This is a genomic window from Halomonas sp. H10-59 (genome assembly GCF_040070555.1).
Classification (GTDB): domain Bacteria; phylum Pseudomonadota; class Gammaproteobacteria; order Pseudomonadales; family Halomonadaceae; genus Halomonas; species Halomonas litopenaei.
The window spans coordinates 1,078,587-1,538,598 of the sequence record NZ_CP098828.1; the positions used below are offsets into that span (position 1 = coordinate 1,078,587).

A 460,012-nucleotide genomic window follows, 5' to 3' on the forward strand; every position below is an offset into this window, starting at 1 on the left:
GACTCCGAAGGCTACGAGGCCATCGAGCCGGTCTACCAGGACCTGCCGGGCTGGAGCGAGTCGACTCTGGGCGTCAAGCGCGTCGAGGACCTGCCCAACGCCGCCCGCGCCTACATCAGCTTCCTCGAGGAGCAGGTCGGCACCTCCATCGACATCATCTCCACCGGCCCGGACCGCAACGAGACCATCGTCCTGCGCAATCCCTTCGGTGACTGATCGTCGCCTTGTCCCGAGCGGGGCCCTGACGCAGAAGCGAAGGGGGCTTTAAGCGGGCGTTGGCAAAAGGCAAGTAGCGAAAGGCCGGCAGTGATGCCGGCCTTTCGCGTATCTACACGCTACAGTTCGCCCTACAACTCATTGAAGTAACAGTGATGCCGGGTCTCGCAACGGGACACTCGGTACTCCAGCGCCTGCTCCTGAATATCTCTTGCCACCCGCCGGATCTCGAGGATCGGACTGCCTTCGGCGATTTCCAGGTGGTGGGCTTCGTCCTTGCCCGCCGCCACCGCGAACAGGCGTTCCTCGGCGTGGCTGACGTTGCAGCCGAAACGCTGCTGATACAGTTGATAGAGGGTGTTCGGCAGGGTCTCCGGCAGGCTTTCCAGCGTCGGAAAGCGTGTCGCCGCGACCACCACGTCCTCGAGCAGGGCGGGGCGTTCGTCGAGCTCCCTGACGCGGCGAATGTGGATGACGTCGTCTGCGTCCTCCAATCCCAGCACCTCCATTTCCTCTTCGTTGGCCGGGCGCCTTTCGCGCACCAGGATGCGCGATGTCGGCAGCGAGCGGCTGCCATCGAGTCGGGTCAGGTGGAAGAAGCGAAACAGCGAGCTGTCCTGATCGTGGGTGGCGACCACGGTGCCCTTGCCCTGGTAGCGGATCACCACGTTGTCGCTGGCCAGGGAGTCCAGCGCCTTTCTCAGGGTGCCGACACTGACCTGATACTCCTTGGCCAACGCCGACTCGCTGGGGATAAAGGTGCCGGGTGCCCACTCTCCCGAGACGATGCGCTGAAGCAGCACCTCCTTGATCTGCTGGTAGAGCGGTCGGTAGCTGAGGCTTGGCTGATCCATGCGGGTTCCTTCTTTGCGTTGGGCGAGGCCCGTTTCTTCGTCGGCAGTATAGCTCGAGGGAAATCTAGTTGATACTTGACTAACCTATATCCTATGTCCTATACATGAGTTGTGAGGGCAGCAAGCGACACCTGCCCAGGGCCAACCGGCGATATCACAACGTCAACAACATTCGTTCAGGAGAGGGGCAGCATGAGCATCGATTTCGTAGTGCACGATGCCGACGACAGTGTCGGGGTCGTGGTGGTCGAAGGCGTCGAGGCGGGGCAGACCCTGACAGGCTGGGTCATGCATCAGGACCAGACGGTCACCTTCGAGGTGAGCGACGCCATTCCCATCGGTCACAAGCTGGCCATTCGTGACCTCGATGAGGGCGACACCGTGATGAAGTACGGCGTCGATATCGGTCGCGTCGTCCAGCCGATCAAGCAGGGCGAGCACCTGCACGTACACAACGTCAAGACAAAGAGGTGGTAAGCATGGAAATCAAGGGTCGCAAGTTCCAGGGGTATCGGCGTGAAAACGGCCGTGTAGGGGTCCGTAATCACGTGATCGTGCTGCCGGTGGACGACATTTCCAATGCTGCCGCCGAAGCGGTTGCCAACAACATCAAGGGCGCACTGGCGCTGCCGCATCCCTACGGCCGCCTGCAGTTCGGCGCCGATCTGGACCTGCACTTCCGCACGCTGATCGGCACCGGCTGCAATCCCAACGTGGCGGCGGTGGTGGTGATCGGTATCGAGCCAGGCTGGACCAACAAGGTGGTGGACGGCATCAAGGCCACCGGCAAGCCGGTCGAAGGCTTCTGGATCGAGCAGAACGGTGATCACAACACCATCTGTGCCGCCTCCAAGAAGGCCAAGGAATTCGTCCAGTACGCCAGCGAGATCCAGCGCGAGGAGTGCGACGTCAGCGAACTGTGGGTGTCCACCAAGTGCGGCGAGTCGGACACCACCTCCGGCTGCGGCGCCAACCCCACCGTGGGCGACGCCTTCGACAAGCTATACGACGCCGGCTGTACCCTGGTATTCGGCGAGACCTCAGAGCTGACCGGCGGGGAACACCTGGTGGCCGAGCGCTGCGCCACCCCCGAGGTGCGCGAACAGTTCCAGGCGATGTTCGATCGCTACAGCGACATGATCGACCGCCACAAGACCAGCGACCTGTCCGAGTCTCAGCCGACCAAGGGCAACATCGAAGGTGGCCTGACCACCATCGAGGAGAAGGCGCTGGGCAACATCCAGAAGATCGGCCGTCGCTGCAAGGTGGATGGCGTACTGGACAAGGCCGAAACGCCGGACAAGCCGGGCCTGTGGTTCATGGACTCGTCTTCCGCCGCCGCCGAGATGGTGACCCTGTGCGCCGCCGCCGGCTACGTGGTGCACTTCTTCCCGACGGGGCAGGGCAACGTCATCGGCAACCCGATCCTGCCGGTGGTGAAGATCTGCGCCAACCCGCGCACCGTGCGCACCATGAGCGAGCACATCGATGTCGATGTGTCCTCGATCCTCAAGCGCGAGATCAACATGGAAGAGGCCGGTGATCAGCTGCTTGAAATGATGCTGCGCACCGCCAATGGCCGCAATACCGCCGCCGAGGCGCTGGGGCATCGGGAGTTTGTGCTGACCCGTCTGTACGAAAGCGCCTAAGCCAACGCCCGAGGCGGCGATCTGGCAAAAAAACCGGCTCCTCCCGCCGTTCGTCGGGAGGGGCAGGCCGTTGTAGCAAAGAAGGTTGTGCAAGAACGGCGAGCAATGAAAGCGAGTTGCTCGTAGCGAAGATCCTGACCACCCCATAACGACAACATCAGGAGTAACGTCATGCGCCTTTCCCACACCCTGACCCTGACCGCGATGCTGGCGGCGTCAACCCTCGTGGCCCCGCTGGCCCTCGCCGACGCCGAGGACTTTCCCGCCAAGGACGTGCAGTACGTGATCCCCTTCGGCCCGGGCGGCGAGTCCGACATCAGTGCCCGACTGCAGCAGAAGTACTTCGAGGAGATCACCGGCCAGCAGCTGATCATCCAGTACATGCCCGGTGGCGGCGGCGCGGTGGGCTGGTCCCAGCTCAACGACATGACCGCCGATGGCCATACCATCATGGGCTCCAATCTGCCCCATATCGTGCTCAAGCCGATGGGCAAGGACGCCGGTTTTGCTACCGAGGACGTCAACAACTTCTACTTCTTCCACTACTCGCCGGACGCCATCCTGGTCCGCGAGGACAGCCCCTACCAGACCCTGGAAGATCTGGTCGAGGCGGCGCGCCAGGCGCCCGGTGTGGTGACCTTCTCCGGTAGCGGTACCTACAGTGCCAATGACGTGGCCAATACGCGCTTCCAGCAGTTGGCCGACGTCACCACCACCTACATCCCTTTCAAGGGCACCGGCGCGGCGGTCACCGCTCTGCTGGGTGGCCAGGTCCAGGCCGAGTGGGGCTATACCACCGTGGCTGCCAACCATCAGGACAAGGTGCGCATGCTGGCGGTGGCCGCCGAGGAGCGCCATCCGCTGTTCCCCGACGTGCCGACCTTCCAGGAACTCGGCTATGACATGGTGGGCGGCGCCTATCGTGGCATGGCGGTGCCCAGCGAGACGCCGGCAGACGTTCAGGCGCGGTTGTCCGAGATCTTCGATCAGATCAATCAGAATCCCCAGTTCCGCCAGGAGATGGAGGATCTGGGTTTCGTGTTGATGGACGTCGGCAATGACGATGTTGCCGATTTCCTGGCCGAACAGAGCCAGCAGTATGAGACCAGCGCGCGAGAACTCGGCCTGATCGACTGAGGTTAACGCCATGGATCTTATCGTTCACGCGCTCGGCGCTCTGTCGCCGCTCAATCTTGCGCTGGCCCTGCTCGGGGTAACGGCGGGCATCGTCATCGGTGCCCTGCCGGGGCTGTCCGCCACCATGGCGGTGGCGGTGCTGGTCCCGGTGACCTTCGGCATGGCGCCGGAGTCGGCCCTGATCATGCTCGGCGCCATCTATACCGGGGCCATCTACGGCGGCTCCTACTCGGCGATACTGGTCAATACGCCAGGTACGCCCTCGGCCATCGCCACCACCTTCGACGGCTATCCCATGGCCCGCCGCGGTGACGGTGATCTGGCCGTCACCCTGTCGACCATCGCCTCGGTGGTCGGGGGTCTGGTCGGGGTGCTGGCGCTGCTGCTGCTGGCGCCGCTGCTGGCCCAGGTCGCGCTCAGCTTCGGGCCGGTGGAGTACTTCTGGCTGGCGATCTTCGGGCTGACGCTGATCTCGGCGCTGTCCGAGGATTCGACCCTCAAAGGGTTCATGGGGGCGGGCTTCGGCCTGTTGCTGTCCACCGTGGGCGTCGCGGTGATCGGCGGCGATATCCGCTACACCTACGGCTCGCCGGTGCTGCTTGGTGGCATCGAGACGGTCTCGGCGCTTATCGGCCTGTACTGCATTCCGGTGCTGATCGATCTGGTGGCAACACCCGCCGCCCACCTCAAGGTGGATGGCGTGTCGCGCGGGGTGCGCTTTCGCGAGGGCATGGCGATCGCCATCAAGGGCAAGCTGAACCTGCTGCGCTCGGCGACCATCGGCACCGGTGTCGCCATCCTGCCGGGGGCGGGCGGCTCGATTGCAAGCCTGGTGTCCTATTCGGAGGCACGCCGGGTGGCCGACGAGCCGGCGAGCTTCGGCAAGGGCAATCCTCAGGGGGTGCTGGCGACCGAGGCCGCCAACAATGCCACCGTGGGCGGCGGCTTCATTCCGACCCTGGTGCTGGGCATCCCCGGCACGCCGCCGGATGCGGTGATCCTCGGGGCCTTGCTGGTGCAGGGCTTTCGTACCGGGCCGGAGCTCTTCACCACCAACGCCGGCATCACCTACACCTTCGTCGCCGGGCTGTTTCTGGCCACCTGCCTGCTGTTGCCGCTGGGTCTGTTGATCGGGCGCTACGCCTTCAAGTCGATCATCTCCATTCCCAAGGCGCTGCTGGTACCGACCATCGCCTTCATGACGGTGATCGGCACCTACGCCATCCGCAACAGCGCCAGCGACGTGGTGATCATGCTTTGCCTGGGGGTGCTGGGCTGGGTGCTCAATCGTTACGGCTTTCGGCCCTCGCCCATCGTGCTGGGGCTGATCCTCGGACCCATTGCCGAGCAGGGCTTCGTCCAGGGCTTCCTGATGGGGCGGGCCAGCGGGTCGCTGTTCGCTACCTTCTTCGGTGGGCCGATCAGCCTGACGATCATCGCGTTGTCGCTGTTGAGCGTCTTCTACCCGATGGTCAAGGCACGGCGTGAGGCAAGACGTCAGGACAAGACGATCAATGGGGAGGCGTCGCCATGAGCGCTGTTCACAACAGGAGCACTGGTCACGACACGAGCACTGTCCACAACACCAGCGCTGCCGGCAAGAAGAAGCACGCTATCCAGGCCTCCTGCTCCCGAGCGAGCGAGTATCTGCTGCCGACGCTATTCGTCGCCGGCGCCGCTCTATGCCTGTGGGAGACCCGTGAGATGAGTCAGCTCGGGGCGGTATTTCCTGCGGTGATCTCGCTGGTGGTGATCGTCGCGGGACTGCTGCGCCTGGGGCAGCTTGGGCTGCGCGGGGTGGTGGCCAACCATGAGCGGGGTTCTGATCCGAGTTCTGATCCAAGTTCTGATTCAAGCTCTGATGCGAGCTCGGACTCGGGCTCAGGCTCGACCCCGCGGCGCCTGGCGCTGGTCGGGATCATGCTGGCCTGGGCCCTGGCGCTGCCCTGGCTCGGCTTCCTGTTGACCGGCCTTGCAAGCTTCGTCGGGCTGATGGTGGTCGCGCAGTACCGGCGCTGGCATCCACGTCGCCTGGCCGGACACCTGCTGACCGGCGCCGTGCTGGTGGCCTTCTTCTATGCCCTGTTCGCGCTGGTGCTCAATGTTCCGCTGCCGGCGGGGCGCTGGTTCACGCTGTGAGGCCGATTCGACGCCATTATCGAGGGAGTACAACGATGGCCAGGATAGTTATCTCGGAATTTATGGACGAGCAGGCGGTGGCCTGGCTCGGTGAGCACCACGAAGTGCTGTGTGACACCCGTCTGGTCGAGGATCGAGGACGCCTTCTGGACGCGGTAGCGGACGCCGATGCGCTGATCGTGCGCAATCGGACCCAGGTCGATAGCGAACTTCTGACAAGGGCGCCGCGCCTCAAGGTGGTGGGGCGTCTTGGTGTCGGACTCGACAATATCGACCTCGGGGCCTGCGCCGAGCGCGACGTCGAGGTCAAGCCGGCCCAGGGGGGCAACGCCGGCTCGGTGGCCGAGTATGTGATCGCCGGGGCGCTGATGCTGCGCCGAGGTGCCTACGCCTCGACCCCGGCCATGCTGGCAGGGGAGTGGCCCCGCCAGGCGCTGATGGGGCGTGAGGTCAGCGGCGCGAGGTTGGGTCTGGTGGGCTTTGGTGCCATCGCCCAGGTCACCGCCGGGCTCGCCCGGGCCCTCGGTATGGAGGTGCTGGCGTTTGATCCCCACCTGCCGGCCAAGTCTGCGGCCTGGGGCCAGACCCAGCGCTGCGAGACGCTGGAAGCGCTGCTGGCCGAGGCCGATGTGGTCAGTCTGCATGTGCCGCTCAATGACCAGACCCGACACCTGCTGGATGCCGATCGCCTGGCCGTCATGAAGCCCGGCGCAGTGGTCATCAACGCCGCCCGCGGTGGGGTGGTGGACGAGCCGGCACTGGCCGAGGCGCTCACCAGTGGACGCCTGGCGGGGGCCATGCTCGATGTGTTCGAGCAGGAGCCACTTGGCGCAGGCTCGGTGCTCGAAGGGGTGCCCCATCTGGTACTGACCCCGCATATCGCCGGGGTGACCGAGGAGTCCAACGCGCGTATCAGCCAGATGACCGCCGAGAACGTGGTTGCGGTACTGACGCCGGAGGGGGTGGCATGAGCCAGACGACAACACTTGCCCGCGAACAGGCGCGGGAACTCGCCATGGAGGCGATGCGTGCCAGGGGCTTCCCCGAGCGCGAGGCCGCCATCACGGTGGAGGCGCTGCTCGACGCCGAGCGCGACGGTCTGCCGTCCCATGGGCTCTCGCGCCTACCGTTCTATCTGGACCAGGCCGCCAGCGGCAAGGTCAACGCCGGCGCCATACCCAGGGCCGAAGCCGATGGCGCGGTGGTGCGGGTCGACGCCGACCATGGACTGGCCTTTCCGGCCATCGCCAGCGGGCTGGACGCCGGCTTCGAGGTGGCGCGGCAGCAGGGGCTATGCGCGATTTCCATCGGACGCTCTCACCACTTTGGGGTGGCCGGTGCACCGGTGGAGCGAGCGGCTAGGGAGGGCTTCATGGCGCTGGCATTCAGCAATGCGCCGTCGGCCATGGCGCCCTGGGGTGGTCACAAGCCGCTCTACGGCACCAACCCCATCGCCTTCGCCTGTCCGCGACCCGAGGGCGAACCCATGCTGCTGGACCTGTCATTGTCCAAGGTGGCCAGGGGCAAGGTGATGCTGGCGCGCAAGGCCGGCAAGCCGATCCCCGAGGGCTGGGCGGTGGGGCCGGATGGGGCGCCTACCACCGATCCAGAGACCGCCATCCAGGGCAGCATGGTGCCGGCAGGAGACGCCAAGGGGGCGGCGCTGGCGATGATGGTGGAGCTGTTGTGCGCGGGGCTTTCCGGTAGTCGCTTCGGTTTCGAGGCGGGGTCTTTCTTCGAGGCGCAGGGAGAGCCACCCGGGGTCGGTCATTTGATGCTGCTGTTCGACGTCGATCGCTTCGCGCCCGATGTGCTCGCGCGCTGTGAAGTGCTGTTCGCCGCGATGCTCGAGCAGCCGGGCGTGCGCCTGCCCGGCGACCGGCGCCACCAGCTGCGACGCCAGAGCCATGATCGGTTGGCGCTGCCGACGGCGGTGGTGGATGACCTGACGGCCATTGCGACTTCCTAGCAGTGCGGCTTCCTGGATAGCGTTCGCGGATACAGTTCGCGGATAGCGCCTAGAACGACTTTCCCGAATAGCTTTGCTGAATGGCTTTATCAGCCAGCTCAGCCGGCCTACTGGCCGATTCCGGTAAGTGGCGGCGCCGTCGATCCCCGTAGCTGGACGCTGGCATCCAGGTGCAGGTCGCTGGGCCGTTCGCGATGGCGAATCCACGTCATCAGGGCGTCGGCGGCATGCACTCCGATGTCACTGGCGGGCACCGAGACGGTGGTCAGCGATGGCGACATGTAGGCCGCCTGGGGCAGGTCGTCGAAGCCTGTGATCGACAGTTCCCGAGGCAGGTCGAGCCCGCGTCGCTGGGCCTCGAGCAGGGCGCCGAAGGCCAGGGTGTCATTGCCGCAGAGCAGCGCCGTGGGCGGGGAGGGCATTTCCAGCAGTCTGGCGCAGGCGTCGGCGCCCTCGGCGACACCATACTCCACCACCTCGACGTCTGTCGCCGGGCAACCGGCAGCGGCAATCGCATCGCTGAACCCCTCGAAGCGGGCCCGGGAACGGTCATTGTGTTCATAGGGTGCGGTGACGATGGCGAGGTGGCGGTGGCCCAGGTCGATCAGGTGGCTCGCCAGCTGTCTGGCGGCGCCGCGATTGTCGAAGCCGATACAGGGGGCTTCGGCCTTGTCATGGGTCTGCCAGCTGGTGAGGAAGGGCAGTTGACGCTGGTGAAGCAGACGGTAGGCGTCGGCAAGGTGTTCATGGCCGATCAACACGACGCCGTCCACGCCATGCTGGACCAGCGTCCGCAACGCCTGCAGTTCGTCCTCGAGGTCGTAGCGGTAGGTGGCCAGCAGCAGACGACAGTCATGCTCCTTGAGGCGCCGCTCCAGGCTGTTGGCCATGGTGCCGAAGATCGGGTTGTCGAGGGTCGGTACCAGCAGACCGATGGCGCCGATGCGGCGTGAGGCCAGTGCACGGGCCGAACCATCCGGCACGTAGCCGAGGCGGCCGACGGCAGCCTCCACTTTCTTTCGCAGGCGGTCGCTGACGTGGGGTGCGCCGTTGAGCACCCGCGAGACAGACGCCGTCGAGACCCCGGCCTCCCGGGCCACATCTTCCAGCAACGCTCTGGTGGGACGATCGTTCATCTGGCCTCTCCTGGGTGGCGCCACCGGTGTGATCCGATCGGCGCCACGGTTGCGGCTAAAGTCGAAGGTCCTTTACAGGATTCTGGCTGGACAAGTCCTATAGAGGAATCTACCTTGAATGGTGCGCCATGTAAGCGCTTACAATTATAGCAGCAGACAGCGTTGATCGTAGTTCACTGCTGCATTTTTGCCTCGTTAGCCTGACCACGGCTTCGAGCGGAGCCGGTCCAGGCTCAGCAAGATCGACAACGACGCGTACCACCAAATACAACGAGAGTCGGGAGTCGCCACCCATGTCCAGGTCGTCTTCGTCCTCAGCCAAGTTGATGTTATGGCTGTCGATATGTCTGTTCGCCGCCTTTTTCGTCAACGTCGCCATCCAGCGCTATGTACCGGGAATGTGGGCGCTGGAAGCCGCCTACGAGGCGGTGCTGTTGACGCTCGCTACCGCCTTCTTCGTCTCTGCCTGCCTCAAGTTCGAGGGCAAGGCGCCGTCTGGCGCCGAGCCGGGCACGCCAACCACACAACAAGGACAATGACCATGCGAGATTTCATCACCAATGACAGCGGTGCTCCCAGCCAGCCGGAAAGACGGCTGTTCATGGGCACCGTGGCGAAGTTCGGTTTTACCGCCGCGGTGGTCGGTGCGGTCGGCGGTGCGTTGTTCTCGGAAAGCGCCATGGCGGCCACCGCCAAGGAAGAGTCCGAGCGAGAGAACGCGGCCGAGAGCACCATCGTGCTCGCCACCGGCTATACCCTGGGCGCCTCGCGGGCCTATCCGATCATGCAGCTCAACTTCAAGGAGAACCTGCAGAACTTCTCCGGCGGTCGGCTCTACGTGAAGCTGGCGCCCGGTGGTCAGCTCGCCACCGGCGGGGCGCTGATCTCGATGGTCCAGAACGGTTCCATCGCCATCGCCCAGCATTCGCTGTCCAACCTGTCGTCCTTCGCCCCGGAAGCCGACCTGGTAAACATTCCCTACTGGTGTGGCGAGAACCAGCGTCTGATCAATCTGGTGACCTCGGACGCCTGGCGCGACACCGTTCACCACAAGGTCGAGGAGCGCGGCTTCAAGGTGCTGTCCTATATCTGCATCGACCCGAGGACCGTCGCCGTGCGCGAGGGGCTGCTCGATGGCCCGGTGCGGGTCCCCGATGACATCTCCGGCATCAAGTTCCGGGTGCCGTCCTCGCAGATCCTGCAGCAGGTCTATCGACTGGCCGGTGCCAACCCGACGCCGGTGGCCTGGGGCGAGACCTCGTCGGCGATCAAGCAGGGCGTGGCCGATGCCCTCGACCCCAGTGTCCAGGCCCTGCTGGTGTTCGGCTTCACCGACGTGCTGTCGAGCATCTCCACCATCCAGTCGGTGCCGGATGCCCAGGTCTACACCTGCAACAAGGCCTGGTTCGACAGCCTGGATGGCGCGCTTCAGGACGCTGTCATGCAGGCGTCTGATGTCACCTTCCGCGAAAACCTCGCCAAGGTCCCGGCGGCGCGAGCCTACGCCCATGACCAGATGCGCCTGGCCGGCGTCGAGGTCTACTCCCTGAGCGACGAGGAAAAGGCCCAGTGGGTCGAGCGTTGCGGCCATCAGCTGCCCGCCTGGGACGAGACCAAGCGTGAACTGGCGGGGTCGCTGGAGGCATTCGACAAACTGCTGGCCGCCACGGAGGTGCAAAATGGCTATTTCGTCGACAGCAACGCCTAAGGACACGCGCTGGCGCGCCCTGCGCCTGCGCTGTGACGACGTCGATCGCCGCACCGAGCGCTGGCTGCTGCTGACCTTCTACGCGCTGATCATCCTGACGGTGGCGGTGGAGGTGATTCGTCGCTTCGCCCTCAACTACTCCTCGGTGTGGGGCGAGGAGCTGGCGCGCTATGCCTTTATCTACCTGGCCTGGCTCGCCGCCGCCGCGGCGGTCAGGGACCGCGCCCATATCCGCATCGATGTGCTGATCAACCTGGGCGGGCCTCGCATGAAGCGCCTGGGCTGGTGGATCTCGGATATCGCCACCCTGGTACTGGCGGTGTGGGCGCTGTACCTGTCGATCGCACCGGTGCTGACGTCGATCAACTTCGGTTCGGTCACCCCGGGGCTGCGGATCTCCCAGGCGTTCTTTCTTGCCGCCATCCCGGTGGGCTTTCTGCTGATCGCCTGGCGAGTGGTGCAGAGCATGCTGGCGGATATCCGGCGCATGCAGCGTGGTGATCCGGTCTTCGATGGCCAGAAGCTCTTCGACTGAGGGGGACCGTCATGGAATTCATGGAACTTCAACAGGCCGCGGCCTCCCTGGACTGGACCTTCTATGCGCCGCTGGCGGCGCTGATCGTGATGATCCTGGTCGGGGTGCCGGTGTGGGTCGCCATCGGTCTCGGCACCCTGGGCATGCTGACCTTTACCGAGACCTTGCCGCTGTCGGTGTTCGGCGAGTCGCTGTTCGAAGGCATCAACGCCTTTGCGCTGATCGCGGTGCCGCTGTTTATCCTGACCGGTGATGCCCTGGTGCGCTCGGGGCTTTCCGGCAAGTTGCTGGATGTGGCCGAGGCCAGCGTCGGCGGGCTCAAGACCGGCCTTGGCAGCTCGACGACGCTGGGCTGCGGCTTCTTTGCCTGCATCTCCGGCTCGGACGCGGCGGGTGCCGCGGCGGTGGGGCGCATGACCATTCCCCGGCTGGTGGAGCGCGGCTATCCGTTGCCGGCGGCCTGTGCGCTGGTGGCCTCCGGTGCCTGCACCGGCATCCTGATCCCGCCGTCGATCGCCTATATCGTGATGGGCCTGGTGCTGGGCATGTCCGCCTCGACGCTGTTTCTGGCGGCGGCGATCCCCGGGGTGATGGTGATGATCTCGGTCATGGCCACCAATATGGTGCTCAATCGCATCTACGGCTTCGAAGGCGATCGCGAGCGTTTCTCCTGGCGACGCTGGATCGACACCGTATGGGACGCCCGCTGGGCGCTGTTCGTACCGGTGGTGATCCTGGGCGGCATCTACACCGGCATCTTCACTCCTACCGAGGCGGCATCGGTGGCCGTGGTGGTGGTGGTCATCATCGGCCTGCGCCAGGGGCGCCTGACGCTGGGTGACATTCCGCGCATGCTGGAGAGTTCGGCGCGGGTGTGCGGCGTCATCGTGCCGATCATCGCGGTGTCCCTGCCGCTGGCGCAGAGCCTGGCCAGCCTCGATATCCCCCAGACCCTGGTCAGCGGAATCAGCGGTGTCACCGACGCCCCCTGGCTGATGATCCTGATGATGATCGGCATTCTGGTGCTGGCTGGCTGCGTGATGGAAACCACCCCCAACATCGTCATCCTGGCACCGCTGCTGCTGCCGCTGGCGCTGGAGGCGGGGATGAACGAGTTCCACTTCGCGATCCTGATGGTCACCACCCTGGGGCTTGGCTTCATCACGCCACCGCTGGGACTCAACCTGTTCGTGGTGTCCGGCTTGACCCGCTGTTCGGTCCTGTCGATCGCTCGCTACGCGCTGCCGTTCGTGCTGGGGATGCTGATCGTGGTGTTGATGATCGCTTATTTGCCTTGGTTGTCGACCTGGGCGATAGGGTAGGGCTCGTCTGAAAAGTGCCTGCGCTCGGTAATACGGCGTTAAAAATCGGCTGGTGCGCCAGCCCGGTCAAAATGCTCATTTACACCCCGTAAACTGCGCTTTCTCACCGATTTTTGCCTTGTCTAACCTTCGCTCGTCGACTTTTCGGACTGAGCCCAGGGAGAGGTTGGGGGAGAGCTGTCTTCCCCCTTTTTTCAACGGATTTGTAAGCGCTTACAAAAGTGTGGGCGTAAAGATACGAAGCGAGGGCAAGGGCGACGCTAGGCGACTGGCTGGCCCACGCCTCGCCAGAGCAACGCTCACCAGAACAACGACGCCGTCGGCGCATCACGGCCGAGTCGACGGCACACCCTAGGGCTTGTCTGAAAAGTGCCTGCGCTCGGTAATACGGCGTTAAAAATCGGATCAACATGCTCATTTACACCCCGTAAACTGCGCTGTCTCACCGATTTTTTGCCTTGTCTAACCTTCGCTCGTCGACTTTTCGGACAGCGCCTAGGCACTGCGCATGCTCAAGACTCAAGCATGTGTGGCGACCGATACCGGCCGATGACCTCAAGGAGACTCAACATGGCGATTCACTACTACAAGCAAGCCGACAAGAATGCCTCCAGCAACGACACCCAGACCCATGAAGTCGTCTCGCGCATGCTCGCCGAGATCGAGGCCGGGGGAGAGGCCAAGGCGCGGGAGTACTGTCGCGAACTCGACGGCTGGGAAGGTGACGTCATCGTCAGCCGTGACCAGATCGAGGCGGCCAGGGAGAAGGTCCCCGAGCAGCTCAAGCAGGATATCCACTTCGCCTATGAGCGCGTCAGCCGGTTTGCCGCTGCCCAGCGCGACAGCATCCAGGGCTTCGAGACCGAGCTGTCTCCGGGCCTGTTCGCCGGGCAGAAGCTGATCCCGATGGAGACCGCCGGTTGCTACGTGCCCGGTGGCCGCTACGCGCATATTGCCTCGGCGATCATGAGTGTGGCCACCGCCAAGGTGGCCGGGGTCAAGAACGTGGTGGCCTGTTCGGTGCCGCGGGACGAGAACGGCATCCACCCGGCCATCCTCTATGCGATGGATCTCGCCGGTGCCGACGTCATCCTGCAGATGGGCGGGGTTCAGGGCATCGCCTCCATGGCCTTTGGACTGTTCACCGGCAAGCCCGCCGATATTCTGGTCGGCCCCGGCAACCGCTTCGTCGCCGAGTCCAAGCGTCAGTTGTTCGGACGCTGCGGCATCGACATGTTCGCCGGGCCCACCGAGATCGGCATCATCGCCGATCACAGCGCCGATCCCGATATCGTGGTCGAGGACCTGGTTGGCCAGGCCGAGCACGGCCCGGATTCGCCGGCCTGGCTGTTCACCACCTCGCGCGAACTGGCCGAATCGGTGGATCAGCGCATCCAGGCGCGTATCGATGACCTGCCGGAAACCCAGCGCAAGGCTGCCGACGCCGCCTGGCGCGACTACGGCGAGATCATCGTCTGCGATACCCGGGAGGAAGCCGTCGAGGTCAGCGATCGTTACGCCTCCGAACATCTGGAACTGCAGGTTGAGGATCTGGACTGGTGGATGGAGCGCCTCAACAGCTACGGCTCGCTGTTCGTCGGCGAGGAGGCTTCGGTGGCGTTCGGCGACAAGTGTTCGGGCACCAATCATATCCTCCCGACCAAGGGGGCGGCGCGTTACACCGGCGGGCTGTGCGCCCAGAAGTTCCTCAAGATCGTGACCTACCAGCGCCAGAGCCGCGAGGCCACCCGCACCGTAGCCGCCACCGCCGCCAGGCTGTCGCGCTGCGAGGGCATGGAAGGCCATGCCCGTACCGGCGATATCCGTCTGGCCAAGTACTATCCGGATGAGCGCTTTGTGCTGGCGGTGGAAGAGGACGTATGACCATGCGTCCCGATTTCGACCTCGACGGACGGGTGGCGCTGGTCACCGGGGGCAGTAGCGGGCTGGGTCTTGCCATCGGCGAGGCACTGGCGGCGAGCGGCGCCCGGGTGGTGCTGGCCGCCAGGCGTCAGGACGCGCTGGATGCGGGAGTGGAGCGGATTCGGAGCATGGGCGGCCAGGCGGCCGCCCTCAGCGCCGACCTGGCCGACGCCAGGGGCCTCGAAGAGGTGGCACGTCGCGCCACCGAGGCGTTTGGCGATCCCCAGATTGTGGTCAACGCCGCCGGGGTGAACCTGCGCCAGCCGGCAGAAGAGGTCGATCTGGCCTCGTGGGAGCTGACCCTGCAGCTCCACCTGGGCACGCCGTTCTTTCTGTCACGGGCGCTGGTGCCGGGGATGCGCGCGGCGGGCTACGGTCGCATCATCAACCTGGCCTCGCTGCAGTCCAGTCGTGCCTTTCCCGACAGCGCCCCTTATGGCGCCGGCAAGGGTGGCATCGCCCAGCTGACCCGCGCCATGGCCGAGGCCTGGTCGCGCCACGGTATCAACGCCAATGCGCTGGCGCCGGGATTCTTTCCTACCGAGCTGACCTCACCGGTGTTCGACGATGCGGCCAGGTCCGAGGCGCTGGCGCGCCAGACCGCCATCGGCCGTAACGGAAGGCTTGAGGATATCGCGGGACCAGCGGTATTCCTGGCGTCCCCGGCCTCGGCCTACGTCACCGGCCAGATCCTTCACGTCGATGGCGGCTTTACCGCCAAGTGATTCAGGAGACTCACCATGCAAGCCTTGTTCTACGTCGGTCGCGAGCAGATGGAGATGCGTGGCACCGAGCCCGAGCCGCTCAAGCCGGGGGAGTCGCGGGTGCAGGTGGAGGCCACCGGCATCTGCGGTTCCGACCTGCATGCCTACCATGGCCATGATCCCCGGCGGGTGCCGCCGATGATCCTGGGCCACGAGGTCGCGGGACGGGTGGTCGAGGGTGCCTGGAAGGGCAAGCGGGTCACCATGAACCCGCTGATCGTCTGCGGCCACTGCGAGTACTGCCAGGCCGGGCGCCAGAATCTATGCGAGAACCGCAGCATGATCGGCATGAATCGCCCCGGCAGCTTCGCCGAGACGGTCAACATCGCCGATCACAGCCTGATCGAGCTGCCACAGACGCTCAGCGCCGAGGTCGCCGCCATGACCGAGCCGGTGGCGACCGCAGTGCATGGTATTCACCGCCTGGAGCGGGTGCTCGATCGCCCGCTGGCGGAGTCCCGGGTGCTGGTGATCGGTGCCGGCGCCATTGGCCTGATGACCGCCTTGATCCTGCGCCAGCGCGGGGTGCGCTCGCTGCGTATCGCCGATCTCAACCCGCTGCGCCGGGAGGCGGCGCTCAGGGTCGGGCTCGAGGCCTTCGACCCGCGCGAAGCGCCGCCCCGGGCCGACTCGGTGGAAGCGGTGTTCGACTGTGTGGGAGCTGGCCCCACGCGCAAGATGGCGGTGGCCTCGGCTAGTCCTGGTGGCGCCATCATGCACCTTGGTCTGCAGGACAACGATGGGGTCACCGATACCCGCGCCATCACCTTGAAGGAGCTGAGTTTTCTTGGTGCCTACACCTACAGCTTCGGTGATCTTCGCGCTGCCGTCGCACTGCTCGACGCCGGTGCGCTGGGGGAGCTGTCCTGGGTCGAGAAGCGGCCTCTGGCCGAGGGGCCGGCCGCCTTCGAGGAGCTGGCAAGCGGGCGCAGCGCCGCCGCCAAGGTCATTCTGTATCCGTAAGGGCCGCGTTGGCACGGAGCAGCGCTCTGAACAGGCGATGTCGAGTGGACGCGCTGTGCGTCGCCTGTTGCTTTGCCAGCGCTTTTGCCAGCGCTATTGCCAGCGCTATCCGTCATCCTTTCAGCTATCTTTTCGTCCATCCTGTCGGCAAGGCAGCGCAGATGGTCGGCGTTTTTTCTGAGCGAATATGTCGCTGGGTGAGCGCTTGTTCAAGCTCGAAAGGGAGGTTGTTGGCAGTCACAAATCCGCGTTGTTTCTCTTCAGAGGTTGCCACCAGGGTGTGATCACGCCGCCAGACCGGGCACGCCGGGCCTGGGAGGCTCGGAAGGGCATAAGGTTACACCCCGCTTCGTGCCGGTTCTCTTAATGGATTCAGGTGGTTGCTCTCACATTGCAGTGCACAAATTACTGGCGATCCCCTCTTGTGCAGACTAGCCACAAGAGGTAACACTGGTAGGAATGACAACAAGAAACCATAACAAGCAATCGTAATAACGTTGGCCACATGGGAGATCCATCGTGAAGATAGGAGCACCAAGGGAACGGCATAAGGGCGAGGCGCGTGTCGCGCTGACGCCCGAGAGCGCCGGACACATTCAGAAGCTGGGTCACGAGTGCCTGATCGAGACGGGCGCAGGTGAGCTTGCCGGCTTTACCGACGCCGCCTATGAAGAGGCCGGTGTCACTATCGTCGACAGCATGGAGGCGGTATTCGAGCAGGCCGACGTGGTCGTCAAGGTGCGCGAGCCACAGAAGGAAGAGTCCGACCTGCTGCGCCAGGACCAGACCCTGATCAGCTTCTTCTGGCCGGCCCAGAACGAGGAGATGCTCGAGACCTGCAAGGACAAGGGTGCCAGCGTCGTCGCCATGGACATGGTGCCGCGGATTTCCCGCGCCCAGAAGATGGATGCGCTGTCCTCCACCGCCAACATCGCCGGCTATCGCGCGGTGATCGAGGCAGGCAACCAGTTCGGGCGCTTCTTCACCGGTCAGGTCACCGCCGCGGGCAAGGTGCCGCCGGCCAAGGTGCTGATCATCGGTGCCGGCGTTGCCGGTCTTGCCGCCATCGGTACCGCCACCAGCCTTGGTGCGGTGGTGCGAGCCTTCGACGTGCGCCCCGAGGTCTCCGAGCAGATCGAGTCCATGGGCGCCGAGTTCCTGTTCCTCGATTTCGAGGACTCCCAGGACGGCTCCGAAAGCGGTGGCTACGCGGCGCCCTCCAGCCCCGAGTTCCGCGAAAAGCAGCTCGAGCTGTTCCGTCAGCAGGCCCCCGAGGTGGATATCGTCATCACCACCGCCCTGATCCCCGGACGCCCGGCTCCCAAGCTGTGGCTCGAGGACATGGTCAAGGCGATGAAGCCGGGCTCTGTGGTGGTCGACCTGGCCGCCGAGAAGGGCGGCAACTGCGACCTGACCAAGCCTGATGAGCGCGTGGTTACCGACAACGGCGTCATCGTGGTCGGCTATACCGACTTCCCGTCGCGCATGGCCACCCAGTCGTCGCTGCTGTACTCGACCAATATCCGTCACATGCTGACCGATCTGACGCCGGAGAAGGACGGCAAGATCGTTCACGACATGGAAGACGACGTGATCCGTGGCGCGACCGTCACCCACCAGGGTGAGGTCACCTTTCCGCCGCCTCCGCCCAAGGTCAAGGCCATCGCCGCGGCCAAGCCGAAGCCCAAGGAGAAGGAGCCGACACCGGAGGAGCGCAAGGCTGCCGAACACGCCGCCTTCATGAAGCAGACCAAGAGCCAGGTCACCATGCTGGCGGTCGGCGGCATCGTCATGGGGCTGCTCGGTCTGGTGGCGCCGGCGTCCTTCATGCAGCACCTTATCGTCTTCGCGCTGGCCTGCTTCGTCGGTTTTCAGGTCATCTGGAACGTCAGTCACTCTCTGCACACGCCGCTGATGGCGGTGACCAATGCGATTTCCGGGATCATCATCCTCGGTGCCGTGCTCCAGGTGGGCTCGGGTAGCTGGTTGGTCGCCTTGCTGGCGGGCATCTCGGTGCTGATCGCTTCCATCAACGTCGTGGGTGGCTTCCTGGTGACACGCCGGATGCTGGCCATGTTCCAGAAGTCCTGAACCGCGGAGAGACGAAATGCTAGGACAACAATTCGTAACCGCCGCGGCGATCGCGGCGAGTGTGCTGTTCATCCTCTCGCTGGGAGGACTGAGCAATCAGGAAAAGGCCAAGCGCGCGGTGTGGTACGGCATCGTCGGTATGGGCCTGGCGGTGTTCTCCGTCATGCTCGGCCCGAACATCGGCAACTACTGGCTGATGATTCCGTTGATGATCGTCGGTGCCGTGGTCGGCACCATGGTGGCGAAGCGGGTCGAGATGACCCAGATGCCGCAGCTGGTGGCGGCGCTGCACTCCTTCGTCGGTCTGGCGGCGGTGTTTGTCGGCTGGAACGCCGAGATGGAACGCGCCCGGGTGCTGGCGCTGAAGGCGGCCGGTGAGTCCCTCGACGGCCTGTCGGCGTTCGCCGCTACGCTGGCCTACAAGACACCTGCCGAGCTGACCTTCCTGCAGGTCGAGGTGGTGCTGGGCGTGTTCATCGGTGCGGTGACCTTCACCGGCTCGGTGATCGCCTTCGGCAAGCTGGCCGGCAAGATCGACGGCAAGCCGAAGAAGTACCCCGGCGGTCATGCCCTGAACGCCGGTGCGGCGATTCTCTCGCTGGTGCTGGCCATCGCCTACCTCAACGGTGCCGGCTTCTGGACACTGTTGCTGATCGCTCTGCTTGCCTTCTTCATCGGCTGGCACCTGATCCTCGGCATCGGCGGCGCCGACATGCCGGTGGTGGTGTCGATGCTCAACAGCTACTCGGGCTGGGCCGCGGCCGCTATCGGCTTCACCCTGTCCAATGACCTGCTGATCGTCACCGGTGCGCTGGTGGGCTCCTCCGGTGCCATCCTGTCGTACATCATGTGCAAGGCGATGAACCGCAACTTCGTCAGCGTCATCCTCGGTGGCTTCGGCGGTACCCAGGGGCCGGCCCAGGAGATTGAGGGCGAGCAGGTGTCGATCGACGCCGGTGGCGTCAGCAGCGCCCTCAACGACGCCGACAGCGTGATTATCGTGCCGGGTTATGGCATGGCGGTGGCCCAGGCCCAGAACGCGGTCAGCGAACTGGTGCGCAAGCTGCGCTCCGCCGGCAAGGAGGTGCGCTTCGGCATCCACCCGGTGGCAGGTCGTCTGCCGGGTCACATGAACGTGCTGCTGGCTGAGGCCAAGGTACCCTACGATATCGTGCTGGAGATGGACGAGATCAATGATGACTTCGCTTCCACCGACGTGGTCATCATCATCGGCTCCAACGACATCGTGAACCCGGCCGCCCAGGAAGACCCCAACAGCCCCATCGCCGGCATGCCGGTGCTCAAGGTGTGGGAGTCCAAGCAGGTGTTCGTGTGCAAGCGTGGTCAGGGAACCGGCTACTCGGGCATCGAGAACCCGCTGTTCTTCAAGGAGAACACCCGGATGTTCTACGGCGATGCCCGGGCCAGTATCGATTCGCTGATTCCGCTGATCGACTGAACTGAGCCGCGTGTAGTACAGGGCTCCTCTTTCGAGGGGCCCGAAGACGCCCCTCCTTGCAGGGGCCCGAAGACGCCCCTCTTCAAGGGGGCAAATAGACGCCCCTCTTCACGGGGGCCCGACGACGCCCCTGTTTAAAGGGGCCCAAAGACGCCCCTCTTCACAGGGGCCCGACGACGCCCCTGTTTAAAGGGGCCCAAAGACGCCCCTCTTCACAGGGGCCCGACGACGCCCCTTTCGAGGGGCGTTGCTCGTTGTGGCACCAGGTCAGTCAAAGTGGCGACGAGATCCCTCGTCGAGACGTCAGATTCGGTACAATCCACCAAGACTCATCGACTGCGGAGCAAGCATGACCGACATGGACACCAGGGTGGCGGTGCTGGGGGGCGGGAGCTTCGGCACCGCTCTGGCCAGCATCGCCGCCGATAACGGCTTCCACGTGCGCCAATGGCTCAGGGACGGCGCGCTGGTGGAAAGCATCAATCGTGATCATCGCAATCCGCGCTACCTGCCCGACTACGCCATTAACCCCAGGGTCGAGGCGTCCACCGAACTTGAGTGGGTGCTCGAGGAGGCCATCCTGGTGCTGGTGGCGATTCCCTCCAAGGCCTTCGCCGAGGTGGTGCGCCAGGCACGTCCCTGGCTCAAGCCCGAGCAGATTCTGGTCAGCACCACCAAGGGTATCCAGGAGGATGGCTTCAAGCTGATGAGCCAGATCCTCGAGGACGAGACGGGGTTTGCCCACGTGGGCGTGCTGTCCGGGCCCAACCTGGCCTCCGAGGTGGCCCAGAAGCAGCTCACCGCCACGGTGATCGCCAGCCACGACGCCGAGACGCGATCCCGCGTGCAGGCGGCGCTGGGCTGTGACTATTTCCGCGTCTACGCCAGCAATGACCGCTACGGGGTCGAGCTTGGCGGTGCGCTCAAGAACATCTACGCCATCGCCGCCGGCATGGCAGCGGCGCTGGGCATGGGCGAGAACACCCGCAGCATGCTGATGACCCGTGCGCTGGCCGAGATGAGCCGATTCGCCGTATCCCAGGGCGCCAATCCGATGACCTTCCTGGGGCTGGCCGGCGTCGGCGACCTGATCGTGACCTGCTCGTCGGAACTGTCGCGCAACTATCGCGTCGGCTTCGCGATGGGCAAGGGTCAGAGCCTGGACGAAGCGGTGGCGTCTCTCGGCCAGGTGGCCGAAGGGGTCAATACCGTCAAGCTGGTGCGCGACAAGGCCGATGCCGAAGGCGTCTACATGCCGTTGGCGGAAGGGCTCTACCAGGTGTTGTTTCGCGGCGTGCCGGCCCGTGACATGGCCAAGCTGCTGATGCGCGGCGAGCAGAGCAGCGACGTCGAGTTCGTGCTCCCCCGCGAGGACGTCAAGCAGGACCGGCGACAGACGGAGGCCAAGAATGGCGGATAGACTCTGGATCATGCGTCACGGCGAGGCCACTCCGGGCTTTCCCGACGAGGCGCGCAGGCTGACCACCCGCGGCGAGGACGAAGCTCGCGCCATGGGGCGCTGGCTGGCGAGTCGTGACGACATCGACTGGGGCCGGCTCAAGGTGCTGGCCAGTCCCTACGTGCGTGCCCAGCAGACCGCCGCCCTGGTGCTGGAAGCACTGCCGGACGAGGTGAGTCTCGATACCCTGGACATCATCACCCCCGACGATTCCCCCGAGGCCGTGGTGGACTGGCTGACGCTGGAAAGTGACGAGGGCCCGCTGCTGCTGGTTAGCCATATGCCGCTGGTCGCGGCCCTGACCGGGCTGCTGGCGGAGGGCAGGGCAGGGGCCGGGGTGGGCTTTGTCACCGCGGCTATCGCCGAACTGGAAGCCGATGTCAGAGCCGCTGGTTGCGCGCGGCTGGTGGGCATGACCACGCCATCGTCACTTCGCTGACCCTGACCGCAGTAGTTGGAGTGGTGTAAGCGACGTGTCTGCCATATTTCGCACTCGATAGAACAGGCCCGTCACTGGCGGGCTTTCACCTGAAGGGACGCCCATGAGCTTTTTCGTCAACAACCGCATCTTCGTCAATCCGGGCTTCGAGGACGAGTTCGAAGAGCGCTTTCGCCGTCGCGCTGGAGAGATCGACAAGCAGCCGGGCTTTGTCGCCATGCGTGTGCTGAGGCCGCTGGGCAACCAGGCGCCCTACGTGGTGGAGACCCAGTGGGAGAGCCAGGCGGCGTTTCGTGCCTGGGTCGGCAGCGATGACTTCAAGCGTGCCCACGCCAACCCGCTGCCGGCAGAGGCCACCCGCGAGGGCGGCGGTATCGAGCAGTTCGAGGTGGTCGAGGGGACTGAAGCCAAGGGCTGAACTAGATCAGCCCGTTGAGCCGCAGGGCGAAGACACCCACCGTCACGCTGATACTGGCCACCAGAGTGGTGAGGGCGATGATATTGGCCGTCAGGATCTCATCGCCGCCCATGGCCTTGGCCATCACAAAGGCCGCCGCCGCGGTGGGGCTTGCGAAGAATAGAAACAGCACGCCCAGCTCGGCACCACGAAAGCCAAGCCCCAGCGCCGCCAGGGTGGCCACCAGCGGGATCACCACCATCTTGGCGAAGCTTGCGCTGACGGCGGTGCGATAGCTGGTCTTGAGCGCCCGGGTGGAGATGGTGGCGCCGATGCAGATCAGCGCCAGCGGCAGGGTCAAGGAGGCAAAGTAGTCACCGGTGGTCTCGATCCACTCGGGCAGGCTGACCTGCAGCGCCGCCAGGGGCGTGGCGACCACAACCGCCAGGATCAGCGGATTGGTCAGGATATGGCGGAAGATGCTGTTCCAGTCGATGGCCTTGCGCCGGCCGTCCTCGTCCAGTTGGTATGCCGCCAGCACCACCACCGACAGCACGTTGTAGCAGAGGATTACCACCCCCAGCAGCAGACTCCCCAGCGATAGCCCCACCTCGCCGTACATGCCGTGGGCGAGTGCCAGGCCAACCACTCCGCAGTTGCCGCGAAAGGCGCCCTGTACATAGACCCCGCGCTGGTGACGCTTGACCCTAAGCGCAGCGTAGCCCCAGGCGAGCACGAAGCTTGCAATGGTGGCCAGTGCGAAGAAGGCCAGCATCCAGGGGTTCAGGGTGTGTTCCAGATCGGCGCGGATCAGGCTGAGAAAGAGCATGGCCGGCAGGGTGGCGCGAAACACCAGTCGCGACGCCGTATTGACGAAGGCCTGATCGATCCAGCCGAGTCGCTTGAGCGCAATGCCGATAAACACCATGGCAAACACCGGCAGGCTGATGTTGAGCGTCGACAGGAAGACATCGATCAATGACATGGGCGCGCTGTGAAGCCTCTTGATGGTGGCGCCGGGTCGTCCACAAGGGATCAGAGAGGTGCGCCTTGAACTTTGGTCTCAATTTACCATAGCGTCCCTTGTCAGTCCTGAAACAAGTCGCTAACTTGTACTTTGTATGATGTATGACATGACGGGGAGTCGAAACCCTCATGTCCGTTCACGACGAAGACAGGAGGACGTTTCGGTGAAATTTTCCCATGCACAGGTCAAGCAGGCGATCAGCGATGGTCTGCTGTCGTTTCCGGTCACGGACTTCGACGCCGAAGGACGTTTCGACGCCGAGAGCTATCGCGCGCGTCTCGAGTGGTTCATCAGCCACAAGATTTCGGCGGTGTTCGTCGCCGGTGGCACCGGCGAGTTCTTCAGCCTGTCGCTGGAGGAATTCCGTGCGATCGTCCGTCTGGCCGTGGAAGTCGTCGATGGTAAGCTGCCGGTGATCGCCAGCGCCGGTCTGAGCGTGGCCACCGGTTCCGAGTTCGCCCGCATCGCCGAGGAAGAGGGCGCCGACGGTATCCTGCTGATGCCGCCTTACCTGACAGAGTGTCCCCAGGACGGCCTGGTGGAATACGCCAGCCGGATCTGCCAGTCCACCAGCGTCAGCGTGATCTATTACAACCGTGGCAACGGCGTGCTCAACGCTCAGTCCGCCAAGCGGCTGGCCGACGCCAACCCCAACCTGGTGGGGCTCAAGGACGGCAAGGGCGACATGCAGGCGCTCAACCGCGTGATCAAGACCGTCGGCGACCGACTGGCCTACGTCGGGGGCGTGCCCACCGCCGAGATCATCGCCGAGGCTTACCTGGCGGTGGGCGTAAACACCTACTCCAGCGCGGTGTTCAACTTCGTGCCGGACATGGCGGTGACCTTCTACAAGGCCCTGCGTGCCGGTGACAGCGACACCGTGCGCAAGATCTCCCGCGAGTTCTTCCTGCCCTTTGTCGCCCTGCGCGACCACAAGGCAGGCTACGCCGTCAGCCTGATCAAGGCCGGCACCGACCTGATCGGCCGTCCGTCCGGCGCGGTGCGTGCCCCACTGGAAATGCCAAGCGATGATGAGCGCAAGCAGCTCGAGCAGTTGATCGAGCGCGCCCGTTCCTTCTGATTCATGACGTTCGATGCTGGCGCTGCCGCGTCGACAGTCCCTGAAGCTAACCCTTCGCCAGGGAGGGACGCCAGGACGTCGGGGGAGGGCACGAGAGGTGGCGCGGCAGGGCTTGGCTCATAACGCACGCCATCATCACTTTTCAGCGAGACAGGGTCGGCAAGTCAGCGGCAGTGAGACGGGGTCAGGGAGAGATATCAGCGCGCCAGCCAGAGTCCGATGACCACCGCCACGGCCACGGTGGTGAAGAACAGACGGTTGCGCAGGCGGGTATCGCGGGCGGGTTTACGGGACACGCGTTGCTCCTTGGTAGCGGGGAGTCAGGGGGAATTCCGGGGAATCTAGGCTTTGGTTCACTTGGCGGCCTAGGGTAATGCCGTTAGCCTGCCAAGGCTACAGCGGCGGGTCGCCGCCTCTCATCGGATGAGACAGAATCATGCCAGATACCCCAACCTTGCTGTTCGCCCACGCCAATGGCTTTCCCGGCGGCAGTTACAGAAGCCTGCTGGCACCACTCGCAGAGCGCTTCGACGTCCAGCCGCTCGATCGCCTCGGCCACCATCCCGATTTTCCCGTGGGCCACAACTGGTTGGCATTGCGTGATGAATACCTCGAGAGCACCCGCCACCTGGCCGGACCCTTTATCGGTGTCGGCCACTCCATGGGCGGGGTGATCACCGCCATGGCGGCGCGCCAGGAGCCGGAGCGGTTCCAGGCGGTGGTGATGCTCGACCCGCCGCTGATGCTGGGCATCGACGCCTTGGCCATGCGCGTCAGCAAGTGGCTCGGCATGGTGGATCGAGTGACGCCGGCAGGCAAGAGCAAGGGGCGCCGTACCCGTTGGAAAAGCCGTGATGCGATGCGCGCTCAACTTCGGCGCAAGGGTCTGTTTCGCAGCTTCACCGAGGAGGCGCTGGACGACTACATCGATGCCGGCACCACGACCCTGGAGGACGGCGCGGTGGTGTTGAGCTATGACCCGGATATCGAGGTCGAGATCTTCCGTCATCTGCCCCACCATCTGGATCGTCTGCCCACGGAGGTACGAGTACCTCTGGGTGTGCTGGCAGGGGAGACGTCTGACTTGCTGACCGAGGCACGTTGCCGACGTCTCAGCCGGCGCGGTATCGCCCTGGACAGGGTGCCCGGCAGTCATATGTTTCCGATGGAGCAGCCCGAGGCAACGCGACGCGCCTTGCTTGCCATGATCGACCGTCTGCTGGGCGAAGGGGCAACGCAATGAAGCCAGCGGGAGAAGCGCTTCGCCTGGCACAGGGGCGCCTGGCCGCACTGGCCTGGGGAAGCACGGAGGCGCCGGTGTGGCTGGCGCTGCACGGCTGGCTCGACAACGCCGCAAGCTTTGCGCGTTTAGCGCCGGTGCTGGCCGAACGGCTCGATATACGCCTGGTGGCCATCGACATGGCCGGCCATGGTCACTCCGAGCGGCTGCCCGGTGACTACGACTACGCCATCTGGGACTACTGCCACGACCTGCTCGATGCGCTGGATGATCTCGGACTGGATTGTGCCCCGGTGCTGGCTCACTCCCTCGGCGCCGGGGTGGCCTGCCTGGTCGCCGCGGCCTGGCCCGAACGCATCGAGCGCCTGGTGCTGATCGACGGTCTGGGGGCCTTGACCACCCCACCTGAAGATACCGCTGGCCAGTTGGGGCGTTCGTTGCGGGCCCAGCGTCGCCGTCGCTCGCGGATTCCTCATTATGCCGATCTGGATACCGCGGTGGCGGCGCGGGTCGCCGGTGGCGCCACCCCGGTGGATGCCGAGACGGTGCGCGACATCGTGGCCAGGAACCTGACCTCCAGCGACGAGGGCGGCCTGCGGCTGCGCACCGACCCGCGCCTGCTGCGCCCCTCCCCCGTGCGGCTGACCGATGACCAGGTCGCGAATCTGCTCGAGGCTATTGCCTGCGAGGTACTGCTGGTCGAAGGGCGTGACGGTATTCTCGGGGAACGTCCACGAGGGGTGGCTTCGCGAGCACGCGTTCGCCGCCTGACCCGTCGCGTGCTGGAGGGCGGACACCATCTTCATGCCTCGCCGCAGCACGCCCCCGCGGTGGCCGATGCCATCGTCGAGGCGTTGTCCGCAACACCTTGATCGAAAAGACGATCTTGGCAGCCAGTCGGTGGATGAGTCTTGGCCGCTGCGCCGTGACAGGCCGCGTAAGCTTTTCCACGGTGGGTTAGTCTAAGCTTATAGACAGGCCTGCGAGTGCGAGGCATGCGCTGTTCAAGCGCTGCCCGCGCGGCCAATCCGCAGCAGGAGGGCATTGCCATGACCGTCTATCGCCACGATTGTCCCCCGGGATCGAGCGGCAAGCGCATTGCGCTGACATTGGGTAGTGGTGGTGCCCGAGGCTATGCCCACATCGGTGTGCTGCAGGAATTGGTCGCCCGCGACTATGAAGTGGTGGCTATCTCGGGGTGCTCCATGGGCGCCCTGGTCGGGGGCATCTTTGCTGCGGGGAAGCTCGAGCCCTACCGTCAGTGGGTCGAGGAGCTGGGCTCCTTCGGCGTACTTCGCCTGCTCGACATGTCGTTCACCTCCATGGGTGCCATGCAGGGCAGGAAGGTGATGAGCAAGATCGAGTCGTTTATCGGTGACGTCGCCATCGAGGACCTGCCCATTCCCTTCACCGCGGTGGCGACCGACCTGATGCGCCAGCGAGAAGTGTGGTTTCAGCGGGGGTCCCTGCTCAAGGCTATCCGTGCCTCCATCGCCATACCCGGGGTCTTCACGCCGGTCGAGGATGGGCCTCGGCTGCTGGTCGATGGCGGTCTGCTCAATCCGCTGCCGATCATCTCCAACGTGTCGGTCCACGCGGACCTGGTGATGGCGGTCAACGTCACCGCCAACAGCCCCAACCTTGTCTCTCTCGAGGAGTTGCTGCCGGTGGAGTGCCCGAGCTGCGATGAGGCCCGAGGCGGTAAAGGTACCAACGGAGAACGCCGCAGGGGCGATCGACGCGGTGCGCTGATGGCGCGGCGTTTTCAGGAAAGCGCCGAATCGGAGGCCGAAGCCGACCGTGCCGAGCGCGGTAATGCCGCGCTGGGGCGCAAGGACTGGGGGCGGCTGGCCACCATCCTGACCTCCTTCGACATCACCCAGGCCGCGTTGGCGCGCTACAAGGAGGCGGGCTATCCGCCGGACATCCTGGTGGAGATACCCAAGACCGTCTGCGGTTCCTTCGAATTCCACCGTGCCAGGGACCTGATCCGTCTGGGGCGTCACCTGACCTGCCAGGCGCTGGATCGCATCGAGACCTGCGGTATCGTCGAGCAGACCGAAAAGCCCGCAGGCTGACTCAGGGCGTCTGGCCGCGCCGTCTCAACAGCACGTAAACCGCACCGGTGCCGCCTTCGGCGTCGGTGGCAGGGGGTGAGAAAGCGAAGGCCAGTAGGCTTGGCCATTCTCCTGAATTTCTAGAGAGCCAGGCGTTGCCGCGAGTTCGTGGCAGGGACTCAAGGCGTCTGTCTGAACGGCCTCAGGGCGTTTGTCCGCGCCGTCTCAACAGCACGTAAACCGCACCGGTGCCGCCTTCGGCGTCGGTGGCCGAACAAAACGCCAGCACGCTCGGCCATTCTCTCAACCACGCATTGACGTGACTCTTGATCACCGGATAGTCGGCGGTGGCGCCCCAGGCCTTGCCGTGGACCACGATCACGCAGCGATGACCACTGGCCACCGAGTCACGCAGAAAGCTCTCGAGTTCCGAGCGAGCCTCCTCGAGGCTGTAGCCGTGCAAGTCCAGGCCGCCTTCCCAGCCGATCATCCCGCGCTTCAACTGGCTACGGGTGCGATAGGGCAGGTCGGGAAGGGCAAAGTCCAGATACTCCGATGGGCGTACCGGTTCGACTCGGCCATCCGAGGTGCGCCCGGTGGCCACGTCATCACCCGCGCTGACGGCGGCAGCGCGGCGCGCGGCGGCGGCCTGATCTCGCTGGGCACGGGTGGTCGGACGCGGCTTGCCGGTGTCGGCGCGGTTGTGGCGGATACGACGGACACCTGCCTGCTCCAGGGCCTGGCGAAACGCGCTGATCTCGTCGTCGGGCGGTGGCTGGCGCTGGCTCATGGGGTCCTCGGGTCCGGTAAAAGGGAGGCCCAGTATACCGTGGTGGCCGTGGCAGTGAACCGCCGGCACGGATACAATGCCTTGCGAGTCAGATAGCCATCTATATCGCTATCTCGATCTCTATCTATATCGCTATCCAGGATCTTGCATCTGCCTTCGCCCCTGGAACGGAAGGGGCCTTCCCGTGAAGGTCGTCGAAGGCGGTGATGGTCCATGCGATCCTGGCGCACGCCTCTTCTTGAACCCGATCGACAGGATGCCCTCTTGGCCGACTCTTCCTCCTCTCCGTCCACTTCCAGGTCTTCGACGCTGGCGCTCCCCGACGCTGAATTGGCCGACGGCCTGTTCACCCTGCGCGACTGTCTGCGTTGGGCAACCAGCGAGTTTCACCTGGCGGGGCTGACCTATAGCCACGGCACAGACAGCGCCTGGGACGAGGCGGTGGCACTGGTGCTTGGGGCCTTGCATCTGCCCTGGAACGTGGACCCCGGCGTGCTGGATGCGCGGCTGCTGCCGATGGAACGCGAGCGCATCGTCGGCCTGGTGCGCGCCAGGATCAGCGACAGGCGGCCCTTGCCCTACCTGCTCGGCGAGGCCTTCTTCGCCGGGCTTGTGTTCAGTGTGGACGAGCGGGTGTTGATTCCGCGCTCGCCGATTGCCGAGTTGATCGAGTCGGGCTTTCAGGCCTGGTTCCCCGAGGAGCCGCCTCGGCGCATCCTCGACCTGTGCACCGGCTCGGGCTGTATCGGCATCGCCTGCGCCGAGTATCTGCCTACCGTCGAGGTGGACCTGTCCGATATCAGCCAGGACGCCCTGGCGGTGGCCCGTGAGAACATCAATCGCCACGACGTAGGCCGGCGCGTGCGCGCGGTGCACAGCGACGTCTTCGATGGCCTGGAAGGGCAGCGTTACGACTTGATCGTGTCCAACCCGCCCTACGTCGATATCCGCGACCTGACCACCATGCCGGAGGAGTTCCGTCATGAGCCGGCGCTGGCGCTGGGGGCGGGCAGCGATGGCCTTGATATCGTCAGACGTATCCTGCGCGAGGCAAGAGCGCACCTCAGCGACCACGGCGTGCTGATCGTCGAGGTCGGCAACTCCGATCATCATCTGGAAGCGGCCTTCCCCGAGGTTCCCTTCCTGTGGCTCGAATTCGAGCGCGGCGGCCAGGGCGTGTTCGCCCTCACCGCCGAAGAACTCGACGCCCATGCGGCGTCCTTTGCACAACAATAGAGGAGCGCCCATGTCCGGCAATACCTTCGGCAAGCTGTTTACCGTCACCACCTTCGGCGAGAGTCACGGGCTTGCGCTCGGCGCCATCGTCGATGGCTGCCCGCCTGGCATCGAGCTCAGCGAGGCCGATCTGCAGGCCGACCTGGATCGTCGCCGTCCAGGCACGTCGCGCCATACCACCCAGCGTCGCGAGCCTGATCAGGTAAAGATCCTGTCGGGCGTGTTCGAGGGACGCACCACCGGTACCTCGATTGGCCTGTTGATCGAGAACACCGACCAGCGCTCCAAGGACTATTCGAAGATCAAGGACCAGTTCCGGCCGGCCCACGCCGACTACACCTATCACCACAAGTACGGCGAGCGCGACTATCGCGGTGGCGGACGTTCCAGTGCCCGCGAGACCGCCATGCGGGTGGCCGCCGGGGCCATCGCCAAGAAGTACCTGGCGAGCCAGGGCATCGTGGTGCGTGGCTACATGAGTCAGCTTGGCGAGCTGGCCATCGAGTTTCGTGACTGGGAGGCGGTCAACGACAACCCCTTCTTCTGTCCCGACCCCGAACGGGTGCCGGAACTCGAGGCCTACATGGACCAGCTTCGCCGTGACCAGGACTCGGTGGGGGCGAAGATCACCGTCACCGCCGAAGGGCTGCCGCCCGGGCTTGGCGAGCCGGTGTTCGACCGCCTCGATGCCGAGCTGGCCCACGGCCTGATGAGCATCAACGCGGTCAAGGGCGTCGAGATCGGTGACGGCTTTGCCAGCGTGGCCCAGCGTGGCAGCCAGCACCGTGACGAGATGACCCCGGAGGGTTTTCTGTCGAATCATGCCGGTGGCGTACTGGGAGGCATCTCCAGCGGCCAGACGCTGATCGCTCACCTGGCGCTCAAGCCGACCTCCAGCATCACCATTCCTGGGCGCTCCATCGACGTGGACGGCAATCCGGTGGAGGTGGTAACCAAGGGACGCCACGATCCCTGCGTGGGGATTCGTGCCACGCCCATCGCCGAAGCGATGATGGCGCTGACCCTGATGGACCACCTGCTGCGTCATCGCGCACAGAACAGTCATGTGCGAGTCAGCACACCACGGCTACGCTGAATCGCAGAGCATGACAGGACTGCTACACTCAAGTAACTGTGGCAGGGAAGGTGCAGGATGCAGGCATCTTTGCGCCCGATAGCGCGGGCTACCGGCGCCACACACCGCCATACAAGGATCACGAGGCCAGCATGAAGATCAACGTCGAATTCGATCTGACCCCGGAAGAGTTACGCCAGGCATTGGGGCTTCCCAATATCGAGGCCTTCCAGCAGGACCTGCTCGATCGCATTCATCGGCAGATGGAGTCCGGTGTCGAAGGCTACGATCCGATGAGCCTGATGCAGCCGTTCCTGCAACAGCCGGCGCTGCAGCAGGGACTGTCCCAGGGGCTTGCCAGTTTCGGCAACTATCAGAAGATGATGATGGATATGCTGACCCAGGCCGCCCAGAGCGCCAAGGGTTCTTCTGCCAAGGATGACAAGGCCGAGGAGGCGTCAAGCTCCGCGGCGTCGCGGTCCAGTGGGGCGGCCAAGGCCAGCTCGCGCAGCGCCAAGGGCGGCAAGAGCTAGCCAGGTGCTCGTCAAGTGCCCGCCAGGGGCCCGCAGGAAAGCGGCCACGGGTATGGCGGGGAGGGCAGATTCGCCGATGGCGAGGGTGCGGGGCGTCTTGATGCACAATCGCGCAGGAGGCGACGCCTGTCATGGCGTTGTCACCGAGGGTGTGCCAGACTGAGTTTGTTGCGCTGCAACAACGCTGTCCTCAGCATGCTTCCTGGACGGAGGCTCCCTGGCGGACAGTGGCAGCGGATTGCCGAGTGGACAGACACCATCGACACGATTCCAGGAGGTTCGGTCATGCAAGACAAGATGTTCGACAACTTCAACGAGCAGACTCGTCAGTTCTTCGAGCCGATGCGCAAACTCAACTCCCTGATGCTGGACAACATGCAGAAGATGTCCCAGTACCAGATGGAGTCGATGAAGCGCTATAGCCAGATGGGTACCGAGCGCATGCGTGAAGCCACCGCGATCAACGACGCCGAGGGGCTGCGCGACTTCTCTACCCGTCAGGCCGAGATGCTCAACGAACTGTCGGCGCAGATGCTCGAAGATGCCCGCGCCATGAGCGAAATGAGCCTCGAGTTCAAGAGCGAACTGGAGTCGCTGTTTGCCGAGTCCGGCCAGCAGCTTGCCGATCAGGCGACCCAGGCCCGCGACCAGGCGACCGAGGCGGTCGAGAAGGCCACCCAGCAGGTCACCGAGGCAGCCGAAAAGGCCACCCAGCAGGCCAGCCAGGCGACTTCACAGGCGGCCTCCCAGGCCTCGTCTCAGACCAGCAGCGCCAGCAAGTCGACCGGCGGAACCGCCAAGGCGACCTCCAGCCGCAAGCGCACTTGAGGCAAGCGGGTCTGAGGCAAGCGCACCTGAGACAAGAGTACTGTTGGACGTGCCAATGAGTGAGCGGCCGCAGGCGAGTGCAGGCATTGGCGTGAAGCGCCTGCCGCACGACGGCATAGACAGCGGTGGCCGACTCGCCCCCCAACAACGATGACGAAACGAGGGTGGATAGCTGCGACGCCGCGAGGCCGACGGTGGTCCACCCTTTTTTGCAGGGCAGGCCAGAGGAGAACGCAATGGCGGCAGGTGATCAGGCGGCGGACAACCCGGAGGAATGGGGCAACCAGCTATCGGTGCTGGGCGCCGAGTACCAGGCGTTGATGGAAGATTTCCTTTCGCGCATGGTGCCCAATGACGCAGCGGATTCGGTGATGGAGGACATTCGCAACAGCTTCCAGGCCGGTGCCGAATCGCTGATGCGCAATCCCACCCTGCTATGGGAGACCCAGGCCAAGCTGATGCAGGATCAGATGGCGCTGTGGCAACAGGCCATGGCGGCGGCCAGCGGTGGCGCTTTCGAGCCCTTGGTGACGCCGTCCCGCGGCGATCGCCGCTTCAAGGACGAGGCCTGGACCAGCGATCCTGGCTACAACGCCATCATGCAGCAGTATCTGCTGTTCTCGAACACCGTCGAGACTCTGGTGGACAAGCTCGACGATCTGAGCCCCGGCGAGAAGCGCAATCTGTCCTTCTACGCGCGTCAGATGGTCAACGCCATGTCGCCGACCAACTTCGTCTCCACCAATCCCGAAGTCATGCGCAAGACCCTCGAGACCCGGGGCCAGAACCTGGTCGACGGTCTGTCGCGTCTGCGCCAAGACCTGGCCAACTCGGCCGAGGGTCTTAACGTCACCATGACCGATCGCAGCGCCTTCGAGGTCGGTGAAAACATCGCGGTGTCACAAGGCGCGGTGGTGATGGAAAACGAGCTGATCCAGCTGATCCAGTACGCGCCCACCACCGAGAAGGTGTTCAAGACGCCGCTGTTGATCGTGCCACCCTGGATCAACAAGTTTTACGTGCTCGACCTGCGCCCGGAAAACTCGCTGGTGAAGTGGCTGGTGGACCAGGGCCACACCGTGTTCCTGATCTCCTGGCGCAACCCCGGACCGGAGCAGCGCGATCTGACCTGGGCGGACTACATGCAGCTTGGCCCGATCGCGGCGCTGGACGGTATCGAGCAGGCCACTGGCGAGAAGTCGGCCAACTTCCTGTCCTACTGCATCGGCGGCACCCTGACGGCCTCGACCATGGCCTACCTGACCAGTACCCGGCGCGGGCGCAAGGCCAAGTCGGTGACCTACATGGCGACCCTGCAGGACTTCCGTGACCCCGGCGAGATCGGCGTCTTCCTGAGCGAACCGGTACTTCAGGGCATCGAAGCCAAGCTCGAGCAGGACGGTTACCTGGATGGCCGCGTCATGGCCTACTCGTTCAACCTGCTGCGGGAGAACGATCTGTTCTGGTCGTTCTACGTCAACAACTACCTGAAGGGCGAGGATCCTGCGGCCTTCGACCTGCTGTACTGGAATACCGACGGCACCAACCTGCCGGCGGGCACCCACGGCTGGTACCTGCGTCACCTGTATCAGGAGAACCAGCTGGTCGAGCCAGGCGGTGTCGAGCTCGACGGCGTCAAGATCGACCTGCGCAAGGTGTCGACGCCGAGCTACTTCATCGCCACCAAGGAAGACCATATCGCCAAGTGGAACAGCAGCTACTACGGCGCGCTGTTGCCCAAGGGCCCGGTGACCTTCGTGCTGGGGGGCTCCGGCCATATCGCTGGCGTGGTCAACCCGCCGCACAAGAACAAGTACGGCTACTGGACCAACGACGAGCTACCCGACAACCACGAAGAGTGGCTGGCCGGGGCCAAGGCCAATGAAGGCTCCTGGTGGCCCCACTGGCAGGAGTGGATGGTCAAGGGTGGCTACGTGGACGCCGACAAGATGGTCGATGCCCGCGAGCCCGGTGGCGGTGAGCTGCCGCTGCTGGAGCCCGCGCCGGGGCGTTTCGTCAAGACCAGCATCCCTGAAGTGCTGGGCGAGGCGGAGGACGACGAGGCCGCCGAGTAACGTTCGTCAGCGTGACAGGCAGGAGGGTATCCGAGGAACGCATCTGGCCCTTGGTACCCGCCTGACGCTCGTACACTGATCCGCACTGTTGCAACATGGTGGCAACACGGTTGCAACACAACAACGCCGCGAGGGCCTGAGCCCTCGCGGCGTTGTCGTTTGTGGTGAATGTCGTGCGCGGCCAGAGCGGCGTCGACGGTCGTTGGCTTGCGTCGGCTTGCGTTGGCTTAGTCCCGTCGGCGCCACAGTGCGCCCGCCAGCAGCATCAGCCCGGCGACGAGCCAGGTGGGCCAGCTACCGGTGCGGGTGAAGGGCGTCAGCCCCTGCATCGGCTGCACCTGACCGTCCAGGCGCGCCGTCTCGAACTGGGGCAGCTGGTCGAGCAGGCGGCCCTGATCGTCGATGATGGCGGTGATGCCATTGCTGGTGGCACGCATCACGTAGCGGCCGTTTTCCAGGGCGCGCAGCCGGGCCATTTCCAGGTGCTGGTGGGGGCCGATCGAATCGCCAAACCAGCTGTCGTTGGAGACGGTGAGCAGCAGTTCCGAATCACGGGCACGCTCGGCCACCAGGTCGGCGTAGATGATCTCGTAGCAGATGGCGTTGCCGAGGGTGTGACCGGCGGCGGTCATCGGCGGCTGCGTATCCGGTCCCGGCGTCATGGCAGGCATCGGCAGGTCGAAGAAGGCGATGGCGCCCCTGAGCAGGCTTTCCAGTGGCAGGTACTCGCCGAAGGGCACCAGGTGGGCCTTGCGATAGGCGCCACTGGCGTTGCCGTAGGCGCTAACGGCGTTGAAGAAGCGCCCGTCAGCGTCGCGCTGAAGGATGCCGGTCAACAGTGCCGTCTCGGGGGCCAGTGCCGCCTGGGCGCGGGCCATGATCGGCTGGGCCTGGTCCTCGAACATCGGCAGGGCGGCCTCGGGCCAGATGACGATGTCCGGCTCCACCGGGGCGGTCGCCTCCAGGTCACCGGTCATGCCCAGATAGGTATTGACCGCCTGGCGCTGGCCTTCTGGCAGCCACTTGATCTCCTGGGGCAGGTTGCCCTGCAACAGGGCCACGTTCAGCGGATCACCGGTGGGCGAGGTCCACTGGTTCGGCAGCAGCCAGGGCAGGCCCCACAGGGCCACCAGCGGCAGGGCGGCCAGCGGTCGTGGCCGCGCGAGCTCCGTCAGCAGCACACCGCTGGCCGCCACCACCAGCGACAGCATGTAGACGCCGCCCAGCGGCGCCAGCGCCGACAGCGGTGAGTCGACCTGGGTGCTGCCGAGCAGCAGCCAGGGAAAGCCGGTAAACAGCCAGGTCCTGATCCACTCCATCAGTACCCAGAAGCCGACGAAGCCGAGCCCGCCTGCCAGCGCGGTGGGGCGGGCCGGCATCAGGCGCCGGAACAGCCCCATCGGCAAGGCGACGAACAGCGCCATGCTGGCCACGAACAGGGCGGTCAGGAAGAACGCCAGCGGTGCGCTGGTGTAGCCATAGTCGTGGATCGATACGTAGACCCAGGAGGCGCCGCTTCCGAACAGTCCAAGGCCGTAACACCAGCCGCGCAACAGCGCCTGGCGTGCGCTCTGACGGTAAAGGCCGGCATAGACCAGGGCGGCGGCCAGCGGGGCCAGCCACCACCAGGAAAAGGGGGCGGCGGCGAGGGTCGTCAGCCCTCCGGCAATCAGGGCGGCAAGGTAGCCGGCCCTGCCGCCGAGCACTCGCTCGAGCATGGGGTCCATCCTTGGTGTGGGCGAGAAAGGCAAGGCGTCCCCGGACGGGGACGCACGGGTTCAGTCGTCGGTACGGCTTTCGGGTTCGACCTCGAGCAGCCGGATACGCCGATTGTCGGCGTTGAGCACGGTGAAGCGCCAGCCCCCGATCAGAGTATGTTCGCCGCGTGCCGGCAGGTGGCCGAAACGCTGCATCACCAGTCCTCCCAGGGTATCGAACTCGTCGTCGGAGAAGCGCGTGCCGAAGCGCTCGTTGAAGTCCTCGATGGGGGTCAGGGCTCGCACCGCGTAGCGGTCATCGCCCAGCTGGCGGATGTCCTCTTCCTCGTCGGTGTCGTGCTCGTCTTCGATGTCGCCGACGATCTCCTCGAGGATGTCCTCGATGGTGACGATCCCGGCGGTGCCGCCGTACTCGTCCACCACCACCGCCATATGGCTGTGGGTGTCGCGGAACTCCTTCAACAGGCTGTTGAGGCGCTTGGACTCGGGTACGAACATGGCAGGGCGCAGGACTTCTTCAAGCTGGAAGGGGCGGTCGTCGCTGGACCCCTGCAGCAGCGGCAGCAGGTCCTTCACCAGCAGGATGCCCTTGACCTCGTCGAGGTTCTCGCCGATCACCGGGTAGCGCGAGTGACCGGTCTCGAGAATGATCGGCAGGTAGTCTTCCAGCGGCTGATCGAGCTCCAGGGCGGTGACCTGGGAGCGCGGAATCAGCACCTCCCTGACCTGCTGGTCGCTGATGTTCAGGGCGCCTTCGATGATGGTCATGGCATCCTGCTCAAGCTTCAGGCGGCTGCCCGCCTGGCGCAGGAATTCGCGCAACTCTTCTCGCGAGCTGGGTTCGTCACTGTCGCTGGACAGGGCACTGAAGAGTTTGTCGAACCAGGATTTGTTGGGGGCCTGGCTACTCGATCGGTCTTCGCTCATGCGTCGGCTCTCTCGTCCTCGCTACCGGGATCCGGAGATGGGGCCGGCGGGGCGTAAGGGTCGTCAATGCCCAGGCCGGCAAGGATACTGCGCTCGAGGCCTTCCATGAGGTCGGCCTCCTCATCCTCGATATGGTCATGGCCCAGCAAATGCAAGGTGCCGTGCACAACCATATGAGCGTAGTGATCGATCAGCGACTTGTCCTGCTCGCGTGCTTCGCGCACGACCACCGGATGGCAGATCACCAGATCGCCAAGCAGCGGAAGCTCGAGGCCTGGCGGGGCCTCGAAGGGGAATGACAGGACATTGGTCGGGGCATCCTTGCCACGGTAGTCACGGTTGAGGGTCTGGCTCTCGTCGGCGTCGACCAGGCGAATCGTGAGTTCCGACTCCGCCCGTTCGGGGAAGTGGGCCAGCACGGCGTCGACCCAGCGCTCGAGGTCATCGACCTCTGGCAGGTCGCTGGCCTCGCTGGCCACCTGACGGTCCACGCAGGCGCTCATCGGTGGGCGTCTCCGTCACCGTTCATGGACTGTAGACGCTCGGCACGCTCCAGCCGACGCTCTTCGGCACGCGCCTCGCGGCGAGCGCGCTCCTCGGCTTCCTGGTTGGCCTCGAACAGGTCGTAGGCCTCGATGATACGCTGCACCAGCGGGTGGCGAACCACGTCCTTGGCGGCGAAGTGGGTCACCCCGATACCGGCGGTGTCCTTGAGCACATCGAGCACCTGGATCAGGCCGGAGCTCTGGCCCTTGGGCAGGTCGACCTGGGTCACGTCGCCGGTGATCACCGCGGTGGAGCCGAAGCCGATGCGGGTCAGGAACATCTTCATCTGCTCGCGAGTGGTGTTCTGGCTCTCGTCGAGAATGATGAAGGCATTGTTCAGGGTGCGCCCGCGCATATAGGCCAGCGGCGCGATCTCGATCACCTGGCGCTCGATCAGCTTGGCGACTTGCTCGAAGCCGATCATCTCGTACAGGGCGTCATACAATGGGCGCAGGTAGGGATCGATCTTCTGGGCAAGGTCACCGGGCAGAAAACCGAGCTTCTCGCCGGCTTCCACCGCCGGGCGCACCAGCAGGATGCGTCGCACCTGCTGCTGGTTGAGCGCTTCCACCGCAGCCGCCACCGCCAGGTAGGTCTTGCCGGTGCCGGCGGGGCCGATGCCGAAGTTGATGTCGTGGTTGCGGATGCTGGTGACGTAGCCCTGCTGATTGAGGCCGCGCGGCTTGATCAGGGTGCGCGGAGTACGAATCAGCACCTCGCCCTCGCCGGCGTCTTCTTCGGCGTCCTCGTCGAGGGCCTCGATGCCGGCTTCCTGCAGGAACAGGTGCACGGTGTCCGGGGTCAGCTCGGTGGCCTCGGCCTCACGATAGAGGTGTTCCACCAGGTTTGCGGCCGCCTTGACGCGAGCGCCGGGGCCGGCCAGCTGGAACATGTTGCCGCGGTTGCGCAGGGTGACGCCGAGCCGGCTTTCGATCAGCTTCAGATGCTCGTCGCGCTGGCCACACAGGTTGGCAAGACGGCGGGGCTCGTTGGGTTCGAGGTTGAGCGTGATGATGCGGTTGGCCTGGGTCGATGGCTGGCTCAAGGCGTGAAGAATCCGTGTTTGGGTGGCTTTGAAGGTTCAGCTTACTGCCCCGGCGTGGGCCAGGGCAATGCTCCGGGTCCTGTGCGTTGGCGATCGTCATGGTGAAACGGCCAAGCCGCCCGTCCCGGAGCAGGGCGAGCCTCAGTAGCGCTCGCCGGAAGCCAGTTCGCCACGCAGCGAGTTGGGCAGGGCCTCGGTGATCTCGACGTCGACGAAGTAGCCGATCAGCTCGGTGGGGTTGGCCGCGCGGAAGTTGACCACCCGGTTGTTCTCGGTGCGTCCGGACAGCTGGCCCGGGTCGCGGGGCGAGAAGCCGCTGACCAGCACACGCTGGGTAGTGCCCACCATGCGCCGACTGATCTGCATCGCCTGCTGGTTGATGCGCTCCTGCAGGATCGCCAGACGCTGCTTCTTGATCTCTTCCGGGGTCTCGTCGTCAAGCGCCGCCGCCGGGGTGCCCGGGCGAGCGGAGTAGACAAAACTGAAGGACACGTCGAAGCCGATGCGATGGATCAGGTCCATGGTCGCCTCGAAGTCCTCCTCTGTCTCGCCCGGGAAGCCGATGATGAAGTCCGAGGAGAAGCTGATGTCCGGGCGCAGGGCACGGATGCGCTCCATCTTGTCGACGTACTCTTCGACCGTGTGACCGCGCTTCATCGCCGCCAGGATGCGGTCGGAACCGGCCTGCACCGGCAGGTGAAGGTGGCTGACCAGCTCCGGAATCTCGGCGTAGGCCTCGATCAGGCTGTCGCTGAATTCCACCGGGTGCGAGGTGGTGAAGCGGATACGTTCGATGCCGTCGACCGCCGCCACGCAGGCGATCAGTTCGGCCAGATCGATTTCGTCGCCGTCGTCGTTGAGCCCGCGGTAGGCGTTGACGTTCTGGCCCAGCAGGTTGATCTCGCGAACGCCCTGGTCGGCCAGGTGGAAGACCTCGTCCATGACCGCCTCGAACGGCCGCGAGACCTCCTCGCCACGGGTGTAGGGCACCACGCAGAAGGTGCAGTACTTGGAGCAGCCTTCCATCACCGAAACGAAGGCGCTGGCGCCGTCGGAGCTGGGCTTGGGCAGGTGATCGAACTTCTCGATCTCGGGGAAGGTGACGTCCACCACGGAGATCTGGTTGTCACGGCTGGCATCGAGCATGCTCGGCACCCGGTGCAGGGTCTGGGGACCGAACACCATGTCGACGTGGGGGGCGCGCTTGCGAATGGCCTCGCCTTCCTGACTGGCCACGCAGCCACCGACGCCGATCACCAGATCGGGGTTGGACTGCTTGAGCTTCTTCCAGCGACCGAGCTGGTGGAAAACCTTCTCCTGGGCCTTTTCCCGAATCGAACAGGTATTGAGCAGGATCACGTCCGCGTCCTGTTCGTTGTCGGTCAGTTCCATCTGATGGGAGTCGCCGAGCAGATCCGCCATGCGGGCAGAGTCGTACTCGTTCATCTGGCAGCCGTGGGTCTTGATGAAGAGTTTCTTCGTCATAGCAATATGTCGGGCTCCCGGCCCGATGGGCACCAGGGGTGCCTGGTCACGTGAGTGGTGGTGAATGGGCGCGAGACTGGCGGTCGAACGACCGTGGCGCATGGTGGCGCATTATACGCACCCGGCCCGGGTGGGGCCAGTTTGCCGATGTACCGGCCAGGGACCAGGGCAGGGCGCGCGGAGATCCCGGTGGATCTTGGTCCACCGGCCGGGGTATCCCGGTGAGCCAATGTGATAGTCTTGCGGGCGGATGGGAACGCGGGCTGGCTATTTTATGACCATTTTGTGCCAACCCCAGGTGTCTCGCCCGCAGGACAGCGATGTCCAGCGGTTTTCCCGACACTTGTCCACAGGAGCTGTGGAACGTTTGTCACCCTCCTTGGTCTCATCGCACGTTGCGGCTTGGCAGGAAGCCGGCGCAGCGTCACTCGAGTCGCAACCGAGCCCAGATTAGCCAGGAAAGACGGCATGAAAACGCAATTTCTCAAGACAGTGACCCTGGGCCTCGCCCTGACCGGCGCCGCCCTGCCAGCGATGGCTCAGGACGACGGCACCTCACGGTGGGTGTCGGACGAACTCACCACCTATGTGCGCAGTGGCCCCACCGACGGCTACCGCATCGTCGGCACCTTGACCGCCGGCCAGCCGGTGACCCTGCTGGACACCTCCGGCGACTATTCCCAGGTCCGAAGCGACAGCGGAGACGTGGTCTGGGTCCCCAGCAGCGAATTGCAACAGACCCCCAGCGCCAGCGACCAGCTGCCCAAGCTCGAGGCAAGGGTGGAAGAACTCACCGAGGAGCTCGACGGCATCAACGAAAGCTGGGAAGAGCGCACTCGGACCATGACCGAGACCCTCGAGGTGCGCGAGAGCCGCATCGCCGAACTGGAAGCACGCAATCATGAGCTGGAGAGCGCCTTCAGCGATATCAGCGAGACCAACAAGGACCTCGAGGCTCGCCTGGAGACCCGCAAGGAAGACCTGCTGATGCGCTACTTCATGTACGGCGGGGGCGTCGCCGGGGCGGGCCTGATCGTCGGCCTTATCGTGCCGCACCTGCCGCGGCGTCGGCGCAAGCGCGACCGCTGGTTCTAGCACCCGGGACAGAGAATTCGATGCACGAACACTGGTTGAAACGCTGGGAAGAGGGGCGCATCGGCTTTCATCGCGATAGCGTTCATCCCGCACTGATCCGCCACTGGCCGATGCTGGGGGCGGTTCCCGGGACCAAGGTGCTGGTGCCGCTGTGCGGCAAGAGCCTGGACATGCGCTGGCTGGCCGAGCATCAACATCCGGTGCTCGGCATCGAGCTGTCGGAGCGCGCGCTCGAACAGTTTGTGGAAGATGGCCGAGGGGAGGTGTCGCGCTACCAGCAGGACGGTTTCGCGATTCTGCGTCAGGGCAGTATCGAGCTATGGTGCGGTGACTTCTTTCACTTCCATATCGCCCAGGCCTCGGAGATCGGCGCCTTCTATGATCGCGCCGCCCTGATCGCCTTGCCCGAGGCCACCCGCCAGCGCTACGCCTTTCACCTGGCCCAGCTGATACCGCCTGGCGCGCGGGGGCTGCTGGTCAGTCTGAGTCGGAGCGGCGACGACGGTCCGCCGTTCCATGTGGACGGCGCCGAAGTGAGGCGGTTGTTCGACCCCAACTTCATCGTCACCCACCTGGAAGACGGCGAGCCCGAAGCCAATGGCTTTCGTGAGTCGGTCTGGGCGCTGGTACGGCGTGGTCCCACCACCGACGAGTGATTGAGTGCATCAAACCAAAGCGCGCCACCCACAAGGGGCGGCGCGCTGTCGTGTGCCTGCCTGGCCCGCCCCGCGGGGCGGGCGAGCGTCAGCGGGCCAGCAATTGGCCCAGCTCCGGGTCGGCGAAGGCCCGGTTCAGACCGTCGGTGAGCAGGTCGGTGACCATGCGCTGATTGGTTGCCTTGTCCGGCTTCACCGCATAACTCTGCACGCGGCGCGAAGTGTAGGTGCCGGTGTAGGTCTGGCCGTCATTGCTGGCTTCGGCCTCGATGACGCTTTCCAGTCTGGCCTCGTCCACCAGCGGCTGACTCTGGCCGCGTTCATAGCTCAGCTTCTTCAGCGTCAGCGTCAGGCTGGGGCGGCCCGGAGCCGGTTCGGCGGTGGGGCTGAAGCCCATCTCGCGCACCGCCCGCTCCACCTCGGCCTGAAGCCTCGGCACGATCTCGTGGGGGCTGACGCTGATGGTGGCGGTGGAGCTTGCGCTGCCGCTGCGGGTACCGAGCACGTCCGAGGGGCGGTCATCGGCGGCGATGACGGTGACCGCCTGGCCAGAGCCGGAGGCCGGCACGGCCACGCTGCGCTTGGGGTCGGGCTGCAGATGGTGGGGGCTCGAGCAGGCGCTGAGCGCGAGCAGCGCGGTCACACCAGCGGCGCCCAACAGAAGGCGACGAAGCATAGGGGGAACTCCTTGTCGTATTATCGGTAGAAATCGCACCGTAGTGCGCACTCGTCGGACGAGGCTTTGCCTGGACGGGCGATAGTACGTCTATCAGAGGGGGGCGTGCAGCAAAAGTTCCTGGGCTGATCGAAGCGGACAAGGCCCGCTAGGCGGGCGTCTGCGCCGGATTCGCGGCGCTTGGACAGTGGCGCCACCCTTGGCGGCGCTTAGACGGTGGCGCCGGATTCTCGGCGCTTAGACAGTTGCGCCGGATTCTCGGCGCTTGGCACCACTCTTGGCGGATCTATCACCCGACACGTCCGGTTGCTGGCTATCGGGCCGACTGTCTGGATAGTGGTGCCAGTGGCGGGGCAGGGCGTAGACCCGGGAGCCACGGCCAAGTGCCAGGCGTTCGGCGTCGCCATGGCTCAGGGTCGCCATCCAGGGCTCGTCCATCCAGTCGGCGTTCAGCTCGATGCGCACTTCGGCGCCCACCGGGACCACCGCGGTGACCACCGCGGGCAGGTGAGCGTCGGCACTGGGGGCGGCGGCCACCTGTACCTCGTGGGGGCGCAGCAGGATCTCCTGAGGGCCGTCGTCCAGGTCCAGTGTCAGGCGCGCCTCACCGCAGGTCAGCACGCCGCCGCGAACCTCGCCTTCCAGATGATTGACGTCGCCGAGGAATTCGAACACGAAGCGATTGCGCGGTTGACGGTACAGCGTCTCCGGGGTGTCGATCTGCTCGATACGGCCGTTACTCATCACCACCACACGGTCAGACAGCTCCAGCGCTTCCTCCTGGTCGTGGGTCACGAACACGCTGGTGAAGCCCAGCTCGTCGTGCAGGTGCCTGAGCCAGCGTCGCAGCTCCTGGCGGACCTTGGCATCGAGCGCCCCGAAGGGTTCATCGAGCAGCAGCACCTCTGGCTTGAGCGCCAGGGCGCGTGCCAGCGAGACACGCTGCTGCTGCCCGCCGGAGAGCTGCGCCGGGAAGCGTTCGGCCAGGTGAGACAGCTGCACCATCTCCAGCAGTTGCATGACCCGGGAGCGGATCTCACCGCTGGAGGGACGCTCGCGGCGGGGCAGTACGGTCAGGCCGAAGGCGACATTGTCGAACACGCTCATATGGCGGAACAGCGCGTAGTGCTGGAACACGAAGCCGATACGCCGGTCACGTACGTGGACATGAGTCACGTCGCGTTCGCCGAAAAGAATGCGGCAGTCGGGGTGGTCGTCCGGTGTCTCGAGCCCGGCGATGATCCGCAACAGGGTGGTCTTGCCGGAACCGGACGGGCCCAGCAGGCCGATCAGCTCGCCGCTGTTGATGTCCAGGTCGATGGGAGACAGCGCTTGGGAGCGTCCGAAGTGCTTCTGGATATGGTCGAGACGAATGCTCATGTCAGGGCCTCCCGGCGCGTGGCGCGCCATTCGAGCGTGGCCTTGGCGGCCAGGGTAAGCAGGGCGATCAGTGCCAGCAGGGCGGCGCTGGCGAAGGCGCCGACGGTGTTGTAGTCCTGATACAGAAGCTCCACGTGCAGCGGCAGGGTGTTGGTCTCGCCGCGGATGGCCCCGGAGACCACCGAGACCGCGCCGAATTCACCCACCGCCCGGGCGTTGGTCAGGATCACGCCGTAGAGCAGGGCCCAGCGGATATTGGGCAGGGTCACCCGGCGAAACAGCGTAAAGCCGCGTGCGCCGAGGGTTACCGCCGCTTCTTCCTCGCGGGAGCCCTGGGCCTGCATCAGCGGGATCAGCTCCCTGGCGACGAAGGGGCAGGTGACGAAGATGGTCACCATCAGGATGCCGGGCCAGGCGAACATCAGCTGGATGTCGTGGGCATCCAGCCAGCCGCCGATCCAGCCGTTGCGGCCGTAGAGCAGCAGGTAGACCAGGCCCGCCACCACCGGCGAGATGGCGAAGGGGATGTCGATCAGTGTCTGCAGAAGGCGCCGTCCGGGGAAGGCGAAGCGGGTCACCAGCCAGGCCAGCATGACTCCGAAAACCAGGTTGACCGGGATCGTCAGCAGGGTGATGAACAGGGTCAGGCCGATCGCCGCCAGGGTGAAGTGATCCGTGACATTGGCGATGAAGGGCCCGACACCCTCGGCCAGGGCCTGGGCGAAGATGGCCAGCAGCGGTAGCAGCAGAAACAGTGCCGAGAGCGTTACCGCCAGCGCGATCAGGCTGCGCCTGAGCCAGGGGGCGTCACCGATTCGTTGCATCAGCCGCGTCCTCCGTGCAGTCGGCGGATAAAGCGTCCCTGCCACAGGTTGATCGCCAGCAGCAGCGCCAGCGAGGTCGCCAGCACCACCGACGCGATGGCCGAGGCCCCCACGTAGTCGTACTCCTGCAGCTTGACGAAGATCATCAGCGAGGTGATCTCGGTCTCGTAGGGCATGTTGCCGGCGATGAAGATCACCGCACCGAATTCGCCCAGGGAGCGCACGAAGGCGAGCCCGGTGCCGGTGACCAGGGCCGGCCACAGGTGGGGCAGGATGACCCGACGAAAGGCCACGCCGTCGCGGGCGCCCAGGCTCATGGCGGCTTCGTCGATTTCCGCGGGCAGGTCCTCGAGCACCGGCTGCACCGTGCGCACGACGAAGGGGATGCTGGTGAAGGCCATGGCCAGGGCGATGCCGACCCAGGTGTAGGACACCTGCCAGCCCAGCGGCTCCAGCAACTGTCCCATCCAGCCCTTGGACGAGTAGAGCGTTGCCAGGGTGATGCCGGCGACCGCCGTGGGCAGCGCGAAGGGCAGGTCCATCAGGGCGTCGAGCAGGCGCTTGCCGGGGAAGTCGTAGCGCACCAGCACCCAGGCCATCAAGAGCCCGAACACGGCGTTGACCAGCGCCGCCACCAGGGCGCCACCGATGGTGGTGACGTAGCTTGCCACCACGCGGGGTTCACTGATGATGAACCAGTACTCGGACAGCGACAGCCCCTTGAGCTGGCCGACCAGGCCGGTCAGCGGCAGCAGCAGTACCAGCGAGACGAAGGTGAGGCTGATGCCCAGAGACAGGCCGAAGCCCGGCAGCACGCGGCGCCGGGCGGATCGGGCAAAGGGCAGGGAGATGGCCTTGTGCATGGGATAGGTCGCTTGCCTTGACGATCAGCGACGCTGCAGCTGGTCCAGCTCGCCGCCGCTCTTGAAGTGGGTGTCCATGGCGCTGTCCCAGCCACCGAACACGTCCTGAACCTCGAACAGCTTGGTCTCGGGGAAGCTATCGGCGAACTCTTCCTTCACCGCTTCGTTGTGGACGCGGTAGTTGAAGCCTGCCAGCTGGCGCTGGGCCTCCTCGGTGTAGAGGTAGTCGAGGTAGGCACGGGCGAGCTCGAGGTTGCCGTTGCGCTCGGCGTTCTCTTCGACCACCGCCACCGGGAACTCGGCGAGGATGCTGACCGGCGGCACGATGACGTCGTATTCGTCGCTGCCGTACTCGTCACGGATATTGTTGACCTCGGACTCGAAGCTGATCAGCACGTCGCCGATGCCACGTTCGATGAAGCTGGTGGTGGCGCCGCGACCGCCGGTGTCAAACACCTTCACATTGCCGAGGAAGTCGCTCATGAACTCGCGCACCTGGTCCTCGTCGCCGTCGAAGTTGCGCTCGGCGGCACCCCAGGCGGCCAGGTAGGTATAGCGGCCGTTACCGGACGTCTTGGGGTTGGGGAACACCAGTTCGACGCCCTCGGCGGCCAGGTCTTCCCAGCTCTCGATACCCTGGGGGTTGCCCTTGCGCACCAGGAAGGCGGTGGTGGAGTAGTAAGGCGAGGCATTGTTGGGCAACTGGCTCTGCCAGTCTTCCGCGACCAGGCCGGCATCGGCCAATACCTGGACGTCGGTGACCTGGTTGTAGGTCACCACGTCGGCCTTCAGGCCCTGCAGGATGGCGCGGGCCTGGGCGGAAGAGCCGCCGTGGGACTGCTTGATGGTCAGCTCACCGTCATTCTCTGCCTGCCAGTGCTGCTGAAACGCCGGGTTGATGGCGGCGAACAGCTCGCGGGCGATGTCATAGGACGAGTTGAGCAGCTCCTTGTCCTCGGCCATTACCGGCGAGGCCATGGCACCGCCGAGGCCGGCGGCCAGGGACAGGGACAGGGCGGTACGGCGCAGGATCGGGGGCAGCTTCATGTCGGGGTTCCTTGACGTCGGGGGTGGGCCGGGGAAATCGGCGGATCGCAACGAAGGCTAAGGCTAATTTTAAGGAATTACAATCCTGTTTGTTAAAACTGTTTGGAATATAAGATGTCGCAACGCGCATACTATAGACGACTGCAACCGGACGAATCGGCAGAAGACGTGGAGGAAGATCGCTGATGCGGGCGGGACCAACTGCTAGAATGCCGCTTTTCGTCGAGCCCTTGTGGCCTCCACCATGACTCTCTCCTCGGATGACTCCATGAACGACTTCCTGATCGCGCCTTCGATCCTGTCCGCTGACTTCGCCCGCCTGGGAGAAGAGGTCGACAACGTGCTGGCATCGGGTGCCGATATCGTCCACTTCGACGTGATGGACAATCACTACGTGCCCAACCTGACCATCGGGCCGATGGTCTGTGAGGCGCTGCGCAAGCATGGCGTCACCGCGCCCATCGACGCCCACCTGATGGTCAAGCCGGTGGATCGACTGATCGGTGACTTCATCGATGCCGGTGCCAGCTACATCACCTTCCACCCCGAGGCCTCCGAGCACATCGATCGCTCGCTGCAGCTGGTTCGTGACGGCGGCTGCAAGGCCGGGCTGGTGTTCAACCCGGCGACGCCACTGTCCTACCTGGACTACGTGATGGACAAGGTCGACATGGTGCTGCTGATGAGCGTCAATCCGGGCTTCGGCGGTCAGTCGTTCATCCCGGCGACGCTCGACAAGCTGCGCCAGGCGCGTGCGCGCATCGACGCCAGCGGACGGGACATTCGTCTGCAGGTGGATGGTGGCGTGAAGGTAGACAATATCGCCGAGATCGCGCGCGCCGGGGCGGACACCTTCGTCGCGGGCTCCGCGGTGTTCGGCGCGCGTCGCGACGAGGACCCCCACGGCTACGACAGCATCATCGCCGACTTTCGCTCGCGCCTGGCCTCTACGCGGTGATTGGCGATTCGGACTATGCTGGCTCAGGCAAGCCGGGCTTAGGCGAGCCGGGCTTGGATGAGCCGGGCTTAGTCGAGCCTGTCTCAGATGAGCCTGTCTCAGGCGAGCCAGTACCCGAGCTGCCGGCGGCGGCAACGACGACGTGGTACCTGTATATCGTCGAGACGGCGGCCGGGGCGCTTTATACCGGCATTACCACCGATGTCGCCAGGCGTGTCGAGCAACACCGCAGCGGCAAGGGCGCCAAGGCGCTGCGTGGCAAGGGCCCGCTGACGCTTCGCCATCAGGAGCCGGTCGGCACGCGAGGTGACGCCAGCCGGCTGGAAATCGCCGTCAAGCGCATGTCGGTGCGTCGCAAGCGCCAGTGGCTGGCGGCGCGCATCAGCACTGACGAAGCGAGGGCGGTGGTTGAGCAGGATCGTACTTCGATAACGAAAACGACATACAAGGAGAGGTAGATGGAGTTCCTGCAAAAGCTGGACGTGGAGGCCCTGATCGAGTTTGCCTCGACCACCGGGCTGCAGTTTCTGATCAATCTGGTCGCCGCGGCGGCGATCTTCATCATCGGGCGCTGGGTGGCCAAGGCGGTACACCGGGTGGTGGTCAAGGGCATGCAGCGTGCCGACGTCGAACCCCTGCTGGTCAAGTTCCTCGGCAACATCCTGTATGCCTTGCTGCTGACCTTCGTGATCCTGGCCGCCATCAGCCGGATCGGTATCCAGACCGCCTCGTTGATCGCGGTGATCGGTGCCGCCGGTCTGGCGGTGGGTCTGGCCCTGCAGGGGTCGCTTGCCAACTTCGCCGCCGGGGTCATGGTCATCATCTTCCGCCCCTACCGGATCGGCGACTACGTGGAGGCCGGTGGGGTCAGCGGCACCGTCGAGGATGTGCAGATCATCAGCACCGAGCTGAGCACACCGGACAATCGCAAGATCATCGTGCCCAACGGCCAGATGATGAGCGGTGCCGTGGTCAACTATTCTGCCCACGCCACTCGTCGGGTCGATCTGACGGTGGGGGTCGGCTATGACGACGACATCGATACCGTGCGTCGGGTGCTGGAGAGCGTGGTCGCCGACGACCCTCGCGTGCTCAGCGAACCGGCGCCGAATATCCGCATGAATGTCATGGGCGACTCCGCCATCACCTGGATCGTGCGGCCCTGGGTGCAGGCATCCGACTACTGGGACGTCTACTGGGAGATGACCGAGGAGATCAAGCGTCGCTTCGATCGCGAAGGCATCAGCATTCCCTTTCCCCAGCGTGACGTGCACCTCTATCACCACGCCAAGGACGAGCCCCAGGCCAACGCCTGAGCAGGATGTGGTGCTGTCGATGACGACAAGCAAGAGAGGCTGCCCTGGGGCAGCCTCTCTTGCTGTGAACGTGCGTGCGATGTCTGCCAGGGGAGTGCGGGCAGGGACTAGGCTCTGTCCGAAAAGTCGACGAGTGCAGGCACTTTTCAGACGAGCCCTAGTGCAGCTTTAGCCTGGGCTTGAGGAAGCGGTTAAGCCCATCGACCACCACCATCATCGCGGTCTTGACCGTGCCGTGGATGGCGCGCTGGTGCATGCGGTAGAGCGAGGCGTAGAAGAAGCGCGCCAGGTTACCCTCGATGAACAGACTACGGGCCGAGGCGGCGCGCATCAGGCTGCCGATGGCGTCGAAGTGGGCCAGCGAAATCAGCGAGCCTCGGTCGCGGAAGACAAATTCCTTGAGCGGCTTGCCGTCGACCACGGCACACAGGTTGCGGTAGAGCACGCCGGCCTGCTGGTGGGCGGCCTGGGCCCTGGGTGGCACCACCGTGCCGTCTTCCTGGGGGCAGCTTGCGCAGTCGCCGAAGGCGAAGATGCGCGGGTCATCGATGCTCTGCATGGTGGCGGCCACCTTGACCCTGTTGTTGCGCTCCACCTCCAGCCCCAGTTCTGCCAGGAAGGCCGGAGCCTTGATGCCGGCGGCCCACACCCCCAGGTCGATCTCGATGGCGTCATCGTCGGTGGTGTGGATGGCGCGCTCGTCGACCATGGTCACCCGGGTGTCCACATGGACCTTGACCCCCAGGTTCTCGAGTTCCTTGTGCACCGCGCCGCTGATGCGGTCCGGCAGCGCCGGCAGCACCTTGGGTGCGGCCTCGATCAGGTGGACCCGCAGGTGCTCGCGGCCCAGCGCGGTAAAGCCGTAGCTCTTGAGCATGCGCGAGGCGTCGTGCAACTCGGCGGCCAGTTCGACGCCGGTGGCCCCGGCCCCGATGATGCCCACGGTAATGCAGGGATCCTGATCCTCGAGCCGGGTGCTGTAGCGCATGAAGGTATTGAGCAGTGCCTGTCGAAAGCCTTCGGCCTGGGCAGGACTGTCGAGGAAGTGGCAGTGGTCCGCCACGCCTTTCGTGCCGAAGTCGTTGCTGACGCTGCCGACCGCCAGTACCAGGTGATCGTAGTCGAGACGCCGCGCCGGCAGGATCTCGTTGCCCTCGTCATCGACGATGGGGGCCAGGGTCAGTTGGCGGGACTCGCGATCCAGATCGCACAGGGTGCCGCGCTGGAAGCGGTAGCCGTTGGCCGCCGAGTGGGCCTGATAGGAAATCTCGTCGAGGCCCGAGTCGAGGACGCCAGTGGCGACCTCATGCAACAGCGGTTTCCAGATGTGGGTCGAATTGCGATCGACCAGCACGATGTCGGCCTTGTCCTTCTTGCCGAGCCGTCGTCCCAGGCGCGTGACCAGCTCAAGGCCGCCGGCGCCGCCGCCGACAACCACGATGGTGGGTTTGCTCATGATGAGCTCCAGAAAAAAGGTGGAGCGCCATCATAGACAGATAAGTGCTTGGCTGACCACGGCGCTTGCGCCAGAATGTGCGCCGCGCATAGATATTCCAATTTCGGCATAGTCGAGGAGACGGCCTATGGGTGACGCCCTGGAGGGGGTGCTGTTGGTGGCCTTCGATCTGGATGGCACCCTGATCGATTCGGTCCCGGACCTGGCAGCGGCGGTGGATGCCGCCTTGATCGACGTCGAACTGGCGCCGGCAGGCGAAGCCAGGGTGCGCGACTGGGTCGGCAATGGTGCCTGGGTGCTGCTGGAACGTGCCCTGACCGATGCACTGGGCGAGGCCCCCAGCGAGGTGCTGTTGAAGACCGCCCACGAGCGCTTCCTCGAGCACTACCATCGCCGTCCCTGCGACAGGACGAGGCTCTATCCGGGGGTGACGGAGACCTTGAAGCGGCTGTTCGGGCGGGGGCTGATCCTGTGTCTGGTCACCAACAAGCCCGAGGCCTTCATCCACCCGATCCTCGAGCACCTGGGTATCGATGGCTTCTTTTCCGCCTGCCTCGGTGGCGACACCCTGCCTCGTCGCAAGCCTGACCCCATGCCGCTGCGACACCTGTCCCAGCAGTTCGACGTCTGTCCCTCGTACTGTCTTATGGTGGGCGACTCCCGTCACGATGTCGCGGCGGGCAAGGCCGCCGGTTTCCGTACCGTGGCGGTGCCTTACGGCTACAATCACGGCGAGCCGATCAGTCTGAGCGAGCCGGATCTGGTGGTTGAATCGCTGGAACAACTCGTTTAGGGTTTTTTGGCATGACACTATCGTTAGCGTCATGCCGATAAATCCTCGCTATTGCAGGCCTTGCCAGGCGCCCGTCACAGGGAATCCCGTCGTGTGGAATCCGCGAGCGCGGCGCACGGGTCTCGCGGTAGCGGTCTGTCACTCGTTGGCTTCATTCATTCGTTTCGCTGGTGGACTGCCCATGGCCCAGCCTTGCTTCTCCTCGATGTCCTGTCCGCATCTGTCTGCGTCGCTGCCTACGACGTCCTGCGGTTGGCGATGGTGACCGTTACTCCGTTCTTGTCGTTGTCACTTTCGTCTCTTGAATTGAGGATCTGGGCATGATGACCCCCGAGCGTTTCGACGAGCTGGCACAGGCCGGCTACAACCGTATTCCCATCACCCGCGAGATGATGGCCGACCTGGACACGCCGCTGTCCACCTATCTGAAACTGGCCGATCAGCCCTGGACCTTTCTGCTCGAGTCGGTGACCGGCGGCGAGAAGTGGGGGCGTTACTCGATCATCGGTCTGCCCTGTCGCGAACGCATCGAGGTGCGGGGCTATCAGGTTCAGCATATTGTCGATGGTGACGTGACCGGCGCCACCGAAGTGGAAGATCCGCTGGCCTGGATCGAGGAGTTTCAGCGTCGCTTCAAGGTGCCGGTGCTCGACAACCAGCCGATCTTCGACGGCGGACTGGTGGGCTACTTCGGCTACGACACCATCCGCTATATCGAGCCGCGCCTGGCCGGTGTGGAGAAGGACGACCCCATCGGGGTGCCGGATATCCTGTTGATGGTGTGCGATGAGCTGGTGGTGTTCGACAACCTTTATGGGCGTCTGACCCTGTGGACCCACGCCGATCCTTCCACGCCCTCGGCCTACAGCGCCGCCCAGGCCCGGCTGAGCGCCCTGGAAGACGCCCTGCGCAGCCCGCTGTCGGTGGCCTCGCGAGTGCCCGGTGACGCGCGCCCGGCGGTGGAGGAGGGGCACTTCACCTCCGGCTTCACCGAAGAGGGCTTCAAGTCGGCGGTGGAAAGGATCAAGGAGTACGTGCTGGCGGGCGACGTGATGCAGTGCGTGCCGTCCCAGCGCATGTCGATCGAGTTCCAGGCCGAGCCGCTGGACCTGTATCGGGCTCTTCGCAGCCTCAATCCGTCGCCCTACATGTTCTTCTTCAACCTTGACGACCACCATGTGGTGGGTGCCTCGCCGGAGATCCTGACCCGCCTGGAGGATGGCATGGTGACGGTGCGTCCGATCGCCGGCACCCGGGTGCGCGGCAAGACCGAGGCCGAGGACAAGGCGCTGGAGGAGGACCTGCTGGCCGACCCCAAGGAGGTCGCCGAGCACCTGATGCTGATCGACCTGGGCCGCAACGACGTCGGCCGCATCTCCGAGACCGGCAGCGTCGAGGTGACCGATCAGATGGCCATCGAGCGCTACTCCCACGTCATGCACATCGTCTCCAACGTCACCGGCAAGCTGAAGCCGGGCTACAGCGCCATGGACGTGCTGCGCGCCACCTTCCCGGCGGGCACCCTGTCCGGAGCGCCCAAGATCCGCGCGATGGAGATCATCGACGAGGTCGAACCGGTCAAGCGCGGCGTCTACTCCGGGGCCGTCGGCTACCTGTCCTGGCATGGCAACATGGACACCGCCATCGCCATCCGCACCGCGGTGATCAAGGACGGTCAGCTGCACGTCCAATGTGGCGCCGGCGTGGTGGCGGACTCGGTGCCCCAGTCCGAGTGGGACGAGACCCTGAACAAGGGGCGTGCGCTGTTTCGTGCCGTGGCCATGGCCGAGCAGGGACTGCGCTGAGTTCGGCCTGACATCCGCTTGACAGCCATGACCACGACACACACTATAAGCCCATGATGAATATGACCTCCGCACCGTCCCGTGATCGCCAGCAGTGGTGGCGCCCCTTCGACTGAAGCGGGCGGAGGAACCCTGAGCGCCGGGGTGTCGCGGACCACGGTCTGGACAACGACGGTCAGGACAGCGAAAGTGCCGCCCGCGAGGCGGCATTTTTGTGTGTGGGTCGTCTCGCTGGGTGAAGCCCAATATTGAATCCTGGAGCCACCATGATCTTGATGCTCGATAACTACGACAGCTTCACCTACAACATCGTCCAGTACCTAGGCGAACTGGGCGCCGAGGTGGTGACCCGACGCAACGACACCATCAGCCTCGACGAGATCGAGGCCATGGCGCCCAGCCACATCGTGGTGTCGCCGGGGCCCTGCACGCCCAACGAGGCCGGCATCTCGCTGGAGCTGATTCGCCACTTCGCCGGCAAGCTGCCGCTGCTCGGTGTGTGCCTCGGCCACCAGGCCATCGGCCAGGTGTTCGGCGGCAAGGTGGTCCGTGCGCCCCAGGTCATGCACGGCAAGACCTCCGACATTCGCCATGCCGGACAGGGCGTGTTCAAGGGCCTCGATGATCCGCTCTCGGTGACCCGCTACCATTCGCTGGTGGTGGAGCGCGAGAGTCTGCCGGAGTGTCTCGAGATCACCGCCTGGACCGATGACGACGACGTCACCCCCGGCCTGATCATGGGCCTGCGCCACAAGGAGCTGCCCATCGAAGGGGTGCAGTTCCACCCGGAATCGATCCTGTCGCGACAGGGACACGAGATGCTGGCCAACTTCCTCGAGCGCCACTGACTACCATCAGGAGACTTGCATGCAGATGACCAATGCCATCGCGGCGGTGATGCGCCGGGAGAACCTGGGCCGAGAGCAGGCCTACGCGGTGATGCGCACCATCATGACCGGCGAGGCCAGTGACGCCCAGGTCGCCGCCTTTCTGATGGGGATGGCGATGAAGGGCGAGACAGCCGAGGAAATCAGTGGCTGCGCCCAGGTGATGCGCGACCTGATGACGCCGGTAACGCTGTCCTGCGACAACGTGGTGGACATCGTCGGCACCGGTGGGGACGGCGCCAACCTGTTTAACGTATCCACCGCCTCGAGCTTTGTCGCCGCCGCCGCCGGCGCCCATGTGGCCAAGCACGGCAACCGAGGGGTGTCGTCGTCCTCGGGCAGCGCCGATCTGTTCCAGGTGGCCGGCATCGGCCTGGATCTGGACGCCGAACAGGTGGGCCGCTGCATCGAGGAGGTCGGCGTCGGCTTCATGTTCGCGCCCAACCACCACCCGGCCATGCGTCACGCCATCGGTCCGCGCCGCGAGATGGGCGTGCGCACCCTGTTCAATATTCTGGGGCCGTTGACCAACCCTGCCAGTGCGCCCAATCAGCTGCTCGGCGTCTACCACGCCGACCTGCTGGAGTTGATGGTGGAAGTGCTGCGTCAGCTCGGCAGTCGGCATGTGCTGGTGGCCCACGCCGAAGACGGCCTGGACGAAATCTCGCTGGCGGCGCCGACCCGCATCGCCGAACTCAAGGATGGCGAGATCCACCGCTATACCCTGACCCCCGAGGATGTCGGTATCGAGCGTCAGTCGCTCGCTCCGCTCAAGGTCAAGACCGCCGAAGACAGCCTGCGCCTGGTCGAGAAGGCGCTTTCCGGCGAGGGGCCTGCGGCGGATATCGTCGCCCTCAACGCCGGGGCCGCCCTCTACGCCGCCGACGTGGCCGATTCCCTCAAGGAAGGCGTGCTGATGGCCCAGGACGCCCAGGGAACCAGGCTGGCGCTGGAAAAGATGAAGGAACTGGCCCACTTTACCCGGGTGTTCGCTCAGTAGGACCTTTCTGAAAAGAGCCCGACGGGCCGCAAGGAGAATCACAACATGGCCAATGTCACCCCGACGATCCTCGAGCGAATCCTCGAGCGCAAGGACGAGGAGGTCGCCAGCCGACGCCGCCAGGTCAGCGAGCAGGCGCTGCTCGCGCGTGCCCGAGAGCAGGATGCACCGCGCGGTTTCGTCATCTCGCTGGCCGAGCGGATCCGTGACGGCGACGCCGCGGTGATCGCCGAGGTCAAGAAGGCGTCACCCTCGAAGGGGCTGATCCGTGAGGACTTTCGCCCGGCCGAGATCGCCGCTCAGTACGCCCGGGGTGGGGCGGCCTGCCTCTCGGTGCTGACCGACGCCGACTTCTTCCAGGGCCATGAGGACTACCTGATTGCCGCCCGCGAGGCGTGCAGCCTGCCGGTGATCCGCAAGGACTTCATCGTCCACGGCTACCAGGTCAGCGAGGCGCGGGCCATCGGCGCCGACTGCATCCTGCTGATCGTCGCCGCCCTGGAGGACGCCCAGATGCGCGACCTGCACCAGCAGGCTGGCGAGCTTGGCATGGACGTGCTGGTCGAGGTCCACGACGCCCAGGAGCTGGAGCGGGCGCTGGCGCTCGATCTGGATCTGGTCGGGATCAACAACCGCGACCTGCATACCTTCAATACCCGACTCGAGACCACCCTGGAACTGCTGCCGCGGATTCCGCCCGAGGTCACGGTGATCACCGAGTCCGGCATCCACAGCCGCGATGATGTGCTGCGCATGCGCGAGAACGACGTCCACGGCTTCCTGGTGGGCGAGGCCTTCATGCGCGAAGAAGATCCGGGCGAGGCCCTGCGGCGACTGTTCTTCTAAGTCCTGTGCTCGCCTGAAGACACCTCGGGCCGGTCATTGACCGGCCCGAGGTGTTTTTATTTCCGACTACTTTGCCGGTCTGGCATGACCAGGCGGATCACATGATCGCCCTTGCGTGGTGTCAGCGGCGCGTCGGCTGTGGCGATGCGCGGCCGCCCTGAAGTGCCGACACAGATCAGCGGCGCCGAGTCGGTGTCGCCGGGGAAAGCCCCCTGACGTCTCGCGCTGGCGACGTCCTTGGCCTGGAGAGGCGCTTGCCGGGTGTCTCTGCTATGGACGTGACCTGGGCGTCTTTCTCCCCTTTCTCCCCTTTCTCCACTTGCACGCTTGTCGCCGCTCGCGCGCAGCAGCGCCCGTGAGCGGGGTGCTTCGTCGAGCCTTTCGACCTCGAAGCGAGCCCCACGCTCCACCAGGCTCGAGAGCTGGGCAAAGGTCATCTCGCGGCCGAACAGGTAGGGAACATGCTCGATGGCGGTGGCGTGCTGGCGCCGGGCCTGGCGCCCCAGGTTGACCGCCAGGCGGAATACCTGGCCCTGGCCCAGCAGATGCTCGAAGTGCAGCGCGGCCAGATCATTGAGCTCTCGGTAGGGCGACAGCGGCATCAGGTAGCCGATACCGCTCAGTTCCATGTGCTGGGCGGCGTGTTCGGACAGCGGGTCACCGTAGTAGGCCGAGAGCCCCTCGGCGCGGGCGGCCTGCACCGCGTCCCAGCTCGAGTCGGTCAGCAGCACGCCGAGTCGGGCCTGGCGCAGACAGTGGGCCATCTGCCGGGCCACTGGGTTGGCGCCGATGATCAGCACGCCGTGGGCCGAGGGACGGCGCACCTTCAGCCAGTCGCCCAGCGGACGGGCCAGCAGACTCTGGGATACGACTGTGGCGATGATCACCAGAAAGGTCACCGGCACCAGGCGGTCGGCGCCGGGCACACCGATCTCTTCCAGCCGCAGCGCGAACAGCGAGGCCACCGCGGCGGCGACGATGCCGCGGGGCGAGATGAACGCCAGCAGACTCTTCTCGCGCCAGTCCAGGCCGCTGCCCAGGGTGCACAGCCACACCGCCAGCGGACGCACCAGCAGCAACAGCACCGCCAGAAAGGCCCAGGCCGGCCAGCCCAGCAGTGCCAGTTGCTCGACCGTCAGACGTGCCGCCAGCAGGATGAACAGACCCGAGATCAGAAGGATCGACAGGGTCTCCTTGAACTCGATGATCGGTCGGGTGGGCACGCCACGCATATTGGCGAGCCAGGCGCCCATTACCGTCACCGTCAACAGGCCGGACTCGTGAAACAGGGTGTTGGACAGGGTGAACAGACCGAGCATGGTCATCAGGGTGCCGAAGCTGTGCAGCCGTTGCGGCAGCAGGTGCTGGCGCAGTACCTGGCCCCATAGATAGCCGCCGGCGACGCCAAAGCCGAAGCCGATCAACGCGGTCTGGGCGAACAGCATCAGGGTATGCGGCAGTGCCTGGGTGCCGGAGCCCAGGGCGACGAATTCATAGACCAGTACCGCGCCGATGGCGCCCACCGGGTCGATCAGGATGCCCTCCCAGCGCAGGATCTGGGTCAGGTGCTCGCGGGCCCGCAGGGTCTGCAACAGCGGCAGGATCACCGTCGGGCCGGTGACCACCAGCAGCGCCCCCAGCAGGCTCGCCATCTCCCAGCTAAGGCCCAGCAGCCAGCGGGCGGCCAGCGCTCCGCACAGGGCGGTGATCAGGGCTCCCCAGGTGACCAGGCGACGCACCGTGCGGCCATGCCCTCCCAGCTCGCGAAAGTTCAGGGTGAGGCTACCCTCGAACAGGATCACCGCCACCGCCAGCGACACCAGCGGGAACAGCAGCTCGCCGAACAGGGCGTCGGGGTCGAGCAGGCCAGTCACCGGGCCTGCGGCAATGCCGGCGATCAACAGCGTAAGGATGGCGGGGACCTTGAGGCGCCAGGCTAGCCACTGTGAGCCCAGCGCCAGCAGGCCAACGGCCGCCAGGGTGAGTCCGGCATGCTCCATGGTCGGTCGACTCCGAAACGGGAAAAGCCGCGCAGCGTACTGACGCGGCGTCGATCATGCAAACCATCGCCATCATAGGCGTCAACGATGGTCTGACTCAGCTCGCCCGACGAAGTGCGCCGAGCAGCGCCTGCAGCGGATGCGGCAGCTGGCTGTCGGAGAAGCGTCGGGCCTGGCTGCGACAGGAGTAGCCGGTGGCCAGCAGGCGACCGCTGTCGCCGTGCTCCTGCACCACCGGTTCCCAGGACTGGGCGTAGATGGTGCGCGAGGTCGTAAGGTTGCGTGCCTCGTGGCCGTAGGTGCCGGACATGCCGCAGCAGCCCGAGGGCAGGGGCGCCAGGCGCAGCCCGAAACGTTCGAACAATTGCTGCCAGGCCTTGGGGCTGCCCGGCGCCTGGGTCTTCTCGGTGCAGTGGGACAGCAGCTGGAAGGGGGCTTCCTCGCTCAGGTCGAGTCCCGAGGGCACCAGCGAGGCGCCCAGACTCAAAAGCCACTCCTGCAGCATCAGCACCTCAGGCACCGCCTGCTCACCCAGTGCCTTCACGTACTCCTGGCGATAGGTCAGGGTCATCGCCGGGTCGATGCCCACCAGCGGCACGCCGCTGGCGGCCAGGGTGGAGAGCTCTCGGGCACGCTTGCGGGCGGTGCGCTCGAAGGCGCCGAGAAAGCCCTGGACGTTGAGCGGCTTGCCGTTGGGCTTGTAGGGCGCGACGAAGACGCGGATATCGAGGCGCGACAGCAGCTCCACCACGTCGGCGACCAGTCTGGCTTCGAAGTGGCTGGTGAAGGCGTCCTGCACCAGGATCACGCTGCGCGCCTTCTGGCGCTCGCTGAGGCGTCCCAGCGTCAGCGGAGTGGCCTCGGCCACGCCCCAGGCCTTGAGCTGCTTCTTGAGCCGGGCGCGTGACAGCCTGGGGCTGTCGACCATGCCGAGGCCGCGGGCCATCAGCCGGTCCACCAGGCGGTTATCGAGTGCCGCGTTGTAGGCCGGGGCCAGTGGCGCCAGCGCCGGCAGCAGGAATTCGAGCCCGCCGATCAGGTAGTCGCGCAGCGGTCGCAGGTAGCGTCCGTGGTAGACCTCGAGGAACTGGGAGCGGAAGGCCGGGACATTGACCTTGATCGGGCACTGGCCGGCGCAGGACTTGCACGCCAGGCAGCCGGCCATGGCGTCGTAGACCTCGTGGGAAAAGTCGTCCTTGCCGCGCAGGCTGTTGAGAGCGCGGCGGGGCAGGTGGGCGAGCCAGCCGAGCGCGGTCTCATCCTTCTTGCGCTGTGACTCCTCGACCACGTCGATGCCGGCCTTCCCCTGCAGGCGCAGCCATTCGCGCATCAGGCTGGCGCGGCCCTTGGGCGAGTGCACACGATCCCGGGTGGCCTTCCACGACGGGCACATGGCGTCGTCGGGATCATAGTTGTAGCAGGCGCCGTTGCCGTTGCAGTAGACGGCGTCGGCGTGGGCCTGCCACACCCGCTCGTCGATCTGACGATCGAAATCGCCGCGCATGGGTACCGCGTCGATGGCCAGCAGGCCGGGGTCGCTGAGGCTGGCGCCGGGCTCGGGCTGGCTGTTGGCCGCTTCGTCGGTCTCCACCAGCGGCGTCGCGATCTTGCCGGGATTGAGCTGGTTGTGCGGGTCGAAGGCACCCTTGAGGCGTCGCAGGCTGGGGTAGAGCTCACCGAAGAAAGCTGGCGCGTACTCCGAGCGCACGCCCTTGCCGTGCTCCCCCCACAACAGGCCGTGGTAGCGCTGGGTCAGCGCCGCCACCTCATCGGAGATTTCGCGGATCATCGCCTGCTGGCGCGGATCCTTCATGTCCAGCGCCGGGCGCACATGCAACACTCCGGCGTCGACGTGGCCGAACATGCCGTACTCGAGCCCGCGGGCATCGAGCAGGGCGCGGAACTCGGCGATGTAGTCGGCCAGGTGCTCTGGGGGGACCGCGGTATCCTCGACGAAGGGCAGCGGGCGCTTCTCGCCCTTGACGTTGCCGAGCAGGCCCACCGAGCGCTTGCGCATAGCGTAGACCCGACCGATGGCGTCACGGCCGATGGCCTGGGTGAAGCCCAGGCGGGTGACGCTGGTGTCGCTTTCGAGTCCCCGGCAGAAGGCGTCGACCCGGGCCTCGAGGCGCTCGGGGTCGTCGTCGTTGAACTCCACCAAGTTGATGCCTTCGATGGCCGGGCCGTCATCCACCGGGAAGAACTCGGCCACCGAGTCCCACACGAAGTCCTCCATGGCGAGCTTCAGCACCTTGTCGTCCACGGTCTCGATGGAGGTGGGGCGAAGCGCCTGCGGCTTTTCTGGTGACGAGCCGCCGGCCATCAGCGCCTTGGCGTCGGCGAGGGCCGCCATGAAGCTCGGGTAGCGCACATTGACCAGGATCGAGTGGCGCGGGATCGGCAGCACGTTGAGCACCGCCTCGTTGGTCAGCGCCAGCGAGCCCTCGGCGCCACACAGCACGCTGTTGAGGTTGAAGCGGCCGTCGTCGTCGCGAAGATGGGCCAGGTCGTAGCCGGTCAGGCAGCGGTTGAGCGGCGGGAAGATCGCCTCGATGCGCTCGCGCTCCTGCTCGATGATCTTGCGGGCGGCGCGATAGGCGCGGCCCCGGGCCGAGTCCTCGGCGCACAGGGTCTCGAGTTCGTCCTCGTCGACCGCGGCGCTGATCAGGCGCTCGCCGCCGATCAGTACGCTGTCGAGCTCGAGCACATGGTGGCGGGTCTTGCCGTATTCGCAGCTGCCCTGGCCGCTGGCGTCGGTGGCGATCATGCCGCCGATGGTCGCCCGGTTGGAGGTGGACAATTCCGGTGCGAAGAACAGCCCATGGGGCCTCAAGGCGGCGTTGAGCTGGTCCTTGACCACCCCGGCCTGGACCCGTACCCGGCGGTTGTCGACGTCGATCTCGAGGATCTGGTTCATGTGCCGGGAGACGTCCACCACCAGGCCGTCGCTCAGCGACTGGCCGTTGGTGCCGGTGCCGCCACCACGTGGTGTCAGGGCCACCTTGCGGAAGGTTTCCCGCCCGGCGAGCCGGCCGAGCAGCTCGAGGTCGCCTGCATGGCGCGGAAACACCGCCGCCTGGGGCAGACGCTGGTAGAGCGAGTTGTCGGTGGCGAGTACCGTGCGGCTGGCGTAGTCCGGGGCGATTTCACCCTCGAAACCTTCCGCCTTCAGGGCCTTGAGAAAGTCGACATAGTGCTGGTCCAGTGGGGTCGCGGCATCAGCTAGGGGCAGTGGTGCGATCATGGTCTCGGTCGATACAGGCCCCGCGGCGGCGCGGCTGGCGCTATCGACAGGGCAGGAGAATGGGAGGGCGTCCACTTTACCGCGTCTCGGGGGGTAGGTGCATCCCGATCGCGAGAGAAGCGGGCGCTCGCCCCCGGCCGATGGCGCCGCCTCTCGCTTTTGCCTACAATGTGTCGCCTGCGCGGAGGGTGGTCCCAGGGCACACCAGCGGGGCGCTTTTCGGCTGTCCTCACGGTGGGGCCCGAGAGCAGCGTCCGACGCTGGCGATGGTGACGCACGGTCCCAGGTGACGCCTTCCGCATCCGACATGTTCTTTTCACTCAGGCGACGGACCAGACTCCATGCTCGATCCGAAACTGCTGCGCGGCGACCTCGATACGCTCGCCCAACGACTGGCCACCCGCGGTTACTCTCTCGACAGCGAGGCGCTTGGCTCGCTGGAATCCCGCCGTCGCGAGCTGCAGACCGAGACCGAGCGTTTGCAGAACGAGCGCAACACTCGCTCCAAGGCGATCGGCAAGGCCAAGGCTGCCGGCGAGGACATCCAGCCGCTGCTCGACGAGGTCAGTGACCTGGGCGAGCGCCTGGACGCCGCCAAGGTGGCGCTGGCTGAGGTGCAGGGCCAGTGGGAAGACATCGCTGCGGGGATCCCCAACCTGCCCCACGCCAGCGTGCCCGAAGGCGCAAGCGAAGACGACAACGTCGAGGTGTCGCGCTGGGGCAACCCCGGCGAGTACGCCTTCGAGGTCAAGGATCACGTCGATCTGGGAGCCAAGAAGGGCGATCTGGACTTCGAGGTTGCCGCCAAGCTGACCGGCGCTCGCTTCGCCGTGATGCGTGGGCCGATCGCTCGCCTGCACCGCGCCCTGACTCAGTTCATGCTCGACAAGCAGACCCTGGAGCACGGCTACGAAGAGTGCTACGTGCCCTACATGGTCAACCGGGACTCGCTCTACGGCACCGGCCAGTTGCCCAAGTTCGGCGAGGACCTGTTCAAGCTCGACGACGAGCGCGAGTTCCACCTGATCCCGACTGCCGAGGTGCCGCTGACCAACCTGCTGCGTGGCGAGATCGTCGACGCTGGCGCCTTGCCGTTGAAGCTGACCGCCCATACTCCCTGCTTTCGCAGCGAGGCAGGTTCCCACGGTCGCGATACCCGCGGGATGATCCGCCAGCACCAGTTCGACAAGGTCGAGATGGTGCAGCTGGTCGATCCGGCCAAGAGCTACGAGGCGCTGGAGGAAATGCGCGGTCACGCCGAGGCGATCCTTCAGGCGCTCGAGCTGCCTTACCGGGTGGTGACCCTGTGCACCGGCGACATGGGCTTCTCCGCCGCCAAGACCTACGATCTCGAGGTCTGGCTGCCGAGCCAGGACACCTACCGCGAGATCTCCTCGGTGTCCAACTGCGAGGACTTCCAGGCACGCCGCCTGCAGGCGCGCTTCCGCGCCAAGGGTGAAAAGAAGCCGCAGCTTCTGCACACCCTCAACGGCTCCGGCCTGGCGGTGGGCCGCTGCCTGATCGCGGTGATGGAAAACCACCAGAACGAGGACGGCTCCATCACCGTTCCCGAGGTGCTGCGTCCCTATATGGGCGGGGTCGAGTGCATCAACGTCTGATCCGTCCTTGAGAGGGGCGGGCGCGCTTGCCCTTGCTTAAGCAAAAGCTCAAGCACAAGCAAAAGCCCCGGTGGTCGAGACCACCGGGGCTTTTGCGTCACGGGCTTTTTACGTCACAGGCTTAGGCGTAACAGGCTTAGGCGATATGGCACCGGACCCCGGCCGCTTTCCGTTGGGCGGGTGCGACTCGCTGGCCACCGATGCCATGGCCGTCGGGCTGACGTCGCCGTTATCGTCATTGCGGCGCAGCCGGGACCTGCTGGCGATCCTGATCGATATCCGCGGTTGCCTCGGCCAGCCCCCAGCGGACCTGGACACCGGCGTCGATGGTGAGGCTGCCGGGGCTGTAGTCGGCGTTGCCGCCGCTTTCGGCCATGTCGGCGCGCATCGCCATCATGCGTGGCTGAAACACCGGGGCGTTGGTCTCGCTGACATGGATCACCTCACCGAGCTCCACTCCCAGGGCGTCCGCCATCAGTTCGGCCTTGGCCCTGGCGCGCTCGAGCGCCTGGGTCAGAGCGCGGTCGCTGGCCGCGTCGCGGTCGGCAAGATCGTAGCTGACGCCGTCCAGTGCATTGACGCCGGCTTCGGTCAGGGCGTCGAGCAGGGTCGGAAGGCTATCGAGATCGCTGATCGCCAGGGTCACCGGACGTTCAAGGCGAGTACGTACCATGGGGATGGGGTTGTCGTTGCCCTGGCGTGTTTGATGCAGCATCTCCTGCTGTACCCGCAGCGATCCGGCGTTGATCGCCTCGCGGGAAAGACCCGCGTCTTCCAGCGCCGAGATCAGCTCGGCGGCACGATCCTCCAGGCGTTGGCGGGCCTCAGCCAGGGCCTGGCCGTGGTCACCACTGTCCTTTTCCTGGGCGATGGCCGGTGTCAGCTCCCACAGTCGGGCGTTCAAGGTCGCCTCGTCCGGAGCGACCTTGAGCTCTGACTGGGCCTGGATATCCAAATAGCGTGGCGTGGGTGACTCGTCGGCCAGGGAGGGCGTGGCGGCCAGAGAAGCCAGCGCCAGGCCGAGCCCCACTGTCGCCAGCCGGTTGAGGTGGCGCAGGCGAAGGCTCGGCATCGCCCGTGACCGGGCGGAGGGAGTGGCGAGTGACATCGGATTCTCCTTGTAACGTGGGGGATGAACGACAGGGCGAACAACAGGGGGCGCGTCGCGGACAAGTCTGACAGGTACCCGCACCGGCCAGGGCCTACTGACTGGGACGGTGTCCTCGGCGAGACGTTCCCGGATCTCAAGCGTCTCCACGATCCTTGCATGGTTGAGGCTGGGCCGGCCAATGTCGCCGGAGTGATACACGGAACATTGGCAATGTTGCGCCATGTGTCATGATTCTTTGTGCTGAAACGATTGGCGGGGCATGATGGCGCCGATAACGCCGTCGAGCCGACGGCTGGTTAACGAGAGGAGCTACCGTCCATGGAAGATGAAGTCGAGGCGCAGGAGCGCAGGCTCCCCTTGAACCTGACGCTGGCCCTGGCTGCACTGGTGGTCATCGTCGCCGGCATGCGCGCGGGGGCAGACCTGCTGGTGCCGGTGCTGCTGTCGCTGTTCATCGCGGTGGTGTGTACCGCCCCGGTGCAGTGGCTGCACGAGCGGGGGCTGGGCTTGAGACTATCGGTATGGGTCACGCTGGTGGTGATCGGCGGCATGCTGATCCTGCTGGCGCTGTTGCTGGCCAATAGTGTCGGTACCTTTGCCGAGGCCTTGCCCGGGATCGAGGAAAAGCTCTACGAATACTACCTGCGCCTGCTCGATGGACTGGCCAGCATGGGGCTTGCCATCGACACTCAGCGGCTGGCCGGGTTTCTCGACACCCAAAAGCTTGGCGAATGGCTTCCGGCACTGCTCAGCCAGCTCGGCAATCTGATGATGCAGAGTGTCGTGGTGGCGCTGCTGGTGATGTTCATGTTGTTCGAGACGCTGAACTTCCGCGACAAGATATCCCGGGCGCTGGCCAACCCCGCCCCGAGCCTCGAGCGCTTCAACGAGTTCAGCCACACCCTCAAGCGTTACCTGGCGGTCAAGACCGTGATCAGCCTGGTCACCGGGGCCCTGGTGTGGGTGGCCTGTCTGCTGGTGGGGGTCGACTTCCCGCTGCTGTGGGCGGTGCTGGCCTTTGCGCTCAACTATATCCCCAACATCGGTTCGGCCATCGCCGCGGTGCCGGCGGTGCTGCTGGTGCTGGTGTCTCCGGACGGGGGCATGGGCGATGCTCTGCTGCTGAGCCTTGCCTATCTGTCGATCAACTTCGTCATGGGCAATCTGGTCGAACCACGGGTCATGGGGCGGGCGCTGGGATTGTCCACCTTCGTCGCCTTCCTGTCGCTGGTGGTGTGGGGCTGGATCTTCGGGGTCACCGGCATGTTGCTGTCGGTGGTGCTGACGATGACGTTGAAGATCGCCCTCGACAGCCACCCCCAGACCCGCTGGATGGCCCACCTGCTGGGACCGGCCAAGGGTGGCCCGGTGGAGGACGCCAGCCGGCCACTGGCCGAGCGTGCTCGTATGAGCAAGCTGAAACGCAAGGTCGAATCGGTCCAGCGCAAGTAAACCGACCGGGCGCATAAGCCAGCGCTAGTAAGCTGGGCAAACCCAACAAAAGGTTGAGCCGACCCGGCCAGGGTCGGCTGCTGTAGCGTAAGCGAGCCAAGGACGGGGTTATGGCGCCTTCTCGGGCGGTGGGAACACCACCTCCATGCCGCGGGCGTCGAGCTGACGGATGTCCTCGGGGCTGCCGTCCTCGGCCAGGGTGACCAGACCGATGCCGGGCCCGTTCCACAGGCGTTCTCCGGCCTTGGCGCGGTCCGGGTCCCTGGGCTCCACCGCCATGGGCCGGCGCTGGGTGAACCAGTTGAGCGGCGAGCGTGGCGAGTAAAGCCAGCGATTGAGCCGGTCGAAGGTATCCAGCAGGGTGTCGGGAAAGCAGTTCTTGAGACCGCTGGAGGTGATCTGCCAGATCATCGGGCCCTGGTGCCGGTGACGGATACGCACGTCGTAGACGAACGAGTAGTGCACGTCGCCAGACAGGATGACGTAGTGCCCCGGGGTCCGCGAGTGGCGGAAGATGTTGAGCATCACGCTGGCGGCGCCACGATGGGCCATCCAGTTCTCGGCATCCACCAGCAGCGGCTTGCCCGCCAGGGTGAACAATTTCTGGATGGTCTCGATCAGCTTGACCCCGAACATCGGCGCCGGAGAGACGATGACCGCCGACGGCGCGTCGATCAACTCCTGCTGAAATTCTGATAACGCCTCCCAGTCCATCAGGCCGGATGGCCGTTCGGGCTTGCGCCCGTTGCGCCAGCGTCGGGTGCGGGTATCCAGCACCACCAGACGTGGACTGCCCTCCACCTGAAATTCCCAGCCCTCGAAGCGAAAGAGGCGCTCGAGACAGGCATCCTGCTGATCCTTGTCGAGCCAGCCTTGGTTATCGTTGGCGTCGCTCAACAGCGCGTGGGCTTCGTCCAGCGGTGTCTTCAACCGCTCGGGGGCGTTGCCCCAGCCCTGACACAGCAGATAGGCCAGCAAGGCATTGCCGATGATGCGCTTGGAGAAGGGGTGGCCGTAAGCCGTGCTTTCCCACTGCGCGGTAAGGTTCCAGTCGTCGGTGACGTCGTGGTCATCGAAGATCATCAGGCTCGGCAACTGGGCCATGACGCGGGCGGCGGCAGGCAGGGTAGCGACGAAGTCGTCGATGATCCGGGCCTGGTCGTCGTAGGTCTCTCGTCGCTCTTCTTCAAGTGCAGGAGGCTGGCACTCGATGAGGCGCCACGGCGTCGGCGACCAGACCAGCAGGTACATGGCCACCATCTCGGCGAAGGTCATCAGGTGATTGGCGGCGCTGGCCGACGTGAACACCGGCTTGCGTACGCCCCCGAAGAAGCGATCCTTGAGGGCAGCCGAGCTCTTGACGTCAGGCAGCAACTCCTCGCGTCGATAGTAGCTGAAGGGGCTTGCGTAGAGCGATTGGCTGTCGTCGATGGTTGAGCCCTCGAGGGTCTCGTCGAACAGCCCCAGGCGCTCGATCAGCGCGTGTATCGCCACCAGCAAGGGGCCGGCGACGTCATCGGCGTAGATCTGGTCGCCGGTCATCAACAGCCAGGCCGGCCACTGTTCAGGACAGTCGAGACGCTGGGCGAGCCAGCTGTCCAGATGGGCCAGGCCGTCCGGGCCATCGTAGTGAGGACGACGGCAGGAGCCATGCAGCAGGCGTCGGTGGCTCGATGCCAGCACGAATGCCGGCGTCTCGTGCCCTTCATGGCACAGATGGGGCGCCAGCTCGCCGAGTGAGGTTTCGCGCTCGTCCGTCACCTTGAGGTCGTAGTCGATCCGGGTGTCCTGGGGCAGAGGCTCATCCAGCGGTGCATCGATCAGGTAGAGCAGGGCATGGCGGCCCAGTGGCACCAGCCGGTAGTCGTCCTCACCAAGCGGCTGTCGGCGCGGTGACTCGCCGCTGGGTGACAGCTCGAGGGTCAAGCTGAGCGGACGGCTCGCCACCAGCCAGATGCGCAGACGTTCGGGACTCAAGCGTCGCAGGATGGGGCCGGCGAGGATAGCGGGAAGGTCGTCGGGAGACGTTCCGGTGTCGGTCATGGCGGTCCTGTGTCGGTTCGCTGTCGGTAAGCCCCGTTCCGGGGGGAGACCTCGCGCATGGCGAATACATCAAGAGTATCAACGGTAAGCGGCAAGGAGGCCAGAGCGCCGGTGTATGCCTTGCAGACTGTTCCCGAGGTGGCCGTTGAGCTGACTGGTCTGGTAGCGCTTGTCTTGACCTGGCTGCGCGAGTGGTCCGGGTCAGCACCTGGCAAATGCTAGCATCAAGGATGAGGACCTCGTCTTCCCGGGAGACTCCCATGGTTCATGAACATCGAACGACCGAAAGCGCCACAGCGGACGGCCCTGCTCACCAGCACGCTGAGCGAGACAAGTATCGGCACGATCCCCACGCCCATGACGCGCACAGCCATGGCCATGGCATCGGCCATGTGCACACCGACAGCCAGCGTCGGCTGGCCTGGGGCATCCTGCTGACCGCGTCCTTCATGGTGGCCGAGGTGATCGGAGGTGTTGTCTCCGGATCGCTGGCGCTGCTGGCCGACGCCGGCCATATGCTCACCGACAGCGCTGCCCTGGTGCTGGCCTGGTTTGCCGCACGCCTCAGCAAGCGACCTGCCGACGACGCCCGCAGTTTTGGCTATGACCGGGTGCAGATCCTCGCCGCCTTCGTCAACGGCTTGACCCTGATCGCCATCGTCGTCTGGATCTCGATCGAAGCGGTCCGCCGCCTGCTGAGTCCGGTCGAGGTGCTGGGGCCTGTCATGCTGACGGTGGCGGTGGCGGGACTGCTGGTCAATATCGTGGTCTTCGTCATTCTTCACGGCGGCGATCGCGACAATCTGAATATTCGCGGTGCTGCGCTGCACGTGCTGGGCGATCTGCTCGGTTCCGTTGCGGCGATCGTTGCCTCGCTGGTGATCATGGCGACCGGATGGACGCCGATCGACCCGCTGCTGTCGGTGCTGGTAGCGCTGCTGATCCTCAGGAATGCCTGGACACTGACGCGCCAGAGTGGGCACATCCTGCTGGAAGGCGTTCCGGAATCTCTGGACATCGATGCCATGAAGCGGGCCGTCGTCGAGACGGTACCGGCGGTATGCGACGTTCATCATGTTCACGCCTGGTCGCTGACACCCGGACGGCATCTGGTGTCGATGCACGTCGGCGTGCGCTCGGGAGAAGACCACCAGACAACTCTGGTGGCAGTGCGGGAGGTGCTGACCCAAGGGTTCGATATCGAGCATGTCACGATGCAACTGGAAGATGTGGGGGACTGCGTCGACCATCGCTGAGCAGCACCACTGCGTGGGGTCAGGCAGGCGCAAGGCAAGCCGATAGGGAAGAGCGGGTGGCCGCCCCCCCTGGAGGCAGGGAGGGCGAGGATGGCCGGCGACTAGAGAAGCTTGGTCTGTCGCAGACTGTGCAGGGCGCAGGGGGCATCGAAGCTGTTCGCATCCGCCAGATCCCAGAACTCACGATACAGCGGATGGTTCTTGGCGCCGCCCTCCAGCAACTCCTTGGGTGCCAGGCTGTCGATCAGGCTGATGTAGGGCAGCGCCTTGCCATTGGAGAGGCGCCTGATGATGTGTTCGGGGCCAAGTTCGCTGGGGTGATGCAGCCCCGCCGCCTCCAGCATCTCGCACAGGGCGAACTTGGTATTGGCGTGGAAGTTCTTCACCCGCACCGACTTGTCCTCGACGTCCAGGCGGTTGCCGCGGGCCTTGTCCTGGGTGGCGACCCCGCTGGGGCACTGGTCGTTGTGGCAGCTCTGGGCCTGGATGCAGCCCAGCGAGAACATGAAGCCACGGGCCATGTTGACCCAGTCGGCGCCCAGCGCCAGCGTACGGGCGATGTCGAAGGCGCTGATGATCTTGCCGCTGGCGCCGATGCGAATCTCGTCGCGCAGTCCGGCGCCGACCAGGGTGTTGTGGACCAGGATCAGGGCGTCGTTGAGCGGCATGCCGAGGCGGTTGATGAATTCCAGCGGTGCGGCGCCGGTGCCGCCCTGGCCACCGTCGACCACGATATAGTCGGGGCGGTCGCCGCATTCCAGCATGGCCTTGACCATGGCGAACCATTCCCAGGGATGGCCCAGGGCCAGCTTGATGCCCACCGGCTTGTCGCCGGAGAGGGTGCGCAGCTCCTGGATGAAGTGGATCATCTCGCAGGGGGTCGAGAAGGCGGAGTGCTTGGACGGCGAAAGTACGTCCTGGCCTTCGGGCACGCCGCGGGTCGAGGCTATCTCGGCGGTCACCTTGGCCCCCGGCAGGATGCCGCCATGGCCAGGCTTGGCGCCCTGGGACAGCTTGATCTCGATCATCTTCACTTCGTCACGACGGGCATTCTCCTTGAACTTGTCGCGATCGAATCCACCGTCGTCGCGACGACAGCCGAAGTAGCCGGAACCGATCTGCCACACCAGGTCGCCGCCGCGCAGGTGGTAGGGCGATATCGCCCCTTCCCCGGTGGTGTGGTAGAAGCCCCCGAGCTTGGCACCTTCGTTGAGGGCGCTGATGGCATTGGGCGACAGGGCACCGAAGCTCATGGCGGAAATATTGAGCACGCTGGCCTTGTAGGGCTTGGCGCGATGCTCGCCGACGACCACGCGGAAGTCATGATCGGTGATCTCCACCGGTGACAGCGATGGCCCCATCCACTCGTAGCCGGGGGCGTTCATGTCCCGGAGCGAACCGAAGGGCTTCTTGTCGATGGTGCTCTTGGCCCGTCGATAGACCAGCGAGCGCTGCTCGCGGGAGAAGGGCGACTCGAAGGTGTCCGCCTCGATGAAGTATTGGCGGAACTCGGGCCCGATGGATTCCAGGAAGTAGCGAATATGCGCCAGGATCGGGTAGTTGCGACTGACCGTGCGGCGACGCTGGACGATGTCATAGGTGCCCAGCGCGGTCAGCGCGCCAAACGCCAGCACCCCCGTCAGCCACCATAGTGACGCCAGTAGCCCGAGCAGGCTGACGATCAGGCCGGCGACGGCGATGTAGTAGGCGCCGAAGCGGGTCGAGGCGTGGCGTGAAAGGTACGAGGCCATGTCGTTCTCCCTGAGTCACGGTTTTCTTGTGTTCTTTACTCATGCAAGCACATTACCTGTCACCGGCATAGAGCACGCGGCACCGGGTGACGACCAGGCACAGTGGAGCAAAAGGCGGAGGCATGGCTCGGGAGAGAGGCCGCGCTAAAGGCGGCAGGCGGCCAGTCGTGAGGTGCTGCTGCAGGTGACTGCAAAGCGTCATCGTCTCGTAACCAAGTGCAAATAGTGTTTGACCTGAGCGCCAAGACGGCGCATGCTGCTCGCAGTTGGTTAGCAAGTTGAACGTCTCAGAGGTCATCGAAGCATCCTGGCGACGATGTTCCGGGGGAAGGTTTCTTGTTTTACCCACTGCAACTCGGGTATCTCCCGGTAATGTATATACGCTAGTCGAGGATTCGATCATGGCAACTGGTACCGTCAAGTGGTTCAACGACACTAAGGGCTACGGCTTCATCTCTCCGGACGACAACGGTGACGACCTGTTCGCTCACTTCTCCGAGATTCAAGCCGACGGCTTCAAGTCCCTGCAGGATGGCCAGAAGGTCTCCTTCGAGGTGACTCAGGGCAAGAAAGGCCTCCAGGCTTCCAACATCAAGGTCATCGACTAAGTCGATCGCTTGATGGCCGCTCAGGCGGCGTGATGCATCGCACTTGATGCATGGAAAAGGCTCGCTTCGGCGGGCCTTTTTGCGTTTCTGATGTGTCGTTCTGCGCCCCGGGTGGGTGCCGGTGAAGGACATCCGTAAACGAGGTGAATCTCTCGCAAAGGCGCTGTGGCATAGGGTGAAGGGTCTATATGCCTGAAAGGGATAAAAAAATAATACATTGTAACTATTTAGAATAAGGTGAGGGAGGCACAATAGGCTGATTCTCTTCAGCAAGGCCACCTCATGTCGCTGGATGCCTGGATCGCCCTTTCCGTTGCCTGTGCCGTCTTCCCGTTGATGGCGCTGACCCGCCTCGGCCCCGACATGGTGCTGATGGGGGCTCTTGTGGTGCTTCTGAGCCTTGGGGTCATCGACGCCGAGCAGGCGTTGGGCGGCTTTTCCAACAGTGGCTTGTTCACGGTCGCCTTCCTCTACATCCTGGTCGCCAGCCTGCGTGATACCGGTGGTATCGATCTGATCATTCGTCACGTGCTGGGACGCCCCTCCGGCGAACGTCACGCCTTGTCACGCCTGGTGTGGCCCGTCACCGCCGTCAGCGGGCTGCTCAACAACACGCCGGTGGTGGCCACCTTCATCCCTGCGGTGATCAGCTGGGGGCGTCGCTTCTCGATTGCCCCGCAGTTGTTGCTGATGCCGCTGAGCTTCGCTTCGATCCTCGGCGGCACCGTCACCCTGATGGGTACCAGTACCAATCTGGTGGTGCATTCGCTGATGCAGGAGCGCTTCCCGGACCTCCACCTGGGGCTGTTCGAAATCGCCTGGGTGGGCGTGCCCATGGCGCTGGTTGGGGTCGTCTACCTGCTGGTAGTAACGCCTCGTCTGCTGTCCAGGCGCCCCGGCAGTGAAGAGGCCTTCGCCAACCTGCGCGAGTTCACCATCGAGATGGAAGTGGATCCGCAGGGGCCGCTGGTCGACCGCACCGTCGAAGAGGCCGGGCTGCGGCATCTTTCCGGGCTCTTCCTGGTGGAAATCGAACGCGGTGGCAATGTGGTCAGCGTGGTGGGGCCGGGTGAACGTCTCAAGGGTGGGGATCACCTGGTCTTTGCCGGCACCACTGAGGGGGCAGTGGAATTGCAGCAGATGCGCGGTCTGAGGCCATCCCGCCTGGGGGAGTCGCATCTTGAGAAGGAGTTTCGCGAGCGCCGCCTGGTGGAAGCGGTAGTCTCCGACCAGTGCCAGTTCATCGGGCAGAAGATTCGCGACGGCCATTTTCGCACGCTCTATGGCGCCGCTGTGCTGGCGGTCTGTCGTGGCGGGCGCAGGGTGGCGGGTAGCCTCGGACAGATTCGTCTGCAACCCTCCGATGTGCTGTTGCTCGAGGCGCGCCCGGCCTTTATCGAACGTCATCGACAGTCTCAGGACTTCCTGTTGATCAGCCAGGTCAATGGTCAGGCCAGGCCCGCCTTCGATCGAGCGCTACGCGCCTGGGCGATCCTGGCGACGGTAGTGGTGCTGGCCTCCACCGGGCTGATGAGCATGATGAACGCCGCCATGCTGGGCGCCACGGCAGCCCTGTTGAGCGGCTGTGTCAGCGTCCGCAGTGCCCGTCGCGGCATGGACACCCAGGTGTTACTGACCATCGCCGCATCCTTTGGCCTGGGCGCCGCACTGCAGACGTCCGGGGCAGCAGATGTGGTGGCCCGTGGGCTGCTGAGTGTCGTCGGCGACAGTCCCTGGGCGCTGCTGGTGGGCACCTACTGTGTGGTGGCGCTGCTGACCTCGCTGGTGACCAACAACGCCGCAGCGGTCATTACCTTCCCCATCGCCATGGCAGGGGCCGAGAGTCTCGGCGTCAATCCCTTGCCCTACGTGGTGGTGGTGATGTTTGCCGCATCGGCCAGTTTTCTCACCCCGATTGGCTATCAGACCAATCTGATGGTCATGGGCCCCGGTGGCTACCGGGTTCAGGATTACCTCAAGCTCGGCGGCCCCCTTAATCTGCTGACTGCCGTCGTGGTGCTGACGCTGACCCCCTTTTTCTGGCCGTTCTAAAAAGCCCTGTGTGCTTCTCGGTAGCCGGGTGACTTCACCTGTTTGGCTCGTCCCCTCTGGCGCATTGCGGTAGGCTAGGAGGTTGTGCTTTGCAACATAGACTGAGATCTGCCCATGAGCGACAACGACCAGCTGGTCATCGAGCCCCGAGGCGAAGCGGACGCCTGCATGATCATTCTTCACGGCCTGGGAGCGGATGGACGTGACTTCGAGCCGGTGGTGCCCATGCTGCCAAGGCCCGGTTACGCTCAGATCCGATTTATCCTGCCCCATGCACCGCGCTTGCCGGTCACCATCAATGGTGGCATGGTCATGCCCGCCTGGTACGACATTCTCGAGATGAGCCTGGACCGTCGGGTGGACGAGATGCAGCTGCGGCTGTCGGCCGAGCGGGTCAAGGGCGTCATACAGTCCCAGATCGATGCCGGTATCGACAGCCGACGTATCCTGCTCGCCGGGTTTTCCCAGGGTGGGGCCGTTGCCTATGAGGCCGCCTTCAGCTTTGACAAGCCGCTAGGCGGTCTGCTGGCGATGTCCACCTACTTCGCCACCGCGAACTCGATCGAGCTGAACGAGGCCAATCGCGACCTGAGGGTGGAAATCCATCACGGCAGCATGGATCCGGTGGTACCCGAATCCCTGGGCCGAGCCGCCTTCGCTCGTCTGGAGGAGCTTGGTTATCACACCGTCTATCGGCAGTATCCCATGGCTCACGCGGTCTGCCCGCAGCAGATCGGGGATATCGGCGAGTGGATGAGTGAGCTGCTGGGACAGTGAGTCCTGAGGCTGCTTTGCTCAGCCTGTGAACATGAGACTTTTCATCCTGCGAAGGAAGTCTGGTTCTTCTAAGCTTTTCTCGTACAAAAAATTAAGAAAAAGCTTACGGGAACTAAGGTGATGTCTGTATGGAGGTTTTTCCGTCGCGACAAGTCAAAGGCTGAGAGTGGCACACCCCCACAGACCATGACGGTCAGTGACGGGGAGTCGGGGGCCGAGGCCCTGCTGGGCGCCGCGCCGGGGTCCGCCTTGTTGCTTGACCATGAAGGAACCATCGTCTGGGCGAACGCTCGTCAGTGCAATGAACTGGGCAAGTCTCTGGCAGACATCAGGGGGCTGCGCCTGACCGATGTTCATTGCAGTACGGCAGCCGAGACACTGGAGCTGGCCCTTGCGCGTTGTCGCGAGGGAGGCGGGAGCTGGGAAGGCGTGGTGGCCTGTGACGGGGTTGGTCGTCTACGTCACCTTGGTACCAGCATCCACCCGGTGTCGTGGTGCGCTGCCCGCTGGATGCTGATGAAGCACGACGTCAGCCGGTTGCAACTGCAGGCGGCGTCAGCTCAGCGACTGAGCCGCACCATTGAAAGCCGCATGGCGAGGCTCCCGGGAGTGGTGTTCCGGCTGCGCCAGTCGCCCGGGGGAGGCTTGTCGTTTGACTACCTGGGACCTGGCTTCGAATCCCAGACGGGGCTGTCTCGTCAAAGTGCCCTGGAAGACGTCGAGGTCGTGCTTTCCAGGCTGGACGAAGATGCGCGTGAGCAGTTTATGCTGGCGCTCGCCCAGTCGCTGGTCAGCCTCACACCCTGGCACCTGGATATCACCCTGGGTGATGCTCAGGAGACCGTCGCGGAAGGACAGCGCTGGTTCGAGGCCAGGGGCACGCCCCAGCGATTCGATGACGGCACCGTGGTCTGGGATGGCCTGCTGCTGGACGTGACCCAGCGCAAGCAGGCAGAGTCGCGTGTCGCCAAGCTGGTCAGCACCGATGTCCTCACCGGCGTGATGAATCGCCGTGCCTTCCTCGAGGCAGGAGCGCGGGTACTCGCCCGATTGCGGCGCCGTGGCGAGCCAGCGGTGCTGGCGATGCTGGATCTTGACCATTTCAAGTCACTGAACGATGCCTACGGCCACGCCGCCGGGGACATGGTGCTGAAGGCTTTCGCCGATACCTGTCGTCTGAGCCTGCGCCCCTATGACCTGCTGGCGCGTATCGGGGGCGAAGAATTTCTGGTACTGCTCGGTGACGTTCATGCCGAAGACGCCTGGGACATACTGGAGCGTCTTCGAAGCAACGTGGAAGCATCGACCTTGAAGGTCGACCGTCGTGCCCTCAAGGTAACAGTGAGCATGGGAGCCATCTGTGTCGGGCAGGACGAAAGTCTCGACATGGCCATGCGGCGTGTGGACGGAGCGCTCTACGATGCCAAGCGTGCCGGTCGCAACCAATTGAAGGGCCTCCTTCCTGAGTATGAACGCGATAACCTCGCGTTGAGCAAGGCCCTGGCATCATCCACCATCTACAAGGAGATCGAGATGGCGTTGAGCGAAGATCTGCGGATCCCCAAGCCCTGCCCGAACTGCGGCAGCTACAACATGCGAGTCCCCAGCACCAAGAATCCCGATGAAAAGGTGCACTGCGCTTCCTGCCAGACCTACGTCTGCCTTTACGCCGAAGCGGAGGAGATGATCGAGAAGACACCCAAGAGCGAGTCCGAGGAACTGATCGAGAAGGCCATGAACCGTGATAAGTGACCGGGACAAGTGAAAGTGTCAGCTCCGGGCCGAACGCCAGCGCCCCCGCCTTGCAGGCGGGGGCGCTTTCGTTTCGTTGGGGGGAGGTGCTACAACAGCTCTTCGCCGGCCAGGGCCAGGCGCGAGCGCTCGACGCTCTTCAAGGTGTCTTATGAAGAGCTGGCCGGCATGGGGCCAGCTCTTGACGGTACTGTAGTGACGGTGTTGTAGGGAGCGTACCACCGCCGCCATGCCATGTCGGCTCTCTAGATGCCAGCGCCCCCGCCTTTTCGGGCGGGGGCGCTTTGGTTTCGTTGGGGCGCGCGTTCGTTCCGCTGGGGGCGCTTACAACAGCTCTTCGCCGGCCAGGGCCAGGCGAGAACGCTCGACGCTCTTCAAGGTCACATGGCCGGCATGGGGCCAGTTCTTGAAGTTCTGAACCACTGTGGCCATGCCGCAGGTATTGGCGGTGAGGTAAGGGGTGTCGATCTGGCCGACGTTGCCCAGACAGACGATCTTGGTGTTGCGTCCCGCTCGGGTGATCAGGCTCTTCAACTGCTTTGGCGTAAAGTTCTGGGCCTCGTCGATGATCAGGAAGGTGTCGTTGAGGGTGCGTCCACGCATGAAGCCCGGCGCCCGGATTTGCACGCGTGAGCCCAGCAGTTGGCGCGTGGCGTCCTGGTTCCAGGTCGAGCTTCCGTCATGCTCGTCGCGCAGCAGGTTGTCCATGTTGTCGTGGAAGGCGCCCATCCAGGGCGACATCTTTTCCTCTTCGGTGCCGGGCAGAAAGCCGATGTCCTCGCTCATGGAGATCGGCGCCCGTGTGAACACTACCCGTTCGAAGCGCTTGGTATCGAGGGTCTGCTGGAAGGCCGCGGCCAGGGTCATGAAGGTCTTGCCGGTACCGGCACTACCAGCCACCGTGACCAGGTCCACGGCGTCGTCCATCAGCAGGTTCAGGGTGAAATTCTGCCGGCTGTCGTGGGCGTGTACTCCCCAGACGCTGGCGCCGTGACGATAGTTGGTCAGAAGCTCCAGGGTGGCCTGGTGGGGGGCGAGTTCGCGCACGATGGCCTCGAAGCTGGCCTCGCCGTCGGCGTCGGACACCAGCATGCCCAGGTGCCAGTGCTGGGGAATCTCGCCACTCAGGCAATAGATGACACGGTCATGGTCGCGCTCGACCTTGACGTCCAGCGCCATGGCGTCCCACAAGCCACGGCCGGCGTCCTCATACACAGCGACACCGTCGGTCATGGCGTCGGAGTCATCGAAGGCGCGATCGGTCAGGTAGTCCTCGACCGGCACGCCGAGGGCGGCGGCCTTGACCCGCAGGTTGATGTCCTTGGTGACCAGGATCACCGAGGCGTCGGGGCGTTCCTGACGCAGTCGGCAGGTCTCGCCGAGCAGACGATTGTCGGGGCTGTCTTCCAGGTTGTCGGGCAGGGTGAGGTCGGAGTAGCAGAGCAGTCTCAGTCGGCCATCTGGTCCGCTGACGCGGGTGATGGGAATACCTTGGCGTATCTGGTCGATGTCGACGTTGGCGGTCAGGTCAGAGAGGGTCCGGCTGACTTGCCGGGCGGTGCGGGCGATTTCGCGGATGCCATTCTTGTGCTTGTCGAGCTCCTCGAGCACGGTCATGGGGATAACCACTTCGTGCTCTTCGAACTGGTAGAGGGCGCTGGGATCATGGATCAGTACGTTGGTGTCCAGCACGTACAGTCGGGTGGCCTTCTTGTCGATGCGTACCATCGGCACAGCTCTCCTGATTGTCACCTTGGGCGTCAACATGACGCCTTGATGTCGACACTCTCAGCGCGCGATGTCAGGAATGTGACAGCCGCCAAGGTGTCGGATTGCACACGATAGGCTCCTCCTGTGGCCATGAAACGGTTCTCAACCGATTCTCAACTGATTCTCAAACCCTTGGGCGGGTTGGCCGTTACTTGCAGCTTGTCCCGCTGTGGCGCAAGACGTGCTGCCAACGGCGCTTCTTTACATTGGACCCTGTTTCGGTCCAGCGGTGCCCTTGAGTCAAGCATGGACGATGACAAAAATGCTGCAAGGGCGAAGTGTCAACGCTGCGCTATCAGGTCAATTCTTCGGTCAACCTTCCCACTCACGCCAGGCCGGTCCTCTGTGATTCGGCCGCGACGGCCATATCCTCCGAGATGACGGTCAGGACCGAGCCCGCCAGCTTTCGTGCCGCACAGGCCCGGGCCGAAATGCTGCGGCGCTCAGGGTGCGATCATTACCCTGTCCTGGTCGAAGGCCACCGCCCAGATGCGCAGCGAGACGCTGTCGTCTTCCACGCAACGGCCGTCCTTGAGGCGAAAGTGCTGCTTGTACAGGGGAGAGGCCACCACTGGCTCTCCCTGGATGTCGCCGACGATGCCTCGGGCCAGCACATTGGCCTTGGCGATGGGGTCGTGGTGGTCGATGGCGAACAGTTCCTGGCTATGCCCTGGCAGGTAGAACAGCGCCACCTGGGCGGGGCCCTCGGCGCTGTCGATCCAGGCGGCGACACCGGAGAAGGGCACCAGGTCGCTGCGCTGGCACAGCGGTATCCAGTCCAGCGAACGGCTGATGGAAGAAGCGGTCATGGAAGACTCCTTGTGGTGTTGTCGGCGGCCCGTCTCGTGACGAGGTGTGGTCACGAGGGCGGAAACGGTGGTTGGCTGAGGCTTGCTCAGGCTGGGCGGAGCTGACCGCGTTCCTCGGTGACGATGATGTCCGGGTCGGGACGGCTGTCGTTGACGTAGCTGCGAAAGCGCTTGAGCTTGTCCGGATCGGCCAGGGCGCCCGCCCACTCGCACTCGTAGGTATCGATGACGTGCTGCATCTGGCGTTCGAGCTCCTCGCCGATGCCCAGACTGTCGTCGAGCACCACCGCCTTGAGGTAGTCGAGGCCTCCCTCGAGGTTTTCGCGCCACACAGAAGTCCGCTGCAGTCGATCGGCGGTGCGTACGTAGAACATCAACAGACGGTCGATGGCCTGGATCAGGGCCTGGTCATCCAGGTCGGTGGCGAACAGCTCCGCATGACGCGGACGCATGCCGCCGTTGCCGCAGACGTACAGGTTCCAGCCATGCTCGGTGGCGATGACGCCGATGTCCTTGCTCTGGGCCTCGGCGCACTCGCGGGTGCAGCCGGACACCGCAAACTTGAGCTTGTGCGGCGAGCGCAGCCCCTTGTAGCGATGCTCCAGTCGCAGCGCCATGCCGACGCTGTCCTGGACGCCGTAGCGGCACCAGCTGCTGCCGACGCAGGATTTCACCGTGCGCAGCGACTTGCCGTAGGCGTGCCCGGTCTCGAAGCCAGCCTCGATTAGCTCCTCCCAGATGGCCGGCAGGTCTTCCAGGCGCGCGCCGAACAGGTCGATGCGCTGGCCACCGGTGATCTTGGTGTAGAGGCCGTACTTCTTGCCCACCTGGCCCAGCACGATCAGCTTGTCCGGGGTGATCTCACCGCCGGCGATACGCGGCACCACGGAAAAGGTGCCGTTCTTCTGCATGTTGGCCATGAAGGTGTCATTGGTATCCTGCAGCGGGATATGCGCCGCGTCGGTGATCGGCTCGTTGAAGCAGGAGGCCAGGATCGAGGCCACCGCCGGCTTGCAGATGTCACAGCCGAGACTCGGCGCCCCGTCGTCCAGAATGGTGCCGTGTCGGGTCATCAACTCGCTGAAGGTCTTGATGCCCTCGACCCGGACGATATCGAAGAGCTGCTGGCGGGTGTGGGCAAAGTGCTCGCACAGGGAGGTGTCGACCTCCATGCCGCGGGCCGCCAGTTCATGGTCGAAGACGTTCTTGAGCAGCGCCGCACAGCCGCCGCAGCCGGTACTGGCCTTGGTCGTCCCCTTGACCGCGCCGAGGTCCTCGCAGCCGGCGTCGATGGCGGCGCTGATGGCGCCCTTGGTGACGTTGTGGCACGAGCAGATGGTGGCACTGTCCGGCAGGGCGTCCGGGCCCAGCGCCGGCGCCGGTTCGCTGGAGGGTACGATCAACGAGGCGGGGTCCGCCGGCAGATCCAGGCCATTGGCGTAGTACTGCATCAGGCTGTCGTAGGCGGAGTTGTCGCCCACCAGCATGGCGCCGAGCAGGCGCTTGCCGTCACCGGAAACCACCAGCTTGCGATAGACCTGCTGGATCTGGTCGAAGTATCGGTACTGCTTGGCGCCGGGATGTCGGTTGGCGTGGGCGTCGCCGATGGCCCCCACGTCGACCCCCATCAGCTTGAGCTTGGTGCTCATGTCGGCCCCGGTGAAGGTCGAATCGCCACCGCACAGGGTGTCGGCCGCGGCCTTGGCCATCTGGTAACCGGGGGCGACCAGGCCGAAGATGCTGTTGTTATACAGCGCGACCTCGCCCACCGCGAGGATGGCGGGATCGCTGGTCAGGCAGTGGTCATCGATGACCACGCCGCCACGTTCGCCGATCTCGAGCCCGCACTCGCGGGCCAGCTCGTCCCGGGGGCGTATGCCGGCGGAGAACACGATCAGATCGGTCTCCAGCACCTTGTCGTCCTGAAATACCATGCGCAGACGGCTGGCTTCACCGGGGACGATCTCGCGGGTCGCTCTTTCGGTCAGCACCTGGACGCCCAGGCCCTCGATCTTTTCCTTGAGCAGTTCACCGCCTTGCTCGTCCACCTGCATCGGCATCAGACGCGGGGCAAATTCGACCACCGCGGTGTCCAGGTCGAGGCCGCGCAGGGCGTTGGCGGCCTCCAGTCCGAGCAGTCCGCCCCCCACCACCACGCCGGTATTGGCGGTGGTGGCGGCGGCGCGAATGGCGTCGAGATCGTCCAGGGTGCGGTAGACCAGGCAGCCCTCGCGATCATTGCCGGGAATCGGCGGGACGAAGGGGAAGGATCCGGTGGCCAGCACCAGACGGTCGAAGTCGAGGTAGCCAGCGTCGGTGTGAACGCGCCGTGCATCGCGATCGATGGCGGTGACAGCCTGGTGCAACTTGAGCTCGATGCCGTGCTCGGCGTAGTAGTCGGCGGTGGACAGCGCCAGGGACTGGGCGTCGCGGCCACTGAAGTACTCCGACAGGTGCACTCGGTCGTAGGCCAGATGACGTTCCTCGCCGAACACCACGATGCGGTAGCGGCGGTGCTGATCACGTTCGACCAGCTGCTCGACCAGGTGGTGACCGACCATGCCGTTGCCTACCACGACCAGGGTGGGGCGGGTATCCGCGGCGTTGCTGTCGGGAGCATTGTGTGCGGCGAGATTGTGCTTTGTGCTGGACATCAGGCGGCATCCTGTTCGGTGGTCGATGGGTCGGTGTCGGTGGTGGCGTCGTCCGCCAGCAGAGCCTCGGTATCGGCCTGGCCCAGCAGCAGCGAGTGACGCACTCGGTCCAGTCGCAGGCCTTGCTCGGCGAGCCGGAATAACCAGGGGCCCATGCGGGTATCGCCGTAGAGCACGGCGCCCTCGAGTCGGCCGTCGCGCAGCAGAAGTCGGCGGTATTCGCCCTGGTCGCGGTAGCTGAGGACCTCATGTCCGTCCTCGGCCTCGGTGGGGCCGAAGGCGTACAGCGAGACGCCGGAAACCTTGAGCTTGGTGGCGCAGGCGCGTTCGTGGTAAGGCGCCGAGGGCTCGCCGCACAGGCGACGGGCCAGTACCTCGACCTGATGCCAGATCGGCTCCACCAGACCGTAGGTGGTGTCCTCGAACTGGCAGCATTCGCCGAGGGCAGAAATGTCGGGGTCCGAGGTGGCCAGGGTGTCGTCGACGACGATGGCGCGATCGCAATCGAGCCCCGCATCCCTGCCCAGCTCGGCGTTGGGGGTGATGCCGGCGGCGATCACCACGCAGTTCGCCGGCAGCAGGCGCTCGTCGTCTTCCAGGCGTACGCCGATCACCTTGCCGTGCTCATCGCCGACGATCTCGGCCAGCCGCGCCCCGGTCTTCAGATGGATGCCGCGTCCTTCGATTTCGCTTGCCAGCATGGTGCTGGCGGTGGCGTCCAGCTGCCGGTTCATCAGGCGCGGTGAGCGTTGCAGCACGCATACCTGCATGCCTCTGGCGGCGAGGCCGGCGGCGGCCTCCAGGCCCAGCAGGCCACCACCGACCACCACCGCCGCGCCGCCAGCCTTTGCTGCGTCGGCCAGGCGCGCCGCATCGTCCAGATCGCGAAAGCCCGACACGCCCGTCAGCGTGATGCCGGGGATCTGTGGCATGGCGCTGCGCGAACCCAGCGCCAGCACCAGGTGGTCGTAGGGGATCACCTCGCCGTCGTCGCACTCGACCAGGCGCCGGGTACGATCGATCCGTTCCACCCGCGCGCCCAGGCGCTGATCGACCGTGACGGCGGAGTCATGCGGCGGTGTCAGCGTCAATCCATCCTGCTCGACATCGCCGGCCAGCCAGCTCGACAGCAGAATGCGGTTGTAGGCCGCGTGCGGTTCGGCGCCGATCACGGTGATGTGTCGTGGGGCACCACTCTGGGCCGCCAGGGTCTCGATCAATCGATGCGCGGCCATGCCGTTGCCGACGATCACCAGGTGGGGAAGACGTGCGTCATCAGACCTCGTCGGGGAAGACGAGCCGGCCTGGGTCATTTCGGAACGGGACCTTGAGTCAGGCAGGCCAGAGGAACGGGGCCTGGAGTCAGAAGGACCAGTGGAATAAGGCATCGCATGGGCTCCAAAAACGCCAAAGACGTCTCTCACACCTCCGGCGTCGGAGGGTGAAGAGACGTCTTTGTCTAGTGTCGGTGCGATCGCCGTTGACCGCCGCCGGCATTCGCCGGCACTTGCTACAGGCTATCCAAGTTTCATGCCTGTTTTACGTTTTGTGCAGGTAAAACAGCCTGTTGGTGCAGGCCCTGGTGGCGGGCGTCAGCACCGGTCAGGCAGGGTTCAGGGCGTGTCGGCACCGTACTGGTGCGTGGCGGCGTCGTAATGCACAGCGCTGTAGCACTCCTCCAGGGTGGCGGTGTCGAGCTGTCGCCCGCGAGCCTCGAGCAGCGGCGACAACCGCTGGATCAGCCCCTCGAAGTCGGCCGTCAGGGGGCGCAGTCGCTCACCGATGCAGGGGTAGCCCGGGGCGGCTTCCAGCGGCAGCTCGTCGAGATGGCCTACGGCTTCATCGAGGTAGGGGGGCAGTGCCAGCCAGGCCAGGGTCTGGCGTCTGGCCTCAGGCGCCTTGTCCAGCCACAGGGCGGCGGCCTGGAGGGCGCGCAGCAGCGCGGACAGGGTATTCGGGTAGCGCCGCGCCCAGGAGGCCGTCACCCCCAGCACCTTCTCGGGATGCGCCGGCATCAGTTCCGCACCGCTGGCTACCACTCGACCCACCTGACGATGCTGGGCCAGGCTGCCCCAGGGCTCGCCGACGCAGAAGCCATCGATCTCGCCTTCGCGCAGGGCGTCCACCATGCGCGGTGGCGGCAGCGCGACCAGTTCGACCTCGCTGTCGACATTGATGTCGCCGCGGGCCAGCCAGTCACGCAGCAACAGGTGCTGGCAGGAGTAGGGGTAGACCATGGCCAGGCGTGGCCGGGTGCCTTCTTTCAGCGAGGCCTTGAAGCGTCGGGCGAGTTCGCTGGCCGCGCCGAAGGCGCCGGGCTCCCCGCTGTGGACCGAAGCGCCGACCGCCTCGGCCAGGCGGCGAGACAGCACCAGCGTATTGCCCTGGCGGCTCAGCACCGCGGCGGCCAGGGTGTCACAAGGCGCGCGGGACAGCCCCAGGCTCATGGCCAGCGGCATCGGCGCCAGCATCTGGGCGCCGTCAAGCAGGCCGGCGGCGACCTTGTCGCGCAGGGTGGACCAGGCGTTCTCGCGTGACAGGCTGACCTCGACCCCCTGGGCGGCGAAGAAGCCTCCTTCCCGGGCGATGATCAACAGCGCAGCATCCAGCAGCGGCACGAATCCCAGGGTCAGGCTGGCGAGCTCGGGTGGATGCGGCGCGCCAGTTCTGGACGTGCTGGCCGCGTCAGAAGACAGCGATGGACTCATGATCCCTTCTCCAGTGGCTTGAGGATGTCGATGACGTTCTGGGCGACCTGTGCGATGCGCTGGCCGCGGTCCATGGCCAGCTTGCGCAGCATGCGGTAGGCCTGTTCCTCATCGCAGCTCTGATGCTTCATCAACAGGCCCTTGGCCTGTTCGATGCGCTTGCGGTCGGCGAGCTGGTTGCGTGCCTTGTCGAGGTCGCGGCGCATTCCCTGAAAGGCTTCGAAGCGGGCGATGGCGACATCGATGACCGCCTTGACGCGGTTGGCCGCCAGACCGTCCACCACATAGGCGCTGACGCCGGCCTTCACCGCCGCCTTGAGCGATTCGGGGTCGTGCTGGTCGGCGAAGAACACCACCGGTCGAGGGTTTTCCCGCTGCAGCAGCGCCATGCTCTCCAGGGTGTCCCGGTCAGGCGATTCCATGTCGATGATGACCACGTCGGGTTGATGCTGCTGCACCATGTCGTTGAGGCTGGCCGGGCTTGACAGTCGGCAGACCACCTGGTGTCCGTCCAGCGCAAGCGCCTCTTCGACCATGGCGGCGCGCACTATCTCGTCGTCGACCAGCAGGACCTTCAAGGTGTCGTGTTCGGGCATGGGCGTGGCTCGATGATGCTGTCGCTCGATAGAGCTCGAGTCGACATGATGAGGGGTGCACCTTGGGTGCCTCTGCACCTGTCAGCGCAAAAGGCGTTCCATTTTCGATCTTGTCGTTTTCTGTCAGGGAGATAACCCCCTGCAAAGCCGCCGCCGTGCCCCCGCAGATATGCCGGGCAGGCGCTCGCGCACCGAAAGGGTGCGTAAACGGTGGCCTCCATCGTTCGTTGTGGTGCGAGCCTGGGGTCTGTCAGACGTCTTCTCGCCACCATCGCCTGGGCAAACGTCAGAAAAAAACGTCGTGGCTTCAATTGGCTGGCACCAGCATTCCACACTGCAGGGGGCGATTATGGTGTTCTGGCACAGGGTTTGCTTTGGTTACTGGCAAAGCTAGTGCCGTTGTTGGTGCCATGGGCATCACTAAGCCGAGCCAGATGACTACGTCGAGCCCGATCACTAGGCCGAGCCAGATCACTAGGCCGAGCCAGGAAGGGTCCCGACGCTGGTGGCGGGTGGGCCGGTTCGACAACTCGTCTGCAACGGGCGCTAGCACACACGAAATCCAGCGCGGGATTTCATCCGGCAACGACGCCCATCTCCTCGAGCCTCGCTCGACGGGATGGGCGTCGTGCGTTTTTGGGCCTGAGCAAGGCCCGACCGATCAAGGCCCGGCCGCTAGCGGAGCGATGATCTGCCGATGAGATGCCGACGATATGCCAAGGCAGCAAGATGGCCGACAGGAGAGCGCGATGACCCGGACGGATAGCGACAGCACGGAGATCGACAGCGGTGCAGGCGGCGAGGCCACAGGTACCACCTGTCCCTACTGCGGGGTCGGCTGCGGCGTCGAGCTTCGTCGCGATGGCGAGTCGGTCACCCTCCAGGGCGATCGGGATCACCCGGCCAACTTCGGGCGCCTGTGCGTCAAGGGCTCGGCCCTGGCGGAGACCCTGGGCGTTCAGGGGCGCTTGACGCGACCCAGGGTGGACGGTCGCGAGACCGACTGGGACAGCGCGCTGGACGCCGTCGCCGAGCGTATGGGAGCGATTGCCGAGGGCAGCGGTCCAGATGCCATTGCCGGCTACCTGTCCGGGCAGCTATTGACCGAGGACTACTACGTCGCCAACAAGCTGTTCAAGGGGTTTCTCGGAACACCGCACCTGGATACCAACTCGCGGCTGTGCATGGCGTCAGCGGTGGCGGCCTACAAGCGCACCCTGGGCGCCGACGCCGTCCCCTGCAACTACGAGGACCTGGAAGAGGCCGAACTGGTGGTGCTGGTGGGGTCCAATCTGGCCTGGAACCATCCGGTGCTGTATCAGCGGCTGCGTCTGGCCAAGACCCGCAATCCGCTGATGCGGGTCGTGGTCATCGATCCTCGGGTCACCGACAGCTGCGAGATCGCCGATCTGTACCTGGGGCTGCGCCCCGGCAGCGACGCTTTGCTGTTCAATGGCCTGCTGGCCTGGATGGCCCGTCGCCAACGGCTCGATGAGGTCTATCTGAAGCGCCATGTGGACGGCGCCGAAGAGACGATTGCCGCCGCCCTGGACGAGGCCTCGGACATCGAGGCGGTGGCGGCGGCCTGCGATCTCGACGCCGAGCGCCTCGAGACCTTCTACTACTGGTTTGCCACCCAGCTGCACGTGGTCACGCTTTACTCCCAGGGGGTCAACCAGTCGACCAGCGGCACCGACAAGTGCCAGGCCATCCTCAACTGCCACCTGGCCGGCGGCAAGATTGGCCTGCCCGGCGCAGGACCCTTTTCCATCACCGGCCAGCCCAACGCCATGGGCGGGCGCGAGGTCGGTGGGCTGGCCAACCAGCTGGCCGCCCATATGGACTATCACACCCCGGGTGCCATCGAACGGCTGACGCGCTTCTGGTCGACCGAGGCGCTGGTGCCAAGGCTTCCCCGGGAGCCTGGCCACAAGGCGGTCGAGCTGTTTCAGGCCGTCGAGCGCGGCGACATCCAGGCGCTGTGGATCATGGCCACCAATCCCCTGGTGAGCCTGCCGGATGCCGACCGGGTGCGCCGCGCCATCGAGCGCTGTCCGCTGGTGATCGTGTCGGAGTGCATGGCCGACACCGACCTGGTGGAGCTCGCCGATATCGTGCTGCCGGCCAGCGGCTGGTCAGAAAAGGACGGTACCGTCACCAACTCCGAACGGCGTATCTCGCGCCAGCGCGGGCTCCTGCCGCCGCCTGGCGAGGCCCGCCACGACTGGTGGATCCTGTGCCGCGTGGCCGAGCGCCTGGGCTTCGGCGAGGCCTTCGCCTATGACCACCCCTGCGAGATCTTCGACGAGCATGCGTGCCTGTCGGGCCTCGACAACCAGGGACGGCGGGCCTTCGATATTTCCGGGCTGGCGGGGCTGTCCCGGGTCGAGTACGACGATCTGGCTCCGATCCAGTGGCCGGTGACGGCAAGCGCACCACGAGGCACCGCGCGGCTGTTCGAAAGCGGCCGCTTCTACACCGAGAGTGGCCGGGCCCGGCTGTGGCCGGTGAGCGCGCGGGCGCCGCGCCAGGCGACTGATGCCGACTTTCCGCTGCGGCTGAATTCGGGGCGGGTGCGCGATCAGTGGCACACCATGACCCGTACCGCCAGGGCCAGCCGACTGATGAATCACCGCTCCGAGCCCTTCGTCGAGGTCCATCGGGATGACGCCGAGGCCCTGGGGCTGTGTGACCAGGGGCTCGCCAGGATCCGCTCGCGCAGCGGCGAGATGCGCGCCCGCGTCAGGGTCTCTGCCGCCCAGCGCCGTGGGGAAGTGTTCGTGCCGATCCACTGGACACCGCGCTTCAGTCACTCACCGCTGGCGGGGAGCCTGTTCGCCCCGGACGTCGATCCGCTTTCTGGCCAGCCGGAGACCAAGCATGGCGCGGTGGCGGTCACGCCGCTGCAGCACGCCTGGGAGGCGACACTGGTGGTTTCCCGGGCACTGGCCCAGCAGGGACCGCCCGAGGGTTCGGGCCTGGCCGCGCGGGTGGTCGAGGGGACGAACTACTGGACGCGGGTCCCGCTGGCCTCGGCGGAGCGTTGGCAACTGGCCGGTGAGCCGATCGAGCCAGGGGATGTTGAGAAAGGGTGTGTCGAGAAAGCGGGTGTCGACCGCGACTGGCTCGACTGGGCCGCACGCCAGTTGCCGGGGGAGCTGGGCCCGGTGGCCCAGGACCCGGCCAGCGGTCGCTGGCGCCTGGCGGGGTTCGAGCAAGGACGCCTGTGCTGGTGGCTGATGGTTGGCCCCGTCAGCGAACTGCCGGGGCTTGGCTGGCTGTGCGAGCGCTTCGACGAGGCCGCGCGTGGCGAGGCCATGGGGCAGCAGCATCGGCGGCGAGTGCTGGCGGCCTGTCATGACGGCGCCGCCGACCAGGGGCCGATCGTGTGTAGCTGCCATCAGGTGGGGCGTACCCCGATCCAGCGGGCGATTCGTGCCGGCGACGACAGCGTCGAGGCGCTCGGTGCGCGGCTGGCCTGTGGCACCCAGTGCGGCAGTTGTATTCCCGAATTGAAGAGTCTGGTGGAAGAGGAGAAGAGCCGTGGTCGCATCGAGCGCGCACAACCCCAGTCGGCCTAGAGACCGGCAGGGTCACCTTGCTGAAGCGGGGACGAAGCCTTGGCTGGCACGTCGTCTGGACGGGCTGTCGATGCTGCTGGGGCGACTGGCAGGGCAAAGCCAGCATTGGGCCGACCGGCTGGCTTCCCTGTCCGCTGCCAGCGGCGCTGGCCATCGGTCAGGCGGCGCTGTTGGCCGGGTCGCGCTGGTGGGGGCTGGCAGCGGTGCGGGTGAACTGCTGACGCTCAAGGCGCTGGATCGGATCGAACACGCCGACGCGGTGGTCTACGACCGCCTGGTGGGGCCCGAGGTACTGGCGATGATTCCGGCCGGTGTCGAGCGCCACTATGTCGGCAAGGCCAGGGGCCACCACAGCGTCGATCAGGCGCAGATCGGCACCCTGCTGGTGGCGCTGGCGCGCCAGGGCAAGGCGGTGGTGCGTCTCAAGGGCGGCGATCCAGGCATCTTCGGGCGCCTCGGGGAAGAACTCGACGCCCTCGACGAGGCCGGCATTGCGCGTGAGATCGTGCCCGGCATCTCGGCGGCGGCCAGCGCCTGCGCCGCCATGGGGATTCCGCTGACCGATCGCGGCCACGCCCAGAGTCTTCGTCTGATCACCGCCCAGCAGTGTCGCGAGGGGGGCGAGCCGGACTGGGCATCGCTGGCTCGACGCGACGAGACCCTGGTGTTCTACATGGGGCTCAACAAGCTCGGCGCGATTACCCGCGGCCTGCGTGGCGCAGGCCTGCCACAGGACTGGCCGGTCATGCTGGTGGCCAACGCCAGTCTTCCCGAGATGGCCTCGTTGGTGGGCACCCTTGGCGATATCGATCAGCGCCTGGCCGCGAGCCCCCTGCCATCCCCCTGCCTGATCATCGTCGGCGGCGTGGTGTCGCGAGTCGCCGGCAGCCGGGCGAGCGTTGCTGAACCGGCTGCCAGCCTGTCGTAGAGTGAAGACGGTGGAAGCTCATTTAGGCGACAGCACCAGAGTGGCATGGCCGTTGGCGGTACCTGGCGTGACGGTGCCGGTCTTCACGTAGCGGGCCAGAAAGTCGAGCATCAAGATGTTGCCGCCCTGCGCATGAAGGTTGGTGTCGATCCAGCGGTAGGCATCGAAGGCGCTGCCTTCGGGGGTGATCGGCAGTGGCGCCAGGCTACCTGTGTGGATCAGCTGGATACCCACGCCGCTGGCGCTTTGCTCTTCGTTGTCCAAGGCCAGAATGCCCTGATTCCCGCCGGGATCGTAGGCCGCCGCCTTGCCCAGCACGGCCCACTTGATGTCGCCGTCGGTGTGACACCAGGCGGTGACGTGCACCGGGGTGTCGGCGACGCCCGTGGCGGGCTGGCCCAGGGTGGTGAAGCGATGGCTGCCTACCTCTCCCAGTGACACCGAGACATTGTTGATGCCATGGCAGGGATTGATTCGAACCCGAGTGCCCTGGGCCAACTGCAGCCTGACCAGATTGAACAGTTCGTGGTTGGCCCCGGAGGGCGTGCCTTGGCTGTTCAGCAACGAGAACAGGCTGAAGCCGGCGTTGTTGTTGTTCTGAAGCTGTACACCGCTGGTGCCGGGGGAACCGGCCATGCGGTAGAGCGTGACCTTGATCTGGAAGGGGGGAAGCTGGCGCCAGTTGACGGCGTAGTCGCCGATGGGGCAGTTGATTTCTATCAAGGGGGGGTAACCCTCGGCGGCACCCGTCCCCAGCAGGGCGTCGCGGCAGGGGATGCCGTGGATCTCCTCGCCGATCGGCGGAAGGTTCTTGTTGGGGGAAGCGGAGACCCAGGAGAACGCATGGGCGTTGCCGTTGACCAGCAATTCGGTGGTATAGCCGACGCTGCCGCTGCCCCCGCCGCCGTAGGGATTGCGGCTACCGCTGTCCTGCATGATGTAGACGCGCCCGTCGGCGCTGTCCACGCTGATGCCGGGGACCGGGTAGTAGCCGCTGGACTGGGAGTAGTGCTGCTCGAGCCACCAGTACTTGATCGCGTCGTCCTGATTGTTGCAGGTAGCGACCCAGCCTCCTTTGATCGCATAGAGCTGGCTGCCGGGGATGACCGCCGTAGCGATGGGCGTGCCGACGGCCACGTTTTCGTCGAGCACGATCTCGGCGCCAAAATTTACCGTCAGAGGCTTGTCACTCCATGGTGGGTTGATACGTCCGCAGTTGGCCTCCACCGAGGTCACCGACAGCAGTGCGGCGATCGACAGCAGCAAGCCGAGAAGTCTGACGGCGAAACGCAGCGGAGCGCTCGCGCTGCGGGTCTTCAAGCCGATGGTGCGCATTCACGTTGTCTCCAGCAGGTCTTTCGGTGGTGTCGGCTGGCAGGGGCTGGTGACGATCGGTATCTCGTCGCTGTCCGTCGGAGGCGTCCAGACAGGACGTGCCCAGCAACGTCGTTCGCCCCCCAGCGTCACCTGGAGCGAGGTACCGGGCGTCAGATCGCGCAGTAGCAGCATGCCGCCGGCGCCGACCACCCCCAGCTTGCGTCCGTCGGTGGCGCTGACTTCGGCGCCCAGCGGTACGCCCCGGCCGTTCTGCTCCAGCACGATCACCACCGGCAGCCCGGTTCGAGTGGCGAAGCGCAGTGGCACCACCGCGCCGGCATAGGGCGCGACATCGATCGAAGTCCGCTGAAATTCCACCGAGGTGGCGGCGCCGCGCGGGTCCAGCTGGACCTCGTTGTCGTGGTAGGCCGTCAAATAGGGGACCAATGCCTCGCCGTCATCGTCGAGGGTCAGGTTGGCGGCGTTGGTGACGCGAGCGCCGGCGCCCCCCGGGGCGCTGACCAGGCCTACGGTATCGCTGGTGCTCTGGCCGAAGGTCACGCCGTGGCGGTGTACCAGCACGGCGCCGCTGGCGCCGATGGAAAGTTGCCGGTAGTCGTCGCTTTTCGAGCCTGCCGCGGTGAAGCGGCCGACGGAGGTTCCGCTCGACAGGTTGAGCCCATAGGAGCGGTAGCGCTCCTTCGGGCCGCGGGTCTGATTGGCGAATAGCCCGTAGGACAGCTCGCGTTCGTCGTCCAGGGTGCCGGTGAGGTCGAGGTGGGCATCGTCATGATGGCGGCTGTCACGACTGGCGGAGACACCCAGACGTGGGGCGAAGGACGCGTTGGACAGTGGCAGCGTCAGCGATACCAGCGCCCGGTGCTCGGCCTCTCCTTCGCGGTTGTCGGTGCGCGACAGGTTGAGGGCCAGGCTGACGCGCCCGATGCGGTGACTCAGACTCAGCTGGTAGGACGACTCGGTGCCGCCGCGATGCCAGTAGTCCGCCAGGCTGCCGGTTGCGGAGATGCGTGTACGTGGCCCGAGGGGCTGGCTCAGATTGAGCTGCAGACGACTGCGTTGATCGATGGTCGTGCTGTTGTCTACGTATCCTTCGTCTGCCTGAGCGTCGTCGTCAGCGTCGGCAATCCAGGCGGCGTCGGCCAGCGACACGAACCCCGTGGTCGAGTAGCGATATGCCGCCAGATTGATGTCGGTATCGGTGGATTGCAGGTGGCGGCTGTAGGAGGCCTCGAGACTCCAGCCGTTGCGCCCTCCCTGGGGAAGGTCGGCATGGGCGTACTGGGCATCGACAGCAATGGCCCCCGCGGGGGTATTGAAGGCGGCGCCGATCAGTGGAGACCAATAGTGTTCACTGAGCTGGGCGCCGCCGTAGGCGGTGATGGCGTTGCCGAGCCCCCGTCGATAGCCGGCCTCCAGCAGTGAGGGAGGGTCATCGAGGCCTTTGGCATGGTACTGACCGGCGGCCAGCGAGAGGCGCGATTGCCCCGGTCTCAGCAGGCCCGGGACGGCAGCGTAGGGCACGCTGTAACGCTCGACGCGTCCATCGGCCTCGGTGACTTTCACCTCAAGATCGCCCCCGTAGCCGGTGGGATAGAGGTCGTCGATCTCGAAGGGGCCGGGAGGCACGCTGGTCTCGAGCAGACGCCGTCCCTGCTGGGAGATGGTGACATGCGCCTGGGTTCTGGCGCTGCCGCGGACCACGGGAGCGTAGCCACGTCGACTGTCGGGCAGCATGCGGGTCTCTGTGCGTAGCGTAACCCCGCGCAGCGCCAGCGAATCGAAGAAGTCCCCTCGGGTGTTGATCTCGCCGGCCCGCAGCAGCAAGCCCTGGTCCGGCAGGGGCCGCTGAACGTAGTGATGAAGGCTGTCCCAGTCGACGTCGCCGTCATCGCTGCGGGAAACGTTGAGGCTGCTGCGAAACTGCCACAGGCCAAGGTTGGCGCCGAGCGTCGTGCCGAGAAAGGCACTTTGATAGTGCCCTTCGTCGGTGCTCGAGCGATAACCGTTCACTTGATAGTTGGCCAGCAGGGCGGTGGTGCCGGGCTCCCAGCGCGCGCTGTCGACCTGGCCACGAGGCAGCCGATGAAGCAACGCCTGGGGCACGCTGAGGTGGGCACGCAGGTCACCGATGGCGAGATCCAGGCTGGCGCCGGGCAGGGCGGCGTCCACCCCCAGAAAGCAGTTGGCGTCCAGCCGGCAGCTATGTCGCACTTCCTGTTCGAGGGCCGGCTCAAGGCGTGCGGCCAACCAGGCGTCCAAGGGCAGGGTAAGTCGCTGTGTTCCGTCCGGGATGTCCTCGACACGTAGCGGATAGCGTCCCAGCGGCGTCTGGTTGAGGGTCAGATCGACCAGATAGTCGCCTGGTAGCACGTAGTCCGGTCGGGAGAAGCGACGCATGTCGAGACTGGCGTCTTCGAGGAAGGCTGGGTCGAAGGTTACCTCGTCGGCCTGGACCGGCCGTGGCCCAGTTACCGTCGCCACCACAGCAGCCGCGACCACCAATGCCGCTCGCCACCGGTAGCGCCCGGCGGTGAAGCACCACCGGCAGGGGGGAGGATGTCTGGCAGCGGCCAGCGGCGTCGACTCGGTAGACGGTAGTGCCATGTCGTCGGTTCATTCGGTGTCCGGGATGGCCTCGCGCACCACGACGGCGCCGTAGTCGTTGATCGCCCGGTACCACAGTGATGACCCTGGCGCAGGCCTCGTCTGCAGTGACCAGCTTGCCTCGCTGTGCGGAGCCAGCATGTCGAGGGAAAGATCATCGTGGTCGCTGAACTGCCGCCAGGCACCGCCGATCAACGACACGTGGTAGTTCGAGGGGTTGTCGCACACCAGGCGCAGGTCGGGGCCAGGCGCCAGATGCCACTGAAGATTGGCGATGGCGTCGCCGGGTTCACCGGCGAGGCCCGTCGGACGATAGAACAGTTTCAGGCGTGTCAGGATGCCTAGCTGCAGTCGGTTGGTGGTCCCCTGGGGTAGCGGTGGCACCTCCTTGATGTTGAGCCAGTAGAGCGACTCCTGGTCGGACCTTTCCACGTCGCGAATGCGCAGGATACGCAGGGTCTGACTCTCACCGGGGTCGAGACGGAATACCGATGGCGTCACCAGAAATGGCGACTCGGCGTCCCGCGCCGGGCGCCCTCCGGCGTGGCGGTCGGCCCAGGCCTGGACCAGCACCGGGACACTATCCTGGTTTTCCAGCCGGAGCGTCTGCTCCCTCTGGACCTCCTGATAGATGACGCGGGTGCCATTGATGGTGATGCTGGCCTCGGCCTTGTGGCCTGGCAACGCCGCGATCATGAGCGCAAGACACAGACTCAGACCCAGGCCGAGGGCGTGTATCACCAGTCGCTGCCACGCCCGCATGGCAAAGGGCGAGGCGCCGGGGCCTTCTATCGCGGTCATTGGTAGACAATCTCGATATTGCCGCTGGCCTTGACGGTGCCGGCGGTTACCGTGGCGGCGGTGGACTGGTACCAGGCGCTCAGGGAAATGACCGTCGTGTCATCGCCTGCCACGATGTCCACCGGCGGGGTGCTGTCGTTGTCGGCCGCCTTGACCCAATCGTCGTTGGCATCGTAGACGGCGATCCCCACGTCCTTGGCGGTGCTGTCGCTGGTGAGCAGGAATAGCCCGGTGACCGGATCCACCTGGGTGTCATCTCCGGTAAAGCGCACCGAGACCTTGTTGCGGCCAGTGGTGCCGGCGGCGCATTTCAGCACGAGCTGGAAGGCCTTCTGGCCTGCTCGGGTGCCGGAGGCACCGAAGGCGCTGGTGGACACCTTGGGTAGCGTCACGGTAGTGGCGGCCGTCGGTATGGTGCAGTTGGCCGCGACGATTTCGCCGGTGAAACTGATGGTACCGTCGGCGGCCTGGGTCGAGGTGCCGGCAAGCAACAGAGCGACAAGGCTCAGCCGGGCGATGGAGAAGTGACGGACGGGCATCGTGGTTTCCTCTTGTTCGGGGCAGTCGGCTTTTCACGGCGGTGGAGAAGGCCTGCGTGAGGGGATCGGGGAAAGGCTATTAGAAAAAGTAAAATTAGATTTGACGTAAATCAGTGCAGCGACGAACGAAGGCTGCAAGCGCTCGTTGTGGTCAATATGGCGTTCGGGTGGCAACGGTGGCCGCGTGGGGGTGGCATCGAGAGGGCATTCGAGAGGTTGATCGAGGGGGCGGCCGAGGAGGCCGGCGATGAGAAAAAGCCTTGCGGTGGTTCTTCTGCAACTTCGCTATGCTGTAACGGCCAACCCAGCGACGAATGGAACTCTCGAATGCCCGTTATCGGAAAACCGCTGATGCTTGCCCTGTGGCTATCGGTGGCCGTGTTGTTAACTGGATGCAGCGGCCTGCCCTCCCTGGAAGGGCGTAGCCAGACACAGCATCTGACGCTGGAGCAGGCCCGCGACACGGCGCTCGGCGAGATGCTGGCACCCTATGTGGATGCCCATCCCGGCAAGAGTGGTATCCATACTCTGCGCAATCCCCACGACGCCTTTGCCGCACGACTGTTGCTGGCGGAAGCGGCAGAGCGGACCCTCGATGTCCAGTATTACATCTGGCACGACGACATCACCGGCTCGATGCTGTATCAGGCCATGCTGGACGCCGCCAATCGTGGCGTGCGCGTCCGCATGCTGCTCGATGACACCAACACTGCAGGGCTCGATGACAAGCTGGCAGCGCTGGATGCTCACCCCAATATCGAGATACGCCTGTTCAATCCCTTCGTGGTGCGCTCACCGCGGTTTATCGGCTACCTGACCGACTTTTCCCGGGCCAATCGGCGCATGCACAACAAGTCACTGACGGTGGACAACCAGGCCACCATCATCGGCGGGCGCAATATCGGCGACGAGTATTTCGGCGCCGGCGACAACGTGATGTTCGCCGATCTCGATGTCGTCGCCGTGGGGCCGGTGGTCGAGCAGGTCTCTGAAGACTTCGATCTGTACTGGGCCAGCCAGTCCTCCTACCCGGCCAGTCGGGTGCTCGACTCGGCGGGGCGCCAGGGGCTGGCACGCTTCGAGCAGGCCTCGGTGGAAATCGTCCGTACCCCTGATTCGCTGGAGTACCGGCAGGCGCTGGACGAAAGCCAGTTCATCGAGTCGATCGAGGACGGTAGCCTTGAGCTGGTCTGGGCCAACACCAGAATGGTCAGCGACGATCCGGCCAAGGGCCTGGGGCTGGCCGCCGATGAAGACCTGCTGACCGGACGCATACGTGGCCTGCTGGGGCCGCCCCGGGACAGCGTGCATCTGGTGTCGCCGTATTTTGTGCCGGTAGAGAAGGGCACTCGCATGTTCGCCGATCTAGAGGCGCGCGGCGTGGAGGTGACCATTCTGACCAACGCACTGGAGGCGACCGATGTGGCCGCGGTGCACGCCGGCTACGCCAAGCGGCGACGCGAGCTGTTGGAGGCTGGCGTCCGGTTGTTCGAGCTCAAGCGGGCGCCAGATGCGCCGGGGCGCAGCGAATCTGCCGGCCCCTTCGGCAGCTCGGGTGCCAGCCTGCACGCCAAGACCTTCGCCGTGGACGGCGATCGGCTGTTCGTCGGCTCGTTCAATTTCGACCCACGCTCGGCGCGACTGAATACCGAACTCGGCTTTATCATCGAGAGTCCGGAGCTCGCTCAGGAAATGCAGCGGGTGTTCAATACCGACGTGCTCGACAACGCCTACGAGGTCAAGCTGGACGAAGACGGCAGCATGATCTGGCTGGAGCGCACGCCGCAAGGGGTAGTGCAGTACGACGGCGAGCCCAACGTGGGCATCTTCCGCCGGGCGGCGGTAACCTTGATCTCGGTGCTGCCGGTGGAGTGGATGCTTTAGCGTCCCGAGCGGCAAGTGCCGAGATGCCAGGACAAGACTCGGCTCGACACGGCTCGATACAAAGACAGGACGGCCAGCATTGCGCTGGCCGTCCTGGTGTTATCTGGGGGAACAGGACGGGCTCTGACGCAAGTGGCGAAAGTCACCAACGCTGGCCAAGGGCCTGGCAGGAGCCAGTCTCAGGTGTCCTTGGAAAACGCCTCGAACAGTTCCTGGCCTGTCAGATTGCGGGTGTCGTTGCCGAAGTGGTACCAGTGGGGCTTCTCGTCGATGAAGATCTGGAGGTCGAACCGCCAGGCTTCTCCGCTGTCGATCAGGCCAACGGGCACCGAAGTGTGCTCGCCGTTCTTCAATCGGTAGAACAGGTGGGTGCCGCAGTGGCGACAGAAGGCACGCTCGGCCCAGTCGGACGATGAATAGAAGGTGACAGCCTCTTCGCCTTCGAGCGTCAGCTGACTGACCGACTCCAGTGCCAACAGCGGGCCGCCGCCCCAGGTTCGACACATCTGGCAGTGGCAGGCGCCGACGCTCTGCTGTTCAAGTGCTACCTTGAGTGTCACCGCACCGCACAGGCAGGTACCGCTCAGGCGCATGGCCTGGTCTGCTGTCGCGTTCATGGACCGTGCTCTCGTCAGTGGGGGCTACTCCCCAAGACTAGCAGAACTGTGCTGGATGACCGCCTTGAAGAAGGGGGTGAAGGCGGGGGCTTGAAGGCGGGGGCGTCAGCCCCCGCTTGCAGTGCCAGGCTTTATACGAAGAGCCAGCGAGCGATGGTTAGACAAGGCAAAAATCGGTGAGAAAGCGCAGTTTACCGGGTGTAAATGAGCATGTTGACCGGGCTGGCGCACCAGCCGGTTTTTAACGCCGTATTACCGAGCGCAGGCACTTTTCGTACAAGCCTTAGAGCCTGGCCAGTACCGTCTCGGCACTGGACGCCTCGATCACGCCGCGTTCGGTGTCGACGCCCAGATACTCGACCACGCCGTCGTTGACGATCATCGCGTAGCGCAGGCTGCGCACGCCCATGCCTGCGGTACTGGCATCCTTGTCCATGCCGATGGCTCGGGTGAAATCGGCGTTACCGTCGGCCAGCATGGTGATCGCTTCGGCGTTCTGGTCCTTCTGCCAGGCGCCCATGACGAAGGCGTCGTTGACCGCCAGGCAGGCGACCGCATCGGCCTTTTCCAGCAGCTTGTCGGCGTTGACCACGAAGCCGGGCATATGGGTGTTGGAACAGCCCGGAGTGAAGGCGCCGGGGACAGCGAACAGCACCACCTTGCGTCCCGAAAAGAAGGCGTCGGTGGTCAGTGACTCTGGACCCTTGTCGCCGTTGGTAAAGAGGGTCACGTCGGGCAGGCGTTCGCCGGTAGCAATGGTCATGAGGTCTCCATCAGGGTGTGGTGAAATCGCGTCGGTGATGGTGGTGTCCGAAGAGTGAAGACGCTCACTCTTCCAGCGGTGGCGTGGGACGCACCAGGATCTCGTTGACGTCGACATGGTGAGGCTGGGAGATGGCGTACATCACGGCGTTGGCGACGTCGCGATCTTCCAGAGCATGTTCCGGTGGTTCATCGAAGAAGGGGGTGTTGACCATGCCGGGCTCGATGAGCGTGACTCGGATCCCGCTGCCGCGCAGTTCCTCGCGCAGGTTGTAGCCGATGCCGGAGACCGCCCACTTGGTGGCACCGTACATGGAGCCGGGGATGGTGGTACGCCCCGCTGCCGAGCCGGTCAGCAGGATGTGTCCGTGGCTACGCCTGAGCTCGGGCAGGCAGGCCTGGATGGTCAGCCCCAACCCGTACACGTTGGTCATCAGCATCGACTTCCAGCTTTCCGGGTCGGCCTCGCTGAAGCCGCCGGGAGAGCCACCACGTCCGGCGTTGGCGAACACCGCGTCGAGACGACCAAAACGCTCGAGCGTCTCGTCCACCATGGTCTTCTGGGCCTCGAGGTCGGTCACGTCGACACCGACCGTCAGCACGTTCTCCGGCCCCAGCTCCTGAGCCAGGGCCTCGAGTCCATCCTTCGAACGGGCCGCCAGGACGAGATGATAGCCCTCTCGAGCGGCCGCCCTGGCCGTGGCGGCCCCGATGCCGCTTGACGCTCCGGTGATCAGCAACACTCGTTCTCGCATCGCTTCCTCCTGGTCTCTCGGTGACGGGGCTTGACGGGCTATCTCTGTATGATTGATTCAGCATGCTCGTCCATTGCCTTTGTTGCAATCCTTCGGGCGGCGTCTGCGACTTTCAAGGGGCATCTTTTCCCGGATATCCGGCAGCAGAAAGGATGAGTCCTGTCGGAAATCGGCGGACGGACCTGCACTGGAGGGGCTCGTCAGGCTGGGCCCGATACGAGAAGGCCCGGCAGGATGCCGGGCCCAGCTCGTCTTGCCAGGGGTCGCAACAGCGGACTCAGCGCAGCGACAGCGCGCCCCTTGTCTCGCCTGAGGCCGCCTGTTCGTAGGCGGCGGCTTCTTCGGCTTCGACCTCGGGGCTGAAGCGCACCAGCAGCGCGCACAGCGAGGCCAGGATCACCGCCGCGCCCAGGTAGAACAGCCCCTGCTGGTAGCTGATCGATTCGGAACGGAACAGGAATCCCGCCGCCACCGCACCGGCGTTGCCGCCGGCGCCAACGATACCGGCCACCGCGCCGAGGGCGCGACGGTTGATGAAGGGCACCACGCCGAAGGTGGCGCCTTCGGCCATCTGCACGAACAGACTGAACACCAGCATCAGGCCGATGGCCAGCGCCAGCACGTGCATCTGGGAGAAGAACATCAGCGCCACGCCCTCACACAGCATGGCGATGAACAGCCAGCGTACGCGACCCTTGAGCCCGGCGTTGCGGGCGAACAGGTCAGAGAAGACCCCGCCCATGGTGCGAGCGAACAGGTTCATCAGGCCGAACAGTCCGGCGATCATGCCGGCGGTGGCCAGGGTCAGGTCGAAGTTGTCGAAGAAGTAGATGGCGGCGATGTTGTTGATGGTGAGTTCGACGCCGAAACAGGCGGCATAGACCACGAACAGCGCCCACACGCGGATATCCCGGGCGGCGGCGCCGAAGGTGCTGGACATGGAGCCTTCGCCGGAGGCTTCCGGCAGCTCGCCGCGTGCACGCAGGTCCTTGAAGTTGCCGTCGGGCGCGTCCTGGGTGAAGCGGTAGTAGCACAGACCGGCAATGAACATCACCACACCTGGGACCACCATGGCCAGGCGCCAGCCCAGGGTCTCGCTGACGCCCAGCATCAAAAGGCCAGAAAAGATCAACGGCATCAGGATCTGGGTAGTGCCACCGCCCAGGTTGCCCCAGCCGGCGGAGGTGGCGTTGGCTGTACCCACCACATTGGGCGCGAACATCACCGAGGTGTGGTACTGGGTGATGACGAAGGAGGCGCCGATCGCGCCGATGGCCAGGCGGGCCATCAGAAAGGACTCGAAGCTGTCGGCGAAACCGATGCTCATCACCGGGATGGCGCCCAGGCACAGCAGCCAGGTGTAGGCCAGGCGCGGCCCGATACGGTCACACAGGACGCCGATGGCCAGGCGCACGATTACCGTGATGGCCACCGAGGCGATGATGGTGTTGCCGATCTGGGTCTTGGTTAGTCCGAGGTCATCTCTGACCACGGCCATCAATGGCGCGATGCCGAACCAGCCGAAGAAGCACAGGTGGAAGGCGAACCAGGAGAAGTGAAAGGCTCGCATCTGGGGAGTCGAGAAGGAAAACAGGCGAATCCTGTTGGCCTTGTTGCGCAGATTCATGAACACAGCCCTCGCTGGGTGGACGAACACTCGAACTTGTGTGGCCTTCGCCATTGAAGGTCGGGTCCGACGCACTCGTACCGCTGGGGCCTGGTCTACGTCTGGCTCTCGCTAACCACTACCAAGCAAGCGGGATGCCTGTTTTTATTGAAACCTTGTTATATCAACATCTTGTGGTTTTTGTGCGGAATAGCACTTCAGCAGGATCGCATCATTGCGCTGCATCATTGTGCACTCGACACCGCCCCAGTGCGCCGACTTGGTGCCAAAGGGAGAAGGTAGAGGAGCGCAGCGAAGAGAGAAGGAGCAGGAAGAGAGAAGGAACAGGAAGAGAGAAGGGAGAGAAAGAGAAAGGAGAACGACTCAAGAAGATGTGCGAACAGAACTGCGAACAGAGATGCGAACAAAAAGAGAACAAGGAGGAGGCGTCACCCGCCGCTGGCTGGCGGGTGACGCCGACGCTGGAACCTCAAGCGACGGACTCAGTCGTTGAGGGCTAGGCGCTCACTGCTGTTCGGACAGCGCAGAAAGGCCGAGTTGTTGAGCCAACGCTGGTCCGGGTAGTAGGTGAACAGGTACTGATTGTCGCGAATGCTGTTGATCAAGGGTACCGCCACCTCGGTACGTACCGCCGGACAGCCGTGGCTGCGGCCGATGCGTCCGGTACGGTCGATGAACTCCTGGCTGACGTAGTCCGCACCGTGCATCACGATGGCGCGATCGAAGGCGTTGTCGTTGACCCCCGGCTCAAGACCCTCGAGTCGCAGGGAATAGCCGTTGCTGCCTACATAGCTGTTCTTGGTGCGAAACAGTCCGATGCTCGACTGGTAGCTCTCGGGCACGTTGGAGAACAGCGTGGCCATGGCGTCGCCGGAGTTCTTGCCGTGGCTCACCCATTCGCGAAACATCAGCCTGGGCTGGCGCAGGTCGAAGACCCACAGGCGGCGTTCGGTTGAAGGCAGGGAAAAGTCGATGACCGCCAGGCGCTCGGCGCCGGGGTCGGCGCAGTTGAGCGCCCGTGCGGCCAGGCGCAGTACCCCCGGGTTGGCCTTGGGGGCGAGGCGGGCCAGGGTCTGTTCGAGCGATGTGCCTGACGGCGCATTCGCCCTGACGGATGTCCTGAGAAAGTCCTGAGCGAGAACAGGCGCCGCAAAAAAGGCACTTAGGGTCAATAATAAGAGGTAACGAAAAATCGAGAGACGAGGTGATGCATTGTCATGAGAGGAGCTTCGTGACATCTCTAGGCTTCCTGTCGGTGATGTCGCGGATACGCGAACAGGCGTTACGCAAGATCAAATAACGCGATACGCTAATACACAGAGCGGAGAAACATGATCTTCGCGCACGCTAGAAAAATCAGGTCGGCTCGGCGGAACCCGATACCGACGACTCTATTATGACAATACCGCCCAGGATGGCCAGTATTGACGTCATGTTGCAGGGAGTAGATGCCATGTTTAGCCCAAATGTTCTATTGCGACTCATGCCAAGGAGGGGCGTCGCTGTAGCGCTTTGTTATGGTCTGCTGGTAGCCCCGGTCTGGGGGGCAACGGCAAGTGACGGAGGCGACGTCAGTGGCGAGGTCGCCAACGGCCAGGGGCTTGCCAGCGATGCCAGCGTCGAGCAGAACCTTCAGGATCTCGACGGGGTCGTGCCGGGTCCCCTGGCCAACGAGTTGGTCGGCGCCTCCGAGATGGCGCAGCGATTCTACAGTCTGCGTGGCCAGCGTCCGGTGTGGACCGACATGGGCCGCGTGGAGGCCCTGGCCGACGGACTCAGGACGCTCGAGGATGATGGGCTCTCACCCTCGGACTATGCGCCCGACGCGCTGCTTGGCCAGGCCAGGGGGGCCGATCTCGAGACCCCCGGAGGCTTCGAGCTCGAGGCCACCGAAACGCTGCTGACCGCCATGGCCCACCTGCAACGTGGCAAGGTGGATCCACACCGCATCGATAGTGACTGGGAGGTCGATATTGCGCCACCGACGTTCGATCTGGTGGCGTTGTCGCGTGCCTTGGACGACGGCGATGTCGAGGCTGCGCTGGCGCTGGCACGGCCTCCTTTCGAGCCGTATCGTCAGCTAAGGGCCGCCCTGGCACGCTATCGCAACATCGAACGTCTGGGGGGCTGGCCACTGCTGCCGAGTCGCGAGACGCCGCTGCGTCCCGGCGATCAGGACACCGACGTCGCGCTGTTGCGCCAGCGCCTGGCGATGATCGGTGAACTGGAAGTGATGTCCGCCGACACCGGCCACTACCCGCACGTGGAACTCGAGGCCCCCGAAGCTGAGGTGTACGACAGCACTCTGGCCGAGGCGGTACGCCGTTTTCAGCGCCGCCACCTGCTCGCCGACGATGGGGTGGTCGGACCCAATACCCAGACCGCCCTCAATCTTCCGGTGGGCTTTCGCATCGATCAGATCCGCGCCAACCTGGAGCGTGCCCGCTGGCTGCTGCATGGCCTGCCGGAGTCTTTCGTGCTGGTCGATATCGCCGGTTATCGGCTCAGCTACTTCCGCCCCGACGGCGACGTCTGGCGCTCACGTATCGTCGTCGGCCAACCCTACCGGCGCACGCCGACATTGCGTTCGGAGATTACCCACCTGACCCTCAACCCCACCTGGACGGTGCCGCCCACGATCTATCGTGAGGACATTCTGCCTCGAGTGAAGCGCGATCCGGGGTATCTGGCCAGCCGTGACATGGTGGCGCTATCACCCTCCGGCAAGCGCGTTGATCCCTATTCGGTCAACTGGTCGAGCCCCGGCGGGGTGATGCTGCGCCAGGGGGCCGGGCCTCGCAACCCCTTGGGGAGGGTCGTGATCCGTTTTCCCAATGACCACCTGGTCTACCTGCACGACACCCCGTCGCGAGGGCTGTTCAACCGTACTCAGCGTGCGCTGAGCTCAGGCTGTATCCGCGTGGAAGGGGTGGCGGAGCTGGCCCAGCTGTTGTTCGACGACTCGGACACCTCCGCCAACGTCGGCCGCCTGATCAACGACGGCAAGACCCGCAACGTGCGTCTGGATCGGCGCATTCCGGTGGTGCTCAACTACTGGACGGTGCAACCCGAGACCGACGGCCACCTGGCCTTTCGTCCCGATATCTACGACCGCGACCAGGCGGTGGTAACGGCGCTGGATGCCCCGGTCATCCTGTAACAGGCCTGGAGTATCCACGACGCCGCTCTCGCAAGCGGCGTCGTGCCTTGTGAGGGGGAGGGGCGGGCCTGTCAGTTTCGCGTTGTACAACGCTGTCTGGCTGGCGCATTATTTGCCTGCGAACCAAGCGCTTTTCAGACAAGATCAAACAACAACGACATGGAATGAGGCGAAGTCATGCAACGATGGATGGCGGTGGCAGCACTAGGCATGGTCAGTACCGGTGTCTGGGCGCAGGATGACGACAAGCTGTTTCTGTTCAACTGGACCGAGTACATGGACCCGGCGCTGGTCGAGGCCTTCGAGCAGGAGTTCGGGGTGGAGGTGGTGCAGAACTACTTCACCTCAAACGCCGAGATGTTCTCCAAGCTGGCCGCCGGTGGTGACGCTCAATACGACGTGGTGGTGCCCACCGACTACTACGTCACCCGACTGATCGACGCCGGCCTGGTGAGGGAGCTCGACGACCCGCGCATCCAGCAGGGGCGAGAGGATCTGATGGAAGCCTTCCGTCAGCCGCCCTATGACCCCGAAGAGCGCTACAGCGTGCCCTACCTGTGGGGCGTTACCGGTATCGTCTACGACACCAGCACCTTCGACGAGCTGCCGCACTCCTGGAGCGTGCTGTTCGACCCCGAGATCAATCCCGACCAGCCCTTCGCGCTGCTGGGTGGCGATCCCCAGGTATCACTCGGCATGGCCTGCGCCTACCAGGGAGCGGGGTTCGACTGCGTCGGTCAGGAGGCCTGGATCAACGCCGCCAAGCTGGTCAGCCAGACCCTGGAGCGGGGCAACTTCACCGGCTTCGTCGACAGTACCGCGGCGGTGGAGCAGGTGGCCCGAGGCGTCAGTGCAGTGGCGGTGACCTACAGCGGCGACGTGGACTATCGCAAGGCCGATTCCCCCGAGATCTATGGTGATCTGGCCTTCTTCGCCCCCGAGGAAGGCGCCCAGCTCGGCATGGACACCTTCGTGGTGCCGGCGAGAGCCCCCCATCCCCAACTGGCCCAGGACTTCATCAGCTTCATGATGCGTCCGGAAAATGCCGCCAAGGCGGCGAACTATGCCTACTACAGAACCCCCAATGAGGCCGCCCTGCCGATGGTCGACGAGGCGCTGCGAGAGGCCTCCAGGCTCGATCCCGAGACCAGCGGTCACCTGGTGACCACGCCGCTGATCGAGGGGGAATCGCTGACCATGCTGCAGCAGCTATGGACCGAGGTGCGTTCACGTTGAGGTAGCCGTCCGGTCAAGGAATGGCGGTAAAAAAGCGGCCAGGCGACCCTTTCAGGGTAGCCTGGCCGCTCGTTTTTGCGCGGACGTCACCGCGCAAGGGGGCTCACCTCGGTGGATGTCAGCCCTTCAGCTGGTTGCCCACCGGCAGCTCCCGGATGCGCTTGCCGGTGGCGGCGAAGATGGCGTTGGTCAGGGCCGGCGCCACCGGGGGAAGCCCTGGCTCACCCACGCCGCCCATCGGCGCATCGGGATTGTCGACCAGATGGACACGCACCTCACGCGGGGCGTTGGCCTGGCGTGGCAGCAGGTACTGGTGGAAGTTGTCCTGTTCGATGCGACCGCCGCTTGCGCTGATCTCGTTCAGCAGGCCGATGCCGATGCCCATCACCACCGAGCCCTCCATCTGGGCACGGATGCGCTCGGGGTTGACCCTGGGGCCGCAGTCGAAGGCCACGTCCGCCTGGTGGACGATCACACTGCCCTGATCGTTGACCTCCACGTCCAGCACGATGGCGGTGTAGGAGCAGAAGCTGTGATGCACCGCCAGGCCCTGGCCGCGGCCTTCGGGCAACGACTTGCCCCAGTCGGCTTCCTCGGTCGCCCGCTCGATGACGCCACGCAGGCGACCGACATCGATGGTATAGCGCTCCGGGTCCTCGCCGTAGTTCCAGGTGGCGCCGACGGCCAGCGGGTCGATCTCGCGCGCCGGCCCCAGAAGTTCCAGCAGGTAGTCGCGATGATCGCGTCCGGCGGCTGCGGCGAGTTCGGCAACGAAGCTCTGGATGGCAAAGGCGTGGGGCAGGTTGACCACCGAGCGGAACCAGCCGATGCGCTTGTGCGCCGGGGCCTCGCCGTTTTCCAGCGATAGCGCGGGAATGTCGAAGGGCAGGGGCGTCAGGCCCATGCCGAGTTCATAGGTCGCCTTGTACCTGGGGTCGTCCTGGAAGATCGACATGATGGTCGGCGCCAGGGTGCGATGACGCCAGCCCTGGACCTTGCCGTCGCTGCCAAGACCGGCTTCCAGGCGGTCCACCGACAGTGCGTGGAAGTAGGTGTGGTGAAGGTCGTCCTCGCGGGTCCACTGAAGCTGCACCGGGCGGCCGTCGAGGGCGCGACTCAGGTGCGCCGCCTCCACCACGAAGTCAGGCTTGGCCTTGCGCCCGAAGCCGCCGCCCAGCAGCGTCTGGTTGACCTTGACGCTGGCGCCGTCGATGCCGAGCTGCTCGGCGATCTGGTCGCGGGCGCTCTGCGGGTCCTGCACCGGCGCCCAGGTCTCGGCACCGTCTGCGCTTACCCGGGCGATGGCCACCGGTGGTTCCATGGTGGCATGGGCCAGGTGAGGCATGTAGTAGGTGGCGCTGTGGCGGGACTCGGCGTCGGCCAGCGCCGCCTCGATATCGCCGCTGGCCCTGAGCACCTTGCCGGGGGAATCGGCGCGCTGCTCGAGCATCTCGCGGTAGCTTTTGGTGTCGTAGCCGGCGTTGGCGTCGAGCCCTTCGGTATTCCACTGGATCTTGAGCGCCTTGCGTCCTTCGATGGCCGCCCAGGTGTTGTCGGCGATCACCCCCACGCCGCCGAGCGGGTGGAACGACGACGGCTGGGAGGTGCCCTCGAGCCTGACGGTCTTGATCACCCCGGGAATCTTGAGTGTCTCGCTGTCATCGACGCTGGCGACGCTTGCACCCAGCACATCGGGGCGCGCGATCACCGCGTAGGCCATGTCCGGCAGGCGCATGTCGCCGCCGTAGACGGCCTTGCCGCTGACGATGTCCTCTCCGTCCACCGCAGGGGCGCGCTCGAGGTTGCCGTTATCACTGTCGTGGCTGGGGCCGAGGGACTTGCCGATCAGTCGCCATTCGCTTTCTGGCTTGAGCGAGAGGGTGTCTCGAGAGGGGATATCGAGCTCCCTGGCCGCCGCCGCCAGCTCGCCGAAGCCGAGTTCGCGCCCGCTAGGCGTGTGGACGATGACGTGGACGCCGGCCTGGCATTCGTCTACCGGTACGTCCCAGCGCTGGGCGGCGGCCTGTTCCAGCATCCGACGGGCCGACGCGGCGGCCCGCCGCATGGGATCGAACCAGTGGCGCATGCTGCGCGAGCCGTCGGTGTCCTGGTTGCCGTAGGTGTCGGAATCCCCCGGTGCCTGGGTAGCCTTGACCTTGCTCCAGTCGGCACCCAGCTCATCGGCGGCCACCATCACCAGGCTGGTACGGATGCCCTGGCCCATCTCGGCGCGATGGTTGGTCACGGTGACGCTGCCGTCCTCGTCGATCTGGATGAACACGTTGGGATTGTCGACCCAGCCGTAGGCCATGCCGGCGGCGCCGTACTGCTTGTCCTCGGCGGCGGCGGCCAGGTCCCAGCGGGCGGCTACCACCAGCGCGCTTCCGGCGGCCAGTCCCTGGAGAAAGCGTCTGCGGCTGACGTTGGCCAGCAGCAGCGTATCGACGGTACGGTTCATGCCTGCTCCTCCTGTCCGGCTGCACGATGGATCGCGGTACGGATCCGGTTGTAGGTGCCGCAGCGGCAGATGTTGCCCCCCATGGCGCTGGCGATGTCATCGTCGCTGGGGTTGGCGTTGTCCTTGAGGAAGGCGGTTGCGCTCATGATCTGGCCGGCCTGGCAGTAGCCGCACTGGGCCACGCCGACATCCAGCCATGCCTCCTGCACCTTGCTGCCGACAGCGTCAGTGGCCATGGCCTCGATGGTGGTCACGCGCTTGCCCGCGGCCGCCGCTACCGGCGTGACGCAGGAGCGCACGGCGGCGCCGTCCAGGTGAACGGTGCAGGCGCCACACAGCCCCATGCCGCAGCCAAACTTGGTGCCGGTCAGATTCACCACATCGCGCAGCGCCCACAGCAGCGGCATCTGCTCGGGCACGTCCAGTTCATGCTGCTGGTCGTTGATCGTCAGGGTTATCACCGTTCACCTCCTGGTGCTTGTTGTTGTCGATGCGCTCTTTGTTGGCGCTGTACTCTTTGTTGGCGCTGCGCTCTTTAGTGTCGATGCGCTTGCGATATCGCTGCGCTCTTCACTGGCGCCGCACTGGTCGTTGTCGCCATGTTTGCCGTTGCCTTGGCGTGTCACGGTCGAGGCTTTGCCCCTGCAGCTGATCATAGGCAATTTACCTGCAACTTATTGTTCCACTTTGGGCCGAAGTCGGCGCCCTTGGCTAAGCGTACTTAGGTGCACGAGTGCCGTAGCACGGCCTCGGCTCTGCCGACCGAAAACGCCAGCGGGGAGAGGGGGCAAAAGGAATGCGCGAGCGCAAGATCGGAAACAATGCGACTGGCAGAAAATCGACAGGTGGGGAGAAGAGACAGGAGAGGAGAAAAGACAAGGGACACGCCACCCGAAGGCGGGTGGCGTGAAGGATCGATCAGTTCTGGTCGACGCGATCCTTGGCGGCGCTGAAGCCCATCAGCGACACGTTGAGGTCCTGACGCTGGCCGCGCGGGTTGACGATGCTGACGGTGGCGGTGCTGCCGGCCTTCAACTGGTTGAGCAGTTGCGGCTGCAGCGGGATGTCGGCACGGCAGCCCTGGGGCACACACACCTGGTAGGGCATGCCCACCGGCTCGTTGGTATCGACCTTGAGCTGCAGGCCTGGGGCCAGACGTACGCCCAGCGGAACCAGGAAGGTCATGGCAGAACCGTCCAGCTGAGCAGGGTTGCCGACCACGACCCGAAGGACCGGCTCGCCATCGGCACCATTGACCAGCTGGGTCATGGAGCAGGAGCCGTCGGACGAGTTGACCGGGCAGTTGACCTCCCAGGACTGGAAGGTTTCGGTGTTGACGGCGGGTCCGGCATTACCGGTGCTCTGGGCGAAGGTCAGCGGCGACAGCGCCAGCAGGCTCAGCACACCGGCGGCACGCAGGCCGGACGCAAGGCGATTGAACATAAACGGCAGGCTCCTTTCCAAATCCATTGGCAGACAAAGGCTCGGGGCATAGTTCAACACGGAATGGGGCCTGTTGGCGACTGTCGCGAGGGGTTAAGGGCACTGACCACGGCGCCATGTCGGATTTTCTCTTTTTCCCAGCCCAGCCCAGCCCAACCCTACACAAGACGCGGTCGACCTCGGATAGCGTGGAAGCAGGAGCGACTGCGGGATCGATCGAGAGATCGACAGCGGGATCGACTAGAGTGGGGCGAGATCCTCGTAGCTCGCCTCCAGCACGATCCCGAAGTGCTCTTCAAGCGCCGCCAGATAGGCCGCGCCCGGGGGCAGGAGCTGTTCGCTTGTCGTGTCCCCGCGTCGGATCTTCAGCGTGAAGTCGGAAAGGCTGATCTGGCCTTCGGGGGTGGCCAGCGCGGCCATGCGCGAGGTGGTGAAGTGCAGGCCTGGCCAGGTGGAGGTGAAGTGATTGGCCATCTGAATATCACCTTCGCAGACCGTGGTGAAATCGACGCTATAGAGGTCGACCCACTGGGCTCCCATCAATGATTGCAGCATGATCCCGTAGCGAGCGTTCTCCACCAGTCGTAGCGTCTGGTCTCCGATGTGGAGCGGGGTGTCCGGGGTCAGCGGGATCGGTGCACGGGGCGTATTGGTGCCGAAGCCGGCGTCGACCAGCCATTGGTGTTTGTCCAGCGTCACCAGCGATACCTGATGACTGCGCCCGGAGGGGGTTCCCGACAGATGTACACGTCCCAACAGGGCCCTGGCCTCGAATCCGAAGGCCTCAAGTGCCATCAGCAACAGGCCGTTGAGCTCGAAGCAGTAGCCGCCCCGGCGTTGACCGATGAGCTTGGCCAGAATGCCCTGGGCACTGACATCCACGCCGCGGCCCAGGCAGATATCGAAGTTCTCGAAGGGCAGCGAGGTGAGCTGGGCGCGATGCAGCGCGCGCAAGCACTCGGCAGACACCTCGACGGGTTGCACAAGGCCGATACGCTCAAGGTATTGGTCGCAGGGAAAGTCCGAGAGGGGCATGGGCGGTTACGCGTAGCAAAGTTCGGTTTAGCCTAGTGCGAGGGCAGCGGCCTTGCCAGCCTTCGCGCGTCGTCACCACGCATGCGGACAGGCGCGGTCGCTTGCCTGCCCGGCACAGCGCAACAGCCGTGCTAGGATGACCGATCCTTTTTCGATCGCTTGGGGACTTGGCATGGAGGAGATGGGGCTGCGATGGCTCGCCGGGCAGGCCGTCAGCCTGGTGGCGCTCACGCTCTGTGTGATCGGCTTCGCCAGCCGGCATGACGACAAGCTGTTGGTATTGCTGCTGGGAGCCAACCTGGCCTTCGCGACCCAGTTTGCCCTGCTGGGGAGCTGGGTAGCCGCGTCGATCTCGGCCCTGATCATCCTGCGCATCGCTCTGGCGCGACGCTTTCCCGGCAATCTGGCGATCATGCTCGGCATGTTGCTCGCCACCTTGCTGGTAGCGGCGCTGACCTGGAGCGATGCGCGTGATCTTCCTGCCCTGGCGGCAGGGCTGCTTGGCACCTTTGCCATGTTCATGCTCAGAGGGGTGGCGATGCGTCTGGTACTGGCCGGCGCCGCCTTCTGCTGGATCATCAGCAATCTGCTGGCAGGTTCGCTGGGTGGCACCCTGGCCGAGACGCTAATCTTCGCCACCAATATCATCACCATCGTGCGCCTGAGGCGCCAGGCCTCGGCCGCCGCCCACTGATCCTGGCGGCTGTCGTCGATTCCTTGTGGTGGACGCGAAACGGTCACGGAATTGACATCCTTGTCTCGTATATATGAAATTCCATATATCCTGAGGCGCCCCCGATGACGATGTCACAAGAGTCCCGCAAGCAACGCGTGCTGTTTCTGTGTCACGCCAATTCCGCTCGCTCGCTGATGGGCGAGGCGCTGCTGCGCCACCTGGCCGGTGATCGCTTCGATGCCTTCAGCGCCGGTACCGAGCCGGACGAGCCGCATCAGAAGACGCTGGCCGCGCTCAAGGAGCAGTCCATCAGCACCGAGGGGCTCGCCAGTCAGTCCCTCGACAGCTTTGAGGGACAGCACTTCGATGCCGTCATCGTGCTTTGCGACAAGGCCCAGGAAACCTGTCGCGACTGGGAGGGCAGTCGCGACGAGCATCTCTATTGGGATATCCGTGATCCCCGTGGCATCGAGCGTGACAACGCCTACGCCCAGGCGCTTCAGGAAATCCGCGTGCGCCTGATGCTGTGGCTGCAGATCAAGGATCGTGATCGCGCCCGCCACCTGGCCGACGATTGATGGCGTAACCCTCTGTCGGCAGAGCCTGGCGGGTGCCGGGGCGCGATACTCACTTTCTAAAGCGAGACTTTCATGACACTACGTATCGGTATCAATGGTTTCGGACGGATCGGCCGCCTGGTGGTTCGCAGTCTGTGGCCGCGTATCGCCGCCGGGGAGGTCGACCTGGTTCGCGTCAACGATCCCGGTGGTGACGCCGCCACCTTCGCCCACCTGCTGGAGTTCGATTCGGTGCACGGCCACTTTTCGCCTGAGGGCGGGATCAATGGCGAGGGCGAGCAGCTGAACCTCGACGGTCGCGCGGTGGCCTTCAGCGGAGCAAGCGTTCCGGCCGACGCGGACTGGTCCGGCTGCGACGTGGTGATCGAATGCTCTGGCAAGCACAAGACCCTGGACAGGCTTCAGGCCTATCTCGACCAGGGCGTGCAGCGCGTCGTGGTCAGCGCGCCGGTCAAGGAGGAGGGCGTGCTCAACGTGGTCATGGGGGTCAACGACGATCTCTACGAGCCCGAGCGTCACCGCATCGTCACCGCCGCCAGTTGCACCACCAACTGTCTGGCCCCGGTGGTCAAGGTGATTCAACAGCGTTTCGGTATCCGTCATGGCTCCATGACCACGGTGCATGACATCACCAACACCCAGACCATCCTCGACGCGCCTCACAAGGACCTGCGTCGGGCGCGGGCCTGTGGCATGAGCCTGATCCCGACCACGACCGGGTCGGCCAAGGCGATCACCGCGATCTTTCCCGAGCTCGAGGGCAAGCTCAATGGCCACGCCATACGCGTGCCGCTGGCCAATGCCTCGCTCACCGACATGGTCTTCGAACTTGAACGCGAGGTCACGGTGGATGAGGTCAACGCCGCCCTGCGCGAGGCCGCCGAAGGGGAGCTTGCCGGTATTCTCGGCTACGAGGAGCGTCCGCTGGTGTCCATCGATTACCGCACCGACCCGCGCAGCTCGATCATCGATGCGCTGTCGACCATGGTGGTCAACGCCACCCAGCTCAAGCTCTACGCCTGGTACGACAACGAGTGGGGCTACGCCAACCGCACCGCAGAGCTGGCGCTGAAGGTGGGTCGTGGCTGAATCGTTGATGGCGCGGGTGAAGGCGCTGCCCTTCGAAATCCGCCAGTACCTGCTGATCACCGGCAACTACTGGGCCTTTACCGTTACCGACGGCGCCCTGCGCATGCTGGTGGTGCTGCACTTCCACCAGTTGGGCTATTCGCCCCTCGAGGTGGCGATGCTGTTCTTGTTCTACGAAGCCTTCGGGGTGATCACCAACCTGGTGGGGGGCTGGCTCGGGGCACGGCTGGGCCTCAATCGCACCATGAATCTGGGACTCGCTCTGCAGATCGTGGCGCTGGCCATGCTGATGGTGCCGTCCTCGGCGCTGAGCGTGGCCTGGGTCATGGCGGCCCAGGCATTGTCGGGCATCGCCAAGGACCTCAACAAGATGAGCGCCAAGAGCGCGGTCAAGGTACTGGTGCCCGCCGAGAGTGCCTCGGCAAGCTCCACCCTGTATCGCTGGGTGGCGATCCTGACCGGCTCCAAGAACGCGCTGAAGGGAGCCGGTTTCTTCCTCGGTGGCCTGCTGCTGACGCTGATCGGCTTTCGTGGCGCGGTCATCGTCATGGCGGTGATGCTGCTGGCGGTGCTGGTCCTCTCGCTGGTTCGCCTCAAGGCCGATCTGGGGCGCGCGAAGCGCAAGCCCAAGTTCTCCGAGATATTTTCCAAGTCCCGCGCGATCAATGTCCTGTCGGCCGCGCGCCTGTGTCTGTTTGCCTCCCGGGATGTCTGGTTCGTGGTGGCCTTGCCGGTGTTTCTCTATGACCAGCATGGCTGGAGCCACTGGACGGTGGGCGGGCTGCTGGCGATCTGGGTGATCGGCTACGGGGGTGTCCAGACCCAGGCGCCCCGGCTGACCTCGCTGATGGCAGGAAGCCAGCGACGCACGACGGTATTCTGGGCGCTGGCCCTGGCGGGGCTGCCAGCCCTGCTGGCGGTGCTGCCGCTGGCTCAGGTGGGCTGGCTGGTGGTAGGCCTGTTGCTGTTCGGGGTGCTGTTCGCCATCAATTCGAGCTGGCACAGCTACCTGATCGTGCACTACGCCCGCGCCGAGGGTGCCTCCATGGACGTGGGCTTCTATTACATGGCCAACGCCATGGGGCGCCTGCTCGGCACCTTGCTGTCGGGCTGGCTGTATCAAAGCCAGGGGCTGTCGGCCTGCCTGTGGGTGTCGGCGGCGCTGGTGCTGGCCAGCGCCCTGATGGCACTGGCCTTGCCCGGCGATGGTCAGCCTGAGCCCGCAGCCTCTGACGACGAGGCAAGGCCCGCTTAGGGCTTGTCTGAAAAGTGCCTACGCTCGGTAATACGGCGTTAAAAATCGGATCAACATGCTCATTTACACCCCGTAAACTGCGCTGTCTCACCGATTTTTGCCTTGTCTAACCTTCGCTCGCCGACTTTTCGGACAGAGCCTAGGATAGTCGGCCCGCGGAGGAACCCCGTGGCGCTGAACGAAGAAAGCCGCTGCCCAGGGAAAAAAGATGAACAGGCAAAGATGAACAGGAAACGCCGATGATGTCGCTGGACCCGTTACGCCTCTACAAGTGCCTGTCGGAAGAGACGCGCCTGTCGATCATGCTGTTGCTGCTGCAGGAAGGAGAGCTCTGCGTCTGCGAAATGACCGCGGTGCTCGAGGTGTCGCAACCCAAGGTGTCACGCCACCTGGCAGAGCTGCGTCGCTGTGGTTTGCTCCAGGATCGTCGCGATGGCCAGTGGGTCCACTACCGGCTGAGCGCCGAGCTGCCCGACTGGGCGCTCGACTGTCTCGAAGCCGGCGCCCGGGGGCGACGGGCCGAGCTCGAGGCATTGCACGATGGACTGGCCAGGATGGGGGATCGTCCGCAGCGCTGCGAGAGCCTTTGCTGAGACGCTGTCGCCTTCCATGGTCACCCTGATCGCCTTGCCCGGCCTTTGAAAAGACGCAGGCAACTTGCCTGTATTACAAGAAGAGGGCCTACACTGAAGCTGTGCACCGGCATGTTAATTCTCATGCTAATCAATTAACATGCCGGCCACTTAAACGATTCAGCGCAAGGACCTTGGATCATGATCATCTACTCCCTCATCTTGTTGTTGGTGGGGCTTTCGCTATTGGGGGGCGGCGCCTGGCTGGTCACCCTGGGTGGAAGCTGGTACTACGCCCTGGCCGGTCTGGTGCTGATCGCGGTGGGCGCCATGGCGCGCTCCCGTCGCGTGCCGGCGCAGCTGCTTTACGCCGGGCTGCTTATCGCCACGGCCGCCTGGGCCCTCTGGGAATCCGGCTACGACTGGTGGCCGCTGGCCACCCGCATGGGCCTGTTGATGCTGCTAGCCATTCCGCTGCTGTGGCCGTCGCGTGCCGGCAAGCGCCTGGGTACGGCGGTGCTGCTGCCGGTCTGGGCGGTGCTGGGTGTAGGCCTGCTGGGTAGTCTGGCGGTGGATGCCCATCGCATCGAGGGGCGACTCAACGAGGACGAGATCGTCCAGTCACCCGAGCTTGGCGATTCGCCGGAGGCGAGCTGGCACGCCTACGGTCGCAGCAACCTGGGTCAGCGCTACTCGCCGCTGGACCAGATCACCCAGGATAACGTCGGCGAACTGGAACTGGCCTGGCAGTATCAGACCGGTGACAGGAAGGGCCCTGACGACGTCGGGGAGACCACCTACGAGGCCACGCCACTCAAGGTGGGCAATGCGCTGTTTCTGTGTACGCCGCACAACTGGCTGGTGACGCTTGACGCCGATAACGGCGAGAAGCTTTGGCAGTATGACGCCAAGGTGCCGGCGGAAAGCTCACGCCAGCACCAGACCTGTCGCGGCGTCTCCTACCTGCCGCCGGCATCCGGCGATGGCGATAGCCTCGACGTCGCGGCGGCGAGCCAGCCGGCCGAGGCGCTGGAGCCGATCCAGTGCGACGCCCAGCTGTTCATGCCGACCTCCGATGCGCGCCTGCTGGCCGTCGATCCGGCCACCGGTGCCCGCTGCGCCAACTTCGCCGACAACGGCGAACTGGACCTGATGCACAACATGCCGTTCACCCAGTCCGGCTTCTACTACTCGACCTCGCCCCCCGTGGTGGCCAATGGCCTGGTGGTGGTAGCCGGGGCGGTCAATGACAACTACGCCGTCGATTCACCCTCCGGCGTGATCCGCGCCTACGACGCCAGGACCGGCGAGCTGCGCTGGAACTGGGATTCCGGCAACCCGGACGAGACCGCGCCGATCGGTGAGGACGAGACCTACGCCACCAGTTCCCCCAACAGCTGGGCGGTGGCCAGCGCCGATGAGGAGCTGGGGCTGATCTACTTCCCGATGGGCAACCGGACCCCGGACCAGCTCGGCCACTTCCGCAGTGAGGCCGAAGAGAAGTTCGCCACCTCGGTGGTGGCGCTGCGTCTGGACAGCGGCCAGGTGGAGTGGGTCCAGCAGTTCGTCCACCACGACCTGTGGGACATGGACACCCCGGCGCAGCCGAGCCTGGTCGACCTGGAGACCGACGAGGGCATGCAGCCCGCGCTGGTGGTGCCGACCAAGCAGGGGGACGTCTACGTCCTCAACCGCGCCACCGGCGAGCCGATCTTCCCGATCACCGAGGAGCCGGCACCGCAGGGCACCATCGAAGGCGACTACGCGGCACCGACCCAGCCCAGGTCTGCCCTGAGCTTCCGTCCGCCGAAGCTGCGCGAGGCCGACATGTGGGGAGGCAGCCTGATCGACCAGATGGTCTGCCGTATCCAGTTCCGCTCGCTGCGCTACGAGGGTCAGTACACCCCGCCGTCCGAGCAGGGCACCATCGTCTTCCCCGGCAACTTCGGCGTCTTCAACTGGGGTAGCCTGGCGGTGGACCCCAAGCGCCAGGTGATGTTCGGCATGCCGCTGTATCTGGCCTTCACCAGTACCCTGGTGCCCAAGGACGGCGCCGAACTCGGCGAGACCAACCAGGGTGAGCAGGGGCTCAACGAGAACGCCGGTGCCGACTACGCGGTGGAGATGAAGCCGTTCCTGTCGCCGCTGGGCATTCCCTGTCAGCAGCCGCCCTGGGGCTACGTGGCCGGCACCGACCTGCGTACCGGTGAGGTCGCCTGGCAGCACAAGAACGGCACCATCGAAGACATGACAGCGCTGCCGCTGCCCTTCGAGATGGGGGTGCCGGGTATCGGCGGTCCGATCATCACCGACGGAGGAGTGGCCTTCCTGGCGGCGTCCGTGGACGACTACTTCCGTGCCTACGACCTGACCACCGGCGAGCAGCTGTGGGAGTCGCGGCTGCCAGCCGGCGGCCAGGCCACGCCGATGACCTACCTCAACAGCCAGGGCGAGCAGATGGTCGTGCTGGTGGCCGGGGGCCATGGTTCGATCGGTACCACCATCGGTGACTACGTGATGGCCTACAAGCTGCCGGATCAGGCGTCACAATAGTCGAGCAGGGAGGGGAGCCGAACATTCGGCTCCGGCCCTGAAACAACGCCGTTGCAGCAAGAGCCCCCGTCGGATGCCCGTCGGGGGCTCTTGCTTGTGTCACAAGGTGGCCGACAAGGGTGCGGCAAAACACCCGCTACCGGCCATAATAAAAGATTCAGATAATGGGGATCTTTGTGCCGCTTCGGGATCGAGTGTCTCGACGGCCTACCGCCAGGGACAGGGAGAAACGCATGTCAGATATCGCCCTCTACGTGATGATCTACGCGGCCGTGCTGCTGTCGATCTATCAGGTCTACTACATCTACTACGAGCAGCACTTTGCCGACTTCGAAAAGCGTCCCGGAATGGACGCCGAGGCGCTTGAGGAGCTGTCTCGGCTGGCCGAGCAGGCCAGGAATACCGGTGATCGCGAGGCCTTTGCCCGGGCGGTGAACGAGCGCTTCGATGGCCGTGTCGACCCCAGGGTAGCGCTGGCGGCCTTTTCCCGGGACGACGAGCCGGTCAATGCCGCCATGCTGCTACGCCGCCGTCGCCAGATCGTCACCAATGGGCGCATCATGGTCCGCCATCTGGCGAGCTGGACGACCCGCCCGCCGAGCCGGGACCTGCGTGGCACCCTGATCATCGTGATCATCGCGCTGTGCCTGTCGGTGCTGGGGCTGGGTGGGCTCAGCGTCTATACCATCGGCTATCAACTGGGCTCACCGGCGTTCGCCTGGGCCAACGATCCCGCCATCCTGCTTTCGTTGATCGCGCTGTTGATCGTCGCCACCCACCTGGTCTACAAGCTGGACGTCTACCTTCACGATCTCTACGAAATTGGCAGGCTGAATCCGCACTTTCGCTAGGGCTTGTCTGAAAAGTGCCCGTGCTCGTCGACTATTCGGGCAGGGCTCCAGGCGTCGCCGTATCTGCCGTCTTCCAGTGCCACAAGGCTAGCCGTCTTCCAGCACCACCAGGCCGTAGCTGCCGAGCTCCGGCAGTCCGCCTGCACTGGTGCGCAGGGATAGACCACCATCCTCGGCGACATCGAAGGCCATCACCTGGCCGGTGTTGCCGACCAGCTGATAGAGGGTGTCGCCGTCGGGGCTCAGCGCCATGTCCGAGAAGAACAGCAATTCGCCGTCGTCCTTGTAGGCGGTGGCATCCTCGAGGGCGATGCTGCCGTCCGGTTTGACGCTGTAGCGGCTGATCGAGCTCGACAGGGCGTTGGCGGTGTAGAGGGTATCGCCGTCGGCGTTCAGCGCGACCCAGCAGTTGGCGATCTCGCCTCCTTCCATGGCGGCGCCGGTCAGGGCGTCGGCGGTCTTCAGGGTAAGTCCGCCCTGATCATCCAGCACATAGCTCGAGACCGAGCTGGTCTGCCAGCTGTAGAGCGGGCTCTGGGGTACCTTGTCGGCCTCCTCACGCAGGCCGAACTCCGGCGTCAGGAAGCGTGCCTCCGACATCAACAGGGTCTCGCCCTGGTCCCCCTGGCCGATGGCGAAGCCCACCGGTATGGCGTGGAAGCGTTCGGCCGGCGCACGCGGGCTGTCCACGCTGGCGATCGGATCGGCGGACAGACCATCGTCACTGACCGCAAAGCTGTGAATCTTGCCGGTCACCAGCTCGTTGACGATGACGAAGGCTCCGGAACGCGAGAAGGCGATGGTGGAGGGGCGGGCGCCCAGGTCGCGACGGCTGCCTTCGATCGCGGTCAGTCCGTCGGGGGTGTGGCGATAGAGCGCGATGGAGCCGGCCTGGTTGCTGTCACCTACGCTGGCGGCGGCGACCAGATGGCCGTGGATGGCGACGGAGATCGGAAAGCGGTCCGAGGCCGCCACGCTGTTGACGGCCTGGAGACTGCCATCGGTGTTGCGATTCATCGCGCTGAGAGTCCCGTCGCCGGGATTGACCGCCACCAGCCAGCTGCCGTCCGCAGAGGCCGCGATGGCGTTGGCGGAGATCAGGGGGTCGTCGCCGTTGGCCAGCGGGTGGTCAGTATTTTTCTCCAGAGCCGGAATCTCCAGATCACCGGTACCAAGGCCCCCGGTGGGATACTCGGAGGCTAGGGAAAGCGTGCCGTCATCGTCGGCATGGAAGGCGGCGACCGAGTTGCCTTCGGTCTTGTTGGTGACCACGTAGATCGTTTCTGCCGCCAGGCAGGTGGACAGCGGGGCAAGTGTCAGCAGCATCAGGGTGGGCAGGCGTAGCGTCATGGGCGGGGCTCTCCATGGGAAGGGACTCTCGATAGCTGTCTCTTACCTTAGGGCAGTCCTGCAGCGGTGCTCTTCATGGCTGTGCCTTGCCACAACACGGCCGGAAAAAAGGTCGATGCGATGCCTCGATGCGCGATCTTGCAAGGTTTGTGGTGCGCCAAAGAAGAGCGCCGACATCCCGGGATGTCGGCGCTGTGGGCAGGGGCTGTAAACCGCGACGCTCTGATCGGAGGCGCCGCGGTCAGCGCTCAGTTTTCCTTGAGCTCCAGGTCCGGTACTTCGACCTTGAACAGGCGGGTCAGATAGAGCAGGTAGGCAAAGCCGACGGCGACCCAGGTGAGGCCCACCTGGAAGGTGTTGAGCGACAGACTCGACCACAGCCAGATGGTCAACAGGAAGCCGACGCTTGGCATGACGCCGTAGCGCAGCAGGTTCTTGGGTTGCATCAGGTGCTCATCCACCAGGTAGTGCTTGATCACCGAAAGGTTGACGAAGGAGAAGGCGACCAGGGCGCCGAAGCTGATCATGGTGGCGGCCAGCTCCAGGCTGATGACCAGCGCCATCAGCGAGATGGCGCCGACGATCAACGTCGACCCCAGCGGGGTGCCGTAGCGCTGGCTGAGCTTGCCGAAGACCTTGGGCAGGACCTGGTCGCGGCCCATGGCGAACAGGATCCGGGAGACGCTGGCCTGGGCGGCCATGGCCGAGGCGAAGCAGCCTGCCACGTAGGCAGCGGTGAAGAAGGCGACCAGGAACCCCCCGCCGGCGCGGCGCATCACGTCCACCGCGGCCGAGTCGGCGCTGCCGAAGTTGTGATAGTCGGGAAACACCAGATGCCCGACCCAGGAGGCCAGAATGAACAGGCCGCCGCCGATCAGGGTGCACAGCATGATGGCGCGGGGAATGTCGCGCTTGGGCTCGCGGGTTTCCTCGCACAGGGTCGAGACGGCGTCAAAGCCAAGAAACGACAGGCACAGGATGGCGGCACCACCGACGATGGTGGTCCACTGGAGCCCTTCGCTGTGGAAGGGCGCCAGCAGCGAGGGGGCTTCGCCACCGGCGATGACCTTCAGCGAGATGGCGATGAAGGTGGCCAGAAAGACGAACTGAAAGCCGATGATGATCAGATTCATCTTGGCCACCAGCTTGATGCCCAGGATGTTCAGTGCGGTCACGGCGACGATGGCTCCTACCACCCAGACGCCCTGATCGATGGCGGGGAAGACCTCCTTCATGTAGATCCCGATCACCAGGTAGTTGATCATCGGCAGGAAGATGTAGTCGAGCAGCAGCGCCCAGCCCACCATGAAGCCCACACGGCCACCGAAGGCGCGGCGTGTGTAGGTGTAGGCGGAGCCGGCGGTAGGGTAGTGCTCGACCATCTTGCCGTAGCTGTAGGCGGTGAAGAACATCGCCGCCAGGGTGATCACGTAGGCCATGGGCACATGGCCGCCGGTGGTTTCGGTGACCACGCCGTAGGTGGTGAATACGGTCAGGGGCACCATGTAGGCGAGGCCGAAGAACACGAGGGCAGGCAGGCCAAGGATGCGCTTGAGGCCGCTGTCCTGGCCGTCGGGGGCCTCGGGGAGGCTGGAACGTCGTTGTTGTGTCATGGGTCGGTTCCTGTTGTTGCTGTTGTTGTTCTGAGCGCTGCTCAGGGCGTGGTCTACCGCCCGTTCCAGGTTGCCGTCGTCGATGCGGTCTGGCGGCTGCGTCGGGGGAGACGTTTCGCCGAACCGTGCACGGTCCCCGTGGCAAACCAGTATGGAAAACCGGCGGTGCTCGCGTGGCGCCGACGCCCGTCCGGGACAAGCGACCTACTGATGTCGTACGGGGCGTCGAGCGTTTTCGTCGAATCGGTCGTGCCTTGTGCCTTGTTCCTTGTGTCTTGTGCCGTGTGCCGGGGCTCAGGCGTTGTCGAAGCCCTTGAGCACGTTGATCGCATTGACCCCGATCTCTTCCACCGCGTAGCCGCCTTCCATCACGAATAGTGTGGGCAGTCCGATGCGCTTGAGGCGGGCGCCGATGTCCAGATAGTCGTCGCTTTGCAGGGTGAAGGAGCTGATCGGATCGTTCTCGAAGGTGTCGACCCCGAGGGCGATGATCAGCATGTCCGGGGCGAAGTCCCTGACGCGCGCGATGGCGTCATCCAGCGCCTGCGCCCAACGGGCGTAGTCGGTGCCGCTGGGCAGGGGGTAGTTGACGTTGTAGCCCTCGCCGTCACCTCGTCCGGTCTCGTTGGCGAAGCCGAGAAAGTAGGGAAACTCGTCCAAGGGGTCGCCGTGCAGCGAGAGAGTGAGCACGTCGCTGCGCTCGTAGAAGATGTCCTGGGTGCCGTTGCCGTGGTGGAAGTCGATGTCGAGGATGGCGACCCGCTGGTGGCCCCGGTCCAGTGCCCGCTGGGCGGATACCGCCACATTGTTGATGAAGCAGTAACCGCCGTACTGGTCCCGCGCGGCGTGATGGCCGGGCGGTCGGCACAGGGCGAAGGCCGGCGCGCCGCTGTCGAGCACCTGGTCCAGGGCGGTCAGGGCGATGTCCTTGCTGAGCAGGGCCGCCTCGAAGGTGTCGGCGTTCAGCGAGGTTTCTCCGGCCAGGGCGTAGTAGCCAAGGCGGCCCTCGATATGGCGGGGTATGGGGCCGCCGGGCATCCGCCGTGTCGGCCAGATATTGGGAATCGCTTCGCCTTGGTAACCGGCCGCCTGCCAGTCGCGCCAGGCAACCCGCAGAAAGTCGATGTAGTCCGCGTCATGGATGGCCAGCACCGGCTCCAGTCCATGCTCGTCGGGGCCGCGGATCTCGCCGATGGACTCGGTCCTGGCGCGTTCGATGATGTAGTCCACCCGCTCGGGACACTCGAAGGGCGCGACCAGTTGGCCGGCAAACAGCTCGGTGAGAGTGCGACGGTCGCGGGTGGCGTCGCTATGAACGATCAACATGGCGGTGTCTCCTTTGGCAGTTCCGGGGCAAGGTGACGAGTGTGCGGCCTGCATCGCGGCTGTCGCTGTCTACTCGATCACGGCGGCAAAACGGTCGTTGAGTCGGCTCAGCGCCGGGCCGATCAGCGGCAGGTGGCGCTCACGCGACGCCAGGGCCTCCTCGGTGGCGTAGCTCAGGGTGATGGTCTGGGCGCCCAGCCAGCGCAGGGGTTCGGGCTCCCAGCGACGAACCACCTGGTCCAGTGCACAGCCATCGAAGGCCCAAGGGGCCCGTGTCAGCGGTGTGTCCTGTCCACAGAGCATCTCGGCCAGGGTGCGCGCCATCAGGTGGCTGGCGGCGACGCCTTCGCCGGCATAGCCGCCGGCGGTGGCGATGCCGGCTCGCCGATCGACGAGGGCGTGGGGGCGAAAGCTGCGCGAGAGGCCAAGGGTGCCGCCCCAGCCGTGGCTGATATCGACCTCGCCGAGGTCGGGAAACAGATCCTGGAGCAGCGCCTTGCGCATCTGGATGTCGCCCTGGGTGATGGAGGCCTGGTGACGCGGACGGGCGTTGAAGCGGTAGCGACCCCTGGCGCCGAAGATCAGGCGACCATCGCGGCTGCGATGGCCGTAGTTGATCAACCGGCTGGCGTCGGCGAAGGTCGGCCGCTGTGCCAGGCCGATGGCATCCCACTGGCTCTGACTCAAGGGCTCGGTGGCGATCACCAGGCTGGAGACCGGGACCAGGTGGGGACGTAGCTGGGGCAGGGTGTTGTAGCCTTCGGTGGCCATCACGATCATCGGCGCGCGGATGCTGCCCTGGGGCGTGGTCACTTTGCCGTCATCGATGCTCGTCGCCGGGCTTTGTTCGTAAAGCCTGACCCGCATGGCCGCGAGTCGCTCGACCAGCCCATCGATCAGCTTGCCGGGGTGCAGCGTGGCGACCTGACGATGAAAGATGCCACCGAAGGGGCGGCGGAAGCGGGCCCGGTCGCTGAGTTCGTCGGCGGACAGCCAGCGGCAGTCATGCTGGCGATGGCCGAGTTCCAGCAGGTGTGCGAGGTAGTCCCGCTGGAGCGCCTCCTGGGCCGGGTAGCGCGCCGCCGCGTAGAGCGCCCCACCCTTGTGGAAGTCGGCGTCGATGGCTTCCTGCGAGAGGGTCGTGCCGATCTCGTCGACATTGGCGGACAAAAGCTCGCACAGCGCCTGGCGCCGGGCCAGGGTCAGGCCCTTCAGGTGCCGCTCGAGGCCCGCCAGGTTGCCCACCACCCAGCCCCCGTTTCGCCCGGAGGCGCCGTGGCCGAAACGCCTGGCCTCGAGGACCCGGATGTCCTTCTCCGGGGCCAGGCGCTTGAGGTGATAGGCGGTCCACAGGCCGGTGAAGCCACCGCCGACAATGACCACGTCTGCCTGTTCATCCCCGGTCTGTTCATCGATAGCCTGTTTATCCCCGGTCTGTTCACCGATGGCCTGTTCATCGGTGGTCCGTTCATCGATGGCCTGTTCAGCAATGGAGAGGGGGGCGAGTGGGACTCGCCCGTTGTCTCGGTGTGACCAGAAGATGGCGTCGTTGGACGGTGCTTTCGTCATCACATGAATCCCAGTACCAGATAGAGGGCGGCGGCCAGCAAGCCGGCCAGGGCCGCGTAGGGCAGTTGGGTAAAGGCGTGCTGGAAGGGCGTGCAGCCGCTGGCCTGGGCCGTCAGCACCGTGGCGTCCGAATAGAAGCAGGCGTGGCTGCCGAAGGTGCTGGCCGAGAGGGTGGCACCGATCACCAGCGTCATGTCGGCGCCCAGATTGTGGCCCAGGGTGGTGACGATGGGCAGGATGATCACGAACACGCCCCAGTTGGAACCGGTGGCGAAGGAGACGAAGCCCATCAGCGCAAAGATGATGAAGGGCAGGATCTGGGCGTTGATCAGCGGTTCGACCGTGGTGATGATGTACTCGTTGAGTCCCAGGGTGGTGTTGACGTCATTGAACATGAAGGCCGCCACCAGCACCGCCAGGGCATCCAGCATCGACTTGAAGCCCTCCAGAATGTTGTCGAAGGTCTCGCCGGGGGTCAGCTTCTTCAGGCCGATGAAGGCCACGATCATGCCGGCCAGGGTCACGAAGATGCCCATCAGGAAATCGAGATCGAAGTACCAGGTGAAGAAGGCCAGCGACATCATCGGCAGCAGGAACATCCAGACGCTGCTGCGTGTCTGGTCCTTGGCCGCCAGGTGGGCGATCTCTTCATCGATGTGCTCGGCGCCGGGCGGCACGCAGCGACCCTCGAGCTGGGCGCGCTGCTCGGCGCGCTTCATGGGGCCGAACAGCGGAATCTTGCCGTAGGCGACCAGCGGCACCATGGCCACCGCGATCCACGGATAGAACATGAAGGGGATGGCCTGGATATAGGTCCAGACTCCCTGGCCGTCGGCGGCCAGGCCGTTCTTTTCGATCAGCGCGCCGAAGAACACCGCCCAGGTCGAGATCGGGATCAGTACGCTGATCGGTGCGGCGGTGGAGTCGATGACGTAGGCCAGCATCTCTCGTGACGTCTTGAAGCGGTCCGTCACCTGACGCATCGAGGTGCCGACCGCCAGGGAGTTGAGGTAGTCGTCGACGAACAGCACGATGCCCATGAACCAGCAGCCGAGCAGCGCCCGAGGCTTGCTGGTGATGTAGCGCAACAGGCTTTCGGCGAAGGAACGCGAGGCGCCGGATTTCAGCAGCAGCGCAATAATCGAACCCATCAGCCCACATACCGCGATCACCCAGGCCACGTCCTCGTCGGTCAGGACGTTGAGCAGGCTCTCCGAGAGGGTGGACAGGGCGCTGGTCGGCTCGATCAACAGGGTGCCGACGAAGGCGCCGGCCACCAGCGGCTCGAGCGCGCGACGGCTCCACAGTGCCAGCAGCAGTACAACGGCGGTGGGCAGCAGCACCAGCCAGCCGCCTGCGGGGAAAAACGCTTCCATGGATGTCCTCCTGGACGATCATTGTTGTTGGTGAAGCGACCTGGCGATGGCCGTGGGTCGCGTCGATCAGGAGCGTGGCGTGACAGCTATTGGTTGTCGTTGATGTTGGCGTCGTTGATGGTGAAAGGTCCGGTCGATATCGAGCTGCCGACGGCGAGTCGGCGGCGGACGCTCAGCGCAGTTTTTCGCGCAACTGGTAGTACCACATGCCCGCGGCCAACAGGCCGTTGCCGAGGCGCTCGCTGACCGGGATGCGCCAGTGGCGCATGTCGGCGAACAGGTCGAACTCCTCCAGCTGACCGCTGACCGCCCTGGCCATGATGTTGCCAACGATATGCGAGGTGGCGATGCCGTGGCCCGAGTAGCCCTGGGCGTAGAAGACGTTGGGTGACAGCTTGCCGAGCTGAGGGATGCGGTTGATCACGATGCCCGCCTTGCCCTGCCACTGGTAGTCGAGCGCGATGCCCTTGAGCTGCGGGAAGGTGTGTTCGAGCCGGGGGCGCAGTTCGGCGCCGATATCCGCTGAGTCCTGGCCGGAATAGTTGGCGCCGCCACCGAACAGCAGGCGACCGTCGGCGGTCAGGCGGTAGTAGTCGAGCACGAAGCGGGTGTCGTAGACCGCCAGGTCCTGGGGATTGATCGCGGCCTGCTGCTCCCGGCTCAGCGGGGCGGTGGTGACGATGCCGAGAGAGGCGGGGAACAGCTTGCCCTTGAGCGCCTTGCGCTCCAGCCGGTGATAGGCGTTGCCGGCCAGCACCACGCTGTCGGCGTGGATCTGGCCACGCTCGGTGACGACACAGGGGGTAGCGCCGTGGCGAATCTCGGTGACCCGGGTGTCCTCGAACAGCAAGCCGCCCAGGTCCTCAAGGGCGCGGGCCTCGCCAAGACACAGGTTCAGCGGGTGCAGGTGCATGTTGTAGTCGTTGCGCACCGCGCCATGGTAGAGCTCGGTGCCCACCAGTTCGCGTGTCTGATCGGCGTCCAGCAAACTCAGGTGCCGGGCGATCTCGTGGCCCTGGGCCGCCTCGACGTCGCGCTTAAGCTCGGCCATGTGGCTCGGTCGGTAGGCGGCGTGCAGGTGGCCGAACTTCAGGTCACAGGCGATGGCGTACTTGTCGACACGCTGACGCAGAATGCGGTGGCCTCGCCAGCGAAGATCCCAGACGAAGTTCTCGGCTGCCTCTCGCCCTAGCGGGCCGGAGAGCTGCTTGAGCATGGCATCCTGCCCCGACAGGCTGCCGGTGACCTGACCGCCATTGCGACCGCTGGCCCCCCAGCCGATCCGGTTGGCCTCGACCAGCGCTACCCGGTAGCCACGCTCGGCGAGTTCCAGCGCGGTGTTGACGCCGGTGAAGCCGCCTCCGATCACCGCAACGTCGACCCGATGCTCGCCCTCGAGCCTGGGGTATTCGGCTTCTTCGTGGATGGTCGCGGCGTAGTAGGACGCGCAGCGCGGTTCGCTCATGACGACTCCCGAAACGATGGCAGCTTGTTATTGGTGTGATCACATGTTGTGATCACACTAGCAGGGCTTGCAGATGCGCACAAGATGCGAATTCGACCCTGGGTGGCCCAGGCTGCGGCGTCCCGGCCTGGGCTATCGTCATCGCGATGGGCTAGTCTTGACGCCAGACGCAGGTAGATATCGCCGTGATGGTGGCAGGCCAGCGGCCTGTCGAATTTTTCGCCGATGGCGACGGACACGCGGTCGACGGGCGGCCGGCAAAAGAAGCAAAAGGGGAGTGATAGAAAAGTTATAGTGGGTTGGCGTGAGGAGTGAAGTGGAGAAAGGAATGGCGAGGGGAATGGCGAGGGGAATAGAGAGCGGAATGGCAGAAAGGAATGGAGAGCGGAATGGAGAAGGGAATAAAGAGCGGAATGGCTGAGAGGAATGGACAGAGGAGTGACAAGGAAGCGCAATGACCGACGTTCATACTGACAATAGCGATGACGCCATGGTCGCGCCGATCGGCACGGAACCATCGCCTCCGCCCTACCTGCCGGATACCGCCTCGACCCGAATTCACCAGGACCTGAGGCGTCGTCTGTGCGAAGGGGCCTTCAGTCCGGGCGAGGTGCTTTCGATCCGCGGCATCGCCGCCTGCTATGACACCAGCGCCATGCCTGCTCGGGAGGCGCTGCGCTGGCTGGTGAGCGAGGGGGCTCTGCAGTTTGTCGACAGCCGCAAGATCATCGTGCCGCACTTGAGCCGGGAGCGCTTCACCGAGGTGCTGTTCGCCCGCAGGCGGCTGGAAACCGAGCTGGCCCGGCAAGCCTTTACCGCGATCGAGCACCAGCACATCGACGCCCTGGAGGCGCTGGACGATGGCATCAATCGAGCCATCGAAGCTGCTGATCTCAAGAGCTATATGCGTGGCAATCACGCCTTTCACTTTCTGATCTACCGGCTGAGCGGCTCGACGGTATTGCTGCCGCTGGTCGAGCAGCTATGGCAGCAATACGGTCCCAGCATGGGCTTTATCTGCACGCGTTGGGGCGGCTCCGCCATCGCCGACGATCACCATCGTGAGATTACCCAGGCGCTGCGCCGGGGGGACAGGGACGCCTTCTGTCGCGCGGTGACCGCCGACATCGAGCAGGGAATGCGGCTGCTGGACGACTACTACGCCTCGTCGAAGTGATTTCTGGGCTATCTTGATGACGTCCGGCGCCAGTCCTTCGGACCGCCGACCCGAGCATCGAAAGAACGTCGTTGAGTCATCAGGAAAAGCTCATGCAAATCTACCCTTACCTGTTTTTCGACGGCCAGTGTGAAGAGGCCCTGGCGTTCTATGCCGAGCTGATGAACGGCCGAGTGAGCGAGCTTCATCGCTACAGGGACATGCCCGCCGATACACCTGATGCTGGATGCGGGGAAGCGGGCACACCGTCACCAGAGCACATCATGCATATGCAGATCGAGGTGGCGGGTCATGTGCTGATGGGGTCGGACGCCTCTGGGGAGGCGCCTCAGGGCTTTTCTCTGGCGCTGTCAGTGGACACGCGCGAAGAAGCCGAACGGCTTTGTTCCGGGCTTGCTGAAGGTGGAGAGATCATGTTGCCCCTGTCGGAAACCTTCTGGGCCGAGCGTTTTGCCCTGGTGAAGGATCGCTTCGGCGTCGCCTGGATGGTCATGTATGAAGGCGCACGTGGCGGCTGAATAACGGTGCGTCTTGATGCAGGGCGTCCAGCGGAGCCGGAGGCTTCCCAGGCGGCGTTCGCAAGCGGGGGCAAGGAGCACGACAAGCGCTCAAGCATGGGCGGCGAATAGCGACAAGAGAAGGAGGATGGGGGCAAGGATGGAATTTTCAAATGTCAGGGGGCCCTATATCAGCGAGCCCCAGATGCTGCCGGGCTTCGGTGAGAAGAGTGGTATCTACAAGGTCGCTGCCGCTGAGCCTCAATGGCTATCCCGACTGGGGCTTTCCAACGACAGCCAGGCCAATCAGGTCGACCACGGCGGGGTGGACCGCGCCCTGTGTCACTACTGCGCCGATCACTATCCCCGCTGGAGCGAGCGCTATCCCGACGCCGGTGTGGCGCTGGAGGCCGGCGTGCTGGGTGAGAATATTGCGAGCCAAGGGGCCGATGAGCGTGAGGTGCGTATCGGTGACGTCTATCGCATCGGCGAAGCGCTGGTGCAGGTGACCCAGCCCAGGCAACCCTGTGCCAAGGTCGATGCCCGTACCGGCCAGCCGGGACTGGCGCGGGCCTTTATGCAGGAGGCCCGGATGGGCTGGCTCTACCGCGTGCTGGAGGAAGGATGGATTGCGCCGGGGCCTGTCATCGAGGTGGTCGAGCGCGGTGATGAAAGGTGGAGCGTGGAGGCCTGCTGGCGGGTGCTGGAAGACCGCAGGGCGCCCCTGGATACCATGGCCGAATTGCACGGCGTCGAAGCCCTGGCGCAACACTGGAAGGACCAGCTGGTCCGGCGCATGGACTATTGGCGCGGGCGCGCCTGACGCCGAACCGACCGAGCCTGTCTTCTCTGCACCTGTCTCTGGTGTGCCGCTGTCCCCTCTGCCCCAGTCTCCTGGGCTGAAACGACAAGGCCCTGCTGTGTCGCAGCAGGGCCTTGTTTGCAGGGGCTTGTCGCAGGGCCTTGTCGTGATCAACCGCAGCGGAGCATCAGATGTCGCTGTCGGCGGCCAGGTCGTTGGCCAGCGCCACTTCGGAGCCGGGCTTGGCGGTCTGAAGCGCGGCCAGGGTGGGGCCGGTTTCCTGCTGGAAGGAGGCCAGCGCCTGACCGGACAGGCTCTGGTTTTCCGGAAGGGCCACGCGCATCGCATTGACCTGATTGTTGTTGACCATGACCTCGTAGTGCAGGTGAGGTCCGGTGCTGCGACCGGTATTGCCCGACAGGGCGATCCGTTCGCCCATGGTCACGCGCTGTCCGGTGCTGACCAGCGGGCGCGACAGGTGCAGGTAGCGTGTCTTGTAGCCATTGTCGTGACGAATCACGATATAGCGACCCGCCGCCGGGTGGTTGCCGACCTTTTCCACGCGACCATTGGCCGGGGTCTCGATGCCGGTACCGATCGGCATGGCGAAGTCCGTGCCCTTGTGCGGGCTGACGCGGCCGGTGATCGGATGGCGGCGGTTGAGGTTGAAGTTGGAGCTGATGCGGTAGCTGCCGGAGAACGGGTAGCGGTTGAAGGCCGGGTCGAGGCTCTGGCCTTCGGGGGTGTAGAAGTTGTTGTCCTCGGGATTGCGCACCAGCGTCAGGTCCATGCGCTCGCCGTCGTAGGACACCGCCAGCACGCGGGGGTCCAGGCGCTGGCCGTCGATGATGTCGGACTCGACCAGTACCCGGAAGCTGTCTCCGCGACGGGTGTCGCGGCGAAAGTCGAGCTTCTTCTCGAGCACCCGGGCCATCTCCGAGACTTCGGCACGGCTCAGGCCTGCGGCCTCGGCGGAGCGAGCGAAGCTGCCGCTCACGGTGCCGGCGTAAAGGCGTTGTGAGGCTTCGCCGGCACGCTCGATGGTCGCCACGTCAAAGCCTGAATCCTGGCGTTCGATCAGGTAGCCGTCGCGCACGTTCTTCATGATGCGCAGCGCCAGCAGTCGACCGTCCTCGCCAAGCTGATACTCGAAGGTGTTACCGACGCGCCAGCGGGTCAGAACGTTCTGGTCGGGCAGGTCCTCGAGCAGCGCCATGACCTCGCTGTAGCCCAGCCCCAGGGTCTTTTCGGCCATTTCGGCAAAGGTGTCGCCCTGCTGGACGCGATAGGTCTGCCAGGTCGGGACGAACGGCTCGTTGGCCGCAATCTCTTCCTCGAGCACGATCGGGCCTTCATCGAACAGTTCGAGCTCGTCTTCGCTGACATCCTCATAGGAAGTGGCGTCGCTGGCGACGTCCAGTGACTGCTGCTCCAGCAGCCCACTGGCCACGGTACCGAGCACCACGGCGATATGCAGGGAGCCTTCGTCGAGCTTGAAGGCGGGCGGCTGCGGATTGCCGTCCAACGCAACTGGCGCCGCGGTAGATGAATCAGCGGCGCCAGGAAGCGTGCGAGAGGATTGTAAGGTAAGAGGAGGTAGTCCCGACGATGAACGCATGGCGTTCTCGAACTTGACGTCGGCGTGGGCCTCGTCGACGAAGTCGATGTCGACGATTTCGCTGGCCTTGAGCTGAGAAATCGGGATGTGCTGGCTGGTGGCATCCAGCGCCAGGTCGATGGCTTCGGCGACCTGGGTTCGCTCGAAATTCAGCGATGGCAGTTCCGGCGAGGCAGACTCTCCTAGCGGAACCAGAACTGACTCCAGCGATTCATTGCCTCGCTGAACGTCTTCGTAGGTGGTGACAATCTTGTGGGCGCCCAGCACGGTGACCATGGTGGCAACGGGTAACAGCAGCAGCTTGTGCGTGCGGGGCAGCGAATGGAGGATTCGCATCATGGTAAAAGGGCCATAGAAAAATTGATGAAGGTAAATATATAGGCTATTGCACCATACCCCATGAAGTATGGTATGCCTAGACTGTATGGCCATACAGCGGATGGCGCATCGCCCGGTGATTTATGTGACCGGGGGCGCCAGGAATGGATGAAGCTGTGACAAAACCTTGTTCGAACGCTGTTTATTAACTGTTGTTCATTGGACCCTTAGCGTTGAACAAATGCAACCCCCCGGTAAGTCGTAGTGCTTTCTACTCCCCCTGAAGGACGATAAGTCTCATTTTGTTGATATAAGTCCAATGACTGGCCAGGCGCCGTACAAGGCCTCGCGCGGGAGGGGCGTATCGTGATTTTCATCGATGCGACTTTCATCGATGGCAAGTCGTGCCATTGGCGCCGTCGGCTGGCATGCTCAATGGATATCGTCAAAAGGATTCAAGCATGTCGCGTGTCACGCTCGCACAGTGGCAGATGCTGGCCGCCGTGGTCGATCACGGTGGCTTTGCCAGGGCCGCCGAAGCCGTTCACAAGAGCCCTTCGACCCTCAACCATGCAGTGCACAAGCTGGAGGAGCAGTTGGGGGTCAAGGTGCTGGAACCGGTGGGGCGGCAGGTTCGGCTTACCGAGGAAGGGGCCTTGCTGCTGCGCCGTGCCCGCCAGTTGCTGGAGAGCTCCGACGCGCTCGTGGATATCGCCGCTCGACTGCGGGAAGGCCTGGAGGCCGAGGTGGTGCTGAGCATCGACCAGATCTTTCCCTCGAACGTACTGGCCAAGGCGATGGAAGCTTTCTCCAGCGCTCTTCCGCAAGTCAGGCTGCAATTGCACGAGTCGGTACTCAATGGTGGTGTGGAAATGCTCGAGGATGGCCGAGCCGACCTGGTGGTGTCAGGGGTGACCACGTCAGGCTACCTGGGCGAACCCCTGGTCAGCGTGCCTTTTATCGCGGTCGCTCACCCGGACCACCCTCTACATGCCATGAGCAGGCCGCTGGACCTCAGGGATCTGGAGCACCATCGCCAGGTCGTGGTGAGGGACTCGTCGCAAAGGGCGTCGCGCGATTCGGGCTGGCTCAAGGCCGAGCAGCGCTGGACCGTCAGCCATATCGCCACCTCGGTAGAGATGCTCGAGCACGGGCTGGGGTTTGCCTGGTTGCCCAAGACCCGCATTCGCGACCAACTGGCCAGTGGCCGGCTCAAGCCATTGCCGCTGCAGGCCGGCGGTACGCGTGAGGTGCCCATCCAGCTGTATCATCGCGACGCCGACCGGGCGGGACCCGCCACCAGGGCCATGGCGGAGCATCTGCGCCAGGCTGTCCGGGACTGCAGTTGCTGAGGTCTGGGCACATCGGAGGCAATGGGTTCGAAAGAATCGAAAGGTTGGCGGCAAAATGTGCGCTTGTAGTCGATTCTTTCCACCGTATGCTGGGCTCTCCAAGGCGCTTCACGGGAGAGACCGTATGGGACTGTTAATCGATGGGGTCTGGCACGACCAGTGGTACGACACCGAGAGTACCGGCGGCGAGTTCGTGCGAGAGTCCGCCCAGTTGCGAGACTGGGTCAGCGCCGATGGCGCGCCGGGCCCCGATGGCCAGCCAGGCATCAAGGCCGAGGCGGGACGTTTTCACCTGTACGTGTGTCTGGCCTGTCCCTGGGCCCATCGCACCTTGATCATGCGCCGACTCAAGGGGCTTGACGCGCTGATCGACGTCTCCCACACCAGTCCGCTGATGGGCGACAAGGGCTGGAGCTACAACGAGGCCGAAGGCTCCAGTGGTGACTCGATCAACGGCGTGAGCTTTCATCATGAGCTCTACACCCTGACCGACCCTCACTACACCGGTCGGGTGACCGTCCCGGCGCTGTGGGACAAGCAGCGCAAGCGCATCGTCAACAACGAGTCGGCCGAACTGGTCAGAATGTTCAACTCGGCCTTCGACGAGCTGACCGGCAATCGTCTCGACTTCTATCCCGAGTTCCTGCGCCAGACCATCGACGAGATCAACGCCGACGTCTACGACAACATCAACAATGGTGTCTACAAGGCGGGATTTGCCTCCGATCAGGCGGTTTACGAACGTCACGTCTCGGCGCTGTTCGCCTGTCTCGACAGGCTCGAGGCGAGGCTTGCCAATCATCGCTATCTGGCCGGAGCCTGGCTGACCGAGGCCGACATTCGTCTGTTCACCACCCTGGTGCGTTTCGATGCCGTCTACCATGGCCACTTCAAGTGCAATCTCTATCGCATCGAGGACTATCCCAATCTGTCGCACTACCTGCGCGAGCTCTACCAGTGGCCGGGTGTCGCCGAGACCGTGGACCTGGATCATATCCAGCGCCACTACTATATGAGCCACGACACCATCAATCCCAACGCCATCGTGCCGTTGGGGCCTGTGCTGAGACTGGATCGGGACCACGACAGAGAGCGTCTGGCCTCAGAAGGCGTCTACCAGGGCTGAGTCAGACGCTGGCGGAGAGGATCCGCTGGTGAGCCGTGGGTGGGGGAGGGGACCGGCTCGTGAGCCGGTCCGGGCGGCTCGCTCAGCGTGCGTGTCTGGCCAGCCAGCGATCGAGGGCGTTGGCAAACTCCCGTCGATCACTGTCCGAGTAGCCCTTGGGGCCGCCGGTGTGCTCGCCGCTGGCACGCAGGGTCTCCATGAAGTCGCGCATCTGTACGCGTGCCTTGATGTTGTTGCGATCCAGGGTCTCGCCTCTGTTGGTCATTACCATGGCCCCCTTGTCCAGCGCCTCCAGTGCCAGCGGTAGATCGGCGGTGACCAGCAGGTCACCGGGTGCGATGCGGCTGACGATCTCGTTGTCGGCGGCGTCGAAGCCATGGCTCACCGCCATGGCCTTGACCCACTTCGAACTGGGCAACGGGATCTGGTGGTTGGCGACGAACCAGGTCTGGGTGGTGGTGCGTTCGGCGGCGCGGACGATGATGTCGCGAGCGACTCTGGGGCAGGCGTCGGCGTCGACCCATAGTTGGGGCATTGGTGTCTCCGGGGCAGAAAAAGGGGGCTCGATCATAAAAGGGCTGGTCAGAGCCATGAGTCGATGGTAGCATGCGCCCTCCTCGCATGTGTTGACCCCACCATCATGACGCAGCGACCTCCGACGCCCAAGCGGCCTCGAGAGTTCAAACAGATGCTGCAACGCGCAAGACGCGTTCGAATTGTGAAGATGGAGCACCCGACGTCGATCCCGACGCCCGCGGTGCAAACGGTCGCCACGATGGCTCCACGCAGTTGCGTGAGCCGATGCCAGGTGCGACCGGCGTCCCCGACTCCGAATGTTGACAACAGACTTGTTGACCTTGCTCTACCACGAGTAGAGCGACGTATTTCTGTTCGCCCCGAATACGGGCGCGTCAGGGACGCCAACCACGTTATTTTGCCGGTAACCCCGGCCTACCAAGGTGTGATTCATGACCTCGACGACTGTCGCTTCACCGTCTTTTGGTGATCTGGCCCTGCTGCCTGCCGTTCTCTCCGCCATCGAGACCCTGGGCTACGAGACTCCCTCGCCCATTCAGGCGCAGACCATTCCAGCCCTGCTGGAAGGCCGCGACATGCTGGGCCAGGCCCAGACCGGCACCGGCAAGACCGCTGCCTTCGCGCTCCCCATCTTGTCTCGTATTGAACTCGATCGGCGTGAGCCCCAGGTGCTGGTGCTGGCGCCGACCCGCGAGCTGGCTCAGCAGGTAGCCGTCTCCTTCAGCAAGTACGGCCAGAACCTCAAGGGTCTGGAAGTCGCCACCCTGTGCGGCGGCCAGGAATACCGTGAGCAGCTCAGCGCGCTGCGTCGTGGCGCCCAGGTAGTGGTCGGTACCCCCGGCCGCGTCATCGATCACCTGGATCGTGGCAGTCTCAAGCTTTCCGGCCTCAACGCTCTGGTGCTGGACGAAGCCGACGAGATGCTGCGCATGGGCTTCATCGACGACGTCAAGCGTGTTGTCGCCGATACCCCCGAGAACGCCCAGCGTGTGTTCTTCTCGGCGACCCTGCCCACCGAGATCGAGCGCATCGTCAATCGCTACCTGGTGGATCCGGTCAAGGTCGCCATCGAGGCGCGTACCACCACCGCCGAGAGCATCGAACAGCGCCTGGTGCGCGTCGATGGTGGCGCCAAGCTGGAAGCGCTGTCGCGCATCCTTGAAGTCGAGCCGGTGGACGCCGCCATCGTGTTCGTGCGCACCCGTGCCGCCTGTACCACTCTGATGGAGCAGCTGTCTGCGCGTGGCGTCAACGTCGCCAGCCTGTCCGGTGATCTGGACCAGAGCCTGCGCGAGCGCACCATCACTCGCCTCAAGCGCGCCAAGGTCGATGTGCTGATCGCCACCGACGTGGCCGCTCGTGGTCTCGACGTGCCGCGCATCACCCACGTCATCAACTATGACCTGCCCCAGGATGCCGAGGCTTACACCCACCGCATCGGCCGTACCGGCCGTGCCGGCCGCAACGGTGTGGCGATCACCTTCGCCGGCTTCCGTGAAGGCCGCAAGGTAGGTTGGCTCGAGCAGGCCACCGGCCAGAAGATGGCGGTCATGGAGCTGCCCGACGAGGCCGCCATTCGTGCCCACCGCGACAACGTCTTCCATCAGCGCGTGATCGCCTCCGTCACCAAGGGTGCCGAAGAGCAGCGTGCTCTGGTCGAGCGTCTGGTCGAGGAAGGCTACGATCCCATCGAGCTGGCCTGTGCCTTCTCCGCCATGGCGCGCGCCGACGAGGCACCCATCGGTCGCCTGCAGGCGCCGCGCAAGGAGCGCAATGACCGCGCCCCGCGTGACGGCAAGCCGCAGCGTCGCCGCGAGAGCCGTGGACCCAGCGAAGGCATGACCCGCTACCGCGTCTCCGTCGGCCACAAGGATGGCGTCAAGCCTGGCCAACTGGTCGGAGCCCTGGCCAACGAAGGTGGTATCGAAGGCGCCCGTATCGGCCGCATCGACATCCGTAACGGCTTCTCCACCGTGGAGCTGCCCAATGGTCTGCCGGCCAGCATCCTGGCCAAGATGGCACGTGCCCGTGTGGCCGGTCGTCCGCTGGAAATCAGCGAAGACCGTGGCGGTGATCGCGCTGAGCGTGGTGGCGAGCGCAGCGGCGAGCGTGCTCCCCGTCGTCGTCGCGATGACGAGGCGCCTGTGCGTCGCCAGTCGCGCGCCTGATCGAGGTGCCAGGGGCCTGAGCCGACAGCTGGTACAAGGCCCCTGTTGATCCGATGACGCTTCGGATCACGACAAGGCAAGTTTCGTGAACGGGCCGGTGGATATCCACCGGCCCGTTTGCGTGTGCATGTTTCGCTGGCTTCCTGGGCGTTGGCTCCCTGGGCGTTGGCTCCCTGGCATCGGGCCCGATGCGATCCTCATTCCCCTCAATGTCGACTTTCTCCCCGCCTGACCTACGTCAACCTCTGACCCGATGCTGCCGCTCCTGATGGCCGAAGCACGACATAATGTTGCAAAGTGTAACATCCGGGTGCGGTGACAGGGGCTCTCTTGTCCCGGCCGGGCTGAAGGCATGATTGCAATGGAGAGCGACGGGACATGGAACGGAAAACAGGCAAGGGATGGCTGCTTGGCGTCATGCTTTTTACCCTGGCAGGCAATGGATACGCCGCCACCGGCACCATCACGATATCCGGGAAGGTGCTTGCCACGACCTGTACGGTAAAGGTCAACAATGCGGGAACCGGGGATGGCACTGTGGTGCTTCCCACGGTCAGTGTCAGCGATTTGAAGAGCGGTGAGACGGCGGGTGACACCTCCTTCACCATCGACATGAACTGCTCCGCTGCCGTGGACAATGTGAAGCCGTACTTCGAGCCTACCAATGTCGATGCCGCCACCGGCTATCTGGTGAATACCGCAGGTACCGGCGGCGCCAAGAACGTCGAGATACAACTGCTCGACCATACCAACAAGGTGATCAATCTGATCGCCAATGATGCCACCGCGATGGATCTGGCCGACGACACCACGGCGACTCAACTTCGCTACACCGCGCGCTATTACGCCAGTGGCGCGGACGCCGTCGCGGGGACCGTCAGCACCTCAGCGGTGTATACCCTGAACTACCAATAGATCTCGCAGTCCGCCCGCACTGGCAGAAGTGCGCGGAGGTAGGGCGTCTGGCAAGGCTTCATAAAGGCTACAGAAAGGCATAGGGATCATGCGTGTACGGGAGTCGTGGGGAAGGGGAGTGGCGCTGTTGGCGCTGGTGGCGCTTTGCAGCCTTGTCAGTCGTGTCGATGCCAGTGTGGTGGTTTCGGGCACCCGGGTGATCTACCCCGCCGATGCCAGGGATGTGAGCGTCGCGCTGACCAATGCGGGCGATACGCCCTCGCTGGTGCAGGTGTGGATCGATCGTGGCGACCCGGACTCCACGCCGGAGAGTGTCGAGGTGCCGTTTCTGACGACACCGCCGGTGACACGCATCGATGCCCATGGAGGACAGGCGATTCGGATCGCCTATCTGGGCGAGGTGGCGCCTGTCGATCGCGAGTCTGTCTACTGGTTGAACGTGCTGGAGGTGCCCGCCACCCAGGCGGCGCCGGACCGAAACGTGCTGCAGCTGGCATACCGCACCCGCATCAAGCTGTTCTATCGACCCGTCGGGCTTGCCGCTTCCCCCGAGCAGGCCGCCGAGCAGCTTCACTGGGAGCTTGAGCGGGGGCCAGGCCGTTGGACGCTGGTGGCCCGTAATGAGAGCCCCTACAGTGTGTCGCTTCGTCGGGTCGGGCTAGGCAACGAAGAGCACCAGGTCACGGCTCGTGGCAGCCTGATCCCGGCCCAGAGCTCCCGCCGTTTCGGCATCGAACCGCTGGCAACCTCCCAGGGTTTCTTCGATTGGATCAATGACTACGGGGTGACGCAGCGGCGCCGATTCGAGCTGTGAAACGTCTGTCTGGCACAGCAGCCGGCAAGGTTCGAGGCTTGCGGCGGCACGGAGGCCTGTCTGTGCTCATTGCGCTGGGGCTGTCCCTCGTCACCGACGCCGGTCTGTCCGCCCGGGCCGACGACGGTAGCAGGGTGACCGGCGGTGCGTCCGAGCTCCGGGTCGAGTACGCCTTCAACGCCAAGCTGCTGAAAGGATCACTCCAGGGCATGGACCTGACCCGCTTCGAGCAGGGTATGACGGTCCCCCCTGGTCGCTATGAACTCGACGTTCTGGTCAATGGCCAGGCGTTCGGTCGCGAGACGGTGACGATCGGTGAGGACCCGGAAGGGACGCGTCTGTGTCTGTCGCTTGATGCGATAAAGCGCCTGCCGCTGAAGCCCGCGGCAGGGGGAGGCGACTCAGGCCGCGAGTGCGTCGATCTGGCCGCTCGCTATCCCTACGTCGATAGCTCGATCGACTCGGCGAACATGCGACTTGAACTGAGCGTGCCCCAGGCCTATCTGCGGCATCGCGTCAGGGGAAAGGTGCCGGCCGAGGCGTGGCAGGACGGCATCAATGGCGCCTTTGTTCGCTACAACAGCAATGCCTTCCGTGGCGAGCGCGACGGGCAGGAGTCCCGTGAGGACTATCGACTCGGGATCAACGCCGGGGTGAACCTCGGCGGTTGGCAGCTTCGTCACAATGCCAGTCTCGATGACGCCAGTGGCGAGACCGCCCACTATCATGTCACCAACACCTACCTGCGCCACGACGTGACGCCCTGGCAGGCCGACCTGGTCATCGGCGAGTATCAGACCTCCGGGATGGGATTCGAGTCGATACCCTTCACCGGCGTCCAGCTCGCCAGCGACGATGCCATGCTGCCTCCTTCCCGGCGGGGCTACGCCCCGGTAGTGCGAGGCACCGCTCGCACCAACGCCAGGGTGACGGTCCGTCAGGGGGAGGACGTCATCTACGAGACCAGCGTGACGCCCGGCCCCTTTGCCATCGACGACCTTTACGCCACCAATGTGGCTGACGACCTTGAGGTCACCATTACCGAGGCCGACGGCAGCGAGCGCGCCTTCGTGCTGCCCTATACCTCGGTGGCACAGTTGCTGCGACCCGGCGCCCACCGCTTCCACCTGACCCTGGGGGAGTATCGGGATGACGGCCTCGTCGACCTGCCCCGGTTCGTTCAGGCCGAATACCGACGCGGGGTCAGCAATCGGCTGACGCTATACTCCGGCGCCATCCTGGCCGAGGACTATATGGCGGGGCTTGCCGGTGGCGCCGTGTCGACCCTGTTGGGCGCCTTCGCGCTGGATGCCACCATGACCCGGGCGAATCACCTGGAGGCGCTGAGCGGTGAGCCGGAGAGCCCGCGTGGCGAGAGCTTTCGTGTGAGCTACAACACCCGTTTTGATCCCACCGACACCGAGCTGTCGGTGGTCAACTACCGTTTTTCCAGTCAGCACTATCTGAGCCTTTCGGACGTTGCGCTGCTGCGCGATGACGGCATGACATCCTCACCACGGGACCGCGAGCGCCAACGTCTCGAGGTCAATCTGACCCAGACCCTGGCCGGCGGCACCAGGCTGTTTGCCTCTGGCATCAGCGCCGACTACTGGGATCGCGAGGACGCGACCACCTATCAGGTCGGTGTCAGTCGTGGCTTCTCCTGGGGCACCCTGAGCGCCACCGCAGGCCGTAGCGAGACCGAAGGCGACTACACCAACGAGTTCTACCTCAATCTCAGCGTTCCGCTGGGAGGCCACCTGCAACTGACCTCCAATCTGGCCCATCGGGGCGATCATCGCTCGGGCCAGTTGAACCTCAGCGGCGACAGCTGCGCGCTGAACTATGGTGTCTACGTCAACCACAGCCGTGATGACCGGTCGCACGATTCAAGCTATGGCGGCAACCTGGGGATGGACACCTCCAGGGTACGTCTTGGCCTCAACCTCAGCGCCGGAGATGACTACCGCAGCTACAGCGCCAGCGCCGATGGCACCGCCATTGCCTATGCGGGTGGCCTGGTGCTGACGCGGGATCAAGGCGAGACCATGGCGGTCATCGAGGCGCCGGGCGCCAAGGGCGCGGCGATTTCTCAACATGACCAGGTATTGCTGGACGGGCGAGGCAAGGGGGCGATCAGCGGACTGACACCTTACCGCTACAACCGGGTGGCGCTGGATCCCTCCGGCATGACCGATGGCGTCGAGCTCAAGGGCAATGCCAGGCGGGTAGCGCCTCGCCGAGGCGCTATCGTCAGGCTGACCTACGACACCCTGGTGGGGGCGCCGACCCTGGTGCGGGTGACCACGCCGGCGCCTTTCGGCGCGCAGTTGATCGACGCCGATGGCGACGTGCTGGCGGTGCTGGGTCAGGGGCGCATGGCAGTGGTCAGGGGAATCGATGCACACCGCGGCTATCAGCTTCGCTGGGGGCCGAGCCCGCGGGAGCGCTGCCGCCTGACACTGGAGCCGCAACGCGAGGCGACGCCGCACCAGGGTGCAGCGCCGCGTATCGCCCAGCGCCAGGCGACCTGCTTGCCTGGAGATATCTCGTCTGGCTAGCTTCGCCGATCGAACAGGGTTAGGGCGAAGGCGTCCAGCAGGCTGCTGGCCTCGGGGGTCTCGACCACAGACCGCTCGAGTGCCTCGACGTCCTCGTCCTGAGCGACAAGAATATCGCGCTGGTGCGCCAGGTAGGCCGCGGTCACCTGGACGGTGAATTCCGGGTGGAACTGCACGCTGTACTGGGCTGGGCCATAGCGCAGGGCCTGGTTGGGGTCATGGTCGTTGGCCGCCAGGACCGTGGCGGTCTCGGGGCGTGACAGGGCGCTCTGGGCGTGGGTCAGCTGGGCGGCGAAAGCATCGGGCAGCGCACCGAACAGCGGGTCCCCGCGACCGGCCTCGGTCAGCGTGAGGGTACGCGTGCCGCATTCCCGCCCTCGGGGATGGTAGCCGGCGCTGCCGCCGAAGGCTTCGGCCATCAGCTGGTGGCCATAGCACACGCCAAACAGTGGCAGGCCACAGTCGAGCGCCTCCCTCAGCCAGGGTTTGAGCGCTTCGCTCCAGGCTTCCCGGTCGGACACCATGGCGTGGGACCCGGTCACCATCACCCCGTCCTGATCACTGATTGCCGGCAGCGGTTGGCGGCGAACGTCGATCACCTCGATGACGCCGCCACGACGACGAAAGCCGTCGAGACGTGTGCTGAACAGGTCCTCGAAGTCGCCGTGCTCGGCGACGACATCGGCGAAGCTGTCGCCGGTCTTGAAGATGGCAAGGCGAGGTGGCTCAACAGGCCTCGCCGGGCTTGAAGCAGTGTGGGTCACGGTCTTGGCTCGAAAAGGGGAATCCAGGGGCGCTTGCAGGTGTAGATTCAGCCGCGCTTGAGGCGATCACCGAGGGCGACCATGAAGCGGCTGCCGGCGTCGAGCTGTTCGCGCTCGATGTATTCGTCGGGCTGGTGGGCCTGGCTGATGCTGCCGGGGCCGCAGATCACCGTGGGCAGGCCGGCGAGCTGGAACTGACCGGCCTCGGTGGCGTAGGCCACAGCGGCACCGTCGGGGCTGTCTCCGAGCAGTTCGCGGCACAGGCCCAGCGCCTCGCTGTTGTCACGATCGGCCAGGGCCGGCACGGTGGTGTTGAGCGCCTCGGTGGTGATCGAGGCCTCGGGGGCGCGCTGGCGCATGCGGGCTTCGAGTTCGCGGGCGGTGGCCTCGACCCGGGCCAGCAGCTCCTTGGCGTCATCGGTGGGCAGGTGGCGAATTTCCCATTCGAAGCTGCAGCGCCTGGCCATGATGTTGATGGCGGTGCCACCCTCGATCTTGCCCACGTGCAGGCTCGAGTGGATCACGCTGAAGGCCTCGTCGACCCGACCCTCTTCCTTGAGCTCCGCCATCACGTCCTCGATGCGGGTGACCAGGCGAGCGGCGACGTGGATCGCCGAGACCCCTTGATACACCTGGCTCGAGTGGGCTTCGCGTCCGATCACCGTGGTGCGGAAGTTGCTGGCCCCCTTGTGGGCCACCACCGGCTCCATCAGGGTTGGCTCGCCGACCACCACGGCGGCAGGGCGGGGGTGTTCGGCCATCAGCGTCTCGATCATGCGCGGGGCGCCGACGCAGCCGATTTCCTCGTCGTAGGACAGCGCCAGCCAGATCGGCACCTCAAGCTCCAGTTCGCTCCAGCGCGGTACCTCGGCCAGGGCGCAGGCGATGAAGCCTTTCATGTCACAGGTGCCGCGACCGTACAGGCGCCCGGCATTGTCGCCCTCGCCGGCGGTCAGGGTGAAGGGATCGCTGGTCCAGGGCTGGCCCACCACCGGCACCACGTCGGTATGGCCCGAGAGCACCACACCACCCTCTACCGCCGGGCCGATGCGCGCCAGCAGGTTGGCCCTGGAACCGTCGTCGCTCTCGACCCGCCAGTGATCGACGCCGTAGCGGTCGAGCCACTCTTCGACGAAGGCGATCAATTCCAGGTTGGAATCCCGAGACACGGTGGCAAAGCCCACCAGGGTCTTGAGCAGGTCGTGTGCGGTCATGAAGGCTCCGTCGACTGAGGTCACAAGGAGCGTCAATGTACCATGGCCAGGCGACGCGCCCCAGCGTATCGCCCCGGGGTACCGCCCGAGCGCGTCGCTCTCCCGGGTCGACCAAGACTGGGTCGCCCAACCGCGACGTGCGGGGCGGACGGGGTTCAGTCGGACAGCGCGACCCGACTCTCGCCATTGCCGGCGGGATGCACCTGGATCTGCACCGGAATGCGCTCATGCATCTCCTGGACGTGGGAGATGACCCCGACCCGTCGGCCCTGGGCCTGGAGGCCGTCGAGGGCGTCCATGGCCAGCGCCAGCGACTGGGGGTCGAGGCTGCCGAAGCCTTCGTCGATGAACAGCGACTCGATGGCCAGCTCCCCCGAGGCCAGCGAAGCGAGCCCGAGCGCCATGGCCAGTGACACCAGAAAGGTCTCGCCGCCGGATAGCGAGTGCACCGAGCGACGCTCGTCGGCGACGTCCTGATCGATCACCAGGAGCCCCAGCGGGCTGCCCCCTCTCACCAGACGGTAGCGCCGGCTGAGGCCCGCCAGGTGGACATTGGCCTCGTCGATCAGGCGCTCCAGGTTCCAGGCCTGGGCGATGCGCCGGAAGGTCTTGCCGTCGGCGGCGCCGATCAGCTCGGCGATGCGGCCCCAGCGATGATGCTCGGCCCTGGCCCTTTCCAGGGCCTCTAGGCCGTCACGTTGGCGCTGCCGGCGTCGATCATCGTCGCGCACGGCGTGCAGGGCGCCATCGCGGCGTTGCTGGGCGGCCTCCAGCCGCGGCCGGTTGGCCTCACGTCTGGCGTCGAGGTCGGCCTGGCGTGCATCCAGCTGGCGTTGGGTGGCCTCGTCGAGCAGTGTCTGCGGGTCCTGCTCCGGCAGATGGCGGGTCCGCCAGGCGCGCCAGCCCTGGCGACGCTCGTCGCGACTGGTGCGGGCGGTCTGGCAGGCCTCGCGGGCGCCGTCCAGTCGGGCGCGCAGGGCCTTGAGCGCATCATCGGCCTGGTCGAGCAGCCGCTCCAGGTCGCCATCGGTGATGTCCGGGTGCTCGCTGCGCCAGCGTTCCAGCTCGGCGTCCAGGCGGGTCTTTTCGTCCTCCAGCACCGCCAGCGCCTTGCCCTCGTGCTCGATCCGCTGGGTCAGGCTCAGCACCTGACGCTGGGACTGGTCATGGGCCTGGCGGGCCTGCTCGTGGTCCTGACGTGCCTGGCGGACCTGAGCTTCGAGGCGCTCGAGCCAGGCATCCGCCGAGCGGTCATCGCCGAGCGCCTCGGCCAGACGTCGTCTGTGCTCGTCGATGCTGCGGGTCAGCTCGGGACGCTGATCGTCGAGACGCTTGAGTTCCTCGTCGAAGGTGGTGGCGCGCAAGGCAAGCGCCTGACGCTCTCGCTCGGCTTCCTCGATGGCCTCTGCCAGCGGGGCAAGCTGGCGTTCGGCGTCGTCCAGTGCCTGGAGGCGCTCGCGAGCCTGTTGCTGGCGCTGGCGGGCCTTTTCGCTGTGCTCGGTAAGCCAGGCTTGGCGGGCGTCGGCGTCGAGGGCGCGCCACTGCTCGGCGAGCGCCGGGTCGTCGAGCCTGGCCTGGGCTTCTTCGAGACCGGCCTGGGCCTCGTTCCTTCGAGGTTCAAGCGCGAGCAGGCTGGTCTCGGCCTGTTCGACGCTGGCCTTCAGCGCCTGAAAGCGCCCGAACAGGGCGTCACGCTGCTCGCGCAGCTCGCCGAGTCGGCTTTCGGACACGGCAAGCTGATCATCCTCCAGTGCGATCTGGGCGGCGAGCTGGGTGGCCTCCGGGGTGGCGGGGGGCGAGTCGCGCCAGGGGTGCTCGTGACTGCCGCACACCGGACAGGCGGTGTCCGGTTCCAGGGTGGCGCGCATGTCGGCGACGCTGTCGCTTCGGGTGGCGCGGGCGCGCTGTATAAAGCGCGTGAGCTGCTCGTGCTCCGCCGTGGCGTGGTCCAGGCGCGCCCGCGCCTGCTTGCCTTGGTCCAGCAGTTCGTCGCGCTGTGCGCTGTCGCGGCGGCGCTCGGCGTCGAGCCGGCGCTGTTGCTCATCGAGCTGGCGCAGCAGACGCCAGCGCTGCTCCAGTTCGGACAGCGCCAGCAGACGATGGCCGGCGTCCTCGAGGTGTTGCTGGGCCTCGGCCCTGGCCGTTGCAACCTGCTGATGCTGGCCAAGATGGCGTGACAGGGTGCGGGTGGCGGCGTCGCGCTGCTCCAGATGGCGGCGATGGCGCTCTGCCAGCGCTCGCTGCTGCCCGTCGAGATCCTCGCGCTGGCGCTTGCGCTTCTGGTGTTCGTCCTCCAGCTGTCGATGCTGTTGCTCGCGGCCCTTGAGTTCGCTGGCAATTTCACGGGCCTGGGCGATGGCGGGCCGGGCCTGCTCGAGCGCCTGCTCGCTGTCCTCCAGGGTCTGGCGGCGACGGCTGGTTTGCTGGTGCTGTTGTTCCAGGGCGGTGCGTGCCTGGGCCAGGGCTGACTTGGCTTCATCGAGCTGCTGGCGCTGGTCCGGCAACTGTCGAGACAGGCTACGCTGGCGCAGCAACTGGGGGCGCCAGGGTGCGACGCGCTCGAGCATCTCGCACTCACGGCGCTGCTCGCTCAGTGCCTCCCATCGGGCCTCTGCCTCGACCAGGCTGGCGTCGGCTTGTTCGCAGCGCTGGCGCCACTGGGCGTCCTGGGCGAGCCACTGGGCCTCTTCGTCCAGCGCCTTCATCTGCCGCTGGCAGGTGTCCAGCTCGCCTTCGGCCTCGGCGAGTTCCTGCTCCATGGCCTGGCGTGCGCTGTCGTCGCTGGGCGCGTCCTCGGCGAGCAGCGCCTGCTGGCGGGCCACCGCGTCGCGGGCCTCCTTGGCCCGGGCGTAGCTTTCGACCGAGATGCGCGAGTATTCCTGGGTATTGGTGAGCTTCTCGAGCAGGTCCGAGCGGGCGTTGTCGTCGGCCTTGAGAAAGGCCGCGAACTCGCTCTGGGCCAGCAGCACGGCGCGGGTGAACTGCTCGAACGATAGCCCCAGGCGCTCGGGGATCAGCTCGGCGAATTCGCGCTTCTGGGCGGTCAACAGGCGTTCGTCGTCCAGGTCGGTCAACGATTGCTCCACCGCCTGCAGCTTGCCGTCGGCCTTGTCCCGGGCGCGCCGCACGGCCCATCGCGCGCGGTAACGGCGAGCGTCGCGGCCGATGAAGTCGACCTCGGCGTAGCCGCTGGCGGCGCCGCGCCTCAGCAGGCTGCGGGGGTCGGCGGTGGCGATCCGCGAGCCGTCCAGGTCCTCCAGATGGGAGTCGCGCCCCGGGGCGTGGCGAAGCCTGGGCGTATTGCCGAACAGCGCCAGACACAGGGCGTCGAGCAGGGTGCTCTTGCCGGCGCCGGTGGGGCCGGTGATGGCGAACAGGCCGGCATCGGCCAGTGGCGCCGCGGTAAAGTCCAGCTCGACTGGACCGGGCAGGGAGGCCAGTTGGGACAGGCGCAGGGCGAGAATCTTCATGGCTGCGTGCTCCCTTCGGCGGCGCCCTGGTCTTGTCCATCCGCGCTCTGGTCTTCGGCATCCGCGTCCTGGACGCGCTGGCACAACCAGTCGAAGTCGGCGATCACGCTGTCGTCCGGCGCCTCGCCCCAGCGCTCTTTCCAGGTGCGCGAAAACAGCTCACGGGGTCCGATGTCCTCGAGGCGCTCGCCACGTCCGGGTGCCTGTGACTCAGTGACCGGCAGCTCGCGCTTCAGTCGCAGCAGGCGTACCGCCCGGTCGCCCAGCGCCTGCTCGATGCGCGAGCGCAACTCCGGCATCGGGGCGTCCAGGCGCACGTTGATCTCGAGCCAGTCCCAGCGCTCGACCGGGCCGGCCCCGTCGCGGGCCGGCAGCGCCTCGATCGCGCCCAGGATCTCTTCCAGCGGGGCAGGGCCGAGGCGACGCATGGCCACCGCCCGCGGCACGCTGATGGGCTCGACATGGGCAAGGGCGCCATCGGCGAATTCCGCCATCAGCACCTGATGGGGGTAGTCGACCTCGCTGAAGTCCAGCGGCAGCGGGCTGCCGCTGTAGCGTATGCGTTCGTCGCCGACCCGCTGGGCGCGGTGCAGGTGCCCCAGGGCGACGTAGTCGATGTCCTCGGGAAACAGCGAGGCCGACAGCGATTCCTCGCCGCCGATGACGATGGGGCGTTCGCTGGCCTCGGAGACGGTGGCGCCACGCAGGTGGGCGTGGCTCATGGCGATCAGCGCCTGGCCAGGCTCGCGCTTTTCCCGGGCCGCCGCGATCAGTTCGCGATGGACCCGCTCGACGCTCGCCACATAGTCGTCGCCGGCGTTCGTCTCTTCTTCTGCTGCGTCCGCCGCTTGTCTGCTCTGCCGGCCACGACCGGTGATCTCCGCCGGACGCAGGAAGGGCAGCGCCAGGCACCAGGCGCGGACCTCACCCTGGGCATCGCGCAAGGGCACCAGCAGGCGATCGCTGTCCAGCGCGCCGTCATCGACGAAGCGCACCCGGCCAAGGGCATGGGTGCGCAGGTGCTGCATCAGCGGGGCGGGCAGCTCGATGCGGCTGCCGCTGTCGTGATTGCCGGCGATCAGCGCAATGGTCAGGTCAGGGCAGCGCTGGTGGACCCTGACGATAAAGTCATAGAGCAGCTCCTGGGCGCGCAGCGACGGATTGACCACATCGAAGACGTCGCCGGCGACCAGCAGCGCGTCCACCTGGCGTTCGGCGAGGATGTCGACCAGCCAGTCGAGGAAGGCGCGATGTTCCTCGTGACGTTCCTGGCCGTGAAAGCTCTGGCCCAGATGCCAGTCTGCGGTGTGGATGATCCTCATCCGTCCTCCCTGATGGAGCGCCAGGCCCTGCGGCCGGCAGCTTGTTGATCCCCGTGACTGGCGCGTAGTCTACCGCGAGCGGGTGGCGGCTTCAGCCACCGCAGGTCATCAACAGGGAGGTGACATGACCCAGCACCCCAGGACACGAGAGACTGCGCTGCACGACTGGGACCTGGCACCGAAGGAGGCCATCGCCTTGCAGCGTACCCTGGCAGGACGCCTGATACGCGAGGACGCCCTCGGTGAAGTGGAACACATTGCCGGAGTGGATATCGGCTTCGAAGATGGAGGCGACACCACCCGCGCCGCGGTGGTGGTGCTGTCCTGGCCGGGGCTTGCGCCGATCGAGCAGGTGGTGGCGCGTCAGCCGACGCGCATGCCCTACGTGCCGGGGCTCCTGTCCTTTCGTGAGATACCGGCGGCCCTGGCGGCCTTCGAACGACTCGACAGCCGCGTGGATCTGGTCATGGTGGATGGCCACGGCATCGCCCATCCCCGGCGCCTCGGGGTGGCGGCGCACCTTGGACTGTGGCTGGATCTGCCCACCCTGGGCGTGGCCAAGAAACGCCTGACCGGGCGCCATGGCGAGGTCCCCGAGGGGCGTGCGGAAAGTACCGACCTGATGGACGGCGACGAGCGCATCGGGGTCGTGCTACGCTCGCGCGCCGGCGTCAAGCCGGTGTTCGTGTCGCCGGGCCACCGGCTGTCGGTGGATTCGGCCAGGGCCTGGGCGGTGGCCTGCCTCGGCCGCTACAAGTTGCCCGAACCCACAAGGCTGGCCGACAGGCTGGCGTCACGGCGCTGAGCCGGCCTTCACTCAAGCATCCGAGAACTCGCCATGTCCGACACAGAGGTATCACCCGGCGTTGCGGCCACCGCAGCCTGGGTCGAGGAATTCGTGGTTGGCCTCAACGTCTGCCCCTTCGCCGGGCGTGAGGTCACACGCGGATCGATTCGCTATATCGAGGTCGACGGGCGCAGGCTCGAGGACGCCCTGGTGGCGCTGATGGAGGCCTGCCACCACCTCGAGACGACACCCGAGGTGGAGACCAGTCTGCTGGTGTTCACCCGAGGGCTTGCCGACTTCGACGACTATCTCGACGCCCTGGCCATGGCCGAGGCATTGCTCGCCGACCGTGGCTACGAGGGCGTCTTCCAGCTGGCGAGCTTCCACCCTGACTATGTCTTCGACGGCGTGGAGGATGATGATCCGGCCAACTTCACCAATCGTTCTCCCTGGCCGGTCTGGCATCTGCTGCGTGAAGAGGGTCTGGAAAGGGCGCTGGCCCACTATCCCGACCCCGAGGCTATCCCCGAGCGTAATATCGAAAGGTTGAGGGAGATCGGCAGCGACAGTCTGGCCGAGCAACTGGCCGAGTTGAAAGCACGCTTTCGCTGAGTCGAAGGCGAACTCCCGTGTCTCGTCGAGCCCGGCCCGGCTAGACGATATCCAGCGGCACCTTGCGCTGGGGCGCCGGATACAGGGCGTCGAGTCGCGCAAGTGTTGCCGCGTCCAGGGTTACCTCCAGCGCCCTGGCGTTGTCGTCGACGTGCTCGGGGGAGGCGGCCTTGGGAATCGCGATGACCTCGTGCTGGCCCTCGACCGGTCGGATGGCCCAGGCCAGCAGCAGTTGCGCCGGGGTCAGGCCGAGGTCCGCGGCGAGCTCACCAAGTTGCGGGTCGGCCAGGGGATCTGCGCCGACGGCGCCGGCCTGGGCCAGCGGACAGTAAGCCATCAGCGGCATCCGTTGCCGGCGTTGCCATGGCCTCAGGGCGACCTCGATTCCCCGCGACGCCAGATGGTAGAGGACCTGGTTGACCGCGCAGTCGCCGCCACCGGGCAGGCGAGCCAGCGTCTGCATATCGTCCACGTCGAAGTTCGACACACCGAAGCGACGAATCTTGCCGGCAGCGACCAGGCGATCGAAGGCCTCCAGCGTTTCGTCCAGTGGGATGCTCCCCGGCCAGTGCAGCAGGTACAGATCCAGGTAATCGGTGCCCAGGCGCTCAAGACTCGCTTCGCAGGCGGCGATGGCGCTGTCGCGACCGGCGTTCCAGGGGTAGACCTTGGAGACCACAAACGCCTGGTCGCGGCGACCCTGGATGGCCTCGCCGACCAGGCGTTCGGCGGCACCGTCGCCGTACATTTCGGCGCTGTCGATCAGCCGCAGACCTCGCTCCAGCCCACGTTGCAGGGCGGCGATTTCCTGTCGCCGGGGCGCACGCCCTTCACCCATGTACCAGGTGCCCTGGCCCAGGGCAGGCAGGGCCTCGGCGGTGCTTCCGGTTTCCAGCAGAACCTTGGCAGTCGTCATGTCGCACACCTTTGCGGAATAGTTTTCCAGAGATGCGATCGACTATCGCAGCCATGACCGTCGGCGCGCAAGACGAGGCTGGACAGACCTCGGTACAAGATGCATGGTGAAGTCATCAGTTGTCCCGCCAGGGATGATTGGCCCCGCAGGTACCGCCCATCGATGGGAGGTGGCGGGGCGAGCGCCTCAGGAAGAGGCGCCACCGTAGTGTGTTTACCAGCCCGTGTATCTCAACTGGAAGGAGTCGTCATGAGTATCACCAACACCGCATCCGCGCAGTGGAAGGGCAGTCTCAAGCAGGGCAAGGGCGTTGTGTCCACCAACAGCGACGCGCTCAGCGATGTTCCCTATGACTTCAAGCAGCGCTTCGAAGGCCAGGCCGGGACCAATCCGGAAGAGCTGATCGGTGCGGCCCACGCCAGCTGCTATTCCATGGCACTGTCGATGATTCTGGGCGAGTCCGACCTTGAAGCCGACAGCATCGACACCAGCGCCGAGGTGACCCTCGATGAGGTCGACGGTGGCTTCGCCGTGACCAAGGTGCATCTGACCACTCGCGCCAGCATCCCCGGCGCCGACGAGTCGGTGTTCCAGGAGGCCGCCGAGAAGGCCAAGGCCGGCTGCCCGATCTCCAAGCTGTTGAACGCCGAGATCAGCCTGGACGCCAAGCTGGCCTGATCCGGCCGGGTCGCGTCAGCGACGTCGTTGCCACGATGTTGTTGCCACATGGAAAAGCCCGCCGATTGGCGGGCTTTTTCGCGCAGCTGCATTGACCCTCGAAGGCTCGTGCTCAGGAGGCGCTTTGCGTGGGACGTTCGGCGCGGGGTTCCGGTGGCACCTGGCGCTCGGCGTGGGGCTTTCTCGCCGCGTCGACCAGAGCGCGGATGAGTCGTTGCTGGGGGCGATTGAAGATCAGGAATTCCGGGTGCCACTGAACCCCCAGCAGGAAGTCGTGCTCACGGGACTCGATCCCCTGAACCAGGCCGTCCCGGTCACGTGCCACGATATCGACGCCGCGACCGGTGTGTTCCACCGCCTGGTGATGAAGGCTGTTGATGCGACACCAGCTGACCCGCAGCAGCTGATGTAGTCGGCTACCCTCGACGATGTCCACGGTCTTGCGTGGCAGCACGGTGCGCCGGCGCTTGAGCCCTTCGTGGGTGGTGTAGATGTCGCTGTCCAGGGTGCCACCCAGGTGGACGTTGATCAGTTGCGAGCCGCGGCAGATACCGAGTACCGGTGTATTGCGCGGGATCTCGCGGGCCAGCAGCTCGAGTTCCAGTTCGTCACGTTCTGGATCGACGCGCACGTCGAGCTGCATCTCGCCGCCGTACAGATGCGCCTGGATGTCATCACCTCCGCCGACGATCAGGCCATCGAGCCGGTCCGGTCGTGGCCGCGACGGCGATAGCCTGAGCGGTTTGCCTCCATGGCGCCACACCGCGAACCAGTCGAAGCACCAGGCCAGCAGGCTCTTGTGGTCGGAGGTGGAAATACCGATCACCGGGCGTTCAGCCATCCTTGGAGTCTCCCTTGAGCTTGTGCTTGATCTTTTGCCACAGCGAGCTGTCGAGGTGACGGGCTCGATACTCCGCCATACGCTCATGCAAGGTCTCGGGCGCGCAGGCCAGGCGTTCTACCTCGAGCCAGCGGTTCCATTCGGTCACCGCGCCCCAGTCGGCTTCGGAAAGCTGAGCGTTGGGCAGACGGTAGTGAAAGGTGGGTCGCGGCTGGACAAGTTCCTTGCGAAACAGCTCGTGGGGATGGTCGGGCCTCAGGTGGGCGAACAACGGCAGCATGTCCAGATCGCGGTTGCGAGTGTCGTTGTCGGCCAGATAGTCATCGATCAACTGGTCGATATCGGGAGCATAGTCCTCGTCGAACAGCTTGAGGCAGTAGCGTTTGTGGAAGGGATTGGCGTGGGGCAGCACCTCCCGGGTGATATCGACCCGGATCTGTTCGCGCAGCCAGTCGGCGGACAGCAGGTAGGCGCGCAGATAGCGCAGGATGTCCTCGGCCTCGAGACTCGGGAGCTCCGGATTCAGATGCAGACCGAAACCGTACATCAGGCTGGCCTCGGTGCCCTTGGCGCCGTGCTCGCGCAGTCCGTCGAACAGCGCGTCGAGCTTGTCGAGCTCATCCCAGGGGACCGGGGGGCAGACGATCTCCGTCGGGACCAGTCCGGTGACCATGTCACCAAGCAGCTCGCGAGAGCGACGGTCGAGGTCGCGGCGCATGCGATCCCAGTCGTCGCCGGGTGTCTTGGCCGCGTCCTCGGGTGATTCGGGGTGGACGTACTGAGAGTCCAGTTCGATCTTGAAGTCGCCCCACTGGGTGTCGCTGACCTTCATCCGGTGGGCGCTCTGGACCTCGATACGACCGTCGAACAGGGACTGGACCATCTCTGCAGTGGCCATGGGGTCCAGGCCGGCGAACTCGATTTCCACTCCCACCTTGCGGATGTCTCCGTCGGCGGTGGTGGGCTCGGGTGGCGCTTGAGCTTTCATGGCGGCATCCTGATAAGGCATTAGTGGGACGTTACTTCGCAGACTACCATAGGCGGTCACTTTTCATCGGCGGCGGCGCCGAGTCCTCACCGGCAGGGAGCACGAATGTTGCTGCATAGAAGTAAAATAGTTCACATATTTCAATGGTTTGTGCTTCTCTTTCTCATTGGGGCATGTATTTTGCCCGTTCAGGCGTCGGCCCAGGGCCTGGCGCTGGAGGCCCTGGCCGGGGGCGGTGAACAGGCCCCCCAGGAAGCTTCCTCCGAAGAGCTGCAGCGATCCCTGGATACCCTGATCCAGACGCTGGAAAGCGACCAGAGCCGTCAGGAGTTGCTCGATAGCCTCAGGTCACTGCGCGACGCGGGCCAGGCCGCAGCGGAAACCGGCACCGGTTCCCAGGGACTGCTGGGGGCGCTTGCCGACACCTTCACCGAGCTTGGCGAGCAGGCCGAAGGGGCCGGGTCGCCCATGGCCCAGTGGCGCGCCAAGCTGGCGGAGGGCTGGCGCGATATCAATGGCCTGATCGCCGACACCAGCCATAGCGAGCTGGCCCAGTTCGCCGTGGAGTTCAGCATCCTGCTGACGATCTGGGGTGGCATGGTGATCATCCTGGTGGCGCTGGGGCGTCTGATCGGGTCCCGCCGGGGCTGGCCGATGGACCTGCCGAGAGAGCCCAAGGCGTGGCTGCTGGCGGCTCACTTTCTGCGCCGCATGCTGCCCTGGGCGCTGGCCTTTCTGGCGGTGCTGGGGGTGTCACAGCTGGTGCCCGGCAGCGCCGGGCGCACTGTCGTATCGGTGATCGCCTACGCCGCACTGTGCGGGCGCATCCTGTCGGTGGTGGTCGAGATCGTCATCTCGGTGTTCACCCGCGGGCATCGCTATACCGCGGTCAAGCTGCTGCAGCAGCGGGCTCTGCGTCCGCTGTTCGTCATCGGCGCACTGATCGCCCTCGGCGACGCCTTCAAGACCGAACGTCTGGTGGACCTACTGGGGGTCGACCTGTCCTCGCTAGCCTCGGTGCTGGCCAATATCCTGGCCGCGGTGCTGACCTTCCGCTTCATCGTTCGCTTCAAGCGGCCGATCAAGCATCTGATTCGCAACCGCACCTACACCATCCGCAGCGATTGCTCGAGTCCCACCGAGGTCACTCGGGTGATCGGTCGGCTGTGGCATATTCCCGCGTTGCTGCTGGTGGGGGCCTCGCTGGTGGCGATCTTCGTCACCGGAGGCGATGTCGGTACCGCACTGGCCCGTTCGATCATCAACGCCGCCCTGCTGGTGCTGACGCTGGTGGTTACCGCGCTGCTGCGCCGCCAGAACGAACGTCATGACCACAGCCGGGGTCGCCACCGCCACCACAGCGAGTATCGCCGCAGGCTCGAACGTTTCGCCTATACCCTGGGGCATGTGCTTGCCTGGCTGGTGTTCGCCGAGTTGTCGCTGCAGGTGTGGGGTGGCTCGCTGGTGGGCATCGGCCGCGAAGGGGTGGCCAGCGTGCGCATCGGCCAGGCGATCCTGGCGATCGCCTTTACCGTATTGCTGGCCTGGCTGGTGTGGATCTTCGCCGATACCGCCATCCAGCGGGCGCTGACCTCCTCGGCGCGCTCGCGGGGGCGCCGGGTCAACCAGGCACGGGCCCAGACCATCACCCCGATGATTCGCAACGTGATCTTCGCAGCCATCGTGATCATCGCCTCCATCGTCGGCCTGGCCAATCTGGGGGTCAACGTGACGCCGCTGCTGGCCGGTGCCGGGGTGATCGGTCTGGCCATCGGCTTCGGCGCCCAGACCCTGGTGCAGGACCTGATCACCGGCATCTTCATCCTGATCGAGGACTCCCTGGCGGTGGACGACTTCGTCGAGATCAACGGCCACATGGGCACGGTGGAAGGGTTGACGCTCAGGACCGTACGCCTGCGTGACCTGGACGGCATCGTGCATATCCTGACCTTCTCGCGTATCGACTCCATCCATAACATGTCGCGGCAGTTCGGCGTGGCGCTGATGAAGATCCGCATTCCCTTCGACATGAAGATCGACGACGCCACCACCCTGATGCAGGAGACCGCCCGGGATCTGCGCCAGGATCCGATCATGCGCCACCACATCTGGTCACCGCTGGAAATGCAGGGTATCGATCGTTTCGAGGATGGCTGCGCGATCCTGCGGATGCGCTTTCGCACCTCGCCGGAAATGCAGTGGGACGTGGCCCGTGCCTTCAACATGCTGCTCAAGCAGCGCATGGAGGAGATGGGCGTCGAACTGGGCGCGCCGCGCCTCAGCGTCAGCATGGAAGGCCGTGGCGGCGGGCGTCTCGATGGCACCACCAGCGAAGGCGAGGCCGACCACCAGGGGCGCGATGCCAGCGGGCGCGCCCGAGGCCAGGCCGGGGTGGCAGACCCCCACCATCAAACCAGTGCTACCGGCGCCTCGCCCGATCCGGGAACCTGATGGCGTTGTGCTGTACCCCGCATGCAATGCACTGAGGTGAGAAAAGTCGGGAAAGGCTGTCAGGAACTCGCGAGTGGCGACACCAAGCTAGCAAGTCGGGCGGCGGCAAGGTCTGGTACCAAGGCTCAGCGCCAAGGTTGAACCTCCGGAACGCGCCGTCGCCTGCACCAACTGTTTCGGGTGTCGTCGACTCTTGAAGGGAGTGACGTCACCGACCATATCGTCAACGAGCGGTATCACCCACGAGGGAGTCGTCACCATGACCGTTGCCAAGGATCTCGCGCTTTACCATTTCGCCCACTGCCCGTTCTGCGCCTTTGTGCGCCGTGAACTCGACAAGCTCGGCGTCGAGGTGGATATCCGCGACGCGGGCGCCAACCCGGCGCACCGCAAGGCACTGAAGGAAGGCGGCGGCAAGATTCAGGTGCCGTGTCTGCTGATCACCAATGAAGACGGCAGCGAGACCTGGATGTACGAATCCATGGACATCGTCGCCTACCTGAAGAAGCGCTTCAGCAAGGGAAAGGTAGCCTGAAGCAAAGCGTCTGACGTCGTGGGACTCATGAACCCAAAGCGGCCTGAAGCAAGGGTGGCCTGAAGCCAGCGATCCCTGAAATCAGCGCGGCCACCACTTGGGACAAACGAGCCTTCGCATCGCGTGGTGTCACCGCCAGTCTCGCCACGCGAAAGACGCTACAGCACGTCCGATGGAACCGATCTCAGGCAAGTCCAGCAAGCCTTGTGGGCCACCAGTGGTGGCCTTTTTTGCGTCCGGCTGGCTGCGGCAGCTGCAGTCAACTGGCTCAGTTTTCCTTTGTCATATCGTCGGGGGGCGAGTCATCGGCGGGTGACACCAGGTGGATGATATTGCAGGGGCTGGTGATCCAGAACGAGTTGAATGCTTCCGGCAGGCGCTCGATCTCGTCGCAGCGCTGACAGCCACGCTGTTCGAGGTGGCTCGAGGCGGCCTGGATGTCGCTGGCAACGATCTGAAGCCAGATCTCCGCCTGGCTCAAGTGCGGCTCGCGATCCAGCCACAGCACCTTGTCGCCGAAGGCAAAGCGCGGCGTCTCCCGGTCACCGGGTGGCGTCAATTCCTCGAACTTCAGGATCTCGCGGTAGAAGGCAACGGTCGCCTCGTACTCGTGGGCGGGAATCTTCATGGCGATATTGTCGCCGGGAGAGAAGTCTGTGGTCATGGACCGTTACCTTGTTGTTTGAATTGAGGCGGGTACTTGGACGCAGGAGCTTGCGCCGTGATGGCCGCCACCCCGATGACCTGCACAAGGTGATGCAGCGCGGGTGCCCCTCGTCCTGCCTCGCGGCCAAAGCGAATGTCACGTCTCGAGCGAGTGTGGTGAGCCGGGCGGGGTCGCGCTGAACAGTATTGAGCATAGGCCGAATTGGCTCGGGCCGGTGCTGTCCGCTGGCGGTGACGCGTTCAGCTGTGCGGTGGCGAGTCGGCGAGGGGGCACCCTTACTGGGCTTAGGTCATATTGATGTTGGTAAAACTTCGATCTGAGGTATGCTGAAGCGTACAGGTGGGAATGTTGCTGGCGCCGTGCCAGCGAGTGAGCGCCGGGAGAACGCGATGGAGCTTCTCGAAAAGGACCGTGCAGCGGGTGGCGGGGTGATGGCGCAGATCGACCTGCCCCGCGAGGTGTACACCGATTCAGCCGCTTTTATCAGAACCGTCAGGCAAGGGCTGCCGGGAAGCGTGCTCAAACAGGCGATCGATGCACTGTCGGCCGACCGCGATCTCTTTGTACGACTGCTGGAGACGGACTCCGGCAATCTGCATCGCTTCTACAAGCGCAAGGCGCTGGGGCGTGCGCAAAGCGAAGAAGTGCTCGACACGCTGAAGTTGTTTGTCGAGGTAGGTGAGGTGTTCGCTGACGAAGCGGTCGGTCATCAATGGCTGCACGTTGAGGTACCCGCACTCGCCGGCTCGCGCCCGATCGAACTCCTGGATACCTTTGCTGGCCGTGAACTGGTACGACAGGTGCTGCGGAAGATCAGTCACGGCGACTTCAGTTGATGAGGCTGTACCGTATCGCTCCTGAGCGTTTTCTGGCGAACCTGTCCGGGCGCGGTGCCAGCTATCACGATGGGGCGCGCTGGAATGACCCCGGCCATCCGGTGCTGTATTTCGGTACCAGCGCCTCCGTCGCCATGCTGGAAATGGGTAACTATATTCCAGACCCGCGATTGGTCCCGAAGGATTTTCGCCTGGGCATCTATGATGTCCAGAGCAGCGCCGTCGAGAAGGTCGGAGTCGATGAATTGCCTGATGGCTGGGACCTGTTTCCCCCTCCTGAACACACGCGGCGACTCGGTACAGCGTTCCTGTCGGCGGCCCGCAACTTGATACTGCTGGTGCCAAGTACCGCTGCTGCGGGCATTGATCAGGTGGCGATGGTGAATCCGCTGCACCCGGACATGGATAAAGTCTCGCTCATCGACATCCGGGCACGGATCTACAATCCGAGATTGTTTCAGGGCATCCAGTAGCGCTCCGGTTGCCGAGTCAGTTCGTTTGGCGCTCCGGCAGGTCTGCCAGGCAAATCGAGCCGATTCGGCAACGTCAGAGCGGACAACTCCGAGGTGGTGAATTCGCTCGCCTAGCTGGCGAAGGCGGAGTCCTTGCCCAGGTTCTCCGGCCCGAAGGAGTCCGGCAGCAACTCATCCATGGTGTAGCGCTTGAGCAGTTGGCCGTCCGCGTCCACCACCCGGATCAGGGTGTCGGGGGAGGAGAACTCGCGCAGGCGCTGACGGCAGTCACCGCAGGGGGTGCACAGATGCTCGCCGGGACCGATGACGTAGACCTCCTTCAGCCGGGTCTCGCCGCTGGTGACCATGGCGGCGATGGCTGAGGCCTCGGCGCACAGCCCCTTGTAGTGGGCGACCTCGACGTTGGCGCCGACATAGCGGGCTCCCGAGTCACTGATCAGCAGGGCGCCCACCGGGTGGCTGGAGTAGGGCACGTAGGCGCGGCCGCGTACCTCGATCAGCGCCTTGACGATATCGGCGTCGACGGTCTCTGTCGTCCTTGGATCGCTCATCGGGTGGTCTCCTGGCGGCTGGTTTGCTGGCGGTCGTCCTCGAGCACGGCCTCGAGGGCGATGGTCATCATCTCGTCGAAGCTGGTGGCGCGCTCGTCGCTGGAGAGGCTGTCGCCGTTGACGATATGGTCCGATATGGTGCAGATGGTCAGGGCGCGGGCGCCGAATTCGGCGGCGACGCCGTAGAGCCCGGCGGCCTCCATCTCGACGCCGACGATGTCGAACTTGCGCAGGCAGTCGATCAGCGCCGGGTCCGGGTGATAGAACAGGTCGGCGGAGAAGATGTTGCCGACCTTGACCGGGGTGCCCTGGGCGCCGGCGGCGTCCACGGCGGCACGGGTCAGGTCGAAATCGGCGATGGCGGCGAAGTCGAGGCCGCGAAAGCGCGAGCGGTTGACGCCGGAGTCGGTGCTGCCGCCGAGGCCGATGATCAGGTCACGTACCTTGACGTCGTCGCGCACGGCGCCGCAGGAACCCACGCGGATCAGCCGTCTGGCGCCGAATTCGGTGATCAGTTCCTTGGCGTAGATCGATACCGAGGGGATGCCCATGCCGTGGCCCATGACAGAGATCTCGCGTCCCTTGTAGCGGCCGGTGTAGCCGTACATGTTGCGCACCTCGTTGACCAGGCGCGCATCCTCGAGAAAGGTCTCGGCGATGTATCTGGCGCGCAGGGGATCGCCGGGCATCAGCACGGTGTCGGCGAAATCACCACGTTCGGCCTTGATGTGGGGGGTAGCCATCTAAGCTCCTCGTCTATCCAATGCTCGTTTGCGCTCGATAAAGCTCTCACCGTCGGCCATGGGGGCAAGACCGAAATAGCTCGCCAGGCTCTGGCCGATGTCGGCGAAGCTCTGCCGACGCCCCAGCGATCCGGCCGCAAGCCCGGCGCCGCTGGCCAGTACCGGGATGAACTCGCGGGTGTGGTCGCTGCCTTGCCAGGTGGGGTCGCAGCCGTGGTCGGCGGTGATCACCAGCAGATCGTCGTCGGTCAGCCGTTCGAGCAGCGCCGGCAACTGTTGGTCGAAGGCTTCCAGCGCCGCCGCATAGCCGGACACGTCGCGGCGATGGCCGTAGACCATGTCGAAGTCGACGAAGTTGGTCATGATCAGGCGCTGGGTGTCGCTCGCTACCGGTTCATCCATGGCCGCCAGGGTCGCCGCCATCAAAGCATCATGGCCCGACGCCTTGATCAGACGACTGATGCCGCAGTGGGCATAGATGTCGGCGATCTTGCCGATCGCCACGACCTCGCCGCCGGCGTCGTGAAGCTTCGACAGCACCGTGGGCGAGGGCGGCTCGACGCTATAGTCGCGACGATTGCCGGTGCGCTGGAAGCTCGCGGCGTCGTCACCGACGAAGGGGCGCGCGATCACCCGACCGATATTGTAGGGCTCGAGCAGCCGCCGGGCGGTCTCGCACAATGACAGCAGGCGCTCAAGGCCGAAGCTGTCCTCATGGGCGGCGATCTGGAAGACGCTGTCGGCGGAGGTGTAGACGATGGGCTTGCCGCTGGCGCAGTGTTCTTCACCCAGACGGGCGATGATCTCGGTGCCTGAGGCGTGGCAGTTGCCCAGCACACCGGGTAGCGCCGCCTCCTCGATCAATGCCCTGAGCAGTAGCGGCGGAAAGCTCTGCTCCCTGTCCTCGAAGTACCCCCAGTCGAAGCGCACCGGGACCCCGGCGATTTCCCAGTGCCCGGACGGGGTGTCCTTGCCCGAGGACACCTCCATGGCGTGGGCGTAGGCGCCGTCGACCTCGCCCAGCTGGATGCCTGCGGCGCTGGCGCCGGTGGCCTCGCGGTGGGCGTGATAGAGCCCCAGGCGGGCCAGGTTGGGAAGTTGCAGCGGGCCGCGGCGGCCACGGTCGTCGGCCTGCCCGCGGGCACAGGCCTCGGCGATATGGCCCAGGGTATCGGCGCCGGCGTCGCCGAAGCGCTCGGCGTCGGGGGCAGCACCGATGCCGAAGGAATCCATCACCAGCACGATCGCGCGGCTCATGGTGTCTCTCCCGTTATCGAAGGATCGCACAAGGTCTCGTGCACCAGTGGCGGGGGCGTGCCCTCGTCGCCGAGGGTGAAGGCCTCACGTACTCGTGCCGCGAGTCTGTCGGCGTCCGCCTGGCTGGCGGCGTGAATGCGCGCCAGCGGGGTGTGACGGTCGACCGTCTGGCCGATGGCGGCGATGGCGTCCAGGCCGACACGATGGTCGATGGCGTCGCCGGCACGGCGGCGCCCGCCGCCCAGCTCGACCACCGCCATGCCCAGCGCCTTGACGTCCTGACGTGCCACCCGTCCCGGATGCTCGGCCAGGACGTCCTGGATCACCGGGGCCGGGGCGGGCAGGGCGCCTGCGTTTTCCAGCAGGTCGGTCGGTCCGCCAAGACCTGCCACCATGCGCTCGAAGCGCTCGGCCACGTCGCCGCTGGCCAGGCGTGCCTCGAGCTGGCGTTCGGCGTCCTCTTTGGACGTCGCCAGTCGGCCGGCCAGCAGCGCTTCCACCGCCAGGCGGCGGGTCAGCGTCAACAGCCGCGAATCGCGCCGCTCACCGCGCATGATCGCCAGGCACTCGCGTACCTCGATGGCGTTGCCGGCGCTTTCGGCCAGGGTCTGGTTCATGTCGCTGAGCACCGCCGTGGTCGGGGTGCCGGCACGTCGGGCGACGTCGGCGATGGTGGCTGCCAGGGTTCGGGTTTCGTCGTCGTTCGCCATGAAGGCGCCGTTGCCGATCTTGACGTCCATGAGCAGGGCATCGAGGTTTTCGGCGAGCTTCTTGCCGAGGATCGAGGCAACGATCAGCGGCAACGAGGCAACGGTGGCGGTGACGTCGCGCACCGCGTAGAGGCGCTTGTCCGCCGGCGCCAGATCGCCGCTCTGGCCGACGATGGCCACACCGACGTCCTTGAGCAGGCGCTCGAAGGTGGTGCGCCGAGGAGTGACGTCATAGCCGGCGATGGCCTCGAGCTTGTCCAGGGTGCCGCCGGTGTGGCCCAGACCACGACCGGAGATCATCGGCACGTGGGCTCCGCAGGCGGCGAGCCAGGGGCCGAGGATCAGCGATACCGGGTCGCCCACGCCGCCGGTGGAATGCTTGTCGAGGATAGGCCCCGGCAGGTCCAGCTGTCGGTAGTCCAGCACGCTGCCGGAGTCCCGGGTCGCCTCGGTCAGCGCCACCGTCTCATCCAGCGTCATGCCGTTGAGATAGGTGGCCATGGCGAAGGCGCCGATCTGCTCCTGACCGGCGCTGTCATCGGCGATGGCCATCACGAATTGGCGGATGGCCTCGCTGGACAGCGCCTGACCGTCACGCTTGGCGGCAAGAATATCCTGCAACAGCATCAGTAGCCTCCGGACTGGCCCCCGCCGTCGACACCGACACCGGCGGTCATCAGCAGGTTGTCGAGCAGGCCCGAGGCGCCGAAACGGAAGGTCTCGGGACGGGCCCAGTTGGCACCCATGATCTCGGCGGCAAGCTCCAGATAGACGGCGGCGTCCTCGACGCTGCGAACGCCCCCGGCGGCCTTGAAGCCGACCGGGCGGTCCGCGTCGCGGATGACTTCCAGCATCACTCGGGCGGCCTCGGGCGTCGCGTTGACGGCGACCTTGCCGGTGGACGTCTTGAGGAAGTCGGCACCACCGGCGATGGCCTGCTCGCTGGCCCGACGGATCAGCTCGGCGTCCTTCAACTCGCCGGTTTCCAGGATCACCTTGAGGGTGCGGCCGCTGGCGGCGGCCTTGCACATCTCGACCAGTTCCTGGCCGATCTGATCATCGCCATTCATGAAGGCGCGGTAGGGGAAGACCACGTCCACTTCGTCGGCACCGGAAGCCACCGCTTCGCGGGTAGCGCGGGCGGCTGCCATGACATCGTCTTCGCCGTGGGGGAAGTTGGTCACGGTGGCGATCTTGACCTGGCCGCTGAGGTTGTGGGCGGTGAGGGCGCGCCGCGCCGGCACCACGAACTGCGGATAGATGCACACCGCAGCAGTGTGGCCCAGCGGCGTCTTGGCCCGCTGGCACAGGGCCTCGACGACATGGTCGGTATCGTCATCGTTGAGGCTGGTCAGATCCATCAAGGACAGTGCCTGGCGAGCGATCACGGAGGGGTTGGTCGACTGGGGGGACATGGGAGGCTCCTGAAGTGGGACAGGCCGCCGCCTCGGGCGGCCGAAGATGTGAGGGCGGGCGCTGGATCCGCGACGTGGGATCAGGCGCCCAGGGTCATGAAGAAGCCGGCGATGCAGGCCGACATCAGGTTGGACAGGGTGCCGGCCAGTACCGCCTTGAGGCCATAGCGGGCGATGTCGTGACGACGGCTCGGGGCAATGCTGCCGAGCCCGCCGAGCAGGATGGCGATGGAGGACAGGTTGGCGAAGCCGCATAGCGCGAAGGACAGCACCGCGGCGGTGTGGTCGCTCATCACCTCGCCGGTGGCGGCCACGAGCTGCTCGCCGTCGATATAGGGGGCCAGGTTGATGAAGGCGACGAACTCGTTGACTACCAGCTTCTGGCCGATGAAGGACCCGGCCAGGGTCGCCTCTTCCCAGGGAATGCCGAGCAGGAAGGCCAGCGGCGAGAACACCCAGCCCAGGATCAGCTCGAGGCTGAGATCCTCGAATCCGACCCAACCACCGACGCCACCGAGGATACCGTTGAGCAGGGCGATCAAGCCGATGAAGGCCAGCAGCATGGCGCCCACGTTGGCCGCCAGTTTGAGGCCGGACGAGGCGCCACCGGCGGCAGCGTCAAGCACGTTGGCCGGCTTGTCCTCGTCTTCGATGACCTCGGAGACACGGTCGGCCTTGTCCGCCTCGGGATCGGTCTCCGGCATGATCAGCTTGGCGAACAGCAGGCCGCCGGGGGCCGCCATGAAGGAGGCGGCCACCAGGTATTCCATGGGGATGCCGAGTGCGGCGTAGCCGGCAAGCACCGAGCCCGCCACCGAGGCAAGGCCACCGCACATCACCGCAAATAGCTGGGAGGCGGTCATGCGGGCGATAAAGGGCCGCACGACCAGCGGCGCCTCGGTCTGGCCGACGAAGATATTGGCGGTGGCGGACAGCGACTCGGTACGCGAGGTGCCGAGCAGCTTCTGCAGCGCGCCGCCGAGCAGGCGCACGACCCATTGCATGATGCCCAGGTAGTAGAGCACCGCCGTCAGCGACGAGAAGAAGATGATGACCGGCAGCACCTTGACCGCGAACACGAAGCCGACGCTGTCGGCGTTGGCCAGGCCGCCGAACAGGAAATCGATGCCGTCGTTGGCGTAGAGCACCACCTGGCTGACGGCGTCCGATACGGTCTTCAGGACCTTCTGGCCAAAGGGCACGTAAAGGACGAAGGCCCCGAGACCAGCCTGGATCAGGAAGGCGCCCCCCACGGTTCTCAGGCGAATGGCACGGCGGTTGTAGGAGAACGCGACGGCGATGGCGATCAGGGTGGCCATGCCGACCAGGCTCATCAGGAGTGTCATAGGTTCCTTCGCCTCATCAAAATATGAACGTTGAAGAATAGATCATCGCACTTCGGGCCTGGTCTGGCGTCCCGCATCGCGTTGATAGCGGGCAATTGCCTCGAACGGGGCGGAAATCTCTTATGCCGAATGGGGTATCAGAACAGGAATTATAGAGGTGATGGGGCATGGCGGCGGCTCGTGTCGAGTGATTGTTGTCGAGCGGAATTGGCCGGCACGGGCTGGGCCCATCCGTCAATGAGTGTATAGTAACACTTGATGTGAGAAAAATAACATTTGTGCAGTGGCGTTTTCTTACCTGCCCGGGCACTGGCTGAACCCGGTAGTTCAGGGCATGCTTATTGAAAAACGACGGCAGCAAGCCATGACCGTCGAGGCGCGGGGGAGAATCCATGAATCAGCGCAGTATTCAGCGACAGGAGCGCCTTTTGCAGGCGCTCGCCGGAGGCGGCAGCCTGAGGCTGGCGGACGCCGCCATCCTCTGCGGTGTGTCAGAGATGACCCTGAGGCGCGACGTGTCCACCAAGGACAGCCCTCTGATGCTGATGGGCGGGCATCTGGTTCGCCGCGACGACCCCCACTTCACTCCGGTCTACGACCTGGAAACTCAACAGGATCGTGGCGCCGATATCAAGGCGCGTCTGTGTCGCCGCGCCAGTGGCTACGTGGAAGACGGCGATACCCTGTTTATCGATTGCGGTACCACCCTGGTGCCGATGATCGCAGAACTGGCCAGCCGACGTGACCTGACGGTGGTGACCTACGCGCTGAACGTGGCCAATGCGGTCAGCCATTTCGATGGCATCCGGTTGATCCTGCTGGGCGGCGTCTATCAAGGTGTCTCCCAATCCTTCGACGGCGAGGATATCGCCCGCCAGGTCCGGGGACTCGGCATCAATCGTGCCTTTCTTTCCGCCGCCGGTGTGCATGCCGCACGGGGCCTGAGCTGCTTTCACTTTCATGAAGTAGCGCCCAAGCAGGCCGCCATCGAAACCGCCGCCCAGCGGATCCTGGTATTCGACGACAGCAAGTGGGGCGTGCTGCGTCCCGCCTTCTTTGGCGCCCTGATCGACGCCGATGTCATCATCACCCATGGCGAGGGCGCCGCAGGCCTGTCGCGTACGCCGGAAGTGGCGTCTCGGCTGGTTCATCCCTGATTCCCCGGTTTCGGTTTCTTGCCCAGCGTGGATCCTTGGCTTGTGGATCCTTGGCTTTTCAGTCTCTGACGGCCTTTCTCGATAGTGGTCCCCTGGGCGCACGGTTGCGCCTCTCGTTGTGGTCTGTCCCTTCTGCTCGAGCCTTCCCTTGGCCTCCTTGCTGATCTGGCCCTCGTCGCCGATTCGCTCTTTCATGACCAGGCCCTTGGTGAGCCGGTCCTTCTTTATCTGATCCTTCCTTATCTGATCCTTTCCTATCTGAACCTTCCTTATAGCCCTCTTCACGGTCTGGCCTTCTCGACATCGTCATCGTTTTCGTCCTGGCGTTGGGGTGATGGCGTTGGGGGAGATAACGTCAGGCGATAACTTCGGGCAGTAGCGTCAGACGATAACGTCAGACGATAGCGCGGCGCGGCTTATCGTTCTTTTCCATCAGATCGCCTTTCCCATGGGGTGGGGTCCGGCCTCGCTGATACGGTTCCTGGTGGTGCTTCCTGGGTGTGGTGTCGGGTCGCAGGGCAGGTTCTGCTGGCCCAGGCAATTGGCCATTCGTGCACGATTGCGACGCCTTGGTGCGGCAGATCAAGGAAAGGTGCGACACCCCTGCGGCAAATCGTCGCTTCTCAAGGCTGGTCGGTCTGTCGACAATACGCCCCGGTCGCATTCCATCTACTTCTTTTGTTCAGGTGTCGACGTCTTGTCGTGGTACCGAGGCAGGGTAGGGAATGCGAAATTTTGCGGGTCTAGTCGTGGTTCGGCACATTTCATGCAACTTTTGCCAAAGGTGCATGCAATGTTCCACCTCAGCGGCCCCTGCACATCGCGCGAGCCTGAGCTCGTTATCTCTGGTATTCCGCCTCCAAGCCCTGACGAGGTTGCTACATGAGAAGAAAGTCGTACCTGCGCGTGCTCAGCGTTGTGCTGATGCTGGCGCTGCCCCTGTTGCTGGCGGGCTGCGAATCGGCGCTGCTCGACCCCAAGGGGGAGATCGGCCGTGAGCAGCGTACCTTGATCCTCACCGCCTTCGGTCTGATGCAGATCGTGGTGGTACCGGTCATCGTGCTCACCCTGTGGTTTGCCTGGCGCTATCGCCGCGGCAACACCGACGCCACCTATTCACCCGACTGGGCCCATTCGACCAAGATCGAAGCCATCGTCTGGTTCATTCCCTGCGTCATCATCGTCTTCCTGGCGCTGTTGACCTGGTACACCTCCCATAGTCTCGACCCGCACCGCAGTCTCGAGGCCAAGGAGGGACAGAATGAACCCATGGAGATCCAGGCCGTATCGCTGGACTGGAAATGGCTGTTCATCTACCCGGAGCAGGGCATCGCCACGGTCAACGAGCTGGCCTTCCCCGAGGACACCCCGGTGCGCTTCCGGGTGAGCTCCGGTTCGGTAATGAACGCCTTCTTCATTCCGCGCCTGGGTAGCCAGATCTACGCCATGGCGGGTATGGACAACGACGTTCACCTGATCGCCGAAGAGCAGGGCGTCTATCCGGGCCGCTCCACCAACTACAGCGGTGCCGGCTTCTCCGAGATGACCTTCGACGCCCACGTGGGTTCCGTCGAGGACTTCGAGGAGTGGGTGGAGAAGGTGCGTTCCTCTGCCGATACGCTGACCTTCCCCGAGGAGTACTACGATCTCGCCACGCCGAGCGAGGACAACGAGGTCCAGTACTTCTCCGAGATCACCCCGGCGCTCTACGAGCGCATCATCAAGAGCTTCCTGGCCGGCGGCAAGCATGCCGAGTTCGTCGAGACCTACGGCGGCGTGGTCCATGGGCACGGCGCAGGCGGCCATGGCGACGAGAGCGAGTCTCACGGCGAGTCCATGAGCGCAGAGGCAGCGGAGTAAATCATGTTTGGAAAACTGACGTTAGACTCGATTCCGATCCAGGAGCCCATCATCATGGTGGTGGCGATCGGTATCGCCCTGGGCGGGATCGCCGTGGTCGGCGGCCTGACCTACTTCAAGAAGTGGGGCTATCTGTGGCGCGAGTGGATCACCTCCGTCGACCACAAGAAGCTCGGTATCATGTACTTCCTGGTCGCGCTGGTGATGCTGATCCGTGGCTTCGCCGACGCCATCATGATGCGTACCCAGCTGGCCATGGCTTCGGCCGGGGCCGAGGGCTATCTACCGCCTCACCACTATGATCAGATCTTCACCGCCCACGGCGTGATCATGATCTTCTTTGTCGCCATGCCCATGGTCATCGGTCTGATGAACCTGGTGGTGCCGCTGCAGATCGGCGCGCGCGACGTGGCCTTCCCCTTCCTCAATAACCTGAGCTTCTGGCTGTTCGTTGCCGGTGTCATCCTGGTCAACGTCTCGCTGGTGGTCGGTGAGTTCGCCGCGACCGGCTGGCTGGCCTACGCGCCACTATCGGGGATAGAGTACAGTCCCAGCGTCGGGGTGGATTACTGGATATGGGCGTTGCAGATATCGGGGATCGGTACGACCCTGACCGGTATCAACTTCTTCGTCACCATCCTGAAGATGCGCACCAAGGGCATGACCCTGTTCCGTATGCCCATCTTCACCTGGACGTCGCTGTGCGCCAACGTGCTGATCATCGCGTCCTTCCCGATTCTGACCGCGACCATCGCGATGCTGACGCTGGATCGTTACCTGGGGACTCACTTCTTCACTAACGATTTTGGCGGCAACATGATGATGTACGTCAACCTCATCTGGGCCTGGGGCCATCCTGAGGTGTACATCCTTATCCTGCCGGCATTCGGGGTGTTCTCCGAGGTTATCGCGACCTTCGCTCGCAAGCGTCTGTTCGGCTACGGCACCATGGTGTGGGCGACCATCGCCATCACCTTCCTGTCGTTCATCGTCTGGCTGCACCACTTCTTCACCATGGGGGCCGGGGCCAACGTCAATGCCTTCTTCGGCATCATGACGATGATCATCGCCATCCCCACCGGGGTGAAGGTATTCAACTGGCTGTTCACCATGTACCGCGGTCGTCTGGAGTTCACCTCTCCGGTGCTGTGGACCATCGGCTTCATCATCACCTTTACCCTGGGTGGCATGACCGGTGTAATGCTGGCGGTACCGGCGGCCAACTTCGTGCTGCACAACAGCCTGTTCGTCATCGCCCACTTCCACAACGTCATCATCGGCGGCGTGGTGTTCGGCATGTTGGCGGGTCTGACCTACTGGTTCCCGAAGGCCTTCGGCTTCACCCTCGACGAGAAGTGGGGCAAGCGTTCCTTCTGGTTCTGGCTGACCGGCTTCTACGTGGCCTTCATGCCGCTGTACGTGCTCAGCTTCTTCGGTGCCGTGCGTCGCATGCAGTCCTATGACAACGGCGCCTGGCAGCCGTGGATGATCATCGCCTGGATCGGCGCCGTGCTGATTCTGTGTGGCATCGCCTGCACCGTGATCCAGTTCTACGTCAGTATCCGCGATCGCAAGAAGAACCAGGACGTCACCGGCGATCCCTGGGATGCGCGTACCCTGGAGTGGGCGACCTCGTCTCCCGCACCGTTCTACAACTTCGCGCATCTGCCCGAGATCAAGGACATCGACGACTTCTGGAACCAGAAGCAGGCCAATGGCGGCAAGGCCGGCGTGTCCAAGGGACCGTACAAGGACATTCACATGCCCAAGTACACCTGGGAAGGTCCGGTGATCGGCCTGATCTCCGCGGTCTTCGGCTTCGCCCTGGTGTGGCATATCTGGTGGCTTGCCATCGTGACCGCACTGGGCATGTTTGCCACCTTCATCGCGCGTATCTTCAACGATGACGTCGACTACTACGTGCCGGCCGCGGAAGTCGAGCGTATCGAGCGCGAACACCAGAACCGTGTGGAGATGCAGGCATAACCATGGCAACCGACACCCTCAACCAGCAAGGTCATGCCCACGGGCATGACCATGATCACGACCACGACCATCATGATGCCGCGGGCACCAAGGTCTTCGGTTTCTGGGTCTATCTGATGAGCGACCTGGTGATCTTCGGGTCACTGTTCGCCACCTACGCCGTGCTCCTTCGGGGCACGGCCGATGGTCCGACCCCGGGCGAGATCTTCCAGCTCCCGTTCATCCTGGTCGAGACCTTCCTGCTGCTGTTCTCGAGTTTCACCTACGGCATGGCGGTGCTCGCCATGAACGCCAACCAGGCCTCCAAGGTGATGAAGTGGCTCGGGATCACCTTCCTGCTGGGCGCGGCCTTCGTGGCGCTGGAACTCTATGAGTTCCATCACCTGATCCATGAGGGCTTTGGTCCGGATCGTTCAGGCTTCCTGTCGGCCTTCTTCCTGCTGGTCGGTACCCACGGTCTGCACGTGACCGCCGGTCTGATCTGGATCCTGGTGATGATGATCCAGGTGAAGCAGCGTGGTCTCGACGATATGGTGCGTCCGCGCATCATGTGTCTGAGCCTGTTCTGGCACTTCCTGGACATCGTCTGGATCTGCGTCTTCTCCTTCGTCTACCTGATGGGAGCCCTGTGATATGAGCGGACACGCCAACGACCATCACAGCCATGGCAGCGTCAAGTCCTATGTGATCGGCCTGATCCTGTCCATCGTGCTGACCGTCATTCCCTTCGGGGCGGTGATGACCGGCGCCTTCGACACCTTCGCGACGGTGATCGTGATCGTCGGTACCGCGGTGGCTCAGGTGCTGGTGCAGCTCGTGCTGTTCATGCACATGAACACCAAGGCCGATGAAGGCTGGAACTTCATGTCCTTCGTCTTCACCGTGGCGATCCTGGTTCTGGTCATCGGAGGTTCCCTATGGATCATGTACCACCTGCATCACAACATGATGATCGGCTGACGCCGACTCGCATGATGTTCAGGGACACTCTCAGGGACTACCTCACCATCACCAAGCCGGGCATCATCGGCGGCAACGTGATCTCTGTTCTGGGCGGCTACTTCCTGGCCGCCCAGGGCCAGTTCGATGCCGTGGTGTTCCTGTCGGCGCTGTTGGGTCTGGCCCTGGTGATCGCCTCGGGCTGCGCTTACAACAACGTCATCGACAAGGACATCGATGCGCTGATGGAGCGCACCCGCAACCGCCCGCTGGTACAGGGGCGGGTCAGCGAGGCCGCGACGCTCCGGTTCGCTACCCTGCTGGGTATCGCCGGCTTCGGTCTGCTGGCGCTGGGGACCAATGCGTTGACGGTGGGTCTGGCTGCCTTCGGCTTCGTCATCTATGTGGGGGCCTACAGCCTCTACATGAAGCGCAATTCCGAGTTCGGCACTTTGGTCGGCAGCCTCTCCGGGGCAGTGCCGCCGGTGGTGGGCTATTGCGCGGTGACCGGCAGCTTCGATACCGGCGCCTTGACCCTGCTGGTGATCTTCAGCCTGTGGCAGATGCCGCACTCCTACGCGATCGCGATCTTTCGCATGGAAGATTACCGCGCCGCCAACATTCCGGTGCTGCCGGTGGTTCGCGGTATCGGTACGGCCAAGCACCATATCCTGGGCTATATCCTGGCCTTTATCGGTGCGACGCTGTCGCTGAGTCTGGCCGGCTACGCTGGACCCGGTTACTTCATCGTTGCCCTGGTGCTGGGCGTCTACTGGCTGTATATCGCGGCCAAGGGCTACCGTACCGACGACAACGTGCGTTGGGCGCGACAGGTATTCGGCATCTCGATCCTCACCATCACGGCGCTGAGCCTGATGATGTCACTGGACGCGACGCTGATGCCAAGCACGCCGATGTGGACCTCCATGTCCTGATCGGGTGGCGCTGAAACCGAAACCCCGCATCTTCACCGATGCGGGGTTTTTTTGTGTTTATCAGTCGTATGGGTGAAGCGTGACTGGCGGTCAAGTGTTGTACAGGACTTGTATAGTATGTACGGTAACGTTGGTAGCGAAGCGAAAAATCGCTTCTATACTGCAAGTTAAGGACAACGGAGTCGCGGGCGCCGAGTGCCGGTCTCGGGACTTACTTCAGCGGTAGCAGGAGGGAGTCAGTATGCTGACACACGTCTGGGGATTGATGGCCCACCCGAATCGCGAATGGAAGCAGATCAAGCAGGAAAGGGAGACGATAACGCACCTGTACGCGCATCACGTGTTGTTGCTGGCCGCCATACCGGTGATCTGCTCGTACATCGGTACCACCCAGGTCGGCTGGAGTCTCGGCGGCGGCACGACCATCAAGCTCAGTTATCTAGACGCCCTGGGGGCGGGGATCGCCTTCTATCTGGTGATCCTGGCGGCGGTCTACATCGTCGGCAAGACCATCCGTTACTCGGCCAAACGCTTTCCCAAGACACCCAGCCAGAGCCAGTGCATCATCTTTGCCGGCTATGTGGCGACCCCGATGTTCCTGAGCGGCATCGTGGCGATCTACCCGATCATCTGGCTGTGCCTGCTGGCCGGCGTTATCGGCCTCTGTTACACCGCCTACCTGCTGTATCTGGGCATTCCCTCCTTTCTCGATATCAGCGAAAAGGAAGGCTTCGTCGTCTCCAGCACCACCCTTGCGGTGGGGGTACTGGTGCTCGAAGGACTGCTCGGCATGACCGTCCTGCTGTGGGGCTACGGAGAGCGCATCATTCTGTCGCTGCTGGGGTGATTAGAGGGTGACTGGAGGGTGGCAAGAGGTCGACTAAAGATCGATCAAAGGTCGGCTAAAGAGTGACAAGTTGACGGGGATGACCCGAGAGCAATGAAACTCGAGGCGTGCAAGACCTGGCCGTTCAGTCCGACAACACGGGTAAGACAAGAGGGGCGACGCTGATGCGTCGCCCCTTTTTCTATCTGGGCTTTTCTGTGCGGCCCGATCTGGTGGGTGCCAGTCCGTCTATCCCTTGATACTGTCCAGCGCCTTGCGCAGGTGGTCGATGCTGCGCTCGGGCTGATGCAGCTTGTCCAGGCCGAACAGGCCAATGCGGAAGGTCTGGAAATCGTCGCCTTCATCGCACATCAGCGGGACCCCGGCGGCGACCTGGACGCCGGCTGCGGCGAACTTGCCGACCAGCCCCGGGTCGTTGTGGTAGCAGACCACCACACCGGGCGCCTCGTAACCCTCGGCGGCGACGCTCTTGAAGCCGTACTCGGCCAGCAGGCTGCGCACTCCCTGACCCAGGGCCCACTGTTCCTGTTTCACCTTGTCGAAGCCGTAGGCGTCGGTCTCGCGCATGATCTCGCGTAGTTCGCGCAGGCTGTCGGTGGGCATGGTCGCGTGGTAAGCGTGGCCGCCATTCTCGTAGGCCTCCATGATCTCGAGCCACTTCTTGAGATCGGCGGCGAAGCTGGTGCTGGTGGTTTCCTTGATGATCTCTCGCGCCTGGGCCGAGAGCATCACCATGGCGCAGCAGGGTGAGCCGCTCCAGCCCTTCTGGGGGGCGCTGATCAGCAGGTCGACGCCAGTATCCTGCATGTCCACCCAGACGGTGCCCGAGGCGATGCAGTCCAGCACCATCAGGCCGCCGTGGGCGTGCACCGCATCGGACACGCGACGGATGTAGTCGTCCGGCAGGATCATGCCGGACGAGGTTTCCACGTGGGGGGCGAAGACGATGTCCGGCTGCAGCCGCTCGATGGCCTGCTCGACCTCCTCGATGGGGGGCGGGGCGAACGCCGAGGTCGGATCGCTGTCCTGCTGACGTCGGGCCTTCTCCACGCACAGTTCGGCCGGGATCTTGCCCATCTCGAGGATCTGGTGCCAGCGGTAGCTGAACCATCCATTGCGGATGACCAGGGCGCTGCGGTTCTGGGCGAACTGGCGGGCTACCGCCTCCATGCCGAAGGTGCCGCTCCCGGGTACGATGACCGCGCTGTGGGCGTTGTACACCTGCTTCAAGGTGGTGGAGATGTCGCGCATTACGCCTTGAAAGCTCTGCGACATATGGTTCAGGGCGCGGTCGGTATAGACCACGGAGTATTCCAGCAGGCCATCGGGATCGACGTCCGGGAGCAAGCCAGGCATGAGGCGCATCCTTACAGTGGGCGTTGAACAAGCCGAAGACGCGGACTGCGTCAGCGACGACGGCGCCGAGCGGCTAGGGCTCGGCGCTCATTATTCTCTACAGCATAAGGTCAAAGGGCGGTGGCGGCCAGAGGACGGCGGCTCGCGCGTGGCGCGGTCATTTTCCTTGTGTGACTGTCGTTACATCCGAGTCCGTCGTGATATGTGTTTTTGTACTGATTCGAGTAAAAAACGGACTAACCCGCCAATAAGGATTTTCATGAGACTTATCAGCCATTTCGCGTAGAGGTCTTCTCAGTAGCTGAAGCAGTGCGGCATGACCGATGGCTGGCAAAGCAAACTTTGACCATGCTGAGAAGACCGCTGCCAATAAGGCGTCGCAGCGTGTTTCGTCTAACGCCGTCGGTGACGCCGGGCGGTCCGGCCGGCGGAGCACGATCTTCCCAGGTGGAGGACGTCGATCATGAACGAACCATCATCATGTACGTGTCAGGCCGCTGGACTGACGCCTGAGCAGCTCGACGTGCTGCTGGCGCGAAACCCGCAATTGGCACAGGAACTGTCGGCACGATATCAGCAAACACTGGCCGAACCGGCAGAGCTGGACAGGCCAGATGACCTGGCCGCGGTGGGACTGGGGCCGGACGGGGCGCCGTTGGTCAGCGGTCCTGCGGAGCCCATGCCGCTGGCCCGTTTCGATCTCAGCAACGGCAACCGCGTCGAATTCGTCGGGCTTAGAGGCGACGACAAGGAGGCCCAGGTAGGTATGCGGGAGTTGGGCGTGAGCGATCGTGCGACCCCGCGAACCTTTGCAAGCGAAGTTGGCAAGTCCGCGCTGGATCACTACCTCATGCTCGCCCCGCAAGAGGTGCCCATCCCGAAGATGCTGCTCGAGCTGAATCCCGACATCGACCGCAAGGCGTTCAAGAATCGCACCGTGGAGCGGTTGGAAGAACCCATCGAGGTGGATCTGGACGCGTTGGGCATAACGCCGGACACTGCCAGGGCAGGGTCCTCGGCAGGAGGCGGAGCAGGCCAGCAATACTGTGTCCCGGGCGATGGTTATCATCTGTTTCGCAACCACAACTGCGAGACCGTCTCCTTCCCGAGCAACACCTGGTGGTGGTGCGACCCGGAGGCCCACTATTCCTTCCGGGATCGCTGGACCTCTGACCGCAAGCGTCGCAACTCTCTTGGTGTCACCACTGCCTGCCATGGGCCGGCGGCCACCCTGCACTACTACAAGAATGTCTTTGGCAACTGGAAGCATCTACATACCTTTCACCTGCCTTCAGGCTACTGGCAGTGGACCCGGTATGAGGGGCTATCCAAGCGAGACCGCTGGATACGACATCGCTGTGTGACCGCGGGAGGCAGCAGCTTCGTGCGCTGCGTCAGCTTCTTCTACAACTGAGGCCTGTGTCATCTGCGCAGCGCTCGTTGCTTTCGTTGCAGGAGGGGGGGCAGGGCAACAGGGTCGGCGATCAAGCGAGCGACTCGTCGAACCATCTCGGCGCCATCACCGTTGTCGCGGTGGTGGCGCCTTGCTGTTTGGCGTCTGGTTTGGTGAGGGTTCCGGCCATGCGGGGTTGCTGCGGCTAGGGCGTCAGGCAGAGGTTTCGGACTCTGCGATGGGCTCGGGCAGGGCGCCCTGGTTGATCCGCGCGATGGCGGCGGCGGCGCGCTCCAGCGCCGGCAGGCAGTCCAGTGCGCGCTGTTTATCCATGCGCATCACCGGTGCCTGGATCGCCAGGCCGACGTTGGAGACTCCGGTGGGGTTGGGGGCCAGCACCGCGATGCACAGAAGCCCCGGTAGGAATTCCTCGTCGTCGAAGGCGTAGCCGTCGCGCTTGACCTGCTCGATCTCCGCTTCCAGAGCGTCGATGTCGGTAAGCGTGTTTCGGGTGAAGGCCTCCAGGGTGGCATCGGCGAGCAGCCGACGGCGCTGGGAGGCGCTCATCTGCGCCAGAAACAGCTTGCCGCTGGCGGAGCAATGGGCAGGCACCCGGGAGCCGGGGTGTAGATAGAAGCGCAGCGGAGCCGACGTCTCGACGCGGTCCAGATAGAGCACCTCGCTGCCGGACAGGGCAGTGATGTTGCAGCTTTCCCCGACCTCGCGGACCAGCTCAGCCAACACGCCGTGACGTGCGCCCTGAACGGTGTCGTTGAGCAGCAGGGTCTCGGCCAGCCGGCGCAGGCGGCTGCCCTTGCTGTAGTGGCGGTTGTCCGCTTCGCGCTGCAGCATGCCGGAGTTCTCGAGCTGCTGCAGCATCCGGTGCAGCGTCGGCTTGGGCAGGCCGGTCTCGTCCACCAGGCTCTGCAGGGTGAAGTACTGGTCCTTCTCCGCGATCACCTCGAGCAGCGCCAGCAGGCGCTGGGCCGGGGTGTCGCCCTCGATGATCCGGGTGTCAAAGCTTGCTGTGCTCATGGCGGGGTCTCCTCGATACTACAAGCCTATACGTATCTAAAAATTAATCAATGTGTATCGGAAAACGGAATTCGACGAGATCACTGTCGTCTCTGACTGAAGCACGTCGGCGTCGGGAACCGGGCGGCGGACGTGAGTGGACAGGCACCCATGAGCCAGGACTCGGCCATGGCCAACCGGTTGTCGGGGTATCCGGCATAGGCTGCCCTGTCTGAGCTTGCACCGAGTCAAAAGTCCGAGCGGATTTCGGCACGGTAGCTGAAGCGGTCGGCCCTACCCTTGGTGGTACGGACTTCCACGATACGGTCGTGGCTGGTGTAGGTCATCCGCTTGAGCACCACCACCGGGGTGCCGGGAGCGATGTCCAGCAGGGCGGCGGTGTGGGTATCGGCGGCTTCTGCGGTCAGGGTTTCGTCGGCCCGGACGACGGGGATGCCGAATCGGTCGAGGATCAAGGCATAGAAGTAGTCGGGAATATAAAGCTCGGAATCTTCCAGCCCCGGCACCAGTACGCTTGGCCACCAGCTGTACTCCACCAGGGTCGGGGCGTCATCGACCACTCCCAGGCGTTCGATATAGGTGACTGGACTGGTCTGGCTCAGGCCGAGGCGGGTATAGACCTCATCGGGAGCCTGGCGGATAGCGCGATCGGTGGTGGTCTTGTGGATACGCACGTCCTTGCCGTCGGCGTCCCCGTAGCTGACAAAGCGAAACAGGGTTTCCTCGAAGTCGGTCCGCGAGACATAGGTGCCCTTGCCCTGATGGCGGAACAGCAGTTTTTCCCAGACCAGATTGGAGATGGCCTTCTTGACCGTTCCCTGACTGATCTGCAGCCGGTCGGCGAGCTGCCATTCGGGTGGAATGAGGTCGCCCGGGGCCAGGTCCCCCCGTTCGATCAGGCCGCGAATATGGTCCTGCAGCAGTCGGTACAGCGGTTTCCCCGGCTGTGCCACCATCACCTCGGGGGAGAAGAGGCCAAGGCGATCAGATTCGTTTTCACTGGTCATTCGCAAGATCCCGCTGCTGGCAAGGTCGGAAGGGGAGGCTGCTCGGGTCAGGCGCTTGTCTGACTCGCCGCTGCCCTGCAGCAGCGTGACGGCGCTCGCCCCTTTCACACCTTGATTCATCCGTTTCATTCTTAAGTGGTATTTCATCAATCTATCACGGGGCTCCTGTGCAGACACCTTTCCGGCCGTGTGACCCCTGGCCTCAGACCGGAAAGAGAAACAGCGGGCGGCGGGTGCGACGACTGATCTTGCGCGCCACCGAGCCAAGCACCATATGACCCAGCCCGGACTGGCGCTGTGTTCCCATGACGATGCAATCGGCATCGATTCTGTCGGCCTCCTGCAGGATGATTCGGGATGGCTTGCCAATGCGGACGTGAATCTCCTTCAGGGAGGCGTGGTAGCTGTCTTCCGAGGCCAGCGTCGAGTGGCCGAAGTCTTCAAGGCGGCGCTTGATTTCGTCGATGGCCTGCCGGGTCGCTCGTTCGCGATAGTTGTCCAGCGGGGAAACGGCGGTATAGCGGCTGGCCAGGCTGTCTTTCAACAGTGCCGGATCTTCGATGACGTGCAGCAGGTGGACCGCGGCGCCGAAGCGTTCGGCGATACCGATGGCCTTGCGGAAGACGTCGGGGCTGTGGGCGCTGAGGTCAGTGGCATACAGCAGCCGGGATATCTGGAAGCTCATGGCTTCATCCTCACAAAGGTTGGATGGCGCAGGCGGTGAACCGACGTGGCCGAGGCACCTTCGACGCCAAGGCCGGGCTCGCCGGCGCCAGGCCCGCCCGAAACATCGATCAGGCAGGACCCTGGGTACCGCGAGCGCAGGCCAGGGCATCGGGCGCCAGGCTAGGCCGGTGCTTGATGCAGATGGTCGATCATCTCCGCAATCTTGAGGCGCTGGACCTTGCCGGAGGGCCCTCTGGGCAGCCATTTCACGATGTGAACATGTTCAGGCGCCTTGTAGTCACCGACCTCCTCGCGACAGTAGTCGAGAAGTTCTTGCTGGGTCGCCCGATGGCCTTCCTTGAGCACCACGACGGCCTCTACGACCTGCCCGTAGTGCCGGTTTTCCATGGGATAGGCGGCTGCCTCCAGCACCGCCTCATGGGCCAGCAGGGCGTCATCGATCTCGCGCGGGGCGATGTTCTCGCCACCCTTGATGATCAGCTCCTTGATGCGGCCCGTGATGAAGAAGAAGCCTTCCTCATCGCGATAGCCAAGGTCGCCGGTGTGCAGCCAACCCTCTTTATCGATGGTGTCTGCTGTGGCCTCGGGATTCTTGTAGTACTCCTTCATGACGTTGTCGCCGCGGACCACGATTTCACCGATCTGGTGGCAGGGCAGTACCTGTCCTGTCGAGTCGAAGACACTGACCTCGTTGCGGTAGGCGATACCGGGGGATCCGTAGCGAGATTCGAAAGGGGGCAAGGGGTTGGACAGGATCTGGGCCGCGGTTTCGGTCAGTCCCATGGTTTCCACCAGGCTGACACCGAAGGTGGTCTCGAAACGGCGGTGGCTCTCCGCCGGCAGTGCCGAAGAGGCAGATCGCCCGAAACGCACCTGACGCATGCGCGGATCCTCGCGCAGGTCCTTCGACTCCGGCTTCTCGGCATGCTCCAGCAGGTAGGCGACAATCGTCGGCACGATACTGAACCAGGTGCACTGGTTGTCGAGCAGCCAGTCCCAGAATGCCGAGACACTCAGCTTCTCCGGCAGCACCACACTGCCGCCACTGATCAGTGGCGCCATGATGGTGACCACCTGGGCGTTGATATGGTAAAGCGGCAGAACGCAGAGGGCGCGATCCTTCTGGCACAGCGAGTGGGCCTCCATGGTGCACCTTCCCCCCGCGATCAGATTGGCGTGGGTCAGCACGACGCCCTTGGGCTTGCCCGTTGTGCCCGAGGTATACATCAACAATGCCGTGTCGTCGGGCGCTACCACGGGCAAGGGCGAAGACGCGATTCGCTCTTGCTGCCGCGGCCCGTTGCGAGGACAGGCGACCAGAATTTCCTTCTCGCTCCCGTCGAGCAGGCCATCAAGGCGCTGCTCGTAGTGGGGCGATACGATGACAGTCGTGGCATCACAGTGCTCCAGCACGTAGCGCAACTGGGCATCCCCTGCGATGGCGTTCAAGGAGACCGCGACACGACCGCTGGCCATGATCGCCAGCAGCAGTGAGGCGGTCCACAGTCCGTTGTCCATCAGCATGGCCACATGGTCGCCGGGCTGGCAGCCGCGCGCCTGAAGAAGGCCATGCACCCACTCGACGCGCTCCTGGAGTCGGGACATCGAGACCGTCTCGCCAGTGTCGGGACAGATCAGGAAATCAGTGGCGGGTTGGCGTTCACACTGATGCTTGATGGTGTCTTGAATGGTCATCATCTGGCCGGCCTCTAGAAGGGATTGGCGATGCCATGCTTGTCGAAAAAACCGGAAAACAGATCCTGGGGCAGAGGGGGAGAGGCCTCGATGGTGCGCACGATGCGGGTCGTGTTGAGGTAGTGGCGGTAGTTCATGTTGTCGGAAATGCTGTTCTTGCCCCAGCTACCGCAGCCCATCGACAAGGAAAACGGAAGGGCGTTGTCGAAGTTGCCACCATTGCCGAAGGCGTGGGCCTGATTGACGATCACCCGGCAGACCGGCATCTCCAGTCCCAGCTTCTCGATGTGCTCATCGGTGGTGCTGTGGATACCGCAGGAGTGCCCCTTGCCCTGGTATTCGAGCAGTTCCCTGGTGATCGCAAAGGCATCCTCGAAGTCTCTGGCCCGGTAGAGGGTCAGCACCGGTGACAGCTTTTCGCCCGAAAAGGGGTAGTCCGCCCCGATGCCGCTTTCCTCCACCAGCAGGATCGAGGCGTCGAGACACGCCGGACGATCGAGCCCCACGGTGCTGGCGATACTGCCGGCATCCCGGGCGATCACGTCACGACTGAGGTTGCCATCCGTCCACATGCGACCTTCGAGAATCCGCTTTTCCTGTTCGGTCAGCAGTACCGCTGCGTGTTCCTGCAGTGCCGAGACCATGCTGTCGTAAACGCTGTCGAGGATGACCAGGCTGTTCTCCGAGCTGCAGCTGGTCGCATTGTCGAAGGTCTTGGAGGCAAGAATCTTGCGCGCGGCATCTGCGATATTGGCGCTTTCATCGATGATGACCGGGACGTTGCCTGCCCCGACGCCGATGGCCGGGGTGCCACTGGAATAGGCGGAGCGCACATTGTTCTGGGAGCCGGTGACGACGATCAGATCGACCAGTTGCATCAAGGCATGGGTGCTCGCCTTGGTCACCGGGTCCGGTAGCAGTTGCACCAGATCCCGGGGGGCTCCGATACGGGCGAGCTCGTCCTGCATGTAGTTCACCAGCCGTTCGCACACGGCGTAGCCCTTGGGCGAGGGAGCCAGCACGATGGCGTTGCGACCCTTGAGTGCGTTGATCGTCTTGTTGGTGGGCGTGGCCGCGGGGTTGGTGGAAGGCACCACGGCGCCGACCACGCCGATCGGGCGGGATATCTCGACGATGCCTGTGCTTGGGTCTTCGGAGACGATACCCACGGTACGCTTGCCCTCGAGGTTGGCCAGCAATCCAAGGGTCTTGCGGTGGTTCTTGGCGATCTTGTCGGAAACCTTGCCAAGCCCGGTGGTGGCCACCGCGAGTTGTGACAGCTCCTCATTTCGCGTGGGCTCCATCAACGCCCAGGCGGCGGCCAGCACGACTTCATCGACTTGCTGCTGGTCGTATTGCTCGAACCGTCGCTGGGCTTCTCGGGCTCGTTCGACAATGGGGGCTACCAGCCGGTAGGCGCTATTGTCGTCAGAAGAATGCTTGTGGTTGGTGTTCATGCTGCTACCTCGACGTGTCGATGGGGGGAAGCAAGGGCGGCTCAGGGTGTGGATGGCGGCTCCCGGCGGTGCAGGGGAATGAGGCCTGAGTTCCACGCGTCGCTACCCTTGCTTTCGTTGCCGTTGGCCTGAAATCCGCAGCGGTCACGGTGTCTCGAGCTGAGCGAAGAGTTCAGTCAGGTACGCTTGCTGTTGTTTCCACAGCGCCTCGAGGTCGGACGCTTCCATGACGCGAAGGGTCGATCCGCCTTCTTTCATCTGCTCGGCGATTCCCTCGTCCTGGAACATGTCGATGAAGTTGGAAGAGAGGTAGTCGACCGTTTCCGCGTCGACCCCTCTGGGAACCATGATCCCCCTGAGGTTGAGGCTGGTGTCGTCGACGTCGTAGCCCGCCTCGATAAAGGTGGGCACATCCGGCAGGAAATCTTCGCTTCTTTCGAGATCGGCAATGCCGAGAATCTTGATGCGGTCCTGGTTGCGGAAGGCGTCGGACAAGTTGTTGAATCCCGCCATCACCTGACCACCGACAACAAACCTGAGGGCGTCCACTCCTCCTGAGGTAGGAAGGTACTTCAGGGTCACCTCGGCGCTTTGCTGAAGCTGAAGGGCAGCAATATGGTGTCCGACGTAGAGCCCGGCGCCCGAGACCGTCAACTTTCCAGGGTTGGCTCTGGCGTACTCCACCACGTCATCGATGGAATCGAACTCACTGTCCTTGCCGACGATGAGTACGGCAGGGTCTGCGCCCCAGTTTGCAATCGGCTGCAGGTTCTCGATGCTGTAGTCGGTGTCGTACATGATCGACTGAGCGATGAAGTGCGGCACGTTATAGGCCGCAATATCGTAGCCATCGGTAGCGCCGGTACTGACAAACTGATTCCAGCCGATCTGTCCGCCTGCCCCCGGGCGGTTGATCACCGTGACCGGCTGCCCGAGGTACTCATCGCCTTTCGAAGTGACGATCCTGGCCTGGAAGTCTGTCGCACCACCAGCCGAATAGGCGACCGTCAGATTCAAGGGCTTTTCCGGGAAGTCCGCCAGGCTGGGGAGGGGAGCAAGCAACAGACAGGCCGCGAGGGTTGACGCTGTTTGACGCTTTACTGAGGTGGCGTGAATAGTCATTGTTTTATGCCTTCTACAGAAGTAGGCCTTTGGGAAACTGCACCTTTAACAGGGCAGTGAATACGCCGAAGAGCACCGCCAGAAAGCCGGTACCGATGACGATGTTGAGAAGGATCTTTCTGCCCGAGGAAAGCCCGGGCATATAGACGCTACTGATGACGACGAACCCCAGCAGGGTGGTGACGTAAAAGCCGAGAATTCTTAGCGCGAGCAGCAGCAGGAAAAAGATGGCAAACGCCGGGATGATGCTGCCCCAGGGGATGGAGATGGCGCCTTCCTCGGCCTGGCCTGGGGCCAGGATTTCCACCGCGAGCAGCACGACTGCCAGAGTCAGTACGATCAGTGACACCACTCGGGGAAAGCTGTAGCCGTATGCCCCGCCTGCCCAGGAGGCGGCTACCAGGCCAAGTGCAATGATCAGTGCGCCGAGGGCCACCTGACGCGGTTTAGTGAGCATCATGGTTGGCCTCCGGATGTACCTGGACTCGATGATCGGGCGTCGCACGCTGGCGGGTCTTGCGGGCCTGCCAACTGGCGTAGAGGCTGTAGGCCACCGACAGCAGGCACAGCGAGACCAGCAGGATATTGAGCCAGCCACCGAACATGTAACGCAGCATGCCGTCGCCGGCCTGGGCCAGCATCTGACTCTGAAGGAAGTTGGTTTCGGCAATAGGGCCGAGAATGATGCCGAGTACGATGGGCCCGGGGGTGAAGCCGTACTGCATGCCGAAGTACATCAGGGAGCCCATGGACATCATGATGATGACGTCGGAGAAGCTGTTCTGGACGCTGTAGGTGCCGAAGATGGCCAGCGTGGTCACCGCCGCCGCCATGATGTGGCGAGGAATCCGAATGACGTACTTGCCGATCCCGCTGATCCACAGCCCACACACCACCAGCAGAATCTGGCTGATCAGCAGTGCTCCCATGAAGGTCCAGGCGACCGAGGCATGCTGGGTGAACAGGTCTGGTCCGGGAAAGAGGCCTTGAATCAACAGGCCGCCTAGCAGCACCGCGGCGGTGGGGCTGCCCGGTATGCCAAGCGACAGCATGGGCACCAGTGACGCCCCGACCATGGCGTTGTTGGCACTTTCTGCAGCGATGATGCCCTCCGGCTCGCCCTTGCCGAAATTGTCCTTGTTGTGACTGAATTTCTTGCACTGGTCGTAGGCAATCAGCCCGGCAATCTGGCCACCGGCGCCGGGAATGATGCCGACGATGATGCCGGACAGGCTGCCGATCACCAGCGCCTTGACCTTCTTCAGGTTGAAGATGATCGCCTTGATCACGGAGGTGGGTGCCATGTCGAAGCGTTCGCCGCCGTTGGCACCCTTGGCGCCCTCTACCATCTGCAGCACCTGGGGGATCGCAAACAGGCCGATCAGGGCCGGGATGATGGTGATGCCGCCCTGCAGGTGCTCGCTGAAGACGAAGCGTTCGGTGCCGGTCACCGGGTTGAAGCCGATCAGCGAGATCCAGACGCCGATCGCCCCGCCGAGCAAGCCCTTGAGTACCGAGGCGCTGCCCAGAGAGCCGATGACGGTGATGCCGAGGATGGCCGTCCAGAACAGCTCCGGGGGGCCAAACTTCAGTGCCACATTGACCAGGTAAGGGGTCAGGAAGATCAGCACCAGGACCCCCAGCACGCCCCCGACGGCGGAGCTGATAAAGCAGTAGTACAGCGCCTGGGTCGCCTTGCCGGCCTTGGCCATGGGGTGGCCATCCAGCATCGTTGCAATGTTGGCGGGCGCCCCGGGGATGTTGATCAGGATGGCGCTGACCGCGCCGCCGGCGACCGTCGAGGTATACAGAACGCCGAGCAGGATCAGCCCCGAGGTAGCGTCCATCTTGAAGGTGAAGGGGATCAGTAGCGCCACCGCCATCGTCGGACTGAGCCCCGGCGTCGCCCCCAGAATCAATCCGGCGATCGTGCCGCCGATCAGGATAAGCAGGTTCCAGCCGCTGAGAACCTGCGGAAGGTAATGCAGTAGTTCCACCTTGAGCCTCCCGTGACGCCACAGGGGCGGGCGTCTGTTGTCGTTGTCATTCAGTTGGGATAAGCGCGTTTGCCTTTGGCGTGCTTTCTTTCACGGGCTTGATGGCGGTCGCATCAAGGTTGGTGAGCGTGTAGAGGGTCTGGATCAAGTCATTTAACAGATGTACATGAGTTGTATGTCTAGAAGGCTCCCGCGGGACTGTCAACGTATTTTTCCCTCCGAAATGCCGCTGCAATGCAGCAATGGCGGGCCTTTCAGCGGGATGCGGGTGTTCAGCAAAAGGCGCGTGATCGATCCTGCAGGCAAGGGTGCAAGGGGCACGGATGGAGGGGCGGGCGAGCGGTGGGAGGCGCTGCAGGGGCTTGGTGGAGTCAACAGGGTGGCACGACGACGGTCTTTTTTTGTAAAAAATGAACCGTAACGTATCAAATAATGAAATTCGTCTTGACCGGGCACGAATCGGCCGCTACCTTTGGATCAAGTTTCGCAAATCGGAACTTATGGTATCGAAAAGCTTGAGGCGACCGATCCGGAGCGGCTCAAGCCAAGACAAGGCCCGAGGCCCTGATGGCCGACGCCGCCAGTATCCGCTTTTGTTCCCTGGAGGAGCCCCATGAGTCACAACGACAACACCAACAAGCGCCAGGTCGTGAAGGGTAAGCAGAAGATGACGCCCTCCGAGGCCTTCGTCGAAACCCTCGTCGCCAATGACGTCACCGACATGTTCGGCATCATGGGCTCGGCCTTCATGGACGCCATGGACATCTTTGCCCCCGCCGGCATTCGTCTGATTCCGGTGGTGCACGAGCAGGGCGCGGCCCACATGGCCGACGGCTATGCCCGTGTTTCCGGCCGCCATGGTGTGGTCATCGGCCAGAACGGCCCCGGCATCTCCAACTGCGTGACCGGCATTGCGGCGGCCTACTGGGCCCACAGCCCGGTGGTCATGATCACCCCGGAAACCGGCACCACCGGTATCGGCCTGGGCGGCTTCCAGGAGTGCAACCAGCTGCCGATGTTCCAGGAGTTCACCAAGTATCAGGGCCACGTCACCCACCCGGCGCGCATGGCCGAGTACACCGGTCGCTGCTTCGAGCGGGCCATGTCGGAGATCGGTCCGACCCAGTTGAACATTCCGCGTGACTACTTCTACGGCGAGATCGAGGCCGAGATTCCCGAGCCGCGTCGCATCGACCGCGGCCCCGGTGGCGCTCAGTCACTGGACGAGGCGGCGGCCCTGCTGGCCGAGGCCAAGTTCCCGGTGATCGTTTCCGGTGGTGGCGTGGTCATGGCCGACGCGGTGGAAGAGTGCAAGGCCCTGGCCGAGCGCCTCGGCGCACCGGTGGTCAACAGCTACCAGCACAATGACTCCTTCCCCGCCAGCCATCCGCAGTGGTGTGGTCCGCTGGGCTACCAGGGCTCCAAGGCCGGCATGAAGCTGATCTCCCAGGCCGACGTGGTGCTGGCGCTCGGCACCCGTCTCGGGCCCTTCGGTACCCTGCCGCAGCACGGCATGGACTACTGGCCGAAGGACGCCAAGATCATCCAGGTGGACGCCGACCACAAGATGCTCGGCCTGGTGAAGAAGATCTCTGTCGGCATCTGCGGCGACGCCAAGGCCGCCGCGGTCGAGCTGAGCCAACGCCTCGAGGGCCGTGACCTGGCCTGCGACGCCTCCAAGGACGAGCGTCTTGCCAAGATCAAGGCCGAGAAGGATGCCTGGGAGAAGGAACTCGACGAGTGGACCCACGAGCGTGATCCGTTCAGCCTCGACGCCATCGAGGAAGCCAAGGACGAAAAGCCGTTCTCCGGCGGCGAGTACCTGCACCCGCGTCAGGTGCTGCGCGAGCTCGAGAAGGCCATGCCGGAAGACGTGATGGTCTCCACCGATATCGGCAACATCAACTCGGTGGCCCACAGCTACCTGCGCTTCGAGAAGCCGCGCAGCTTCTTCGCCCCGATGAGCTTCGGCAACTGTGGTTACGCCCTGCCGACCATCATCGGTGCCAAGACCGCCGCGCCGCATCGTCCGGCCATCGCCTACGCCGGTGACGGTGCCTGGGGCATGAGCCTGATGGAGACCATGACCGCCGTGCGTCACGGTATCCCGGTCACCGCGGTGGTGTTCCACAACCGCCAGTGGGGCGCCGAGAAGAAGAACCAGGTCGACTTCTACAATCGCCGCTTCGTGGCCGGCGAGCTCGACAACGAGAGCTTCGCCGAGATCGGCCGCGCCATGGGTGCCGAGGGCATCACCGTGGACCGTCTGGAAGACGTGGGCCCGGCGCTGAAGAAGGCGGTGGACATGCAGATGAACGAAGGCAAGACCTGCATCATCGAGATCATGTGTACCCGTGAACTGGGCGACCCCTTCCGCCGTGACGCCCTGAAGAAGCCGGTGCGTCTCTTGGAGAAGTACCAGGACTACGTCTGATACCGGCGGCGAAGGACTCCCCTGTCTGACTCGCCACGCAAGACTCTCTCGTCCGGTATGACGACATTGCCCTGGCCTGGTGCCAGGGCTTTTTTCATTCGCCAGAGGGTTGCAGAGAGCCCAGGCCGAGTGAAGGGATGGGCGGAGTCTCCGATAACAATGACCCCGGGAGAGCTGTTCCGATGAAAGCGCTCAATCATATACGCGACATGGCCCGCCAGGACCCCAGACGTATCGTGCTGTGCGAGGGCGACGATGCGCGGGTGCTCAAGGCAGGACTGGCGGCAAGCCAGGCCGGCTACGCTCGCATCTTGCTGGTGGGGGATCGTCAGGCGATCGACGCCCGCGCCGAGGCTGAAGGGCTCGAGCTTGGCGCGATCGAGCTGATCGATCCCGCCGACTCCGAGCACACCGATCGCCTGGCAACGCTCCTGCTTGAACTGCGCGGGCCCAAGGGCATGACGGCCGAGGACGCCGCCCAGCGGGTACGTGAGCCGCTGATCTTTGCCAACCTGATGGTCCGCGACGGCCTGGCCGACGGCTGTGTGGCCGGGGCGGTGCACACCACTGCCGACGTCGTCCGCGCCGCGATCCAGTTGATCGGCAAGGCGCCAGGGGCGAGCCTGGTGTCGAGCTTCTTTCTGATGATGTTGTGCAAGGAGTTCCATAGCCTGAAGGGAGGCATGATCTTCTCTGACTGCGGGCTGGTGGTGGACCCCGATGCCGAGGCGCTGTCGCAGATCGCCATGGCCGCCGCCGACAGCGCCGAGGCGCTGCTCGACGAACCGGCACGGGTGGCGATGCTGTCGTTCTCCACCAGCGGCAGCGCTCATCACGCCTCGGTGGACAAGGTCGTGGAGGCGGCGCGCAAGGTCAAGAACGCGCGCCCGGGCCTGGCCATCGACGAGGACGTGCAGCTCGACGCCGCCATCGTCGCCGAGATCGCCGAGCGCAAGCTGCCGGACTCCAGGGTCAAGGGCAACGCCAATGTGCTGATCTTCCCAGACCTTGAGGCTGGCAATATCGGCTACAAGCTGGCCGAGCGGATCGGCGGCGCCGAGGCTATCGGTCCGCTGCTGCAGGGCCTGGCGCGGCCTGCCAATGACCTCTCGCGGGGCTGCAGCGAAGAGGATATCGTCAACGTGATCGCCGTCACCACGGTCCAGGCCCAGCGCCTGTCGGTGGCGTAACATTCATCTGGCCGGCCGGGAGGGAAGATGACACTGGTACCCGAGGGAATGGAGCTGTCTGGCCTTTTGGCGGTGATACTGATCACCGTTCTGGCAGGCTACCTGCACACGGTGTCCGGGTTCGGTATCGGCATGATCATCATCGGCGTGGCCAGTGGCTTCGAGCTGGTCAGCGTCGCCACCCTGGTGGCGGTGGTCAGTCTGGTGACCCTGGTCAACAGCGCCGTGGCCCTGCCCGGCAAGCTGCATCATCTCGACCGGCGCCACCTGCTGGCACTGGGGCTCGGCATCGTGCCGTCCATCGGCCTCGGGGTGTGGGCGCTGAACTGGCTGAGCGTCAGCGCCGAGGCGCTGTTGATGCTGATGCTGGGGGCGCTGGTGTTCTACGGCGGGCTCAGCGTGGGCTTGCGGCCGCGCCCACGCGCGGCCGTATCGTCCTCGGCAGGCTTCGCCGCGAATGGCGTCATGACCGGCCTTCTGGCCGGGATGTTCGGCATGCCCGGGCCGCCGGTCATCTACCACTGCTATCGCCAGCCGCTGCCCACCGAGACCATCCGGCTATTGCTGATCGCCTGCTTCGCCATGACCTCGGGGGTGCGCACCCTGTATGTCGGCGCCGCCGGCGGGCTCGATGCCCAGGTCTGGCTGCTGGCGTTGTGGACCCTGCCGGCGGTGGCGCTGGCCACCTGGGCCGGACGCCGCTATCCGCCGCCCTGCAGCGCCGTGCTGTTGAGACGAGTGGCCATGCTGACGCTGATGGTGATCGGCGTGGGGCTGATGCTCGACGGCAGCCTGGCGCTGTGGACCAGGGCGTGAGGTTCGCACAGATACTACAACGGAACAGGAGTTTGCCCGTGAGAGTCGCCATGGAAGAGGCACCGCTTGGGGTGCTGTGTCTGGATTCTTCCTTTACCAAGCCGCTTGGTCATCTGCGCAACCCCGACACCTTTCGCCACCCGATACGCTACGAGGTGCTGCAGGGCATCGATATTCCCCGCCTGCTGCATGCACCCGGGGATGAGCTGGGCGCGCTGCTGGTGGACCGCGCCAGGCGTCTGGAGCGTGAGGGGGTGTGTGCCATCGCCGGGAGCTGTGGCTTCATGGCGCGCTATCAGGAACGGGTCGCGGCCGCGGTGACGGTGCCGGTGGTATTGTCCAGCCTGACCCTGCTGCCGTGGCTCGCCAGCGTGCACGGTGGCACAGGACGGATCGGCGTGCTGACCGCAGACTCGGGGGCGCTCAAGCGCGCCCACTTCGTCGGCGCTGGCTGGCAAGGGCCTCTGCCGGTGGTGCAGGGGCTCGAAGACGGTGATGAGTTTCGTCAGGTGATCCTGGAAGGTCGACGCGATGACCTGGATCTCGCCGCCATGGCGCAGGAGCTGGCACAGGCAACCCGAAGACTGAAAGCGAAAGCGCCGCTGGACGCGGTAGTGCTGGAGTGTACCGACCTGAGCGCTTTCGTGGAGGTGGTGCGACGGGAGGCGGGCTGCCCGGTCTACGATATTGTGCCGGCACTCGAGCTGATCCTTCGCTCCGCTGTCGGCAGGCAGCAATCGGCGCCGGACCCGCTCGTCACGGGCTGAGCGGCGACAGCGCGCGCCGGTGCCAGGTGTCGAGTCCCTTTTCCAGATAGGGCAGAAACCGCTGGCACTGGCGCGAACTGGTGTGAAAGCGCGAGGTGATCACGGCGATATCGAGGTCGATGGCGGGAACGAAGGGTAGGATCGCTACGGCGCAGTCGCGACGCATCAGAAAGCTCCAGGCCGAGACCGGGTCCACCAGGGCATGGCCGATGCCGGCATTGACCAGGCTGATGGCGGAAGGGAACAGGTGGGTTTCGGCGGCGATCTGCCAGTCGGCACCGGCCTGTCTGAGCGCCTGCTTCAACTTGAGTGTGCTCTGGTGGTGCTCGTCCAGGGTCACCAGGGCCTTGCCGTCAAGATCCGCCGCCTCTACCTGAGCAAGGCCCGCCAGCGGGCTGTGGCGCGGTACCGCCAGGTGCATGCGCAGGGACAGGTGGCGGGCATCGAGGTCGTTAAGGTCATCCTGGCGTTCGATCACGCCGACATCGAACTGGCCCTCGGCCACCCAGTCCCGGATCTTGCGCGAGCTGAAGGTCTGCAACGACAGCCGGGTATCGGGATAGTCGGCCAGGTACTCGGCCATGATCCCGGGCATGGCGGTGGGCGAGAGCCCCGGCATGCAGCCCAGGATCAGCTTGCCCGCGCGGCCCTGGCGCAGGCCATCGGCGAGTTCGTCCAGATGTGACACCGACGCCAGTACCTTGTCGACCCCCTCCATCAGATAGCGGGCCTCGGGGGTCAGCTCGGTGCCGTAGTTGTTGCGGCGAAACAGCAAGAACCCCACCTCCTGCTCGAGATTGGCGATGGCCGAACTGACCGCCGGCTGGCTGAGTTCCAGACGACGGGCGGCCTTCGACAGGCTGCCGGTGTGCACAACCTCACGAAATATCTGGAGCTGGCGAAGCTGGTGACGAACCTTCATGGGCGTCCCTCCGGGCGCCCTCGGGAAGTGAGTGAGCGCCTCTAAATTGTATTTATGGTTTCATAGTTATCTCAAAGTTGTCTTTATGGCAATGGCGGTCGATGCTGACACCACCCCCAACAACCATAACGAGGGTAGTTCCATGAATCCCATCGACCTCGGCGGTCTGCTTCTGTATTTCGCGATACTGATCTACATCGGCTATCGCAGCGCCAAGAAGGTCTCCGGCAGCGCGGACTTTGCGGTGGCCGGCAACAAGATCATCTGGCCGGTGCTGTTCGCCACCCTGGCGGCTTCCTTCCTCGGCGGCGGCGCCTCCATGGGGCGTGCCGGCAAGTCCTTCGGCGAAGGCTACGCCTTCATGGTCGCCGCCTCGGCCTTTCCCCTGGCCACGGTACTGGCGGGTCTGTTCATCGCCCCCCGGCTCAAGCGCTACGTCAACGCCCAGACCGTAGGCGACATCATGGCGCAGCACTTCGGTGCCAGCGCGCGACTGTTCACCGGCATCTTCTCGCTGGTGTTCTGCATCGGCATCCTCGGCGCCCAGGCCCTGGCGGTGGGCACCGTGTTCCACGCCATCCTCGGTATCGAGGTCTCCACCGGCATCCTGATCGGCATGGCGGTGGTGCTGTTGTATTCCACCGTGGGTGGCATGTGGGCGGTGATCCAGACCGACGTGGTGCAGTTTCTGATGCTGGCGGTGTTCCTGCCGGTGACCATGCTGATCGGCATCCATGACCTGGGCGGCCCCCAGGCGCTGGTGGAGCGGTTGCCCGAGGGCCACTTCAGCCTGATGGGCGACTATTCGGTGGGCATGTTCCTGTCGATCTTCATCGCCTTTCTGCTCGGCGAGACCCTGGTGCCGCCCTACACCCAGCGCGCCCTGTCGGCCCCTGACTCGCGCCACGCCCGCATCGGCTATTCGGTGGCCGGCGGCTTCGGCTTCCTGTTCTATCTGGTCAGCGCCACCATCGGGCTGGTCGCGCTGGTGCTCTATCCGACCATCTCGCCCGACCAGGCGATGCCGACCCTGATCCGCGACGCCCTGCCGGTGGGCATCACCGGACTGGTGCTGGCCTCGCTCCTGGCCGTGGTGATGTCCACCGCCGACTCCTACCTCAACTCGGCGGCGGTGATCTTCGTCGGTGACATCTACAAACCCTTTATCGAGCCTGACGTCAGCGAGAAGAAGCGGCTGTGGATCGAGCGGCTGGTCAACCTGCTGATTGGCCTCGGCGCGGTGGTCTTCGCCCTTTACGCCACCTCGATCATCGATGCGCTGCTGCTCAGCTACGCGCTGTGGGCGCCGACCATTCTGCTGCCCTTCGTGTTCGCGGTGCTGTTCGATCTGCGCTGCACCCGCTCGGCGGTCGCCGCCATGCTCGCCGGCGCCCTGGTGACCATCCTGTGGAAGTGGGGGCCCTTCGACCTGCAGGCAGCGACCGGTCTGACCGCGCTGATCGCCGGCGTCATTGCCAATGTGCTGGTGTTTGTACTGGTCTACCGACTGTTCCGCTCGGTCCCCGACGCCCCTGTCACCGCCAAGGCTCAGTGAAGGAGATTCCCATGACTCTGTACGCTCTTGCTCTGTATACCGTCAGTGCCGTCAGCATCCTCACCGCGGTGGGGGTGGGTATCGCCTCTTGGCGCTTCTACCGCGACAACTGAACCCCACAATATTGCCCACAAGACGCGGCTGGCCCCAAGCACGGGCCGGCCGCCCTCGTCCAACAGGAGACAGTGCATGAATACCATCGCCGTCGTGGGTGCCGGCATCGTCGGGCTGGCCGTGGCGCGTTCGCTGGCGGGACGTGGCCACCGGGTACAGCTTTTTGACCCGGGCCCGCCGGGGGAGGGCACCTCCTTCGGCAACGCCGGCCTGATCGCCAACTACGCCACCTCGCCCATGGCCAGTATCGATACCTTGAGGCAACTGCCTGGAGAGCTGTGTCGGCGTGACGCCTCGCTGTCTGTTGACCCTCGCTATCTGGCCCGCCTGGCGGGCTTTGGTCCGCGCTTTCTCAAGGCGGCTACACCGTCGCGTTTTGCCCACCACAAGTCGGATCTGGTGGCGCTGATTCAGGATGCGGTCAAGGCTCAGCACGCGTTGCTTGAGTCGCTCGAGGCGCCGGATCTGTACGCCGACACCGGCTGTCTGCAACTCGCCCGCCAAGGCGACCCGCTGGCCGCGACCCTGGAGGCGTCGGCCCGTGCCAAGCGGGCCGATGGGGTGGCCTGTGAGGTGCTTACGGCGCAGGAGGTGCGCGATCTGGAACCCGTGATCCATCCCGCGGATCTCGTCGGCGGCCTGTACTTCCCCGAGACGCGCCACCTCAAGGATTCCCTGGCGGTGAGCCAAGCACTGTGGAAGCGGCTAAAAGGCGAGGGCGTGGTGCAGCATGGTACCCGCATCAAGGGGCTGGTGCCGCTGGCCGCGGGGGGCTGGCGCCTGATCTGTGAGGACGGCGAGAAAGGTGAGCACGGCGAGAACGGCGAGAACGGCGAGAACGGCGAGTCCCGTGAGTACCAGGCCGACCAGGCCGACCAGGTCGTGCTGTGCGCGGGCATCGCCAATGATGCCCTGCTCAAGTCGCTCGGGGTGTCGCTGCCGGTGGTGAGTGAGCGCGGCTACCATGTGCGGCTTGAAACGCCGCTTTCGCTGTCGCGCCCGGTGGGCTGGCTGGCCCGCCACTTCTACGCCACTCCCATGCATGGCGGCGTTCGCCTGGCCGGCACCACCGAGTTTACCGCTCCTGACCGCGCCGCTGACGAGCGCCGCTGGGAAAGGCTCAAGGGCTGGGGGGAAGCGCTGTTCGGACGGCCCCTGAGCCTGGCAGAGCGCTGGATGGGCGTGCGCCATTCGACACCGGACGGCCTGCCGGTAGTGGGGCAGGTGACGGGCAGAGAAGGGCTCTTCGTGGCCTACGGCCACGGCCACCTGGGGCTGACCCAGTCCGCCCACACCGGCGAATTGATCGCGGCCATGATCCACGGTGAAGTCCTGCCTGACTACGTCGCCAGCCTGTCCCCTGCCCGGTTCTAGTAGCGACGCCTCGACAACATCAGCTCCACCACTTCGTCGAGCAGGGCGTTGTCGAGGGTCTGGTCCAGGGCGATGACCCGGTGGCGGGCGTAGTAGGGACTCAGGTCCAGGCCGACGCCGAGGCCGATGATATCGATGGGGCCGGGGCGACGGCCGTTGCCACCGCCGAAGGTCGCGACCACCGAGCGCAGGTGGTTGTCGAGGTAGTGGCGGTCGTTGGCCAGGTTGGTGGCGCTGTCCGAGGGGCTGCCGTCGGAGATCACCACCAGCAGGCGGCGATTGACGTCTGCCGCCATCAGGCGCTGGCAGGCCCACTCGACCGCTTCACCGTCTATCCCTTCCTTGTACAGGTCGGCCTTGAGCAGGGCGGCGAAGCGCTTTCGCGCGCGTCGCCACGGCTGCTGGGCGTCCTTGAAGATCAGATGGCGCGCCTCGTTAAGCCGTCCCGGCGTGGCGGGGCGCCCGGCCTTGAGCCAGTCGCGCTGGGCTCGGCCGCCGTTCCAGGCGGCGGTGGTGAAGCCCAGCACCTCGCTGTCGACGCCGGCCATGTCCAGCGCCCGGGTCAACAGCTCGACCAGCATGGCGATGGACTCGCCGTGGGCCTTCATCGAGCCGGAGCAGTCGATCAGCAGGGTCACCTGGGCGTCGCTGACCGGACGGTAGCGCTCGCGCCGAAAGACGCGCCGCTCCTGAGGGGAGGAGACGATCTGGGACAGCCGGCGGCCGTCGATGACGCCGCTTTCCTCGCCGTCCTGCCAGCCATCGCGATCGGCCACCGACAGGTGGCGGCGAAACTGACGGGCCAGACGACGCACATTGACCTTCTGGGCGTGCAGGCGCTCGTCCAGGCGCGCCCGATACTCTTCCAACTGGGCCTGACGCACCAGGCTGTCGGCCTCGCGCTCGCTGTCGTAGGCGGTGGTGAAGGCGCGATAACGATGGGCGCCGTCGGCCAGGGTGCGGCTCTGGCCGGTGGCGGCCAGGGGCACCTCGTCGTCGAGCTCGTCCTCGCTGTCGAGCAGCAGTGCCAGCGCCCGGCGTGGGTCCTTGGCTTCGTCCTTGCGCTCGCTCTGGGGCTCGTAACCTTCGAGCTGGGCACTGATCCAGTCGGCGATGTCGCGGGCGTGACGCTGGAATCCTTGCTGGTCGTGGCGCTCGCGCCGCAGTCCCGCCAGGGCGTGGCCCAGCGCCGGTACGATATTGGCGCGGGTCGCTTCCAGCAAGTCCTCGAATTCCTCGAGCATGGGCGCCGCCATCAGCCGTGACCGGCTGATCTGGATCACGCAGAACAGCAACAGGCCCAGCGCGCTCTCGGTGAGCTGGGCGTGGTGATAGTCCAGCGACCAGCGCTCGAAGCGTGCTTTCAGGTTGCGCGCCATGCCTGGGGCTGGCCCGTCCATCAGGGCCTCGACCCGACACTGCTCGAGCCAGTCGTAGATCAGTCGCGGCTCGGGTTCCTCGGGGCGCAGGCGCTGGTGCAGCCGGTCGTCGCTGAAGCGCTGGCGCAATGCCAGGGCGTCGCTGACGGCGCGATAGTCGGCGAGTGACAGGCAGTCTTCGGCGAGCTTGAGGTGAGGCGCGCGCAGGGCCACCCGGGACGCCCCTCGGTAGAGCCTGCGACCGGCGTAGAACCAGTCGTGCTCACCGGTGTGGGCGCGCAGCACGGCTGCCTCCAGCTCCTCCAGGTACTGCTGGCGGCGCTGGCGGGCGAGCGCCAGCGCCGCCTCGCCCGCTGCGCTCATGGCGCCTCCCCGGCGTCTTCTTTCTTGTCCAGTGAATCCCGAACCTGTGAATCGCCGTCTGAAGTCGCGCTGGCCACTGACTCGCTGAGTTCGGCATCGAAGCAGCGCTGGTAGAACTCGGCGACCAGGGGCCGTTCGTGCTCGTCGCACTTGTTGAGAAACGATAACCGGAAGGCCAGCGCCGGGTCGCGGAAGATCTCGCAGTTCTCGGCCCAGGTGATGACGGTACGCGGCGACATCAGCGTCGACAGGTCGCCGTTGGCGAAGCCCTTACGGGTCAGCTCGGCCACCGCCACCATGGCGTCGATGTGGCGTCGGCCACGTTCGTTGTCCTTGCTCGGCACCCGGGCGAGCACGATCTTCACTTCCTCGTCGCGGGGCAGGTAGTCGAGCTTGGCGACGATGTTCCAGCGGTCCACCTGGGCGTGGTTGAGCAGTTGGGTGCCCTGGTAGAGGCCGTCCTGGTTGCCCAGCCCCACGGTATTGGCGGTGGCGAACAGACGAAACATCGGATGCGGGCTGATGACCCGGTTCTGGTCGACCAGGGTGAACTGGCCGTCGCGCTCCAGAATGCGCTGGATCACGAACATCACGTCGGGACGCCCGGCGTCGTACTCGTCGAAGATCAGCGCCACCGGGCGCTGCAGCGACCAGGGCACGATGCCTTCCTGAAACTCGGTGACCTGGACCCCGTCGCGAATGACGATGGCGTCCTTGCCGACCAGGTCGAGTCGGCTGATATGGCCGTCCAGGTTGACCCTGACGCAGGGCCAGTTGAGGCGGGCGGCCACCTGCTCGATATGGGTCGACTTGCCGGTGCCATGCAGGCCCTGAACCATCACCCGGCGGTTGCGGGTGAAGCCGGCCAGGATCGCCAGGGTCACGTCGGGATTGAAGCGATAGGCGTCATCGATGGCCGGCACATGGTCGTCGCGCGTCTCGAACACCGGGACCTGGAGGTCGGAGTCGATGCCGAAGATTTCCCGGGCGCTGTACCAACGCTGGGCGGGGAGGGCGTCGTCGAGCAGGGGTGAGGCGTCGGCCATGGTCGTCAATCCTGAAACGCGGTGGAAAGGTGTGTCGTCACTATAGACCTGTTTTAAAAAATAACGCAAATTGTATCGAAAAATGAGATTTGATTGATCTTGTGTCGCTGCGACGATTGGCCTTCGGCGGTGATAACAGCGGTGATAACGGCGGTGGCAGCGGTCGCGACAGCGGCGCTGAATGGACATGGGCAGACGAGCGAGGAGGCGAGCATGAGCGATGTAGTGGTGGTGGGCGGCGGGGTCATCGGCCTGATGAGCGCCTGGCAGTTAGCCGAGGCGGGGCTTTCGGTGACCCTGGTGGAGCGCGGGCGCTGTGCCCGGGAGGCCTCCTGGGCCGGTGGCGGTATCGTCTCGCCCCTCTACCCCTGGCGCTACAGCGCCCCGGTGTCGGCGTTGTCGGCACTATCGGAAGAGGTCTATCCGGGGCTCTGCGATGAGCTCAGGGAGACCACCGGCGTCGACCCTCAGTTCAGCCGACACGGGCTTCTGTACCTGGCGGTGGAAGATGCCGACGCGGCGCGTCGCTGGGCCAGGTGTCAGGCCAAGCCGCTCGAGGACATCGACGCCGATGCCATCCGCCGAATGGAGCCGGCGTTGGCCGACACCCATTGGGTCCGCCAGGGCCTGGGCGGACTGTGGATGCCGACCCTGGGTAGTCTGCGCAATCCGCGCCTGGGCCGTGCCCTGCGTGCGCGGCTCGAGCGGCATCCAGGGGTCGAGCTGCGCGAGGGCTGTGAGGTGACCGGCTTCAAGGTCGTGGCCGGGCAGATCCAGGGCGTCGACACCGCCACTGGTGGGCTCACCGCGTCCAGGGTGCTGGTATGCGGCGGCGCCTGGAGCGGTGCCCTGCTCAAGCACCTCGGGGTCGGCATGGCGGTGGCACCGGTCAAGGGCCAGATGATGGTGCTGCGACCGGCTCCCGGCACGCCGCGGCCGCTGTCGCGGGTGGTGCTGGCCGATGGGCGCTACCTGATTCCACGGCGTGATGGCCGCATCCTGGTGGGGTCCACCCTTGAGCATCAAGGCTTCGACAAGCGCACCACCAGTGAGGCCCGGGTGTCGCTGTATCGCAGTGCTGTGCGCCTGCTGCCGGCGCTCGCCCGGGCGTCGATCGAGCACCACTGGGCGGGCCTGCGTCCCGGCTCCCCCGGGGGGATACCCTTTATCGGTGAGGTGCCGGGATGTCGTGGCCTCCACGTCAATGCCGGTCACTTTCGCAACGGCCTGGTGCTGGCGCCGGCGGCGGCGCGGCTGGGCGTCGAGCTGATGCTGGGGCGCACCCCTTGCGTGGAACCAGCCCCCTATCGCATCCAGCGCGAAGAGCCGGCGGGCCCTTTCTCTACCGCTGGCTCGACGTCCGTGTCGGGGCTGGCCCAATCGACGGCGGGCAACTGGTGCTAAGTGGCAGACGACCGGCCCCTATAGGCTCAAGGTGAGTCGAGGCGCGCTGCGCCTCGCCACCACTTTGCTGACACAGCGTGGGCGACACCCCCGCGCTGCCAATAACAAGGAGTCTCACCATGAGCCAGCCCGACGCCCAGTTTCTCGCCGACTTCGCCGACGCCCTCAACCGTCACGATATCGATGCGGTGATGTCGATGATGACCGACGACTGCGAATTTCATGCAGTCGCAGGTCCCGACCTGCTCGGCAAGACCTTTCGTGGTCAGCAGGAGGTTCGCGCCGGGCTGCGTGCCGCCTGGGAAAACGCGCCGGACGCCCAATGGCTCGACGGCGTGCATCAGGTCGTGGGAGATCGCGGCTACAGCGAAAGCACCTATAGCGGCACCACCGCCGATGGCATGCGCTCCGAGGCGCGGATGATCGACGCCTTCACCTTCCGTGACGGCAAGATCGCGGTGAAGAACGCCTACCGCAAGCAGCGCCCCGCCACGCCGGTCAACAACGGCTGAGCGACCTCGGATACCTGACTCGGGAGCTTCGACATGCTGGATCTACAGACCCCGCTGGCCGCTTCGTCGGACGATGCCGCCCGGGCCACTCCGGCCCAGGCCCCCTATGATCCCGCCTATGACCCGTTGACCGCCAGGCAGGTCGGTACCGGCTGTGACTATGCGCCGACCTACTGGATCGCCACCGCCGGCGAGCCCCCGGCCGACGATGGCCCGATCGTGGTGGACACCGACGCCGACGTGGTGATCATCGGCTCCGGGTTCACCGGCCTTACGGCGGCGATCTTTCTGGCCGAGCGCTACGGCATCAAGGCCACGGTGCTCGAGGCCAACCGCGTCAGCTGGGGATGCAGCACCCGCAATGGCGGCCAGGCCCAGTGCGCCTCGGGGCGGCTCAAGCGGTCTCAGTGGATCCAGCGCTATGGCCTCGATACCGCGCTCAAGTTGCACCGCGAGTGTGTCGAGGGCATGCAGACCTTCAAGTCGCTGATCGCCGATATCGACTGCGACCCGCAGCCCGGCGGGCACCTGTATATCGCCCACAAGGATAGGGTGATGCCGAGCCTGGAGAAGGAGGCGCGGCTTCTGCGCGAGACCTTCGACTACGACGCTCGCATCATCGACGGCGACACCGTCAAGCGTGAGTGGGTGGGCGACAGCGAGGCGGCCGGCGCCATGCACGAGCCCGAGGGCATCGGTATCCACGCCGCCAAGCTGGCCTTCGGCTACCATCGCAAGGCGCGCGCCCTGGGGGTGAAGATCCACCCTGCGAGCCCGGTGCTTGGCTGGGAGACCCATGGCGACGTGCACCATCTGCGCACGCCAGGCGGCGTGGTCAAGGCGCGGGCGGTGGGCATGGCCACCGGCGGCTACGTCACCGGCCAGCTGAGCCCCCACCTCAAGAACCGGCTGCTGCCGATTCTGTCGAACTCCATGGTCACTCGGCCGCTGACCGAGGCCGAGATCGAGGCCACCGGTTTCCGCACCCGACAAGTGCTGACCGACACCCGAATCCTGCGCCACTACTATCGGCTGCTGCCGGACAACCGCGTGCAGATCGGCAGTCGCAGCGCCATCAGCGGCCGCGATGCCCCCAGGGAGCGCTACGCGGCGGTACTCAGGGCCGACCTGGAGCGCAAGTTCCCGGCGCTTGCCGGCATCGAGATCGACTACTCCTGGTGGGGCTGGGTCGACGTCAGCCACGACATGATGCCGCGCATCCATCAGCCGGACCCGAAGGAGAGCGTCTACTACGCCCTGGGCTATGGCGGCAACGGGGTGATGTACTCGGCCCAGGCCGGCAAGCGCCTGGCCCAGTGGATCGCCGGGGAGGGCAGGTCGCTGGATCTGCCGATCTTCACCTCGAAGCTGCCCTTTCCCAACCTGCGCGAACGTATCGAGTCGGAGGCCTTCGCCCCCTTCCGCCGATTCGGCCAGCGCTTCCTCTATCGCTACTACTACTTCAAGGATGAGGTGCTCTGAACCCGATCGGTCCCGTTCTGGCTATGGGTAACCCTCACGACGATGCCGCGACCTTGGGGTCGCGGCTTTTCAATGTCTGTGGTGCTGCGGTGGGTGCTGCGGCTACTTCACTTCCTCCGGTGGCAGCATCTTGTCGAGGCGGTCGAGAAAGGCCTGCTGAACCGCTGTCACGCCGTCTTCCCGCCAGGCCACCTCGGTGACCAGGCACTCCTTTACCCCCTCCAGCGGCAGTAGGGTGACGCCCTTGCGCACATAGTTGGTGGCGCACTCCAGGTGCACGGTGACGCCGAAGTCGCAGGCGACAAAGGCAAACATGGTCTCGCTGTTGAAGGTCTCCTGGGCGACATGGGGTTCGAAGCCCGCCTGCCGACAGATCTGCTCGAGCATCTGGCGAAAGTGCAGCCACATGCTGCGGGCGCCAAGAATGAACGGCTCCCGGGCCAACTCCTCCAGCCGGATGCTCTTGCGCCCGGCCAACGGGTGGTTGTCACCGACCGCGGCGATAAAGTGATCTCGCTGGATGGGACGGGAACGCAGCCCCGGGGTCAGCACCGGGCCGGTAACGAAGCCGAAGTCCAGGCGGCCCTCGGTCAATTCGTCGAGCTGCTGGGCGGTGGAGCCGAAGCTCAGGTCGAAGTGGATGTCCGGATTCTGGCGGCGAAAGTCGTCCAATAGTGCCGGCAACTCACCGGTGATGGCGAAGTCGGTGTAGCCGATGGCCAGCCGGCCCAGTTCTCCACGGCCCGCTCGCTGCGTCTTGAGCACCGCATCATCGACCTGGCGCAGTATCTGGCGGCTCTCCTCGAGCATGATGCGTCCCGGATCGGTGAGGCGGACCTGGCGATTGTTGCGCACGAACAGCGCTTCACCGATGGCGTCCTCGAGCTGAGCGATGGTGCGACTCAGCGCCGGCTGGGCGACGTTGAGACGCTCGGCGGCGCGGCGAAAGTGCAGGCTGTCGGCCACGGCGACAAAGGCGTAAAGGTGGCGAAGCTCAATGCGCATTGATGCCTCACAGGTATCAAGTGAACGTTAAATGATATTATACGCGCAACGATGGCGTGCCTAGGCTGGAAGTGTTCGCTTCACTTCCAACAACGACAACGTCGAGGTGACTCCATCATGCAAGACTCCTTTCACGGGGTGATCGCCTTCGCGCTGCTTGCCCTCATGCTGTGGGTCGGCAGCCAGCTGCGAAGCCGGCTGAGCTGGCTTCGGGCCTCGCTGGTTCCGGCCAGCATCGTCGGCGGCCTGATCGGTTTTCTGGCGCTTTCGCTGGATCTGCTGCCGGGCTACTCACCCGCCGACTTCACCGCTCTGACCTTTCATTTCTTCACCCTGAGCTTCATGTCGCTGTGCCTTACCGGGGGTGGTCGCCAGGACGCGCCCGGTGGTGGCGGCAGTATCGTGCGCGGCGGGCTCTGGCTGACGCTTGCCTGGAGCATCAGCCTGGGCATGCAAGGTGCCATCGGCTTTCTGGTGGTGACCGGCTACGACGCCGTGACCGGCAGTGACGTCAGCGGATTTCTGGGGGCCATCGTGACCCACGGCTTTACCCAGGGGCCGGGACAGGCGCTGACCTACGGCACCATCTGGGAGACCGAGTACGGCATCGCCAATGCCGCCCAGGTGGGGCTGATCTATGCCTCTCTGGGATTCTTGATGGCGTTTGCCCTGGGCGTGCCGCTTGCCCGGCGCTACCTGACCAAGGGGTTGAACGCCAATCGCGCCTCGCGCCTGGATGACAACTTTCGCCTGGGCTTCTTTACCCGGGCGGGCGACGACGAGGGCAACCAGCAGGCTCCCGGGATGGGGCGCATGGTGTCGCACCCGGGCAATCTGGATTCGCTGGCCTACCATCTGGGCCTGCTTGCCATCGCCTACGTGATCACCCACCTGTGGCTGACCTTCGTGCAGGGCATCATCGGCAATGCCTCGCCGTTCGGCATCAACGTCGGGGTGCTGTTCAGCCACAACCTGTTCTTTCTGCACGGGCTGGGTGTCTGCGTGCTGATGCGCATGGTGATCGATCGACTCGGGCTTTCCCACCGTGTCGATGACGAGACGCTCAAGCGGATCACCGGCAGCGCGGTGGACTTCATGGTGGTGGGGACCCTCATGAGCATCCAGTTCGCGGTGCTCTACGCGCTGCTGGCGCCGATCCTGCTGGTGACCGTGACGGTGACGATCGCCACCCTGGTGGGCTGTCTGTTGATCGGGCGGTTGAGCGGCAATCTGGGACCAGAGCGTACCGTGACCTCGTTTGGCTGCTGCTGTGGCTCCACCGGTACCGGGCTCTTGCTGTTGCGCATGATGGACGCCGACTTTTCCACCTCGGTGCCCAAGGAGCTTGCCTTCTTCAATCTGGCCATCGTGGTGGTCAACCTGCACATCCTGATGATCTTCGCCCCCATCGTGCCGTCGCTGACGCCGGCGATCTATCTGCTGGTGTTCGGCGGCACCGCCATCGCCCTGATCGCCTGCATCCCGCTGATGCTGATGTGGGGGCGGCACGGCAGAGCCTCATCGCCCTCGTCGGGCTGGGCCGAGGGTGTTCCCACACAAGGCCATGCCGCCGCCCAGTCAGACTCAGCCTCCGCGTCCACGCCCACCATCAGCAAGGGAGCTGCCTCCTGATGAGCATCACCGTCTATCCCGCTCGACGCATCCTGACCATGAATCCGTCCCAGCCCGAGGCGACCCATGTCGCGGTGCAGGGAGATCGCATCCTGGCGGTGGGGGATGCGCAAGCGATGCCAATCGACGCCCGCATCGATGATCGCTTCGCCGACAAGGTGATCCTGCCGGGCTTTGTCGAAGGCCACAGCCACGCTCTGGAAGGCGCCATGTGGGACTACCTCTATCTCGGGTATTTCAGTCGGGTCGATGCCGAGGGCAAGGAGTGGCCGGGGCTGAAGAGCGTCGCCGAGATGCAGGCACGGCTGCGCCAGCATGCAGATAGCCTGCCGCCGGGCGAGCCGCTGGTCGCCTGGGGCTTTGATCCGGTCTACTTTCCCGGCCAGCGCTTAAGTCGCCACCAGCTCGACGAGGCGGTCGGAGATCGACCGCTGGTGGTGCTGCACGCAAGCCTGCACGTGATGACCGTCAATTCGGCCATGCTGGCACTGTCCGGCATCAGTGAGGGGCCGCGGGTCGAGGGCATCATGCTCGACGAGGACGGCCAGCCCAATGGCGAGCTCCAGGAAATGGCCGCCATGTTCGTGGTGTTCGATGCCCTTGGCAGGAATCTGTTCGAGGCGGTGGCGTCACCCGAGGTGCTCAGGCGCTACGGTGCCATCGCGGCGGCCAAGGGCGTCACCACCATCACCGATCTGTACAACCCCTTGAGCGATGACGCCATCGCCTCGATGGTCGAGGTGACCCGGGAGGCCGATTTTCCGGTGCGCCTGGTGCCGGCCATGGGGGTGCTGGCGTGGTCGGCCGAGGAGGGCATCGCGCGACTCCAGGCGGCGATGGGCCACAGCCATGAGCGGCTGGTGTTTGGCCCGGCCAAGCTGATGACCGACGGCTCGATCCAGGGCTATACCGCGCGGTTGAAGTGGCCCTACTACCATGATGGTCATCCCAACGGGCTGTGGAACGCCGAGCCAGAGGGACTGGTGGCGCTGGTACACGCCTACCACCAGGCGGGGCTTCAACTGCACATTCACACCAACGGTGACGAGGCCGTGGAGTTGATGCTGGACGCCCTGGAGGAGGCGCTGACCCTGTGGCCTCGCTTCGATCACCGCCATACCCTGCAGCACTGCCAGATCATCGACCATGCCCAGCTACGTCGCGCCGCCCGTCTTGGACTGTGCCTGAACATGTTCGCCAATCATCTCTACTACTGGGGTGATGTGCACCTGGAACGCACCCTGGGACCGACGCGCTGCCAGCGCCTGGAGCCGCTGGCCTCGGCCCGCCGACTGGGCATCGTCACCGCTATCCATAGCGATGCGCCGGTGACCCCGCTGGGGCCGCTGTTCACCGCCTGGTGTGCGGTCAACCGCCAGAGCGCCAGTGGCCAGACGCTGGGTCACCATGAGGCGGTGAGCGTGGAAGATGCACTGGAAATGATCACCCTGGGCGCTGCCATCACGCTGGGCATGGACGACCGTGTGGGTAGCCTGGACGTCGGCAAGTTTGCCGATATGGCGGTACTGGATGACGACCCATTGCAAGTTTCAGCACAGGATCTGCGACACATCCGGGTACACGCCACGGTGTCGGGAGGACGGGTGCATGAGGTGTGATGATCGGGTGCCGGTGACGGTGATCGCAGGTTTCCTGGGGGCGGGCAAGACCAGTTATCTCAACCGTCGGCTGGCGTCGGGGGATATCGAGGATGCTCTGATTCTGGTCAACGACGTCGGCGAGGTGAACGTCGATGTGGCGGCGATCGACTACCGCGACGATCGCGTGCTGTCGCTGTCCAACGGCTGCGTCTGCTGCACCCTGGGGGGCACCCTGGCCGAGCAGCTGTCTCAGGCGCTGCGACTCAAGGCCAGGCCAACGGAAATTCTGATCGAGGCCAGCGGCGTGGCCAATCCTCAACGGATCGCCGATATCGCCAGGCTGGCGCCGGGGCTTGAGCTTGCCGATATCGTGGTACTGGTGGATGCGAGCCAGGCTGGCCGTCTGGCGTTGGACGCCCAGGTGGGGGAGCTATGGCGCGCCCAGGTGCACGCCGCCCATCGTCTGCTGGTCAATCGTCTGCCTCAAGAGGACAGCGCGCGCGACCAGCTGCTCGGATGGCTGGGACAGCTCGCCCCAGGTGCGGCGGTGGCGACAGAGCCGGTACAAGTCGCTCCCGCGTCGTCCAGGACGACGTCCTCTGGCCCGGCCTTTTGGCAAGCGAATGGCGCCAAGCCATCGGCGGAGCCGTTCGCCGAGCGTGCCCGACACTCGGGGCTGACCGATGCCACCCTGCACCTTCGCCACCCCCTGGTGGCCGAGGAGTTGCAAGCGCTGCTCGAGCGCTACCGCGACTGCCTGTTTCGCGCCAAGGGCTTCGTCCGCTGTCGGCTGGCGGACGGGGAAGAATGGCGAAGTCTGCAGTTGAGCGGACAGCGCCTCGCCTGGCAGAGCCACGGGCCGCCCGCCACCGGCGCCGTGCTGGTGTGCATCGGTCGCCGGGGCGAACGCTTTACTCGGTTGATGGAGGAGCTTGCGCAGCTCGACAGCGAGACTGATACGGCGCCGATGGCACCGATCGGGCGCTAGCCCAGTGCCTCCCGGATTCAGCTGGTGCGACGTGCCTGGGGCAGCAGGGCCGCCAGGCGTTCGATGCCGCGCTCGATGCGGGTCTCGTCGATGGCCGAGAAGCCGAGCCTCAGGGTGGGGCGATGCGCCGGGGTCAGGAAGTGCACCTCGCCGTTCTCGATCAGGATGCTGTGCTCCTCGGCCAGCCGTTTCAGCAGTGCCACGTCGGTGTCGGCGGGGGCCTCCAGCCAGAAGCAGGAGCCGCCGAAGGTGGAGCGGATACGCAGCTCGGGCAGGTGGGATGCGAGGGCGTCACGCATCAACAGCCAGCGGCGCTGGTAGGTCTGGCGAATCTGGCGCAGCAGCGCGTCGTGGTAGCCACGGTCGAGAAACAGCGCCACGCTGCGCTGGTTGTTGGTGGCGGGGTGGCGCAGCATCAGCCGGCGCAGGGCGCGCGCCTCGGCGATAAAGGCGGGGGGCGCCACCATGTAGCCGAGCCGAAGGCCCGGCGCCAGGGTCTTGGACAGGCTGCCCACGTAGATCACCCGGCCATCGCTATCGAGGCTCTTGAGTGCCGGCGTCGGGTTGTCGACGAAGTTGGTCTCGCTCTCGTAGTCGTCCTCGATGACCAGATAGTTGTTGGCGCTGGCGCTGTCGAGCAAGTCGCGGCGGCGCTGCATCGGCAGGGTCACGCCGGTGGGCGACTGGTGGCTCGGGGTGACGTAGGCCAGGTGGCAATCGGCCAGGCGCTGGTCGATCACCAGGCCCTGGTCGTCCACGTCCACCGCGACGATTTCGTCGGTGAAGGTGCGGGCGATATTGACCATGTCGACGTAGCCAGGGTTCTCCATGGCGAAGCGTCGACCCGCCCCCAGGATCAGCATGGCGGTGATCCATAGCGCCTGCTGGGCGCCCACGGTGATCAGGATCTCCTCCGGTCGGGCCCAGACGCCACGGCGGGGCAGCAGTCGCTGGTGGATCTGTTCGATCAGCAGCGGGTCGTCTTCGCTCAGGTGGTCTGCCGACCAGCGGCGGATGGCCGGCACGCTGACCGAGTCGCGGCTGCACTCCCGCCAGTGCTGGGTGGGAAACAGGTTGGGATCGATCTGGCCGTAGAGGAAGGGGTAGTCATAGTCGAGCCAGTTGGCCGGCTTGACGATGGTCGGCTGGCGCGAGGGTCGCATCGTCAACAGCTCGTCCCAGGGCGTCGCTGTGCCGCAGTGGGAGGTGGCGCTGGCGGCTGGGGGGGCGATGTCGGCCGGGGGCGTGACGCGTCCGGCGAGGATATCCGGATTGACGAAGTAGCCGCTGCGCTCCCGGGCGACCAGGTAGCCGTCGTCCAGCAGTTGCTCGTAGGCGATCATCACCGTGTTGCGGGCCACACCCAGCTCCTTGGCGAGCTTGCGGCTCGAAGGCAGCGCCTCCCCGGTGGGCAGATGCCCCTCGAGGATGGCGTGGGCGATCTGCTCGCGAAGCTGGCACTGAAGGCTTTCCTGACGCTTTGCGTCGAGTCGAAACAGGGGGGCGCTCATACCGACGACGGGTTCCCGGATGGTGGTTGTTGGACGAGTTCCGGCGTGGCCCAGGCCTGGCGGCCACGCCCGCCTACGATCTTACAGCGTCGACGTCTTGTCGAGGGCTCGCGGGTGCCTGGCCCAATCGATGTGGGGCCACTGGTCCTATGGCGTCGATGCTCGACGGGGGAGAGTGAGTCACATGGCGGGTCGGACCTGACCGCGCTCGCCAGCCAATGACGATCAAGATGTGACACCCGCAACAAGATTCCGCTTTAAGCGGCACAACAATGATGGGAGTTCCGCATGCACACCAAGTCCCCTTTCCTCCGTACCATGCCCCCGCGCAACATGACTCCTGCCGCCTCGACCCGGCGCTTCGGCCCACGCCCGCTGGTGGCGGCGGTCGCCCTGGCGCTGCTTGGCGCCGCTGGCTCGGCCCAGGCGGCAACCTGGAAGATGGCGCTGGGCGACGCCGCCGGTGGCACCCAGCACGAGATGGGACAGACCTTCGCCAAGTTGATCGAGGAAAAGTCCGGCGGCGACGTCAGCGTGGACCTGTTTCCCAACGGCCAGCTGGGCAGTGAGCAGGACACCGTCAACAACGCCAGCATGGGCCTGCTCGACCTGTCGGTACTGGCGATCAACAACATCACGCCGTTCTCGCCCACGGTCGGGGTGATGACGCTGCCCTACGTGATCCAGAGTCCCGAGGACGCCCGCACCCTGACCCAGGGCGAGATCGGCCAGGAGATGGTCGACAACACCATCCGTGACGCCGGCGTGCGGATACTGGGCTGGGCCTACTCCGGCTGTCGCCGTCTGACCAACTCGGCGAGGCCGGTGGCGAGCCCCGAGGATCTGGATGGCCTGGTCATCCGGGTGCCCAAGAACGAGATCATGATCTCCGCCTACCAGTCCTGGGGCGTCAATCCCAACCCGCTGGCCTGGTCGGAGACCTTTACCGCCCTGCAGCAGGGCGTCGTCGACGGCCAGGACAACCCCTACATCACCATCGACGCGATGAAGTTCTACGAGGTCCAGGATCACGTCACCGACAGCTGTTATGTGTTCTCCATGGAGCCGTTGATCATGGGTGAAGGCATGTTCCAGAGCCTGTCCGAGGAGCAGCAGCAGTGGGTACTGGAGGCCGCTCAGGAGGCCACCGACCACAGCTACGAGTATCTGCTGGCCCAGGAAGACGCGATCAAGACCCGGCTGGTGGAAGAGCACGGCATGGAGATCACCGAGCCCGCCGACGGCGAGCAGGCGTGGATCGAACAGGCCACCTCCATCTGGCCCGACTTCTACGACAGCATCGGCGGCAAGGCCAAGCTCGACGAGGCGCTCGCCGCGCTGGGACGTGAGCCAGCCCCCTGATCTGTCACGACGTCGCTATCGTCTTGAATCCTCCCGGCGCCTGGCTCCAGGCGCCATGAATCATGGCACCGCCGGACGTCTGCCATTGGACGCCAGGTGGTGCCTGCTCAGAGGTCGTCGTGATGAATCGTCTATGGAAGCTCGTGGACAACCTCGAGAACTGGCTGTGCCAGCTGTTGCTGGTGACCTTTGTGGCGCTGCTGTTTGCCCAGATCATGCTGCGCAACCTGTTCAGCTATTCGCTGCCCTGGGCCGATGAGCTGGCTACCTACGCCTTCGTCTGGTTCGCCTACCTGGGGGCGGTCTACGCCGCCAAGAAGTCGGCCCACAACCGTGTCACCTTCCAGTTCCGTTTCTTCCCGCGCTGGGTGGAGCTGGCCTGCGGTGCGCTGACCGACCTGATCTGGATCGCCTTCAACCTGGTCTTCATCTGGCTCAGTTACGACTTCGTGTTCAACAAGATGAATACCTTCTGGAAGTCCCAGACCCTGGGCATCCCGATGAAGGTGTTCTACCTGATCCTGCCGCTGGCCTTTGTGCTGATGACCCTGCGCATCCTGCAGAACAACTACCTGCGCTTCGTCAAGCATCGCGAGCCCGTCGATCCCGAGGCCGAGGCCATCGCCGAGGCCAAGTCCTCGACGCTGTCGTCATCCAACGAGAAGGGAGACTGATCCATGGAGACGACCATCATCTACGTGCTGTTCGGGGTGTTCTTTCTGCTGCTGGTGCTGGGCGCGCCGATCACGGTGTCGCTGGGGGTGGCCGCGCTTGCCACCTATCTGTCGCTGGGGGAGAACCCCATGGCCTTCGTGCAGATCGCCTTCACCTCGGTGGGGTCCTTTCCGCTGATGGCGCTGCCGGCCTTTATCCTCGCCGGGGCCTTGATGGAAGCCGCCGGCATTTCGCGACGCCTGGTGGATATCGCCGAGGCCTTCGCCGGGCCGGTGACCGGCGGTCTCGCCGCCGCCACGGTGTTCGCCTGCATGTTCTTCGGCGCGATTTCAGGCTCAGGGCCCGCCACCACCGCGGCGGTGGGCATGCTGATGATCCCGGCCATGGCCAACCGCGGCTACGATCGCGGCTATGGCTCTGCCATCACGGCGTCCTCCGGTGGCCTCGGCGTGGTGATTCCACCGTCCATTCCCATGGTCATCTTCGGTATCTCGGGGATGGGGCTGCAGCCACCGGCGGAGGCCGTGGCCGCATACGGCGCCTTCCAGACGCTGTCGATTCCGAAGCTGTTCATCGCCGGCATCCTGCCCGGCATGGTGATCGCTGGCTGCCTGTTGACCGTCAACTACATCATCTCGCGCCGGCGCGGTTACAGCGGGCTGAGCGACAGCTGGTCCTGGGACACCATCGCCAGGAGCCTGAAGCGTGGCGTGTGGTCGATCCTGGCGCCGCTGATCATCCTCGGCGGTATCTACAGCGGCCTGTTCACGCCTACCGAGTCGGCCATCGTGGCCATCGCCTACACCCTGATCGTCGGTATCTTCCTGCACCGCGAGCTCAAGTGGAAGCCGGCGCTCAAGACTCTGGAGACCACCACCTGGATCACCGGACGGGTGCTGTTGATCCTGTTCACCGCCACGGTATTCGGCCGCTTGCTGGTCGAACAGCGGGTGCCGGCGGTGATCGCCGAGGGCATGCTGGGACTGACCGATAACCTGTACTTGATCTGGGCCATGGTTATCGCATTTCTGCTTTTTGTCGGCATGTTCATGGAAACCCTGGCGGCTATCATGATCCTGACGCCGGTATTGCTGCCGATCATGTACATGCTGGGCATGGACCCGGTGCACGTCGGTATCGTCGTCGTCTGTGCCCTGGCCATCGGCTTCCAGACGCCGCCCCTGGGGGAGAACCTGTTCGTGGCCTCCGGCATTGGCGGCGCCTCCATCGAGGAGATATCGATCAAGGCGCTGCCGTTTGCCGCAAGCTCGGTGTTCGCGCTGTTCGTGATCGCCTACTTCCCGGAAATATCGCTGTGGCTACCCCGTATGCTGGGGTATTGATTGCGCACCGTCAGCGCACCGCAAAAAAGGCCGGGTGTCTTCGCATGTCGCGGCGACCCGGCCTCTCGCCAAGGAGTCACGCCATGCCTGTTTCGATCTCGCGTCTTCTCTGTTGCCTGGGGCTGAAGGACGATTGCCGCCAGGTGCTTGCCCACACCCTGACGCTGGCCAAGGCCACCGGGGCCGAGGTTCACGTGCTGCATGCGGTCAAGTCGCTGTCCGATGACGTCATGCATACCCTCAAGGCCAACATCGGTGAACGCGCCACCCTGGATGGCTTGATGGAGCAGCGCCTGCGTCTGGCGCGAGAGCGTCTGGACGAATTTGTCGAAGCCTTCTGGCAAGAGCACGAAGCGAACCTGCCTGGGCGCGAGGTGGTGGCCGCCAAGTCGGTGCTGGAGGGGTACCCGGCATCGGAAATTACCCGCTACGCCGTGCGCCATGACTGCGACATGATCATCATGGCCACCAACAAGCGCGGCTTCGCCTCGTCCTATGCAGGCCGGGTGACCAAGGGCGTGATCAAGCGTGCCAGTGTGCCGGTGGTGGTGGTGCCACCGATGTAGCCACGAAGAACGTCAGTCTGGCTGGCCGAGCGTGTCCTGACCCGATCGGTCAGTCAGCGTACCTTGGCAATGCGTTCATGCGTTCATGCGTTCATGCGTTCATGCGTTCATGCGTTCGTATGCTCAGTGGTCGAAGGTATCCTGCAGCTGCCCGGCGATACGCCGCATCAAGGGCGCCCACTCCATCAGCGAGTCGATGCTGTGGCGCAGCCGGGGCGCGTGGATCGCCAGCGTCGCCTGGATGCGCCCGGTCTGGTCGTACACCGGCACGGCGATGGCCACCATGCCCTGGATGAACTCCTCGTTGTCGGTGCTCAGCTCCTTTTCGGCGATGTCCGCCAGGCGTCGCTCCAGCTCGTCTGCTTCGGTGGCGGTGTAGGGGGTATAGGCCTCCAGCGGCAGGTGCTTGAGCAGCTGGCGGCGCTGGGCCGGCCCCATCAGCGCCAGAAACATCTTGCCGCTGGCGGTGCAGTGCAGCGGAAGACGCGAGCCCGGCGGCAGCTGTATGCGTACCGGCCAGTTGGTCTCCACCCGTTCGTAGTAGAGCACCTCGTGACCTTCCAGCAGGGTCAGGTTGCAGGTTTCGTTGACCTCTTCGGCCAGGCGCTTGAGCAGCATACGGCGCGGCGCCTTGAGGCTTTCGTTGGCGAGCACGCCCATGGCCATACGGTGCAGTCGTTCGCCGGGAAGCAGATGCCGTCCTTCCACGTCGCGCACGATCAGATCCTGCTCCTCGAGCTGCTTGAGCAGGCGATGCAGGGTGGGCTTGGGAATGTCGAGCTGACGCTCCAGGTCCGAGGCGCTGACGCCGTGGATCGAGGTGGCGATGGTTTCCAGCAGTACCAGGCCTCGTTGCAGCGTCGAATTGGTCGTGGTCCGAGTGCTTGCTGTAGACATACGCGATCCTTGACGACGGAAAATGGTGGCAGGTACTCATGATAACGCGGCAAGCCCGGTGAGGCTTGCCGCGTGCTCCTGCTTGCCTGTCGGTGTTACAGGTTCACCAGCATCAGTGACAGCGCCGGCCACATCGAGATGGCGATCCAGCAACTGATCAGCGCAATGAAGTAGGGGATGACGAACTTCACCAGGCGCAGGTAGGGGATCCCGGTGATGCTCGAGGCCACGTAGAGGTTGAGGCCGAAGGGCGGGGTGACGAAGCCGATGGCGGCGCCGACCAGGAAGATCACCGCGAAGTGGATCGGGTCGACCCCGGCGTTCTGGGCGATGGGCGCCAGGATCGGTGCCAGGATGATGGTCACCGGCAGGCTCTCGAGGATCATCCCGGCCAGCAGGATCATCAGCATGCAGGCCCCCAGGATCACGTAGTAGTTGCCCAGACCACTGAGCAGGTCCTGCAGCGCCTGGCCCGCGCCCAGCACCGACAGCAGTTGCTGCATCACCACCGAGATCGCGATCAACGGCGCCAGCATGCCGGCGATCTGGCCCGAGCGCAGCATGATCGAGGGCAGCGCGGTGAAGCGAATCTCGCGGGTGATCAGTAGCCCCGCGATCAGGGTGAAGCCCACGGTGATGGCGGCGGCCTCGGTGGGCGAGAACTTGCCCGAATAGATGCCGTAGATCACCACCCCGATGGTAGCGAAGCCGAGATAGGCGCGCCTGGCGAAGCGCGCGCTTTCACCCGCCTTGAACGGAATCAGGGTGCCCCAGCCGTGACGTCGCGCCACCAGGTGACAGGCCGCCATCATGCCGAACACCATCATCGCCCCGGGGATCATGCCGGCGATGAACAGGTCGCTGATCGACAGGTTCATCATGAAGCCGTAGACGATAAAGATGATCGACGGCGGGATGATGATGCCGACGGTACCGCCGGAGGCGGCGGTGGCGGCGGAAAAGCGCTCGTCGTAGCCGTTCTTGACCATCTCCGGCTGCATGATCGAGCCGATGGTGGCGGTGGTGCCGGCGTTGGACCCGGAGATCGCCGCGAACAGGCCGCAGGCGCCGAGGGTGGCCATGCCCATGCCGCCACGCAGCCAGCCCAGTACCGAATAGGCGAAGTCGGACAGTCGCTTGGCGATGCCGGCGGCGTTGATCAAGTCGCCGGTCAGGATGAACAGCGGCAGGGCCAGCAGGCCGAAGAAGCTCAGGCCCTGGAACAGGGTGACCCCGATATTGGCCAGGGTGAAGTCGATGATCAGGCTGGTGCCGACCACCCACAGGCCGATCACCAGGAAGATCGGTACCCCCAGCAGAAAGATGGTGGTGCAGCCCGCGGTGACCAGGCCGATAAGCATGCCGTCGGTCATGACGTCTCTCCTAGTCCATGATGGACGGTTGCAGGTTGAACGGCTCGCGGCGCCGGAAGCGTGCGATGTCGCTGGCCAGGTTCTGCAGCACCCGGAAGATGATCAGGGCCCAGGCCAGCGGCGTGGCCAGGTAGAACCACCACTGCATCACGTTGTCGGTGCCCGGCACGATGGCGAAGTTCATGTGCGCCAGTTCCACCTGGGCGATGGTGAAGTGGATGACCAGGGCGCCGAAGCCGATCCACAGCACGGCGTCGAGCACCTGGCAGGCGAACTGGCCGGCGTAGGGCAGGCGCATGCGAATCTCGTTGAGCGACAGGTGGGTACGCTGCTTGACGTTGAGCGAGGCGCCGAACCAGGTCAGCCACAGAAACAGCAGCACCGGAATGCTGGTGCTCCAGGGCGCCTGCAGGCTGAAGAAGAATCGGCGGATGACCTCGACGAAGATGATGCCCGCCATGCCGCTGTAGGAGATCAGGATGATCACCTTTTCCAGATTGGCGTCGAGCCACTTGAGTGGCGCCAGCCAGGCGGGGGTCGGCCGATCGGCGACGTCGTTCGACGTCGCCTGGGCCGCGGTGGCCTTGTGATCGGTCATTACGCCCTCCACCAGCGCTTCGGCGCCACGTTGACCGCCGCCATCTCACGCGGGATCTCCCGGGCGATGGTGTGGATTTCCTTGTAGATGTCGACGTCGCCGGCCCAGGCATTGAGCCGCTCGCGCCACTGCTCCCAGGGCTCTGGGTTGAACTCGGGGGCGCACAGCTGCTCGGCCTGGGCACGGATCTCGTCGGACAGCGGAGCGACCCGCACGTTGTTCTCGGCGAACACGGTGCCGGCGGCGGGGTGTTCGGTGGCGCCGACGATCTGGTAGCGGCCGGCCTCGTTCATGCCCTGGGTGAAGATCTGGGCGGCGTAGGCCGACTCCATCACTTGATCCTGCAGCTCGGCATCCAGCGCCTCGAACTTCGACAGGTTCATGGCGGTGTGCTCGGTGCCGGCGAAGAAGCGCAGGTCGACCGCCTGGGACACCACCGGCGCCATGCCGGCGTAGGCCACCGCGCTCATCCAGGTCTCGGCACCGTCCAGCAGGCCCTGGCGCAGGCCGTCCAGGGTCTCTTCCCAGGCCACCGGGACCGGGTTGAGGCCAAGCTGTTCCATGGCGATGCGGCCAAGCTGGGTGCCGGTGACGCGGTTCTTGGTGCCCTGCAGCACCTCGAGGCTGTCCACCAGCGGCTTGTCGGCCCAGCTCTGGCCCATCATCAGCCCGCGCAGGTCGCAGTGGGTGAACAGGAACTGCAGGTTGTGGCGCTGGCGCATCGGCTCGCGCAGCAGGGCCTCGCTGCGAGGGTCGTAGAAGAAGTGAAACATCGAGGCGACGCTCGGGAACATGTAGGCGAAGTCCAGCACGTTCAGGTAGGGCGCGCCGCCGGCGGAATTCTGGGTCGAGGCCGAGAAGATGTCGACGATGCCCTGCTGGGCCTTGCTGACGCAGTCGAGCTGGTTGCAGACCTCGTTGGAGCCCATGAACTCGACGCGGATGGCGCCGTTGGTGCGCTCCTCTACGTCACGGGCGAAGAATAGCTGCCCGGACTTCTGGATATCGAGATTGCGCTCGTTGAAGCCCGAGGCGCCAAAGCGCAGCTGGAACTTGGGTTCGGTCTGATAGCGGCGTTGCTGCTCGGCGTCGGCGGCTCGGGCCAGGCTCGAGGCGGTGAGGCCAGCGCCCAGACCACTGGCGGCCAGCAGCGTGGAGGTCATGCCGAAGCGACCCGAGATATTCAGGAAGTCGCGGCGCGACACGTCTGATGAGAAGAGGCGTGAACTCATGGAAGGCTCCCAGTCTTGTGTTTGGTGTAGGGATGCAGGGGAGTGCCGGGGCGTTCGCGCTTGGCGATCGTCGCCTGGCACCGGGCCCGACAAAGGGCCTTGACCACACCTTAGAAGTCTCTCGGGAATAGATCAATAAAAATGAGTTTTTTTGTCTCGATATTGATCTTTTGAGAAAACTGTCTAGCATGAATTGAGACAAAACGTCTCGATTGAGTGAGCGACATGACAACCACAACACCACCGCCAGCGGCTTTCGACTACATCATCGTGGGGGCGGGCTCCGCCGGCTGCGTGCTGGCCAACCGCTTAAGCGAGGACCCCGAGGTGTCGGTACTGCTGCTCGAGGCCGGCGGGTCCGACTGGAATCCGTGGATCCACGTGCCCGTGGGCTACTTCAAGACCATGCACAATCCGGCCACCGACTGGTGCTACCTCACCGATCCCGACGAGGGCATCGACGGTCGCCGGTTACAGTGGCCCAGAGGCAAGGTGCTGGGGGGATCAAGCTCGCTCAATGGGCTTCTGTACATCCGCGGTCAGCGCGAGGACTACGACGATTGGGCGCAGCTTGGCAACGACGGCTGGGACTATGACTCGGTGCTGCCCTACTTCAAGAAGTCGGAGTGCCAGGAGCGGGGCGCCGATGACTACCACGGTACCGACGGCCCCTTGAAGGTCTCGGATCTGCGCCTGCGCCGCGAGATCGCCGAACGCTTCATCGAGGCGGCCAAGGCCTCGGGGATTCCCGAGAACCGCGACGTCAACGGGGCCAGGCAAGAAGGCGTGGGCTACTTCCAGCAGACCTCCTACAAGGGCTTTCGCTGCTCCACTGCCAAGGCGTTTCTGCGTCCGGCGCTCAAGCGCCCCAATCTCACCCTGGTCAAGCGTGCCCACTGTCAGCGGCTGCTGCTGGAGGGCAAGCGCGTGGTCGGGGTCGAGTACCGCCAGGGGCAGAGCACCCATCGGGCAAGCGCCAGGCTCGAGGTGCTGCTGTCCAGCGGCGCCATCGGCTCGCCGCAGATCCTGCAGTGCTCCGGCATCGGGGACCCCGACCACCTGGCCGAGGTCGGCGTCGACTGCCACCACGCACTACCGGGCGTCGGCGAGAATCTGCAGGACCATCTGCAGATCCGGCTGGTGTTCAAGACCTCCTGTCGCACCCTCAACGACGAGGTGCGTCATCCGCTGAGAAAGCTGGCGGTAGGCACCCAGTACGCCCTGACCCGCACCGGTCCGCTGACCCTGGCGGCCAGTCAAGTGTGCATCTTCACCCAGTCGCGGGAGGGCCTGGATCGTCCGGATATCCAGTTCCATATGCAGCCGCTGTCGGCGGACAAGCCGGCCGAAGGGGTGCATCCGTTCTCGGCCTTCACCTCCTCGGTGTGCCAGTTGCGTCCGACCAGCCGGGGGCGTATTCGCATCACCAGCGCCGACCCCGCCGTCTATCCCTCGATCCAGCCCAACTATCTGAGCACCGAAGAAGACTGTCGCGTGGCGGTGGACGCCATCAAGGTGGCGCGACGCATCGCCGAGCAGGCACCGCTTGCCGAGGTGATCACCGATGAATACGTGCCGGGGCGGGAGTATCAGAGCGACGAGCAATTGCTCGAGGCTGCCCGGCGCTACAGTCAGACCATCTACCACCCGGCGGGCACCTGCAAGATGGGCCACGACGACCTGGCGGTGGTCGATGACCGACTGCGGGTGCACGGCCTCGAGGGACTGAGGGTGGTGGACGCTTCGATCATGCCGATTATCGTCTCGGGCAACACCAACGCCCCGACCATCATGATCGCCGAACGCGCGGCGGACATGATCAAGGCCGATCGCCGTGCCCAGGCGCGCGTCGCCTGACGTGCAGCGCTGGAACCTCGACAGCGGATCGATGCCATCGGGGCCTGGCCTTACTCGAGGCCGCGCTCTGGCCCTAACGTCGCGGTAGCGGGCTGGGCCAGGATCAAATCAATAGCGCGTCATCGGCTGACCCGCTGAGCGCGACCCCTGATACGCGAACAACGAATAAACGAGAGGACGCCCATGTCCCAGCCAACGACACACGCCAAGCCCGAGACGCCCGTGACCGGATGGCGTCGCCATCTGGAGCCCGCCCGGGAGCGCATGCCGGGGGTGCTGATCTGCATCACCATTGCCCTGGCCACCACCTTTATCGCCGAACACTACGGTGGCCCGACCCTGCTCTACGCACTGCTGTTCGGCATGACCCTGCACTTTCTCAGCGAGCAGGGCCCTTGCCTGGTGGGGGTGGAGTTTGCCGCCCGCACCATCCTCAGGCTGGGTGTTGCCCTGCTGGGTGTACGCATCACCCTGGAGCAGGTGGCGGAACTCGGGATCGGCCCGGTGGTGACGGTGGTCGCCGGGGTGGTGCTGACCATTCTGGCGGGAAGCGTGCTGGCGCGACTGCTGGGGCTGAAAAATGACCTGGGACTGCTGACCGGCGGGTCGGTGGCGATCTGTGGCGCCTCGGCGGCGCTGGCACTGTCTGCGGCGATGCCGCGCAACGAGATCGCCGAGCGCAATACCATCCTGACCGTGGTTGGCGTGACGACGCTGTCCACCGCCGCCATGGTGCTTTACCCGCTGCTGGTCGGTGCGCTGGAACTGACCGATACCCAGGCCGGCATCTTTCTTGGTGGCACCATCCATGACGTCGCCCAGGTGGTCGGTGCCGGCTACATGATTTCCGATGAGACCGGCGACATCTCAACCTTCGTCAAGCTGTTGCGGGTCGCCATGCTGGTGCCGGCGGTGATGGTGTTCATGCTGCTGTTTCGCCGCGCCCGTGGCGGTGAAGGCGGCAAGGTGCCGATGTTCCCGAGCTTTCTGGTGGCCTTCGTGGTGCTGGTGCTGATCAACAGCCTTGGCGTGATTCCCCAGGTGATGGTCGAGGGCATGACCGACCTGTCGCGCTGGTGCCTGGTCACCGCCATCGCCGCACTCGGTATCAAGACCTCCTTCCAGAAGCTCGCCGTGGTCGGCTGGAAGCCGGTCATCCTGATGGTCGCCGAGACCGTCTTCCTGCTTGGGCTGGTGCTGGTGTGCCTGTATACCGGCATCGCCGAGTGGTAGCGAGCGGTCCCGGGCGAGTTAGAAAGCAACGCAAAGCCCACACAAATGCCAAGGCCCCGGTTCTCCGGGGCCTCGGCGTTTCTGACGGTCTGTGGCGCTGTTCTGGTCGTTACTGACCGGCCTGGATCGCGGTCAGCGCAATCGTATAGACGATATCCTCGACCAGGGCGCCCCGGGACAGGTCGTTGACCGGCTTGTTGAGGCCTTGAAGCATGGGGCCGATGCTGACCACCCGAGCGCTGCGCTGGACCGCCTTGTAGGTGGTGTTGCCGGTGTTCAGGTCGGGGAACACGAACACCGTGGCGCGGCCGGCCACCGGTGACTCCGGTGCCTTCTGCCGGGCCACGCTGGCGATGGCCGCAGCGTCGTACTGCAGCGGGCCGTCGATGGCCAGGTGCGGCGCCCGTTGCCTGGCGATGCGGGTCGCCTCGCGGACCTTGTCGACGTCGGCGCCGCTGCCGGACTCGCCGGTGGAGTAGCTGATCATGGCGACCCGCGGCTCGATGCCGAAGGCCTCGGCGCTGGTGGCGCTCTGCAGGGCGATCTCGGCCAGCGCCTCGGCGTCGGGGTCGGGGTTGACCGCGCAGTCACCGTAGACCACCACCTGGTCGGGCAGCAGCATGAAGAACACCGACGACACCTGGCCGTAGCCGGGGGCGGTCTTGATCAGCTGAAAGGCCGGGCGCACGGTGTTGGCGGTGGTATGCACGGCGCCGGAGACCAGGCCATCGACCTCGCCTTCGGCGAGCATCATGGTACCCAGCACCACGCTGTCATGAAGCTGGGCCTCGGCGGTCAGCGGGGTCAGCTTGCCCCGTCGGCGCTCGACCATGGGGGCGACAAAGCGACCACGCTCGGCGTCCGGGTCGAGGATCTGCAGGTCGTCGGGCAGTTCAAGGCCACGTGCCTTGGCCACCTCGAGGATGGCGCGGCGCTTGCCCAGCAGCACGCAGTTGGCGATGCCGCGGCGCTGGCACAGGATGGCCGCTTCCAGGGTGCGTGGCTCGTCGCCTTCGGGCAGCACGATTCGCCGACGCTTGTGCTGGGCCATGCTGACCAGTTGATGGCGGAAGGCCGCCGGTGACAGGCGGCGCTGGGCGTCGTCGTGAATCAGCGCCAGCAGCCAGTCACGATCCAGGTGATCGGCGACGAAGGCGCAGATGGCCTCGGCGCGCTCGTGATCATCCACCGGGATGCCGCCGGACATCTCGGTAAGCCGGGCCACGGTGGCGTAGCTGTCGGTGTCCACCGAGAGGACCGGCAGCCCCGAGGCCAGCGCCGGGCGACAGACGTCGATCAGCTGCTGGCTGGGTGACTCGCCGTGGGTCAGCAGAAGACCCGCCAGGGGCACGCCGTTCATGGTGGCCAGGGCCGCCGCCAGCAGGGTGTCGTCGCGATCCCCGGGGGACACGATCAGCTCGCCGGGACGCAGGGCGTAGAGCAGGTGCTCGGCGCTACGGGCCCCCAGCGTCGAGTGGGCGACGCGGCGGCGATCGGCCTCGCCGTGGTGCAGGATCCTGGCATCGAGGGCGCGGGCCACGTCTACCACTCGCGGTGCGGTCAGGGAGGCCCGGTAGGGCACCGCCGCGACCACCGGCAGGGTCAGGTCGGCGCCGATAGCGAGCTGCTGCTGCCAGTGCTGGCGGTGGGCGCGGGCCTCGACCTCGCTGACCGAGGCCAGGGTCTGGTCGATGGCCGAGCCGTCGCCGTCCCCCGGCAGTCGCATCAGCATGGCACCCAGGGTGCGCACCGAACCCACCGCGTCGATGCTCTGGCGATGGAACTGCAACTGCTTGGCCAGCTCCTGGGGATCGGCGATCTGGCCATCGGCGACCAGTACCACCTGGGCGTCGAGGGCACTGGCCAGGCGCACGTTGAGGTCGAAGGCGTAGGCGTTTCGCGGGAGTGGGCGAACGCCCTCCACCACGATCAGCGCCGGTGCCTTGCCGGTGGCAGGGCGGGCGACGCGGGCGTGACGCTCCACGGCGAGTTCCAGCAGACCATCGCGATCGTCGCGGCCGAGATACTGCTCCAGTGTCTGGCGCGAGATCGGACGCGGCGAACCTATGCCCAGGGTGCTGGCCACCAGCGAGCGGGCGCGTTCGTCGTTGTCACTTGCCTGCTCGCCACCTTCGGACTGGCTGAAGGGCTGCAGAAAACCCGCGTCCAGCCCTAGCGTATCCAGCGCACGAAGCAGGCCGAGGCCGGCGGAGGTGAGGGCGACGCCGTCGTCGATGGGGATCAGCAGCAGCGTGCGGGACTGGGTGCTCACAGAACCTCCTCGAGCGTTGGCGTGGACGTCAGGCTCGCGATCAATTCCCGGGTCTGGCTGGCGATATAGCCTTCTTCGTCGGTGGGGATGACGCGGATCTCCGGCGCCGAGCTGGCGCCTCGGTCGTGGATCTGGCCTTCCTCGCCACGCCCGAGGCTCTCGTTGGCGTCAGCGTCCAGGCGTACACCGAGGGCCTCCAGGTGGCCCAGCGTCCGGGCGCGCACCAGGGCAGAGTTTTCGCCGATGCCGCCGGTGAAGGCGATGCCGTCGATCCGGGGCAGGGCACAGGCCAGGCCCGCCAGGGACTTGGCCAGGCGGTAGCAGAACACCTCGATGGCCAGGCTCGCGCCGGCGTGACCTTCACTGGCGGCCTGTTCGAGCTCACGCATGTCGTTGGTCAGCTCGGACAGCCCCAGCAGTCCGCTCTTCTGGTTGAGCAACTGATCGACGCCCTCCAGCGACATGCCCAGCTGGCGCGCCAGGTGCAGGTGCAGGCCGGGGTCGACGTCACCGCTGCGGGTGCCCATCACCAGGCCTTCCAGCGGGGTCATGCCCATGCTGGTGTCCAGGCTTCTGCCGGCCCATACCGCGGTGGCGGAGCAGCCATTGCCCAGGTGGGCGATCAGCCAGCCGCCTTCACCACGGGCGCTGACTTCTGCCAGGCGGCCGGTCACGTAGGCATGGCTCGAGCCGTGGAAGCCGTAGCGACGGATGCCGTGTCGGCTGTAGAGCTCTTCGGGGATGGCGTAGCGGTAGGCGTGGGGCGGCAGGGTCTGGTGGAAGGCGGTATCGAACACCGCCACCTGAGGCAGATCCTCGAACAGCCGGCGCGTGGCGACGATACCGTCGAGGTTGGCCGGATTGTGCAAGGGGGCCAGGCTGATGGTCTGGCGAATGGTGCGCACCACGGCGTCGTCGAGCAGGGTAGCGGCGGTGAAGCGCTCGCCGCCGTGTACCACCCGGTGGCCGATACCGATGGGCCGGTGGACGTCAAGGTGCTCGAGGATGGTCTTGAGCGCCAGGGCGTGGGTCGCACGGGGAAGCGAGACCTCGCGGGCGCTGCCGTGTTCGTCCGTCAGCTTGAGGCGAGCCTCGTGGCTGCCCAGGCGCTCGGCGATACCGGACAGTCGAGGAGTGTCGGGAGCTTGATCGATCAGCGCGAACTTGATCGAAGAGGAGCCGCAGTTGATCACCAGAATCGGGGCTTTCATGCCATCTCCAGAAAAGACGCCTTGGTGAGGCGAGAATGCGTGGGATGGCGGCGAATCTAGCACCGCCCCGGGGCGCGAATAATTGGCCTGGGGAGGTAGTCGAACGGCTTTGCTGGTGGATCCGACGAAGCCGTGATGAGCGTCAAGTGCATGAATCTTCGGGTTGGACTTTTGTCTAACTTTGTGCGGCAGAACTGGAACCGGGCGTACAAGACGTGCATCCCCGAGCAGTCGAACGCTGCCCGGGGATGCGCCGGGGAGTGGCTTGTCTCAGACCTCCTTGTTCAAACCTCCTTGTACAGCTCCGCACCCTGTTCACGGAAGACCCGGGCGCGCTCCTCCATGCCGGCCATGACGGCGTCGCCGTCACCCTCCAGGCCGTTGTCGCGGGCGTAGTCGCGGACCTCCTGGCTGATCTTCATGGAACAGAACTTGGGGCCGCACATGGAGCAGAAGTGGGCCACCTTGGCGGAGTCCTTGGGCAGCGTCTCGTCGTGATAGGCGCGGGCGGTGTCAGGGTCGAGGCCCAGGTTGAACTGGTCCTCCCAGCGGAACTCGAAACGCGCCTTGGACAGGGCGTTGTCGCGGCGCTGGGCGCCGGGATGCCCCTTGGCCAGGTCGGCGGCGTGGGCGGCAATCTTGTAGGTGATGATGCCGGTCTTGACGTCGTCCTTGTCGGGCAGGCCCAGGTGTTCCTTGGGGGTGACGTAGCACAGCATGGCGCAGCCGTACCAGCCGATCATCGCCGCTCCGATGCCCGAGGTGATGTGGTCGTAGCCCGGGGCGATATCGGTCACCAGTGGCCCAAGGGTATAGAAGGGCGCCTCGTCGCAGTACTCGAGCTGCTTGTCCATGTTTTCCTTGACCAGGTGCATGGGCACGTGGCCGGGGCCTTCGATCATCACCTGGACGTCGTGCTTCCAGGCGATATGGGTCAGCTCACCCAGGGTCTTGAGCTCCGCCATCTGGGCCTCGTCGTTGGCGTCGGCCACCGAGCCCGGACGCAGGCCATCGCCCAGCGAGAAGGCCACGTCGTACTGCTTGCAGATCTCGCAGATTTCCTCGAAGTGGGTGTAGAGGAAGCTTTCCTGGTGATGGTAAAGGCACCACTTGGCCATGATCGAGCCACCGCGGGAGACGATGCCGGTGACCCGGTTGGCGGTCAGCGGCACGTAGCGCAGCAGCACGCCTGCGTGGATGGTGAAGTAGTCCACGCCCTGTTCGGCCTGCTCGATCAGGGTGTCGCGGAACACCTCCCAGGTGAGGTCCTCGGCCACGCCCTTGACCTTCTCCAGCGCCTGATAGAGCGGCACGGTGCCGATCGGTACCGGCGAGTTGCGGATGATCCACTCGCGGGTTTCGTGGATGTTCTGGCCAGTGGACAGATCCATGATGGTGTCGGCGCCCCAGCGGATGCCCCAGGTCATCTTCTCGACCTCTTGCTCGATGGAGGAGGTCACCGCCGAGTTGCCCAGATTGCCATTGATCTTCACCAGGAAGTTGCGCCCGATGATCATCGGCTCGGCTTCCGGGTGGTTGATGTTGGCGGGGATGATGGCGCGCCCGGCGGCGACTTCCTGGCGCACGAACTCGGGGGTGATCTCCTCTGGCAGACGGGCGCCGAAGCCCTGCCCGTGATGCTGGTGGCCAAGGATGCGCTCGACCTCATCGCTGCCTCGATAGTCATCGGCCAGGGCCTGTCGACGCTGGTTCTCGCGGATGGCGATGAACTCCATCTCCGGGGTGATGATGCCGCGGCGGGCGTAGTGCAGCTGGGTGACATTGCCGGCGCTGCCGTCGGCGCCACGACGTGCGCGGCGCGGCGTGCGGGTCAGTTCGAAACGCAGCGGGGCGAGTGTCGGGTCGTTGGCACGCCGGCGACCGTAGTCCGAGGTCGGTCCATCGAGCCATTCGGTGTCGTCGCGCTCCTCGATCCAGGGCCGGCGCAATTCGGCAAGCCCGTGACGCAGGTCGACCTCGACCTGGGGATCGGTGTAGGGGCCGGAGGTGTCGTAGACCAAGAGCGGCGGATTGGCCTCGTCGGCCCCGGAGGTGCGGGTCGCTGACAGCGAAATCTCGCGAAACGGCACCCGCAGGTCGTCGCGGGAGCCCTTTACATAGACCTTGCGCGAACCCGGCAGGGGCGTAACTGCGGCCTGGTCGACCTGGGCGGTCTCGGCCAGGAAGTGCGCGCTATGGCGGGGTTTGTTTGCGGAAACGGGTTGATCGAGCGGCATTGGCTTGTCCTTCTCACGGCACTGGGTGCTGGCGTTGTTGTGTGCATCGCGTGAGGAAGGAGGGGGCGTCGTGGCCTGGGCCGTGAGCGCTTGATCCCTACGCTGGTCCTCACCGCGATGCCATGGCATCGGGGTTACCCCCAGATCAGGTTCAACGGGTCCCATGCGCTGCATGATCTCAGCCGCCTCTGGCGGCCCCCCGTCAAGCGTGGTGCTGATTGTGTTAGTCGCTTAGATCGAGCCCCATCTGCCAGAAGTCGATCTCGAGTCGTGTCGCGTCGGCGAATATCCGTGACAGTCGTGCAAAGCGCTCGCCGGATACCTGGCCAAGCTGATCGTCGAGCCAGGCATGCTCCTGGCGCGCGGCGGCCTGGAAGTCGTCGCTTTCGTACATGGCGATCCAGGCGTCGAAGGGATTGTCTGCACCGCGCAGGGTGTCCGGGCGGGCGTTGAGCGTTCTCGCGATATCGGCGTAGCCGACCATGCAGGGGGCCAGCGCCACGTGCAGGTCCAGGAGGTCGCCGCGGCTGCCGGCGTCCAGCACGTAGCGGGTATAGGCCAGGGTGGCGCGGGCTTCGGGCAGCTCAGCGAGTTCGGCCTCGCCGATGCCCCAGTCGCGGCAGAAGGCGAGATGCAGGCCGAGTTCCACGTCGAGAATGGTCTTCATGCCGTCGAAGGCGCCGCGCAGCTCGTCGAGGCTGTGGCTCTTGTAGGCCGCCAGGGCGTAGGCCCGGGAGAACTGCAGTAGAAACAGATAGTCCTGCTTGAGGTAGTGACGGAAGCTGGCGTCGGCCAGTTCACCACGGCCAAGGGCGAGCACGAAGTCGTGTTCGATGTAGGCGTGCCAGTCATCGCGGCAGGCGTCGACAAGATCGGTAAAGCGGTAGCCCATGTTGCCTCCGGTTGGTGCGGATCCGGAGGGCGGCGGCCAAGGACACGGCGACGAGAAAGGAGGGAGGTGCGCGCGCAGGGGCAGACACCACCGCCTGATTCCCTACGCCGGTTCAAGGTGTGAAGCCACACCGCACCCGGATCAGGTTCCACGGGATCGGCGCTGGCGGCCGGTGATTCGTCACCCTGGCCCTGCGCCATCTCAGCCGGATTCACCGGCACCCCGTCAAGCGAGTCTGAATCGAGTCTAGCATGACCTCGAAGGGAGTCCACCTCGGCTTGGCAAGAACCGATCCCGATCAGTAGATACGCCGCTGGGGGGAGGAGGTTCCCACGATATCGCGAGAGTGCAACTGCCGAGATATCTGGAGAAGTTTCCGCATGGTTGAGAATGCATTTTATCCGATTGAGGAAATGTGGCGAAGTAGAGTCCTGATTGATCAATTCGACAAAGTTTCGACGATTTTGTTGTTGTTTAAAGGGATATTTGCGTGGTTTTTCTTGGATGTTCTCTGGATTGTGTTTGCGTGTTTTGCGGCTGCCTGATAGAGAAGATGTGAGAGAATCTAGAGTGAAAAAAGTACGTTTTTCACTCTAGATTCTGACATTCGTTGTGCGCTTGACGACTCCTTTGTGAAGAAGGGAAGAAAGTGACAGGTGTGTTGGTCCCGTTTTATTGGAAGCATTGGTTCGCCGAGTTTTCATGGAAGCTAAAAATGCTTGTTTTGCTCTCTTTTGAACCACCCGTGGGTCAGGGAAATGGTGCATGGGAAAGGTTTTATGAAGGGCTCCGGGGCCGTTGTCAGTGCTCGTTTCTCAACACAATAGACAAATATTTCGCCTATCTTTTTTTATGCAAATATTTTAGAAAGGAAGACGAGATGCCAGTGTTGGCGTAAACATTCCTATTCGTCGTGGCAATGGGTGATTTAAGATAGACGTTATCAATTTTGTTTGTTCACGACCGATATTATATCTTATATTTGAGGTGATTAATATGAATCCATATTCGACACTTCCAGACCGTGCCTTCTGGAAAAAAGCTGTATCCGAAAAGTCGATTTTTGACATATCCAATTTGTGGTCTCCAAAGTTCAAGATCACAAAGGATAGTAGGGTGGTTACCTTCGGTTCCTGCTTTGCGCAACATATTGGAAATGCTCTTGATAGCAGAGGGTTTAACTGGGTCTCGACAGAAACTCCACCCAAGGGGCTCTCGCAGGAAAATGCAAAAAAATACAATTACAATATTTTTTCGGCCAGAACCGGGAATATATACACCACCTCATTGTTGAAGCAGTGGGTAGAGTGGGCAACAGGGATAAAAGAGCCGCCTGAGGAGATTTGGGAAAAGAACGGACGGTTCTATGATCCCTTTCGCCCCGTGGTGGAACCAGAGGGTTTCTGTAGTAAAGAAGAGTTAATACTCTCTCAAGAGGAGACAATAAAAGCGTTTAGGGAATGCATCTTCTCATCAGACTTCTTTGTCTTCACCTTAGGGTTGACTGAAAGCTGGTTCAATTCGGAATACGGCTACGAGTATCCGATGTGTCCCGGGACTTCAGCAGGGACCTACCTGAAAGGTATCCATGCGTTCAAGAATCAGATGTATCCCTCTGTGATGAATGATCTGCGAGATGCCATAGAAATAATGCGTCATGAGAATCCTGAGTTACGCTTTATATTGACAGTTTCCCCTGTTCCTTTGGTAGCGACAAACTCCAGGAACAACGTGATCGTCGCTACAATGGAATCCAAGTCAGTGTTGCGTGCCGTGGCTGGGCAGATTTCTAGAGGTTGTAATTATGTGGATTATTTTCCTTCGTATGAAATAATCAACAGCCCGGTTTTCAAGGGGGTGTTTTTCGAACCCAATCAACGAAGTGTTAACCCCCACGGTGTCGATTTTGTGATGAATCATTTTTTTTCTTCTCTGAGGACAAAGTTTGGCGCTGAGATTTTCGGAAAACAAAACAAGAGGGTAGGTAACGTAAAGAAAATTAATGATCTGGTTTGCGAAGAAGAGATCTTCGACGCCTTTGGAGGTAAGGAATGAAGAAAAATATTTGTGTGCTGGGCAATAGCCACGTTGGTGCTTTGAAAAGAGCCTGGGACCTGATGCCAGAGTGGCATCAAGAATATAATCTTGTCTTCTTTACCGCTAGAAGTAATGGCTTGGGTGGACTGATTCTCATCGATAATAAACTGGTTCCAAAAACAGATAGATTAAAGAGAACCATCACCTATACATCGGGTGGCAAGAGTGAGGTTGATATCGTTGAATATGATCTATTCTTGATTTACGGACTTCAGATGGAAGTTTTTTTTGTCGAACCTGGCAAATTTTTTTCATCAGCAGTAATAAAGCAAACCGTGCTGGATAGTGTCAAGGGTACGACGTCCTGGAAGATCATGGAAATGATCAGGAGCGTGACCAACAAAAAGATATATGTTGGACATAATCCCCTGCCTATTCAGAAGAAAGGTGATGATAGAAGTTATCCTCCGGAAAGCTACCTGTCCGGAATAAAGTTGATGAACGATGAAGTATATGATAAATGCAATGCCGAGTTGATCGCTCAGCCTGCTGATACCATCGTCAACGGATGTTTTACGGAGCGGGAGCTCTCGAAGGGAAGTAAAAGATTGCCTGTAGGGGATGCCATGGATGAGGAAGCGCATCCAGACCATGATATCAGGCATATGAACGAAGAGTTCGGGAAAAAGTGGCTATCCTGCTTTTTAAGTAGAGATTGACAAAGGGTTTTCCTGGCGGATGTGTGTTATTCGGAGCTGGAGAACGCTCTTTGTAGAGCAAAGTGTTACCACCAGACAGCGGCAAACAGATGAATCATGGATCACGCCACTATGCTTGACGTGTAGTAGTCCGCTGGGATTCCCCCTCCGGATGATGCAAAAGGAGGGGGAGGACACAACGCTGTGCCACGGCACCGGCTCAGTCGACGGGCTTCTCGCCGGAGACCTCCGGCGCCGATTCCGTGCCGTGCTCGCGAAAGGACTGCACCGGCATCTCGCGGGGGACTTCCCGTGGCGGCTCGGCCGGGGTCGCCGGCGGCGGTGGTGCCTCGGCGACGCGAAGCTCGCCTACCACCGCCGGGGGGCGGGTCTCGCTCGGGACCAGCAACAGGCCGGCGCGCCTCAGGGCCCGGCCGATGCTCAGGCTGGAGCTCCAGCGGACCAGCGGAGCGGCCATCACCAGGCCGAGCCACACCGGCGTCAGCCAGATGAAGAAGCTCGGGGTGAAGGCCCAGGTCACCAGCGCCCACAAGGCGCCGATCAGTGACCATAGCCAGGTGTGGCGAAAGGCTTCCTTCCAGGGCAGGGCGCGGCCCTCGCGGGACTGTGGATCCCAGGCGACGGTGCGGCCGCTCAGTACCTGAATCACGAAACGACTGTGGAACACCATCATCAGCGGCGCGATGAGCATGGCAAACAGCGTCTCGAGCAGCATGCTGGCGACGAGCCGGGCCCGTCCGCCGTAGGCCTGCGGGTTCTGGATCAGCCCCAGCACCAGCCCCAGTACCTTGGGCATCAGCAGCATGCCCAGGGTGCCGATCAGCAGCGGCATGATCAGGTTGGGTGGGGCGATCGGCCAGTCGGGAAACAGCTGCGAACTCGAGGTGAAGAAGTTGGTCGGCACCAGCGCCCGGATCAGGGCGTCGATGGTGCTGATCACCAGGATCGCCAGCCACACCAGCGACGACAGGTAGGCGAGGGCGCCGAAGAAGAAGTGCAGACGGCTGAGCACGTGCAGTCCGCGTCCGCCAAGCAGGCGCATATGCTGCAGGTTGCCCTGGACCCAGCGCCGGTCGCGCTTGGCGTAGTCGAGGATATGACTCGGCATCTCTTCGAAGCTGCCGCCCAGGTCGGTGCGCATGCGCACCTGCCAGCCGGCACGGCGCAGCAACGCCGCCTCGACGAAGTCGTGGCTCAGGATATCGCCACCCAGCGGCGGCTTGCCGGGCAGCTCCGGCAGGCCACAGGCATCGGTGAAGGCGTCCACGCGAATGATGGCGTTGTGGCCGAAGTAGTTGGCCGCGGTGGCGTGCCAGAAGCTCAGACCGCTGGCCAGCATCGGCGAGTAGAGTGCAGCAGCGAACTGGTTGGCGCGGCCAAACAGGCTGTCCTGGCGCACTGGAATCGGCACCGTCTGCAACAGGCCAAGGCGCGGGTTGGCCATCATCTCGTCGATCAGCTCGATGACGGTCGTGCCGCTCATCAAGCTGTCGGCGTCGATCACCAGCATATAGTCGTAGTGGCTGCCCCAACGGGTGCAGAAGTCGCCCAGGTTGCCTGCCTTGCGCCCGACGTTACTGTCACGGTGGCGGTAGTGCAGTTGGCAGTGGCCTTCCAGACGCTTCTGCAGCTCGGCCATGGCGGCCTTTTCCTCGGCCACCACCTCGTCGTCGGTGCTGTCGCTGAGCACGAAGGCTTCCACCTCGATGCCTTGCGGCAGGTCATTCAGATCCTTGCAGGTGGCCTCGAGTCCGGCGGCGACTCGCAGCACGTCCTCGTTGTGGATCGGCATCACCAGGGCGGTGCGGGAGTGGGAGCCTTCGGGCCGCATGGGATAGGAATGGCGCGGCTTCAGGCTCAGCGGGTCACGCCCGGTCAGGTTGAGCACGAAGCCGATCAGCGCGCTCCAGAAGGCCATGGTGATCCAGCCGAAGGTGATCGCGAACAGGCCGATGATCGCCATCTCGAGCGGACTGATGCCCTCCACGTAGAGGATCCTGAACATGGTCCAGACCCCCAGCGCCGTGGTGGCGGCAATGGCCAGGCCGACGCCAAGACGTCGCAGGCGTGGCCAGGGTACCTCGGGAGTATGAGCGTTCATCAGGGGCTCCAGATGCTGTTCCAGGTTTCGCTCAGGCGCTCGCCACGAAGCATGAGGGTCAGGCGGATATCAGCGGGCTGGTCGCCGTCGGGCAGCAGCGTGAAGCTGGCGCGCCAGGTGTCATCGTCCGGCAGCGGTGTGACCTTGGCCTCGGCGGTCTCGCCGCTGGAGGTGGTCAGCGTCATCTCGACCGGTTGGCTGGCATCGAGTCCCTCGAGCTCACCGCCGCGGAAGTCGATGATGAACTGGCGCAGGCGCTCGTCGGGGGGATCGCTCTGTCCCGGCACACCGCCCCAGCCCTGGCGCGAACGCACCACACGAGCCAGCGGTTCGGCCGTGGGGGTGTCGCCGAAGGTCCAGGTACGATAGCGGTAGGTGCGGGAGTCGCCGGCCATCAGCGGGGTGGCGGGCACCCAGTAGGCGGTGATGTTGTCGTGGGCCTCGCTGTCGGTGGGGATCTCCACCAGCTCGACGTGGCCTTCACCCCACTCGCCCTGGGGTTCGACCCACTGACTGGGGCGACGCTCGTAGCGGGCCTCCATGTCCAGGTAGGCGTTGAAGTGCTGGGGCCGCTGGACCAGGCCATAGCCCTTGGGCGATGTGTCCTGCAGCCCGGAGATCTGGAGGCTTTCGGGGTTTTCCAGCACGCGCCATGTCCACTCGCCGGTGCTGGTGGCCATCAGCAGGCCGCTGGAGTCATGTACCCGGATGCGGTAGTCGTCCTCCTGGCGGCGATCCATCTCGCCATGCAGGAACATGCTGGTCAGCGGTGCGACGCCGAGCTTCTCGACGTCTTCCCTGGCAAACAGGCGTGCCTCGGTGTCGACCTGGGTGCGCTTGCCCGGGGCGATGTCGAAGCGGTAGGCGCCGGCCAGAGAAGGGCTGTCCAGCAGCGCCAGCACGGTCATGTGGGTATCGCCGGGCTGCGGCTTGACCAGCCAGTATTCGCGAAAGGCGGGAAACTCCTCGCCCTGGGGCAGGGCGGTGTCGATGGCCAGGCCACGGGCCGACAGGCCGTAGCCCTGGTCGCGGCCGACCAGGCGGAAGTAGGACGCGCCCAGAAATACCGCGAACTCATCCTTGTAGTCGGCGCGGTTGAGCGGGTAGTGCAGGCGAAAGCCGGCATAGCCGAGCCCACTCAGGTCGAGCTCGGCGAGGTCGGCGGCATCGTCGTCGTAGCGAAAGCGCTCAGGCTCGAAGGGCAGCGAGCGTACCTCGCCATCCTCCAGCAGGTGGATATCCACCGGCTGGTCATACAGAAAGCCTGGGTGGAAGAGCTCTACCTCGAAATCGCCATCATCCTTCCACAGTGCCCGCTCATCGCGGTAGCGAATCTGTCGGTAGCGGTCGTAGTCCATCTCGGTGAGGGCCTCGGGCAGCTCGGCCGAGGCCTCTTCATAGGGGGACGCGGCCAGTTCCTTGGCCCGGTTCGTGACCTGTTCGAACAGCGCGCCGGTCTCGACGGCCATGGCCGGCGTCGTCAATGCGGCGCTGGTGATGACGCCGACGAAGGCGAGCGCCAGGTTGCGCGAGCCAGGTCGCCGCCGTGGAAGGGTGTGTCGTGCTCGAGATATTGCCGTGTCCAAGTGCGCTCTCCTTGCGAGCGGACGAACGCCCGGTGGCTCGGGGTCGCCCGCTGGGGGTGTAGGGGATCCTTCTGCCGTTCACATCGATGGCATGTTCTATGCGACTTTCTATGTCGCTTTCTATGCCAAATCGAGCCAGCCTTTAATCTAGCCTATTGGCCGAGACAAAAGTTGCAATAGATGTCATTCGAGTGCATTTGAGGGTTTGTGCTAATTCGGGTTCCGTGTCGCCGATTAGCGACGGCGTTGGGGTGGGCAGGTTACTGAGCGGTAACAGGCGAAGTTGATGCACGAGCTTGCGGTCGAGGCAGCGCGTATCTACTGTGTAGATACGTACAGGAGGGGAGTGATATGGAACTCAAGATTCAGAAGTGGGGCAATAGTGCCGCCATCAGGTTGCCAGTTGAATTGCTTCGACAGCTGGGCCTCAGCGATGGGGATTTGCTGGAAGTCGAGGAAACTTCCCACAGGTTGGTGTTGAAGCCTGTGGCGTCAAAGCCAAAGTATTCCCTGGAGGAATTGCTGGCACGCTGTGATCCCGAGGCTCCCGAGCCTGAAGACCTGGCAGCCTGGCAGGAAATGGCCCCGGTAGGGCGTGAAGAATGAAGCGTGACAAATATAGCCGTGGCGATATTGTGCGAGTTCCCCTCAATCCGACCGAAGGACGCGAGCAGCGAGGTGACTTTCGCCCTGCGCTAGTGTTGACGCCAATAGCTTTCAATCATTTTGGTACGGTGGTCGTGGCACCCATCACCCAAGGTGGCAACTTCGCGCGCCACGCAGGCTTTGCGGTACCTCTGAGCGGGACCCGTACGCAGGGGGTAGTGCTGGTCAATCAGATCAGGACTGTCGACCTTGAAGCGCGCGGAGCGCGCAGAGTCGAGTCTGCCCCGGATCACGTCGTCGATGATGCTTTAGCGCGTGTTCGTACGTTATTTGAATAGGCCGTGCTCGCAAATTCTTAGGCGCTGTCCGAAAAGTCGACGAGCGAAGGTTAGACAAGGCAAAAATCGGTGAGAAAGCGCAGTTTACGGGGTGTAAATGAGCATTTTGACCGGGCTGGCGCACCAGCCGATTTTTAACGCCGTATTACCGAGCGCAGGCACTTTTCAGACAAGCCCTAGTGCTGGCATTGCCGCGCCTACCACAGCCAGCTGGATGGTCTGGGCGGCGGCAGGCGCTGGTGCAGGGCACGCCAGCCGACGATGCAGCGGATCACGAACCAGGCGGTGACCAGCAGTGGGGGCAGTGCCAGGCCGATGATCAGCACCGACAGTACCACCGCGGCGACCATGTAGAGCAGGCCGATCCAGAAGGTGCTGATCAGAAACTGGTAGTGGGCACGCAGCCAGGGGGCGGCGTCGGTGCGATAGACGTAGGCGACGACCAGCGCGATCAACAGTGTCACGAATCCGCTCACCAGCCCTGCCAGGTAGAGCAGATAGAGGACGTGGCCGACGCGAGTCTCCGGCGGCGGTGACACTGACGCTGTCGTCACTTCATGTTCCTCGAGCTGTAGAGGCGGTAACGGCGGAAGTCGGGATCGCCACGTTGTTCTTCCAGGGTCTTGGTGTAGCGCTTGTATTCCCACTGGTACTGGGCCGGGTCGAGTGCGATCACCGCCTCGATGCTGGCATTGACCCCGCTGCAGGAGATGGTCTCGTCTTCATCGTAGACGCGCTCGTCGGCGGCCAGGAAGTACAGCGCGAAGCCCCGCCCGGGACGGCGCAGAGCGACGCCGGTCACGACCCTTGCATTGGTGCGCGACACCAGCTTGGGCAACAGGGTGGCAGTGTAGGCGGGGCGCTCGAAGAAGGGCGCGAAAACGCCGCTGCCCCAGCTGGGTTCCTGATCGGGCAGGATGCCGACGGCCTCGGATCGCTTGAGCGCCTTGAGCAGCGCCGCCACGCCTCGGGGGTTGGTCGGCACCAGGCTGGCGCCGCAGCGCTCGCGCCCGGCGCGGATGATCGGGTCCAGCGGTGCCAGCTTGGGCGGCTCGTACATGGCGGTGAAGGGGAAGTGGCTCGACAGCCAGAAGTTCAGCACCTCCCAGTTGCCGAAGTGAGGCGCCAGGATGATCACGCCCTTGCCCTCGGCGCGGGCATCATCCAGCAGTTCGCGGCCATGTACCTCGACGATGCTGTCGGCCACTCGGTCGGGGTCGCCCTGCCAGGCAAAGCCGAGTTCCAGCATGGTGGCGGTGGAATGCTTGAGGCTTTCGCGCCCCAGGGTGGCGCGACGGGCCTCGGTAAGGTCGGGATAGACCACTTCCAGGTTGAGCCTGGTCACCGCGCGTTCGCGCTTGAGCAGGGGGTAGGCCACATTGACCAGGGCGACGCTGAGTCGCCACAGGGTCGTCGGTGACAGACGTGACAGTATCCGCCACAGGCGTGATATCGCGGTAGCCTGGAGTCGCTGTTGCCAGGGGACGTTCATATCAGATCAACCAACTTTCCACATTGTCCGGAGCGCGCTTTTCCTGCAGTGCCTTGAAGCCTTTGACGCAGCGCACGATCAACCACACCGCCAGGGCCAGCAGCAGCGGCAGGCCGATCACGATCAAGGTCAGGATCGAGGCCACGATGCCGTAGAGCAGGCCTATCCAGAAGGTACGGATCTGGTAGCGATAGTGCTCGTCTAGCCACTCGGGGCCCTTGCCACGGTAGACGTAGGCGATGATCACCCCGATCACCGCGGTGAAGCCGGTGACCAGGTTTGCCAGCAGCAACGCGTAGCCCACCAGCGACATGGTGGTGTCGGCGGGGGGCGTGTCGCCAGGTGAGGGAGGCTCGACAGTGGGTCGTTGAGGCGTAAGGTCGTGTTGGCTCATCCATGGTCCCTTGGGTGCATGTCATACGGCCCCGTTATCATACCCAGCCTGTGCCGCATTGCCATGACAGGCGAAGCGACCCGCAGGGACGACCGACGTTACTCCTGTTTGAGCGGACGGCTGATCTCCAGCAGGTTGCCGTCCGGGTCGCGAAGATACAGCGACTCGATATTGCCGGTGGCACCCTGACGTTCCACGGGGCCCAGTTCCACCTCGACCGACAGGGCATCGAGGTGAGCCTTCACCTCACCCAGCGGCAGATGGCTCTTGAAACAGACGTCGAGGCTGCCTGGGGTAGGGGTGGCGGCCCTGGGGGTCACGTCGGTGGCGGTCCAGTGCAGGCGCAGGGCCAGCTCGCCGAGCATCAGGTCGACCCGCTCGGTATCGCGATAGCGGACGTCCAGGCCCAGAACGCGGGTGTAGAAGTCCACGGCGCGGGAAATATCGGTCACGGTGATGACCAGGTGATCTAGACCTGACAGCATGCCTCTCTCCACAAATGATCCAAGTCCCAGAGAATACGACGATGCCAAGCTGTCCGCTATGCGCAAACCCGACGACGCACCACTTTCATGCGGACGGGCGCCGCGACTATTTTCGCTGTTCGGTATGTGACCTGGTGGCGGTGCCTCCCGAGCAGCGACTGGGACCGCAGGCCGAGAAGGCGGTCTACGATCAGCACGACAACCGCCCGGATGATCCCGGCTACCGTCGTTTTCTGGGTCGCCTGTTTGATCCCCTGAGCGATCGTCTGTCGCCGGGTGCCGAGGGGCTCGATTTCGGTGCGGGGCCCGGTCCGACGCTGTCGCTGATGTTCGAGGAGGCGGGGTTTCCCACTCGGATCCATGATCCCTACTACCATCCCGCGCCGGAGAACCTGAAGCGGTATTACGATTTCATCACCGCCACCGAGGTGGTCGAGCACCTGTTCGCGCCCGGCCCGGTGCTGTTTGCGCTGGCGCGACAACTGCGACCCGGTGGCTGGCTGGGGCTGATGACCAAGCGCACGCCGGAGGACTTTGCCCGCTGGCACTATATTCGTGATCCCACCCATGTGGTGTTCTTCAGCGAGACGAGTTTTCGCTGGTTGGCCGAGGCACTCGGCATGAGTGTCGACTTCCCCGCGGCCGATGTGGTTCTGATGCGCCGTGACACGAGTCACTGAGGCCGGATTTATGCTTGACCAACAATGCGTTACAGATGCATGGGTGACGCCCTTCGAAAGACATTGACAGGCGCGAAAAGGGGGGTATATTCGCCGCCCAAGAGTCGTCGATACGCACCGCGACGGACGGACTCGAAACATCAACACCCACCCGCCGCCGCCGTCCGCGTCGTCCGCATCGCTGGAGCCCGACTCCTCATGTCTCCCCAACTTCTGGCCATGGCCCTGCCCCCCGTTCTGGGGCTATTCATTCTGGGCATCGGCAACGGTTTTCTGTCTTCGCTTATCACCCTGCGCCTGGACGCCGCCGGTGAATCGCCGGTGGTCATCGGCTGGGTCTCCGGCGCCTACTTCATCGGTCTTGGCCTGGGTGCCCTGTTCAACGATCGGCTGCTGCTCGCTATCGGCCATATTCGTGCCTACGGCAGCTTCGCCTCGCTGGTGGCGGTGACGGTGCTGCTGCAGGGGCTGATCCTGGATCCGGTGGCCTGGTTCGGGCTGCGTCTGATCGGTGGCTGGGCCACGGTCGGGGTCTTCCTGGTGATCGAGAGCTGGCTGCTGGCCTCCGGAGACTCCAAGGTGCGCGGGCGTCTGCTGGCGCTGTACATGATCGCCCTGTACGGCTCAGGTGTGCTCGGTCAGCTGCTTTTGGGCATCACCCAGAATATGGGCGAAACCGCCCCCTTCATGGTCATCGGTGCCCTGGCCTCGCTGTCGGTGCTGCCGATGGCGATGATTCCGCGGGTCACGCCACTGCTCGACAAGGTCGAGCCGCTGTCGCCACTGCGCCTGATGATCCTCACCCCCACCGGGGTGGTGGGGGCCTTCGGTTCCGGCATGCTGGCGGCCGCAGTGTACGCCCTGATGCCGCTGTATCTGCAGCGTACCGGCTTTGATCTGGCCGAGGTCGGCCAACTGATGGCGATAACGGTACTCGGCGCCATGCTGCTGCAGTATCCGGTGGGCCGCTGGTCGGATCGTCACGACCGCCAGCTGGTGCTGATCCTGATCGGTCTGTTCTGCCTGGCCATCTCGCTGGCGGTGCTGCTGCTGCCGTTGCCGAGCTGGGGGCTGGCCGCGCTGCTGTTCCTGCTGGGCGGTGGCGTCTTCTCGTTGTATCCGGTATCGGTCAGCCACTCGGCGGACCGTGCCCCCGCCGGCGCCCTGGTGCCCATGAGTCAGGGGCTTTTGCTGATCAGCGCGCTTGGCTCCTCGGTCAGTCCGCCTCTGGTCAGCCCGGTGATGGCGGCGCTTGGCGATACCGCCCTGTTCATGGCCTTCGGCGCCCTCGGTGGCGCCCTGGTGCTGTTCTTCGCCTGGCGTCGCCTGGTGCGTCCGGCGCCGGTGCCGGTGGTGCCGTTCTCCCCGGCGACGCCCTTGTCGTCGGTGGGTGCGGAATTCGTGGTCACCGACGAGTGGGTGGCGGGCGCCAAGGAGCACGAGCATATGGAAGACCTGTCCGACGTGGTGCCGGACGTGGACGTGGCCGAGCCCATGGTGGGGCCGCCAGCCGAGGAAGGTCAGTACGTGCCTTATTTCGATGAAGACGGCTACCACGATGGCGTGCTCGAGGTGAACCATCACGAGTTTGATGAAGACGCCGCCGCTATCGAGCCAACGCCCGTCGAACCCGGCTGGGAGCAGGAGTCGCCGTCGGCGGCTGAGCCGGGCGACGCACCCAAGGGCTGATCAACGTGGCCGGCGAACTTGTCCCTTTGGGTCGCCGTGGGCGGCTCAGAGCTGGCAAGAGGCGCCGGCCTGAGCGGTCAACATGTGGCAGACAGTGGGCCTCAGTTCGGTCCGAACAGCAGCTTGAACAGCGCACGACGTACCGCGGGTGTCGCCTGCTGGCGGGCGTAGGCCAGCAGCACGTCGTGATGGTTGGGATGACGGGCGTTCTGTACCAGGATCTGACGAGCTTGCTGTAGCTGGGTGGCCGACATGACAGTCCCTCCGGAGCATCGGGTGCCCACCATGGGCACTTGAGTCCCACAGTAGTCGCGGTCCTGGCTCGCTCCTTACGATGCCTGGTTGTGCTGCAGCGGCCTATTTCCTTCCCACGTCGAAGACAGATGGTTTTTCTCAAGTGGTATCTGAGCTGCCACCTCCGCTTCTATCTCATCCGCTATCTGCGGCCTCATCGAGCTGCGCCCGCCAGGCCATGATGCGAGCGAAACGCTCTTCCTGGCCATGATCCGTGGGGCGGTAGAAGCGCTCGGTCGGCACTGCCTCGGGCCAGCAGTCGTGGGCCGACCCCGCCGGGTAGCCGTTGGGCTCGGCGTGGGCGTAGCGGTAGCCGTCGCCGTGGCCCAGGGAAGCCATCAGCTTGGTCGGTGCGTTGCGCAGGTAGGTCGGCACCTCCAGGCTCGGCTGGGCCGCGACAAAGGCCTGGGCCTTCTTCCAGGCCTGGTCGATGGCGTTGCTCTTGGGCGCTACCGCCAGGTGGATGGCGGCGTGGGCGATGGCGCGCTGGCCTTCGTAGTCGCCCAGACGCAGGTAGGCATCCCAGGCCGACATGACCAGTGGCAGGCAACGGGGGTCGGCGTTGCCGACGTCCTCCGAGGCGATGGCCGCCAGGCGACGGATGACGTCCAGCGGATCGCCACCGCCCTGGATAAAGCGGGCCATGTACAGAAGGGCGGCGTCGGGGCGCGATGAGCGTACCGACTTGTGCAGTGCCGACAGCAGGTCGTAGTAGTGATCGCCTTGCTTGTCGAAGGCGCTGGCAGTGTGGCCGATGACGTCCTCGAGCGCCTCGCGGGGCAGACGCTCTGCACCGCCTTCCGCCTGGGTGAAGTCGCAGGCGGTCTCCAGAAGGCCCAGGGCGCGCCGGGCGTCGCCGGCCGAGGCGCGCGCCAGTATCGCCAGCACCTCGTCTTCGACGCGGATGTCGCGGTGACCAAGGCCGCGCTCGGGGTCGGCCAGGGCGCGGCGCATGACCTCGATCAGCGCGGCCTCGTCCAGCGCCTTGAGCACATGGACACGGGCTCGGGACAACAGCGCCGAATTGACCTCGAACGAGGGGTTCTCGGTGGTGGCGCCGATCAGCGTCAAGAGCCCCGACTCGACGTGGGGCAGCAGGGCGTCCTGCTGACTCTTGTTGAGGCGGTGGATCTCGTCGAGAAACAGCACCGTGGTCTGCCCCTGGCCCTGGGCCACCCGGGCGCGCTCCACCACCTCGCGAATGTCCTTGACCCCGGCCATGACCGCCGACAAGCGCTCCAGCCGTGCGCTGGAGGCGCTGGCGAGGATGTCGGCCAGGGTGGTCTTGCCGACGCCGGGTGGCCCCCACAGGATCATCGAGCGCACCTGCCCGGCTTCTACCATGCGCCGCAATGGTTTGCCTGGCCCCACCAGCGACGGCTGGCCCACGTAGTCGTCCAGGGACCTCGGGCGCATGCGCCAGGCCAGGGGCGCGGCGTCTTCCTGGTGGGCCTGTTCGAACATGTCCATCGCCGACTCCTGAGAAGAATGAATTGAGCGCCAGACGTCAACGCTCAGGCGGTGTGTAGGAAATCAACCCTTCTGAATGTGGCAATTTTCGTCGGGCAAAAACTCGATTATGCGTCTAGGGTGATACATTCCGGTTCCCGCACGATCCGGAACCTGACCCGAGAAGGCCAGTCTAAGCTAGGGTGCCTTCAGCTCATGCTGACCACAGGAGGTTTCCGTCATGCCCATGCTAAAGCAACTGCGACGGGATCATGCCAACATGGCGCGCATACTGCACGTCCTGCAACTCAAGCAAAAGACCCTCGCGCAGGGAGAGCGGCCCAACTTCCAGCTCGTCAGGGAGGTGGTTGACTATATTCTCGACTACATGGCGGGTTTCACCCTGCCCCTGGAGCAGATCTGTACCGACCGTCTCAAGGAGCTGGCCCCCGAAAGCGAGGCAGTGGCCGAGCAGCTGTCCGGCGACTACCGCAAGCTCAAGGCCCGGCTGACGCGCCTGTCCCGTGACATCGACATGATCCTGATGGATGTCGCCATCCCCATGGACCAGTTTGCCGATGACCTCAAGCAGTACCTGGACAGCCACCGTGCTTACCTTCGCCAAGAGCGTGAGGAACTCTTCCCGCTGATCAGCGAGCACTTCTCGGACGAAGATCTCGATCGCCTGGCCCACGCCCTGCCGGAGAACGCCACCGCCGAACTTGAGCGACTCCAGGCGGCCTACCCTGAACTCTATGCCGAGCTACGCGAGGAGCCGGTACCCGCCTGATCGGTTTTTCCCTCGTTCGTTCCTTGCTTCTCGAGCATCACGTCGTCGGCCCGAACTCCGGTTCGGGCCGCATGACGTCTGCGCTCACCTCGGCGCGCTGGCGTATCCGTGGGCGCCCTTGCTGCGCTTATGCAGGTCCGCCAATGTCGGGTAGAATGGCGCCCATGTTGATTCAGGTGCCGTTTCCCTTGCTCAGCCTCTTGCCCCTCCTCCTTCCCCGTCTCCGGTCGGCCTCGATGGCGGCCCGATCCGATCGTGGGGGATATTTCCCCGCCGTCCGGCAGTGGCGGTGGGCATGGGCTTTGCCCGTCAGGGAGGAGGCTTGATGGCCGGACCTGTGCTGGTGTTCGACTCCGGCGTGGGCGGGCTTTCCGTGGTGGCGGCGCTCAGACGCCATCTGCCCGATACGGCGCTTGCCTACTGCTGCGACAACGCCATGCTGCCCTACGGTACGCGGCCGGACCCTTGGTTGGTCGAGCGGATCGTCGCGGTGTGCGAGGCGGCGGTGAATCGTACCGGTGCCGATACCCTGGTGGTGGCCTGCAATACCGCCAGCACCCTGGCACTGGAGGCCTTGCGCGAACGCCTGGACGTGCCGGTGGTGGGCACGGTGCCGGCGATCAAGCCGGCCGCCCAGGCCAGTCGCAGCGGGCATCTGGCACTGCTGGCCACCAGCGCAACGGTCGCCCGGCCCTACACCCAGCGGCTGATCGACAGCTATGCGCCGCACTGCCAGGTCGAGAAGGTGGCCGCCGACGCTCTGGTGGCCGAGGCGGAGCGCGCCATCCAGGGGCACGCTATCGATCCTGCGGTGGTTCGCCAGGCGCTGGCAGCGCTTGTGGAGGATGCCCGTATCGATACGGTGGTGCTGGGCTGTACCCACTTTCCCTTGCTGCGTCGCTGGCTCGACGAGGCCATGCCGCGGGCCGTCACCTGGGTAGACTCCGGCGACGCCATTGCCCGACGGACGACCCAGGTGGCGGTGGGCCCGGATGCCCGACAGGGCCTCGATGCGGCCTGGGTCACGAGTCTATTGCGGGATTCGTCAGGTGCGACGGACGCCTCGGAAAGGCTGACGCGAGGGCTTGCGTCCTTCGGCTTTGCGGCCCCTTGCCTGCTGGACGTGCCCAGCGCTTGACCCACCTCTTGTACACCGTCCGGCAGCGGCGCTGACCACGCCGCCATCGCCCACGTCATTTGTTTATTGTTCATCGTTTTTCCAGGAGTTTCCGTGGCCATACCCGTCGTTGAACCCGAACGCTATGCCGAACAGCTCGCCGCCAAGCGTGATCGCCTGGTCGAGCAGTTTGCGCGGTTTTCTCCGCCCGAGCTCGAGGTGTATCCGTCACCGCCGAGTCACTACCGGCAACGCTGCGAGTTTCGCGTCTGGCATGAGGGCGACGATCTCTACTATGTGATGTTCGAGGTCAATCCCGAGGACTCCGACGACAAGCGACTGGTACGCATGGACCAGTTCGCGGTGGCCAGCGAGCGCATCAATGCCCTGATGCCGGCGCTGCTCGACGCCATCCGTGACAACCCGGTGATGCGGCGCAAGCTGTTTCAGGTGGAGTTTCTGACCACCCTGGCGGGTGAGACGTTGATCAGCCTGATCTACCACCGCCCGCTGGAAGAAGACTGGGAGCGGGATGCCCGGGAACTCGAGCGCGAGCTTGGGGTGATGATCATCGGCCGCTCACGCAAGCAGCGGCTGGTGCTGACCCGCGACCACGTGTGGGAACGTCTCGAGGTGGACGGACAGGTACTGCACTACCAGCAGGTGGAAAACAGCTTTACCCAGCCCAATGCGCGCATCTGCGCCTCCATGCTGTCCTGGGCACGGGAGGTGACCGCGGGCAGCCAGCAGCAGGACCTGGTCGAGCTCTACTGCGGCAACGGCAACTTCACCATCGCCCTGGCAGAGAATTTTCGCCGGGTTCTGGCCACCGAGATCTCGCGCACCTCGGTGGCAAGCGCCAGGGTCAATCTCGAGGCCAACGCGGTGACCAATGCCTTTGTCGCGCGGATGTCTGCCGAAGACTTCTCTTCTGCGCTCAAAGGGGAGAAAACAGGCCGGCGAGTGGACGAGATGTGCCTGGGTGACTATGACTTCTCCACAGTGCTGGTGGACCCACCGCGGGCCGGTCTGGACGCCGACAGCTGTGATCAACTGAGTGAATACCCGCGTATCGTCTATATTTCATGCAATCCGGACACCCTGGCCGTCAATCTCGAACAGCTCACCAGGACGCACCGCATCGTTCGTTTCGCTCTGTTTGACCAGTTCCCCTTCACCCATCACTGTGAGTGCGGGGTCTTGCTGGAACGGCGCTCCTGAGGCGCCAACGAGCCTAACGCAAGCGTGCTGTCAAGGGGGGATGCGTAACCGTCATGCTCCATGAGAAGGCGGGCATCTGGATGGGGGTGGGGTGGGGATTGGCGTAAGCTTGCCGAATGCGCCGGGAGCGCCGGATGCGTAGCGCCGCGCAGCACGCTCGTCACTACCTTTACACAGGCCACAGTGAAGTGGCCGCCGCCAACCGAGGTGAGGATGTTACACGTCGCACAGGATGACAGTCGCGAGGATCTGCTCAAGCAACTCGAGGAAAAGCTGGAAGGACGCCTCGATCAGGAAAAGGCCGGTCTGGTGGGTGACTTCGCTCGCCATTTCTACTCCACGGTGCCGCTGGAGGATCTCAGCGAGCGGCGCCTGGATGATCTGTACGGCGCCACCCTGTCGGTGTGGCACTTCCTGCAGCAGTTCGATCCGGCCTCACCCAAGGTCAAGGTCATGAACCCTGACTTCGAGGAGCACGGCTGGCAGTCGACCCACACCTTTGTCGCGGTGCTGCACGAAGACATGCCGTTTCTGGTCGACTCGGTGCGCATCGAGCTCAACCGTCGTGGCATGACCGTCCACGCCATCCACAATTCGGTCCTGTCGGTCGCTCGTGACAAGCAGCACCGGGTCGAGCGTGTGTCGTCTCCGGGTGAAAAGGACGCCCCCGAGCATCGTGAGTCGCTGATCGCCATCGAAGTGGATCGTCACTCCGACCCCGAGGAGCTGTCGGCCATCGAGCAGAGCATCCACGAGGTGCTGAAGGAAGTGCGCACGGCGGTGGCGGACTTCGATCCGATGCGCGCGCGCATCCGCGAGACCATCGACGAGCTCAAGAATTGCTGCCCGGGCCCGATCGACAAGGCCGATCACGACGAGGCGGTGGCCTTCCTCGAATGGATGCTGGAAGACAACTTCACCTTCCTCGGTTATGACGAGTTCACCGTCGACAAGGACAACGGTGGCCAGAGCCTCAATCAGGTCGACGGCAGCGAGCTCGGTCTGTTCCGTCTGTCCGATGCCCAGTATCGTCAGCGTATCCGCACCGACCAGGGGGTCGAGGGCGATCGCTACGTGCTGGTGCCGCAGCTTCTGTCATTCGCCAAGAGTGCCTTCCACGCCCGCGTCCACCGTCCCACCTATCCGGATTACGTGACTATCGATCGCTATGACGACAAGGGCAACGTCATCGGCGAGCGTCGCTTCCTGGGGCTGTTCACCGCTGGGGTCTACAACGACTCGCCGCGTCATATTCCGATCCTGAGGCGCAAGCTCAAGACGGTGATGGATATCGCCGGCTTCAACCCCAAGGGCCACAACGGCAAGCAGCTGACCCAGATCCTCGAGGTCTATCCCCGCGACGACCTGTTCCAGATCGACACAGACGAGCTGGCCCAGACGGCGCTGGGTATCCTCGATATCCGTGAACGTCGCCGGGTGCGGCTGTTCATCCGCGAGGATCGCTTCGGTCGCTTCTATTCGTGCCTGGTATTCGTGCCGCGCGACGTGTTCTCGACCGAGCTTCGTCTGCGTCTGCAGAACCTGCTGTGCGAGGAACTCGACGCCACCTTCGGCGACTTCAACACCTACCTGTCCGAATCGGTGCTGGCGCGGATCCAGTTCATCCTGCGCTTCAACGGCGACACGCCGACCGACTACGACATCAAGGCGCTGGAAGAGAAGCTGGCGCGGCTCGCCCGCAACTGGCGCGATGATCTGCTCAATGCCGCCATCGAAGGCTTCGGCGAGGAACACGCCAACCAGCTGCTGGATCGCTTCCGCGACGCCTTCCAGGCCAGCTACCAGGAAGACTTCAGTGCCCGCACCGCGGTCTACGACCTGCAGCACATCGGCGAGCTGGACAACGGCAAGCCGCTGGCGCTGTCGCTGTACCGACTGATCGAGGAAGAGGGCAGCGGCGTCAACCTCAAGCTGTTCCACAAGCGCAAGCCGATTCCGCTGTCCGACGTGCTGCCGATGATGGAAAACCTGGGGCTCAGGGTCATCGGTGAACGGCCCTACGAGGTCGAGGCGGTGGACGAGAGCTACTGGATCCACGACTTCGATCTGGAGCATCACACCGACACCGAGGTCAACCTGCAGGAGATGCGCAAGCCGTTCATCGAGGCCTTTCAGCGCATCTGGGCCGGCGAGGCGGACAACGACCGCTTCAACCGTCTGATCATCGGCGCCAACCTCGACTGGCGTGAAGTGGCGATGCTGCGCTCCTACGCGCGTTATCTGAAGCAGATCCGCTTCGGCATCTCCCAGAACTTCATCGCCAATGCACTGGTGGCCCACCCGCAGATCACCCGCGAGCTGGTGACCCTGTTCGAGCTGCGCTTCGATCCCGAGGATCGTCCCGCCGAGGGTGAGATCGAGGCCTGCGTCGAGCGCATCAATGGCCTGCTCGACGACGTCGCCAGCCTCAACGACGACCGGCTGCTGCGTCGTTACGTGGAGCTGATCCAGGCGACCCTGCGCACCAACTACTATCAGAAGACCGAAGACGGCGGCTTCAAGGACTACCTGTCGTTCAAGCTGGAACCGTCCAAGGTCACCGGCATGCCCAAGCCGCGCCCGATGTTCGAGATCTTCGTCTGCTCGCCGCGGGTCGAGGGTGTTCACCTGCGCGGTGGCAAGGTCGCCCGTGGCGGCCTGCGCTGGTCGGATCGCCACGAGGACTTCCGTACCGAGGTGCTCGGGCTGGTCAAGGCGCAGCAGGTCAAGAACTCGGTGATCGTGCCGGTGGGGGCCAAGGGCGGCTTCGTGTGCAAGCGCATGCCGGAAGGTGCCGATCGCGAGACCACCCAGAAGGAAGGCATCGCCTGCTACCAGACCTTCATCCGCGCGCTGCTGGACGTGACCGACAATCTGGTCGGTGGCGAGGTCGTCGAGCCGAAGAACGTGGTACGCCACGACGAGGCGGACCCCTACCTGGTGGTGGCGGCCGACAAGGGCACCGCCACCTTCTCCGACATCGCCAACGAGATTTCCATCGAGTATGGCCACTGGCTGGGTGACGCCTTTGCTTCCGGCGGCGCCAACGGCTACGACCACAAGAAGATGGGCATCACCGCCAAGGGCGCCTGGGAGTCGGTCAAGCGCCACTTCCGTGGCCTCGGCATCAATACCCAGTCCGACGAGTTCAGCGTGGTCGGTATCGGTGACATGGCCGGTGACGTCTTCGGCAACGGCATGCTGCTGTCCGAGACCATTCGCCTGGTCGGTGCCTTCAACCATATGCACATCTTCGTCGATCCGACGCCGGATGCGGCCAGCACCTTCAAGGAGCGCAAGCGCCTGTTCGAGATGCCGCGCTCCAGCTGGGAAGACTATGACACCTCGTTGATCTCCGAAGGCGGCGGTGTCTTCTCCCGTGCGGCCAAGTCGATCAAGATCACGCCGCAGATGAAGGAGGTCTTCGGCATCAGCGAAGACAAGCTGCCGCCCAATGAGCTGATCCAGGCGATGCTGCGCTCGAAGGTCGACCTGATCTGGAACGGCGGCATCGGCACCTACGTCAAGGCCAGCACCGAGACCGACGCCGAGGTCGGCGACAAGGCCAACGACGTGCTGCGCATCGACGGCAAGGAACTGAACTGCCGAGTGGTAGGCGAGGGCGGCAACCTTGGCCTGACCCAGCGCGGGCGCATGGAGGCGGCGGCGCGTGGTGTGCGCGTCAACACCGACTTCATCGACAACGCTGGCGGGGTCAACTGCTCCGACCATGAGGTCAACATCAAGATCCTGATCGATGAGGTGGTGGCCAACGGTGACATGACCGACAAGCAGCGCAATCAGCTGCTGGCGGACATGACCGAGGAAGTCAGCGAGCTGGTGCTGACCGACAACTATCGTCAGACCCTGGCGCTGGATCTGTCCGAGCGGCTGTCCCACCAGGGGATCGGGCCCTATCGCCGCTTTATCAGCGAACTGGAAGCGGCCGGTCAGATCGATCGCGAACTCGAGTTCCTGCCCTCCGACGAGGAGCTCCAGGAGCGTTCCGCCAATGACCAGGGCATGGTGTTGCCGGAGCTGTCGGTGCTGATCTCCTACGCCAAGAGCACGCTCAAGGGCGACCTGATCGCTTCCGACGTGCCCGACGACGAGATCATCGCCCAGCACGCCACCCGGGCCTTCCCCCAGAGCCTGGTGGAGCGCTACCGCGACCAGGTCCTGAGCCACCGCCTGAAGCGCGAAATCGTGGCGACCCAGCTGGCCAACGATCTGGTCGACCACATGGGCATCGTGTTCACCCGCCGGCTGATCGACTCCACCGGCATGGGGCGTGCGGACATCGCGCGGGCCTACGTCATCGCCCGTGACAGCTTCCAGCTGCCCAAGCTGTGGGAGCAGATCGAAGCGCTCGACAACCAGATCTCGACCGATATCCAGTACGGCATGATGCTCGACCTGATGCGCATGATTCGCCGCGCTTCACGCTGGTTCCTGCGCCATCGTTCGGGCCAGGCTGCCGGTGACTGCATCGAGTACTACCAGCCGCGTATTGCCCAGCTGCAGGAGAATATCGGCAAGCGTCTGCGTGGCGAGGAACTCGAGGCCTGGCAGGCCCGCCGTGACGAACTCGTCGACGCCGGGGTGCCCGAGGCGCTGGCCTCCACCGTGGCCGCGGCCGATAGCCTGTACGCGGCGCTGGGCATCATCCAGACCGCCCGCCAGGTCAACGAGAAGCCGCAGAAGGTGGCCGAGGTCTGCTACGAGATCGGCGCCCGTCTGGAGCTGCCGTGGATGATCCAGCAGGTTACCGCCTTGCCGGTGAAGGATAGCTGGCAGGCCCAGGCGCGGGAGACCTTCCGCGACGACATCGAGCGTCAGCAGATGGCGTTGACCGCCAGCGTGATGAAGATGGAGAGCGGCGCCCGCGATACCGCCGGACGTGTCGATCAGTGGCTCAAGCACCACGAGTCCATGCACAAGCGCTGGTGCCGCCTGATCAACGAGGTCGACAGTGGCGCCCAGGGCGGCTTCCCGCTGTTTGCCGTGGCGGTGCGTGAGCTGGTGGATCTGGCCGAGAGCAACAGCGAGGTCTAGACCCCGGGTCAGTGAGTCGACCACTAGAGGACGCCCACGGGCGTCCTCGTCGTAGCCGACACCGATCGAGTGAATCCGTGACGTTGGTTCACACAAGGTGGCGGTTCACACCAGGTGGCGGTTCACACAATGCAAGAAGGGCGCCCCTGGGGGCGCCCTTCTTGCGTCTGGCCTTCGTAGGCCTTGTCGGCAACCAACGGACCGAGGCTTAGCGGCAGCTGATGCTCCAGATCGCCTTGAAGCCTTCGCTATCGTCGTTCAGCGCCGCCAGGTTGGTGTCTTCGTTGACGGTGCCGCCTTCGACCATGGCCTCGGCGCGCTCACGCTTTTCCGGGCTGGTGTTGGGGCCAAGCACCTGTTGCTCCTCGATGATGAATTCGTCGCGATCCTGGGCCTCGCACTGCTCCAGTGCGCGTTCCTTTGCCTCTTCCAGGGCTTCCTGGCGATCATCGCCGAGCCCGGTGACGATGTAGTCGGTGCTCTCTTTCTCCATCGAGGCGCTGTCGCTGGCGCAGCCGGCAAGGCCGAGGGCGGCAACGGCGCCGAGGGCAAGCATCATGGGGCGAGTCTTGATCATCATGCGGTCTCTCCTTTTCCGTCTCGGGGATCCCTGTTTCCAGCAGGGATGGGCGCTTGTCACCCGCGCCTTGCTGACCATGCTAACGAATCAGCACAGCAGCACAAGAGTAGCGTACCGGCGACGGGGGGTGTCGCAGACGGGAGACGGCAGGCAAGGGACGGCAAACAAGAGTCGGCAACCAAGAGCCGGTAGATAAGTGACAGCAGACGAGGGGGCGCACGAAGCGGGAGGCAAGAGTCGGTAGACAAGAGCCGGTAGATAAGTGACAGCAGATGAGGGGGCGCACGAAGCAGGAGGCAAGAGTCGGTAGACAAGAGCCGGTAGATAAGCGACAGCAGACGAGGGGCGTACCAAGCGGGAGGCAGGAATCGGTAGATAGGCGACGAGGTGGCGGGACCACCGATCGGCCATCAGTGCCCGTGGGGCAGTGATGGCCGGTCGATGAATCCGCTCAGTGAAGCGCTACAGCAGGAAGATCGTCGCCAGGCCGAGGAAGGACATGAAGCCGATCACGTCGGTGACGGTGGTCAGAATGACCGAGCCGGACAGCGCTGGATCGATGTTCATGCGCTTGAGCACGAGGGGAATCACGATGCCGCAGACCCCGGCGGCCAGCATGTTGATGACCAGGGCGGCGGCGATGATCACGCCGATCGCCACGCTCTTGAACCAGAGCACCGCCAGCACCGCCACCACCAGTGCCCAGACGATACCGTTGAGCAGGGCAATGCCGACCTCCTTGCGCAGCAGCCAGTTGCTGTTGGTCTTGCTGATCTGGCCAAGGGCGAGGCCGCGAATGGCCAGGGTCAGGGTCTGGCTGCCGGCGATGCCGCCCATGCTGGCGACGATCGGCATCAGTACCGCCAGCGCCACCACCTTCTCCAGGGCATCCTCGAACTGACCGATGACCCAGGCGGCGAGAAAGGCGGTCAGCAGGTTGATGCCGAGCCATACCGCACGACGCTTGGCGCTGGGCAACACCGGCGCGAACAGGTCTTCCTCCTCGTCGAGGCCGGCCATGTTCATCAGCGCCTGTTCGGAGTTCTCCTGGATGACGTCGACGATATCGTCGATGACGATACGGCCGATCAACATGCCGTCGTTGTCCACCACCGGGGCCGACGTCAGGTCGTGGGTCTGGAACAGGGTGGCCACGTCGCGGGACTTCATGTCGCCCTGGATGACGTCGACGTCAGCGTCCATCAGCTCCGCCACCGAGGTCTCCTGATCATGGGAAACCAGTCGGGCCAGGGGCAGCACGCCGACGAAGTGGCCGATGCGATCCACTACCATCAGGTTGTCGGTGTTGTCCGGGATCGACTCCTTCCAGCGCAGAAAGCGCTGCACTGTCTCGAGGGTGACGTCGGAGCGCACCCCGATGGCGTCGGTACGCATCAGGCGCCCGGCGCTGTCTTCCTCGAACGACAGGGTCTCCTGCAGACGAGTGCGCTGCATCTCGTCCATGGTGCGCAGCATGTCTTCGGCCACCTGCTTGGGCAGGTCCTCGAACAGCTCGGCCAGGTCGGCGGTGTCCAGGCTTGCCGTGGCGGCGACGATCTCCTCGGGGTCCATGTCCTCGAGCAGGGTGCTGCGCACCTCGTCATGGACGTGCAGCAGAACCTCGCCGTCGTCCTCCGCTGGTACCTGTTCCCATAGCCTGATGCGCTCGCTCAGCGGCAGCGATTCGAGCAGCAGGGCGACCTCGGCGGGTTCGAGATCCTCCAGGGCCTCGGAGACCTCCTGGGGGTTCTCGTCTTCCAGGGCCAGGTGGATGCGCGACAGCTGGCTTTCAAACGTCTCGGTCACTTCTGTCATGGGCCCTCCCGGCATATGTCGCTGACTGACAAGACAACGATCGTGTCCTACGTTGATGGAGTTAGTAGAACACAACTATTTACAAAGAAAAGGAGTGGCGAATGGCTGGATCGAGCGAGGGCTACCACGAACCGGTGGAAGAGTTGACGGCGCAGACCCGGGATTACCATCGCGCCATCGTGTCGTTGATGGAGGAACTGGAGGCAGTCGACTGGTACAACCAGCGAGTTGACGCCTGTCAGGACGAAGATCTACGCAAGATCCTCGAACATAACCGTGATGAGGAAAAGGAGCACGCGGCCATGACCCTGGAGTGGCTGCGCCGCAAGGATCCCGCCATGGACAAGTATCTACGCGAGTTTCTGTTTACCGAAGGGGACATTGGACACTGACGACCTGGGATGAAAGCCCGTTTGGGCAAAACGGCTGAGGTCTGATTCAGGAAGTCGTCGTGGCGTCGCGGCTGCGCTATACTCGCGCCCGGCCGCGCGCCCTCGTCCTTTTTCGCCTCGGAGACGCCATGTACGATCTCGCCCGCTCCCTGTTGTTTCGCCTGGATCCCGAACGGGCCCACGGCCTGTCCTTGACGTCGCTGGACTGGGCGGCGCGCGTGAAGGCGACGCGGTTGCTGGCAGGTGCCCGCGTGGACGATCCGGTCAACGTGATGGGCTTGAGCTTCCCCAACCGTATCGGCCTGGCGGCGGGGCTCGACAAGAACGCCGACCACCTCGACGCCCTGGGGGCGCTGGGCTTCGGCTTCGTCGAGGTCGGCACCGTGACCCCCAGGGCCCAGTCCGGCAACCCCAAGCCCCGGCTGTTCCGCCTGCCCGAGCGTGGCGCCATCATCAATCGCATGGGGTTCAACAACCTCGGCGTGGATCACCTGGTGGAGCAAGTAAAGGCCAGCCGCTACCGCGGGGTGATCGGCATCAATATCGGCAAGAACCTGACCACTTCGGTGGAGGACGCCGGTGACGACTACCTTTACTGCCTGGAGCGGGTTCACGCTCACGCCGACTACGTGGCGGTCAATATCTCGTCACCGAATACTCCGGGGCTACGCAACCTGCAGTTCGGCGACCACCTCGATGAGTTGCTCGGACGCCTGCGCTCGACAGGCACTCGCCTCGATGAACAGAGTGGGCGTCGTGTGCCGCTGGCGGTAAAGATCGCCCCGGACATGGACGAGGAAGAGGTCGTCCTGGTGGCGCGGGCGCTGGCGGACAATGGCATCGACGCGGTGATCGCCACCAACACCACGGTATCCCGTGAAGCGGTGCAAGGGCTTGCGCACGCCGATGAGCAGGGCGGACTGTCGGGTTGCCCGGTGTTCGATGCCTCCAACCTTGTGATCGAGCGGCTGCGCCAGGCGTTGCCCGACATGCCGATCATCGGCGTCGGCGGCGTCGACAGTGGCCAGGCGGCGGTGGCCAAGCGTCAGGCAGGGGCGGATCTGGTGCAGGTGTATTCGGGCTTTATCTACCGCGGACCGGGGCTGGTCCGGGAGTGCGCCAGGGCGCTGGCGTCGGCGCGCTGAAAGGGCGGGCAGCAAAAAGCCCATGGCGTCTTTTGCCATGGGCTTGGCGGGTCTTTCCTTTACCTCGACAGTACTGCGTTATCAGAGCACCATGGGGTTCTTGTGAATGCCGGACACTCCCGTCATGCCCGACCACTGGTCCCCACGACCTTCACGCCAACCGCTCATCCAGTATTCCCGTAGATTGATGTCCTGGCTGGGGCAGTCATCGCGGGATCTACCCGAGAGACCGGCCTTGTAGCCATGTACATAGGCACGCTGGAAGCGATCACGTTTCTGTCGTTTCATGGGTCTACCTCGTGACAAAGGTACCAATCTGACCTGCCCCTGCGGGAAATTCGGGGGATGCAAGCGGCAGGCCCGTGATGCCCAAGCCCTGCGATGTGCAGGCTCTCCCGAGTCGCACGAAATGAAGGCTTGTTGACAGGGACACATGTGTCGTATCTCGTAGCTACCATTCCATTGATAGCGTAAGCCGCTCGGCATTGTCGACTGTTGTTTTGTAACAACCTGTTCACCTTGTCGTCATGAAATGGTTAACCGAATAATGGCTTTCGCAGTCATCATTAATGTAGGAGAAGCAAGTGCCTGAGAAGCTTGACCTTCTGGCAACCTGTCCGCGGGGCATCGAACAACTGTTAGCCGACGAGCTAGTCACATTCGGCTTGACACCGGGCAAGACCACCGTGGCAGGCGTGAACGCCGAGGGCGATCTCGAGGGTGCCTACCGGGCCTGCCTGTGGTCGCGCCTGGCCAACAGGGTCATCCTGTGTCTGTCGCGGACGGAAGGCGTCGAAACGCCGGATGCCCTGCACGATGCCGCCGCCGCCGTCGACTGGCAGCGCCATCTGCCTGCCGGTGCCACCATCGCGGTGGACTTTCATGGTCGTAGTGACGAGATTCGACATACCCGCTTCGGCGCCCAGACGGTCAAGGATGGCGTGGTCGACCGTCTTGGTGCGGCCGGCCAGGCGCGTCCCGATGTCGACGTCCGTAATCCCGACGTGCGCCTGTATGCCCACCTGCACCGTGGCCGCTTGACGCTGGGCATCGACCTGTCCGGCGACAGCCTGCACCGGCGCGGCTATCGTCGCGATACCGGCCACGCCCCGCTCAAGGAAAACCTGGCGGCGGCGCTGCTGGTGCGCGCCGGCTGGCCGGAGTTGGCCAAGCAGGGCGCGCCGCTGGTTGACCCCATGTGTGGCTCGGGCACGCTGTTGATCGAGGCCGCGCTGATGGCCGCCGACATGGCGCCCAACCTGAACCGGGAGCGCTTCGGCTTTGCCCGCTGGGCCGGCCACGACCCGGCGCTGTGGCGCGAGGTCCTGCGCGAGGCCGAGGCCCGGGCGAGCATCGGACGAAAACGCGCGCGCTCGGTGATCTTTGGCTTCGACCAGAGCCCGCCGGCGCTGTCGGCGGCCAAGACCAACGCCATGCGCGCCGGCATCCCGGCGCTGATCCACCTCGATGGCGCCAGCGTGCATCGCCTGGCGCGGCCGCGGGTGCTCGACCCCGAGCTTGCGGGGCTGGTGATCAGCAACCCGCCTTACGGCGAGCGTATCGGCGAGCTGCCGGAGCTGGTGCGGCTCTATTCGGACCTGGGCGAGCGGCTCAAGGCCGACTTCGGTGGCTGGCGCCTGGCGCTGTTCACCGGCAATCCGGACCTTGGCCACCGTCTCGGCATGCGCGCCCACAAGCAGTACGCGCTGAGAAACGGCCCGCTCGAGGCCAAGCTGTTGCTGATCGATATCGCACGCCGCGATGGCCAGAGCCAGAACCAGAACCTGGGCCAGGATCAGAACCGGGATCGGAGCCAGGGTCGCCGCCATGACGCTGAGGCGACGTCGGCGGTCGATGGCCAGGCCAGCCCGGCCACCGGGGTAGGTGAAGGGTCGGCATCCTCCGATACCCAGGCAACATCCACGGCACCTCGTAGCGAGGGCGCCCAGATGTTTGCCAACCGTCTGGAAAAGAACCAGAAGAAGCTGCGCAAGTGGCTCAAGCGCAGCGGCGAGAGCTGCTATCGGCTGTACGACGCCGACATGCCCGAGTATGCCCTGGCCATCGATGTCTACGGCGATCACGTCCACGTTCAGGAGTACGCCGCGCCCAAGTCCATCGACCCGTCCCAGGCCCAGCGGCGTCTGTTCGATGCCCTCGGGGTGATTCCCGAGGTGCTGGAAGTGGACCCCGGCAAGGTGGTGATCAAGCGGCGCAAGCGTCAGCAGGGCAAGTCCCAGTACGAGAAGCAGGGGCGAAGCGGCCAGCGCTTCCAGGTCACCGAAGGTCGCGCGACGCTGTGGGTCAACCTGCGTGACTATCTGGACACAGGGCTGTTTCTCGATCATCGCCCGGTGCGCCGTATGCTCGGCGAGATGGCTGCCGGCAAGCGCTTTCTCAACCTGTTCTGCTACACCGCCACGGCCACGGTGCAGGCAGCGCTCGGCAGCGAGGCCGAGGGCGGCGCCAGTGACAGTGTCAGCGTCGACATGTCCAACACCTACCTGGAGTGGGCGCGGGACAATTTCGCGCTCAACCGGCTCGACCCGTCGCGCCACCGGGTGGTGCGCGACGACTGCCTGCGCTGGCTGGAGACCGCAGGCGGCGAGTTCGACCTGATCTTCATGGACCCGCCGACCTTCTCCAACTCCAAGAAGATGGAAGACACCCTGGATGTCCAGCGGGACCACCCGCGTCTGGTGCGCCTGGCCATGGCTCGGCTGGCACCGGGCGGTACCCTGGTGTTCTCCAACAACCAGCGGCGCTTTCAGATGGATGACGAGCTTGCCGTCGACTTCGAGGTCAAGGACATCTCGCGTCAGACCTTCGATCCTGACTTCAGCCGCCGGCCGGACCTGCACCACTGCTTCCTCATCCGCCATCGGCGGACGTCGTGATGGTGCTGACGCTCTACACCACCCTGGGCTGCCATCTGTGCGAGCAGATGGAAGCCCTGGTGCGTGCCCTTGCCCGGGTGGAGTTCACCATCGAGCGTATCGAGATCAGCGAAGACGACACCCTGCTTCGCCGTTACGGCGAGAGGATCCCGGTGCTGATCGACGCTGAACGTCCCGATGACGTACTGGAGGGGCGGGTGGAGCCCGACGCCGTCGTGCGCTGGCTGGCGACACGCGGGTGGTTGAGCGAGCAAGCGGTCGCTGTGCAAGCCGAAGCGGACTCGGCGAGCCAGGGGAGGGAGGCTCCCGCAGTAACAGCGACCCGGGTGAAAGGACGCCGCGTCTTCGGCAAGCTCTGAACGGGTGCCGGGATGGCTGTAGGATGACTGTAACAAGGGCTATGGCGAGAGCGCCCGTAGTGGTGGCCTCGTCGCCATGGCGGCCACCGCGTTAGCGGCGGGTCGCCAGGGCAGCCGCCAGCTCTCGCTGGTAGGCCTCGAGATGTGAGGTCGGCTCCTCGTCAAGACGCCCCAGTGCCACCGCCAGTTCGAAGAAGCCGGGGCCCGGCAGTTGGGGTGCCTGGCGGCTGACCACCAGGGCGGCGATCAGCGGTCGTTCGGCCGCGACATCCTCGCGCATGGTGATTTCCAGGGCTTCGGCCACCCGGCGAATGGTGCGTGGCGGGGTGAGTCCGAGGGCCTCGGCGGCCTGCTGGTAGGTGATCGGCAGGGCGCTGTCGGGCAGGCTCTCCAGCAGGGCACGCAGTCGGGGGGCCAGGCTGGCAGGGGAGGTGTCCGCCATGCTCAGTGTTCGTCCAGCAGTGACAGTTGCCCCATGGCCTCACGGCCTTCCGGGCTATGGTCGTCGGCTTCCAGGACCTTGGTGAAACCTCGCGATCCGAGGATGGTCTTCTCGTCTTCCAGCCACATCATTGCCTGACCGTAGTCATCGGCCAGCTGATGCTTGAGCCCGCCGAACTGGGTACCGATCTGGCCCCAGGCACGGCTGAAGATCCAGTCGCCGAACATGTCCTGGTGCACGTGCACGAGGACATAGTCATGGTCGGTTTCCCAGCGGACGATCACGGCGACTCCCGTCATATCACTTGGTGGCTACGGAGGGCGGGCGCCGGCTCCGTGTCTGGAAACGCTGATAAAGCCTTTGCAGTGTTTCCATTATGGTTATCATGGGCATTGTAAGCCCTTGAGGCTAATCCACAAATAGCCCGGTTGCATGACCGGGAGCCCGATACCTGCGACCCGGGGAGCCCCATGAAGATTCTTGTCGATGCCAACGTGCCCGCCGCCGATGCCTGCTTTGCGCCGCTTGGCCAGGTCAGCCGTCGGCCGGGGCGCGAGATCGACGCCGACAGCCTGGCCGATGTGGATGCCCTGGTGATTCGCTCGATTACGCGTCTCGACGCCGATTTGATCGAGGCCGCCAAGGCCAAGGGCTCGCCGCTGTCTTTCGTCGGCAGTTGCACCATTGGCACCGACCACGTCGACCAGGCCGCCCTGGCGCGCCATGCCATCACCTTCGCCAGCGCCCCTGGCTGCAATGCCGAGCCGGTGGTGGACTACGTGCTGTCGGCGTTGATGCTGGCCTGCGAGCGTCGTGGTCAGTCGCTGCTCGAGCGTCGCGTGGGTATCGTCGGCGTCGGCAATGTAGGCGGCCGGCTGGCGGCCCGTCTGGCTGCCATGGGCATCGAGCACCGGCTGTGCGACCCGCCAAGGGCAGAGAGAGAAGCCGGCAGCAGAGCCGGTCGCGAGAACGGCCAGGACTTTGTCGAGCTGGACGCCCTGATCGACAGCTGCGACGTGCTGTGCCTGCATACCCCGCTGGTGCGCGAGGGACGCCACGCTACTCGCCACCTGCTCGACGCCCGGCGCATCGAGGCGCTGGCGCCCGGTACGCTGCTGCTCAATGCCGGACGTGGCGACTGCGTCGACGGTCAGGCGCTGAGCCGACGCCTGGCTCGTGGTTATGACCTCACCGCACTGCTCGACGTGTGGGAGGAAGAGCCCTCCATCGACCAGGTACTGGCGCACCAGGTCGCCCTGGCCACGCCCCATATCGCGGGGCATAGCCTGGACGGCAAGCTGCGCGGTACCCATCAGATCCATCAGGCGCTGGTGGCCCATCTGGGGCTGGGGGAAAGGGTTTCCCTCGCTGAGCTGCTGCCCGCTCCCGCGCTGTCACGCCTGGTGCTTGATGGCGGCCTGTCGCCGGAGGAGGCGCTGGCGCTGTGCATGCGGGCGGTGTATGACCCGCGGCGCGATCATGATCGACTGCTGCGAGCCATGGCCGTCGATGACCCGAGCAAGGGTTTTGATCAGTGTCGGGCGAGCTATCCGCTGCGTCGTGAGTTTTCGACCCTGACGCTGGAGCTTGTCGGCCAGGCGCAGGAGCTGGCGCCCCTGCTGTCCGGGGCCGGCTTTCAAGTGGACTGCCGCTGACTCAGACGGCACCGCTGACACAGACGGCACCTGCTGACACAGACGGCACCGCCGCCCAAGTGGTCTTTCCCGACCAGCTGCATGGACACCCCAAGGGCCCGACGCCATGCGCCGGGCCCTTGTCTGTTGTGGCGGACATCCTCTACCGCGACTGCCATCGTGTGTCGCGTCCAAGTCTTGGCGTTGCCTGGGTGTCAGCAGGCTACAGCCCCATGGCCGAAGAGGTGGAACGGCGCGGATCGGCACCGCCGTAGAAGACGCCGTCCTCGATCAGGATCGACTGGGCGGCACCCATGGCCTCCTGCTGGCTGACGGTGTGGCCCATGCTCTCCAGCAGGTCCAGGGTGTCGGGGCTGACGCCCTGTTCGATGCGGATTTCGTCGGGCAGCCACTGATGGTGGATGCGCGGCATGCTGACCGCCGCCTGGATGTTCATGTCGTGGTCGATCACGTTCATCAGCACCTGCAGGGTAGTGGTGATGATGCGCGAGCCACCGGGGCTGCCGGTGATCAGGTAGTTCTTGCCGTCGCGCTTGACGATGGTCGGCGTCATCGACGACAGCATGCGCTTCTCCGGCTCGATCTTGTTGGCTTCGCCGCCGATCAGGCCGTAGGCGTTGGGTACCCCCGGCTTGGCCGAGAAGTCGTCCATCTCGTTGTTGAGCAGGAAGCCGGCGCCGTCGACCACGATGCCCGAACCATAGCTGAAGTTGATGGTGTAGGTGTTGGACACCGCCAGGCCGTTGCCGTCGGCGATCGAGAAGTGGGTGGTTTCATTGGACTCGTAGGGCAGCGGGTTGCCTGGCGCGATATCGGCACTCGGGGTGGCCTGGTCGGCGGCGATATCGCTGCGTAGCTCGGCGGCGTACTCCTCGGAGGTCAGTCCGGCCAGGGGCACCTCGACGAAGTCGGTGTCACCCAGATACTGGGAGCGATCGGCGTAGGCCCGCTTCATCGCCTCTGCCATCAGGTGGATGGTGCGGGCCGAGTTGAAGCCCAGCTCGCCGATATCGTCGTCCTCGAGGATGTTGAGGATCTGCACGATATGGGCGCCACCGGAGGACGGCGGGCTCATCGCGTAGACGTCGTGGCCACGGTAGCTGCCATGCACCGGGTCGCGCACGGTGGCCTCGTAGCTGGCCAGATCCTCCCGTGTCATCAGGCCGTCGTGACGCTCCATCTCGGCGGCGATCAGCTCGGCGGTCTCACCCTCGTAGAACTCACGGGGGCCCTGTTCGGCGATGCGCTTCAAGGTGGCGGCCAGGTCCGGCTGGCGGTAGATGTCGCCGACCTGGTAGCGCGAGCCATCCTCCTTGAAGAACTTGGCGCGGCTGGCCTCCCAGGGCTCGAAGCGTTCGCTGGCGCTGTCGATGCCGTCGACGAAGCGCTGGGGCACGGCGAACCCCTCTTCGGCAAGCTTGATGGCCGGGGCCAGGGTCGCGGCCAGGCTCATGGTGCCGTAGCGCTCCAGCGCCAGTGCCAGCCCTGCCACGGTGCCGGGTACGCCGGCGGCGTTGTGGGTGTAGCGGGACAACTCGGCCACAGCGTCGCCGTTGTCGTCCTGGAACATGGTCTCGTAGGCCGCCTTTGGGGCCTTCTCGCGGTAGTCGATGGCGATGACTTCATCGCTGTTCTCGTCGGAGATCAGCATGAAGCCGCCGCCGCCGATATTGCCCGAACGCGGCTGGGTGACCGCCAGCGCAAAGCCTGCGGTGACGGCGGCGTCCACGGCATTGCCGCCGTTGGCCAGCACCTCTCGGGCCACCTCGGAGGCCAGGAAGTGGCTGGTGGCGACCATGCCGCGGGTGCTGACCTCAGGATGGAAGCGTTCACCTTCCAGGATCGCCTGACTGTCGGCCAGCGCCGAGGTCGAGACGAGACCCAGAGCGAGCCCTAGCGCCGAGCCTGCGATTGCCCCGCGCAGGGAGTAGGAGACTGACATGGCATACCCTCGTGTTTTCGGTAGATCGTTGCAGGCCGCTGGCCGTGCGGCCAGAACGCCTCGTTGTACGCTGCTTAACTATTGTCGTGACGAGGCGTACGCGCAAATGGCGAAGCGATCCTGGGTGTGCCGAGAGGAGTAAGTGCATGCTGGCTCCAACGACAACGCCCCCGCCAGGCAGGGCCTGGCGGGGGCGTTGCGAGCGCATCAAGTGTGCGCTTACTGGCGGTAGGCGGCTTCCTTGAGCGCGCGGATGCGATCATCCAGCGGCGGGTGACTCGCAAACAGCTTTTCCATCAGCTTGCGGGTCTGGCCGGTGGTGATGGCGAAGGCGGTCAGGGTGTCCGGCATCTGGTCGGGCATCTGGGTCTCGGCCTTGAGTCGAGCCAGGGCATTGATCATGGCGCCGGAACCGGCGAGCTTGGCCCCGGCGGCGTCGGCGCGGTACTCGCGGAAGCGCGAGAACCAGGCGGCGATCATCGAGGCCAGAATGCCGAACACGATCTCGGCGACCATGACCACGGCGATGTAGCCAAAGAAGCCAAGGCCCTCGTTGTCGTCACGCCGCAGGAAGCTGTCGACCACCTGGGCGACCACCCGGGCGAAGAACATCACGAAGGTGTTGAGCACGCCCTGAATCAGCGCCAGGGTGACCATGTCGCCGTTGGCGACGTGGCCGATCTCGTGGGCCAGCACCGCCTTGATTTCTTCGGGCTGCATGCGATTGAGCAGACCGGCGGACACCGCGACCAGGGCATCGTTCTTGTTCCAGCCGGTGGCAAAGGCATTGGACTGCTGGGCCGGGAAGATGCCGACCTCCGGGGTCTTGATGTTGGCCTCGCGGGCCAGCTCGGCGACGGTGTCGACCAGCCACTGCTCGGTGGCGTTGGAGGGATTTTCGATGATCACCGTGCCGGTGGAGCGCTTGGCCATCCACTTGGAGATGAACAGCGACACCATGGAACCCGCCATGCCGAACACGAAGCAGAAGATCAGCAGGCTGTTGAAGTTGATGCCCTGGGCGTTGAGGTAGGGCTCCACGCCGAGCAGGCGCAGGGTGATACTCGCCACCAGGATCACCGCCAGGTTGGTGCCCAGGAAGAGCAGGATTCTCATCATTGCCGACATTCTCCGTAAGGAAGGAAACCTGCCGAGCCAATCGGCTCGACGGGAGGAATCAGATGCTTAGATAAGCCCTGGAGCGACAAGTTTCAAGCGCCCGGGCGCGGATGACGCTATCACCGTGCCAGCGTCGAGATAGCGGATTCGATGCTGGCACCCGGCGATGACGTCGGCGTGACCGCTTACTGGCGATAGCGCGAGAGGAAGCGGGCGAAGCGATCCAGGGCGTCGCCGAGCTGATCGGCCCAGGGCAACGTGACGATGCGCACGTGGTCCGGGTCGGGCCAGTTGAAGGCGGTACCCTGGACCAGCAGGATCTTCTCCTGCAGCAGCAGGTCCAGCACCAGTTGCTGGTCGTCCTGGATATTGAAGACCTTGGGGTCCAGGCGCGGAAAGGCGTAGAGCGCGCCCTTGGGCGTGGTGCAGCTGACCCCTGGGATGGCGTTGAGCTTTTCCACCGTGATGTCGCGCTGGGCCAGCAGGCGCCCGCCGGGCAGGATCAGGTCGTTGATCGACTGGTAGCCCCCCAGTGCGGTCTGGATGGCGTGCTGGGCGGGCACATTGGCGCACAGGCGCATCGAGGCCAGCATGGTCAGGCCCTGGATAAAGTCGTTGGCGCGCTGGCGTGCCACCGCCCCGGACAGGGTCATCCAGCCGCTGCGAAAGCCGGCGCAGCGGTAGCTCTTGGACAGACCGTTCATGGTCACCACCAGCTGGTCTTCGCTGGCCAGTGCCCCGGTGGCCACGTGCACGGTGTCGTCGTAGAGGATCTTGTCGTAGATCTCGTCGGAGAACACCACCAGGTTGTGCTCACGGGCGATGTCGAGCAGCTCGCGCAGCACCTCGGGGGGATAGACCGCACCGGTGGGGTTGTTGGGGTTGATGATGACGATGGCGCGGGTGTGGCTGGTCACCTTGGCGCGGATATCGTCCATCGCTGGCGCCCAGTCGGCCTGTTCGTCGCACAGATAGTGCACGCCACGCCCGCCGGACAGGTTCACCGCAGCGGTCCATAGCGGGTAGTCGGGGGCCGGGATCAGCACCTCGTCACCGTCGTTGAGCAGCGCCTGCATGGCCATCACGATCAGCTCGGAGACGCCGTTGCCGATGTAGATGTCCTCGATACCTACGCCAGGGATCTCCTTGCGCTGGCACTCCTGCATGATCGCCTTGCGCGCCGAGTAGAGACCCTTGGAGTCACAGTAGCCCTGGGCGGTGGGTAGATTGCGCATCACGTCCTGCAGGATCTCTTCCGGCGCCTCGAAGCCGAACGGCGCCGGGTTGCCGATATTGAGCTTGAGGATGCGCTGTCCTTCGTCCTCCAGCCGCTTGGCGTGCTCGAGCACGGGCCCGCGGATGTCGTAGCAGACGTTGTCGAGCTTGTGAGACTTGGAAAGGGTGGGCGTGTCCATGGCGCGGGTCTCGCTGGGTCCGTGTGTCCGTGCCCGCCGGGGCGGGAGTGTCGTTGTTGGTGAGTCCTGTCGATGCGTTGCCGGGGCGGCGGTGGCCGGGCGTGCGGCCTAGTCGTCGCTCGCCGCTCCGCCCTGGGCACCCTGGTGAGGTGCTGCCTTCGAGGCGCCTTCTGTGACATCCTGCGAGCCGTTTTCCGAGGCATCGTCTGCGGCGTCGACAGCGGCTTCCTCAGGCGCCGGGATGTCCTCCGGGGTCTCCAGGGTCAGGCGCCCGAGCTTGCCGTCACGCAGTTCGTGCAACAGCACCTCGCTGCCGCGGTGCAGGTCGATCTCGCCACCGGCGCGCAGGCCACCGCGCTTGGCGGCGATCTCGGCGAGGATGGCGTGGCCGTCGAAGCCGGCCAGCGCCATCAGGTCCGGGCGAGCGTCTCCGTCGGCCTCGACCTTGTCGGCGTCGGGATTGGCCTCGTAGGCCGGCAGCGCCTTGAGTTTATAGCGTGCCTTGAGCGCCTCTGGATAGCGTTTGGCCAGCTCGGCGGCGGTGATCAGGGCCACATCGACATAGTCGATGGCGGTATCGCGGATGGCGCCGCTGGCCGCCAGACGATAGGCACTGGCCTGATCCTCTATCTTTGGCCACAGCACGCCCGGGGTGTCGGTCAGCGCCACGCGACCCTGGATGCGTACCTTCTGCTGGCGCTTGGTCACCGCCGGTTCGTTACCGGTCTTGGCGATGGTGCGTCCCGCCAGACCATTGATCAGCGTCGATTTGCCGACATTGGGGATGCCCATCACCATCACCCGCACGTCGCGGTCGGCACGCACCTGGCCAGCCAGTTCATGGCACAGCTTGGGAATGCGCTTGAGCTCGCGGGTATTGGTGGTGGTCACCGCCAGGGCGCGGGTGTCTGGCTGGGCGTCGAAGTGGGCGGTCCAGGCACGGGTACCCTCAGGATCGGCCAGATCGGCTCGGGACAGGATCTTGAGTACCGGCTTGTGGCGGGTCAGGCTCGCCAGCATCGGATTGGCACTGGAATAGGGCAGGCGCGCGTCCAGCACCTCGATGACCACGTCGATTTCCGGCAGCGCCTCGAGAATCTGGCGTCGCGCCTTGTTCATGTGTCCCGGAAACCAGCCCAGCATCTCGTTCTCCTGCCTTCTCTAAAGGGTGTTGCGCAAATGGCTCCCCATCTTATGGAAATGCGAGGCAAATGTCGCGAGCGGTGGATGACAAGGTCGCAGATGATGGAGGGCAGGGTCGCACACGGTGGGAGGCGAGGTCGCAAGGTCCGGGCGACAAGCGCGCCAGGCCCGCCGAAAAACACCTGGCGGCGGGCACAGGGGCTTGCAGCGAGAAGGAAAGGGGCAAGGGGAGAGAGACGTCTGGGGCGTAGGCCAGGGGATGGCGCAACGCCTACTCCCCCTCATGAAAGTCGATGGCCAGCGAGTTGATGCAGAAGCGCTCTCCGGTGCTGGTCGGACCGTCGGGGAACACATGGCCTAGGTGGGCATCGCAGCGATGGCAGGTGACCTCGATGCGGTGCATGCCGTGGCTGGTGTCCTCGTGGCGCTGCACGCTTTCGCAGGACAGCGGGCGGTCGAAGCTGGGCCAGCCGCAGCCAGCGTCGAACTTGTGCTCGTTTTCAAACAAGGGGGCGTTGCAGCACACGCAGTGATAGATGCCGTGCACCTCGGTGATCTGGTAGTCACCGGTAAAGGGACGTTCCGTGCCTTTTTCGCGGGTGACGTGGTACTGCTCCGGGGTAAGCTGCTCTCGCCATTCGGCGTCGGACTTCTCGATCTTCTTGCGCATGGACGGTCTCCCGTGACGTTCGGTCGAGGCTTGCGCATCGTGGTTCGCGTCGATGCGGCACCCACGACTGCATCAAAGTCGCAGCCTCGGTATTCAAGCTAAGACGTTTGCTGCAGTTTGACCAACTCCTGCGTTCCACGATGCAGGGGAGGGTGGCTGAAGCGTCGATGGAGAGCGAATGCGTATAGAAAGAGCCTATATAGAGAAGGGCGCTGAATCGAGCAGGAAATCCTTCAGCCGGGGTTGACACTTTTGAGGGTGCTCAGTAACATACGCGCCACCTCGAGATGAGACGAGGCGGATGCGTCCCATTCGTCTAGTGGTCCAGGACACCGCCCTTTCACGGCGGGAACAGGGGTTCGAACCCCCTATGGGACGCCAGCTCGAATCTCGAGGCCGGAATGCGGCAGTAGTGCGCAGCGCGGGAATAGCTCAGTGGTAGAGCACAACCTTGCCAAGGTTGGGGTCGCGAGTTCGAATCTCGTTTCCCGCTCCAATGCGTCCCATTCGTCTAGTGGTCCAGGACACCGCCCTTTCACGGCGGGAACAGGGGTTCGAACCCCCTATGGGACGCCACTTTCCGGTACAATTTGCGATGCGTTTGCGGGAATAGCTCAGTGGTAGAGCACAACCTTGCCAAGGTTGGGGTCGCGAGTTCGAATCTCGTTTCCCGCTCCATGCGTCCCATTCGTCTAGTGGTCTAGGACACCGCCCTTTCACGGCGGGAACAGGGGTTCGAACCCCCTATGGGACGCCACTTCGCAGCGCAGGCAGGACACGATGAAGACATCGTTGGACTGCATCGATCAAGCGGGAATAGCTCAGTGGTAGAGCACAACCTTGCCAAGGTTGGGGTCGCGAGTTCGAATCTCGTTTCCCGCTCCAGTATCGAGAAGCGTCTCAAATACCTGTGAAAAGCACATCGCCAGAAGCAGCAACAGTCGCCTGAGCGACGCGAATCATCGCGTTGATCGGCGATTTTTTTGTGCTTGCGCGAAGCGAGTCCGGCGTAAGACCATCGAGTGCCCCCTGCGTCGACGCCGCATTTGCCGCTTTGTCCGGTTGAAGATGCTCCCGACCGACCCCATATGCTAAGCCTTCTATCGAATAGCGAATCCCGTCGCTCGGCACGGCGCGATCGCGACGGGTTGGGCAAGCTGATGCCAACCGTCAACGTCGAGTCACCCGCGACAGGCAAGCTAGCGAAGGCGTGCAGCGCTTGGCGTCCGATCTCATGCTTCAAAGCCCAAGCTTTCAACCCTGACACCAAGGATCCCTCATGGCCGAACCGGCTCTGTCCATTCGAGGCCTGACCAAGGTCTACGGCAATGGCTTCAAGGCCCTAAAGGGCATCGACCTCGACGTCCAGCAGGGCGACTTCTACGCCTTGCTTGGCCCTAATGGGGCGGGCAAGTCCACCACCCTGGGCGTGGTCTGTTCGCTGGTGCAGAAGACCGCCGGCCAGGTAAAGATCTTCGGCATCGATATCGACGAGGACTTCGCCCGGGCCAAGTACCATCTCGGGGTGGTGCCGCAGGAGTTCAACTTCAACCAGTTCGAGCGGGTCATCGATATCGTGCTGGCCCAGGCCGGCTACTACGGCATGCCTCGCCGTGAAGCGTTGCCTCGGGCGGAAAGTCTGCTCAGGGACCTCAGCCTGTGGGACAAGCGCAACGGCAGCGCACGCATGCTGTCCGGCGGCATGAAGCGCCGCCTGATGATCGCCCGCGCGCTGATGCACCGTCCCAAGCTGTTGATCCTCGATGAGCCCACCGCCGGGGTGGATATCGAGTTGCGCCGCAGCATGTGGGAGTACATGCGGCGTATCAACCGCGAGGAAGGCACCACCATCATCCTGACCACCCACTATCTGGAAGAGGCGGAGAGCCTGTGCCGCAACGTGGGCATCATCAACCACGGCGAGATCGTCAGGAACACCAGCGTACGCGAGCTACTGAGTGAGCTCGACACCGAGACCTTCCTGCTGGATCTGGCCGAACCCATCGATCATGCCCCCGCCATCGACGGCTTCGAGGTCAAGCAGGTGGACAGCGCCCAGCTATCGGTGATGGTGCATCGCGGGCAGTGCCTCAACGACGTCTTCGATGCCCTCAAGGCAGACGGCGTGCGGGTGCTGTCGATGCGCAACCGGGCCAACCGGCTGGAGGAAATGTTCGTGTCCATGGTGGAAAGCGGCAACGCCGACAAGGAGCTGAGAGGATGAACCCGAGTCAGATCGCGATCGCCCTGTGGACCCTGGTAGCCAAGGAAGTCCGGCGCTTTACCCGGATCTGGCCGCAGACCCTGTTGCCACCGTCGATCACCATGACGATGTACTTCATCATCTTCGGCAACCTGATCGGCTCGCGCATCGGTGAGATGGACGGCTACAGCTACATGGACTTCATCGTCCCGGGGCTGATCATGATGTCGGTGATCACCAACAGCTACTCCAACGTGGCCTCGTCGTTCTTCTCCAACAAGTTCCAGCGCAGCGTCGAGGAGATGATGGTCTCGCCGATGCCCAACTGGGTGATACTGGCGGGCTTTATCCTCGGCGGCATGGCGCGCGGGCTCGGTGTCGGCATCATCGTCACCGGGGTGTCGCTGTTCTTCACCCGTATCGAGGTGGCCCACCCGCTGTTGACCATCGGGGTGGTGATCCTGACCGCGGCACTGTTCGCCACCGGCGGCTTCATCAATGCTCTGCTCGGCAAGAAGTTCGACGATATCTCCATCGTGCCGACCTTCGTGCTGACGCCGCTGACCTACCTGGGTGGGGTCTTCTACTCGATCTCGCTGCTGCCGGCCTTCTGGCAGGGCGCCTCGATGCTCAACCCCATCCTCTACATGGTCAATGTCTTCCGCTACGGTTTCCTTGGTGTCTCCGACATCCCGGTCGGCTGGGCGCTCGCCGCCATCTTCGGCTTTATCGTGGCACTGTTCGCCATCGCCCTGTGGATGCTGGAAAACGGCAAGGGCATTCGCAGTTGATCGCACCGGCCGCCTCGGGCGGCCGGTAGCCGTTTGTCTCTCGGACTCTCTCTTGTTCAGGTATTGCCATGTCCACTATCCCCCGGGATCCCCACCACCGCCCCGACACCCTGACCGATGCGCCGCTGGGGCGGGAGTCGGACTATCCCGAGCGCTACGATGCGCAGCTTCTGTTTCCCATCGAACGCGCCGCCAACCGCAAACCGCTGGGAATCGAGGAGGGGGCGCTGCCCTTCGTCGGCGAGGATGAATGGCACGCCTTCGAGCTGTCTTGGCTGACGCCCAGGGGCAAGCCCTGTGTCGCCGTGGCACGCTTTCGTCTGCCGGCAAGCTCGCCTCGGCTGATCGAGTCCAAGTCCTGGAAGCTTTACCTCAATAGCCTGAATCAGACCCGCTTTGCTGGCCACGACGAACTGATCGAAACGCTGAAGCGTGACCTGAGCGAGGCCGCCGGGGCAGAGGTCAGCGTGGAGATCCTGGCGGTGGACGATAGTGAGCTTAACCCGCGCCCATTGCCGGGGGAGTGCATCGACGATCAGGACATCGAGATCAGCGACTATACGCCGAGTCCGGAGCACCTTGCGGTCAGTGACGAGATCGTCGAGGAAATACTGACGTCCCACCTGCTCAAGTCCAACTGCCCGGTGACCGGCCAGCCCGACTGGGGCAGCGTGATGATCCGCTACCGCGGTCCCCGGCTCGATCGCGAAGGCCTTCTGCGCTACATCGTCGGCTATCGCCAGCATCAGGACTTCCACGAGCACTGCGTCGAGCATATCTTCATGGACCTGATGGACAGGGCTCGCCCAGAACGGCTCTTGGTGCTGGCACGTTACGTGCGCCGCGGTGGTCTCGACATCAGCCCCTGGCGCGGTACTCCCGGCGAGACACCGCCCACGCCGCTGCGCCTGGCGCGCCAGTAGTCGGCAATGGCTCAGGGCGATAGCGATAGCGCCACAGACAATACCCGAGTGATCTGGTAGGGTAATGCGAAGAATTCTCGATCGCTGAACAGTGACAGGGCTCGGACCCTCTGGAGTGACACGATGGATGCAATGACACTGCTGCACGAGCGCAGCTCCATGGGCAAGCTGATGGGACCGGCCCCCAGCCGTGAGCAGCTCGAGGCGATCTACTGCGCCGCCCTGCGCGCACCGGATCACAAGGAGCTCAGACCCTGGCGGTTTATCGAGTTCTCCGGCGAGGGACTCGACCGCCTGGGTGAATTGTTCGCCGAGGCCGAATTTCGCGAAGACCCCAAGGCGACAGATGAGTGCCTCAACAGCGCCCGAATGAAGCCCAAGCGCGCACCCATGATCATCGGTGTCGTCGCCAAGGTGGACCCGGACGTGCCCAAGGTGCCGAAGATCGAGCAGGTCATCTCCGCCGGCTGCGCTGCCCACGGCATCCTGCTGGCCGCCCACGCCCTGGGGCTCGGCGCCATGTGGCGCAGCGGCAAGTACGCCTTCGACGACACCGTGCGCAAGGGCCTCAGGCTCGGCGACGACGACGAACTGGTCGCCTTTATCTACATCGGCCAGCTCGGAGGCCGCCACAAGCCCATCGCCTGTCACGATAGTGAGGATTTTGTCGAGCGTTGGGACTAGTAGAGAGCCGAGCGTTGGGACTGAACCATGGATGATTTGATCAGACGCGTTGGCACGGCCCACCCGCGGCCCGTCTTGCCGCCCGAGGGAGGCGAGGACGACCCCGGGGCCTTTCTCGACTGGCTGGGTGAGGCCATCCCCCTGGTCGGGTCGCTTGGCATCACCCGCATGGCGCGCGACCAGGACTCGCTGCGCTGGGAGCTTGCCCTGACCCCTAACCTCAACGACAAGGGCACCGGTTTTGGCGGCTCGCTGGCCGCCCAGACCACCTTGCTCGGCTGGTGCTGGACCACCCTGTGGCTGCGCCGTCGAGGCTACAACCGCGACGTAGTGGTGGCCGAGGCCAGCCAGCGCTTTCTCGCCCCGGTGACCGGCGACTACCGCCTGATCTGCCGACCCGAGGCAAGCAGCTCCGCAGACGTTGATGCCAGTGGTCCGGCAGGGCCGGGTAGTGCCGGGCAGGTCAGCAGGGAAACAGGCGCCGAAGCGGCGCTCGAGCAGCGCCTGGCGGAACGCGGCAAGGGCCGCATTGCCCTGGTCCAGCAGCTGTGGTGCGGCGACACCCTGTGCCTGGAAGCGAGGGGGGACTACGCCGTGCTGGCCAGTGAGCCACCCATTGCAGCATGCTGACGCCATCGCGCCGCTTCGCCATCAGACCCCGAACTGCCACGCGACGAATCTGATGTAAGCCGAAAAACGGCTTGCAATCGAGAACTTAAAGCGATAAAGTATGCGCCGTCTTGAGGGATAAGCACCGCGCAACGCGGGCATCATGTTTCTCGAGATGACAATGCGGAGGGGTGTCCGAGTGGTCGAAGGAGCACGCCTGGAAAGTGTGTAAGTCGAAAGGCTTCGAGGGTTCGAATCCCTCCCCCTCCGCCACAGAATTTGAGAAAGCCGCTGAGAAATCAGCGGCTTTTTTCTATGTGAATTCTATCCGCGTTGACCCCACCCCAATCCATGCAGGGTGTCTGTCCTTCCTCAGGTTCGCCAGCCTGATCCATCTGGCAGCGGTAAAGCCTCGCTTCACAGCACCGGAATTGACGATACCTCCCACTCTCAAACGGCAGATCTCCACCGCGTGGCACAGCACGCTGGCAGCAGGCCGGGCTTGCCCAGCCCAGGGGCTAGCGGAGAAAATTAGTCGTTTACCTATTGAGAGGGAGGTGCGTTTTGGCACACCTGTTTATCTACGGGACCTTGGGGCCGGGCGGACCCAACGAACACGTCATGCAGGCCATCGGCGGCCATTGGCAACCGGGCAGCATCAAGGGACGGCTGCACCAGGCGGGTTGGGGCGCCGAGATGGGCTTCCCTGGCCTGGTGCTGGATGACGCCGGCGACGATATCCAAGGCCACGTCTTCGTGTCCGACGCACTACCGGAACACTGGGCGGCCCTGGACGAGTTTGAGGGGCCCGAGTACCAACGTACCCCAGTCACCGTCAGCCTCGATGATGGCGGTAGGGTCGAGGCCTACGTCTACGCCCTGCGCAGAGAGGCCTGACGAGGGGGCTGATCTCACCCCGCGGTGGTGTGGAAAGGCGCGTCAAACCGGCCTGGTGGTGATCATTTCCCGTACCGCAAGATCACCGGCTATCGAAATACGTGTGGCGAGCTTTTCGCATTGGCGGTGGATCACTTACCAGTGAAAGGTCTGTGAAATACCATCCTCGCTCGCCGCCGATGCCATAGTCCAAGCTGTACATCAGATGCCATCAAGCTAGCCGATCCCGGGCCGCGAGTGCGGCTTTCTGCGCGAGTGCAGCTTTCTACGCGAGCGCTGCTTCCTACTAAGTGCAGCTTGAGACTGAGATGCTGCTGCGGCCCGGCAGGGTCGTCGCGGTGAGTCAGGCCTACCCTGGCGATGGTAGGGCTGCTTCAGGTCCGCGCGGGTATCTCTTGGCTACTGCCTTCATGGATGGGCCAGGGTCAGCTTGGGCGACAGGGCGTGTGGGTCTACCTTCAAGTCCAGGATCGCGGGAACCCCTGCCTCTCTGGCTGCCTGCAGTGCGGCTGGAAATTCGCTATCGCTGGTCGCGGTTGCGCCAAAGCCCCCGTAACTTCTGGCGAGTGCAGCGAAGTCGGGATTGTGCATCCGTGTTCCCGAGGGGCGGTCCGGATACTTTCGTTCCTGATGCATGCGAATGGTGCCGTACATGCCGTTGTTGGACACCAGAACGATGACATTTGCGCCGTACTGACAGGCAACACCAAACTCTTGCATCACCATCTGAAAGCAGCCATCCCCGGCCAGGCAGACCACGTCTCGCTCGGGGTGGCGCAATTTGGCGGCGATCGCTGCCGGCAAGCCGTAGCCCATTGAGCCACTGGTGGGGGCAAGCTGGGTGGGCCAGTTGCGATAGCGATAGTAGCGATGAAGCCACGCGGAGTAGTTCCCGGCACCATTTGTCAGGATGGCATCCTCACCGAGCGCCTCGTTGAGGTGAGAGATGACTTGTTCCATCTTCAGGTCACCGGGGCTCTGCTGTGGTTGCTGCCACTCCTCGTAGTCCGAGCGCGCGCCGGTGATCCATTGCTCACGCGGTGACTCCGGCGACCTTGCTGCATCGGCCAGCTGACAGACGAGCTCAGCAGCGTTCGCGACGACGCCGAGGGCCGGTCGATAGACGCGACCAATTTCCGCAGCGTCTGCGTGGACGTGTACGAGGGTCTGTCGCGGCAGGGGAGGCGTCAGCAAGGTGTAACCGCTGGTCGTCATTTCGCCCAGTCGAGCACCGAGTGAGAGAATGACATCGGCGTTCTTGACGCGTTCCGCGAGCTTGGGATTGATGCCGATACCAACGTCGCCAACATAGTGTGAATGTCGGTTGTCGAGATAGTCCTGGCAGCGAAAAGAGGCTCCCACCGGTAGCGCGGCCTTGTCGGCAAATCGTCCGAGCGCATTGGCGGCTTTCTGTGACCAGGGCCCACCGCCGACGATAACCAATGGGCGTTCGGCCTTTGCCAGCATGTCGACAATGGCGCCGACATCGCTCTCAGCCGCCTTGCCCGAAGGTAGCGTGGCAGCCGGTACAGCCGGGGCGCCAGTGTAGTCTGATGAAAGGATGTCCTCGGGAAGTGCGAGCACAACAGGACCCGGACGGCCGCTTTGAGCGACATGGAAGGCGTGGCTTACGTACTCAGGAATCCGGTCGACGCGATCAATTTCCGCGACCCATTTTGCCAATGGATGGAACATGGCCCGGTAGTCGACTTCCTGGAAGGCTTCTCTGTCGCGCTGATCGCTCGCCACCTGCCCAATGAAGAGGATCATGGGCGTCGAGTCCTGGTAGGCGACATGTACGCCACAGGAAGCGTTGGTGGCGCCGGGGCCCCGAGTGACGAAAGCGATGCCGGGACGCCCGGTAAGTTTCCCATCGGCTTCGGCCATCAGCGAGGCCCCGCCTTCGTGTCGCGTCACGATGGTGTCCACGCCGGAATCGAAAAGACCATCAAGAGCGGCCAGGTAGCTTTCTCCAGGCACACAAAATACCCGCTCCACCCCCTGTGCCTCGAGGGCTTCGACGAGAACTTTTCCACCATGACGTGACGGTTGTTCACTCATAAATCTAGACCCTTGTTCTTATAGAAAGTCTTCGCGAGCTGCCAGGCGCTCAGCCGCGCGTTCGAAGCGTAGGCGTGTCGCGCTGCGAGCTAGCGATGCGTCTTGTATTGCCAGTGCATCTCTCACCGCGCGATGTTCATCCAGAATGGAAGGGCCGAATTCAGAAGCCGCTGCATTCTTCAGAAAGGCCGAGCGCAGGTTGCTCTGTATATTCCCCTCAATCATGCCGATAACCTCGACATAATATTCATTGTCAGAAGCTTCGGTAATGCGGCGATAGAATTCGAGCTCGGTATCGACTCTTTGCTCAAGCGCTCCATCTGGACCGAGTGCGTCGAGTCGCTCGATTTCTGCAAAGAGTTCTTCTAAAGCCTGCATTTGCTCAGCCGTGCGTGTTCCAGCGGCAAGCGCCGAGGCTCCTGCCTGCACCTCTGCTCTAAGCTGAAGCAACTTTATGATCTGCTTGCGTTTTTCGAAACATCCCGGGCTGATGCGAAACGCTGACCGATTGGTGGTTTCCGTAATAAAAGTGCCGACGCCACGTCGTGAGTCGACGACGCCATCGTACTTGAGAAGCGAAATCGCCTCGCGGATCACCGTGCGCGCAACGCCAAATTTCTTGGAAAGTACCGCCTCGGTGGGAAGGCGGTCGCCAGGCTGAAGCTGGCCTCCTTCGATCGCCTTGGTCAGGGCTGCCGCGACCTCATCAGGTAGCCGGCGAGGGCGATCAATACGCCCATAGATTTCAAAATCCTGCATTGGGATGTCTTCCTGATCGTCTGAACAGCTCAAGCCGCGACGCGTCGTTGAAGCGTAGGCCATGCGACCTGCAAGGAGCTAGTGCGACAAAGGTAGCACTAAAAACAGTTGTCAGACAAACTGACATTAAGTAGTTTGAGACTAAAAGCCGGCGTGATCATGAGCATGTGTTCGATGGTCGGTTTGCTGACGCCTCCCGTGGGTATGGTTCTCTTTGCAACATCGTCGATTGCCAAAATCAGCGTCGGCCGCTTGTCGCGTGCCTTGACGCCTTACTTGATTGGTCTTTTCGTGGTGTTGATGGCCGTCGTCATGATTCCAGCGATATCGACATGGCTCCCTGATCTGGTGATGAACTCATGAATAAACTTGATCGAGTGGTGGGCCAACTCCTGCGCGCGATTGCCTCGTTCTGTTTGGCAGCGTTATTCATCCTGCTGTTTTCAAGCGTCATTGCGCGCAGCTTTCAACTTGCGAGCTTTGCATGGCTGGATGAGGTGGTAAGGGGCTTGTTTTCCTGGATGGTATTCATGGGCTCCGCTGCTTTATGGCGAGAGCGGGCACATTTCAGAGTGGATTGGCTCGAGCAGGTGATAGGGCAAAAGCGTGCTGCACCGTTGCTCAAGGCCTTTCTGGCATTGCTATCCCTTGGGTTCATGCTCGCCATGACGTGGTACGGATGGGAGCTGACGGCACGGAGCAGTGAAGTAACGCCTGTACTGAACCTTCCGACGGGGCTTTTCTATGCCGCTATCCCCATCTCGGGAACATTGATGATGATTTACTCATTGCGTGATCTGTTTGAATCGATCGCGGACGTTAAAGCGCCATTTTCTACCATGATGAAGGAGAAGTAAGATGATCTACGATCTAAGAACATACATCTGCCGCCCGGGTACCATCAAGAAACACATGAAGCTCTATGAAGACCACGGGTGGAAGGTGCAGAGTAAACACTTGGGGTATCCCGTTGTTTATGGGGCGGTTGAAACGGGTGATGTCAACTCCTATGTTCATGTGTGGATGTACGAGGATGCGGCCGACCGCGCAGCCAAGCGCCAGAAGCTACAGGCAGACCCGGAGTGGAAAGAGTATCTCGCGAAAAGCGCCGAGGCGGGGTATCTGGTCAGCCAGGAGAACAAGATACTCGTCGCCGCGCCTTTTTTTGATCCCATTCACGAGAAGAAGGGGGAAGGGTAGTGCAACAAACGTGCGGTTTTGATGCAAGTTTATGCTGGCCGATTGGCTCAGACTGTTTTGTCTAGTTGGGGAGGGCATGACGATGATGTGCGTGACCCATGAAATGGAATTTGCCAAGGCCGTGGCCGTTCGTATCGTCTTCATGGACGCGGGCAAGATCGTCGAGATCAACGAACCGACCGGGTTCTTCACCAACCCGCAGAACGAACGGCTGCAGAACTTCCTGGGTCAGATTACCTGAGCTGACAAAGGGCCAGGCCTCCCTGCCGGTGCGTGCCGGCAGGGGGGCTTTGTCGATGTGATAGTCGTATCGAGTTTTTCAAACTTCTGGCGGCTTCTCAGTAGAGTCTCCACTTACTATCGACACAGGGCAGCACGCGCTGCCCTGCGTGTGTGAGCGGTAATTTATCCGAGCACGCCCTGGCTACGCAGGTAGTCGTCGTAGCTGCCACTGAAGTCGACGATGCCATCGTCCTTCATCTCGATGACGCGGGTGGCCAGTGAGCCGACGAACTCGCGGTCGTGGCTGACGAAGATCAGGGTGCCGGGATAGTGCTCGAGCGCCAGGTTGAGCGCCTCGATGGACTCCATGTCGAGGTGGTTGGTGGGCTCGTCCATCACCAGCACGTTGGGGTTCTGCAGCGAGAGCTTGCCGAACAGCATGCGTCCCTGTTCACCGCCTGAAATCACCTTCACCGACTTGCCGATATCATCATTGGAGAACAGCATCCGCCCGAGGGCGCCGCGCACGATCTGCTCACCGGCGGTGGTCCACTGCTGCATCCATTCGAACAGGGTTTCGCCCCCCTCGAAGTCCGCCGCGTGGTCCTGGGCGAAATAGCCCACTTCGGCGGCATCGGTCCATTTGACCTCACCGGCATCGGGCTCCATCGCGCCGACCAGGCAGTTGAGCAGGGTGGTCTTGCCGATGCCGTTGGGGCCGATGATGGCGACCCGCTCTCCGGCTTCGATGCGCAACCCGAAGCGCTCGAACAGGACATTGTCGTCCCAGGCCTTGGACAGCGCTTCCACTTCCAGCGCCTGGCGGTGGATCTTCTTGTTCTGCTCGAAGCGAATGAACGGACTGATCCGTGATGACGGCTTGATCTCGTCGAGCTGGATCTTGTCGATCCTGCGCTGGCGTGAGGTCGCCTGCTTGGCCTTGGAGGCATTGGCCGAGAAGCGACTGACGAACTGCTTCAACTCGGCAATTTCTGCCTTTTTCTTGGCGTTTTCGGACTGCAGACGTTCACGCGCCTGGGTGGCCGCGGTCATGTACTCGTCATAGTTGCCGGGGAACAGCTGCAGCTCGCCGTAGTCCAGATCCGCCATGTGCGTGCACACACTGTTCAGGAAGTGGCGATCGTGGGAGATGATGATCATGGTCGACGAGCGCGCACGAAGAATGTCCTCGAGCCAGCGAATCGTGTTGATGTCCAGGTGGTTGGTCGGCTCATCGAGCAGCAGCACGTCGGGGTCGCTGAACAGCGCCTGAGCGAGCAGTACGCGCAGTTTCCAGCCCGGTGCCACCACACTCATCGGCTGGTCGTGCTGCTCAAGCGGAATCCCCAGACCCAGCAGCAGCTCACCGGCACGAGCCTCGGCGGTGTAGCCGTCGAGCTCGGCGTAGCGGACTTCGAGGTCTGCCACCGCCATGCCGTCTTCTTCGCTCATCTCGGCCTGGGAGTAGATGCGCTCGCGCTCAGCGGTCACGCTCCACAGTTCTTCGTTGCCCATGATGACGGTGTCGATGACACGTTCGTCCTCGAAGGCGAACTGGTCCTGGCGCAACTTGCCCAGGCGAGTGGTGGCGTCCTTCATCACCTGGCCGCTGGTCGGCTCGAGGTCGCCCCCGAGGATCTTCATCAGGGTCGACTTGCCACAGCCGTTGGCCCCGATCAGACCGTAGCGGTGGCCCTGGCCGAATTTGACAGAAACGTTTTCAAACAGCGGCTTGGGGCCAAACTGCATGGTGATGTTGGCGGTAGAGAGCACGGCAGAGTATCTCGCGGGATGAACATGAATGAGAGACTTGGGCCGGCACGGCAAGGGGCTTCGACCAAAGTGGAGGGCGCATTGTACGCGTCTGACCCGGTGGCTAGCTACTCGAGAACCGGGCGGCACCGGCAGCTGCCGGCCGGCGGGGCAGGGAAGGCCTTTGAAACGTGGAGTGAATCTTGGCGGTACGTCGTGAGAGGGGAGGGGTGGCAGGCTCGGTTTAGCCTCGTGTGTTGGTGGGCGTGTGTAAACGGGTGAAGCGGTCTCGTGATACCGTCAAGTGCTTGTCCAGCTCCCGCTCGGCCAGGAAGGTGTTGCGCTTCAGGGCGTTGGCAATATCGTAGTGGCCGGCGTTGGATAGATCGAAGGTGCGGGTCATGTTGTTGCGAGCGAGGCGGATCTTGTCTGCTACCAGGCGATAGGAGTCAATGAGGTATTGATTGCCGGAAGATTCGATCAAGGTCATGTGGTATTGGTAGTCGAACGCTTCATAGCTCAGCCAGTCTTCTTTCGAGATGGCTTCATCCATCTGATGGCACAGGGTCAACAGACTGTCTGAGAGGGATAACACATCTCGAGACATGTGCAGGGCGCCAATCTCCATCATCTTTCGGTACGCCATGAGCTGTTCAAGCTCGGTCAGCGTGGGGTTCCAGATCCTGTTGCCGCTCTTGGGTGAAATGGTGATCAGCCCTTCATGCTGCAGGCGTTTCAACGCCTCGCCTACCGGGCTGCGTCCAATCCCGAGGCCCTCGGTCAATTCCTTGATCGAGATCTTCTGGTCCAGGGCATAGGTGCCTTTCAGGACGCGATCCTTGATGATGGTATATGCCTGCTGCGACATCGACTCGGCACCGTCGGCCATCCTTCTTCTCCTGTTCTTGCTCTTTAGACCGTATCCGTTCCGCCGTGACAACGGGCGAGGTGCCAATGACACCAAGCCCGTGTGTTTTACTGTCGATCGTGGACTTAGTCCAGTTCTGGCGATACTGCGCCGGTATTGACTGGTGCATCGATGCCAGTGGTGGTCGGCGTTAGATACTTCTTGCCATCGATATCTCGCACCGCCGTTTCGTTGAACAGATCCCGATTCAGCATCAGCATGAAGCTACGTCCAACGATGGCGATGACGAAGCACAGCGGGAACCCAGTCAGGATCGATATCGTCTGTAGTGGCGTCAAGCTTTCTGGATTGAGGAAGTAGAGCGCTGTGGAGACCAGCCCGACCAGCACCAGCCAGAAAGACGCGTTATAGCGTGACGCCTCCTGCTCGGGAAGCAGGGTCTTTTGCGTCGCCGAGGCTAGTGAATAGCCGACCGCACATTGACCGCTGACATAGGACAGCAGGGCTACCAGACCGAACACCACGATGAACAGTCCTGCGGCAGGCAGTTGCTCGAGCATGGCCTTCACCACCTCGCCGCGACCCGCCTCGTTCATCACCGCGATGAGGTCCAGTTGGCCGCTGGTCTGGAGGTGGATGCCGAATGCCGGAAAGACCATGTAGAACACCATGCAGCCCAGCGACCCGGCCACCAGGCCGGCGAAGACGATTCCCCGAATGGTCCTGCCACGCGATATCTTGGCGATGAAAAGTCCATAAGGCAGGGCGTAGACGACCCACCAGGAGAAGTAGAAGATCGTCCAGGCTTGGGGAAAGCCGGTATTGCGAATAACGTCTGTGGCGAAGCTCATGTAGATGAAGTTCTGGAGCATCAGGCCCAGCCCGTCTACCGATTGGTTGAGCGTGAAAGACAGCGGGCCACACGCCAGGACGCCCACCAGCAAGGCAATATCCAGGCGGACGTTGAAATTGGACAGACGAGCGACGCCTTTCTGCAGGCCGAGGATCAGCGCCATCATGGGAATGGCGGTCCACAGAAATATCACGAAGACGTCGAGTACCGGGTTGCCTGCCTGCATGCCAAATGCGTAGGCGAAGGTGCTCGAAATAAGCGGCGTGCCAAGGGCGATCGACGTCATGACGCCGCCGATGATGCCGAACATATACAGAAAGTTGATGGCGTGACCGACCAGGCCATCGGCCCAGCGCCCTAGCACCGGGCGAGTCAGTTCACTGAGTTTCAGGTTGCGTTGCTTGCGGACGTACATGGCATAGCCGATCGGTATCGCGCAGGCGATATACCAGGCCCATGCCGAGGGGCCCCAGTGAAACATGCCGAACGCGCTGGCCCAGCGTGCCGCCTCTGCACTACCGGGCTCGGCGCCGAAGGGAGGCGACTGCATGATCCAGATCCATTCGGCGGCGCTGAGGTACAGCAGGCTACCGCCGGTGCCCGAGGTGAAGATCATGCCCAGCCAGGTGAGGGTCGAGAATTCTGGACGAGTGTCGCGGTCTCCCAGAACCACCTTGCCGTAACGCGACATCGCCAGATACAGGCAGAAGCTGATCGCGCCGATGGTGGCCAGCAGGAAGAACCAGCCAAGTTCGTTGGTGGTGAAGGCGTGAATCTGATGGAGGAGGCTCCCACTCTGCTCGGGCCAGAGGGAAAAGACCAGAGCCAGTAGCAGGGTGAGGAGGAGTGCAGGCATGAACACCGCTGGATCGATGCCGGCGATTTCCTTTCTTATTTTCTGATAGCGCATGGGCGAAGCCTTTGCAGGTGAAAACAAAAACCCTGTCGAAGCAGGGGGCAGGCGTGTTGTGGCTATCTAAAATGCTAGTTTAGGGATTGTCTTTCAACTGCTGTGCGAGGGTGATGTCGTGTTAGAGCGAGAGATGTCACTGAGTGAGCCCTTGAATTTCCATAAAAAACAAACATATGAAGGTTTGTTGTGTTTTGGTTAAAGGTTTTTCGCTACGACAAAAGTCTATGCTGCTGTGATGCGTATGACTATTTCGCGTCTTCACAACACCAAATCTAGAATGTTAGATTGTGGTCAGTCATCACCTTTCCTGGCTGGAGCAGCCCGCATGGTTTCAGAGGTCGACATCATCATCATTGGAGCAGGCTCCGCCGGCTGTGTACTGGCGGAAAGGCTGTCACAGGATTGCGATCGACAGGTGCTGGTGATCGAGGCAGGAGCACGCGGCAAGACGCCGACAATCTCGGTGCCGGCAGGGTTCGTCCATCACTTCAACAGTTCTCGCTACAACTACTGCTATCGCTCCGAACCTGAGCCCGAGCTGGGGCAGCAGCGGGTTTACCAGCCCCGGGGGAAGGGGGTTGGTGGCTCCGGTGCGATCAACGCCATGATCTACGTGCGTGGTGATCGGCGAGACTTCGATGACTGGGCTGCGGTCAGCTCTCCACGTTGGTCCTATGACGCTGTCCTGCCCTATTTTCGGCGCCTGGAGCGACACCATAGCGAGGACACACGGTATCACGGTCGTGATGGAAGCATTGGGGTCCTTTCCACCCGGGATAGTGCCCCCGAGCTTTGCCATGCCTTCTTCGCTGCCTGTGACGCGTCTGGACTGCCGAATAATCATGACTTCAACGGCGAGCGCCTGGATGGCTATGGCTTCTACGACATGAATGTTCGGGCCGGCCTGCGTTCATCGAGCGCTCGGGAATACCTGACCCCGGCGCTGAAGCGCTCGAATCTGTCGCTGATGACGCAGACCCAGGCGAGGCGACTGGTGTTCGAGGGGCGACGTGCCGTCGGTGTCGAGGTCGCGTGCGGTGGCGAACGACGCATGATCAAGGCCCGCCAGGAGGTAATCCTGTGTGCCGGAGCGGTGGATTCCCCGAAGTTGTTGCAGCTTTCTGGCGTTGGTGACGCCAAGGCGTTGGCGCGACTGGGCATCGACAGTGTCATCGACAACCCCAGAGTTGGGCAGAATCTGCAGGATCACTTGTGCGGCAGTCTGTTCTTCGAGAGTCGCGAGCCGACACTCAACGTGACGCTTGGCCGGCTGACGGGCAAGTTGCGGGCTGGCTGGGACTACGTGAGTCGCCGCCAAGGTCCGTTGGCCTTTGGCGTCAAGCACGCTGGCGCCTTTGTCCCCCTCGAGCGGACGAGGGTGTCGGGTCACGGGGAGCACTCGGTGCAAGAGAGTGGCGACGGTCACGCCAAGGCGCAGGTGTTCTTCAATCCCATCTCCTACGCCCTGCCGGAGGAGGCCGGGGGGCGCCTGGTGTTGCATCGGCACGCCGAGGTGTCGCTTTTCTACAATGTCTGCCGACCCTACAGTCGCGGCTCCGTGACGCTGAAGAGCGCTGACCCCGACGATGCGCCGGCGATTCACAATCGTTACCTGTCCGATGCTCGTGACAAGGCAGAACTGCTCGCGGCCTTTCGTCAGGTACGCAGTCTAGCCAGCGCGGGGCCGCTCAAGGACATCCTGGTCGATCACTGCGGATACGCCGATATGCACAGTGACGAGGCCATTCTCGACGACTTCCGGGCGTCGTGCGGGTCGATCTACCACCTCTGTGGAAGCTGCGCCATGGGTACCCGGCTCGAGAATTCGGTCGTCGACCCGTCACTCAAGGTTCACGGAGCCGAGGGCCTGAGGGTCGTCGACGCGTCCATCTTTCCCAACATTACCTCCGGCAATACCCAAGCCCCCACCTTGATGGTGGCCGAGGTGGCCGCCGACATCATTCGCCAGTCCTGGAACACTTAGATGAAAATCAAGAAGGTCGAATCTTTCTACAGCGAGGACGTTGGTATCGTCCGCGTCACCATGGCCGACGGCAGCCAGGGCGTGGGCCAGGTGTCCACCTACAACGCCGACATCAGTGTCGAGATCATGCATCGTCAGGTGGTTCCCTGGTTCGAGGGGCGCGATATCAACGGGATTGATGATATCGCTGACAGCGTGGCCCTGGTGCTGGAACGCCAGCACAAGTTTCTGGGCTCCTATCTCTATCGCGCGCTGTGCGGTGTCGAGACGGCGCTGTGGGACTGGCTCGGCAAGGCTCATGACAAGACGGTCTGCGAGCTACTCGGTGGTTCGGTTCGACCGCTCAGGGTCTATGCCTCCAGCATGAAGCGCGACATTACCCCCGAGCAGGAAGCTGAACGCTTTCTACGCTTGCGTGATCGCCACGGCTATGACGCTTTCAAGTTTCGTGTGGGCGCCGAGTGCGGTCGTAACCAGGATGAATGGCCGGGGCGCACGGAGGCGATCATCCCGACCATTCGTCGAGCCATGGGGCCTGACGTCGACCTGCTGGCCGACGCCAACAGCTGCTTTCGACCGGAGCGCGCCATCGAGGTAGGGCGTCTTCTGCAGGACAATGGCATCCAGCATTTCGAAGAACCCTGCCCCTATTGGGAAATGGAGTGGACTCGCCAGGTCACGGCCGCGCTGTCGCTGGACGTGACAGGGGGCGAGCAGGATCACTATCTGCCGGCCTGGCAGAAGATGATCGATGACCGCGTGGTCGACGTACTGCAGCCAGACATCTGCTACATGGGCGGCATCACACGCACCCTTCAGGTGGTGGAAATGGCCCGCAAGGCTGGGCGTGTCGTGACCCCTCACACCGCGAATCTCAGCCTGGTGACCATCTTCACCCTGCACCTTCAAGGGGCCATCGACAATGCTGGCCCTTATCTCGAGTTTTCCATCGAGGAAGACGACTACTATCCCTGGCAGTACGGCATCTATGACAACTTCCCGGTGGCCAAGGATGGCAAGGTTGCCATCCCCGACGAGCCAGGCTGGGGCATCCGCGTGCGCCAGGACTGGCTGGAATCCGCCCACTACCGAGCGAGCGAATTGACATGACAGCACTCAAGACTCTTTGCGAGAAAGCCGGCGTGATCGATCCGACGCCGCACCTTACGCCGCAGCACTTCATTGACGGGCGGTGGCATACGTCTACCTCGGGCGAGACTATCGAGGTTACCGATCCCGGCAGCGAGAGCACGATTGCGCACATCGCCAGGGGCACCCCGGAAGACGTCGAGGCTGCAGTAACCGGCAGCCAGCGTGCCTTCGAACACTGGCGCCGCCTTGCGCCTGCCGACCGGGCCGAGCACCTCTTTCGTCTCGCCGACACGGTGCGCCGCAATAGCGAACTGCTCTCGGTCATCGAGTGTCTGGATTCGGGCAAACCCTACGCCGAGGCCGAAGCCGATATTCAAGGGGCGGCATCACAGCTCGCCTACTATGCAGGGCTAGCCGACAAGATCGAGGGAAGCACCACCCCCCTGGGCGACGGGTTTGTCTCGATCAATCGTCGCGAGCCGGTGGGGGTGACCGCCCACGTCGCTCCGTGGAACTTTCCGCTGTTGACCGCCGTACGCGGGATCGCCCCGGCACTGGCGGCCGGCTGTACCGCGGTCGTCAAACCGTCCGAGCTGACGTCGCTGTCCACGCTGGTCATGGCGGCCTTGTTCAGCGAAGCCGGCCTGCCCGACGGTGTGGTCAATGTCGTGACCGGCTATGGTCACGATATTGGCGATGCCCTGACGTCCCATCGTCTGGTTCAGCACGTGACCTTTACCGGTTCGGTTGCGACCGGGAAGCAGGTAATGAAGTCAGCTGCCGACAATGTTTCCAGCGTGCTGCTGGAGCTTGGCGGCAAGTCCCCTGCCGTGGTGCTGGCAGACGCCGATATCGACAAGGTCGCTGAGGACATGGTCTGGGCGATCTACTACAACGCCGGCCAGGTATGCACCGCCGGTTCACGCCTGGTGATCCACGAGTCCCAGCACGAAGCCTTCATGCAGGCCTTTCTGCCGCGCGTGGCGGAGCTGACATTGGGACATGGCCTCAAGGGACGAGACATCGGCGCCATCAACTCCGCTGGCCACCTGGCCAAGATTGCCTCCTTCGTCGACGACGCCAAGGCGCGCGGCTTGACCATCCGCTGTGGAGGAAATGTTACCCATGACCCTGAGAGTGGCAAGGGGCTCTTCTTTGAGCCCACCGTGATTGATCGACTGGAGCGTGATGATCGACTGGTGCAGGAAGAGATCTTTGGTCCGGTCCTGGCGGTGCAGGTGGTCGCCAGCGATGAGGAAGCCCTCTCGATTGCCAATGGCACCGACTACGGCCTTGCCGCCTGTGTCTACAGCCGCGATGTCGCCAGGGCGCTTAAACTTGCCGCCGAGATCGATGCTGGTCAGGTCACCATCAACCAGTACTTTGCCGGCGGAATATACGCACCGGTCGGTGGCACCAAGCACTCAGGGTTTGGCCGAGAAAAGGGCCTTTTGGCAGTCGACAATTACCTGAGGAACAAGAACGTGACGGTCAAGCTCTAGGGCTTGTCTGAAAAGTGCCTGCGCTCGGTAATACGGCGTTAAAAATCGGCTGGTGCGCCAGCCCGGTCAAAATGCTCATTTACACCCCGTAAACTGCGCTTTCTCACCGATTTTTGCCTTGTCTAACCTTCGCTCGTCGACTTTTCGGACAGCGTCTAGCGTCCCTGGACGGCTGAATGATACCGCGCCACCCGTGTGGTGGTGCGGTATCGAGCGCTGTTCACCCGTCTTCCCCATGCCAAACGCTCGGCCAGGTGGTACTTGGCCGAGCGCCCCTCTTGCCTGGCATCTGCCTGCCGATTCCCTCACCATATCCCCTTCAGATCACTGCACCCTTCGCGGCGCGCTCGCCAACAGCCTGCCTTGCACTGGATGGCTGGTGCTATCTGCCGTTGTCTGCCGCTGTCTGTCACCCCAGGGGCGTCCCTGCAAACTACCCGGCCCATCACATCTTCTGCCTATGAACCCCAACCCCGCTTCCATGAAGTCGCTGATCGCCTTCGAGGCCACGGCCCGGCTCGGCTCCATGACCGCCGCTGCGGAGGCCGAGCGAACCACCCAGCCGACCATCTCCCAGCGAATCCGGGGGCTGGAGGAATACCTGGGGTTGGTACTGTTCGACCGGCACGGCGGCCGGCTGAGCTTGACCGTCGAGGGCGAGCGCTTCTACCGCGAGATGGCGCCGAGTCTCACCACCCTCAGAGACACCTGTGATCGCTTCGTGCGCCACGGCCAGGGGCCAGCGCCAACGGTCGTCATCGCAGCCGACGCGGGTTTTACCCACCTGTGGCTGTTGCCTCGGCTACCGGCGCTCAAGCGGGCCTTTCCCGACTTCAGCTTTCACCTGATGCCGATCGACCGCTCGGACGATCTGCAGCTGCTGGCCGCCGACATCGCGATTCGTTTCGGGCCTTATCTGCCCCAGGAAGAGGGGCAGTTGGTGGCCCGGGAGGCGGTCTTCCCGGTGTGCAGCCCAGACTACGCGCAGGCACATGGGCTATCAGGCCCCCTGTCAGCACAGGACCTGTCACGGCTCTCGCTGTTGCACCAGGACATCAGGAATCCGCGTTGGCTGGACTGGGCCCAGTGGTGCCGCCATGCGGGGCTCACTCCACCCCCGGCGGAGGATATCTTCGCCTACCACAACTACGCGCTGTTGCTGAACGCGGCGCTGGCGCATCAGGGCGTGGCGCTGGGCTGGTTGAACCTAGTCGAGGAGTATCTGGTCACCGGCCAGCTCACTGCCCTGGGACCGCAGGTTACGCGGGAAGACTATGGCTACTGGCTGAGCGTCAAGCACCAGCGCAGCGCGGTCACGGAGCCGGTCAGGGACTGGCTGCTGGACGCGGTGCATCGTGGTGAGGGAGCCACCTCGGGAGACCCGGGGCGGTTGCGCTGAGGGGGCGCCAGGTCGGGGCGGATAAGACGCACTGAGGTAACGCAGGGCGTGCGTTGGGCGTGGATGCGTTCGCCATGGTGATGGCAAAGGTGCAGAGAGGTAGAGAGGAAGAGAGATGACGAGGATAGAGAGAGGCGGGGCCCAGGACCCCGTGCCCGATGTGGGCACGGGGCGGCCTGTCAGCGCCGGCGCGGGCGCAGTCGAAAGCCTTGGCGATAGGGATCGCCCGGTTCGCGGAACAGCGAGAGCAGCACGCCGAGGGTCATGACCAGGATGACCACGCTGACCGGCAGGGCGGCAGCGATCAGGGCGGTCTGCAGGGCGGAAAGCCCACCGACCACCAGCAGCACGGCGGCCACCAGGCCGATCACCACACCCCAGAAGACGCGGAACAGCTTGGGCGGATCATCATCGCCCAGCGACAGGATGGTGGTCAGCACCAGGGTGCCGGAGTCGGATGAGGTGATGAACCAGCTCATCAGCAGGAACACCATCATGGCCGACAGCACCCAGCCGAAGACGCCAGAGCCGACGATCCCGTCCGCGGTGGCGAACAGCGCAGACGGCAGATCCCAGGCGCGCACCATCTCCATGATGCCGGCAGTGCCAGCGCCACCGGCGGCGTTCAGCTCCTGGTGGATGGCGTTGCCGCCGAAGATGACCAGCCAGACAAAGGCCAGCAGCGTCGGTACCAGCAGCACACCGAGGACGAATTCGCGCAGGGTGCGGCCCTTGGAGATGCGCGCGATGAACAGCCCGACGAAGGGAGCCCAGGCGAGCCACCAGCCCCAGTAGAAGATGGTCCAGGCCTGTTGCCATTCGCTGGTACCGGATTGCTCGGCGTACCACAGGCCCATGGGAATGACCTCGGTGGCGTAGTCCGCCAGTGTTTCGCCGAAGGTCTGGATCAGCCACAGGGTCGGCCCGCCGAACAGGAAGATGCCGATCACCACCGCGGATACCCAGATGTTGAGCACCGAGATGATGCGGATGCCCTTCTGCACGCCGCTGACCACCGAGATGATCGACAGCGTCGAGATCACCGCGATCAGCACCAGTTGGGTCGGCAGGCCATCGTCGATGCCGAACAGCTTTTCCAGTCCCACGCCCATCTGGCTGACGCCGAGTCCCAGCGAGGTGGCCACACCAAAGACGCAGCCCAGCACGCCGAAGATGTCGAACAGATGCCCGGCGGGCCCGAAGATGCGATCGCCGATAAAGGGGTAAAGCGCCGATCTTAACGCCAGCGGCAGGCCCTTGCGGTAGGCGAAGTAGGCCAGCGACATGCCGACGATGACGTAGATCGCCCAGCCGTGCAGCCCCCAATGGAAAACCGTCACCCGCAGCGCGTCGATGGCGCGCTCATGCCCGATGGCGGTGGCCCCGGCCATGTCGGCGTGGGGGTTGTTGGGGTAGCCGAAGGAGTCGGTGTTATCGAGATAGAAGATCGGCTCGGCGACACCGAAGAACAGGATGCCGATACCGATGCCGGCGGAAAACAGCATCGAGAACCAGGCGAAGTTGCTGAACTCCGGTCGGCTGTCGTCGGTGCCCAGGCGGATGCTGCCGTAGCGACTGCAGACGATAAAGGCGCAGACCACCAGCAGGGCGACCACGGTCACCAGGTAGTAGCCGCTGAAGGTGCCCTCGATCCAGGCACGTGCGGTGCCGAAGACCACGGCGGCGGTATCGGAACTGAGACCGGTGAACAGTACGAAGAGCAGGATCAGCGCCCCTGACGTGATCGTCATGCCGCGGTGCATGCCCTGGAAGGGGCCGCGTTGTTCGAGTTCGGTCACCTTGTAGTCGGTGCCCATTACCGCGTGGGGATTGTCGTCGGGGGGAGACCCCGGGGAAGATGATTCTGGAGTAGCGATAGTCTGTGTCCTCTTGAGCCGGACCTCGGGCCGGCGATCCCGCTGCCGCTACCGTGAGCGGCCTTGTCGGCGCGGCGGCTCGGGGCGAGCCGCCGCGTCAGACCTGTGGCTCATGGCTCCAGCGGATCCTCCTCGCCGATCACCTCCGGATCGAAGGGCTGGCGAGCGAAGATGCGCCGCAGCATGGGCTCGAAGTGTTCCAGTGGTGGCGTCGGATAGTCCGGATCGAACGCCGCCTGATCGTAGCGTTCACAGAAGTCCACGCAACTCTGGTACCAGGGATGGTCCCGGTAGCGATCGCGTTCGTGCGGATCCTCTCCGAAGTGGTGCGCATAGTACACTTTTTGGAACAGTCCGTGGTGATGGATCACCCAGGTCACTTCGGCGCGCACATAGGGCCGGATGATGGCGGCGGCTAGCTGGGAGTGGTTGTAGGGCGCCAGGTCGTCACCGAGATCGTGCAGCAGCGCGGCCACGATCATGTCCTCGTCGGCACCGTCGGCTTCGGCCCGTGCCGCCGACTGCAGCGAGTGTTCCAGACGCGTCACCTGGTAGCCGCTCAGGCTGTTCTCGAGTCGGCGCAGCGCGTCCAGCAGGCGGTCGACCAACCCCTGGTTGAAGTTATCTTCGAGTTGCTCGAGAAAGACGTATTCCTCCCGAGTCCCGTCCTTCATCTGGCGAAACGTGACCTTTTCCATTCAGGCGACCTCCTCGATGGACGCATGTTGCTTCAAGAGACTGGCGAAACGCTCCCGCGGGCCGTCGGTATCCAGGTAGCAACCCTGCAGGTGGCGCTGTCCTTCGTTGCTGTCATAGCTGGTGCGGCCGTGTAGTACGCGACTGTTGTCGAACAGCATCAGTTCGCCGGCGCCGAGCGCGAAGCGTACCTCGTAGGTCGGGTCGGCAAACAGTTCGCCAAGGCGCTGGCGGGCGCGGTGGAACAGCCGTGTCTCGGCGTCGGAGAGCAGCGGCAGGCCATCCAGGCGCGGGCTGTAGTGAACGCCGGTGGGGCGACCGTCGTCATCGGTCTGGATCATGGTGCGCTGGGTCACCAGCTGGGTGCCGGCGTCGACGAAGCGAAAGCGTACCGGGGTATGTTTCAGTAGCTCGTAGCCCTCGGGAGTCTCCTGGCGTAGCCGCTCGAGAACCTTGAGGCTGTCGACCAGGGTGGACAGGCCGCCGCTGGTCTCGTTGACCAGACAGTGCAGCAGCTGGATACCCGGCACCGGGTTGCGGTAGGGGTTGTCGGTGTGGGGACCAAGCGCCACGCTGCGATAGGCCAGGTCATTGCCGCTGGGGCGTGAATAGACCTCGAAATAGCGACCGAAGTTGGTTTCCTTGACGTAGCCATAGTGGCTGCCGACCTGAAGGATGCGTTCCGGGTCGGTGGGTACCTTGTAAAGCACCAGATAGCCGTAGCGTAGATAGGCATCCAGTGACTCGCGAAAGACGTCGGGGTCGTCAAGCACCTGGGTCCAGTCAAAGCGTACCTTGTTCTGATCGAGCGAGGCGTCCCAGGGTTCGGCGGCCGGAAACAGCTCGCTCTCTCCGAGTTCCTCGGCCAGGACGCGCAGATCGTAGGTCTCGCGATGGCCGTCGCTGAAGGCCAGCGCCACATGCTGCTCATCGACCTGGGTGGCCTGGGTCAGCGTCAGATTCGCGTCGATGGCATGGGAGTCGAACAGCCGTTGCTGGGTCATCGGCTCCAGTTGATCCGGCGCCTGGGTACGTTCGCGCAGCCACAGCGGGCTGATCTCGCGTGACTGCTGGCCGTCGACGACAACGACGGCCGGGGGCTGTTCGTGGATGACGAACTCAGGGCGGGAGGTTGGCTTTCGCATCGCGGGTCTCCGGTGTCTGGCAAGCGTTCGGCGCGCATGCTGAGCCATCTCCCGGCGAAGGAGTAGAGGCGCTGGCTTATCCTCCACCATGCATTTTCTTTATACCCGTGATGGCAAAGCGCCCGGCAGTACCGGACGCCTGAGGTAGACGCTGTAATACGCACAGATGGGTTCATGGCCGTCAAGCTAACCCGGTTTTGCTCAGGCTCGAGCCCTCTACGGCCGCCAGTTGTCGCGAGTGTTATCCGGTGTCGAGCCTTGGCGTGAATGGTGGCGCGAGGGGGGGCGTAAGCGGCTGTCGAGACCCGCAAGAATCACGTCGTTGCGAAATTCCGCGCGCACCAGATCGTCCTGTGTCAGACACAGTGTCTTGAGTTGGGCGGACGGCTTGGAAGAGGTGGTGAGGCTTCGAGCAGGGCGGGTGGAAGTGGTCATGTCTGTCTCCTGATCCCCTTGTGAGTCGGCAAGCGCCGACCCAGGGGTTAGGAGTCGCACGCCGCTTTAGCTGCACTTGTATTCCGCCCGCAAGTTGGTGCTTAAATCGGCGGCGTTACGTGTTCGGCAATAAAAAGTGTTCGGGCAACAAAAAACCCGCTCAGCAATAGCTAAAGCGGGCCTCTGGCGTCGCTTTAGCTGCATTTTTTAAAGCGCCCGCAAGCTGAGATTCAAATCGGCGCAGACCCCAACCTATCCCGCAGGTGACCGGCTGTCAATGAGGTCGTAGCAGCTTGCTTGAGCGTTCTCTCGTTCCCTTCTATATGGCGATGCCGCTCGCCGAAGGCGCGGAGCTATCGAATCATCAGTGCGTAGCTCGGCCCGGGGGGCGCAGGACCGGCAACAGGCGCCCGGTGTGAAGAAAAGGGGAGAAGGAGGGGCAAGAGAGCGGCTTGACCCACGCAGGGCCGTCATTTACGTTGCGGGTACCAACTAAACTGCCTGAGACACGATGCCTCTCCAAAGCGATAGCGACAACCAAAGCGATAGCGACAACCAAAGCGATAGCAACAACCCTCTCGACCTCCCGAGCGGCGAGAACCTCGATCGGGATGCTCGAGCGCTCTATGACGCACTCAATCAGCTGATTCGGGTCCACCAGTTTCGAGATCGCGATCGCATCTGCGGCTATGACCTCTCGGTGGCCCAGTGCTATGCCCTGGAGACCCTGGTCCATCAAGGGCCATTGCGCCTGCAGGGGCTGGCAAGCGAAATGTACCTGGACAAGAGCACGGCGAGTCGCGTGGTGGACGCCCTGGTACGCAAGGGACATGTCGACCGGGTTGCTGATCCAGTAGATCGACGTGCCGCACTGATTCGCCCCACGGTGCAGGGAGAAGCGCTGTACCAGACGATACGCGCCGACCTGATCGCTGAAGAGCGGGCGATGCTCGAAGGACTCACCCCGGATATGCGTCAGGCGGCGCTGACCCTGATACGGCAGTTGACCCAGTCCGCGCAACGGCGCTGTGGTCCGGGGCCTGGGACCCTGAGTGCTGTCGAGGACGAGACCTGAGTTTTTTTGCCTATATCGTTGGTACTAACAACTTATGTCGGGTTCGAGGCACTCCCGCCTAGATGCCACTCATTGAAGGAGCGATAGATGAATCAGACAAGCGGCAGGATCGCGATTATCGGAGGTGGCCCCATCGGGCTCGCCGCCTGCGCCCATGCGCTAGCGCATGGACTCGATCCGGTAGTCATCGAAGCGGGTACGGGCGTCGGTGAGCATCTGCGGCAGTGGGGGCATGTGCGAATGTTTACGCCCTGGGAATGCAATCTTGATCATGACGCTGCCGCACTGTTGAAGGCTTGGGGTTGGCAGCCACCAGGCGGCAATGCATGCCCGACCGGCCAGGAGCTTGTGGAGCACTATCTGGAGCCGCTGGCGAACTTGCCTGAGCTCCGAGACCGCGTACACCTGCAAAGTAGAGTTGTGGGCGTGAGTCGGTCCGGGATCGATGTGCTGAAGGACAAGGGGCGCTTCGAGGCGCCGTTCGTCCTGAGGATCGAAGCCCCCGATGGCGAGCGCGACCTTTTGGCCGATGCGGTCATCGACGCCTCCGGTACCTTCGGCCAGCCCAACTGGATGGGGGCCCACGGCATGCCAGCGCTAGGGGAAGCGCGATGGGCACAGCGAGTGACCTACGGTCTGCCGGCGGTGCTGAAGGAGGGGCGCGATCGCTACGCCAACCGTCGTGTGCTGGTGGTCGGCGCCGGGCATTCGGCCTTCAATCTACTCCGCGATCTGGCCGAGCTTGGCGAGGCAGCCCCGGATACCAGGGTGCTGTGGGCGATCCGTGGTGATTCACTGGCCAGGATGTTCTGCGGGTGTGCCGACGATCCTCTCGAGGAACGTGGTCGGCTCGGGCTGGAGGTTCTGCGCCTGGTGAGCGATGGCAGGATCGAGGTCTATCCCGGGGTCAGGATCGAGCGACTTGAGGAGGGGGCCGATGGTCTGCTCATCCACGGGGAAGGTCAGAGCCTGCCGCCGGTAGACGAGGTCATCGTCGCTACCGGCTTCCGGCCGGATCTGTCGCTGTTGTCCGAGCTTCGCCTCGAGCTGGATCCGGCCACCCAGAGTCCGGTTCGTCTGGCGCCGTTGATCGATCCCAACGTCCACAGCTGTGGCTCGGTACCCTCCCACGGCGCCGAGGAGCTCCGCCATCCGGAGCAGGGGCTGTATATCCTGGGCATCAAGAGCTACGGCCGTGCCCCCACCTTCCTGTTGAGGACCGGTTACGAACAGGTGCGCTCGGTGGTGGCAACGCTGGCGGAAAGAGCGGCACAGCGAGAGTAGGGCGGGGCATGCCGGATGGTGAACTGCTCCGGGGTATGGCTGTCACCGTGGGTGAGTGCCCAAGAAGATGGCAAGGAGCGCCAGCCTGCCATTTTTTTTGTCGGAGCAGCAATGAGTATGGATTTTTTCTGTATTTAGCGGGAGAGCAAAGGTTTTTTTGTTTGATTCGCGATAATGCATAAACTCATTTTTAACGAAAGGTCGCTGGCTTGACATGCGGCCTTTATAGCCACCATATTGAATTGGTTAATCGATAAATTCGTTAGACAATATGAGGCAATTATGAATAACAAGAAGCCATCCTGGGTCACCTATTTTGCTCTAGCAGCAGTGGGTCTTGCAGGAACGGGAATTTCCTCGACGGCATTGGCTCAAGACCCATATACGGTGGGTATTGAAGCCTCCTTTCCGCCTTGGGCATATGTAGAAAGTGGTGAGTTCAAAGGCATTGCCATCGATGCGATGAGTGCTATCGCTGAAGATCAAGGCTTTGAGATTGAATTTCAGGACATGCCGTTCCCTTCTCTGATTCCAGCGCTGGCGGCTCAAAAGATTGATATATTGGCGACTGGGCTGACTGTGACAGAGGAGCGGGCAGAGGCCATCGATTTCAGTATACCCTGGTGGGAAACCAACGATGTTGTGTTGGTTCCTGAAGACTCTGACGCCAATGTCTTTACGGCAGTCTGCTGTGGCGCTAGTGTCGGCGTCCAAGGTGGTTCGTCCCAGCAGGCATGGATGGAAGAGAACGTTATCAATAATAGCGATGTTGACGTTTCTCTCTCCAAGTACGATAGCTACGTGACCGCTGTCGATGACATGGCGATCGGCAGGATTTCATCGGTCATTGTGGACGATACGTCCGCTCAGGAATATATCAACTCTGGCCGACCGGTAAAAATGGCTGGCAAGATCTATATTCGTGCTCCTTTGGCGCTGGCTGTCACCAAGGATGATCCGCAGGAGGTCCTTGGAAAGTTGAACCAGGGTATCATGAATATTTATGACTCTGGTGAGTGGCAGGAAATCGTAAGCAGCTATATCCCCGGGGTTGTGGCGCCTGCCATTCCTGGCCATATGCCGGATTTCGTAGATACCTATGACAAGCCGGTGAGTGGACTTCCCGAGCTCGGAAACGAATAAATCTAGCGTTATATTGCTGTAGGCGCTTCCTCGACCGGAAGCGCCTTTTTTCATCGGGGCCGATGTCATGGATATCTATGATGTACTTATTAGAGACTTTCCCTTTCTTTTGAAAGGGCTGGGGGTCGCGATTGCCCTCTTGTTATGTCTTTTGGTTATAGGTTTATTTCTTGGCCTAGCTATATGCTTGATACAGCTGTACGGGCCACGTTCTCGTTTTGTTCAGTGGCCGCTGATCGTCTACGAGCGAATTTTTCGTGGTATTCCAATCATTATAATGCTGTTCATTTTTTTCTATGGATTATCTGGTGTATACGATATCTCCGCTTTCGCTGCGGCAGTTTTGGCAATGGGGCTAAGATCTGCTGCTTATCAATCTCAGATTTTTCGTAGTGCCTTCCAGTCTGTTCCTGAGGGCCAGATGCTGGCTGCGAGGGCGATGGGAATGTCTAGTTCCAAGGCGATTGCATATATCGTTTTACCTCAAGCCATACGACACGCAATAGGGCCTTGGACAAACGAGTTTTCATCTCAGATAAAGGAAACGTCGCTGGCGTACGTGATCGGTGTTGTCGAACTGACGCGTCAAGCTCACTATATAATTACCAGTACCCAAGGAAACGTCCTCATCGTATTTGCGGTAGTCGCTCTTCTCTATTTTGTTCTAAATAGAGCCGGGAATAGTGCCCTTTATGCTTTTGAAAGGAAATTGTCGGTTCCGGGGTTCGAAAAATAAGATGAGAGATAATGTTATGGACAGCGATCTGGTTCTCGATGTAAAAGGTGTGAAGAAAAGCTATGGCGGTGTAGAGGTCCTGAAAGGTATCAGCTTTTCTCTTCATCGGGGTGAAACAAAAGTTCTTATTGGTCCATCCGGATCAGGAAAAAGTACGCTTTTGCGAAGTATCAACCATCTCACTAACCCCGACGATGGCAAGGTCTACCTCAAGGGAGAAGAAGTCACCGACAGTAATATCGACAAGATGCGGGCGCGGATCGGCTTTGTTTTCCAGGATTTTAACCTGTTCTCCCATCTCACCGTCTTGGACAACGTACGAATTTGCCAAATCAGGGTAAATGGAGTCGAGCGAAATAAGGCGACTCGTCGTGCCTATGAGGAGTTGGAGCGAGTGGGGTTGTCGGACAGGGCAGATGCGTATCCGGCAGAACTCTCTGGTGGTCAGCAGCAGCGTGTGTCTATTGCAAGGGCGCTGGCGATGGACCCTGACGTGCTGCTGTTTGATGAGCCTACATCAGCGTTGGACCCTGAGTTGACGGGGGAAGTGGTCAAAGTCATGCAGCAACTCGCCAGTGACGGGATGACGATGGTCGTGGTAACTCACGAGATGAGCTTTGCACGTCAGGCTGCCGACGAGATCATCTTTATGGAGAAAGGCTATATCGTTGAGCAGGGTGACCCGCAGACCCTGTTCACAGGCGCAGAGAATGAGCGCACCAGGGCTTTCCTCAACGTCATCGCAGAGCATGGGTGAGCGCTATGATGGATTTTTTGAGCTTTGGCCTTGAGTGGCTGCCGCAACTCCTCACAGGGGTCCCGATCACCCTCGCCCTCTGGGTGATTGCGATCACGCTCGGTTTCTTTCTCGGGCTTGCGCTGTGTTGGGCGCGTGTCTACGGCGGGCGAGTCTGGTACTGGATCAGTACCGCATATATAGAGCTTTTTCGCGGGACGCCGATGCTGGTCCAGATGTTCTTTATTTATCTGGGTCTCCCCCACGTAGGCATTGTCTTTGATGCTTTCACCTCCGCGGTGATCGCCATCACCTTGAACAGTGCCGCCTACCAGGCAGAGTACTTTCGTGGTTCGATCCTGTCGGTGCCTTCAGGGCAATTGACCGCCGCAAGGGCGTGCGGGATGAGCAAATGGCAGGCTATCCGACACGTCATGTTGCCGCAGGCGTTGCGGAGGGTGATACCTCAGTGGTCCAACGAAGCGATCATCGAGCTCAAGTTCACTTCCATTGCCTATACCATCGGCGTGGTTGAGATTACGGCAATTGCTCAGGATATCGGCTCGAGAACATTGGACTTTTTCCACGTCTTTCTCTGGGCAGGGATCATCTATCTCGTGCTGACGTCCAGTGTGGCAAGCCTGCTTGGCTGGGTCGAGCGGAAGACCTGGGTGCCTGGGGTGACCACTCAGTGAGCCCGAGAGGCGTCTGGAGCCTCGCAGTGGACCAGTAGTGAGCTACCGAAGTCGCTACATCAAGCGCCCCCGGTGAGCAAGTGGTTGCTCATCGGGGGCGCGTCTGTTCTGGCGACGTCGCCTCAGGCGGTGGCGAGGGGCGCCGGGCGTTCCAGGGTCAGCAGGGTGTCGTGGTCGCGCAGTCGATAGAGGGTGTAGCAGGCGGCCAGCATCGGCAGGGCGGCGAAGAACAGCATATGGCCGAAGGGATCGGTCACCATCGCCGGGATGGTCACCAGCGTCGAGACGCCGTGTACCAGCAGCACGCCACCATAGCTTATGCGCTTGAAGCTGCCGCTGACGAAGGCCAGGATCAGCACCAGTTCGAGCACACCTAGCGCCACCACGACGGCGGTGCCGACGCCGGCGATGCCGAAGTACTTGTCCATGATCCCGCTGCCCTGGCTTGGATTGATGAACTTGCTCAGGGTCCAGACCAGCAGTACCAGAAAGATGCCGATACGCATCGCCAGCAGCCCGCCCTTGAGGCCCGCCATCTCGTTTCCTTCAGTGTGCATCTGAGCTTCCTTGGTCGTCTTCTAGGGGATGGCGCTCGATGGGCGAGCGCCGTGGGGGGCTGTGTCGCATCTGAAAGCGGGACCTTACAACCAGAAGAAAACTTTTCGTGCAGGAGCAGCGAAGGGGCCAGGCCATTTGCCGAGCCACCGAAAACGGAGGGGCTCAGCCGGCGACGCCCCTGGTAGCTGTTCGGACGGGGGCTACTTAGATCGGGCCTACTCGGATGGGGCTTACTCGGGCGGAGCTAGCTCGGACGGGGACTACTCGCGGGGGGCTTACTCGGGCGGGGACTGCTATGACCGGGCCTACTCGGGTGGGGCCTGTGGTGCGGCGCAGCCTTTGAGGTGGTCGACGAACTGGCGCACCTTGGCGAGCTCTCCCAGGTGCTCGGGATAGACCAGGTAGTAGGCGTTGGGACCGCGCAACAGGGTGGGCCAGGCGGGGACCAGGGCGCCGGCTTCTAGTTCATGGTCGATCATGAAGCGTGGAATCAGGGCAAGGCCGCCGCCGGCCATGACCGTGCGAATCAGCGTCTGAAAGGTTTCGAAGCGGATACCGTGGTAGCTGCGATCGGTGCGAATGCCCTGTTCATCGAACCAGCGGTGCCACGCGTCGGGGCGGGTCGACAGGTGCAGCAGCCGGCAGTTGGCCAGATCGGCGGGGCTGTCGATGCGCTGGCGCGCCAGATAGCCGGGTGCGCCGACCGCCATGACTTCTTCCTCGAACAGCTTGTGACACTCGAGGTTGGGCCAGCTGCCGTGGCCGTGGAAGATCGCTACGTCGATGCCTTCGTTTTCCAGATCGAAGGTCTCCACGCGGTCGGACAGGTGCAGGGTGATACCGGGGTAAGCCTCGAAGAAGGCCGGTAGCTGCAACGACAGCCAGCGCGTGCCGAAGGTGGGAAGCGTGGCCACCTTGAGCACGTCACCGTGGCCGCTGTAGGTCATGATGGCGTTGGCCGACATCTCGAGGTGGGCCAGGATCTTGCGCACCTCGGTCAGGTACAGCGAGCCTTCCGGCGTCAGCACCAGGGTGCGCCTGAGTCGACGGAAGAGCTTGTGCTGCAGGTAGTCCTCGAGCTGGGCCACCTGCTTGCTGATGGCGCTCTGGGTGATGCTCAGCTCATCCGCCGCCCGGGTGAAACTCAGGTGCCGGGCGGCGGCTTCGAAACACTGAAGCGTGGTGGTCGAGGGGAGATGACGGGCCTTCATCGAACGCTGACTCCAGCGTAAAAAACCGCCATTCTACCCCAACCGAGGGACTACCGCTGTTGCCGGTACGTTTTTCGAAACGACCTCCTGCTGAGGTGCTCATTTAAGTTCCCGGCGGCCACTGGGCTACCGGGAACAGGGCCGCCGAAAACAGGGCTACCGGGACCAAGGTCGCCGGGAACTGGCGCTTATCGACATCGTCGCCGTCAGCGCTGGGCCGACGTTGCCGTATCCAGCGGCGCCTCGGGGCGGCGTGACTGCCACAATGCCACCAGCGCCAGGGCCACCAGCCCCAGGCTGCTGGTGATGGGGGCCGGGGCCACCATGGCCAGGCCCGCTGCCAGCAGCACCGCCCGCTCCCACATCAGGGCATCGCGCACGAAGTGGCCGATCAAAGCGGCGCTTACGCCGACCAGGCCCACCAGCAGGAAGCCGACATCGCGTACCAGGCCAAGCGGTGTGGCGTCGATCATCACCAGCGCCGGGTTGTAGATCAGCGCGTAGGGGATGATGAAGGCGCCGATGGCCAGTTTCAGCGCCGTCACTCCGGTCTTCATCGGATTGGCCCCGGCAATCCCTGCGCCGGCGTAGGCCGCCAGGCAGACCGGTGGCGTGATGTCGGCCACGATCCCGAAGTAGAACACGAACAGGTGCACCGCCATGGGCGCCAGGCCGAACTCGTTGATCAGCGCCGGCGCGGCGATGGTCGCGGTGACGACGTAATTGGCGGTGGTCGGCAGGCCCATGCCCAGCACGATGCAGGCCAGCATGGTGAAGATCAGGGCGAGGATCAGGGTGCCGTCGGCCAGGCTGATGATGCCAGCGGCGAACTTGGCGCCCAGCCCGGTCATGCCCACCACCCCGGCGATGATGCCGGCGGTGGCCACCGCGGCGATCACCGGCAGCGCGACCCTGGCGCCCTTGTCCAGCAGGCGTACCAGGTCGGCAAGCGACGGTCGGGTCTCCTTGCGCAGCAGGCTGACCGCCAGTGCTGCGGCGATGCCCAGCAGGGCGGCACGCTGGGCGGTGAAGCCGACGCTGACGGTGGTCACGATCACCGCCAGCGGAAGCAGCATGTACCCCTGACGCATCAACAGCTTGCGCTTGCTGGGAAGCTGGTCCTTGGGGATGCCCAGGATACGGCTGCGCTTGGCCTCGAAGTGCACGCCGATAAAGATACCGGTGAAGTACATCAGCGCCGGTATCAGTGCGGCGTACATGATCTCGCGATAGGACACGCCGACGTACTCGACCATGATGAAGGCGGCCGCGCCCATCAATGGCGGCATGATCTGCCCACCGGTGGAGGCCGACGCCTCGGTGGCGGCGGCGACCTCGGGACGGAAGCGGGCATTCTTCATCATCGGAATGGTGAAAGAGCCCGAGGCCACGGTATTGCCGACCGAGCTGCCCGAGATCATGCCCTGCAGCGAGCTTGCGATCACCGCCGCCTTGGCGGTCCCGCCGGTGAAGCGACCGGTGGCGGCGAAGGCGAGGTCATTGAAGAAGCGGCCGACCCCGGTCTGGATCAGTACCACGCCGAAGAACAGAAACAGGAAGATGAACTTCGCCGAGATTTGCAGGGGCGTGCCGAACACGCCGCTTTCGCGGAACCACAGATAGGGAGCGACCTGCTCGAGCGAGAACCCGGGGTGGGACAGCAGCGCCGTCGGAATATGGTTGCCCAGCAGGGCATAGGCCAGCGCCAGCAGGGCCACGATCACGATGGGCAAGCCGACGGTGCGACGCGTCGCTTCCAGCACGAACAGCACACCGGCGCCGGCCACGATCAGGTCCAGGGTGGAATAGCCGGTGATGCGGGCGCGCAGCACCTCGTCGTAGAACAGGATCTTGTAGTAGGCGCCAAAGGTGGCGGTGAAGGCCAGTACCACGTCGTACCAGGGCACCGCTCGGCGGGCGCGCTCGCCGCGACAGGCGGGGAATAGCAGGAAGATCATCCCGAGCGCGAGGCCCAGGTGTACCGCCCCTTGCTGTTGCGATGGCAGGGTACCGAAGTAGCCGGTATAGAGGTGAAAGGATGTCAGCGCGATGCCGAGCAGCGACACCGCCCAGCCCCAGCGGCCCAGGTGAGCGCGAACGCTGGACTCCCGGTCGTACTTCTCGAGCAATTGCCGAGGGGCATCGGCCGTTGTTTTTTCGACCATGGCGTGAATCTCCCGATGATCGCCAGGCGCCGACACGCCGGCGCCTGACGATGACATGGTTTACTTGGCGAGGTCGTCGAGGCTGGTGATACCGCTGTCTTCGCGGGTCACGATCTGGATGACTTCCGGATAGATGTGGCCGATAAAGGCGACGTTGCCGATGGCGTTGTCGTCGAACTCACCGTTGCCGGATACCGCGTCCTTGGCCGGTGCATGCACGGTCATGCCCAGGTCCATGCGGTCGTCACGTATGCTGACGAGGTTCTCGATGGAGGCGCCGGTCTCGATGTTGGTGAAGTTGGCCCCGTCGAGATAGTTGTTCCAGATGGTGGCCATCTCGCCACCCAGCGGGTAGTAGGTGCCGCCCTGGCTGCCGGTACCGAGGATGTACTCGCTCTTGTCGCCCTGGATCTCGAGCTGAGCCACCGGGTTGCTCACCTCCAGTCCCTGCTCTTCGTAGTAGCGTTTGGCACCCGGATGGATCGGGATGCCAGCGGAGCCGTTCAGTGCGTTCTCCAGGGTCATGAAGGCGGACTGGGCGTGGGTGTTTTCTTCGGCCTTCTCGTGCATCAGGCGAGCCAGTTCATAGCCAAGCTCCTCGTCGATGCTGTGGGTGTTGCCCACCAGCACGGCGTAGGCGGTCACCGTGGTCACGTCCTGGTCAAGAAACTCGTAGCTGTCCTGGGGGATGACGAAGCGACGGTACTCGCTATTGGCTTCGATATAGTCCACCGCGTCGTCGCTCAGGCCGATCATGCGAACGTCACCGGCGGCTGCCTGAAGGTTCTCGATGCTTCCGGACGGCAAGCCGAGGATGCCGATCGACAGGTCAATATTGCCGTCCTGGACACCGTCGAGCGCCGCGCCGAAACCTTCCTGATAGGCGCTGTAGTCATCTTCCTTCACCCCGTGGGCGTCGAGCAGCAGCTTTGACACCAGTTGGGTGGTGCTGGCGGGCGGGCCGATCGCCACGTTCGGGGTAGAGGAGGCGCCGTCGCTGCAGGCGCTGAGAAGAGTGGATGCGGCGATGGCGATCGCGGCCGGCTTCAGGGGATGAGTCATGTGACGTTCCTGTCGTTGAGGTGATGTCGTGGCTCTCTGGCCATGTTTTTTTGGCTATTGTTGCTGGCTCAAGCAGAGCGGCGGGCATTGTTACCACGAGCCTTTATCACCCACAAAAGAAATCTAATACTCGATCTATTCCTTTTGCTCATTTACGTGCCGATGCCGCAGTTTTTCGAGAGGATATCGGCGCGCCTGGTATTCATTTATGGAATGCATAAGACGCTTTTTTTCGTTTGAAGAGCTCCAGTGCCGCTGGTTACATCGTCGTCCTGAATTTTTCGACGATTCGACAGGTACCGGACATGGACTTTCCTCACGTCAGCGCCTCGCTGGGCATCGTTCACCCCTTGTGTGTGGAGCATGGGCGCAACGCCGAGCTATGGGACGAGGACGGTCGACACTACGTCGACTTTATCGGCGGCATCGGCGTGCTCAATCTGGGGCATGGACATCCGGCGGTGGTGGAAGCGGTGAAAGCCCAGGTGGATCGGCTGATGCATTCCGCCTTTAACGCCTTGCCCCACCGTGGCTATCTGGAGGTGGCCCAGGCGCTCGATGCCTTCGTGCCAGTGTCCTACCCGCTGTCGTGCATGCTGACCAACTGCGGGGCCGAGGCGACCGAGAATGCCCTCAAGGTGGCGCGAGCGGCGACCGGTCGTCAGGCGGTCATCGCCTTCGATGACGGTTTTCACGGCCGCACCCTCGCGGCGCTCAACCTCAACGGCAAGGTCAAGCCCTACAAGACCGGGCTCGGCAGTCTGCCGGGGCCGGTGTATCACTTGCCGTTCCCGAGCCGGGACAACGATGTCAGCACCGAGCAGGCCATACACGCCCTCGACCGTCTGCTCGAGGTCGAGCTGCCCGCTGACGAGATCGCCGCGATCATCGTCGAGCCGGTGCAGGGCGAGGGTGGCTTCCGCCTGCTCGATGCGACCTTCGCCGCGCACCTTCGCGAATTCTGCGACCGCCACGGCATGGCGCTGATCTTCGATGAGATTCAGTCCGGATTCGGGCGTACCGGTCGGCGTTTTGCGTTCACCCATTTGGGCGTCGAGCCTGACCTGCTGTTGATGGGCAAGAGCATGGCGGCGGGGCTGCCGCTGGCGGCGGTGGCCGGCAAGTCCCGATTCATGGATGCCCTGCCCAAGGGTGGGCTCGGCGGGACCTACTCCGGTAACCCGGTGGCTTGTGCCGCGGCTCGTACGGTGATGGAGGTGATGAGCGAGGCGCGCTTGGCGGGCTGGAGCGAGGCCCAGGAGTCACTGATCGTGGCGACCCACGCCCGCCTGAAGGAGCGCTTTCCGATGGTGGGGGCCTTGACCGGGGTAGGTGCCATGCGCGGCATCGTGTTCAACGATACCGCGGGGGCCAGCGGCGCCGAGCACCTGGCCGCGTTGCTGGCCGCCGGACGCGAGGCGGGGGTGCTGTTGATGCCGAGTGGGCGTCGCCGCAACGTGCTGCGCCTGCTGGCCCCGCTGACCGCAGAGCCTGAGGTGTTGAGAGAAGGTATGGCGCGGCTGGAGCGCGCGTTGGCGACGCTCACGCCATGATTGCCCGGATCGCCCTCCGTGATGACGCCCGCCACGACTCCCGCCACCACGCCTGGAATGATGCGGGGATGGACGTGGCCACGAGCTATCGGCGTTTTCTCGAAGCCCTGGTGGGCCAGGGCTTCGAAGGGGAGGTCGCCCCTGACTACGCCAATCGCACGGTGCTGGCCACCGACAATTCGATCTACCAGCGCCTGCCCCAGGCGGTGCTCTATCCTCGCGGGACCGAGGATCTGGTGCGTATCGCCGAGCTGGCGGGGCGCGAAGCGTTCCGCCAGGTGGTGCTGGCGCCCCGGGGAGGAGGCACCGGCACCAACGGGCAATCCCTGACCGATGGGCTGGTCGTGGATGTGTCGCGGCACATGAACGCCATACTCGAGATCGACGTGGCACGCCGCCGGGTGCGCGTGCAGGCCGGGGTGGTCAAGGATCAGCTCAACGCCGCGCTCAAGCCCTACGGACTGTTCTTTGCCCCTGAGCTGTCCACCTCCAACCGCGCCACCCTCGGGGGCATGATCGCCACCGATGCCAGCGGCCAGGGCAGCTGCGAGTACGGCAAGACCCGCGATCATGTGCTGGAACTTGAGAGCGTTCTGCTGGGCGGCGAGCGCCTGGTCAGCCGGCCAGTGGACGAGTTCGAGCTGGCGGCGCTGTGCGCTCGCAAGGACGGTGTGGGCCGCGTGCACCGCGTCGTCCGCGACATTCTCGAGTGCGAAGGTGAGCGTATCGACGAGACCTTCCCGCCGCTTAATCGCTGCCTCACCGGTTACGATCTTGCCCATCTGACCACGGCGGATGGCCGCTTCGACCTCAACAGCGTGCTGTGCGGCGCCGAGGGTTCGCTGGCCATCACCAGCGAGGCGGTGCTCCGGGTGCTGCCGATCCCGGCCCACTCGACCCTGGTCAATGTTCGCTACGCCGGTTTCATGGAGGCGCTGGGTGACGCTCGGGCGTTGATGACCAGCGACGCTGCTCCCACCTCCATCGAAACGGTGGACGAGCGGGTGCTGGAGCTGGCCCGTGGTGACTATGTCTGGGACTCGGTCAGCGAGTTCTTCCCCGATACCGGCGATATCCGGACCCAGGGCATCAACCTGGTCGAGTTCAACGATGATGATCTGGCGCGGCTGGGACGCCGGGTCGAGGCCTTTTGCCGGTACCTGGACGAAGACTCGAGTGTCAGGCGTCTGGGCCACACCCTGGCCCAGGGACGCGAGGCGATTACCCGGGTTTATGCCATGCGCAAGCGCGCGGTGGGGTTGCTGGGCAATGTGGCCGGCGAGAAGCGTCCGCTGCCCTTTGTCGAGGACACCGCCGTGCCACCCGAGCACCTGGCGGACTACATCGCGGAATTTCGCGCCTTGCTCGACGCCAGGGGGCTTGAGTACGGGATGTTTGGGCACGTCGATGCCGGGGTCCTGCACGTGCGTCCGGCTCTGGACATGAAGGACCTCGCCCAGGTGGCGTTGATTCGCGAGATCACCGATGAGGTCGCCGAGCTGACGCACAAGTACGGCGGGCTGTTGTGGGGCGAGCATGGCAAGGGCATTCGCTCGGAATATGCCCCGGCCTTCTTCGGGCCGCTCTACCCCAGCCTGCAACGGCTCAAGGGCGCCTTCGACCCCTGCAATCAGCTCAACCCAGGCAAGATCGCGACACCGCTCACTGATCCCCCCACCGATCCACTCGACGACGCCAACCAGACGACGGGCCGTGAGAGCGACCCGGGGCTGCTCGCGGTGGATGGGGTGGCGTTGCGTGGTCAGTTCGATCGCCAGATCGACGAGCGGGTGTGGCAGGCCTACGGCGAGGCGGTGTACTGCAACGGCAACGGCGCCTGCTACAACTATCATCCCGACGACGCCATGTGCCCTTCGTGGAAGGCGACGCGGCAGCGCATCCACTCACCCAAGGGGCGTGCCAGCCTGATGCGTGAATGGCTACGCCAGCAGCAACTGGCGGGTGTCGATGTGCTGGACGTGTCCCGACGGCTGCGCAAGCGCAGCGCCTGGGCGGCGCTCAAGGCCTTCCCCGCAAGGCTGGGGCGAAGCCTGTGGCGCCGTCGCGGCGAGCGAGACTTCTCGCATCAGGTGCATGAGGCCATGGCCGGCTGTCTGTCGTGCAAGTCCTGCGCCGGCCAGTGTCCGATCAAGGTCGATGTACCGAGCTTCCGGGCGCGTTTTCTCGAGCTCTATCACAGCCGTTACCTGCGCGCGCCGCGGGACTACCTGGTCGGCGGGCTGGAAGTCATGCTGCCGACACTTTCGCGGTTTGCGCCGCTGTACAACGCCACGCTGCGAATACCAGGAGTTTCGCGCCTGATGGCCAGTGTGTTCGGTGTGGTCGACAGTCCGCGGCTGTCGTCAGAGCGCCTTGATGGTTGGCTCTATCGCCATGGGGTCGAGCGGGCCACGCCAGAGGCGCTCAAGCGCCTGGACGAGGCGGAAAAGGCGCGCAGCGTGGTGCTGGTACAGGACGCCTTCACCAGCTACTTCGAATCCCGTCTGGTGATGGATACCGTCGAGTTGTTGGAAGGGCTCGGAGTGAGGGTGTTCGTGGCCCCCCATGGCCCCAACGGCAAGCCGCTGCATGTCCAGGGTTTTCTCGGAGCCTTCGAACGCACCGCCGCACGGCAGGCCGAGCGCCTGCGGGCGCTGGCCGAGGCCGGGGTGGCGCTGGTCGGCATCGACCCGGCCATGACGCTGACCTATCGCCAGGAGTACGTGAAGGCACTGGGCGCCGCTGCGGTGCCCCAGGTGCAACTGCTGGGCTCCTGGCTGGCGCAGTGGCTGACGAGCAGGCCGCGAGCGGCGCAACAAGCCGCACGGTCGTCGGTCGTCAAGGACCCGGACTATCGGTTGCTGCTTCACTGCACCGAGGCGACCCATGTGTCCGGGGCGGCCAAGGACTGGCAGCGTCTGTACGAAGCCTTTGGTCTGTCGCTCGAGGTGCTGCAAAGCGGCTGTTGCGGCATGGCAGGCACCTACGGCCATGAGGTGGAGCATCGCCAGACGTCTGCGCTTATCTATGCGCAATCTTGGCAGCCCCGAGTCGAGGATCCGGATCTTCAGGGACGCCTGTTGGCCAGCGGCTATTCCTGTCGCTGCCAGGCTCGGCGGTTTTCTGGCGCCCACTTGCCACATCCGCTTCAGGGGCTACTCGCGTGCTTGAGGCATCGACCCAAGACTGAGTGAGAGTTGCGCCCGTCGTGCGCCCGTAGAGCGATGTCTCTCCATTCTTCTGAACCTTGGCTGAACCTTGGCTTAACCATAGCTGGTCCGGCAGCGCGATAGCCCGTGAGCGCTAGCCGGCCAGGTGCTTGGCGGGCCATTGCCAGTGCACCGTTCGGGCACATCTACGCAGCGATCGACACTGGTTCGGGCATGGTGGTCCGGTAAAACTCACCGTCGTGATAGCTCGTAAAATACAAGAAGGGTGGGAGGAATCTTCTTTCCATATCGCTTCTTTTTTCGACGCTTTATCGCAGCAGCTTTGCCTGAAAAGTCGGTGAAGCAATGATGGGGTCGGAAAGCGTAGAAACTGGGCTAGGCTGTTGTCTTTTCTTGTGCGGAAGTTCACAGGTGAGGATGTTCTATGCCACTTTTTACGATCTCCGGGCTTGATTCGTCGGCCTCTGCCGAGCTCGCCGTCACCTCGCATGCGCTGGCGACCTACTCGCAGACAGACCGTGCGCTCGGGCTTCCCCTTGGACAGATGCTGGTGACCCTGGACAGCATCGCAGGATCGGGGACCTTTTCAGCCAATCAGGTCACCAGTGGCCTGCCGGGTGGTTGGCGAGAAGTCTCGGCCAGCGAACTGGGGTTGCCATCCTCTCTGGTGGACGTCGATGGCTACATCACGCTTCGGAGCCCCTTGCTCGGCAATGTCTCCCGTGGCCCCCAGCTCAAGGTCCTGGCCGAGCAAGACGCCCTGGGCAACATCAGCCGCGTCAGCGTGGCCTATGCCGGTACCAATGCCCCGGTAGATATCGCCGACTACTCCTTTCTGAATTCCGGTAAGGAGATCGCGAAGACCATGGCGCCCGTGCTGTCCGGGGTGGCGTCGTTCATGGACCAGCATGGACTTGAGGGTGATGACGCCATCATTACCGGCTACAGCCTGGGTGGGGCGCTGGCCAATATCCAGGCGCGCTTCTCGGATCAGTTGGCGGGTGGGTTCTTCGCTGACAGTCACTATCTTGGCCATGCGTCACCGCTGATCTTCGAAGCCGACAATGTGCTCAATATCGGTTTCGAGAACGACGTCATCCATCGTTTCGTCGGTGACCACGAGGATCTGAAGTCGGCGCTTGAGGGCTTCGATGGCTTTCTGGAGAACAGCGATGAGAACTACTCAAGCTCCGTGGACAATCTGGTGCTGTTCGATGCTGTCTACAGCAAGTCGCCCTGGCTGTTGGCCAGCGACAGCGGCCTGAATCCCTTCGCCTGGGGCGCGCATCTTGGTGGCATCACGTCGGACGCGGTCGCGCGCATTGTCTCCTCATCGTTTTATGAGCTGATGGGTCAGGACAGCGTAGTGGTGGTGTCCTCGCTTGGTGCCGCTGGGCGCGCGATATACTGGGTGGGCGATATCGACTCGCCGACATCCAATCACGCGGGCGAGCCGGCCTTTATTGTCGGCAGTGTCTTTGACGACCTGCTGCGTGACGGCGCGTCCGATGATTACATCGAAGGCTTTGCCGGAGACGACCAGATCCGGGTCTCGACCGGCACCAATCAGGTCGAAGGGGGGCAGGGCACCGACACCCTGTTATTCGAGGGAGAGGCGGACGACTACGAGGTCTACCGGCTGGATGATGGGCGGATTGGCGTGTCCGGCCATGATTCCCTGACCCTGGCGAGCGGCATCGAGCGCATCGAGTTCGAGTACGGCGGCGGCTTTCGCGGTGCCGGTCCCGGCCTACGCTACGTTATCGAAGACGATCGTCTGGAAGACGAGTTTCGATTCGATTGGTTCGATCGCGATATTGCCTTCGTCGATGCAGCTCAGGACGGCCAAGGCGCCGAGTGGTCGAGGGAAGAGGTCGCGCTTGCCGATGCCGGCGATAGCGTCTTCTCGGCCGCGGCCCGTGATGACGCCCTTCACCTTGGTGACCTGTTCGATGACGAGGCTTCCTTCAGCGCTGAATCATCTCGGGACTCGGGCGATGGTATCTTCGGCTGGCATGGTGGCGCCATGGCGCTGGCCGGACTCGAGGCTGCCGCCTCCTTTGTCGGATCGGCAGTGAGTGGGTATGTGGAACTGCCGGAGGCATGGCAGGCGATTTAAGATCTGCAACAGGGCGCGGCTGGGGCCTGAAAGCGATTCCTCTGACCGTCCGCGTCCGTTTTCAGGCCATGAAGACACATCGGCCTGCTCAACAGCCCCCACGGCAAGCCCCTTGCGGTAGTTGTCCGCCCCCTGCACGCCGATGGCCAGGCAACGGCGCTCGAACACCATCCCCAACCCGTGCACGCCCAATACCGCCCGGTCCCCCGGGCGTCGTTGTTTGTGGCTTCAACTTTAGATGCAACGCCAGGACATGTTCACCAGCGGGAGATGTCGTCGTGATGTCGATCGGCTGGGCACACCATCGTGATGCTGGCGCGCCTCGGGCGGTGAGTACCGTATCGGCTTCTCACTTAGTGGGTTTTGATATTTTCAAAACTTATATCTGGGTTGCGAATAACTGAATTGTACTGGTCTGTGGTCCCCATATTCTGAGGCATAACCAAGAAGGAGCCCCGCCAAGGGTCGATTCCCCTCGGTGCAGATTAAACAAATTTTATAAAGGGCCGATCCCCATGACCGCTATCGCTTCCCATCTCGTCGCTGGCCAGATCGGTGAACGTGCCTCTCCGGGCCATCAGCACGCCTGCCACCGTGCCTCCGGTGTGGCCAGTCGCCAGCTGACGCTGGCGCTCGATACAACAACACAGGAGACAAGTTGATGGCCAACACACCACTGGACGAACCAAAGAAAGGGCCTCTGGACGGCGTGACGGTACTGGACTTCTCGCGGGTGCTTGCAGGGCCCTACTGCACCATGGTCCTGGCGGACCTTGGCGCCCGCGTCATCAAGGTCGAGAAGATCGGCACCGGTGACGATACACGAGAGTTCGGCCCCTTTGTCGAAAACGAAAGTGCCTACTTCAGTTGCTTCAATAGAAACAAGGAAAGCATCGTACTGGACATCAAGTCGCCGCGTGATCGCGAGTTGCTGGAGCGCCTGCTGGACGAGGCCGATGTGCTGGTGGAGAACTTCAGACCCGGGGTCATGGAGCGTCTTGGCTATGGTCCGGAGCGCCTCGCCCAGACCCATCCTCACCTGATCTATTCCTCGATTTCAGGCTTCGGTCACACCGGCCCATTCAGCGAGTTGCCAGGCTACGACATGGTGGTGCAGGCCATGGGCGGCGTGATGAGTCTGACCGGTTGGCCGGACGGTGAACCGGCCCGAGTCGGTACCAGCTTTGGCGACCTGAGCGCGGCCCTGTTTGCGGCGGTGGGCATCATTGCTTCGCTGTACAGCCGAACCAAGGACGCCCAGGGGACCCGTGTCGATATCGGCATGCTGGACTGCCAGGCGGCGATGATGGAAACGGCGCTGGCACGCTACGACATCGAAGGCGTCGTGCCGAATAGAACCGGTGATTGCCACCCGTCGCTGGCGCCCTTCGAAAGCTTCAAGGCCGAGGATGGCAAGCTGGTCATCGCCGCCGGCAACGACACCCTGTTTCTGCTGATGGCCGATGCCATCGGCGCCTCGCGACTGGCCTTCGATCCCCGGTTCATCACCAATGATCTTCGCTGCCAGAATCGCCCGGCGCTGGTGGAGGAGATGGAACGCATCCTGACGACCAGGCCCGTGCAGCACTGGGTCGACCTGCTCAACGAGGAAGGCGTTCCCTGCTCGCCGATCAACACCATCGACAAACTGCTCGATCATCCCCAGTTGAAGGCGAGAAACATGATCGTCCAGGTCCAGGGAAGCGCCGGGAAGCCCTTCAGGACGGCGGGCAACCCGATAAAGATGACCGGCAGGGTGGACCTTGGCAGCGGCACACCTCTGGTGGCGCCAGGCCTGGGTCAACATCGACAGGCCATTCTCGATGAGTTGATGGCGCGTCACGGTTCCTATTGCCTGCCTTCCACGCCAGGGCAAGCCGGCAAGGCGCGGTCGGCCAAGGCCGGCGCGACATCTTCGGGGCAACGTCAAGGAGCCCAGAGCGATCAAGCAGCGATGGCCAGGCAAGAGTCGTGCAAGGCGAGTGGCAGCGCCGCCACCCGGATAAAGGGTGGCCAGTCGGCCTCCGACAAACAGGGTCAAGCACCCGCTCGAGATCTGGGCAAGCGGGTCGGAAAACCCTAGTCGTCAGACGCGTTTTTTCATCAGATGTACGCCGCTTGGCGATATCGGGTCGTGAATATCCGGTGTGGCGCGGCGCTGTCAGGTCGCATCACGACCAGGCGAGGTGGCGGCCGCAGTTGGGAGCGTATCAAACTGATACGCAGCTGGTTTACGGGTAACGTCAGGAGACAAGAGATGAACAAGAAGGTCGAAGAAAAAACACAGAATGTCGCCTCGGAGGCGTCGCTTGAGGCAGGTAACGGTGAGCCAGAGATGATCGTGGTGGAACGCCGCGAACGGGTCGGGCTGATCATCCTGAATCGCCCGAAAAGCTTGAACGCACTCAATCGCCAACTGGCGGAAGAAACGCTCGCGGTAATGCGCGAGCTGGACGCCGACCCCGGCATCGGTGCCATCGTGATTACCGGCAACCCGAGAGCCTTTGCGGCCGGCGCCGATATCGAGGAGATGGCCGAGAAGTCGTTCACCGATTTCTACATGGATGACTTCCTGGCCCCCTGGGACGAGGTGCGCCAGATTTCCAAGCCCATCATCGCTGCGGTGGCCGGCTTTGCGCTGGGCGGCGGCTGCGAGCTGGCCCTGCTGTGCGACATGATCATCGCCTCCGACGACGCCCAGTTCGGGCAACCCGAGATCAAGCTGGGGATCCTGCCCGGCATCGGCGGCTCCCAGCGTCTGGCACGTTCGGTCGGCAAGGCGATGGCGATGGACCTGGTGCTGACCGGTCGCAACATCGGCGCCCAGGAGGCCAAGGAGATCGGGCTGGTGGCGCGAGTCGTGCCGAAGGATGAGCTGATGCAGAATGCCCTCGAGGCGGCGCACACCATCGCAGGCTACAACGCGCCAGCCGTCAAGATGGCCAAGCGAGCGGTCAACGCGGCCTTCGAGACCCCGTTGGCGGAAGGCCTGCGCCAGGAGCGTCTGCTGTTCCAGGCGGCCTTTGCCACCGAGGGGCAGAAGGAAGGCATGAATGCCTTCGTCAAGAAGCGTGCGCCGGTCTTCCGCCATCGCTAGACGTCGGCCGAGCTCGCGACGAAAGACAACCAACAGCGTCGAATACAGAGCGTCAATCATTGACCGGGACAGGAGGGGTGGATGCCGTTTGTGACGATCAATCTAGTGAAAGGGAAGTCGAGAGACTACGTCAGGGCCGTGGCGGATCAGGTCAACGCCGCCGTCATCGATACCATGGGCTTCCCCGACGACGATCGCTACCAGGTGATCAATGAGTGCGAGCCGGAGAACCTGCAGTTGCAACGGCGTGATTCTGATCGCGTCATGATGCACCTGGTGATGCGAAGTGGCCGTCCGGACGCCGACAAGAAGGCGTTCTACGCCAGGGTCGTCGAGTCACTTGCCGAAAACCCCGGCATCCCCCCGCATAACGTCATGATCACCATCACCGAGAACCAGGACATCGACTGGTCATTCAGGGATGGTGTGGCGCAGTTCTGTGAAACCTGAAGACGGACGCGCCGAGACGACCATGGCCCGCGAATAGCGGGCCATTTTTTTAGGCGTAGAAAGCCAAGACGTGATGGCGGCGAAGGGGCGAGCCGCCCGGCATCGAGGTTGCCTGGCGAACAGGATGCGGGAGCCGAGGCTCTCAGTTTATGGGGCAGGCCTTGCCTTGGCCTGCCTGAGAATCGGGACAGAGGATTCACTGGTTATCGGGCGGTACGGCCTCGTTGAGCTGCTGGTGTCTTTGCCAGCGTTCGTGGGCCTCCTGTGAGTAGGTGCGCGAGGGGGTGCGTTCCATGCCTGCGCCAGCGGTACCCATACTGACCAGGCGCAGCAATGACGCCGTGGCCAGGATGACGATCAGCAGTGCCGGGAAGCCGCCCAGGTTGGACAGCATCTTGATGCCATCAACGCCGACGAAGCTGGTCATGATCCAGGCGACCGCACCGATGGTGCAGCCCCACAGGATCTTCAGCGGAAGACGGTAGCTGGCATTGTCATCGTTGCCATCGCCGGCGAGGGCGGCCTGGCTGTCGTTGCTGCATAGCTGGCTGATGGCCTCGGTGTTGGAATCTGCGGCGGTGACGTAGGAGAGAAAGGCAATTGTCAGAAAGGCGATGGCGCTGAGCCCACCCAGCGGCAGCTCGTCGAGGAGCGCGTAGACCATGGCCCCGGGACCGCTTTCCTGAAGCAGGGCATGCATGCTGCCGCCCGAGCTCAGATCCATGTGCAGGATGCTGCCGCTGGTGACAGAAACATAGGCAATGGCGAACAGTGCGGGGGCGACCAGGTTGATCAGCATGAATTGGCGCACCGTGTAGCCTCGCGAAATGCGACCGAGGAACAGCGCCGTGATGGGCGCCCACGCCATCCAGTTGGCCCAGTAGAAGATGCTCCAGTCCTTTGGCCAGGGGTCATCGGCCAGGGCGCCGGTAAACAGACTCTTTTCGATGAACTGGCCGAGATAGGCACCGCTGGACTCCACCCCGTAACCGAGGATGTCACGCGTCGGCCCGAACAGAAAGATGAAGGCCATGAAGGCGAAGAAGGCTCGAGCGTTGAGGGCTGACAGCATTGCGATACCGCGTTGCAGACCGCTGGCGGCGGAGGCTGTGAACACCGCCACGATCGCCAGGGTCACGATGCCCAGTGCCAGCGGCGCGGTTCCCGTGCCGAGGAAACGGTCGACACCACCGGCCAGGGTCATGGCGCCGGTGCCGAGTGACGACGCCATGCCACAGACCAGTGCAAACAGCGCCAGCGCATCCAGCAGGCGCCCGGGGCGACCAATAAGGCGATCGCCCAGGATAGGGGTGAACAGGGAACCCAGCGAGAAGGGCTTGCCCATGTTGTAGTGGGCGATGGCGAACATCACTGCCGGAACGGTATAGATGGCATAGGGCGTGAACGACCAGTGCAGGAACATGGTCGACAGCGAGAAGCGGGTCGCATCCAGGCTATTGGCGGTGATATCCAGCGACGCCGGAGGGTTATGCAGATGATAGAGCGGCTCGGCCGTCGACCAGAACATGATGCCTACCGCCACCGTGGTGCACAGGGTGATCGAGAACCAGCGCCACGGCGAGAGGATGGGAAGGGCGTTTTCGCCGCCGATCCGGGTTCGTCCCAGAGGGGACAGGAAGACGATCAGGCAAGTCATCACCATCACCAGTGAGGTAAGGGAGAACAGCCAGCCGACGTTGTCGAGAATGGCGCTGTTGAGGCCGCCGGTGACGTCCAGAAAACGCTCTAGATCGAGCATGCTGGCGGCGAGCGACAGAATCAGCAGGATGAAGGGGGGCCAGAAGACCAGAGGTCGCATCCGATGGAACATAGCGACTCCTTTTATTGTGGAGGCGAGGGCGAAGCCCTGGCAGGACGCCACGGGGCGTCCTGCCAGAGTCAGTGGAGCGGGGAAGCCAGGCGTCGACGCAGGACGGCGTGGTGCAAACTCGGCCGAGTTGGATCTGTGCCAGCCTTGTTGAACGACTGTGGGTCGAACTACTGGTAGGTGGCCTGGTCGGCACGGTTGGCGGCCAGGCGTTCTTCGTCCAGGTCAAGGCCGAGGCCGGGAGCCTCCGACAGCGTCAGCCATCCTTCCTTGTCTGCCAGTAGTGGGCTTGTCAGCGGGAAGTCGCGCTTTTCCGGTGTCCATTCCGGTGGGTCGAAGGGATACTCCAGATAGGGCGCGCCGGCCGGGCCGACAGCACCGGCGGTCAGGTGCAGGTTGGCAATGACGCCGATGCCGTTGCCCCAGGTATGTGGCGTGAACAGCTTGCCGGCGTCGACGATCTGACGGGCCAGGCGCGCCAACCCCAGCATGCCCACCGAGCAGACGGCGTCGGGCTGATAGACATCGAGGCATCCCTGACGCAGCATTTCAGTGAACTCGTAGGGTTCTCGTGTCATTTCGCCACCGGCGATGTGCAGCGAGGTCGCCTCGTTCAGTCTGGCCATACCCTCGTAGTCGCCGCGGTACAGAGGTTCCTCCATCCAGTAGACGCCCTGGTTCTCGAGCTCCCGGGCCACTTCCAGCGCCTGGGAAAACTGCCAGGGTGCCTTGACGTCCCAGGGCATGCGCCATCCCTGGTTGCAGTCGACCATCAGCTCCAGTGCATCGCCGACGGCACTGCGAACGGCGCCGAGCACGGCCAGATCCTCTTCCAGACGGGGACGCCCGAAGCGTAGCTTCAAGGCAGCAATGCCTGACGCCTTCACTTGTTCTGCCAGAGCGACCACCTCGTCGAGGGGACGATGGGTGCCGCTCGAGGCGTAGGCACGCAAACGGTTCGAGACACCGCCCATAAGGCGCCAGACCGGGGTCTCGAGGATCTTGCCGGCGAGGTCCCACAGGGCGACCTCCAGGGGCCAGCAGCGGCCAGCGTGGAAGCCGATGTTATCGATCACGCCAGCGTGGCGCTCCAGATCGAGTGGATCCTCGCCGATGAACAGATGACGAAAGTCATCGAAGCCGTACATCACATCCCCGGAGCCGATCCCTTCGCGTCCTTCGCTGTCGATCACCCGCACCAGGGTCGCCGGGAAACGACGGCGCGGTTGGCTGTCCCAGGCTGCGGGAAAGGGGGGATCAAGCTCGAACTGGTGATGGCTGATCTCGATGCGTGCAATTCGACACGCCTGGCCGGGGACGGTGAAGAGCGGGGTCTGCGTATCGTTGAGTCGCGGCGTCGTCATGCGAGTGCCTCCTGCGCTTCGGCGGACGAACCCTGCTGCAGACGCTGCCGGCGACGCTGGAAGCTGGTAACGGTGAGTTCCGCCAGGGTCTGCCAGTCATCACCTTCGGGTCGGCGTGCCGCGTTGTTGGCCATCGGTGCGTTGGCCTCGTCGCGCATCTCCTCGGCCAATCGCGAGGCGTCCATCTCGACGCCGGTAAACGGCGCGAGTGCCAGGTCGAAGGCACTGGCGTCGGCGAGTTCGCGGATCAGCGCCGGCAACTCCTCGGCACCGCTGCCAGGCAGCAGCGCATGGGCGCTGGGGGCGAAGATGGCTTCATGCCCGGTGACCGACCAGCCAAGCGTCGCCTCGACGGCGATCGCCACCGCCACTCCGTGGGGCAGATGGTAGAGGCTGCCCAGGGCATGACCGATGTTGTGGGCGATGCCGGTGCCGCCGTTGTCGATGGCCATGCCGGCGAGGCAGGCGGCTTCCTGAAGCTGTTGGCGAGCCTGGAGGTTGTGCGGGTCATGCACCGCCTCGGGCAACGAGGCACCAATCAGGCGAATGGCGGCCAGTGCCTGGCTTTCGATCAGCCGGTTGCGATTGCGGCCGGTGGTCGCCTCCAGGGCGTGGACGAAGGCGTCCAGGCCCGTCGCCGCGGTCAGCGGGGCAGGCAGCGAGCAAGTGAGTCGCGGGTCGAGCAGCACGGCATCGGGCAGCAGCTCGTCACCCCAGGCCCACATCTTGCGTCCGGTGTCGTCGGCCAGTATCGAGGTGCGGGTGACTTCACTCCCGGTTCCGGAGGTGGTGGGGACCATCACCGCCGGTGCCCTGCCACACCACGGGCTGCGGCCCAGCAGATACTGATCCATTTGTCCGGGGCTTCCCGCCAGAGCCGCCACCAGCTTGGCGATGTCCAGTGCGGTGCCGCCGCCGATGCCGATCACCAGCGGAGCGTCGAGCTCGCGGACCACCCGAGCCGCCTGGTCGACGGTCGCCACGGTAGGCTCGCCAGGAGGAGCTACGAAGCGGCTAAGCGCTGCATCCTGCTCCAGTTCGGCCACAAAGGGGGCGAGCACACCGCTGGCCTCGAGTCCGGCGTCGGTAATCAGCAGGTAGCGCTTGGCTGCGTGCTGTCGACGCAGCTCCGGGAGGCGAGATAGGCAGCCGGGGCCTGCGAAGACGGGAGCCTGGCGGCCGTTTGCGTAGTCCTGTCGCATGCTGGGCTCCTCAGATCTCGATCCAGGTGGTCTTGAGTTCGGTGTACTTGTCGAAGGCGTGAAGCGACTTGTCGCGGCCCTGTCCCGACTGCTTGAAGCCGCCGAAGGGCGCGTTGATGGAGGTGTGGTCATAGCAGTTGACCCACACGGTACCGGCGCGCAAGGCCTTGGCGGCGCGATGGCCGTCGCTCAATTTGTCGGTCCAGATAGCGGCGCCCAGACCGTAGTCGGTGTCATTGGCAATGGTGATGGCTTCATCGAGTGAATCCACGGTGAGCACCACCAGTACGGGACCAAAGATCTCCTCGCGGGCCACACGCATATCGTTGCTGACGTCATCCAGCACCGCCGGTGTCAGGTAGTAGCCGCCGCTGTCACGGTGAACCCGTTCACCACCGAAGCGTAGCCGCGCGCCTTCCCGCTGGCCCTCGGCCAGGTAGTGCTGGACCTTTTCCAGCTGGGGCTGCTCGATCATGGCGCCGATCTGATTGGCGGGGTCGAGGGGATCGCCGGGTGCCAGCTTGTCGGCCCAGCTTTCCAGTCGTTCCAGCAGGGCTTCCTTGACCTCGCGGTCGACGATCAGTCGCGTGCCGGCGTGGCAGGTCTGGCCCTGGTTGTACCAGACGCCGTAGGCGACATACATCGCGATCTTGTCCAGATCCTCGACGTCACGAGTGACGATATGTGGGCTCTTGCCGCCGCACTCCAGGCCGACTCGCTTCATGTTGGATTCCGCCGAGTAGGCCAGAAACCGCTTGCCGATCTCGGTGGATCCGGTGAAGCCAACCGCATCGACGTCCATGTGGCGCCCCAGGGCTTCACCGGCCTCGTGGCCGAGTCCGGTGACGACCTGGAAGGCACCGTCGGGAATACCCGCCTCGGCGGCCAGCGCTGCAACCTTCAACGTCGCCAGGCTGGACTGCTCGGCGGGCTTCAGGATCAGGGAATTGCCTGCACCCAGCGCCGGGCCGATCTTCCAGCCGGCGATGATCAAGGGGTAGTTCCAGGGCACTACCGCCGCGACCACGCCCACCGGCTCCCGGTCGATCATGCACACGCTGGAAGGTCCATTCGGGGCGGTCTCGCCGTAGAGCTTGTCGAGGGCCTCGGCGTAGTAGCGCAGACCACCGATCAGCCCAGGGATATCGACGCTGGTGGTCTGAGAGATGGGTTTGCCGGTCTCGAGGGTCTCGAGCAGTGCAATTTCGTCGGTGTGTTGCTCGATCAATTGCGCCCAGCGCAGCAGATAAGCCTTGCGCTCGGTGGGTGGCAGGTCGCGCCAGGTCCCCGCATTGAAGGTGTCACGGGCAATCGTGACGGCACGATCGACGTCTTCTGCCTGGCAGGCGGCGACGGCGACGAGGGATTCGCCGGTGGCGGGATTCTCGGCGGTGAAGGTCGCCCCACCGGCCGCGTCACAGAACTGACCGCCCAGGTAGGCCTGGTGCGGCAGGCTCAGGCTACTGGCCAGTTGCTGCCAGTCGGTCAATGAGCGCTCTGTCATCGTGTGAATCTCCCGAGGTCATGAACTGTAGTCGGCATCCTAGGCAGCAGCAGACGCTGCAACAAACGACCATTTTGCAGTCGCACCATTCGTAAAAGTCATGAAGATCGGGGTATTCTTCGATGTTTTGTGCAGAATTGATGATTCGTCACGAGTTTTTCTAAGGGGAGCCCATGCAGCGTTCACTACCACCACTCAACGCCCTCAAGGCCTTCGAGGCCGCCGCCCAGTGTCTGAGCTTTACCCAGGCAGCGACCCGCCTGTGTGTGACCCAGAGCGCCGTGAGCCGCCAGGTCAAGCTGCTCGAGGAGCAGCTCGGAGTGGCGCTGTTCGACCGAAGTGGCGGGCAATTGCGGTTGACCGCTGCAGGCAATCGGCTGCTGCCGGTACTCAGGCAGTCCTTTGATCGGATCGCCTGGACCGTCGGTGCGCTGGAGGACCAGCAGCAGTTATCCCACTTGAGGATCAATGTGCCGCCGACCTTTGCCAGTCGCTGGCTGGTGCCGCGGCTCGGTCGGCTGCACGCGCTGCACCCCTCGCTGGACCTGTCGATCACCACCCGATTCGAAGATGATCTGTTGAATCATGCCGAGATGGACGGCGTGATTCGCTTCGGCGCCGGCGAATGGCCGGAGCTCGACGCCGAGCTGCTGATGCAGGAATCCCATGTGGCGGTGTGTGCCCCGCAGTTGCTGGAGGGGCGGCGAGGGCGTGAGGTGGATCTGACTCGTCATACCCTGCTGCATGTACTTCGAGACGATGACCGTTTCCAGACCTGGCAGCACTGGCTGCGAGCGGCAGGCATCGAAGGCGTCGAGACAGATGGGGGGCTGGCCTTCGACGTCCTCGAGCTCGCCATCCAGGCGGCCATCAATGGCATCGGGGTGGCGGTGGCCGATCGCCACATGATCGGCCGTGAATTGATGCGCGGGGATCTGGTGCAACTGCTGGACGTCGAGGTCACCGGCCATCAGTCCTACTGGCTGGTGACGCGTCAAGAGCAGCAGGATTCCACCAACATGGCGCTGTTTCGTCGCTGGCTGCGCCAGGAGATCAGCGATCCACCTGCCTGAGTGTGGCGTCGATGCTCACTGGAAACGCGCCAATTCGCTTCAGCCGATCGTTGTGTCAGAGGTCAGCAGTTCACGGATCAGCATGATCAGATCGTCCCCTGCGGGGTGCTGGAAGCTTGGCGAACGATGGAGCTCGAGCTCGGCCGGTGGCAGCGGCGGGAGGCCATCGGTGTCGCCGAGTATGCGCCAATCATCGGGTAGGGTGCGGCGATCAGCGACGGTCACTGCGTCGCGCTGGTTCACCGCCATGCGCAGGCCGGTGGGGCTCTGGCTGGTGTAGTGCAGCGACCACTGGCGACCTTGGCGCGTCAGGCTGTCGAGGGCGCGTTGCCGGTAGGGGCAGTGGTCGGGGAACAGCGCCAGCGGTAGCGCCGCCTGAGGGTCGTGATCGAAGTCGCGATGGGCGGCCCACACCAGGGATTCGGCGGCCAGGATGTCCCCATTGCCATGATTGGCGTGACGCACCGTGAGCGCCAGGTCGAGTTCGCCGGCCTCGAGTGCCTCGATCAGCTCGCTCGACATGCGGCAGTGGATATGCGGGCGAATACGAGGATGGCGCTGAGCGAAGCGATCCAGCAGTCGCGGCAGCCAGATCTCGGCGTAGTTTTCAGGCAGTCCGAAACGAATCACCCCGTCGCGATCCCCATGACCGAGAGCGCTGATGGCTTCGCGCTGCAACTGCAGCAGGCGGCGCGCGTAGACCAGCAAGATCTCGCCATCCTCGGTCAGGCTGAGTTGACGGCTGGTGCGATATACCAGCGGACTGCCTACGCGCTCTTCCAGGGTGCGAATGCGCTGGCTGATGGTCGATTGCGTCTTGTGCAACTGCCGGGCGGCCGCCGTGAATCCCCCATTCTCGATCACCGCCACGAAGGCGCTGAGCAGTTCGGTGTCCAGGATCGGCAGGCTATGCCCATCGGTTTTGTCGATGGAATGCATCGGAACGAATCGTTTCCTCGATGATTGAAGTTTCCCCACTATGCCGCTGAACCCAAGACGAGACCAGCGTCGACTGGTCGTCCCTTCCCCGGCTCACCGAGGAGAACCCTGATGCTTACTGCACAGCAACTGGCCGATGCCGAACGCCATGACCTGACAGACCTGGTCGATAGCGAACGCTATCCTCTCGATCGTCCTGATGATCCTGTCCTGCTGTCGGCCATCGCCACGGCCCGCAAGGACCTTGATCGCGAGGGCTGTGCGGTGCTTCGCGGTTTCCTGCGCCAGGACCGACTGGCGCAGATGCGCGAGGAGTGCCACGAACTGGCGCAGAAGAGCTTCTACAACAGCCGTGAGGTGAACGCCTACTTTACCGCTGACGATCCCGAGTTGCCTGAGCAGGATCCTCGCCGGCTGTTCATGACCCGCACCAGCGGTTTCGTGACCCGCGACATGATCACGGCGGATCGCATCATGCAGCGCATGTACGTTTCGCCAGGCATGAAGTCGCTGGTCGCCCGCTGCCTTGGCGAGGACAAGGTGTATGAGTATGCCGATCCCTATGCCGGGCTGGTGCTCAACGTGCTGCCCGACGGCACCCAGCAGCCATGGCACTACGACACCAATGAATTCATCGTCACCATGATGACCCAGGCGCCAGAAGAAGGCGGCAGCTTCGAGTACTGCCCGGACATCCGTACGCCCCAGGAGGAGAACTACGAGGGAGTCGGCGCGGTGATTCGCGGCGAAACACGTGAAGGCGTGCGTCGCCTGGACCTGCAACCCGGTGATCTTCAGCTGTTCAAGGGGCGCTTCAGCCTGCATCGCGTGACTCGTGTGGAGGGTGACACGCCGCGACTGACGGCGATCTTTGCGTATTCCAAGACGCCTGGCGTGGTCGGTCGTCTCGAGCGCACCCGCCAGCTGTATGGCCGGGTGTCCGAGCTGCATATCCAGGCCGAACAGGATCGGGCCGAACGCGCCGATGGCCTGCTCGACTGAGCCCCTTCGCCATTCAATCCCAGGGAGCAACGCTGATGAATATGGATCTGGACGCAATGGGCATCCTGCCCCCGACCCATCGCCCCGAAGACTGTGAACCGACGCAGCAGGAGATCCCGCAGATCCTGCTTGACCGGCTTGCTCGCGTACGGGCTCAGCTCAAGTCGCGCGACATTGCAGCCGCGGTACTGTTTGACCCGGCCCATGTGCGCTATGCCACCGGTTCCAGAAACATGCAGGTCTACAGCTCGCGCAACCCGGCGCGCTATGCCTTCGTGCCCGCCGAGGGGCCGGTAGTGTTGTTCGAGTTTTCCGGGTGCGAGCATCTGGCCTCTCATCTGCCGACGATCGACGAGATCCGTCCGGCGAAGGCGATCTCGTACTACTTCAACGAGCGTAATACCCACGCGGTCACCGAGGCCTGGGCCGATGAAATCGACGACCTGATTCAGCGCCAGTGCGGCGGTGGCGGCAAGGTGGCACTGGAGAGCGCGACCTCCCAGGCGGCGTTTGCGCTTAAGGAGCGTGGTTACCGGGTGCTGGATGCCCAGGAGCCACTCGAGCAGGCCCGTGCCTACAAGGTGCCCAACGAGATCAAGATGATCCGCTCGTCGTTGCGCGCCGTGGAGGAGGGCGTGCGTCAACTTGAGGCCAGCATTCGGCCCGGCGTGACCGAGAACGAAGCCTGGTCGAAGCTGCACCAGCATATCGTCGCGACCGATGCGGATTTTATCGAGACGCGTCTGATGAACTCCGGGCCGAGAACCAACCCCTGGTTTCAGGAGTGTTCCGACCGCCGTATCCAGTCAGGAGAGCTGGTAGCGCTGGATACCGATGTGGTCGGACGCTACGGCTACTACGCCGACTTTTCGCGCACCTTCCTGTGCGGGCGTGATGCCCCATCTCAGACGCAGAAAGATCTGTATCGCATGGCGTACGACCAGATTCAGACCAACATGGCTAATCTCAAGCCTGGGGTGAGCTTTAAGGAATACGCCGAGCGTGCCTGGGAGATTCCTCCCGCCTACAAGTCTCGCCGCTACTTTGCCCTGGCTCACGGGGTCGGCATGAATGGCGAGTATCCCTACATCGTGCACCGCGAGGACATCGACGATAAGGGCTACGACGGCGTTATCGAACCCGGCATGACCCTGTGTGTCGAGAGCTTCATCGGTCATGAAGCTGGGGGCGAAGGGGTGAAGCTCGAAGAACAGCTATACGTCCGCGAAGACGGCCAGGTGGAGCTGCTGTCGGACTATCCATTCGATGCCCGTCTGCTGGGCTGACGATCCCCAGGATGCGCCACCGATCGTGGGTGGCGCATTCCGTTAACTCATGCAAGGTATGAGAAATGCGTCGGCTTGATCAGCATCGTCTCATGCTAGGCTTTTCCACTTGCCTTGCCGACAATCAGAAGAAGGAGTTTTCATGAAGAAATTTTCCGTAACTCTGCTGGCGCTGGGTGTCATGTCTGCTGGCAATGTGTCCGTTGCCGACGACAAGTCACTGACCATCGGCACCAACAATTGGGCCGAAAACATCGCCGTTGCCAACATGTGGAAGATTCTCCTCGAGGAGGAGCATGACTATGACATCGAGCTGTCGGATGTCGGCAAGAGTGTGCTCTACAGTGGTCTTGCCAGTGGCGACTTCGACCTTTCACTCGAGATCTGGTTGCCGACCACCGATGCGCCCTTTCTGGAACCATACCGCGATCGCATCGACGTCCACGATGTCTGGTATCGCGGGACTGGCCTGGGGCTGGTGGTCCCAAGCTACGCCGATATCGACAGCATTGCCGAGCTGAAGGAACAGGCTGAGCGTTACGAGTATCAGGGCGGCCCCTCAATTCTTGGCATCGATTCGGGGTCTGCCATTGCGGGCCTGACCGACGACGTGATCAGCGCCTATGATTTGCCCTTTGACCAGATCAATAGCTCTGGACCGGCGATGATGGCGGCGCTTGATGGTGCCTACAGCCGCGATGAGCCGATGGTGGTGACGCTGTGGAGTCCTCACTGGGCCTTCGCCGAGTACGACCTCAAGTACCTCGAGGATCCCAAGGGGATCTATGGTGACAACGAGGACATCTACTGGATGGCACGCCCCGGTCTGGACGAGGATGATCCCTGGCTGACATCGGTGCTCAATGCCTGGCATATGGACGATGATAGCCTTGGAACGCTGATGGCTCGGATAGAGGAAACAGGGGATCCCGAAGAGGGTGCCCGGGACTGGATCAACGACAATCGTGATCTGGTCGATAGCTGGTTCGACGACGCCTCCGGCTAGCCCATTGCCTTGAAGGGCCGTGCGCAACCGGCCGTACCCGAAGACGCGATGGGAGAAAAGGCGACGTCGCCGGCCCGCTTCGCTATCGTCGTCCCTGGGTGGTACGGCCATCTGTGGTCATGAAGTCGACCGACTTTTCTGTTTGAAGAACGTTTTCAAACGACCAGGGTTCCATCTCGTCACCATGACAATGGTGGAGGTGGAGCCCCACCAAGGAGGTGCCATTGAGGCTAGTGTGACGTCCCTACCGCTTGGCCAGTATTCCCCCTTCGTTTACGCCTGAGCTCTGCGCCAAAGCCCTTCATCAAACCCCTCACCAAAGCCGCTTTCCCGGGAGTCGGGCTAGAGCGGTCGCCCATCCAGTGAATGTTCCATGATCGCAAGCGTCAGTGTGAAGTGATGCTGGGCGACGCTGAAGGCGTCGTCTGCGCGTCGCTCGAGGATGGCCTGGACCAGTTCACGATGTTCCCGTCTTGCCCTTGGCAATGATTCGGCGGGGTAGGGCTCGGAGCCGAACCCCAGGGTGGCGCGCGCCGTCAGCTGACGTGACTGGGCGACCAGATGGTGATTGTCGGCCATCGCCATGATGCAGTCGTGAAGGCGCTCATCGAGTTGGCGGGCGATGGAGGCGTCGTCGGTGTCGCAGAAGCGGTCCAGCAGCGCCTGCAACGTTTTGGCCTGGGCCTCGTCGTGACGCTCGGCGGCGGTTCTGGCCACCAGCCCCTCCACCAGACAGCGATAGTCGAAGAAGTCCCTGAGCTGGGGCAGCTCCTGTCCGAGGATACGCTGGGCGGTGTTGGGCGAGGCCTCGTCGACCCGTTTGAAGGTGACAAAGGTACCGCCATCGCGGCCTCGACGGGATTCGATCAGGCCAAGCTCGCCCACGATCTTCAAGGCGCCGCGGACGGTGACGCGACTGACCCCCTGGCGCTCCGCCAGGTCGCGCTCCGGCGGCAGGCGATCCCCGGGGGAGTAGGCGCCAATGGCGATCGCCGTCACGATCCGGTCCGCCAGCTCCTGGGTGGCCGAGCGGGCGCCGCCGGCGCCTGGCAGGTCGGTTCGAGACGGTTCAAGCATAGGGTTCTCTCCAAAAGGTATTGTCACAATACCTTTAAGTGTGATTTTCTAAAAATGAAGCGGCCAACGTCGCTGTGTCCGGCGCACTGTCGCAGGTCGCGAACTGCGTCCGGGTCTGCTGGCGGGTTCGAGTATACACGGCGCCGTCAGATTCTTGACCGGCCATGGGAATGCACAGCAAGAGGCCGCCCAGTGTCGCCACGCAGGCAGCCTCGCCCCCGGTGGACGTCTTCGACCGCTCGATGGCGGGAGATCCCCGCCTTGCCAACTAGAACAAGAGGAAATCACCGATGAGTGACAATACCCTGGAGAGTCTGGGCTACACCCAGGAACTCTCACGAACGCTCAAGCTGAGAGATCTGGTGATCTACGGCCTGATCTTCATCGTGCCGATCGCTCCCTTCGGTATCTTCGGCCATGTCATGAGCGCCAGCGGTGGCATGATCGTCACCGCCTATGTCATCGGACTGGTGGGGATGCTGTTTACCGCCATCTGCTACTCCCAGATGGCCAAGGAATTCCCGGTAGCAGGCTCGGTGTACTCCTACGTGTCCCGCGGGGCGGGCAGTTTTGCCGGCTTCGTTGCGGGCTGGATCATGCTGCTGGACTACATCCTGATTCCGGCGCTGTTGTACGTGGTGGGGGCGCTGGCGATCCACGACATCTTCCCGTCGCTGTCACCGATCCTGCTGGTGGTGGCCTTCGTCGTGTTCAACACCTACATCAATATTCGCGGCATCAGCTTTACCGCCGCCTTCAACCGCTGGATGCTGGTGGCCGAACTGCTGGTGCTGGCGGTGTTTCTGGTGGTGGGGGTGGTGGCCATCAGCAACAACGTCAACGGTGCCGTCTTCTCGATGGCCCCGGTCTACGATGCCGATGACTTCTCGCTGGGGCTGATCATCTCTGCGGTGCCGATCGCGGTGCTCAGTTTTCTCGGCTTCGATGGCATCTCCACCCTGGCGGAAGAGGCCAAGGGCGGTGGCAAGGCGGTCAGTAAGGCGATCTTCCTGGTGCTGTTGATCATCGGAGGCCTGTTTATCGCCCAGACCTGGGTGGCGGCGCTGATCCAGCCCGATCCCGCCTCGTTCAACAATCTCGACACCGCCTTCTATGAAACCGCACATATCGCCGGGGGCGGCTGGCTGGCGGTGCTGACCGCCGCGACCACCGCTATCGCCTGGGGTGTCGCTGACTCCCTGGTGGCCCAGATCGCGACCGCGCGAATCCTCTACAGCATGGGCCGTGATCGGCTGCTGCCGGCGCCGCTGGCTCGCGTTCACCCGCGCTTCAAGACGCCCTACGTCAGTGCGCTGCTGGTCGGTGCCGTGTCCATCGTCGCGGGGATCGCCTTCATGCAGCAGCTGGCGTTGTTGACCTCCATCGTGACCATCGGCGCCCTGACCGCCTTCATCATTCTGAACATCACCACGCTCTACTACTTCGTGTTCAAGAAGAAGGCCGCCAATCCCTTCCTGCATATCCTGTGTCCGCTGCTCGGCCTCGCCGTGGTCGGCTACATCTGGAGCGGGTTCGAGTCCTATACCGTGCTGATCGGGCTGGCCTGGGCGGTTGTCGGTGTCGGCGTCTACGCCTTTGCCAAGCGCGGTGGCCGTGCCGTGCAGATGGAAATCTAAGGCTTGTCTGTAAAGTGCCTGCGCTCGTCGATGTTGAGAACAGCGCCCTGGGCCAATTGAAAACACTCGAGGCGCCGGTCGGCGGAGACGATCGGCGCCTCGAGGTGGAGACGCAAGAATGAAGATCAAGACGATACACGACGTTCATCACTGTTTTGACCACGCCCTCGAGCCGCAGGAAACGATCAGTTCCGGTGATACTCGGCGCTTCGATATTCTCGATGCCAGCGGTGGCTTGATTACCCGACACAGCCAGGCCGACGCGCTGACCCGACTGCCGGCAGGGGAGCTCAATCCGGTGTGTGGCCCCCTCTATATGGAGGATGCCGAACCCGGCGATGTGATCGAGGTGGAGCTGGTCGACTTTGAGCCGGGGCAGTGGGGCTGGACGGGGCTGATCCCGGGTTTCGGGCTGCTGGCCGACGATTTCACCTCGCCCTGGCTCAAGGTGTCGGAGTACGACAGCGAGTCGGTGTACTTCGACGAGGACATCGTGATTCCGTTTCGGCCCTTCGCCGGTACCATCGGGCTCGCGCCTGCCGAGCCGGGGCAGCACTCCATCGTGCCGCCGCGCATCTGCGGCGGCAATCTCGACATCCGCGACCTGGTAAAGGGAGCTCGGCTGTACCTGCCGGTGCAGGTCAAGGGAGGACTTCTGAGTATCGGCGATACCCACGCCTGCCAGGGCGACGGAGAGGTCTGCGGAACCGCGGTAGAGACCCGCATGGCCGCCACGGCCACATTGCGTCTGCACAAGGCAGGCAATATTCCTGCGCCGATGTTCGACGTGCCGCCGGGAGCGTCGAGCGAGGAAGATGCGGGCTTTCTGGTCACCACCGGGGTGGGGCCGGACTTGATGCAGGGCGCCCGTGACGCGGTGCGCTTCATGATCGATCGGTTGCACCGTCAGGCCGGCATGGATGAGCAGCTGGCCTACGCGCTTTGCAGCGTGGCAGGGCGGCTACGGGTCAGCGAGATCGTCGATCAGCCCAACTGGGTGGTGTCCTTCTACATGCCTCGGTCGGTCTTCCGCTCGAAGAGTCTTAGGGCCATCTAGGTGTATGATCCCGGGAAGAGCTGAACTGACCTTTCCGTTCGTCAGAACGTTGGGTCAGGCCCGCGGGCCTGACCAATAACGCCGGGTGTTGTGGCACCCGGCGTTGTCGTCATGACGTCACTTCGGCTCGCTCGGCGGCCACCTGCGCAAGGACTTCTTGGTAGTTTTCGACGCCCTGGGCGCCGGTGACCAGGTAGCGGCGGTTGAACACCATGGCAGGAACCCCGCTGATGCCCTGCTGTTGCCAGAAGGCCTGGCGCTGTCGTACCGATTCGCCATGCTCGCCCGACTCGAGCATCGCCACGACCTCGTCGCGGTCATGGCCGAGACTCGCCGCCACATCGGCCAGTACGTCGATTCGGTGGAGGTCGCGGCGCTCGGTGAAGAAGGCGCTGAACAGGGCCTGCTTCATGCGGTGGCCTTCGTCTGGAGAGCGCTGCTCTGCCCAGTCGATCAACTGGTGGGCGCGGAAGGTATTCACCATGCGCATGTCATCGGCGTAGTTGAAGGTGAAGCCGAGGTCGGCGCCCATCTGGGTGAGCCGTTCCCGTGCGCTGCGCGAGTCCTCATCGCTGGTGCCGTACTTGGCGGCGATATGCTCGCGCAGGTTTTCGCCTTCCTCGCCCATCTGCGGATTGAGCTCGAAGGGGTGCCAGTGCACCTCGATGTCGATTCCGCTCTGGCGCGCCGCCTCGGCGAGCTGGCGGTAGCCGATGATGCACCAGGGACAGACGACGTCGGAGACGATGTCGACGGTGATGGTGGTGTCGCTGTCGCGGCTATCTTGGGGTGTGGGCATGTCAGCCTCTACTCCTGAAGAAAGGTGTCCCGGTTTGGTCGTTAGCAGGGCAACCAACCTTACAGGCCCCGGGACACGATCAACAGGGGCGCCCAGGCTTTATTCGAAAAGTCGACGAGCGAAGGTTAGACAAGGCAAAAATCGGTGAGAAAGCGCAGTTTACGGGGTGTAAATGAGCATTATAAGCCGATTTTTAACGCCGTATTACCGAGCGCAGGCACTTTTCGGGAAAGCCTCAGATGAGTCGATCCCACAGCCCATCCTGATATTCCCTGGCACTGGCCTCGAAGCTGTCCGGGTAGACATTGCGGAAGCGGTGCTCGTCCAGCGGGATCAGTCGTGCCATCTCGTCGATCATCGCCGCCGGGTCCTGCTGCAGGTCGTCGCCGGCAAACTGCTGCTGCACCGAGCGAATCGGTTTTTCAGGGGTGAAGCAGGCGTCGGGGTCGTACCACTGGTCCAGGGTGTTGTACATGCGGTCGTTGAAGCCGGTGCGGAAGGGGCCGGGGTTGATGGTGGCCACCTTGACGCCCAGCGGGGCGAGCTCTTCGTAGAGCAGTTGCGCCATGCCTTCGAGGGCGTGCTTCGAGGCGACGTAGGGACCGAGGTAGGGGAAGGTGGTGAAACCAGCGATGGAGGAGGTCAGTACGATCTTGCCCTTGCCTCGCTCGACGAACTCGCGGGCGTAGGGCTGCACGAATTCCAGGGTCGAGAAGACGTTGGTCTCGAACACTCGGCGTACCCGGTCCACCGGGATCTCGGCCAGCGGACCGGTCTCGCCGATGGCGGCGTTGGCCACCACGATATCGACCTGGTGCCCGTAGCTGGAAAACACCGCGTCGCGGTCGCGCTTGTCGGTGATATCGAGCTTTTCGACGGTGAGCGTCAGTTCCTGCTGCCGGGCCTTTTCCTTGAGCGAGGTGACCTGGGGCCAGATCTCCGTGGTGGCGATGACCTTGTGTCCCGCCCTGGCCAGGGCCAGTGCCGTACCTTCGCCGAGTCCACTGCCGGCGCCGGTGATCAGAATGGTCTTCATCATCGTGCTCCTGTCTGGGAAAAGGAACGGTCGCGGCACGCCTGGGCGTAGCGCCTGGCAAGGCCTCTGGGCGCTTGCCTCTGGGCGTTTGACAATGCGGGACCCTAACGTGCCGCGATGGCGCTGCTCAACCATCGCGCCAGCATCGCGTCGGTATCCTGGCCCGTATCCTGGCCAACATCATGGCCGGCATCGTGATCAGGGCGGCCGACCGTCGCCACCGCGAGTCCCAGCGTGCTGCCGAGGTCATGTCACGATGATGACGCTTCGGTGTCGGGGACCGTCGATCGACGATCCTTGTGCACTGCCCTTGCCTGCGAGTGTGGCCTGCGGTCCTGTCGACCCAGCGGGACCATCATCGGGCGGCCGCTGACGGGATCGGCGAAGACGTGGCTGTCCAGTCCGAATACCTCCCTGACCATGGTGGTGGTCATCACCTCACTGGCTGGGCCGCTTGAGTAGACCTTGCCGGCGGCCATGGCGATCAACTCATCGGCATAGCGCGCGGCAAGGTTGAGCTCATGCAGCACCATGACGATGGTGGTGCCGCGCTGGCGGTTGAGGTCCTCGAGCAGATCGAGCACCTCGACCTGGTGATGGATATCGAGATAGGTGGTGGGTTCGTCGAGCAGCAGCACCTCGGTGCGCTGGGCCAGGGCCATGGCGATCCACACCCGCTGGCGCTGGCCGCCCGACAGTTCTTCCAGCACACGCTCGGCGAGGCCGGCGGTGTCGGTGGCTTCCAGCGCCTCGCTGACGGCGTCATCGTCGTCGCGGCTCCAGCGCTGAAACATGCCCTGGTGGGGGTGGCGGCCACGACTGACCAGCTCCAGCACGCTGATGCCTTCAGGGGCGAGTGGCGCCTGAGGCAGCAGTCCCAGGCGCTGGGCCAGGCGCCTGGCGGGCAGCCGGTGCAGGTCGTGGCCGTCGAGCAATACCTGGCCGCGCTGCGGCGCCAGCAGGCGTGACAGCGAACGCAGCAGGGTCGACTTGCCGCAGGCGTTGGCGCCGACGATGGCGGTGATACCCGCTGGCTTGACCTCCAGATCGATGTTGTCGAGGACCGCTCGGTCACGGTAGCCGGCGGTCAGGCCTCGGGCACTGAGTCGGGTAGGCGTCATCAGGTGGATCCTCGGGCGTTGTCGCGCATGACGAGGGTAATCAGGTAGGGGGCGCCGATCACGCCGGTGACCACCCCCACGGGATAGCGGGCCGGCAGCAGATGCTGGCCGATAAAGTCACCCAGCAGCACGAACAGGGCGCCGACCAGGGCAGCGGGGATCAGCACCGAGCCGTTGTGACGGATCAACCAGGCGGCGACCGGGCCGCTGAGGAAGGCGACGAAGGCGATCGGCCCGGTCACCGCGGTGGCAAAGGCGACCAGCCCCACCGCCGCGACCACGATGCCCAGGCGGGTGAGCGACAGCCTGACACCGAGCCCCCGGGCCATGTCATCGCCCAGGCGCATCGCCTCCAGGTCCCTGGCGAAGTGAAGTAGCGGCAGGCCAAGCACGATCAGCGCCAGCAGCAGGGGCAGGCTCTGATCCAGGTGCACGCTGTTGAGGCTGCCGGTCATCCAGCGCATGGCCTCCTGCAGTGGCCAGGCCGGGGCCTGGGTCAGCAGGTAGGCGATGGCGCTCTGGAGCATGGCGGCGAGGCCGATGCCGGTCAGAATCAGGCGGGTATCGGCGACGCCGCGGCGCCACGACAGGGCATAGATCAGCACGGCGACGCTAAGACCGCCGACGATGGCCACCAGTGCCACCGGAGCGCCACGCAGCGACAGCATGACGATGGCGAAGACCGCCGCTGCGCTGGCGCCGGCGCTGATACCGATCACGTCGGGGCTGGCCAGCGGATTGCGCAGCATGGTCTGGAAGGCGGCGCCGCCGAGGCCGAAGCAGGCCCCGGCCAGCACAGCAATCAGCGCCCGGGGTAGCCTCAACTCCATCAGGGTGAAGGAGGCGCCGGGTACCTGCTCGCCGGACAGCACCGCGATCACCGTGGCAGGGTCGATCCACGACTGGCCCAGCATCAGGGTGAGGCAGACCCCGGCAAGCAGCGCACACAGCAGCAGCGCAATGATCCGCCGGCGCTGGCGTTGGCGTTGCCGTCGCAGTTGCCTGACGGTCGACGGCGTGGACCTTGCTTGGGTGGACCTTGCTTGAGAGGACGTCGCTCGGCAGGACATGGCTTGAGTGGCCGTCGCTCGCTGGGAGGTGGTCGGTGTCGTCGTCACAGTGACCTCAGCGTATGGCGGCGGACGATCCAGATGAAGACCGGACCGCCGAGCAGGGCGGTGACGATACCGACGTCGAGTTCTGCCGGACGGACCAGCACCCGGCCCAGAGTGTCGGCCAGTATGACCAGCAGGGCGCCGCCGAGGGCACACAGCGGCAGCAGGCGGCGGTAGTCGGCACCGACCAGCAGGCGCAGCGCGTGGGGCACGACCAGGCCGACGAATCCGATGGGACCACAGGCCGCGGTGGTCGCCCCGCACAGCAGGATGGCCCCCACCGCGGCCAGCGCTCGGGCCAGGGCCACGCGCTCGCCGAGGCCGGTCGCCGCCTCATCGCCCAGCGCCATCAGGTTGAGCTTGCGCGCCGCCAGCAGCGACGCGGCAATGCCCAGGGCCAGAAAGGGCAGCACCGGGGTGATGCGATCGAGGGTAGCGCCGCCGACGCCGCCGATCAGCCAGGAATGGATCAGCCCGGCGATGTCGGTGCGGGGCAGAATCACAGCGGAGGTCAGCGAGGTCAGGGCGGCGGTCACCACCGCGCCGCTCAGCGCCAGCCTGAGAGGGGTGGCGCCGCCTCGTCCGAGGTTGGCCACCAGGTAGACCAGCAGTGCACTGGCGCCGGCGCCGGCGATGGCCACCCAGATGTAACCAGAGGCCTGCTGCATATCGAACCAGGCGATGCCGATGACGACTGCCAGCGCGGCGCCGGCGTTGACCCCGAGCAGGCCTGGATCGGCCAGAGGATTGCGGGTCAGGCCTTGCATGGTCGCCCCGGCCACGGCCAGCGCGGCCCCCGCCAGCAACGCCAGCAGGGTGCGGGGCAGACGGCTGGCGATTGCCGCTTCGTCGATGGAGTCGATACGCCCATCCAGCAGACCCATGAGCGCGGTCAGATCCGTCGGCCTGGCGCCGATGACCACCGACATCATGACGCTGGCGGCCAGCGCCGCCAGCAGCAGATAGACGCCGGTCGGGCGCGAATGGCGTGGCCTGCCAGGCGCCAGCGGCCTTGCCTTCATATCCTTCCCTTCCTGCTCATTTGTGCGTATCCATCCCGTCCAGACGCTCCATTCAGGGTTGCTGACGCTTGATTCAGGGGTGCTGACGCTTGCGAGCGGCTTCGGCCAGTCGTTCGACGTAGTCGTCGAGCACCCAGGGGATCGACAGCGGCGTCGGGTTGGCCGCGGTTCCGGTAGGGTTGTTGCCGAGCAGCACCAGCGAGCCCTGTTCCACCGCGGGCAGGCGCGAGGTCAGCATATGCTCGTTGAGTCGCTCCACCAGCGGCTCGCCACCATAGGTGATGATGATGTCGACATCGGCAATCTCGTCGATACGCTCGGCGCTGATGGAGCCGGCGAAACGGCCGTCAACGGAGCTGTCGGTGACGAACTGGGGCGAGGTCAGGCCGATCTCGTGCAAGAAGCGCACCCGGGCGTCGTTGTCGTTGTAGAAGTTGATCTGACTGAGGTCGGTGGGCTTGATATGGCTGATCAGCATGGCGCTCTTGCCAGCGAGTTCCGGGTGCTCGGCGATCTGCTGCTCCACCTGGGCCTCCAGTCGTGCGATCAAGGCCTCGCCTTCCTCGGCCATGCCCATGCCTGCGCTGTTGAGCCGGATCATGTCACGCCAGCCCGACGACCAGGGCGCTTCGGGGTAGGCCACCACCGGGGCGATCTTGCTGAGGGTGTCGTAGTCGGAGCGGCTGAGGGCGGAATAGGCCGCCAGGATAACGTCGGGCTGGCTCGCGGCCACCGCCTCGAAGTCGATGCCATCGCCTTCGTCGAACAGGTTGGGGGGGCCGGCGTCGAGCTCGTCAAGGCGCTGCTCCACCCAGGGCCAGAGGCCATCGCCATCGTCGTCGCCGAAGGTGGTGGCGGGAAACCCCACCGGCACCACTCCGAGCGCCAGCGGCACCTCGTGGTTGGCCCAGGCCACCGTGGCGACCCGTTCGGGCTTTTCCTCGATCACGGTGACGCCGAGGGCGTGCTCGATTTCGATCGGATAGCCATCGTCGCCAGCGGCGAGGACAGGCTGGACGGCGGCGAGTAACACAAGGCCGAGCGGCCAGCGTGGGTGGAACAGGGGCATGGGGTCTTCCTTGTAGAGGCGATGACCGGCTCTCGCAGGAGAGCCGGTTTGACAGTGGTGTCGCGAGTGCCGGTCGGACGCACAGCGCCCGACGCGGATGTCGAGGTTTCGGCGTTCCAGGGCACTAGAAGTCGTAGGTCAGGCTCAGCAGCGCGCTGCGCGGCTCGCCATAGATACCCTGGCTATAGAAGCCGAGCTGCGAGTAGTACTCCTCGTCGAACAGGTTGGTGACGTTGAGCTGGGCGCTCATGTTGTCGTTGATGCGATAGCGGGCCATGGCATCGGCGACGAAGACGTCACCCTGACCGATCTTCTCGGTACCGTTGGGGGTGTCGTTGTCGCGGTAGGTGTCACCCTGCCAGCGCGCACCGCCGCCGAGGGTCAGGTTCGACCAGCGGCCAGGCAGCTGCCAGCTGGCGAACAGCTTGGCCTGCTGGCGGGCATAGCTGGTGTTGAGCTGCTCACCGTCGGCGTCCTCGGCGTCCACCAGGGCGTAGCTGGCGGACAGGTTGACGCCGTCGGCCACCTCGCCTGCGATCTCGAGCTCAAAGCCTTCGACCTCGGCGCCGTCGGTGGTGGTGTAGGCCTGGTCGGTGGTGCCCGCGACGAAGACCCCGGGGATCTCCACCGCCAGATTGTCCTGCTGGCTGTGGAACACCGCGAAGGACACGTCGGCACGATCGTCGAACAGCTCGGCCTTGAGACCGGCCTCGTAGTTGATGCCTTCCAGCGGATCCAGCAGGGCGCCTCTGGGCGAGCGCTCGCTCTGGGTGTTGAAGATCTCGGTGTAGCTGGCGTAGGCGCTGAGGTCGTCGGTGATGTCGACGATCAGACCCGCGTAGGGGGTGAACTCGTTGTCGTACTCGTACTCACGCTCGCCGCGATAGTCCTGGTCGATCTTCCAGTCGGTCATGCGCGCGCCGACGATAAAGTGCACCGGGTCTGCCAGCGAGAAGCGGGATACCGCGTAGTAGCCCTGCTGTTCGGTCACGGTGTCATCGGTCAGGCCCCACTCGCCCCAGACCGGTTCTGCCAGGGCCGGGTCGTTGCGGTCGCTGAAGCTTCCCAGCGCCGGCACGTCGCCGGCCGGGCCGCGACTGTTGATCTGGTAGTCCTCGTGCAGGTCCATGTAGCCGAAGCCGAGCTGATGCTCGCGGCCGAACAGGGTGAAGGGACCTTCGGCGCTGACATGCAGATTCTTCTGGGTGCGATCGCCGCGATAGTCGACCAGGTAGGACTCGGTGGCGTAGCTGGGCGTGTAGTAGAGCACACCGGTCTCGCGAACCGGATAGCCGCCGCGGTAGTTGTAGGTCAGGCCATAGTTGGCGTCGCCGTAGCTGTAGGCGGCGCGGGCAGACCAGCCATTGTCGAAGTGGTGGGTCAGGTCGACGAAGGCGCGGGTGTTCTCGGTGAAGAAGTTGGCCCAGTCGGTGTTGTTGGCGGTGGAGCGGTCGAAGTCGGTACGGCCACCGTCCAGGTAGTACTGCGGTACGCCGATGTAGGCGCCATCCTGGTCGTAGTGCTGGTATTCGATGCCCACGCTGAGCTCGGTGTTGTCGGTCAGCTCGGCGGCGATCACCCCGTAAAGGGTCTCGCGGTCGTTCTCGACGCCGTCCATGAAGCTGTCCGAGCTGTCCTTGGCCGCCACGAAGCGCACGCCGACGCGCCCCTCGCTGTCCAGCGGAGTGCTGACATCGACCACGCCGCGCCCCCGGTCCCAGCGGCCCACCGCGGCAGTCACGCTACCCGCCGCCTCGTCCAGCGGCTTCTTGCGCACAAAGTTGACGGTGGCGGAAGGATCGCCGACCCCGGTCATCAGGCCGGTGGCGCCGCGCACGACCTCGACCCGGTCGTAGATGGCGGTGTCCCACTCGGCGTCGCCGAACGGCCAGAACGCGCTGGTATTGCTCTGCAGACCATCGAACTGGAAGTTGCGAATGGTGTAGCCGCGGGACTGGAAGCTGGTGCGAGTGCCGTCCAGACGGATCGCCGAGACGCCGGGCAGCCGTTCCACCGCCTCGGTGGTGCTGGTGATGGCCTCGTCGTCCATCTGCTGGCGGGTCAGGAAGCTGACCGACTGTGGCGTCTGGCGCGGCGTCAGCGTCAGGCCGTTGGCGCTGGTGCTGGAGGCCACCTGGTAGCTCTTGGTCGATTCGGTGGTGGCACGCAGGTCGTCACCGACCACGGTCATGCTGGCGAGTTGCTCGGCGTCCTGGGCCAGCACCGGGGTCGACAGGACGGCACCGGAGGCCAGGGCAATGGCGATAGCCAGGCGGCCAGGAACGAGACGGCTTGGAACAAGGCAGGTGAGGGGAGCGGAATGGTACGGCACGAAAGGGGTTCCCTGTTTATGTTTTAAGAATGCAAATTATTCACGTTTCCATTGGCGGGTGTTTATGAGCGCTGCCAAGTTGTCTATGCGAGATGCCACAAATGCACAAAACGGCAGAACTTTTTGGCGAAGTGGCACCATTGGCCTGGTGCAGGGGCCGGGCAAGCGGAGAAGGTCAGGAACCAAGAGAAGGTCAGGCAAGAAAAGGAAACCAGGCAAGAAGAGCAGCCCTGACGCGAACGACCAGGGGCAAGACGACGATCTGGCAGAAGGCGGCCGGCGGTAGAAGACGCCGCTGGAGGTGGGAAGGGGAATCGGCGGTGATGCGAGGCCCGCCAGCGCAAGGCGCTGGCGGGGAAAGACGACGGTAGGCGTGTTCTGGCGGGCGCGTTCGGCAGGGGCCTGTCAGCTGCGCCCGGGTTCGGCGGCGCTCACCTGACCTTCCTCCAGGGAGGACTCCTCGTCTGCTTCCATGAGTTCCAGGTCGAGCTGCACCGGATCGTCGGCCGCTTCCTCGACCCAGGTTGCCCCCAGGGAGGCGGTGCCGGCGGGGACCGCGACATAGTGGCCGTGGGTGTCCGAGGGCTGGTTCGGATAGCGCCACAGGCAGTAGCCGCCGAAGACCACGATAAGCGCGTGGATCAGCGCCAGGTCCCACAGAAAGCCGGCAGAGCCCAGCAGGTCCATCAACAGCCCCGTGCTTAGCGGGCCGAGGATGGCGCCGATGCCGAGCGCCAGCACCAGACTGCTGCTGGCGGACACCGTCTGCTGTGGCGTCAGGACGTCATTGGCGCAGGCGAGAAACAGCGAATAGAGCGTCAGGGTGGTGCCACCCAGCAGCACGCCGAGCAGCGTCAGCGCATGGCTTGCGCCCTGGTCGAACAGCAGCCCGGCCAGCGAGAAGGCGGTGGCCAGGGCGGCGACGATGAGGATCACCCATTGGCGATCGGTCTTGTCGGAGAGCTTGCCCAGCGGCCATTGAAACAGCGCCCCACCGAGGATGAACGCCCCCATGAAGGCGGCGATCTGGTGGGTTTCCAGCCCATGGTTGGCGGCAAACACCGCGCCCATGCCGAATACAGTACCGTTGGCGATCCCGGTCAGCAGGCAGCCGAGGGTGCCCAGCGGCGACAGTCGATACAGGCGCAGCAGGTTCATCGCCTCGGGCTGGCTGGTGTCCGGCTGCGGGGTGTAGCTCAACAGGATCGGCACCAGCGCCAGCGACATCAGTATCGAGACGATCAAGAACAGCAGGATGCCGCTGGGGTCCGCCACGTTCAGCAGCAACTGGCCGCCGCCCATGCCGAGATAGCTGATGACCATGTAGAACGCCAGCAGTCGCCCGCGCAGGTGGTTGCTGGCGTGGCCGTTGAGCCAGCTTTCGGTCACCACGTAGAGCCCGGCGTAGGCGAAGCCGGTCATCAACCGCATCGCCGCCCACACCCAGGGGTCGATGAACATGACATGGACCAGGATGGCGATGGAGGTGATCGAGGCCAGGGCGGCGAACACCCGGATATGGCCGACGTCGCGAAGCTTGCGTGGGGTCAGGGTGGAGCCGGCCAGAAAGCCGACGAAGTAGGCCGACATCACCAGCCCGGTGACCGTGTTGCCGAAGGATTCCTCGGCGGCGCGCACCCCGAGCAGGCTGCCCTGCAGGCCATTGCCGAGCATCAGCAGGCCGACGCCGAGCAGCAGCGCCCAGAGGCTCCAGGCCGCCGACAGGGTGGAAGTGGGAGTCGATGTGGTCACGGCGGCCTCGCTTTTCCGGGGAGGGGGCGACGGAAGTCTGTTGTCGTCTGGGGTACCGCGGCGCCAGGCCATCGCCGCCGCCGCTAATCGTCAGTGTGTCCGGCGTACCGCTGATCGGCAAGGGGCGCCTCGATCGGGTCAGCAAGTGGTTGTCGGCAAAGAATTTCCTTCCGCTAATACTGGATTAATCTTCGCCGCCTAACGTGCCCCTCGGAGTTGGACGGAACCACTCCTTGCGTCGGGATGCCCTCGGCGTCCCAAGCCAGGGACGCCCGATGAAGGGACTGGCAAGGCATCCCGACCACCCGTTTTCGCACCCGGCGACGAGCCCACCGCGCAGTGTTCAAGCGAGCCCGCGGCTTGCGCCGGTCTGCAGTGGAAGATCATTCGACGACAACGACCGACGCGTCGACCTGCGTTGCCAGGCATCGAGGCGGCTCGTCGCTGGAGCATAGAACCGCATGAATATCACCATCTTTGGATCGGGCTACGTCGGCCTGGTGACAGGCGCCTGTCTGGCCGACGCGGGACACAATGTGATCTGCATGGACGTTGACAAGGACAAGGTCGCGCGTCTTGAACAAGGCGACATCCCGATCTACGAGCCTGGCCTGGAAACCCTGATCGCCAGCAACGTCGAGGCCGGCCGTCTGAACTTCACCACCGACCCGGCCCTGGCCGTGGCCTTTGCTACCCTGCAGTTTATCGCTGTCGGCACGCCCTCGGATGAGGATGGCAGTGCCGACCTGCACTATGTGTTGAGCGTGGCGCGCACCATCGGTCAACACATGGAGGGTTACAAGGTCATCATCGACAAGTCCACCGTGCCGGTGGGCACCGCCGACCGGGTTCGCCAGACCGTCGAGCAGACCCTGGCCGAACGTGGCGCCGAGCAGGCCTTCGATGTCTGCTCCAACCCCGAATTCCTCAAGGAAGGGGCGGCCATCGATGACTTCAGTCGTGGTGCGCGCATCGTGGTCGGCACCGACTCCGACGAGGTCCGCCGCCTGATGCGGGAGTGCTACAGCCCGTTCAGCCGTCAGCAGGACAAGATGATCTTCATGGACGTGCGCAGCGCCGAGCTGACCAAGTACGCCGCCAACGCCATGCTTGCCACCAAGATCAGCTTCATCAACGAGATGGCCAATCTGGCCGAGGAGCTGGACGCCGACATCGAACAGGTCCGCCACGGCATCGGCAGCGACCCGCGCATCGGCTACCACTTTATCTATCCGGGCTGCGGCTACGGTGGCTCCTGCTTCCCCAAGGACGTCAAGGCGCTGGCCCAGACCGCCAACGAAGTCCAGCAGCCGGTGGCGCTGCTCAAGGCCGTCGAGCAGGTCAACAAGGGCCAGAAGCATCGTCTGTTTCGGATGCTCGACGAGGCCCTGGACGGCGATGTCGCCGGGCGCACCATCGCCCTGTGGGGGCTCGCCTTCAAGCCCAACACCGACGACATGCGCGAGGCGCCGAGCCGAGTGCTGATGGAGTCGCTGTGGGAGGTCGGCGCCAGCGTTCGCGCCTACGACCCCGAGGCCCAGGCGGAATGCCAGCGGCTGTATGGAGAGCGTGACGACCTGGCGCTGGCCGACTCCGCCGAACAGGCGCTCGAGGGTGCCGATGCCCTGGTGATCTGCACCGAGTGGAAGAGCTTTCGTGGCTTCGAGTTTGCCACCATCCGCGAGCGCTTGAAGCGTCCGGTGATCATCGATGGACGCAACCTGTTCGAGCCGAGCCGTGTGCGTGAGGCGGGGCTTCAGTACCACGCCATCGGCCGCTGTCACGTGGCCAACGGCTGAGGAGGAGGCATGAGCAAGGCGACCTTCGCCTCCTCCAGGGCCAGCCGCGTCACCGAGCTTGCGACCCTGCTTCTGTTGCTGGCGCTGCTGACGATCCTGGTACTGGAGCTGCCCGACGACGTCTTTTCCCCCGAGTCGCAGAGCTTCTTCTTTGCCATCGGGGCCATCGGTGCCTGGCGCTACAGCTGGTGGTTCATCCATGCGGCGCGCTCGCTGTGGTACAACCGAGTGCGTTTTCCGCAGCTGCGCCGTGACGCCGACGCCACGGCCCAGGCCATACGGCCGGACGAACTCTTCGTACTGTGCACCTCCTTTCGCATCGAGCCGGAGGTGAGCTTCCCGGTCTATGAGGCGCTGGTGCAAGAGTGCGCCAACTACGGCGTGCCGACCACCATCTTCGCCTCGGTGTCCGACCGCACCGACGTCGACGTGATCCAGCACGTGATGGACGTATGCGGCCAGCCGGCCAACGTGTCCGTGCGTTACATGTTTCAGCGCGGAGACGGCAAGCGCTCGGCCATGGCCGAGGTGCTGCGTGCCATATCGCGCCAGATGCCCGGGCCCTCGTCGCTGCTGGTGTCGATGGACGGGGACATCCTGCTGGAGCCGGGCACCCTCGAGCGCTCGCTGCCATTTCTGCTGATGCGCTCGGATCTGGGCGCCATCACCACCAACAACCGCGCCAGGGTGACCGGTGGCGACGCTACCCGCGAGTGGTACGACCTGCGCTACGCCCAGCGTCACCTGATGATGAGCTCGATGTCGATCTCCGAGCGCCAGCTGGTGCTGACCGGTCGCTACAGCGTGTTTCGCGCCGATGTGGCGGTGGAGCGGGAGTTTATCCAGACGGTCGAAAGCGACCATATCGACCACTGGCGCTTCGGCACCTTCAAGTTTCTGTCCGGGGACGACAAGTCCACCTGGTTCTGCCTGCTCAAGCGCGGCTGGAAGATGCTGTACGTGCCGGACGTGTACGTCAGTGGTTTCGAGGAGCTGCCCGATCGTCATCGCTTCTTTCATTCCACCACGGATCTGATGCGTCGCTGGTACGGCAACATGCTGCGCACCAGTGGCAGGGCTATTCAGCTCGGCCCCAGGCCCATGGGCTGGTTCACCTGGTGGTGTCTGGTCGATCAGCGGCTGTCGATGTGGACCACCCTGATCGGTCCCACGGTGGCGATCCTGGTCACGCTGTTCGTGCGGCCTTCGTTCATCTTCGCCTACCTGCTGTGGATCCTGTTCACCCGCGGTATCGCGACTCTGGTGCTGGCCCTGCAGCGTCGCCGCTTCAGCGTGCTGTGGCTGCCGCTGCTCTACTACAACCAGATCTTCGGTGCGCTGCTGAAGACCTACGTCAGCTTTCGCTTCAACCGTCAGGCCTGGTCGCGCCAGGGCATCGCCGCCGGCGAGCCCGACGACCCCCGGGCGGCACGTCGCCAGCGGCGCATGGGCCACCTGCTGCATGGCTTCCATATGGGTGCACTGGTGCTGGTGCTGGTGCTGGTCACCGGGGCACTCAAGGCCCCTGATCTGCCCAGCGCCAACCTGCTGAGCGAGCAGCTTGCCGCCGACCAGGTCGACACTGGCAGCGACAACCGATGGTTGTCCCAGGCGGCAGTGCGGGCACCGGAAGGCACGGCGCTGCGCCTGCCCCCCGGCGTGGTGGCACTGGACCATCAGCTGGCCAGCGAACTGGGCAGCGAGGACGAGGTGCGCGTCGAGCGCCTGCTCGGCGCCGATGACGGCGACGCCACCGTGCTGTCGCTGAGCCCCGAATTCGCCGCCCAGGCACTCAGGCTGCCGGGGCTGACCGCGAGCCGCGAGGCCAGGGTGAGCTGCCCGGTCGATGCCGGCTGTGCACTGTCCCTGGGCGGGCAGGAGATCGCCCTGGAACGCCTCGAGGTGCAGGTGCTCTAGCCACCGTCACACTGCCCGCGCGACACCACGTGCGCAGAGTGCCTGCCACTCGCCAACTTAACGACACCACAGCAAGCAAGCGCGTCCCGGCCCGAGAGGCGGGCGCGCCCTTCGGACACCAAGCACAACGGATCAACCATGACCACAGACAACGACGGCAACAGGCGTGACGACACCGCGAGCCGGATGGATCAGGTCAGCCATGAAGCTCGCAGCGAGCGTCACCATATTCGCGTCTCACCCGACTTCGAGGTGGTGATGCCGCAGGGCGAGCACGCCAGGGGCATCGATCTTTCCCTGGGCGGCATGGCCATGCGAGGCGACCAGCGCCACGCCCCCGGCGACTGGATCCAGGCGGAGCTGCGTATCCAGGAAGCCGGGCGCGAGTTCATCGTGCCCTTCTCGGCGGTGTGCCGCCACAAGACCGAAGCCCACCAGGGTGAAGCGCCGCTGACCGGCTGGGAATTCACCTCGATCGAGCCGCAGCACCTGGCGCTGGTCAAGGACATCGTCCGGGCACGCCTGAGTGGCCGCCACCTCGATCCCCAGTCGATGGTCGGCAGCGAGAACGCCCAGACACCGCGCAAGCGCAAGGGTGGCGCAGGTGCCGGCGCCAGCCACAAGGGGGGCGGTGGTCGGCGCTGGGGCCGCTATCTGCTGCTGGTCGCCGGTATTGCGGCGCTCGGTCTGGTGTTGACGGCGGCGCTGTATCGCAACTTCATGCTGATCGAACCAAGCTTTGCCGCGGTCAGCGCACCGCGTATCGAGGTGCGCGCCCCCGGGCCCGGCGTCTTGATGGAGCACGGGCTGCGCGCCGGGGATCGCGTCGAGCGCGATGAAAAGCTCACCAGTGTCAGGAACCACGAGCTGCAGTCCGGGCTGATCCTGACCCAGGCCGCCCAGGAGTATAACGACCAGCTGATCGACAACCTGGAGCAGAGCCTCGAGGCCGCGGGCTCCGGCCCGGTCAGTGTGGCCAACTCGTCGAAGCCGGCCGGGCGCAGTTCGGTGAGCTACGACACGGTGTCACCGGCGGTGGCGCGGGCCCGCATCGACCAGTTCGAGACCGCCCGCGAGTATCAGAGCTCGCGCCTGGCCGCGCTCGAGGCCGAGCAGGCCCAGAACGAGATCTTCAGTCCCTGCAACTGCCTGGTGGCCTGGGCGCTGTCCAGCGCCGACGGCACCTATATCGACCAGGGCGAGCGGATCATGACGCTGGTGCGCACCGGTGACGACGAGATCATGGTTGAGGCACTGGTTCACATGAGCGATATCGAGCGAATCGAGCCCAACCAGAAGGCCTTTATCTCGTTGCCCCACGAGTCCGGCATGATCGACGCTCGGGTGCGCAGCGTGGCGCTGGATGTCGAGCGCGAGCCGCGCGCCGGCTTTCCTGGCTGGGTTCGCCAGCAGAAGAACGTGGCCAGTGTGCTGTTGATTCCCGAGAAACCGCTACCTGCCAGCAGCGTCGGTACCCCGGTGGACGTTCGCTTCAACGAGACCCCGATCATCGGCGAGACCGTCGAGCGGGTCTGGCAGGGCGGCCGTACCGTGTTCAACGAGGCCCAGGACCTCTATGAGCAGGTAGAAGAGAGCGTGCGCGAGAACGTCTAGCGCAGCACTCGAGACGCCCCTGTGGCGGGGCCGACCAGACCCCGTCACGGCGATGACCGCCACCGAGGGCCCGAACGGGCCGACGGGAGCGACCGATGCACCACGACAAGACCATCGACACAACGCAGTCACAGACCGGGCCGACGCTGTATGTCGGGCTCGCCCTGGGGCTCTCGCTTGCCACCCTGGCCCCCGGGGCAGGGGCCGACGCCATGGAGGTCACCCGCGACGTCTCGGCGACGCCCTGTTCGCAGCGGCTGCGCCCCGTGTTCGCGCCGGATCTCGACGACGTCGAGGGGGAGATCGGCGACATCATCGAGCAGCGCTTCGGTAGCCATCGCGACTGGGGCCTGGAGAACCTGAGCCTGGTCGAGGACCCCGAGGCGGGAGCCGTGTTGCGGGCCTTCTATCCCGCGGGCACCTCTTCACCCAGCGATGGTAAACGTGGCGGTGCGGGCTTCTACGCCGCGCCCCAGGCCCTGGCCGGGGCCGAGCATGCCTGCCTGCGCTATCGGCTGCGTTTCCCCGACGGCTTCGATTTCGTCAAGGGCGGCAAGCTGCCCGGGCTTTATGGGGGCGAGGCGCCCAGTGGCGGCACCCAGGCGACCGGTGACAACGGCTTCAGCGCCCGCTTCATGTGGCGGCGCGACGGTCAGGGTGAGCTCTACGCCTACGTGGTCAATCAGGATACGGCCTACGGCGCCTCGCTGGGGCGCGGGAGCTGGCACTTCGCCAGTGGCGATTGGGTCACCGTCGAGCAGGAAATCCGGCTCAATGAGCCGAGCCGTCAGGATGGCCTGATGCGGGTGTGGATCGACGGCGAGCCTCGACTCGAGGTATCCGGCGTGGAGTTTCGCGACGTCGAGGACGGCTACATCGACGGCCTGATGTTTTCCACCTTCTTCGGTGGCACCGGCGAGTCCTGGCGCACCCCGCGAGACCAGCACCTGGACTTTGCCGACTTCGAATTTTATCGCCGGTAGCGACCTGCTGCCGGCCAGGAGACACGATGCTGAATGTAGCGATAACACTGCCGCGCCTGGCGCGAGCAGGCGGCCTTGCGTTGCTGCTGGGTGGCTGGCTGCCCGTGGCCAGCGCCCTGACCCTGGAGCAGCGCCAGGCGCTTGACCTCGAGGACTACCGGGTTTCGGACCCACAGGCCTCCTACTTCGATGTCAAGGCGCGCATGGCGCTGCTGGAAGAGCAGGACAACAGCATCCTGACGCAGATACAGGATTCCCTGGGTGAGGGTGTCAGCTGTCGTCAATTGTTGCAGCCGCCGCCCATCACCTCACAGATGCGCATTCCCGGCTTCTATCCGAGCCCCGAGGAGTGGCGTGAAGCCTCGGCGCCGCTGTTCGAGTTCGAGGACAGCGTGTCGCTGCTGGCGGGAACCTTCGTCGCCACCGGCGATGACTACTACGCCAATTGTCTGGTGCGCTATCTCGATCACTGGGCCAGCCAGGACGCCCTGACTCGCTTCCATTACGAGCCCGAGGAGCCCCAGGCCTGGTTTGCCACCGAGTCGATGATCTTCGCCGCGGCGCTGGCCTACTCGGTGGTGCGCCCCGAGGTGGACGGTCTGGAAGAGCCGAGGCAGAGGGTCGAGCGCTGGCTCGAGGATCTGGCGCTTGAGCATTCGGCGATCCCCGGCGACGCCGGCAACAGTTGCTGCAACAACCACTTCTACCGGCGGGCGCTGTACGCCAGCACGGTGGGGGTGCTGGTGGAAAACGACGAGCTGTTTCGCTTCGGCGTCAGCGCCATCCACTCGGCGCTCAATGACATGACCGAGCAAGGCGCCTTTCCGCTCGAGATGGAGCGGGGGCGTCGCGCCACCCACTACCAGAACTACGCACTCTTGTACTTGATTACCAACATGCAGGTGATCGCCCGTCAGGGCTACGACATCTTCTCGCTGAAGGTGGACGGCAAGACGATCCATGACGCAGTGGACTTCACCATGAGCGCCATCGATGACCCTGGCGTGTTGGGGGATATGGCCCCCAGCGAGCAGTACCGCGGCTTTCTGACAGACCCCCAGTACTTCTCGTGGATGGAGGTCTACCAGTCGCGCTTCGACGACCCACGCATCGCCGATTTTCTCGAGCAGCGTCGGCCGATCTACAACCGCAGCGCCGGGGGCTACGTGACGCTCTATTTCATGGCGCCAGGAGCCCAGCAACACCTGGAGCTCGAGGATCAGTCGCGCAAGCAGCAGACCCTGGAGGCACTCAACGAGGCCGATGGCGTCTCGCTGATACCCGATAACGGAGGCCCACAATGACAACACCCAGATTGATCACAAATGTCAGGCACTGGGGCAGCGCCGCCGGCGTGGCACTGCTGTTATCCGGCTGTGTCACCACCGCAAGCGACCTGGGGCCCCACGGGACACGCGAGCTTGCCGCCGAGGACCAGGCGCTGTTTGACGGCGGCCAGGCCAATAACCTTCTGTGGATGCACAAGAACCGCGTCGAGGAGGCCGACCGAGCCCTGGCCGCCGGCGACACGCAGCAGGCCATCAGGGCGCTGGAGCGGTTGACCCATCAGGGGCTGCCCCAGGGCTACTACGAGCTGGCCAAGATCTACGACCAGGGGCTTGGCGTGCCGCGCGATGCCGAGCGAGCCGCCGAGCTTTATCGCAAGGCGGTGGCAACGCCTTCCTGGATTCGCGGCCATGCGTCGCTGAACCTGGCGCGACTGACCCTGGAAGGCGACGGTGTGCAGCGTGATGATCTGCTGGGCTACTACCTGCTCCAGCAGGCCATCGAGGAGGACGTCGGGCGCGACGCCAAGGCCCGGCTGGCAGCGCTGCTCAGCCGCGGAGGGGACGGCGTGCGTGCCGATCCGGCGAAGGCTCGAACGTTGTACCAGGAACTGGCCGATGACGGTGATAGCGAGGCCATGGCGGCGCTGGCCGAGGCCCATGCGCCGGGCGGCTGGCTGGCCGAGGCGCCGGAGCTGGTGGAAGACTATCGCCGGCGTCAGCTCAGGGCCCTTGAGCGCGAGGCCGAGGCCGGCGAACCCGCGGCCATGGTCGACCTGGCTAAGCTTTACGCCGAGGGTGGCTGGCATCCAGGCAACAGTGAACGGCGTCGGCAATGGCTGTCGCGGGCGGCAAACGCCGGTGAGGTGTCGGCGATGACCGCGCTGGGACGTGACCACCTCAGGGCCAGCGACGGCAATGCGCGCCTCGCCCGTCGCTGGCTCGATCGCGCTGTGGCCGCCGGGGACGTCAATGCCATGGTGGTACTGGGGCGAGCCCTGGTGGAAGGCAACGGCCTTGAGCGAGATCTGGACGAGGGCACGGCGCTGTTGAACCGGGCCGCCGAACAGGGCGACCCGTTGGCCCACGCTGTGCTCGGAAGCCTCTATCTGGATGGGGACAAGGTGCCTGCCCAACCGCAACTGGCGCTCGAGCATCTGCGCCAGGGACAGCAGCTTGGCCACCCCTGGGCGAGCTACCAGCTCGGCAAGGCCTACCTGGAAGGCGATCATGTCGGCCAGGACCCGCTGCGCGCGATGACACTGCTGCAGGACGCCATCGACAATGACCACGCGGCGGCGCGACGCACCCTGGGCGCGGCGTTGCTCGAAGGTGAGGTGCTGGACGCAGACCCGGCGCGAGCCGAGGAATTGTTGACGCAGGCGGTCGAGCAGGGCGACGTGCGTGCCATGACGCTGCTCGGTCAGGCTCGACTCACCGGCCAGCTGGCGGGGGGTGGTGGCCGAGGCCAGGGCGTCTCGCTGCTTGAGCAGGCCGCCGAGCAAGGCGACGCCTACGCCATGCTGGTGCTCGGGCGCGCCTATCGCAAGGGTACCGGCGTCGGCGTCGACCTGGCGCGCTCGGCCGAATGGCTTAAACGTGCCGAGCAGGCCGGCCACACCTCCGCTGGCGAGGCCTTGATGAGGACCCGTCTGGCCCAGGGTGACGCCGGCAATATCCGCCAGCTCCGGCGTGCCGCCGAGGCCGGCCACGCCGGTGCCATGACCCAGCTTGGCCAGGCCTACCTGGCGGGCAATGGGATCGCTCGCAATCCTGTACAGGCGCGTACCTGGCTTGCCCGTGGACTGAGTAGTGGCGATACCAGCGCCGCGGCGCCGCTGGGCCGCATCTACATGGAGGGCATCGGGGTGGCCCGGGACGCCGGCAGGGCCATGGACCTGTGGCGCCAGGCGGCCGAGGCGGGCGACAGCCACGCCATGGTCGACCTTGGGCGCGCCCTGCTCGAAGGAGACGGCGTCGCGGCCAATCCGCAACAGGGTGTCGCCTGGCTCGAACGCGCCGCCGGACATGGCCGCCTTGGGGCCCAGCTGGCGCTGGGCAAGGCCTATCTGGAAGGGGAATCCGTGGCGGCCGATAGCCAGCGAGGCTTGTCGCTGCTGCGCGATGCAGCCGCTGCCGGCAACGCCTACGCCGCCCAGTTGATCGGCCGGGCCTTTCTCGACGGCCAGGGCGTGAGCGCCGATGGCGAGCGGGCCGACCGTTGGCTGACCCAGGCTGCCGAGTCGGGTAGCGATTCGGCCCAGAAGATCCTGGGCACCGCTCTGGTACGTGGCGAGGGACCGTTGTCGGTGGACGCCGAGCGAGGCCGTCGCTGGCTGACCACCGCCGCCGAGTCTGGCCATGCCGGGGCCAAGGCGACCCTGGGGCGCGAGCTGCTGCGAGGCCAGGCGCTCGAGCAGGATCGTGAGCGTGGCGCCGAGTATCTGGTCGACGCGGCGCTCGAGGGCCACGGCTCGGCGCGACTGGCGTTGGCCAAGGCCTACCTGGCGTCCAGGGGGCTTGAAACCGCCAACCAGCAGGCGGCGTTGTTATGGCTCGACGGCGTGCTGGAAGGCGAGGGGGATCTGGCCATCGAGACCCTGCATCAGCTATTGATGGAAACCCCCAACCTGGAAAGCTGAAGACCCGCCACGTTGCGCCTCTAGCGAGGCGTACCGCCATCAAGTTGTAGGTCGCAAGACGCACGTTTCGCGGCGAATATCCACGGTGTCGTGCTCAGGGCTGGTGCCGAAGATCAGGCCCGGGGCAGCACCACACGGATCTCGGTGCCCAGCATCGGCCTGCGGTGGGCGGAGACGTCACCGCCGTGGGCCTTGACGATGGCGCGCACGATGGCCAGGCCCAGCCCGCTGCTCTTGCCGGTCTCGCTCTGATAGAAGGGCGAAAAGATCTGGTTACTTTCTTTGGCATCGATGCCCGAGCCCTGGTCGGACACGCTGAGTACCAGCCACCTGTCGTCACTGCAGTTCACCCGAGTGAGGATCTCGCCGCCGCGAGGCGAGTAGCGGATGGCGTTGTCGATCAGGTTGGTCAGCAGAGTGCGCACCAGCTCAGGCTTGGCCTCGATCTCGGAGTCGTGGGGGCCGTCGACACGCCATTTGAGCACCACCCCTTCACGCTGGGCGGTGACGGTGCGCCGTTCGATGCTCTCTTGCACCAGAGCGCTGAGGGTGATGCGGGAAGGATTCTCCAGCGGCGCGGACGGGTCGGTGCGGGCCAGCAGCAGCAATTGATCCACCAGCTGGGTCATTTGCAACAGGGCGCGCTCGGCCTTGGCGAGTGATTGCTTGAGGCGGGAAGGGTCCTCGATGCGCTGGGCCACCTGGACCTGGCTGAGACAGCCGGCCAGGGGGGTGCGCAGCTCATGTCCGACGCCGTAGGCGAAGGTGCGTTGCTCTTCCAGCAGGTTCTTGGTCTGGTCAAGAATCCGGTCGAGCTGGGTCACCAGCGGGCGCACGTCGCGGGGCAGTCGCGCCGGATCCAGCGCCAGGGGGCGAGGGTTGAGCAGGTCTTGATTTGCGAGCGCGTCCTCGATCTTCTTGAGCGGGGTAAAGCACCGATTCTGAATAGCGATCGCCAGTAGACCGAGAAGCGTGATGGCCCATACCAGCGGCTGCTGCAGCGTCAGCAGCAACATCTCGGTCAGCGGCTTGGGCTCGGTCGGTGTAAAGGCGACGCGAGACCAGGTCTGCTGGTCTTCACTCACTGCGGTAAAGACGCGCCAGCGTTCGTCTCCCTGGGAATGACGGGAGAAGCCGTCGACTGCCTCTTCTGATAGGTCCGGAAAGGAGGAGGAGCGCAGTGCCTGGTCGCCAGAAGAGCGACCGAATTCGTAGGACATCGTTTCGCCCAGGCTTTCGCCGATCTGGTCCAGTTGGCGGATCAGGGCGTCTCCGGTGACAGGCTCGTCGGTCTGGCTGGCGGCGCGCAACATCAGCCAGGCCACCGCCTGGGCCCGCTGGGCCAGCTGCTCTTTGGAGGCTTGCTCGATACCGGAACGAGTGGCCAGCGAGCTGGCGATCCAGGTCAGCACGATCAACAGGCACGACAGAAGTACCACGCGCTTGCGTAGCCCGGTATAGAAGGTGCTCATGGCGACACCCGATAGCCTAACCCGCGCAACGTCTCGATCCTGTGGTCACCGAGCTTGCTGCGCAGCTTGTGGATCAGCACGCTCAGGCTGTTGCTGTCGGGACCATCGTCCCAGCCGTACAGGCGCGCTTCGAGCTGACTGCGGGCGACCACGCGGCCAGGTCGCTCCAGCAGGCTTTCGAGTACCACGTATTCGTAGGCCGAGAGGTCCAGCGGTTCGCCACCGAGCCATGCCAGCCTGTCGCTTCGGTCGAGACGGATGTCGCCGCATTCCAGCAAATTGTCCGCATGTCCACGGGCTCGGCGCAGCAGCGCCTTGAGGCGAGCGTCCAGCTCGTCCAGGTCGATGGGCTTGGTGATGTAATCGTCTGCCCCCTCGTTGAGGGCCTCGACGCAGCGACGGGTATCCTCGTCGGCGGTCAGTACCAGAATCGGTTCACGAAACCCCTCGTCCCGCCAGCGCCTAAGCAGCTCCATGCCGGTAAAGCCCGGCAGGGACAGGTCGAGGATGACCGCGTCAAAGGCGTTGTCGGCAAGGGCGTGGGCCGCGGTGTCGCCACGGGTCAGCCAGTCGACCTGATGGCCGAGCAGCGATAGCCCCTCGGAGAGTCCATCTCCGAGGATATCGTCATCTTCAATAAACAGGATTCTCACGTCGATATTCCGAAACTGGCGTCTGATATCGACAAAAGCCTACCACCGATCGTTGGGTTTTTCCCGGCGCCCTGTCCCGCCCCTTTCCTGATCAAAGCAGACTTTGTTGCTTCGCACATTGGAAGTTGGTGAGTGAATAATTGGTAAGGATTATCATTTGCCGCTTCTCCTCGTTGACCTCACATGGGGAAACTGACGCGTAGATGGGCAGGATAGCCTTCAGTAATAGGGACCAACGCAAAGCGTGTCGCTGATGAAAATGGCCAGGCAGTACCTGCTTCTTGTTGTCTGGATTTTCGATCGGCTACCGGAGGCGATGCGTGTGGAAGGGAAGAGCGAGATTGCCGAAGGTTTTACGCCACCATCCGAGAGAATTCCGCTATCTTGACGTCTCGTCGAAAATGGCTAAATTATCCTTCGTCCGTCAGGTTGGACATTTTCTGCACAGCACAGTAGGGTATGTGCGCCGCAGCGATGGTTTTATCCCGCCTTTTACAGGCCTCACGTCGCTCTGGACGCCGAGCCCTTATCCTGGCTCGCGATCCGATGCCAAGCTGGCGTTATACCGCCAGGAGAAGTGCCATCGCTGGATGGATGTGGCACCTTCCCGACTGGATTACCCCGGGGCCAATGGCCCGGCGGGGACCTGTTTGTCTTGTCTAATGCTGTTCCTGCGTTGTCGCTGGAGAGGACCGAGATGTCGCCCCACTACACCGACCAGGGCCGCTGCATGCCGCGCCGCCCGCCTCCCTGACCCACCAGTGGTCTGCTGGCGTCTTCGATACGCCCCGCCGGTTGTCGCAATGTCGGCCCGCCTGCCTCTGCTGCAATGGCTGGCCATGTGCTGCGGCGCGTCCCGACGCCTTTCTGTACCGAAAAAGCGGCAGTAATCCGTTTTATTTCGGCCCTTGAGACTTCAATGATCCCGAGGAAGCTTCGTCCTTTTCGTGGGCGGAATTCCTGTGGCGTTGTCGTGCTCGTCTAGTGAGTTTTTCGCGGTGAAGTGCCGGCATGCGTTCGCATGAACCGTCGCTCGCCTGTGTTCCACCAACAAGAGAATTGCCCTTGAATAGCGCCTCCCTCCACCAGTTTTCGACCCTGACGGTCATCCTGTTGATGATCGCTTTTTATGGCGGCACCTACCTGATGACCCTGAGCATCCGCAAGAAGAAGGAAGACGCCGACGCCTTCATGGTCTCGAACCACCGGGTCGGCTTCGGCATCGGTGCCGCCAGCATGACGGCCACCTGGATCTGGGCCGCTTCTTTCTACGCCGCTGCCACTTCCGGCTATACCTATGGTGTGTCCGGCCCGATCCACTACGGGCTGTGGGGCGCGCTGATGATCCTGTTCATCTATCCGTTCGGCCGCCGCTTCCGGCGGCTGGCGCCCAACGCCCACACCCTGGGCGAACTGATCCACGCTCGCCACGGCTCCTCCAGCCAGCTGATCCTGGCGCTATCGAACCTGCTGGGCAGCATCATCAGCCTGATGGTCAACTTCACCGCCGCCGGGGCGCTGGTATCGGTGCTGTCGCCGCTGTCGTTCCAGGCCGGCGTCATCATCGCCGGTGTCGGGGTGCTGCTGTACACGCTGTGGTCGGGCTTCCGCGCCTCGGTGCTGACGGACTTCGCCCAACTGGTGGCGCTGATGGCGATCGCCGTGGTGATCATCCCGGCGGTGTTCTTCGCCATGGGCGGGCCCACTGAACTGGTGGCCGGGCTCGACAACCTCACCGCCGAGCAGGCCAACTTCTTCTCGATGGACGCCATCCTCAATCAGGGCGCACCCTTCTTCGTTGCGGTGCTGGCCTATGCCATCGGTAACCAGACCATCTCCCAGCGTCTGTTCGCGGTGAACGAGGATCACATCAAGCCGACCTTCCTCACCGCCACCGTGGGCTACGGGGCCATCGTCATCGGCCTTGGCATGATCGGCCTGATGGCGCTGACCCTGGGGGTCGAGCCGCTCAACGGTGACATGAACAACCTGATCCCGCAGATGGTGTCCAGCTACCTGCCGCCGGTGTTCATCGCTGCCTTCTTTATTCTGGTGATCGGTTCGCTGTCCTCGACCGCCGATTCCGACCTGTCGGCGCTGTCGGCGATCATGATGGCCGACGTCTACGGCAAGAACATCGCTCGAGGCAAGGCCGACCCCCGCCGCATGCTGCTGGTAGGGCGCATCACCATGATCGTGGCCACCGCCATCGGTATCGTCTTCGCCAGCTTCTCGCTGGATATCCTGGTGATGCTGGTCTTCGTCGGGGCGCTGTGGGGGGCCATTGTCTTCCCGGTGATCGCCAGTTGCTTCTGGAGCCGGGTCACCAACGCGGCCTTCACCACCTCGGTGCTGGTGGCCATGGTGACCTTCTGCGTGGCGCGTTTTGAATGGCTGCCGATGACCGGTGTGGCCGGTCTTGGCTTCGAGTTCCTGGCCAGCATCGGTGGCGGCATCATCATCGCGCTGATGGTGTTCGGCTTCCTCGGCCGCGTGGCCGGCGCCGTCGCCGGGCTTGCTGCCTTTGTCGCCATGCTGGTGTTCGCCACCGGTTTCCTCAGGGAGTACACGGTGCTGCTGGCGTCGCTGACCGCCTACGGCACCAGCACCCTGGTGTGCGTGGTGATGAGCCTGGCCAGCCGCGAGCGGTTCGACTTCGACACCATCGCCGAGCGGGTCGGCAACTATGATGCCGCCGAGGCCGTGACGGTAGCCGACGAGCGCCCGTCCAAGTCCGCCCCGGCAGGGCTTGCGACCCAGCGCTGAACCCTTGTTTGACGGGCGCCGCAGGCTGGCGGCGCCCACCGACGGAGATTCCCCATGACTCTGCTTTTTGGCTTTTACGTATTGATCTGGCCTGCGCTCACCCTGGGCGTGCTGCTGCTGATCTGCCGCGCCGTTGCCCGCGATCGTCGTGAGGCGAAAAAGGGCCACCGCACCCTGGTGTGAGGCGCAACTCGCACTGACCCGTTGCGACACCTGCCCTCGATGCGAGGGACAGGCCGCAACCAAAGAAGCCGCCCCAAGGGGCGGCTTCTTTCGTCATGGCAGGCGGCAGGGCAGGGAGGTCGCGTCAGCGCCGCGCCAGGTAGCCCAGGTTGCCCGAAATGTTGCGACCGGCCTCGACCAGAATGCGCTTGTACTCCGAAGTCTTGTCTTGGTGGTAGCGGATGCTCGGGATCGACATGCTCAGGGCGGCGATGGCGCGCCCGGTGTGATCGAAGATCGGGGTGGCGAAGCAGCAGACGCCTTCATCCATCTCTTCGAGATCCTCGGACAGCTCGCTCTCGGCGATCTCGGCCAGCTCTTCGCGCAGTGCCGCTTCGGTGGTCACGGTGTTCTGGGTGCGTGGTTCGAACTTGACGTTCGCGAGCAGGGCGTCGAGCTGCGCCGGGGGCAGGTGGGCCAGCAGGGCCTTGCCGATGGAATTGGTGTAGGCCGGGCTACGGTCGCCGATGCGGGTGTGAATGCACAGGTTGAAGTGAGAGTTGTACTTGTGCACGTAGATCACTTCGGCGGTGGTGGTGTCCAGGGTGCCCAGGTGCACGGCTTCGCGGGTCAGTTCGGACAGTGCCGCCATGTCGGGATCGGCCATCTTGATCAGGTCGGCCTTGCCGAGCGCCGAACTGCCAAGCGCAAAGACCTTCATCGTCAGCCGGTATTTCTCGCTTTCCGGATTCTGGGCGACGTAGCCCAGGTTCTTGAGCGTCTGCACAAAGCGATAGGCGGTGCTCTTTGACATCACGGCGCGTTGGGACAGCACCGCCAGGCTGGATTCTCCACCCTCATCCAGAGCCTCCAGGATCGCCATGACCTTGAGTACCGCTGTGACGTTGTCGACCTTCGCTTCAGTAGCCATAGGGCCAAGATTCCAGAAATTGTGAAATAGGGTTTTATCTCTTGGTTTCGAGTTATACGTCTTTAGTCGTATGTCTGCAATATTCGGATGAGCTACGGCAGGTTCACCCAACTCTTCTATGTGGTGAGCCAGATCCTTCTCACCCTGATGACTGCTTCCATCGCGCTCTATGGCGTGTCGCTGTTTCTCGGCGCGGTGTTCGATGTTCGGGTGGCCTTCGTCACCCTGGTGATCGGTGCCGTCATCATCGTGACGTTGGCCATCGCCCTGGGCCAGGTCCACCACCTCAGCCTGTTCGACATCATGGTGATGTTCGGAGTGATCTTCCAGATGCCGCTGGCGCTGCCGGCCATGCTGTCCATCGCCAGGACCGGCGCCCCTGACTGGGCCGGTTGGGGCGGGGTGCTGGTGGGTATCCTGGTGACCACCTCGAGCTATCTGTGGCTCGACGTCGAGGCCCTGGGCCAGTGGCTCGGCCTGCCGTCGATCCATCCCTCCCAACTGGTCGATATCAAGCTCGCGGTCTCGCTGATGCTGCAGGTCGTCAGCGTGGTGGGTTTCGTCTACTTGGCACGCTTCGTCCATGCGCCGCCCAGAAGCACCGCCCGCCAGGCAGAGGTCGACGAGTTGTTTGCCCGGCTGGAGCGCCCGGTGGCCGCGGACACCACGCCGGACAGCGGTGGGCCGTCGCGCAAGCTGGCGCCGCGACTGGTGCGGTACGTCGCGCTGGTATCGCTGCTGTTGGCGGTACTCGCCGATACCTGGCTCGGCGCCGGCTTCTTCGTGATCGTGGCCTTGTGTCAGTTGGTTGTCTCGCGACTGCTGAAGCAATAGAGGTTATCGCCAGGCCATCACGAGCAAATTTCATCCGGCTGGCCAAGACGTCGCCGGGGGAAAACTGGATAATGCGCCCCAAAGGCGTTGTCGGTGGCGAGTGTCCGACGACCCAAACCCATTACTCCGGTGCTGACTCCATGGAAATCAAGGTCAATTTTCTCGACAACCTGAGGCTCGAGGCCAAGTTCGACGACTTTACCGTCGTTACCGACCAGCCCATCCGCTACAAGGGTGACGGCTCGGCGCCGAGCCCCTTCGACTATTTCCTGGCGTCGTCTGCCCTGTGTGCCGCCTACTTCGTCAAGGTCTACTGCGTCGCCCGGGATATCCCCACCGAAAATATCCGGCTGTCGCAGAACAACATCGTCGACCCGGAAAACCGCTACAACCAGATCTTCAAGATCCAGGTGGAGCTGCCCGAGGACCTGTCCGACAAGGATCGCCAGGGCATCCTGCGCTCCATCGAGCGCTGCACCGTGAAGAAGGTGGTGCAGACGGGCCCCGAGTTCCAGATCGAGACGGTGGAGAACCTCGACGAGGACGCCCAGGCGCTGCTGATGGCGGAGCCGGAAGAGGGCCAGCGCACCTGGATCGAGGGCAAGGACCTGCCGCTGGAGCAGACCATCGCCAACATGACCGGGATGCTTGCCGAACTCGGCATGAAGGTCGAGATCGCCTCCTGGCGCAACATCGTGCCCCACGTCTGGTCACTGCACATCCGCGACGCCGCCTCGCCCATGTGCTTCACCAACGGCAAGGGCTCGACCAAGGAGAGCGCGCTGTGCTCGGCGCTGGGCGAGTTCATCGAGCGCCTGAGCTGCAACTTCTTCTACAACGATCAGTTCTTCGGCCAGGAGATCGCCTCGAGCGAGTTTGTCCACTACCCCTGCGAGAAGTGGTTCAAGCCCGGGCCCAACGACGAGCTGCCCAAGGGCATCCTCGACGACTACTGCCTGGAGATCTTCGATCCCGACGGCGAGCTTCAGGGCTCCCACCTGATCGACACCAACTCCGGCAATGTCGAGCGCGGCATCGTCGCGCTGCCCTTTGTGCGTCAGTCCGATGGCGAGGTGATCTACTTCCCCTCCAACCTGATCGAGAACCTCTACCTGTCCAACGGCATGAGCGCCGGCAACACCCTGGCCGAGGCCCAGGTGCAGTGCCTGTCGGAGATATTCGAGCGCGGTGTGAAGCGCCAGATCCTCGAGCAGGAGCTGGCCCTGCCAGACGTGCCCGAGGAGGTGCTGGCGAAGTATCCGGACATCGTCGAAGGGGTGAAGGCGCTGGAGGCCCAGGGCTTCCCGGTGCTGGTCAAGGATGCCTCCCTCGGCGGCCAGTTCCCGGTGGCCTGCGTGACCCTGATGAACCCCAAGACCGGCGGCGTGTTCGCCTCCTTCGGTGCCCACCCGAGCTTCGAGGTCGCCATCGAGCGCAGCCTGACCGAGCTGATGCAGGGGCGCAGCTTCGAGGGCCTCAATGACTTCATGCCGCCCACCTTCAACTCGCTGGCGGTGACCGAGCCCAACAACTTTGTCGAGCACTTCATCGACTCCTCCGGGCTGGTGTCCTGGCGCTTCTTCAGCGCCAGGCCCGACGTCGAGTTTGTCGAGTGGGACTTCTCCGGCAGCAACGACGAGGAGGCAGCGACCCTGTTCGGCATCCTCGAGGAGATGGGCAAGGAAGCCTACATGATGGTCCACGAGGACCTGGGCGCGCCGGTCTGCCGCATCCTGGTGCCGGGCTATTCCGAGGTCTATCCGGTCGAGGACCTGGTGTGGGACAACACCAACATGGCGCTGGACTACCGCGAGGACATCCTCAATCTGCATCGTCTCGACGACGACCGGCTCGCTGATCTGCTCGAGCGGCTGGAAGAGAGCCAGATCGACGAGCACATGGACATCATCACCCTGATCGGTATCGAGTTCGACGAGAACACCGTGTGGGGCCAGCTGACGATCCTCGAGCTCAAGCTGATGCTTCACCTGGCGCTCGGCCAGCACGAGGAGGCGCTGGATCGGGTCGAGATGTTCCTGCAGTACAACGACAACACCGTCGAGCGTGGCCTTTACTACCAGGCGGTGCGGGCGGTGCTGGAGATCACCCTGGACGACGAGCTAGAGCTCGACGACTTCCTCTACAACCTGCGCCGCATGTTCGGGGACGAGACCATGGACAGCGTGGTCGGTGTGGTCAGCGGCGAGTTGCGCTTCCCCGGCCTTACCCCGACCAGCATGGCGCTCGAAGGGCTGGAAAAGCACCAGCGCCTGATCGAGAGCTACAAGAAACTGCACGCGCGCAGGGCTCAGCTGGCCAAAGCCCAGAGCTGATCAGCCCAGCCACCGGCGCCGGTGTAACGGCCAGGCCCTGTGACGGCCTTCAATACCAACGCCCCCGACGGACTTCGTCGGGGGCGTTTTCGTCTGCGCTTCGTACAACGCTTGGGGACAGACGCCCCTGTCTCTCCAAGGTGGTGATGTTCCGGTAAACGGGCCGCTTTCCTGGCGCGCTGGATGGCATCTGAGTGATCGACGCCAGGCTAGAACTTTGGTCGATATTCTTAAAATAAATCCGCTTAGTTTCTTGTTGATGAAAAAATAGATGCTATTTTTCATTATTGTGAAGTCAAAGCGTTTTACGCCAGCTATTGCTCGAAGTCGGCGGCGTTGTCGCGGGGGCCGGGGTTGCGGCTTGGCGGCGTGTCACCGCCTTCGGGTGTCATCCACCAAGGAGTTTTCGATGACCCAACAATCGATAACGAATGTCGAAAGCCATCCGCCAGCGGGACCGGTCAGCCGCATCTTCGGCCAGTATGATCGCTCGCTGTTCTGGCCTGTGCTGCTGATCTACGGCTTGATCATGGCTTGCGCGCTGTTCTTTCCGACCCTGACCGGTCAGGTGTTGTCCTCGACCCGCGACTTTCTGATCTTCAACTTCGGCTGGGGCTTTCTGCTGGGGATGGGGGGCGCGCTGCTGTTCTGTCTCTACCTGGTGATCAGCCCCTATGGTGATCTGAAGCTTGGCGCCGACGATGAGGTGCCGGAGTTCTCCTACGGCGCCTGGATCTCGATGCTGTTCAGCTGCGGCTTTGGCATCGGCTTTGTGTTCTTCAGCGTGGCCGAGCCGTTGACCCACCTCTATCAGTCCTCCCACGTCATCGACATGGGGGCGACGGGAGAAGCCGCCGGGGTCGCCAAGGCCGTCCAGCTGACCTTGCTGGACTGGGGCATGCATGGCTGGGCGGTATTTGCCATCGCCGCCTGGGCGATCGCCTTTCCGGCCTACCGCCTGGGCCTGCCGCTGACGGTGGCCACCGGTCTCTATGGCATCCTGGGAGAGCGCTGCAACACCAGTGTCTGGGGGCGCCTGGCCAATGCCCTGGGGATCATCGGCACCATCGGCGGCAATGCCACCATGATCGGGCTCGGGGTGGCCTCCATCAACTACGGTCTGGCGACCTTGTTCGGATGGGACCTTGGTCCCGTTGGCCAGGCCCTGGTGATGATCGTGGTGATCGTGGCCTACGTGATTTCCGCAGCCACCGGCGTCGAGCGTGGCATCAAGGTGCTGAGCCAGGCCAATATGGTGATGGCTGGGGCGATTCTGCTGGCGCTGCTGTTCTTCGGCCATGCGCCCACTCAATATCTGCTGAACCTTGCCACCCAGCAGGTCGGCGACTATTTCGGCGAGGTCTTTGCGCTGCAGTTCTGGAGCGATGCCGGCAACTTCGAGCAGCGTGAATGGCTCGGTTGGTGGGTCGTGTTCTACTGGCTCTGGTACATCTCCTACATCCCTTTCTGCGGCGGCTTCATCGCGCGGATTTCCCGCGGCCGGACCCTGCGCGAGTTCATCGTCGGCGTGATCCTGGTGCCCATGCTGCTGGCAATCGGCTGGTTCAGCATCTGGGGAGGCTCCGCCGGCTACGTCGAGGTCACCGGTATCGCGCCTCTATGGGAAGGCGTGCAGCAAAAGCCCGAGTCGGGGATCTATGCCCTGCTCGAGAGCATGCCGGGTGGCTGGTGGCTGAGTCTGGGGGTGCTTTTCAATATCGTCATCTTCGCGGTGACGACCTCCGATTCGGCGTCCTTCTTTGCCGCCATGCAGGTCTCCAACGGCGATGAAAACCCCAAGGTGTCGATGCGCCTGCTGTGGGGCGTGGTGATCGGGTTCACCGGCATCATGTTCCAGTTGACCGGTGGCTTCGACGCGATCAGAAGCCTCGCCATCGTGGTCGGTGCTCCGTTCTTTGTGGTGGGTATCGCCTACATGGTGTCGGTCTACCGGATGCTCAAGTCCGCCAAGAAAGGCGGTGTGCACAACGACAGGATCGGCGTCTTCTACCGAGGCATGGTGCCTTACAAGATCGGCCGCCAGGGAGCCAATGGCGAGAGGCATAGTGATGATCGAGCTTGAACCCCGTGTCGTCGTCCTTTGCCGCCAACCATCGAGGAGGAGTGTCTGATGTCAGTACTCACGCCGTTCGACCCCAGCTATGACCCGTTGAAAGACGCCACTCCCGGTGTCGGGCGGGACTACGCGCCGAGCTACTGGCGCCATCACGCCGGGCCTCCACCGCAGGACGACGGCCCGGTGGATCGCGACATGGACGTCGACGTGGTGCTGATCGGCGCTGGTTTTACAGGCCTTGCCACCGCGCTCTTTCTGGCGCGCGAGTACGGCATCAAGGCGACCGTGCTGGAGGCCAACCAGATCGGCTGGGGGTGCACCAGCCGCAATGGCGGCCAGGGGCATCTCGCCTGGGGCCGCCTGAGTCGCAGCCAGTGGGTGAAGCGCTGGGGCCAGGACGTCGCCCGGCGTCTTCACGCCAATAGCCTCGAGGGCTTCGAGGTATTCCAGTCGATGGCCGAGGACCCCGAGATCGACTGCGAGCCCCAGAACCACGGCAACCTGTTGATCGCTCACAGCGCCAAGGCACTCGATGGGCTCAAGGAGGAGTCACGGCTGTGCAATCGGCTGCTGGGCTACCCGACTCGGGTGCTCGGTCGTGATGACGTGCTCGAGGGTTACATCGGCGACCAGGAGGCCCAGGGCGCCATGCTGGAGCCGGTGGGAATCGCCGTTCAGCCGCTCAAGCTGGCCTACGGCTACGCCCGGGTGGCACGGCGGCTCGGAGCCAGGATTCACACCGCAAGCCCCGTCGAGGGCTGGACCACCGAGGGTGGGGTGCATCACCTCAGGACCCCGGGGGGTGTGGTGCGGGCGCGTGCCGTGGGCATCGCCACCGCGGGTTATACCAGCCCCCAGCTGCACCGGGTCACGGCCTATCGCAATATGCCGATCATGGCCAACTCGGTGTGGACCCGGACCTTGACCGACGACGAGGTCGAGGCCTGCGGCTTTCGTTCCACTGTGCTGACCACCGATACCCGCAAGCTGCGCTACTACTATCGCTTTCTGCCGGAAAGGCGCCTGCAGATCGGCACCCGTAGCGCGATCAGCGGTGCCGACGCCCAGAACCCGCGACACCTCAAGGTGGTCCACGATGCCATCGCACGAAAGTTCCCGGCCATCGCCGGTATCGAGACGCCCTGGTTTTCCCACGGCTGGATGGATATCTCCCACGACATGATGCCGAGGATCGTGCAGCCGGACCCCGGCAGCAGCATCTTCTACGCCCAGGGATACAGCGGCAATGGCGTGGCATTTTCTGCCTACGCCTCAAAAAAGATGGCGGCGCTGATCGCCGGCGAATCGCTCAAGGAGGCCGACCTGCCGATCTTCAATTCGCCCTTGCCCGGGCACCTGCTGAGGCCGGTGCGTCGTCTGGGCCAGCGTGCCCTTTACCGGTACTTCCAGGTGCTCGACAGCCTGCGATAGCCATGGCAATGGCGGGCGCCGCCTAGGCCGGGCGTCCTCTTCTCACCACCACGATTCACGACAACTGCTACGCACAACCGTGACTCGCAACGACCGCTACACACAGCGGCCAACATGTCCCGACAGGAGACACACCCCATGACGACAATGACAAACGAGACGCTCAATCGCCTCTTCGCGGCCTTCAACGCCCACGATATCGACGCGGTGATGAGCTATTTTACCGACGATATCGTCTTCGATACCGTCGCCGGGGACCAGGCCCATGGCACCCGCATAGAGGGCTGGGAGGCCGTCAAGGCGGCCTTCGAGAACACCTGGGGCACCATGCCTGACGTGCAGTGGATCAACGGCAGGCACTACTTTGTCATGGCCGGCGTCGCCGACGGTGGCAGCGATGGGCCAGGCGCTGGCGGCGAGCGTATCGTCTCCGAGTCGACCTTCGTCGCCACCCAGCCAGACGGCAAGCGAGTCGAGGCGGACGGGGTCGATCTGTTCAGCGTGCGAGATGGCAAGATCACCCGCAAGCAGGCGTTTCGCAAGCAGCGTCCCGCCTTTGACCCCAGTTGACGCCTTAGTCGCCGTGCGATGCCTTAGCCCCCGGTCGAGCCTCTGGTAGTCTAGGTCCACGCCAATAATGATGGGAAAAGCGATGGCCAGGACGAAGGACGCCAGCAAGGACGCCAGCAAGGACGCCAGCAAGGAGGCCACCCGGGATACCCGCGAGGGTCAGGACGCCCTGCGGCTCGGTCAGCAGATCCGCGATCTGCGCAAGGCGCGTCAGATGACGCTGGCCGAGCTTGCCGAACGGGTCAACCGCTCGGTGGGCTATCTGAGCCAGGTCGAGCGGGGCGCGTCGTCGCTGCCCATCGGCGTGCTGCAGGCGATCAGCGAGGCGCTGGGGGTGCGGGTGAGCTGGTTCTTCGAGGCCGACAATGACGTGCCCGAGCACGAGCGGGACGTGATCGTGCGCGCCTCCGGCCGCCGGTCCATGGAATTTTCAGGCATCGGCGTCCGTGAAGAGCTGCTGTCGCCGCGTCTCAGCGGCCAGTTGATTCTGATCATGACGCGGCTGGAACCAGGCGGCAGTGGCGGTGAGGTGCCCAGGCAGCGTAAGGGCGAAGAGGCCGGCTACGTCGAAGCCGGGCAGCTCGAACTCACCATCGGTGATCAATGCCATCTGCTGGAGGCGGGCGACAGCTTCTCCATCACCGGCGACCAGCCCCACCTTATCCGCAACCCCGGCGATATCGAGACGCGGGTGGTATGGGTGATGACCGGGGTCGACTACTAGGGCTTGTCTGAGAAAGTGCCTGCGCTCGGTAACACGGCGTTAAAAATCGGCTGGTGCGTCAGTCCGGTCAACATGCTCGTTTACACCCCGTAAACTGCGCTGTCGCACCGATTTTTGCCTTGTCTAACCTTCGCTCGTCGACTTTTCGGACGACGCCGAAGGCGCCCGGAGCGGTCTCCGGGCGTTCACTCCACGTGTTCTCTCCACGCGTTCTCTCCAGGCAGGCTTTTCGGTGGCCGGCGAGGCCTTCAGGCAGGCAGTCGGTTCACTGGCCACAGCACCTTCTCGCCGCTGGCGAAGCGCACCGCTTCTTCGGCCACCTTGCGCTTGAGCTCTTGCGCGGCGTCTTCTGAATACCAGGCCATGTGCGGGGTGATCAGGCAGTTGTCGATGCCCCTGAGCTGGCTTTCGGCGGGCAAGGGTTCCTGCTCGGTGGTGTCCAGGGCGGCGCCGGCAAGCCTGCCTTCCTTCAGGGCCTGGGCCAGGGCCGTCTCGTCGATGATGCCGCCACGAGAGGTGTTGATCAGATAGGCCGAGTCCTTCATCCGTTCCAGCGCCGCGGCGTCCACCAGATGGCGGGTTTCCTCGGTCAAGGGGCAGAACAGCCCGATCACGTCGGCCTCCCGGAACAACTCATCGAGTTCCAGGCAGCGAAGCTGGTCGGTGCCGTCTTCGGCGTTGGGCTGATGGTAGCGGTCGTGGGCGATGACATTGAAGCCCAGCGCCGCCATCTTGCGGGCGTAGAGCCGGCCGATGCGACCCAGGCCGACCACCCCGGCGGTCATCCGGGTCTGGCGTCGGATCGGCATGGCGTCGGCGTATTCCCAGCGTCCGGCCTGGCAGCCGGCGTTCATCGGCACCAGCTTGCGAATCAGCGCCAAGCTCAGCGCCAGGGCGTGATCGGAGACCTCGTGCATGCCGTAGTCCGGGACGTTGCAGACCTGGACCCCGGCGGCGCTGGCGGCCTCGAGGTCGACGTTGTTGACGCCGACCCCGTAGCGCACGATCTGCTTGAGATCGGGCAGGGCCTTAAACACCCGGCGGGTGAAGGGGGCGTACTGGTTCAGGGCGATATCGACGCCCTGAAGCTGTTCGATCAGCGCATCTTCGCTTTGGCATTCAAGCAGCGGGACATCGAAGCCCGCGCGCTTGAAGATCTCGGTTTCCACGTCGTGGTTGGCGTGATCGAGGTCGGTAAAGACGATCTTCATGCAAGTCTCCTGTCAGCGGCCGAGGTAGCCGCCATCGACGGGCAGGGTGACACCGTGGACATAGTCCGAGGCAGGGGAGGCCAGAAACAGCAGCGGTCCTTTCATGTCGTCGCCATTGCCCCAGCGCCCGGCGGGAATGCGTGCGGTGATCTCGGCGTTGCGACCCTCGTCGGCCAGCAGAGCGCTATTCATGTCGGTGGCCATGTAGCCAGGGGCGATGGCGTTGACGTTGATGCCCCTGGCCGCCCATTCGTTGGCCAGGGCCTTGGTCAGCTGCATCACGCCGCCCTTGCTGGCAGCGTAGGCCGGCACCGTCATGCCACCGAAGAACGACAGCAGCGAGGCGATATTGATGATCTTGCCCTGGCCGTCGGGCCCTTCGACGTCGCGCTCGAGCATATGCCGGGCGGCGAGCTGACACAGCTCGAACACCGCCGTCAGGTTGACCTCGAGCACCGCCTCCCAGTCATCGGCGGGGAAGTGCTCGGAAGGGTGGCGGCGCTGGACGCCGGCGGCGTTGACCAGGATGTCGAGGCGACCGCCGAGCTTGGCAAGGGCAGCGTCGAAGCCCTCGCTGCGCTGCTGGCGGCTAGCCAGATCGACGACCACGCCATGACAGGCGCTGGTCGACGTGGACAGGCCCGAGGCGACCTCATGGACCTTGTCCGAAGAGCCCAGGATGACGACCTCGGCGCCTGCCTCGAGCAGGGCTTCGGCCATGCCGAGGCCGAGGCCCCGGGTTCCGCCGGTGACGATGGCCTTGCGGCCGTGTAGATCGAACAGCTTCATGATTGGCAGTCCACCAGAACCTTGACGGTGTTGAGGGAGGGCGTGGCGATCATCTCGAAGACACCGGCCGCGTCGGACAGCGGCACCACCTGGGTGATGGTCTGGCGCAGTTCATCGGCCAGGGTGTCGGCCAGAGTCAGGGCGTCGCCGAACTGCTTGTGGGTATAGACCCGGGAGCCGATCAGGGTCAGCTCCTTGAAGTTCACGTCGATCAGATTGACCGCGTGGGCCGCCTTGTGGGTGGCGGTCAGGCAGATGATGCCACCGACGCGCACTACCTTGGTCATCTCCAGCGCTGCGCTCTCGACGCCGGAGCACTCGAACACGGCGTCGGCGCCGTCGCCGCCGGTGGCGCTGGCCACCCGCTCGACCAGGCTCTCGCTGCGCACGTCCACGGTATCGAAGCCGAGCTGGCGACAAAGCCCCAGGCGGCCTTCGTCGACGTCGGAGACGATCACCCGGGAGGCGCCTGAGTGGCGCAGCACGATGGCGGTCAACAGGCCGATGGGGCCGGCGCCCATCACCACTGCGCTGTCGAGCAGCGCAAAGCGTGCCTGGTGCAGGGTCCTGACCACCACCGCCAGGGGCTCCACCAGCGCCGCCACCTCATCGGACAGGCTGTCCGGCACCTTGAACAGCACGCTTTCGTCGATCCACTGATGGTCGGTCATGCCTCCGTCACGATCGATGCCGATCAGCCGCAGGTTGGCGCAGACATGCGGGGTGCCGTTGCGACAGGGGTGGCAGTCACCGCAGGAGATCAGCGGGTAGGCCACCACCCGGTCGCCCACCGCGAAGCGCGAGTCCGGCGGCGTCTGCTCCACTCGGCCGACGAATTCGTGGCCCAGCACCAGGGGCGCCTGGGCTCGCGGGTGCTTGCCCGAGTAGATACCGATGTCGGTGCCGCAGACACCGCAGTAGAGCATGCGAACCTTGACGGCGCCGGCCCGCTCGGCGGGCTCCGGTACGTCGGTGACCTCGACCTGGCGGGGGCCGGTATAGACCAGTGCTTCCATGGGGGTTCCTCGTGTCGTCGGGGCGTTGTGAAGAGGGAGAATTCAGGCGCTGTGCTGCTGGCGCTCGGCACCGCTGTCGCTGCCGAGCCGTGCACCGCCGGTGCGATGGGGGGCCATCCGGTCGCGGTCGAACTCGACCCCGATGCCGGGGATGTCCGGGGCCACCGCGCGACCCTGGTCGAGGACCAGCGGACGTCGGGTGTAGTGATCGATGGGGAAGGAGTGGATCTCCATCCAGCCGGCGTTGGGCTGGGCCGACACCAGGCTTACGTGCAACTCCTGCATGCCGTGGCTGCAGATGGGCAGGCAGTAGTGGCGGCTCTGGCGGGCGACATCGAGCCAGCCGCTGATACCGCCGCAGTTGGAGGCGTCGGGCTGGATGAAGGATAGCCGCGCTTGTTCGAAGGCGTAGCCAAATTCGTGAGCGGTGTGCAGGTTCTCGCCCATGGCCAGGGGCATGCCGGTCGCCTCGGCGATTTGGGCATAGCCCTGGTAGTCGTCGGGAAGGGTGGGTTCCTCGAACCAGGTGATGTCGTAGGGCGAGAAGGCCCTGGCGGCCTCGATGGCGCCATCGACGCTCAGTGCGTAGTTGGCATCCACCATGAAGGGACGCTCGGGGCCGATCAGCTCACGCACCCGTGCCACCCGCTCGACATCCTCGGCAAGGGTCGGGCGGCCGACCTTGATCTTGATGGCCTCGGCGCCCTGGTCGAGGTAGCCCTGAACGTTGGCTAGCAGCCGCTCGAGGGAGAAGTTGAGGTCGATGCCGCCGAAGTAGGCCTGGCACTGGCGGCCCTGGCCGCCGGCCATCTGCCATAGCGGCTGGCCGAGGCGGCGGCCCTTGAGGTCCCACAGCGCGATATCCAGCGCAGAGATGGCGAAGGCGGCGATGCCGCCGCGGCCCACGTAGTGGATATGCCATAGCATGTCGTCGTAGCAGCCGGCGATGTCACCGGCGTCACGCCCCAGCAGCATCGGCGCCAGGTCGTGCTCGAGCAGTGCCAGGATGGCGTTTCCGCCGCGCCCGCCGGTATAGGTGTAGCCGGTACCGCTGTGGCCATCCGCGGTGGTGACGGTGGCGGTCACGACCTCGAAGTCGGTGTGCACGCCATGCTTGGCATCGCCCATGGGCTCGCTCAGCGGCAGTCGGTAGAGGTCGAGCTCGATGGAGGTGATCGTCGACATGGGAGGATTATCCTGTGTTGCGTGTGCGCGTGATCTGCACCTGGATCGCGATCACGACGAAGAGAAAGGCGCCGCGGATGACCATCTGCCAGTAGGCGCTGAGGTTGAAGGTGCCGAGTCCGTTTTCGAAGTTCAAAAGGTTGAAGATCAGACCGAGCATCAAGGCGCCGATCAGCGTCGCCACCAGCGACCCCTTGCCGCCGGTCAGCAGGGTGCCGCCGACGACGACGGCGGCGATGGCGGTCAACTCCCAGCCTAGTCCCTCCAGCGGCTGGCCGGCGCCGAAGCCCGAGGCCAGAAAGACCCCGGCGAGCCCCGCACAACCGCCACTGATCAGGTAGGCCAGGGTCTTGGCCTTGCGTGCGGGCAGGCCCATCAGGTGGGCGGCTTCCTCGTTGTCGCCCACCGCGAGCATGGTGCGGCCGATGGGGCGTTGTTCCAGCAGCCACCAGAGACCGGCGCCGACCACCAGGGTGATGGCGAAGCTCCAGGGCATCAGGCCGCCGATCGACTCCATCCCCAGTCGGGTAAAGCCGCTGGCCCAGTCCACCGGCACCGTCTGGTTGCCACTGATGATCAGGGCGGTGCCCTTGGCCGCCAGCAGGCTCGCCAGGGTGGCGATAAAGGGAGGGATATGCAGACGCGTGATCATCACGGCATTGACCAGACCCGCCGCCAGTCCGGTGGCGAGCCCCGCCAGGAGCGCCGGGACCAGGCCGTAGGGGCTGACGTAGGCGGCGGTGACCGAGGACAGCGCCGCCACCGTGCCCACCGACAGGTCGATGCCACCGGTGATGATCACCAGGCACATGCCCAGGCTGATCAGCACGAACATGGCGTTGTAGTTGAGAAAGGACGAAAGATTGTAGGCGCTGCCGAAATTGTCGTAGCGGATCAGGCCGAGGCAGACCAGTGCCAGCAGGATCACGCAGACCCCGGTGGCCTGGCCATTGTCGGCAAGGCGCTGGCGCCAGGAGACGGTGGTCATGTCAGTGGGCTCCTCTGGGCGTCTGGAGGTACACCGCCAGCACGATGATGGCGGCCTTCACCACCAGCGCCACCTCGTCGGCGACGCCATTGGCGAGCAGGGTATAGCGCACCAGCTGAATGATCGCGGCGCCGAGGATGACCCCGGCGATGGGGGCCTTGCCGCCCTTGAGCAGGGCGCCGCCGACCACCGCCGCGGCGATGGCGTCGAGCTCCATCAGGTTGCCGTTCTTGGCTGCGTCCGAGGCGGAATTGATGGCCACGGTGATCAGCCCGGCGAGGCCGGCGAGCAGAGCACAGCTGGTGTAGGCCGCGAGCTTGACGCGGGTCACCGGGACCCCGGCCATGCGTGCCGCCTGGGGGTTGCCGCCGGTGGCCAGCAGGTAGCGGCCGTAACGGGTGCGGGCGATGACCCAGGCCACCACCAGGGCGATGACCACCACCAGCCAGCCCTGGAAGGGCAGGCCGAGTAGCCGACCGGCGCCGAGGAACTCGAAGGCGGGATTGTCGAAGGTCTGCAGGTTGCCGTTGGTCAGCACCTGGGCCAGACCGCGGCCGGAGATGAACAGCACCAGGGTGGCGATGATCGGCTGCACGCCGAAGCGACTGACCAGCACGCCGTTGAACAGCCCACAGGCCACGGCGACCGCCAGGGCCACGACGATGGCCACCAGGGTCATCGCCAGCGGCGCCTGCTGGCCGAACTCCGACAGAAAGATCAGCGGCGCCAGGGCGCCGGCCAGGGCCATCACCGCGCCCACCGACAGGTCGATGCCACCGGTGGCGATGACCAGGGTCATGCCGATGGCGACGATGGCGATGGTCGACACCTGGGAGACGTTGACCGACAGCGTCTGCCACTCGAGAAAGTTGGGGGTGATCGCGACATTGAACAGGATCAGTGCCAGCAGGGCGACGAGCAGCGCCAGGCTGCGGGGATTCACCGGCATGGCCTGGCGCCATCGCGGGCTGGCCGACCGGGGCGTCGCCTGACGGGAGGAGTGGAGCGACGTCATGGTGCGGTCTCCTGGTGGTCGGTGGCGGTAGCGGGGGATCTCTCGTCGTCACGCGCCGCGCCGTCGGCTCGGTCGTGCTGGGCGGTGGCGATGGCGGTGACCAGGGCGTCTTCGCTGAGCCCGGGGTTGTCGAGCACCCGGGTCGAGTGGCCTTCGTGCATGATCACCACCCGCTGGGCGCCCTCGGCGAGTTCTTCGAATTCCGAGCTGATCATCAGCACCGCGCCGCCCTGGGCCTGATAGTCCTGGACGATGCGCTGGATCTCGCGCTTGGCGCCGATATCGACGCCACGGGTCGGCTCGTCGAGGATCAGCAGTCGCGGCTGGGTCGCCAGCCACCGCGCCAGCAGTACCTTCTGCTGGTTGCCGCCGGACAGCTGGCCGATGGGTTGTTCCATGGAGGCGGTCTTGATCTTGAGTGCCTCGATATAGTGCGCGGCGAGTTCGCGCTCGCGTCGCCTTTGGATGACGCCGCGACGGCTCAGCGTGCCGAGCAGGGGCAGGGTCATGTTCTCGCGCACGCTCATCTCGGGGATGATGCCCTCGACCTTGCGATCTTCGCTGAGCAGCGCCACCCCCGCGGCGATGGCGTCGCGGCTGTGGCGGGGGGCGTAGCGCTGGCCGGCAAGCCGCATGCTGCCCCGGGTGCTGCGATCGAGCCCGAACAGGGCGCGGGCAAGCTCGCTGCGACCGGCCCCGAGCAGACCTCCGAGGCCGACCATCTCGCCCTGATGCACCTCCAGCGAGGCGCCTCGCAGGCCCTTGTCGGTGGCCAGGGACTCGACCTCGAGCAGCGTCTCGTCGGTGTCGAGTTCCATCTCGCGAAAGCTGGTGGTGCCGCTTGCCTGGATGTCCGAGGCCTTGCGGCCAAGCATGGAGGCCACCAGCTCCAGGCGCGGTGTCTCGCTGAGCGTGCGCTGCTCCACCGTGGCGCCGTTTCGCATGATGGTGGCGCAGTCGCACACCGCGTAGAGCTCCTCGAGGAAGTGCGAGACGAACAGCACCGAGGTGCCCTGGGACTTGAGCAGCCGGATGACCTCGAACAGCCGCTGGACCTCGCGTTCGTCCAGCGAGCTGGTCGGCTCGTCCATGATCACCAGCCTGACCTGCTGGGACACCGCTCGGCCGATGGCCACCAGCTGCTGGATGGCGGTGGAGTACTCGCTGAGCGGACGGCGGACGTCGATGTCCAGCCCCAGCTCCTCCAGCACCGTGCGGGCCCGTCGATGGGCCTGGGGCCAGTCGATCCCGCCCCACCAGTGAAGGGGCTCGAAGCCCATCATCATGTTCTCGGTGACCGAGCGCAGCGGCACCAGGTTGAGCTCCTGGTAGATGGTGGCAACGCCAGCCTGCTGCGCCCGGCGCGGGCCGGAGAAGGCCACAGGCTCGCCGTCGAGCAGGATCTGGCCGCTGGTCGGTGTGTAGACCCCGGTCAGGACCTTGATCAGGGTGGACTTGCCCGCCCCGTTCTGGCCGATCAGGGCGTGCACCTCACCTGGCGCGATCGTGAGTGAGGCGCCGTCGAGGGCGACGGTACCTCCAAACCGCTTGTGGATGTCGCGCATGTCGATAAGCGCTGTCATGACGTGGTACCTGGTTGGAATGTCAGGTCGGGATCAACCGGCGTGGCTCAATAGGCGTCGTCGATATGCTCGGCGGCGTTGTCTTGGGTGAAGACACGGTCCTCGACGCGCACCCAGGGCTCGATGGTCTCGCCGGCGGCGTAGCGGTTGAGCACGTCGCAGGCCATCGGACCAAAGCGCGGCGACGACTCCACGCTGACCCCGAGCTTGCCGTCGAGGATCGCCTGCAGGGCGTCGCGGGTGCCGTCGATGGAGACCAGCAGCACGTCCTCGCCTGGAGTGCGTCCGGCCAGTTCCAGCGCCTGGATGGCACCGATGATCATCTCGTCGTTGTGGGCGTAGACCACGTTGACCTCAGGATGGGCCTGAAGCAGCGTCTCCATCACCTGGCGACCGGTATCGCGGGCGAAGTCGCCGGACTGGGAGGCGATGATCTCCATGTTGTCCTGTTCGGCGATGACCGCATCGAAGCCTTCCTTGCGGTCATTGGCCGAGGAGGCGCCGGTGGTGCCCTCGAGCTCGATGATGTGGGCCTGATCGCCTTCGAAGTTATCGACCAGCCACTGGGCGGCGATGCGCCCCTGCTCGATGAAGTCGGAGCCGAGGAAGCTGACGTAGTGCTCACCGGCCTTGGCGACCTCGTCATCGACGATACGGTCGACCAGGAACACCGGGATGCCTGCCGCACGGGCCTTCATCACCGCCGGGATCAGCGCCTTTTCCTCGCGCGGGGGCAGGAAGATCGCATCGACGCCCTGGGCGATCATGCTGTCCACGTCGGCGACCTGCTTGGCGGCGGAACCGGCCGCGTCGGTCACCGTCAGCTGCCAGTTGCACTCGGGGGCGATATCACGAAACGACTGGGTCTCGGCGATGCGCCAGGGGTTGTTGCTTTCCATCTGGGCGAAGCCCACCCGGTAGCTGTCCTTCTGTTCCAGCGGCGGCAACTGCTGGGCCCAGCCGGGCATGGCGGAAAGTCCCAGCAGGGCGGCGGTGGCAAGCCCCGCCAGGCGGCGGGCGCGGGGGTGACGGGCAGTCGGGGAGTGGTGGGTCGAAGGCATCGTTTCTCCTGGGCTATTGTGCTTGTTGTCAAAAGAGCACCGCATCGGCAGTGCTCCGTGCTGCAGGGAGGGGGCGTTCAATCGCCCCAGTTGACGTACATCGTCTGCTTCTTGAAGTAGGCGGAAAAACCGTACTTGCCGTCCTCGCCGCCGACGCCGGAGTGGCCCCAGCCCGAGTGATAGGCGTGGACCTGCTCGCCGTTGGCGCGATTGAAGTAGATCTCGCCGAAGCGCAGCTCCGAGGGTAGCCGCATCAGCCGCTTGAGGTCGCGGGTGAAGACATAGGCCGAAAGGCCGTAGGAGGTGTCGTTGGCGAAGGCCAGGGCCTGCTCGAAGTCGTCGACCCGCTGGATCGGCACCACCGGTCCGAACACCTCGTCGTCGATCAGCGGAGAGCGATTGTCCCGGGTCTCGACGATGGTCGGGGCGATCCAGTAGCCCTTGGCGTAGTCGCCTGAGTCGAGCGGGCCGCCTTCGAGCAGCACGCGGTCGCCCTGGGCGATACCGCGCTGGACCATGGCGGCGACCTTGTCGCGTTCGCCACGGCTGACCTTGGGGCCCATGTCGGGGTCATCCAGCGGATTGCCGATGCTCAGTGCGCGCGAGGCGGCGATGAACTTGTCGATGAACTCGTCGGCGATCTGGCGATGCAGGTAGATACGCTCGCTGCAGGTGCAGATCTGGCCGCAGTTGGTATAGCGCGCGGTGACGGCGGCCTTCACCGCGGCGTCGACGTCGGCGTCTTCCATCACGATGAACGGCGCCTTGCCGCCGAGCTCCAGCCGCACGATCTTGAGTTCCTCGGCGGCGCTGCGAAAGATCTGTCGCCCCGCCCGGGTGCTGCCGGTCATGGTGATCAGATCGGTGTCGGGATGCTCCACCAGCGCCTGGCCCACCACAGGCCCCTGGCCGGTCACCACGTTGAAGACGCCGGGCGGAAACCCGGCGCGCTCGGACAGCGCCGCCAGGTAAAGTCCGGCGAAGGGGGTGATCTCGTGACTCAGCAGGATAAAGGTGTTGCCCGCCACCAGGGCGGGGCCGGCCTTGCGCGTGGCCAGGGCCGCCGGATAGTTCCAGGCGGTCAGTCCGGCGACCACCCCGAGCGGCAGCGAGCGAATCTGAATTTCCTCGTGGCGATTGTCCGAGGGCAGAATGTCGCCTTCGATGCGTCTGGCCCACTGGGCGCTGTAGCGCAGAAATTCGCTGCAGGCGCCGACCTCGCCGCGAGCCTGGGACAGGGGTTTGCCCTGCTCCAGGGCAATCAGCCGGGCGAAGGGTTCGAGATGGCGATCGATCTCCTCGGCCCAGCGGGTCAGCAGCTTGCCACGCTCGTTGGCCGGTCGCCTGGCCCAGTCGGATTGAGCTCTGGTGGCCGCGGCGACGGCGGCGTCCACGGCGGCGGCGTCACCGGCGGGGACCTGGCCAAGCAGCGCCTCGCTGGCCGGGTTGTCCACCTCGATGGCGTGGGAGCCGGCATGCTCAAACCAGCTACCATCGACCCACATGCGGCCTTCCAGGGGGGTGGCACCGAACTGTTGGAAATCCATGGGGCGTCCTCTGTTGGGTAAGGCCAGAACGATGATTGGATAACGCCAGAACAACGTTGGGGTGATCAGAACGTCTGTTGGATAACGCTGAAATGACGTTTGGTACGACCATATACTGTTGATGGTCGAGGTGGCTGGCAAGCGTAAGGTGCTACGACCATTGTCTATATTTGCCTCAAGTTTATGAAATATAGAGATTTTATGGATTGTTATGGCGATATTAGCCATTGGTTGTAGTTGTTGGTCGAGAATTTAATGATTAGTTTGGTATGACGATAAACGAGGTATTGTATGAGCGGACGCAGTGCGGACTCGATCACTCTGGATATTGAGCGCTCCATCGTTGCCGGCGAGCTGGAGGAAGGCCGTCCGTTGCCCGCTGAGCGGGCGCTGATGGAGCAGTACGGCGCCAGTCGCACGGTGATTCGTGAGGCGATCACCGCGCTCACCGCCAAGGGATTCTTGAAGAGTCGTCCGCGCTATCGCCCGATCGTCTGTCGCCCGGATGCGAGTTCGGCGATGCAGGCGGCGGGAGGCGTTATCAAGCACCTGCTCGATAACTCCCGAGGCGTACATGACCTCTACCAGGTACGGGTGTTGTTCGAGCGGGTGCTGGTGCGGGACGCCGCCACCGGGGCGGGCAAGGACGACCTCAAGCGGCTGAAGGATGCACTGGACGACAACCAGGCGGCGATCTGCGATTCCGAGCGCTTCTACGCCACCGATGTGGCCTTTCACCGGGTGCTTTACACCATCTCGGGCAACCCGGCTTATCCGGCCATTCACGCCGGCTTTGTCGAGTGGCTGGCGCCCCAGTGGAGCCGGATGCCACGCAGCGAGCAGCGCAATCACGACAACTTCCTGGCCCACCAGGCGATCTACGAGGCCATCCTGATGCGTGATCCCGACGCGGCGGAGCGTGCCCTGGTCGATCACCTCGAGGCCTCATGGGAGTTCGTGCGCAGCACTTTCTTTGCAGGAGAGAACGAGTGAGCGACGTCGATCATATTGTTGTCGGGGGCGGGGCCGCCGGGTGCGTGGTAGCCGCCCGCCTGGTGCGCGAGCAGGGTGCCAGGGTGCTGCTTTTGGAGGCGGGCTCGTCCCACCACCACCCGCTGCTCGACATGCCCCCGGGCATCTTCAAGATGATCAATGGCTCGAAGTTCATGCGCTATCACCAGACCGAGCCGCAGGCTCATCTGGGGGGACGGGTCCACGACATTCCCCAGGGTCACGTGCTCGGCGGCGGTACCTCGGTCAATGCCCAGGTCTACATGCGCGGGCGGCCCGAGGACTACGACGACTGGGATCGGCGACTCGCCGGCAACGCGGCGAGGGCCGACTGGTCCTGGCAAGGGGTGCTCGAGCACTTTCGCCGGATGGAGGACAACGACCGTCTGGTCAATGAACACCATGGGCGCGGCGGGCCACTCAAGGTCTCTGATCCCGGTCATGTGGATGTGGCCTCGCGCTGGTTTATCCAGGCCGCCCAGGCGGCGGGGCTGCCCTACAACGGCGACTTCAATGGCGAGCGTCAGACCGGGGTCGGCTTCTATCAGTTCATGAATCGGGCGGGCAAGCGCTGCTCTGCCGCCTACGCCTACGTGGAGCCGCTGCGCGAGCACCCGGGGCTCGAGGTCGCGCTCGACTGTGAGGTCCAGCAGGTGCTGGTCGAAGACGGACGCGCCGTGGGCGTCGAGTACCGCGACCGCAAGGGCAAGGTGCACCGGGTGCGCGCGCACGGCGAGGTGATCCTGGCGGCGGGTGCGCTGGTGACCCCGAAGCTTCTGATGCTCTCGGGTATCGGGCCGGCCGAGCAGTTGGCGCAACACGACATTGCGGTAAAGGCGGACCTGCCGGGGGTGGGGCAGAACCTGATCGACCATCCCGAGGTGCCGATCACCGCCTACGCCAGGACCCCGTGTGGCTACTATCGCCAGGGCGTCGGCTGGCGGATGCTGGCCAACGGGCTCCAGTTCAAGCTGTTCGGCAGTGGCCCGGTGACCTCGGCCGGGGTCGAGGCGGGCGCCTTCGTCAATCCCGTCGATCCTCAGGCGGCACCGACCATCCAGGCCTTCTGCGTACCCATCGTCTATCTGGACCGGGATACCCGGAACGCGCTCAAGGACGACTACGGCCTGACGGTGACCACCGTGGTGGTCAAGCCCAAGGCCAGAGGCAGCGTTTGCCTGCGCTCGGCCGACCCCGGCGACATGCCGCGGGTGTCGCCCAACCTGCTCGGCCATCCCGACGATATGCAGGCGATGGTGGACGGGCAGAAGTTCTTTCTGCGCGCCTTCGAACAGTCACCGCTCAAGGAAAACCTGCACGGTGTGGCCTTGCCCTTCGCCGGAAGCGGCGCCAGCGACGATGAGCTGCTCGAACACTGCCGACGCTTCGTCAAGACCAACTACCACCCGGCCGGTACTGCGGCCATGGGGGCCGATGACGACCCCATGGCGGTGCTCGATGCGCGACTGCGGGTTCGTGGGGTGCGCGGGCTGAGGGTCTGCGACATGTCCGCGGTGCCCGATATACCCGCCGGCAACACCACCGCCCCGGCGATGATGCTGGGCAGCCGCTGCGCCGACTTTATCGGCGAGGATGCCGGCCTGGGCCAGGACGCCCGGCGCGGTACTGCAGCGTCCGAGGTGAAGGCCACCGGGGCGGCGATGCATTGATCTACTGAACGGATTTTCAAGCACCGACAGCAACCGACAGCAACCGACAGCAACCAATAGCAACAATGAAAAAGGAGCATCCGATGACACGCCTGACTCTTCTGCCGCTGACCCTGAGCGTAGGTCTCGCCGCCGCCAGTGCTGCCCAGGCTGCCGACACCGTCCAGTGGGCCCATGTGTACGAACCCTCCGAGGCCTACCATCACTGGGCCGAGTGGGGCGCCGAGCAGATCGCCGAGCGCACCGACGGTCGCTACGAAGTGGAGGTCTTCCCCGCCTCGACCCTGGGCAAGGAGGTCGAGATCAACCAGGGGCTGGTGCTCGGCACCGTCGACATCATCTACACAGGCCAGAGCTTCGCCGCCCAGACCTACGGGCCGCTGGCGCTGTCCGACGCCCCCTTCGTGTTCCGTGACTACGAACACTGGAAGGCCTACGCCGACAGCGAGCTGTTCGCAGAATTCGCCGACGGCTACCGCGATGCCTCCGGCGGTAACGTGATCCTGGGTGACTGCTACTACGGCCAGCGCCACGTGACCTCCAATACCCCCATCGTCGAACCCGCCGACATGGAAGGCCTCAAGATTCGGGTGCCCAATGCGCCGATCTACAGCCTGTTCCCCCGTGCGGTCGGCGCCCAGCCGACACCGGTGGCCTTTTCCGAGGTCTATCTGGCCCTGCAGCAGGGGGTGGTGGACGCCCAGGAGAACCCCTTGCCGACCATCCGCGCCAAGAAGTTCTACGAGGTCCAAGACTACATCAACCTGACCGGCCACGTGACCGGCTCCAACCTGATCGTTGCCGGCGGTCCCTTCTTCAACGGCCTGTCCGAGGAGGATCAGCAGATCTTCCGCGAGGTGCTCGGCGAGGTGGCCAGGAAGGTCTCCGACGATGTGCGCGAGCAGGAGCTGGCCTCCATCGACTGGTTCAAGGAGCAGGGCGTGGAGGTGCTGGAAGTCGAGCGTGAGGCCTTCCGCGAGAAGACGTTGCCGGTGCTCAACGGTGACGAGGCGACCTGGACCCAGGAACAATTCGATCGCTTGCAGGCGCTGTAACGCCTCGGGAATAACGCTATGAACCAAACTGACAGCGAGGCTCTGGGCTCCGCACGGGCATCCCGGGAGGATGCCCGTGAGGGGCCGCAAGGCCCGGATATCGACTTTGACGACGACGGCCCGACCTTCGCCTGGCGCGACATCGGGCTTGAGGACGCGCTCACCCTGGTGGTCTTCTGGACCATGGCTGCGGTGGTGTTCGCCCAGTTCTTCAGCCGCTACGTGCTTGGCTCGCCGCTGGGCTGGACCGAGGAGGTCGCCCGCTATCTACTGATCTGCGTCGGCTTTCTGGCGGCGACCGTGGGGGTGCGCAAGCGCAGCCACATCCGCCTCGAACTGCTGTATCGCTACCTTCCCCTGCGTGCCTCGGCGGCGATGATCTGGCTGGTCGACCTGGGCCAGCTCGTCTATTTCGTGCTGCTGGGGTGGGTCACCTGGAAGATCCTGCCGCTGATGAGTGCACAGAAGATGACCTCGATGGCGGTCGGCATGGACACACTCTACAGCGTGGTGCTGTTGAGCATCGCCATCATGGCGCTGCGTCAGGCCTGGCAGCTGGTGCGGGCGAGCGGTCCGAAACAGTGGTTGGCGGCGCAGCGAGCTGAGACCACCGGCGAGGAGGCATCATGACGCTACTGGTCCTGTTCGGCGGCCTGCTGCTGATGCTGGTGATGGGCTTCCCGGTGATGGTGGCGCTTGGCGCCTCGTCGCTGGCGGCGATCCTGGTGGATGGCAGCGTCCCCGACTTTATCGTGCTGCACCGTATGGTCGGCGGCATGGACAGCTTCCCGCTGCTGTCGATTCCCTTCTTTGTCCTGGCCGGTGCGCTGATGAACTCCGCCGGCATCACCAGTCGTATCTTCGACTTCGCCAGGGCCCTGGTGGGCTGGATGCCCGGGGGGCTCGGCCACGTCAACGTCGGCGCCTCGGTCATCTTTGCCGGCATGTCCGGTGCCGCGGTGGCCGACGCCGGTGGGCTCGGCGCGATCGAGATCAAGGCGATGCGCCGGGCGGGCTATGATCCGGGCTTTTCGGTGGGCATCACCGCTGCCTCGTCCACCATCGGGCCGATCATTCCGCCTAGCCTGCCGCTGGTCATCTACGGCGTGATGGCCTCGGCCTCGATCGGTCAGCTGTTCGCCGCCGGCCTGGTCCCGGGACTGTTGATGGCGCTTTCGCTGATGCTGATGGTGGCCTGGTACGCGGTGCGTTATCAGTATCCGCGTGACGTCGGCTTCGCCCTGGGCTGGATCGCCTTGACCTTCCGTCGTGCCTTTCTATCGCTGCTGACCCCGGTGATCATCGTCGGCGGCATCGTGCTTGGCATCTTCACCGCGACCGAGGCCGCCATCGCCGCGGTGATCTACGCCATGCTGCTGGGGGCGGTGGTCTATCGCACCCTGACCTTCAAGAGACTGCTGGCGGTCACCATGGAGACCATCGAGACCACCGGGATCATCATGATGATCATCGCCGCCTCGTCGATCTTCTCCTGGCTGCTGACCAGTCATCATGTGGCCGAGAACTTCGCCAACTGGATGCTGGCGGTTACCTCCAACCCCACCATCATCCTGCTGTTGATGACGCTGATCCTGTTCGTGGTGGGCTGCTTCATGGAGACCATCGCGGCGATCACCATCCTGGTGCCGATCCTGCTGCCGATCGCGGTCAACCTCGGCGTCGACCCGGTGCAGTTCGGTATCGTCATGGTGCTGAACCTGATGATTGGCCTGCTGACGCCACCGGTGGGACTGGTGCTCTACGTGCTCTCGCAGGTGTCCAAGGTGCCCTTCGAACGCTGCGCCTCGGCGACCCTGCCGTTCCTGATCCCGCTGTTGATCGTGTTGATGCTGGTCACCTTCGTGCCCTCCATCTCGCTGTGGCTGCCGACCTTGATCTATCGCTAGGCGCTGTCCGAAAAGTCGACGAGCGAAGGTTAGACAAGGCAAAAATCGGTGAGAAAGCGCAGTTTACGGGGTGTAAATGAGCATTTTGATCCGATTTTTAACGCCGTATTACCGAGCGCAGGCACTTTTCAGACAAGCCCTAGCATCGAGCAGGCAAGGGGAGACGTTGCGCCCCTGACCACCAACGCCCCCGACGTCTTCGTCGGGGGCGTTTGCTTGAGGGGGGGCGCGATGGTGCGTCCTCCTGCCTATCGCCCCATCCAGCCGCCGTCCACGGTCATCACGCTGCCGTGCATATAGTCCGAGGCGCTGGAGGCCAGAAACACCACCGGTCCCTTGAAGTCAGCGGCGTCGCCCCAGCGACCGGCGGGGATGCGCGCGAGGATATCGCGAGAACGCTCGGGATCGTCGCGCAGTGCCTGGGTGTTGTCGGTGGCGATGTAGCCAGGAGCGACGGCGTTAACGTTGACCCCGTGGGCGGCCCATTCGTTGGCGAAGGCCTTGGTCAACTGGGCGATGCCGCCCTTGCTGGCGGCGTAGCCGGGCACGGTGATGCCGCCCTGAAACGACAGCAGCGAGGCGGTGAAGATCACCTTGCCGCTGCCTCGCGCGACCATCTGCCTGCCGATCTCCCGGGTCAGCACGAAGGGGGCGCTCAGATTGACGTCGATGACCCTGTCCCACAGCGCATCGGTGTGCTCGGTGGCGGGGGCGCGTTCTATGGTGCCGGCGTTGTTGACCAGGATATCGATACGCCGGTCGGCAAGCTGCTCGACCATCGCCATCAGCGCGCTGCGGTCCGACAGGTCGCAGGCGATCCCTGTGCAGTCTCGCCCCAGGGCGCGCACTCGCTCGCCCAGCTCGCCGCCGTCGGCGGTCATGCTGGTGCTGACGGCGATGATGTCGGCACCGGCTTCGGCCAGGCCCAGCGCCATGGCCGCGCCGATGCCGCGTCTCGCGCCTGTCACCAGGGCGGTCTTGCCGTCGAGTGCAAAGGTCGTCAGTACAGCCATCGAAAATCTCCTGAGTGATCGGACGGGCATGTGTCGCAAAGGGAGCTGTCAGCCTAGTGGGCATCCCGGGCGCGGGAAAGGCCGGGGAGGGGCATCGTGCGGATGGCAGTGCTCCGCCTCGACCACATCTTTTACCTTTTAAAGACAAATTCTTTCTTGTTAGACCTATGTCTAAGGGGCAGGCATATTGATCGGCCCTGATTGGAAGTGTTTTTTCAAATAATTGAAATTAAACGATTAAATGGAATGTTTTGGGTTATCGATGTGGTCTCGAGTGCCGTATGAAGGTCAAGATGAAAGCCAAGTTGTAAAAAGTTGTTTGAAAAGCCTTCCGGCGCTTCCTATAGTGACTCCGTCAACGAACAACCCAGTTTGCCAGCGATAGGCGGAGCCCATGAGCATCATCAACGATTACCCCCACGCAGAGCTGTCCAACCTGACCCGCGAGCGACTGATGCGGGCTTCGACGGCGTCGCTGCACACCCTGCTGCACAAGCGGGGTCTGAAGAACACCTATATCCAGAACGTCGGTCGCATGAACAAGAGCCAGGTCAAGATGGTGGGGCAGGCCTACACCCTGCGCTATATCCCGGCCCGCGAGGACCTGGACGTGGTGGCCGCCTTCCGTGATCCGGAGCACCCCCAGCGTCTGGCGGTGGAAAGTGTGCCGCCTGGCCGCGTACTGGTGTCCGACTGCCGTCAGGACGCCAGCGCCGCGAGTGCCGGCAGCATTCTGCTGACCCGCCTGCAGGTGCGCGAGTGTGCGGGCTTTGTGTCGGACGCCGGTGTACGTGACTCGGAGTACGCCGAGAGCATGTCGATGCCGGTGTTCTGCACCAAGCCCAGCGCCCCGACCAACCTGACCAAGCACCACGCGGTGGATATCCAGCAGCCCATCGGCTGTGGCGGCGTGCCGGTCTATCCCGGCGACGTGCTGGTCGGCGACGGCGACGGCGTCATGGTGGTGCCGCTCGAGCTGGCCGACGAGATCGCCGAAGAAGCCAGTGGCATGGAGGCCTTCGAAGCCTACGTGCTGGACAAGGTCAACAACGGCGCGGCGGTCATTGGTCTTTATCCGCCCAACGAACAGGCCCAGGAGGAGTACCAGGCCTACCTGCGCGAGCAGAAGTCTCGCGGCTGAAACAGGAGTCGCGCGGCCAGACAAGTGCCGCTTCATCTATCCCCACACAATCACAAAATAATTCCAGGAGTCGCCATGTTTGCTCTCACTCCCCTCAACGCCACCCTCAGCACGACCCTGCGCAAGCGCCTGATCAAGGGTGCGACCGGCGCTACCCTGGCCGGTGTGGCGCTGGCCGCGGTCGTCGCCGTGCCCACGGCCCAGGCCGACTTCCCCCAGCGTGACATCCGCATGATCGTGCCCTGGCCTGCCGGCGGCGGCGCGGATGCCATCTCGCGCAAGATCAGCAACCTGGCCGAGCAGTCGCTGCCGACCTCGATCTACGTCGAGAACATCGGCGGGGCGGTGACCGCCACCGGCCTGATGCAGTTGGCCAAGGCGCGTCCCGACGGCCACACCATCGGTGTGCTGACCTACGACAGCGTCGTCACCCTGCCGCGGGGCAACATGGTGCCCGGCTACTCGCTGGACAAGCTCGAGCCGTTTGCCCGCGTGACCCAGGAAGCCGACGCCATCGTGGTATCCAAGCAGTCGGGCTTCACCTCCTACGAGGAGCTGATCGAGGCGGCCAGGGAAAATCCCGGCACGGTGCGCATCGGTGTGGCGCCCCAGGGCTCTGGCCCCTACCTGGCGGTACGTCGCCTGGAGGCGGCCACCGGGGTCACCTTCAACGTGATCTCCTATCCGGGGTCGTCCACCGCCGAGGCCGAGGCGCTGCTGTCCGGCGAGATCGACGCCGCCATCTCGAGCCTGGGGGACTTCTCCGGGATCCTGTCCTCGGGTGATGCGCTTGGCGTGGTCGAGCTGTCCGGTTCGCAGAACCCGGCCTATCCCGAGGTGCCGCCGATCTCCGAATTCGACGTGGATCTCGAGACCGGCAGCTTCATCGTGCTGGCGGCGCCGGCCAATACCCCGGAAGACGCCATCGAGACCCTGGAGTCGACCTACCACGAGGCTTACCAGAGCGACGAGTTCCAAGAGTGGGTCACCAGTATCGGTGTCACCCCGGGCTGGCTCGGCAGCGAGGAAGTCAACGACTGGATCGGCAGCTACCAGGAGCGGACCTTCGCCGCCATGGATGAGCTGGACCTGTAAGTCCGGGGTGCAAGGTCTGGGGCGGAAAGTCCGGTGAAAAGTCCGGTGAAACATGTCTGAGCTTCACGCAGCGACCTTCCGCTTCCTGCCTCCATCTGGAGCGGGCGGGTAGAGCACCTGCCTCTGCCGGCCCGCTTCACTTCCAACGAACACTGTGTTGTCGGTCTCCCGTCATTGGGGGCCGAGAGAGGTTTCGCATGTCTCGTTCATCTTCATCTCTGCTGGCGCGTGCGCTTGGCCTTGGCCCTGGCTTCAGTGCTGGCGCGATCCGTTTCCACGGCGTGCTGGCGCTGCTGGCCCTGGGCTACCTGATCGGTGGCCTGGCGATGGGGCCTCCGCTGGAGGCCGGCAAGCTGACGCCATCCTTCTTTCCGTTGCTGATCGGTGTGCTGGCCACCGTGCTGTGCGTGCTGCAGTGGTGGTCCTCGGTGCGCAGCGCCGCTGCTCTGGATCGGGACAACGCGGCCGATGAAGGCGATAGGCCGAGGGGCCATCGTCTTTCGCCAGAGCTGACCCTGATGCTGGCGACGCTGGTCTATGTCCTGGTGTTTCAGTCACTCGGCTATGTGCTGTCCACCCTGGTCTATGTACTGGGCGTGATGCTGTTGTTCTCGGGGCTCGACAAGTGGTTGAGCAAGGCCCTGATCGCGCTGGCCATTACCGCGGTGGGCTTCGTGCTGTTCAACCAGGTCTTCAACGTCCGTCTACCGACACTCTGGGGGTGAGCCATGATGACTGATGCAACCCGCTCGGCGCTCGCTGCCGGGCGACACGCCGGGGGTGACCCATGGACTTCCTGACCCAGGTGCTGGCGAGCTTCGGCTTGCTGCTCAATCCCACGGTGCTGTTCTATGTGGTGGCCGGCTTTCTGATCGGCACCGTGTTCTCGGCGATTCCCGGCCTGACCGCGACCCTGGCGCTGGCGCTATTGCTGCCGCTGACCTACAGCCTGGACGTGACCACGGCGCTGATGGCCTGTGCCAGCATCTATATGGCCGGCATGTGCGGTGGCAGCATCACCGCCACCACCATCAATATTCCCGGTGCTCCCTCGTCGATGATGACGGCGCTGGAAGGCTATCCGATGCAGCAGCGCGGCGAAGGGCCTCTGGCGCTGGGCCATGCCTCCTTCGCCTCGATGATCGGCGGCGTGTTCGGGGCGGTACTGCTGGTGCTGCTGGCGCCCTTGATCGCCGACCTGTCGCTGCTGGTGCAGACCACCGGCAAGTGTGCGCTGATCCTGTTTGCGCTGATCGTCATCGTCATCGCCCAGCGGGGCAATGTCCGCCGTGCGGCTATCGCCGCCTGTCTGGGGCTGATGCTCGCCACCGTGGGGCTAGACGCCATGGTGCCGGTGGCCCGATTCAGCTTCGGCATGGGTGACCTGGCGGCGGGAATCGACCTGATGCCGGTGATCATCGGTACCTTCGCCATCAGTGAGCTGTTGACCCAGCTTGCCGAGAACGACAAGGCCCAGGCCATTCGCGATAAGCTCAAGGGAGTGGCGAAGATTCGTCGCCGCGACTTTATCCCGTCGCGCTCGGCGATCCGTCGTATCGGCGCGGCCTGCTATCTGAAGTCTTCCACCATCGGCTATCTGGTAGGCACGCTGCCCGGGGCCGGGGGCTCCATGGGTGGCTTTCTGGCCTACGTGGAAGCGGTGCGTACCTCGCGTGAGCCGGACAGCTTCGGCAAGGGCAATCCCCAGGGGATCGCGGCGGCGGAAAGCGCCAACAACGCGGTCTGCGGCGGCGCCCTGGTGCCCATGTTGACCTTCGGTATCCCGGGCGACCCGATCACCGCCATCGTGCTCGGCGTGCTGGTCATCAACGGCATCCAGCCGGGGCCGCAGTTGATGGAATCCCAGGCCGGGCTGATCGCGCCCATGCTGGCGGCACTGATCTTCAGCGCGCTGATCCTGATTCCGCTGACCATGTACCTGCTCGGGCCTTACTTTATCCGCATCGTGCGCATTCGCCGTGACGTGCTGTTTGGCTCGATCGCCATGCTGGCGGTGGTGGGCAGCTACGTGGCCACCTACTCGACCTTCCAGATGATGATGACGCTGGTCATGGGGGTACTGGCCTTCTACCTGAGAAAGCACGGCTATCCGGTGGTAACGCTGCTGCTCGGCTTTATCCTCGGCCCGGGCCTCGAGGAATACCTGCGCCGTTCCCTGACCCTGTCCAACGGTGACCTGACGGTCTTCGTGACCCAGCCCGACAGTCTGTTTTTCATCGTGCTGACCGGGGTGTTCGTGTACTTCCTGGCGATCCGCAAGCCGGTGCAGTTGAAGGGTAGCCAGAACACGACCTGAGGCCCGTACAGATTCCAGAGCAGGAAACTTCAGCGCCTGTCCGACGGCATATTGCCCGGGGCAGGCGCTTTTTTTGGTTCATGATGCCGAGCGGAAGGGGCGGGCGAGTGGCCTGGTTGCCCACGATCCTCCATGAAGTCTTCGCTCGCTCCCTCCGCGTCAAACCAGTCGTCCCAGGTCTTGTCGGCAGGAGTGCGAGCGCCTCTTTGAGTCGTGGAGACGATACCGCCTCTATTTGCGTCTTCGGCAAAGGCGGCTGCCTCTGGCTGGCGTACCGCCTGGGGACGGTTGGATGGAAAGACGTAGCCTCTGCGCATCGTCGCGAGCCTCTTGTATGTAAAGGATGTGCCTAGCCTAGGCGAGCTTGCTCCTTGAAGGCATCTCCGGGGTGTCTCAGGGGCATCTTGGGGGCATTTCTGGGCAGACGCGACAAGTCGGGGCCCGCTGGAGAGTAGATCGACACCATCAAAAAAGGCCCTCGCCGGTGGCGAGGGCCTCGTTGATGGTGCGCCAGGGACGCCGGTGGGCTGGCGTTGCCTGTTGTAGAGAAGTAGAGAAGGAGAGAAGGAGAAAAAGAAAGAACGCTGGGCTAGCGCTTGCCGTTCACCTGGCGGGTCAGCCCCAGAGGGTTGTCGGCCTTGAGGCTGTCCGGGGCCAGGGCCTCGGGCATCGCCTGGTAGCACACCGGGCGCAGGAAGCGCTGGATCGCGGCGCTGCCCACCGAGGTGGTGCGCGAGTCGGAGGTCGAGGGCCAGGGGCCGCCATGGACCATGGAGTGGCACACCTCGACGCCGGTGGGCCAGCCGTTGAACAGGATGCGACCGGCGCGACGCTCAAGCAGTGGCAGCAACTGGTCGGCCAGCGCGTAGTCGGCTTCCTCGAGGTGGACCGTGGCGGTCAACTGGCCTTCCAGCGCGGTCAGCACCTGCTGCATCTGTGCCACCGAGTCGCACTCGACGATCAGCGCGCAGGCTCCAAAGACCTCGTCATGCAGAGCGGCGTTGCCGATGAAGTCACTGGCGCTGGTGCGCAGCAGGTGCGGCTGGCAGGGGCAGGCAAGATGGCCGGTGGCCTTGCCCTTGGCGACCAGGCTGACGCCCGGCTGGTCGACGAGTTGGGCGACTCCCTGCTCGTAGGCGGCGTGGATGCCGGGGGTCAGCATCAGCTGTGGGGCGGCTTCGCGTACCGCGGCACCGGCCTGCTCGACGAAGCGCTCAAGCGCGGCGCCGGACAGTGCCAGAATCAGCCCCGGGTTGGTGCAGAACTGACCGGCGCCCATGGTCAGCGACGCGACGAAGGCGTCGCCCAGGGCCTCGGCGTTGGCTTCCAGGTGCTGCGGCAGCAGCAGCACCGGATTGATGCTGCTCATCTCTGCGTAGACCGGGATCGGCTGGGGGCGTGCCTGGGCGGTGCGCAGCAGGGCGGTGCCGCCGTTGCGCGAGCCGGTGAAGCCCACCGCCTGGATGCGTGGGTCCTTGACCAGGGCCTGGCCGAGCTCGCTGCCGCTGCCATAGAGCAGCGAGAACACGCCTTCGGGCATGTTGCTGCTCTTGGCGGCCTGTTGCAGGGCGCGTCCGACCAGCTCCGAGGTGCCGGGGTGGGCGGAGTGAGCCTTGACGATCACCGGGCAGCCCGCGGCCAGCGCGGCGGCGGTATCGCCGCCGGCCACCGAGAACGCCAGCGGGAAGTTGCTGGCACCGAACACCGCCACCGGACCCAGCGGCACCTGCTGCTGGGCGAGGGAGGGACGCGGCATGGGGGCGCGCTCGGGCAGGGCGTCCTCGATGCGTACGTCGAGATAGTCGCCGCTGCGCAGGACCTCGGCGAACAGTCTGAGCTGTCCGCAGGTGCGGCCACGCTCGCCTTCAAGACGTGCCCTGGGCAGGCCGGTCTCGGCCATGGCGCGCTCGGTCAGGGTGTCGCCGAGGGCATCGATATTGTCGGCTGCCGCCTCGAGAAAGGCCGCGCGGTCGCCAAGCGGCAGGCGGCGGTAGGCCAGGAAGGCGTCCTCGGCCAGCTGGCAGGCACGCTCCACCTCGGCCTGGCCCGCCAGGGGGTAGGCCGGGGCAAGGGTCTCGCCGGAGGCGGGGTTGACCGCCGAGATGGTGCGTCCGTTGGTGGAACCGGCCACCGACGAAAAACCGATCAGATGATGACCTTCGATTGTCATGGGGACTCCTGTTATTGCGCAGTGAAGATGATGGAAGGTGGCAAGGGGCGGCCGCAGCCAAGCCGGGGTCGACACGCACGAAACCTGCAATCGCAGTGCGCAGCGAACGCCGAGTAGGGGAGTGGATAGCGAAGCGGCCGGAAGCATGTCCGGCCGCTCGGGGCTCTAGCGGGCTGGCGTCGACAGCGCCGTCACGCCGGTGGCCCGGGATGCTGCGATATGCCTCAGGGGCACATCTGGCCGCCGTTGACGTCGATCACCTGGCCGGTGATGTAGCCGCTGGCAGCGTGGGAGGCCAGGAACAGGAAGGACGGTGCAACCTCCTCGGAGGTGCCAAGGCGGCCCATGGCGATGGTGGAGGCGATCTTCTCTTTCACCTCAGCGCTCTTGTCTGCGTGGAAGGCGGTGTCGATGGTGCCCGGTGCGACGATGTTGAAGCGCACGTTGTCCTTGGTGAATTCCTTCACCCAGTTGCGATGCAGGTTGTGCAGCATGGCCTTGGAGCCGCCGTACAGAGAGGCGCCGAGGCCACCGCCTTCGCGACCGGCAATGGAACCGGTGCTGATGACGCTGGCGGTCTCGCCGCGCTTCTCGGCGGAGGCCTTCAGGTGCGGCATGGCGAAGCGGGTGGTCATGATCACCGAGCGCAGGTTCAGGTCCATCACCAGGTTGAAGTCGTCGTCCTCGAGGGACTCGAGGCCCTTGCGAACGCCGAGGCCGCCGGCGTTGTTCACCAGCACGTCAAGGCTGCCGAACTGATCGACAAATTCGTTGACCAGGGTCTCGCACTCGCCGCTCTTGGTCAGGTCGCGCTCATAGTAGGCGAAGCGCGCACCCTCGGACTCCAGCTGGGCGATCAGCTCCTCGGCGGCGCTGTCCTTCTGGCTGCTGTTGATGCCGACGATGGCACCCTGGCGGGCGAAGGCCACCGCGGCGGCACGACCGATGCCCTTGGTGGAGCCAGTGATAAGGACGGTCTTGTCGTTGAGATCGGCGAACATGAAGTGCTCCTGAACGAATCGGGCCTGCAACAGGCCGCATCATGGATGTTGATAGGAGAAAGGAGGGCGCAGCGCGACCAGCCTGGGATTGTGGGATAAACCTTAGCCTAGCGCCTGATGGACTTCAAACAAATACTAACAAGTTGGCATGGTACTTTGGTCTTGTGGGCAGGGAGCTGCTGTCAAAGAGAACTTTGGAAAGCGCGGTGATTACGATTAATAGGTTTGTCAAAGCATTGTAAATAAAAGGTTTTAGTGGGGTGTCGGCAATCGATCTTTCCTCTCGACAGGTGGCGGTGACGGCTCGTCTCCGGGGCCCGTTAGCATAAAGTATAAGTTGTAATAACTTGTCTAGTTGGCGCCGTGGCGGCACTCTTGCAAGCGTTCTTTCCGGTGGCGGGTCGCCACGACCTTGACCGGATCCCCAGACGCTCGACGACAAGAGAGATAACTCATGCGAACGCTCCCACGCCTGCTTTGCGCTTCCCTGCTGGTGGCCACCTCCACGGTTGCCGTCGGTGACGACTATCCCTCCAAGCCGATCACCCTGATCGTGCCCTGGTCCGCCGGTGGCGGCACCGACGCTGTCGGTCGTCAGTTTGCCGCCGGTCTGCAGGAAGAGCTGGGGCAGCCGGTCAACGTGGTCAACCGTACCGGTGGCTCCGGTGTGGTCGGCCACATGGCGATGAAGATGGCGCGTCCCGATGGCTATACCCTGGGCCTGGGCACCGCCGAGATCGCGACCTATCGCCATATCGGCACCGCCGACCTGTCCTACGAGGACTTTACCCCGATCGCGCTGCTCAACCTCGATTATGCGGCCTTCACTGTCAACGCCGAGTCGCCCTGGCAGAACCTGGAAGACGCTCTGTCCGACCTGGCCGAGTCACCCAACGAGTACACCGTATCGGGCTCTGCGCCAGGTGCTGCCTACCACCTGTCGTTTGCCGGCTTCCTCGATCAGCAGGGCATCGATCCGAATACCGTCAATCTGGTACCCAGCGAAGGCGCCGCGCCGGGCCTGCAGGAGCTGGCAGCGGGCGGTGTCGACATCGTCTTCTCGTCGCTGCCGGAGACCGAGTCCATGCGCGAATCCGACCGCGTCCGCACTCTGGCGGTGCTGTCCAGTGAACGCGAAGAGGCCTTCCCGGATATCCCGGCGGCCGGCGAGGTGACCGGTGATGACTGGTCCCACGGTTCCTGGCGTGGGCTGGTCGGCCCCGAGGGCCTGCCTGAAGACGTCTCCGAGCGTCTGTTGAGCGCCGCCGAGACGGTGTGGAACTCCGAGGACTTCCAGTCGTTCATGGAAGGCCGCGGCTTCGGCGCCGTGTGGGAAGGACCGGAAGGCTTCGAGGCCTTCATGGCCGAACAGGATGCCAACAACGCCTCCATCATCGACAAGCTTGGCCTGGCCCAGTAACCGAGGGCTCAGTAACCAAGAGCCCAGTGACAGACCGCTCGGTGAAACAAAGCTCATCGAGCGGTCGGCTGGCACAGTCTGCAATACACCCGATTGAGCGCCGCATCGGCGGCGCACTGACAAAGGTGCGGTAACGCCCGGGAGATCGTCATCATGCGTACCAGTGACGCGGTATCGGGAACCATGGCGGCGGCCCTCGGGGCCGCCCTCATCGTCGCTTCCGCGGACTTGAGTCCGCTGCCGCGCCAGGTCTATGGCGCCGGCACCTTCCCCAAGGTGGTGGGGGCCCTGCTGTTGTTGATGGGAGGGTTATTGGTGCTCAAGGGCCTGCGCCAACGCCAGCCCTGGGCGCGCTGGACCTCCAAGGTGTCGGGCCGTGCGTTTGTGCTGGCGCTGGCGGCGGTGGTCGCCAGTGTCATCGCCTACGTGGTGCTCACGCCGCTGCTGGGTTTTCCGATCGTTGCGGTGGCGCTTCTGACGCTGTTGTTTCGCGTCTATCACCGTCGTGGTTGGGGGCGTGCGCTGTTGATCGCGGTGATTGCCACGACCGTGATCTGGATGCTGTTCGCACAGCTTCTGCACGTGCCGCTGGAGGCAGGACTGCTTGAACGGGTGCTCTACTGATGAATGAATTGATGCAAGCCGCTGCCATGGTGCTCGACGGCGAGGTGCTTTTGGTGATTGTCGCCGCCTCGTTGTTCGGACTCTTCATGGGGGCCATCCCTGGTCTCACCGCCACCATGGCAACCGCCTTGCTGGTGCCGGTGACCTTTTTCATGGAGCCGCTGCCGGCCATCGCCGCCATCGTCTCCGCCACCGCCATGGCGATCGTCGCCGGTGACATTCCCGGTGCCTTGCTGCGCATGCCGGGGACGCCAGCGTCGGCGGTCTACGCCGACGAAGCCTACCTGATGGGCAAGAAGGGCAAGCTTGGCCTGGCGCTTGGTATCAACGTCACCTGCTCGATGCTCGGTGGCATCATCGGGGTCGCGGTGCTGGCGCTGTTTGCCCCGCGGATCGCCGAATTTGCGCTGCAGTTCACCAGCGACGAGTACTTCTGGCTGGCGCTGCTGGGGTTGTCCTGTGCGATTCTGGTCGCCGGCGGTGATCCGCTCAAGGGCGCCATCTCGATGCTGATCGGCCTGTCGCTGGCGATGATCGGCATGGACAGTGTGTCCGGCCAGATGCGCTTCACCATGGGCAGCTATGACCTGCTCGCGGGGATCTCGTTGCTGCCGGTGCTGATCGGCCTGTTCGCCATCACCGAACTGCTGCGCAGCCTGCCCAACGCCGGGCAGCGCGCCTCCAGGGTGGAAACGCCCAAGGGAAAGCTGCTCGACGGCGTGGCCCGTACCACCTGGCGCTACAAGGGCGGCGTTGCCCGTGGCGGGCTGCTCGGCACCATGATCGGTGCACTGCCGGGCGCCGGCGCCGACATCGCCTCCTGGATCAGCTATGCCATCAGCCGCAAACTGTCGCGGGAGCCGCAGAAGTACGGCACCGGCCATCCGGAAGGGCTGGTCTCGGCCAGCGCCGCCAACAACGCGGCCCTGTCCGGCGCCTATATCCCGGCCCTGGTGTTCGGCATTCCGGGTGATACCGTCACCGCCATCATCATCGGCGTGCTGACCACCAAGGGCATCACCCCGGGCCCCGACGTCTTCACCGAGCAGGGGGCTCTGGTCAACGCCATCTTCATGGTGTTCGTGCTGGCCAACCTGTTGCTGCTGCCGCTGGGGCTGATGGCGATCAAGGGCGCCGGCAGGCTGCTGGCCGTGCCCACTGGCGTTCTCTACCCATTGATCCTGATGTTTTGTATCGTGGGGGCCTTCTCCGCCAATAACAGCATGTTCGATGTCTGGGTGATGCTCGGTCTGGGACTGGTCGGCGTATTCCTGATGGAGAATGATTTCCCGCTGGGCCCGCTGATTCTGGCCTTTATTCTCGGCCCGATCATCGAGAGCAATTTCATGCGCTCGATCCTCAAGTCAGACGGTGACCTGATGGCCTTCGTCGACCGACCCATCGCCATGGTGCTGGCGGGGCTGGCGATCCTGACCTGGACCCTGATCATCGCCAACGGCGTGTGGAAGGGCCGCAAGGCCGGCAAGGGCGGCGGAGTCACCACCGAGGCATCCTGATCCGCAGGCGGTGGTGATCCGCCCGGATAGGGCAGGAAGAGGCGAGAGGCGCCCTGTGTGGCCTAAAGGCCCAATGCGGGGCGCCTTTTGCAGTGGTAAAAGGGAGGTGGCGCCTGATGGTACAAGCCAGGCGGCTTCCAGGGAACAGAGAACCGGAGCAGGGCAAGATGGCACAAGACGAAAAATTTTCACTGGCTTCGGCGGTCTACGAGAAGATTCTGGAAGCGATCATCGAGGGCCAGTATCCGGTCAACAAGAAGCTGCCGACCGAAGCGCAACTGTGCCAGCGCTACGAAGTGTCCCGGCCGGTGCTGCGCGATGCCCTGGCGCGCCTCAAGGAAGACGAGCTGGTGGTATCCCGGCGGGGCTCCGGCAGTTTCGTGATCCGTCAGCCCGACAGTGCGGTGCTCAAGTTCGCGCCGATCTCGAGCATCGCCGATATCCAGCGCTGCTTCGAGTTTCGTACCAATGTCGAGGCGCGGGCGGCGCACCTGGCGGCGTTGCGACGCACCCAGGACCAGCTCGACCAGATCCGTCGCTGCTACGACATCATCGATGAGGCCAACGCCCGCCACGATCTGGCCACCGACGAGGACTATCGCTTCCACCTGGCGATCACCGAGGCGGCTAGCAACCACTACTACATTACCGTGCTGAAGTCGCTCAACGAGAGCATCAAGGAAGGCATGAACCTGACCCGGGGGCTGTCATTGATGGCCTCTCAGGAGCGCTTGAAGCTGGTCCAGGATGAGCACCTGGCGATCGTCGAGGCGATCAGTGACAAGGATGGCGAGCGCGCCGAAGCCGCCATGCGGGCTCATATCGACAACGCCCGGCATCGCATGTTCGAGGGGAGCCAATAGGGGCGCGGGGGCCTGCTGGCGTGCCTGAACGCGGCCCTCCAGGATAATTTTGAAGTGGGTCGCTGAGTGGCTCGGGACTCGGAAGAAAGGAAGGTATTCCCGAGCGAGTGTTCTTTATCTGCGCATGGACAGCCCAGCTGTCTGGCCTGGTGGCGTACTTAGCTGTGTGTGCCCTGTTCTTCGCTTGTCTCTCCATGTTGCACGTCAGTACGCTGGCTTTTGGCATAGACAAACTCTGGGTCAAGATCGATTCCTGATTCCCATTCGATGGTGTCAAATGATACCCGAACGCGATCAAATGCCTTGCGATCCTTTAGCTTTTGAAACACTCCAAAATCCAGGTAGGGTTTCATATCCAGGACGCCATTCTCTCCGTTGTCAAAATGGATCGAGAGGCGATAGTCGTCAATCGGTGTAACCTTTTTCACAGATGGGTACATGATTTTCCCCTCACTGTAACGGCTGGATCTTGAAGGGTTCTTCGCCGTTCATGACCAGTCGCCAGTCTGCCATCAATTCGTCCTGATGAAGCTCGGCCCATGCCAGGACAAGCTTGGTTTGCTTCCTTGGCAGATCTCCTTGAATAATCTCACATGTACGGATATTGACAGTGTCTTGCCGAAGGTTTTTCGGCCCAAAGTCGTGTGCGGCAGTAGCGTCGAGCCGAGCGACATGTGGTCAAGCTAGCCGGGGCGCGGCGGTCATGTCCAGATGGCACGCCCGACTCCAATCGTATCCACCAGGCGGCTGACAGTCAGTCGTTTTCCTAAGGCTCGTTGCCGCCAGAGGGGATCTTGCCGACGCTGGTGAATCTCGAGGTGGCTCAGGCCAAGTTCGTGGCCCTCGCTATGATCGATAGCCCGGCCAGCGAGCGAGCCCCGTCGACGATGCTCGTCGGCCTCGATGGTGTTCCCCTCACGCACGTCTTTACAGGATAAGCCCCGCCGAGACGGGGCTTATCTCTTTACAACTGTGTACAGCGGTGGCTTTCGTACTTGCAGGGCTGCTGCGGGTCGCTTCGGGGGTCAGTAGAACAACAGCGGGTCGAGGATTCCCTGGGGATAGGTCAGGGTCAGAAACTCTGCCATCGCCAGCAGGAATGCCAGTACCCCCAGCGCCATCAGCACCGCGACCCAGGGCTTGAGCTTGGCGATGGCCAGCAGGAACACCAGGGTGAACAGTGTGGCCGTGGTGATGAAGCCCAGCGTCAGCATGGCGGCGACGAGGGCAAAGAAGCCGACCAGCCAGATGGCTTCTCGGGCGAAGGTCTGACGCTCCCAGCGGGGGCGACGTACCACGCTGCGGACGATCTCGGCCAGGCAGGCGAGGGCCATGATGGCAATCGCGAGCCGTGGCATGATGCCGCCGATCAGTGACAACTCCGAGACGTTGACCCAGGCGCTGGCCGCCAGCACCAGCAGGGCTCCCAGCAGCACGATATCGATGATCCCCAGACGATGAGATTCGGCGTCGGGCTTTGGCTCGGTGGCCGCGGCGCCCACCGACATCGGCTGACGCCGCTTCTTGATCTGCTTGCCGATCACCGGAATGAACATGGCGGCAAGAATCATGGCGCCGATGATCAGCACGCCGGGGCGCAGGAAGGCGTCGGTGCCCTGGAACTGGACCGCCTGGTAGAAGTAGGCCTCGGCTCCCGGTGCCAGCACAAAACCGATCAGGAAGGCCGGACGTGACCAGTTGGCCTGCTTGAACAGCACGCCCAGCACGCCGATGGCACCCAGTGCGAGCAGATCGCCGGTGGCGCGGGTGGCCTGGAAGGCGGCGAACATGATCAGCACCGTGATCAGTGGCGCCAGGGTGGCAAAGGGCACCCGGGTCAGGTTGGCCACGGGGCGGGCCAGGATCAGGCAGAGCGCGGCACCAAGGATATTGGCGAGGGCCAGCGACCAGATGATGGTGTAGGTCAGGTCCAGATGGGTCTCGATCATGCCGACCCCGGGCTGCAGGCCGAGCAGCAGCAGGCCGCCGAGGAACACCGCGGCAGTGCCTGAACCGGGCACCCCGAACAGCAAGGTCGGCACCATGGCGCCACAGGCGCAGGCGTTGTTGGCCGACTCCGGGGCGATGACGCCGCGAATATCCCCCTTGCCGAACTCGGAGCTGTCCTTGGCCGATTGCACCGCATGGCCGTAGGTCAGCCAGTCCACCACCGAGCCAGCGAGCCCCGGAATGGTGCCGACCAGGCTGCCGATGGCGGCGCAGCGTGCGACCAGCCCGCGCTGCTGGCCGACGTCCTGGATACCGCGACGCCAGCCTTCGCCGAGACGGCAGGGCTTTTCGGCGATGGCGCCTCGCTTGACCAGCAGATCGATGATCTCCGGCAGGGCGAAGATGCCGAGGCCGACGACCACCAGAGGCAGGCCATCGAACAGGTAGTCGATGTCGAGGTTCAGGCGAAATTCTCCGGTGGCCGGTGCCATGCCGATACCGCCCACCAGCAGACCCAGGCCACAGGCGGCCAGACCCTTGAACAGGTCGGCTCCCGACAGCACTGCCACCATGGAAAGCCCGAGCAGGGTCAGCATGAACAGTTCCGATGACGAGAACGACAGCACCAGTGGTCTTGCGATCAGGATAAAGCCGGTCAGTACCACGGCACCGATCAGGCCGCCGATCATCGATGACAGAAAGGCGCTGGACAGGGCCCGTGCGGCCTGGCCTTTCTTGGCCAGGGAGAAACCGTCGATGACGGTGGCCTGTGACGCGCTGGAGCCGGGAATGCCCAGCAGTACGGAGGCGAAGGTGTCGCCGGTGGGGATGACCGCCACCAGGCCCATCAGCATGCCGAGTGCGACCGTGGGCTCCATGCCGTAGAGAAAGGGCAGCAGCAGTGACATGCCGGCGATGCCGCCGAGGCCTGGAATGATGCCGACGACCAGGCCAACCAGCACCCCCAGCGTCATGAACAGCAGATGGGACAGGGTAAACAGCTGTCCCAGGCTGGAAAGAAGGATATCAAGCATGGCGTGTGGCTCTCGAGTTGTTGGTGACGCCCGAGGGCGTCTTGTTGAAGTCGTTGAGCCAGGAGGCGCCGGCCGTCGCGGCCGGTGCTTCCCGAACGGTGTCAGATCCTGGCGTTGTGCTTCTCCTCGAGCCACTTGGCCAGCCACTCACGGGTCGCCTCATCGATCGACATGGCGTCTTCCAGGTGGCGCTGGATGACGTCACCGATGACCGGGGTATAGGGGCCGAGCTGGGCCTCTGCGTCCTGCTTGAACTCATCGGTGGCGACGAACTCGCGGGCAGCGTCACGGTAGGCGTCGACCAGCTCCTGAGGGGTGTCCCTGGGCACCATGATCAGCTTCTGCAGGGCGAAGCCAGAGGCAAAGAACTTGCGAAATGCCTCATAGGCAGGCCCGGAGGGCGCCTCGCCGTGACGCGCCTGGTAGACCTCGTTGAAGGTCGGCAGGTCGGGGAAGGCCGGGTCGCGAACAATCTTGCCGTCGTCGTCGAGCAGGCCCAGCGAGAACAGCGGCACTGCCTTGCCGGACTCGACCAGCGGGGTGACGTTGCTCAGGTAGGCCGAGCTGGTCTGGAAATCGATGTCCGCTTCGCCGCGTTCGAAGGCCAGTCGTCCCTCGCCGCGGCTACGCATACCGAACACCGCCTGGACGTCGGCGCCTAGCAGGTCGAGGGCGATCAGCACGGGCAGCTCGAGACCGGTGGGATTCTGGGCGGCCAGCTTGACCGGCTGGCTGAGCAGGGCATCGATCGCCGCGTCGGCGGTGTCGCCAAGGCTCGGCTGGCCATAGACCACCCCGCCGGTGGGGGTTGCCAGGATCGGCGTCCATTCGCTGTAGTCATAGCGTACGCGGCGATCATCCAGCATCGCCGGGTACTGGGTGGAGGCCGAGGTGCCGAGCCAGTTTGAACCGTCGGCCTTGGCGCGCATGGCGAACAGGTTGGCGCCATTGATCGAGCCGCCTCCCGGGACGTTGTCGATCATGATGGTCGGCTCGCCGGGGATATAGTCGCTGAGCCAGGGCGAAAAGAAGCGCGCCCACACATCGGTGCCGCCGCCGACGCCGAACGGCACGGTCCACTTGATATTGGCGGGTACCTCGACCTCTGCGGCCTGGGCATTGCCGGCGAGGCTGGCGCCTGCGATGGCGATGCCGAGTGCCGCGGCCCTGGTAACGCGGGTCAAGGCGAGGCGTGATGCGGTGAACGAGGAAGGTTTACGGGTCATCATGGCGTGTCTCCTGACGGTCGTTGTGACGATTGTTATGTCGGTTGGGGAGGTGGTGATTGTTATGGCGGTTGTGGTTGTCGGGCGCGGCGGCGCTCGGCGCAGCCGGCAGCGTCCTTGTCGGTGCAGATCAGTCCGGGCCGGGGCGGCTGGAAGGCGTACCGGGCAGAGTAGGGTCGGGCAGGGCGTAGAACAGGGTGCCGCTCATGATCTTTCTGGCGGTGCGGATCAATGAGGCTCGGGCGATATCGCCGGGGTCGCCGTCGCGGTGCTCTACCTGGAGGTCGATGAAGCCCGACGGGTGCTCCAGGCTGACGGCCGCCTTGAGGTCACCGGCCTTGAGTTGCCCTGCATCGATGGCGATGCGATTGGCGACGGTGCCAGGGACGCTGACGGCGCTCGCCACAGCGATGGCACCGGTGACAGCGATCGCCTTGTGACAGCGATGGGGGACAAAGTAGCGGGTGCACAGGGTGCGCTCGGCATCCTCGGCGGGCGAGGCCAGCACGGGCTTCGGTAGCACGCTGTCGCTGACGTCACCAAGCCCCATCAGCTCTCCTGCATGACGACGGATCCTCTCCAGACGCTTGAGCAGGTCGCTGTCGCTATCCAGCTCGAGCGGCGTCTCGCGGCCACTCAGTCCAAGCTCTCGCGCGTCGATCATGATGATCGGGGTGGCTGCATCCAGGCAGGATACGGTGACACCGTCGATGGTGTCGGCGGCCTGGCCGGTCGGGAGCAGTCCCGACGTCTTGGTTCCGACGATGTCGAGAAAACTCAGTTGAATGGCGGCGGAACTGCCGGGAACACCGCTGATGCGAGTGTCACCGTCGTAGCGGACCTGGCCGGCGTCGGTGGGTACGTGGCACTCGATCAGTCGCTGGGTGTTGAGGTTGCGTACCCGCACCAGGGTGTAGTCCGGTTGCGGCTCCACCAGGCCGGACTCGATGGCGTAGGGGCCGACGGCAGACAGCATGTTGCCGCAGTTGGGGTTGAAGTCGACACGGCGGTTGAGCACGTCCACCTGGGCGAACAGGTAGTCCACGTCGGCGTCCGGGTGGCTGGAGCGCTCGACGATGGCCACCTTGCTGGTCAGCGGGTCGCCGCCGCCGATCCCGTCGATCTGCAGGGCGTGGCCGGAGCCCATCAGGCTGATCAGGATTTCCGCCCTGGCGGGCTCGTCGTCGGGGAGGTCGCTCATGCGCAGGAAGGGCCCGCGGGAGGTGCCGCCGCGCATGATCATGCAGGGGATGCTGTTCATCATCGTGATGCCACGCCGTTGTTGGAGGTCGTGGTATCAGCTTGTCAGGCGCCTATTGATGCTTCAAATGCTAAGTTTGGTATCTATCAATGCGGAAAAAGGATTAATGCACTATGGTTATTAGTCCAAAAGCCTTCATGCAAGAGTGACCCGATGCAGCACCGTCTTGAATTTCTCGATCTGCAGGCCTTCATCCAGGTCGCGGAGCTGGGCTCCTTCCATGAGGCGGCTCAGCGCCTGCACCTGTCGCAGCCTGCGCTGTCACGGCGAATCCAGAAGCTCGAAGAGTTGCTGGAGGTGGGCCTGCTCGAGCGCACCACCCGGCGTACGCGGCTGACGCCGATAGGCGCCGACTTTCTGCCTCGGGCGCGACGGATGATCGAAGAGTACGAGTCCTCGATCCTCGGTATCCGCGAGCTGGCCACCCACCAGACCGGCACCGTGACCATCGCCTGCCTGCCGACCGCTGCCTTCTACTTTCTGCCAAGCGTGATCAGGGGGTTCAGCGAGGCCTGGCCGGGCATCCGTATTCGTATTCTGGATGTCAGCGCCAACGAGGGTCTCGAGAAGGTCATCAGCGGCGAGGCCGACTTCGGCATCAACATGTTCAGCGCCCAGCGGCCTGAGGTGTCTTTCACCCAGTTGATGAGAGACCCCTTCGTCTTGGCGCTGCGCTCCGATCACCCTCTGGCGGCCAGGGAGCAAATCGAGTGGTCAGACCTCGAGCAGGTGCGGCTGATCACCGTCAGTCGCGACAGCGGCAATCGCACCCTGCTGGACAATGCGCTGTCCGCCGAGGGCATCCACCTCAACAGCTTCTACGAAGTACAGCATCTGTCCACCTCGCTGGGGCTGGTGGAGTCGGGCCTGGGGGTGGCGATTCTGCCGCGCATGACCATGCCGGGCCCGGATCACGAGATCCTGTGTTCGCGGGAGCTGCCGGAGCCACGCATCCAGCGCACCATCGGCCTGGTACGCAGCAACGTGCACAGTATCTCGGGCACCGCCCAGCTGTTTATCGATCTGCTGCTGGAACAGTGGAAGCATTCGTAGGCGCAGCGAACCGCATGGCCATCTATCGCCGATTCAGTATGGATTCAGGTTCTTGCGCTACAAACAGAGGGAGACACCCAAAACGGAAGGATGACGTCATGCGCAGCACACTGATGGTGGTCGCTCTTGGCCTGTTGTCGACCCAGGCATTGGCAGGTCCCGGCCACGCTCAATCGGAGGCCATGGACCCCGATCAGGCGGATCGCACCATCGCCGTCGAGGCTGGCGATATCTGGTTCGATCCGGAAAGCTTGAGCGTTGCCCCCGGGGAGGTGGTGGCCTTCGAGGTCACCAACAGCGGTCAGCTCGAGCACGAGTTCGTGATCGGCTCCGCCGAGGCACAGAACGAACACCGCAAGATGATGCGTGAGATGGCCTCGGGGGGAGGGCATGGCATGCACGGTGACGGCCACGACATGAGTCAGATGCACGGTGCCATGGACATGCCGGCGGTGACTCTGGCGCCGGGAGAGACCAGGACGCTTGTCTGGCAGGCGCCGGAGCAGGGGGCATCGCTGACCTTCGCCTGCAATGTACCCGGACATTTTGAAGCGGGCATGCATGGCACCCTGAGTGTGGGAGAATAGGCGGCAAGCCTGGGACGGGGCCACCCCGTCCGGCTCGAGTGAGGCGTGGCATGCCGGGGCCCGCTGGCAGGGAGATGATGGTGATGAAGCTGTTGCTGGTCGAGGACGATGACCTGCTCTGCGAGAGTCTGAAGGATACGCTGGATGATCATGGCTATCGCGTCGACGTTGCCGAGCGACTGAGCGTGGCAAAGGCGCTGTTGCACAGCGAAGAGTATGCACTGATGATCCTGGATATCGGCCTGCCCGATGGTTCGGGGCTCGACTGGCTCGAATTCCAGCGTGAACACGGCCTAGGCCTTCCGGTGCTGATCCTGACGGCTCGCGATGCCTGGCAGGACAAGGTGGACGGCCTGCGTCGGGGGGCTGATGACTACCTCACCAAGCCCTTTCACGAACAGGAACTGCTGGCGCGGATACAGGCGCTGCTGCGGCGGCGTACCGAATTGACGGCGCGGCTGATCGTCAATGGCATCCGCCTTGACGAGGAGCAGCGCCAGGTCAGTTGCGCGGGAGGTCCGTGGCAGACGCTGACCGCCACCGAGTTCTGCCTGCTGCGCTACCTGATGCACCACCCTGACCGGGTGCACTCCAAGACGAAGCTGCTCGATCAGCTCTACGCCCTGGAGCAGGATGCCCCGGCGCCCAATCTGGTGGAGGTCTATATCGCGCGCCTGAGGCGTCTGCTGGGCAAGCATGTCATCCAGACCCGCCGTGGCCAGGGGTACGTGCTTGTTTCGCATTAGACGCAATAGTCTCCGCCTGCGCCTGCTGGTCAGCCTCGGGGCGGTGTCCCTGCTGGTCATGGGGTTGACCTGGTTCATGCATGGCCTGCTGCTGCGCGAGACCGCGCGGGACTTTCTGGGTGACCGACTGCGGCAGGAGGCGGAGTATCGCCTGGCGCAACTGCGTCAAGCCGCAGACCCGGTACCGGCCCCCACCTTGCCCTCGAGCCTGTCGGCCGAGGTCTTTCATCACCTGTACGTGCTCAAGCGCGGCGAGCTCGTCACCACCTCCCATCCGACCTGGTTGTCGGCATTGACGCCCCACCTGGATGGGCCTGACAGGTCGCTGCTGGATGTACACCTGGAGGGACGTCACCTTCTGGTGTTGAGGCGAACCTTTACGGTGGACGGCAGGCCTGGGGTGCTGCTCATCGGAGAATCCTTCGACAGCGTCGAGGAAGGCCTTGCGGCCCTGCACTGGTGGATTGGCGCCATCGCAGGTCTGGTGCTGCTGGCTCTTTCGCTGCTTAACGGGTTGGCGGTCAATGCCGCCCTGCGGCCACTGGATCTGTTGCAGCGCCAGCTGGCCGAGCTGCGAAGTGGTCAGCGACAGCGCCTCAGAATGAAGGTGCCGCAGGAGTTCCGCCCTCTGGTCTCGCAGCTCAATCGTCTGATGGACAGCCAGGAGCGCCGATTGGTGCGTTCGCGAAACGCCGTTGCCGACCTGTCCCATGCGCTCAAGACCCCTCTGACCGCGGTGATGCAGGCGCTGCGCAGCAAGCGTGAGCTTGATCAATCCCGCCGTGAGCGTCTGCTGGAGCGGTTGACGCTGATGCAGGAGCTGATGGAGTCCCATCTACGTCAGGCGCGTCTGGCGGGCCCCGGTGGCGGCCAGCACACCCGGGTCAAGCGGGAACTCGACCAGCTTTTTGACATGTTTCGAAGCCTGTACCCCGACAAGCGCTTCGTCATGGCCCTCGGGGACGCCGAGGATGCCTGCATCGAGATGGAGCGACAGGACTTCCTGGAAATGATCGGCATCGTGCTCGACAACGCGGGCAAGTGGGCCAACCAGTCGGTGTGGCTCGCGCTGACGTTGGGGCGATGTCTAGAGCTGAAGATCCAGGATGATGGCCCCGGAGTGGCGGCGGAGTTGCTGCCGCTGTTGGGCCGGCGAGGGCAGAGGCTGGATGAAGGGCGGCCAGGCAACGGCATTGGCCTGTCGATTCTGCTTGAACTGGTCGAGCAGTACCGGGGTGAGGTCGGCTTTCAGGCGCCGCCCAGCGGTGGACTCGAGGTGACCATCCGCTTGCCGTTGGCGCTGGCGTCAACCTCCGAGAGAGAGGCCGTGCGTTAAGGATTCAGCTGGCTTTCAGCTTGGCGATGGAAGATGGCAGAAGTTCATCGCACAGGAAGACAGCACCCATGTCGACGACACTTCTGCCGCCACATCGGTTATCACGACGAGGATTCATCAAGGGAAGCGCAGCCCTGGGAATCGGCACCGCCGCCCTCGGTCTGGCGCCTGCCTGGGCCAACCCCTGGGGACAGACCTCGAGTTACCCCAAGGGGGTGGAAAGCGGTCCAGATATCTCGCTGGCCATTCGTCGCCAGAGCGTGCCCATCGCTGGCCAGTCTGCACGGTCGATTACCCTCAACGGCACCAGCCCTGGCCCCCTGATCCGGCTCAAGGAAGGGCAGGACGTGACGCTGCGGGTGACCAACCTGCTGGACGAGCCCACCTCGATTCACTGGCACGGCATTCTCCTGCCGCCTGAGATGGATGGCGTCCCCGGCGTGAGCTTTGCCGGCATCATGCCGGGCGAAACCTTTACCTACCGCTTTCCCCTCCGTCAAAGCGGCACCTACTGGTACCACAGCCACTCAGGACTGCAGGAGCAGATTGGCCATGTGGGCCCCCTGGTCATCGACGCCGAACAGCGCGAACCCTTTCGCTATGACCGCGAGCACGTGCTGCTGCTGACCGACTGGAGTTTCGAGGACCCCTCGACCATCTTCCACAACCTGAAGACCGGGGAGGGGTACTACAACTTCCAGGAGCGCACCCTGGGAGACTTCATCGCCGATGTGGACCGTCAGGGGCTCGCCTCCACCTGGGAAGCGCGTGCCATGTGGGGCCGGATGCGCATGAGCTCCCGTGATATCGCCGATGTTACCGGCGCCACCTACACCTATCTGCTCAACGGTCATTCACCCGATGACAATTGGACTGCCCTGTTTCGCCCCGGCGAGACGCAGCGGCTACGTGTCATCAATGGCTCCGCCATGAGCTACTTCGACGTGCGGATTCCGGGGCTCGAAATGACGGTGGTGGCGGCCGACGGCCAGCCGGTTCGGCCCGTGCCCGTCGAGGAGTTCCGCATCGGGGTGGCGGAAACCTATGACGTTCTGGTGACGCCGAAAGACGATGTGGCCTACACCATCTTTGCCGAGTCCATGGACCGAAGCGGCTTTGCCAGGGGGACCCTGGCGCCGCGTATGGGCATGGTGGCGCCGGTGCCGGAACGCCGACGTATCGCCGATCGAGGAATGGAGGCCATGGGAGCCCACGAGGGCATGGATCACGGCTCGATGGCCGGTATGGATCACTCGAGCATGGCGGGCATGGATCACGGCTCGATGGCCGGTATGGATCACTCGAGCATGACGGGCATGGATCATGGCTCGATGGCCGGTATGGATCACTCGAACATGGGCGGCATGGATCATGGCTCGATGACCGGTATGGACCACTCGAGCATGGCGGGAATGGATCACGCTCAGATGGACAGTACGGAGAGCGCCACTGGTACAGCCATGCTGCCGGTGGGCGTGGCGCAGCCAGGCTCCCGCCTCGATCAGCCTGGAATCGGCCTGGATGCCCGCGAGCGTCGTGTGCTGGTGTATCAGGACCTGAAGGCCATCGCGCCATGGCCCGACCGTCGTCCTCCTGGTCGCGAACTCGAGCTTCATCTGACCGGTAACATGGAACGCTACATGTGGTCCTTCGACGGCAAGAAATTCAGTGAGGTCTCGGGGCCGATCCACTTCGACAAGGGCGAGCGTCTGCGCCTCATCCTGGTCAATCGCACCATGATGGAGCACCCGATCCACCTGCACGGCATGTGGATGGAGCTGGAGAATGGTGCCGGTGAGCTGATTCCGCGCAAGCACACCCTGAACGTCAAGCCAGGCGAGCGCCTTTCTGCACTGATCACGGCGGATGCCGAGGGCAGCTGGGCGTTCCACTGCCACCTTCTTTATCACATGGACGCCGGCATGTTCCGCGTCGTCAAGGTTGCCTGAGGAGAGATGACGCATGGAAATTCGTGTGGGCCGTATTTGCCTGGCAACGCTATCGGGCCTGGGGTTGTCGTCGCTGGCGCTGGCTGAGGATGGCTACGACGCGCCAGATCACTGGCCGTCGCCGATGCAGGAACATCTGCGTGGCTCGGTGCTGGTCGACCGTCTGGAATACGTCTGGCCGTCTGAAGACAGCGAGGCAGTAACCTGGGATTTTCAGGCCTGGTACGGAGGCGACGTTCATCGCGTCTATCTGAAGGGGGAAGGGGATAACACCCAAGGGGATGGCGAAGATGCGGAATTTGAATCACTGGATCTGCTGTATAGCCGACTGATCGCCGACTTCTGGGAGCTACAGGGAGGGCTTGGCTACCAGGGCGGGCTTGGCAGCGATGACCATCCCGAGCGCTATTTCGGCGTGATCAGTCTGCAGGGGCTGGCGCCCTACCGGTTGGAAACCGAGCTGGATCTTCGTGTCAGTGACGATGGTGACCCCTCCTTGAGTCTGGAGCAGGAATATGATCTGCGACTGACCCAGCGGCTTTATCTGCAGCCTCGCCTGGAAATGGAAGTGGCGTTCGATGATGCCGAGGAGTTCGGTGTAGGGGAGGGATTCAATTCCTTGCGCACCGGCCTGCGCCTTCGCTATGAGCTACATCGCAAGTTCGCGCCCTATATCGGCGCCTATTGGCAGAAACTTTATGGTGATACTGCCGATATGGCGCGTGATGAAGGCGATCAAGTGGAGGACACCGCAGTGGTTGCCGGGCTACGCGTCTGGTTTTGATGCCTCTACGCCTACGGTTGCCAATCAGGCCGCTGGCGGGATCTTCTTCACTACGCCGTTTTTCAATGTTTCAGCGTAGATTAAGCCAGATGACACATCATGAAGGTGCCAACATTCAAAGGAGGTAATCGTTATGAAATTGTGGCAACACATGATGGGTGTAGCTGTCCTCGCGGGCGTTTCTCTGCCGGTATGGGCTGCGCAGGGCCATTCGCAGGATGCCGAAATCTTGCGGCAAGGTGTGTCTGCTACCCAACAGCTTCGTGGGGCACCCGTGCGTTACCGGTTGCCGATCGAAGAGGAAGGAATGATCGTCGTCAGCAGTGAACATCTTGCCAGCGACTCGAGTCAGTCGATGAGTATCGAGGGAAAGCTGTATTCCCCCGCGGGGCAGCTGGTGGCCAGCGACGCGGACAACAACGGCCACTTCCTGCTGGAGGAGCCTGTCACTCCCGGAAACTATGAGCTTGAAGTGCGAGGCAGTGTGCTTGGCAGCGCCAATGAAAACAGTGGTCGCTACAGTCTGCATGTCGGCTTCGAATAAACGTTGCATCGTGCCAGAGAAAACCCGCCAGGCAATGCCTGGCGGGTTTTTGCTACGCGTCTGGAACCGTCAGGTCAGGTGCGTCTTACATTAACAGTGCCTTGGCCGGCATCCACAGGCCCATCAGCAGCATGATCAGGTTCTCGCTCAGGGAAACGAAGCCCAGGGGAACGTTGCTGTTGCCGCCGACGCAGGCGCACTTGAGTTCGCGCTTGTCGATGTAGACCGCCTTGAACACCGAGATGGCACCCACGGTACCGATGAACAGGGCCACAGGCGCGGCGATCCAGATCAGGCTGCCTGCCAGCATCAGTATCCCGGCCAGTGTTTCGGCGTAGGGGTAGATGTAGCCGTAGCGTACATCGCGTTGGGCCAGCAGGTCGTAGTTCAGGAACATGGTGCTGAAGCTTTCCACGTCCTGCAGTTTCTGCAGGCCCAGCAGAACCATGGCCGAGGCGACGGCGAACTCGATGGTGCGCACTGAGACCAGCGACTGGCCGGACACCCAGCCCACCGCCAGGCCGATCAGCAGGGCCGTGGCGAAGATGGCGATGACAGGACGGTAGCTGACTTCCTTGTCGCCGGGCACGCTCATGCCGAGGTGGCGGCGCAGTTCTTCGTAGCCGCCGATGCGCTCGTCGCCGATGTACACCTGGGGTGTGGTGTCCACGTCGGCTTCCTGCTTGAAGCGGTCGATGGCTTCACGTGACGTCAGGGTGTGGTCGTCGACCTGGTAGCCCTTGCGCTTGAGCAGCGACAAGGTCTTGAGGCCGAAGGGGCAGAGGTGATCCGCGGTCTTCATGCGATAGAGGCGGGCAGTGCTGGATGAGGCCCGCTGCGCCGGGCTTGCTGTGTTCGTGCTCATTTCCTCTCCCTGTGGTGGTTGAGAAAAGCCCAGACAGGCCAGGGTGGTGGCCCCTGAGGCTTCCGTCACTACTATGCAAGTTCGAGCATCTCCACCACAGACTAAAACCCTTGTGCAGCACAAGGGTCAAGGCGATACGGACGTCGGCTGGTCAGTCCTGGATAACCTGCGCAGGGGCATCCAGGTGGCGGGATATATCGGCTCGGGACCGGGCGATAGCGCGATCGACGAGGGTGGGGGCGATGGCGTTGATCAGGGCGAACAGGCGCTCCTTGCCGCCGAGGACGGCGCGACGCTGGCCTCTTGTCAGCTGCTTGATGATGGCATCGGCCACGCGCTCGGGGCTGTCCACGGTATTGCCCAGGGCCTCGTTCATGGCCTCGGCGTCGGGGCCGTTCATGGCGGTCCGGGTGGCGCGGGGGGCCAGGTACTGCACCCTGACCGAGGTGTCTTCGAGCTCCCGGGACAGCGCTTCGGCGAAGCCCTTGAGGCCGGCCTTGCTGGCGCAGTAGGCGACATAGCCGGGGTGGCCGATATGCCCCAGCAGTGAGCCCACGAACAGCAGGTTGGCGCTGGGTTGTCCGAGAAACAACGGCAGCAGGGCCTGGGTCAGCAGCAGGGTCGAGGTCAGATTGGTATCGAGCACCCGGGTGACGTCGTCTGGCGAGGTTTCGCGAAACCAGCCGAGATGATTGATGCCGGCCAGGTGGACCAGCGTCGAAGGGCGCTGCTCGGGTGCTGCCTGACTTAGCTGGTCGAGTAGCCGCTGGCGGCCCATCGCGGTGGTCAGATCGACGCCAGCGACGAGGGTGTGTCTCGAGGCAGCCTTGCCAAGCTCGCCCGCCAGGGCGCTGAGCTTGCCCTCATCACGCCCTGCCAGCCACAGGCTGGCGCCTTCGGCGTCAAGCCGCTTCACCAGGGCCGAGCCGATGCCGCCAGTGGCGCCGGTCACCAGAATCCTGCGCTCGCTCAGTGATGGCATGAGTTTGCCTCCAGCGCTTCGTCCGTCCAGTGCTCGGCGTCTCGCAGGGCGGCGTCATGGACCGCGCCATAGAGGCGATAGAAGGCGCGGGCCGAATGGATGATCTGGGCCTGCTCCTCGGTGTCGGTGATGGTGTCCATCAGTTCGGCGAAGAAGGCCATATGGGAGATGTCCAGTTCGCCGTGGGAAAACAGGTAGTGGAAGGCGTCATCGGTCAGGCCCAGACTATCGCGGATGGCCCTGCCGGCGGTGCTGGCCGCCGAGGTGCTGGTACCCTCGAGCACCAGTACCATGCCGAACATGGCCAGCGGATGGCGCCGTCTGATGCTGTCGTAGGCGTAGGACACCATCCATTCCGTCTCGAACAGCGGTGGGCGTGAACGCGCGTGGTGCCGATCGACGCCGGTGGACTCCAGGTCATCGAGTATCCAGTGTTCGTGGCCCTTTTCCTCGTCGATGTACTCGGCGATGGCCATGCGCAGGTTGTCGCGCAGCACGAAGTTCGGAGCGGACAACTCGGCGCCGCAGGCCATCATCAGTGAGACGGTGTGGCGTACATGGTGATAGGCCTGGGCGAGAAAGGCGCGATATTCGGGCAGCGTGATCTTGCCACCCTGGGCGCGCCCGATCAGTTCCCCTCCCATCAAGGCTTGGCGTTCGTCTTCGGTGGCAGCGAGCAGGTGGCGGTAGAAACCGTCGGGCTTGCCGTTGTCGACAGGTGGCGAGGTGACGATCGGGGTATCGGTCAGCGTATTCATGGGGGTGGGGGTTCCTGTGGGTATGAAGGGAGGCCGTCGGCGGCGGAGGAAAGCGCTGCTGACACCTGCTCATGGCCGGGGAAGGTTCTGGCCACAAGCCGCTCGATGTCGCAGCGACGGCGGATCTGAATGCTGGCCCGGCGCAGGCGCCCGTTGGCGGTGAGTTCGTTGCTGGCGATCGACAGCGGCTCGGCGACGCCTGGCAGTTGCCGTAGCAACGACTGCCAGCCACGGATCCTGGCGTAGTCGGGCAGGCGCTGATTGAGCGCGGTGATGTGGGCTTCCAGGCGGGGGGGCTGGATAGCGGCTGAAGGACTAAGGAGCGCCAGCACCCCCGGCAAGCCTTCGCCGAAGACGAAGGCACGATCGATACCGTCGATGAGCTCGAGCTCCGCCTCGAGCCACTCGGGACAGAGATTGCGTCCGTTCGACAGGATGATGACGTTGCGCTGACGCCCGTCCAGGCGCCAATGACCGTCCGCCAGGCGGTGACCGAGATCTCCGCTGGGCCAGGGCATCTCGGGTGACGGAACCTGATGATCGGACGCCAGATAGCCCAGCATGCGACGACCGTGGACCAGCAGTTGCCCCTGCTCATCGGTGCTTAGGCGCAATCCCTTGAGGGGGCACCCGACACGGCCATCCTGGGGCTCGTCCGGGCGGCTCAGACAGACCACCGAGCCCATCTCGGACATGCCGTAGCCCTGGGCGACAGGGAGTCCCAGCTGGGTTGCCTGTTCGAGCAGGCGGCGGGGCACCTGGCCCCCGCCCACGGCGACTAGCGACAACACCTGTTGCCAACCGTTTGCCGCAGATTGATGTGAGGCCAGGTGAGTTAGCGCCTTGAGCAGCGCCGGCACCAGAATCAGGCTGTCGGGTCGGCGCTTGGCTAACCAGCGTTGCCACTGGTCGGGGTCTAGCGTACCGCTGCCATGTAGCCCGGTAAGATCGGGCGTATCGATAACGATCGTGGCGCCTCGCCAGAGGGCGAAGAGTGCGCCTGCCAGATGTTCGAGCAGCACCGCCATGGGCAGCACCACGCCGTGACGATGCAGGGTTACACCTGCAAGGCGCTGTTCCAGCCCTTCAATGACCGACTCGAGATGAGGCCCGGACACGCAGACCCCCTTGGGGGTGCCGGTGGTACCGGAGGTAAAGGTGATCAGTCGCGTTCCGTCCGGCAGTGGCGCGGGCGTCGAGGGGCGCCGGAACAAGGCGATGGACAGGCCGGCCGGAGCGTCGAGTGGCTGGCGCTTGAAGTCGTTGGCGCGGGCAGATGGCAGCCAGGCGTCCAGCGGGCTGTCATGCGCGAGCATAAGACCGTCCAAGCCGGTGGTGTCGAGCAGGTGGTTGAGCTGTTGTTCGCTGAAAAATGCAGGTATCGGGGTGATCGGCAGGCCAGCCCGCCAGGCAGCTAGCTGGGCGACCAGCCAGCCAGGAGAGTTGTGACCCAGCAGGCCCAGGTGGGAAACGCCCGACTGCTCGAGTTGGTGCGCGACAGCGTCGATGGCTGCCTCCAGTTGCCGGGCGGTAAGTCGGATGTCGGCGCCATCCGGGGTTTGCCCGAGCAGGCTCTCCGCATCCGGCGACAGCCTCGCCCTTTGGCGCAGGCGCTGGTGTAGCCTATCCATGGGGCATGTCCCCGGCCGCGGAGCAGGCGTGGACATGGGGTAGCGCCGGTACGGGATCTGCCGCCTCCGGGGCAAGCTGTGCTGCGCCGGCGAGAAGCAAAGCGCCGAGCGGGGTGGCGCGCATGCTGTTGGCCACCTCGAGGGGGCGAATCACCACAACCCTGGGGTCCCGCTCGTAATACCGTCCCCAGTCCACAGGATTGTCCAGGCAGTGGCGATGGGCGCGACCGATCGTGTGCATCTCGATGCCGAGCCGGGCGAGGCCGTTGCGCACGTCCCTGGACGCCGTCACCACCAGCCAGTCGATGCCCAGTCGCTCGAGCACCACCACCAGCGACAGCATCAGCCGTCGGCCGGCGCCTGGCGATGCGCTGGCCAGGGCGCCGACCTCCATGACCTGGTGGCGCGGCGGCGCAAGGTTGCAGAGGCCACGAGTGGCGAGCACCATCTCGACAGGTGCCTCGAGGTAGTGTTCCACCATGAGAGGGCCTTCATCGGCACGCCTGAGCCCCGTGGTGGCGACCAGCGCGCCATGGGGGTCTCGCAGTGTCAGCAAGCGCTGGTAGGGGTTGCTGATGGAGGCATTGTGATGGAGACGATAGACGTCGGAGATGAAGGCGTTTGCCTCACCCAGCCGCTCCGGGGACGTCCAGCACAGGCCGGAGGGCATGTTCGGCTCGGGAGCATCCGTGTGGGCTGTCGTCTTCGAGGCCGATGCTGCGATTGCCGGGGCCATGTCATCGCGTCCTTGAAAGAGGAGTTGATGGCAAGGCTAGGCTGCCTAGCTTAGCGAAAACTTAACGTTCGCAGATGACTAACCTGTAGCGCGCACAGGTGGCCTGAGTGGACGCAAGAGATGGTGCTAGGCTGATCCTGCAGGGTCCGGTAAAGGAGGTATCCATGTGCGGCCGTTTCGCCTGTTACACACCTTTTGCTCAGCTGGCGGCGCTGATGCGCTTGCCGGTGGCGCCGCGCCTGCCCGAGCAGGAGCCGCAACCTCGCTACAACGTCGCGCCGGGCACCTGGATCACCTCGCTCGCCATGGAGGGGGAGGGTGTACCTTCCTTTACCTCGATGTGGTGGGGTTATCGACCCCACTGGGCCCAGGCCGGGGCGCCGGAGCCGATCAACGCCACCGTGGAGAAGGTCGCCACCTCGCGCTATTTTCGTGGGGCCTTTGCCCGCCATCGCTGCCTGGTGCCGGCGGACGGCTGGTACGAGTGGCTGCCGGGCGAGACCGGCAAGCAGCCTTATTTCTTGTGTCGTGAAGATCGCGCGCCGCTGTGGCTGGCGGCGATCTTCAGTGAAAGGGACGACGGCAGGCCGGGCCTTGCCATCCTTACCGAACCCGCCCGGGGCTGCGCGAGTGAGGTGCACGCCCGGATGCCGCTGGCGCTGGACGACGGCAGCCTTGAACCCTGGCTCGATCCTGCCCTGAGTGATCGCGACGTCATGCGCCAGACGGTGCGGCATCTACCCGCTGGCGCCTTCGAGGCATGGCCGGTCTCGACCAGGGTTAATCGGGCGGGAGAGGAAGGAAGTGACTTGATGGAAGCCGTCCAAGCACCGGGCTGAGCGTCGGGTCTGAAGCGCCCGTCTGCATGCCCTGGCTGCGGTGATGTTCCAGGTGCTGCGCGGCTTGTCCGCCCCGCGCCGATGGGCTAAGGTCGAAGGCGCATGGCACGGGGTGTCCCGCACGATAGCGGGGCTGAGAAACACCCGTCGAACCTGATCCAGTTCATACCGGCGAAGGGATGTCAGCGCAGTCGTCAGTCCAGGGGTCGGCGTGCGTTCCTCGCCTCGACCAAGGACCCGCCAGATGACCCTTTCCGACGCCTCACGCGCTACCTCCGCAAGCCCGCCCGCGCTTCCTATTTCCCGCCAGCTGGTCGTCGTCACCGGCGCCGGACGTGGCCTCGGTGTCAGCCTGGCGCGCAGCTTCCTCGAGCAGGGCGCGCGGGTGGTGGTCAACTATCGACGCAGCGAAGAGGGCGCCAAGGCGCTGGTAGCCGACTATCCCGAGCAAGCCCTGGCGGTGGCCGCCGACGTCTGTGATCGCAGCGCCGTCGATGCCATGTTCGCGCGTGCCCGCGAGCACTTCGGCGCACCGGTCACCACCTTGATCAACAATGCGCTGCCGGACTTTGCCTTCAACGGCGACGCCCGCCCCGGTCCCGACGAGCTGACCTGGGAGCACCTCGATCATCAGCTTCAGGGCGTCGCCCGGGGGGCGCTGAACACGGTGCAGGCGGCGCTTGCCGGCATGCGTGAGGCCGGCTTTGGTCGCATCGTCAATATCGGTACCAACCTGTTCCAGAACCCGGTGGTGCCCTACCACGACTACACCGCCGCCAAGGCGGCGCTGCTGTCGCTGACGCGCACCCTGGCCCACGATCTGGGCCCGGACAACATCACCGTGAACATGATCTCCGGGGGCCTGTTGCGCACCACCGATGCCTCCCGCGCCACGCCGGAGGCGGTGTTCGATCTGATCGCCGCCAGCACACCGCTGCGACGGGTGACCACGCCGCAAGAGTTTGCCGACGCCGCACTGCTGTTCGCTTCACCCTGGTCGCGGGCGGTCACCGGCCAGAACCTGGTGGTCGACGGCGGACTGGTGAAGGACTGATGGCCAACATGCACCTGAACCTGTTCATCATGGGCTGCGGCCACCACAAGGCGGCCTGGCGTCATCCCCGTTCCAGCGTCGAGCGCCTGGCCGATATCCGCTACTACGAGGAGCTGGCGCGGCTTGCCGAGCGGGGTCGCTTCGATGCGGTGTTCTTCGCCGATGGCCACGCCGCGGGCAACGTCGCCGACGGTCCACTGTGGACCCTGGAACCTCTGACCATGCTGGCGGCCATGGCGCGGGCCACCGAACACATCGGGCTGATCTCGACCGTCTCCAGCACCTTCTATACGCCGTTTCATGCTGCACGCATGCTGGCCTCTCTGGACCATATCTCCGGCGGACGCCTGGGCTGGAACCTGGTGACCTCGATGTTCGACAGCGAGGCGCGCAACCATGGGCTCGAGGCCATGCCAAGCCACGCCGAGCGCTATGCCCGGGCGGAGGAATTCGCCAATACCGTGCTGGCGCTGTGGGACTCCTGGAGTGACGACGCCCTGGTGAGGGACCGCCAGGGCGATTACGTCGACGCCAGCCGGGTCAGACCCGTTCACCATCACGGCGAGCACTTTCTGGTGGATGGCCCGCTGACGGTGCCGCGTCCGCCCCAGGGCCACCCGGTGCTGTTCCAGGCCGGCGCCTCGGATCAGGGCCGTGACCTGGCCGCGCGCTACGCCGAGGCCATCTACGCGGTGGCCTACGATCTGCCCTCTGCCCAGGACTACTACCGCGATCTTCAGGCCAGGGTAAAGGCCGCGGGCAGACCGAAGGTCGCGATCATGCCGGGGCTTGTCACCTACGTCGGCTCCACCGAAGAGGAGGCCAGACGCAAGCAGCGGGAGCTCGACGAACTGTTGCCGGTGGACAGCTCCCGGCGCCAGTTGAGTCAGTTCATCGGCCAGGACGTGAGCGACTGGGAGCTCGACGCCCCGGTGCCCGAGTTGCCGCCACTGGAGGCCTTCAGCGGGCCCAAGGGGCGCTACGCCACGATTCTGCGGATCATCGAGAGCGAACGACCGACGCTGCGCCAGTTGCTGGGACGGCTCGCCGCCGGTGGCGGCCACTGCACCATGGTCGGCACCCCGGAGCGTATCGCCGACGAGATGCAGCGCTGGGTCGAGCAGGGCGGGGCGGACGGCTTTAACCTGATGCCGCCGTCGCTGCCGGACAGCATCGAGGACGTGGTCGAACAAGTGGTACCGGAACTGCAGCGCCGCGGGCTGTTTCGACGCGAGTACCAGGGCCGCACCCTGCGCGACCACCTGGGGCTGGCGCGTCCCGGGCGCTGATGAGCCGGAACTGCCAGGGCCCTTGATCGCCAGGCCTTGAAACGACAACAGCGGGACGCGTCAGCACGTCCCGCTGTTTCTTGTCACACCTTGCCAGGCTGTCAGCGTGGCGGTGTCAGCTCTGGAAACGCCGCACCAGACTGCCCATGCGGGTGAAGTCATAGTCCTGGCGGGATGGCAGCAATTTCATTAGCACCAGCGAGACCAGCACCGGCACGAAGGCCGCCAGCAGGAAGGATTCCAGCAGGGTGGCGGTACCGCCGCTGGGAGACGGGAACATCGCCAGTCCGGCGACTAGGCCCGCAGCGGTGCTGAGGACCGCGTTGCGCCCGTCGTAGCGGCGATTGAACAGACCGAAGAACACCGGGAAGGCCGCCGCCGAGCACAGCAGGTCCGCCAACAGGAACAGATAGAGCACGCTGTAGCCCTGGGCTGCCACCCAGGTCACCGGCACCGCTGCGGCGACGATCAGCCAGCGTGCCAGGCGCATCAGGGTGGCTTCGCTGGCCTGGGGCAGCAGCCGGTGCATGTCGACGGCGATGATGCTGGAGGTGGCGTTGACGGTAGTGTCGGCGCTGCTCATCACCAGGGCCAGACCCAGCGGAATCAAGGCCAGGGCGAACCACAGCGGCACCTCGGACAGCAGCACGCTGAACAGCGCCACCGAACCGTCTCCCTCGAGCCCGAGGCCGACGAAGGCCAGGCCGAACAGGCCCATCAGCACGATCACCGGGAAGTTGAACAGCCCTGCGATCCAGAAGCCCCGCCGCAGCACCTTGCTGTCCCGGGCGGCGTAGATGCGCTGCCAGGTGCCCTGGTAGAACAGGCCGGTCAGCATCACCGCGATAAAGAACGTCAGACCGGCACGCAGGCCACCGGCATCGGTGACATCCAGCAACTGGGGCGCACGCTCCTGCAGGCCCTCGAGCGTCGGCGCGACGCCGCCGGCGGCCTGCCAGCCGAACACCAGCAGCAGCGCCAGCAACGGCAGGATCACCAGCATCTGTACCTTGTCGGTGAAGATGGTGGTGCGCAGGCCGCCGTAGAAGGTGTAAAGCAGGGTCGCGATCATCACCACGCAGGCGGTCAGCCACAGCGGGATCGGCGCCAGCAGGGTGACCATATGGGCGATTGCGGTGAGGCCTGCCGCCAGCGAGATGAACAGATAGAACAGCATGATCGTCAGGGTGAAGGCGTACATGGTGCGCCCGTAGCGATGGATCACGAACTCGGTGAGGCCGTGGCCTTCGGGGATCAGCTCACGCATGCGTCGTCCCAGCGGGATCATCACCAGGCGCGGGACCATGGAACCCAGCGCATAGCCCAGTACCGCGCTGATGCCGCCCCAGGTGGCCGCCTGGGCGGGGCCGAACAGGATCCAGGTGCCCAGGGTGGTGGCCACCAGGGTCAACACCGTGGCGCGGGTGTTCTGGCTGTTGCGAGCCGAGATGTAGTCATCCAGGCCGCCCTGACGACGTCGGGCGTAGATCAGGCCGGGGATGGCAAAGATGGCGGCGCATAGCAAAAGCCACAGCGCCGTCCAGGTGGGATCGAGCATCATCGAAAGAAGACCTCTTTCTTGTCGTTGTCCGCAGGGACCGGTGGACAGGCGGGACGAGCGGCGGACAGGAAGAAAGAGGAGATAGCGCAACCATCCTTCCCTTCGCCGGCATGACCCGGATCAGGTTCAAAGGGTTACCGCGTGATGCGGAATCTCAGCCGTCAGGCTCCCCCAGGAATGCGCACAGCGTAGGACCGCCTCCGATGGCTGTCAATTGGCGCTTTGGCCGCAGCGACGGGGCGTCAGACGGTGGGCGAGGTGCGCAGGCTGTGCCAGCCATCGTAAAGCCAGTTCGCCGCCCGGCGTGGATCGATGTCAGCCATCGCCAGATAGCCATGACAGCAGGCCTCGCGGCTCGCTCGCGCAATGGTCGAGGCGTCGGTGGCGTCCATCACCAGGGTGCGTCGGTGCCCGCCGCCGCCGTGCAGGAAGGGGGCCGCGGGCGCGCGCTGGAACTCGACGCCTGCCGGCAGGGGCGCTGTCGAGTGATGCGTGTCGGGGTAGTCCGGGGCGCACAGGATGACCTCGAAGCCGAGCCGTTGTCCCTGGCGCGCCAGGTCGGCATTGACCGGGGAGTGGCCGGTCAGCACCAGACGCAAGGCCGGCTGGATCAGCACCTCGACGACGTCGTCGCCGATCTGGACCAGCGGACTGGTTGGCGTGGGTCGCTGCAGGTTCATGGACGTACTGCCCAGGCTGACGCGGCGAATCAGCGATGGCTGGCCGGCGAGCGTTGCATGGATGACCTCCAGGTGCACCAGGATGTCGCTGCTCGGTGACAGGCGCTCGACCAGACAGGGGGTACCGTCGTTGGCGTTGTTGTCGATATTGACCAGGCAGGCGCCGCCGTCCCGGGTCTGGGTCAGCAAGATGGGCTGTCCGGCGTACCCGGGGCCATCGGCATCGCTGGTGACGCTCAGGTGGGGGAAGGCGGGAGCAGGGGTGTCCAGGCGCGTGCACAGCCAACTGGTATCCCCGCGATTGGCCAGCGTCAGGGCGTGTTCGATGGCGACAAGGTCCTGGTGGATCATGGGCAGCTCCCGCGGCGGTGTCGGCGACGCCAGCATAACGTGGAAGCGGGCAAGCGAAATAATCCGGCATCTATAAGCATCTTTTCATAGTCTAGAGAAGACGGCACGCGTGCCGCCAGGGTATTGACCTGCTGCCGGTCCAGGGCAGGGCTTACGCAAGGAGTTGTCCTCATGGAGCGTTTTGCCTGGGTGGAAGAGGCATTGGTGTCGTCCGGAACGGTGCTGGTACGCCTGACGCCGGAGTTGCAGGTGCACGACGTGGTCGGTGATGCCGTGCGCGTGCTGGGCGAGCCTGGAGAGGTCTGGATCGGGCGGGGGCTGGCAGAGCTGCCTGGCGAGGCCGCGGCGGTCGCCGAAGCCTGGGTCTCCCGGGGTGCCGTTCACGCTGCCAAGCCTTCGATGCCGCTGGAATTGGGCGATGGTAGCTGCTGTCGCCTGGCCGATGGTGGGCTGGTGCTGCGACTGTCGGCTCGGCAGAAGGCAAGCCGCGGTGTCATCGCGCGGATGGCCGACCACCTGCCGGTGATGGTGGCCTACGTCGACCGCGACTTCTGCTTCCGTTTCAACAATCGTGCCTACCTCGACTTCATCGGCCAGCCTGCCGAGGCGCTGATGGGGCAGCCGGTGTCTTCGGTGCTCGATGCAGACTCCTACGCCAAGATCCGGCCACGTTTCGACCTGGCGCTGGCGGGGCAGGAGGTCAGCTACGAGGATTCCCTGGTGCTCCAGGACGGTCGCCAGATCTACTTCAAGGTCCACTATCTGCCGGACGTGGTGGAAGATGAAGTGATGGGCTTCTACGCCATCATCCAGGACGTCTCCGAGTATCGCTCGATGATCCAGTTGTTACGGGATGTCCATACCGGGGTAAATCGCACCGATATCGGAGTATCAGAGATCGTCGACATGCTGCTGCGTGACGCCTTGAGCTACCTGAGGCTGGATATCGCGCTTGTCAGTCAGGTCGAGGGGGAGCGTTACACGGTGCGCTGGGCGGCCTCGGATAATGCGCCAGTAGGGGCCGGCGACAGCTTTGCACTGGGTGACACCTACTGTCGGCTGACCCTCGACGCCGATGACGTCTTCCATACCCACCGCGCCGGGCAGGACGAGCGAGTCAAGGGCCACCCCTGCTACGAGAACTTTCAGCTGGAGACCTATATCGGTGCACCGCTGCGGATCCAGGGCAAGGTCTGGGGGACGCTGAACTTCTCCAGTCCGTCGGCGCGGCGGCACGCCTTCAGCGAGGTCGACATCGAGTTGGTCCGACTACTGGTCGGGGCCGTCGAACGTGTCATTTCCAACGAGATGGAGGTCGAGCGTATTCGCCTCGAACGTGATCAGCTGGAAGACCAGGCGATGACCGATGCCTTGACCGGACTCCCCAATCGAAGCCAGCTGGATCGCCACGTCACCCGCCTGATCGAGGAATGCGACAGTGGCGGGATGGTGTTCTCGCTGGCCGCGGTCGATATCGACTTCTTCAAGCAGGTCAATGATGGTTTCGGTCACGCGGCCGGTGACCAGGTGCTCACCTGGCTGGCGCAAACAGTAGCCAACTGCCTGCGTGATGGCGATCTGGTGGCGCGCACCGGCGGCGAGGAATTCGTGGTGGTCATGCGGCGCACCGCCTTGCCCGAGGCGATCAAGGCGGCCGAGCGGGTGCGTCGCGCGGTGGAAGGGGGGGGAATCACCCTGTCGGATGGACAGGCGATTCGCATCACCATCAGCATCGGCGTCAGCCAGTATCGCAAGGGGGAGGGGTTTGCACCGCTGTTCGAGCGCGCCGACCGGCGCCTGTACAGCGCCAAGCGCAGTGGTCGCAACCGCGTGTGCGCCGCGACGGACGGAGAGTCGTCGCAAGAGGCCTCCCGCGTCTAGTCGCTGAAACATGAAAAGAGACCTCTACTGAGCAAGGCGGTGCGGTGCTGAATTGAATGCCACGGCGGGCGGATCGAGGATGGCCTCGAGAGATTGCAAGAGAAGCTTGTTAGCCGCTGTTCGACATGCTGAATCCTGCACCTGCGGAATCGAGAAGGATCTCGCAGTGTGGCTGATGTCATTCAGATGACGGCGGTGTGAAATTTTTTCACACGAAGTGCTTGCCAAGGCCGGTCCCAATCCGTAAAGTACGCATCCGCTGCCGGCGACGAGCAAACGTCACAGGCGGTGAAGGGTGGTAAAAGTGATTGTTTTAAAAAGGCTTTTTCAAGTCTTCGAAAAATTCTCCACTTGACGGGCAACGAGAAATCGGTAAAATGCTCGCCACTCGATCGGAGTCGCCAGGACGGCATCGCAGGATGCGCGCCAGGCTCGCTTCGCTTTCTCTTGGGTCCTGCAGGCATCGCTTGCACGGCGAAAAAAGAAAGCCTTGACGAAGCGCTTCGATTCTGTAGAATACGCCTTCCTCGCAGGGCGCTGCGACAAGCCTTCGGGCTGCGGCGCAGCAAAGCGAGACGCTCTTCCGGCTGGTTTGGCCGAGGGCACGCTCTTTAAAAATTGATCAGGTAATTCATGTGGGCGCTTGCCGATGAGTCAGTGACACTGTCACTGAAATATCAAGGCAAGCGACTCGTCAAACGAGACGTTTGAACCTTGAGCCAAGTTTGGTCCGCTTAACGGACTATCAGACTTTAAACTGAAGAGTTTGATCATGGCTCAGATTGAACGCTGGCGGCAGGCCTAACACATGCAAGTCGAGCGGAAACGATCCTAGCTTGCTAGGAGGCGTCGAGCGGCGGACGGGTGAGTAATGCATAGGAATCTGCCCGGTAGTGGGGGATAACCTGGGGAAACCCAGGCTAATACCGCATACGCCCTACGGGGGAAAGCAGGGGATCTTCGGACCTTGCGCTATCGGATGAGCCTATGTCGGATTAGCTAGTTGGTGAGGTAACGGCTCACCAAGGCTGCGATCCGTAGCTGGTCTGAGAGGATGATCAGCCACATCGGGACTGAGACACGGCCCGAACTCCTACGGGAGGCAGCAGTGGGGAATATTGGACAATGGGCGAAAGCCTGATCCAGCCATGCCGCGTGTGTGAAGAAGGCCTTCGGGTTGTAAAGCACTTTCAGTGAGGAAGAAAGCCTTGAGGTTAATACCCTCGAGGGAGGACATCACTCACAGAAGAAGCACCGGCTAACTCCGTGCCAGCAGCCGCGGTAATACGGAGGGTGCGAGCGTTAATCGGAATTACTGGGCGTAAAGCGCGCGTAGGCGGCTTGATAAGCCGGTTGTGAAAGCCCCGGGCTCAACCTGGGAACGGCATCCGGAACTGTCAGGCTAGAGTGCAGGAGAGGAAGGTAGAATTCCCGGTGTAGCGGTGAAATGCGTAGAGATCGGGAGGAATACCAGTGGCGAAGGCGGCCTTCTGGACTGACACTGACGCTGAGGTGCGAAAGCGTGGGTAGCAAACAGGATTAGATACCCTGGTAGTCCACGCCGTAAACGATGTCGACTAGCCGTTGGGCTCCTTGAGAGCTTTGTGGCGCAGTTAACGCGATAAGTCGACCGCCTGGGGAGTACGGCCGCAAGGTTAAAACTCAAATGAATTGACGGGGGCCCGCACAAGCGGTGGAGCATGTGGTTTAATTCGATGCAACGCGAAGAACCTTACCTACCCTTGACATCGAGAGAACTTTCCAGAGATGGATTGGTGCCTTCGGGAGCTCTCAGACAGGTGCTGCATGGCTGTCGTCAGCTCGTGTTGTGAAATGTTGGGTTAAGTCCCGTAACGAGCGCAACCCTTGTCCCTATTTGCCAGCGATTCGGTCGGGAACTCTAGGGAGACTGCCGGTGACAAACCGGAGGAAGGTGGGGACGACGTCAAGTCATCATGGCCCTTACGGGTAGGGCTACACACGTGCTACAATGGCCGGTACAATGGGTTGCGAATCCGCGAGGTGGAGCTAATCCCATAAAGCCGGTCTCAGTCCGGATCGGAGTCTGCAACTCGACTCCGTGAAGTCGGAATCGCTAGTAATCGTGAATCAGAATGTCACGGTGAATACGTTCCCGGGCCTTGTACACACCGCCCGTCACACCATGGGAGTGGACTGCACCAGAAGTGGTTAGCCTAACTTCGGAGGGCGATCACCACGGTGTGGTTCATGACTGGGGTGAAGTCGTAACAAGGTAGCCGTAGGGGAACCTGCGGCTGGATCACCTCCTTAAACGACACGTCATCTGACTGTCGGTAAGTGCTCACAATGAATTACCTGATCGATAGAGCGGTTAACGGAACTTTAAGTTGGACGTTTGTGCTTCATTAGCAAGCCACAAGCCGCCAGCTTAGAGTTTTGTGCTCTAATGCTCTTTAACAATGTATATCATGCTGACAAAGTAAGATACGTTTCAAGCGTATCCGGCAATTGTCGTGACATCATCGATTGACAGACCCTTTGGGGTTATATGGTCAAGCGATGAAGCGCATACGGTGGATGCCTAGGCAGTCAGAGGCGATGAAAGACGTGGAAGCCTGCGATAAGGTTCGGCGAGGTGGCAAACGACCTGCGACCCGGACATCTCTGAATGGGGAAACCCACCCAAGGTAACTTGGGTATCTCATGTTGAATATATAGACATGAGAGGCGAACCGGGGGAACTGAAACATCTAAGTACCCCGAGGAAAAGAAATCAACCGAGATTCCCCTAGTAGCGGCGAGCGAACGGGGACCAGCCCTTAAGCAACACAACTGGTAGGTGAACAGACTGGGAAGTCTGGCCATAGTGGGTGATAGCCCCGTAACCGAAACCTGAGTGTTGTGAAATCGAGTAGGTCGAGGCACGTGAAACCTTGACTGAAGACGGGGGGACCATCCTCCAAGGCTAAATACTCCTGACTGACCGATAGTGAACCAGTACCGTGAGGGAAAGGCGAAAAGAACCCCGGAGAGGGGAGTGAAATAGATCCTGAAACCGTATGCGTACAAGCAGTGGGAGCCAACTTGTTTGGTGACCGCGTACCTTTTGTATAATGGGTCAGCGACTTATTTTCAGTGGCGAGCTTAACCGTATAGGGGAGGCGTAGAGAAATCGAGTCTTAACTGGGCGACCAGTCGCTGGAAATAGACCCGAAACCGGGCGATCTATCCATGAGCAGGTTGAAGGTTGAGTAACATCAACTGGAGGACCGAACCAGGATCTGTTGAAAAAGATTTGGATGACTTGTGGATCGGAGTGAAAGGCTAATCAAGCCCGGAGATAGCTGGTTCTCCTCGAAAGCTATTTAGGTAGCGCCTCACGTATCACCGCCGGGGGTAGAGCACTGTTTCGGCTAGGGGGTCATCCCGACTTACCAACCCGAGGCAAACTCCGAATACCGGTGAGTGCAAGCGTGGGAGACACACAGCGGGTGCTAACGTCCGTTGTGAAAAGGGAAACAACCCAGACCGTCAGCTAAGGTCCCGAAATCCTGGTTAAGTGGGAAACGATGTGGGAAGGCTTAGACAGCTAGGAGGTTGGCTTAGAAGCAGCCATCCTTTAAAGAAAGCGTAATAGCTCACTAGTCGAGTCGGCCTGCGCGGAAGATGTAACGGGGCTCAAACCAGGTACCGAAGCTACGGGTGTGTTCGCATCACTTAAGGTGATTCGATAGTGTCAGTTCGCTACCATCGCGAAGCGATGGCAAAGCGCTTCCCGAACGTTGAGTCGGGCAGGGCAAGGTGAACGGCCTGAGTCATTTTAAGGATGCGAACACGCGGTAGAGGAGCGTCGTGTAAGCCGATGAAGGTGTGTTGAGAAGCATGCTGGAGGTATCACGAGTGCGAATGCTGACATGAGTAACGACAAGGGGAGTGAAAAACTCCCCCGCCGGAAGACCAAGGGTTTCTGTTCGACGCTAATCGGAGCAGAGTGAGTCGGCCCCTAAGGCGAGGCCGAAAGGCGTAGTCGATGGGAAACGGGTCAATATTCCCGTACCTCACAGTATTGCGATGGGGGGACGAAGAAGGCTAGGTGAGCCAGGCGTTGGTTGTCCTGGTGAAAGCCGGTAGGCTGAGGATTCAGGTAAATCCGGATCCTCAAGGCCGAGAGGCGAGACGAACTGACTACGGTCAGGAAGTCATCGATGCCACGCTTCCAGGAAAAGCCTCTAAGCTTCAGATACTGTGAGACCGTACCCCAAACCGACACAGGTGGTCAGGTAGAGAATACCAAGGCGCTTGAGAGAACTCGGGTGAAGGAACTAGGCAAAATGGTGCCGTAACTTCGGGAGAAGGCACGCCGCATTAGGGTGAAGGTCCTCGCGACCGGAGCCTGACGCGGTCGAAGATACCAGGTGGCTGCAACTGTTTATTAAAAACACAGCACTCTGCAAACGCGCAAGCGGACGTATAGGGTGTGACGCCTGCCCGGTGCCGGAAGGTTAAGTGATGGTGTTAGCTCACGCGAAGCTCCTGATCGAAGCCCCGGTAAACGGCGGCCGTAACTATAACGGTCCTAAGGTAGCGAAATTCCTTGTCGGGTAAGTTCCGACCTGCACGAATGGCGTAATGATGGCCACGCTGTCTCCACCCGAGACTCAGTGAAATTGAAATCGCAGTGAAGATGCTGTGTACCCGCGGCTAGACGGAAAGACCCCGTGAACCTTTACTACAGCTTCACACTGGACGCTGATGTTGCTTGTGTAGGATAGCTGGGAGGCTTTGAAACCCTGTCGCCAGATGGGGTGGAGCCAACCTTGAAATACCAGCCTGGCATCATTGGCGTTCTAACTCAGGACCGTAATCCGGTTCGAGGACCGTGTGTGGTGGGTAGTTTGACTGGGGCGGTCTCCTCCCAAAGAGTAACGGAGGAGCACGAAGGTACCCTCAGCACGGTTGGAAATCGTGCAGTGAGTGCAAGAGCATAAGGGTGCTTAACTGCGAGACAGACACGTCGAGCAGATACGAAAGTAGGTTCTAGTGATCCGGTGGTTCTGTATGGAAGGGCCATCGCTCAACGGATAAAAGGTACTCCGGGGATAACAGGCTGATACCGCCCAAGAGTTCACATCGACGGCGGTGTTTGGCACCTCGATGTCGGCTCATCACATCCTGGGGCTGAAGTCGGTCCCAAGGGTATGGCTGTTCGCCATTTAAAGTGGTACGCGAGCTGGGTTTAGAACGTCGTGAGACAGTTCGGTCCCTATCTGCCGTGGGCGTTGGAGATTTGAGAAGCGCTGCTCCTAGTACGAGAGGACCGGAGTGGACGTACCTCTGGTGTTCCGGTTGTCACGCCAGTGGCATTGCCGGGTAGCTATGTACGGACGGGATAACCGCTGAAAGCATCTAAGCGGGAAGCCCCCTTCAAGATGAGATCTCCCTGAGGCCTTGAGCCTCCTAAAGGACCCAGCAAGACCAGCTGGTTGATAGGCCGGGTGTGGAAGCGCTGCAAGGCGTTGAGCTAACCGGTACTAATGGTCCGTGAGGCTTGACCATATAACACCCAAAGGGTTTTGGTCGATGATGTCTCGAATTAATTGACGGATACGTGGGACGTATCGAGCAGGACTTTGTCAGTATTGATGTACATTGCCTTTTTCCGCCTGACGACCATAGCGAGTGGGAACCACCTGATCCCTTGCCGAACTCAGAAGTGAAACCGCTCAGCGCCGATGGTAGTGTGGGGTCTCCCCATGCGAGAGTAGGTCATCGTCAGGCATTTATTCAGAAGAAGCCCGGTTATCGAGAGATAATCGGGCTTTTTCATATGCATGGGAAGACCCCTCTCTTTATATGTGGGGCCGCGCCGATAACCCCCTCGGCGCGGTCCGGCCGCTCGCAAGCTCGCGTCGTTCGTCACCCCTTGCGGCGTTGCCGCAAAAGCTCGGGGTGACTCACCCCCATGCGAGCGAACTTGTTGTCTAAGCGTCATCGTCAGGCATTTATTTAGAAGAAGCCCAATTCCAGGAGGAGTTGGGCTTCTTTCGTTTCTGCTTCCCATGCGGAATGCTGCTCTGGATGGAACAAAGGTGCTAAAGAAAGATCGAAATGGCATATTCATCGTACACAGAGCGAAGGAGGTGCCAGATGCAACGAATTCGTCATTCCGAGGGGCGGCCACAGGTGACGGGGTTCTTCGATACCGCGACATCGAGCGTCCAGTACGTGGTCACGGACCCCGATACCAGACGGTGTGCCATCATCGATCCGGTGCTTGATTTCGATGCGGCCTCCGGTGCGACGTCCACCGCCAGCGCGGATGAACTGCTTGGCTACGTGAAGGAGCACGGCCTCGAAGTGGAGTGGGTGCTGGATACCCATCCCCATGCCGATCATCTGTCGGCGGCGCAGTATCTCAAGCAGCAGACGGGGGCGCCGACGGCGATTGGGCAGAAGATCACCGAGGTACAGGCGCTGTGGAAGGATATCTATCATTGGCCGGAGCTGGCCTGCGACGGTAGTCAGTGGGACAGGCTGTGGGCCGAGGGGGATCGCTTCTCCATCGGTAGTCTCGAGGTCGAAGTGATGTTCTCTCCCGGGCATACCCTGGCGTCGGTGACCTACCGCGTCGGTGATGCTGCCTTCGTCCACGACACCCTGTTTCAGCCTGACTTCGGCACGGCCCGGGCAGACTTTCCCGGTGGCGACGCTCAGGCGTTGTGGCAGTCGATACAGGACCTGCTTGCCTTGCCGGAAGATACCCGCATATTTACCGGGCACGACTATCGCCCTGGAGGCCGGGAGCCCCGGTGGGAGAGCACGGTGGCTGAGCAGCGCCGTGACAACATCCATCTCCAGGGTCAGCACGAGGCCGGCTACATCGCCATGCGCAATGGACGCGACCAGGACTTGCCGATGCCTGCGCTGATGTTGCCGTCACTCCAGGTGAATATTCTGGGAGGGCGTTTGCCCAAGGCAGAGTCCAACGGTCGTCGCTACCTCAAGATCCCGCTGAACGCCTTTTAAGCGCCGCAGCGGCGGCTGAGAACGGCTTCCGAGACTGAACCCGTGAATATCTCGGCGGCGGGCGCTTGGGCATGCGTCTCTGGTGAAGTGTCTGCTTTCACGCTAGGTTGGTCAGACGGTGATTGGCTTGCAAGCTCACAAAGGAGGCAGCATGCCCCGTCTCGACCGCTATGGACTGGCGACGCGCACCATCCATGGCCAGCAACAGCGTGATCCCTTCGGCAGTCCCCATATGCCGATCTACGACACCACGACCTTCGCCTTCGATGATACGGCCTCTCTGCGAGAGGTCGGAGAAGGGAAGAAGCGTGGAGGATTTTATTCGCGCTATGGCATGAATCCGACGCTGTACGCCCTCGAGGATGTGTTGGCAGGACTGGAGGGGGCCGAGGCCGCCCTGAGTTTCAGTGCAGGGATGGGGGCCATCAGCGCCTTGCTGCTGGCCCACGGCAAGAAAGGGGTGGTGGGCTACGGTGAGATCTACGGTGGCACTCTGGGGCTGATGGCGAAGGGGTTGCCAAGCCTCGGTTATCCCGTCGACCTGGTGTTGGGCGATGAAGGCGACGCTCTCGAGCGGAGGCTACGCGAGGGCATTGGTCTGGTCTTCGTGGAGACACCGAGCAACCCGACCCTTGCCATCACCGATATCGAAAAGCTGGCTAGGCAGGCGCACGCCCATGGCGCACTGGTGGTGGTGGACAATACCTTTGCCACGCCGGTCAACCAGCTGCCGCTGCCACTCGGCGCCGATCTGGTGGTGCACAGCGCCACCAAATATCTGGGAGGGCACAGTGATCTCACCGCAGGGGCGGTGATGGGCACTCGTGCGTTGCTGGAGCCTATCGATTGGTGGCGTCAGTCCCTGGGCAGTGCACCATCGCCGCAGACAGCGTCATTGTTGTCGCGAAGCCTCAAGACCCTGTCGGTTCGAGTGGCGCAGCACAACCGTTCGGCGCAGACGATCGCCGAAGCGCTGCAATCGCATGCGGCAGTACGTCGTGTCCACTATCCTGGTCTGACGAGTCACCCCGGGCACGAGGTGGCCAGGCGGCAGATGCGTGGGTTCGGGGGCATGTTGACGCTCGAGCTGGAGGCGGACCTTTCGTTGACGGAGAAGATCGCGGAATCGCTTCGCTGGTTTGCCCTGGCACCAAGCCTGGGTGGCGCCGAAAGTCTGGTGACTCAGCCCCGCACGACCACCCACGTGGACTTGAGCGACGAGGAACGCCAGCGCAGAGGTATTTCGGACAGCATGTTGAGATTGTCGATAGGGCTCGAGGACGTGGAAGACCTGCTCGAGGATCTCGATCAGGCGCTGAGGCTTGCTTGAAGCAGCATGAAGAAGGCGGGGCAGGTCGATGCTATCTCGGCACGGCGATCGTCTTGCCTGTATTTTTGAGCCTGGCCTGCGCGCGTCGGTGGTGACGCCGATCGTGTGATGGGCGCTTATGCCTTCGGCTCCAGGGCGATTGATGGAGTCCAGTGTCAGGAGAAAGGGATGTTCGATACGCTTGGTCTTGCCCTGGTGATCGGTGTCGGCGGGACGGCGCTGCTGGATCTGTGGAATTGGCTGTTGAACAAGTCGATAGGGCAACCACTGCCACCCTGGCATCTGGTCGGCCGCTGGTTTTCGGGCTTGCCCAAGGGGAGACTGGTCCATCGGCAGGGGATCGCTTCCTCGCCTGCGATCGGCGGGGAGCTCGCCATCGGCTGGATCATGCACTACGTCGTGGGCGTGAGCTTTGCCTTGGCGCTGTTGTTGGTGTGGGGAGATGGCTGGGCGTTGGCACCGACCTTTGGCCCGGCCTTGATCGTGGGCCTGGTGACGGTAGGCGCGGGCTGGTTCATCCTGCAGCCTGGCATGGGAGTGGGGGTTGCCTGCTCGGGCGCTTCCAACCCGAGCCTCGCCCGCATGAACAACGTGGTGGGCCATATCGTCTTTGCCCTGGGCATGTATCTGACGGCGCGTCTGATCACGGCGGGCTGAGCAGATACCTCGGGGTGAAGCGAGGTTCCAGATAGACGGTCTGGGCCGTCAGAGCAATGCTCTCGAGTGCCTTGTTCAATCGCTCCGGTGTCAGATCGGCCCCCGCTGCAGCCAGGGCTTCTCCGAGCAGGGCGCCAAGGGCGTAGCCGCGCAGGGCTTCGGGCCCTTGGTCGTGGAGGGCGGCCCAGCTCAGGGCGTCCTGGTGCGGTATGGCGAGAATAACCTCATGGCCGGCTTCTGCCAGGGCAGCGGCGTGTTCGCCGAGATGATCCAGACAACCGACCAGGGTTCTGGGGGTGTCCAGCAGTTCACCATTTTCCAGTTCGTCGACAATATTGTCGCTGGCGACCAGGGTCACATCGGCTGCCGCCGAGAGCGGAAGACTCATGGTCATCAGCCGAAAGCGAAATTCATCGCCAGGGCGGCCGAGCAGGCCCACGCGCTGTGCGCTGGTATTGCGCACTTCCTTGACGGCGGCCACCAGGCAGGCCGTCTGCAAGCGCTCTTCCAGCCGGTCGTCGATCTCGGCCAGGGTCGTCAACACGTCAGGCCGCGTCGTCACCTCGATACGTCGACCAAAAGCGCCGCCCTGGCTATTGAAGGCAGCAATGGCCGCGCTGAAGCCGATATCCAGGTCCGAATTTCCGGAGATGCCCACCAGCACACGTGTGGGTTCGATGCCGGTGTCCGTCGCCGCCGAGAGCTGTTGCAGGTGGTCGATCAGCGAGTCCAGAACGTCGTCGTCCAGTGCGTAACGTGGCATCTGCGCAGACAGTCGGCGTTGATCGGGAGCGATGCCCTGACTCAGTGCCTTCAGCAGACTCGTTCGATCATAGCCAGGCTGGTGGTCTTCGCTGGTCAATGCCGTCCAATGGACAGCGGGTGCAGTGCCATCGATCCCCAGGCCATCGACACCGTGGCAGCTTGCACAGGAGGGATGAGGTGACTCGCCGTGGGTTCCCTGCTGGTAGAGGGTCTGTCCTGACGTCAGAGGAGGGGAGTCGGCGGCTCGGGCGGAAAGCACGATGCATGAGGCCATGACGGCAAGTCGAATGCTGGCTCTCAAGGCAGGGTGTCCTCCCGCTATTGCGTGTCCATGTACAGTAACGCAGCTTCCGAGTGACTGGGCAAGCTACCATCGTCCCCCCCCCGGCTCCTTGCTGCCCACACACTGTAGCCGGAATTGCCGACTCAGGGCGGCCGACGGCCGAGTTTGTAGTCAGTCGACGTAGCCTCTGTCGGATGCTAACCGACAACCTGTCGGTGCGACTCGAGGTGTTCCCGAAGCCGCCCGATTTGGCACGTACCGAACAAGAATTTGCCAATTGGGTCCGCCCGAAAATGACGTCCGTCCCAATGCTGGCGGTCGCTACCTGGCGTCTCCTGGACGAGCCCGACCGGCTAGCGTCCTCAAGCGTTCGCAAAGCGCTCTCGCTGGTTCACTGAGCAAGCTTCCCTTGCGGGTCATCAGGCCGTAGGGCGCCAGGGTGCGTCCTAGCGACAGTGGCAGGGCCTGAATACGGCCCATGGCCAGGTGTTCACTCAGCACGCTCTCCGACATCACCATCAGGCAGTCGCTGCGCTGTACCAACTGCAAGGCGGCGAAAATCGAGCCGCACTCGATCACGTCGCGGGGGGAGACCAGGCCTTGAACCTCGAACGCCTTTTCTACTGCCTGGCGAGCCGGTGTGCTCAGCGGTTGCAGCAGCCAGGGCCAGTCGTCCAGCAATGCGGACAGTGGAGGGAGCTCTGGCTCAAGCAAGGGGTGTCCGCGCCGCACGACCGTCAGCAGGGTTTCTTCGCCGAGCGCCTCGAAGTCGAAGGCGTTGTGTTGCGAGGCGGTGGTGTAGCGGGCAATGGCCAACTCTATCTTGCCCTGATCAAGCAGCTCAGCCAGTTGGTCACTGGTTTCACCCATCAGTCGTATCTGCAACAGCGGCCGGTCGCGCTTTAGCGCGATGATGGCATCGGCGACCAGATCTGGCGCTGCGCCCATGATGGCGCCCAACGCCAGTTGCCCCTGGCCGCCCAACTGGTGACGACGAACCTCCTCGGCACAGCGGTCGAGGCGCGCCAGAGCGTTGTCGGCAAAGTCGATCAGCATCTCCCCGACACCGGTAGGCAACATGCCCCGCGACGTGCGCTTGAACAGCTGGCAGCCAAAAGCCCGTTCGATTTCACCCAGCATGCGCGTGGCGGCCGGCTGGGACATGTGCATGGCGTCGGCGGTCTGGTGAAGGTTCCTGCGGCGACCGAGGGTCGCGATCATCAAGAGATGCTTGTAGCGCAGGCGTGCCAGCAGGGCCTGATAGGCCTCCATCGAATCTCCTTGGAGTGAGAAGTGATACCTAAAGATTATGAGCAGGTAGCGCCCGCCGATGCCTTAGACATTGGTCTAAACCATTATTGGAGAGCGGTAAGCGGGAGGTTGCCGAAGGCCGCCTAGGCACGGGCATTGCCCTCGTTCGATAACAAAAAGGTATCAGAAGAGCCGCCTTTTCGATTGGTGTCGACGACCACGAGTTGGCTAGAAAGGAGTCATTCCAAGCGCATTATCCGAGGAAGAATCGCATGACCGATGTCACCATCAAGCAGGTTCGCGCCTACACCGTTCGCGGCGGCGGTGCCGACTACCATGACCAGGCCGAAGGACACTGGATCGACGGGCAGATCTCCACACCCATGAGCAAGTATCCGGAATACCGGATGAATCGCCGCAGCTTCGGGCTCAATGTGCTGGGCACCCTGGTGGTGGAGGTGGAGGCCAGCGATGGCACTGTGGGCTTCGCGGTGACCACCGCCGGCGAGATCGGCGCCTTTATCGTCGAGCGGCATCTGGCGAGGTTTCTCGAGGGTCGCAAGATCACCGAGATCGAGAAGATGTGGGATCAGATGTTCAACGCCACCCTGTTCTATGGTCGCAAGGGCGTCGTGATCAACACCATCTCCGGGGTCGACCTGGCCCTCTGGGACCTGCTCGGCAAGGTGCGTGGCGAGCCGGTACACGAACTGCTGGGGGGCGCCGTGCGCGACGAGCTCCAGTTCTACGCCACTGGCGCGCGCCCGGATCTGGCCAGGGACATGGGGTTTATCGGTGGCAAGATGCCGCTTGCACATGGCCCTGCCGAAGGCAATGAGGGGCTGACCCGCAACCTTGAGCATCTGGCCGAGATGCGCTCGCGTGTCGGTGACGACTTCTGGCTGATGTACGACTGCTGGATGAGCCTGGATGTGAACTACGCTACACGACTGGCTCATGGAGCGAGCGAGCTGGGGCTCAAGTGGATCGAGGAGGCCCTGCCGCCGGACGACTACTGGGGCTATGCCGAGCTCAAGCGTAATGTGCCCAAGGGGATGCTGGTCAACACCGGTGAGCACGAGGCCACCCGTTGGGGCTTCCGCCTGCTGATGGAAATGGACTGCTGCGATGTCATTCAGCCTGACGTGGGCTGGTGCGGTGGGGTAACCGAACTGATCAAGATCTCGGCGCTGGCCGATGCCCACAACAAGCTGGTCGTGCCGCATGGCTCCTCGGTGTACAGCTATCACTTCGTTATCACCCGCCACAACAGCCCCTTTGCCGAATTCCTGATGATGGCGCCCAAAGCCGATGAGGTGGTGCCGATGTTCCATCCGCTGCTGCTCGATGAGCCAGTGCCGAGCCAGGGCCGCATGTCGGTGTCGGCGCTGGACAAGCCGGGTTTCGGGGTTCGCCTGAATCCCGAATGCGAGCTCAGCCGTCCCTATACCCATTGAGCAGCGGCGTCGATGGTGACGTTAGGGAGGCCCCATGGAATTGAAAGCCTTTCGCATGAACCTGTTCCCCGGCCAGCATCAGGAGTACCGCCGTCGCCACGACGCGTTGTGGCCGGAGTTGGGCCAGGCGCTGGCCGACGCCGGGGTGCTTGACTACCGGATCTTTCTGGACAGCGATCGCCACACCCTGTTTGCGGTGATGCAGCTGGCCGAGGGCCACTCCGTCGATAACTTGCCGGAGCTCCCCGTCATGCGTCGCTGGTGGGCGCACATGGCCGATATCATGGACACCCATCCAGACGATTCGCCTGTTGTGGTGGATCTCGAGGAAGTCTTTGCCTTCGTTCCAGGAGCCACCTCATGAGCGCCATCTCGATTGTCGATCCCCATCTCCACTATTGGTCACTGGCCAGCGGAAACCAACCCTGGCTGGAAAGCCCGGTACCCAATCTGCTGGGGGACTACTCGCCGATGGCGCAGGATCATCTGCCGGAGGATCTTGAGCGCGCGCGAGGTGAGGTCGATATCCAGGCCTGCGTCCACGTGGAGGCCGATGCGGTCGATCCGGTGGCGGAAACCCGCTGGTTGGCCGAGGTGATCGCCAGCGGAGCACGGCTGGCGCCCGATGCTCTGGTGGTCGGGGTCGACCTGTCACGTGGGGATGCCGAAGAGCAGCTCGATGCTCAGCGCGAGCTGAGCGATCGGGTATGCGGCGTACGTCAGATCCTGAACGTTCATGACGATCCACTGTTCGACTACGTGGGGCGTGACTACGTCAGCGAGCCAGGCTGGCGAAGCAATCTACGCATGCTGGCATCGCGGGGGCTGTCCTTCGACCTGCAGATCTACCCGAGCCAGATGGCCCAGGCGGCTGCGCTGGCACGTGAATGTGACGACATCCTTTTCGTGCTCAATCACGCGGGCATGTACGTGGACCGACAGCATCTCGATGGCTGGCGTGCCTGGCGGGATGGACTACGTGAGTTGGCGGCCTGCGACAACGTCATGATCAAGCTCAGTGGCTTCGGCATGCTCGACCATCGGTGGACGCGAGACGCGATAGCGCCACTGGTGTGGGAGGCCATCGATGCCTTCGGTATCGAGCGGGCCATGTTCGCCTCCAACTTCCCGGTGGACGGCCTGTACGCCGGCTATGAAGACATCTGGCGGACGTACCTCGAGATCGTGACCGGTGTTTCCGACAGCGAGCGCGATGCCCTGTTCCGCGACAACGCCAGACGCTGCTATCGACTGTGAGCGGTATCTCGCTCGCCGCCTCCGGCCCATCTGGATGCTTTGACCCCTCTATTTCAGGAGAACGCCATGTTGCTCAACGACAAGACCGTCATCATCACCGGTGCCTCGCGCGGCATCGGTGCCGCAGCGGCGCTGGAGTGTGCCCGCCAGGGTGCTGATCTGGTCATCGGCTACAGCGGTAGTCCTTCCAGCAAGGGCCAGGTCGATGAATTGATTCAACAGATTGAAGCGCTGGGGCGAAAGGCCGTGGCCGTGGGTGCCCCGGCAGAAGATCCTGACACCGGCGAGGCGCTGGTGGCCGCGGCGGTGGAGCACTTCGGCGGCGTTGACGTGTTCGTCAACAATGCCGGCATCTGCCCCTTCCACAGCTTTCTCGACATGCCCCGCGAGACCTATCTGAAGACCGTGGATACCAACCTCAATGGTGCCTACTTCGCGGTTCAGGCGGCGGCCAGGCAAATGAAGGAGCAGGGCCGAGGCGGGGCGATCATCGCGGTCAGTTCGATCAGCGCCCTGGTGGGCGGCGCCATGCAGACCCACTACACGCCGACGAAAGCTGGCCTGTTGTCGCTGATGCAGTCCTGCGCGGTGGCGCTGGGGCCCTACGGCATTCGCTGCAACGCGGTGCTGCCCGGCACCATCGAGACCGACATCAATCGAGACGATCTCAGCGACGACGGAAAACGCCAGTACATGGAGTCGCGGACGCCGCTGGGACGTCTCGGAAACCCGGATGATCTGGCCGGACCCATCGTCTTTCTGGCCTCCGACATGGCCCGCTACGTCACCGGCGCCTCGCTGCTGGTAGATGGTGGCATGTTCGTCAACTTGCAGTAGCGACGGCGACACCACAGCGGCCTTGATAGTAATGGACACACGACCTTGACCTGGAGCTTGACCATGCAACTTCCCGACAACCGTTTTCGCGCCGGTCTTGAGCGCGATGCCGTCCAGTTCGGACTGTGGTCCGGCTTTGCCAGCGGCTACTGCGCCGAAATCGAGGCGGGCCTTGGCTACGACTGGATGCTGATCGACGGCGAGCATGCGCCTAATACGGTGCCCCAGATTCTGGCCCAGCTGCAGGCGGTGGCGGGGTATCCGGTGGCGCCGGTGGTGCGCTGCGTCAATCACGACCCGTCGTTGATCAAGCAGTTGCTCGACATCGGAACCCAGACGCTGATGGTGCCCATGGTGGAAACAGAGGCCCAGGCGCGCGCGTTGGTGGCGGCCATGCGCTATCCGCCTCATGGCAAGCGGGGTGTCGGTGGCGGGCTGGTGCGGGCCACGCGGTGGGACGATGTCGAGGACTATCTGACGTTGGCCCATCGGGAGCTGTGTCTGATCGTACAGGCCGAATCCGCCGCCGGCGTCGACAATGCCGCCGCCATCGCTGCGGTGGAGGGCGTGGATGCGGTGTTCATCGGCCCGGCGGATCTTTCGTCGGCGCTGGGACACCCCGGTGATCCGGGCCATCCCGAGGTGCAGCAGGCGATCGCTGCCACCATCGAGACCGTCAAGGCGGCGGGCAAGGCGGTGGGGATTCTCGCTCCGCAGGAAGACGATGCCCGCCGCTACATCGGCCTTGGCTGCGACTTCGTCGCCGTGTCGATCGATGTCAGCCTGCTGCGCCAGGCGGCGAGGGCGTCACTGGCGAGGTTTGACGAGGCGGCGGGGGGCAGCGCTACCGCGGGCGCTTCGCGCACCTACTGACGCAGACTCGTCCCACCACACCATCCGACAACGACAAGACAGGAACACAGACATGAGCCAGATTCCGACTCACCAGAACTTTATCGACGGCGCCTTCGTCGACTCGCCCGACCACCTGGAGGTGTTCAACCCGGCCAATGGCGATCTGCTGTCACGCATTCCCGAATCCGACGGTGAGCAGGTGGAGCGAGCCATCGGTGCGGCACGTGATGCCCAGAAAGCCTGGGCGGCGTTGCCGGCGATCGAGCGGGCCGGCTACCTGCGCCGAATCGCCGAGCGTATTCGTCAGGACGTACCACGGCTTTCGCGCATGATCACCGAGGAGCAGGGCAAGGTGAGCGGTCTGGCCGAGGTGGAGGTGAACTTCACCGCCGACTACCTGGATTACATGGCCGAGTGGGCGCGGCGCATCGAAGGCGAGGTGATCGAGAGCGATCGGCCCAACGAGACCATCCTGATGCTGCGAAAGCCTCTGGGGGTGGTGGCAGGAATACTGCCCTGGAACTTCCCGTTTTTCCTGATCGCCCGCAAGATGGCGCCGGCCCTTGTGACCGGCAATACCATCGTCATCAAGCCCAGCGAAGAGACGCCCAACAACTGCTTCGCCTTTGCCCGCATCGTCGAGGAGGTAGGGCTGCCCAGGGGCGTATTCAACGTGGTCAGTGGTACCGGTGGCAGCGTCGGGCAGGCGCTCAGTGACAGTTCACGGGTCGACCTGATCAGCTTTACCGGCAGCGTCGCCACCGGTTCACGGATCATGCAGAGTGCCTCGCGCCACCTGACCAAGCTCAATCTCGAGCTTGGTGGCAAGGCGCCGGCCATCGTCCTCGGTGACGCCGATCTTGAGCTGGCGGTGAAGGCCATCCGCGCCTCGCGCATTATCAATACCGGCCAGGTCTGCAACTGCGCCGAACGGGTCTATGTTGAGCGCAGCGTGGCCGACGAGTTTATCGAGCGAATGTCTCGGGCGATGGACGCCACCACCTATGGCGATCCTCTGGCCCAGCCCGACGTGGAAATGGGGCCGTTGATCAATCAGGCAGGCCTGACCAAGGTCGATGCGATGGTGAAGCAGGCGGTAGGAGAGGGGGCCGAATTGGTCAGCGGAGGCAGCGTCGCCGATCTGGGCAAGGGGCATCACTATCGACCCACGGTGCTGGCCGGTTGCCGCGACGACATGGCCATCATGCGTCAGGAGATCTTCGGCCCGGTGCTGCCCATTCAGGTGGTGGAGGACATGGACGAGGCTATCGCCCTGGCCAACGACTCCGAGTACGGCCTGACCTCTTCGATCTATACCCGCAGCCTGGCCAACGCCATGCGTGCCTGCCGCGAGATCGACTACGGCGAGACCTACATCAACCGCGAAAACTTCGAGGCCATGCAGGGCTTCCACGCCGGGGTGCGCAAGTCCGGCATCGGCGGCGCCGACGGCAAGCACGGACTCTACGAGTACACCCACACCCAGGTCGTCTACCTGGAGGCCTGAGCGGCACGCAGTGACGGCAAAGGGTCGGGAGTGACGGTGTGCGAGAGGCCACCTGTCGCGTCATCAGCGACAGGATCGCCATTCACTCCCGATGGCAGCCAACATTCCCCGAAGAGAACAAGATCATGACCGATTCTACATCGACCGAGCCGCGTGGCTCGGCGGGAGCGGCCGGCCTTGGGCGAGTGCCGCCCAGCCAGCAGTTGAGCGGCAAGTACTTTCTGGCGGCGTATTCCGGTGAGCATATCGCCGGTACCGAGTTCGTCATCGGCGCCGCGCTGGTGTCGCTGGGGGTAGGGACCAGCGACCTGATCTGGGGGCTGATCCTGGGTAACCTGATGGCGGTGCTTTCCTGGGCCTGGGTCTGTGCACCGGTGGCGGTGCGTGCTCGCATGACCGTGTACGACTACCTTGGCCGGGTGGCCGGCCGCCGATTTTCGGCGGCCTTCAATCTGGTCAACGGTTTGTTCTTCATGATACTCGGCGGCGCCATGATCACGGTGTCGGCCTCGGCCTTTCGGGTGCTGACCGATATTCCGCCGCAGACCGCCTGGTACCCACAGAGTCTGAGCTTTGTTGCGCTGGCCCTGGCGGTAGGGGCGGTCACGGTCTGGATGGTGATGAAAGGCTTCAAGCTGATCGCCAACTTCGCCAGTGTCTGCGCGCCCTGGATGATCGTGCTCTTTCTCGCCAGCGGTATTCTGTGCCTGCCGGTATTGCTTGATCATGGGGCGGCAAACGGCCTGACCGTTCTCGGCGATGTGCTCGATGCGCTGGTGTGGACCGGGGTGACTCCCGAGGGTGATCCGGGCCTGTCGGTGTGGGTGATCGCGGCCTGGGCCTGGAGCGTCAATCTGCCCCTGCACCTGGGCATGAGTGACATGAGCACCTTGCGGTTCGCGCGCAAGGCATCCTACGGCTACTTTTCTGCCTCGGGCATGTTTATTGGTCACTTCATGGCCTGGCTTTGCGCGGGCTTGATGGGGGCGGCAGCGGCATTGTTGCTGAAGTCGACGCTGGTAGAGCTGGATCCTGGCGCGGTGGCCTTCCGCGTACTGGGGGCGATGGGGCTGCTGGCGGTGGTGGTGGCCGGCTGGACCACCTCCATTCCAAGTCTGTATCGCGCGGGGCTCGCGTTTCAGGCGCTGTTCACGCGTCACGATCCTGACCGTGTCACTCTGGCGGTGGGCGTGGTCACCACGGTGGTAGCCTGCTTTCCCTTTGCGTTTACCCAACTCCTCAACGTGCTGTCCTATTTCATCATCCTGATGGCGCCGGTCGGCGCGATCATCGCCGCTGAACACTTCGTCCTGCCACGCCTCGGAATAGCGCCGTTTTGGCGCCACCGGCAGCAGCGTGTGGACAATCTGCCGGCGATACTGACCTGGGCCGGGGCATTGTTGCTGGCGCTGGGACTGCTGCTTCAAGGATCGCTGCACCTTTTCACCATCTTCATCCCGGTGTGGGCGCTTTCGTTTATCGCCTATCCGCTGCTGTGTCGTGTCATGGGGAGCCTTCGTTGCTCCACGCAAGACCCCTGGGAGGAGGCCTATGGTCCCATCGAGGTCAGCGAGAGCGAACCGGCCGCGATGCCTGCTCCGGTGTCGACCAGACAGCCGAGCTTCGTGGTCGCGGTGGCTTGCCTGGCGGTGATTCTGACCATGTCGCTGTGGCCCTGGCTGGGAGCCGCTGCGCCGGAAGATTTCCTCGAGACCTATCGGTGGTGGATCGTGCCGCCGACCCTGGTGTACTTCGTCAGCGCCATGCTCTGGTTGCGTACCCGGCGTCAGCCCGACCGGCAGCAAGTCTCTGTTTAAGCGGAGAAGGAGTCACGGACAGACTCGGTAGACTTAGGCGATCGTAGGCTTCGGGTTGCGGATCTTGAACAATATAACCATCCTTGTACAAGTTTGGTATATGGAAGAGCCGTGACATCGCCATGGAACAGACGCCGTCGACGGCGCGATCCTGGCTTCGCTTCGACAAGGAGGAAGAGATCCGTGACCATCTTTGAAGCCCTGCGTGAGAGCCACGATAAGCAGCGCCGCCTGCTGGAACTGCTGGTGGAGACCGAAGGCGACAGTGACGGGCGCGATGAGCTGTTCAAGCGCGTCAAGGAGGAGCTCGAGAACCACGCTGGCGCAGAAGAGCGGGCCCTGTACATGCCGATGATGGAGCATGACATGACCCAGGAGAAGGCGCGGCACAGCGTGGCAGAGCACCACGAGATCGATGAGCTGATCGAGGCGCTCGAGACGACCGACTACAGTTCACCGGGCTGGCTTGCCAGCGCCAAGAAGCTGCAGCATCTGGTCACTCATCACCTCGACGAGGAAGAGCAGGAGGTGTTTCAGCTCGCCGGACGCGCCTTCGACGATGCCACCAAGGCCAACCTCGCTGAAGAGTATCTGCAGGACATGCAGGATCGGGAAGCCGGCTGAAGGCAGACGTTTTTCAAGCCGCTTGCACAAAAGGCGCTGGAGGGAACTCCAGCGCCTTTTTCATGGAGAGCCATCAGACAGCCATATGGTCGCAGAATGGTCAGCTGTCTTGCTGCTCGTCGAGCAGGTGGCTCAGGGCGTCCTTGCGGTTTTCGTAGATGTGCGGTGCATCGGCACGGCGCTCCAGCGCGTCGCCGAGCTTGAGGCGCAGGAAGGCACTGGTGGTGTAGCGAGTGACGCGCTCGTAGAAGCGCTCGGACAATCCGCAGATCATTTCGGTGTAGCGCTCGACAAGGTGCGGCGCGATGGTGAAGTTGTCGTAGTTGACGATGGCATAGACAGGACGGCCCAGGGGCTCAAGCAGGCGTTCTACCTCCCTCTCGATGGTGGCGATGGTGTCATCGTCGTTGACCGCCAGTCCCTCGAAATTGATGAAGAACTGGTAAGTGTCGAGATCAACGCTCAAGCGCTCGGCGATCGGGCGCTCCAGCAGGGTCTCGAGCAGGTCCATGGAGGCGCTGTCGAACAGGCGGGGATCCATGGTGGCAAGGGGCGCGTCGATGTGGGGCCGAAAGTCCATCAGCGCCAGGATGTCGCGCTCCAGTTCCACCCCCGGGGCGATCTCGATCAGCGTCAGCCCTTGCGCGCGCAGTTCGAACACGCAGCGCTCGGTGACGTAGAGCACCGGCTGGCCGCGCTTCGCCGCCAGGGGGCCACTGAAGGTGCGGTGCTCGACGCGCTCGACAAACTTGCGCTGGCTGCCGTCGGCGTCGATCTTTAGTCTTCCCGACTCGATGGACAGTTGGGCACCGGCGGTGAAGGTGCCGACGAACACTAGCCGTTTGGCGTTCTGGCTGATGTTGATAAAGCCGCCAGCGCCGGCAAGCCTGGGGCCGAAACGGCTGACGTTGACGCTGCCCTCCTGGTCGACCTGGGCGAGACCGAGAAAGGCGATGTCCAGGCCGCCGCCATCGTAGAAGTCGAACTGGCTGGGCTGGTCGATGATCGCCTGGGTATTGATGGCGGCGCCGAAGTCGAGCCCGCCCGCCGGCAGACCGCCGATGACGCCGGGCTCGGCGGTCAGCGTCAGGTACTCCAGCAGCCCTTCCTCATTGGCCACGTTGGCGATGCCCTCGGGCATGCCGATGCCCAGATTGACGATGCTGTTGGGCCGAAGCTCGAAGGCGGCGCGGCGAGCGATGACCTTGCGCTCGGTCAGCGAGAGGCTGGCGATGTCATTCATCGGCGCCTTCAGTTCGCCGGCGAAGGCACGACTGAACTGGGTGGCGAAGGTCTGCCAGTGATGCTCGGGCTGTGCCAGCACCACGGCGTCGACCAGCACGCCGGGGATCTTCACGTCCTTGGCCTTGAGGGTGCCTCGTTCGGCCAGACTCTCGACCTGGACGATGACGATGCCTCCGGAGTTGTGCACCGCCATGGCAATGGCCTGCATCTCCAGAAACAGCGCCTCACGCTCCATCGTCACATTGCCGTCGGCGTCGGCGGTGGTCCCGCGCAGTAGCGCGACCTGAATCGGCTGAGCCTGGTAGAACAGGTACTCCTCGCCATCGATAGGCATCAGCCGCACGCGATCTTCGGTGGTGCGCTCGTTGATCTTGCCGCCCCCCTGGCGTGGGTCGACAAAGGTATCGAGCCCCACCTTGGTCAGGGTGCCCGGCTTGCCGGCGGCGGTGTCGCGAAATAGATGGGAGATCACGCCCTGTGGCAGGTTGTAGGCCTCGATCTGGTTGTCGATGGCCAGCTTCTGCAAGCGCGGTACCAGCCCCCAGTGGCCTCCGATGACGCGCTTGAGCAGTCCCGGGTGACCGAAGTGATCGACGCCACGGCCCTTGCCGTCGCCCTGGCCGGCGGCGTAGATCAGCGTCAGGTCACGAGGATGGCCGGACTCCACGAAGCGTTGCTCCAGCGCTACCGCCAGTGCCTCGGGAAAGGCCACCCCGACGAAGCCGCCGGTGGCAAGGCTGTCGCCGTCACGGATCAGCTGTACCGACTCCTCGGCACTGACCACCTTGTTGCGTTGGCGACTGACGCTGGGAGGAGTGCGATGGGGCATGGGTGTTCCTTTTCAAGCCATGGGGATAGGGGGCACGTCGGCACGCAGCGCCTATGGACCAGTGTGAGCGACATGAAGGCGGCGAGAGGTCGAGATGCTTGACGGTGCAAAGTAGAGAGTCGTTGCTTGGCCCTTGAAGTCAGTCGCTGACTGTCCCACTCTGTACAAAAGTGGTACACAACCTTCACGTCACGTGCAGAAAAGGGCTTCTGCCGCAGACGCCTGTTGCGTACCGCCGGCCCCCAGGGATGCCCGTGGTGGCGGGGGCCATGACGTTCGCCATGTCGATGAGCCGAAGGAGTGGATCCATGTCTACACAGCAACCCCCTCAGCAACAGCATCGTCAGCCCGGCAGCGAGTCGGCCATGCAGCCCGAGCCGGAGGTGATCCGTGACAGCTACCGTGGCAGCGGCAAGCTGGACGGCAAGGTGGCGCTGATCAGCGGCGGCGACAGCGGTATCGGTCGCTCCGTGGCGGTGCACTATGCCCGTGAGGGCGCGCACTGCGCCATCGTACATCTGGAAGAAGATCAGGATGCCGAGACCACCCGCCAGATGGTCGAGAAGGAAGGCGGTGAGTGCCTGGTGCTCAAGGGGGACGTCGGTGATGCCGACTTCTGTCGTCAGGCCGTGGCCAGCACCATCGAGCGCTTTGGACGGCTCAATATCCTGGTCAACAACGCCGCCGAACAGTATGACTGGTCCGATATTACCGAAGTGGATGATGCGCAGCTGGAGCGGACCTTCCGCACCAATGTCTACAGCCACTTCTATCTGTCCAAGGCGGCGGTGCCCCACCTCGACGCCGGCGATACCATCATCGCTACCTCCTCGATCAATGCCTTCAAGGGCAATGACACGCTGCTCGACTACACCGCGACCAAGGGGGCGGTGCAGGCACTGGTACGTTCGCTGGCGGCGACCCTGATGGATCGCGAGATTCGCGTCAACGCAGTGGCCCCGGGGCCGGTATGGACGCCGTTGATCCCGGCGAGCTTCGACGAACAAAAGGTCGCCGAGTTCGGTGGTCAGGTGCCGATGAATCGGGCAGGCCAACCCAGCGAGATGGGGCCCGCCTATGTCTATCTGGCCAGCGAGGAGTCGTCTTACATGAGTGGTCAGACGCTGCACCTCAATGGCGGCGTGGTGCTCAATACCTGAGATGCCGCGGGAGGCTGCGCGACTCGCCTCTCCAGCGGCAGCGATGAAAGGCGGGATCGAAATGACAGGCGAGCCGGCACGGGCCGGCTCGCCTGTTGACCGTCTGGGCGACGTTACTGGTTGAGTTCCTGCTCGGTGAACAGGTCAGCGAACAGCGCCGAGCTCAAATAGCGCTCAGCGCTGTCTGGCAGTACCACCACGATATTCTTGCCGGCGAACTCAGGCAGCTTGCTGACACGCACCGCAGCCTCGACCGCTGCCCCGCAGGAAATGCCGCAGAGGATGCCTTCCTCACGCATCAGTCGATGGGCCATGGCCATGGCGTCCTCGTTGGTGACCGTCTCGACGCGATCGACCAGATCCATGTCCAGATTGTCCGGCACGAAGCCGGCTCCGATGCCCTGGATCTTGTGGGGAGCGGGCTTGAGTTCCTTGCCTTCCCTGGCCTGGGTCAGGATAGGGGAGTCGGTGGGCTCCACCGCCACGGTGGTGATCGCCTTGCCCTGGGTCTTCTTGATGTAGCGCGAGACCCCGGTCAGGGTGCCCCCGGTGCCGACGCCGGCTACGAAGACATCGACCTCGCCGTCGGTATCGTTCCAGATCTCGGGGCCGGTGGTGGTCTCGTGGATGCGCGGGTTGGCCGGGTTGGAGAACTGCTGGGGCAGGAAGTAGGTCGACGGATCGGACTTGGCCATCTCTTCGGCCTTGGCGATGGCGCCGGGCATGCCCTTGGCCGGTTCGGTCAGCACCAGTTCGGCGCCCAGGGCCTTCAGTACCTTGCGTCGCTCCAGGCTCATGGAGGCCGGCATGGTCAAGGTCAGCGGGTAGCCCTTGGCGGCGGCAACGAAGGCCAGGGCGATGCCGGTATTGCCGCTGGTGGGCTCGATGATGGTCATGCCCGGCTTGAGCACGCCGCGTTCCTCGGCATCCCAGATCATCGCCGCACCGATCCGGCACTTGACGCTGTAGGCCGGATTGCGCCCCTCGATCTTGGCCCAGATCGTGGCGCCTTCATTGACCCGGTTCAGCCGCACCAGTGGGGTGTTGCCGATTGCCTGGGCATTGTCGTCGTGGATGCGAGCCATGTCTGACCTCCGTTGCAGGGCCCCGGGTAGCCAGTACAGGCGAGTCGACCAGGGGCAAATGATGGATGCGAAAGAAATCTATCGAGCGTCCACTATGCCTCAGGTTGGCGCCCGCCACGAGAGAGCGAGGGCTCGCTTACCGCCAAGGGATTTAAAGCGGCTGGCGAAACAGCACGCGCCCGCATCAAGCGGGCGCGTGATCGGCATGGTGAACGCCGTCGCCGTTCAGGACCCAAGGTCGGGTCTCCCGGCGAGCAGCGCTGACAAGGGCAGAACCTTCTACTGCTGGTCCCACGCAACGAAGGCGTCGACCACCTCCTGTGGGCGCTCCAGCGGATAGAAGTGGCTGGCGTCCAGATATTCCCAGGTGGCGTGGGGCATGATGCGGGCCAGCGCCACGCCGGAGACGTAGGGCGGCTGGAAGGGGTCATGCACGCCCCACAGCAGCATCGCAGGCTTGTTCCACATCACCATCTGAGGTGAGGCCTCAAGGGTAAGGCGGTTATCCATGGCCTTGAGGTACTCGATGAAATGGTTGCGGGTCGACTCGTTCTCGGCATAGTTGCCATAGAGGTCCTCTAGGATTTCGTCGGTCAGGGTCTCCTCCGGCTGCATGAGACCTGCCGAGGCGAAGTTCTTGACGATCTCGCGGACGTTGTCGGCACTGAAGATCTGGCTGGCCTCGGCGGACTTGGCCTTGGCGATGGCGGCGTTGGCCTCAGGGACCGGCCACATGTCGAGCACGGCGGAGTTGCCGATCACGATCTTGCGGACCTGGTTCTGCTCCTTGAGCTCGGAATCGGTCACCATGATCTGGGCGATGCCGCCTCCCAGGTCGTGGCCGAACAGGATGTAGGGGCCGGGCATCACCTGATTGGCGAAGTCGGTTATGATTTCGGCCTGGCCCTTGAGCGAGTGGTCGGCATCCATGGGGCCGTCGGTGTAGCTGAGCCCGAGTTGGCCGGGCGCGACGACGTGATAGCCCTGTTCCGCCAGCAGCGGGCCCACCCGGGAGAACAGCACGCTGTTGAGCGGAATGCCATGGATCAGCATGACCGCCGGGTCACCAGGCTCGCCCCATTCGCGATAGGCGACGCGAAAGTCTCCTACATCAGCAAACTGACGGCCGGGCATCTCGTCGGCAAAGGCCGCAAGTGGTGTGACGGCAAGCGGTGTGATGGCAAGGGCGAGCGACAGGGCAAGGGCGTTGATCGTGCGGATGGGCATGGCGGCTCCTGGGACGGTTATCGATAGCGCTGGCGCCGATGAGCACGGTCGTGATGGCGGTGGCGCAGGCACGAGTGTCAACGGCGGTGCTGACATGGGAGACGGTGGCCGGCCGAGGGCCGAGGCCAGTCGCTTCAAAGGCACTTCATACTCTAGATCAGCGTTACCCGATAAGAAGCCCCCCTGGATTGTCCAAGCATGTTTGAGCATAACGTGATGAAAGCTCGAGTCTGTGCCTTCTCTCCGAGGCCTGTGCCTCTTCACCATGGTCGGGGTTAAAAGAGCACAAGATCGAGCACCTACCTCGAAAGGTGAGTGCCATCTTCGAATTCAAACGCGCTAGCGTGGTAACCGAATCCATGAAATAGGGAGCTTGGCCGTTGAACCATCAAGGGACTGAAAGGTGCGTGCTGGTGACAGGGGCGTCGTCAGGGATCGGCGAGGCGATCGTCACCGCGCTGCTCGAGCAGGGGTTTATCGTCTACGCAGGCGCTCGGCGGGTCGAGCGCATGAGCCACCTGGCTGGCAAGGGCGCCCGGGTGCTGTCGCTGGATATCACCGACGCCGACAGCATTGCCGCGGTGCTGACACGTATCGAGCGCGACGGCGTCGAGCTCGATGGGTTGGTCAACAACGCCGGCTACGGCAGCTATGGCGTGCTGGAGGAAGTCCCGATCGAGGAGGCCAGGCGTCAGTTCGAGGTCAACGTGTTCGGGCTGATGGCGTTGACTCGGGAGGTCTTGCCCGGCATGCGACGTCGACGGCGCGGTCGCATCGTCAATATTGGCTCCATGGCCGGCCGTATCTGGTTTCCGGTGGGTGGCTGGTACCACGCCACCAAGTACGCGTTGGAAGCGCTGAGTGATGCCCTGAGGGTCGAGACGCGCCCCTTTGGCCTGTCCGTCAGCCTGATCCAGCCCGGGGTGATTCGCAGCGAATGGGCGGCGATTGCCCGCAAGCCCTTGTGCGAGAACCCTCCCGAGGCGCCCTATGCGCGGATCAAGCGCGGCATGGCCGAGATCCTCGCCGATCACTCCCGGGCCGGCACCCCCGAGATGATCGCCGAGGCGGTGGTCCATGCCCTGACCGCCAGTCGCCCGCGTCGACGCTACGCGCGGCCTCGGGACGCCAGGATATTGATCTTCCTGCACTGGCTTTTACCCACCTGGGCGTGGGAGAGAGGCGTCAGGTGGTTGCTGGCACGCTATGCCCGCAAAGCGAGTGACGACAACGGCGGCGGTGCTAGTGTCGACGGAGACGAGGCCGGCCCTGACAGCGGCCCGGAAAACAGCAACGAAAGCGGTAATCCACGCGACGGCGAAAAGCGGGGTGAGGCGGAAAGCTGAGCCGACGCCGGTCAGAACAACGTGGAAAGCATCGAGGGAAGCATCAAGGGAAGCTACAAGGGAAACCACGACGGAAACGACAAGGGCCCGCCATGCTCAGGCGGGCCCTTGTGATTGCCATGCCGGTTACAGGCGGCTGGCGGGGCGCAGGTCGTAGTCGAAGTACTGCTCCATCAGTCGCTGGAAGGTGCCGTCGGCGTAGACCTCGTTTAGAGCCTGGTTGAAGGTCTCGGCCAGGGCTTCATCGCGGGGGCGCACGGCGATGGCGTTGCCGCGCCCGAAGATCGATTCTGGCGAATTGATACGCTCGCCGACCTGGGTGAAGTCGCCATCCTCGGCCTTGATATCCAGCGCCTCGATGGCCACCGGGTAGTTGATGAAGGCCAGGTCCAGACGCCCGCTTTCCATGTCGAGGGCGACCTCGTCGGCGGTGGCGTAGCGGCGGATATCGAGGGTGTCGCGATAGCGCCCGGTGATGTAGGTGTCCTGGGTGGTACCGCGCTGGACGCCGACGGTCATGCCCTCGAGGCTTGCCAGGTCTTCCGGGTCGACGGCCTCGCCGCGACGGGCCACCCAGACCTTGGGCGACATGGCGTAGGGCTCGCTGAAGCGAACCTGGCGTTCACGCGCTTCGGTGATGCGCATCGACGACAGGATGGCGTCGTACTTGCGTGCCAACAGGCCGGGGATGATGCCGTCCCAGCCCTGGACGATCCACTCGCAGTCCAGTTCGGCGCGTTTGCACAACTCGTTGCCCAGATCGATCTCGAAGCCCGCGAGTTCGCCGTTGGCGTCGCGGTATTCGAACGGTGGATAAGGCACATCGACGGCGATACGCACCTGGCGAGCCTCGTCGCCGAAGGCGGCGGGCATCGTCAGCATCGTCGCGCAGGCGATGGCCAGGGGGGACAGCAGACGCTGGGAGAAAGAGCGCATGGGGAACCTTGTCGTCAGGGAAGAAGGGGGAGGGGTTATCGTTATGGTGACCGTCGACGGGGCCAGCAGGGCCCCGTCGAGGGACTGTCGGGTGAGTTGCACCCAGGCCGTCAGGCCGCCTGCAGCCGCTTGGTGCGACGGTGGTGGCGTACCGCCAGCACGACCGACAGTGCCGCTAGCAACAGCAGGCCCAGCGAGATAGGACGGGTGAAGAACAACATCCAGTTCTCGTCGGACATCAGCGCGCGGCGCAGGTTGGTCTCGGCGATGGGGCCGAGAATCACGCCCAGTACCAGCGGTGCCAGCGGGTAGTCCAGCTTGCTGAGCACGTAGCCGAAGACGCCGACACCGAGCAGCAGGTAGACGTCGGTGACCCGGTTGTTCAGCGCGAAGGCACCGATCACGCAGCACACCAGGACCACCGGCACGATGATCGACTTGGGCACCTCGGTGACGCGCAGAAACCAGCGCATGCTGAACAGACACACCACCAGTACCATCAAGGCGGCCACCAGCATCGCCATGAACATGCCGTAGACCAGATCACCGTGATCCATGATCAGGCGCGGACCGACGCCGATGCCGTGGACCATCAGTGAGGCCATCAACACCGCGTCCACCGCGCTGCCGGGGATACCGAGGGCGATCATCGGAATCAGGCCGCCACCGGAGGTGGCCGAGTTGCCGGACTCCGAGGCGATCACCCCTTCCGGCGTCCCGGTGCCGAAGGCCTCCGGGGTCTTCGAGGCGCGCTTGGCCTGGTCATAGGCCAGCAGGTTGGCGATGCTGCCGCCGGCGCCGGGCACCGCACCGATGAACACCCCGACCAGTGAAGAGCGCACCAGGTTGACCGGATAGCTGAGCGTTTCCTTCAGCGCCGCCATGGGGTTGAAGTGGACGTCGTCGGGCATCAGCGCCTTGCCGTGCTTGACGCCCTCGGCGTCTTCCACCTCGGACAGCAGCTGGCTGACGGCGAAGATACCGATCAGCACCACCAGGAAGGGGAAACCGTTGGCGAGCAGGTCCGAGTCGAAGGTGAAACGTGCCACTCCCATCATCGGGTCGGAGCCGACGGTGGCAATGAACAGTCCCAGCAGGCCGGTCATCAGGCCCTTGAGCATGGACTTGCCGACCAGGCTTGCGACCACCGTCATGGCGAAGATGATCAGCGAGAAGTACTCCCAGGCGCCCAGCTTGACGGCGATCAGCGCCAGTGGTGGGGCGGCGATGATCAACACCACCACGCTGACCAGGGCGCCGAAAAAGGAAGCCCAGATACCCAGCGCCAGGGCGCGGCCAGGCTCGCCCTTGCGCGCCATCGGGAAGGCGTCGAAGGTGGTCGCCACCGACGACGGCGTGCCGGGGATGCCGAGCAGCGCGGCGGAGATCAGGCCGCCGGTATAACCGCCGACATAGACCGCCAGCATGGTGGCCACGCCCTGCAGCGGGTCCATGGTGAAGGTCAGCGGCAGGGTCAGCACGATGGCCATGGTGATGGTGAAGCCAGGAATCGCCGAGGCGATGACGCCGGCGATGACACCCAGCAGCATGGCGAACATGGTCGAGAGCGTAAACAGTTGGTCCATGCCGGACAGCAGCGCATCCATCATGAGCAATTTCCTCGAGGAGTCGTTGCCGCCTCAGCCGAACAGGCCGCGGGGCAGGCTGATGACGAAGACGTCGCGGAACAGGGTGTCGACCCCGAGCGAGAACACCAGGGCGACCACCACAGCGATGGCCAGGGCCTTGAGCGAGCGCGCGCCCAGAAGCCATTGACCCGCTAGCAGGAAGGCCAGCGAGGCCAGGCTGAAACCCAGCCAGGGCAGGGCGATGATATACACCGCAAACAGCGCCAGCACAGCGAAGGCCAGCCGGTGACGCCAGATCCAGGCACCGACCTGGCCGCGCTCACCGGGGCTCTGGCGCAGGAAGGCACGCGCCTCCTTGAAGGCGATGGCCAGGTTCAATGCCACCAGCGCCGCCAGCACCAGCCGCGGGAAGCTGCCCGAACCCAGTGGTTCCCACATCGACGATGGCAGCGCCTGGGCCCTGACAAAGAGCGCGGTGAACAGCGCCGCCAGGGCGATGTTCAACAGCACATGGGCCAGGGGACCACCCCGGCCCGGGGCGTGCCGCTCCCCGGAAGGGGAGCGGTCGGTGGTGCTCTGGCTCATCGTGCAAGCTTCCCTGACAGACGCTCGATGGTGGCGTTGCTGGTCTCGAGGTACTCGGCGAACGCCTCGGGGCCTTCGAACACCACACTGGCGCCGGCGTTGTGCACCGCCTGGGCGAAGGCCTCGTCCTGGCTCATGGCCTCGAAGGCCTCGGCCAGGGTGTCGATGCGTTCTTCCGGGGTGCCCTTGGGTGCCAGAATGCCGCGAATGATGTTCAGCTTGAGCTCAGGATGGCCGAGTTCGGCGAAGGTCGGCACGTCCGGCGCTTCGGGTTGGCGCTCCTCGCTGCCCACCGCCAGGAATCGCAGGTCACCGTTCTTGACGAACTCGCCGCTGGAGGAAATGTCGCCGATGGCGGCGTCGATGTGGCCGCCGACCAGGGCGCGGATGCGCGAGCCGGTGCCCTCGAAGCCGACGTAGCGGAATTGCAGGTCTTCGGCTTCTTCCATCATGGCGGCGTGGATATGCGGCACACCGCCCAGGGTCACGCCGAAGCGGACCTCACCCGGGTTGGCCTTGGCGTACTCGACGAACTCCTCGAAGGTGGTGTAGGGCGCGTCGGCGGGCGCCGTCAGGTACTGGGGCGACTGGGTGACTCCGGCCACCGGTTCGAAGTCATCGTAGTTGAGCGGAGTCAGGCCGGTGTGATGGGCCACCATCAGACCTTCGTGGACCTGACCGATGGTGTAGCCGTCGGCGTCACGCCGGGACAGCTCCTTGAGGCCAGTGGTGCCGCTGACCCCGGGCATGTTGATCACCGGGATCGGCTGACCAAGCTGGGATTCGGCGTGGTTGGCGACCAGGCGCATCAGGGTGTCGCTGCCGCCGCCCGGCGACCAGGGCACGATGAATTCCACCGGCTTGTCGGGATAGGCGTCCTGGGCCATGGCCACACTGGTGGCGGCCAGGGCGGAGGCAGAAACCACCAGGGCCAGCGCGGTCCGGGTGAAAGAGCGGCGAGAGAGTGTGGTCGTGGAAGGGGCGCGATAGAGGGTCATGGGAATGTCCTGTGCGTTGAGGGTTGTTGTCACTGATTGTTGGAATGGATGGTCGACGTTGATTGTTGTGGGTGGTTCGAAGCGAATGCGTATTGTTGTGGTTGGTTCGGCGATGGTGTGTCGTCTCTCAGCCCAGCAGCAGGGCGCCATAGCCCAGCCCGAAGCACACCACCAGGGCCGGGTGTACGCGGGTCTTGAGCAGCAGCAGTGCCGCCACTGCCGCGATGATCAGGGTGTGCACCAGGCCCGATGTCGCCATGCCCTCCTTGAGGAAGCTGACGGTCAGGTAGGCCATCAGCACCATGACGACAGGACGGACCCACTGGCTCATGGACTTGACCTTGATCGAGTCACGGTAGCGATAGAGGGTGCCCAGGGCCGCCAGCATCAGCAGCAGCGAAGGGCCGACGGTGGCCAGCACCGCCACCATGGCACCGCCGGCGCCGGCTACCTCATAGCCGATGTAGCCGGCCATCTTGGTGGCGATGGGGCTCGGCAGGGCATTGCCCAGCGCCAGCGTCTCGGCGAAGCCCTGATGGGTCATCCAGCCGTAGGTGCCGACCACCTCGTTCTCGATCAGCGGAATGATCGCGGGCCCACCGCCGTAGCCGACGATATTGGGGATGAAAAAGGCCAGAAACAGCTGCCAGTAGATCATCACAAGCGACCTCCTTCAGGGGCGTTGCGGGGCTTCTCGGGCCTGAGCAGAGCGGCGATCAGAATGGCACCGATGATCAGCCCAGGGTGTACGCCAAGACCATAGATCAGGCCACCGGCGGCCACTCCCATGACCAGGGTGGCGACCACGCCGAGCCCGGCCCGGGACTTCTGGAAGAAATCGAAGGTCAGCTGGGCCATCATCACCATCACCACCGGCACCACGCCCAGCCCCATGCCCTGCACCCAGCGTTGGTCGCCGTAGCGACTGTAGAGGCCGAGCAGCGCGATCATGGCGAAGATCACCGGCACGATCACCGCCACCACCGCATTGATGGCGCCGAACACCCCGCCGACCCGATAGCCGATGTAGCCGGCCATCTTGGTGGCGATGGGCCCCGGCAGGGTATTGCCGATGGCCAGGACATCGGCGAAGGCGTCGTCGTCCATCCAGGCGTGGCGCTTGACCACCTCCTGGTGGACCAGCGGAATCATCGACGGACCGCCGCCGAAGCCGAAGATACCGATGCGAAAGAAGGCGGCAAATAGCGAAGCTTGTACGCTCATGGGTCAGAGCACCGCGATGGTGGCGTCGGTGCGGGGCTCGGTGCCGCCACAGTAGATGCCGGTATCGGGGTCACGCAGGATCACCTGGCCACGGCCGTAGCTGCGGCTGTCGGTATCCACCTGCATGCGATGACCACGTGCGGCCATGGCACGTACCAGCGGTGCCGGATAGCCGTGCTCGATACCGATGGTACGACCGCCCATCCACTGCCAGCGCGGTGCGTCCAGTGCCGACTGGGGGTTGAGGCCGAAGTCGACCAGGTTCATCACTACCTGGACGTGGCCCTGGGGCTGCATGAAACCGCCCATCACGCCAAAGGGCCCCAGCGCCTTGCCGTTTCGGGTCAGGAAGCCCGGGATGATGGTGTGGAAGGTCTTCTTGCCAGGCTTGAGCACATTGTCGTGGCTCTCGTCGAGGCTGAAGTCGTGACCGCGGTTCTGCAAGGCGATGCCGGTTCCCGGCACCACGATGCCGGAGCCGAAGCCGTGATAGTTGCTCTGGATGAAGGACACCATGTTGCCGTCCGCGTCGGCGGTGGCCAGATAGACGGTGCCACCGGCCCTGGGCTTGCCCGGCTGCGGGTCGATGGCCGCGTCCTGGATCAGCTCGCGACGGGCCTCGGTGTAGGCGTCGGACAACAGTTCCTCGACCGAGTAAGTCATGGCCTCTGGCTCGCTGATGTGGGTCTTGCCGTCGGTGTAGGCGAGCTTCATCGCCTCGAGCTGACGATGCAGCAGTTCCGGGTCGTCGCGGTGGGACGCCGGATAGCCATCGAGCAGGCGCAGCGCCATTAGCGCCACCAGGCCCTGGCCATTGGGCGGGATTTCCCAGACGTCGACGTCGCGGTAGCGGGCCGAGATCGGGGTGACCCACTCGGGCTGATAGGCCGCCAGGTCGTCCTTGCGCAGATAGCCGCCGGTGCGACGCGAGAAGGCGTCGATGGCCTCGGCCAGCTCGCCCCGGTAGAAGCTCTCCGCCTGACTCTCGGCGATGGCCTCCAGGGTCCTGGCCTGGTCTTCGTTGCGAAACCACTCACCGGCGTCGGGAGCGCGGCCATCGAAGGTAAAGGTGTCGAACCAGGGCTGGGTGGCTTCGCCTTCGAGGTGCTTGTGGAAGGTCGCGGTGTCGCGCTGCCACAGGCTAGCGATGACCGGTGACACCGGAAAACCATCGCGGGCCAGGCGAATGGCGGGTTCGAGCAGGGTCTTGAAGTCCAGCTTGCCGAAGCGGCGCGACAGTTCGGCCCAGGCGGATGGCGTGCCGGGCACCGTCACCGGGGTCCAGCCGTAGAGCGGGACCTTGTCGTGGCCGGCCTCGACCAGCGCTTCCCGGTTCAGCGCCTGGGGCGCCACGCCGCTGGCGTTGAGCCCGTGCAGCTCGCCGTTGCCCTGATCATCGTTGGCGATCCACACCAGCGCGAAGGCGTCGCCGCCGATGCCGCAGCCGGTGGGCTCGACCACCGTCAGCGCGGCGGCGGTGGCGATGGCGGCGTCTACCGCGTTGCCGCCGCGGGCGAGCACGTCACGGCCGATCTGCGCGGCCTGGGGCTGGGACGCCGCCACCATGCCATCGCGAGAATAGGTCGGGCTGCGCCGGGACGGGTAGGGCGTGGCATCGGGGTAGGGAGTGGACAGGGAGCTGGGGTTCGCGCGCTGGGAAGACATGGCGTCTCTCTTCAAGGTGGCTGACTCGAGGTCGCTGATCCAAGCTGGATCGGGTCAATCGTTATTGGTGTTAAAAATCGATTTTATGATCCGACTATGCCGCGCCCTCGAAAGGCCGTCAATCCCCTGAAGAGCGATCCAACGGTTCGGGGCCCGGCAAGGCGGGCCCCGAGAATGATGGCGGGTTTGATGTTCATCGTGGCCGCGATCCAGCGGTGACGCAGGCCCTGGCGGAATATCAGGCCCCGGAGGCGGAGCCGGCCGGCTGGCGCTCGTCGCTGCCATGACCCAGGGTCAGGCCGGTGAGTACATAGAGCAACGAGAAGGCGATGGCGCCGTAGCAGAGGATGGCGTAGACGAAGAAGTCGTCGGTGGCGACCCCCAGGGTGGCGGCGGTGAAGGCGCCGGTGACGCCCCAGGGCACCAGCGGCGACAGGGTTGTGCCGGTGTCCTCGAGGATACGTGACAGGTTCCTGGTCGGGCTGCCGCTGCTGGCGACCAGCGGGCGCAGCAGCGGGCCAAGCAGCGAGAAGGTCACGTAGTAGCTGCCGGTCAGCAGAAAGGCCAGGCTATGCAGCGCCATGGAGCCACCGAGCACCTGGCGCCGGCCGGCGTGGCGTCGGGCCAGGTAGGCGATGGCGGCGTCCAGGGTGCCGGCACTCTTGAACGGGGCCCCCAATACGGCGGCGGCGATCAGCACCGCCACGGTGGACATCATGCCCTGCAGGCCACCCCGGGACAGCATCTTGTCGACCATGGCGACCCCGGTATCGGCGACGAAGCCTGCGTTCATGGCGGAACCGATCTCGGAAAGGCTCGCGCCCTGGAGCACCACCGCGATCAGCGCCGCGCTGACGATGCCGAGCATGAAGGCGGGCAGCACCGGCTTCTTGGCCAGGATGCAGCCGAACACCACCAGGGGCGGCAACAGGGTCAGCAGATTGTCGCTGAAGGTGGCGGCCAGGGTGTCGATGATCGCCTGGGTCTGGGTCGACATGCCGTCACCGGCGAGGGTCGCCCCGGAGGTGGCGACGTCGCTGCCGAGCCAGGCGTAGACCGCCAGGGCGATCAGGTAGGTCGGCAGGGTCGAATACAGCATATGGCGGATGTGGGTGATGATATTGACCTCGCATACCGCCGAGGCCATCACCGTGGTATCCGACAGCGGCGACAGCTTGTCGCCGAAGAAGGTGCCGGTGACGATGGCGCCAGCGGCGTAGGCCGGGGGAATGCCGAGTCCCAGCGCGACCCCCATCAGCGCCACGCCGATGGTGCTGAGGGTGCCCCAGGAGGTCCCGGCCATGACCGACATCAGCGAGCATGACAGGCAGGCGACGACCAGAAAGAGCCCCGGCGTCAGCGACTCGAGGCCCAGGGTGACCATGGCAGGAATGGTGCCGGAGAGCATCCATACCCCCACCATCATGCCGACGCTCATCAGGATCAGGATGGGTACCAGCATGGCCTGGATGCCCTTGAGCAGATCACTTTCCAGACGGGACCAGGCGATACCCCAGGCAAGGCATAGCGTCATGGCGATGGCGCCGGCGACGATCAGCGCCACCGCGGTGGGAATGCCAAGGCCCATGATGCCGACCAGCAGACTGCCGATGGCGGCGATGAGCAGAAGCAGATGGCGAGAGCCAGACAGCGAGACAGCGGGCGCTGTCGAAGGGGAAGCGTCTTGGGACATGGGCGTGTTCCGAGGCTGTTGTTGTGGTGAAGGGGACAGGCTCCGCCCTGTTGGGTCAGGGTTTTCTGTGTCGGGGCATTCTGTGCCAGGGCCTGTTTTGTCAGAGATATCGACCCTTGTGGAAGAAATATCTCGATCGTTGTAAGAAATATCGTCTACTGTATTTAATATCGATATTTTGGAAAAACTATGGCCCAGCGCTTGGCGAACGTCAATTGCCGACGTACTCTGCAAGCCTGTTATTTGCGAGTGTTGTCATGATCAATTCCCAACCAGCCGAGGTGGCGGCGAGCGGCGAAACGGCGGCGAGCCAGGTGTTCAGTGCGCTGAAGCAGGACCTGATCCGTGGGCGTTTCGCGGCGGGGGAGAAGCTCGCCATCAGCGCGCTGAAAGAGCGCTACGAGGTGGGGCTGAGCCCGCTGCGGGAGGCGCTCAACCGGTTGGCCGCCTACGGCCTGCTGGAGCAGCACAATCAGCGCGGCTTCCGGGTGCCGCCGCTGTCGGCGGAAGAACTCGAGGATATCTCTCGGCTACGTATGCAGCTGGAGTGCATGGCGCTGACCCAGGCCTTCCAGGAGGGTGACGCCGAGTGGGAGTCGCAGTTGCTGGCCGCCAGCCATCGTCTGTCGCGGGCCAACAAGGCCCAGGGCGAGATCGAACAGTGGGAGCAGGCCCACCAGCGTTTTCACCGCACCCTGTTGGCGCCCTGTGGTTCGCACTGGCTGTTACGCTTCATCGAGCAGTTGCACGATCAGTTCGATCGCTATCGCCGGCTGGCCCCGGGCAACCCGGAGATTCGTGACCGCCTCGATGCCCAGCACGGCGAGCTGGTCGAGCTGGCGCTGGACCGGCGTATCCACGATGCCCGCTACCTTCTCGAAGATCATATCCGTCAGTCCTGGGAGGTCGCCAAGGGCGCCTGCGAGCAAGGCTGATGGCTCGCCCTGTCGGCCGCTGGAGGAAGCGCTGGAAGAGTCTAGGCGCTGTCCGAAAAGTCGACGAGCGAAGGTTAGACAAGGCAAAAATCGGTGAGAAAGCGCAGTTTACGGGGTGTAAATGAGCATTTTGATCCGATTTTTAACGCCGTATTACCGAGCGCAGGCACTTTTCAGACAAGCCCTAGTGGCGCGTCAGTTCCCGGAGGTCGCCAGGGGCGCCTTCAAGGGATGCCTGCGACGGATGTCAGCGCCTAGCGATTGGAAGGATGCAGCTCGAGGTAGCGATTCTTGGAGGGCAGCAGGTGCTGCCGGCATAGCTCGCGCAGCGCGTGGCGGTCCTGTTGGCGGATCGCCTCGATCATCGCCTGATGCTCGTGGCGCGCCCGGGACAGGCTGTGGCTGTCGGCGATGGCGATAAAACGAATGCCGTGGGCCTTCTGGGCGAACTCGTTGATGGTTTCGTAGAGGTAGGGATTGCCGGTCGCCGCGAACAGGGTGCGGTGAAAGGCGATATTGAGATGGAATACCCGTCGCAGATCATGGGCGTCCACGGCAGTGCTGTAGCGCTGATGGATGTGCTCGAGCTCGCTCAGCCACTGCTCCGGCGCCGGTAGTGGCAGGGCATCGACACCGGCGAGTTCGAGGATCTCACGCATGGCATAGAGCTGCTCGACCTCTTCGGGCGTGTAGGCCTTGACGAAGGCGCCGCGGTTCCTGATGCGTTCGACCAGGCCGATACTCTCGAGCTGAAACAGCGCCTGACGCACCACGTGGCGCTTGCAGTCGAAGCGCTCGATCAGGTCCTCCTCGACCAGCCGCTCCCTGGGGTGCAGACGCCCCAGCACGATGTCCTCCTCGACACTGCCGACGATGTCCTCCGCCACGCTGGTGGCGCTGGGACGACGGGTGCTGTTGGAAGGGTCCTGCACGCTGACCTGGCTCATCTCGCATCCTCTGCGATCACGATGGTGAAGCGGCGACGAGACGGTCCCGTCGCCGACTCCAGTCTATCAATAGCGCTCACCGCCTTCATCGGCTCGAATGACTTTCCTCACTCCTGGGTCGGCACGCGACAGTGGGACTCGGGGCGGCACACCTTGAAGTCACAGCCCTGGTCGGCCTGCAGGATCTGCTCCATGAACAGTCGACGATAGCCGAGCATCGGTGGCTGCTCACGCGGCGGGGCCGTGGTCTCCTGGCGGCGGCTCTCCAGGGTCTGCTCGTCCACTTCCAGCGAAATACGGTTGGCAGAGACGTCGAGTTCGATGATGTCGCCGTCGCGCACCAGCCCCAGCGTCCCTCCTTCGGCGGCCTCCGGCGATACGTGCAGCACGATGGTGCCGGCGGCGGTGCCGCTCATGCGTCCGTCCGAGATGCGCACCATGTCCTTGACGCCCTGGGTGGCGAGTTTCTTCGGGATCGGAATGTATCCGGCCTCGGGCATACCCGGGGCGCCCTTGGGGCCGATGTTGGCCAGCACCAGGACGTCGTCGGCGTTGACGTCCAGGTCCGGATCGTCGATGCGCGTCGCCAGATCCTCCAGCGAATGAAAGACCACCGCCCGTCCGCGATGCTGCATCAGCTCCGCAGACGCCGCCGACTGCTTGATGATGGCGCCGGCCGGGGCCAGGTTGCCGCGCAGCACGGCGATACCGCCTTGTGCGTAGACAGGACGGGAGCGTGGGCGCACCACCGGCTGCTCGACCAGATGCACCGCCGCGTCGATGTTCTCGCCCAGGGTGCGACCATTGATCGTCATGGTGTCCAGGTGCAGCAGGGGCTTCAGCTCTCGCAGCAGCGTCGGCAGGCCGCCGGCGCGATGCAGATCCTCCATGTAGCCCTCGCCGGAGGGCTTGAGGTCGACCAGCACCGGCGTCTCGCGGCTCATGCGATCGAAGGCGTCCAGGTCGATGTCGATGCCCAGCCGACCGGCGATGGCGGTCAGGTGGATTAGACCGTTGGTCGACCCACCCAGTGACAGCAGCACCCGCAGGGCATTTTCGAAGGCCTTGGGGGTCAGGATCTGGGAGGGCGTGACCCCGTCACGGGCCAGCCGTACCGCCTCGGTCCCGGACTGCTCGGCGATGCGCTGGCGGTCGGCGTAGACCGCCGGCGCGGTGGCGCTGTTGGGCAGCATGATGCCCAGGGTCTCGGCCAGGCAGGCCATGGTGCTGGCGGTGCCCATCACCGAACAGGTACCCACGGTAGGCACCAGCTTGTCGTTGACCTCGCTGATCTCGGCGTCGTCGATGTCCTGGCCGCGGTAGGCCGCCCAGTAGCGACGGCAGTCGGTGCAGGCGCCGACCCGGGTGCCGCGATGGGAACCCGACAGCATGGGCCCGGTGACCAGCTGGACGGTGGGTATATCGGCGCTGGCCGCCGCCATCAGCTGGGCCGGCACCGTCTTGTCACAGCCGCCGATCACCACCACCGCATCCATCGGCTGGGCACGGATCATCTCCTCGGTGTCCAGCGCCATCAGGTTTCTCAGGTACATGCTGGTGGGGTGGGCGAAGGACTCGTGCAAGGTGATGGTGGGGAACTCCACCGGCAGCCCGCCGGCCAGCATCACCCCTCGCTTCACGCTCTCGACCAGCCCCGGCACGTTGCCGTGACAGGCGTTGTAGCCGCTGTAGGTGTTGGCGATGCCGATCACCGGCCGCGACAGCGCATCGTCGGTATAGCCCATGCCCTTGATGAACGCCTTGCGCAGAAACAGCGAAAAGTCGGCGTCACCATAGTTGGTCAGGCGGTTGGACATGCCCCGGGTGGCGTTGTTGTGGTTGTTGTCTGAGTCCTGGCTCATCGATCGGTCCTCGTATCTTTATCGCTGGCGCCGAACAGCCCCTTCGCAGTAGGGCGTTGCGTCGTGGTTCGCTAGCTAGGTTAGGACGAGAAAAGATGGTTAACAAGATTATTGACAATTTTATTGGCGACCGTCTACGTTGAATCTGGCAGTCACGACGTGCCCGGCGCCTTCGCCCCGACTCAGCGCCCCAAGACAGCGTCCCAGCGTCCTGAGACAGGGCCCAGCGCTCGGAGACAGCGCCTGAGCAGGTGCGCGATGACCGCGCCCGTCGCACGTACCAGTGCAAGACAACGATAAAGACAACGACAACCGCACAAGAGGTGCAGCCATGAAACATCGTGGAGCTTACGCCGCCATCCTTCTGTCGACCCTGCTTCTGCCCGGCGCCGCCATGGCGGAGTACTCCGCCGGCGACGAGATCAAGGTGCTGCAGGGATTCAAGGCCGGCGGGGGCAGTGACGCCCTGGCCCAGCTGACCCAGCCGTTCCTGCGCGAGTCGCTGGGAGTGGACTTCGTCAACGAGTACCTGCCGGGGGCTACCGGTGCCATCGCCTGGACCCGCCTGGCCAAGCAGACCGAGGCCGACGGCACCACCATCAGCATCACCAATACGCCGATGCTGATGACCAACTACATCATGAACGACACCATCACCTACTCGGTGGACGAGCTGACCCCGATCGCCAATGTGGTGACCGACCCGGGCATTATCGTGGTACCGGCGGAGAGCCCCTACGAGACGGTGGAGGAGTTCCTGGCCGCCGCCGAAGAGAACCCGGGCACCATCACCGTGGGCAACTCCGGCGTGGGCGGTGATGACTTCTTCTCCACCATCCTGATCGAGCAGGCCTCCGGGATCAGCTTCCAGAAGGTGCCGTTCCAGGGTGACGGACCTTCGGCCACCGCCGCCATGGGCGGGCAGATCGACGCCAGCTTCAACAACCTGGGCAACGTCTACGGGCACATTCAGTCCGGTAGCCTGAGGCCGCTGGCGGTGTTTGCCCGCGAGCGCCTGTCGATGCTGCCCGACGTGCCGACCCTGAGCGAGAAGGGCATCGAGGTGGTGGCCGGCTCCTCACGTGGCTACAGCGCACCGGCCGGCATCCCCGATGAGGCGCGCCAGCAGCTGATCGACGCCTTCGAGGCACTCAAGACCAACGAGGAGTTCAAGAAGGTCGCCGAGGAGCGGGCCATGAACCTCGATATCCAGACCGGCGACGACTATCGCCAGATGATCGAGGACATGGAAGGCCAGTTCGAGGAGATCTGGGCCAGCGTGAAGGACGAGATCAACGGTTGATCGGTGCGCTTGCCGACGGGCCTGGCCCGTCGGCAAGCGACCGAGGGAGTCATACTGATGAAACTCAGTCGCCTGCTGTTTGGCCTTTTCGCCCTGGGGGTGGCCACGCTGTTCGGGGTCACCTCGCTGGGCTATCCCGACGCCGCGGCGCGGATGCCGCTGATCTACGCGGTGGTGGTGGGACTGTTCGCCATCGCCATGATCGTGCAGGAGTTGACCGCGCATTCCCGCGCGCGGGCCCAGGCCTCGTCGAGCGCCGCGCCCACCCTCGAGGGCAGTCAGCTGGCCGAGGGCGAACTCACTGAAGGCGATAGCGCGCCCGCGCCGCCCGCCAGGCCGCTCAAGGCGATGGCGGTGTTCGTGTTCGCCGCCGTCTACATCTACAGCATCTCCTGGCTCGGTTATGTGGTCGCCACGGCGGCCTTCATGGGCCTGTCGCTGTGGCTGGTGCGCCATGTGTCGCTGCGCTTCAGTCTGATCGGCATCGCCGGTCTGATCACCGTGGTCTGCCTGGTGTTCATCGGCTTTCTGGGCCTGCCCGTGCCGCTGTTGCCACCGCTGTTTTAAGTCCTGTCGTGCGCTTCGCCACACCGATCGGCTTCGCTGAGGTCGTCATTGCACCCGCGCGAACCTGGAGCCTGACCCTATGAACGACTCGCTTGTGATGGTGGGGCTGAGCAACGTGCTCACCTTCACCAATATTGCGCTGATCCTCGGCGGCACCCTGCTGGGGCTGTTCGTCGGCGCCATGCCGGGGCTGTCCGCCACCATGGCGCTGGCGTTGCTGTTGCCGCTGACCTTTACCATGGACCCGGCGACGGGGCTCAGCATGCTGGCCTCGCTGTACGTCGGCGCCTCCTACGGCGGCTCCATCGCCGCCATTCTGCTGCGTACCCCAGGCACGCCCTCGGCGGCGGCCACGGTGCTCGACGGCTTTCCGCTGTCCCAGCAGGGGCAGGCGGGCAAGGCGCTGGGGGTGTCGCTGTTCGCCTCCTTCTTTGGCGGCCTGATGAGCGGTATCGCCCTGCTGACCGCCGCACCGTTGCTGGGGGTGCTGGTGTTGAAGTTCGGCCCGGTGGAGCTGTTCGCCATCGCCGTGCTGGGCATCACCATCATCGGCTCGCTGTCCCAGGGCTCCATCGTCAGCGGATTGCTGTCCGGCATCATGGGGCTGTTGCTCAGCACCGTGGGCATGGACCTGATCACCGGCACACCGCGCATGACCTTCGGCAACATCAACCTGTTTTCCGGCATCGAATTCACGGTGGCGCTGATCGGGCTGTTCTCGATTCCCCAGGCGTTGATCCTGATCGAAAACGCCCACGACAGCGACAAGGTGGCCAGCAAGATCACCGATCGGCTGGTACCGCGGCTGAAAGAGCTGCGCACGTTGATGCCCAACATCCTGCGCTCCGGCGGCATCGGTATCGTCACCGGCCTGATCCCCGGCACCGGCGGCGACACCGCGAGCTGGTTTGCCTACAACGAGGCCAAGCGCTTTGCCAAGGACAAGAGCCGCTTCGGCAAGGGCGACATCGCCGGCGTCGCCGCCCCCGAGGCCGCCAACAACGCGGTGGTCGGCGGCGCGCTGATTCCGACCATCGCCCTCGGTATCCCCGGCAGTTCGTCCACCGCCATCCTGCTGGGGGCGCTGATGGTCCAGGGCATCCTGCCAGGCCCCAACCTGCTCACCGACTATGGAGATGTCACCTACACCCTGATCTGGGCGGTGATCTTCGCCAATGTCGGCCTGCTGGCGGTGGGGCTGATGTTCACCCGGCTGTGCGTCGGGGTGACCAAGGTGCCGGACAGCTTCGTCGCCTGCGCCATCATCACCCTGTGCGTGATCGGCGCCTTCGCCATCAACAACAGTCTGTTCGAGGTGGGGCTGATGCTCGGCTTCGGCCTGTTCGGCTACTGGATGAACAAGGCCGGCATCTCACCGGCGCCGATGGTCATCGGTCTGATCCTGGGGCCGGTGATGGAAACCAGCTTCCAGCAGTCGATGCTGATCGGCCAGAACAGCCCGATGATCTTCGTCGAAAGCCCCATCGCCATGGTGCTGCTCGGCATCGCGGTGCTGTCGATCCTCCAGGCCACGCCGGTCTTCCGCTGGCTGCGAAGCTCGTTGCGGCGCGGGGCACGCACCGGCTGATCGTGGCGCTGTCACCGCTTCGATAGCGGCGACAGCGCTTCATCAACGCCAGCAACCATGCTAGCGACAACCACAACAATGTCTCGAAAGGAGCCCACCATGACGCGTATCAGCGACGTCCGTGCCCGCACCATCAGTGTTCCGCTGGACCATCCCACCAGCTTCTCCAATCGTCAGGTGTTCAAGCGCGACTACGCCCTGGTGGAGGTCGAAGGCGACGACGGCGTGGTCGGGATCGGCTTCTGCTACGGCGGCAACAATGCCGGTCTGCTGGTATCACAGGCGGTTCGTGAGCTGCTGAGGCCAGTACTGCTGGGGGCCGACGCCCACGCCACCGAAGGCCTGTGGCAGGCCATGTATCAGGAGTCTCTGCTGCATGGTCGCTGCGGCTCGGTGATGCGGGCCATCAGCATTCTCGACACCGCCCTGTGGGATCGCAACGCCCGGGCGGCGGGGCTGCCGCTGTACAAGTACCTGGGGGCGAGTGACAGCGACAGCGTCCCGGCCTACGCCAGCGGCGGCTACTACCTCGACGGCAAGACGCCGGAGATGCTGGGCGAGGAAATGGCCGGCTACGTGGCGCAGGGCTTCAAGGCGGTGAAGCTGAAGGTGGGACGCGAGGACCTGGCCGGGGAAGAGGCGCGACTGGCGGCGGTGCGCGAGGCGGTTGGCCCCCACGTGGCGGTGATGATGGATGCCAACAACGCCTGGCGCGACCTGCCATCTGCGCTTGCGTTCATGCGCATGGCCGAAGCGTACTCGCCGTTCTGGATCGAGGAGCCGTTCAGCCCCGACGACATCGACAACCACCGCCGTCTGGCCGAGCGTACCCCGGTGCCGGTCGCCACCGGCGAGATCGAGGCCGGACGCTGGCGCTTCAAGGAGCTGCTGGACAAGGAGGCGGCGATGATCCTGCAGACCGACGCCGCCGTGTGCGGCGGCATCACCGAGTTTCGCCGCATCACCGCCACGGCGGCGAGCTACGGGGTCGAGGTCTATCCCCACTGGTTCCATGACCTGCACGTGCACCTGGTGGCCTCGGCGCCCAACGCGCGCATGGTGGAGTTCTTCGCCGATGATCAGGTCCTCAACTTCCGCCGGCTGATCGACACCCAGCTTCAGTTCTCCGACGGCAACCTGCTGCTGCCAAGCGCCCCGGGCCTTGGCTTCAACTTCGACAGCGAGGCGCTGGAGCGCTACGCCAGCGAGCCCTGGTCGTGACCCGTCGTCATCGGACGCTGGTCGGGCGGGGCCCGACCTCGATCGAGCGCTCCACTCCATTTAAGGAAATCGCATCATGACAGCCACCAACCTGTCCCATGCCGGCGACGCCTGGTCGCCGGTGATCACCCCCTTTACGTCGAATCTCGCCGTCGATACCGAGCGCTTCGTTGCCCACTGCCGCTGGCTTGACTCCCACGGGGTCGGACTCGCGGTGTTCGGCACCAACTCCGAGGCCAACTCGCTGACCCTTGGCGAGAAGCGCGAGCTGCTCTCACAGCTTGGGCAGGCGGGCATCGATCCCTCCCGGCTGATGCCGGGCACCGGCCACTGCGCCATCGACGATACGGTCACGCTGACCCGCGACGCGGTAGACATGGGCGCGGCCGGAGTGCTGATGCTGCCGCCGTTCTATTACAAGGGCGTCAGCGACGAGGGCCTCTATCGCTACTATTCCGAGGTCATCGAGCGGGTAGGCGATGCGCGCCTGCGGCTGTATCTCTACCATATTCCGCCGGTGGCCCAGGTGCCGCTGTCGATCGAGCTGATCGCACGGCTGCGCGAGGCCTTCCCCGAGATGGTCGCGGGGATCAAGGACAGCGGTGGCGACTTCGCCAACACCCAGGCACTGATCGACGCCTTCGGCGCCGACGGCTTTGCGGTGTACGCCGGCAGCGAGCGTTTTCTGCTGGCTACGCTGCGCGGCGGGGGAGCGGGCTGCATCAGTGCCACCGCCAACGTCAATCCGGCGGCCATCGCCGGGCTCGCCGCCGACTGGCAGACAGCCGAGGCCGATGAACGCCAGGCAGGGTTGAACGCCTTGCGTGATCTGTTCGAGCGCTATCCGCTGATACCGGCGATGAAGGTGGCTACCGCACATTTTTCGGGACAGGCGTCCTGGGCGACGCTACGCCCGCCCTTGATTGAACTGGCGTCAGGGCGTCGCCAGGAGCTGATCGCGGCGCTGGAAGAGCGAGACTTCGCCATGCCGGGACTCAAGGAGGAACAACATGGATAAAGCACCCGCTGCCCGCGATCGTGGTAAGGCGCCTCGTATCGTCGCCCTGAGGCGGCTGGGCGAGGAGGAACTCGCGGCCTTGAACGAGGTGGGGCAGGTGGACTATTTCGAGGATCTGAACGAGGGCAATCGCGAGGCCTTCGAGGCAGCGATGGCCAGCGCCCACGGTCTGATCGGCGGCAAGCTCGAACTCGATGAGGCGATGCTCGAGCGCTCGCCTCATCTCGAGGTGGTGTCGACCATCTCGGTGGGCTACGACCAACTGCCGCTCGAGGCGATGAATCGTCGGGGCATCCTGCTGTGCAATACCCCGGACGTGCTCACCGAGACCACCGCAGATACCGCCTTTGCCCTGATCATGGCGACCCAGCGGCGGCTGGTGGAGCTGTCCTGCATGGTGCGGGAAGGGCGCTGGACGTCTCATGTCGGGCCCGACCAGTTTGGTCACGACGTGCACGGCAAGACACTGGGTATCGTCGGCGCCGGGCGTATCGGCGCGGCGATCGCCAGGCGCGGCGCGCTGGGCTTCGGCATGTCGGTGCTGTACACCGCGCGGGCACCGAAGCCTGAGCTCGAGCAACACCTCGGCGCCGAACACTGCTCCCTGGACGAGCTGCTCGCGCGTGCCGACATCGTCTGTCTGGCGGTGCCCTACAGCGATGACACCCATCACCTGATCGACGCCGACGCCCTTGCCCGGATGAAGCCCTCCGCCGCGCTGATCAACATCGCCCGGGGCAAGGTCGTCGACGAGACGGCACTGATCGAGGCGCTGGAACAGGGCACCATCCGCGCCGCCGGGCTCGACGTCTTTACCCGGGAGCCGCTGGACGCCGGCTCGCCGCTCGCGCGCATGGACAATGTAGTGGTGTTGCCGCATATCGGTTCGGCCACCCACGAGACCCGTGCTGCCATGGCGCGGCGCGCAGTGGACAACCTGATCGGTGCGCTGGTCGGCGAAGGCCCGGTCAACGCCGTCAACAAGGCGTCCTGGCGAGCAGGGAGGGCATCATGAAGCGACGTCTCGAGCGCATCCTGAGCCTGGACGACTTCGAGCGGGCGGCGCGTCGTCACCTGCCGCGGCCCCTGTTCGGCTATGTCGCCAGCGTGGCCGAGGAGGGCGAGACGGCAAGGGCTGGTCGCGAGGCCTTCAATGAAGTGCACTGGCTGCCCAGGGCGCTGGTCAATGTGTCGTCGATTTCCACCGAGGTGGAGCTGCTGGGGCAGCGGTTCTCGCAGCCCTTCGGTATCGCTCCCATGGGTATCAGCGCGCTGACCGCCTACCGGGGCGACATGGTGCTGGCCGAACAGGCCCAGCGTGCCGAGATCCCGATGATCGTCAGCGCCTCCTCGTTGATACCCATGGAAGAACTCGCCGAGGCCACCGGCGCGGACTGGTTCCAGGCCTACCTGCCCGGCACCCTGGAGGGCATCGACGCCCTGCTTGAGCGGGTCATCCAGGCCGGCTACAAGCGTCTGGTCATCACCGTCGACTACCCGGTGCCGCCCAACCCGGAAAACCATCGTCGCTCGGGCTTTTCGAGCCCCTTGAAGCCGAGCGCGCGGCTGGCCTGGGATGGACTGACACGTCCGCGCTGGCTCACCGGTACCTTCCTGCGCACCCTGCTGCGTCATGGCGTTCCCCACTTCGAGAACAACGCGGCGACGCGCGGGGTGCCGGTGCTGGCGAAGCATGCCGCCCGCGACTTCGCCGGCCGGCGTCACCTGGACTGGTCGACCCTCGAGCACGTGCGCTCGCGCTTTCCCGGCCAGCTGGTGGTCAAGGGGATCCTGCATCCCGACGACGCGCGCCGGGCCTGCCAGGCGGGCGCCGACGGTCTTATCGTGTCCAACCACGGCGGCCGCCAGCTCGACGCTACGGTGGCGCCTATGACCATGCTGCCCGAGGTGGTGAAGGCGGTGGAGGGCAAGGTTCCGGTGATGATCGATGGGGGCTTTCGCCGCGGCGGCCAGGTGCTCAAGGCGCTGGCGCTGGGGGCCGACTTCGTGTTTGTCGGCCGGCCCTTCAACTATGCGGCGAGCGTCGCCGGAGGGGCAGGGGTCGCCCACGCCATTCGTCTGATGAGCGAGGAGATCGAGCGCAACATGGCGCTGCTCGGGGTAACCGCCATCGACCAGCTCGGCCCCCACCTGCTGCGCCGCAGGGAAGGTGGCACGGCGGGTGCCACGACAGCCGCCGATACGGGAATCGGGGCGGGCGTCGAGACCGGCGACAAGGCATCCGACTGAGCCGCTCGCGCCTGATGTGCGTTAGGCCCCGTGGTAGCCCTTTTGCTCGGGCTCTTCATCGGCGTCATCGGTGGCTGCTTCGGGCAGTTCGGCCACCCACTCCATGGCCGCGCTGTGCTCCTTGTGGGAGAAGGTGCGGATCTCGATCTTCCTGACCAGCTTGTCCTCGAGATGGGCGATGTGCTTGATCCACTCCTTGTCGGTGATCACCGCGGCGCGATGGTAGTGGTCAAGCTCGCCGATCTGGGTCAGGCCATAGCCCAGGTCACGTAGCAGCGCGGTCAGGGTCATCCAGCGCAGGTTGTCGAGTTCCGCTACCAGGCTGACCTTGGGGCAGCGCTTCTTGGTCATTTCGATCAGATCGATGGCTTGCTGGAGTTCCTGCGCGGTCACGGTACCGCCGGCGCGGATGGCGACCACGTGTTCGGCCGGGTGGGGAATCTGCTCGAGCATCTTGAATCTCCTTGTCGGGGACGGCGGGACTCACGTCGCGATGCAGCGTGACGGGATTTTCTCAGCATAGTCGCTGTGGCATCCATGGCGGCCGATCTTCCGTGTTCGACGCCAACGCTTTGCCGTCCTTGCACTCGGTCGTAAGGCCTGACGTAACGATAGCGACAACGACAGGTAGGCCCCGACCTTGCTTCGAACGTAGCGATAGATACAGGTGTGAACACAGCAATGTCGGCGCCATGACCAGACCAGGCATCATCATGCAAAGGAGGGTGGCGAACATGCAAGCGGATGGAGAGAAAGGCCAGACGGTGGGGTGGGCGAGCTGGGCCCTGGCCTTCGGCCTGGTGGGGGCACTGGGCTGGGTCGCGCCGGCCCATTCACAGCAAGCCCAGGCAGCCGACACGTCCTCCGGTCAGGCAACCGTCATCGAGTTGACCCAGGTCGGCTGTCAGTTCCTGGAAAGCGAGAACGGCACCGATCACGGCATTCACCCCCAGAGCAAGGCCGACTGCGAGGCCTTCAACGACGACACCGGTGAGGCGCGGCTGGCAGAGGCCAGGGTGCTGAAAGTGCCCGCCGGAGACTATGTGTTCCGGGTCAAGAACGAGGGCGTGCCCTATGACCTTGGTTTCTGGCTGCGTGGCGACGGCCTGCTCAACCGCGCTCGGCTACCCAGCGTATCCGGCGGTGGCCTCGGCACCGGCCAGACCGGGGATTTCGCCGTCAGCCTGGAGCCCGGTGAATACGTCTACTCCTGCCCACTGAATCCAACCCTGGACTATAAGCTGGTTGTCGAAGGCTAAGGATAAAGCGGAAGGCTGGCGCGGCAAGTACCTGCGGTCGTCGACAATTCGGCCCTGCCCAGGCATGTCGGTGATCTCATCACCGTCAGTGGATCACGACACCTGACGATCGCCTACGCCGCCGACGAAAAAGCTTAACCACTTTGATACCCGCTGTGTCGTTTCGACACGGCGGGTTTTTTGTATCTCCAGCATCAGAGTTTTCCCGTCTAGGCTCTCAGCAATAGCTGTCGTACGCCAAAGCGTCAGGAGGGCCAGATGGCAAAGGTCGAACCCCGCGCGCCCAAGCCGCGTATCGGAATGATCACCCTCGGTGTTCACTCGCTCGAACGGGCCATCGACTTCTATCAACAGGGGCTTGGCTGGCCTCGCCTGGAAGACAGCGCCCCCAGGATCGCCTTCTTTTCGCTGCAGGGTACCTGGCTTGCCTTGTACGGCTGGCACGATCTGGCCGATGACCTGATGGTCAACGCCGGTGGCGAGGGCTTTCGCGGCGTGACCCTGGCCTACATGGCCGAGGACCCCGAAGAAGTGGACGCGGTGCTGCTCCAGGCCCGGCGAGCGGGCGGGAACCTGCTCAAGCCTGGGCAGAAGGCCTTCTGGGGCGGCTACTCCGGCTACTTTGCCGACCCTGACGGGCACCTCTGGGAGGTGGCCCACAATCCCTTCTTCTGGCCTGGGCCGGGCGAACCCCAGGCCAGGTCCAGCAGCGCCAGATCCAGCGGCGCCAGATCCAGCAACGATAATTGATCTCGGTCCACGTTCTGGCGGATATCCAGGATGCTGTTTTTCCAATAAAAACAAAGCTGTTAAGCAGGGGGTAGGACGTCGAGGAGAGCCTGGTGGCTACGGGTGCTGTGCTTTCAGGAAGGGACCCTCGACGCAAGGCCGTTACCAATAACCTGCCGCAAGGGAGTCGCTCATGAGTGCAGTCATCGTGTTGGTCCTGGGGTTGGCCGCCATGGCCCTCGGGTACTTCATCTACTCGAAGTTTATCGCCGAGAAGGTGTTGAAGCTGTCCAGGGACTTCGTCACCCCCGCCCACGAGTTCGAAGATGGCGTCGACTTCGTGCCGACCAACCGCTACGTGCTGTGGGGCCACCACTTCACCTCGGTGGCCGGAGCGGCGCCCATCGTCGGCCCGGCCATCGCGGTCATCTGGGGCTGGGTACCGGCCTTCCTGTGGGTCATCTTCGGCACCATCTTCTTCGCCGGGGTCCATGACGCCGGCGCGATCTGGGCCAGCGTGCGCAACAAGGCCAAGTCGGTGGGCGCGCTCACCGGGGAAGTGGTCGGCACCCGCGCCCGCAGCATCTTCATGATCGTGATCTTCCTGCTGCTGCTGATGGTCAACGCGGTCTTTGCCGTGGTCATCGCCGGCCTGATGATGAAGTTCCCCTCGGCGGTCATTCCGGTGTGGGGGGCCATCCTGGTGGCGCTGGTCATCGGCCAGTTGATCTATCGCCGGATCATCGGCCTCGGGCTGGTGTCGGTGATCGGTGTGGTGGCGCTCTACGCGCTGATCGGCATCGGACCGGCGGTGCCGATCCAGATGCCCACCGAGGTCGGCGTGCTGTCCGGCCAGGCGGTGTGGATCCTTTTGCTGTTCGGCTATGCCGCCATCGCCTCGCTGCTGCCGGTGTGGATGCTGCTGCAGCCGCGCGACTACATCAACGGCCTGCAGTTGTTCATCGGCCTGATCATCCTCTATGGCGCCCTGGCGCTGTTGAACCCGGACATTGTTGCGCCTGGCTTCAACAGCGATGTGCCCGAGGGCACGCCGTCGCTGTTCCCGCTGTTGTTCGTGACCATCGCCTGCGGCGCGATTTCCGGTTTCCATGGTCTGGTGTCGTCCGGCACCACCTCCAAGCAGCTGGATCGCGAGACCGACGTGCGCTTCGTCGGCTACTTCGGCGCGGTGGGCGAGGGCATGCTGGCGCTGGGGTCGATCCTGGCGGCCACCGCAGGCTTCGCCACCCTCGGCGACTGGCAGGCCATGTACGACGCCTTCGGCAAGGGCGGGGTCAACGCCTTCGTCGAGGGCGGTGCCTTCATCATCCACCACGGCATCGGTCTGCCCCAGGCCACCGCCGCGACCCTGCTCACGGTGATGGCGGCACTGTTCGCCGGCACCACCATGGATACCGGCCTGCGCCTGCAGCGCTACATCTTCCAGGAGTGGGGTGAGATCTACGACCAGCCGTGGATGAAGAAGCCGGCGGTGGCGACCCTGCTGGCGGTGCTGTCGTGCCTGGTGCTGGCCTTCGGCGCCGGGGCAGACGGTTCCGGTGGCCTGATCATCTGGCCGCTGTTCGGCACCACCAACCAGCTGCTGGCCGGCCTGACCCTGCTGGTGGTCACGGTGATGCTGATGCGCAACCATCGCCCGGTCTATTACACCCTGATTCCCCTGGTGTTCCTGCTGATCGTCACGGTGCTGGCGCTGCTGGCCCAGCTCAAGAGCTTCTTCGTCGCAGGCAACTACTTCCTGCTGGCGCTCGATATCGTGGTGCTGATCGCCTCGGTGCTGGTGGCGATGGAGTGCGCCTCGGCGCTCAAGCGGCTGCGTCATGAAGTGCGCGGGGAGGCGCCGTGAGCGATCACGACGAGGGTCTGGCCAAGTGGCGTCGCTGGTTGTCGTCGGCGCGCCACTTCGCCGAGGAGTCCTACTCGGCGCCGTATCGCGGTGCCATCGCCCGCGCCCGGCGCGACGAGGACGACCTGTTCATGCTGCTGGTGTTCTCGGAGCTGATGGGCATGCCCAATCCGGTGGGCTACTACACCCTGGAGCTTCAGCCACTGTTGATGGAACGGTTCCATGACTGGCACCAGCGCATGGGCATGGAGCGCTCACCGCTGGATGACTTCCGCTGCTGCTGAACCGGCGGCGGAGGACCATCACGACACCCTCTAGCAACAATTGCCGGGACCGAGCGTGCGCTGGACAAGGGGTAACGCTGTACCGGGCTGACAAGGGCAGGGCTGACAAGGGCAGGGCTGACAAGGGCAGGGCTGACAAGGGCAGGGCTGACAAGGGCAGGGCTGACAAGGGACCAGAATGGACAAGGGAAGACCATGAAGGAACTGCTGGATCGTCGCCGACTGTGGGTCGGCGGCAAGGGCGGCGTCGGCAAGACCTCGATGTCGGCGGCGCTGGGCGTGCTGGCGGCACGCCGAGGCAAGCGCGTGCTGGTGGCCTCCACCGACCCCGCCCATAGCCTGGGCGACGTCTTTGCCAGTGAACTCGGGGATACCCCGCGGCGGCTATTGCCCGGCCTGGACGCCATGGAGATCGATCCTGATCGCGAGGTCGAGGCGCATCTGGCGCGGGTAACCGCCCAGATGCGGCGCTATGCGGCGCCTGCCATGATGGATGAGCTGGAACGTCAGATGCGCCTGTCGCGGCAGTCGCCGGGGACCCAGGAGGCGGCGCTGCTGGAGCGGCTGTCGCGACTGATGACCGACGACAGCCTGCCCTACGATCTGGTGCTGTTCGACACCGCGCCCACCGGTCATACCCTGCGCTTGTTGAGCCTGCCCGAGGCCATGGCCGCCTGGACCGACGGCTTGCTCGCCCATAGCCGCAAGTCCGAGCATCTGGGCAAGGTGCTGGCCCATCTGACGCCTGGCTCTCGGCGCGACGTGGCCTCGCCGTTCGAGTCGGACGACGAGGCAGCGTCCCGGGATCAGGACCCGCGCACCCGGGATATCGCCGAGACCCTGCTGGCGCGACGGCGGCTGTTTCATCAGGCCCGCCGGCGCATCCAGGACGCAAGTCACAATGGCTTCCTATTCGTGCTGACGCCGGAGCGCCTGCCGATCCTCGAGACCGCCCGTGCCGTGGCGTCACTGGAAGAGGCGGGGATTCCCGTTGCCGCCACCCTGGTCAACCGCGTACTTCCGGTAGAGGCGGACGGCGACTTTCTTGCCGCCCGTCGCGTGCAGGAAGAGACCTACCTTGCGCGTATCGATACGACCTTCGCCCACCTGCCGCGTCCGCGGGTGCCCTGGCTCGCCACCGACGTCCAGGGTGTCCCGGCGCTGGAGACCCTGGCCGACTGCCTGGAGAACGCAGGTTTTTAGAACGCTGGTTTCCAGGACAACGGTTCAGTGGGCGTCCGGCGACTGTT

General features: G+C 64.1%; 383 protein-coding genes, 7 tRNA genes, 3 rRNA genes, 1 pseudogene and 4 riboswitches (2 of these 398 only partly in view). Of the genes and pseudogenes, 222 read left to right on the forward strand and 172 right to left on the reverse strand.

Translation table 11 applies throughout. From position 1 onward, the window contains the following. Positions 1-216 carry the final stretch of an adenylosuccinate synthase gene (locus NFG57_RS04910; protein WP_045993100.1) on the forward strand. 1,080 nt of this gene lie to the left of the window's left edge, so only the last 216 of its 1,296 coding nucleotides appear in the window; the start codon falls outside the window, past its left edge; the stop codon is at positions 214-216. 131 nt (positions 217-347) lie between these two features. Here NFG57_RS04910 and NFG57_RS04915 read toward each other — a convergent pair whose 3' ends face one another. After that, positions 348-1,070, reverse strand: coding sequence for a GntR family transcriptional regulator (locus NFG57_RS04915; RefSeq protein ID WP_124802592.1), 723 nt, complete (start codon positions 1,068-1,070; stop codon positions 348-350). 192 nt (positions 1,071-1,262) lie between these two features. Here NFG57_RS04915 and NFG57_RS04920 point away from each other — a divergent pair, with 192 nt between their 5' ends. The 7 genes from NFG57_RS04920 (at position 1,263) to NFG57_RS04950 (ending at position 7,964) form a co-directional block, all read left to right on the forward strand. After that, the gene (locus tag NFG57_RS04920) at positions 1,263-1,547 is read left to right on the forward strand and encodes a UxaA family hydrolase (protein ID WP_045993107.1); all 285 of its coding nucleotides are present in this window, start codon (positions 1,263-1,265) and stop codon (positions 1,545-1,547) included. Between the two features lie 2 nt (positions 1,548-1,549). Further along, positions 1,550-2,719 (forward strand): UxaA family hydrolase, encoded by a 1,170-nt coding sequence (locus tag NFG57_RS04925; RefSeq protein WP_045993108.1) that lies wholly within the window; start codon positions 1,550-1,552, stop codon positions 2,717-2,719. Positions 2,720-2,890: 171 nt separating this feature from the next. After that, positions 2,891-3,856 carry a tripartite tricarboxylate transporter substrate binding protein gene (locus NFG57_RS04930; RefSeq protein WP_045993109.1) on the forward strand — a complete coding sequence of 322 codons (966 nt, stop codon included), beginning with the start codon at positions 2,891-2,893 and terminating at the stop codon, positions 3,854-3,856. A 10-nt stretch (positions 3,857-3,866) separates the two neighbouring features. Beyond that, complete coding sequence (locus NFG57_RS04935) at positions 3,867-5,390, forward strand: tripartite tricarboxylate transporter permease (RefSeq protein ID WP_045993110.1); 1,524 nt, start codon at positions 3,867-3,869, stop codon at positions 5,388-5,390. Continuing rightward, a complete protein-coding gene (locus NFG57_RS04940) occupies positions 5,387-5,995 on the forward strand; it encodes a tripartite tricarboxylate transporter TctB family protein (protein ID WP_222568106.1) in 609 nt (202 codons plus the stop codon). Before NFG57_RS04935 ends, NFG57_RS04940 begins: the two co-directional genes overlap by 4 nt. Positions 5,996-6,030: 35 nt before the next feature. Continuing rightward, on the forward strand, positions 6,031-6,966 hold the full coding sequence (locus NFG57_RS04945; protein ID WP_222515531.1) for a hydroxyacid dehydrogenase: 936 nt from the start codon (positions 6,031-6,033) through the stop codon (positions 6,964-6,966). Then, a complete protein-coding gene (locus NFG57_RS04950) occupies positions 6,963-7,964 on the forward strand; it encodes an Ldh family oxidoreductase (RefSeq protein ID WP_052704375.1) in 1,002 nt (333 codons plus the stop codon). The genes NFG57_RS04945 and NFG57_RS04950 overlap by 4 nt, the downstream gene beginning before the upstream one ends. 107 nt (positions 7,965-8,071) lie before the next feature. On the opposite strand, the gene NFG57_RS04955 is transcribed toward NFG57_RS04950, so the two are convergent. Further along, entirely contained in the window at positions 8,072-9,100 is a 1,029-nt protein-coding gene (locus tag NFG57_RS04955) for a LacI family DNA-binding transcriptional regulator (RefSeq protein ID WP_348815528.1), read from the reverse strand. A 293-nt stretch (positions 9,101-9,393) separates the two neighbouring features. Here NFG57_RS04955 and NFG57_RS04960 point away from each other — a divergent pair, with 293 nt between their 5' ends. The 12 genes from NFG57_RS04960 (at position 9,394) to NFG57_RS05015 (ending at position 22,181) form a co-directional block, all read left to right on the forward strand. Continuing rightward, positions 9,394-9,639 (forward strand): hypothetical protein, encoded by a 246-nt coding sequence (locus NFG57_RS04960; RefSeq protein ID WP_045993114.1) that lies wholly within the window; start codon positions 9,394-9,396, stop codon positions 9,637-9,639. Between the two features lie 2 nt (positions 9,640-9,641). Further along, complete coding sequence (locus tag NFG57_RS04965; RefSeq protein WP_045993115.1) at positions 9,642-10,808, forward strand: TRAP transporter substrate-binding protein; 1,167 nt, start codon at positions 9,642-9,644, stop codon at positions 10,806-10,808. After that, the gene (locus NFG57_RS04970) at positions 10,780-11,343 is read left to right on the forward strand and encodes a TRAP transporter small permease (RefSeq protein WP_348815530.1); all 564 of its coding nucleotides are present in this window, start codon (positions 10,780-10,782) and stop codon (positions 11,341-11,343) included. Before NFG57_RS04965 ends, NFG57_RS04970 begins: the two co-directional genes overlap by 29 nt. Before the next feature lie 20 nt (positions 11,344-11,363). Beyond that, positions 11,364-12,665, forward strand: coding sequence for a TRAP transporter large permease (locus NFG57_RS04975; RefSeq protein WP_231498473.1), 1,302 nt, complete (start codon positions 11,364-11,366; stop codon positions 12,663-12,665). A 570-nt stretch (positions 12,666-13,235) separates the two neighbouring features. Beyond that, the gene (gene hisD, locus NFG57_RS04980) at positions 13,236-14,549 is read left to right on the forward strand and encodes a histidinol dehydrogenase (RefSeq protein WP_348815531.1); all 1,314 of its coding nucleotides are present in this window, start codon (positions 13,236-13,238) and stop codon (positions 14,547-14,549) included. Further along, on the forward strand, positions 14,546-15,313 hold the full coding sequence (locus NFG57_RS04985) for an SDR family oxidoreductase (RefSeq protein WP_222515526.1): 768 nt from the start codon (positions 14,546-14,548) through the stop codon (positions 15,311-15,313). The genes hisD and NFG57_RS04985 overlap by 4 nt, the downstream gene beginning before the upstream one ends. A gap of 15 nt (positions 15,314-15,328) precedes the next feature. Next, on the forward strand, positions 15,329-16,315 hold the full coding sequence (locus NFG57_RS04990) for an alcohol dehydrogenase catalytic domain-containing protein (RefSeq protein WP_348815532.1): 987 nt from the start codon (positions 15,329-15,331) through the stop codon (positions 16,313-16,315). A gap of 519 nt (positions 16,316-16,834) precedes the next feature. Then, entirely contained in the window at positions 16,835-18,406 is a 1,572-nt protein-coding gene (locus NFG57_RS04995) for a Re/Si-specific NAD(P)(+) transhydrogenase subunit alpha (RefSeq protein ID WP_348815533.1), read from the forward strand. Between the two features lie 16 nt (positions 18,407-18,422). Further along, on the forward strand, positions 18,423-19,865 hold the full coding sequence (locus tag NFG57_RS05000; RefSeq protein WP_045991814.1) for an NAD(P)(+) transhydrogenase (Re/Si-specific) subunit beta: 1,443 nt from the start codon (positions 18,423-18,425) through the stop codon (positions 19,863-19,865). A 349-nt stretch (positions 19,866-20,214) separates the two neighbouring features. After that, positions 20,215-21,285 (forward strand): NAD(P)H-dependent glycerol-3-phosphate dehydrogenase, encoded by a 1,071-nt coding sequence (locus tag NFG57_RS05005; protein ID WP_045991813.1) that lies wholly within the window; start codon positions 20,215-20,217, stop codon positions 21,283-21,285. After that, positions 21,275-21,763, forward strand: coding sequence for a phosphohistidine phosphatase SixA (gene sixA / locus NFG57_RS05010; RefSeq protein ID WP_045991812.1), 489 nt, complete (start codon positions 21,275-21,277; stop codon positions 21,761-21,763). Before NFG57_RS05005 ends, sixA begins: the two co-directional genes overlap by 11 nt. Positions 21,764-21,866: 103 nt before the next feature. Next, positions 21,867-22,181: an antibiotic biosynthesis monooxygenase gene (locus NFG57_RS05015; protein WP_045991811.1), complete on the forward strand. Its 315-nt coding sequence runs from the start codon at positions 21,867-21,869 to the stop codon at positions 22,179-22,181. A 1-nt stretch (position 22,182) separates the two neighbouring features. On the opposite strand, the gene NFG57_RS05020 is transcribed toward NFG57_RS05015, so the two are convergent. Next, positions 22,183-23,145, reverse strand: coding sequence for an AEC family transporter (locus NFG57_RS05020; protein WP_348815534.1), 963 nt, complete (start codon positions 23,143-23,145; stop codon positions 22,183-22,185). 205 nt (positions 23,146-23,350) lie between these two features. Here NFG57_RS05020 and kdgD point away from each other — a divergent pair, with 205 nt between their 5' ends. The 4 genes from kdgD to NFG57_RS05040 all read left to right on the forward strand — a co-directional run bounded on the left by kdgD (position 23,351) and on the right by NFG57_RS05040 (position 27,586). Beyond that, positions 23,351-24,268, forward strand: a complete 918-nt coding sequence (gene kdgD / locus NFG57_RS05025) for a 5-dehydro-4-deoxyglucarate dehydratase (RefSeq protein WP_108449790.1) — start codon at positions 23,351-23,353, stop codon at positions 24,266-24,268. 436 nt (positions 24,269-24,704) lie between these two features. Further along, positions 24,705-25,511 (forward strand): alpha/beta hydrolase, encoded by an 807-nt coding sequence (locus NFG57_RS05030; RefSeq protein WP_348815535.1) that lies wholly within the window; start codon positions 24,705-24,707, stop codon positions 25,509-25,511. Beyond that, positions 25,508-26,380 (forward strand): alpha/beta hydrolase, encoded by an 873-nt coding sequence (locus NFG57_RS05035; RefSeq protein ID WP_348815537.1) that lies wholly within the window; start codon positions 25,508-25,510, stop codon positions 26,378-26,380. Before NFG57_RS05030 ends, NFG57_RS05035 begins: the two co-directional genes overlap by 4 nt. Positions 26,381-26,557: 177 nt before the next feature. Next, positions 26,558-27,586 (forward strand): patatin-like phospholipase family protein, encoded by a 1,029-nt coding sequence (locus NFG57_RS05040; RefSeq protein ID WP_045991798.1) that lies wholly within the window; start codon positions 26,558-26,560, stop codon positions 27,584-27,586. 181 nt (positions 27,587-27,767) lie between these two features. Here NFG57_RS05040 and NFG57_RS05045 read toward each other — a convergent pair whose 3' ends face one another. After that, the gene (locus NFG57_RS05045; protein ID WP_045991797.1) at positions 27,768-28,355 is read right to left on the reverse strand and encodes a Smr/MutS family protein; all 588 of its coding nucleotides are present in this window, start codon (positions 28,353-28,355) and stop codon (positions 27,768-27,770) included. Between the two features lie 264 nt (positions 28,356-28,619). Here NFG57_RS05045 and prmB point away from each other — a divergent pair, with 264 nt between their 5' ends. From prmB to phaC, 5 genes are all read left to right on the forward strand, one after another. Further along, positions 28,620-29,591, forward strand: coding sequence for a 50S ribosomal protein L3 N(5)-glutamine methyltransferase (prmB, locus tag NFG57_RS05050; RefSeq protein ID WP_231498478.1), 972 nt, complete (start codon positions 28,620-28,622; stop codon positions 29,589-29,591). 10 nt (positions 29,592-29,601) lie between these two features. Beyond that, the gene (gene aroC / locus NFG57_RS05055) at positions 29,602-30,687 is read left to right on the forward strand and encodes a chorismate synthase (RefSeq protein ID WP_348815538.1); all 1,086 of its coding nucleotides are present in this window, start codon (positions 29,602-29,604) and stop codon (positions 30,685-30,687) included. A 131-nt stretch (positions 30,688-30,818) separates the two neighbouring features. Then, positions 30,819-31,199, forward strand: a complete 381-nt coding sequence (locus NFG57_RS05060; protein ID WP_108131482.1) for a hypothetical protein — start codon at positions 30,819-30,821, stop codon at positions 31,197-31,199. A gap of 285 nt (positions 31,200-31,484) precedes the next feature. Further along, complete coding sequence (locus NFG57_RS05065; RefSeq protein ID WP_045991793.1) at positions 31,485-32,027, forward strand: phasin family protein; 543 nt, start codon at positions 31,485-31,487, stop codon at positions 32,025-32,027. Between the two features lie 236 nt (positions 32,028-32,263). Continuing rightward, positions 32,264-34,102 (forward strand): class I poly(R)-hydroxyalkanoic acid synthase, encoded by a 1,839-nt coding sequence (phaC, locus tag NFG57_RS05070; protein ID WP_222515515.1) that lies wholly within the window; start codon positions 32,264-32,266, stop codon positions 34,100-34,102. Between the two features lie 227 nt (positions 34,103-34,329). Here phaC and lnt read toward each other — a convergent pair whose 3' ends face one another. The 5 genes from lnt to miaB form a co-directional block, all read right to left on the reverse strand. Then, positions 34,330-35,820, reverse strand: a complete 1,491-nt coding sequence (lnt, locus tag NFG57_RS05075; protein ID WP_348815539.1) for an apolipoprotein N-acyltransferase — start codon at positions 35,818-35,820, stop codon at positions 34,330-34,332. Positions 35,821-35,880: 60 nt separating this feature from the next. Next, positions 35,881-36,747, reverse strand: a complete 867-nt coding sequence (locus NFG57_RS05080; protein ID WP_045991790.1) for a transporter associated domain-containing protein — start codon at positions 36,745-36,747, stop codon at positions 35,881-35,883. Then, complete coding sequence (ybeY, locus tag NFG57_RS05085; protein WP_222515513.1) at positions 36,744-37,250, reverse strand: rRNA maturation RNase YbeY; 507 nt, start codon at positions 37,248-37,250, stop codon at positions 36,744-36,746. Before ybeY ends, NFG57_RS05080 begins: the two co-directional genes overlap by 4 nt. Further along, positions 37,247-38,338: a PhoH family protein gene (locus tag NFG57_RS05090; protein ID WP_045991788.1), complete on the reverse strand. Its 1,092-nt coding sequence runs from the start codon at positions 38,336-38,338 to the stop codon at positions 37,247-37,249. The genes ybeY and NFG57_RS05090 overlap by 4 nt, the downstream gene beginning before the upstream one ends. A 141-nt stretch (positions 38,339-38,479) precedes the next feature. Beyond that, positions 38,480-39,823: a tRNA (N6-isopentenyl adenosine(37)-C2)-methylthiotransferase MiaB gene (miaB, locus tag NFG57_RS05095; RefSeq protein WP_348815540.1), complete on the reverse strand. Its 1,344-nt coding sequence runs from the start codon at positions 39,821-39,823 to the stop codon at positions 38,480-38,482. Between the two features lie 468 nt (positions 39,824-40,291). Here miaB and NFG57_RS05100 point away from each other — a divergent pair, with 468 nt between their 5' ends. After that, entirely contained in the window at positions 40,292-40,918 is a 627-nt protein-coding gene (locus NFG57_RS05100; protein ID WP_108131485.1) for a TIGR04211 family SH3 domain-containing protein, read from the forward strand. A 20-nt stretch (positions 40,919-40,938) separates the two neighbouring features. After that, on the forward strand, positions 40,939-41,574 hold the full coding sequence (locus tag NFG57_RS05105) for a thiopurine S-methyltransferase (RefSeq protein WP_045991785.1): 636 nt from the start codon (positions 40,939-40,941) through the stop codon (positions 41,572-41,574). A gap of 88 nt (positions 41,575-41,662) precedes the next feature. Here the strand turns inward: NFG57_RS05105 and NFG57_RS05110 are convergent, their stop codons facing one another. The 5 genes from NFG57_RS05110 to cysP form a co-directional block, all read right to left on the reverse strand. Continuing rightward, entirely contained in the window at positions 41,663-42,250 is a 588-nt protein-coding gene (locus NFG57_RS05110) for a YajG family lipoprotein (RefSeq protein WP_045991784.1), read from the reverse strand. 237 nt (positions 42,251-42,487) lie between these two features. Next, a complete protein-coding gene (locus NFG57_RS05115) occupies positions 42,488-43,630 on the reverse strand; it encodes a TOBE-like domain-containing protein (protein ID WP_213231530.1) in 1,143 nt (380 codons plus the stop codon). Next, positions 43,627-44,454 carry a sulfate ABC transporter permease subunit CysW gene (cysW, locus tag NFG57_RS05120; RefSeq protein ID WP_108449783.1) on the reverse strand — a complete coding sequence of 276 codons (828 nt, stop codon included), beginning with the start codon at positions 44,452-44,454 and terminating at the stop codon, positions 43,627-43,629. Before cysW ends, NFG57_RS05115 begins: the two co-directional genes overlap by 4 nt. Then, positions 44,454-45,317, reverse strand: coding sequence for a sulfate ABC transporter permease subunit CysT (cysT, locus tag NFG57_RS05125; RefSeq protein WP_108131489.1), 864 nt, complete (start codon positions 45,315-45,317; stop codon positions 44,454-44,456). Before cysT ends, cysW begins: the two co-directional genes overlap by 1 nt. A 24-nt stretch (positions 45,318-45,341) precedes the next feature. Then, entirely contained in the window at positions 45,342-46,364 is a 1,023-nt protein-coding gene (cysP, locus tag NFG57_RS05130; RefSeq protein WP_348815541.1) for a thiosulfate ABC transporter substrate-binding protein CysP, read from the reverse strand. Positions 46,365-46,632: 268 nt separating this feature from the next. Here cysP and rpe point away from each other — a divergent pair, with 268 nt between their 5' ends. From rpe to NFG57_RS05145, 3 genes are read left to right on the forward strand one after another with little or no spacing between them, the layout of a single operon-like run. Continuing rightward, a complete protein-coding gene (rpe, locus tag NFG57_RS05135) occupies positions 46,633-47,322 on the forward strand; it encodes a ribulose-phosphate 3-epimerase (protein WP_348816159.1) in 690 nt (229 codons plus the stop codon). 53 nt (positions 47,323-47,375) lie between these two features. After that, positions 47,376-47,780 carry a GIY-YIG nuclease family protein gene (locus NFG57_RS05140; RefSeq protein ID WP_231498480.1) on the forward strand — a complete coding sequence of 135 codons (405 nt, stop codon included), beginning with the start codon at positions 47,376-47,378 and terminating at the stop codon, positions 47,778-47,780. Then, on the forward strand, positions 47,781-48,638 hold the full coding sequence (locus NFG57_RS05145; protein WP_348815543.1) for a mechanosensitive ion channel domain-containing protein: 858 nt from the start codon (positions 47,781-47,783) through the stop codon (positions 48,636-48,638). It begins immediately after the preceding gene. Positions 48,639-48,795: 157 nt separating this feature from the next. Here the strand turns inward: NFG57_RS05145 and NFG57_RS05150 are convergent, their stop codons facing one another. Further along, positions 48,796-50,094 (reverse strand): NAD(P)/FAD-dependent oxidoreductase, encoded by a 1,299-nt coding sequence (locus NFG57_RS05150; RefSeq protein ID WP_108131491.1) that lies wholly within the window; start codon positions 50,092-50,094, stop codon positions 48,796-48,798. A gap of 127 nt (positions 50,095-50,221) precedes the next feature. On the opposite strand from NFG57_RS05150, the gene NFG57_RS05155 reads away from it, so the two are divergent. The 5 genes from NFG57_RS05155 to trpC all read left to right on the forward strand — a co-directional run bounded on the left by NFG57_RS05155 (position 50,222) and on the right by trpC (position 55,425). After that, complete coding sequence (locus NFG57_RS05155; RefSeq protein ID WP_108131492.1) at positions 50,222-50,887, forward strand: phosphoglycolate phosphatase; 666 nt, start codon at positions 50,222-50,224, stop codon at positions 50,885-50,887. A gap of 323 nt (positions 50,888-51,210) precedes the next feature. Then, complete coding sequence (gene trpE, locus NFG57_RS05160; protein ID WP_108450123.1) at positions 51,211-52,692, forward strand: anthranilate synthase component I; 1,482 nt, start codon at positions 51,211-51,213, stop codon at positions 52,690-52,692. Between the two features lie 266 nt (positions 52,693-52,958). Next, entirely contained in the window at positions 52,959-53,540 is a 582-nt protein-coding gene (locus NFG57_RS05165) for an aminodeoxychorismate/anthranilate synthase component II (protein WP_045994387.1), read from the forward strand. Between the two features lie 19 nt (positions 53,541-53,559). Next, positions 53,560-54,579, forward strand: a complete 1,020-nt coding sequence (trpD, locus tag NFG57_RS05170) for an anthranilate phosphoribosyltransferase (protein WP_045994365.1) — start codon at positions 53,560-53,562, stop codon at positions 54,577-54,579. Positions 54,580-54,624: 45 nt separating this feature from the next. Continuing rightward, positions 54,625-55,425 (forward strand): indole-3-glycerol phosphate synthase TrpC, encoded by an 801-nt coding sequence (gene trpC, locus NFG57_RS05175; protein WP_348815546.1) that lies wholly within the window; start codon positions 54,625-54,627, stop codon positions 55,423-55,425. 56 nt (positions 55,426-55,481) lie between these two features. On the opposite strand, the gene NFG57_RS05180 is transcribed toward trpC, so the two are convergent. Then, the gene (locus NFG57_RS05180) at positions 55,482-57,425 is read right to left on the reverse strand and encodes a sodium:proton antiporter (RefSeq protein ID WP_348815548.1); all 1,944 of its coding nucleotides are present in this window, start codon (positions 57,423-57,425) and stop codon (positions 55,482-55,484) included. Between the two features lie 97 nt (positions 57,426-57,522). Further along, entirely contained in the window at positions 57,523-60,669 is a 3,147-nt protein-coding gene (locus NFG57_RS05185; RefSeq protein ID WP_348815549.1) for an FAD-binding and (Fe-S)-binding domain-containing protein, read from the reverse strand. A gap of 341 nt (positions 60,670-61,010) precedes the next feature. On the opposite strand from NFG57_RS05185, the gene serS reads away from it, so the two are divergent. Beyond that, on the forward strand, positions 61,011-62,288 hold the full coding sequence (serS, locus tag NFG57_RS05190; protein ID WP_108131496.1) for a serine--tRNA ligase: 1,278 nt from the start codon (positions 61,011-61,013) through the stop codon (positions 62,286-62,288). Between the two features lie 235 nt (positions 62,289-62,523). Here the strand turns inward: serS and NFG57_RS05195 are convergent, their stop codons facing one another. Next, the gene (locus NFG57_RS05195) at positions 62,524-63,396 is read right to left on the reverse strand and encodes an SIMPL domain-containing protein (RefSeq protein WP_348815551.1); all 873 of its coding nucleotides are present in this window, start codon (positions 63,394-63,396) and stop codon (positions 62,524-62,526) included. A 321-nt stretch (positions 63,397-63,717) separates the two neighbouring features. Between NFG57_RS05195 and NFG57_RS05200 the strand changes: the two genes are divergently transcribed. Continuing rightward, the gene (locus tag NFG57_RS05200; protein WP_045994370.1) at positions 63,718-64,851 is read left to right on the forward strand and encodes an AI-2E family transporter; all 1,134 of its coding nucleotides are present in this window, start codon (positions 63,718-63,720) and stop codon (positions 64,849-64,851) included. Positions 64,852-64,959: 108 nt separating this feature from the next. Here the strand turns inward: NFG57_RS05200 and NFG57_RS05205 are convergent, their stop codons facing one another. Then, a complete protein-coding gene (locus tag NFG57_RS05205) occupies positions 64,960-66,894 on the reverse strand; it encodes an alkaline phosphatase D family protein (RefSeq protein ID WP_348815552.1) in 1,935 nt (644 codons plus the stop codon). Between the two features lie 260 nt (positions 66,895-67,154). Between NFG57_RS05205 and NFG57_RS05210 the strand changes: the two genes are divergently transcribed. Beyond that, the gene (locus NFG57_RS05210; protein ID WP_348815554.1) at positions 67,155-68,150 is read left to right on the forward strand and encodes a cation diffusion facilitator family transporter; all 996 of its coding nucleotides are present in this window, start codon (positions 67,155-67,157) and stop codon (positions 68,148-68,150) included. Positions 68,151-68,251: 101 nt separating this feature from the next. Here NFG57_RS05210 and NFG57_RS05215 read toward each other — a convergent pair whose 3' ends face one another. Next, complete coding sequence (locus tag NFG57_RS05215; protein ID WP_045994372.1) at positions 68,252-69,901, reverse strand: FMN-binding glutamate synthase family protein; 1,650 nt, start codon at positions 69,899-69,901, stop codon at positions 68,252-68,254. Positions 69,902-70,302: 401 nt separating this feature from the next. On the opposite strand from NFG57_RS05215, the gene NFG57_RS05220 reads away from it, so the two are divergent. The 4 genes from NFG57_RS05220 (at position 70,303) to NFG57_RS05235 (ending at position 75,090) form a co-directional block, all read left to right on the forward strand. After that, on the forward strand, positions 70,303-70,509 hold the full coding sequence (locus NFG57_RS05220) for a cold-shock protein (RefSeq protein WP_045994373.1): 207 nt from the start codon (positions 70,303-70,305) through the stop codon (positions 70,507-70,509). A 282-nt stretch (positions 70,510-70,791) separates the two neighbouring features. Beyond that, positions 70,792-72,561 carry an SLC13 family permease gene (locus NFG57_RS05225; protein WP_222515463.1) on the forward strand — a complete coding sequence of 590 codons (1,770 nt, stop codon included), beginning with the start codon at positions 70,792-70,794 and terminating at the stop codon, positions 72,559-72,561. A 114-nt stretch (positions 72,562-72,675) separates the two neighbouring features. After that, positions 72,676-73,338 carry a carboxylesterase gene (locus NFG57_RS05230; protein ID WP_045994375.1) on the forward strand — a complete coding sequence of 221 codons (663 nt, stop codon included), beginning with the start codon at positions 72,676-72,678 and terminating at the stop codon, positions 73,336-73,338. Between the two features lie 186 nt (positions 73,339-73,524). Next, positions 73,525-75,090 carry a sensor domain-containing diguanylate cyclase gene (locus NFG57_RS05235; RefSeq protein ID WP_348815555.1) on the forward strand — a complete coding sequence of 522 codons (1,566 nt, stop codon included), beginning with the start codon at positions 73,525-73,527 and terminating at the stop codon, positions 75,088-75,090. A 324-nt stretch (positions 75,091-75,414) separates the two neighbouring features. On the opposite strand, the gene NFG57_RS05240 is transcribed toward NFG57_RS05235, so the two are convergent. The 6 genes from NFG57_RS05240 to NFG57_RS05265 form a co-directional block, all read right to left on the reverse strand. Continuing rightward, on the reverse strand, positions 75,415-76,818 hold the full coding sequence (locus tag NFG57_RS05240; RefSeq protein ID WP_348815556.1) for a PhoH family protein: 1,404 nt from the start codon (positions 76,816-76,818) through the stop codon (positions 75,415-75,417). A 485-nt stretch (positions 76,819-77,303) separates the two neighbouring features. After that, the gene (nirD, locus tag NFG57_RS05245; RefSeq protein ID WP_108131501.1) at positions 77,304-77,669 is read right to left on the reverse strand and encodes a nitrite reductase small subunit NirD; all 366 of its coding nucleotides are present in this window, start codon (positions 77,667-77,669) and stop codon (positions 77,304-77,306) included. An 86-nt stretch (positions 77,670-77,755) separates the two neighbouring features. Further along, positions 77,756-80,323 carry a nitrite reductase large subunit NirB gene (gene nirB, locus NFG57_RS05250; protein WP_083970584.1) on the reverse strand — a complete coding sequence of 856 codons (2,568 nt, stop codon included), beginning with the start codon at positions 80,321-80,323 and terminating at the stop codon, positions 77,756-77,758. Further along, entirely contained in the window at positions 80,323-81,636 is a 1,314-nt protein-coding gene (locus tag NFG57_RS05255) for an FAD-dependent oxidoreductase (protein WP_045994379.1), read from the reverse strand. Before NFG57_RS05255 ends, nirB begins: the two co-directional genes overlap by 1 nt. Positions 81,637-81,936: 300 nt before the next feature. Beyond that, entirely contained in the window at positions 81,937-83,031 is a 1,095-nt protein-coding gene (locus NFG57_RS05260; protein ID WP_213231244.1) for a CmpA/NrtA family ABC transporter substrate-binding protein, read from the reverse strand. Then, entirely contained in the window at positions 83,028-83,627 is a 600-nt protein-coding gene (locus NFG57_RS05265) for an ANTAR domain-containing protein (protein ID WP_045994380.1), read from the reverse strand. Before NFG57_RS05265 ends, NFG57_RS05260 begins: the two co-directional genes overlap by 4 nt. A 749-nt stretch (positions 83,628-84,376) precedes the next feature. Between NFG57_RS05265 and NFG57_RS05270 the strand changes: the two genes are divergently transcribed. Next, positions 84,377-87,208: a nitrate reductase gene (locus tag NFG57_RS05270; RefSeq protein WP_348815557.1), complete on the forward strand. Its 2,832-nt coding sequence runs from the start codon at positions 84,377-84,379 to the stop codon at positions 87,206-87,208. A 70-nt stretch (positions 87,209-87,278) separates the two neighbouring features. Next, on the forward strand, positions 87,279-88,136 hold the full coding sequence (cobA, locus tag NFG57_RS05275) for a uroporphyrinogen-III C-methyltransferase (protein WP_348815558.1): 858 nt from the start codon (positions 87,279-87,281) through the stop codon (positions 88,134-88,136). Between the two features lie 18 nt (positions 88,137-88,154). Here the strand turns inward: cobA and NFG57_RS05280 are convergent, their stop codons facing one another. Genes NFG57_RS05280 through NFG57_RS05295 form a run of 4 tightly spaced genes read right to left on the reverse strand, consistent with a single transcriptional unit; the run spans position 88,155 to position 93,418 of the window. Beyond that, on the reverse strand, positions 88,155-89,471 hold the full coding sequence (locus tag NFG57_RS05280; RefSeq protein ID WP_348815559.1) for a fimbrial protein: 1,317 nt from the start codon (positions 89,469-89,471) through the stop codon (positions 88,155-88,157). Further along, positions 89,472-92,078, reverse strand: a complete 2,607-nt coding sequence (locus NFG57_RS05285; protein WP_348815560.1) for a fimbria/pilus outer membrane usher protein — start codon at positions 92,076-92,078, stop codon at positions 89,472-89,474. A 9-nt stretch (positions 92,079-92,087) separates the two neighbouring features. After that, entirely contained in the window at positions 92,088-92,879 is a 792-nt protein-coding gene (locus NFG57_RS05290) for a molecular chaperone (protein ID WP_124802532.1), read from the reverse strand. Then, entirely contained in the window at positions 92,876-93,418 is a 543-nt protein-coding gene (locus tag NFG57_RS05295; RefSeq protein WP_124802530.1) for a fimbrial protein, read from the reverse strand. Before NFG57_RS05295 ends, NFG57_RS05290 begins: the two co-directional genes overlap by 4 nt. Before the next feature lie 327 nt (positions 93,419-93,745). Between NFG57_RS05295 and NFG57_RS05300 the strand changes: the two genes are divergently transcribed. Then, a complete protein-coding gene (locus tag NFG57_RS05300; RefSeq protein WP_348815561.1) occupies positions 93,746-95,302 on the forward strand; it encodes a phospholipase D family protein in 1,557 nt (518 codons plus the stop codon). A gap of 179 nt (positions 95,303-95,481) precedes the next feature. Here the strand turns inward: NFG57_RS05300 and NFG57_RS05305 are convergent, their stop codons facing one another. The 5 genes from NFG57_RS05305 to NFG57_RS05325 all read right to left on the reverse strand — a co-directional run bounded on the left by NFG57_RS05305 (position 95,482) and on the right by NFG57_RS05325 (position 100,235). Further along, positions 95,482-95,919 (reverse strand): GFA family protein, encoded by a 438-nt coding sequence (locus tag NFG57_RS05305; protein ID WP_045994383.1) that lies wholly within the window; start codon positions 95,917-95,919, stop codon positions 95,482-95,484. Between the two features lie 283 nt (positions 95,920-96,202). Then, entirely contained in the window at positions 96,203-96,682 is a 480-nt protein-coding gene (locus NFG57_RS05310; protein WP_108131510.1) for a peroxiredoxin, read from the reverse strand. A gap of 64 nt (positions 96,683-96,746) precedes the next feature. Continuing rightward, on the reverse strand, positions 96,747-97,436 hold the full coding sequence (locus NFG57_RS05315; RefSeq protein ID WP_108131511.1) for an SDR family oxidoreductase: 690 nt from the start codon (positions 97,434-97,436) through the stop codon (positions 96,747-96,749). 277 nt (positions 97,437-97,713) lie between these two features. Next, a complete protein-coding gene (locus NFG57_RS05320) occupies positions 97,714-99,063 on the reverse strand; it encodes an MFS transporter (RefSeq protein ID WP_045992599.1) in 1,350 nt (449 codons plus the stop codon). 482 nt (positions 99,064-99,545) lie between these two features. Then, entirely contained in the window at positions 99,546-100,235 is a 690-nt protein-coding gene (locus tag NFG57_RS05325; protein ID WP_231498486.1) for a murein L,D-transpeptidase catalytic domain family protein, read from the reverse strand. Between the two features lie 281 nt (positions 100,236-100,516). On the opposite strand from NFG57_RS05325, the gene NFG57_RS05330 reads away from it, so the two are divergent. Together NFG57_RS05330 and NFG57_RS05335 are read left to right on the forward strand one after the other, a co-directional pair. Continuing rightward, positions 100,517-102,223 carry a L,D-transpeptidase family protein gene (locus NFG57_RS05330; protein WP_348815562.1) on the forward strand — a complete coding sequence of 569 codons (1,707 nt, stop codon included), beginning with the start codon at positions 100,517-100,519 and terminating at the stop codon, positions 102,221-102,223. A 177-nt stretch (positions 102,224-102,400) separates the two neighbouring features. Next, positions 102,401-103,459 (forward strand): spermidine/putrescine ABC transporter substrate-binding protein, encoded by a 1,059-nt coding sequence (locus tag NFG57_RS05335; RefSeq protein ID WP_045992596.1) that lies wholly within the window; start codon positions 102,401-102,403, stop codon positions 103,457-103,459. A 118-nt stretch (positions 103,460-103,577) separates the two neighbouring features. Here NFG57_RS05335 and NFG57_RS05340 read toward each other — a convergent pair whose 3' ends face one another. The 4 genes from NFG57_RS05340 to NFG57_RS05355 form a co-directional block, all read right to left on the reverse strand. Continuing rightward, positions 103,578-105,917: a molybdopterin cofactor-binding domain-containing protein gene (locus NFG57_RS05340; RefSeq protein ID WP_348815563.1), complete on the reverse strand. Its 2,340-nt coding sequence runs from the start codon at positions 105,915-105,917 to the stop codon at positions 103,578-103,580. Next, entirely contained in the window at positions 105,914-106,378 is a 465-nt protein-coding gene (locus tag NFG57_RS05345; RefSeq protein ID WP_045992594.1) for a (2Fe-2S)-binding protein, read from the reverse strand. Before NFG57_RS05345 ends, NFG57_RS05340 begins: the two co-directional genes overlap by 4 nt. Before the next feature lie 457 nt (positions 106,379-106,835). Then, positions 106,836-107,360, reverse strand: coding sequence for an invasion associated locus B family protein (locus NFG57_RS05350; RefSeq protein WP_348815565.1), 525 nt, complete (start codon positions 107,358-107,360; stop codon positions 106,836-106,838). A gap of 240 nt (positions 107,361-107,600) precedes the next feature. Continuing rightward, a complete protein-coding gene (locus NFG57_RS05355; RefSeq protein ID WP_348815567.1) occupies positions 107,601-108,395 on the reverse strand; it encodes an arylamine N-acetyltransferase in 795 nt (264 codons plus the stop codon). 172 nt (positions 108,396-108,567) lie between these two features. Between NFG57_RS05355 and NFG57_RS05360 the strand changes: the two genes are divergently transcribed. The 7 genes from NFG57_RS05360 (at position 108,568) to NFG57_RS05390 (ending at position 115,969) form a co-directional block, all read left to right on the forward strand. Continuing rightward, a complete protein-coding gene (locus NFG57_RS05360; RefSeq protein ID WP_108131516.1) occupies positions 108,568-109,089 on the forward strand; it encodes a YgjV family protein in 522 nt (173 codons plus the stop codon). Between the two features lie 104 nt (positions 109,090-109,193). Further along, a complete protein-coding gene (locus NFG57_RS05365) occupies positions 109,194-109,649 on the forward strand; it encodes an arsenate reductase ArsC (protein WP_308812402.1) in 456 nt (151 codons plus the stop codon). A 72-nt stretch (positions 109,650-109,721) separates the two neighbouring features. Then, complete coding sequence (locus NFG57_RS05370) at positions 109,722-110,738, forward strand: ArsJ-associated glyceraldehyde-3-phosphate dehydrogenase (protein WP_253028663.1); 1,017 nt, start codon at positions 109,722-109,724, stop codon at positions 110,736-110,738. Continuing rightward, positions 110,731-111,993 (forward strand): organoarsenical effux MFS transporter ArsJ, encoded by a 1,263-nt coding sequence (gene arsJ / locus NFG57_RS05375; RefSeq protein ID WP_348815568.1) that lies wholly within the window; start codon positions 110,731-110,733, stop codon positions 111,991-111,993. The genes NFG57_RS05370 and arsJ overlap by 8 nt, the downstream gene beginning before the upstream one ends. 239 nt (positions 111,994-112,232) lie before the next feature. Beyond that, the gene (locus tag NFG57_RS05380; protein WP_348815570.1) at positions 112,233-112,586 is read left to right on the forward strand and encodes a metalloregulator ArsR/SmtB family transcription factor; all 354 of its coding nucleotides are present in this window, start codon (positions 112,233-112,235) and stop codon (positions 112,584-112,586) included. 180 nt (positions 112,587-112,766) lie between these two features. Then, positions 112,767-115,118: a glucose/quinate/shikimate family membrane-bound PQQ-dependent dehydrogenase gene (locus tag NFG57_RS05385; RefSeq protein WP_348815572.1), complete on the forward strand. Its 2,352-nt coding sequence runs from the start codon at positions 112,767-112,769 to the stop codon at positions 115,116-115,118. A gap of 233 nt (positions 115,119-115,351) precedes the next feature. Further along, positions 115,352-115,969 carry a hypothetical protein gene (locus NFG57_RS05390; protein WP_213230349.1) on the forward strand — a complete coding sequence of 206 codons (618 nt, stop codon included), beginning with the start codon at positions 115,352-115,354 and terminating at the stop codon, positions 115,967-115,969. A gap of 87 nt (positions 115,970-116,056) precedes the next feature. Here the strand turns inward: NFG57_RS05390 and NFG57_RS05395 are convergent, their stop codons facing one another. The 6 genes from NFG57_RS05395 to NFG57_RS05420 all read right to left on the reverse strand — a co-directional run bounded on the left by NFG57_RS05395 (position 116,057) and on the right by NFG57_RS05420 (position 124,668). Continuing rightward, a complete protein-coding gene (locus tag NFG57_RS05395) occupies positions 116,057-117,319 on the reverse strand; it encodes a hypothetical protein (RefSeq protein WP_348815573.1) in 1,263 nt (420 codons plus the stop codon). 248 nt (positions 117,320-117,567) lie between these two features. Further along, positions 117,568-118,932 carry an APC family permease gene (locus NFG57_RS05400; RefSeq protein ID WP_045991889.1) on the reverse strand — a complete coding sequence of 455 codons (1,365 nt, stop codon included), beginning with the start codon at positions 118,930-118,932 and terminating at the stop codon, positions 117,568-117,570. Between the two features lie 294 nt (positions 118,933-119,226). Beyond that, positions 119,227-120,258 carry a histone deacetylase family protein gene (locus NFG57_RS05405; protein WP_348815575.1) on the reverse strand — a complete coding sequence of 344 codons (1,032 nt, stop codon included), beginning with the start codon at positions 120,256-120,258 and terminating at the stop codon, positions 119,227-119,229. A 69-nt stretch (positions 120,259-120,327) separates the two neighbouring features. After that, positions 120,328-121,827: an FAD-binding oxidoreductase gene (locus NFG57_RS05410; protein WP_348815577.1), complete on the reverse strand. Its 1,500-nt coding sequence runs from the start codon at positions 121,825-121,827 to the stop codon at positions 120,328-120,330. After that, a complete protein-coding gene (locus NFG57_RS05415; protein WP_045991891.1) occupies positions 121,827-123,203 on the reverse strand; it encodes a Na+/H+ antiporter NhaC family protein in 1,377 nt (458 codons plus the stop codon). Before NFG57_RS05415 ends, NFG57_RS05410 begins: the two co-directional genes overlap by 1 nt. Positions 123,204-123,375: 172 nt before the next feature. Continuing rightward, the gene (locus NFG57_RS05420) at positions 123,376-124,668 is read right to left on the reverse strand and encodes an FAD-binding oxidoreductase (RefSeq protein WP_287165837.1); all 1,293 of its coding nucleotides are present in this window, start codon (positions 124,666-124,668) and stop codon (positions 123,376-123,378) included. Between the two features lie 454 nt (positions 124,669-125,122). On the opposite strand from NFG57_RS05420, the gene NFG57_RS05425 reads away from it, so the two are divergent. The 3 genes from NFG57_RS05425 to NFG57_RS05435 all read left to right on the forward strand — a co-directional run bounded on the left by NFG57_RS05425 (position 125,123) and on the right by NFG57_RS05435 (position 127,165). Then, on the forward strand, positions 125,123-125,845 hold the full coding sequence (locus NFG57_RS05425) for a GntR family transcriptional regulator (RefSeq protein ID WP_108131526.1): 723 nt from the start codon (positions 125,123-125,125) through the stop codon (positions 125,843-125,845). A gap of 71 nt (positions 125,846-125,916) precedes the next feature. Beyond that, positions 125,917-126,363, forward strand: coding sequence for a VOC family protein (locus NFG57_RS05430; RefSeq protein ID WP_197037054.1), 447 nt, complete (start codon positions 125,917-125,919; stop codon positions 126,361-126,363). A 139-nt stretch (positions 126,364-126,502) separates the two neighbouring features. Next, complete coding sequence (locus tag NFG57_RS05435) at positions 126,503-127,165, forward strand: MOSC domain-containing protein (RefSeq protein WP_045991894.1); 663 nt, start codon at positions 126,503-126,505, stop codon at positions 127,163-127,165. Between the two features lie 166 nt (positions 127,166-127,331). Here NFG57_RS05435 and NFG57_RS05440 read toward each other — a convergent pair whose 3' ends face one another. Continuing rightward, positions 127,332-129,101 (reverse strand): peptidoglycan DD-metalloendopeptidase family protein, encoded by a 1,770-nt coding sequence (locus NFG57_RS05440; RefSeq protein WP_045991895.1) that lies wholly within the window; start codon positions 129,099-129,101, stop codon positions 127,332-127,334. A gap of 440 nt (positions 129,102-129,541) precedes the next feature. Here NFG57_RS05440 and NFG57_RS05445 point away from each other — a divergent pair, with 440 nt between their 5' ends. Both NFG57_RS05445 and NFG57_RS05450 read left to right on the forward strand, forming a co-directional pair. Further along, positions 129,542-130,432 carry a LysR family transcriptional regulator gene (locus NFG57_RS05445; protein WP_045991896.1) on the forward strand — a complete coding sequence of 297 codons (891 nt, stop codon included), beginning with the start codon at positions 129,542-129,544 and terminating at the stop codon, positions 130,430-130,432. Between the two features lie 124 nt (positions 130,433-130,556). Further along, a complete protein-coding gene (locus NFG57_RS05450) occupies positions 130,557-131,558 on the forward strand; it encodes a glutathione S-transferase family protein (RefSeq protein ID WP_045991897.1) in 1,002 nt (333 codons plus the stop codon). 82 nt (positions 131,559-131,640) lie between these two features. On the opposite strand, the gene NFG57_RS05455 is transcribed toward NFG57_RS05450, so the two are convergent. After that, positions 131,641-132,093: a YaiI/YqxD family protein gene (locus NFG57_RS05455; RefSeq protein ID WP_045991898.1), complete on the reverse strand. Its 453-nt coding sequence runs from the start codon at positions 132,091-132,093 to the stop codon at positions 131,641-131,643. A 433-nt stretch (positions 132,094-132,526) separates the two neighbouring features. Between NFG57_RS05455 and NFG57_RS05460 the strand changes: the two genes are divergently transcribed. The 4 genes from NFG57_RS05460 (at position 132,527) to NFG57_RS05475 (ending at position 138,553) form a co-directional block, all read left to right on the forward strand. After that, complete coding sequence (locus NFG57_RS05460) at positions 132,527-134,263, forward strand: DEAD/DEAH box helicase (protein ID WP_045991899.1); 1,737 nt, start codon at positions 132,527-132,529, stop codon at positions 134,261-134,263. 378 nt (positions 134,264-134,641) lie between these two features. Beyond that, complete coding sequence (locus NFG57_RS05465) at positions 134,642-135,178, forward strand: fimbrial protein (protein ID WP_052704279.1); 537 nt, start codon at positions 134,642-134,644, stop codon at positions 135,176-135,178. Positions 135,179-135,266: 88 nt separating this feature from the next. Further along, positions 135,267-135,992: a fimbria/pilus periplasmic chaperone gene (locus NFG57_RS05470; RefSeq protein WP_348815579.1), complete on the forward strand. Its 726-nt coding sequence runs from the start codon at positions 135,267-135,269 to the stop codon at positions 135,990-135,992. Positions 135,993-136,054: 62 nt separating this feature from the next. Then, positions 136,055-138,553, forward strand: coding sequence for a fimbria/pilus outer membrane usher protein (locus tag NFG57_RS05475; protein ID WP_348815580.1), 2,499 nt, complete (start codon positions 136,055-136,057; stop codon positions 138,551-138,553). Here NFG57_RS05475 and NFG57_RS05480 read toward each other — a convergent pair. From NFG57_RS05480 to NFG57_RS05495, 4 genes are all read right to left on the reverse strand, one after another. Then, positions 138,550-139,317: a glutamine amidotransferase gene (locus NFG57_RS05480; RefSeq protein ID WP_348815581.1), complete on the reverse strand. Its 768-nt coding sequence runs from the start codon at positions 139,315-139,317 to the stop codon at positions 138,550-138,552. The genes NFG57_RS05475 and NFG57_RS05480 overlap by 4 nt on opposite strands. Positions 139,318-139,364: 47 nt before the next feature. Further along, entirely contained in the window at positions 139,365-140,531 is a 1,167-nt protein-coding gene (argE, locus tag NFG57_RS05485) for an acetylornithine deacetylase (RefSeq protein WP_348815582.1), read from the reverse strand. 155 nt (positions 140,532-140,686) lie between these two features. Then, entirely contained in the window at positions 140,687-144,001 is a 3,315-nt protein-coding gene (locus NFG57_RS05490) for an AAA family ATPase (RefSeq protein ID WP_348815583.1), read from the reverse strand. Beyond that, positions 143,998-145,323 carry an exonuclease SbcCD subunit D C-terminal domain-containing protein gene (locus tag NFG57_RS05495; RefSeq protein WP_222515429.1) on the reverse strand — a complete coding sequence of 442 codons (1,326 nt, stop codon included), beginning with the start codon at positions 145,321-145,323 and terminating at the stop codon, positions 143,998-144,000. The genes NFG57_RS05490 and NFG57_RS05495 overlap by 4 nt, the downstream gene beginning before the upstream one ends. A 124-nt stretch (positions 145,324-145,447) precedes the next feature. On the opposite strand from NFG57_RS05495, the gene nfi reads away from it, so the two are divergent. Both nfi and NFG57_RS05505 read left to right on the forward strand, forming a co-directional pair. Next, positions 145,448-146,128, forward strand: a complete 681-nt coding sequence (nfi, locus tag NFG57_RS05500; RefSeq protein WP_045991905.1) for a deoxyribonuclease V — start codon at positions 145,448-145,450, stop codon at positions 146,126-146,128. Positions 146,129-146,161: 33 nt separating this feature from the next. After that, positions 146,162-146,722: a DUF1415 domain-containing protein gene (locus NFG57_RS05505; protein WP_222515428.1), complete on the forward strand. Its 561-nt coding sequence runs from the start codon at positions 146,162-146,164 to the stop codon at positions 146,720-146,722. Positions 146,723-146,762: 40 nt separating this feature from the next. Here NFG57_RS05505 and NFG57_RS05510 read toward each other — a convergent pair whose 3' ends face one another. Continuing rightward, complete coding sequence (locus NFG57_RS05510) at positions 146,763-147,638, reverse strand: aldo/keto reductase (RefSeq protein ID WP_045991907.1); 876 nt, start codon at positions 147,636-147,638, stop codon at positions 146,763-146,765. A gap of 249 nt (positions 147,639-147,887) precedes the next feature. Here NFG57_RS05510 and NFG57_RS05515 point away from each other — a divergent pair, with 249 nt between their 5' ends. Next, a complete protein-coding gene (locus tag NFG57_RS05515) occupies positions 147,888-148,316 on the forward strand; it encodes an OsmC family protein (protein ID WP_045991908.1) in 429 nt (142 codons plus the stop codon). A 112-nt stretch (positions 148,317-148,428) separates the two neighbouring features. Here the strand turns inward: NFG57_RS05515 and NFG57_RS05520 are convergent, their stop codons facing one another. Continuing rightward, positions 148,429-149,157, reverse strand: a complete 729-nt coding sequence (locus NFG57_RS05520) for a gamma-glutamyl-gamma-aminobutyrate hydrolase family protein (protein ID WP_045991909.1) — start codon at positions 149,155-149,157, stop codon at positions 148,429-148,431. Continuing rightward, positions 149,150-150,145 carry an amidoligase family protein gene (locus tag NFG57_RS05525; protein ID WP_108131539.1) on the reverse strand — a complete coding sequence of 332 codons (996 nt, stop codon included), beginning with the start codon at positions 150,143-150,145 and terminating at the stop codon, positions 149,150-149,152. The genes NFG57_RS05520 and NFG57_RS05525 overlap by 8 nt, the downstream gene beginning before the upstream one ends. 177 nt (positions 150,146-150,322) lie before the next feature. Between NFG57_RS05525 and NFG57_RS05530 the strand changes: the two genes are divergently transcribed. Beyond that, on the forward strand, positions 150,323-152,596 hold the full coding sequence (locus tag NFG57_RS05530; RefSeq protein ID WP_239452520.1) for a mechanosensitive ion channel family protein: 2,274 nt from the start codon (positions 150,323-150,325) through the stop codon (positions 152,594-152,596). Positions 152,597-152,855: 259 nt separating this feature from the next. Then, the gene (locus NFG57_RS05535; protein ID WP_052704282.1) at positions 152,856-153,131 is read left to right on the forward strand and encodes a glutaredoxin domain-containing protein; all 276 of its coding nucleotides are present in this window, start codon (positions 152,856-152,858) and stop codon (positions 153,129-153,131) included. Positions 153,132-153,399: 268 nt separating this feature from the next. On the opposite strand, the gene NFG57_RS05540 is transcribed toward NFG57_RS05535, so the two are convergent. Next, positions 153,400-153,795, reverse strand: a complete 396-nt coding sequence (locus NFG57_RS05540) for a hypothetical protein (RefSeq protein ID WP_348815584.1) — start codon at positions 153,793-153,795, stop codon at positions 153,400-153,402. 392 nt (positions 153,796-154,187) lie between these two features. On the opposite strand from NFG57_RS05540, the gene NFG57_RS05545 reads away from it, so the two are divergent. Together NFG57_RS05545 and NFG57_RS05550 are read left to right on the forward strand one after the other, a co-directional pair. Further along, entirely contained in the window at positions 154,188-154,634 is a 447-nt protein-coding gene (locus tag NFG57_RS05545; protein ID WP_348815586.1) for an antitoxin Xre/MbcA/ParS toxin-binding domain-containing protein, read from the forward strand. Continuing rightward, positions 154,634-155,107, forward strand: coding sequence for an RES family NAD+ phosphorylase (locus tag NFG57_RS05550; RefSeq protein ID WP_287165827.1), 474 nt, complete (start codon positions 154,634-154,636; stop codon positions 155,105-155,107). The genes NFG57_RS05545 and NFG57_RS05550 overlap by 1 nt, the downstream gene beginning before the upstream one ends. Positions 155,108-155,217: 110 nt before the next feature. On the opposite strand, the gene cdd is transcribed toward NFG57_RS05550, so the two are convergent. The 6 genes from cdd to NFG57_RS05580 all read right to left on the reverse strand — a co-directional run bounded on the left by cdd (position 155,218) and on the right by NFG57_RS05580 (position 161,129). Continuing rightward, positions 155,218-155,658 (reverse strand): cytidine deaminase, encoded by a 441-nt coding sequence (gene cdd, locus NFG57_RS05555; RefSeq protein WP_348815587.1) that lies wholly within the window; start codon positions 155,656-155,658, stop codon positions 155,218-155,220. Then, positions 155,655-156,401: a purine-nucleoside phosphorylase gene (gene deoD / locus NFG57_RS05560; protein ID WP_348815589.1), complete on the reverse strand. Its 747-nt coding sequence runs from the start codon at positions 156,399-156,401 to the stop codon at positions 155,655-155,657. The genes cdd and deoD overlap by 4 nt, the downstream gene beginning before the upstream one ends. Then, entirely contained in the window at positions 156,402-157,658 is a 1,257-nt protein-coding gene (locus NFG57_RS05565; protein WP_348815591.1) for a phosphopentomutase, read from the reverse strand. Next, positions 157,655-158,995 carry a thymidine phosphorylase gene (gene deoA, locus NFG57_RS05570; RefSeq protein ID WP_348815592.1) on the reverse strand — a complete coding sequence of 447 codons (1,341 nt, stop codon included), beginning with the start codon at positions 158,993-158,995 and terminating at the stop codon, positions 157,655-157,657. Before deoA ends, NFG57_RS05565 begins: the two co-directional genes overlap by 4 nt. Then, on the reverse strand, positions 158,995-159,783 hold the full coding sequence (gene deoC / locus NFG57_RS05575; RefSeq protein ID WP_108131547.1) for a deoxyribose-phosphate aldolase: 789 nt from the start codon (positions 159,781-159,783) through the stop codon (positions 158,995-158,997). The genes deoA and deoC overlap by 1 nt, the downstream gene beginning before the upstream one ends. Positions 159,784-159,863: 80 nt before the next feature. Then, the gene (locus NFG57_RS05580) at positions 159,864-161,129 is read right to left on the reverse strand and encodes a NupC/NupG family nucleoside CNT transporter (protein ID WP_045991920.1); all 1,266 of its coding nucleotides are present in this window, start codon (positions 161,127-161,129) and stop codon (positions 159,864-159,866) included. A gap of 392 nt (positions 161,130-161,521) precedes the next feature. Between NFG57_RS05580 and NFG57_RS05585 the strand changes: the two genes are divergently transcribed. The 7 genes from NFG57_RS05585 (at position 161,522) to NFG57_RS05615 (ending at position 168,853) form a co-directional block, all read left to right on the forward strand. After that, complete coding sequence (locus NFG57_RS05585) at positions 161,522-162,286, forward strand: DeoR/GlpR family DNA-binding transcription regulator (RefSeq protein ID WP_108131548.1); 765 nt, start codon at positions 161,522-161,524, stop codon at positions 162,284-162,286. Between the two features lie 882 nt (positions 162,287-163,168). After that, complete coding sequence (cyoA, locus tag NFG57_RS05590; protein ID WP_348815595.1) at positions 163,169-164,146, forward strand: ubiquinol oxidase subunit II; 978 nt, start codon at positions 163,169-163,171, stop codon at positions 164,144-164,146. A 3-nt stretch (positions 164,147-164,149) separates the two neighbouring features. Then, a complete protein-coding gene (cyoB, locus tag NFG57_RS05595; protein WP_222515417.1) occupies positions 164,150-166,132 on the forward strand; it encodes a cytochrome o ubiquinol oxidase subunit I in 1,983 nt (660 codons plus the stop codon). Positions 166,133-166,134: 2 nt separating this feature from the next. Beyond that, on the forward strand, positions 166,135-166,764 hold the full coding sequence (locus NFG57_RS05600; protein WP_348815596.1) for a cytochrome o ubiquinol oxidase subunit III: 630 nt from the start codon (positions 166,135-166,137) through the stop codon (positions 166,762-166,764). A gap of 1 nt (position 166,765) precedes the next feature. After that, positions 166,766-167,092: a cytochrome o ubiquinol oxidase subunit IV gene (gene cyoD / locus NFG57_RS05605; RefSeq protein ID WP_222515415.1), complete on the forward strand. Its 327-nt coding sequence runs from the start codon at positions 166,766-166,768 to the stop codon at positions 167,090-167,092. Between the two features lie 11 nt (positions 167,093-167,103). After that, complete coding sequence (gene cyoE, locus NFG57_RS05610; RefSeq protein WP_239452517.1) at positions 167,104-168,006, forward strand: heme o synthase; 903 nt, start codon at positions 167,104-167,106, stop codon at positions 168,004-168,006. A gap of 241 nt (positions 168,007-168,247) precedes the next feature. After that, on the forward strand, positions 168,248-168,853 hold the full coding sequence (locus NFG57_RS05615; protein WP_083970270.1) for a Yip1 family protein: 606 nt from the start codon (positions 168,248-168,250) through the stop codon (positions 168,851-168,853). A 228-nt stretch (positions 168,854-169,081) separates the two neighbouring features. On the opposite strand, the gene NFG57_RS05620 is transcribed toward NFG57_RS05615, so the two are convergent. After that, positions 169,082-170,209 (reverse strand): aminotransferase class V-fold PLP-dependent enzyme, encoded by a 1,128-nt coding sequence (locus tag NFG57_RS05620; RefSeq protein ID WP_045991926.1) that lies wholly within the window; start codon positions 170,207-170,209, stop codon positions 169,082-169,084. Between the two features lie 463 nt (positions 170,210-170,672). Here NFG57_RS05620 and NFG57_RS05625 point away from each other — a divergent pair, with 463 nt between their 5' ends. Then, a complete protein-coding gene (locus NFG57_RS05625; protein WP_348815597.1) occupies positions 170,673-171,623 on the forward strand; it encodes a hypothetical protein in 951 nt (316 codons plus the stop codon). A gap of 192 nt (positions 171,624-171,815) precedes the next feature. Here NFG57_RS05625 and NFG57_RS05630 read toward each other — a convergent pair whose 3' ends face one another. The 8 genes from NFG57_RS05630 to NFG57_RS05665 all read right to left on the reverse strand — a co-directional run bounded on the left by NFG57_RS05630 (position 171,816) and on the right by NFG57_RS05665 (position 180,602). After that, positions 171,816-172,637 (reverse strand): IclR family transcriptional regulator, encoded by an 822-nt coding sequence (locus NFG57_RS05630; protein ID WP_045991928.1) that lies wholly within the window; start codon positions 172,635-172,637, stop codon positions 171,816-171,818. A 227-nt stretch (positions 172,638-172,864) separates the two neighbouring features. Continuing rightward, entirely contained in the window at positions 172,865-173,644 is a 780-nt protein-coding gene (locus tag NFG57_RS05635; protein WP_181248561.1) for a GntR family transcriptional regulator, read from the reverse strand. Positions 173,645-173,846: 202 nt separating this feature from the next. Then, complete coding sequence (locus NFG57_RS05640; RefSeq protein ID WP_045991929.1) at positions 173,847-174,329, reverse strand: universal stress protein; 483 nt, start codon at positions 174,327-174,329, stop codon at positions 173,847-173,849. Positions 174,330-174,490: 161 nt separating this feature from the next. After that, complete coding sequence (locus NFG57_RS05645) at positions 174,491-176,029, reverse strand: AMP-binding protein (RefSeq protein WP_348815600.1); 1,539 nt, start codon at positions 176,027-176,029, stop codon at positions 174,491-174,493. Between the two features lie 11 nt (positions 176,030-176,040). Then, positions 176,041-177,483, reverse strand: a complete 1,443-nt coding sequence (locus NFG57_RS05650) for an aldehyde dehydrogenase family protein (protein ID WP_348815602.1) — start codon at positions 177,481-177,483, stop codon at positions 176,041-176,043. Between the two features lie 144 nt (positions 177,484-177,627). Then, the gene (locus tag NFG57_RS05655) at positions 177,628-178,605 is read right to left on the reverse strand and encodes a tripartite tricarboxylate transporter substrate binding protein (protein WP_348815603.1); all 978 of its coding nucleotides are present in this window, start codon (positions 178,603-178,605) and stop codon (positions 177,628-177,630) included. Between the two features lie 13 nt (positions 178,606-178,618). Continuing rightward, positions 178,619-179,065, reverse strand: a complete 447-nt coding sequence (locus tag NFG57_RS05660; protein ID WP_348815604.1) for a tripartite tricarboxylate transporter TctB family protein — start codon at positions 179,063-179,065, stop codon at positions 178,619-178,621. Further along, positions 179,052-180,602 (reverse strand): tripartite tricarboxylate transporter permease, encoded by a 1,551-nt coding sequence (locus NFG57_RS05665; RefSeq protein WP_253029268.1) that lies wholly within the window; start codon positions 180,600-180,602, stop codon positions 179,052-179,054. Before NFG57_RS05665 ends, NFG57_RS05660 begins: the two co-directional genes overlap by 14 nt. 613 nt (positions 180,603-181,215) lie before the next feature. Between NFG57_RS05665 and xsc the strand changes: the two genes are divergently transcribed. The 4 genes from xsc (at position 181,216) to NFG57_RS05685 (ending at position 185,809) form a co-directional block, all read left to right on the forward strand. Next, positions 181,216-183,036, forward strand: a complete 1,821-nt coding sequence (gene xsc, locus NFG57_RS05670) for a sulfoacetaldehyde acetyltransferase (protein ID WP_045991934.1) — start codon at positions 181,216-181,218, stop codon at positions 183,034-183,036. Positions 183,037-183,218: 182 nt separating this feature from the next. After that, positions 183,219-184,226 (forward strand): phosphate acetyltransferase, encoded by a 1,008-nt coding sequence (gene pta / locus NFG57_RS05675; RefSeq protein ID WP_348815605.1) that lies wholly within the window; start codon positions 183,219-183,221, stop codon positions 184,224-184,226. 27 nt (positions 184,227-184,253) lie between these two features. Then, complete coding sequence (locus NFG57_RS05680; RefSeq protein WP_205254722.1) at positions 184,254-185,042, forward strand: TSUP family transporter; 789 nt, start codon at positions 184,254-184,256, stop codon at positions 185,040-185,042. Positions 185,043-185,080: 38 nt separating this feature from the next. Continuing rightward, positions 185,081-185,809: an aspartate/glutamate racemase family protein gene (locus tag NFG57_RS05685; RefSeq protein WP_348815606.1), complete on the forward strand. Its 729-nt coding sequence runs from the start codon at positions 185,081-185,083 to the stop codon at positions 185,807-185,809. Here NFG57_RS05685 and NFG57_RS05690 read toward each other — a convergent pair. Next, positions 185,799-186,731 (reverse strand): LysR family transcriptional regulator, encoded by a 933-nt coding sequence (locus tag NFG57_RS05690; protein ID WP_052704284.1) that lies wholly within the window; start codon positions 186,729-186,731, stop codon positions 185,799-185,801. The two genes, NFG57_RS05685 and NFG57_RS05690, sit on opposite strands and share 11 nt — an antisense overlap. 142 nt (positions 186,732-186,873) lie before the next feature. On the opposite strand from NFG57_RS05690, the gene NFG57_RS05695 reads away from it, so the two are divergent. Next, positions 186,874-188,286 carry a sodium:solute symporter family protein gene (locus NFG57_RS05695; protein WP_348815607.1) on the forward strand — a complete coding sequence of 471 codons (1,413 nt, stop codon included), beginning with the start codon at positions 186,874-186,876 and terminating at the stop codon, positions 188,284-188,286. Positions 188,287-188,475: 189 nt separating this feature from the next. After that, positions 188,476-189,774, forward strand: coding sequence for an FAD-dependent oxidoreductase (locus tag NFG57_RS05700; protein WP_348815609.1), 1,299 nt, complete (start codon positions 188,476-188,478; stop codon positions 189,772-189,774). Here NFG57_RS05700 and NFG57_RS05705 read toward each other — a convergent pair. Together NFG57_RS05705 and NFG57_RS05710 are read right to left on the reverse strand one after the other, a co-directional pair. Continuing rightward, a complete protein-coding gene (locus NFG57_RS05705) occupies positions 189,771-191,516 on the reverse strand; it encodes a cobalamin biosynthesis protein CobT (RefSeq protein ID WP_348815610.1) in 1,746 nt (581 codons plus the stop codon). The genes NFG57_RS05700 and NFG57_RS05705 overlap by 4 nt on opposite strands. Continuing rightward, positions 191,513-192,562, reverse strand: a complete 1,050-nt coding sequence (locus NFG57_RS05710; RefSeq protein WP_348815612.1) for a MoxR family ATPase — start codon at positions 192,560-192,562, stop codon at positions 191,513-191,515. The genes NFG57_RS05705 and NFG57_RS05710 overlap by 4 nt, the downstream gene beginning before the upstream one ends. Positions 192,563-192,775: 213 nt before the next feature. Between NFG57_RS05710 and thiO the strand changes: the two genes are divergently transcribed. The 3 genes from thiO to NFG57_RS05725 all read left to right on the forward strand — a co-directional run bounded on the left by thiO (position 192,776) and on the right by NFG57_RS05725 (position 195,960). Next, positions 192,776-193,966 (forward strand): glycine oxidase ThiO, encoded by a 1,191-nt coding sequence (thiO, locus tag NFG57_RS05715; protein WP_124802466.1) that lies wholly within the window; start codon positions 192,776-192,778, stop codon positions 193,964-193,966. Between the two features lie 119 nt (positions 193,967-194,085). Then, positions 194,086-194,478 (forward strand): nuclear transport factor 2 family protein, encoded by a 393-nt coding sequence (locus NFG57_RS05720; protein WP_045991941.1) that lies wholly within the window; start codon positions 194,086-194,088, stop codon positions 194,476-194,478. A 33-nt stretch (positions 194,479-194,511) separates the two neighbouring features. After that, a complete protein-coding gene (locus NFG57_RS05725; protein ID WP_348815614.1) occupies positions 194,512-195,960 on the forward strand; it encodes an FAD-binding oxidoreductase in 1,449 nt (482 codons plus the stop codon). Between the two features lie 102 nt (positions 195,961-196,062). Here the strand turns inward: NFG57_RS05725 and NFG57_RS05730 are convergent, their stop codons facing one another. Next, on the reverse strand, positions 196,063-196,965 hold the full coding sequence (locus tag NFG57_RS05730; RefSeq protein WP_108131561.1) for a LysR family transcriptional regulator: 903 nt from the start codon (positions 196,963-196,965) through the stop codon (positions 196,063-196,065). Between the two features lie 117 nt (positions 196,966-197,082). Between NFG57_RS05730 and NFG57_RS05735 the strand changes: the two genes are divergently transcribed. Genes NFG57_RS05735 through NFG57_RS05745 form a run of 3 tightly spaced genes read left to right on the forward strand, consistent with a single transcriptional unit; the run spans position 197,083 to position 201,186 of the window. Continuing rightward, the gene (locus tag NFG57_RS05735) at positions 197,083-198,597 is read left to right on the forward strand and encodes a sodium/glutamate symporter (RefSeq protein WP_348815616.1); all 1,515 of its coding nucleotides are present in this window, start codon (positions 197,083-197,085) and stop codon (positions 198,595-198,597) included. Continuing rightward, on the forward strand, positions 198,597-200,216 hold the full coding sequence (locus tag NFG57_RS05740; protein WP_348815617.1) for an amidohydrolase: 1,620 nt from the start codon (positions 198,597-198,599) through the stop codon (positions 200,214-200,216). Before NFG57_RS05735 ends, NFG57_RS05740 begins: the two co-directional genes overlap by 1 nt. After that, positions 200,206-201,186, forward strand: a complete 981-nt coding sequence (locus NFG57_RS05745) for a GTP-binding protein (protein WP_348815618.1) — start codon at positions 200,206-200,208, stop codon at positions 201,184-201,186. Before NFG57_RS05740 ends, NFG57_RS05745 begins: the two co-directional genes overlap by 11 nt. Positions 201,187-201,203: 17 nt before the next feature. On the opposite strand, the gene NFG57_RS05750 is transcribed toward NFG57_RS05745, so the two are convergent. After that, a complete protein-coding gene (locus NFG57_RS05750; RefSeq protein ID WP_348815619.1) occupies positions 201,204-202,697 on the reverse strand; it encodes a PLP-dependent aminotransferase family protein in 1,494 nt (497 codons plus the stop codon). 288 nt (positions 202,698-202,985) lie between these two features. On the opposite strand from NFG57_RS05750, the gene NFG57_RS05755 reads away from it, so the two are divergent. The 4 genes from NFG57_RS05755 to NFG57_RS05770 all read left to right on the forward strand — a co-directional run bounded on the left by NFG57_RS05755 (position 202,986) and on the right by NFG57_RS05770 (position 206,643). Then, complete coding sequence (locus NFG57_RS05755) at positions 202,986-204,059, forward strand: TRAP transporter substrate-binding protein (protein ID WP_348815620.1); 1,074 nt, start codon at positions 202,986-202,988, stop codon at positions 204,057-204,059. Positions 204,060-204,181: 122 nt separating this feature from the next. After that, complete coding sequence (locus tag NFG57_RS05760) at positions 204,182-204,733, forward strand: TRAP transporter small permease (RefSeq protein WP_108131565.1); 552 nt, start codon at positions 204,182-204,184, stop codon at positions 204,731-204,733. 3 nt (positions 204,734-204,736) lie between these two features. Beyond that, positions 204,737-206,077, forward strand: a complete 1,341-nt coding sequence (locus tag NFG57_RS05765; protein WP_348815621.1) for a TRAP transporter large permease — start codon at positions 204,737-204,739, stop codon at positions 206,075-206,077. 83 nt (positions 206,078-206,160) lie between these two features. Next, complete coding sequence (locus tag NFG57_RS05770; RefSeq protein ID WP_045991948.1) at positions 206,161-206,643, forward strand: universal stress protein; 483 nt, start codon at positions 206,161-206,163, stop codon at positions 206,641-206,643. A 123-nt stretch (positions 206,644-206,766) separates the two neighbouring features. Here NFG57_RS05770 and NFG57_RS05775 read toward each other — a convergent pair whose 3' ends face one another. The 4 genes from NFG57_RS05775 to dctP all read right to left on the reverse strand — a co-directional run bounded on the left by NFG57_RS05775 (position 206,767) and on the right by dctP (position 210,743). Further along, positions 206,767-207,540, reverse strand: a complete 774-nt coding sequence (locus tag NFG57_RS05775) for an IclR family transcriptional regulator (RefSeq protein WP_045991949.1) — start codon at positions 207,538-207,540, stop codon at positions 206,767-206,769. 95 nt (positions 207,541-207,635) lie between these two features. Beyond that, positions 207,636-208,913 (reverse strand): TRAP transporter large permease, encoded by a 1,278-nt coding sequence (locus NFG57_RS05780; protein ID WP_045991950.1) that lies wholly within the window; start codon positions 208,911-208,913, stop codon positions 207,636-207,638. Between the two features lie 10 nt (positions 208,914-208,923). Continuing rightward, positions 208,924-209,511 carry a TRAP transporter small permease gene (locus NFG57_RS05785; protein ID WP_222569188.1) on the reverse strand — a complete coding sequence of 196 codons (588 nt, stop codon included), beginning with the start codon at positions 209,509-209,511 and terminating at the stop codon, positions 208,924-208,926. Then, entirely contained in the window at positions 209,511-210,743 is a 1,233-nt protein-coding gene (gene dctP, locus NFG57_RS05790; protein WP_197037057.1) for a TRAP transporter substrate-binding protein DctP, read from the reverse strand. Before dctP ends, NFG57_RS05785 begins: the two co-directional genes overlap by 1 nt. Positions 210,744-210,968: 225 nt before the next feature. Between dctP and NFG57_RS05795 the strand changes: the two genes are divergently transcribed. Beyond that, complete coding sequence (locus NFG57_RS05795) at positions 210,969-212,600, forward strand: choline dehydrogenase (protein ID WP_348815623.1); 1,632 nt, start codon at positions 210,969-210,971, stop codon at positions 212,598-212,600. A 183-nt stretch (positions 212,601-212,783) separates the two neighbouring features. Then, positions 212,784-213,833 (forward strand): putative sulfate exporter family transporter, encoded by a 1,050-nt coding sequence (locus NFG57_RS05800; protein WP_348815624.1) that lies wholly within the window; start codon positions 212,784-212,786, stop codon positions 213,831-213,833. Positions 213,834-213,942: 109 nt separating this feature from the next. Here NFG57_RS05800 and pta (NFG57_RS05805) read toward each other — a convergent pair whose 3' ends face one another. The 4 genes from pta (NFG57_RS05805) to tenA all read right to left on the reverse strand — a co-directional run bounded on the left by pta (NFG57_RS05805) (position 213,943) and on the right by tenA (position 220,445). Beyond that, positions 213,943-216,105, reverse strand: a complete 2,163-nt coding sequence (pta, locus tag NFG57_RS05805) for a phosphate acetyltransferase (RefSeq protein ID WP_348815625.1) — start codon at positions 216,103-216,105, stop codon at positions 213,943-213,945. Then, positions 216,102-217,316: an acetate kinase gene (locus NFG57_RS05810; protein WP_348815626.1), complete on the reverse strand. Its 1,215-nt coding sequence runs from the start codon at positions 217,314-217,316 to the stop codon at positions 216,102-216,104. Before NFG57_RS05810 ends, pta (NFG57_RS05805) begins: the two co-directional genes overlap by 4 nt. 284 nt (positions 217,317-217,600) lie before the next feature. Next, entirely contained in the window at positions 217,601-219,553 is a 1,953-nt protein-coding gene (gene thiC / locus NFG57_RS05815; protein ID WP_348815627.1) for a phosphomethylpyrimidine synthase ThiC, read from the reverse strand. 77 nt (positions 219,554-219,630) lie between these two features. Then, positions 219,631-219,765: riboswitch (TPP riboswitch) on the reverse strand. A gap of 11 nt (positions 219,766-219,776) precedes the next feature. Further along, on the reverse strand, positions 219,777-220,445 hold the full coding sequence (tenA, locus tag NFG57_RS05820) for a thiaminase II (RefSeq protein ID WP_348815628.1): 669 nt from the start codon (positions 220,443-220,445) through the stop codon (positions 219,777-219,779). An 81-nt stretch (positions 220,446-220,526) separates the two neighbouring features. Continuing rightward, positions 220,527-220,680: riboswitch (TPP riboswitch) on the reverse strand. A 761-nt stretch (positions 220,681-221,441) separates the two neighbouring features. Between tenA and NFG57_RS05825 the strand changes: the two genes are divergently transcribed. Beyond that, complete coding sequence (locus NFG57_RS05825) at positions 221,442-222,500, forward strand: GSCFA domain-containing protein (protein ID WP_348815630.1); 1,059 nt, start codon at positions 221,442-221,444, stop codon at positions 222,498-222,500. After that, positions 222,497-223,201: a hypothetical protein gene (locus NFG57_RS05830; RefSeq protein ID WP_348815631.1), complete on the forward strand. Its 705-nt coding sequence runs from the start codon at positions 222,497-222,499 to the stop codon at positions 223,199-223,201. The genes NFG57_RS05825 and NFG57_RS05830 overlap by 4 nt, the downstream gene beginning before the upstream one ends. A 199-nt stretch (positions 223,202-223,400) precedes the next feature. Here the strand turns inward: NFG57_RS05830 and mdoH are convergent, their stop codons facing one another. Both mdoH and NFG57_RS05840 read right to left on the reverse strand, forming a co-directional pair. Continuing rightward, positions 223,401-225,302 (reverse strand): glucans biosynthesis glucosyltransferase MdoH, encoded by a 1,902-nt coding sequence (gene mdoH, locus NFG57_RS05835; protein ID WP_348815632.1) that lies wholly within the window; start codon positions 225,300-225,302, stop codon positions 223,401-223,403. After that, positions 225,302-226,888 carry a glucan biosynthesis protein gene (locus NFG57_RS05840; RefSeq protein ID WP_348815633.1) on the reverse strand — a complete coding sequence of 529 codons (1,587 nt, stop codon included), beginning with the start codon at positions 226,886-226,888 and terminating at the stop codon, positions 225,302-225,304. Before NFG57_RS05840 ends, mdoH begins: the two co-directional genes overlap by 1 nt. A gap of 351 nt (positions 226,889-227,239) precedes the next feature. Here NFG57_RS05840 and NFG57_RS05845 point away from each other — a divergent pair, with 351 nt between their 5' ends. Both NFG57_RS05845 and NFG57_RS05850 read left to right on the forward strand, forming a co-directional pair. Further along, positions 227,240-227,494, forward strand: coding sequence for an AbrB/MazE/SpoVT family DNA-binding domain-containing protein (locus NFG57_RS05845; protein ID WP_124802450.1), 255 nt, complete (start codon positions 227,240-227,242; stop codon positions 227,492-227,494). Then, positions 227,491-227,832 carry a type II toxin-antitoxin system ChpB family toxin gene (locus NFG57_RS05850; protein WP_222569180.1) on the forward strand — a complete coding sequence of 114 codons (342 nt, stop codon included), beginning with the start codon at positions 227,491-227,493 and terminating at the stop codon, positions 227,830-227,832. Before NFG57_RS05845 ends, NFG57_RS05850 begins: the two co-directional genes overlap by 4 nt. 197 nt (positions 227,833-228,029) lie before the next feature. On the opposite strand, the gene NFG57_RS05855 is transcribed toward NFG57_RS05850, so the two are convergent. The 4 genes from NFG57_RS05855 to NFG57_RS05870 all read right to left on the reverse strand — a co-directional run bounded on the left by NFG57_RS05855 (position 228,030) and on the right by NFG57_RS05870 (position 230,203). Next, positions 228,030-228,386, reverse strand: coding sequence for a hypothetical protein (locus NFG57_RS05855; RefSeq protein WP_231498501.1), 357 nt, complete (start codon positions 228,384-228,386; stop codon positions 228,030-228,032). Continuing rightward, entirely contained in the window at positions 228,383-229,324 is a 942-nt protein-coding gene (locus NFG57_RS05860) for a lysophospholipid acyltransferase family protein (RefSeq protein WP_045994905.1), read from the reverse strand. The genes NFG57_RS05855 and NFG57_RS05860 overlap by 4 nt, the downstream gene beginning before the upstream one ends. A 1-nt stretch (position 229,325) precedes the next feature. After that, the gene (locus NFG57_RS05865; RefSeq protein WP_231498521.1) at positions 229,326-229,637 is read right to left on the reverse strand and encodes a DUF4870 domain-containing protein; all 312 of its coding nucleotides are present in this window, start codon (positions 229,635-229,637) and stop codon (positions 229,326-229,328) included. A gap of 179 nt (positions 229,638-229,816) precedes the next feature. After that, a complete protein-coding gene (locus NFG57_RS05870) occupies positions 229,817-230,203 on the reverse strand; it encodes a VOC family protein (protein ID WP_348815634.1) in 387 nt (128 codons plus the stop codon). A 41-nt stretch (positions 230,204-230,244) separates the two neighbouring features. Between NFG57_RS05870 and NFG57_RS05875 the strand changes: the two genes are divergently transcribed. Together NFG57_RS05875 and NFG57_RS05880 are read left to right on the forward strand one after the other, a co-directional pair. Continuing rightward, complete coding sequence (locus NFG57_RS05875; protein ID WP_348815635.1) at positions 230,245-230,883, forward strand: class I SAM-dependent methyltransferase; 639 nt, start codon at positions 230,245-230,247, stop codon at positions 230,881-230,883. A 198-nt stretch (positions 230,884-231,081) separates the two neighbouring features. Continuing rightward, the gene (locus tag NFG57_RS05880) at positions 231,082-232,572 is read left to right on the forward strand and encodes an MFS transporter (protein WP_348815636.1); all 1,491 of its coding nucleotides are present in this window, start codon (positions 231,082-231,084) and stop codon (positions 232,570-232,572) included. 101 nt (positions 232,573-232,673) lie between these two features. On the opposite strand, the gene NFG57_RS05885 is transcribed toward NFG57_RS05880, so the two are convergent. Then, positions 232,674-232,826, reverse strand: a complete 153-nt coding sequence (locus NFG57_RS05885; RefSeq protein WP_156088597.1) for a hypothetical protein — start codon at positions 232,824-232,826, stop codon at positions 232,674-232,676. Positions 232,827-233,001: 175 nt separating this feature from the next. After that, positions 233,002-234,336 carry a replication-associated recombination protein A gene (locus NFG57_RS05890; protein WP_045994901.1) on the reverse strand — a complete coding sequence of 445 codons (1,335 nt, stop codon included), beginning with the start codon at positions 234,334-234,336 and terminating at the stop codon, positions 233,002-233,004. Positions 234,337-234,562: 226 nt separating this feature from the next. Here NFG57_RS05890 and NFG57_RS05895 point away from each other — a divergent pair, with 226 nt between their 5' ends. From NFG57_RS05895 to NFG57_RS05910, 4 genes are all read left to right on the forward strand, one after another. Continuing rightward, positions 234,563-235,105: a hemerythrin domain-containing protein gene (locus NFG57_RS05895; RefSeq protein WP_045994910.1), complete on the forward strand. Its 543-nt coding sequence runs from the start codon at positions 234,563-234,565 to the stop codon at positions 235,103-235,105. A gap of 325 nt (positions 235,106-235,430) precedes the next feature. Then, complete coding sequence (murI, locus tag NFG57_RS05900; protein ID WP_348815637.1) at positions 235,431-236,243, forward strand: glutamate racemase; 813 nt, start codon at positions 235,431-235,433, stop codon at positions 236,241-236,243. Positions 236,244-236,336: 93 nt separating this feature from the next. Further along, positions 236,337-237,443, forward strand: coding sequence for a tRNA (uridine(54)-C5)-methyltransferase TrmA (trmA, locus tag NFG57_RS05905; protein ID WP_213228462.1), 1,107 nt, complete (start codon positions 236,337-236,339; stop codon positions 237,441-237,443). A 213-nt stretch (positions 237,444-237,656) separates the two neighbouring features. Further along, the gene (locus NFG57_RS05910) at positions 237,657-242,498 is read left to right on the forward strand and encodes an NAD-glutamate dehydrogenase (protein WP_348815639.1); all 4,842 of its coding nucleotides are present in this window, start codon (positions 237,657-237,659) and stop codon (positions 242,496-242,498) included. Between the two features lie 208 nt (positions 242,499-242,706). On the opposite strand, the gene NFG57_RS05915 is transcribed toward NFG57_RS05910, so the two are convergent. Together NFG57_RS05915 and mgtE are read right to left on the reverse strand one after the other, a co-directional pair. Continuing rightward, on the reverse strand, positions 242,707-243,078 hold the full coding sequence (locus tag NFG57_RS05915; RefSeq protein ID WP_045994896.1) for a hypothetical protein: 372 nt from the start codon (positions 243,076-243,078) through the stop codon (positions 242,707-242,709). 462 nt (positions 243,079-243,540) lie between these two features. After that, positions 243,541-244,893 (reverse strand): magnesium transporter, encoded by a 1,353-nt coding sequence (gene mgtE, locus NFG57_RS05920; RefSeq protein ID WP_045994895.1) that lies wholly within the window; start codon positions 244,891-244,893, stop codon positions 243,541-243,543. A 101-nt stretch (positions 244,894-244,994) separates the two neighbouring features. Between mgtE and NFG57_RS05925 the strand changes: the two genes are divergently transcribed. Together NFG57_RS05925 and NFG57_RS05930 are read left to right on the forward strand one after the other, a co-directional pair. Then, a complete protein-coding gene (locus NFG57_RS05925; protein ID WP_045994894.1) occupies positions 244,995-245,285 on the forward strand; it encodes a ferritin-like domain-containing protein in 291 nt (96 codons plus the stop codon). A 128-nt stretch (positions 245,286-245,413) separates the two neighbouring features. Continuing rightward, positions 245,414-246,430, forward strand: coding sequence for a quinone-dependent dihydroorotate dehydrogenase (locus tag NFG57_RS05930; RefSeq protein WP_045994909.1), 1,017 nt, complete (start codon positions 245,414-245,416; stop codon positions 246,428-246,430). Between the two features lie 81 nt (positions 246,431-246,511). Here NFG57_RS05930 and rmf read toward each other — a convergent pair whose 3' ends face one another. Then, positions 246,512-246,718, reverse strand: a complete 207-nt coding sequence (gene rmf, locus NFG57_RS05935) for a ribosome modulation factor (RefSeq protein WP_045994893.1) — start codon at positions 246,716-246,718, stop codon at positions 246,512-246,514. Between the two features lie 296 nt (positions 246,719-247,014). Here rmf and rlmKL point away from each other — a divergent pair, with 296 nt between their 5' ends. Beyond that, positions 247,015-249,327: a bifunctional 23S rRNA (guanine(2069)-N(7))-methyltransferase RlmK/23S rRNA (guanine(2445)-N(2))-methyltransferase RlmL gene (gene rlmKL, locus NFG57_RS05940; RefSeq protein ID WP_348815641.1), complete on the forward strand. Its 2,313-nt coding sequence runs from the start codon at positions 247,015-247,017 to the stop codon at positions 249,325-249,327. Next, positions 249,327-249,686, forward strand: a complete 360-nt coding sequence (locus tag NFG57_RS05945) for a glutaredoxin family protein (protein WP_231498503.1) — start codon at positions 249,327-249,329, stop codon at positions 249,684-249,686. Before rlmKL ends, NFG57_RS05945 begins: the two co-directional genes overlap by 1 nt. A 91-nt stretch (positions 249,687-249,777) precedes the next feature. Here NFG57_RS05945 and NFG57_RS05950 read toward each other — a convergent pair whose 3' ends face one another. Together NFG57_RS05950 and NFG57_RS05955 are read right to left on the reverse strand one after the other, a co-directional pair. Beyond that, a complete protein-coding gene (locus NFG57_RS05950; protein ID WP_045994891.1) occupies positions 249,778-250,128 on the reverse strand; it encodes a hypothetical protein in 351 nt (116 codons plus the stop codon). A 2-nt stretch (positions 250,129-250,130) separates the two neighbouring features. Further along, on the reverse strand, positions 250,131-250,412 hold the full coding sequence (locus NFG57_RS05955) for a hypothetical protein (protein ID WP_045994908.1): 282 nt from the start codon (positions 250,410-250,412) through the stop codon (positions 250,131-250,133). Between the two features lie 186 nt (positions 250,413-250,598). Here NFG57_RS05955 and pdxB point away from each other — a divergent pair, with 186 nt between their 5' ends. Beyond that, positions 250,599-251,783: a 4-phosphoerythronate dehydrogenase PdxB gene (gene pdxB, locus NFG57_RS05960; protein ID WP_348815643.1), complete on the forward strand. Its 1,185-nt coding sequence runs from the start codon at positions 250,599-250,601 to the stop codon at positions 251,781-251,783. Positions 251,784-251,985: 202 nt separating this feature from the next. Here the strand turns inward: pdxB and ggt are convergent, their stop codons facing one another. The 5 genes from ggt to msrB all read right to left on the reverse strand — a co-directional run bounded on the left by ggt (position 251,986) and on the right by msrB (position 258,072). Next, complete coding sequence (ggt, locus tag NFG57_RS05965) at positions 251,986-253,725, reverse strand: gamma-glutamyltransferase (protein WP_348815644.1); 1,740 nt, start codon at positions 253,723-253,725, stop codon at positions 251,986-251,988. A gap of 219 nt (positions 253,726-253,944) precedes the next feature. Next, the gene (gene htpX, locus NFG57_RS05970) at positions 253,945-254,844 is read right to left on the reverse strand and encodes a protease HtpX (RefSeq protein WP_045994888.1); all 900 of its coding nucleotides are present in this window, start codon (positions 254,842-254,844) and stop codon (positions 253,945-253,947) included. Positions 254,845-255,029: 185 nt separating this feature from the next. Next, positions 255,030-256,259 (reverse strand): pyridoxal phosphate-dependent aminotransferase, encoded by a 1,230-nt coding sequence (locus NFG57_RS05975; RefSeq protein ID WP_045994887.1) that lies wholly within the window; start codon positions 256,257-256,259, stop codon positions 255,030-255,032. A 108-nt stretch (positions 256,260-256,367) separates the two neighbouring features. After that, on the reverse strand, positions 256,368-257,402 hold the full coding sequence (gene ylqF, locus NFG57_RS05980; protein WP_348815645.1) for a ribosome biogenesis GTPase YlqF: 1,035 nt from the start codon (positions 257,400-257,402) through the stop codon (positions 256,368-256,370). Between the two features lie 271 nt (positions 257,403-257,673). Continuing rightward, a complete protein-coding gene (gene msrB, locus NFG57_RS05985) occupies positions 257,674-258,072 on the reverse strand; it encodes a peptide-methionine (R)-S-oxide reductase MsrB (RefSeq protein WP_045994885.1) in 399 nt (132 codons plus the stop codon). 305 nt (positions 258,073-258,377) lie between these two features. Here msrB and NFG57_RS05990 point away from each other — a divergent pair. The 13 genes from NFG57_RS05990 to NFG57_RS06050 all read left to right on the forward strand — a co-directional run bounded on the left by NFG57_RS05990 (position 258,378) and on the right by NFG57_RS06050 (position 264,179). Beyond that, positions 258,378-258,453, forward strand: a tRNA-Glu gene (locus tag NFG57_RS05990). A 40-nt stretch (positions 258,454-258,493) separates the two neighbouring features. Then, a tRNA-Gly gene (locus NFG57_RS05995) sits at positions 258,494-258,568 on the forward strand. A gap of 4 nt (positions 258,569-258,572) precedes the next feature. Next, positions 258,573-258,648 (forward strand) — tRNA-Glu (locus NFG57_RS06000). A 27-nt stretch (positions 258,649-258,675) separates the two neighbouring features. Beyond that, positions 258,676-258,750 (forward strand) — tRNA-Gly (locus NFG57_RS06005). Between the two features lie 3 nt (positions 258,751-258,753). Then, a tRNA-Glu gene (locus NFG57_RS06010) sits at positions 258,754-258,829 on the forward strand. Positions 258,830-258,882: 53 nt separating this feature from the next. Further along, a tRNA-Gly gene (locus NFG57_RS06015) sits at positions 258,883-258,957 on the forward strand. 394 nt (positions 258,958-259,351) lie between these two features. Further along, a complete protein-coding gene (locus tag NFG57_RS06020; RefSeq protein ID WP_108131650.1) occupies positions 259,352-260,296 on the forward strand; it encodes an ABC transporter ATP-binding protein in 945 nt (314 codons plus the stop codon). Continuing rightward, positions 260,293-261,066, forward strand: coding sequence for an ABC transporter permease (locus tag NFG57_RS06025; RefSeq protein WP_108131651.1), 774 nt, complete (start codon positions 260,293-260,295; stop codon positions 261,064-261,066). The genes NFG57_RS06020 and NFG57_RS06025 overlap by 4 nt, the downstream gene beginning before the upstream one ends. A 68-nt stretch (positions 261,067-261,134) precedes the next feature. Continuing rightward, positions 261,135-261,989 (forward strand): NADPH-dependent 7-cyano-7-deazaguanine reductase QueF, encoded by an 855-nt coding sequence (gene queF, locus NFG57_RS06030; RefSeq protein ID WP_348815647.1) that lies wholly within the window; start codon positions 261,135-261,137, stop codon positions 261,987-261,989. 123 nt (positions 261,990-262,112) lie between these two features. Next, complete coding sequence (locus tag NFG57_RS06035; protein ID WP_045993706.1) at positions 262,113-262,673, forward strand: nitroreductase; 561 nt, start codon at positions 262,113-262,115, stop codon at positions 262,671-262,673. Between the two features lie 27 nt (positions 262,674-262,700). Beyond that, positions 262,701-263,303: a YiiD C-terminal domain-containing protein gene (locus NFG57_RS06040; RefSeq protein ID WP_348815648.1), complete on the forward strand. Its 603-nt coding sequence runs from the start codon at positions 262,701-262,703 to the stop codon at positions 263,301-263,303. A gap of 164 nt (positions 263,304-263,467) precedes the next feature. Beyond that, positions 263,468-263,555 (forward strand) — tRNA-Ser (locus NFG57_RS06045). Positions 263,556-263,846: 291 nt separating this feature from the next. After that, positions 263,847-264,179 carry a gamma-glutamylcyclotransferase gene (locus NFG57_RS06050; protein WP_222515385.1) on the forward strand — a complete coding sequence of 111 codons (333 nt, stop codon included), beginning with the start codon at positions 263,847-263,849 and terminating at the stop codon, positions 264,177-264,179. 408 nt (positions 264,180-264,587) lie between these two features. On the opposite strand, the gene NFG57_RS06055 is transcribed toward NFG57_RS06050, so the two are convergent. Further along, positions 264,588-266,240: a thiamine pyrophosphate-binding protein gene (locus NFG57_RS06055; protein ID WP_348815649.1), complete on the reverse strand. Its 1,653-nt coding sequence runs from the start codon at positions 266,238-266,240 to the stop codon at positions 264,588-264,590. 18 nt (positions 266,241-266,258) lie between these two features. After that, positions 266,259-266,999, reverse strand: a complete 741-nt coding sequence (locus NFG57_RS06060; RefSeq protein WP_222515383.1) for a GntR family transcriptional regulator — start codon at positions 266,997-266,999, stop codon at positions 266,259-266,261. Between the two features lie 153 nt (positions 267,000-267,152). Here NFG57_RS06060 and NFG57_RS06065 point away from each other — a divergent pair, with 153 nt between their 5' ends. The 4 genes and pseudogenes from NFG57_RS06065 to NFG57_RS06080 all read left to right on the forward strand — a co-directional run. Beyond that, positions 267,153-267,362, forward strand: coding sequence for a TRAP transporter large permease subunit (locus NFG57_RS06065; protein WP_348816160.1), 210 nt, complete (start codon positions 267,153-267,155; stop codon positions 267,360-267,362). Continuing rightward, a complete protein-coding gene (locus NFG57_RS06070) occupies positions 267,359-267,856 on the forward strand; it encodes a TRAP transporter small permease (protein ID WP_348815650.1) in 498 nt (165 codons plus the stop codon). Before NFG57_RS06065 ends, NFG57_RS06070 begins: the two co-directional genes overlap by 4 nt. Position 267,857: 1 nt before the next feature. Further along, positions 267,858-268,199 carry an NIPSNAP family protein gene (locus NFG57_RS06075; protein WP_348815651.1) on the forward strand — a complete coding sequence of 114 codons (342 nt, stop codon included), beginning with the start codon at positions 267,858-267,860 and terminating at the stop codon, positions 268,197-268,199. 70 nt (positions 268,200-268,269) lie between these two features. Further along, positions 268,270-268,440 (forward strand): annotated as a pseudogene (locus tag NFG57_RS06080) (amino acid ABC transporter ATP-binding protein); the annotation flags it as partial. Positions 268,441-268,604: 164 nt separating this feature from the next. Here NFG57_RS06080 and NFG57_RS06085 read toward each other — a convergent pair. The 3 genes from NFG57_RS06085 to NFG57_RS06095 form a co-directional block, all read right to left on the reverse strand. Next, positions 268,605-270,194: an ABC-F family ATPase gene (locus tag NFG57_RS06085; RefSeq protein ID WP_124802350.1), complete on the reverse strand. Its 1,590-nt coding sequence runs from the start codon at positions 270,192-270,194 to the stop codon at positions 268,605-268,607. A 223-nt stretch (positions 270,195-270,417) separates the two neighbouring features. After that, complete coding sequence (locus NFG57_RS06090; RefSeq protein WP_213228402.1) at positions 270,418-271,062, reverse strand: GntR family transcriptional regulator; 645 nt, start codon at positions 271,060-271,062, stop codon at positions 270,418-270,420. A gap of 104 nt (positions 271,063-271,166) precedes the next feature. Continuing rightward, positions 271,167-272,804, reverse strand: a complete 1,638-nt coding sequence (locus NFG57_RS06095) for a BCCT family transporter (protein WP_287165745.1) — start codon at positions 272,802-272,804, stop codon at positions 271,167-271,169. Between the two features lie 328 nt (positions 272,805-273,132). On the opposite strand from NFG57_RS06095, the gene NFG57_RS06100 reads away from it, so the two are divergent. The 4 genes from NFG57_RS06100 (at position 273,133) to NFG57_RS06115 (ending at position 278,784) form a co-directional block, all read left to right on the forward strand. Continuing rightward, the gene (locus NFG57_RS06100) at positions 273,133-274,791 is read left to right on the forward strand and encodes an FAD-dependent oxidoreductase (RefSeq protein WP_348815652.1); all 1,659 of its coding nucleotides are present in this window, start codon (positions 273,133-273,135) and stop codon (positions 274,789-274,791) included. Then, positions 274,792-275,901, forward strand: coding sequence for a mandelate racemase/muconate lactonizing enzyme family protein (locus tag NFG57_RS06105; protein WP_348815653.1), 1,110 nt, complete (start codon positions 274,792-274,794; stop codon positions 275,899-275,901). It abuts the gene before it with no gap. Beyond that, positions 275,898-277,385 (forward strand): aldehyde dehydrogenase family protein, encoded by a 1,488-nt coding sequence (locus NFG57_RS06110; protein WP_348815654.1) that lies wholly within the window; start codon positions 275,898-275,900, stop codon positions 277,383-277,385. Before NFG57_RS06105 ends, NFG57_RS06110 begins: the two co-directional genes overlap by 4 nt. Before the next feature lie 481 nt (positions 277,386-277,866). After that, on the forward strand, positions 277,867-278,784 hold the full coding sequence (locus tag NFG57_RS06115) for a LysR substrate-binding domain-containing protein (protein WP_348815655.1): 918 nt from the start codon (positions 277,867-277,869) through the stop codon (positions 278,782-278,784). A gap of 179 nt (positions 278,785-278,963) precedes the next feature. Here the strand turns inward: NFG57_RS06115 and NFG57_RS06120 are convergent, their stop codons facing one another. The 4 genes from NFG57_RS06120 to NFG57_RS06135 form a co-directional block, all read right to left on the reverse strand. Beyond that, positions 278,964-280,583 (reverse strand): BCCT family transporter, encoded by a 1,620-nt coding sequence (locus NFG57_RS06120; RefSeq protein ID WP_231498529.1) that lies wholly within the window; start codon positions 280,581-280,583, stop codon positions 278,964-278,966. Between the two features lie 188 nt (positions 280,584-280,771). Further along, complete coding sequence (locus NFG57_RS06125) at positions 280,772-281,359, reverse strand: HD domain-containing protein (protein WP_348815656.1); 588 nt, start codon at positions 281,357-281,359, stop codon at positions 280,772-280,774. Then, a complete protein-coding gene (locus tag NFG57_RS06130; RefSeq protein WP_108131674.1) occupies positions 281,360-282,502 on the reverse strand; it encodes a TauD/TfdA family dioxygenase in 1,143 nt (380 codons plus the stop codon). Positions 282,503-282,718: 216 nt separating this feature from the next. After that, complete coding sequence (locus NFG57_RS06135; RefSeq protein ID WP_306169310.1) at positions 282,719-282,937, reverse strand: hypothetical protein; 219 nt, start codon at positions 282,935-282,937, stop codon at positions 282,719-282,721. Positions 282,938-283,448: 511 nt separating this feature from the next. Here NFG57_RS06135 and NFG57_RS06140 point away from each other — a divergent pair. The 6 genes from NFG57_RS06140 to NFG57_RS06165 all read left to right on the forward strand — a co-directional run bounded on the left by NFG57_RS06140 (position 283,449) and on the right by NFG57_RS06165 (position 288,606). After that, positions 283,449-284,012, forward strand: a complete 564-nt coding sequence (locus tag NFG57_RS06140; protein WP_306169309.1) for a MarR family transcriptional regulator — start codon at positions 283,449-283,451, stop codon at positions 284,010-284,012. 87 nt (positions 284,013-284,099) lie between these two features. Further along, positions 284,100-285,296 (forward strand): NAD(P)-binding domain-containing protein, encoded by a 1,197-nt coding sequence (locus NFG57_RS06145; protein ID WP_348815657.1) that lies wholly within the window; start codon positions 284,100-284,102, stop codon positions 285,294-285,296. Positions 285,297-285,578: 282 nt separating this feature from the next. After that, positions 285,579-286,439 carry a transporter substrate-binding domain-containing protein gene (locus tag NFG57_RS06150; protein ID WP_083970166.1) on the forward strand — a complete coding sequence of 287 codons (861 nt, stop codon included), beginning with the start codon at positions 285,579-285,581 and terminating at the stop codon, positions 286,437-286,439. A gap of 67 nt (positions 286,440-286,506) precedes the next feature. After that, on the forward strand, positions 286,507-287,175 hold the full coding sequence (locus tag NFG57_RS06155) for an amino acid ABC transporter permease (protein ID WP_348815658.1): 669 nt from the start codon (positions 286,507-286,509) through the stop codon (positions 287,173-287,175). A gap of 16 nt (positions 287,176-287,191) precedes the next feature. Beyond that, a complete protein-coding gene (locus NFG57_RS06160; protein ID WP_157032932.1) occupies positions 287,192-287,932 on the forward strand; it encodes an amino acid ABC transporter ATP-binding protein in 741 nt (246 codons plus the stop codon). 5 nt (positions 287,933-287,937) lie between these two features. After that, positions 287,938-288,606 carry an amino acid ABC transporter permease gene (locus NFG57_RS06165; RefSeq protein ID WP_213228380.1) on the forward strand — a complete coding sequence of 223 codons (669 nt, stop codon included), beginning with the start codon at positions 287,938-287,940 and terminating at the stop codon, positions 288,604-288,606. Between the two features lie 122 nt (positions 288,607-288,728). Here NFG57_RS06165 and NFG57_RS06170 read toward each other — a convergent pair whose 3' ends face one another. The 4 genes from NFG57_RS06170 to NFG57_RS06185 form a co-directional block, all read right to left on the reverse strand. Continuing rightward, positions 288,729-289,163: a hypothetical protein gene (locus NFG57_RS06170; RefSeq protein WP_045990950.1), complete on the reverse strand. Its 435-nt coding sequence runs from the start codon at positions 289,161-289,163 to the stop codon at positions 288,729-288,731. Positions 289,164-289,469: 306 nt separating this feature from the next. After that, positions 289,470-290,375, reverse strand: coding sequence for a LysR substrate-binding domain-containing protein (locus tag NFG57_RS06175; protein ID WP_213228378.1), 906 nt, complete (start codon positions 290,373-290,375; stop codon positions 289,470-289,472). Positions 290,376-290,581: 206 nt separating this feature from the next. Then, the gene (locus NFG57_RS06180) at positions 290,582-292,597 is read right to left on the reverse strand and encodes a TRAP transporter permease (protein ID WP_348815661.1); all 2,016 of its coding nucleotides are present in this window, start codon (positions 292,595-292,597) and stop codon (positions 290,582-290,584) included. A 3-nt stretch (positions 292,598-292,600) separates the two neighbouring features. After that, positions 292,601-293,602, reverse strand: a complete 1,002-nt coding sequence (locus tag NFG57_RS06185) for a TAXI family TRAP transporter solute-binding subunit (protein ID WP_108131683.1) — start codon at positions 293,600-293,602, stop codon at positions 292,601-292,603. A 305-nt stretch (positions 293,603-293,907) separates the two neighbouring features. On the opposite strand from NFG57_RS06185, the gene NFG57_RS06190 reads away from it, so the two are divergent. The 7 genes from NFG57_RS06190 to NFG57_RS06220 all read left to right on the forward strand — a co-directional run bounded on the left by NFG57_RS06190 (position 293,908) and on the right by NFG57_RS06220 (position 303,991). Then, positions 293,908-295,155, forward strand: a complete 1,248-nt coding sequence (locus NFG57_RS06190) for an aspartate aminotransferase family protein (protein WP_108131685.1) — start codon at positions 293,908-293,910, stop codon at positions 295,153-295,155. A 68-nt stretch (positions 295,156-295,223) separates the two neighbouring features. After that, positions 295,224-298,349: an FAD-binding and (Fe-S)-binding domain-containing protein gene (locus NFG57_RS06195; RefSeq protein ID WP_348816161.1), complete on the forward strand. Its 3,126-nt coding sequence runs from the start codon at positions 295,224-295,226 to the stop codon at positions 298,347-298,349. A gap of 400 nt (positions 298,350-298,749) precedes the next feature. Next, entirely contained in the window at positions 298,750-300,444 is a 1,695-nt protein-coding gene (locus NFG57_RS06200; protein WP_348815662.1) for a hypothetical protein, read from the forward strand. A gap of 515 nt (positions 300,445-300,959) precedes the next feature. Then, entirely contained in the window at positions 300,960-301,106 is a 147-nt protein-coding gene (locus tag NFG57_RS06205; RefSeq protein WP_156088600.1) for a hypothetical protein, read from the forward strand. Next, positions 301,106-302,527 (forward strand): CoA transferase, encoded by a 1,422-nt coding sequence (locus tag NFG57_RS06210; RefSeq protein ID WP_348815663.1) that lies wholly within the window; start codon positions 301,106-301,108, stop codon positions 302,525-302,527. Before NFG57_RS06205 ends, NFG57_RS06210 begins: the two co-directional genes overlap by 1 nt. A 252-nt stretch (positions 302,528-302,779) precedes the next feature. Continuing rightward, positions 302,780-303,541 carry an enoyl-CoA hydratase-related protein gene (locus NFG57_RS06215; RefSeq protein ID WP_222569227.1) on the forward strand — a complete coding sequence of 254 codons (762 nt, stop codon included), beginning with the start codon at positions 302,780-302,782 and terminating at the stop codon, positions 303,539-303,541. A gap of 81 nt (positions 303,542-303,622) precedes the next feature. Next, a complete protein-coding gene (locus NFG57_RS06220) occupies positions 303,623-303,991 on the forward strand; it encodes a tautomerase family protein (RefSeq protein WP_045990948.1) in 369 nt (122 codons plus the stop codon). 196 nt (positions 303,992-304,187) lie between these two features. On the opposite strand, the gene NFG57_RS06225 is transcribed toward NFG57_RS06220, so the two are convergent. The 4 genes from NFG57_RS06225 to NFG57_RS06240 all read right to left on the reverse strand — a co-directional run bounded on the left by NFG57_RS06225 (position 304,188) and on the right by NFG57_RS06240 (position 309,889). After that, entirely contained in the window at positions 304,188-305,822 is a 1,635-nt protein-coding gene (locus NFG57_RS06225) for a BCCT family transporter (RefSeq protein ID WP_348815665.1), read from the reverse strand. A gap of 167 nt (positions 305,823-305,989) precedes the next feature. After that, the gene (locus NFG57_RS06230) at positions 305,990-307,183 is read right to left on the reverse strand and encodes a mandelate racemase/muconate lactonizing enzyme family protein (RefSeq protein WP_348815666.1); all 1,194 of its coding nucleotides are present in this window, start codon (positions 307,181-307,183) and stop codon (positions 305,990-305,992) included. Further along, positions 307,180-308,385 (reverse strand): iron-containing alcohol dehydrogenase, encoded by a 1,206-nt coding sequence (locus tag NFG57_RS06235; RefSeq protein WP_045990946.1) that lies wholly within the window; start codon positions 308,383-308,385, stop codon positions 307,180-307,182. The genes NFG57_RS06230 and NFG57_RS06235 overlap by 4 nt, the downstream gene beginning before the upstream one ends. Positions 308,386-308,395: 10 nt before the next feature. Further along, complete coding sequence (locus tag NFG57_RS06240; RefSeq protein WP_045990945.1) at positions 308,396-309,889, reverse strand: aldehyde dehydrogenase; 1,494 nt, start codon at positions 309,887-309,889, stop codon at positions 308,396-308,398. A gap of 173 nt (positions 309,890-310,062) precedes the next feature. Between NFG57_RS06240 and gcvA the strand changes: the two genes are divergently transcribed. Next, a complete protein-coding gene (gene gcvA, locus NFG57_RS06245; RefSeq protein WP_045990944.1) occupies positions 310,063-310,962 on the forward strand; it encodes a transcriptional regulator GcvA in 900 nt (299 codons plus the stop codon). Positions 310,963-311,001: 39 nt separating this feature from the next. Here the strand turns inward: gcvA and NFG57_RS06250 are convergent, their stop codons facing one another. Then, positions 311,002-311,901, reverse strand: coding sequence for a LysR substrate-binding domain-containing protein (locus NFG57_RS06250; protein WP_348815668.1), 900 nt, complete (start codon positions 311,899-311,901; stop codon positions 311,002-311,004). Between the two features lie 111 nt (positions 311,902-312,012). On the opposite strand from NFG57_RS06250, the gene NFG57_RS06255 reads away from it, so the two are divergent. The 3 genes from NFG57_RS06255 (at position 312,013) to NFG57_RS06265 (ending at position 315,195) form a co-directional block, all read left to right on the forward strand. Beyond that, positions 312,013-312,903, forward strand: a complete 891-nt coding sequence (locus NFG57_RS06255; protein WP_045990942.1) for a phytanoyl-CoA dioxygenase family protein — start codon at positions 312,013-312,015, stop codon at positions 312,901-312,903. A 35-nt stretch (positions 312,904-312,938) separates the two neighbouring features. Continuing rightward, entirely contained in the window at positions 312,939-314,189 is a 1,251-nt protein-coding gene (locus tag NFG57_RS06260) for a Xaa-Pro peptidase family protein (protein ID WP_348815670.1), read from the forward strand. A gap of 142 nt (positions 314,190-314,331) precedes the next feature. Further along, entirely contained in the window at positions 314,332-315,195 is an 864-nt protein-coding gene (locus NFG57_RS06265; protein WP_213228364.1) for a glycine betaine ABC transporter substrate-binding protein, read from the forward strand. A gap of 342 nt (positions 315,196-315,537) precedes the next feature. On the opposite strand, the gene NFG57_RS06270 is transcribed toward NFG57_RS06265, so the two are convergent. Then, positions 315,538-316,272, reverse strand: a complete 735-nt coding sequence (locus NFG57_RS06270; protein WP_348815671.1) for an FCD domain-containing protein — start codon at positions 316,270-316,272, stop codon at positions 315,538-315,540. Between the two features lie 290 nt (positions 316,273-316,562). On the opposite strand from NFG57_RS06270, the gene NFG57_RS06275 reads away from it, so the two are divergent. Both NFG57_RS06275 and NFG57_RS06280 read left to right on the forward strand, forming a co-directional pair. Next, complete coding sequence (locus tag NFG57_RS06275) at positions 316,563-317,909, forward strand: APC family permease (RefSeq protein WP_348815672.1); 1,347 nt, start codon at positions 316,563-316,565, stop codon at positions 317,907-317,909. A gap of 118 nt (positions 317,910-318,027) precedes the next feature. Further along, positions 318,028-318,966 (forward strand): acetamidase/formamidase family protein, encoded by a 939-nt coding sequence (locus NFG57_RS06280; RefSeq protein WP_348815673.1) that lies wholly within the window; start codon positions 318,028-318,030, stop codon positions 318,964-318,966. Positions 318,967-319,075: 109 nt separating this feature from the next. On the opposite strand, the gene NFG57_RS06285 is transcribed toward NFG57_RS06280, so the two are convergent. The 8 genes from NFG57_RS06285 to NFG57_RS06320 all read right to left on the reverse strand — a co-directional run bounded on the left by NFG57_RS06285 (position 319,076) and on the right by NFG57_RS06320 (position 329,212). Beyond that, positions 319,076-319,765 (reverse strand): DsbA family oxidoreductase, encoded by a 690-nt coding sequence (locus NFG57_RS06285; RefSeq protein ID WP_348815674.1) that lies wholly within the window; start codon positions 319,763-319,765, stop codon positions 319,076-319,078. A gap of 235 nt (positions 319,766-320,000) precedes the next feature. Further along, positions 320,001-320,801, reverse strand: a complete 801-nt coding sequence (locus NFG57_RS06290) for an SDR family oxidoreductase (protein ID WP_108131693.1) — start codon at positions 320,799-320,801, stop codon at positions 320,001-320,003. 251 nt (positions 320,802-321,052) lie between these two features. Continuing rightward, on the reverse strand, positions 321,053-321,922 hold the full coding sequence (locus NFG57_RS06295) for an ABC transporter ATP-binding protein (protein WP_348815675.1): 870 nt from the start codon (positions 321,920-321,922) through the stop codon (positions 321,053-321,055). Continuing rightward, complete coding sequence (locus NFG57_RS06300; protein WP_348815676.1) at positions 321,922-323,040, reverse strand: iron ABC transporter permease; 1,119 nt, start codon at positions 323,038-323,040, stop codon at positions 321,922-321,924. Before NFG57_RS06300 ends, NFG57_RS06295 begins: the two co-directional genes overlap by 1 nt. Then, positions 323,037-324,059, reverse strand: a complete 1,023-nt coding sequence (locus NFG57_RS06305) for an iron ABC transporter permease (protein ID WP_348815677.1) — start codon at positions 324,057-324,059, stop codon at positions 323,037-323,039. Before NFG57_RS06305 ends, NFG57_RS06300 begins: the two co-directional genes overlap by 4 nt. 73 nt (positions 324,060-324,132) lie before the next feature. Next, positions 324,133-325,128, reverse strand: a complete 996-nt coding sequence (locus NFG57_RS06310) for an iron-siderophore ABC transporter substrate-binding protein (protein ID WP_348815678.1) — start codon at positions 325,126-325,128, stop codon at positions 324,133-324,135. Between the two features lie 124 nt (positions 325,129-325,252). Continuing rightward, the gene (locus NFG57_RS06315; RefSeq protein ID WP_348815679.1) at positions 325,253-327,460 is read right to left on the reverse strand and encodes a TonB-dependent siderophore receptor; all 2,208 of its coding nucleotides are present in this window, start codon (positions 327,458-327,460) and stop codon (positions 325,253-325,255) included. Positions 327,461-327,865: 405 nt separating this feature from the next. Further along, positions 327,866-329,212: an MFS transporter gene (locus NFG57_RS06320; RefSeq protein ID WP_315900701.1), complete on the reverse strand. Its 1,347-nt coding sequence runs from the start codon at positions 329,210-329,212 to the stop codon at positions 327,866-327,868. A gap of 461 nt (positions 329,213-329,673) precedes the next feature. Here NFG57_RS06320 and NFG57_RS06325 point away from each other — a divergent pair, with 461 nt between their 5' ends. From NFG57_RS06325 to NFG57_RS06350, 6 genes are all read left to right on the forward strand, one after another. Beyond that, entirely contained in the window at positions 329,674-331,011 is a 1,338-nt protein-coding gene (locus NFG57_RS06325) for a UDP-glucose/GDP-mannose dehydrogenase family protein (protein ID WP_348815680.1), read from the forward strand. Positions 331,012-331,020: 9 nt separating this feature from the next. Beyond that, on the forward strand, positions 331,021-332,928 hold the full coding sequence (locus NFG57_RS06330) for a glycosyltransferase (RefSeq protein WP_348815682.1): 1,908 nt from the start codon (positions 331,021-331,023) through the stop codon (positions 332,926-332,928). A 138-nt stretch (positions 332,929-333,066) separates the two neighbouring features. Next, the gene (locus NFG57_RS06335; RefSeq protein ID WP_124802308.1) at positions 333,067-334,542 is read left to right on the forward strand and encodes an HlyD family efflux transporter periplasmic adaptor subunit; all 1,476 of its coding nucleotides are present in this window, start codon (positions 333,067-333,069) and stop codon (positions 334,540-334,542) included. Positions 334,543-334,637: 95 nt separating this feature from the next. Further along, on the forward strand, positions 334,638-335,525 hold the full coding sequence (locus NFG57_RS06340) for a polysaccharide lyase (protein WP_260425253.1): 888 nt from the start codon (positions 334,638-334,640) through the stop codon (positions 335,523-335,525). A 26-nt stretch (positions 335,526-335,551) separates the two neighbouring features. After that, the gene (locus NFG57_RS06345) at positions 335,552-336,829 is read left to right on the forward strand and encodes an alginate lyase family protein (RefSeq protein WP_348815684.1); all 1,278 of its coding nucleotides are present in this window, start codon (positions 335,552-335,554) and stop codon (positions 336,827-336,829) included. Beyond that, complete coding sequence (locus NFG57_RS06350) at positions 336,826-339,453, forward strand: SEL1-like repeat protein (RefSeq protein WP_348815686.1); 2,628 nt, start codon at positions 336,826-336,828, stop codon at positions 339,451-339,453. The genes NFG57_RS06345 and NFG57_RS06350 overlap by 4 nt, the downstream gene beginning before the upstream one ends. Before the next feature lie 113 nt (positions 339,454-339,566). Here the strand turns inward: NFG57_RS06350 and NFG57_RS06355 are convergent, their stop codons facing one another. Next, complete coding sequence (locus NFG57_RS06355) at positions 339,567-340,925, reverse strand: HAMP domain-containing sensor histidine kinase (RefSeq protein WP_348815687.1); 1,359 nt, start codon at positions 340,923-340,925, stop codon at positions 339,567-339,569. Then, positions 340,922-341,578, reverse strand: a complete 657-nt coding sequence (locus NFG57_RS06360; RefSeq protein ID WP_124802300.1) for a response regulator — start codon at positions 341,576-341,578, stop codon at positions 340,922-340,924. The genes NFG57_RS06355 and NFG57_RS06360 overlap by 4 nt, the downstream gene beginning before the upstream one ends. 1,065 nt (positions 341,579-342,643) lie before the next feature. On the opposite strand from NFG57_RS06360, the gene NFG57_RS06365 reads away from it, so the two are divergent. Next, on the forward strand, positions 342,644-344,344 hold the full coding sequence (locus NFG57_RS06365; RefSeq protein WP_348815689.1) for a sodium:solute symporter family protein: 1,701 nt from the start codon (positions 342,644-342,646) through the stop codon (positions 344,342-344,344). A 54-nt stretch (positions 344,345-344,398) separates the two neighbouring features. Then, on the forward strand, positions 344,399-344,527 hold the full coding sequence (locus NFG57_RS06370) for a putative transporter small subunit (RefSeq protein ID WP_213228344.1): 129 nt from the start codon (positions 344,399-344,401) through the stop codon (positions 344,525-344,527). Between the two features lie 124 nt (positions 344,528-344,651). Here NFG57_RS06370 and kdgR read toward each other — a convergent pair whose 3' ends face one another. Continuing rightward, positions 344,652-345,437, reverse strand: coding sequence for a DNA-binding transcriptional regulator KdgR (kdgR, locus tag NFG57_RS06375; protein ID WP_253555812.1), 786 nt, complete (start codon positions 345,435-345,437; stop codon positions 344,652-344,654). A gap of 87 nt (positions 345,438-345,524) precedes the next feature. Between kdgR and NFG57_RS06380 the strand changes: the two genes are divergently transcribed. The 6 genes from NFG57_RS06380 (at position 345,525) to NFG57_RS06405 (ending at position 353,406) form a co-directional block, all read left to right on the forward strand. After that, the gene (locus NFG57_RS06380) at positions 345,525-346,271 is read left to right on the forward strand and encodes a hypothetical protein (protein WP_348815691.1); all 747 of its coding nucleotides are present in this window, start codon (positions 345,525-345,527) and stop codon (positions 346,269-346,271) included. 140 nt (positions 346,272-346,411) lie between these two features. Beyond that, positions 346,412-348,604, forward strand: coding sequence for an OsmC domain/YcaO domain-containing protein (locus NFG57_RS06385; protein WP_348815693.1), 2,193 nt, complete (start codon positions 346,412-346,414; stop codon positions 348,602-348,604). A gap of 409 nt (positions 348,605-349,013) precedes the next feature. Continuing rightward, on the forward strand, positions 349,014-350,687 hold the full coding sequence (locus NFG57_RS06390; RefSeq protein WP_052704185.1) for a BCCT family transporter: 1,674 nt from the start codon (positions 349,014-349,016) through the stop codon (positions 350,685-350,687). A 48-nt stretch (positions 350,688-350,735) separates the two neighbouring features. Then, positions 350,736-352,112, forward strand: coding sequence for an FAD-dependent oxidoreductase (locus NFG57_RS06395; RefSeq protein ID WP_348815694.1), 1,377 nt, complete (start codon positions 350,736-350,738; stop codon positions 352,110-352,112). Positions 352,113-352,250: 138 nt separating this feature from the next. After that, the gene (locus NFG57_RS06400) at positions 352,251-352,682 is read left to right on the forward strand and encodes a nuclear transport factor 2 family protein (protein ID WP_348815695.1); all 432 of its coding nucleotides are present in this window, start codon (positions 352,251-352,253) and stop codon (positions 352,680-352,682) included. A gap of 82 nt (positions 352,683-352,764) precedes the next feature. After that, positions 352,765-353,406: an XRE family transcriptional regulator gene (locus NFG57_RS06405; protein ID WP_348815696.1), complete on the forward strand. Its 642-nt coding sequence runs from the start codon at positions 352,765-352,767 to the stop codon at positions 353,404-353,406. 248 nt (positions 353,407-353,654) lie between these two features. Here NFG57_RS06405 and NFG57_RS06410 read toward each other — a convergent pair whose 3' ends face one another. From NFG57_RS06410 to NFG57_RS06450, 9 genes are all read right to left on the reverse strand, one after another. Beyond that, the gene (locus NFG57_RS06410) at positions 353,655-354,617 is read right to left on the reverse strand and encodes a C-terminal binding protein (protein ID WP_348815698.1); all 963 of its coding nucleotides are present in this window, start codon (positions 354,615-354,617) and stop codon (positions 353,655-353,657) included. A 12-nt stretch (positions 354,618-354,629) separates the two neighbouring features. Next, positions 354,630-355,406 (reverse strand): SDR family NAD(P)-dependent oxidoreductase, encoded by a 777-nt coding sequence (locus tag NFG57_RS06415; RefSeq protein ID WP_045995141.1) that lies wholly within the window; start codon positions 355,404-355,406, stop codon positions 354,630-354,632. Further along, positions 355,403-356,422, reverse strand: coding sequence for an alcohol dehydrogenase catalytic domain-containing protein (locus NFG57_RS06420; RefSeq protein ID WP_348815699.1), 1,020 nt, complete (start codon positions 356,420-356,422; stop codon positions 355,403-355,405). Before NFG57_RS06420 ends, NFG57_RS06415 begins: the two co-directional genes overlap by 4 nt. A 42-nt stretch (positions 356,423-356,464) precedes the next feature. Beyond that, positions 356,465-357,607 (reverse strand): mandelate racemase/muconate lactonizing enzyme family protein, encoded by a 1,143-nt coding sequence (locus tag NFG57_RS06425; protein ID WP_348815700.1) that lies wholly within the window; start codon positions 357,605-357,607, stop codon positions 356,465-356,467. Between the two features lie 7 nt (positions 357,608-357,614). Then, a complete protein-coding gene (locus NFG57_RS06430) occupies positions 357,615-358,595 on the reverse strand; it encodes an ABC transporter permease (protein WP_348815702.1) in 981 nt (326 codons plus the stop codon). A 1-nt stretch (position 358,596) separates the two neighbouring features. After that, positions 358,597-359,610 (reverse strand): ABC transporter permease, encoded by a 1,014-nt coding sequence (locus NFG57_RS06435; protein ID WP_197037066.1) that lies wholly within the window; start codon positions 359,608-359,610, stop codon positions 358,597-358,599. Beyond that, positions 359,607-361,193 carry a sugar ABC transporter ATP-binding protein gene (locus NFG57_RS06440; protein WP_348815703.1) on the reverse strand — a complete coding sequence of 529 codons (1,587 nt, stop codon included), beginning with the start codon at positions 361,191-361,193 and terminating at the stop codon, positions 359,607-359,609. The genes NFG57_RS06435 and NFG57_RS06440 overlap by 4 nt, the downstream gene beginning before the upstream one ends. Positions 361,194-361,240: 47 nt before the next feature. Then, the gene (locus NFG57_RS06445) at positions 361,241-362,254 is read right to left on the reverse strand and encodes an ABC transporter substrate-binding protein (protein WP_124802272.1); all 1,014 of its coding nucleotides are present in this window, start codon (positions 362,252-362,254) and stop codon (positions 361,241-361,243) included. Between the two features lie 77 nt (positions 362,255-362,331). Further along, the gene (locus NFG57_RS06450) at positions 362,332-363,801 is read right to left on the reverse strand and encodes an aldehyde dehydrogenase family protein (RefSeq protein WP_348815704.1); all 1,470 of its coding nucleotides are present in this window, start codon (positions 363,799-363,801) and stop codon (positions 362,332-362,334) included. 291 nt (positions 363,802-364,092) lie between these two features. On the opposite strand from NFG57_RS06450, the gene NFG57_RS06455 reads away from it, so the two are divergent. From NFG57_RS06455 to NFG57_RS06475, 5 genes are all read left to right on the forward strand, one after another. After that, positions 364,093-364,794, forward strand: a complete 702-nt coding sequence (locus tag NFG57_RS06455; protein WP_108131711.1) for an FCD domain-containing protein — start codon at positions 364,093-364,095, stop codon at positions 364,792-364,794. Next, positions 364,791-366,482, forward strand: a complete 1,692-nt coding sequence (locus NFG57_RS06460; protein WP_348815706.1) for a GMC family oxidoreductase N-terminal domain-containing protein — start codon at positions 364,791-364,793, stop codon at positions 366,480-366,482. Before NFG57_RS06455 ends, NFG57_RS06460 begins: the two co-directional genes overlap by 4 nt. Before the next feature lie 83 nt (positions 366,483-366,565). After that, positions 366,566-367,537 (forward strand): sialic acid TRAP transporter substrate-binding protein SiaP, encoded by a 972-nt coding sequence (locus tag NFG57_RS06465; RefSeq protein WP_348815707.1) that lies wholly within the window; start codon positions 366,566-366,568, stop codon positions 367,535-367,537. Positions 367,538-367,555: 18 nt separating this feature from the next. Further along, positions 367,556-368,167 carry a TRAP transporter small permease gene (locus NFG57_RS06470; protein ID WP_348815708.1) on the forward strand — a complete coding sequence of 204 codons (612 nt, stop codon included), beginning with the start codon at positions 367,556-367,558 and terminating at the stop codon, positions 368,165-368,167. Beyond that, the gene (locus NFG57_RS06475) at positions 368,164-369,444 is read left to right on the forward strand and encodes a TRAP transporter large permease (RefSeq protein ID WP_108131714.1); all 1,281 of its coding nucleotides are present in this window, start codon (positions 368,164-368,166) and stop codon (positions 369,442-369,444) included. Before NFG57_RS06470 ends, NFG57_RS06475 begins: the two co-directional genes overlap by 4 nt. Positions 369,445-369,692: 248 nt before the next feature. On the opposite strand, the gene NFG57_RS06480 is transcribed toward NFG57_RS06475, so the two are convergent. After that, positions 369,693-370,457 (reverse strand): SDR family NAD(P)-dependent oxidoreductase, encoded by a 765-nt coding sequence (locus tag NFG57_RS06480; RefSeq protein ID WP_348815710.1) that lies wholly within the window; start codon positions 370,455-370,457, stop codon positions 369,693-369,695. Positions 370,458-370,851: 394 nt separating this feature from the next. Between NFG57_RS06480 and NFG57_RS06485 the strand changes: the two genes are divergently transcribed. The 4 genes from NFG57_RS06485 (at position 370,852) to NFG57_RS06500 (ending at position 375,010) form a co-directional block, all read left to right on the forward strand. Then, positions 370,852-371,598, forward strand: a complete 747-nt coding sequence (locus tag NFG57_RS06485) for a ribonuclease activity regulator RraA (protein ID WP_045994114.1) — start codon at positions 370,852-370,854, stop codon at positions 371,596-371,598. Positions 371,599-371,673: 75 nt separating this feature from the next. Beyond that, a complete protein-coding gene (locus NFG57_RS06490; protein WP_287165777.1) occupies positions 371,674-372,693 on the forward strand; it encodes a tripartite tricarboxylate transporter substrate binding protein in 1,020 nt (339 codons plus the stop codon). A gap of 197 nt (positions 372,694-372,890) precedes the next feature. Next, a complete protein-coding gene (locus tag NFG57_RS06495) occupies positions 372,891-373,418 on the forward strand; it encodes a tripartite tricarboxylate transporter TctB family protein (protein ID WP_348815712.1) in 528 nt (175 codons plus the stop codon). Positions 373,419-373,480: 62 nt separating this feature from the next. Then, positions 373,481-375,010: a tripartite tricarboxylate transporter permease gene (locus NFG57_RS06500; protein ID WP_108449895.1), complete on the forward strand. Its 1,530-nt coding sequence runs from the start codon at positions 373,481-373,483 to the stop codon at positions 375,008-375,010. Between the two features lie 589 nt (positions 375,011-375,599). On the opposite strand, the gene NFG57_RS06505 is transcribed toward NFG57_RS06500, so the two are convergent. Together NFG57_RS06505 and NFG57_RS06510 are read right to left on the reverse strand one after the other, a co-directional pair. Next, entirely contained in the window at positions 375,600-377,180 is a 1,581-nt protein-coding gene (locus NFG57_RS06505; RefSeq protein WP_348815713.1) for an aldehyde dehydrogenase (NADP(+)), read from the reverse strand. Between the two features lie 224 nt (positions 377,181-377,404). Next, complete coding sequence (locus NFG57_RS06510; protein ID WP_045994118.1) at positions 377,405-378,181, reverse strand: SDR family NAD(P)-dependent oxidoreductase; 777 nt, start codon at positions 378,179-378,181, stop codon at positions 377,405-377,407. A gap of 454 nt (positions 378,182-378,635) precedes the next feature. Between NFG57_RS06510 and NFG57_RS06515 the strand changes: the two genes are divergently transcribed. The 4 genes from NFG57_RS06515 to NFG57_RS06530 all read left to right on the forward strand — a co-directional run bounded on the left by NFG57_RS06515 (position 378,636) and on the right by NFG57_RS06530 (position 382,605). After that, complete coding sequence (locus tag NFG57_RS06515; protein WP_108449897.1) at positions 378,636-379,601, forward strand: tripartite tricarboxylate transporter substrate binding protein; 966 nt, start codon at positions 378,636-378,638, stop codon at positions 379,599-379,601. Positions 379,602-379,754: 153 nt separating this feature from the next. Then, the gene (locus NFG57_RS06520; protein WP_348815715.1) at positions 379,755-380,225 is read left to right on the forward strand and encodes a tripartite tricarboxylate transporter TctB family protein; all 471 of its coding nucleotides are present in this window, start codon (positions 379,755-379,757) and stop codon (positions 380,223-380,225) included. Then, entirely contained in the window at positions 380,225-381,742 is a 1,518-nt protein-coding gene (locus NFG57_RS06525; protein WP_231498536.1) for a tripartite tricarboxylate transporter permease, read from the forward strand. Before NFG57_RS06520 ends, NFG57_RS06525 begins: the two co-directional genes overlap by 1 nt. Before the next feature lie 167 nt (positions 381,743-381,909). Continuing rightward, positions 381,910-382,605 (forward strand): FadR/GntR family transcriptional regulator, encoded by a 696-nt coding sequence (locus NFG57_RS06530; protein WP_108131721.1) that lies wholly within the window; start codon positions 381,910-381,912, stop codon positions 382,603-382,605. Positions 382,606-382,763: 158 nt separating this feature from the next. Here NFG57_RS06530 and NFG57_RS06535 read toward each other — a convergent pair whose 3' ends face one another. The 5 genes from NFG57_RS06535 to NFG57_RS06555 all read right to left on the reverse strand — a co-directional run bounded on the left by NFG57_RS06535 (position 382,764) and on the right by NFG57_RS06555 (position 388,079). Further along, positions 382,764-383,045 (reverse strand): DUF2442 domain-containing protein, encoded by a 282-nt coding sequence (locus tag NFG57_RS06535; protein ID WP_348815717.1) that lies wholly within the window; start codon positions 383,043-383,045, stop codon positions 382,764-382,766. 10 nt (positions 383,046-383,055) lie between these two features. Beyond that, positions 383,056-383,208 (reverse strand): DUF4160 domain-containing protein, encoded by a 153-nt coding sequence (locus tag NFG57_RS06540; protein ID WP_222569224.1) that lies wholly within the window; start codon positions 383,206-383,208, stop codon positions 383,056-383,058. Positions 383,209-383,630: 422 nt separating this feature from the next. Beyond that, the gene (locus tag NFG57_RS06545) at positions 383,631-385,589 is read right to left on the reverse strand and encodes a tripartite tricarboxylate transporter permease (RefSeq protein WP_348815718.1); all 1,959 of its coding nucleotides are present in this window, start codon (positions 385,587-385,589) and stop codon (positions 383,631-383,633) included. Between the two features lie 101 nt (positions 385,590-385,690). Next, positions 385,691-386,818: a tricarboxylate transporter gene (locus NFG57_RS06550; protein ID WP_348815719.1), complete on the reverse strand. Its 1,128-nt coding sequence runs from the start codon at positions 386,816-386,818 to the stop codon at positions 385,691-385,693. A 127-nt stretch (positions 386,819-386,945) separates the two neighbouring features. Then, entirely contained in the window at positions 386,946-388,079 is a 1,134-nt protein-coding gene (locus NFG57_RS06555) for a 4-oxalomesaconate tautomerase (RefSeq protein WP_348815721.1), read from the reverse strand. Between the two features lie 150 nt (positions 388,080-388,229). Between NFG57_RS06555 and NFG57_RS06560 the strand changes: the two genes are divergently transcribed. The 7 genes from NFG57_RS06560 to NFG57_RS06590 all read left to right on the forward strand — a co-directional run bounded on the left by NFG57_RS06560 (position 388,230) and on the right by NFG57_RS06590 (position 395,075). After that, positions 388,230-389,129, forward strand: a complete 900-nt coding sequence (locus tag NFG57_RS06560) for a LysR family transcriptional regulator (protein ID WP_045994126.1) — start codon at positions 388,230-388,232, stop codon at positions 389,127-389,129. 98 nt (positions 389,130-389,227) lie between these two features. Beyond that, complete coding sequence (locus tag NFG57_RS06565; protein WP_348815722.1) at positions 389,228-389,716, forward strand: plastocyanin/azurin family copper-binding protein; 489 nt, start codon at positions 389,228-389,230, stop codon at positions 389,714-389,716. 50 nt (positions 389,717-389,766) lie between these two features. Then, the gene (locus tag NFG57_RS06570; protein WP_240184300.1) at positions 389,767-390,462 is read left to right on the forward strand and encodes a response regulator transcription factor; all 696 of its coding nucleotides are present in this window, start codon (positions 389,767-389,769) and stop codon (positions 390,460-390,462) included. Next, positions 390,449-391,798, forward strand: a complete 1,350-nt coding sequence (locus tag NFG57_RS06575) for an ATP-binding protein (protein ID WP_348815723.1) — start codon at positions 390,449-390,451, stop codon at positions 391,796-391,798. Before NFG57_RS06570 ends, NFG57_RS06575 begins: the two co-directional genes overlap by 14 nt. Before the next feature lie 68 nt (positions 391,799-391,866). Then, a complete protein-coding gene (locus NFG57_RS06580; RefSeq protein WP_348815724.1) occupies positions 391,867-393,747 on the forward strand; it encodes a copper resistance system multicopper oxidase in 1,881 nt (626 codons plus the stop codon). Between the two features lie 13 nt (positions 393,748-393,760). Further along, entirely contained in the window at positions 393,761-394,531 is a 771-nt protein-coding gene (locus NFG57_RS06585; protein WP_348815725.1) for a copper resistance protein B, read from the forward strand. A gap of 133 nt (positions 394,532-394,664) precedes the next feature. Then, positions 394,665-395,075, forward strand: coding sequence for a hypothetical protein (locus NFG57_RS06590; RefSeq protein ID WP_348815727.1), 411 nt, complete (start codon positions 394,665-394,667; stop codon positions 395,073-395,075). An 85-nt stretch (positions 395,076-395,160) separates the two neighbouring features. On the opposite strand, the gene NFG57_RS06595 is transcribed toward NFG57_RS06590, so the two are convergent. The 5 genes from NFG57_RS06595 to NFG57_RS06615 form a co-directional block, all read right to left on the reverse strand. After that, a complete protein-coding gene (locus NFG57_RS06595) occupies positions 395,161-395,940 on the reverse strand; it encodes a glutaredoxin (RefSeq protein ID WP_213228301.1) in 780 nt (259 codons plus the stop codon). Between the two features lie 151 nt (positions 395,941-396,091). Further along, complete coding sequence (locus NFG57_RS06600; protein ID WP_348815728.1) at positions 396,092-396,922, reverse strand: SDR family oxidoreductase; 831 nt, start codon at positions 396,920-396,922, stop codon at positions 396,092-396,094. Then, on the reverse strand, positions 396,910-397,680 hold the full coding sequence (locus tag NFG57_RS06605) for an iron-containing redox enzyme family protein (protein ID WP_348815729.1): 771 nt from the start codon (positions 397,678-397,680) through the stop codon (positions 396,910-396,912). Before NFG57_RS06605 ends, NFG57_RS06600 begins: the two co-directional genes overlap by 13 nt. Beyond that, positions 397,677-399,311 carry an AMP-binding protein gene (locus NFG57_RS06610; RefSeq protein WP_348815730.1) on the reverse strand — a complete coding sequence of 545 codons (1,635 nt, stop codon included), beginning with the start codon at positions 399,309-399,311 and terminating at the stop codon, positions 397,677-397,679. The genes NFG57_RS06605 and NFG57_RS06610 overlap by 4 nt, the downstream gene beginning before the upstream one ends. After that, positions 399,304-400,047, reverse strand: a complete 744-nt coding sequence (locus NFG57_RS06615) for a thermostable hemolysin (RefSeq protein WP_348815731.1) — start codon at positions 400,045-400,047, stop codon at positions 399,304-399,306. The genes NFG57_RS06610 and NFG57_RS06615 overlap by 8 nt, the downstream gene beginning before the upstream one ends. A gap of 164 nt (positions 400,048-400,211) precedes the next feature. On the opposite strand from NFG57_RS06615, the gene NFG57_RS06620 reads away from it, so the two are divergent. The 3 genes from NFG57_RS06620 (at position 400,212) to NFG57_RS06630 (ending at position 403,229) form a co-directional block, all read left to right on the forward strand. Then, entirely contained in the window at positions 400,212-400,886 is a 675-nt protein-coding gene (locus NFG57_RS06620; protein WP_348815732.1) for an SOS response-associated peptidase, read from the forward strand. A gap of 98 nt (positions 400,887-400,984) precedes the next feature. Continuing rightward, positions 400,985-401,083: riboswitch (TPP riboswitch) on the forward strand. Between the two features lie 47 nt (positions 401,084-401,130). Further along, on the forward strand, positions 401,131-401,940 hold the full coding sequence (locus tag NFG57_RS06625; RefSeq protein ID WP_348815733.1) for a 3-oxoacyl-ACP reductase: 810 nt from the start codon (positions 401,131-401,133) through the stop codon (positions 401,938-401,940). Then, positions 401,940-403,229, forward strand: a complete 1,290-nt coding sequence (locus NFG57_RS06630; RefSeq protein ID WP_348815734.1) for an LLM class flavin-dependent oxidoreductase — start codon at positions 401,940-401,942, stop codon at positions 403,227-403,229. The genes NFG57_RS06625 and NFG57_RS06630 overlap by 1 nt, the downstream gene beginning before the upstream one ends. A 115-nt stretch (positions 403,230-403,344) precedes the next feature. Here the strand turns inward: NFG57_RS06630 and NFG57_RS06635 are convergent, their stop codons facing one another. Continuing rightward, entirely contained in the window at positions 403,345-404,790 is a 1,446-nt protein-coding gene (locus tag NFG57_RS06635) for a sodium:solute symporter family protein (protein WP_348815735.1), read from the reverse strand. An 80-nt stretch (positions 404,791-404,870) separates the two neighbouring features. Beyond that, positions 404,871-404,973, reverse strand: a riboswitch (TPP riboswitch). A 59-nt stretch (positions 404,974-405,032) separates the two neighbouring features. Continuing rightward, entirely contained in the window at positions 405,033-405,821 is a 789-nt protein-coding gene (locus tag NFG57_RS06640) for a hypothetical protein (protein ID WP_348815736.1), read from the reverse strand. A 171-nt stretch (positions 405,822-405,992) separates the two neighbouring features. On the opposite strand from NFG57_RS06640, the gene NFG57_RS06645 reads away from it, so the two are divergent. From NFG57_RS06645 to NFG57_RS06675, 7 genes are all read left to right on the forward strand, one after another. After that, complete coding sequence (locus tag NFG57_RS06645) at positions 405,993-407,702, forward strand: diguanylate cyclase (protein ID WP_348815737.1); 1,710 nt, start codon at positions 405,993-405,995, stop codon at positions 407,700-407,702. Between the two features lie 754 nt (positions 407,703-408,456). Then, positions 408,457-409,994 (forward strand): 16S ribosomal RNA (locus tag NFG57_RS06650). Between the two features lie 240 nt (positions 409,995-410,234). Further along, positions 410,235-413,240: ribosomal RNA gene (locus NFG57_RS06655) — 23S ribosomal RNA — on the forward strand. Positions 413,241-413,346: 106 nt separating this feature from the next. Next, a 5S ribosomal RNA gene (gene rrf, locus NFG57_RS06660) occupies positions 413,347-413,462 on the forward strand. The 16S, 23S and 5S rRNA genes sit together here, the layout of an rRNA operon. 369 nt (positions 413,463-413,831) lie before the next feature. Continuing rightward, complete coding sequence (locus NFG57_RS06665; RefSeq protein ID WP_108447577.1) at positions 413,832-414,710, forward strand: MBL fold metallo-hydrolase; 879 nt, start codon at positions 413,832-413,834, stop codon at positions 414,708-414,710. A gap of 151 nt (positions 414,711-414,861) precedes the next feature. Then, positions 414,862-416,040 carry an aminotransferase class I/II-fold pyridoxal phosphate-dependent enzyme gene (locus tag NFG57_RS06670; protein ID WP_348815738.1) on the forward strand — a complete coding sequence of 393 codons (1,179 nt, stop codon included), beginning with the start codon at positions 414,862-414,864 and terminating at the stop codon, positions 416,038-416,040. Between the two features lie 168 nt (positions 416,041-416,208). Continuing rightward, positions 416,209-416,697 carry a DUF2938 family protein gene (locus tag NFG57_RS06675; RefSeq protein ID WP_348815739.1) on the forward strand — a complete coding sequence of 163 codons (489 nt, stop codon included), beginning with the start codon at positions 416,209-416,211 and terminating at the stop codon, positions 416,695-416,697. On the opposite strand, the gene NFG57_RS06680 is transcribed toward NFG57_RS06675, so the two are convergent. Then, entirely contained in the window at positions 416,684-417,736 is a 1,053-nt protein-coding gene (locus tag NFG57_RS06680) for a cytochrome c (protein WP_348815740.1), read from the reverse strand. The two genes, NFG57_RS06675 and NFG57_RS06680, sit on opposite strands and share 14 nt — an antisense overlap. A gap of 330 nt (positions 417,737-418,066) precedes the next feature. Continuing rightward, on the reverse strand, positions 418,067-419,017 hold the full coding sequence (locus NFG57_RS06685; protein WP_348815742.1) for a LysR family transcriptional regulator: 951 nt from the start codon (positions 419,015-419,017) through the stop codon (positions 418,067-418,069). 251 nt (positions 419,018-419,268) lie between these two features. On the opposite strand from NFG57_RS06685, the gene rhmD reads away from it, so the two are divergent. The 8 genes from rhmD (at position 419,269) to NFG57_RS06725 (ending at position 427,350) form a co-directional block, all read left to right on the forward strand. After that, positions 419,269-420,453: an L-rhamnonate dehydratase gene (rhmD, locus tag NFG57_RS06690; RefSeq protein ID WP_213230559.1), complete on the forward strand. Its 1,185-nt coding sequence runs from the start codon at positions 419,269-419,271 to the stop codon at positions 420,451-420,453. A 34-nt stretch (positions 420,454-420,487) separates the two neighbouring features. Further along, positions 420,488-420,817 carry an L-rhamnose mutarotase gene (rhaM, locus tag NFG57_RS06695; RefSeq protein ID WP_348815743.1) on the forward strand — a complete coding sequence of 110 codons (330 nt, stop codon included), beginning with the start codon at positions 420,488-420,490 and terminating at the stop codon, positions 420,815-420,817. After that, entirely contained in the window at positions 420,814-421,710 is an 897-nt protein-coding gene (locus tag NFG57_RS06700; RefSeq protein ID WP_348815745.1) for an amidohydrolase family protein, read from the forward strand. Before rhaM ends, NFG57_RS06700 begins: the two co-directional genes overlap by 4 nt. A gap of 66 nt (positions 421,711-421,776) precedes the next feature. Beyond that, on the forward strand, positions 421,777-422,547 hold the full coding sequence (locus tag NFG57_RS06705; RefSeq protein WP_045994945.1) for an SDR family NAD(P)-dependent oxidoreductase: 771 nt from the start codon (positions 421,777-421,779) through the stop codon (positions 422,545-422,547). Positions 422,548-422,610: 63 nt separating this feature from the next. Next, on the forward strand, positions 422,611-423,420 hold the full coding sequence (locus tag NFG57_RS06710; protein ID WP_348815746.1) for an HpcH/HpaI aldolase/citrate lyase family protein: 810 nt from the start codon (positions 422,611-422,613) through the stop codon (positions 423,418-423,420). 52 nt (positions 423,421-423,472) lie between these two features. Beyond that, complete coding sequence (aldA, locus tag NFG57_RS06715; RefSeq protein WP_213230569.1) at positions 423,473-424,909, forward strand: aldehyde dehydrogenase; 1,437 nt, start codon at positions 423,473-423,475, stop codon at positions 424,907-424,909. Positions 424,910-425,034: 125 nt separating this feature from the next. Further along, positions 425,035-426,726, forward strand: a complete 1,692-nt coding sequence (locus NFG57_RS06720; protein WP_348815747.1) for a hypothetical protein — start codon at positions 425,035-425,037, stop codon at positions 426,724-426,726. A 183-nt stretch (positions 426,727-426,909) separates the two neighbouring features. Next, on the forward strand, positions 426,910-427,350 hold the full coding sequence (locus NFG57_RS06725; protein ID WP_108447580.1) for a hemerythrin domain-containing protein: 441 nt from the start codon (positions 426,910-426,912) through the stop codon (positions 427,348-427,350). A 100-nt stretch (positions 427,351-427,450) separates the two neighbouring features. Here the strand turns inward: NFG57_RS06725 and NFG57_RS06730 are convergent, their stop codons facing one another. Then, positions 427,451-429,424 (reverse strand): acyl CoA:acetate/3-ketoacid CoA transferase, encoded by a 1,974-nt coding sequence (locus NFG57_RS06730; RefSeq protein ID WP_213230575.1) that lies wholly within the window; start codon positions 429,422-429,424, stop codon positions 427,451-427,453. A gap of 308 nt (positions 429,425-429,732) precedes the next feature. Here NFG57_RS06730 and NFG57_RS06735 point away from each other — a divergent pair, with 308 nt between their 5' ends. Continuing rightward, on the forward strand, positions 429,733-430,584 hold the full coding sequence (locus NFG57_RS06735; protein WP_045993342.1) for an SDR family oxidoreductase: 852 nt from the start codon (positions 429,733-429,735) through the stop codon (positions 430,582-430,584). A 113-nt stretch (positions 430,585-430,697) separates the two neighbouring features. Here NFG57_RS06735 and cysK read toward each other — a convergent pair whose 3' ends face one another. Together cysK and NFG57_RS06745 are read right to left on the reverse strand one after the other, a co-directional pair. After that, positions 430,698-431,669: a cysteine synthase A gene (gene cysK, locus NFG57_RS06740; RefSeq protein WP_045993341.1), complete on the reverse strand. Its 972-nt coding sequence runs from the start codon at positions 431,667-431,669 to the stop codon at positions 430,698-430,700. A 279-nt stretch (positions 431,670-431,948) separates the two neighbouring features. Next, positions 431,949-432,896: an alpha/beta hydrolase gene (locus tag NFG57_RS06745; RefSeq protein ID WP_348815748.1), complete on the reverse strand. Its 948-nt coding sequence runs from the start codon at positions 432,894-432,896 to the stop codon at positions 431,949-431,951. 407 nt (positions 432,897-433,303) lie between these two features. Here NFG57_RS06745 and NFG57_RS06750 point away from each other — a divergent pair, with 407 nt between their 5' ends. Further along, a complete protein-coding gene (locus NFG57_RS06750) occupies positions 433,304-434,242 on the forward strand; it encodes an oxidoreductase (protein ID WP_348815750.1) in 939 nt (312 codons plus the stop codon). A gap of 126 nt (positions 434,243-434,368) precedes the next feature. On the opposite strand, the gene NFG57_RS06755 is transcribed toward NFG57_RS06750, so the two are convergent. From NFG57_RS06755 to NFG57_RS06790, 8 genes are all read right to left on the reverse strand, one after another. Next, positions 434,369-435,178, reverse strand: a complete 810-nt coding sequence (locus NFG57_RS06755) for a transporter substrate-binding domain-containing protein (RefSeq protein ID WP_045993339.1) — start codon at positions 435,176-435,178, stop codon at positions 434,369-434,371. A 110-nt stretch (positions 435,179-435,288) separates the two neighbouring features. After that, positions 435,289-436,788 carry a tripartite tricarboxylate transporter permease gene (locus tag NFG57_RS06760; RefSeq protein ID WP_239452564.1) on the reverse strand — a complete coding sequence of 500 codons (1,500 nt, stop codon included), beginning with the start codon at positions 436,786-436,788 and terminating at the stop codon, positions 435,289-435,291. 30 nt (positions 436,789-436,818) lie between these two features. Next, entirely contained in the window at positions 436,819-437,352 is a 534-nt protein-coding gene (locus NFG57_RS06765; RefSeq protein ID WP_124804276.1) for a tripartite tricarboxylate transporter TctB family protein, read from the reverse strand. After that, on the reverse strand, positions 437,349-438,350 hold the full coding sequence (locus NFG57_RS06770; RefSeq protein ID WP_348815751.1) for a tripartite tricarboxylate transporter substrate binding protein: 1,002 nt from the start codon (positions 438,348-438,350) through the stop codon (positions 437,349-437,351). Before NFG57_RS06770 ends, NFG57_RS06765 begins: the two co-directional genes overlap by 4 nt. A 127-nt stretch (positions 438,351-438,477) precedes the next feature. Next, positions 438,478-439,008: a chromate transporter gene (locus NFG57_RS06775; RefSeq protein WP_045993337.1), complete on the reverse strand. Its 531-nt coding sequence runs from the start codon at positions 439,006-439,008 to the stop codon at positions 438,478-438,480. Beyond that, entirely contained in the window at positions 439,008-439,574 is a 567-nt protein-coding gene (locus tag NFG57_RS06780; RefSeq protein ID WP_222569256.1) for a chromate transporter, read from the reverse strand. The genes NFG57_RS06775 and NFG57_RS06780 overlap by 1 nt, the downstream gene beginning before the upstream one ends. Before the next feature lie 3 nt (positions 439,575-439,577). Continuing rightward, complete coding sequence (locus NFG57_RS06785) at positions 439,578-441,239, reverse strand: gamma-glutamyltransferase family protein (RefSeq protein WP_348815752.1); 1,662 nt, start codon at positions 441,237-441,239, stop codon at positions 439,578-439,580. A gap of 238 nt (positions 441,240-441,477) precedes the next feature. Beyond that, a complete protein-coding gene (locus NFG57_RS06790) occupies positions 441,478-442,932 on the reverse strand; it encodes a Na+/H+ antiporter NhaC family protein (RefSeq protein WP_348815753.1) in 1,455 nt (484 codons plus the stop codon). Between the two features lie 257 nt (positions 442,933-443,189). On the opposite strand from NFG57_RS06790, the gene NFG57_RS06795 reads away from it, so the two are divergent. Then, a complete protein-coding gene (locus NFG57_RS06795) occupies positions 443,190-443,867 on the forward strand; it encodes an FCD domain-containing protein (RefSeq protein ID WP_045993333.1) in 678 nt (225 codons plus the stop codon). Between the two features lie 254 nt (positions 443,868-444,121). On the opposite strand, the gene NFG57_RS06800 is transcribed toward NFG57_RS06795, so the two are convergent. Continuing rightward, positions 444,122-444,814, reverse strand: coding sequence for a GntR family transcriptional regulator (locus NFG57_RS06800; RefSeq protein ID WP_222569258.1), 693 nt, complete (start codon positions 444,812-444,814; stop codon positions 444,122-444,124). Between the two features lie 107 nt (positions 444,815-444,921). Further along, positions 444,922-446,676 carry an IlvD/Edd family dehydratase gene (locus NFG57_RS06805; protein WP_348815754.1) on the reverse strand — a complete coding sequence of 585 codons (1,755 nt, stop codon included), beginning with the start codon at positions 446,674-446,676 and terminating at the stop codon, positions 444,922-444,924. 331 nt (positions 446,677-447,007) lie between these two features. On the opposite strand from NFG57_RS06805, the gene NFG57_RS06810 reads away from it, so the two are divergent. From NFG57_RS06810 to NFG57_RS06840, 7 genes are all read left to right on the forward strand, one after another. Then, the gene (locus NFG57_RS06810) at positions 447,008-447,979 is read left to right on the forward strand and encodes a tripartite tricarboxylate transporter substrate binding protein (RefSeq protein WP_045993331.1); all 972 of its coding nucleotides are present in this window, start codon (positions 447,008-447,010) and stop codon (positions 447,977-447,979) included. 57 nt (positions 447,980-448,036) lie between these two features. After that, complete coding sequence (locus NFG57_RS06815; protein WP_045993330.1) at positions 448,037-448,546, forward strand: tripartite tricarboxylate transporter TctB family protein; 510 nt, start codon at positions 448,037-448,039, stop codon at positions 448,544-448,546. Positions 448,547-448,625: 79 nt separating this feature from the next. Next, on the forward strand, positions 448,626-450,134 hold the full coding sequence (locus NFG57_RS06820) for a tripartite tricarboxylate transporter permease (protein ID WP_045993329.1): 1,509 nt from the start codon (positions 448,626-448,628) through the stop codon (positions 450,132-450,134). A gap of 99 nt (positions 450,135-450,233) precedes the next feature. After that, positions 450,234-451,355 carry a mandelate racemase/muconate lactonizing enzyme family protein gene (locus tag NFG57_RS06825; protein WP_108447595.1) on the forward strand — a complete coding sequence of 374 codons (1,122 nt, stop codon included), beginning with the start codon at positions 450,234-450,236 and terminating at the stop codon, positions 451,353-451,355. Between the two features lie 76 nt (positions 451,356-451,431). Beyond that, entirely contained in the window at positions 451,432-452,373 is a 942-nt protein-coding gene (locus NFG57_RS06830; protein ID WP_348815755.1) for a dihydrodipicolinate synthase family protein, read from the forward strand. Further along, positions 452,366-453,388 (forward strand): D-glycerate dehydrogenase, encoded by a 1,023-nt coding sequence (locus NFG57_RS06835; RefSeq protein WP_348815756.1) that lies wholly within the window; start codon positions 452,366-452,368, stop codon positions 453,386-453,388. Before NFG57_RS06830 ends, NFG57_RS06835 begins: the two co-directional genes overlap by 8 nt. Then, positions 453,385-454,623 (forward strand): alpha-hydroxy acid oxidase, encoded by a 1,239-nt coding sequence (locus tag NFG57_RS06840; RefSeq protein WP_348815757.1) that lies wholly within the window; start codon positions 453,385-453,387, stop codon positions 454,621-454,623. The genes NFG57_RS06835 and NFG57_RS06840 overlap by 4 nt, the downstream gene beginning before the upstream one ends. A gap of 21 nt (positions 454,624-454,644) precedes the next feature. On the opposite strand, the gene NFG57_RS06845 is transcribed toward NFG57_RS06840, so the two are convergent. Further along, positions 454,645-455,076: an STAS/SEC14 domain-containing protein gene (locus tag NFG57_RS06845; RefSeq protein WP_045993324.1), complete on the reverse strand. Its 432-nt coding sequence runs from the start codon at positions 455,074-455,076 to the stop codon at positions 454,645-454,647. A gap of 281 nt (positions 455,077-455,357) precedes the next feature. Here NFG57_RS06845 and NFG57_RS06850 point away from each other — a divergent pair, with 281 nt between their 5' ends. The 5 genes from NFG57_RS06850 (at position 455,358) to NFG57_RS06870 (ending at position 459,965) form a co-directional block, all read left to right on the forward strand. Then, positions 455,358-455,882, forward strand: coding sequence for a hypothetical protein (locus NFG57_RS06850; RefSeq protein WP_213230607.1), 525 nt, complete (start codon positions 455,358-455,360; stop codon positions 455,880-455,882). Between the two features lie 258 nt (positions 455,883-456,140). After that, positions 456,141-456,632: a VOC family protein gene (locus tag NFG57_RS06855; RefSeq protein ID WP_222569265.1), complete on the forward strand. Its 492-nt coding sequence runs from the start codon at positions 456,141-456,143 to the stop codon at positions 456,630-456,632. Positions 456,633-456,804: 172 nt separating this feature from the next. Then, positions 456,805-458,478, forward strand: a complete 1,674-nt coding sequence (locus NFG57_RS06860; RefSeq protein WP_348815758.1) for a carbon starvation protein A — start codon at positions 456,805-456,807, stop codon at positions 458,476-458,478. A gap of 17 nt (positions 458,479-458,495) precedes the next feature. After that, a complete protein-coding gene (locus NFG57_RS06865) occupies positions 458,496-458,762 on the forward strand; it encodes a cory-CC-star protein (protein WP_045993347.1) in 267 nt (88 codons plus the stop codon). Between the two features lie 195 nt (positions 458,763-458,957). Further along, entirely contained in the window at positions 458,958-459,965 is a 1,008-nt protein-coding gene (locus NFG57_RS06870; protein ID WP_124804298.1) for a TRC40/GET3/ArsA family transport-energizing ATPase, read from the forward strand. A 24-nt stretch (positions 459,966-459,989) separates the two neighbouring features. Here NFG57_RS06870 and NFG57_RS06875 read toward each other — a convergent pair whose 3' ends face one another. Next, a protein-coding gene (locus NFG57_RS06875; protein ID WP_348815759.1) for an efflux RND transporter permease subunit crosses the window boundary here: on the reverse strand, positions 459,990-460,012 show its 3' portion. Its footprint extends 3,091 nt past the window's final position; only the last 23 of its 3,114 coding nucleotides appear in the window; the start codon falls outside the window, past its right edge; the stop codon is at positions 459,990-459,992.

What these genes read in the sequence shown, in the direction of transcription:
- NFG57_RS06535 (WP_348815717.1), bottom strand. Translation starts at nt 383,045, where the DNA reads ATGTACCCATCTGTGAAAAAGGTTACACCGATTGACGACTATCGCCTC.
- NFG57_RS05765 (WP_348815621.1), top strand. Translation starts at nt 204,737, where the DNA reads ATGGAGACGACCATCATCTACGTGCTGTTCGGGGTGTTCTTTCTGCTG.
- NFG57_RS05045 (WP_045991797.1), bottom strand. Translation starts at nt 28,355, where the DNA reads ATGAGCCAGCGCCAGCCACCGCCCGACGACGAGATCAGCGCGTTTCGC.
- NFG57_RS06440 (WP_348815703.1), bottom strand. Translation starts at nt 361,193, where the DNA reads ATGACAGCGCTTATCGACATGCGCGACATCCACAAGCGGTTTGGAGGT.
- msrB (WP_045994885.1), bottom strand. Translation starts at nt 258,072, where the DNA reads ATGCGCAAGAAGATCGAGAAGTCCGACGCCGAATGGCGAGAGCAGCTT.
- ggt (WP_348815644.1), bottom strand. Translation starts at nt 253,725, where the DNA reads ATGTCAGTCTCCTACTCCCTGCGCGGGGCAATCGCAGGCTCGGCGCTA.
- NFG57_RS06675 (WP_348815739.1), top strand. Translation starts at nt 416,209, where the DNA reads ATGTTCGATACGCTTGGTCTTGCCCTGGTGATCGGTGTCGGCGGGACG.
- NFG57_RS06380 (WP_348815691.1), top strand. Translation starts at nt 345,525, where the DNA reads ATGAGCTACGGCAGGTTCACCCAACTCTTCTATGTGGTGAGCCAGATC.
- NFG57_RS06515 (WP_108449897.1), top strand. Translation starts at nt 378,636, where the DNA reads ATGCGAACGCTCCCACGCCTGCTTTGCGCTTCCCTGCTGGTGGCCACC.
- NFG57_RS06175 (WP_213228378.1), bottom strand. Translation starts at nt 290,375, where the DNA reads ATGAAGGCCCGTCATCTCCCCTCGACCACCACGCTTCAGTGTTTCGAA.
- NFG57_RS06190 (WP_108131685.1), top strand. Translation starts at nt 293,908, where the DNA reads ATGGACTTTCCTCACGTCAGCGCCTCGCTGGGCATCGTTCACCCCTTG.
- NFG57_RS05370 (WP_253028663.1), top strand. Translation starts at nt 109,722, where the DNA reads ATGACACTACGTATCGGTATCAATGGTTTCGGACGGATCGGCCGCCTG.
- NFG57_RS06110 (WP_348815654.1), top strand. Translation starts at nt 275,898, where the DNA reads ATGACAGCACTCAAGACTCTTTGCGAGAAAGCCGGCGTGATCGATCCG.
- pta (WP_348815605.1), top strand. Translation starts at nt 183,219, where the DNA reads ATGAAAGCGCTCAATCATATACGCGACATGGCCCGCCAGGACCCCAGA.
- NFG57_RS06195 (WP_348816161.1), top strand. Translation starts at nt 295,224, where the DNA reads ATGGACGTGGCCACGAGCTATCGGCGTTTTCTCGAAGCCCTGGTGGGC.
- NFG57_RS06155 (WP_348815658.1), top strand. Translation starts at nt 286,507, where the DNA reads ATGGATATCTATGATGTACTTATTAGAGACTTTCCCTTTCTTTTGAAA.
- miaB (WP_348815540.1), bottom strand. Translation starts at nt 39,823, where the DNA reads ATGACGAAGAAACTCTTCATCAAGACCCACGGCTGCCAGATGAACGAG.
- NFG57_RS06070 (WP_348815650.1), top strand. Translation starts at nt 267,359, where the DNA reads ATGAATAAACTTGATCGAGTGGTGGGCCAACTCCTGCGCGCGATTGCC.
- NFG57_RS05210 (WP_348815554.1), top strand. Translation starts at nt 67,155, where the DNA reads ATGGTTCATGAACATCGAACGACCGAAAGCGCCACAGCGGACGGCCCT.
- NFG57_RS06265 (WP_213228364.1), top strand. Translation starts at nt 314,332, where the DNA reads ATGAAGAAATTTTCCGTAACTCTGCTGGCGCTGGGTGTCATGTCTGCT.
- NFG57_RS06775 (WP_045993337.1), bottom strand. Translation starts at nt 439,008, where the DNA reads ATGATCTACTGGCAGCTGTTTCTGGCCTTTTTCATCCCCAATATCGTC.
- NFG57_RS05355 (WP_348815567.1), bottom strand. Translation starts at nt 108,395, where the DNA reads ATGCCCCTCTCGGACTTTCCCTGCGACCAATACCTTGAGCGTATCGGC.
- NFG57_RS06130 (WP_108131674.1), bottom strand. Translation starts at nt 282,502, where the DNA reads ATGCGAAAGCCAACCTCCCGCCCTGAGTTCGTCATCCACGAACAGCCC.
- NFG57_RS05065 (WP_045991793.1), top strand. Translation starts at nt 31,485, where the DNA reads ATGCAAGACAAGATGTTCGACAACTTCAACGAGCAGACTCGTCAGTTC.
- NFG57_RS06305 (WP_348815677.1), bottom strand. Translation starts at nt 324,059, where the DNA reads ATGAAGGCAAGGCCGCTGGCGCCTGGCAGGCCACGCCATTCGCGCCCG.
- xsc (WP_045991934.1), top strand. Translation starts at nt 181,216, where the DNA reads ATGAGTCACAACGACAACACCAACAAGCGCCAGGTCGTGAAGGGTAAG.
- NFG57_RS06735 (WP_045993342.1), top strand. Translation starts at nt 429,733, where the DNA reads ATGTCTACACAGCAACCCCCTCAGCAACAGCATCGTCAGCCCGGCAGC.
- cysT (WP_108131489.1), bottom strand. Translation starts at nt 45,317, where the DNA reads ATGCACAAGGCCATCTCCCTGCCCTTTGCCCGATCCGCCCGGCGCCGC.
- NFG57_RS06835 (WP_348815756.1), top strand. Translation starts at nt 452,366, where the DNA reads ATGGATAAAGCACCCGCTGCCCGCGATCGTGGTAAGGCGCCTCGTATC.
- NFG57_RS06435 (WP_197037066.1), bottom strand. Translation starts at nt 359,610, where the DNA reads ATGACGTCGCTCCACTCCTCCCGTCAGGCGACGCCCCGGTCGGCCAGC.
- NFG57_RS06345 (WP_348815684.1), top strand. Translation starts at nt 335,552, where the DNA reads ATGCTGAATGTAGCGATAACACTGCCGCGCCTGGCGCGAGCAGGCGGC.
- NFG57_RS05435 (WP_045991894.1), top strand. Translation starts at nt 126,503, where the DNA reads ATGGAATTTTCAAATGTCAGGGGGCCCTATATCAGCGAGCCCCAGATG.
- NFG57_RS06860 (WP_348815758.1), top strand. Translation starts at nt 456,805, where the DNA reads ATGAGTGCAGTCATCGTGTTGGTCCTGGGGTTGGCCGCCATGGCCCTC.
- NFG57_RS05330 (WP_348815562.1), top strand. Translation starts at nt 100,517, where the DNA reads ATGTTTAGCCCAAATGTTCTATTGCGACTCATGCCAAGGAGGGGCGTC.
- NFG57_RS05760 (WP_108131565.1), top strand. Translation starts at nt 204,182, where the DNA reads ATGAATCGTCTATGGAAGCTCGTGGACAACCTCGAGAACTGGCTGTGC.
- hisD (WP_348815531.1), top strand. Translation starts at nt 13,236, where the DNA reads ATGGCGATTCACTACTACAAGCAAGCCGACAAGAATGCCTCCAGCAAC.
- NFG57_RS06755 (WP_045993339.1), bottom strand. Translation starts at nt 435,178, where the DNA reads ATGCGCTCTTTCTCCCAGCGTCTGCTGTCCCCCCTGGCCATCGCCTGC.
- argE (WP_348815582.1), bottom strand. Translation starts at nt 140,531, where the DNA reads ATGACCGCACACGACCTGCTCAAGACCCTGGTGGGCTTTGCCACCGTG.
- NFG57_RS06385 (WP_348815693.1), top strand. Translation starts at nt 346,412, where the DNA reads ATGGAAATCAAGGTCAATTTTCTCGACAACCTGAGGCTCGAGGCCAAG.
- NFG57_RS06600 (WP_348815728.1), bottom strand. Translation starts at nt 396,922, where the DNA reads ATGCCATCACTGAGCGAGCGCAGGATTCTGGTGACCGGCGCCACTGGC.
- NFG57_RS06330 (WP_348815682.1), top strand. Translation starts at nt 331,021, where the DNA reads ATGAGCAAGGCGACCTTCGCCTCCTCCAGGGCCAGCCGCGTCACCGAG.
- NFG57_RS04935 (WP_045993110.1), top strand. Translation starts at nt 3,867, where the DNA reads ATGGATCTTATCGTTCACGCGCTCGGCGCTCTGTCGCCGCTCAATCTT.
- NFG57_RS05415 (WP_045991891.1), bottom strand. Translation starts at nt 123,203, where the DNA reads ATGGAAGCGTTTTTCCCCGCAGGCGGCTGGCTGGTGCTGCTGCCCACC.
- NFG57_RS05740 (WP_348815617.1), top strand. Translation starts at nt 198,597, where the DNA reads ATGAGCATCACCGTCTATCCCGCTCGACGCATCCTGACCATGAATCCG.
- lnt (WP_348815539.1), bottom strand. Translation starts at nt 35,820, where the DNA reads ATGCTCGAGCGAGTGCTCGGCGGCAGGGCCGGCTACCTTGCCGCCCTG.
- NFG57_RS05205 (WP_348815552.1), bottom strand. Translation starts at nt 66,894, where the DNA reads ATGACCGACACCGGAACGTCTCCCGACGACCTTCCCGCTATCCTCGCC.
- NFG57_RS05165 (WP_045994387.1), top strand. Translation starts at nt 52,959, where the DNA reads ATGATCTTGATGCTCGATAACTACGACAGCTTCACCTACAACATCGTC.
- rhaM (WP_348815743.1), top strand. Translation starts at nt 420,488, where the DNA reads ATGGAATTGAAAGCCTTTCGCATGAACCTGTTCCCCGGCCAGCATCAG.
- NFG57_RS05040 (WP_045991798.1), top strand. Translation starts at nt 26,558, where the DNA reads ATGACCGTCTATCGCCACGATTGTCCCCCGGGATCGAGCGGCAAGCGC.
- NFG57_RS05380 (WP_348815570.1), top strand. Translation starts at nt 112,233, where the DNA reads ATGATGTCGCTGGACCCGTTACGCCTCTACAAGTGCCTGTCGGAAGAG.
- NFG57_RS06215 (WP_222569227.1), top strand. Translation starts at nt 302,780, where the DNA reads ATGATCGTGGTGGAACGCCGCGAACGGGTCGGGCTGATCATCCTGAAT.
- NFG57_RS06550 (WP_348815719.1), bottom strand. Translation starts at nt 386,818, where the DNA reads ATGATGACCCGTAAACCTTCCTCGTTCACCGCATCACGCCTCGCCTTG.
- NFG57_RS05405 (WP_348815575.1), bottom strand. Translation starts at nt 120,258, where the DNA reads ATGTTGATCGTTCATAGCGACGCCACCCGCGACCGTCGCACTCTCACC.
- rpe (WP_348816159.1), top strand. Translation starts at nt 46,633, where the DNA reads ATGAACGACTTCCTGATCGCGCCTTCGATCCTGTCCGCTGACTTCGCC.
- NFG57_RS06450 (WP_348815704.1), bottom strand. Translation starts at nt 363,801, where the DNA reads ATGGATTTCCAACAGTTCGGTGCCACCCCCCTGGAAGGCCGCATGTGG.
- NFG57_RS04970 (WP_348815530.1), top strand. Translation starts at nt 10,780, where the DNA reads ATGGCTATTTCGTCGACAGCAACGCCTAAGGACACGCGCTGGCGCGCC.
- NFG57_RS06645 (WP_348815737.1), top strand. Translation starts at nt 405,993, where the DNA reads ATGGAGCGTTTTGCCTGGGTGGAAGAGGCATTGGTGTCGTCCGGAACG.
- NFG57_RS06770 (WP_348815751.1), bottom strand. Translation starts at nt 438,350, where the DNA reads ATGACCCTCTATCGCGCCCCTTCCACGACCACACTCTCTCGCCGCTCT.
- NFG57_RS05600 (WP_348815596.1), top strand. Translation starts at nt 166,135, where the DNA reads ATGGCAACCGACACCCTCAACCAGCAAGGTCATGCCCACGGGCATGAC.
- nfi (WP_045991905.1), top strand. Translation starts at nt 145,448, where the DNA reads ATGACCCAGCACCCCAGGACACGAGAGACTGCGCTGCACGACTGGGAC.
- trpC (WP_348815546.1), top strand. Translation starts at nt 54,625, where the DNA reads ATGGCCAATGTCACCCCGACGATCCTCGAGCGAATCCTCGAGCGCAAG.
- rmf (WP_045994893.1), bottom strand. Translation starts at nt 246,718, where the DNA reads ATGAAACGACAGAAACGTGATCGCTTCCAGCGTGCCTATGTACATGGC.
- mdoH (WP_348815632.1), bottom strand. Translation starts at nt 225,302, where the DNA reads ATGAACGCTCATACTCCCGAGGTACCCTGGCCACGCCTGCGACGTCTT.
- gcvA (WP_045990944.1), top strand. Translation starts at nt 310,063, where the DNA reads ATGCAGCGTTCACTACCACCACTCAACGCCCTCAAGGCCTTCGAGGCC.
- NFG57_RS06470 (WP_348815708.1), top strand. Translation starts at nt 367,556, where the DNA reads ATGAACCAAACTGACAGCGAGGCTCTGGGCTCCGCACGGGCATCCCGG.
- NFG57_RS06400 (WP_348815695.1), top strand. Translation starts at nt 352,251, where the DNA reads ATGACGACAATGACAAACGAGACGCTCAATCGCCTCTTCGCGGCCTTC.
- NFG57_RS06555 (WP_348815721.1), bottom strand. Translation starts at nt 388,079, where the DNA reads ATGATGAACAGCATCCCCTGCATGATCATGCGCGGCGGCACCTCCCGC.
- NFG57_RS06760 (WP_239452564.1), bottom strand. Translation starts at nt 436,788, where the DNA reads ATGATGGATGCGCTGCTGTCCGGCATGGACCAACTGTTTACGCTCTCG.
- NFG57_RS05700 (WP_348815609.1), top strand. Translation starts at nt 188,476, where the DNA reads ATGAATACCATCGCCGTCGTGGGTGCCGGCATCGTCGGGCTGGCCGTG.
- NFG57_RS06260 (WP_348815670.1), top strand. Translation starts at nt 312,939, where the DNA reads ATGAATATGGATCTGGACGCAATGGGCATCCTGCCCCCGACCCATCGC.
- NFG57_RS05105 (WP_045991785.1), top strand. Translation starts at nt 40,939, where the DNA reads ATGCACGAACACTGGTTGAAACGCTGGGAAGAGGGGCGCATCGGCTTT.
- NFG57_RS06310 (WP_348815678.1), bottom strand. Translation starts at nt 325,128, where the DNA reads ATGCCCCTGTTCCACCCACGCTGGCCGCTCGGCCTTGTGTTACTCGCC.
- cysW (WP_108449783.1), bottom strand. Translation starts at nt 44,454, where the DNA reads ATGCAACGAATCGGTGACGCCCCCTGGCTCAGGCGCAGCCTGATCGCG.
- NFG57_RS06580 (WP_348815724.1), top strand. Translation starts at nt 391,867, where the DNA reads ATGTCGACGACACTTCTGCCGCCACATCGGTTATCACGACGAGGATTC.
- murI (WP_348815637.1), top strand. Translation starts at nt 235,431, where the DNA reads ATGGCCGGACCTGTGCTGGTGTTCGACTCCGGCGTGGGCGGGCTTTCC.
- cobA (WP_348815558.1), top strand. Translation starts at nt 87,279, where the DNA reads ATGCTGCTGGGGCGACTGGCAGGGCAAAGCCAGCATTGGGCCGACCGG.
- cdd (WP_348815587.1), bottom strand. Translation starts at nt 155,658, where the DNA reads ATGAGCGATCCAAGGACGACAGAGACCGTCGACGCCGATATCGTCAAG.
- nirB (WP_083970584.1), bottom strand. Translation starts at nt 80,323, where the DNA reads ATGTCCAGCACAAAGCACAATCTCGCCGCACACAATGCTCCCGACAGC.
- NFG57_RS05395 (WP_348815573.1), bottom strand. Translation starts at nt 117,319, where the DNA reads ATGACGCTACGCCTGCCCACCCTGATGCTGCTGACACTTGCCCCGCTG.
- NFG57_RS05695 (WP_348815607.1), top strand. Translation starts at nt 186,874, where the DNA reads ATGAATCCCATCGACCTCGGCGGTCTGCTTCTGTATTTCGCGATACTG.
- NFG57_RS04920 (WP_045993107.1), top strand. Translation starts at nt 1,263, where the DNA reads ATGAGCATCGATTTCGTAGTGCACGATGCCGACGACAGTGTCGGGGTC.
- NFG57_RS06420 (WP_348815699.1), bottom strand. Translation starts at nt 356,422, where the DNA reads ATGGAAGCACTGGTCTATACCGGCCCCCGCCAGGTCGAGGTCACCGAC.
- NFG57_RS05195 (WP_348815551.1), bottom strand. Translation starts at nt 63,396, where the DNA reads ATGTCACTCGCCACTCCCTCCGCCCGGTCACGGGCGATGCCGAGCCTT.
- NFG57_RS06565 (WP_348815722.1), top strand. Translation starts at nt 389,228, where the DNA reads ATGCGCAGCACACTGATGGTGGTCGCTCTTGGCCTGTTGTCGACCCAG.
- NFG57_RS06455 (WP_108131711.1), top strand. Translation starts at nt 364,093, where the DNA reads ATGAGCGGACGCAGTGCGGACTCGATCACTCTGGATATTGAGCGCTCC.
- NFG57_RS06370 (WP_213228344.1), top strand. Translation starts at nt 344,399, where the DNA reads ATGACTCTGCTTTTTGGCTTTTACGTATTGATCTGGCCTGCGCTCACC.
- NFG57_RS06165 (WP_213228380.1), top strand. Translation starts at nt 287,938, where the DNA reads ATGATGGATTTTTTGAGCTTTGGCCTTGAGTGGCTGCCGCAACTCCTC.
- cyoE (WP_239452517.1), top strand. Translation starts at nt 167,104, where the DNA reads ATGATGTTCAGGGACACTCTCAGGGACTACCTCACCATCACCAAGCCG.
- NFG57_RS05280 (WP_348815559.1), bottom strand. Translation starts at nt 89,471, where the DNA reads ATGCGCACCATCGGCTTGAAGACCCGCAGCGCGAGCGCTCCGCTGCGT.
- NFG57_RS06590 (WP_348815727.1), top strand. Translation starts at nt 394,665, where the DNA reads ATGAAATTGTGGCAACACATGATGGGTGTAGCTGTCCTCGCGGGCGTT.
- NFG57_RS06115 (WP_348815655.1), top strand. Translation starts at nt 277,867, where the DNA reads ATGAAGTCGCTGATCGCCTTCGAGGCCACGGCCCGGCTCGGCTCCATG.
- NFG57_RS05180 (WP_348815548.1), bottom strand. Translation starts at nt 57,425, where the DNA reads ATGGAGCATGCCGGACTCACCCTGGCGGCCGTTGGCCTGCTGGCGCTG.
- NFG57_RS05110 (WP_045991784.1), bottom strand. Translation starts at nt 42,250, where the DNA reads ATGCTTCGTCGCCTTCTGTTGGGCGCCGCTGGTGTGACCGCGCTGCTC.
- NFG57_RS05440 (WP_045991895.1), bottom strand. Translation starts at nt 129,101, where the DNA reads ATGATGCGAATCCTCCATTCGCTGCCCCGCACGCACAAGCTGCTGCTG.
- NFG57_RS06765 (WP_124804276.1), bottom strand. Translation starts at nt 437,352, where the DNA reads ATGAGCCAGAGCACCACCGACCGCTCCCCTTCCGGGGAGCGGCACGCC.
- aldA (WP_213230569.1), top strand. Translation starts at nt 423,473, where the DNA reads ATGAGCCAGATTCCGACTCACCAGAACTTTATCGACGGCGCCTTCGTC.
- NFG57_RS06210 (WP_348815663.1), top strand. Translation starts at nt 301,106, where the DNA reads ATGGCCAACACACCACTGGACGAACCAAAGAAAGGGCCTCTGGACGGC.
- NFG57_RS05780 (WP_045991950.1), bottom strand. Translation starts at nt 208,913, where the DNA reads ATGACCGACGGCATGCTTATCGGCCTGGTCACCGCGGGCTGCACCACC.
- NFG57_RS05620 (WP_045991926.1), bottom strand. Translation starts at nt 170,209, where the DNA reads ATGCCTGGCTTGCTCCCGGACGTCGATCCCGATGGCCTGCTGGAATAC.
- NFG57_RS05520 (WP_045991909.1), bottom strand. Translation starts at nt 149,157, where the DNA reads ATGGCTGAACGCCCGGTGATCGGTATTTCCACCTCCGACCACAAGAGC.
- NFG57_RS06730 (WP_213230575.1), bottom strand. Translation starts at nt 429,424, where the DNA reads ATGCCCCATCGCACTCCTCCCAGCGTCAGTCGCCAACGCAACAAGGTG.
- NFG57_RS06170 (WP_045990950.1), bottom strand. Translation starts at nt 289,163, where the DNA reads ATGCACACTGAAGGAAACGAGATGGCGGGCCTCAAGGGCGGGCTGCTG.
- NFG57_RS05915 (WP_045994896.1), bottom strand. Translation starts at nt 243,078, where the DNA reads ATGATGATCAAGACTCGCCCCATGATGCTTGCCCTCGGCGCCGTTGCC.
- NFG57_RS05770 (WP_045991948.1), top strand. Translation starts at nt 206,161, where the DNA reads ATGCCTGTTTCGATCTCGCGTCTTCTCTGTTGCCTGGGGCTGAAGGAC.
- NFG57_RS05925 (WP_045994894.1), top strand. Translation starts at nt 244,995, where the DNA reads ATGGCTGGATCGAGCGAGGGCTACCACGAACCGGTGGAAGAGTTGACG.
- NFG57_RS05505 (WP_222515428.1), top strand. Translation starts at nt 146,162, where the DNA reads ATGTCCGACACAGAGGTATCACCCGGCGTTGCGGCCACCGCAGCCTGG.
- NFG57_RS05465 (WP_052704279.1), top strand. Translation starts at nt 134,642, where the DNA reads ATGGAACGGAAAACAGGCAAGGGATGGCTGCTTGGCGTCATGCTTTTT.
- NFG57_RS06870 (WP_124804298.1), top strand. Translation starts at nt 458,958, where the DNA reads ATGAAGGAACTGCTGGATCGTCGCCGACTGTGGGTCGGCGGCAAGGGC.
- NFG57_RS06530 (WP_108131721.1), top strand. Translation starts at nt 381,910, where the DNA reads ATGGCACAAGACGAAAAATTTTCACTGGCTTCGGCGGTCTACGAGAAG.
- NFG57_RS06090 (WP_213228402.1), bottom strand. Translation starts at nt 271,062, where the DNA reads ATGGCCGACGGTGCCGAGTCGATGTCGCAGCAGGCATATACCATCATC.
- NFG57_RS05185 (WP_348815549.1), bottom strand. Translation starts at nt 60,669, where the DNA reads ATGATCGCACCACTGCCCCTAGCTGATGCCGCGACCCCACTGGACCAG.
- NFG57_RS05810 (WP_348815626.1), bottom strand. Translation starts at nt 217,316, where the DNA reads ATGAAAGCCCCGATTCTGGTGATCAACTGCGGCTCCTCTTCGATCAAG.
- kdgR (WP_253555812.1), bottom strand. Translation starts at nt 345,437, where the DNA reads ATGGCTACTGAAGCGAAGGTCGACAACGTCACAGCGGTACTCAAGGTC.
- NFG57_RS05225 (WP_222515463.1), top strand. Translation starts at nt 70,792, where the DNA reads ATGTCGCTGGATGCCTGGATCGCCCTTTCCGTTGCCTGTGCCGTCTTC.
- nirD (WP_108131501.1), bottom strand. Translation starts at nt 77,669, where the DNA reads ATGACCGCTTCTTCCATCAGCCGTTCGCTGGACTGGATACCGCTGTGC.
- NFG57_RS05775 (WP_045991949.1), bottom strand. Translation starts at nt 207,540, where the DNA reads ATGTCTACAGCAAGCACTCGGACCACGACCAATTCGACGCTGCAACGA.
- NFG57_RS05720 (WP_045991941.1), top strand. Translation starts at nt 194,086, where the DNA reads ATGAGCCAGCCCGACGCCCAGTTTCTCGCCGACTTCGCCGACGCCCTC.
- NFG57_RS05945 (WP_231498503.1), top strand. Translation starts at nt 249,327, where the DNA reads ATGGTGCTGACGCTCTACACCACCCTGGGCTGCCATCTGTGCGAGCAG.
- NFG57_RS05470 (WP_348815579.1), top strand. Translation starts at nt 135,267, where the DNA reads ATGCGTGTACGGGAGTCGTGGGGAAGGGGAGTGGCGCTGTTGGCGCTG.
- NFG57_RS06185 (WP_108131683.1), bottom strand. Translation starts at nt 293,602, where the DNA reads ATGACTCATCCCCTGAAGCCGGCCGCGATCGCCATCGCCGCATCCACT.
- NFG57_RS05890 (WP_045994901.1), bottom strand. Translation starts at nt 234,336, where the DNA reads ATGGACATGTTCGAACAGGCCCACCAGGAAGACGCCGCGCCCCTGGCC.
- NFG57_RS06250 (WP_348815668.1), bottom strand. Translation starts at nt 311,901, where the DNA reads ATGCATTCCATCGACAAAACCGATGGGCATAGCCTGCCGATCCTGGAC.
- NFG57_RS05640 (WP_045991929.1), bottom strand. Translation starts at nt 174,329, where the DNA reads ATGAGCTTCCAGATATCCCGGCTGCTGTATGCCACTGACCTCAGCGCC.
- NFG57_RS05525 (WP_108131539.1), bottom strand. Translation starts at nt 150,145, where the DNA reads ATGAAAGCTCAAGCGCCACCCGAGCCCACCACCGCCGACGGAGACATC.
- NFG57_RS05585 (WP_108131548.1), top strand. Translation starts at nt 161,522, where the DNA reads ATGAATCAGCGCAGTATTCAGCGACAGGAGCGCCTTTTGCAGGCGCTC.
- deoD (WP_348815589.1), bottom strand. Translation starts at nt 156,401, where the DNA reads ATGGCTACCCCCCACATCAAGGCCGAACGTGGTGATTTCGCCGACACC.
- NFG57_RS05290 (WP_124802532.1), bottom strand. Translation starts at nt 92,879, where the DNA reads ATGACCGCGATAGAAGGCCCCGGCGCCTCGCCCTTTGCCATGCGGGCG.
- NFG57_RS06545 (WP_348815718.1), bottom strand. Translation starts at nt 385,589, where the DNA reads ATGCTTGATATCCTTCTTTCCAGCCTGGGACAGCTGTTTACCCTGTCC.
- NFG57_RS04945 (WP_222515531.1), top strand. Translation starts at nt 6,031, where the DNA reads ATGGCCAGGATAGTTATCTCGGAATTTATGGACGAGCAGGCGGTGGCC.
- NFG57_RS05020 (WP_348815534.1), bottom strand. Translation starts at nt 23,145, where the DNA reads ATGTCATTGATCGATGTCTTCCTGTCGACGCTCAACATCAGCCTGCCG.
- NFG57_RS06095 (WP_287165745.1), bottom strand. Translation starts at nt 272,804, where the DNA reads ATGCGCTATCAGAAAATAAGAAAGGAAATCGCCGGCATCGATCCAGCG.
- trpE (WP_108450123.1), top strand. Translation starts at nt 51,211, where the DNA reads ATGACCCCCGAGCGTTTCGACGAGCTGGCACAGGCCGGCTACAACCGT.
- NFG57_RS06220 (WP_045990948.1), top strand. Translation starts at nt 303,623, where the DNA reads ATGCCGTTTGTGACGATCAATCTAGTGAAAGGGAAGTCGAGAGACTAC.
- deoA (WP_348815592.1), bottom strand. Translation starts at nt 158,995, where the DNA reads ATGCTGTTGCAGGATATTCTTGCCGCCAAGCGTGACGGTCAGGCGCTG.
- NFG57_RS06670 (WP_348815738.1), top strand. Translation starts at nt 414,862, where the DNA reads ATGCCCCGTCTCGACCGCTATGGACTGGCGACGCGCACCATCCATGGC.
- NFG57_RS05645 (WP_348815600.1), bottom strand. Translation starts at nt 176,029, where the DNA reads ATGATGACCATTCAAGACACCATCAAGCATCAGTGTGAACGCCAACCC.
- NFG57_RS04975 (WP_231498473.1), top strand. Translation starts at nt 11,364, where the DNA reads ATGGAACTTCAACAGGCCGCGGCCTCCCTGGACTGGACCTTCTATGCG.
- NFG57_RS06060 (WP_222515383.1), bottom strand. Translation starts at nt 266,999, where the DNA reads ATGCAGGATTTTGAAATCTATGGGCGTATTGATCGCCCTCGCCGGCTA.
- NFG57_RS05490 (WP_348815583.1), bottom strand. Translation starts at nt 144,001, where the DNA reads ATGAAGATTCTCGCCCTGCGCCTGTCCCAACTGGCCTCCCTGCCCGGT.
- thiC (WP_348815627.1), bottom strand. Translation starts at nt 219,553, where the DNA reads ATGCCGCTCGATCAACCCGTTTCCGCAAACAAACCCCGCCATAGCGCG.
- aroC (WP_348815538.1), top strand. Translation starts at nt 29,602, where the DNA reads ATGTCCGGCAATACCTTCGGCAAGCTGTTTACCGTCACCACCTTCGGC.
- NFG57_RS06585 (WP_348815725.1), top strand. Translation starts at nt 393,761, where the DNA reads ATGGAAATTCGTGTGGGCCGTATTTGCCTGGCAACGCTATCGGGCCTG.
- NFG57_RS05625 (WP_348815597.1), top strand. Translation starts at nt 170,673, where the DNA reads ATGAACGAACCATCATCATGTACGTGTCAGGCCGCTGGACTGACGCCT.
- NFG57_RS06620 (WP_348815732.1), top strand. Translation starts at nt 400,212, where the DNA reads ATGTGCGGCCGTTTCGCCTGTTACACACCTTTTGCTCAGCTGGCGGCG.
- NFG57_RS05750 (WP_348815619.1), bottom strand. Translation starts at nt 202,697, where the DNA reads ATGAGCGCCCCCCTGTTTCGACTCGACGCAAAGCGTCAGGAAAGCCTT.
- NFG57_RS06745 (WP_348815748.1), bottom strand. Translation starts at nt 432,896, where the DNA reads ATGCCCATCCGCACGATCAACGCCCTTGCCCTGTCGCTCGCCCTTGCC.
- pdxB (WP_348815643.1), top strand. Translation starts at nt 250,599, where the DNA reads ATGAAGATTCTTGTCGATGCCAACGTGCCCGCCGCCGATGCCTGCTTT.
- NFG57_RS06520 (WP_348815715.1), top strand. Translation starts at nt 379,755, where the DNA reads ATGCGTACCAGTGACGCGGTATCGGGAACCATGGCGGCGGCCCTCGGG.
- rhmD (WP_213230559.1), top strand. Translation starts at nt 419,269, where the DNA reads ATGACCGATGTCACCATCAAGCAGGTTCGCGCCTACACCGTTCGCGGC.
- phaC (WP_222515515.1), top strand. Translation starts at nt 32,264, where the DNA reads ATGGCGGCAGGTGATCAGGCGGCGGACAACCCGGAGGAATGGGGCAAC.
- NFG57_RS06495 (WP_348815712.1), top strand. Translation starts at nt 372,891, where the DNA reads ATGTCTCGTTCATCTTCATCTCTGCTGGCGCGTGCGCTTGGCCTTGGC.
- NFG57_RS05340 (WP_348815563.1), bottom strand. Translation starts at nt 105,917, where the DNA reads ATGAACCGTACCGTCGATACGCTGCTGCTGGCCAACGTCAGCCGCAGA.
- NFG57_RS05235 (WP_348815555.1), top strand. Translation starts at nt 73,525, where the DNA reads ATGACGGTCAGTGACGGGGAGTCGGGGGCCGAGGCCCTGCTGGGCGCC.
- NFG57_RS06235 (WP_045990946.1), bottom strand. Translation starts at nt 308,385, where the DNA reads ATGCGACAGGACTACGCAAACGGCCGCCAGGCTCCCGTCTTCGCAGGC.
- NFG57_RS05785 (WP_222569188.1), bottom strand. Translation starts at nt 209,511, where the DNA reads ATGACCGATCACAAGGCCACCGCGGCCCAGGCGACGTCGAACGACGTC.
- NFG57_RS05155 (WP_108131492.1), top strand. Translation starts at nt 50,222, where the DNA reads ATGGGTGACGCCCTGGAGGGGGTGCTGTTGGTGGCCTTCGATCTGGAT.
- NFG57_RS06485 (WP_045994114.1), top strand. Translation starts at nt 370,852, where the DNA reads ATGAGCATCATCAACGATTACCCCCACGCAGAGCTGTCCAACCTGACC.
- NFG57_RS05320 (WP_045992599.1), bottom strand. Translation starts at nt 99,063, where the DNA reads ATGAATCTGCGCAACAAGGCCAACAGGATTCGCCTGTTTTCCTTCTCG.
- NFG57_RS05000 (WP_045991814.1), top strand. Translation starts at nt 18,423, where the DNA reads ATGCTAGGACAACAATTCGTAACCGCCGCGGCGATCGCGGCGAGTGTG.
- NFG57_RS05635 (WP_181248561.1), bottom strand. Translation starts at nt 173,644, where the DNA reads ATGACCAGTGAAAACGAATCTGATCGCCTTGGCCTCTTCTCCCCCGAG.
- NFG57_RS06040 (WP_348815648.1), top strand. Translation starts at nt 262,701, where the DNA reads ATGGATGATTTGATCAGACGCGTTGGCACGGCCCACCCGCGGCCCGTC.
- NFG57_RS05615 (WP_083970270.1), top strand. Translation starts at nt 168,248, where the DNA reads ATGCTGACACACGTCTGGGGATTGATGGCCCACCCGAATCGCGAATGG.
- NFG57_RS06270 (WP_348815671.1), bottom strand. Translation starts at nt 316,272, where the DNA reads ATGCTTGAACCGTCTCGAACCGACCTGCCAGGCGCCGGCGGCGCCCGC.
- NFG57_RS06020 (WP_108131650.1), top strand. Translation starts at nt 259,352, where the DNA reads ATGGCCGAACCGGCTCTGTCCATTCGAGGCCTGACCAAGGTCTACGGC.
- NFG57_RS06405 (WP_348815696.1), top strand. Translation starts at nt 352,765, where the DNA reads ATGGCCAGGACGAAGGACGCCAGCAAGGACGCCAGCAAGGACGCCAGC.
- serS (WP_108131496.1), top strand. Translation starts at nt 61,011, where the DNA reads ATGCTCGATCCGAAACTGCTGCGCGGCGACCTCGATACGCTCGCCCAA.
- NFG57_RS06180 (WP_348815661.1), bottom strand. Translation starts at nt 292,597, where the DNA reads ATGTCATCGTCAGGCGCCGGCGTGTCGGCGCCTGGCGATCATCGGGAG.
- NFG57_RS05030 (WP_348815535.1), top strand. Translation starts at nt 24,705, where the DNA reads ATGCCAGATACCCCAACCTTGCTGTTCGCCCACGCCAATGGCTTTCCC.
- NFG57_RS06710 (WP_348815746.1), top strand. Translation starts at nt 422,611, where the DNA reads ATGCAACTTCCCGACAACCGTTTTCGCGCCGGTCTTGAGCGCGATGCC.
- NFG57_RS05385 (WP_348815572.1), top strand. Translation starts at nt 112,767, where the DNA reads ATGATCATCTACTCCCTCATCTTGTTGTTGGTGGGGCTTTCGCTATTG.
- NFG57_RS05850 (WP_222569180.1), top strand. Translation starts at nt 227,491, where the DNA reads ATGAAGCGTGACAAATATAGCCGTGGCGATATTGTGCGAGTTCCCCTC.
- NFG57_RS05150 (WP_108131491.1), bottom strand. Translation starts at nt 50,094, where the DNA reads ATGAGCAAACCCACCATCGTGGTTGTCGGCGGCGGCGCCGGCGGCCTT.
- NFG57_RS05400 (WP_045991889.1), bottom strand. Translation starts at nt 118,932, where the DNA reads ATGACACAACAACGACGTTCCAGCCTCCCCGAGGCCCCCGACGGCCAG.
- NFG57_RS06505 (WP_348815713.1), bottom strand. Translation starts at nt 377,180, where the DNA reads ATGACAATCGAAGGTCATCATCTGATCGGTTTTTCGTCGGTGGCCGGT.
- NFG57_RS05510 (WP_045991907.1), bottom strand. Translation starts at nt 147,638, where the DNA reads ATGACGACTGCCAAGGTTCTGCTGGAAACCGGAAGCACCGCCGAGGCC.
- NFG57_RS06705 (WP_045994945.1), top strand. Translation starts at nt 421,777, where the DNA reads ATGTTGCTCAACGACAAGACCGTCATCATCACCGGTGCCTCGCGCGGC.
- NFG57_RS06700 (WP_348815745.1), top strand. Translation starts at nt 420,814, where the DNA reads ATGAGCGCCATCTCGATTGTCGATCCCCATCTCCACTATTGGTCACTG.
- NFG57_RS06525 (WP_231498536.1), top strand. Translation starts at nt 380,225, where the DNA reads ATGAATGAATTGATGCAAGCCGCTGCCATGGTGCTCGACGGCGAGGTG.
- NFG57_RS06240 (WP_045990945.1), bottom strand. Translation starts at nt 309,889, where the DNA reads ATGACAGAGCGCTCATTGACCGACTGGCAGCAACTGGCCAGTAGCCTG.
- NFG57_RS06415 (WP_045995141.1), bottom strand. Translation starts at nt 355,406, where the DNA reads ATGAAGCTGTTCGATCTACACGGCCGCAAGGCCATCGTCACCGGCGGA.
- NFG57_RS06615 (WP_348815731.1), bottom strand. Translation starts at nt 400,047, where the DNA reads ATGGCCCCGGCAATCGCAGCATCGGCCTCGAAGACGACAGCCCACACG.
- NFG57_RS05270 (WP_348815557.1), top strand. Translation starts at nt 84,377, where the DNA reads ATGACCCGGACGGATAGCGACAGCACGGAGATCGACAGCGGTGCAGGC.
- NFG57_RS06355 (WP_348815687.1), bottom strand. Translation starts at nt 340,925, where the DNA reads ATGAGCACCTTCTATACCGGGCTACGCAAGCGCGTGGTACTTCTGTCG.
- NFG57_RS06685 (WP_348815742.1), bottom strand. Translation starts at nt 419,017, where the DNA reads ATGGAGGCCTATCAGGCCCTGCTGGCACGCCTGCGCTACAAGCATCTC.
- NFG57_RS04930 (WP_045993109.1), top strand. Translation starts at nt 2,891, where the DNA reads ATGCGCCTTTCCCACACCCTGACCCTGACCGCGATGCTGGCGGCGTCA.
- NFG57_RS05895 (WP_045994910.1), top strand. Translation starts at nt 234,563, where the DNA reads ATGCTAAAGCAACTGCGACGGGATCATGCCAACATGGCGCGCATACTG.
- NFG57_RS05315 (WP_108131511.1), bottom strand. Translation starts at nt 97,436, where the DNA reads ATGCGAGAACGAGTGTTGCTGATCACCGGAGCGTCAAGCGGCATCGGG.
- NFG57_RS06150 (WP_083970166.1), top strand. Translation starts at nt 285,579, where the DNA reads ATGAATAACAAGAAGCCATCCTGGGTCACCTATTTTGCTCTAGCAGCA.
- NFG57_RS04925 (WP_045993108.1), top strand. Translation starts at nt 1,550, where the DNA reads ATGGAAATCAAGGGTCGCAAGTTCCAGGGGTATCGGCGTGAAAACGGC.
- trpD (WP_045994365.1), top strand. Translation starts at nt 53,560, where the DNA reads ATGCAGATGACCAATGCCATCGCGGCGGTGATGCGCCGGGAGAACCTG.
- NFG57_RS06140 (WP_306169309.1), top strand. Translation starts at nt 283,449, where the DNA reads ATGCCTCTCCAAAGCGATAGCGACAACCAAAGCGATAGCGACAACCAA.
- NFG57_RS06785 (WP_348815752.1), bottom strand. Translation starts at nt 441,239, where the DNA reads ATGTCTTCCCAGCGCGCGAACCCCAGCTCCCTGTCCACTCCCTACCCC.
- NFG57_RS06595 (WP_213228301.1), bottom strand. Translation starts at nt 395,940, where the DNA reads ATGAGCACGAACACAGCAAGCCCGGCGCAGCGGGCCTCATCCAGCACT.
- NFG57_RS06665 (WP_108447577.1), top strand. Translation starts at nt 413,832, where the DNA reads ATGCAACGAATTCGTCATTCCGAGGGGCGGCCACAGGTGACGGGGTTC.
- NFG57_RS05950 (WP_045994891.1), bottom strand. Translation starts at nt 250,128, where the DNA reads ATGGCGGACACCTCCCCTGCCAGCCTGGCCCCCCGACTGCGTGCCCTG.
- NFG57_RS06720 (WP_348815747.1), top strand. Translation starts at nt 425,035, where the DNA reads ATGACCGATTCTACATCGACCGAGCCGCGTGGCTCGGCGGGAGCGGCC.
- NFG57_RS06055 (WP_348815649.1), bottom strand. Translation starts at nt 266,240, where the DNA reads ATGAGTGAACAACCGTCACGTCATGGTGGAAAAGTTCTCGTCGAAGCC.
- NFG57_RS05930 (WP_045994909.1), top strand. Translation starts at nt 245,414, where the DNA reads ATGTACGATCTCGCCCGCTCCCTGTTGTTTCGCCTGGATCCCGAACGG.
- NFG57_RS06225 (WP_348815665.1), bottom strand. Translation starts at nt 305,822, where the DNA reads ATGTTCCATCGGATGCGACCTCTGGTCTTCTGGCCCCCCTTCATCCTG.
- NFG57_RS06205 (WP_156088600.1), top strand. Translation starts at nt 300,960, where the DNA reads ATGACCGCTATCGCTTCCCATCTCGTCGCTGGCCAGATCGGTGAACGT.
- NFG57_RS06845 (WP_045993324.1), bottom strand. Translation starts at nt 455,076, where the DNA reads ATGCTCGAGCAGATTCCCCACCCGGCCGAACACGTGGTCGCCATCCGC.
- NFG57_RS05535 (WP_052704282.1), top strand. Translation starts at nt 152,856, where the DNA reads ATGACCGTTGCCAAGGATCTCGCGCTTTACCATTTCGCCCACTGCCCG.
- sixA (WP_045991812.1), top strand. Translation starts at nt 21,275, where the DNA reads ATGGCGGATAGACTCTGGATCATGCGTCACGGCGAGGCCACTCCGGGC.
- NFG57_RS05975 (WP_045994887.1), bottom strand. Translation starts at nt 256,259, where the DNA reads ATGGACACGCCCACCCTTTCCAAGTCTCACAAGCTCGACAACGTCTGC.
- NFG57_RS06255 (WP_045990942.1), top strand. Translation starts at nt 312,013, where the DNA reads ATGCTTACTGCACAGCAACTGGCCGATGCCGAACGCCATGACCTGACA.
- NFG57_RS04990 (WP_348815532.1), top strand. Translation starts at nt 15,329, where the DNA reads ATGCAAGCCTTGTTCTACGTCGGTCGCGAGCAGATGGAGATGCGTGGC.
- NFG57_RS06430 (WP_348815702.1), bottom strand. Translation starts at nt 358,595, where the DNA reads ATGACCACCGTCTCCTGGCGCCAGCGCCTTGCCGACAATGGCCAGGCC.
- NFG57_RS05860 (WP_045994905.1), bottom strand. Translation starts at nt 229,324, where the DNA reads ATGAACGTCCCCTGGCAACAGCGACTCCAGGCTACCGCGATATCACGC.
- NFG57_RS06145 (WP_348815657.1), top strand. Translation starts at nt 284,100, where the DNA reads ATGAATCAGACAAGCGGCAGGATCGCGATTATCGGAGGTGGCCCCATC.
- NFG57_RS04950 (WP_052704375.1), top strand. Translation starts at nt 6,963, where the DNA reads ATGAGCCAGACGACAACACTTGCCCGCGAACAGGCGCGGGAACTCGCC.
- NFG57_RS05285 (WP_348815560.1), bottom strand. Translation starts at nt 92,078, where the DNA reads ATGGCACTACCGTCTACCGAGTCGACGCCGCTGGCCGCTGCCAGACAT.
- NFG57_RS05390 (WP_213230349.1), top strand. Translation starts at nt 115,352, where the DNA reads ATGTCAGATATCGCCCTCTACGTGATGATCTACGCGGCCGTGCTGCTG.
- NFG57_RS06800 (WP_222569258.1), bottom strand. Translation starts at nt 444,814, where the DNA reads ATGAGCCAGGTCAGCGTGCAGGACCCTTCCAACAGCACCCGTCGTCCC.
- NFG57_RS05365 (WP_308812402.1), top strand. Translation starts at nt 109,194, where the DNA reads ATGACGATGTCACAAGAGTCCCGCAAGCAACGCGTGCTGTTTCTGTGT.
- NFG57_RS05545 (WP_348815586.1), top strand. Translation starts at nt 154,188, where the DNA reads ATGGAGCTTCTCGAAAAGGACCGTGCAGCGGGTGGCGGGGTGATGGCG.
- NFG57_RS05100 (WP_108131485.1), top strand. Translation starts at nt 40,292, where the DNA reads ATGAAAACGCAATTTCTCAAGACAGTGACCCTGGGCCTCGCCCTGACC.
- NFG57_RS05650 (WP_348815602.1), bottom strand. Translation starts at nt 177,483, where the DNA reads ATGAACACCAACCACAAGCATTCTTCTGACGACAATAGCGCCTACCGG.
- NFG57_RS05680 (WP_205254722.1), top strand. Translation starts at nt 184,254, where the DNA reads ATGACACTGGTACCCGAGGGAATGGAGCTGTCTGGCCTTTTGGCGGTG.
- deoC (WP_108131547.1), bottom strand. Translation starts at nt 159,783, where the DNA reads ATGTCCCCCCAGTCGACCAACCCCTCCGTGATCGCTCGCCAGGCACTG.
- htpX (WP_045994888.1), bottom strand. Translation starts at nt 254,844, where the DNA reads ATGATGAGAATCCTGCTCTTCCTGGGCACCAACCTGGCGGTGATCCTG.
- NFG57_RS06125 (WP_348815656.1), bottom strand. Translation starts at nt 281,359, where the DNA reads ATGGAAAAGGTCACGTTTCGCCAGATGAAGGACGGGACTCGGGAGGAA.
- NFG57_RS05015 (WP_045991811.1), top strand. Translation starts at nt 21,867, where the DNA reads ATGAGCTTTTTCGTCAACAACCGCATCTTCGTCAATCCGGGCTTCGAG.
- cyoB (WP_222515417.1), top strand. Translation starts at nt 164,150, where the DNA reads ATGTTTGGAAAACTGACGTTAGACTCGATTCCGATCCAGGAGCCCATC.
- cyoA (WP_348815595.1), top strand. Translation starts at nt 163,169, where the DNA reads ATGAGAAGAAAGTCGTACCTGCGCGTGCTCAGCGTTGTGCTGATGCTG.
- NFG57_RS06395 (WP_348815694.1), top strand. Translation starts at nt 350,736, where the DNA reads ATGTCAGTACTCACGCCGTTCGACCCCAGCTATGACCCGTTGAAAGAC.
- NFG57_RS05725 (WP_348815614.1), top strand. Translation starts at nt 194,512, where the DNA reads ATGCTGGATCTACAGACCCCGCTGGCCGCTTCGTCGGACGATGCCGCC.
- NFG57_RS05495 (WP_222515429.1), bottom strand. Translation starts at nt 145,323, where the DNA reads ATGAGGATCATCCACACCGCAGACTGGCATCTGGGCCAGAGCTTTCAC.
- NFG57_RS06160 (WP_157032932.1), top strand. Translation starts at nt 287,192, where the DNA reads ATGGACAGCGATCTGGTTCTCGATGTAAAAGGTGTGAAGAAAAGCTAT.
- NFG57_RS05910 (WP_348815639.1), top strand. Translation starts at nt 237,657, where the DNA reads ATGTTACACGTCGCACAGGATGACAGTCGCGAGGATCTGCTCAAGCAA.
- NFG57_RS05255 (WP_045994379.1), bottom strand. Translation starts at nt 81,636, where the DNA reads ATGACCCAGGCCGGCTCGTCTTCCCCGACGAGGTCTGATGACGCACGT.
- NFG57_RS06295 (WP_348815675.1), bottom strand. Translation starts at nt 321,922, where the DNA reads ATGACGCCTACCCGACTCAGTGCCCGAGGCCTGACCGCCGGCTACCGT.
- NFG57_RS04960 (WP_045993114.1), top strand. Translation starts at nt 9,394, where the DNA reads ATGTCCAGGTCGTCTTCGTCCTCAGCCAAGTTGATGTTATGGCTGTCG.
- NFG57_RS05420 (WP_287165837.1), bottom strand. Translation starts at nt 124,668, where the DNA reads ATGAGCGAACCGCGCTGCGCGTCCTACTACGCCGCGACCATCCACGAA.
- NFG57_RS05265 (WP_045994380.1), bottom strand. Translation starts at nt 83,627, where the DNA reads ATGCCCGAACACGACACCTTGAAGGTCCTGCTGGTCGACGACGAGATA.
- NFG57_RS05755 (WP_348815620.1), top strand. Translation starts at nt 202,986, where the DNA reads ATGCACACCAAGTCCCCTTTCCTCCGTACCATGCCCCCGCGCAACATG.
- NFG57_RS05215 (WP_045994372.1), bottom strand. Translation starts at nt 69,901, where the DNA reads ATGGCCTCGTACCTTTCACGCCACGCCTCGACCCGCTTCGGCGCCTAC.
- cysP (WP_348815541.1), bottom strand. Translation starts at nt 46,364, where the DNA reads ATGAAGCTGCCCCCGATCCTGCGCCGTACCGCCCTGTCCCTGTCCCTG.
- NFG57_RS06815 (WP_045993330.1), top strand. Translation starts at nt 448,037, where the DNA reads ATGAAACTCAGTCGCCTGCTGTTTGGCCTTTTCGCCCTGGGGGTGGCC.
- NFG57_RS06830 (WP_348815755.1), top strand. Translation starts at nt 451,432, where the DNA reads ATGACAGCCACCAACCTGTCCCATGCCGGCGACGCCTGGTCGCCGGTG.
- NFG57_RS05310 (WP_108131510.1), bottom strand. Translation starts at nt 96,682, where the DNA reads ATGACCATTGCTACCGGCGAACGCCTGCCCGACGTGACCCTCTTTACC.
- tenA (WP_348815628.1), bottom strand. Translation starts at nt 220,445, where the DNA reads ATGGGCTACCGCTTTACCGATCTTGTCGACGCCTGCCGCGATGACTGG.
- NFG57_RS05830 (WP_348815631.1), top strand. Translation starts at nt 222,497, where the DNA reads ATGAAGAAAAATATTTGTGTGCTGGGCAATAGCCACGTTGGTGCTTTG.
- NFG57_RS06275 (WP_348815672.1), top strand. Translation starts at nt 316,563, where the DNA reads ATGAGTGACAATACCCTGGAGAGTCTGGGCTACACCCAGGAACTCTCA.
- NFG57_RS05300 (WP_348815561.1), top strand. Translation starts at nt 93,746, where the DNA reads ATGCCCGTTATCGGAAAACCGCTGATGCTTGCCCTGTGGCTATCGGTG.
- NFG57_RS06025 (WP_108131651.1), top strand. Translation starts at nt 260,293, where the DNA reads ATGAACCCGAGTCAGATCGCGATCGCCCTGTGGACCCTGGTAGCCAAG.
- NFG57_RS05565 (WP_348815591.1), bottom strand. Translation starts at nt 157,658, where the DNA reads ATGAGCCGCGCGATCGTGCTGGTGATGGATTCCTTCGGCATCGGTGCT.
- NFG57_RS05580 (WP_045991920.1), bottom strand. Translation starts at nt 161,129, where the DNA reads ATGACACTCCTGATGAGCCTGGTCGGCATGGCCACCCTGATCGCCATC.
- NFG57_RS06465 (WP_348815707.1), top strand. Translation starts at nt 366,566, where the DNA reads ATGACACGCCTGACTCTTCTGCCGCTGACCCTGAGCGTAGGTCTCGCC.
- NFG57_RS04915 (WP_124802592.1), bottom strand. Translation starts at nt 1,070, where the DNA reads ATGGATCAGCCAAGCCTCAGCTACCGACCGCTCTACCAGCAGATCAAG.
- NFG57_RS06135 (WP_306169310.1), bottom strand. Translation starts at nt 282,937, where the DNA reads ATGACCACTTCCACCCGCCCTGCTCGAAGCCTCACCACCTCTTCCAAG.
- NFG57_RS05425 (WP_108131526.1), top strand. Translation starts at nt 125,123, where the DNA reads ATGACCGACGTTCATACTGACAATAGCGATGACGCCATGGTCGCGCCG.
- NFG57_RS04985 (WP_222515526.1), top strand. Translation starts at nt 14,546, where the DNA reads ATGACCATGCGTCCCGATTTCGACCTCGACGGACGGGTGGCGCTGGTC.
- NFG57_RS06445 (WP_124802272.1), bottom strand. Translation starts at nt 362,254, where the DNA reads ATGCCTTCGACCCACCACTCCCCGACTGCCCGTCACCCCCGCGCCCGC.
- NFG57_RS06335 (WP_124802308.1), top strand. Translation starts at nt 333,067, where the DNA reads ATGACCACAGACAACGACGGCAACAGGCGTGACGACACCGCGAGCCGG.
- NFG57_RS05865 (WP_231498521.1), bottom strand. Translation starts at nt 229,637, where the DNA reads ATGTCGCTGGTGGGCTACGCGTTGCTGCTGGCAAACCTGGTCACCGGC.
- NFG57_RS06560 (WP_045994126.1), top strand. Translation starts at nt 388,230, where the DNA reads ATGCAGCACCGTCTTGAATTTCTCGATCTGCAGGCCTTCATCCAGGTC.
- NFG57_RS05550 (WP_287165827.1), top strand. Translation starts at nt 154,634, where the DNA reads ATGAGGCTGTACCGTATCGCTCCTGAGCGTTTTCTGGCGAACCTGTCC.
- NFG57_RS05845 (WP_124802450.1), top strand. Translation starts at nt 227,240, where the DNA reads ATGGAACTCAAGATTCAGAAGTGGGGCAATAGTGCCGCCATCAGGTTG.
- NFG57_RS06290 (WP_108131693.1), bottom strand. Translation starts at nt 320,801, where the DNA reads ATGAAGACCATTCTGATCACCGGCGCCGGCAGTGGACTCGGCGAAGGT.
- NFG57_RS05145 (WP_348815543.1), top strand. Translation starts at nt 47,781, where the DNA reads ATGGAGTTCCTGCAAAAGCTGGACGTGGAGGCCCTGATCGAGTTTGCC.
- NFG57_RS05730 (WP_108131561.1), bottom strand. Translation starts at nt 196,965, where the DNA reads ATGCGCATTGAGCTTCGCCACCTTTACGCCTTTGTCGCCGTGGCCGAC.
- mgtE (WP_045994895.1), bottom strand. Translation starts at nt 244,893, where the DNA reads ATGACAGAAGTGACCGAGACGTTTGAAAGCCAGCTGTCGCGCATCCAC.
- NFG57_RS05825 (WP_348815630.1), top strand. Translation starts at nt 221,442, where the DNA reads ATGAATCCATATTCGACACTTCCAGACCGTGCCTTCTGGAAAAAAGCT.
- NFG57_RS06780 (WP_222569256.1), bottom strand. Translation starts at nt 439,574, where the DNA reads ATGAGCGTACAAGCTTCGCTATTTGCCGCCTTCTTTCGCATCGGTATC.
- NFG57_RS05360 (WP_108131516.1), top strand. Translation starts at nt 108,568, where the DNA reads ATGGAGGAGATGGGGCTGCGATGGCTCGCCGGGCAGGCCGTCAGCCTG.
- ylqF (WP_348815645.1), bottom strand. Translation starts at nt 257,402, where the DNA reads ATGCTGGGCTGGTTTCCGGGACACATGAACAAGGCGCGACGCCAGATT.
- NFG57_RS05445 (WP_045991896.1), top strand. Translation starts at nt 129,542, where the DNA reads ATGTCGCGTGTCACGCTCGCACAGTGGCAGATGCTGGCCGCCGTGGTC.
- NFG57_RS05630 (WP_045991928.1), bottom strand. Translation starts at nt 172,637, where the DNA reads ATGAGCACAGCAAGCTTTGACACCCGGATCATCGAGGGCGACACCCCG.
- NFG57_RS06350 (WP_348815686.1), top strand. Translation starts at nt 336,826, where the DNA reads ATGACAACACCCAGATTGATCACAAATGTCAGGCACTGGGGCAGCGCC.
- NFG57_RS05005 (WP_045991813.1), top strand. Translation starts at nt 20,215, where the DNA reads ATGACCGACATGGACACCAGGGTGGCGGTGCTGGGGGGCGGGAGCTTC.
- NFG57_RS05295 (WP_124802530.1), bottom strand. Translation starts at nt 93,418, where the DNA reads ATGCCCGTCCGTCACTTCTCCATCGCCCGGCTGAGCCTTGTCGCTCTG.
- NFG57_RS06825 (WP_108447595.1), top strand. Translation starts at nt 450,234, where the DNA reads ATGACGCGTATCAGCGACGTCCGTGCCCGCACCATCAGTGTTCCGCTG.
- NFG57_RS05410 (WP_348815577.1), bottom strand. Translation starts at nt 121,827, where the DNA reads ATGACGAAAGCACCGTCCAACGACGCCATCTTCTGGTCACACCGAGAC.
- NFG57_RS06790 (WP_348815753.1), bottom strand. Translation starts at nt 442,932, where the DNA reads ATGTCCCAAGACGCTTCCCCTTCGACAGCGCCCGCTGTCTCGCTGTCT.
- NFG57_RS05710 (WP_348815612.1), bottom strand. Translation starts at nt 192,562, where the DNA reads ATGGCCGACGCCTCACCCCTGCTCGACGACGCCCTCCCCGCCCAGCGT.
- NFG57_RS06490 (WP_287165777.1), top strand. Translation starts at nt 371,674, where the DNA reads ATGTTTGCTCTCACTCCCCTCAACGCCACCCTCAGCACGACCCTGCGC.
- NFG57_RS06510 (WP_045994118.1), bottom strand. Translation starts at nt 378,181, where the DNA reads ATGTTCGCCGATCTCAACGACAAGACCGTCCTTATCACTGGCTCCACC.
- NFG57_RS05745 (WP_348815618.1), top strand. Translation starts at nt 200,206, where the DNA reads ATGAGGTGTGATGATCGGGTGCCGGTGACGGTGATCGCAGGTTTCCTG.
- NFG57_RS06425 (WP_348815700.1), bottom strand. Translation starts at nt 357,607, where the DNA reads ATGTCGACGATCACCTCCATCGAGCTCGACCTCTACCGACTGCCGCTG.
- NFG57_RS06035 (WP_045993706.1), top strand. Translation starts at nt 262,113, where the DNA reads ATGGATGCAATGACACTGCTGCACGAGCGCAGCTCCATGGGCAAGCTG.
- NFG57_RS05660 (WP_348815604.1), bottom strand. Translation starts at nt 179,065, where the DNA reads ATGATGCTCACTAAACCGCGTCAGGTGGCCCTCGGCGCACTGATCATT.
- NFG57_RS06640 (WP_348815736.1), bottom strand. Translation starts at nt 405,821, where the DNA reads ATGATCCACCAGGACCTTGTCGCCATCGAACACGCCCTGACGCTGGCC.
- NFG57_RS05885 (WP_156088597.1), bottom strand. Translation starts at nt 232,826, where the DNA reads ATGTCGGCCACCCAGCTACAGCAAGCTCGTCAGATCCTGGTACAGAAC.
- NFG57_RS06630 (WP_348815734.1), top strand. Translation starts at nt 401,940, where the DNA reads ATGGCCAACATGCACCTGAACCTGTTCATCATGGGCTGCGGCCACCAC.
- ybeY (WP_222515513.1), bottom strand. Translation starts at nt 37,250, where the DNA reads ATGAGCGCCTGCGTGGACCGTCAGGTGGCCAGCGAGGCCAGCGACCTG.
- NFG57_RS05455 (WP_045991898.1), bottom strand. Translation starts at nt 132,093, where the DNA reads ATGCCCCAACTATGGGTCGACGCCGACGCCTGCCCCAGAGTCGCTCGC.
- NFG57_RS05200 (WP_045994370.1), top strand. Translation starts at nt 63,718, where the DNA reads ATGGAAGATGAAGTCGAGGCGCAGGAGCGCAGGCTCCCCTTGAACCTG.
- cysK (WP_045993341.1), bottom strand. Translation starts at nt 431,669, where the DNA reads ATGGCTCGCATCCACGACGACAATGCCCAGGCAATCGGCAACACCCCA.
- NFG57_RS06325 (WP_348815680.1), top strand. Translation starts at nt 329,674, where the DNA reads ATGAATATCACCATCTTTGGATCGGGCTACGTCGGCCTGGTGACAGGC.
- NFG57_RS05220 (WP_045994373.1), top strand. Translation starts at nt 70,303, where the DNA reads ATGGCAACTGGTACCGTCAAGTGGTTCAACGACACTAAGGGCTACGGC.
- NFG57_RS06500 (WP_108449895.1), top strand. Translation starts at nt 373,481, where the DNA reads ATGGACTTCCTGACCCAGGTGCTGGCGAGCTTCGGCTTGCTGCTCAAT.
- NFG57_RS06100 (WP_348815652.1), top strand. Translation starts at nt 273,133, where the DNA reads ATGGTTTCAGAGGTCGACATCATCATCATTGGAGCAGGCTCCGCCGGC.
- NFG57_RS06390 (WP_052704185.1), top strand. Translation starts at nt 349,014, where the DNA reads ATGACCCAACAATCGATAACGAATGTCGAAAGCCATCCGCCAGCGGGA.
- NFG57_RS06850 (WP_213230607.1), top strand. Translation starts at nt 455,358, where the DNA reads ATGCAAGCGGATGGAGAGAAAGGCCAGACGGTGGGGTGGGCGAGCTGG.
- NFG57_RS06075 (WP_348815651.1), top strand. Translation starts at nt 267,858, where the DNA reads ATGATCTACGATCTAAGAACATACATCTGCCGCCCGGGTACCATCAAG.
- NFG57_RS05450 (WP_045991897.1), top strand. Translation starts at nt 130,557, where the DNA reads ATGGGACTGTTAATCGATGGGGTCTGGCACGACCAGTGGTACGACACC.
- NFG57_RS06480 (WP_348815710.1), bottom strand. Translation starts at nt 370,457, where the DNA reads ATGGCTGTACTGACGACCTTTGCACTCGACGGCAAGACCGCCCTGGTG.
- NFG57_RS05880 (WP_348815636.1), top strand. Translation starts at nt 231,082, where the DNA reads ATGTCTCCCCAACTTCTGGCCATGGCCCTGCCCCCCGTTCTGGGGCTA.
- NFG57_RS06625 (WP_348815733.1), top strand. Translation starts at nt 401,131, where the DNA reads ATGACCCTTTCCGACGCCTCACGCGCTACCTCCGCAAGCCCGCCCGCG.
- NFG57_RS05800 (WP_348815624.1), top strand. Translation starts at nt 212,784, where the DNA reads ATGTCCCAGCCAACGACACACGCCAAGCCCGAGACGCCCGTGACCGGA.
- NFG57_RS06285 (WP_348815674.1), bottom strand. Translation starts at nt 319,765, where the DNA reads ATGCCCACACCCCAAGATAGCCGCGACAGCGACACCACCATCACCGTC.
- NFG57_RS05540 (WP_348815584.1), bottom strand. Translation starts at nt 153,795, where the DNA reads ATGACCACAGACTTCTCTCCCGGCGACAATATCGCCATGAAGATTCCC.
- NFG57_RS05735 (WP_348815616.1), top strand. Translation starts at nt 197,083, where the DNA reads ATGCAAGACTCCTTTCACGGGGTGATCGCCTTCGCGCTGCTTGCCCTC.
- NFG57_RS06200 (WP_348815662.1), top strand. Translation starts at nt 298,750, where the DNA reads ATGCCACTTTTTACGATCTCCGGGCTTGATTCGTCGGCCTCTGCCGAG.
- NFG57_RS06680 (WP_348815740.1), bottom strand. Translation starts at nt 417,736, where the DNA reads ATGGCCTCATGCATCGTGCTTTCCGCCCGAGCCGCCGACTCCCCTCCT.
- NFG57_RS05115 (WP_213231530.1), bottom strand. Translation starts at nt 43,630, where the DNA reads ATGAGCATTCGTCTCGACCATATCCAGAAGCACTTCGGACGCTCCCAA.
- NFG57_RS06340 (WP_260425253.1), top strand. Translation starts at nt 334,638, where the DNA reads ATGCACCACGACAAGACCATCGACACAACGCAGTCACAGACCGGGCCG.
- NFG57_RS06610 (WP_348815730.1), bottom strand. Translation starts at nt 399,311, where the DNA reads ATGGATAGGCTACACCAGCGCCTGCGCCAAAGGGCGAGGCTGTCGCCG.
- NFG57_RS05350 (WP_348815565.1), bottom strand. Translation starts at nt 107,360, where the DNA reads ATGTTCAATCGCCTTGCGTCCGGCCTGCGTGCCGCCGGTGTGCTGAGC.
- NFG57_RS06840 (WP_348815757.1), top strand. Translation starts at nt 453,385, where the DNA reads ATGAAGCGACGTCTCGAGCGCATCCTGAGCCTGGACGACTTCGAGCGG.
- NFG57_RS06230 (WP_348815666.1), bottom strand. Translation starts at nt 307,183, where the DNA reads ATGACGACGCCGCGACTCAACGATACGCAGACCCCGCTCTTCACCGTC.
- NFG57_RS05690 (WP_052704284.1), bottom strand. Translation starts at nt 186,731, where the DNA reads ATGAAGGTTCGTCACCAGCTTCGCCAGCTCCAGATATTTCGTGAGGTT.
- NFG57_RS05870 (WP_348815634.1), bottom strand. Translation starts at nt 230,203, where the DNA reads ATGCTGTCAGGTCTAGATCACCTGGTCATCACCGTGACCGATATTTCC.
- NFG57_RS05335 (WP_045992596.1), top strand. Translation starts at nt 102,401, where the DNA reads ATGCAACGATGGATGGCGGTGGCAGCACTAGGCATGGTCAGTACCGGT.
- NFG57_RS05655 (WP_348815603.1), bottom strand. Translation starts at nt 178,605, where the DNA reads ATGACTATTCACGCCACCTCAGTAAAGCGTCAAACAGCGTCAACCCTC.
- NFG57_RS05240 (WP_348815556.1), bottom strand. Translation starts at nt 76,818, where the DNA reads ATGGTACGCATCGACAAGAAGGCCACCCGACTGTACGTGCTGGACACC.
- NFG57_RS04955 (WP_348815528.1), bottom strand. Translation starts at nt 9,100, where the DNA reads ATGAACGATCGTCCCACCAGAGCGTTGCTGGAAGATGTGGCCCGGGAG.
- NFG57_RS05260 (WP_213231244.1), bottom strand. Translation starts at nt 83,031, where the DNA reads ATGAGTCCATCGCTGTCTTCTGACGCGGCCAGCACGTCCAGAACTGGC.
- NFG57_RS06280 (WP_348815673.1), top strand. Translation starts at nt 318,028, where the DNA reads ATGAAGATCAAGACGATACACGACGTTCATCACTGTTTTGACCACGCC.
- NFG57_RS05795 (WP_348815623.1), top strand. Translation starts at nt 210,969, where the DNA reads ATGACAACCACAACACCACCGCCAGCGGCTTTCGACTACATCATCGTG.
- NFG57_RS05460 (WP_045991899.1), top strand. Translation starts at nt 132,527, where the DNA reads ATGACCTCGACGACTGTCGCTTCACCGTCTTTTGGTGATCTGGCCCTG.
- NFG57_RS06820 (WP_045993329.1), top strand. Translation starts at nt 448,626, where the DNA reads ATGAACGACTCGCTTGTGATGGTGGGGCTGAGCAACGTGCTCACCTTC.
- NFG57_RS06410 (WP_348815698.1), bottom strand. Translation starts at nt 354,617, where the DNA reads ATGAAGATCGTCTTTACCGACCTCGATCACGCCAACCACGACGTGGAA.
- NFG57_RS06855 (WP_222569265.1), top strand. Translation starts at nt 456,141, where the DNA reads ATGGCAAAGGTCGAACCCCGCGCGCCCAAGCCGCGTATCGGAATGATC.
- NFG57_RS06475 (WP_108131714.1), top strand. Translation starts at nt 368,164, where the DNA reads ATGACGCTACTGGTCCTGTTCGGCGGCCTGCTGCTGATGCTGGTGATG.
- NFG57_RS05080 (WP_045991790.1), bottom strand. Translation starts at nt 36,747, where the DNA reads ATGAGCGAAGACCGATCGAGTAGCCAGGCCCCCAACAAATCCTGGTTC.
- NFG57_RS06605 (WP_348815729.1), bottom strand. Translation starts at nt 397,680, where the DNA reads ATGAATACGCTGACCGATACCCCGATCGTCACCTCGCCACCTGTCGAC.
- NFG57_RS04940 (WP_222568106.1), top strand. Translation starts at nt 5,387, where the DNA reads ATGAGCGCTGTTCACAACAGGAGCACTGGTCACGACACGAGCACTGTC.
- dctP (WP_197037057.1), bottom strand. Translation starts at nt 210,743, where the DNA reads ATGAGTTCACGCCTCTTCTCATCAGACGTGTCGCGCCGCGACTTCCTG.
- NFG57_RS06635 (WP_348815735.1), bottom strand. Translation starts at nt 404,790, where the DNA reads ATGATGCTCGATCCCACCTGGACGGCGCTGTGGCTTTTGCTATGCGCC.
- NFG57_RS06570 (WP_240184300.1), top strand. Translation starts at nt 389,767, where the DNA reads ATGCCGGGGCCCGCTGGCAGGGAGATGATGGTGATGAAGCTGTTGCTG.
- NFG57_RS04965 (WP_045993115.1), top strand. Translation starts at nt 9,642, where the DNA reads ATGCGAGATTTCATCACCAATGACAGCGGTGCTCCCAGCCAGCCGGAA.
- queF (WP_348815647.1), top strand. Translation starts at nt 261,135, where the DNA reads ATGTCCACTATCCCCCGGGATCCCCACCACCGCCCCGACACCCTGACC.
- NFG57_RS06795 (WP_045993333.1), top strand. Translation starts at nt 443,190, where the DNA reads ATGATCAATTCCCAACCAGCCGAGGTGGCGGCGAGCGGCGAAACGGCG.
- NFG57_RS05305 (WP_045994383.1), bottom strand. Translation starts at nt 95,919, where the DNA reads ATGAACGCGACAGCAGACCAGGCCATGCGCCTGAGCGGTACCTGCCTG.
- NFG57_RS05060 (WP_108131482.1), top strand. Translation starts at nt 30,819, where the DNA reads ATGAAGATCAACGTCGAATTCGATCTGACCCCGGAAGAGTTACGCCAG.
- NFG57_RS06105 (WP_348815653.1), top strand. Translation starts at nt 274,792, where the DNA reads ATGAAAATCAAGAAGGTCGAATCTTTCTACAGCGAGGACGTTGGTATC.
- NFG57_RS05035 (WP_348815537.1), top strand. Translation starts at nt 25,508, where the DNA reads ATGAAGCCAGCGGGAGAAGCGCTTCGCCTGGCACAGGGGCGCCTGGCC.
- NFG57_RS05515 (WP_045991908.1), top strand. Translation starts at nt 147,888, where the DNA reads ATGAGTATCACCAACACCGCATCCGCGCAGTGGAAGGGCAGTCTCAAG.
- NFG57_RS06810 (WP_045993331.1), top strand. Translation starts at nt 447,008, where the DNA reads ATGAAACATCGTGGAGCTTACGCCGCCATCCTTCTGTCGACCCTGCTT.
- NFG57_RS05875 (WP_348815635.1), top strand. Translation starts at nt 230,245, where the DNA reads ATGCCAAGCTGTCCGCTATGCGCAAACCCGACGACGCACCACTTTCAT.
- thiO (WP_124802466.1), top strand. Translation starts at nt 192,776, where the DNA reads ATGAGCGATGTAGTGGTGGTGGGCGGCGGGGTCATCGGCCTGATGAGC.
- NFG57_RS05230 (WP_045994375.1), top strand. Translation starts at nt 72,676, where the DNA reads ATGAGCGACAACGACCAGCTGGTCATCGAGCCCCGAGGCGAAGCGGAC.
- cyoD (WP_222515415.1), top strand. Translation starts at nt 166,766, where the DNA reads ATGAGCGGACACGCCAACGACCATCACAGCCATGGCAGCGTCAAGTCC.
- NFG57_RS05705 (WP_348815610.1), bottom strand. Translation starts at nt 191,516, where the DNA reads ATGAGCGCAGCGGGCGAGGCGGCGCTGGCGCTCGCCCGCCAGCGCCGC.
- NFG57_RS06805 (WP_348815754.1), bottom strand. Translation starts at nt 446,676, where the DNA reads ATGAGCCAGGACTCAGACAACAACCACAACAACGCCACCCGGGGCATG.